The organism is Corynebacterium freneyi (genome assembly GCF_030408835.1).
GTDB lineage: Bacteria > Actinomycetota > Actinomycetes > Mycobacteriales > Mycobacteriaceae > Corynebacterium > Corynebacterium freneyi.
In genome coordinates, this window is record NZ_CP047357.1 from 517,948 (window position 1) to 971,167 (window position 453,220).

Below are 453,220 nucleotides of genomic sequence, written 5' to 3' on the forward strand. Positions count from 1 at the left end.
GTAGGCAGACATGTCTCCGATCATAGGGCGTGCTCGACCACCGCGCCCGGCGTGGTCCGCGCGAATATCCTCGGTGGCATGAAACTCGTGTTGAACCTGATCTGGCTCCTCTTCGGCGGCATCTGGTTGGCCCTCGGCTACGTCGTGGCGGGCATCGTGGCGTGCATCTTCATCGTCACCATTCCGGCGGGCGTGGCGTCGTTCCGCATGGCCTCGTACGCGTTGTGGCCCTTCGGTCGCGTCGTGGTGGACAAGCGGGGCGGCTCGGCGGGGCTGAGCGCGGTCATGAACGTCGTGTGGTTCGTCGTGGCGGGCATGTGGTTGGCCATCGGGCACATCACCACGGCCGCGGCGCAGGCGGTGACCATCGTCGGCCTTCCGCTGGCGATCGCGAACGTGAAGATGATCCCCGTCACCTGCTTCCCCTTCGGCAAGGAGATCGTCGACGCCGATCGCGCCCGCGACGGTTTCTCCCCGTTCTGATCCGGCGCGTGCGGCGGGGGTGGCGCCGGGGTTCGCCATTGCCCGATGGGGTTAACGGCCGTTACCCTGGGGTTGTTCGCGGAGTGAAACGTGTTCCGCACGAAGGCTTTTCGACGAGGGCGTCCGCCCGACCGGTCCCACATCGATAGTCGACGACGAACGAAACCACCGCCGACGAAGAACGACGACGAAGAACCGCGAGGTACGACCATGAAGCTGCGCAACCGCACCGCCGCCCTGCTGGCCATCCCGGCCCTGACCCTGGCCCTGGCCGCCTGCTCCGACGACGACGCCACCGTCGTCACCGACGCCCCGGAGGCCACCAAGCTCTCCGAAGCCGTGTCGGGCGACGACACCGGCGCCACGACCACCACCGACGGCAACGCCACCACCACGACCACCGAAGCCCCGATCGGCCAGAGCGCCGCCGTCGTCCAGGTCGCCGGCGCCGACGTCGACGGTGACTTCACGCCGGTGCGCTGCACCCTCGACGGCGACGAGCTCGACATCGAGATCGGCGGCGACGATGACGGTGCCGGCCACGTCGACATCGACATCAAGGACCCGAACGGCACCCCCGTCCTGGACTCCCTGGACATCGACTCGGCGAACATCGACATCGAAATCGACGACGACAACGCCGACAACGCCGTGGTCAACCGCGACGGCGACACCTGGACCATCACCGGCACCGGCAAGTACGACGACGAGGACCGCACCGACGAAGTCCGCGTCGAGGTCGTCTGCCCGGTCTAAACCACGCCGAACCCGGCATCGGGTGCACGCGAAAACGCCCGCCCCCACACCCGGGGGGCGGGCGTCGTCAAGCAGTAAAGCCCTACTTGTGCGCGCGGTACCAGGCCAGCAGCGCGTCGGTGGAGGCGTCGCCCGAATCCGGCTCCGCCTCGCCCGTCACGGCCGGCAGCAGGTCGCCGGCCTGCTTCTTGCCCAGCTCGACGCCCCACTGGTCGAAGGAATTGATGTCCCAGATGACGCCCTGCACGAAAGTGATGTGCTCGTAGAGGGCGATCAGCGCGCCGACCGCGGCCGGCGTGAGCTCCTCGGCCAGGATCGTCGTCGACGGACGGTTGCCCGGCATGACCTTGTGGGGGATGAGCTCCTCGGGCACGCCCTCGGCGGCCAGCTCCTCCTCGTCCTTGCCGAACGCCAGCACCTTCGACTGGGCGAAGAAGTTCGACATCAGCAGATCGTGCATCGAACCCGTGCCGTCGGCCGTCGGCAGATCCTGGCGGGGGCGGGCGAAACCGATGAAGTCCGCCGGCACCAGGCGAGTTCCCTGGTGCAGCAGCTGGTAGAAGGCGTGCTGGCCGTTGGTGCCCGGCTCACCCCAGTAGATCGTTCCGGTCTCGCAGTTGACCCACTCGCCGTCGCGGCGCACCGACTTGCCGTTGGACTCCATGGTCAACTGCTGCAGGTACGCCGGGAACCGCGACAGGTCCTCCGAGTAGGGCAGCACCACGTGGGAGTCGGCGCCCAGGAACTCGCCGTACCAGAGGTCCAGCAGGCCCATGAGGACCGGCACGTTGCGCTCCAGCGGGGTGTCGAGGAAGTGTTCGTCCATGAGGCGGAAGCCCTCGAGGAAGCGCATGAAGTCCATGGGGCCGACGACGGCCATGATGGACAGGCCGATGGCCGAATCGACGGAGTAGCGGCCGCCGACCCAGTCCCAGAAGCCGAACATGTTGTCCGTGTCGATGCCGAACTCGGCGACCTTCTCGGCGTTGGTGGACACCGCGACGAAGTGCTTGGCCACCGCGGCCTCGTCGCCCAGCTTCTCGATGAGCCAGCGGCGGGCGGCGTGCGCGTTGGCCAGGGTCTCCTGGGTGGTGAACGTCTTCGAGGCCACGATGAACAGGGTCGACTCCGGGTCGAGCTCGTCGAGCACGGCCTGCAGATCGGACGGGTCGACGTTGGAGACGAAACGGGCGTCGATGCCGGCGGTGGCGTAGGTGCGCAGCGCCTTGGTCACCATCGCCGGGCCCAGGTCGGAGCCGCCGATGCCGATGTTGACCACGGTCTTGATGGTGCGGCCGGTGTGGCCGAGCCAGTCGCCGGAGCGCAGGGCGCGGGTGAAGTCGCGCATCCGGCCCAGTACGTCGTGCACGTCGGCGGCGACGTCCTGGCCGTCGACTTCCAGGTCTTCGTCGACGGGCAGGCGCAGGGCGGTGTGCAGCACCGCGCGGTCCTCGGTGTTGTTGATGTGCTCGCCGGCGAACATCCGGGTGCGGGCGCCCTCCACGTCGGCGGCGCGGGCGACGTCGACGAGGGCGGCCAGGGCTTCGTCGTCGATGAAGTTCTTGGACAGGTCGACGCGCAGCCCCGCGGCATCGAAGGTCAGCTTCTGCGCCCGGTCCGGATCCTCTGCGAACATTCCGCGCAGATCCCGCTCGATGATGCGGTTCTGCTGTGCCTCGAGCGCCTCCCACTGGGGGGTGGTGGTGATGTCCGTCATGGGTTTCTCCAGCTCCTTCGATGTGGCAATCGGACCGCCACCAGCCTAGTTGCGGTTGGTGCGGCGTGCGGGGTGAGGAACGCTCACCCGGGGGTCGTCGCGTGACGACGAGCGCCCCGCCTCATGGTGAGGCGGGGCGCGTCGGGTGCTGCGGGGTTGCGCTGCGGGGTGCTAGATGGCGTGCAGACCGAAGATCGACATCAGGAACGTGCCGATGATCCCGAGGCTGCCCAGGAAACCGATGACCGAGGCGAGGAAACCGCCGGAGCTGGAGCCGGAGGAGCCCCAGGAGCCGGAGCCGTCGCCCGGGTTCGGGGACGGGTTGTCGCCCGGCTCGTCGCCGGGGTTGTCGCCGGGCTCGTCGCCGGGGTTGTCACCGGGCTCTTCGATGACCACGTCATGCTCGCGGACGTCGAGGGTGACCGGGTCGGACTCGGACGGTTCGAGCACCTCGGTGATGACGCCCTCCCCGTCCTTCTTCTCCTGGCCGTTGAACACGGCGCGGATCTGGTGCTCGCCGCGCTCGGCGAAGCGGTGGTCGAAGACGGCCTGGCCGGTGGCGGGGTCGACCGGGGCGGTGCCCAGGAAGGTGTCGCCGTCGAAGAAGGACACGGTGGCGCCTTCCTCGATGGCGGAGTCGCCGGCGTCGACGGTGGCGATGAAGCGGATGAGGTCGCCGGTGAGGACCTCGGCCTCCACGTCGACGTCGGGACGGGTGTAGGTCAGGTCGGTGGTGGTGTCCTGACCGGCGGGGGCGGCGACGGTGAGCACGGCGGCCTCGGATTCGGCGCGCGGGTAGACGCGTCCGTCGACTTCGCGCTTTTCGACGAGCGCGGTGATGCGCTTCGGGCCGGCGGCGTCGAAGGAGTGCTCGATGGTGGCGACGCCGTCGGCGCCGACTGTGGCGGTGCCGATGCGGATTCCATCGGCGCGGAAGATGACTTCGGTGCCCTCGGGGATGGACGGGGTGGCGGAGTACTTCGCGGTGATGGTGGTCCGGCGGCCGACGAGGACGCCGTCGTCTTCCAGCTCGACGGCGATGGAGGTGCGGGACACCGGGGCGACGTCGACGTCGGTGGTCGCTTCGGCGCCGGTCAGTTCCTGCGTGTCGGTCTCCATGTCGGAGACCACGGCGCGGAAGGTCAGGGTGGCCTTCTCGTCGGGGACGAAGACGGTGGTCGCGGCGACGCCGTCGACGACGGTTGCGCGGCCGACTTCGGCGTCACCCTGGTGGAAGACGACCTCGACGCCCTCGGGCAGGGTCTTGCCGTCCTCGGCGCCGACGGAGGCGCGCAGCTCGACCGGGACCCGGCCATCGGCGGCGTCGTCGACCTTGACCGTGCCGGACAGGGACACGGTCGCCTGGACCTGTTCGCGCGGCGTCGGGGTGACCGTGACGGAGGTGGTGTCCTCCGACGGGTTCGTCCGGCCCTGGACGCCCAGGTAGCGGGCGGTGGCCCGGTACGGCACCGGGTTGCGGTCGTCGAGCTCCGGGTAGGTGTGCGTGGTGGTGGCCGTGCCGTCGACGACGGCGACGGTGGCGCGCGGGGAGCCGTCGCCGAAGTCGAACTCGACCTCGCCTTCGGTGACCGGGGTGCCGTCGACGTGGGTGACGTTGGCGGTCAGGGTGGTCGGGCCGGAGCCGGTGACCACCTCGAGGTCGGTGGAGGTTTCGGCGAAGTTCGTCTCGGTGCCGCGGGCGACGACCTGCGTGGAGGTCAGGGTGCGGCCGGCGGCGGCCGCCGAGCAGTACACGGCGTCGGCGACGTTGGCGCGGGCAAGCATCGACATGGTGTTGTCGCGGTTGTCGCGGCTGGCCGGACCCGCGCCGGTGCCGGCGCCGCGCAGGCCGGTGACGATGGTCGCGCCGGCGGTGTCCGGCGCGGTGACGTCGAAGGCGATCTGCGGGAAACGCCACTGCTTGTGCCGGTCGACCTGAAGGCCGACGCGGGAGGTGAACGGCCCCCAGCTGTCGCTTTCGTTGCCGCCGTTGTTGACGGAGTGGCCACCGTCCCAGATGCGGGCGAACTCGCCGTTGGCGTCGGGGGCGCCGGAGGCGTTGACGCGCTGGACGACCGGATTGTTGTTGAACCCGGTGCCCGCGCCGGAGATGCGCAGGTTGGAGATCGCGACGCCCTCGGGCAGCTTGACGTCGTACTTCATGCGGCCGGTGTCCTTGTCGCCGGTGGCCATCTGGCCCGGCTGGAGCTTCACCGTGAAGGTTTCGCCCGGGTGGACCTGCTGCGGGTACTCGACGGTGACGTTGTCGGGGGACAGGGTCAGGTAGGAACCGTTCGAGAAGGCGCCCCTGTGCTCGACGCACTCCTGGGCGATGCTCTTGGTTTCGGTGACGGGGGCGGCCAGGGCGTCATCGCCGCCCGGCAGGGTGATCAGCCCGACGGTCAGCGCCGTGATCGCGGCGGCCGCCAGCGGCAAGCGGAAAGTCTTGGTTTTCACTTCCAATAGTCCTTGTCTAGGTGTGAACCGGGTCTGGGTGTGAACCGGGGTTTCGGGATGGGCCGGGTCAGTTCGCGGCGGCCGCGGACTCGGCTTCTTCCTGGGCGTCGCCTTCTGCGGGGGCGTCGGGCGTGGTCTCGGTCGGGGATTCGGCCGGGGCGTCGGTCGGATTCTCGGTCTCGGCCGGCGCGACGTCGTCGGTGCCGGGTCGGTCCGAGGATCCGTTCGGCGAGCCGTTGGACGAGCCCAGGGTGCCCGGCGTCAACTTGCCGGTGAACAGGTCGACGATGAACTTCCACAGGCGCTCGAAGAACGACCTGATGTCGGAGGAGCCGGTGCCCGGGTTGGACGGCAGGTCGCCGCCGGTGTTCGGGTTCTCGTCGGTGCCGCCGTCGGTCGGCGGGATCTCTCCGTTTTCGTCGGTGATGGTCACCGTCGCGGTGCCGGCGCCCAGGGCCTTGCCCTCGGTGCCGACGAAGGTGCCCTCGAGGGTCTTCACGCCCGGGGTGGGCCAGACCATGTCGAAATCGGCGATGCCGCGCACGACCGGGATGCGGACCTCGGCGCCGTCCTTCATGACGGGCTTGCCGTTGTTGGTCAGCGTCAGGAACCCGGAGACGGCCGACTTGTCGCCGGTATTCGGGGTGACGGTGGCGCGGAAGGTCTGCTGCTCGCCGATGACGCCCGTGTCCGGGCCGACGAGGTCCACGGTGACGGAGTCGTAGGCCGGTGCGGTGACGGTGACGTCGATGCTGGTGCGCGCGGCCTTCGCCGTGCGCGGGTCGGCCGGGGTGAACTCGACCGGGACGGTGTAGTCGCCCTCGCGCGGGAAGACCAGCGGCAGAGTCGCGGTGCCGGTGGCGGCGTCGACGTCCGCGGTGATCTTCCGGCCGTCGACGGTGGCGGTGACGACGCCCGCCGCGGCCGGATCGACGGTGACGGTGGTGGGGGCCTCGACCATCGGCTCGACGTCGGTGGGCGCCTGCGCGGTGATCACGGTGTCGCCGGCGGCGACGACCCGCAGGGTGCCCTCGGCCTCGGCCGGGGTCTGGGTGTCGTCGGCGGGCACGAATCGCGCCTTGACGGGGAACTCGCCGCCGCGGTCGGGGATGACCTCGAGGCTGGCGACGTTGTCGGCGACGTCGACGGAGACGTCGCGGCCCTCGACGGTGAAGATCACCTCGCCGGCGGCGACGTCGGTGTTCTCCGCCGGGGTGATCCGGGCCGTCAGGGTGACGGACTCGCCCGGGTGGACCGGGTTGTCCAGGCCGTCGAGCTCGAGGGTGGTGTCGGTGACCGCGGTGACCTCGACGTCGGTGGTGGCCTTCGCCGGGGCGAAGGGCGAACCGGTGGTCGGGCGGTACTCGGCGGTCAGGGTCTGCGCGCCGACCGCGGTGCCGGTGGGCACGGAGGCGGTGGCGGTTCCCTCGACGACGTCCGCGGTGACTTCGGCGCCTTCGCCGATGCGGAAGGCGACGGTGCCGGTCGCGCCGGGCTCGACGGTGGCGGTGGCCTCGACGTGGCCGCGGGCCGGGGCGGATTCGGCCGCCGTGACCGCGAGGTTGGCGGAGCGTCCGGCGACGGTGACGGTGCGGGTGGCGGACGAGGCGGTGTGGGCCTCGGCGTTGGCGGGGGTGAACGAGGCGGTGACCTCGTAGTCGCCGGCTTCGGGGAACGTCAGCTCGCCGGTGGCGGTGCCGTCGACGACCTCGACGGGGCCGGTGGAGTGCTCGCCGGAGGAGAAGACGACGGTGCCGGCGGCGTCGGCCGGGTCGACGGTTGCGGTCAGCTCAACCGGCTGGCCGGCGACGGCCTCGGCCACCTCGTCGATGGTCAGCGAGGTGTCCGTGGCCGCCGGACCCGCGTTGACCTTCACGGTCGCGAGCTGGCCGGCCCGCGGATCGATGGGGGCGGTCTCCGACGCACGCGGCGAGCACTGAGTCGGTGCCCAGACTCCATTGGGCGCAACAAAAATGACGCTCGAAGTCTGCGCGTTCATGGTGAGGAAGTTTTCGTCGGCGCCGAAGTTGCCCGCGGCGCCGGCGGTGCGGACGCCGAAGTTCTTCTCGCCCGCCGTGTCGGCGCGCAGATCAAGCTTGATAACCGGGAACTTCAGGTCGATGGTCGATCCGGTGATGTCGTACCGGATGCCGCCGTGGGTGTTCTTGCTGGAGTTCGGGCCGTTGCCGATGGTGGCGTTGTCCTTGCTGGTCAACCGGAGGATGCGACCGTTGGAGTCGGGCTGTCCGGATTCGTTGACCTGCAGGACATCGAAGCCCTTGAGGTTGGCGTTCGACTCGTCGATCTCGGCGCCGGTGAAGGTCACGCCCTCGGGCAGCGCGAAGTCGAGCTTCAGCCGCGATGCGGTCTTCAACTTGACGCCTGCAGGAAACGCGGGGAGTTCGACGTTGACGGGATCGATGGAGAAGGTGGTGCTGAATTCCTCGCCGATCTCGACGTCGGTGGGAGAGGTGACGTTGACGGAGACGTTGTCGGCCGAGAAAGTCTGCGGGCCCGCGACTCTGTCGGGCGTGGCCTTGCAGGTCAGCGACATGGACGCGGTGTTGGTGACTTCATCCGCGATTGCCATGGGCAATACGACGAAGCCCGCGACGGCCACTGCTGCGGCCGATGCGAATGCGGTGAACTTGCGCATGCTCATCCTTGTGGGGTGGGGGATGCGGGGAGTGGTGGTACTGCGGTGTCGTACGGCCACCGTGTGTGCCTTGGAGGAGCCTAAGAGGGGCATAAGCGTTGCGCTCGCCGAGAGCGTAACGGTTACCCCCGAAGTGTCAATGCTTTCCCGGGATGAACCGTGACCGTTCATGGGTTTAATTGACAGTGGTCGCCGATTCGTTACATGTCGCCTCCGCATCGTCGACAAAACCGTTTCCCCGGCGCACCATGGGCGGCATGGGACTTTCAGTGAACGACATTCTTTCCGGTGCCCCGACGCAGCTTTTCCTGGGCGGCGGATTCCGCGACGCCTCCGACGGCGGCACGTTCGAGGTCCGCGATCCCGCGACCGATCGCGTGCTCGTCGAGGTCGCCTCCGCGACGGAGGCCGACGCTCGCGCGGCCCTCGACGAGGCGTGCGCCGCACAGGCCGAGTGGGCGGCGACCGCGCCCCGCGAGCGCAGTGAAATCCTGCGCCGTGCCTTCGAACTCATCAAGGAGCATGACGACGAGCTGACGTATCTCCAGTCCCTCGAGATGGGTCGGGCGCTGCCGGATTCCCGCGCCGAGGTGACCTACGCCGCCGAGTTCTTCCGCTGGTTCTCGGAGGAGGCCGTGCGTCTGCGCGGCGATTACCGACGCTCGCCGGACGGCCGTTCGCGGATCGTCACGGTCCGCCAGCCGGTCGGCCCGGTGCTGGCGATCACCCCGTGGAACTTCCCGTTGGCGATGGGCGCCCGCAAGATCGCGCCGGCGTTGGCGGCGGGCTGCACCATCATCGCCAAGCCCGCGTCGAAAACCCCGCTGACCATGCTGTACCTGGCGAAGTTGCTGGATGAGGCCGGTGTTCCGGCCGGGGTGGTCCAGGTGCTGCCGACCGGCTCGGCGAAGAACGTCTCGGCCCTGCTCGACGACGATCGCCTGCGCAAGTTCACCTTCACCGGCTCCACCGAGGTCGGTCAGATGCTGGCGGCGAAGGCGATGGAGACCTCCATGAAGGTGTCGCTGGAGCTCGGCGGCAATGCCCCGTTCGTGGTGCTTTCCGACGGCGACGTGGACAAGGCGGTCAAGGCCGTGAAGGCGGCGAAGCTGCGCAACGGCGGGCAGGTGTGCATCGCGCCGAACCGGTTCATCGTCCACGAGTCGCTGGCGGGGGAGTTCACCGAGGGCGTCGTCGCGATGTTCCGCGAACTGACCGTCGGCCGCGGCACCGACGAGTCGACCGAACTCGGCCCGTTGGCCATGCGTGACCAGCAGCGGACCGTCGCAAAGCTCGTGGACGACGCCATCGAACGCGGCGCGACGGTGCGCTGCGGCGGCACGATTCCCGTGCTTTCCGACGAACTGTCGGACGGCTACTTCTACGACCCCACGGTGCTCACCGGATTCCCCCTCGACGCCGACATCGTGACCGAGGAGATCTTCGGCCCCGTCGTCGCGGTCACCGAGGTCGGCAGCGACGAGGAGGCCATCGAACGCGCGAATGACACGATCTTCGGCCTGGCGGCCTACGTGTTCAGCGAAAACCTCACCCGCGCGTTGGGCGCGGCCGAAGCCATCGAATCCGGCATGGTCGCCGTGAACAAGGGCGGGCTGTCGGACGCCTCGGCGCCCTTCGGCGGCGTGAAGCAGTCGGGCCTCGGCCGCGAAGGCGGCTTCACCGGCATCGACGAATTCCTCGAGGACAAGCTCATTTCGCTCGAGGGGTAGGGGCCGGGGCGGCCGGAGTCTTCGGCACCAGCGCGAAGAGGACCATGCCGACCACCAGCACCAGGGCGATGCCGCCGATGCCCGCGCGGTCGGTGCCGAAGACGGCGACCATCGCTGCGAACGCGGCGGGAGCCATCCAGCTCACCGCCCGGCCGGTGGTGACGTAGAGGCCGAACATCTGGCCCTCGCGTCCCTCCGGGGCGATGCGGGCGAGATACGACCGCGCCGCCGACTGGGCGGGACCGACGAACAGGCACAGCACCAGGCCCAACGGCCAGAACCAGCCGGGGCCGTCGACGAAGAGCAGCGCCAGCGACGTGACCACCATCAGGCCCAGCGACCACAGGATCACCGGGCGCGGGCCGATGGAGTCGTCGAGGAAGCCGGCCGCCAGCGCGCCCAGCGCCGAGACGACGTTGGCGGCGATGCCGAAGAGCAGGACATCCGAGGGGGACAGGCCGTAGACGGTCACCGCCAGGATCGCCCCGAACGTGAACACGCCGGCCAGGCCGTCGCGGAACACCGCCTGGGCGACGAGGAACTTGATCGACCGCGGATCTTCGCGCCACAACTGGCGCAACTCGCCGAAGAGGCGGCGGTAGGAATCCGCGTAGCCGGAATCGACCGTCGCATCCGGCTCGATCTCCGGCACGCGGAAGAACGTCGGCAGCGCGAAGACCAGGAACCACGCGGCCGCGACGAGCGCCACCACCCGGACGTTCGTTCCGTCGTCCGTCGGCAAACCGAACGCGCCGCCGTCGCCCGCGATGAAGCCGACGTAGCAGATCAACAGCAGGAAAATCCCGCCGAAATACCCCGCCGACCAGCCGATGCCCGACACCCGGCCCACGGTGTCCGGCGTGGAGACCTGCCGCAGCATGGCGAAGTAGGAGACCTCCGCGAACTCGAACGCCACCGAGGCGATCGCCATGACGACGATGCCCGGGAAGAAGAACGCCGGCTCGTTTTCGACGAAGAACAGCGAGGCCATCAGCGCGACGACCACCAGCGTCCACATGGTCATCGACCGCCGGCGCCGGCCCCGCGCATCCGCCCGACGGCCCTGGACGGGCGCGACGGCGGCGATGACGAAGCCCGCGGCGGCCATCGCCCAGCCGTACCAGGACGACGCCGGGATCGAGCCGCCGATGTCCGCCCCCACCGACTCGGTGAGGTAGACGGAATAGATGAACGTGACCATCACCGCGTTGAACGCGGCGGAACCCCAGTCCCACGACGCCCATGCGGCGACGGTGGCGCGGTCCGTGCGAGAGCTGCTCATGTTCCCCAGGCTAACTACCCGGGGCGGAAGGCGGGCCGGGTCAGCCCAGGCGACCGCGGCCCATCCGCAGCAGGGCGGTGGCGATCGCCGGGCCCTCGGGGCCGAGGGCGTCGCGGAATTCGTTGATGATCTGCACCTCGCGGGTGTGCACCAGACGCGTGCCGCCGGAGCCCATGCGGGTCTTGCCCACGGCCTTGCTCACCTCGGTGCGCCGCCGGATGGCGTCGATGATGAGCGCGTCCAGACGGTTGATTTCCTCGCGGTACTTCTCGATCTCGGACGAGCTCAGCGGATCGTCCGTGCCGGTGGGCGTGCGGACGTCGAAGGTGGAGATGAGGTCGTCGGTCATGCGTTCCATTCTGCCAAATCCGCCATCCGGGGGCTGGGCTAGGCTTGGCCCATCATGGTTGATTCCTTCGGTTTTGCCTCCTCCCGCCCCGATCCCGCCGTCCCGGGCCGGGCCCCCGCGGCCTTCGGCGCGACGTCCGCCCCGGCGGATTCGCGCGATGCCTTCGGGTCACGCGATGACCTGCTGGAGGGCCTGAACCCCCAGCAGCGGGCGGCGGTGCTGCACTCCGGGCGGCCCCTGCTCATCGTCGCGGGCGCCGGGTCGGGCAAGACGGCGGTGCTCACGCGCCGCATCGCCCACCTCATCGGCGCGCGCGGGGTGCACCCGGGGCAGATCCTGGCCATCACCTTCACCAACAAGGCGGCGGCGGAAATGCGCGAGCGCGTCGAGGCGCTGGTGGGGCCGGCGGCGCAGCGGATGTGGGTGGCCACGTTCCACTCGACGTGCGTGCGCATCCTGCGCATGCAGCACGCGCTGGTGCCGGGGCTGAACTCCAACTTCTCCATCTACGACGCCGACGATTCGCGCCGACTGCTGTCGATGATCGCCCGTGACATGGACCTGGACGTGAAGAAGTTCACGGGCCGGGTGCTGTCGAACCGGATCTCGAACCTGAAGAACGAGCTCATCGGCCCGGAGCAGGCGGCGACGGATGCGGAGGTCACCCGCAATCCGTTCGACGAGGTCGTGGCGCGCGTGTACCGCGAGTACCAGGTGCGCCTGCGGGCGGCGAACGCCCTGGATTTCGACGACCTCATCGGCGAGACGGTGCGCATCTTCCGCGAACACCCGGAGGTGGCGGAGTACTACCGCCGTCGGTTCCGCCATGTGCTCGTCGACGAGTACCAGGACACCAACCATGCGCAGTACGCGCTGGTGTCGGCGCTGGTGGGCAAGCCCGGCGGCGACGTTCCGCCGAGCGAGCTGTGCGTGGTGGGCGACTCCGACCAGTCGATTTACGCGTTCCGCGGGGCGACCATCCGCAACATCGAGGAGTTCGAGGAGGACTACCCGGACGCCGAGTCGATCCTGCTGGAGCAGAACTACCGGTCCACGCAGACGATCCTGTCGGCGGCCAACGCGCTGATCGCCCGCAACGAGAATCGCCGGGAGAAGAAGCTGTGGACAGACCTCGGCGAGGGCGAGAGCATCAAGGGCTACGTGGCCGACAACGAGCACGACGAGGCCCGTTTCATCGCCAACGAGATCGATGACCTGGTGGATCGTCGGCAGGCGACGTACTCGGACATCGCGGTGTTCTACCGCACGAACAACTCGTCGCGCCCGCTGGAGGACGTGTTCATCCGCATGGGCGTGCCGTACACGGTGGTCGGCGGCACGCGCTTCTACGAGCGGCGCGAGGTCCGCGACATCGTGGCGTACCTGCGGGTCATCGCGAATCCGGACGACGACGTGTCCATGCGGCGCATCATCAACACCCCGCGCCGCGGCATCGGCGACAAGGCGCAGTCGCATGTGGCGCTGCACGCGGAGGACACGGGCACGTCCTTCGGGGCGGCGCTGCGGGCGGCGGCGCGCGGCGAGGTCGCGTTGGTGGCGGCCCGGTCGCGCAATTCGATGAAGGGGTTCGTCGACCTGCTCGACGGCATCGCCGCGGACATGGACTCCGGCGACATCGGGGACATCGGCGACCTGGTGGAGGCGGTCCTCGACCGCACGGGGTACCGCGCCGAGTTGGAGCGGTCGTCCGACCCGCAGGACGCGACGCGCCTGGACAACCTCAACGAACTCGTGTCGGTGGCCCGGGAGTTCTCGGCCGAGGCGGCGTTGCGGGAGGGCATGGAGGAGCTTGACGACGCCTCCCCGGACGACGGGCAGCCGGAGCCCGGGAGCCTGCAGGCGTTCCTCGAGCGGGTGTCCCTCGTGGCGGACGCGGACCAGATCCCCGACGACGACCGCGGGGTGGTGACCCTGATGACGCTGCATACCGCGAAGGGCCTGGAGTTTCCCGTCGTGTTCGTCACCGGCTGGGAGGACGGCCAGTTTCCGCACCTGCGGGCGATGGGCGACCCGAAGGAGCTGGCGGAGGAGCGGCGTCTGGCCTACGTGGGGCTGACGCGCGCCCGCAAGCGCCTGTACGTGTCGCGGGCGCAGACGCGATCGTCGTGGGGCACGCCGCAGAACAATCCGCCGTCGCGGTTCCTCGGCGAGATCCCCGGCGAACTGATCGAGTGGCTGCGCGAGGAGCCGGCGACGTCGTGGGGCGGCGGGGCGGCGTTCGGCCGGAGTTCCCGGGCAGGCGGCGGTTTCGGCCGCACGGGACGGTCCACCGCAGGTGTCGGTGGCGGGTCGACCGGCGGCCGCACGAAGAACACGCAGCTCCAGCTCGCGGCGGGCGACAAGGTCGTCCACGACAAGTACGGCCTGGGCACGGTCCTGTCCGTCGACGGCGTGGGCCCGCGGGCGACGGCCACCATCGATTTCGGGTCCGCCGGCAAGGTCCGCCTGATGCTGATCGGCGGCCTGCCGATGGAGAAGCTCTGACCCGAGGGGCGGGTCAGAGTCTTGTGCTTCGCCCGCCGGTCAGCGCTTCTTCTTCGCGGTGACCCAGCAGGTGATGACGGCGTCCTGGACGAGCGTGCCCTCGGAGTCGACGAGTTCGATGCGCACGTCGAGGTTGCGGCCGCCGGACTCCGGGGTGATCTCGGCGTAGTCGGGCAGGTCGGCGGTGGCCGTGGCGGTGAGGCTGCCCTTGGAGATCTTCAGGTAGTTCGTGGTCATGCCCTTGGGCACCCACCGGTGCGAAGACGGCACGGACGCCTCGCAGAGCATGCCCATGACGAATTCGGCGAGGTTGCACGCGGCGATGGCGTGGAAGGTGCCGATGTGGTTCTGAATGCCCCACCACTTCGGTGCGGAGGCGACGGCGCGGCCGGGTTCCATGACGCGCAGACGGGGCAGGACGGTGCGGAAGTAGGGAGCCTTGAGGGACACCGCGGCGGAGAACAGTCGCGTCCCGACCACCGGGATGCGCGACAGCTTCGTCCACATCGCGGCGGTGGGGGTGGACATGGCCGGGGCGATGGAATCGTTCATTCCACCAGCGTAAGCGGCGGCGCGACGCGCCCGGGCGGGATTCGCAGGATCGTGCGGCTTCCGTGCTTTGCGACGCCCGTGTCCGCCCGCAGCTCGTTCCTGACCGCCCCAGAGGTCGATTGGCGTATGAAAGTGCACATTTTCGAGGCCGTGAAAACCGCGACCTGGGGGTTTGTGTGGCGGTGGAGGTAGTTTGCGACGCCCGCTCGCGGCCGAACCTGATTGTTGGCCGCTGAGGCCAGCGGTGGGCGTCGTCAAGCAAAAAAGAGCCGGTCCCGCACGAAGCGGGACCGGCCGGAATCCGGAAGAAGCGACTTACAGCGCGCCGCCGGTGATGACGTCGAGGCCGCGCTGCAGGAACCACGCCACCGGGTCGACCGGGGTGGTGCCGTCGGGGTGGATCTCGAAGTGCAGGTGGGTGCCGGTGGAGAAGCCGCGGTTGCCCATGCCGCCGATGACCTGGCCGGCGGTGACGCGCTCGCCCACGGCGACGCCGAGAGTCTCGAGGTGGCCGTAGACGGACACGGCGCCATCGTCGTGGAGGACGCGGATCCACTGGCCGTAGCCCTGGGCCGGGCCGGAGTCGATGACGACGCCGTCCATGACCGACATGATCGGGGTGTTGGTGACGTTGGCGATGTCGATGCCGTTGTGCATGGTGCCCCACCGCGGGCCGAAGCCGGAGGTGAAGGTGCCGAGCGCCGGCACGGACAGCTGCGGGGCGCGGGCGGCGCGGTCGGCGGCGGTGCGGAGGTTGTTGTACTCCAGCGCAGTGGCCAGGTGGGTGCCCAGGTCGGAGGCCGGACGGAAGTCGCGGACCGACGACAGGACCATCGGAGTGGAGGACATCTGATCCAGGGCGGCGTCCTGGGCGACGAGATCCTTGTCGGCGTCCTTGGTGTCGGCGGCGGCGGTGGCCGCGGCGCCCGACGCGGAGACGGCGGAGGTGGTGAGCGCGACCATGGCGATGCGACCCTTGATGGACTTGCCCGGCTTGCGGTGGGCGCCGCCCTTGCGTCGCGTCATCGTCTGCGTCACTTTCACTCCCTGGACTCGTGCGATCTTGTGGTTGCCGTCGGGCCGCGCCCGTGTTGGGGGCCGTAAAACGTAACCATGTCGTTATGCAGCGACCGTAACGATAACGAAACGGCAACTTGCGGGCAAGCCACTTCGCCGGAATGGCGAAAATGTGTGACCCGTTCCGCTTTTTCGTGGTCGCGGGCGTGATTCAGCGGCGCTCATGCGTCACATAAGCCCCGTTGGCACCGTTAAACGGGGCTGTGGGGGCGCGGTGATGCCTGTCCACTACCCCCGTTACCCCCGATGTAACGCGGCATGTCTGGGGCGCAATGCCGCCCCGTGGCGCTCGCGCCGCCGCCCCGTCGCATTCCCGCCGTCGTCCCGCCTCAGCCCCGCCGCGCCGCCCGTGTCCGATCCGCGTGGCGCGATAGTCTCGTCGCAGACGTCTCGGGTGGGCCGGGACAATCCATACGCCCACGGAGGAAAGGCACGGCATCGAAGTGAGTGACGCCAATCCGCGCAAGCGAACCCCGGGCCGCGGCACCCGTCGCACAGGGCCGTCGTCTCGCCGCTCGCGGGGCCGTTCCCCGCGTCGGGAGCCGGCGCGTCCCGCCGAGATCTCCTCGGTGCCCGCACCGGCGGAGCCTGCTGTCGCGAAAGGGAGCGGGGCCACGGCAGTGGCCGATGCGCCCCGGGCGGGTCATCCGCGCCCGGCCGCGGCGACGGCACGGGCCGCCCGCATTCGCCGTTTCCTTCTCGCGGCGGCGGGCGTGCACGGGGTGGCGCTGCTGCTGATCATCTCGGTGGCGCTCATCGGCGTGGCCGTCGCAGGCGCGGGGTTCACGCCGCTGCCCGCCACCATCGCGTCGTCCTGGATGCTGCTCAACCTGGCGCCGTTCGAATTCGGCGGCACGGATCTGGGCCTGGTGCCGGCGTTGCCGTCGATGGCGTTGTTCGCTGCGGTGGCGTGGCGCATCCGCCGGGAGGTGTCCGGTCCGGTGAGCATCCGGGACGTGCGCACGATGGCGGCGGTGTTCCTGGGCGTGCCGGTGGCGTTGACGGTCGTCGCGTGGCTGATGCTGTGGGACGCGTCGGGTGTGCTGCGCATCGAAGCGCCGTTTTTCCCGGCGGCGATCGCGTCGACGGTGGTGGTCCATGCGGCGGCGCTGGTGGCGGGCATGGGGCCGAGGTTGACGCGTGCGTTGCTGCGTCGCCGCGCGTGGCCGGAGTGGCCGTTGGCGTCGCTGCGCCTGGCCGCGTCGTACGTCGGCTGGTTGTGGGCGGCGGGTGCGGTCGCGGTGGTGGTGTCGTTGATCTGGCATCACGCGTCGGTGCGCGAGACCCTGGGCATCGCCGACGGCGGCGGCGCCTTGACGGGGCTGCTGCTGTTGTCGCTGGCGTACCTGCCGAACATCGCCTTCGCCGCCGCAGGCATCCTCGTCGGTGCCCCGGCCAACGTGGGCGTCGCGGAAGCCGGCCTGTTCGCGGTGTCGCCGGGCACCCTGCCGCCGTTGCCGACGTTGGCCGCGATGCCGCAGTCGCATCTGTCCCCGGCGTTCGGCGTGTTGCTGGCGGTGCCGGTGGCCATCGCGGTGTGGTGCGTGCACCGGCACCTGAAGAAGGGGGAGTCCGATCGCCCCTACGTCGAGGTGGTCCTCGCCGCGGTGATCGCGGGCGCGCTCTTTGCGGTGCTGGCCCTGTTGATGGGCGGCGAGCTCGGCCAGTACGGCCGGTCGGGCGTGAATTGGTGGTTCGCCGGCGTTCTGGCGTCGGTGTGGTTGGCGGTGCCGGGTGCGGTCGTCGCGGTGATGGTCGCGGGCCTGCCGGGTGCGGGCCCGGTGGAGGCGCCGGCGTTGGAGCGTGACGACGTCGACGTGCCGGCCGAGACGGCCGACGCGGATGAGGGCGCTCGAGAAGATGAAGACGCCGATGACGACATCGATGACGCCGAGGGCGAAGCAAGCGACGCCGACGATGAGGGAGAGTCGGATGATTCGGAGGACGCCGACGACTCCGACGAGCCCGACGACTCGGATGAACCCGATGACGCGGACGAAGTGGAAGAGGAAGAGACGGCAGAGACGGAGGAGGCCGACGCCATAGAGGATGCCGCCGCCGACGTCGAACCCGATGCCGACGAGGCCCCGCGCTCCTGACCGGGGGAGGGCCACCGGGCGGATCCGGGCGGGTGGGTAGACTGTTCAGCCGTGACCGAATCACACAGCGTTTGGCCGAATGACGCGGCGACGCCCCTGACCATCGTCGTGCTGGCCTCCGGCACGGGCTCGCTGCTGCAGTCGATGCTCGACACGCTCGACCCGGCGCGCGTCCGAGTCGCCGCCGTCGGATCCGACAAGGACTGCGAGGCATTGAAGAGGGCCGATGCGGCGGGAATCCCGTCGTTCCGCGTGCCCTTCGACGACGCCGCCCGCGCCGACCGCGCGGCATGGAACGGGGCGCTGCTGGCCGCAGTGCGCGAGCACCGGCCGGATTTCGTCGTCTCGGCCGGGTTCATGCGCATCCTCGGGCAGGAGTTCATCGACGCCTTCCCGGACCGGATCATCAACACGCACCCCGCATTGCTGCCGTCGTTCCCCGGCGCGCACGCCGTGCCGGATGCGCTGGCGCATGGGGTGAAGGTCACCGGAACGACGGTGCACATCGTCGACGCGGGCGTGGACACGGGGCCGATCCTCGCGCAGGAACCGGTCGTCGTCGCGGACGACGACACCGTGGACACGTTGCACGAACGCATCAAGATCGTCGAGCGTCGGCTGCTGGTCGACGTTCTCCACACCATCTCGGAACGCGGAATCACGCGGGACGGACGAAAGGCGAAGTTTTCATGACCCAGGATCACGGCAGCACGGACCGCAAGCCCATCAAGCGCGCCCTCATCAGCGTCTACGACAAGACCGGGCTGGAGGATCTCGCCCGCGCCCTCCATGACGGCGGCGTGCAGATCGTGTCCACCGGCTCCACCGCCTCCCGCATCGCCGACGCCGGCGTGCCGGTGACCCCGGTCGAGGAGCTCACCGGATTCCCCGAGTGCCTCGAGGGCCGCGTGAAGACCCTCCACCCCCGCGTCCACGCCGGCATCCTCGCCGACACCCGCAAGGACGACCACCTGTCGCAGCTGGAAGACCTGGGCGTCGAGCCGTTCCAGCTGGTCGTCGTGAACCTGTACCCCTTCACCGAGACCGTCGCCTCGGGCGCCGACTTCGACGCCTGCGTCGAGCAGATCGACATCGGCGGCCCGTCGATGGTCCGCGCCGCGGCGAAGAACCACCCCTCCGTCGCCGTGGTCGTCGACCCGGCCAAGTACGGCGAGGTCGCCCGGGCCGTCACCGGCGGCGGATTCACCCGCGCCGAGCGCACGGCCCTGGCCGTCGACGCCTTCCGCCACACCGCTTCCTACGACGTCGCGGTGGCGTCGTGGATGGGCGCCCAGCTTGACGACGAGTCGGCCGACTCCGCCGCGGCCTTCCCCGAGTGGTTCGGCCACACCTACGAGCGTTCCGCCACCCTGCGCTATGGCGAAAACCCGCACCAGGCCGCCGCCCTGTACGTCGACCCGTCGGCCCCGGCGGGCCTGGCGCAGGCGAAGCAGTTCCACGGCAAGGAGATGAGCTACAACAACTACACGGACTCCGATGCCGCGTGGCGTGCCGCGTGGGATCACGAGCGTCCGTGCGTGGCCATCATCAAGCACGCCAATCCCTGTGGCATCGCGGTGTCCGACGAGTCCATCGCCGCGGCGCACAAGGCCGCCCACGCGTGTGACCCGGTGTCGGCCTTCGGCGGCGTCATCGCCGTCAACCGCGAGGTGTCCGTCGAGATGGCCGAGCAGGTCGCCGAGATCTTCACCGAGGTCATCGTCGCGCCGGGCTACGAGGACGGTGCGGTCGAGGTGCTGAGCCAGAAGAAGAACATCCGCATTCTCCAGGCCCCGGCCCCGCAGGGCGAGGCGACCGAGTATCGCCAGGTTTCCGGCGGCATGCTGCTGCAGGAGCGCGACGCACTGCAGGCCGAGGGCGACGACCCCGCCAACTGGACCCTGGCCGCCGGCGGGGCCGCCGACGAGGAGACCCTCGCCGACCTGGTCTTCGCCTGGAACGCCGTGCGCGCGGTGAAGTCCAACGCGATCCTGCTGGCCAAGGACGGCGCCACCGTCGGCGTCGGCATGGGCCAGGTCAACCGCGTCGACGCCGCGAAGCTGGCCGTCGAGCGCGCGAACTCGCTGGCCGGCGACGATGAACGCGCCCGTGGTGCGGTCGCCGCGTCCGATGCGTTCTTCCCGTTCGCCGACGGCTTCGAGATGCTGGCCGAAGCCGGCGTCCGCGCGGTCGTCCAGCCGGGTGGTTCCATCCGCGACGCCGAGGTCGTCGAGGCCGCCAACAAGGCGGGCGTGACCATGTACCTGACGGGTGCGCGCCACTTCGCGCACTAGTCGCGCACCGGTCGCCCGATAGACGAAGGCGGCCCCCGGGGATCACCCGGGGGCCGCTTTTTCGTGCGTGGCCGTGCGTCAGCCCAGCACGAGGTGGACGGTCCGCCATCCTCCGGCGGGACGTTCCTCGCGTTCCGACGGCCGGTCGCCGTCGAGGCGGAACGACCCCGTCGCCCGCAGCAGCGCGGCGATGGCGCAGCGGATTTCGATGGTGGAGATCAACCGGCCCGGGCACACGTGGGGGCCGGTGCCGTAGACGAGGTTGGCGGCGGCGTTGGCCTCCGGCCGGAATTCGTCGGGGTCGCCGAAGACGTCCGCGTCGCGATTGGCGGCGATCCAATCCAGCTCGACGCGCGACCCGGACGGGATGACCGCGTCGCCGACCTCGACGTCGGCGGTGGTGACGCGGCGGTTGGCGGGGAAGGGGTCGTCGATGCGCAGGATCTCGTCGATCGCCGCGTCCAGTTCGGCGGCGTGGGCGGTCTCGTCGGCGGCCCAGGCGCGCATGCGGTCCTGCAGCTCCGGTCGGGCGGCGAGGTATTGGCCCACCACGCCGATCGACGCCGCGATGGAGCCGAGGTCGCCCGCGGTCCAGTTGCGCAGGATGGAAACGATCTCCTCGGTCGTCAGGGGACGCGAGCCGCCGGGCGCGGAGGGATCCTCGACCCGGTCCGCCATCAGGCGGGACGTGGGATCGGCGCCCGCGCCCCCGTCCGGTTCCTTGTCGGCGAGGATCCCGCGGATGATCTCGTCGAACCGGCGGGCGACCTCGGCGGTGCGCCGGCGATCGCCGGAGCGGGTCGCCGCATGGTTGTCGTCCATCCACCCGGTCAGCGTGGCGTCGAGGGAGTCGGGCCAGCCGAGCCATTCGCACTGGGAGCGCACCGCCACGCGGCGGCCGAATTCCCGGACCAGCTCCACGCCCGAGGCGGGGCCCTCGACGAGCCGGGCGGCCGCGTCGTCGGCGATGTGCCGGATCGACGGCTCCAGGGGGCGGATCACGTCATCGGCCAAGTGCCGGTCGATGACCGCCCGGAACCGCCGGTGCTCGTCGCCGTCCATGCCGTTGGGCACGTTGAGGTGCGAGGATGCCGCGCTGGAGAATCGCCGCGGGTCGCGTGCCGCGGCCTCCACCTCGGTGTGGCCCCGCAGGGCCCATGTGCCGTCCGGCCCGCGCCCGACCGGGCACCGGGACTCGGGGGGAGGGGGTCGTTCCGGCCATTTCAAAGTCCCTTCATCGATGCGTATTTGACGGTCGGCTCCCACGATACGTCGGTCCGGCGCGGCCCGCCCGGGTCCCGGTTACCCAATGTTCACCGAATGTGGCGTAGGCCACCTATGATGACCGGCATGTCACGTCGAGCCGAACTCAGGGAACGGCGGCACGCGGAAATCATCGCCGCCGCCGCCGCGATGATCGCCGACCGCGGATTCCACGTCACCAGGCTCGAAGACGTCGGCCAGGTCGTCGGCATCTCCGGGCCGGGCCTGTACCGGTACGTCACGGGGAAAGACGACATGCTCGCCCAGATTCTGGTCGACATCTCCGTCCGCCTCGTCGACGGCGCCCGGGCCGTGATGGACCGGGCGCGGACCGAGGAGTGGGAGGCGGACCGCACGTTGCGGGAGCTGCTGAGCTTCCACGTGGAGTTCGCGGTGACCGAACCCGACCGCATTCGAGTGCAGGAACGCGAGATCGGCAACCTCGCCCCGCAGCAGCGGGACAAGGTCCGCTCGTTGCAGCGGATGTACATGTCGATGTGGGTCGACGCAGCGCGGCGGGCGAAGCCGGAGCTGACGGAGTCCGACGCCCGCGTCCGCGTGCAGCTCGCCGCCGGCCTGATCAACTCGTCGCGCCACGTGGTCCGCTGGGCCGGCGCCGATGCCGTGCGCACCGCTGCGATGGACATGGCCATCGGGGCGGTGGGGTTGCAGAAGGGCGATGACCCGGACATCGGCGACATTGCCCGGGCCTCCCTCGGCGGCGGGCCCCGCACAGCGGGAACGCTGGGGGAGGACGACGAGGAGCCCTCGGCGACGTAGCGCGGTGGGGAATCATCTGCGCGGATGCGCCCCGGAGAAAAACAAGCAGTCTTGACTGATTGTATTAATGGCGATAGTATGACCCCCGTCACAATCTCAGTGCGGGTTTGACTGTCCTTCCCGCCCGCACGATCCACGATCGCAGGAGGCGACTTCCATGGCCGAACCGCAGATTCCGTCCCGTCCCGCATTGCCCACCGAACCTTCCCCCGCCATCGACGAGCTTCGCGCGGGCACCGCGCAGCTGCCCCTCCGGCAGCCCGCGGCGGATGCCTTCGCCGGGAAAGTCCTCCTGATGTCCGGTGGCTCGCGCGGCATCGGCCTCGAGATCGCGCTCGCCGCGGCCCGCCACGGCGCGGACATCGCCATCATGGCCAAGACCGCCGAGCCGGACCCCCGCATCCCCGGCACCATCCACACCGCCGCCGAAGCCATCCGCGAGGCCGGTGGCCGCGTGCTGCCCTACGTCGGCGACATTCGTTCCGACGACGACGTCAAGGGTTTCGTGGAAGCGACCATCGCGGAGTTCGGGCGCATCGACATGGTGGTCAACAACGCCAGCGCGATCAATCTCAGCCCCACGCCGGTGCTGCCGCTCAAGCGCTACGACCTCATGATGGACATCAACTCCCGCGGCACGTTCTCCCTGGTCCAGGCTGCACTGCCGCACCTGGCCAAGTCGGACAACCCCCACGTGCTCACGCTGTCGCCGCCGGTGAACCTGGAGCCCGGGTGGCTGGGCAACTTCCCCGCCTACTCTTTGAGCAAGTTCGGCATGACCATCCTGACCCTCGGCTGGGCGCACGAATTCGGCGGCGCCGTGTCCGCCAACTGCCTGTGGCCGGAAACGACCATCGCCACCGCAGCGGTGGCCAACACCCAGGGCCTGGGCGGCGACGAAGCGATCCGGCACTCCCGCACGCCGCAGATCATGGCTGACGCGGCCGTCGCCATCCTCGCCTCCGAGCGGGGCACGGTCAACGGCCACACCCTCGTCGACGCCGACGTGCTGCGTTCGGCCGGCGTCGAGGATCTGTCCGGCTACGGCGGCGAAGAGCCCCTGAACCTCGACCTTTTCCTCTAGTTCCTCTAGGCCCCACCGCCCCCGGGCAACGGAGACCTCCCCTCGGCTCCGCCGACGCACCCCTGAACCGCGTCGGCGGAGTCGGCGTATTTCCCGCCCAGGAGAATGCGACTGACAATCACTGAAAAAACCACCGGAGCTCCGGTGGTTTTCGCATTTCCTTCCCCCTCGGCGGAGGCTCCGGGGAGGCTCCGTTTTCCGGAAACTCAGTCTTGGGCGAGCACCTTCGGCCCGTACCAGTGCGCCAATTCCAGGGCGACGCGGAACTCCGGAGTCGCGATGGTCTCCGCATCGGCGACCTCCCGGACCCGGTCGAGGCGGTACTTGACGGTGTTGCGATGCACGAGCAACGACTCTGCGGCGCCGCCCACGCCGGAGGCGAGGTACGCCCGCACCGTCTGCCTGAGCACGTCGCGGTCCGCATCGTCGTGGGCCAGGGGACCCAGCGTCGCGCGGACGAAATCCGCGGCGTCGGCGAGCCTGTCGACGAACGCGGCCGCGGTCGCCGTTCCCGGTTCCCGGTCGTCGACGACGGCGACGTCGAATGCGATGGCACCGAACAGCGACGAGCATCGCTGAGCGCGACGGTGGCTCAACCGGAATCCCTCGATGCCGGGGGACGACGGGCCCACGGCGATGCGCAGTCCGGGCTGCTCGGGAACCTTCGGGGCGCCCGGGCCGGGCTGCGCCGACGGCACCGTGCACCAGGCCCAGGCTTCCGTGCTGCCGGGGACGACGATGAGCGGAGCGGAATGCGAACCAACCGCGTCGGCGATGGTTCGGGACGCGGACTTGACCAGTACCGGATCGATCTCGCCGTCGCCGTTCGCGGAGGGGTGGAAAACGAGGGCCATGTGTCGGCCGGCCATGGGGTAACCGCCGATGTCGTCGGCGGCGTGCGCCGCCCCGAGAACGTCGAGGACCTTCCTCAGGTGTTCCGCGTTGCCGGGTATCGGCAGTGCGGTGGCCTCGGTTTCGTAGGCCCGGGTGACGTCGGCCGTCATCGCGGTGATGAACGAATCGGTCAACCGGCGCAGGTGGCCGAGGAAGCTGAACAGTTCGTCGGACGGCAGCGGCTGCGCGGCGTCGTGGACGATCTGCAGAAGCTCCCGTTCCACCGCATTGTGGGACTGGTGGTACTGGAGGAGCAGGGTCGACAGGGGAATGCCCTGCCGGGCGAGCAGTCGGGCGTAGTCGAGCGCGGCCTTCGGGGCGCTCGGCGTCCAGGGGTCTTCGCCGGTGCTGAGCAGCTCGCCGAAGCGCCCGATGACCGCCCGGATGCTTGCGCGGAGCGGTTCGCGCACCGCGGCCCAGTCGGAATCCGACGGGGGGAGCGTGGCGACGATGAGCCGATCGGCCGTGTCCTCGGCGAAGGTCGCGTCCGTCAGCTCCGTCACGGCATCACCGACGATGCGCAGCATCTCGTCCATCGTCATCGCCCGGTCTTCCGCACCCGCCCTCCGGCGAGCTCGGACAGCGCCCGGGCCGCGGCGTTGGCGCCGCACATGCCGTGCACGCCGGCGCCGGGCGGGGTCGACGCCGAGCACAGGTAGGCGCCGGGGAGCCCCGCGTGGTACGGGTCCGGCGACAGCACCGGGCGGGCGAGTAGCTGGGTGACGCCGGAATGGCCGCCGAGGATGTCCCCGCCGACGTAGTTGGCGTTGTAGTTCTCCAAGTCGCCGGTGGACATCGAGTTACGCGACACGATGATGTCGCGGAATCCGGGGGCGAAGCGTTCGATCTGGGCGATGATCGCTTCGGTGGCGTCGCCGCGGAATCCCTGCGGGACGTGGGCGTAACTCCACAGGGGGTTGAGCGTTCCCGACGATCGGGACGGGTCGGCCAGGTACTGCTGACCGACCAGCACGAAGGGCTGGTCCGGCATGACGCCGCCGGCGCTCATCTTCTCCGCGGCGGCGACCTCCTCGGCGGTTCCGCCCAGGTGCACCGTGCCGGCGCGACGGCAATCCGCGTTGGTCCACGGAACGTCGCCGTCGATGACGAAGTCCACCTTGAACGCCGCCATGCCGTGGCGGTATTTCCCGTAGGCCCGGCGTTGACGGCGGGGCACCCGGTTGCGGCCGAGAATGGACAGGGCGTTGCGGGGGCTGACGTCGAGCATGACGACGTCGCTGTCGCCCAGCTCGTCGATCGATCGGACGGTGCGCCCGGTTTCGATCCGGCCGCCGCGACTCTCCAGTTCCGCGACCATGGCCTCGGCGATCGCCCCCGAACCGCCGACGGCGACGGGCCATCCCCGCGCATGGGCGGACGCGGTCAGCAGCATGCCCACCGATGAACTCATCGGGGTGTCCAGCCGACTCATGGCGTGGGCGGCGACGCCGGTGAACAGTGCGCGGGCCTGGGGCGTGCGCCACCGGCGCCAGGACATCGACGCCGGCAGGGCCGCATTGGCCCCGAACAAACCGAACAACACGGGGTGCCGGGGCAGGTGCACGGGCGAGTCGAGGGCATCGGAGGCCAAATCGGCGAAGTTGGCGGCGAAGGGACCGAACGTCCGCTTCCACATCGGACCATCGGCCCCGAGCCCTGCGGCCGTTGCGTCGATGTCGCGGTACAGGACTCCGGCGGTGCCGTCGTCAAGCGGATGCGCGAGATCGACCTCCGGCCACGCGAACTCCAGACCGTGGGCGCCGAGATTCGCGCCCGTGAAGAAAGGACTGGCCACCGCCAGGGGATGCACGGCCGAACACACGTCGGAAACGACCCCCGCCCCGGTCACGTCCGCGCTGCGCATCCCCCCGCCCGGCGTGGACGCCGCCTCCAACACGGTGACGTCCACGCCCGCGCGCGCCAGCGTGATGGCCGCGGCCAACCCATTGGGGCCGCTGCCGACGACTGTGGCGGTGGGGGTCATCTAGATCCTTTCCTTTCGAGAGACGCGCTCCCGCTCGGAAACCAGGGCCCGGTTGCGGTACGGGGCATCGGGGGAGAACGGAATGGGGCCGTCGGGCAACCACGGCTGCGTCGACACCGCGTCCCGCACCCGGAACGTGCCCTCCTCGATGACTCCCAGAGCCAAATCGACGACCTTGTACCGCTGGGTGGCGCGGTGGATCGGCTGGGATTCGACGCACACCGCGACGACCTCGCCGGGGGCGTAGTTCATGTGCTTTTGCACAGTATGCATGAAGTGGGGACCGTGCAGGTGGCCGTCGCCGAAGTTCCAGCCCAAGGCCCAACCGCAGATGTTCTCGCCCTCGCGCAGCGTGTACTTCTCGAGGTCGTCGCCAAGCTCGCGGACGAGCAGCGACAGCATGGCGCGACCCTGCGAATGCATGGAGCGGAACGCGATCGCCTTCTCCAGCAGCTTGACCGCGGCCTCCTCGCCGTACAGCTTGGCCAGAACGTCCTCCTGGTTGCCGGTCGCGGCGGGGAACTCGTCGTACAGCCGGCGCAGGGCGTTCGGCCCGAAGGCCCACATCGTCGTCGCCCAGTTGCCCGAGTACTGGCGCATCGCGAACAGGAACGACACGATGTCCGGGCGCAGGTTGCCCAGGATGGGCAGGGGCAGCACCACCAGCGCGATGAACAGCGCGACCCACGGCGACGACAGATCACCGACGCCGAACCCGTCCCAGGCGGGGAACCCGAAGAACAGCAACGGGGTGATGACGAGGAAGTGGATGTTCCACTCGATCGGCACCGCCAGCGGAATCGTCGACGTGATGAAGACGTGCATGCCCATGATCATCACCGCGCCGATGGCGGCGAGTACCGGATCGACGGCGAAGAGCAGCAGCAGCGGCGCGACGATCTCTACGACCGTGCCCAGGCCGTGGCCGATCAGGTGCGACACCCGCGAGGGGTTCAGGTCGTTGCGGGCGTCGCGGTAGAACAGTCGGTTGATCTTCGGGAACACCATGTAGGGGGTGCTCGACATCATCGGGCCGATGACGTACGAGAAGTGCGGACCGATCTTCGCGATGGCGGCGCCCATCCACACCACGACGATGAGGCACTTGGCGGCGATCATGAAGTTGACGGGGCCGAGGACCACGCCGAACAGCAGCAGCGGCAGGTACTGGTCGGCGCGGGCGGCCAGGAACGGAACCTGGTCGCGTGCGCCCAGCAGCACCAGCGCCACCATCGGCATGGCGAAGGCGAGCGTGGGCAGGACGCCGTCGTCGGCGTCGGGCAGCACCGCCGTCAGCTCGGCGGATTCCACGCCCTTCATGGCCAGGCCGGCGACGAGGGTCGCAAGCACGGCCAGGTAGAGGATCACGTCGACGATGGTCCGGCGATCACCGGAGGTCAGCGGAATCTTGCCGCCCCACGGTGGGCGCCGCACCGTGCCGGGGCGCACCCAGTGGAACACGCCGGCCATCGGGGGCCAGAAGTGGAACATCGCGGGACCGGAGGCGGCGCCGATGCTCAGCGCCTCCCAGAGGATCGCCCAGAGCAGGAGCTTCTGGTAGACGATCGGCTCGGCCCACCAGTCGTGGTAGTCCCACAGGGACCCGAGGCCCGAGGAGGCGACGGCGATCCAGCCGCCGAGGAGGAGCCAGGCGGCGATCTTGATCACGTAGAACAGCGGGGCCGCCGACGGCGAGCCGAGGCCGCGTTCGGCCCAGTCGGTGGCCTGGAGGCGGATGCGCTGGAGGAGGGGCAGGCGCTTGTACTCGTCGAGGGCGACGTCGATGAGTTCCGGTTTCATCAGGGACATGTGCGTCTCCTTTGGTGTCGGGTGGCGGCGGGCGTCAGCGCGCGACTGCGGCCGCGGCCATTTCCGTCAGGGCGATCTTGTCGACCTTGCCGACGGGGTTGCGGGGCAGGTCGGGCAGTACGTGGATCGACTCGGGCAGCTTGACCTTGGCCAGTCGGGCGGAGATGTGGGCGCGCAGGTCGTCGAGGTCCGGGGTGCCGGTGACGTAGGCGATGGGGATTTCGTTGAGGACCGGGTGGGGTGCGGCGACGACGGCGGCTTCGGCGATGTCGCCGTGGCTGGTCAGCGCGGCTTCGATTTCCGAGGGGTAGAGGTTCTCGCCGCCGCGGATGATGAGGTGCTTGATCCGGTCGACGATGCTGAGGAACCCGTCGTCGTCGATGATTCCGACGTCTCCGGTGCGGAGCCATCCGTCGCGGAAGGACGCGTCGGTGTCTTCCCGTCGGTTGAGGTATCCGCGCATGACGTTGGGGCCCTTGATGAGCACTTCGCCGCGCACGCCGGCGGGCGCGAAGCCTCCGTTTTCGTCCGCGATGCGGACTTCCTGCCTCGGCAGGGGCTTGCCGACGGAGCCGGAACGCGGTTCGTCCGTGGGGCGCATGACGGTGCTGACGCACGTGCCCTCGGTGAGGCCGTATCCCGTGAGCACCCGGACCCGGAATCGCTCTTCGAAGGCCAGCAGCATTTCGATGCTCGCCGGCGCCGCTCCGCAGATGGCGAACCGGAGGCTGGAGAAGTCCGCGTCGACGTCGTCCGGCAGTGCCAGCAGGTAGGAGTAGATCGCCGGCACCGCGGAGAAGTAGGTCGGCTGCGCCGTCTGCACCGCCTCGACGAAGGTGGCCGGGTCGAAGCGCGGTTCGATGGTGATGCGCCCGCCGCCGCGGAACGGCGCGAGGAATCCCGCGAGCAGCGCGTTGGAGTGGAACAGCGGCAGGATCATCAGCGCGTGTTCGTCGCCGGTCATGCCGACGACTTCGTTCATGTCGAGCGACATCGCGTCGACGTTGGCGTGGTCGAGCAGGACGCCCTTGGGCCGTCCGGTGGATCCGGAGGTGTAGATGATGAACGCGATGTCGTCGCCGGCGGTGCTCGGGGCGGGGAGGTCGGCGCCCTCGGGGATGCTGGTGCGCAGCTGCGACACCGGAAGCACGACGGCGCCGGGGAAGCGTGCTTCGGGGTCGTCGGCGGCGATGTCGTCTTCGGCGACGACGAGCCGCGCCGAGCTGTCCTCCACCTGGTAGGAGGATTCGTTCGCGGTGAACGTGGGGTTCAGCGGCGTGACTGCCGCTCCGATCCGCCATGCCGCGCAGATGACCGTGAGCAGCTCGATGCGGTTGGACAGGAACGTGGCCACGACGTCTCCTCGCTTCACGCCGTTGTCGAGGAGCTGGGTGGCGACCGCGTCGACCTGTTCCGCAAATGCTGCACCGGTGATTGATTGGCGCTTGTCGGTGAGGCGGATTCGCGTGTCGGTGGCGTGCGACGGGTGCCAGGGGAGGTACTGGGCGATGTCGGTCATGAAAACTCCAATGTGACGTGGGTCATATCCGATGGGTGATGATGGATTATATGCCCTGGTTGGAGCCGTGAGTTAGTGCGTCCGGGTTAAAGTTTTTCGATAAAAACTGTGCATGATGCACAAGCGGGTTCGGCATCGCCCTTTTCGTCGGCACGCGGGAGGATGGGCGCGGAAAAAATCCGGCACAAGTGCTTGTTAAACGGCTCGTGGGGTGCTAGTTTCGCCCCAAAAGTGTGAGGCACATCATAAGATGGCGAGCTATGGGTCGCCGATTCGACATGGCCCGCTCGGTCGGGCCGGAGGGAAGAACATGGGACGGATCAATCCACTGCGGGCCGTGCTCGGCGTCGGCGTCGGGCTGGCCCTTGCCGGGGGCACCGGCGTCGCCGTGGCGCAGGGCGGGCTGACGGCCAACCTCGCGCTGTCCGGGACGATCTTCAATGTGTCCATGGGCAACCTCGACGGCGAAGATTTCTCGCTCTTCGTCGGAGGCGAGGAGCTGCCCGACGGCACGATCCCGGCGTCGAAGCTGCGTTTCGGCACCGCCTCCGCATCGGATCTGTGCGTTTCGGCGCCCCTGCGGGGTCTCCCCGGCGTCGGCGACGCGATCTTCGTGCTCAAGGTGCCGGGGGAAAACACGGTGCAGGCCACCGACCTCGTCGTGGGGGCGACGGTCCTGCGCGGCAACCTCGTCCTGGACAACCCGCAGATCGGCATCGACGCCAGCCAGGTCGACGGGGCGGCTCCCGCCAATGCGTGGGGCATCGCCTCCCACGGCGTGTCGGTGCAGGCGCAGGAGATCCGGGCTTCCTCGGTCGGGGCCGGGAGCCTGACCGCGTCCGGTTTCGACATCGGAGTGAAGAAGGGGCACGAAGGTGGCTGCTGACGACGATTCCGTACACGAGGAAAGCCACCCGGTCGTGCACGAGGAAAGCCACTCGGTCGAGGATGCGCCCGCCGACCGACGCCGCCGATTCGCCGCGTGGCGATCCGACCGGCCGTTCCTGCCGGGCCTGCTCGTGATCATCTCGGGGGTCGTCATCATGATCCCGGCCTATTTGACCTTCAAGGTCGCGGACATCCTGGTGATGATCTCGACGGTGTCGGGCGTTTCCACGCTGGTCATCGGCACCATTCTCGTTTTGCTGGGCATCACGGCCTGGATGCGGCCGGCGGTGCACCTCCACCTCGGGGTGCTGGCGATCATCTTCGCCGTCATCGCCCTGCCGACGTCGAACATCGGCGGCTTCGTCGTGGGCACCCTGTTCGGCGTCATCGGCGGCGGACTGTTGCTGGCGTGGGAGGACGCGGAACCGGTGAACCGGCGGGGCAAGCACCGGAAGAAGAGAACCGCGCGGTCCGGTGCCGCGGTGGCGGCTTCGCTGGCGGTCGCGTCGACGGCGGTGGTCGCCGTCGCGACCGGTCCGAAGGCGCGGGCCGAGCCGAGTGAGCTCCTGCTTCCCGCGGGCACGACGGGCGTGGTGATGGCCGAAGAGGTCGTCGTCTCGGGCGATGTTCGGGTCACCGTGGACACGGTCGAGACCACCGCGGGGCCGGTCGACGTCATCGAGCTGCGCGCCGAGCGGGTCGAGGCCGACGGACTCGCCGTCGACATCCCCGGCCCCCTCGGACAGGGCGTACTTCGCACCCCCTCCGACGCGAAGACCGTGCTGACCGGGGCCCCCGTCATTTTGCGCACCGCGTCCCTTTCCGCGATCCCGGCGGTGGAGGGGGCGTCGACGGTGCCGGTCAGCGTCGACGTCTCGGGCGTTCCCGAGCCCGGCCTGGCGGCGCTGGGCCTGCCGCTGATTCCGCTGCCGGGCGAGATCATGGACCGGGTGGCCCTGCGGAACGTGCGCATGGATGTCGTGGGCCTCTACGGACTCGGCGGCGCGCTCGACGTCACCGGAATAGATCTGCGAACCTGACCGGCCCACCGCCGACGCGTGACGACGAAGCCCCTCCCCGGATGATTTTCGGGGAGGGGCCTTTCGCCGTGCTCGGCGCCCGCCGTCAAGAGAAGGCGGTGACGGCGCGCCGGGCGGATCAGCGGGGGTTCTCGTGGCGGCGGAACGCGCGTTCGGCGATGGGGACCATGCGGACCCGGCGGGGCAGCACGGTGAAGATGCCGCGGACGGCGCGGGAGAACAAGGTGAACCGGATGGCGTCGGAACGCGTCCACGACCAGCCGAGCTTGCGGCGCAGGGTTTCGGGCAGCAGTCCCACGGCGACCCAGAAGAGCAGCGCCCTCATGCCGGGGGCGATCGGGCGCCAGGCCCACTCGGGCAGCCACGGCAGCGGGCTGTCCAGGGTGAGGGCGCGGACGATGCGGGAGCGGTCGACGGTTTCCTGTCGGTCCAGCTGCCCGTCGACCACGCGGTCGAAGTACTCCTGGTACTCCGCGTAGGTGCGGGGCGCGCCTTCGGGCTCGGAGACGCCGTAGAGCCGGTACCAGGCCCGGCTTTCCTGGAACAGGCGCTCCTTTTCTTCGTCGGTCATGGGCGGCATGAAGTTGCCGGCCAGCGCATACGGCATGGCGGCGAACGTCGCATGGGCCCAGTAGTAGACCGCCGGGTCGAGCGAGTGGTACCGCGAACCGTCGTTGCGGTGCCCCTTGATGTCCCGGTGGTAGTCGCGGATCATGGCGCCGACTTCTTCGCCTTCGTAGACCGTGCGGATGATCGGGAACGCGGAGCGCAGCAGTCGCGCCACTTCGTTGTCGAAGACGTTGGAGTGTTGGACGAGGGCCGTGGAGACGTCCTCGTGGGTGATCTGGAGCAGGCCCGCGTACAGGGCGGCGAACGTCGACCGCCAGTCGCCGAAGCGCCGCCACAGGACGGTGTCGGGGCCGAGCTGCGGCAGGTCGGTGTCCTGCAGGGCGAGGTCGCGGTCGCTGAGGTGGTTGGTCATCGGTTTTCCAATCTGGCTTCGGGAATCGGTGAGGCGGCGGGTGCGAACGAGTGGGACGCGGCGTCGATGGTTCCGAGGTCCCGGATCTGGTGGCGGCGATCCGGCGGGCTCGCGTGCCAGTTGGAGGCGCGCACCGTGAAGGCGCCGGGGCCCCGGATCTCCAGGGCCCGGATGTAGCGGCGGGCGTGGTCCGCTCGAGCTTCGGCGATGTCCAGCGGGCGGCGGGTGCTGAGTCCCGTCACCGGGGCATCGACGAACAGGAGGTTGGGTGCCCCCACGACCTCGATGGCCCTGTGGAGCCGGGGCTCGGCGTCGAGGATTCGGCCCGAGCCCGGATCGATGTCGAGGACGGTGTCGCCGCCGGTGGCCCGGATGAGTACGTCGGCGCGCACGACGTCGTCCCCGGCGGGCGTGACGACGGCGACCCGCCACTGTCCGGTGTCGTGGTCGAAGGCGGCGGATCGCGCTTCGGTCCGCAACCGGACGTCGGCTCCGGCGGCGTCCAGGGCTTCCCGCAGATGGGCGCGGAAGCCGGCGGCGGTGCCGTCGACGGCCTTGCGGTCGAGGTACGGCGTGCGGAAACGCAGCCGCTTCGACGGCGCCGGGCCGCCCGGACGTGCGGCGGCGCCGCCGATCTCGTCGGTAGCCTCGACGAGCGTTACGTCGAATCCGGAGAAAGCGCAGTCCGCCGCTGCCGCGCATCCGGCCGGGCCCGCTCCGATGACGGCGACCGTGGGCCGTCGATAGGGTTTGTGCATTCCGCTGCCTCCCTGGAAGTGATCTGCGTCATATTTGCGGTCAGTTTAGGCGCGGGCGATTGTTTTGGCCAGAGTTTTCATGCACATCGTTGGGGGCGTTTTTTGTTTCGAATGCACAATCACGCCCCTGTCATGCCGAAATGTCGAATCATGGTCGTGTTTGCGGGGAGAATCCTGGCGGCGGCCGAAGCGATCATGCATGATTGGATTTGCTCGGGCCGGGGTCGTCCACGTGGGCCGGTGGAGTCCGAGCCAGTCGGACGAGTCGCATCGAGTCCGCGCGCACCCCGCCCGAAATTCGACGGAGCACCCGTGAAAGGGGTAAAAGTGCAGGTCAACAATGAAAATCCGCCGGTGCTCGTGGAGCACGGCGATGGCATCACGCGAATCACGCTGAATCGACCGGAGCGGTTGAACGCCGTGGATCTGGGGCTGCTCGACGCGCTCGCCGGGGCGCTGGCCGACGCCGCCGAGGAGGGAAGCCGCGTGGCGGTCATCGGGGGCGCCGGCCCCGCGCTGTGCGTGGGAGCCGATCTCGCCGCCGGCGCATCGGGCAAGCAGGACCCGGCGGCCGTGATGGAAGCCGCCGCGCGGGTGATCGGGGCGATTCTCGAGGCACCCATGCCGGTGGTGTGCGCGGCGACGGGCCCGTCCGCGGGCTTCGGGGCGTCGCTGGCCCTCGCATCCGACATCACCGTGATGGCCGACGACGCCACGTTGATCTTCCCGTTCGCGCATCTCGGTCTCGTCCCCGACGGCGGCGTCAGCCACCTGCTGCCGGCTCTGGTGGGCCGTCAGGTCGCGTCGCGGATGCTCATGCTCGGCGAGACCGTCGACGCCGCCCAGGCGGCCAGGCTCGGCATCGTCGCCGAGTCCGTCCCGACCGGCGAGCTCGGCGCCAGGATCGACGCGATCGCATCGACCCTCGCCGCCGCCCCGGCCCGCGGCATGACCGAAATGAAGAAGACCCTCGTCGCGGGGGTTCGCGACGAGGTGTCGGATGCGCTGAAGCGGGAGGGCGCCGCCCAGACCGAGCTGCTGGCGTCCCCGGAATTCCGCCGCGCCGCGGCCGCCTTCGTCGCCCGCGCCAAGCGCGGCTGAGTCCGAGCGTGGCGCCGCGTCAGTCGAGGCGCTTGATCTGGCCGAGAACCAGGGAAAGCGCCTCGACGGCGCGCTCTTTTTGCTCCGTGGCATCGACGAGCACGGACGACAGACCCAGCCCCCGGGCGACGTCGAAAAGCATGGTGAGGAACCTGCGCGTGGGCTTGTCGGACAAGTCCGCCTTCAACGCTTCGGCGGTGAGCTCGAAAATCTCGCGATTGAGCCGGGACTCGGCGGGCAGAATGATCTTCGCCAGATTCGGGTCGCTCGCCGCGGCCGACCACACGTGCGTCGCCGCATGGAAGAGCTCGCCGGTGAAGAAGTCGATGACCAGCCGGATGACCTCCTCGACCGGCGCACCGTTTTCTCCGACGTCCAATGCGGCGATCGCCTCGCGGAACTGCTCGGTGCGCTCCTCCGAAATCTGGCCCAGCGCCTGCTCGATCAACGTCTCGCGGGTCTGGAAATGATGCTGGGCCGCGCCACGCGACACCCCGGCCTTCTCCGCGACCAGGCTCACCGTGGTCGCCGGCACGCCCCTCGTGGCGAGGGTGTGCACCGTCGCCTCGACGAGCTTGCGGTGCGTTTCCTTGCTTCGGTCCTGCTTCGGGGTGCGCGGCATGAAATCGTGGTTACCTTTCCGGGATCAGTCGTCGTCCGGTGAGCGGGGCGAGTCCGTCGGCTCCGCCCATGCGGGGCGGCGTCGAGACAGGAAGGCGGCCATGCCCTCCTTCGCCTCGGAACTGGCGAACAGCCTCGACGACGTCGCGGCCAATTCCGATCCCCGCTGATCGAATGCCTCCAGTATCGCATGATTGAGCAGGGCCTTCGTTTCCGCCAACCCCTGCGGCGAACAGGCCAGCAGATCGGCCGCATACGCGGCGGCCGCGGCGGCGGGATCGTCGGCGACCTCCGTCACCAGGCCGATCCGGGCGGCCTCCGCAGCGTCGAAGACGTCACCGGACAGCAGGTGCCGGGCCGCGGCCCGCGAACCCAGCCGCGGCAGCACGGTCAGCGCGATGAGCGCCGGCGCGACGCCGATGCGCGGCTCCGGGGCCCCGAACGTCGACGAGGGGGAGACGAACGCGACGTCGCAGGCCGACAGCAGGCCCATCCCGCCGGCGCGGACATGACCGTCGACCATCGCGATGACCGGCTTCGGCGCGGCCACGATGGACCGCAGCAGGGCCAGGAAATTGCCCGCCGCGGCCTCGACGCCGCTGGCCTTCGCCGACCCCAGGTCGGCGCCGGAGCAGAACGTGGAACCGGCGTGATCGATGATCACGGACCTGACGTGCGGGTCCGCCACGGCCGCCGCCAGGTGGTCGGAGACCTCCCCGATCATCTCGGCGGACAATGCGTTGCGCTTGGCGGGCTCGTCGAGCGTGATGAACGCGACGCCCGCGTCGGTGCGGTAGTTGATGGGCATGACTGCTCCTCCTTGGGGGTGCCCCGGAAATCGTCGGCGTCGGCGGTGATCAGTAGCTCTTCGGCAGGCCCATGATGTTGGTGCCCACGTAGTTGAGGAGCATCTCGCGGCTGATCGGCGCGATGCGCGGCAGACGCGAGGCACCGAACATGCGGGCGAGCCCGTACTCGGTGGACAACCCGTTGCCGCCGAGGGTCTGCACCGCCTGGTCCAGCGACTTGGCGGAGATTTCGCCGGCCGCGTACTTGGCCATGTTCGCCGCGTCCGCCGCCTCGCGGTGCAGGCCGGCGTCGTAAAGCGCCGCGGCCTTCTGCCACATCAGGCGCGTCAACTCCAGCTCCACGTGGCACTGCGCCAGCGGGTGGGAGATGCCCTGGTGCGCGCCGATGGGGGTGCCCCACACGTTGCGCTCGCGGGCGTAGGACACCGCCCGGTCGAGGCAGAACCGGGCCTGGCCCGTCGCCATCGCCGACGCCATGACCCGCTCCGGGTTGAGCCCCATGAACAGCTGCGGCAGACCGTTGTCGGCCGACCCGATCAGCGCGTCCGCCGGCAGCTCCACGTCGTCGAGGAACAGGGAGTACTGCCACTCGGCGAGCTTGACCTCCATCGGAATGCGGTTGGCGGTGAATCCCGGCGCGTCGGTGGGCACCATGAACAGCGCCGGCTTGCCGCGGTTGCCCTCCTCGTCGACGACGGTGGCCACGTACAGTACCGCGTCCGCCTGGTCGACGCCGGAGATGAACGTCTTGTTGCCGTTGAGCACCCACTTGTCGCCGACCTTGCGGGCGGTGCTGCCGAGGTTGTGGCTGTTGGTGCCGGCGTCGGCCTCGGTGATGCCGAAGGCGGCGATGAACTCGCCGGAGGCGATGCCGGGCAACCAGCGGGACTTCTGCTCGTCGGTGCCGAAGGCGGTGATGATGGAGCCGACGATGGCCGGCGAGACGACGAGCATCAGCAGGCCGGTGCCGCAGGCGGCGAGCTCCTCTTCGACGATGGCCAGTTCGGCCAGGCCGGCGCCGCCGCCGCCGTACTCCTCGGGCAGGTTGACGCCGACGAAGCCGAGTTCGCCGGCCTCGCGCCAGAGTTCGGTCGGGTACTCGCCGGTGTCGGCCTTGTCGATCATGTAGTCCAGCCCGTACTTGTTGCCCAGGGCTCGGACGGCTTCGCGCAGGGCGGCGCGTTCGTCGGTGTCGGTCAGGGGGAGGTGGGCTTCGCGTGCCATGTCGTGTCTCCTTGCGGGTGCGGTGGTGGGGGGTGGGGTTGAGGTCGTCGGAAGGGGAGCGGGGGAGGAGAAGGGGATGGGAGCGCCGGGCTATTCCGCGGGCTTGACGACGGCCAGCACTCGGCCCGCATCCACTTGGTCGCCCACGGCGACTGGGAGTTCGTCGACGATTCCGTCGGTGCCGGCTCGAATGGCGTGTTCCATCTTCATGGCCTCCATGGACAGCAGAATCTGTCCGGCCTCGACTTCGTCGCCGGCCGCGACGTGGACGGCGATGATCGAGCCGGGCATCGGCGCCAGCAGCGAGCCTTCGGCCGCCGCGAGCGACGGGTTGACGTAACGGGGCAGTTTCACCGCGTTGACCGGGCCGAATCCGGAGTCGACGCCGACGGCGCCGTCGGGGTAGGTGCGGACGGTGAACGGGATGACGACGCGGTCGCGTTCGACCCGCACGACCGTCGCGTCGCCGCGTCGCTCGATGCCGACGACCTCGGCGCCGTCGGCGTCGCCGGTGCCGCGGGGGTTGCCGCGGCGGGTGCGGATGATTTCGGTGGTGACTTCTTCGTCGCCGACCTGGAACCGGTGCTCGGTCGACGCCCGGCCGACGTTGCGGAAACCGGCGGGCACCGGCGGCGTCGGCAGGTCCGACAGGGTTTCCTCTTCCGCCGCGGCGGCCGCCGCGAACAGGGAGAGGGCGGTGGTGGCCGGGTCGGCCAGGGGCGCCGACAGCTCGGCCAGGCGCTCGTCGGACAGGTACGAGGTGTCGAAGGTGCCGGCGCGGAATTCGCCGTCGTCGAGAATGCGGACGAGCAGGTCGCGGTTGGTGCCGAGCCCGTGGATCCGCGCCCGTCGCAATGCCGCGGACAGTCGGGAGACGGCCTCGGCGCGGGTGGGGGCCCAGGTGATGACCTTGGCCAGCATCGCGTCGTAGTTCGTGCCGACGGTCGCCGGGCGGCCCGGGGCCGGTTCGAAACCGGAATCGAGGCGCAGTCCCGCGCGGTCCGGGCCGGAGAAGGAGGAGACGACGTCGTCGAAGTCCAGGCGCGTCAGGTCGCCCGACATCGGCCGCCAATCGTTGGCCGGATCCTCGGCGTACAGGCGGGCCTCCACGGACCAGCCCTGCGCCGCCGGCGGCTCGGGCGACGGCAGCGGCAGGCCGGCGGCGACGTCGAACTGCAGGGACACCAGGTCCAGGCCGGTGGTGGCCTCGGTGACCGGGTGCTCCACCTGCAGGCGGGTGTTCATCTCCAGGAAGAAGAACTCGCCCTTGTGGTCGGCGAGGAACTCGACCGTGCCCGCGCCGGTGTAGTCGGTGGCGCGGGCGGCGTTGCGGGCGGCCTCGAACAGGCGGTCGCGCATCCCGTCGATGGCTTCGACCAGCGGCGAGGGCGCTTCCTCGATGACCTTCTGGTGGCGACGCTGGATCGAGCATTCTCGCTCGCCGACGGTCCAGATCGTGCCGTGGGAGTCGGCCATCAGCTGGACCTCGATATGCCGGCCGGACTCGATGAACCGCTCGATGAAGATGGTGTCGTCGCCGAACGCGGACTTCGCCTCCGCGGCGGCCGCGGCATGCTCCTTGTGCAACGAGTCCATGTCGCGGACGATGCGCATTCCGCGACCACCGCCGCCGGCGGCGGCCTTGACCAGGACCGGCAGCATGTCCTCGGTGATCTCGTCGACCCCCAGGTTGCCCAGGACCGGGACCCCGGCGTCGGCCATCATGGCCTTGGCCTCGATCTTCGATCCCATCGCGGTGATCGCCTCGGGGGAGGGGCCGATCCAGACCAGCCCGGCGTCGGCCACGGCGCGCGCGAAACCGGCGTTTTCGGACAGGAACCCGTAACCCGGGTGGATCGAGCGGGCGCCAGTGCGGCGGGCGGCGTCGAGGATGAGATCGACGTCGAGGTAGGTCTCGGCGGGAGTGTTGCCGGGCAGCCGCACGGCCGCATCCGCCTCTGCGACGAAGGGCGCGTCGGCGTCGGCGTCGGAGTACACGGCCACGGCCTGGAGGCCGCGCAGGTGGGCGGCGGCGATGATGCGCCGGGCGATCTCGCCGCGGTTGGCGACCAGCACCGGGCTGATCGGGGTGATGGTGATGTCGTTGTCGTTCATCGTCGTCTCCTGGTCACATCCGGAAAACGCCGAAGCCGTCGGCGCCTTCGATGGGTCCGGAATGAATGGCGGAAAGGGCCAGGCCCAGCACCGTTCGGGTGTCTCGCGGGTCGATGACGCCGTCGTCGTAAAGCATTCCGGAAAGGAACTCGGGCAGGGACTCGGCCTCGATCTGCTCGCGGATCCGGTCGAACATCGCCTGCTCCGCCTCCGGGCTCATGTCCTTGCCGCGGGCCTTGGCGGATGCGGCGGCGACGGAGCTGACGACGGAGGCCAGCTGCTCGGCGCCCATGACCGCCGACCGGGCCGACGGCCACGAGAACAGGAACCGCGGATCGAAGGCGCGGCCGCACATGCCGTAGTGGCCGGCGCCGTAACTGGCGGCGGTGATCAGCGAAATGTGCGGCACCTTCGAGTTGGACACCGCGTTGATCATCATCGAGCCGTGCTTGATGATGCCGTTCTGCTCGTACTCCTTGCCGACCATGTAGCCGGTGGTGTTGTGCATGAACAGCAACGGGGTGTCGGAGGAATTCGCCAGCTGGATGAACTGGGTGGCCTTCTGGGCCTCGGCGCTGAACAGAACGCCGCGGGCGTTGGCGAGGATGCCGACGGGGTAGCCGTGGATCTCCGCCCAACCGGTGACCAGGCTCGAACCGTACAGCGGCTTGAACTCGTCGAACTCGGAACCGTCGACGATGCGGTGGATGATCTCGAGGGGGTCGAAGGGGTTCTTCAGGTCCTCCGGGACGATGCCCACCAGCTCCTCCGGGTCGAGCAGCGGGGCCGCGCCGGAGCCGCGGGGGGCCGGGCCCGCCTTGGTCCAGTTGAGGCGGCGGACGATCGAGCGGGCGATGCGCGCCGCGTCGTGCTCGTCGACGGCGAGGTGGTCGGCCAGGCCGGAGGTGCGGGCGTGCATGTCCGCGCCGCCGAGGGACTCGTCGTCGGTGATCTCGCCGGTGGCGGCCTTGACCAGGGGCGGGCCGGCCAGGAAGACCTTGGAGCGCTCCTCGATCATGACGATGTGGTCCGACATGCCCGGGACGTACGCGCCGCCGGCGGTGGAGTTGCCGTACACGACGGCGATGGTCGGGATGCCCTCGGCCGACAGCTGCGTCAGGTTCCGGAACATCGCGCCGCCGGGGACGAAGACCTCCTTCTGGGTGGGCAGGTCGGCGCCGCCGGATTCGACCAGGTTGATCAGCGGCAGACGGTTTTCGCGGGCGATGTCCTGCAGGCGCAGCATCTTGCGCAGCGTCCACGGGTTGGAGGTGCCGCCCTTGACGGTGGAGTCGTTGGCGATGAAGAGGCATTCGACGCCTTCGACGACGCCGATGCCGCCGACGAGCGACGCGCCCACGGTGAACTGGGAGCCCCAGGCGGCCAGGGGGCACAGCTCGAGGAAGGGCGAACCTTGGTCGAGGATGGTTTCGATGCGTTCGCGGGGGGTCATTTTTCCGCGCTTGCGCAGGCGGGCGACGCTGGCTTCGCCGCCGCCGGCGACGGCTTCGTCGATGTGGGAGTTGATCCGGTCGAGCTTTTCGAGCATCGCGCGTTCGGCCGCGGCGTACTCTGCGGACGAAGGGTCGACGGTGGTCGGGGCGGTCATCGCCGGGCCTCGCTTTCGGTGGTGGCGTGGGGGTCTGTGGTCGGGGAGTCGGCGTCGTGGTCGAGCAGCGCCGCCGGAACCTCGATGTGGCGGGAGCGGAGCCATTCGCCCAGGCCCTTGGCCTGCGGGTCGAATCGGGCGCCGTGGGCGACGCCGCGTCCGAGCAGACCGCGGATGACGAAGTTCACGGCCCGCAGGCGGGGGAATTCGTGGCGTTCGATGTCGAGGTCGGCGGTTTCCGGGAGCAGTTCGCGGAGCTTGTCGACGGTCAGGGCGTGGGTGAGCCACGCGTGGGCGGCGTCGTCTTCGACCCACACGCCGATGTTGGCGTCGGGGCCCTTGTCGCCGGAGCGGGCTCCGGCCACGCGGCCCAGCGGTGCGCTGACGGTCGGCCCGGTCTCCGGGGCGGCCGGGGTGGGCAGGGCGGTGTGGTCCGAGCCGAGGGCCCGGGTGTCGGTCGGCGCCGGAATGGTGGCGGTGGTGCCGTCGGGCAGGACCGCGACGTGGGTGACCGCGTCCTGCGGCACGTACGCCGGGGTGAAGACGCCGTAGGGGCTCGACTTCGGCGGCGGCGAGTGGAAGAAGGCACCGGGGTAGGTGCCCAGGCCGAATTCGACGGCGGCGCGGGAGAACGAGTCGGCCACGCGCTTGTCGGGATCCCAGGCGACGGCGGTCAGACGGGCGGTGGCGGCGACCTGGGTGTCCGCGTCCGGGTGATCGGTGCGTTCGAGGCGCAGGTCCATTTGCGCCGGCTTGGGCTCGATCGCCTGGAACTGGGCCTTGACCAGGTTGGCCTTGTCCTCGATGTCGAGGCCGGTGAGGTACAGGGTGACCTCGTTGCGGAAGCCGCCGATGGAGTTGACGGACACCTTCAGGGTCGGCGGCGGGGCTTCGCCTCGTGCGCCGTTGATGCGGATGCGGTCCGGGCCGTCGTCGGTCAGCTCGAGGTGATCGAGCAGCAGGGTGGCGTCGGGGCCGGCGTAGCGGGCGCCGGTGACCTCGTACAGCAGCTGGGCGGTGACGGTGCCGGCGGTCACGGAGCCGCCGGTGCCCTCGTGCTTGGTGATCACGCTGGTGCCGTCGGCGTCGATTTCGGCGATGGGGAAGCCGGGGTGGACGGGGTCGGAGATTTCGCCCGGTCGGTTGAAGAACGCGTAGTTGCCGCCGGTGGCCTGCATGCCGCATTCGATGACGTGGCCGGCGGCCATCGCGCCGGCGATGGCGTCGTAGTCGTCGCGCGACCAGCCGAAGTGGTGGGCGGCGGGGGCGACGATGACCGACGCGTCGGTGACGCGGCCGGTGACGACGATGTCGGCTCCGGCCCGCAGGCATTCGACGATGCCCCAAGCCCCGAGGTAGGCGTTGGCGGCCAGGGCGCTCTCGTCGAGTCCGAGTTCGCCGAGGCGGGGGAGCAGGTCGTCGCCTTCCACGTGGGCGACCGTGAGGTCGAGTCCGCGCTGTTCGATGAGGTCGCGCAGCGCGTCGGCGAGTCCGGCCGGGTTGAGGCCGCCGGCGTTGGCGACGAGCTTGACGCCGCGTTCGGCGATGAGCTCGAGGTTGTCGCCGACCTGCTTGAGGAACGAGGCGGCGAATCCCCGGGCGGGATCCTTCTGTTTCGCTCGGGCGAGGATGAGCATCGTCAGTTCGGCCAGGTAGTCGCCGGTGAGGTAGTCGAGCTCGCCGCCTTCGAGCATCTCGCGCATGGCGGCGGCCCGGTCGCCGTAGAACCCGGACATGTTTCCGATCCGAACCGGTGCCCTCGTCTCCTCGGACATGCGGGCCTCCCTTCGCTGGTGGTGGAACCGTTCGTTTTGTGTGCCGTGCATCACAATCGCACGCCGAAAGAAAAAAAGCAAGCGCGATTGACTGTTTTGAATCGTTCGTTTAGCTTCAGGTGTGGCCGGCGTCACAAATCGCGTGCCGGCTCCCACGTGGCGAGAAAGGAGGGCCAGCGCAATGCGCCTGCCCATCACAGAAACCATTGACCCGGACCTGGTCACCGGGGCCGAGCGAGATCGCGCGCTCGCCCGTCGCATCTCCATCGGAGACATGCCCACCCGGTCGGCGGCGACCTTCGGCGACCGGACCGCGATCGTCGGCGACCGGCGTTCGATCACCTACGCCCAGCTGGAAAAAGAGGCGAACCGACTGGCGCACGGGTTGGCCGCCCTCGGCGTGCGATCGCGCGAACCCGTCGCGGTGATGTCCACGAACTGCCCGGAAATCGTCATCGGCTACCTCGGTGCGGCGAAGATGGGTGCCGCGGCGATGATGATCAACCTCCTGGGCGGGGCGGCGAGCATCGTCAAGGCCATCCGCGCGACGGGACCGCGGGTCATCATCGTCCACGAGGACCTGCTTCCTCAGCTGCACCTGATCGGAGCCGAGCTTTCCGACGACCTCGAGCACATCATCGTCATCGGACGCGCTCCCGGAGAAGGCCTGTCGTCCCTGTCGGGATCCAGGTACTGGTCCTGGGACGAGTTCCAGCGACTCGCCGACGACGTCGAGGGCATCGACCCCGACTCCCCGCCCGAGGTCGTCATCGCCGACCGTCAGATCGCCCAGGTGATGTTCTCCTCCGGCACGTCCGCCGACCCGAAGGGAGTGCTGACCAGCCACGTCGCGGTCATGCTCTCCATGCACGCCAACGCCGCGTACATCGGAATCAACTGGGGCACCGAACCATCGGTGTCCACGCTGGTGCTTCCGCTGTTCCACACCACCGCGCTCAACGCGATCATGCTGCCGATGCTGTCCATGGGCGGCACGGTCCACGTTCTGCCCGGATTCGACATGGAGCAGCTCGGCCGGACCATCGTGGAGTCGAAGACCACCCACTTCGTCGGCCTGCCGATCATGATCGAGGGGCTGCTGCACTGGAGCGCCGCCCACGGCCATTCCCTCGATCACCTGCAAACGCTGTTGTACGGGATGGCCCCCATGAAGGAGGGCCTGCGGGAACTCGTCGCAAAGCGACTGCCGGGCGTGCGCGTCATGCTCGGATCCGGGATGACCGAGGCGCTGCCGGTCGGCTTCCTCCAATGGCCGGACATGGATCCCGACAACCGTGGCAGCTGGGGCTACGGCACCGCGCTGACCACCACCACCGTCGTCGAACAGGGCACCGGCACCGTGCTGCCGACGGGCGAAACCGGAGAGCTCGCCTACCGCGGCGGCGGCGTCATGGAGAACTACCTGGCCGAGTCTCCCGAAGTGTTCGCCGGCGGTTGGCTGCACTCCGCCGACATGGGGTCCTTCGACGACGAGGGGATCTTCTGGTTCGTCGACCGCATCAAGGACGTCGTCAAAACCGGCGGCGAAAACGTCTCCACGCAATCCGTCGAGGCCACGTTGATGGACCACCCCGACATCGAGGAGGTCGCCGTGATCGGCAAGAGCGACGACCAATGGGGCGAACGCGTCGTCGCCGTGGTCGTTCCCTCCGGCGACATCGCGCAGGACCCCGAACGGCTGGCGGAGTTCATCGCCTCGGTGGACCGGCACGGCCGCGAGACCCTGACGAGCTCGCACCGCCCCAGGGAGTTCATCGTCACCGACCTGCTGCCGCGGACCGGAACCGGAAAGATCCGGAAAGCCGAGCTGCGCGAGGCCGTGCGCCACCGCGAGGGGCACCGACCCGGCGCGTCGGAATAGCCGGCGGCCCCTGAAAGGCGGAGGCCGAACCGCGAAAGACCTCCGGTGCGGCGGGGAATGGATTTCCCCGCCGCATCGGAGGTCTTCGTCATGAGGGCCGGCATGCGGTCGGATCACGGGGATCCGACCGTCGCCACCGGCCGACGCCGCCTAGTGTGCGCGGTGCTCGCGGTGTTCGCGGTGTTCGCGGTGCTCGCGGCGGTGGCGGGAGGGACGCAGGTGGATGTCCTCGTCCTCCGCCAGAACCGGGTGCTCGTGCAGCGCGGGCTGCTCGAAGCTGACCCACTTGACGCCGGCGGACTCGTGGCAGCCCGGTGCCATCGGGTCGGCGTAGAGCTCCTCGAACTTGTCCTTCAACTTCTCGTGGACGTGCTTGCGGCGCAGCTTGAGGCTGGGCGTCAGCTCGTCGGCGTCGACGGTGAGCTCACGGTCCAGGATGCGGAACCGCTTGACCTGCTCCCACGAGTTCAGCTCGGAATTGAGCCGGCCCAGCGACGCCTGCACGACGGCGACGACCTTCGGGTCCCGTGTCATGTCCGCGAAAGTCTCCGCCTCGCAACCGTTGCGCTCGCACCATTCGCGCGTGGCCTTCTCCTCCAGAACGACCATGCCGACCATGAACTTCTTGCCCTCGCCATAGGTGACCAGCTCCATGGCCAGCGGGCACAGGCCCTTGAACTCCGACTCGATGGGCGCCGGGGCGATGTACTTGCCGTTGGAGGACTTGTACAGCGACTTCTTGCGGTCGGTGATGTATACGAAGCCGTCGTCGTCGATGCGGGCGATGTCGCCCGTGCGCAGGTAACCGTCGCCGGGCAGCGTCTCCGCCGTCGCGTCCTCGCGGTTGTAGTACCCGGTCATGTTCCACGCGCTCTTGAGCAGCAGCTCGCCGTCCTCGGCGATCTTCTGCTCGACTTCCGGGAACGGCCAGCCGACGGAACCGATGCGGTACGCGTTGAGTCGCGTCAGGTGGGTGATGCAGCCCTCGGTGAGACCGAAGCCCTCCACGATGGGCATGCCCATCGACAGGTACCACTTGGTGATGTCCTGGTTGATCGGCGCCGAACCCGACACGAACATGCGCACGTTGCCGCCGAGGGCGTCGCGGATCTTCGACAGCACGACCTTGTCGGCGATGCGGAGGCGGAATTCCAGCCACTTCGGCACCTCCTTGCCCGCCAGACGCAGCTCGGTGGCCTCCATGGCCAACGCCATGCTGACCTTGCCCAGCTTCGCCTTGATGCCGTTGCCCTCGAACTGGGCATGAATGGCTGAGTAGGCCTTTTCGAAGATGCGGGGCGCGCCGCCCATGAGGGTCGGCTTGATGTCCTGCAGGTTCTCGACGATCTTGTCGATGCGCCCGTCGATCGCGGTGAGCATGCCCGTGTTGATGGACAGGTACAGCAGGAAGCGGCCCATCAGATGCGCCATCGGCAGCCAGAGGAAATGGACGTCCTTGTCGTACAGGTTCGGCGTCGACGTCACGGAGGCGATGTTGTTCATCCACGCGCTGTGCGGGATGATGGCGCCCTTCGGCTTTCCGGTCGTACCCGAGGTGTACTGGAAGGCGGCGATGGTGTCCGGGGTGACGTCGTCGATCGCGCGGCGGACCACGTGCGGGTCGGCGGCCAGCAGCGCACGACCCCGGGCGGTCAGCGCCGCCAGGGGGGAGACCCAGTCGGCGATGTCCTCGGCGGAGATGCCCGCCGGGGAATTGACGGCCTGCACCTGCGCGGACCAGGAGTCGTCGATGACGTACACGTGCTCCACGCCCGGGATGGCATCCCGGATTTCCAGGAGCTTGGCCACCTGGTCGCCGTCCTCCGCGATGACCATGCGCGAACCGGAGTCGTTGATGATGAACTCGATGTCGCCGGGCACGGACGTGGGGTAGATGGCCACGGAGTTGACGCCGATCGACATCAGCGCCATGTCCGAGTTGACCCACTGCATGCTCGTGCCCGAGATGAGGGCGGCTGCGTCACCCTTGCGCAGGCCGGCGTCGAGCAGGCCCGCGGAATGCTCCTCGACGACGCCGCGGAACTGGTCCCACGTGAGCTCGACCCAATTTTCATCGGCGTCGCGGAAACGCCACGCCGGCCGGTCCGGGGTGGCGGTGGCGCGGCGCCACACCATGGCGCCGACGCTGGGGGCCGGGTTCTCCAGGACTTCGCGGTCGATGGGCTCGTCGGCGGGGGAGGCGTAGCCGTCGATTTTCCAGCCGTACCCGTCGCCGATCTGGGGCTTGGGCAGGCCGATGGTGCTGATGGGCGGCGGGCTGAGGTCCTTTTGCGGCGCGTTCATGGTGTCGCTTTCTCTCGGCGGTCGGTGGAGGAGGGCGCGTCGACGTCACTGCGGGGTGGCGTGGATCACGTTCAATGGAATGTTAGGCATGCAAACTGGTTTGCATGGGAAAATTCGCCAGATTGTGACCGTGCCGTTGCTTTTGCTCCCATTTTCGGGGCGCGGGCGTGATGGCGGGTCGGGTGCGTGGCGGGAGATGCCTGCGGTACCCCCGTTTCGGTTAGTCGCGACTAACTGAATTGGTGGGACTTTTTGCGTCATTCGCCGGGGTGGAACGGTGTTCGACCTCCACCCGTCCTTGCGTGGGGGTTTCGGCGCGGGGGTGACGCGTTTCATAGTTTCACTTTGCAAGTGGTTCGCATCACAGTATTGTTCCGCCGCAGAGAGTTAATCGAAATTAACGCAGTGCGGGCGACCGCACTGTTTCGCAGACCTTCACCCCACACGGAGACGCACATGACGGACCCCGCCACCAACCGTGAAAAGCACGAGGCACTCGTCGCCGACCTGCGCGAACTGCTCGCCCGCACCGCCGAGGGAGGCCCGGAAAAGGCCCGCGAGCGTCATGTCGCCCGCGGCAAGCTGCTGCCCCGCCAGCGCATCACCGAATTGCTCGACCCGGGCAGCCCCTTCCTCGAGGTGGCGCCCATCGCCGCCCACGAGATGTACGGCGGCAAGGTTCCGGCCGCGGGCGTCGTCGCCGGCATCGGCCTCGTCGAGGGACGTCGCTGCATGATCGTGGCCAACGACGCGACGGTGTCCGGCGGCACCTACTACCCGATGACGGTGAAGAAGCACCTCCGCGCCCAGGAGATCGCCGACGCCAATCGCCTTCCCTGCATCTACCTCGTCGACTCGGGTGGCGCGATGCTCCTCAACCAGGACGAGGTGTTCCCGGACCGCGACCACTTCGGCCGCATCTTCTACAACCAGGCGAACCTGTCCAAGAAGGGCATCCCGCAGATCTCCGCCGTCCTCGGTTCGTGCACCGCCGGCGGCGCGTACGTCCCGGCGATGAGCGATGAGGCCGTGATCGTCAAGGAGCAGGGCACCATCTTCCTGGCCGGCCCGCCGCTGGTGAAGGCCGCGACGGGCGAAGACGTCACCCCCGAAGAACTCGGCGGCGGCGACCTGCACTCCAAGACCTCCGGCGTCACCGACCACCTCGCCCTCGACGACGCCGACGCGCTGCACCGCGTCCGGGCGATCGTCGACACGCTGCCGCTGGCCGCCGACGCCCCGTGGGAGGTGCGCGAGACCCGCGAGCCGCTGCGCGAGCAGACCGACCTCTACGACATCGTCCCGGTCGACCCCCGCCAGCCGTACGACGTCCACGAGGTCATCGAGACCATCGTCGACGCCGGCGAATACCGCGAGTTCAAGGCAGAATTCGGCACCACCCTGGTCACCGCGTTCGCGCGGATCCACGGGCACCCGGTGGGCATCATCGCCAACAACGGCGTCCTCTTCGCCGAGTCCGCCCAGAAGGGCGCCCACTTCATCGAGCTGTGCGACCAGCGCGGCATCCCTCTGGTGTTCCTGCAGAACACCACCGGCTTCATGGTCGGCCGCGAGTACGAGGCCGGGGGCATCGCCAAGCACGGCGCGAAGATGGTCAACGCGGTGGCCACCACCCGCGTGCCCAAGTTCACCGTGGTCATCGGCGGCGCGTTCGGCGCCGGCAACTACTCCATGTGCGGCCGCGCGTACTCGCCCCGCTTCCTGTGGATGTGGCCCAACGCCCGCGTCGCCGTCATGGGCGGCCCCCAGGCGGCCATGACCCTGTCGACGGTGCGCCGCAACCAGATCGAACGCTCCGGCGGCGAGTGGTCGGCGGAGGAGCAGGAGGCCTTCGAGGCCCCGGTCCGCGAGCAGTTCGAGAAGCAGTCGCACTGCTACTACTCGTCGGCCCGACTCTGGGACGACGGCGTCATCGACCCCGCCGACACCCGCCGGATCCTCGGCATGGCGCTGGAAGTCGCCGGCGGTGCCCCGCTCGACGAGCAGGGCTACGGCGTCTTCCGGATGTAACCCGAATCGACACCACGGAAAGGAGAGAAGAGCATGACCGACATCGCCATCAACACGGTTCTCGTCGCCAACCGCGGCGAGATCGCCTGCCGCGTGATCCGCACCCTTCGCGAACAGGGGGTCCGCTCCGTCGCCGTCTACTCCGACGCCGACGCCGACGCCCCCCACGTCCGCCTCGCCGACGTCGCCGTCCACATCGGCCCGTCGCCGGCCCGCGAGTCCTACCTCGTCGCGGACCGCATCCTCGACGCCGCCCGCCGCACCGGTGCGCAGGCGATCCACCCCGGCTACGGCTTCCTGTCCGAAAACGCGGACTTCGCCCGCGCCTGCGAGGACGCCGGAGTCATCTTCATGGGCCCGCCGGCGTCGGCCATCGACACGATGGGCGACAAGATCTCGGCGCGCGCGACCGTCGAAAAGCGCGACGTGCCCACCGTGCCCGGCATTTCCCGCCCGGGTCTGACCGACGAGGAGCTCATCGAGGCGGCGCCCGGCATCGGCTTCCCGGTGCTGATCAAGCCGTCCGCAGGCGGCGGCGGCAAGGGCATGCACCGCGTCGAGCGCATCGAGGATCTGCCCGCCGCGCTGGTCACCGCCCGTCGCGAGGCCGCCGGCGCGTTCGGCGACGACTCGCTGTTCATCGAGCACTTCGTGGACACCCCGCGCCACATCGAGGTGCAGGTGCTGGCGGACTCGCACGGCAACGTCATCCACCTCGGCGAGCGCGAATGCTCGCTGCAGCGCCGCCACCAGAAGGTCATCGAGGAGGCGCCGAGCCCGCTTCTCGACGACGCCGTGCGCGCCCGCATCGGCGAAGCCGCCTGCGACGCCGCCCGCTCCTGCGGTTACGTCGGCGCCGGCACCGTGGAGTTCATCGTCCCGTCCGCCGAGCCGGACAAGTTCTACTTCATGGAGATGAACACCCGCCTCCAGGTCGAGCACCCCGTCACGGAGGAGGTCACCGGCCTGGACCTGGTGGCCCTGCAGCTGACCATCGCCCGCGGCGCGGAACTGCCCATCGCCCAGGAGGACGTCCGGATGACCGGCCACTCCATCGAGGCGCGCGTCTACGCCGAGGACCCGGCCGCCGGGTTCCTGCCCACCGGCGGCACCGTCACCCGGGTCGTCGAGCCCTCCGGCCCCGGCGTCCGCGTCGACTCCGGCATCGCCGACGGTTCCGAGGTGACGTCGCTGTACGACCCGATGCTGATGAAGGTCATCGTCCACGGCGCCGACCGCGCCGAGGCGCTCGACCGGCTCGACCGGGCGCTGGCGAACACGGTCGTCGCCGGGGTCGGCGTCAACGTCGACTTCTGCCGCTACCTGCTCTCGGTGCCCGAGGTGGCCTCGGGCGACCTGGACACGGGCCTGCTCGACCGCGTCGCAGGGGATTACGCCGACTTCCCGGTGCCCGACGAAGCCCTGGTCGCCGCCGCGATGGCGTGGTTGGCCTCCCGGTGGCCCGAGGGTCCGGCGTCGCCGTGGGCCGTGCCGGACGCCTGGCGCTCGGGTCGCCCCGGCACCCAGCGCCTCCGCCTGGCCACGACCAGCGGTTCGAGCCTCATCGCCGTGTCGGGCACGCCCCACGACGCGACCGTCACCGTCGACGCCCGCGTCGCCGGCATCAGCGAACCGGCCGAGGGCGAGGAGGCCCCGGAGCCCCGCGACTACGCCGCGGGCATCCACCGCGACGGTGACCGCTGGCGCGTGGATTGCGAGGGCGTCGCCCGCCACTGGCAGGTCGAGACCGTCGCCAGCCGCCGCGGCACCGACGTCATCGTCTCCTCCGACGAGGGCACCTGGGTGCTGCACCGCGAAAACGTCGTCCGTTCGGCCGCCGACGACGACGGCGCGGGCGACGGCACCCTGACCTCGCCGATGCCCGGCACCGTCATCGCCCTGTCGGCGGCCGACGGTGACCGCGTCGAGGCCGGCGACCCGGTCCTGGTCGTGGAGGCCATGAAGATGGAACACACTCTCCGGGCCGCCACCGCCGGCGTCGTCGAGTACCACGTCGCGGCCGGCGCCCAGGTGTCCACCGAGGTTCCGCTGGCCACGGTCGTCCCCGACGAAGGCTGACCCGGCGCACCCCGCCACATCCCGACAAGCCCCGACCCACCCCGAAAAGCCACCCGGCCCGCCCCGACGGGCCGCGAAAGAAACCCGCGAAAGAAACCAAGGAGTCACCATGACCGACGTCAACACCGCCGATCTGCCCGCCGAGTACCGCGAGCTCCAGTCCGTCGTCCGCCAGTTCGCCAACGAGGTCGTCGACCCCGTCGCCTACGAGCACGACCGCAACCACACGTTCCCCTACGAGATCGTCGCGCAGATGGGCGAGATGGGCCTGTTCGGCCTGCCCTTCTCCGAGGAGTACGGCGGCATGGGCGGCGACTACCTGTCGCTGGGCATCGCGTTGGAGGAGCTGGCGAAGGTCGACCAGTCGGTGGCCATCACCCTCGAGGCCGGCGTCGGCCTCGGTGCTTCGCCGATCTACCACTTCGGCAACGAGGAGCAGAAGCAGAAGTGGCTGCCGGACCTCACGGCGGGCAAGGCGCTGGCGGGCTTCGGCCTGACCGAGCCGGACGCCGGCTCCGACGCGGGCGCGACCCGCACCACCGCCCGCGAGGACGGCGACGACTTCGTCATCAACGGCGCCAAGCAGTTCATCACCAACTCCGGCACCGACATCACGTCGCTGGTCACGGTCACCGCAGTGACGGGCCAGAACGACAACGGCAAGAAGGAGATCTCCACGATCATCGTGCCGTCGGGCACCGAGGGCTTCGTCGTCGAGCCGGCGTACGACAAGGTCGGCTGGAACGCCTCCGACACCCACCCGCTGACGTTCACCGACGTCCGCGTCCCGCAGGAGAACCTCCTGGGCGTGCGCGGCCGCGGCTTCGCCAACTTCCTGTCCACGTTGGCCGAGGGCCGCGTCGCCATCGCCGCGCTGGCCACGGGCGCCGCGCAGGGCTGCGTCGACGAGTCGGTGAAGTACGCCAAGGAGCGTCAGTCGATGGGCCGCGCCATCGCCGAGTACCAGGCGATTTCCTTCAAGATCGCCCGCATGGAGGCCCGCGCCCACGCCGCCCGCATGGCCTGGTACGACGCCGCGGCGAAGATGGTCAAGGGCCAGGAGTTCCGTCGCGAGGCCTACCTGGCCAAGCTCATCTCCTCGGAGGCCGCGATGGACAACGCCCGCGACGCCACGCAGATCCACGGCGGCTACGGCTTCATGAACGAGTACCGCGTCTCGCGCCACTACCGCGACTCCAAGATCCTCGAGATCGGCGAGGGCACCACCGAGGTGCAGCTGATGCTCATCGCCCGCGGACTGGGCCTGTAAGGGGAGGTGAACCGATGACCGACACCGCCAACACCGCCAACGCCGGCGCCGCCGGCCCGAACGACGCGGAGCACCCGGGCATCGTCCAGCGCGGACTCTGGTTCGAGGAGTACGAGGAGGGCGCCCGCTATCTGCACCGGCCCGGCCGCACCGTCACCGAGACCGATGACGTCCTGTTCACCACGCTGACCATGAACACCCAACCGTTGCATCTCGACGCCCACTGGTCGTCGCAGCAGCCGGGCTTCGGCGGCAAGCGGCTGGTCAACTCGATGTGGACCCTGTCGACCGTGGTGGGCCTGTCGGTGTCGCAGCTGACGCTGGGCACCATCGTGGCGAACCTGGGCTTCACCGAGGTGTCCTTCCCGAAGCCGATGTTCCACGGCGACACGCTCTACGCCGAGACGAAGTGCGTGTCCAAGCGGGTGTCCGCGTCCCGTCCGGGGCAGGGCATCGTGCAGTTGGAGCACATCGGCCGCAACCAGAACGGCGACGTCGTGTGCCGGGCGGTGCGCGCCACGCTCGTGCAGTGCGACCCGGCCGCGTCCGGGGACGGTTCGCTTGACGACGGGGCGGCGTGATCATGGACAACTGGATTCCCGCCGGCCCCGCGATCCTCTTCGTGCCGGCTGACCGGCCGGATCGTTTCACCAAGGCCGCCGAACGTGCGGACATGGTCATCCTCGACCTGGAGGACGGCTGCCGTCCGGAGAACCGGGCCGAGGCGCGCCGGGCGATCATCGAGTCGGAGCAGGCCGGCGACCTGGACCCGGAGCGGGTCATCGTCCGCATCAACCCGGTCGATTCGCCGGAGCACGCCGCCGACCTGGAGATGCTCGCCGACCTGCGCTACGACCTGATCATGTTGCCGAAGGCGGAGTCCGCCGCGGCGGTGGAGTCGCTGGCCGGGCATCGCGTCATCGCGCTCATCGAGACGCCCCTGGGCGTCCTGCGCGCCGACGACGTCGCCTCCGCCGACAATGCGGTGGCCCTGTTCTGGGGCGCCGAGGACCTCACCGCCGGTCTCGGCGGCACGGCCTCCCGCTTCGGCGAGGGCGAGGACGCCCCCGGCACCTACCGCGACGTCGCCCGTCACGCCCGCGCCCGCACCCAATTGGCCGCCGCCGCCTTCGGCCGCGCCGCGCTGGATTCCGTCCACGTCGACATCGCCGACGTCGACGGCCTCCGCGCCGAAGCCACCGACGCCGCGGCCCTCGGCTACGCGGCCACCGTGTGCATCCACCCCTCGCAGGTCGCCGTCATCCGGGACGCCTACCGCCCCACCGACGAAGAAGCCGACTGGGCCCGACGCCTGCTCGCCGCCGCCCGCGACGACGGGGGAGCGTTCAGCTTCGAGGGCCGCATGGTCGACGCCCCGCTGTTCCGCCAAGCCGAAGCCATCGCCCGACGCGCCGAAGCGACCGCCACGCAGACGTCGTAAAGCACGAAACCTTCCACCACCCACGTAGTTTTCCGCCCCCGCGGCACAGAACTCCAGGAGAACCCGATGTCCCAGCTCAAGACCATCCCCGCCCCCTACGGCAAAGACGTCGTAGACGACGACGGCAACAAGATGTCGCACGTCATCGGCGCCGACGTCGACCAGGGCGCCGCCCCGCTGCGCTCCGAAACCCTCGGCGAAAACCTCAAGGCGATCGTCGAAAAGCACCCCTCCCGCGAGTGCATCGTCGACGTCTACGCCGACGTGTCCTTCACCTACGAGCGGTTCTACAACCGCGTCCTCCGCCTGGCCACCTCCTTCGTCCGCGCCGGCTACCGCAAGGGCGACCGCATCGGCATCTGGTCCACCAACCGCTGGGAATGGACCGTCGTCCAGTACGCCTGCCACCACCTGGGCCTCATCCTGGTCAACATCAACCCCGCCTACCGCCAGCACGAACTCAACTACGTCCTGGAAAAGGCCGGCGTCCGCTGCGTCTTCGCCGCCCGCCGTTACAAGGACTCCGACTACCGCACCATGCTCATCGAGGCGTCGAAGCAGCGCGGCGTCAAGCTGGACAAGGTCATCTACTTCGGCTCCGCGGACTGGTACGAGCGCATGCACGGCGACATCGACGACCTGTCGGAGTACACCGCCGACCTGCACCCCGACGACCCCATCAACATCCAGTTCACCTCCGGCACCACCGGCTTCCCCAAGGGCGCGACGCTGACGCACCGCAACCTGCTCAACAACGGCTACTTCATCGGCGAGCTGCTCGGCTACACCGAGAAGGACCGCGTCTGCCTGCCCGTGCCGTTCTTCCACACCTTCGGCATGGTCATCGGCACGTTCGCCACCTTCAGCCACGGCGGCGCGATCATCATCCCGGCGCCCAGCTTCAAGGCCCGCGAAACCCTCAAGGCCGTCCACTCCGCCAAGGCCACGTCCCTGTACGGCGTGCCGACGATGTTCATCACCGAACTGGAGGAGGCCCACGACCACGAGGAGTACGGCAGCCCCTACGACCTGTCGACCCTGCGCACCGGCGTCATGGCCGGCACGTCCTGCCCGTCGAAGACGATGCGCGACGTCATGGACAAGCTGAACATGTCCGAGATCGCCATTTGCTACGGCATGACCGAAACGTCGCCGGTCAGTTTCCAGACCCGCAAGGACTCGCCGCTGGACAAGCGCGTCAACACCGTCGGCCAGATCATGCCGCACCTGGAGGCCCGCGTCATCGACGAGGACACCGGCGAAACGCTGCCGCGCGGCGAGCAGGGCGAGGTCGTCGTCCGCGGCTACTCCGTGATGAAGGAGTACTGGCACCACCCGGAGAAGACCGCCGAGGCCATCGACGAAGACGGCTGGATGCACACCGGCGACCTGGGCGTCCTCGACGACGAGGGGTACCTGTCCATCACCGGGCGAATCAAGGACATGCTCATCCGCGGCGGCGAGAACATTTACCCGCGCGAGATCGAGGAGTTCCTGTTCACCCACCCGGACATCGTCGATGCGCAGGTCATCGGCGTTCCGGACGACAAGTACGGCGAGGAGATCATGGCCTGGGTCATCCTCCACGACGAGAACGCCGACCTCACCGCCGACCAGATCGCCGAGTTCGCGCAGGGCAAGCTGTCGCGCCACAAGATCCCGCGCTACGTCCACGTCACCGATTCGTTCCCGATGACCGCCTCGGGCAAGGTCCGCAAGGTCGAGATGCGCGAAATGGCGCCGAAGCTGCTGGGATGGGTGTGATCCGAATGTCCAAGAACACCGAAACGTCGATCCGCGAGCTCGTCGCCGGCCTGGCCGAGGACGGCATGACCATCGCCGTCGGAGGCTTCGGCCTGTGCGGCGTGCCCTTCGACCTCATCGAGGGCCTGCGCGACTCCGGCGCCAAGGACCTGACCATCGTGTCCAACAACATGGGCGTCGACGGGCAGGGACTGGGCATCCTGCTGGAAAACCACCAGGTCACCAAGGTCATCGCCAGTTACGTCGGCGAGAACAAGCTCTTCGCCCGGCAGTACCTCGACGGCGAACTCGAGGTGGAGTTCACGCCGCAGGGCACCCTGGCCGAGCGGCTGCGCGCCGGCGGTGCGGGCATCCCCGCGTTCTACACCGCCACCGGCGTCGGCACCCTCGTCGCCGAGGGCAAGCCCCACGCCGAATTCGACGGCCGCACCTACGTCCAGGAGCGCGGCATCGTCGCCGACCTGGCCCTGGTCCACGCCTGGCGCGGCGACGTCGACGGCAACCTCGTCTACCGGTCCACGGCGCAGAACTTCAATCCGCTGTGCGCCGCCTCCGGCAAGGTCACCGTCGCCCAGGTCGAGCAGCTCGTCGAGCGCGGCGCCATCGAGCCCGATTCGGTCATGACCGCCGGCGTGTTCATCGACCACATCGTCCGGGCGAGCGACCGCGAGAAGCCCATCGAGAAGCGAACCACCCGGCCGCGGGAGACCGCGCCCGATCCGGCCGCCGCCGCGGCGGGGGAGGAGATCTGACATGACCCACGAGGAAAAGCGCGGGTGGACCCGCGATGAGATGGCCGCGATGGCGGCGGCGGAGCTCGCCGACGGAGACTACGTGAACCTGGGCATCGGCATCCCGACGCTGGTGGCCAACCACATCCCCGATGGTGTGCGCGTGCTGCTGCAGAGCGAGAACGGCATCCTCGGCATGGGCCCCTTCCCGTACGAGGGGGAGGAGGACGCCGACCTCATCAACGCCGGCAAGCAGACCGTGACGCTCGTGCCGGGTGCGGCCGTGTTCGACTCGGCGACGAGCTTCGGCATGATCCGCGGCGGTCACGTGAAGATGGCCGTCCTCGGCGCCATGCAGGTGTCCGAGTCCGGTGACCTGGCCAACTGGATGATCCCGGGGAAGATGGTCAAGGGCATGGGCGGCGCGATGGACCTCGTCGCCGGCACCCCGCGCGTGGTGGTGCTCACCGACCACGTGGCCCGCGACGGTTCGCCGAAGCTGGTCAAGGAGTGCGATCTGCCGCTGACCGGCGCGAAGGTGGTCAAGCGCATCATCACCGACTTGGGCAGCTTCGACGTCGCCGACGACCACCTGGTTCTGCGGCGCCTGGCCCCGGGCGTGACGCTGGCCGACATCGAGAACAACACCGCGGCGGCGTACGTCGTGGACCTGGAGGATTAGTCGGCCGCGGCGGGGCACCACCCGAGGGTGGCTCCCCGTCGCGCAATTCCGGCCCGGCGGCGCGGAAAACCACTAGGCTCCATTAACCGAGCGCACGACCAATTGAACCGTGCGGCGAATCCACCGGGTTCGCCGCCGTCCATGCCGCCCCCGCGCGGCTGCACAGGGAGAGACGAACACCATGACCGGAAACACCACCCCGAACGCCGACGACGTCGTCATCCTCGCCGGCGCCCGTACCCCGCAGGGCAAGATGCTCGGCCAGCTGGCCGATCTGACCTCCGTCGATCTCGGGGCCCACGCCGTCCGCGCCGCCGTCGAGCGCGCTGGCATCAAGCCGGAGGACGTCGGCCGCGTCGTGCTCGGCCAGGTCATCCTCGCCGGCGCCGGCCAGAACCCGGCCCGCCAGACGGCGATCAAGGCCGGCCTGCCGTGGACCGTGCCCGCCGAGATCGTGGCGAAGGTCTGCCTGTCGGGCCTCGACGCGGTGATCCACGCCGCCCGCATGATCCGCCTGGGCGAGGTCGACGTCGTCGTCGCCGGCGGCCAGGAGTCGATGACCAACGCCCCGCACATCGCCCGCGGCGTGCGCAAGGGCAAGTCCTACGGTGCGCTGAAGCTGGAGGATGCGCTGGAGCTCGACGGCCTGGTCGACTCCTACGACTGCGTGTCCATGGGCACGCTGACCGACGGCCCGAACGCGGACCTGGGCATTTCCCGCGCCGATCAGGACGAGGTCGCGGCCCTGTCGCACCAGCGCGCCGCGAAGGCGCAGGCCGACGGCATTCTCGCCGAGGAGATCGCCCCGATCGAGATTCCGCAGCGCAAGGGTGACCCGATCGTGGTCGACGCGGACCAGGGCATCCGTCCGGACACCACCGTCGAGTCGCTGTCGAAGCTGCGCGCGGTGTTCATGAAGGAGGGCGGCACGATCACCGCCGGCAACTCCTCGCCGATCTCCGATGGTGCGGCGGCGCTGGTCCTGGCCCGTCGTGGCTGGGCGGAGGAACGAGGCCTGGATTACCTGGCGGTCGTGGGCAAGGCGGGGCAGACCGCCGGCCCGGACAACAGCCTGCACGCGCAGCCGTCGGACTCGCTGGCCGAGGCCCTGCGTCTGGCCGGCTGGGAGGCCTCGGACCTCGACTTCATCGAGATCAACGAGGCTTTCGGCGCCGTCGCCGTGAAGTCGCTGCGCGACCTGGATTACCCGCTGGAGAAGTGCAACATCCACGGTGGCGCCATTGCGCTGGGTCACCCGATCGGTTGCTCGGGTGCCCGTCTGACGCTGACGGCGGCGATGGAGCTGGCGCGCCGCGGTTCCGGCAAGGCCGGCGTGTCGCTGTGCGGCGGTGGTGGCCAGGGCGACGCCCTGCTGCTGTACCGCGACTAGATCGCGCTCGGGGGAGGCGGTTCGGGGGAGGTGCGTGACGACGCCTCCGCCTCCCCGTGACGGGCCCGACGGTAGTTTCGGTGGCATGAACACCGTCCCCAGTGATGCCCGCGGCCCCGAGTCGGCGGAGTCGCAGGCTCAGCCCCGGCCCCAGTCCCGGCCTCAGTCCCCGTCTCCGGCTACGTCCTCTTCGGCCCCTTCGGCTTCGTCGGCGTCGGCCCCGGCCTGGTTGCCCGTCGGCCCCGCCCTGTTGTTCGCGCCGGCGGATCGGCCGGAGCGTTTCGCCAAGGCCGCGGAGCGGTCCGACGTGGTCATCGTTGATTTGGAAGATGGCGCCGCCCTGGACGGCCACGAGGCCGCGCGGCGCAACATCCTGGACAATCCGCTGGATCCCGCGCGCACGATCCTGCGAGTGACGGGCCCGGATGCCCCGACGTTCGCCGGCGATGCCCGGTTGGCGCAGGAGGGCCCGTATGACGTCGTCATGCTGCCGAAGGTCCGTGACCGCATTCCGGAGGAGCTCGCCGGGCTGAAGATCATCGCGATGATCGAAACGCCCGAGGCGATCCTCAACATCGGCGCCATCGCGTCCCACCCGGACGTCGTCGGCATGTTCTGGGGCGCCGAGGATCTCGCCGCCGAGTTGGGCGGCACGTCGTCGCGCATCACCGCCGCCGAGGCCGAGGCCGCGGGTATCCCAGCCGACGCCGGCGCCCGCCCGTACCGGGCCCCGCAGCAGTTGGCCCGGACGATGATGGTTCTCCACGCCGCCGCCAACGGCATCGCCGCCATCGATGCCGTTCACGTCGACTTCCGCGACGAGAAGGGCCAGTACCTCGAGGCCCTCGACGCCGCCGGCTGCGGGTTCGCGGGCACCGCGTGCATTCACCCGGCGATGGTCGATGCGGTTCGCCGCGCCTACCGCCCCTCCGACGAAGAACTCGACCGGGCCCGCCGCATCCTCGAGCGCGCCGCGGACAACGTCGGAGCCTTCCAACTCGACGGGGAGATGATCGACGCCCCCGTCGTCAGGCAGGCTGCGATCATCGCTGCGCGAGCCGGGGGCACCCATAATTTTGATAAAAAATTAATCCGGCTTAACTGATGATTTTGTGCGCGGAATCAAATTAGGATCTTGGTCGTCACCTCAATCGACCCAGGAGAGCATCGATGACGACTGCGACGACCGCCGAAATCCTCACCAGGCCCGCGCCTTTCGGGAAGGATGTGATCGACGCCGAGGGCCGCCTGCTGTCGCACGTCCTCGGCGCCGGCGTGGATCAGGGGGCGGCTCCGCTGCGATCCGAAACGCTGGGGGACAACCTCGTCGCCCAGATCGAACGTTTCCCGGACCGGGAGGCGATCGTCGACGTCTTCGCCGACGTGCGTCTGACGTACCGGGAGTTCGGCGACAAGGTCGACCGCCTCGCGGCCGCCCTGCTGCGCTGCGGCCTGCACCGGGGCGACCGCGTGGGCATCTGGTCCACCAACCGCTGGGAATGGCCCATCGTGTCCTACGCGTGCCACCGCCTGGGCCTCATCCTGGTCAACATCAACCCCGCCTACCGACAGAGCGAACTGAACTACGTCCTGGAGAAGGCCGGCGTCACCTGCGTGTTCGCCGCCCGCCGCTACAAGGACTCCGACTACCGCACCATGCTCATCGAGGCGTCGAAGCAGCGCGGCGTGGACCTGCGGGAGGTCATCTACTTCGGCTCGGAGCAGTGGAAGGAGATCCTGGGCCGCGACGTCAACGGCGACCGGTCCGACCTCGACGCCGCGATCGCCGAGGTCGAGGCCACGGACCCGGTGAACATCCAGTTCACCTCCGGCACCACCGGCTTCCCCAAGGGCGCGACGCTGACGCACCGCAACCTGCTCAACAACGCCAACCAGACGGCCACCCTCCTCGCCTACGACGAAAACGACCGGGTCGTGGTGCCGATTCCGTTCTTCCACACCTTCGGCATGGTGCTGGGCATCATCGCGACGCTGAGCCGCGGCGCCGCCCTCATCATCGCCGGCCCGGTGTTCCAGGCCCGCGACGTGCTCAAGGCCGTCCACTCCGAGAAAGCCACGTCCCTGTACGGCGTGCCGACGATGTTCATCACCGAACTGGAGGAGGCCCACGACCACGAGGAGTACGGCAGCCCCTACGACTTCTCGTCGCTGCGCACCGGCATCATGGGCGGCACGTCCTGCCCGTCGAAGACGATGTCCGAGGTGATGGACAAGCTCAACATGAAGGAAATCGCCATTTGCTACGGCATGACCGAAACGTCGCCGTGCAGCTTCCAGACGCGGGGCGACTCGCCGCTGGAAAAGCGCGTGCACACCGTCGGTCAGATCATGCCGCACCTGGAGGCGAAGGTCATCGACCAGGCGACCGGCGAAACGGTGCCGCGCGGCGAGCAGGGCGAGATTCTGGTGCGCGGCTACGCGGTGATGAAGGAGTACTGGCGCCACCCGGAGAAGACCGCCGAGGCCGTCGACCCGGATGGTTGGATGCGCACGGGCGATCTCGGCGTCCTCGACGACGAGGGCTACCTGTCCATCACCGGGCGGATCAAGGACATGCTCATCCGCGGCGGCGAGAACATCTACCCGCGCGAGATCGAGGAGTTCCTGTTCACGCATCCGGACATCGTCGATGCGCAGGTCATCGGCGTGCCAGACGACAAGTACGGCGAGGAGATCATGGCCTGGATCATCCTCCACGAGGGAGCGGAGACGCTGACCGTCGACAAGCTGCGCGAGTTCGCGCAGGGCAAGCTCGCCCGCCACAAGATCCCGCGCTACGTCCACGTCACGGATTCGTTCCCGATGACCGCCTCCGGCAAGGTCCGCAAGGTGGAAATGCGCGAAATGGCCCCGAAGATCCTCAACTGGGTCTGATCTCCGGGGCCGGGGCGGGCGGGGGTCAGTTCACGCACATGACGCCGTCGCCGCCGGCGTCGATGTGCTGGCTGAGGTCCTCTTCGGGGGCCATGCCCTCCTGGCCGACGACTTCACCGGTGGAGCCGTCGTCGGCGGCCTCCTCGACGGCGTCGTCCTCGGGGACGGCGCCGGAACCGTCCTCGTAAAGGCCGGGGCCCGCGTAGTCGCCGGCGACGGTCACCGAGATGGTGCCGGGCTCCATGGTGGTGTCGTGGACGACCGGCAGGCCGCCGAGCGCCTCGGCGATCGCGGCGGCGGCCGGGTCGTCGGGGTCGGCGGTGTTGACCTGGCTGATGGCGACGCCGGCGAATTCGGCGTTGGCGACGGTGCCCTCGACGTAGCCCTTCTCGGTGAGCACGGCGGCGGCGCGGGAGGCGAGGCCTTCGATGCCGGTGGCGTTGTACACGCTGACGGTGTAGTCGGCGGGGTCGTGGTCGCGCGGCTTGTCGTCTTCGGCGGCGGCTTCTTCTTCCTTGTCGCCGAGCAGTTCGTCGAAGTACCGGTGCACCTGGCCCTTGTCCACGGTGACCACGGATTCGCCGTAGTCGCCGACGCCGTCGATGGACGTGACGGGGATGGTCTCGAACTTGACGTTGCCGCCGGTCAGGCCCTGCATCTGGGTGGCGAAGCCCATGACGTCCCAGCCGTTGTCGAGGACGACGGAACGTTGGACGGCGCCGCCGAGTTCGTTGAGCTTGGCGGGGTTGGACAGGGTGCCGGCGGACAGCAGCTTGTTGGCGAATGACGCCATGAACGCCTGCTGGCGGGTGATGCGGTCGAGGTCGCCGCGGGGCAGGCCGTGGCGCTGGCGCACGAAGCTCAGGGCGTCGGGGCCGGAGAGGGTCTGCCGTCCGGCGTGGAAGTCGGCGCCGGAGTATTCGTCGTAGACGTCGTTGTTGAGGCATACGTCGACGCCCCCGATGGCGTCGGTGAGCAGCACGAAGCCGAGCAGGCCGACTTCGGCGTAGTGGTCGACGGTGACGCCGGTGAGGTCGGCGACGGCGGTGATCAGCGCCTGGCGGCCGGCTTCGGTGGACCGCTTTTCCACGGTTTCGGGCGATTCGCCTTCGGCGGACAGGCGTTCGGCGGTGCTGAGCTTCATGTCGCCGTAGACGCCGTTGATCTTCTTGTTGCCGTCCGCGGTGCTGATGTACGTGTCGCGGGGGATGGAGATCGCGGTGGCGGAGGACCCGTCGTTGGGGACGCGGATGACGATGATGGTGTCGGTGTTCGTCGCCTCTTCGTCGCCGGCGCGGAGCATGTCGATCTCCTCCTGCGTCAGGGGGTTGCCCTGGGCGTCCGTGCGGGAGTCGGAGCCGACGAGGAGGATGTCGGTGGCGCCGTCCTTTTCCTTGCCGAGGGAGAAGTCGCCGCCGGATCCGAGGCCGCCGGCGGCGCGGCCGACGGTCCACCAGCCGACGGCGGAGACGGTCAGGCACAGCACGGACAGGAGGATCAGCAGGGACCTCAGCGGCATCGGAACAGCCTGGCGGACGTCGCGGCCCTGCGTGGGCGGCGCCTGGATGTCCCGGGCGTGCCTCGATTGGGGTGTGCGTGCGCTCAAGTTGGTTCCTTCCCTCACGCGGGCGTTTCCGGCTGCTCCGGTTGCACTACCGTGGGTGCCGTCAGGTGGGCGTCGTAAAGCAGGATTCGTGCTTTGCGACGACTCAGTCGTCCCAACGATAATGAAACGGACTGCCGATGACCGAACCACGCGCCGGAAAAGCCCATGAAGTGGGGGGAAACGGAGCCGCCGTGCGGGTTGCGGTGGTGGGGTCGGCGGGGCAGCTGGGCACGGCGTTGCTGCGGCGCGAGCCGGCCGGGGTCGAGGTGACGTGGCTGGAGCGGGAGGATCTGGATGTCGCGGATGAGGCGGCGGTGATGGCGCATCCGGCGTTGCGGGGCGTGGATGTGGTGGTCAATGCGGCCGCGTGGACGGATGTCGATGGTGCCGAGACGCCCGAGGGGGAGGCTGCGGCGCATCGGGTCAACGCGGTGGCGCCGGGGTTGTTGGCGCGGCGGTGTGCGCGGGAGGGGGCCTTTTTCATTCACGTGTCCACGGATTACGTGTACGGCGGCGGCACGGGCGACGATGGCGCGGGTGGGCGGAGGCCCCTGCGCGCGGACGATCCCGTGGCGCCCGACACCGCGTACGGGCGCACGAAGTTGGCGGGGGAGCGGGCCGTGGCGGACAGCGGTGCGCGGGCCGCGATCGTGCGGACGGCGTGGGTGTTTTCCGGTCCGACGCAGCCGAAGGCGTCCGACTTCGTGTCGACGATGCTGCGGCTCGAGGAGCGCGGCGGCGACATCGACGTCGTCGACGACCAACACGGGAATCCGACGTTCGTCGACGATCTCGCCGATGCCCTGTGGCGGTTGGCGTTGCGGCCGGTCGAGGGCGTGTTCCACGTGACGGGGGCCGGCGCGGCGACGTGGCACGACGTGGCGTCGGAGGTGTTCGCGCTCGTGGCCGGGCAGCCCGAGCGTGTGCGTCCGTGCACGTCGGCGGAGTTTCCGCGGCCCGCGAAGCGTCCCGCTTGGTCCGTGCTCGACGGTTCCGCGTGGGTTGACGCCGGTTTCGTGCCCCTGCCGGATTGGCGCGATGGCTTGCGCCGCGCGTTGGGCATGGTCGAATAGGGCTTGCTTGGCTGGGCGTTTTTTCTTGACGACGGCGGCGGGTACGCATGCGCCCTGATGCACATGTGAACGGTGGGGCGAAACGAGCCCGAATCGTTACCCCACGTTCGAAGAAAGTGACTCGAACACTTGTATGATGAATGGTGACGGCGGGGCCGGGGGAGGCCACCGCATCGGGGCAGATCAGCAGCAGCGATCACGCGACACAGTCACTTTCGACACGCGCATCCAGCGCCGGGGGAATCGACATGGCATTCGACCATGACGCAACCAACAACCACCACGACCATCACGATCACGATCATCACGACACCGAGCCGCCACCTGCGCGGAAGCGGTGGGCCACCGAACGCGATGAGCCGGTGAGCAACCTCGCCCGGCGGCGCAACCTCGTCGACATCGACATCTGCCTTGCAGTTACCCCCGATGGTGACGACGACGTCGACTCCCACCTCGCCTGCGTGGCCACGCGCCTGGGACTGTCACGTGGCAAAGCCGCCCGATACTGCGACGTCGGGGTGATGCTGCGCCGCATGCCCAAAGTGTTGGGCGTATGCCGGTCGGGGGCGTGGCCGCATGAACGCCTGGCCACGATTGCCGCGGCCATTGCCGCGGTATCCGACGACAATCTCGCCGCGGTGGAAGACAAGTTCGTCGCCTACCTGTGTCCGAGGAAGGACTTCCAGGCCCTGCCCGGACCGAGGGTCTTCGCCCGGGAGTTGCGCCGCATCGTCGAAGCCATCGAACCGGTGTCGACCCCACCCGACGATGAACCGAGGCCGATTGTCGGTGAGTCGTACGGGGTCGACAATGAGGGAGCTGGTGATTTCGGGCAGTTGATCGTGGTGTTGCGCAAAGACCGTCTCGCCGAGTTCGACGCCACCGTGCGGGCGATTAGGGATGCGAAGGCCAACGACGGCAACGAGTGTTCTTTGCCCGATGCTCTTATGGCGTTGTGTCGCGGTGGCGGTGAGGGGGTGTCGGTGACGATGAACGTCTACGTCGACGGCACCAACACCGCCGGCACCGCCAACAGCACTACCGGCGCCACCAACACCTCCGGCACTGGCACCAGCACCGCCAACACCACCGGCACTGCCAACGCAAACACCGGCACCGGCACTGCTGATGAGGGCGATGTGCAGGTGTGGCTCGACGGTGCCGGCTGGTTGCCGAAGTACCTGACCAAGGCGTGGCTGTCCCGGGCGGCGACTGTTCGGTTGTCGTCGGACTCGGTCACCGGTGGGTATGTGCCCACCGACGCACAGAAGGCGCGGGTGCGTGGCCGTGATGGTCAGTGTCGGTTCCCGGGGTGTGATGTGCCGGCGCATCGATGTCAGATCGACCATGTCGTCGACTACGACCCCACCCACACCACCAGTGACGGTGACGGTGGCGGCGGTGACGGTGACGGTGGCGGCAGTGGTTATGGGTTGGGTGTGACGGCGACGTGGAATCTGCAGTGCTTGTGCCAGCGCCACCACAACTTGAAGACCTCGAAGCATTGGCGTGCGGTGATGCATGCCGATGGGTCGGTGACGTGGGTCGACCATGCCGGACATGTGTTTGCCACCACGGTGGCTCATGGTCCGATTGCCCATATCGGCCGGCAGACGTTTTCGCAGCGGGCCACCCGTCGGGCGTCGACGATTCACGGGGATAATCTGCGGCGGATGAAAGCCGAAGCCGACAGGCAGGCGGCGATGGAGCAGGCCGATATCGATGCCGCACTGCGCACACATGCCCGTCAGACCAGACGGTACGAGGAGGAGTTGGCTGATTTCGTTGCCGGGCCGCTTAATTCCGGTGACCCGGATGTGCGGCAACAGGCCGGTGGGTTGGTGGTCGCGGCTGATGATGGGTGGCCGTGTGTCGATGATGTGGTGTGGTCGCGGCAGCAGGTCTCGGCGCGGGTGGCCAGGCGTAGGCGTGAGGAGGGGTTTGGGTGGTGTCGGGCTGATGTGGATGCCCACCGCGTGCCGCAGCCGCCGAAGCCGCTGGGGCCGCGACCCGGAATTCCCTTCTGAGAGAAGCCCTTCCAGCGCATCCAGTCCTGAGGGCAGGCCGCTTGAACGAAACCCGATCAACGGTGAGCCCAATCCCGCGGCCCGTCGAGGCGGAACACCCTGCCGGAGTGGCGGGGTGGAACCGGACGGGTGGTGTCCTAGTGTTTATGCGAAGAAAGTCGGCCAAGGCAGGCCGAATCCAATCAATCCAGGCGAAGCGAAGGACGTGACGGCGTGAACGAGACGACGAACCGGGCGGATTCCGGGGCGGGCGCGGAGTCCGGCCTGCCCCTGGGCGTCGTCACCGTCACGTACTCGCCCGGCGAGCACCTCCGGGCGCTCGTCGACTCGCTGCCCGGGGCGACAACCGCCGGCACCGTCTTGATCATGGCCGACAACGGCTCCAAGGACGGCGCCCCCGAAGCCGAGGTTGACCGCGCCGAAGAAGAAGGCCGCACCGGCGGCGTCAACGATGCGATCTTCCTGCGCACCGGCGGCAACCTCGGCTACGGCAAAGCCGCGAACATCGGCATCGCCGAACTGGCGAAGATGCGCGACGCCGGCCGCATCCGCGGCGACTACGTGCTGCTGGTCAACCCCGACGTCATCTTCGACGACGGAGCCATCGACGCGATGCTTGCCTGCGCGGCCCGCAATCCCCGCGCCGGCGCCATCGGCCCGCTCATCCGCGAGGCCGACGGCTCCGCCTACCCCTCGGCCCGGGCGGTGCCGGACCTGGTCGGCGGCATCGGCCACGCGTTGCTGGCGGACATCTGGCCGTCGAATCCGTTTTCCCGCCGCTACCGCGACGACGCCGACATGTCCCGCGAACGCGACGCCGGCTGGCTGTCGGGCTCCTGCCTGCTGCTGAAGTGGGACGCCTTCGACTCCATCGGGGGTTTCGACGACCGCTACTTCATGTACATGGAGGACGTCGACCTCGGCGACCGCCTCGGCCGGGCGGGCTGGCGCAACATCTTCTGCCCCGGCGCGGTGATCCGCCATGCGCAGGGGCATTCGGCGTCGTCGCACCCGGAGATCACGGTCCGCGCGCACCACGATTCGGCCTACCGATTCATGTCCGACCGTCTGCCCGGCCCCTGGCTGGCGCCGGTGCGGTGGGCGCTGAAAATCGGCCTCTCGCTGCGTGGCACCATCATTTTGGCCGTGAAGAAGCGTAGGCAGAAGGCAGAGCTGCAGGCGAGCGCGGACGCCGGGTGACCCCCAGGCCCCTCGAGCGTCGGCACACATGATTGCTTTGCGACGACCGTCGTAAAGCGAAACCCGGGAGGAATCCTTCAACCATGACCACCCATGACACGTCCACCACGGACGCGGCCGAACTGGCGGCGAACACCGACGCGGTGATCCTCGTCGGCGGGCAGGGCACTCGCCTGCGGCCGCTGACCGTCGGCACCCCGAAGCCGATGCTGCCCACCGCCGGCGTGCCGTTCCTGGAGCACCTGCTCGGGCGCATCAAGGCGGCCGGCATGACGCACGTGGTGCTGGGGACGTCGTACAAGGCGGAAGTGTTCGAGGAGCACTTCGGCGACGGCTCCGACCTGGGCCTCGAGATCGAGTACGTGGTGGAGGACGAGCCGCTGGGCACCGGCGGCGGCATCCGCAACGTCTACGATCGCCTGCGGCACGACACCGTCATGGTGTTCAACGGCGACGTGCTCGGCGGCACGGACCTGCGGGCGATTCTGGCGACCCACGCCGAGAAGAACGCCGACGTGACCATGCACCTGGTCCGCGTCCCGGACCCGCGCGCCTTCGGATGCGTCCCCACCGACGACGACGGTCGTGTCCTGGAGTTCCTGGAAAAGACCCAGGATCCGCCGACCGACCAGATCAACGCCGGCTGCTACGTGTTCCGACGTGACCTCATCGGGAAGATCCCCGCCGGCCGCGCCATCAGCGTCGAGCGCGAGATCTTCCCCTCGCTGCTGGACAACGGGCGCCGGGTGTACGGGTACGTCGACTACGCGTACTGGCGTGACATGGGCACCCCGGCGGACTTCGTGCGCGGGTCGTCGGACCTGGTGCGCGGCATTGCGCCGTCGCCGCTGCTGCAGGGGCGTCACGGCGAGTCGCTCGTCGACGATTCCGCCTCCCTCGGCGGTGGGGCGCTGCTGTACGGCGGCACAGTCGTCGGCCGCGGCGCCGAGATCGGGGCCGGAGCGCGTCTGGACCAGACGGTCGTGTTCGACGGTGCGAAGATCGGCGCGGGTGCGGTGATCGAGCGGTCCATCATCGCGGCCGGCGCGACGATCGGGCCCCGGTGCGTCATCCGCGACGCGGTCATCGGCGAAGGTGCCGACGTCGGAGCGCGTTGCGAGCTCATTTCCGGGGCCCGAGTGTGGCCCGGGGTCGTGCTTCCCGACGGTGGAGTGCGTTTCTCCACCGATGTGTGACGCGGATCACTGAACGGGGGTGAAGTCTCAACCCGGGCTTCATCCCCCACGCCGGGGGGACCGGCTCCAGGGCGCTTCCTGAGTTTTCGCGGTGAATTATCCCGACCGCTTGACCTTCATGGGGTTTCACGTGTGTAATCACAAGTGTGTGATTGCGGGAGGACCCGAGCCGGGCCCGCGTCGCCAGACCGAATTTCCACCCCGTTGACCTGGCAGGAGGCCCGCATGGATGAATCCACCGTGTTCGGCGGACGTGCCGTGGGACGGGATTCGAGCGTGGGGGAGTCCCAGGTGCACGAAACGACGGCAGTCGAGCAACCCCGCCCGTTGGTGGATTGGGCCGACGACCTGACCGGGCTGTTTGACGCGGTCGACGAGGATTGGCAGGAGCAGGCGCTGTGCGCCCAGACCGATCCCGAGGCGTTCTTCCCCGAGAAGGGCGGCTCCACCCGCGAAGCCAAGCGCATCTGCCGCGCCTGCGGCGTACGCGACGAGTGCCTCGAGTTCGCCCTCGCCAACGACGAGCGCTTCGGCATCTGGGGCGGCCTGTCCGAGCGTGAGCGCCGCCGCCTGAAAAAGCAGATCGGTTAGGCGCGAATCCGCCAAGAAGACCCGGTGTTCGCCGGGTCTTTTTTTCGTGCCCGGACTTTTCGTGCCCGGCCCAGCCACCTAGAAGTTGTCGTCGTACCCCGGGTCGACGACGGAGGGGTCGACGTTGAGGTGCACCGCGACGAGGCGGGCGAGGACGTTGCGAAGCACGTCGTTCAGGTCGGCGGGCGTCGGCGCGCGCTTTTCGACGGGCCGGCGGAACACCACGATGCGGGGGCGCGTCGGACGGCCCAGGCGGTCCACCCCGGCGGGGATGAGCCTGCCGAGGGGGATCGGCCCGTCGGCGGCGATTTCGTCGGGAAGCAGGGCGCCGGGGTGGAGGTGCATGAGCGGCACGGTGTCGACGGCGATGTCGAGGTGGATGAGCTGATCGTGCCACCGGGCCTCGATGGGCGCGTAGGCGTCGAGCACGGCCTGGTCGAACGCCTCGCTGCGGCTGCGCCACCGCGGGACCTCCGGTGGGAGGAGGGGGCCGCGCGGGCCGCGGCCGCGGCGCTCGATGCGACGGGAGACGTTCATGGGCGCCAAGTCTATGGCCGCCGTGGGCAAGCGGGTCGAAGGCGCTCCGGCGGGCCGTCGCAAAGCCACGCAACGCCCCGAAAAGCCCCGCGAAACGGGAAATCCGGGGCCTCGGCTACCTGAACCTCAACCCAGGGTCTAGACTTTCGGGCGTGAGTCAATTCCGCCGCTGCTGCAGGCCGGGGTGCGGCAAGCCCGCCATCGCCACCCTGACCTACGCCTATTCCGAGTCCACCGCCGTCGTCGGGCCGCTGGCCGCCGCCAGCGAGCCCCACAGCTGGGACCTGTGCGAACGACACGCGCAGTCCATCACAGCACCGCTCGGCTGGGAGCTGGTGCGCTACGACCTCCCCGGCGAACACGCCGATGACGACGACCTCACCGCCCTGGCCGAGGCCGTCCGCGAAGCCGGACGCCAGGCCACCGGCCTCGTCCTGCGCGACGAAGGCGAGCCCCGCTGGTCGCAGGTCGACCCGGCCCGCCACCCTTCGCGCCGCTCCGCGCGCACCCACTTGCACGTGGTGCCGGACCCCGACGACGAGTAGGGGTAACATTCCGCTCCGACGGAGAATCGAACAAGGAGCGAGGACGGCACAAGTGACCAAGCGCAGCCGGGCGGCCATCGACGCCGTGATCAAGGCTTACGACGTTCGCGGCGTGGTGGGCGAGGGCATCGACGAAGAACTCATGCGCGACGCCGGAGCGGCCTTCGGTCTGCTGATGCGCCGCGAGGGGGCGCAGCGCATCGCCGTCGGACACGACATGCGCGACTCCTCCCCTGGACTGTCCCGCGCGTTCGCGGAAGGCGCGGCGGGGCAGGGCGTCGACGTGGTCATGCTCGGGCTGACCTCGACCGACGAGCTGTACTACGTCTCCGGCACCCTCGACTGCCCCGGAGCGATGTTCACCGCGTCGCACAACCCGGCCGAGTACAACGGCATCAAGCTGTGCCGCGCCGGCGCGCGCCCCGTGGGCCAGGAATCCGGCCTCGGCGAAATCAAGGACCTTCTGGTGACGGGGGTGCCGGACTACGACGGCGAGGCCGGCGAGATCTCCGAGCGCGACGTACTGGCCGGTTACGCCGACTTCCTGCGCGGCCTGGTCGACCTGGACTCCGGCCGGAAGCTCACCGTCGCCGTCGACGCGGGCAACGGCATGGCGGGCCTGACCGCCCCGGCCGTCCTCGGCGACGTGTGCGACGTCCGCGACCTGTACTTCGAGCTCGACGGCAACTTCCCCAACCACGAGGCCAACCCGCTGGAACCGGCGAACCTGGTGGACCTGCAGAAGTTCACCGTCGAACAGGGCGCCGACATCGGCCTGGCCTTCGACGGCGACGCCGACCGCTGCTTCGTCGTCGACGAGAAGGGCGACCCGGTGTCGCCGTCGGCGATTTGCGCGCTCATCGCCACCCGGTACCTCGCCGACGATCCGGGGGCGGTGATCATCCACAACCTGATCACCTCGGCCGTCGTTCCGGAGATGATCATCGAGGCCGGCGGCATCCCCGTGCGCACCCGCGTGGGCCATTCGTTCATCAAGGCGCGGATGGCGGAAACCTCCGCCGTCTTCGGTGGCGAGCATTCCGCGCACTACTACTTCCGCGAGTTTTGGAACGCCGACTCCGGCATGCTCGCCGCCCTGCACGTTCTGGCGGCGTTGGCGGAGCAGGACAAGCCGCTGAGCGAGTTCATGGCGGAGTTCGACCGCTACGAGCAGTCCGGCGAGATCAACTCCCGTCTGGGGTCGGCCGCGGAGCAGCTGGAGAAGCAGGAGAAGATCTCCGAGGTCTTCGCCGCCCGCACCCGCGAGCATGACTGGGTCGACGGCCTGACCATCGGCCTGAAGGATTCGAAGGCCTGGTTCAACGTCCGGGCCTCCAACACGGAGCCGCTGCTGCGCCTCAACGTCGAGGCCCCGACGCGCGAGGAGGTCGACGCGATCGTCGACGAGGTGCTGTCGATCATCCGCTCCTGACCCGTTTTCCGGCATGCTGGGGGCATGGATCCGCATAGTCTGACGTTGACCGCCGCCGCCGAGGGGGCGCACCTCCGCGCCGCGGCGTCGGCCGCCGCCGATGGGCTTTTCGACGATCTGCCGGAACCCCGCGCGGTCGTGTTGATCACCAACGAGTCGCGGGCCAGGCTGGCGGCGGAAGCGGTCATCGCGTTGGCCGCCGATGCGCGGGCGCCGATCACCATCGCCCGGTCGTTGCCGCGGTTCGTGGGGGCGCTGGATTTGGTGTTCGTGCTCACCGACGATCCGGGCGACCCCATCGCCGAGGTGCTCGCCGAGGCGGATCGGCGCGGCGCGGCGACGGTGCTCGTCGATCCGGGGGAGGGGCCGGTGCGGGCGGCGGCGTCGCCGCGCACGGTCGTGGTGCCCCGCCCCGCGATGTCGGCGGTGGGGTCGTTTTGCGGGTACGTGGGGGCGGTGCTGGGTGCGCTCACCGCGGCCCGGGTCACCGCGTTGGGGCCGGCGGCGGTGCTCGACGACGTCGCCGATGCCGTGGATGCGGAGGCCGTCGCCTGCGCCCCGGATCGTGATCTGCTGGTCAATCCGGCCCGCCAGTGGGCGGAGTGGATGCGCGGGCATTCGGTCGTCGTCGCCGGAGAGGGAGACGTGTGGCGCACGGTGGCGGAGCTCGCGGCGGCGTGGTTGCTCGATGCGGGGTTGCCGGCGCATGGCACGACGGTGTCGGACATGCTGCGCGCGTCGGGGGCGTTGGCTCCGTCGCCGGCGGCCGCGCTCGACGATCTCTTCCATGACCCGCTGATCGATGGTCCGGTCGACGGAGGCCGGATGTTACCCTTGAGCGTCATTGCCGTGACTTCCCCGGCCGACGCGCCGGCCGTTCGTGCGCGTCTGGAGCCCTTCGAGTGGGCCCGCGTGGAATGCCCCGCCGAGGAGGTCGAGGTCCGCCATCCGTTGGTGGACGTCTGCGTCACCGCGGCCCGCGTGGCTGCGGCGGCGGCTTATGTACCTGAGGAGGGATGACGCCCGATGGAGCGCATCGATGCGGTCATGCAGTCGTACCCGTGGGGGTCGCGGACGTTGATCGCCGAGCTCATGGGGCAGGAGTCGCCGTCGGCGCGGCCGCAGGCGGAGGCCTGGTTCGGGGCGCATCCGTTGGCTCCGTCGCCGGTGGCGGGGCGGCCGTTGACGGAGGTCATCGCCGATGACCCCGATGCCGCGCTGGGCCCGGCTGCGGGCATGGCGGACGGTACGCTGCCGTTTTTGTTGAAGATCCTCGCCGCCGCCGAGCCCCTGTCGCTGCAGGCGCATCCGACGCTGGAGCAGGCGAAGGCCGGGTATGCGGCGGAGAACGAGCTCGGCCTCGCGCCGACGGCTCCGCACCGCAATTACCGCGATGCGAACCACAAGCCGGAGCTCATCGTCGCGCTGACCCGGTTCGAGGCGTTGGCCGGTTTCCGGCCGGTGGAACGGACCCGGGAGCTTTTCGACGAGCTGGCCATCCCGGAACTCGGCCACTACACGGTGCTGCTCGATGCGCCGTCCGCCGAAGAGGGGCTGCGTGCGTTGTTCACGACGTGGCTCACCCTGCCCAGCCGGGTGTTGGGCGATCTGGTCGAGGCGGTGCGCGCCGCGTGCGCCGCGTACGAGGGCGACGGTTGGGTCGGCCAGGTTGCCGCGACGACCGCCGACATCGCGGCGCGGTACCCGGGTGATCCGGGCGTGCTGGCGTCGATGCTGCTCAACCGCATCACCCTGGAGCCCGGCGAGGGCATTTACCTCGGCGCGGGACAGCTGCACGCGTACCTGTCGGGCATGGGCGTGGAGATCATGGCCAATTCCGACAACGTGTTGCGCGGCGGTTTGACGTCGAAGCACGTCGACGTCGTGGAATTGCTGCGGGTGTTGAACTTCTCTCCGGCGGTGGATCCGGTCGTCCGTCCGATCGTCGACGGTGCGGTGTCGACGTACCCGACCGACGCCGCCGAATTCCGTCTGACGCGGGTCAGCATCCCGGCGGGGGATTCGGTGGCGGTGCCCACGACGGGTGCGGCCATCGTCCTCGTCGTGGAGGGCGCCGCCGAGGTGTCGTCGCGGTCCGGCGAGGTGCGCCTGTCCCCGGGTGGGGCGGCGTGGGTGCCGGCGTGCGAGACGGACCGCGTGCTGCGGTCGGTCGGCGGCGCGCCGGTCGAGGCGTTCGTGGCCTCGGTGCCTGCGTAAAACAGGGCGCCTAGTCTTCCCGATCCGCCCGGTCGGAGCCGTTGGCCGTGGCTCCGGTGGCGTTCGTGCCCTTGTCCGCGTCGTCGGCGGCGGTGGTGTCGGGCTTGGTGGGGGCGTCGTTTGCCCCGGAGGTGCCGTTCGTCCCGTTCTGCGCCGTGTCGGTGCCCTTGTTCGGCTTCTCCGGCTTTCCGCGATTTTCCGGATCCTCCGGCTTCTCCGGCTCGTCGAAGGGCCAGAGGGAGCCGGCCGAGTCGCCGTCCGGAGGCAGCAGCGGCTTCGGGCGCTCCGGGGTGGGCAGCGTCGGGAGCGTCGGCGTGGTGGACTCGGGGGTCTCCGAGGGGGTGGTCGACGATTCGGTCGGGGGCGTCGTCGGCGACGACGGCGGAGGGGGAACGTCCGGGGTGCCCGTGGGCGCGGGGATCACGGCGCGGGGCGGCAGGTACGGGTCTTCGGCGGCATTGCCGCGGCCGGGACGCGACGGCGTCGGCACGACGGTGGTGGCGCGGTCGGGCGCTTGGGTGGAGGCGGAGTTCGAGGAGGGGTCTTCGCCGAGCTCCGAGTCGTCGGCGACGCGGGGCAGGTGCTCCTGGTCGGGTTCGGCGGGGTTGGGGCCGTCGATCGCCGAGGCGCCGGCGCACCCTGCGGTGGCGGCGGCCATGATGGCGGCGATCGCCAGGCCTGCGGTTCTGATGCGCATGATCCCCGTCTCCCTTCCGTGGTGTCGACGGTTTCGAACCCGGTGGCTGCGCTGCAGATAAAGATTCGATCACCGTTTTGGCGGTTAACTTAACACACTCGTTATCTTCTGGAAAGGGGACCGGAGGGGGTGGTCGGGGCCCTTCGCGAGGTTCCCGGAAGGACAACTGTCGCCCCCGCGCTACGTCGTGGGGTAGAACATCGGGGTATGAGGGGGATCGCGGCGAGATCCCGTTCCGGCACCCGAAGGAGAAGCGCCAATGTCCACGTGGGATTCCATCATCTTCAGCAGCGACGCCGTCACCGACCTGCTCGAGGAGGTGTCCGTCCTCGAGGACGACGATCTGTCCGGCGCCCTGCTCGACGCCTGCCGCCTGGCCGCCGGGGACGCGGACGACGACGAGGCCCGCGCGGGTCTCGGCGCCGCCACCGTCGCGGCGATCTGGTCGGGTGCGCCGTTCAGCGCGGGCCAGCTCGTCGACGAGTACCCGTTCATTCGCGAGGGCATCGGCTCGTGTCCGGAGGAGCTGCGCGAGGCGGCGGCCGAGACGTTCGACGTTTTGGTCCCCGGTTTGCCCGAAGACGAGCAGGAGGCCGTCGAGGATTTCGCCGAGGCCGTCAACTAGCCTGGTGAGCATTGCATGTTGCGCTGCATGATGCCCTGACAGCGCAGCGGAACACGTCGCGCACACGGAACACGGAAGAGGTCGCATGTCCCAGACTGTCATCGAGCACAAGGTCGCCGATATCTCGCTCGCGGAGGCGGGTCGCCACCAGATTCGCCTGGCGGAACACGAGATGCCGGGCCTGATGGCCCTGCGGGAGGAGTACCGCGAGGAGCAGCCGCTGGCCGGTGCCCGCATCGCCGGCTCCATCCACATGACGGTTCAGACGGCGGTGCTCATCGAGACCCTGGTCGCCCTGGGCGCCGAGGTCCGCTGGGCGTCGTGCAACATCTTCTCGACGCAGGACGAGGCCGCCGCGGCGGTCGTCGTCGGCCCGGAGGGTACCCCGGAGGATCCGAAGGGCGTGCCGGTGTTCGCGTGGAAGGGCGAGACCCTCGACGAGTACTGGTGGTGCCTGGAGCGCATCTTCGATTGGGGCGACGAGCTGCCGAACATGATCCTCGACGACGGCGGCGACGCCACGATGGCGGTCATCCGCGGCCGCCAGTACGAGGAGGCGGGCGTGGTTCCGCCGGTGGAGGACGACGACTCCGACGAGTTCGTGGCCTTCAAGGAGATGCTGCGCCGCGTGCTGGCGAAGAAGCCGGATCTGTGGACCCGCGTCGCCGAGGCGGTCAAGGGCGTCACCGAGGAAACCACGACGGGCGTCCACCGCCTGTACCACTTCGCGGAGGAGGGCGTGCTGCCCTTCCCGGCGATGAACGTCAACGACGCCGTCACGAAGTCGAAGTTCGACAACAAGTACGGCACCCGCCATTCCCTGCTCGACGGCCTCAACCGCGGCACGGACATGCTGCTGGGCGGCAAGAACGTCCTGGTGTGCGGTTACGGCGACGTGGGCAAGGGGTCGGCGGAGGCGCTGGCCGGCCAGGGTGCGCGGGTGCGGGTCACCGAGGTGGACCCGATCAACGCGCTGCAGGCGCTGATGGACGGTTTCCCGGTGGTCACGGTCGAGGAGGCGATCGGCGACGCCGACGTGGTCATCACGGCGACCGGAAACATGGGCATCATCACCTTCGGGCACATGCGCAAGATGAAGGATCACGCGGTGCTGGGCAACATCGGCCACTTCGACAACGAGATCGACATGCATTCGCTGCATCACCGCGACGACGTCGAGCGCATCGAGATCAAGCCGCAGGTCGCCGAGTACCGTTTCGAGCACGAGGACGGCGAGGTCAAGTCGCTCATCGTCCTGTCGGAGGGGCGCCTGCTCAACCTGGGCAACGCGACGGGGCACCCGTCGTTCGTCATGTCGACGTCCTTCGCGGATCAGACGATCGCGCAGATCGAGCTGTTCACCCGGGGCGACGAGTACGGCAACGAGGTGTACCGCCTGCCGAAGATCCTCGACGAGAAGGTGGCGCGCATCCACGTGGAGGCGTTGGGCGGTTCGCTGACGACCCTGACCAAGGAGCAGGCGGAGTACATCGGCGTCGACGTCGAGGGCCCGTACAAGCCCGAGCACTACCGCTACTAGGTCGGGGAAGTCATGGGTCGGGGAAGTCATCGGTGATGGGGTACATCGTCGCGGTCGAGGGCATCGACGGGGCCGGCAAGAACACGTTGTCGCGTGCCCTGGAAAGCAGGCTTGACGACGCCGGCGTGAGCGTCGCAAAGCTCGGTTTTCCCGCGTACGGTCGCACGCCTTTCGCCGATTTCGCCGATGACGCCCTGCATGGTCGGCTCGGGGACGTCGCCGAGTCGGCGTGGGCCATGGCGCTGCTGTTCGCGCTGGACCGCAGGGACATGCGCGACGAGGTGATCGCGGCGGCGGAGTCGGCCGACGTGTTGATCCTGGACCGGTACGTCGCCTCCAACGCGGCCTATTCGTGGGGGCGCACCGGCGACCGGGCGATCGTGGAGTGGGTGTACGAGCAGGAGTTCGGCAAGCACGGGATGCCGGTGCCGGATCTGCAGGTGCACCTGGGTACGGGCGTGGCGGAGGCGGCGCGCCGGGCGAAGCACCGCGAGGCCGCCGACGTGTCCCGCACCCGCGACGCCTACGAGCGCGACGGCGGGTTGCAGAGCCGCGTCGCCGCGGCGTACGCCGATTTGGCGGCGGAGTCGTGGGCGTCGCCGTGGCACGTGGCGGGGGATTGCGCCGAGGAGTTGGCGGCACGAGTCCTCGACGATATCGGGCGGTAGCCGAGCAGCGGTGGGCCGCGGCCGGGCCAGGGTGGACGGCAGCGGTGCCGGGACGGATAGGATGGGGTGCATGAGCGCCAAAATCCTGGTCGTCGACGACGACCCCGCCATCGCCGAAATGCTGACCATGGTCCTCCAGCGGGAGGGCTTCGACACGGTGGTCGTCGGGGATGGACTGGAAGCGGTGGAGGCCGCGTCGCGTGAGAACCCGGACCTGATCCTCCTGGACCTGATGCTGCCCGGCATGGGCGGCGTCGACGTCTGCCGCAGCGTCCGCGAGGAAAGCTCGGTGCCGATCATCATGCTCACCGCGAAGACCGACACGGTCGACGTCGTGCTGGGCCTGGAGTCGGGCGCCGACGACTACGTGACCAAGCCGTTCAAGCCGAAGGAGCTCGTCGCCCGCGTCCGCGCCCGCCTGCGCCGCCAGGACGAGGAACCCGGCGAGGTCATCGAGGTCGGTGACCTGGTCATCGACGTCCCCGGCCACGCGGTGTCCCGCGACGGCCGCGAGATCGCGCTGACCCCGCTGGAGTTCGATCTGCTCCTGGCGCTGGCCCAGCGCCCGAAGCAGGTGTTCAGCCGCGAGGAGCTGCTGGAGAAGGTGTGGGGGTACCGTCATTCCTCCGACACGCGCCTGGTCAACGTCCACGTCCAGCGCCTGCGCTCGAAGATCGAGGTGGATCCGGAGAACCCGCGCATCGTGCTGACGGTCCGGGGCGTCGGCTACAAGACCGGCGAATAGCGCGCGGCGGGCAGAAGGGAACCGATGGCGGAAGGCTGGTGGAAGCCGGGGGACTGGCTGGGACGGGCTTGGAAGCGCATCCTGCGTTCGTGGCGCACGTCGCTGCAGGTGCGGGTGGTCACGTCCGTGATGGTCGTGTCGGTGCTCGTCGTCGGCATGCTCGGTTTCGCCCTGGTGTCCATCGTGGCGCAGCGGCTTCTCGACGCGAAGTTCAACGTCGCCAACGAGGAGATCGATCGCGCCCGCGTCGTCGTCGAGCAGACCATCGCGGCGTCGGGCGCCGACGGCGTGCAGGCCAAGCTCAACGCCGGCCGCGAGGCCCTCGCCGATCGTCAGTCGGGCACGTCGACGGGGTCGGCGACGGTCTACGATGCCGTGCTCATCGCCCCCGGCGGCAACGACGACGCGATCCGGTCGCCCGTCGACGGATACGTGCCGGTGCAGTTGCGGCCCTTCATCCAGGAAGGGCAGGTCAGCTACCAGTACGCCGTGATGGAGGCCCGCGACGGGTCGAGTTATTCGGCGCTGGTCATCGGCACGCCGACGTCGTCTGACGTGCAGGGCCTGGAGCTGTACCTGATCATGCCGCTCACCGCGGAGGAATCGACCCTGGCGTTGGTGCGCGGACTGTTCGCCGGTGCGACGGTCGTCATGACGTTGCTGCTGGTGGGCATCACGTGGCTGTTCGCCAATCAGGTCACCGGGCCCGTCCGGTCGGCGGCCCGCATCGCCGAGCGTTTCGCCTCCGGTCACCTGCGCGAGCGCATGGCCGTCGAAGGCGAGGACGAGATGGCCCGCCTGGCGGTGAGCTTCAACAAGATGGCCGAGTCGCTGTCGCTGCAGATCCACCAGCTCGAGGAGTACGGCGACCTGCAGCGCCAGTTCACGTCGGATGTGTCGCATGAGCTGCGCACGCCGCTGACCACCGTGCGCATGGCCGCCGACCTCATCGCCGATGGCGCGGAGGATCTCGACCCGGCCACGCAGCGGGCCTCCGAGCTGATGATCGCCGAACTCGACCGCTTCGAGATGCTCCTCGCCGACCTGCTGGAGATCTCCCGCCACGACGCCGGCGTCGCCGACCTGTCCGCCGAGCGCGTGGACATGCGCCAATGCATCGACGCCGCGTACCTGCCCCTGCAGGTCGTGGCTCAGGAATCGGGCACCGAGATCATCCTCGACATGCCGGACGAACCGGTGCCGGCCAGCGTCGATTCCCGACGCATCGAGCGGGTGCTGCGCAACCTCATCGCCAACGCCATCGACCACTCCGAGGGCAACCCCGTCATCATCGCGTTACGCGCCGACGAGCACGTCGTCGCCTGCACCGTCACCGACCGGGGAGTGGGACTCAAACCCGAGCAGGAAGAGCTGGTGTTCAATCGTTTCTGGCGCGCCGACCCCTCGCGCGAACGCCGCACGGGCGGCACGGGCCTGGGCCTGGCCATCGCCCGCGAGGACGCGCTGCTCCACGGCGGCCGGCTCGAGGCCCACGGCGTTCCCGGCATCGGCAGCTGCTTCCGTCTGCGCCTGCCCCTGGAACCCGGCGGACCCGTCGACACGGAACCGCTTCCGCTGGAGGTCCCCGGAGCGCCGGCACCGGCTCCGCGGGCGGAGGTTTTCGACGCGCTCGTCGCAAAGCGGGAACCGGAACCGAAACCGGACTCGGAAACGGAAGCGGAAGGAGACCGGCCATGACGCCCCGCCCACGCACGACCCGCGGGAACCGCACGGCCATCGTCGCCGCCGTGAGCGCCGCCGCTCTGGTGCTCGGCGGTTGCACGACCCTGCCGGGCGACACCACGCCCCAGGCGATCCGCACCTTCGAAGCCCCGGCGCACGACGTCGAGGTGCCCACGCCACGACCCGACGCGGCGCCGGACCTGGTGCTGCGCGACTTCTACGCGGCGTCGGCCCACCCGACCGACGATTACGCCGCGGCGAAGGCCTTCCTCACCGAGGCGGCCCGCGAGCGATGGAACCCGCACGAGGCCACGTGGATCGTCGACGGCATCAACGTCATCGGCGACGGCAGCGAGGACGAGGACGTGCGCGGTTTCGGCACCCGCGCCACCATCGTCGGGTCGCTGGCTCCCGGCGGCGCGTACGAGACGCAGTCGGCGCTGTACGAGGATTCCATCGAACTCCGCATGAACGACGAGGGACAGTGGCGCATCGCCGAACTGCCCGACGGCGTGCTGCTGGAGCGCCAGGCGTTCCTGGACAGCCATGCGCCCCGCAACGTGTACTTCCTCGACCCGTCGGGCAACCAGCTCGTGCCGGATCGCAGGTGGATCTACCGCGGCGTCGACGACGCGGCCATGGAGCTGCTGCACACCATGCGCGGCGGACCGCGCCCGCGTCTGTTGCCGGGCGTGACCACGGCGCTGCCGCCGGACGCGACCATCGAGATCGGGCCCCATGAGGAGGGGCCGGGCCGGGTGATCCGGATGACGGGCCTCGGCGATCTGGACGAGACCCTGCGCGGGTTGTTGGCGGCGCAGATCGTGTGGACGCTGTCGTCGGCCGACGTTCGCGGCCCGTGGACGCTGGAGGACGAAGGCGGCGCGCTCGTCGAATCGCACCCCGGCCCGTGGACCCGCGATTCCGACGAGCTGCGCCCGCTCGACCCGACGAAGGGGCCGGGCGACCGCGTGCCGCTCCACGCGGTGGAGGCCGGTGGCGTCGTGGAAGTGACCGACGACGGCGACCGGGTGTTGCCGGGGTGGACGTCGGAGGGCGGCGATGTCCTGGTGTCGGCGAGCATCGGCGTGGACGAGGCGGGCACCCGCCTCATCGCGGGCGTGTCCCGGGTCGACCGGGGCGGGTTGGGCGAATCCTCCCTGCTGCTGGGCCGCGCCGGCGATGACCCGAAGACGGTGCTGACCGCGCAGAGCCTCACCCGCCCGAGCTGGTCGCCGGATGCCGCGTCGGTGTGGACGGTCGTAGACGGCGAACGCGTGATGCGGCTGGTGGGCAACTCCTCGTCGGTGCCGGCAGTCGAGGAGATCGACATGACCGGCATCGCGGAGATCGACGGTGGCATTTCGGAGCTGCGCGTCGACCCGTCGGGCACGCAGGTGGCCATGATCGCGGGCGGCAACGTGTGGATCGCCACGATCGTGCAGACGGACACGGGGCCGTGGCGCCTGGTCAACGCGCGCCATCTGACGCTGTCGGAGGGGGTGACCCCCGTGACGCTGGCGTGGGCGCCGAACTCGACGATCATCGTGGGCGCCTACGGCGAGGAGTCCCCGATGTGGCGGGTCTACCCGGATGGTTCGGTGAATTACATGCTGCCGAAGCTCAACCTCAGCCCGCCGGTGACGGTGGTGTCGGCGACGTCGTCGAAGATTTACGCGCTCGACGACAACGCCCTGATGGAGCTGGTCACCGGCGAGGGCGAGGCCCAGTTCTGGCGTGCGGTGCCGGGAGTGCAGGGGCGGGCGGCCCCGGTGCCCGTGGAGTAATCTCCCCGGCATGTGGGGGGAGTTGGCCGACTTGGTCGTGCCGCGGGCGTGCCCGGGGTGCGGGGCGCCGGAGGTGCCGTGCGCCGAGTGCCGCCGCGAGTTCGCGCGGCCGCCGGTGCGGGTGTCGCCGCGGGTGCACGTGCCCGCCCCGACGTGGTCGTGCGGGCCGTACGCGGGGCCCAGGCGGGCGGTGGTGCTGGCGGCGAAGGAGCTTGGCGACGCCTCGGCGCGGCACGTGATGGGTGCGGTGGTGGGTGCGGCCTTGCTGAGACTGGCGGTCGACGGCCAGCTGCCGCATCCGGCGCAGGAAGCCATGACGCTCGTGCCGGCGCCCACCCGGGCGTCGGCGGCGCGGAGGCGGGGAGGGGACCCGGTGACGGCCGCCTGCCGCGTCGCCGCGCGACGACTGCCGGGTGCCCGCGTGGCGGCGGGATTGCTGCGGACGGCGGAGGGGGCGGAGGATTCGGCGGGGCTCACGGCGGTGGGGCGGCGCCGCAACATCGCCGGTCGGATCGTGCCGTCGGGGACCGTGCGGGGACCCGTCGTGCTCGTCGACGACGTGCTCACGACCGGGGCGACGGCGGCGCATTCGACGCTCGTCCTCGCCGCGTCGGGTGTCCGCGTGGCCGGCGTGATCGTGTTTTCCCACGCCTAGGGGCACTTCCCCCCGGATGTGGCCAGGGGGCCGGGAAAATCGGACGGGAGGTTCGTGGCAGCGGGGGTAACCGCGTCTGTATCCTGGAGGCACAGTTAGTTAGTCGCGTCACCGTGGACGCCGTGAGTAATCCCGCTCACGGAGGGGCGGTGGCAATACCGGGAGGTAGGAAGCAAGTGACGACACCTGCTGACAACAACGAGGTCCTCAGCCCCAATGCCCAGGTGACCATCACCGGGCGCAACGTGGAGGTCCCGGAGCACTTCGCCGAGCGTGTCAAGGGCAAGCTCGCCAAGATTGAGCGCCTCGATCCGACCCTGACGTTCTTCCACGTCGAGCTGCAGCACGAGCCGAACCCCCGCCGCGCGGATCGTTCCGACCGCATCCAGATCACCGCCACGGGCAAGGGCCACCTCGCCCGCGCCGAGGCGAAGGAGGACAGCTTCTACGCCGCCCTCGAGTCCGCCCTGGGCAAGATGGAGCGCTCCCTGCGCAAGGTCAAGGCCCGCCGCAAGATCAGCCGCTCCGGCCACCGCGCCCCCATGTCCGTGGGCCAGGCCACCGCCGCCCTGGTCGAGGAGGCCACGGAGGCCGCGGAGCCCGCTCCGAAGGCCGATCCGTACGAGGATCAGGTCGAGGAGATTCAGCTCGGCAAGGTCGTGCGCACCAAGGAGCACTCGGCCAACCCGATGTCCGTCGATGACGCGCTGTCCGAGATGGAGCTCGTCGGCCACGACTTCTACCTCTTCGTCGACGAGGCCACCGGCCGCCCGTCCGTCGTCTACCGCCGCCATGCCTACGACTACGGCATGATCGCGCTGGCCGAGGACGCCGAGTAAGTCCGGACCGCCAGCCCCCGGCCGCGCCGCTTTTCCGGCGGTGGCCGGGGGTTTTCCGTGCCCGGGATAGGGTGGGGGCATACGCTTTCGTTCCGCAGCAGAAGAGGGGAACCGGCGATGACCCACCGATGGACCCCACCGCCACCTCGGCCACCGCAGTCACCGCAGCCTCAAGGGGGAGGGGGAGGCGGAAACGGCCTCGTCTACGTGCTCGTCGGCCTGATCGCGGTGCTCGTCGTGGTCGTCGGCGCCGTCGCCGTCGTGGCCTTCGGCGGAGGTCCGGGCGGTGGCCGGGGCGAGGCGGACCTCGTGGCCACCGAAGCCCCGCCGGCGCCTCCTGCGGCGGATGCGGCTGGTTCCGCGCCCGACCCCACCGAGGCGACGACGACTCGGACCGTCACCGAAACCGCGACCGCGCCCAGGACGAGGACCGCACCCGAACGTACGCGGGGATCCGACTCCGGTTCCGGCTCACGCGTCTGGGGTGATTCCGCCGTCTACGCGAACTGCGAAAACGGGGCGTTGACCGGCTCATCGGTTACGACCTGCGGCTTCGCCAAGCGGGTGTCCGATGCCGTGTGGGCGGGCAACGTCGGCGCGAGGAACCGCACCGTCAGCGCCTACAGTCCCGCCACCAAGAAGACCTACACCATGAACTGCACCCTCGGGTCGCTCAGCGGCAGCGACGCCACCTACAGGTGCACGGGCGGCGACAACGCCATCGTCTTCGTTCCCGTGGCCGGTTGACCGGTTGACGCGCAAGCGTCGTAAAGCACCCGCACCCCACCCCGGGGTGCGGGTTCCTCCTATACTGGGGGACTTGAGCGCCCCGGGCGGGGCGCGGCCATGAGTCGTCTGTCGGAAAGGTCCCATCCGCAGTGTTTTCTTTCAGCAAGTTGCTCCGCGTCGGTGAGGGGCGCGCCGTCAAGCGCCTCAAGGGCATCGCGGACGCGGTGCTCGAGCTCGACGACGAGTACTCGGCGCTGACCGACGACGAACTGCGCGGCAAGACCGACGAGTTCAAGACCCGACTCGAGGACGGCGAAACCCTCGACGACCTGCTGCTGGAGGCCTTCGCCACCGCCCGCGAGGCATCGTGGCGCGTGCTCGGCCAGAAGCACTACCCCGTGCAGGTCATGGGTGGTGCGGCGCTGCACTTCGGCAACGTGGCGGAGATGAAGACCGGTGAAGGCAAGACCCTCACCTGCGTGCTCCCCGCCTACCTCAACGCCCTGGAGGGCAAGGGCGTCCACGTGGTCACCGTCAACGACTACCTGGCCAAGCGCGACGCCGAGTGGATGGGCCGCGTTCACCGCTTCCTGGGGCTGGAGACCTCCGTGATCCTGTCGGGCCTGAGCCCCGACCAGCGGCGCGAGGCGTACGCCGCCGACATCACCTACGGCACGAACAACGAACTCGGCTTCGACTACCTGCGCGACAACATGGCGCACTCCCTCAACGACCTGGTGCAGCGCGGCCACCACTACGCCATCGTCGACGAGGTCGACTCGATCCTCATCGACGAGGCCCGCACCCCGCTGATCATCTCCGGCCCCGCCGACGGATCGCCCGAGTGGTACCAGGCGTTCTCCGGAATCGTGAAGGGCATGCGCCTGGACATCCACTACGAGGTCGACGTGCGCAAGCGCACCGTCGGCGTCCGCGAGGAAGGCGTCGCCTACGTCGAGGATCAGCTGGGCATCGACAACCTCTACGCCGCCGAGAACTCGCAGCTGGTCAGCTACCTCAACAACGCCATCAAGGCCAAGGAGCTGTTCACCCGCGACAAGGACTACATCATCCGCAACGGAGAAGTCCTCATCGTCGACGAGTTCACCGGCCGCGTCCTGGCCGGACGCCGCTACAACGAGGGCATGCACCAGGCCATCGAGGCGAAGGAGGGCGTGGAGATCAAGAACGAGAACCAGACCCTCGCCACGGTGACGCTGCAGAACTACTTCCGCATGTACGACAAGCTCGCCGGCATGACCGGCACCGCCGAAACCGAGGCGGCCGAGCTGCACCAGACGTACAAGCTCGACGTCATGCCGATCCCGCCGAACCGCCCCAACCAGCGCAAGGACCACCCGGACCTGGTCTACAAGACGCAGGAGGCGAAGTTCTACGCCGTCATCGAGGACATCCGCGAATCCCACGAGAAGGGCCAGCCGGTTCTGGTGGGCACGGCGTCCGTCGAAATGTCGGAGCACCTGTCCAAGCTGCTGCAGCGCGAGGGCATCAAGCACAGCGTCCTCAACGCCAAGCATCACGAGAAGGAAGCCGAGATCGTCGCCGTGGCGGGCCGCGCCGGCGCGGTGACCGTGGCCACCAACATGGCCGGCCGCGGCACCGACATCGTGCTTGGCGGCAACCCGGACATCATCGCCGACCTCAACCTGCGTGCCCGCGGCCTGTCTCCGACGGAGACGCCGGAGGAGTACGAGGCCGAGTGGGACGCCGAGATCACCCGCGTCCGCGAGGCCGCCGAGGAGGAGGCGGAGAAGGTCCGCGAGGTCGGTGGCCTGTACGTCCTGGGCACTGAGCGCCACGAGTCCCGACGCATCGACAACCAGCTGCGCGGCCGCACCGCCCGCCAGGGCGACCCGGGCGAAACCCGCTTCTACCTGTCGATGCGCGACGAGCTGATGGTCCGGTTCAACGGCCAGCGCATGGAAGCGCTCATGAACACCCTCAACGTGCCGGACGACGTGCCCATCGACTCGAAGATCGTGTCCAACTCCATCAAGAGCGTGCAGACGCAGGTGGAGAGCCAGAACTTCGAGATCCGCAAGAACGTCCTGAAGTACGACGAGGTGATGAACCAGCAGCGCAAGGTCGTCTACGCCGAGCGTCTGCGCATCCTCGAGGGCGAGGACCTGAAGGACCAGGTTCGTCAGATGCAGGACGACGTCATCTCCGCCTACGTCGCCGGCGCGACCGCCGACGGTTACGTGGAGGACTGGGACCTCGACGAGCTGTGGAACGCCCTGGAGTCTCTGTACGGCCCGACCATGTCGTGGCAGTCGCTGGTCGACGGCGACGAGTACGGCGCCGCCGGCGACCTGTCGGCCCGGGACCTGGAGAAGGTCCTGCGCGAGGACGTGCGCACCTGCTACGACGAGCTGGAGGACGCCGTGGCGGCCATCGGCGGCGAGCAGCAGATGCGCAACCTGGAGCGCTTCACCATCCTCAACGTGATGGACCGCAAGTGGCGCGAGCACCTCTACGAGATGGACTACCTCAAGGAGGGCATCGGCCTGCGCGCCATGGCCCAGGCCGACCCGCTGGTCGAGTACCAGCGCGAGGGCTACGACATGTTCACGGGCATGATGGACGGCATCAAGGAGGAGTCCATCCGCCAGCTGTTCCTGGTCCGCCAGCAGGTCATGCAGGCCGAGCAGAAGCAGGACGCCGACCTCAACGGCGACGGCGTCGTCGACGAGAAGGACCTGTCCCCGGAGCTGGCCCGCGCCGAGGCACGGCCGACGCAGATGACGTACTCCGGACCGTCGGACGACGGCTCCGCCGAGCAGAAGCGCGTCGAGGGTCGGTCGGGCAACCGGGCCCAGCGTCGCAAGGCCGCCCGCCGCGGCCGCAACCGCTAGACGGGCTAGATGAAGCGCAGCGCGGTGATCGTCCAGCCCCGGCCGTCGTCGATCATCGCGCCGGCCAGGGCCCGGACGCGACCCGCGCACGCGTAGGTGCCCACGAATTCGACGCGGGTTCCGCAGGGCCGCCCGGAGGGGTGGAGGGTGCGCAGGGCCGCGCCGCGCATTCCGCCGGTGCGCAGCCGGTGCCGCAGGCCGGCGAGGACCCGTTCATCGGCGGACACGCCCGACAGGGCCTCCGGGCGCCGCCTCCCGGACAGCACCTCGATGATCACCGTCAGCGTGTGAGTCAGCCGTTGCCGTGCGACGTCGCCGCAGGTGGTGGCCATGGGGCCGGCAGGCCGACCGTCGTCACGCGGAAGTTGCGCCCCGCGCCCGGGCGTCAGGGCCCGCAGCAGCTCGAAGCCGCGCACGGGCGCGAGTTCCCCGATGTCCCCCGTCATTTTTCGTCGACCCCCCGTGGTCCGGTTGCCCGGTCGTCATGTCCCCGCGGCCATTGTGCCAGCGAGTCGGGGTGCCCGCGCGGCGGGGCGGTCGGCGGAACCCGGCGCGGGCAACTACGCTCGTGGTCATGCGTGGTCTCATCATCGATTACTGCGGTGTCCTGGACGGCACCGACGAAGAGCGGGCGCGGTGGCGGAAGTTGATGGCGGCCGCCCGCGCCAATGGAGTTGCCCTGGCCGTGTTGTCGAACGACCCGGGCGGCCCCGGGGCGGATCCGATCCGGAAGTTCGAGGAGGAGGGCCTGGTCGACGCCGTCATGCTGTCGGGTGAGGTCGGCGCCGAGAAGCCGGAGCCGGAGGTCTTCGATATCACGGCGGAGCGTTTGGGCCTGCCGGCGCGCGATTGCGTGCTCGTCGACGATTCGATCGTCAACATCCACGCGGCGGTGTCCCACGGCATGGTCGGCGTGTTTTACCAGCAGTTCGATCGTGCGGTCGTGGAGATCGTGGGTCTGTTCGACCTGGAGGGCGATTTCTAGTGCGCGTGTACGTGCCGGCGACGTTCGGGATGCTCGGGGAGTTGCTGTCCGACGGCGCGGCGGTTCCGCGTCGGGGGTGGGCGTTCGCGGTGACGCCGGCGCTGCGCGAGTTTTACGTGGAGGGCGACGACGAGGAGTTGGCCGACGTCGCGTTCGACGACGCGTCGCGGGCGTCGTTGCGGCTGTTGTCGGCGTACGACGGGTCGTTTCCGCACAGGCGCGTGGTCATCGCCGCCGACGTCGCCGATGATGCGGTGGAGTTGCAGCCGGACATGGGGGAGGCCGTGGTGGCCTTGTCCGGCGACGTGTCGCGTGACGACGTCGCCGCGATTCACGTCGACGTCGAGGCCGGGGAGCCGTTCGTGGCGAAGGCCATCGAGGCCGTCGATGCCGCGGATTTGGGGGACGAGGACGCGGAGCTGACCGTGGGGGATTGCCTGGAACGGCCGTTGGCCTGGTACGACGCGGCGGAGTTGCCCATGCTGGTGGAGCTGCTCTGATCGTTTCCATCGCTTGACCGACAAGTTACCCATCCGTAAGCTACGCTTCCGTAGACTACGGAAAGGGGAACCGGTGAGCTTTGGCAATCGCCTTCGCGGCGTGTTCCGGCACTTGTCGACGCCGCTGATGCCGGACGACTACACGCGTTTGATCAATCCGCTGTGGTCGAAGCGGGAGCTGCGGGGGCAGATCGAGCGGGTGACCCGGCCGGCCGACGACGTCGTCGAGTTGGTCATCAAGCCCGGTTGGGGAGTTCCCGCCGACTTCCGCGCCGGCCAGTACATCGGCGTCGGCGTCCGCGTCGACGGCCGTCTGGTGTGGCGGTCGTACTCGCTGACCAATGCGCCGCAGTCGGCGGACGGCATGCTCACGGTCACCGTCAAGGCGCAGGATCGGGGGCGCCTGTCGCAGCATCTGGTGTCCAACGTCACGCCGGGCACGGTGGTGCGTTTGGCCGCGCCGGCGGGTGATTTCCACTTGCCGGAGCCGCCGCCGGAGAAGCTGCTGTTCATCACCGCCGGTTCGGGCATCACTCCGGTGATGTCGATGTTGCGTGACCTGGAGCGTCGCAACGGAATCGGGGACGTCGTCCACCTTCATTCGGTCCGCGACCGTGCGGGATTGCTTTTCGACGCCGACCTGGAACGCCTCAGCCGCGAGCAGCCCGGGTACCGTCTGACGGTTCGCGAGACGGGGGTCGACGGCCGGTTGAGCATCGACGAGATCAAGGCGCTGGTGCCGGATCTGGCCGACCGGGCCGCCTACGCGTGTGGCCCGTCGGCGATGCTCGACGAGCTCGAGGCCGGGCTTCCCGGCGTCCGCACCGAGCGATTCACCCTCGATCGCGGCAACACGACGGCCCAGGGCGGCGTCGTGACCTTTCCGGGCCGCGGCGAGATCGAGGTCGACGGCGCCACGACCATTTTGGAGGCCGGCGAGAAGGCCGGAGTGCAGCTGCCCTACGGCTGCCGGATGGGAATCTGCGCGACGTGCGTGCAGCAGCTCGCCGACGGTACGGCGCGCGACCTGCGCACGGGCGAGACCCATGAGGCCGGCGAACGCATCCGAGCCTGCGTGTGCGTGCCCGCCGGCGACGTCGAAATCGAGCTGTAGACGCAAAACGAAACCCAGCCGAACGGGAAATACGGAGACATCACCATGGCAATCGCCGACATCAAGGCCTATTCGCACCTGTCCGAGGAGGACGTCGCCGAGATCGGGCGCCGTTTCGACGCCATCGCCGCCGAGCATCGCGCGGCCCTGGGCCCGAAGGACGCCCGCTACATCCGCACCCTCATCCGCGTGCAGCGTGGCCTGGAGGTCGCCGGCCGCGGGCTGCTGATGCTGCCGACGCTGGGCATGGCCCTGGACAAGGCGGGCTACAAGACCCGCAAGGGCGGTTTGCTGCCGCGTTCGCTGCGCACCCCGGCCCACAGGGGCCTGTGGTGGGCCGGCGTCGGCGCGTTGGGCCTGGCCAAGGTTCTGGAGAACCTGGAGATCGGCCACAACGTCATGCACGGTCAGTGGGACTGGATGAACGACCCGGAGATCCACTCGTCGACGTGGGAGTGGGACAACTCGTGCCCGTCGTCGGGCTGGAAGCACTCGCACAATTTCGTCCACCACAAGTACACCAACGTGCTGGGCATGGACAACGACGTGGGATACGGCATTTTGCGCGTCACCCGCGACAAGAAGTGGACGCCGGTGTCGCTGACGCAGCCGCTGCAGAACGTCATTCTGGCGTCGCTGTTCCAGTGGGCGGTGGCGTTCTACGACGTCGAGCTCGGCCGCGTCGCCGCGGGCAAGAAGTCGTGGGAGCAGGCCAAGCCGCAGTTGATCGAGGTCTTCCAGAAGTCCGGCCGCCAGGTGCTCAAGGACTACGCCCTGTTCCCGCTGTTGGCCGGCCCGCGCTGGGGCGAGGTGGCCAAGGCCAATGCCGCGGCGAACCTGATCCGCAACGTGTGGGCCTACGCCGTCATCTTCTGCGGCCACTTCCCGGATGATGCGGAGACGTTCACCAAGGAGCAGTACAACAACGAGAACAAGGCGGAGTGGTACCTGCGCCAGATGCTCGGCTCGGCCAACTTCCACGGCGGATTCATCCTGTCGGTGCTGTCGGGCAACCTGAACTACCAGATCGAGCATCACCTGTACCCGGACATGCCGTCCAACCGCCTGGCCACGATCTCCAAGCAGGTCAAGGAGATCTGCCGCGACTACGACCTGCCGTACAACACCGGTTCCTTCCCGCGGCAGCTGGCGCAGGTGCAGCGGACGATCCTGAAGCTGTCCCTGCCGGATCGTTTCCTGGTCGCCGATCCGGACAATGCGCCGGAGGTCCGTTCGGAGAAGGCCTTCGCCAAGTACCCGCAGGTGGAGGCGCAGCTGGATGCCACCGCCACGCCGCGCCGCGGCCTGCGCACCGGTCTGGGGCTGCTGAAGAAGCTCCGCCCGGGCGTCAAGGAGGTCGTGGCCGCCTACACGGGTCGCTCGACCCGCGAGATCACGGCCTAGCTTCGGCCTAGCCGACGCCGGGAGACGGCTTTCTTCTTGCGCGTCCACGGCATCTGGATCTGCTTCGGCAGGCTCAGCGCGGAGCGGAGGATCTCTCCGGTCAGCGCCGCGGTGGCGCAGGCGAGGAACAGGGCCAGGTACGCCTCGGAGGATTGCCCGGTGAACTCGACGGTGACGATGAGCGCGAAGAGGGGAGCGGCCATCGACGTCGACAGGAACGCCGCTGCGCCGAGCAGGGCGAAGTCGGCCGGCGGGATGCCGGGGACGATGGGCTGGACGACGCAGCCGACAAGGTAGCCCAGCAGCGCGCCGACGGCGAAGCCGGGCGTGAGCACGCCGCCGATGGCGCCGGAGCGCAGGGTGATCAGCACGGCGACGACCTTGGCCACCAGCAGCGCGAGCGCGAACGTCCACACCGGGGTGCCCTCCAGCACGGATGTGGCGGCGGAGCGGCCGTTGCCCAGCACCTCCGGCAGCGGCAGCGACAATGCGCCGACGATGACGAAGGCCAGCGGCAGGGCCCACAGGATGTGCGCCCCCTTCGGAGCGGTCGCCTCCGCCGTGGACGCCGCATGCCGGAACGCCAGGCCCGCGATGCCGCACACGATGCCGAGCGCGACGGCGACGGTGAGGTTGCCGAATCCCTCCGACAGCGTCACCGTCGAATACAGCGGCTGATCGCCGACGACGATGCCCGCGGTGACGGTGGCGACGGCGGAGCAGGCGAGCACGACCATCACGGCCCGGACGGTGACCGTCGTCAGCAGGATCTCGAAGGCGAACACCGCCCCGGCCAGGGGAATGTGGTAGATCGCGCCGAGACCCGCGCCTGCGGCGGCGGCGACGAGCAATCTCGTGGTCTCCCGGTCCAGGCCGATGCGTCGGGCCAGTTGGGTGGCCATCATCGCGCCGGCCTCGCGCGGCGCGTTCTCGCGGCCGACGGACGCACCCGCGGCGACGGTGGCCATCTGCAGGAAGACGTTGACCAGCGTTTCCACCACCGGCATGCGCGCCCCCGACATGCCGTCCTCCACGGACGGGATGGGACGGCCGAACCTGCGCACCGCCCACCACGCGGGCCCGGCGATGAGACCGGCGACTGCGATGCCCAGGAAACGCTGCAGCCCCGTCGTGCCGTCGGTGACCACGGCGGTGTCGCCCTCGTGCTGACCGTAGACGAGGTGTTCGATGCCGTGGAGCAGGTAGACCAGCAGGGCGGCGACCAGGCCGGTGGCGACGCCGACGACGAACGTCCACAGGCACAGGCGGATCAGATCCGAAGTGGAGCGATGGTCGGTTCGCGTCACGGTGGTTCAGTCCCTGTCAATGTCGAGTTCCCAGTCCTCGTTGTCCTGGAGTGCGGCCAACAGGCCCCGCACTGCCATCGCGCGGCGGTGGGCGGCCCCCTCCAACGCGTCCAGCCCGCACTCGGGATCCGCGGGCGGACCCAGGTGCGTGCACCCGCGCGGACACTTCTCGAGCGCGGCGGAGAGATCGTCGAACACGTCGAGAACCGTCTCCGGCGTGACGTGGGCCAGGCCGAAGGAACGGATGCCCGGGGTGTCGACGACCCACCCGCCGCAGGACAACTGCAGCGCCACCGACTGCGTCGACGTGTGGCGGCCCTTGCCCACGCCGCTGACCTCGCCCGTGGCGCGATCGGCGCCGGGGACCAGGCGGTTGACCAGTGTGGACTTGCCCACCCCGGAATGGCCGATGAGGGCGGACACCTTTCCGCGGATGACGTCGACAAGCGGTTCGACCGGATCGTCCACGCCGCAGACGATGACCGGCACCCCGAGCTCGGCGAACTCGCCGGCGAATTCCGCCGGATCCGCCAGGTCCGACTTGGTCAGGCACAGCACCGGCTCCACCCCGCCCGCGTAGGCGGCGACGAGCGCGCGCTCGACGAAACCCGTGCGCGGCGGCGGATCGGCTACGGCGCAGACGATGAGCAGCAACTCGGCGTTGGCCACCACGATGCGCTCGAAGGGATCGTTGTCGTCGGCCGTGCGGCGCAGGACGCTGGTGCGGTCGGCGAGCTTGACGATCCTCGCCAGCGTGCCCTCCCGCCCCGACACGTCGCCCACCACGCCGACGCGATCGCCGACGACGATGTTGGTGCGGCCCAACTCGCGGGCGCGCATGCAGGTCACCGGTGTCGTCGTCCCGTCGAGCACCACGCCCCACCGCCCGCGGTCCTTGGTGACCACCAGCCCCCACTTGGCGTCGGCGTGCTTCGGCCGGTCCTTCGTCCGCGGTCGCGACCCCCGCCCCGGCCGGACGCGGACGTCGGACTCGTCCCAATCGCGGTATCGGCGACTCAGGGCTGTCCCCCGTCCTGGGCCAGCGGCAGCCCGACCATCTCCGACCAGCGGATGTTGAAGTCCGGCATGGTCTTGCCGGTGGTGGCGATGTTCTCCACCCGAACCCCCGGCACCCGCAGGCCGATGATCGCGCCGGCGGTGGCCATGCGGTGGTCGGCGTAGGACATCCAGTCGCCGCCGTGCAGCGGGATCGGGTCGATGCGGATGCCGTCGTCCAGCTCCGTGGCGCGCCCGCCGAGGCGGTTGATCTCCGTGACCAGGGCCTCCAGGCGGTTGGTCTCGTGGCCGCGCAGGTGCGCGATGCCCGTCAGCTCCGACGGGGTGTCCGCCAGCGCCGCCATCGCGGCGACGGTCGGCGTCAGTTCGCCGATGTCGCCCATGTCCAGGGTGACGCCGTGCAGGGTGGCCGGGCCCTCGACGGTGAGGTCGTGGACGCCGGAGCCGTCGGCGCCGCGGGGTTTGAGCAGGACGCGGCAGCCCATGGCCTGCAGGATCTCGCGGATGCGGTCGCCGGGCTGGACCGTGTCGACCGGCCAATCGGCGACGGTGACCCGGCCGCGCGTGACGGCCGCGGCGGCGAGGAACGGGGTGGCGTTGGACAGGTCGGGCTCGACGTGCCACGTGCGGCCGCGGACCTCTCCGGCTTGGACGTGGAAAGCGCCGCCGTCTTCGGGTGCGTCCTCGATGACGGTGACGCCGGCCTGCCGCAGCATGTCGACGGTCATGTCGATGTGCGGGCGCGACGGCACGTCTCCGGTGGGCCGGAGGGTCAGGCCCTTCGGGTAGCGCATGCCGGCCAGCAGCAGTCCCGACACGAACTGCGACGACGCCGAGGAGTCGATCTCCACCTCGCCGCCGATGTCGCCGGCCGGGTTGACCGTGAACGGCAGGGTGTCGCCGTCGATGTCGGCGCCCAGTTCGCGCAGGGCGTCGAGCACCGCGCCCATCGGCCGCACGCGGGCCTCCGGGTCGCCGTCGAAGAACACGGAGCCGGTGGCGATGGCCGCGATCGGCGGCACGAAGCGCATGACGGTGCCGGCGAGACCGCATTCGATGTTGCCGCCGCGCAGTACGCGGGGGATGACCTCCAGGGTGCGGTTCGGGGTGCCGGAGTACTCGGAACCGGTGCGGATCTCGATGCCCATCGCCTCGAGGGCGGAGATCATCAGGTCCGTGTCACGTGAGCGCAGCGCCCCGTGGATCGTCGACGGCGTCGACGACAGGGCGGCGATGATGAGCGCGCGGTTCGTGATGGACTTGGACCCGCCGATGGAGACCGTCGCGGTCACCGGGTGCTCGGCGGCGGGGGCTGGCCAGAAGTCATGGGGGGAAGTCACGCATCCATCATCCCCCAAATGGCGGCGGAGGGTCGGCACGGGGTGCGACGATTGGGGCATGTGCGGACGATTCGTGACCTTCACCGTGGGCGACGAGCTCCTCGAGGCGCTGGCGGAGGTGCCGGGTCTCGCTCCGATCGGCGCAGATGGTCCGTTGCCGGGCGAACGGTGGAACGTGGCTCCGACGATGCCGATCACGGCGTTGGCCCGGGACGGCGGGGGGACGCTCGCCGCGCCGGTGAGGTGGGGCCTGGTGCCGCATTGGTCGAAGTCGATGCCGAAGACCCCGTATTTCAACGCCCGGTCGGAGACGTGGCGGGACAAGCCGGTGTTCCGCGACGGCGAACCGTGCGTCATTCCCATGGACGGCTGGTACGAGTGGCGGGACAAGGCGCCGTTTTTCGTCGCCGCGCCGGGCGACCGGCCTTTGCTCGTGGCGGGGCTGTGGGCGCGGTGCGGGGATCTCGTCAGCGCGACGATCCTCACCACGGACGCGGTCGGCCATCTCGCCGATTTGCATCACCGGATGCCCCGGGTGCTTGCCGACGACGAGGTGGCGCAGTGGCTGGACGGCGTGGGGTTCGCCGACGGCGGGGAGGTCGGGATGACCGATCCGGCGCTCGCGGAGACGCTGGCGGTGCGGCCGGTGAACCGGGCGGTGGGCAACGTGGCCAACGACGGGGCGTGGCTGTTGGAGGAGTGACCGCTCAGCCGGCGATGTCGGCGAACGTGGCCCCGGTCAGGGTCGCGAGGTCGCCCGGGGCCAGTTCGATGTCGAGGCCGCGGCGGCCCCCGGAGACGAAGATGGTCGAGTGGTCGCGAGCGCCGGAGTCGACGACGGTCGGCAACGGGCGTTTCTGGCCCAGCGGCGAGATGCCGCCGACGACGTAGCCCGAGGAGCGTTGCGCGGCCGCCGGGTCGGCCAGTTCGGCCTTCGAGGCGCCGAAGGCCTTCGCCGCGGCCTTCAGGTTGAGCCGCCCGGTGACGGGCACGACGGCGACGGCGAGGCCGGTGCGTTTGCCGTGGAGGTCGATGATGAGCGTCTTGAAGATCCGCTCCGGCGCGACGCCCTCGTGTTCGCCGAGCCAGTGGGCGGCTTCTTCGCCGAAGTGGTCGTCGGAATGCGGGAATTGCCGAACCGAATGGGGGATTCCGGCCGCGATGCAGGCGGCGACGGCGGGAGTCGATGCGGCCGGTTCGGTGCCCTTGTTCCTTTTGCCCATGCCCCGATCCTGTCACCGTGCGGTCCCGCCCGGCCGATAGGATGGGGCGCATGACAGCCGAAGCCACGGGAATCGATGGCGGGGGCAGCGTCCGGACGCAGGAGACCGACGCCCAGTTGGCGGAGCGTTTCGAACGCGAGGCCCTGCCCCTGCTCGATCAGCTCTACGGCGGCGCCCTGCGGATGACCCGCAACCCCGCCGACGCCGAGGACCTGGTGCAGGAGGCCTACATGAAGGCTTACCAGGGTTTCCGTTCGTACAAGCCGGGCACGAACCTCAAGGCGTGGATGTACCGGATCCTGACCAACACGTACATCAACAGTTACCGGAAGGCGCAGCGCCGGCCGGCGGAGTACGCGACGGACGACATCACCGATTCGCAGATCGCGGAGACCGCATCGCACATGTCGTCGGGCCTGCGGTCGGCGGAGGTGGAGGCGATGGCCCTGCTTCCCGACGAGGAGATCCGCGCCGCCCTCATGGACCTCAACGAGGATTACCGCATGGTCGTCTACTACGCCGACGTCGAGGGGCTGCCGTACAAGGAAATCGCCGACATCATGGGCACTCCGATCGGAACCGTGATGTCCCGCCTGCACCGGGGAAGGAAACAGCTCCGCGAGGCGTTGAAGGATGTGGCGAAGGATCGCGGGTTCATCCGCGAGACGGAAAACTCGGAAAGGTGAGTCGATGAACGACAGCGCGAATCCCTGCGGACACCCCGGGACGTGCGCCGACGTGCGCCGGCGCCTCGATTCCCTGCTCAACGGCGAATGCGATCCGGAGGAGACCCGGATCCTGGAGCGGCACATCCGCGAGTGTCCGCGATGCCTGGAGGACGTCGGCTGCGAGCGGGCGCTGCGCCGGCTGCTGCGGCGCTGTTGCCATGAGCCCGCCCCCGTGGAATTGCGCAGGCGGATCACCACCCGCATCCGCGTGACCTACCTGTCTTCCGGCGAGCAGTAGTCCGCGGCGCCCGTTGCGGGGGAGAGCACTAAAGCGAAGAACCCCGCCCCATCGTGATGATGGGGCGGGGTTCTTTCCGTTGCTGCTCGCGGTTAGGCGCCGGGGCGCTTGCCGTGATTCGCCTTCTTCTTGCGGCGATCCTTGCGCTTGCGGCCACGCTTGCTCATTGTGGTCCTCCTCCGATCGGGGTGATGTAACCTGCCCAGTCTACAACGGGCCGGTCGGGGAACTTACACCGTGGTGCGGGCGGTGCGGCGGGTGCGGCCGCGGTTGCGGCGGCGCTTCAGCGCGCGACGCTCGTCCTCGGACATGCCGCCCCACACGCCGGCGTCCTGGCCGGTCTCCAGGGCCCACGCGAGGCACTGGGAGGTGACGGGGCAACGGTTGCAGACGACCTTGGCCTTCGCGATCTGGGCGAGGGCCGGGCCGGAGTTGCCGACGGGGAAGAACAGCTCGGGATCCTCTTCGCGGCAAACGGCATTGTGACGCCAGTCCATGACAAAAACTCCTTGTGGTCGATACCCGGGTGAGGCATGGGGAAACGACGCGGCTCGTGGCCGCGTTGCGGTTGGTGTGCTCCCCATGCGCAGATGAACGTGCGGATGTGCCGCCGGCGTGATGTCCCGTGACGGGACTCAAGGGGTTCGCCGGTGGATCCGCGGACCGCGAGCGCGATTGGCCCGCTGGTCGCAATGCGGGTGGAGGTATTCGCTCCCCCCGCGGTCCTGTTGAATGATGACACGTCACGGCCCGCTTGTGAAGACCTTTCCGCCAAAAAGTGCGGAACCTCACAAAAAAGTGAACTACACGTTACATCCGCAGGTGAGGGCCTCGAGGGGGCCGTAACCGTCGGTTAATGCCCTCCGCGCCCTTCGCGCCCTCCGCGGCGGCGCGGCAGCGGCAACGCCCGGAACTTCCGGCCCAGCACAGCAGCCAACCGCCGCCACCAAACGGTGTCGCCGACGTCTTCGCCGTACTCGCGGGCCTCGGCCGGGGCGATGAAGCGCACGGCGTTGCGGGCGCACGTGATCTCGAGTTCCCGGCGTTCGTCGACGTACTCGCCGTCGATCTGCAGTTTCAGGGGTTCCGGGGAGCTCAGGGTCACCGCGCCGACGTCGTCGTCGCGAAGCTCCCTGTCCTCCACCTTGAGTGCGGACCACAGCGCCCGGCCCGCGCCGACGAGCCGGAGCGCCGACACCATGCCCCTGATCCCGGAGACCGAGGTGATGCCGTAGAAGCCCAGGCCACCGCCGAGCCGCGTGGTCGGGTTGGTCACCACCGCGAGGTCGCCGAAGAAGGTCCACGGGTTCGAATTCGACACCACGGCCATCGGCAGGTCCCGGCCGATCGGCTCGCCGTCGGCGCTGACGGAGATGCGCGGCGGGTTGGTGCGCAGGCGGTTCCATGCGCCCAGGGCCGCCGGCACGTAGCGCAACGGGTGGGCGCGGACGCCGCCGGCGCGCAGATCCTCCATGGCGGAGATGACCTCGGCGTCGATGCCCAGGCCCGCGTTGACCACGAACCACCGGTCCGCGGCGCGGCCCACGCTGATGGTGCGCTCCTCGCCGGCGCGCAGTAGATCGGCGATCATGCGGGCCGCCGACTTCGGGCCGCGGGGCAGGCCGAGGGCGCCGGCCAGGACGTTGGCGCTGCCGGAGGGGATCACCGCGATGGCGGGGATGTCGTCGGCGGCGCGCACGGGGCGGCCGTCGGCGGCGGAGCCGAGCAGGCCGTTGACCACTTCGTTGACGGTGCCGTCGCCGCCCATGCAGACCACGACGTCGCAATCGCGCCGCGTCAGGCCGGTGGCGATGGCCGTGGCATGGCCGGGGTGCGCGGTGAACTCGGCCCGCAGGGACAGGCCCGGCACCGCCCGCAGCTCGGCGACCACCGTCCGGACGAGGGAGTCGGTGATCGACGTCGAGTTGGGGTTGGAGATCAGCAGGCCGCGCACGATGCTCATCGTAATGACGTTATGGTGATCACGTGAACAGCAGACTTTCCGCAGCAGACCGTCCCGCGCCCATGGCGGCGCCCCGCTCCGTCATCGTCGGCGCCTGGATCGCCGTGGTGGAATGCGTGATGGGCATGGGCTACGGCGTGTTCCTGTTGATCCGCGACCTCCGGGGCTTCGAGGACCCCGGCGCGGTCATTTCGGGCTGGGGCACGGCGCTGTGGTTCTTCTTCGTCTTCGGTGCGGTGCTCGCCGGCGCGGTGTTCCTGTTGCGCGGCAAGCGGTGGGGCCGTGGGCCGATCGTGATGCTCAATCTGTGCCTGGCGGGTGTGGCGCTCTACATGTTCACCTCGGGGGCGATTTCGTTGGGCCTGGTCACCGCGCTTTTCGCGGGCGGTGCGCTGGCCTGCATGTTCAATCCGAAGGCCGTCGACTGGGCGGCCACGTCCTACGGGGCCTGACGCAGTCCCACGAGTTCGTCGCCGCGCTTTTCGACGATGACGTCGCCGGCGACCGCCGTGGTCACGGATTCGCCCGGTGCGAGTGCGCCGCGGGCGACGGGGATGACGCCGAGGGGCGTGCCGGTGTTCCAGTCGATGCGGACCAGTCCGCCGGCCATGGGGACGAGCAATTCCTCCCCGACGGCGACGCCGGTGCCCAGGGCGTGGGGGACGACGAAGTCGAGCGACAGGTCGTCGGGCCGGAACGCCGCCAGCGTGGAACCGGTGAACCAGGTCATGTGGTGGGGGAGGTCCGCCGTCGCGGCGACGGGGGCGGGGGAGCCGCCGTCGGGTGCGGCGTCGGGAAGCTCGCCCGGGGCGGGGCGCCACGACGGGCCCGGGACGCCCTCCTTGGAGTAGGTGCGGACCTCGCCGTCGACGAGGATCGCCGCGGCCCGTTGGCCGATGGCCACCAGGCGGGCGGGCCCGTCGAGGGCGACGTCGGCGTGGAGCTCCGGTTCGCGGGTCTCCTCCGGCGTGGCCTCCTGAATGATCAGGCGATGCCCGTCCGGGCAGTCGTTGATCACCGCCAGGACGGAGCTGCGGGTCAGCGCATCGGCGATCGTGCAGCCCGGGTGTGGCTGCAGCCCCGGCTCGGACGTCGCCTCCACCACGCCGTATTCGACGGTGCGGACCAGGTCGTCGCGCCACAGCTCGACCATCCGGTCGGTGCGGGCGCCCGAGCGGTCGTTGGAGCGCACCGGTTCGATCTCGTCGGAGGACAGGCCGCGGCGCGTGGCCGCGTAGGACCCGTCGGAGGCGTTGAGCGAGGTGACTTCGCCGCAGCCGGCCGGGCCCCGGAACACCGTGACGACGCGGCCGTTGGACACCATCGCCTCGCACAACGCCACGTCGCGGTGATACGACCACGCGGGCTCGCCCGTGGCCGGATCGAGGGCGGTGACGCCGTGGTCGTCGGCGGCGATGACCAGCCCGTCGACCGTGAACGGCGCCGATGACCGCGGGGCGGGAACCGACCAGATCTCCGTCAGCGACTCCGGCGCGCGGTCCAGTGCCGTCGTCGCGGCGAAGGGTTCATCGGCGACGACGTGGTCGACCCCGCGCGCCGGCGCCCGCCACCACGTCCACGCCACCGTCGCTACGACGGCGATGACGATGAGCGACGCCGCGATGCGGTTGCGGTTCATCGACGGCGCCGACGCTCATCGCGGTCGCGCCGGTCCCGTCGACCGCCCCTCCGATCCCCGCGATCCCTGCGGTCCTTCACCGGCCGGGACCCGAGCACGGGCCGGGCGGGCCCCACCGACTCCCCGGCGTCTTCGGGAATGCCGAGGGCGTCGTAAAGCTCCGGAGACGTCGAAAACCACTGCGGCGGCTCCGGAAAACCCAGGCCGAGCGCGTCGTCGATCATCTTCCAGCGCATCAGCTCATCCCAGCCCACCAACGTGACGGCCGTGCCCGTGTTGCCCGCGCGGCCAGTGCGGCCGATGCGGTGGACGTAGGTCATCTCGTCCTCCGGCACCTGATGGTTGATGACGTGCGTGACGTCGTCGATGTCGATGCCGCGGGCCGCCACATCGGTGGCCACCAGCACGTCGACGTCGCCGGACCGGAAGGCGTTGAGCGACTTCTCGCGCGCCGGCTGGCCCATGTCCCCGTGGACCGCCGTCGCCCGGAAACCCCGCTCGCCCAGCTGCTCGGCCACCGACGCGGTGGACCGCTTCGTGCGGGCGAAGATGATGGTCCGGCCGCGGCCCTCGGCCTGGAGGATCCGCGCGATGACGGGCAGCTTGTCCATCTGATGCGACTGGAACACCACCTGCCGCGTCGTGTCGTGGACGCTCGCCTCCGACTCGCCCGACTCGGCGCGGATGTGCACCGGACGATCCATGAAGGTGCGCGCCAGATTGAGGATCGGCCCCGGCATCGTCGCCGAAAACAGCATGGTCTGCCGACCCTCGGGAACCGCCCGGAGGATCTTCTCGATGTCCGGCAAAAAGCCCAGGTCGAGCATCTCGTCTGCCTCGTCGAGGACGAGGATCCGCACCGCCCCGAGGTTGAGGTCGCCGCGCTGATGGAGATCGATGAGGCGGCCGGGCGTGCCGACGACGACGTCGACGCCCGCATTGAGCACCTCGATCTGCTCGTCGTACGGGCGACCGCCGTAGATCGTGGTCACCCGCAGATCCACCGCCTCGGCGATGGGCTCGAGATCCTCGCCGACCTGCACCGCCAACTCGCGGGTGGGCACGACGACCAACGCGCGCGGCGTGCCGTCCGGCTCCGGCACGCGGGCATCGTCGAAGACCCGGTCGATGAGCGGAACGCCGAAGCCCAGAGTCTTGCCCATGCCCGTGCGGGCCTGCCCGATGATGTCCGTGCCGTCGAGCGCCAGCGGCAGCGTCAACTCCTGGATGGCGAAGGTCCGCGTGATGCCCCCGGACGCGAGGGCATCGCAGATTTCCGCCGCGACCCCCAATTCGACGAACGTCGGCGCGGGACGGTCTGCCACCGGAATCTCCTTCATGTCGGTGCTGCACGGTCGTCCCCGATACTAGCCGTCGGAGGCCGGGCTATGATGTCCCGCATGGACATCACCATCGGATTCGTTGACAACCCCCGCGAGCTGAACATCTCGGGAGTCGAGGGCGGCCGCGACCTGGCCTCCTCCCTCTCCGATCGCCTCGCGGCGGGGGAGGGCGTCCTCGAGCTCGTCGACGGCGCCGGCAAGACCCACCTCGCGCAGATCGCCAAGATCGCGTACGTGCAGGTCGGCCCGGCGGCTCCCCGCCAGGTCGGCTTCATCGCCTGATCCGCGCGCCACGATCCGGCAGCGCCCGCGCATGAGCAAAGAGTCGTTTTTCGTCAGGTTCGCCCGGCAGTGGGGATGGCGCGCGTACGCCATCCCCGTTTTGCTGGTCCTCACCGTCATCGTCGTCGTCGACGTCGTCCGCGACGTCCGCGAAGAGAAGACGAACGTTTCGGCGGCCACCAGCGAACTCCCGCACGGTCCCATCCCCGAGGGCGGGTACGTCGAGAATCTCGACGTCGGCCAGCTGCCCCCGGGCGGGCCGTTCACCGAGGAATCGTCGGGCGTCTTCGTCCCGGTCGACTCCGCCGCGGGCCGGGTGGGCGAGGGCAAGGAGCTGACCATGCGCTACGCCGTCGAGATCGAGGACACCGTCGACCCCGCCAGCTTCGGCGGCGCGGACGCGTTCGGCGGGATGATCGACGCCACCCTGGCCGACGAGCGCGGCTGGATCCGCGACGAGAAGTTCGCCTTCGAGCGCGTCGCACGCGACGACAACCCGGACCTCGTCTTCCAGCTGGTGTCCACCGACACCGCGCACGAACAGTGCGGCTACGAGATTCCGCTGGAGACCAGCTGCTCGATTTCGGATCGCCGCGGCGACGACCCGACCCGCGTGCTCATCAACGAGGCCCGTTGGGTCCGCGGCGCCCTGACTTTCGAGGGCGACCTCGGCGCCTACCGCCAATACCTGATCAACCACGAGGTCGGCCATGCCATCGGCTACGCCTCCCACGAGGCCTGCCCGGACGACGGCGCGGTGGCGCCGATCATGATGCAGCAGACGCTGTCGCTGGACAATTCCGAATTGCACAAGCTCAACCCGAACGAGGTGTACCCCGATGACGGAGCACGCTGCGCGCCGAACCCCTGGCCCTACCCCCTCGGCTGATCCGGTGTTCGACCCCGAGCGCTACGCCCGCCATCTGCCCATCCCCGGTTTCGGCGAGGAGGGGCAGCGCAGGCTCGCCGGGGCGAAGGTGATCATGGTGGGCGCGGGCGGCCTCGGCTCGCCCGTCGGCTTTTATCTGTCCGCGGTGGGCGTCGGAAAGCTCACCGTCGTCGACGACGACCGAGTCGACCTGACGAACCTGCAGCGTCAGGTCATTCACCGCGTCGAGGACATCGGCCGGCCCAAGGTCGAATCCGCGGCCGAGAAGATGGCGGCGCTCAACCCCGACATCGAGATCACGACCGTCGACGAGCGCCTGGGCCCCGACAACATCGACGCGATCATCGGCGACCACGACCTGGTCATCGACGGCACCGACAACTTCGAGACCCGCTACCTCATCGCCGACGCCTGCCAACGGCTCGGCGTCGTCGAGGTGTGGGGCAGCATCCGCCAGCTGGGCGGACAGGTCAGCGTGTTCGGGCTGGACCTCGGCGGCGGCCGGCGCGTGTGGCTGCGCGACCTGTACCCCGAGCCGCCCGCCCCGGAGACCGTGCTCACGGCCGAGCAGACGGGCATTCTGGGCACGGTGCCGGGCACGATCGGCACGCTGATGGCCACGGAAGCGGTGAAGGTGATCACCGGTTTCGGCGAGCCGCTGTCGGGCCGCGTGCTGTTCTACGATTCGGCGGCGATGTCGTTCCGCGAGTTCCGCTTCGCGGAGGATGCGGGGACCCGATGACCCGCATGCCCCCGGCCCACGTCTCCGACGCCTTCGGCGCGTCCGGCACCCCCGTGCCCGCCGGCCCCGCGTGGGACGACGGCTGGCTCTACGGCGACACCGTGATTTCCGCGGTGGCCGACCCGTCGCGTGCGGCGTGGTCGGCGAAGGTGCTGGAATCGCTGGCGGTCGACGGGGCGGAGGTGGCGCACCCGGTGCGCACCAGCGACGGCCGCCACGTCCTGTCCGGGTGGCGGGCCCGCCAGCACCGTCCGGGCCGCCCGGAACCGCGGGCGGACGAAACCATCGTCGCCTGCGGCAGGTTGGAGGAGGCCCTGGCGGACGTCGAACGTCCCCGCTTCCTCGCCCGCGGCGGCGGCGACGTCTTCGACGTGTGCGATCGCGCCGCGTGGGCGGAGGATCCGATCGCGCAGCTCGAGGAATTCCTCGACCCGGATGCGGTGCCGCGCGGAGATGCGGCGGAGGCCCTCGCCGCAGCCGGCGGGATGATCGGCCTGCGCGGCCAGGTGGGCGCCGAGGGGCAGCTCGTGCACGGGGATCCGGTCGGCACCGTGCTGTACGACGGGTCGGCGCCGCCGCTGTTCGTCGATCTCGTTCCGCGCTGGCATCCCGCCGGGTGGACGCGGGCCGTCGCCGCCGTCGACGCCGTGGCTTGGGGAGGGGCGGACGAGGACCTGCTCGGGCGGTTCGACCATGTGCCGCATTGGGATGGCCTGCTGGCGCGGGTGATCTGCAACCGGCTGTTCCTCCATGCGGCGCATCCGGAGTCCCGGCCCGCCGCGTGGCGCGGTCTGGCGCGGGCGACCGAGATGGTCCGCGCGCGCCTGTAGCGCGTTTGGGAAGGGCTGGCGACGGGCCGGCGACCGGTCGGCGACGAACCCGTGGCCGGGGTCGACGGAGCGTGGGGAACGCCCGTTCGAACGATTCCGGGGCGTGTGCGATGATGTCGCCATGAATCAGATGCCCGCCGTGCGCTTGACCGAGCCGGAGGCCCCGGCCCGTCGAACCTGGGAGGGGCCGGTCGCCGCGTTGTTCCCGGGCGACGACCGACTGGCGGAGCTGAAGGCCCCGGGTGCGGCCTGGCAGGTCGTCGGCGGGCCGGGCACGGGGAAGTCCGCGTTGCTGGTGGATCTTGCTGCGGCGCATGTCGCGGCGGGGTGGCCGGCGGATTCGGTGCAGGTGCTCGCACCGTCGAAGGAGGCGGCGTCGAGGTTGCGCGACGACGTGGCCCGGAGGTTGCCGCGCTCGTCGGGCGCCGGGTCGGGCGGCATGGTCCGCGCGGTGCATTCGCTGGCGTTCGCGCTGGTTCGTGCGGCTGCGGTTCGTGCGGGCAAGCCGGAGCCGGCGTTGGCCACGGGTGCCCGGCAGGATGCGGTGATCCGCGAGTTGCTCGAGGGCCACGCGGATGCGGGCGGGGCGTATTGGCCGGAGCGGCTCGTCCCCGCGCTGCGGTTGCGCGGCATGGCCCGGCAGCTGAGGGATCTGCTGCTGCGGGCCGCCGAGCGTGGCGTCGGCGCCGACGAGCTCGAGCGCCTGGGACGCGAACACGGCGTCGCCGAGTGGGTGGCCGCGGGGACGTTCCTCCGGGAATACCGCCAGGTGACGCGGCTGTCGTGGCACGAGGAGCTCAACGCCGCCGAGCTGGTGTCGGCGGCGGTCGCCGCGATCGACGACGATCCGTCGTTGGTGGCGGAGGCGGGCATCCGGGTGCTGCTCGTCGATGACGCGGAGCACCTGGACCCGCAGTCGGCGGAGTTGATCCGCAGGCTGTTGCCGGGCGTCGACCTGGCGGTGGTCACGGGCGATCACGACCAATCGGTGCTGCGTTTCCGCGGCGCGGATTCGGCGTTCCTCGATTCGGTGGCGGATCCGCGGCGGCGCATCGTGCTGCATTCGTCGTGGCGGACGACGCCGGAGATCGCGGTGGCGGCGAACCGGGTGTCGTCGCGGTTGCCGGGCACTCCGCCGGAGCGCGGCATTCGGGGCATGCGCGTCGGCGGGGAGCGTCCGGCCGCCCGCGTCGTCGTCCACGACACGGGGATGGGGGAGCAGGCGACCATCGCGGATTTCCTGCGCCGCGCGCACCTGGAGGACGGCGTGGCGTGGAAGGACATGGCGGTGCTCGTGCGTTCGGGGGCGGGCGATTCCGCGTTGCACCGATCTCTGGCCCGCGCGGGCGTGCCGGTGCGCATGGACCCCACCGACGTCGTGCTCGGCGAGCAACGCATGGTCGCCGCGCTGGTCCTTGCGTTGCGGGCGGTCGACGAAGGGTTGTCGCCGTCGGAGTGGGAGCGCCTGCTCGCCGGACCGTTGGGCAACGCCGACCCGGTGACCCTGACCCGCCTGATCCGGGGCGTGCGCCGCGCGGATCTCGCCGGCGGCCGTGCGATGGACCGCATCGTCGGGTTGCTCGCGGCGGAGGAGCGCACGCCGGAGCAGGGGGAGCTCATCGCGGGGCTGCCGGAGCGCGAGCGCGACGTGCTCGCCGGCCCGCTGCGCATTCTCGATGCCGGCCGCGCCGCTCGAGCCGAGGGCGTGGAGGCGGCCGCCTGGGCTCTGTGGGAGTCGTCGGGTCTGGCCGATCACCTCATGGCGGCGTCGCTGCGCGGTGGCGCGGCGGGATCGGCGGCGGACCGGGACCTCGATGGGGTCATGACGTTCTTCGACTTCCTCGGCGACCTCGTCGAGGGCGATCCGTCGGTGACCATCGCGGGCGTCGTCCGCGAGATCGCCGCCCACGAGTTGCCGACGGGCGCCCGCGATCGCCGGGGCGCGGAACGCGAGGCCGTGGTCATCTTGTCGGCCCACGCGGCGTTGGGCCGCGAGTGGGAGGCGGTGGCCGTCGCCGGGGTGCAGGAAGACGTGTGGCCGTCGCTGGGGCGGACGGGGTCGGTGGTCGGCCAGGGCGAGCTCGTCGATCTCCTCGACGACGGCATCGAGCCGGGCACCCCGGTGTCGCATGCGGCCGAGCGGTTGGCGGAGGAGCGTCGCCTGTTCCACGTGGCGGTGTCCCGCGCCCGGCGTCGGCTGCTGGTCACGGCGGTCGACGCCCCGGACGACGAGGGGTCGCCGAGCCGTTTCCTCGCGGAGTTGGGCGCCGACGTCGAGGTGAAGTCGGGTGCCGACGCGGCCGCGGCAACGCCGGAGTCGCCCGTCGCCGAGACGGCGCGGGACGTCACGCGGGTGCTGTCGATGGGGTCGTTGCTGGCGGAGTTGCGTGCCGCGGTGCTGTCGGAGTCGGCGGGCCCGGTGCGCCGGGAGCAGGCGGCCCGGCAGTTGGCGCGGCTGGCCGCCGACGGCGTGCCCGGCGCCGATCCGTCCGAGTGGTGGGGCCTGGCCGATCCGAGCACCGACGAGCCGGCGGAGTCGTCGCCGGTGCGGGTGAGTCCGTCGAAGGCGGGCAAGGTTCTCGAGTGTCCGTTGCGGGCGCTGCTGGAGCAGCCGGCGTCGTCGGATCAGATGGCGTTGGGCACGGCGTTTCACCGAGTCGTCGAGGCGTTGGAGGATGGCGTCGCCGTCGAGGACGCGGTGCAGTCGTTTGTGCGGGCGTTGCCCGGGATCGTCGACGAACCCGCGTGGCGCATCGAGTCGATGCAGCGTGAGTGGGCTGCGGCGGTTCAGACGTGGGCGGACTGGGCGGCGGGATCGCGTGCGGTGGGCACGGAGATCGGGGTCAGGGTTCCGCTTGACGACGACGCGGTGATCGCCGGGCGCATCGACAGGCTGGAGGAACACCCGGAGGGCGGCTACGTCATCGTCGACGTCAAGACCGGGGCGACCGTGCCCTCGGCGGCGGAGGTCGAGAAGAATCCGCAGTTGGCGACGTACCAGCTGGCGTTGGCGGAGGGCGGCGTCGACGGGTCGGGGCCGATGGAGTCGTCGGGCGGCAAGTTGGTGTACCCGCGCAAACCCGTCGCCGACGGCCCGTCGGTGCGGGTGCAGTCGGGTCTGACGTCGGACCAGTTGAAGCAGTGGCGGGCCACGGTGCTCGACGTCGCCGCCGCCCTGCGGGGACCGGGGTCGTTGGCCACGCCCGGCCGCCATTGCGATCACTGCGGGGTGCGCCTGGCGTGCCCGGCGAAGGAGGGGAGCCGATGAACGCCGGCCGGAAGATCATCGACCCGGTGACGCTGTCGCGCATGATCGGGCAGCCGCACCAGCCGACCCCGGCGCAGGCCGAGGTGATCGGCGCGCCGCCGGAGCCGCTTCTGGTGGTGGCGGGCGCGGGCGCCGGCAAGACGGAGACGATGGCCGCCCGCGTCGTGTGGCTGGTGGCCAACGGGTTCGTGCGGCCGGAGGAGGTCCTGGGCCTGACGTTCACGCGCAAGGCGGCGCGCGAGTTGGGTCAGCGCATCCGCGAACGGTTGGCGTCGTTGGCGGCCAGTCGAGCCTTCGACGCCGTCGCCTCCCCGCAGGTCCGCGAGGCGCTGCAGGTGATCACCCCGGAGGTGTCCACCTACGACGCCTACGCGGGTTCGCTGGTGCGCGAATACGGGCTGTTGCTGCCCGCCGAACCGGGGGCGGAGGTCCTCGACGGCGCCACGCAGTGGCAGATGGCCTGGGAGCTCGTCCGAGATCGGGGATCCATTGCGACGGATCTCGGGGTGGCCGACCTCGTCGGCAAGCTCATGACGCTGTCGGAGGAAATCGACTCGAACCTCGCCTCCGTCGACGAGGTGCGGGAACAGACCGAAGCGTTCATCGCGAACGTCATGCAGACGCCGAAGGCGCCGCGGCAGCGCAAGGACCTGCACTCCAAGCTGGAGGGCCCGCTGCGCGCCCAGCGGGACCGGCTGGCGATGCTGCCGCTGGTCGGGGAACTGCGGCGGCGGCACGAGGATGCGGGGGCGGTGACGTTCGGCCGGCAGATGGCCATGGCCGCGCGGCTTGCCGACGGCATCGGGGAAGTCGGGGAGTCTGAGCGGGCGCGGTTCCGGGTGGTGATGCTCGACGAATACCAGGACACCTCCCACGCCCAGCGGGTGTTGCTGCGCGCCCTGTTCGCGGGCACGGCGGTCACGGCCGTCGGCGATCCGATGCAGGCGATCTACGAATGGCGGGGCGCCACGGCGGCGAACCTGACGCGGTTCGTCACGGACTTTCCGCGCCCCGACGGGCGCCCGGCGGAGAAGAAGCAGCTGCTGACGTCGTGGCGCAACCCGTCGGCGGTGCTGGAGCTGGCCAACGACGTCTCCTCCCGCGCATTCGGCGACGGCCCCCGCACCGTCGAGGAATTGGCGCCGCGTGCGGGGGCGGAGCGCGGCACGGTGCGGTTGGCGTTGCACTCCACCGCCGACGACGAATTGGCGTGGGTGGCCGAGCACATGGCCGAGGAGTTCCGCGCCGCCCGCGAGGAGGGCCGGTCGATCACCGCGGCGGTTCTGGTGCGCAAGAACAAGCATTCCGCCGCCATCCTCGACTCGCTGACCGCCGCCGGGGTGCCCGCCGAAATCGTGGGGCTGGCGGGGCTGCTGACCCTGCCGGAGATCCTCGACGTCATCGCCTGCCTGCGCGTGTTGGCGGACCCGGCCGACGATCGGGCGATGCTGCGCATCCTCACGTGGCCCCGCGCACCGCTCGGCGCGTCGGACATCAAGGCCCTGGGGCGTCGCGCCCGGCAGCTCGCCCGGTACGCGGGGGAGACGGAAGTCGAGGCGGAGGTCGACGGCCCCCTGTCGGCCCTCGACGCGGACCTGGCGGAGATCGCGGCGCAGCGGGTGACGCCGCCGACCGGTCTCGGCCACGCGGTCGCGGACCCGGCCCTCGACGACGATGGCGACGCCGCGCCGGGCTACTCGGAGGAGGGTCGCCGGCGCATCGCGGATCTGTCGGCGAAGCTCCGCAACCTGCGGCGGTTTTCGCTGCGTAAGCCGTTGCCGGAGCTCATCGCGGATGTGGAGGAGGCGTTCGGCATTCGCGTGGAGGCCGCGGTCAGCGAGGTCGGCACGGTGCACCTGGACCGGTTCACCGAGGTCGCGGCGGATTTCTCCCGGCGGCTCGGCGGCGAGTTGCCGGCGTTTCTGGGATACCTCGATCGCGCGGCGGTCCACGACAAGGGGCTGGAGCCCGGCAAGACCCGGATGCGCGGCGACCGGGTGGAGATCATGACCGTCCACAAGGCCAAGGGCCTGGAGTGGAACGTCGTGGCGGTGCCGCACGTGTGCGCGTCGGTGTACGACGAGGTTCAGGTGGACACGTGGTTGACCAAGGCGCAGCTGTTGCCGTCGGACGTCGTCGGCGAGGACGAGGCCGGGCACGGCGAGTCGGGGGACGGCGCCCCCGTGCTGGACACGTCGGGGGCGGAGAACCAGAGCGAGCTGGCCGCCGCACTCGAGGAGCACAAGGCGCAGTACCGCACGGCGAAGATCGCCGAGGCCGACCGCCTGTTCTACGTCGCCGTCACCCGCGCGGAGGACGTGCTGCTGGTGTCGGGAAGTCAGCGGATGACGCCGGGGCGCAAGAAGCCCGATGGGCCGTCGGAGCATCTGACGGCGCTGCGGGCGCTGCGTCCCGACGCGGTGGAGACGTGGGTCGACGAGGTCTCCGCCGAGCCCCTGCCCATCCCGGATGCCGAAGGGGTGCGCTGGCCCGCGGCGCCCGATCCCGCGCGCCGGGAGGTGCTGGAACGGGCCGCGGGGCTGGTCCGCTCCTTCGCCGATCCGGATTCCCCGGACGCGTTGTCGGCCCCGGATTCTTCCCGCCCGGTGCCGGGCGACCTGTCGCAGGTGTGGGAGGACGAGGTGTCCATGCTTCTGGAGGAGCGCCGCCGCGCCCGCACCGAGGCGGTGTCGGTGCCGATGCCGGTGCAGTTGTCCACCAGCGAGTACCAGGCCCTGCGAGCCGACCCGGAGGCGTTCGCCCGTCGTCGCGCCCGGCCGGTGCCGTACAAGCCGAACCGGTTCGCGCGTCGCGGCACCGCGTTCCACGCCTGGTTGGAGAATCGTTTCGGCACGTCGGCATTGCTTGACGACGACGACCTGTTCGCCGTCGTCGACGAGGACGGCGAAATGGTTGACGCGGACGTCGAAAAGCTCAAGGCGAAGTTCTCCGCGAGCCAGTGGGCGGATCGGACGCCGGAGTTCGTGGAGGAGCCGTTCGACATCGGCGTCGGCGGCCGGCGCATCGTCGGGCGCATCGACGCGGTGTTCCGCATCGACGGTACGTGGATGGTCGTGGACTGGAAGACGGGGCGCAGGCCGGTCGGTGAGAAGGCCCGGCAGGCGGCGCTGCAGCTGGCGGTGTACCGCATCGCCTGGGCGGATCGTCGCCGCGCGGCGGGCGAGGACATCGACCCCGGGGACGTGCGGGCGGCGTTCCATTACATCGTCGACGACGTCACCGTGGAACCGGCGGGGAAGGACCTGCCCGACCGGCTAGAGTTGGACGAGGCGATGCGCGAGCTCGTCGCGGACACGACGACGCGGAAGGGTGGCTGACGATGCGCGACAGGATCCGCGATCGGTTGGGCTCCGACATCGAATTGGACGACCTGCCGGATCATGCCCTGCTGGGCGTCATCCGCATGCCGCAGGCGGCGCGGCGGGACCCGTGGCGGCTCATCGCCCGGCGCCTGGGCTACGCGTTGGCGATGATGCTCATCGCGACGTTCGTCGTGTACCTCGACAAGGACGGCTACACCGAGCCCCTGACCTTCGTCGACGCCCTGTACTACTCGGCGGTGTCCCTGTCGACGACGGGGTACGGCGACATCACGCCCGTGACGGAACGCGCCCGCATCATGAACATCTTGATCATCACGCCGCTGCGCGTGGTGTTCCTGGCCCTCTTGGTCGGCACGACCCTGACGGTGCTGACGGAGGAATCCCGCCGGGCACTGCAGATCCAGCGTTGGAGGAAGCAAATGCGCAACCACACCGTCGTCATCGGTTACGGCACGAAGGGCCGTTCCGCCATTGCGGCGCTGCTCGCCGACGGCGTCGACCCGTCGCAGATCGTCGTGGTGGACAAGGACCAGCAGGCCCTCGACCAGGCCAGCGTGCGCGGGCTGGTGACCGTCCACGGGTCGGCGACGAAGGCCGACGTGCTCAAACTCGCCGGCGTGCCCCGCGCCCGGTCGGTCGTCGTGGCCCCGAACAAGGACGACACGGCGGTGCTGGTGACCCTGTCGGTGCGGGAGATCGCCCCCGGCGCGACCATCGTGGCGTCGGTGCGCGAGTCGGAGAACCGCCACCTGCTCACCCAGTCCGGCGCCGACCAGGTGGTCATTTCCTCCGAAACCGCCGGCCGCATGCTCGGCCTGGCCACGGTGACGCCGTCGGTCGTGGAGATGATGGAGGACCTGCTCAGCCCCGACGAGGGCTTCTCGGTCGCCGAGCGTCTGGTCACCGAGGAGGAGATCGGCGCCAACCCGCGTCACCTCGCGGACATCGTCCTGGGCGTCGTGCGCTCCGGCGAGCTGTACCGCATCGATTCGCCGGAATGCGAGTCCGTCGAGCCGGGCGACCGGCTGCTGTACGTCCGCCGCGTGCTCAAGGAGGATTCCGATCCGGATGTCGTCAAGTAACCTCGCCGCCGGCGGGGCCATCTCCCTCGACCCGGACCAGCTCGAGGCGGCCACCGCGCCGTTGGGGCCGGTGTGCATTCTCGCGGGCGCCGGCACCGGCAAGACCCGCACCATCACCCACCGCATCGACCATCTGATCCGGTCGGGGTTCGTGCAGCCGCAGAAGATCCTCGCCGTGACGTTCACGGCCCGCGCGGCCGGCGAGATGCGCGACCGGCTCACCGCGATGGGGTCGACGGGCGTGCAGGCCCGCACGTTCCACTCGGCGGCGCTGCGCCAGCTGCGGTACTTCTGGCCGCAGGTCGCCGGTGATCTGCCGTGGCGGCTGCTGGACAACAAGTTTTCCGTCGTCGCCCGCGCCGTCCGCGCCACCGGACTGGACTCCGGCAAGGAGACCATCCGCGACGTCATGGGGGAGATCGAGTGGGCGAAAGCCTCGTTGGTGACTCCCGAGGGCTACGCGGAAGCCGTCGACAAGCATGGACGCGTCGCACCGGTCCCGGCCGAGAAGCTGGCGGCCGCCTACCGCGCGTACGAGGACATGAAGACCTCGCCCGACGGGATGCTGCTGGATTTCGACGACCTGCTGCTGCACACCGCCGGGGCGATGGAGAATTCGCTCGCCGTGGCGGAGGAATTCCGCGCGCAATACCGTAGCTTCGTCGTCGACGAGTACCAGGACGTCACCCCGCTGCAGCAGCGGGTGCTCGACGCGTGGCTCGGCGAACGCGACGACCTCACCGTCGTCGGCGACGCGAACCAGACCATCTACTCCTTCACCGGCGCGACCCCCGAGTACCTGATGGGCTTTTCGCGGCGCTTCCCCGACGCGACGGTAGTGCGGCTGCAACGCGACTACCGGTCGACGCCGCAGGTGGTGCGTTTGGCCAACGAGGTCATCGGCATGGCGAAGGGGCGTCTGGCAGGGTCGCGCCTGCAGCTGATCGGCCAGCGTCCCGACGGCCCGGAGCCGGGGTACACCGAGTTCGACGACGAGCCCCAGGAGGCGCGCGTCGTCGCCCGGCAGATCCGGCGGTTGCTGGACTCGGGCGTGCCGGCGTCGGAGATCGCGGTGCTCTACCGCGTCAACGCCCAGTCGGCGGTGTTCGAGCAGGCGTTGAGCGAAGCCGGGATCCCGTACCAGGTGCGCGGCGGCGAGGGCTTCTACCAGCGCCCGGAGATCAAGCAGGCCGTCACCGAGTTGATCCGGGTGGCGCGGCGGCCGGACGTGGCCACCGCCGGCGACGGTTCGGCGGGGGACACCGGAGCGCCGCTGGTGGGCAGGAAATTGTCGGAGCTGGTGCGGGCCACCCTCGTGCCGCTGGGCCTGACCCGGGAGGAACCGGAGGGCGCCCAGGCCCGCGAACGGTGGCAGTCGTTGGGTGCCTTGGCGGACCTGTGCGAGGAACTCGTCCACACCGACCCGGAGTTGCGCATCGAGGGACTGCTGGGGCAGTTGCGCACCCGTCAGCAGGCGAAGCAGCCGCCGACGGTGCAGGGCGTGACGCTGGCCAGCCTCCACGCCGCGAAGGGCCTGGAGTGGGACGCGGTGTTCCTCGTCGGCCTGACCGACGGCAACATCCCCATCCAGCATGCGTTGAAGAAGGGCGACGATTCCCAGGACGTCGAGGAGGAGCGCCGTCTGCTCTACGTCGGCGTCACGCGCGCCCGCGAGCATCTCGAGTTGTCGTGGTCGTTGTCGCGGCAGGAGGGCGGCCGCCGCACCCGCCGCCGCAGTCGTTTCCTGGAGGGGCTCGACGTTCCGGGCCTGGTCGCGGCGGCCCCCGCCCAGCCGGCGAAGAAGAAGGCCGTCACGTGCCGCACCTGCGGCGGGCGTCTGGCCACGAACGCCGAGCGGATCATCGGCCGGTGTTCGTCGTGCCCGTCGGACGTCGACCCGCAGCTGGTGGAGACCATCCGGGCATGGCGGGCCGAGACCGCCCGCGAGATGTCCGTCCCCGCCTACGTGGTGTTTTCCGATGCGACGTTGGCGGCCATCGCCGAGGCGCGTCCGTCGGAGCCGTCGGAGTTGTTGGCGGTGCCGGGGATCGGTCCCGTGAAGGTCGAGAAGTTCGGGGCCGAGTTGCTGGCGTTGATCGCGTCGTCGTAAAGCGGGGAAGCGTCGGCGGCGCCACGTCGGTAGCGTGGGGCCATGCGAATCCACGTCATCGGAGCACACGGAAAAGTCGCGCTGCGGGCGCTGCCGCTGTTGGCGGGCGCGGGGCATGAGGTCATCGGGGTGATCCGCAACCCGGGGCACGCCGACGAGGTGGAGGCCACGGGCGCGGTGCCGCACGTCGTCGACATCGAGCGGCTCGATGCGGACGGGTGGGCGGCCCTGTTGGCGGGGACGGATCTGGTCGTGTGGTCGGCGGGCGCCGGCGGCGGGGATCCGGCGCGGACGAAGGCGGTCGACGAGGTCGCGGCGATCGCGTCGATGGACGCCTGCCCGCGCGACGCCGGGTACGTGATGGTGTCGTACTGGGGCGCGCGGCGTGACCACGGCGTGCCGGCGGACAATCCGTTCGTGCATTACGCGGATGCGAAGGCCGCGGCGGACGAGCATCTGCGCGAGTCGGGGTTGCGGTACGTGATCCTGAAGCCGGGTGCGTTGACGGAGGAGCCGGCCGGCAACGTGTACGTCGGCGATGATTCCGAGGTGCCCGAGGGCGTCGAGCGCACCACGTCGCGTGCGACGGTTGCGGCGATGATCGCGCATGTGGTCGGGCGGTTCGACGAGCTCGGCGGTCGGCGCGAGATCGCGTTCCTCGACGGCGATGTGCCGCTCGGTGAGGCCGTTTCCGCCCGGTCGTAGGCCGCCCCGGGTTCGGGCCCGCGACCGCTGCGTCTGCGGTGGGTGCGGGCCTTGTTGCGTGTGGGGTGCGCTTGCTTTGCTTGACGACGGCGGCGGGTACGCATGCGCCCTGATGCACATGTGAACGGTGGGGCGAAACGAGCCCGAATCGTTACCCAATGTTCGAAGGAATCGACTCGAACACTTGTATGATGAATGGTGACGGCGGGGCCGGGGGAGGCTGCCGCATCGGGGCAGATCAGCAGCAGCGATCACGCGACACAGTCACTTTCGACACGCGCATCCAGCGCCGGGGGGAATCGACATGGCATTCGACCATGACGCAACCAACAACCACCACCATCACGATCACGATCATCACGACACCGAGCCGCCACCTGCGCGGAAGCGGTGGGCCACCGAACGCGATGAGCCGGTGAGCAACCTCGCCCGGCGGCGCAACATCGTCGACATCGACATCTGCCTTGCAGTTACCCCCGACGGTGACGACGACGTCGACTCCCACCTCGCCTGCGTGGCCACGCGCCTGGGCCTGTCACGCGGCAAAGCCGCCCGATACTGCGACGTCGGGGTGATGCTGCGCCGCATGCCCAAAGTCTTGGGCGTATGCCGGTCGGGGGCGTGGCCGCATGAGCGCCTGGCCACGATTGCCGCGGCCATTGCCGCGGTATCCGACGACAATCTCGCTGCGGTGGAAGACAAGTTCGTCGCCTACCTGTGTCCGAGGAAGGACTTCCAGGCCCTGCCCGGGCCGAGGGTCTTCGCCCGGGAGTTGCGCCGCATCGTCGAAGCCATCGAACCGGTGTCGACCCCACCCGACGACGAGCCGAGGCCGATTGTCGGTGAGTCGTACGGGGTCGACAATGAGGGAGCTGGTGATTTCGGGCAGTTGATCGTGGTGTTGCGCAAAGACCGCCTCGCCGAGCTCGACGCCACCGTGCGGGCGATTAGGGATGCGAAGGCCAACGACGGCAACGATGGCAATGAGTGTTCTTTGCCCGATGCGCTCATCGCGTTGTGTCGTGGTGAGGGTGAGGGGGTGTCGGTGACGATGAACGTCTACGTCGACGGCACCAACACCACCGGCACTGCTGATGAGGGCGATGTGCAGGTGTGGCTCGATGGTGCCGGCTGGTTGCCGAAGTACCTGACCAAGGCGTGGCTGTCCCGGGCGGCGACTGTTCGGTTGTCGTCGGACTCGGCCACCGGTGGGTATGTGCCCACCGACGCACAAAAAGCGCGGGTACGCGGCCGTGATGGTCAGTGTCGGTTCCCGGGGTGTGATGTGCCGGCGCATCGATGTCAGATCGACCATGTCATCGACTACGACCCCACCCACACCACCAGTGACGGTGACGGTGGCGGCAGTGGTTATGGGTTGGGGGTGACGGCGACGTGGAATCTGCAGTGCTTGTGCCAGCGCCACCACAACCTGAAGACCTCGAAGCATTGGCGCGCGGTGATGCATGCCGATGGGTCGGTGACGTGGGTCGACCATGCCGGACATGTGTTTGCCACCACGGTGGCTCATGGTCCGATTGCCCATATCGGCCGGCAGACGTTTTCCCAGCGGGCCACCCGTCGGGCGTCGACGATTCACGGGGATAATCTGCGGCGGATGAAAGCCGAAGCCGACAGGCAGGCGGCGATGGAGCAGGCCGATATCGATGCCGCACTGCGCACACACGCCCGTCAGACCAGACGGTACGAGGAGGAGTTGGCTGATTTCGTTGCCGGGCCGCTCAACTCCGATGACCCGGATGTGCGGCAACAGGCCGGTGGGTTGGTGGTCGCGGCTGATGATGGGTGGCCGTGTGTCGATGATGAGTTGTGGTCGCGGCAGCAGGTCTCGGCGCGGGTGGCCAGGCGTCGGCGTGAGCAGGGGTCTGGGTGGTGTCGGGCTGATGTGGATGCCCACCGCGTGCCGCAGCCGCCGAAGCCGCTGGGGCCGCGACCGGGCATTCCCTTCTGACGCATCCCCGTTCTAGGACAACACCTCCTGAGGACAACACCGTTCGAGGACAACCCGTTCTGGGGCAGCCCTTTCTAAGCGCACCGGATTCTCGGACCACCGGATTCCGCGACGATCCGGGGGCTACCCGCCGTCGCCGATGCGGGAACTGGCGGACCAGGCGGCCTCGGCATGCCCGATCGCCAGGTCGAGGGCGTCGGCGCAGGCGCGGAGATCATCGACGACGGCATCCGCGGCTTCGGCGGGCGTGATCACCGCGGAATCATCGACGGTCAGCGTCGCCCGATCCCACACCTCCGCCGACGCCACCAACTGGCGCACCTGGTCGACGATGCCGGACAGTCCCTCATGGGTCATGCCCACCTGGTGGTACAACTCCTGCGGTCGCATGACCGAGACGCTACCGCCCGGGATCCAACCCAACCATTTCGGGATAATGCTCCGCGATCACCTGCCGATACGGAGCCGGTGCCGACAACTGCGCCAACACCGCGACGGCGCCGGCGAGGATCCGGTGAATCATGATGTACCGCTTCGGCATGCCGAACTTGCGGCTCAACTTCGACTGCGGCGACGACGGATCCAGGAACGGGGCCATCACCCGCTTCAACCAGTCCACCGTGAACACGAAATCGTCGTGCGACAACGGCTCGGCGAACGGAAGGAGGAACGCCTCGACCTCCTCGGGCGTCAGATCTTTCTCGCGGCCGCCGGTGACGTACCCGTGCTCCACCGCCAAATCCAGCAGATCCTCCTTGCGGCCATCGACGACCGCCGCGACCAACTCGATCAGGGGCCGTGGCAACCCCTCGGGCAGATGAATGCACGCGCCGAAGTCGATGACGGTGAGGACGCCGTCGTCGGAAAGCAAAAAGTTACCGGGATGCGGGTCCGTGTGCATTCGATGCACCAAGTCGGGCGACGCAAACTCGAACACGGTCAGCGCCTCCGCGGCACACGACCGCTGGTCCTGCGTGCCGTGCTCGATGATCTCGCCGAGGCGCACACCCTCGACCCACTCGCTGACCAGCACCTTCGGCGCCGACGCGTACACCTTCGGCACATGCAGGCGCGGCTCCTGGCCACCGCCGAACGCCGCATGGAACGCACGCTGGTGATCGGCCTCGATGCGGTAATCCAACTCGTCGAGAACGTTGTCGGCGATCTCGTCGACGAGGTCCGTCATGTTCATGCCGTCCTCGAATTGCTGGAGAATCGGCGTGATCATCTTCAACTGGCGCAGATCCGCCTTGATCGCCTTGTCCGCACCCGGGTACTGCACCTTCACGGCGACGGTCGAACCATCCGACCACACCGCCTTGTGCACCTGGCCGATCGACGCCGCGGCGACGGGCACGTCGTCGAACTCGCGGAAACGGGTGCGCCACGCGGTGCCCAACTGCCGGTCCAACACGCGGTGCACCGACGCCGCCGGCAGGGGAGGGGCCTCCGCCTGCAGGGACCGCAACGTGCCCGCCAACGGCTCGGCGAACTCGTCGGGCAGGATCGGCGCGAAAATGCTCAGAGCCTGCCCGACCTTCATCGCCCCGCCCTTGAGCTCGCCGAGCACCGACGCCAACTGCTCGGCGGTCTTGCGCGGATTGGCCTCCCGGCTGCGGGGATTCAACGCCCGCGCCCCCGCCGACAGCGGCACCGACGCCAACCGGGCGGCGCGGCGGAACGGGGACCCGGAGACCGAATCTTCACTCATGGTGGCCATTGTGCCCCCTACCGGGCCATCGCCGCCGCGCCGGTGCACACCGGGCACCTCGGATGCGGCAGCAGCGGGCGCACCCGGCCGCCGAGGCCATGCGGGTCGACGACGACGTCCGCGCCGCGCAACAGCGACCCGTCGCCGGCGGTGATCGACCCCAGCTGCGCGATGACCGTGGCGATCGTCGCGGTCACCGTCTCCGGCGGGGCGGTGCCGACCCTGCCCGCCAGCTGCAGCGCGAGCATCCGGCGGGCGGGATCGTCGTCGACGCGGTGTTCTTCGGCGCAGGCGGGGCACGGGGCGGCGGAGTCGGGGACCCAGGGGCCGACCACGCCGACGCCGTCGCGAAGCACGACCGACAGGTGCGCGATCCCGCGGCCGCGGAGAGTCCCCAGCAGGGTCACGTCCGGCACCTCGAACCCGGTGAGCACGACCGTCCCCACCGAGGCGACGGGAGCGCGGGTGATCCAGGCGGCGGTGGCCGGGCCCGGGATGCGCGAGGTCGGGGACCAGCCGCGCAGGCGCAGCGCGTCGGCCAGCCGCGGGCGCAGGCCGTCGCGTCCGATGAGGGCGACGGGCCCGGGTTGGCGGTGCTTGTCGACGAACCCCGCCCTGCGCAGTTCACCCACCAGCTGGTGCGCCGTCGCGGCGGGCAGTTCGGTGCCGGCCAGGCCCTCGGAGATGCAGGCGCCGCGGGTGCCGGCGAGCAGGGCGGCGAAGACGGGGCCGGGGGCGACGCCGTCGGGGATGGGGAACACCAGGCACGTGCGCGCGTCCGCCCCGAATTGGACGCGCCCGCCCGGCCGCAGCAGCACAGGCACGTGGCGATGCAGCAGCACCGGCGCGGATTCCCCGATCCCAACCCCCATGCCGACACTGAAGCACGGCCGCGGCACGCGCGCACCCGGCGAATCGGCCCGTTTCACCCCCGAAGCCGTCTACGCTGGGGGCATGGACCGCACGCGCCCGAATCGCGACCGCCCCGACTACGGGCCGGACGTTGACGTGCGCCGTTCGAAGCGACGTCGGCGCACCGTGTCCGCCCGCGCGGAGGGCAGCCGCATCGTGGTCATGATCCCCGACGACCTGCCGGAGGCGGAGGAGCGCCGCCAGGTCGCCGACATCGTCGAACGCGTCCGCCGCAAGGTGGGCAACAATCTCGACGACGCCGCGTTGGACAAGCGCGCCCGCCATCTCGCCCGCACGGTTCTGGAGGGCCGGCCGCGGATGGAGTCCATCAAGTGGGTGCGCAACATGTCGCGCCGGTGGGCGTCGGTGACGGGGGATCCGGGGCGGATCCGCGTGTCGCACAGGCTTGCCGACGTCCCGGCGTACGTCCTCGACGACGTCATCGTCCATGAGCTCGTGCACACCTTCATCGACGACGGCCACTCGGACGAGTTTTGGGCATGGGCGTCGAAGGCCCCGCACCACGAGCGGGCGCGGGGCTATCTGGAGGCGTATCAGCGGTGGGGAGTGCGGTCGTAGCGGCCGGGTCCTAGTTCTCCCCGTCCGGCTGGTCGCGTTCGTCGCCTTCTTCGGCTTCCTTGCGCAGCTGGTCCTCCAGTTCCGCGATGGGGTCGAAGTCGTCGGAGGCGTCGCCGCCGAGCACGCCGTCGATGAATTCGGCGGAGTTGTCCAGGTCTTCGGCCACCGGCAGGAAGTCGGGGTGGTCCCAGACGCCGTCGCGGCGGTCGACGCCGACGGCGGTGGTCAGGCGGCGCCACAGGTCGGCGGCTTCGCGGATCTTCGGGGCGCCGAGGTTGATGCCGGTGGCCTTTTCCAGGGCCTTCTCCGCGCCACCGGAGGCGCGGCGGCGGCGCCAGGCTTCGTCGAGCTGGGCGGCGCCGGGCAGGCGTTCGCCGAGGGCGTCGTCGACGACGACTTCGACCCAACCCTCGACCAGCGCCAGGAGGGTTTCCAGGCGGGTGCGGGCGTGCTGGTTGGACGAGGTGATCTTCGGCGACAGGTCCATGTTCTGCATGGCGGACATCGCCTCCTGCAGCTTCGCCGGGTCCTGCATCGACTCCAGGTCCAGGCCGCGGGCGGCGTCTTCGATGCCGGAGTAGTCCAAGACCAGGCCGGCGGCGTACTCCTCGACCGACGAGATCATCCGCTCGGCCAGCCACGGCACCCGGTCGTACAGGCGCTGGTGGGCGGCTTCGCGGGCGGCGGCGTAGACGTAGAGCTCGCGGGCGGGCAGCTCCAGTTCCTCCGCCAGGGCGGTCAGGTGCGTCGGCAGCAGCGCGGCGGCGCCGGTGGTGTGCAGCGGCAGGCCCAGGTCGGAGCCGGTCAGCGCGTCCTTGGCCAGGTCGGCCAGGGCGCCGCCGAGCTGAACCCCGAAGTTCATGGAGTTCATGCGGCTCATCATGCCGAGCAGGGGGCCCATCATTTCGCGGGCCTCCTCCGGCATGGCGGCGACGGAGGCCTCCGCCATCTGCTCGGCGACGGGGTCGACGATGCGCTTCCACGTCGGCAAGGTGTGCTCCAGCCACTGCAGGGAATTCCACCCTTCGGCGCGGTTGGCGCCGGCGGGCAGCGTCGTGGCGTCGTCGAGCCACAGTTCGGCCAGGCGCAGGGCGTCGGTCAGCGCCTCCCGCTCCGAATCGCGAACCGGGGCGACCTGGCCGATGCGCTGCCGGGCGATGCGCTCGGTGACGGAATGGTCGACCGGCGCGCCGTCCTGCGCGTTCATCTGCTGGCCCATGCCGGACATCATCTGTCCCAGCTGGTTGAGGAAATCACCCAAGCCACCCTGGCCGCCGGGACCCCCCTGGCCGCCGGGACCGCCCTGGCCGCCCTGTCCGGCTCCGCCCATCGGGAACCCGAAGAATCCGAAGCCGCCGAAGGGGTTCTGGCCCTGGCCGCCGCGGCCGTCATCGCGGTCGTCGCGGTCGTCATCGTCGCCGGGCGTGAATCCGAATCCCTGTCCACTCATGATCCCAACCGTACCGGCGCGGGGGTGCCCGGTCACTGATCGCGGGCGGGTTCGCGGCGATGCTCGCGCAGGGCGAACACGAAGCACCGGTAGGGTTGGCGATCGTGCACCGCCGTACCAGAACCCTCCTCGTCGGCGCCGCGCCGATCGTGGCGTTGGCCGCCGTGCTGTCGTCGCCGTCCGTTCCCGTGCCGTTCGCGGCCGAAGGACCGGGCCCGCTTTTCGACGTTCTCGGCGAGATCGACGGAGATGAGGCGGTCGTCGTCACGGGCGGGGACCCCGACCCGTCGGAGGGCGAGCTGAACATGACCACCGTCGCCGTGTCGCACAACCTGTCGTTGGCGCAGGCGATGGGGATGTGGGCCGACCCGAATCAGAAGGTCGTGCCCATCGAGGCGATTTTCCCGCCGGGATTGAGCCGGGAGGACGTCAACGAGCGCAATGCGCTGATGTTCTCCGACTCGGAGGCCAACGCCACCGCGTCGGCGCTGCGTCAGCTGGGGCTGCCCATCGAGGTCACCGTCGCGATGATCACCGAGGGCGCCGCCGCCGAGGGGGTCCTGGAGGAGGGCGACGTGCTCGTCGCCGTCGACGGCGAGGAGATCGACCGTCCGGAAACCCTTCAGGCCGCCGTCGTCGGCCATGCGCCGGGGGACCGGGTCACCCTCGACATCGTTCGCGACGGCGAGGAGAAGCAGGTCGAGGTCGAGTTGGGGTCGCATCCGGATGACGACGACGCCGCGTTCCTCGGCATCGGCATGGCCGCCCAGCCCGAAGGCGACGTCGAGGTGGAGTACCACGTCTCCGGCGTCGGTGGGCCGTCCGCGGGCCTGATGCTGTCGCTGGCGGTGGTGGACAAGCTCAGCCCGGGCGATCTCACCGGGGGCCGGACCATCGCCGGCACCGGGTCCATCGACGGCGTCGGCGTGGTCGGCCCGATCGGCGGCATCACGCACAAGATCGCCGCCGCCCGCGCGGGTGGTGCGGAGATGTTCCTGGTGCCCGCCGACAATTGCTCGGAGGCGTTGACGGCGGATGCCGGGGACATGAAGCTGGTCAGCGTCGGCACGCTCGGCGATGCGGTCGAGGCGCTCGACGACCCCGACGCGGCGCCTACCTGCGGCTGAGCGGCAGGTAGGCGCCCCCGGTGACCCCGGCGGCGGCGTGCGTCACCTGCCGGAGAGGGCGCGGTTGCGCTCCCATTCGGCGACCTCCCGGGCCGACGCGCGCAGCTGCGGGTCGAAGTCCAGGTATGCCTTGGTTTCGCGGGCGATGAGGCCCGACAGGACGATCAGGCCGATGAGGTTCGGCAGGGCCATCAGGCCGTTGAGGGCGGAGGCGAAGGCCCACACGGTCTCCAGCTCGGTGACGGCGCCCAGGTAGACGACGCAGGTGAAGACGAAGCGGTAGGGGATCGTGCCGCGACGGCCGACGATGGACTCGAAGGCGCGCTCGCCGTAATACGACCAGCCCAGCATCGTGGAGAAGGCGAAGAACACGATGGCCATGGCCACCAGGTCGCCGCCGAAGTCGCCCGGCAGGCCCGCCGAGAACGCGTGGGCGGTCATGGCCCCGGCGTCGTCGGCGCCCTCCTCCCACGTGCCGGTGGTGATGATGACCAGACCGGTGAAGGACACGACGATGAGGGTGTCGATGAAGGTCTGGGTCATGGAGACCAGGCCCTGGCGCACCGGGTGGGTGGTCGTCGCGGCCGCGGCGGCGATGGCGCCCGAACCCATGCCGGACTCGTTGGAGAACAGGCCGCGGGCGACGCCCATCTGGATGACCAGGATGATGCCCGCGCCGGCGAAACCGCCCACGGCGGAGGTGCCGGTGAACGCGTCGGTGAAGATCAGGGCCAGCGCGCCCGGAATGCCGGAGATGTTGGCCACGAGTACCCAGATCGCGGCGCCGATGTACAGGATGATCATCATAGGCACGAACGTGGCGGTGAACCGGCCGATGGACTTGATGCCGCCGATGAGAACCGCGCCGACCAGCACGAACATGAGGGCGCCGGTGGCCTCCAGAGGCATGCCGAACGCGGTGTTCAGGTTCGTGGCCACGGCGTTGCCCTGGGTGAGGTTGCCGATGCCGAACGCCGCGATCGCCGCGAAGACGGCGAACACGTAGGCCAGGACCTTGCCGAAGGTGTTCGGGATGGCCTTCTTCAGGTAGTACTGCGGGCCGCCGGACTGCTCGCCGGCGGCGTCGACGGTGCGGTACTTCACGCCGAGGAACGCCTCGCCGTACTTCGACGCCATGCCGACCAGGCCCGTCACCCACATCCAGAACAGCGCACCGGGGCCGCCGATGCCGATGGCCGTGGCGACGCCGACGATGTTGCCGACGCCGACGGTGGCGGCCAAAGCGGTGGCCAGCGCCTGGTATTGGGAGATGTCGCCCTCGCCGCCGTCGTCCTCGCGGTCGATGAGGCCAAGTCGCAACGCCGGGCCGAGCATGCGCAGCTGCACTGCGCCGAGGCGGATGGTCAGCCACAGGCCGGTGCCCAGCAGCACCGGGATCAGCAGGAAGGGGCTCCAGACGAATGAGTCGAGAGCACTGAAGAATTCGTTCATGGGGGAGAAGTTACAGCCCCCTCATGCCTTTTCGGGCATGGATCGGCCCGCTCAACTCAAAAACGTCGCTCAACTCAAAAACAGCGAAGCCGTCGCCGCTCCCGTGACGACGGTCAGCACGGGGTAGCCCACCGTCCACCACGATCGGGTGCGGTACAGCTCGCCGATTTCCCGGGCCAGCGTCGACCACGTGGACAGGGCCCCCGCGTACCCGGCGCCGAGGACCGCCCATCCGAATCCGCCGCCGTCCCACGTCGACCAGGCCAGGCCCGCGATGCCGCAGGCGACGACGTTGGCGAAGAACGTGCCCGGCAACGCGCTGCAGGCCACGCGGGAGGAGACCGCGCCGAACCAGAACCGGGTCATGCCGCCCAACGCCGCACCCGCTGCGACGAGCAGGATGGTCATCAGGGCGGTGGCGGGGGACTCAGGAACCACGGGTCACCGCCTTCTCGCCCAGCAGGGCGGCCAGGGGACACAGCCCCAGCGTTGCGACGACGACGAACGCAGCCTCGGCCACCGAGAGATCGTCGAGCAGCACGACGAACGCCGAAAACGTGGTGAAACCCCCCAACGCTCCCGGGCCGACGAGGGGCCACCACCGTTCCATCGCCGCCGACGAGGCCATCACGCCGGCGGCGACGCCGATGGCCAAACATCCGAGGACGTTGATCACCACGGTGGACCAGGCGTCGTCAAGCAGCGGAGCCGCAAACCACCCCACCAGGACCCGCGCAACCGCGCCCGCCGCCGACCCCGCGGCGACCAACCCGTACGCGCGCACGCGCCCGAACCGACGGGGAGGGGGAGGGGAAGCCGGGCAGGAGGTCACGGGGTGGATCGTACCTCCCCCGGATGGCCGGTCCCGCGCTGCGGCGACCCGCGAAAAGGGGAACACTGGAAGGGAAACGGTTCCACCCCGAGTCCAGGAGGACACCCCATGGCCCACGATCGCGCCGGGCAGCTGGCCCAGCCCCAGGATCTGATCGACGTCGCCGAACTGGTGACCGCGTACTACACGCGCCACCCCGAGCCGGGCAACCCCGACCAGGCGGTGTCCTTCGGCACCTCCGGTCACCGCGGATCGTCGCTGGACACGGCCTTCAACGAGGACCACATCCACGCCACCACCCAGGCCATCGTCGACTACCGCACCGGCCAGGGCATCGAGGGCCCGCTGTACATCGGCCGCGACACCCACGGCCTGTCCGAGCCCGCCATGATCTCCGCGCTGGAGGTGCTCACCGCCAACGGCGTCACCGTCATGGTCGACGCCCAGGGCCGCTACACCCCGACCCCGGCGGTGTCCCACGCCATCCTGCGGCACAACCGCGACCTCGACGGCGGCCCCGCCGGCACCGACAAGCGCCGCGCCGACGGCATCGTGGTCACGCCGTCGCACAACCCGCCGCGCGACGGCGGCTTCAAGTACAACCCGCCCACCGGCGGCCCCGCCGACGCCGACGCCACCGACTGGATCGCCGCCCGCGCCAACGACTACCTGGCCAAGGGGCTCGACGGCGTCAAGCGCCAGTCCGTGGAGAAGGCCGGCGACCTTCTGGTCAAGCACGACTACCTGAACAACTACGTCGCCGATCTGCCCAACGTGGTCAACATCGCGGCGATCCGCGACGCCGGCGTGAAGATCGGCGCCGACCCCATGGGCGGCGCGTCCGTCGACTACTGGGGCGCCATCGCCGACGCCCACGGCCTCGACCTCACCGTGGTCAACCCGCTGGTCGACGCGACCTGGCGGTTCATGACGCTGGACACCGACGGCAAGATCCGGATGGACTGCTCCAGCCCCGACGCCATGGCGTCGCTGATCGGCAACCGCGACAAGTTCGACGTCTCCACCGGCAACGACGCCGACGCCGACCGCCACGGCATCGTCACCCCCGACGCGGGCCTGATGAACCCGAACCACTACCTGGCCGTCGCCATCGACTACCTCTTCGCCAACCGTCCCGGCTGGGCCTCCGACACGGCCGTGGGCAAGACGCTGGTGTCCTCGTCGATGGTCGACCGCGTCGTCGCCGACCTGGGCCGCAAGCTCGTCGAGGTGCCCGTCGGCTTCAAGTGGTTCGTGCCGGGCCTCATGGACGGCAGCGTCGGCTTCGGCGGCGAGGAATCCGCCGGCGCGTCCTTCCTGCGTCACGACGGCACCGTCTGGTCCACCGACAAGGATGGCCTGATCATGGACCTGCTCGCCGCGGAGATCATCGCCGTGACCGGCAAGACCCCGTCGCAGCGCTACGCGGAACTGGCCGACAAGTTCGGCGCCCCCGCCTACGCCCGCACCGACGCCGACGCCAACCGCGAGCAGAAGGCGATCCTGAAGAAGCTGTCGCCCGAGCAGGTCACCGCCGACGTCCTCGCCGGCGAGCCCATCACCGCCAAGCTCACCGAGGCGCCCGGCAACGACGCGGCCATCGGCGGCCTGAAGGTGACCACGGAAAACGCCTGGTTCGCCGCCCGCCCGTCCGGCACCGAGGACAAGTACAAGATCTACGCCGAATCCTTCAAGGGCACCGACCACCTCAAGCAGGTGCAAAACGAAGCAACTGCCCTGGTCAACGACGTATTGGGGGACTAGCCCGACTCTGCGGGACGGCCCCCAAAATCCCCGCCGTCCCGCACCAGTCCCGCAACAGCATCCACACCAGCCCGCGCCGCGTCCCACTGATCCGGCAAATGGTGCGAGTAAATCCGCGCCGTCACCGCCGGCGACGAATGCCCCAGCATCGCACTCACCGTCGGCAGCGGCACCCCAGCGGCAAGCATCCGCGACGCGTAGAAATGCCGCAGGCAATGGAAATGCACCTCATCGGGCACCCCGGCGGCCTTTCTGGTCTCCGACATGAGGTGCGACACCCGCGCCGAATACAGCGGCCGCCCCCACGCACCAACCAGCACCCGCGCATCAAGGTCATCACCGCGCCCCTCCAGCGCCCGGGCGATGTCCAACGCCAGCCCCTCACTGATGGGCACATCCCGGCGCGACTTCTTCGTCTTCAGCTCGCGCAAGTCATCGCCGGCCTTTTCACCGGCTTGCACCCGCACGTGAATCGCCCGGCGCATCACATCAACGTCCCGCACCCGCAGGCCGCACACCTCCCCCGCGCGTAGCCCGGTTTCGGAGGCGATCTTCACCGCAAGTTTGAACCATGGGGCGTGCGCGTGTTCGACCAGTGCCCGCACCTGATCGATGCCTGGCACGACGATGTCGGCGGTTTCACCTACTGGGAAGCGCTTGAGCACGTCGCCGGGGTTGACGGAGATCAGCCCATCGGCCACCGCCCGCGACAGCAAGGTGCGCATCATCCCGACCCGCACCTGCACCGCCGACGGTGACAGTGGCGTGCCACCTGCCCACGGCCTGCCGTCGCGTAGCTGCAGCGCCCACGATTCGAGGTGTGATCGGCGCACCGACGTCACAGGCATGGCCCCAAGGTCTCCGAGATTGATGCGCAGCTGGTACCGGTCGCGGCGGGTGCCGGGTTTGACTGCCAGCGCCTCATACTCGCGCACCAGCTGCTCGACGGTCGGGGCACCACGGGGATCGACCCATTCGCCGCGCCGTATCTCGCGCTCACGCTCCGCTTCCCATGCGGCGGCTTCGCGGCGGGTGTCGAAGGTTTTGCTGCGTTCGCGGCCTGCGGGGTCGCGGTAGCGGCCCACCCACCGTGTTTTGCCGTTTCGGATTCGTTTCTGCGGCATGGCTATACTTCTCCTTGCTGCCCACCTCGTGGGCGGTCACCCCGGCCCCCGCCGCGCATCGCTATCCAGGCATGCGGCGCGGGCCGGGCTTTTCGTCGTTCTAGGGCATTTCCCACTGCCAGTGGGTACCGCCTATCTGATCCATCAGCTGAATGCTCCCGGTTTCCTCAGGCATCTTGTAGAGCGTTGTGCGCTCTATCGTCATCCCCGGTGCTGTCGCCTGCGCCCACGAGTCGTTGGGGTCGATGTCATCTCCAATGCACAGGTACTCCTCATCGAGTGGTCGAGATACGCCGTCTGCGCCGACCATCATCCACTGCGAGTTGGTGCCGAAGTTCTGGTCGATCTCGTCAGCTTCGCCGGTCATCTTGATGGTCGTCCCGATACGCACGTAATCGGCGGTGTCGTCGGCAGGGTCGTCATGATGAGACGCGTAGCCGAACCCGGCGCATCCGGTGGCAGTGTCGATCGAGTCGACCTTGAACTGCACCTTGCAATCCTCGATGGCATCGCCTGCACAGTTCGCGCCGGCCCACTGCCCGAGCTGTTTGACGAGCGCCCCACCTTCCGTGGTCGGGGGTTCCTCATCGCCTCCGCATGCGGTGAGGGTGAGTGCCGCGCATGCGGCGAGGGTGAGGGTGGTGAGGTTCTTCATGCTGGTGTCCTTTCGTGGTGTCCGCGCCATACGCGGATGTAGTGGGGTGTGACGTCGAGTGCATGGGCGAGGGCCCCGGTGTGGGGCCCGTGCTCGCGTTCGGCGGTGGCGTATTCGCGCGCCCCGATGAGGATGAGCGCGGCGAACGCGTCGGCCTGCCGTTCCATGCGGGCGTCGAGGTGGGGGATTCCGGTGAGTTCGTGACGGTGGTGGGCGTGTCCGATTTCGTGGGCGAGGGTGCATCTGTGGGTAATCCAGTCCATGTCGTGCCGCAGGATGATGCGGTGCTGGTCGGGGATCCATAGGCCGTTGGGCCAATCCGTGGGGACGGGGAGCTCGTCGACGCGCAGGCCCATGGCGGCGGCGATCTGGTCCGGGATGTCCAAGCTGGCCTCCTACGGGGTGGGGTTGTCCTCTTCAAGGTTTTCAGTCCGCGGATGCGCGGCGTACTTCGTGGGGTCGATGCCGGCAAGCGGGTCGTCATCATCCACCACCGGCCGGATCGGAGTGACGTTGCTGTTCGAACCCCCGCCCATCGCCTCGTCAAAGGGCATGTCCCAGCGGTCCCGGTTGGCGTGGATACGCCTAGCGATCTCGTCCAGGAACGCCTGATCTGGCGCAATTTGCAGGGCGTGCTCGGGGCTGATGCTGGCCCCGCTTTCCTCAGCGTCGAGGTAGCCGGTGGCGATGAGCGCTGCGACCGGGTTCTGCCCGTAGGCGCGGGCTAGGGCGATCACCGTCTCGGGGCGGAGTGTCCCCTTGCTGTACTGGAGGTTCAGCGTGCTTGTGGGGATTCCGGCGCGCTCGGCAGCCGCTTTTCGGGGCGTGTGGCTCGTGAGGTCGTCGTACCAGTCTGTGTGCGTGCTCATACTGCCAACCTATGGCAGCGCAGCCGGGGGATGCAAGCGGGGGTAGTGGCATGAATCAGCTGGTGGGGGCCGCAATTTCTTGTAATTACAGCCACCTTCTGGCACGAATTACAAGAAATAGTTGACCAGACATTGGCAGACGTGCCATGATGTGGTCATGCCGCCAGGGGGTGGCAGTCAAGCCAGAAGATGAAAACGGGAGGTGGACAGTGCGACAGAAGTGGCGCATCCGCCCCGAGGTCATCGACCGGGCGCGTGATCGTCTCGGGGAGACCTCCGATGAGCGCCTGGCCGTGCGTCTCGGGATGACGGGCACGACTTTGAGTCGAATCCGTTCCGGCGCGCAGCCGTCGCTGCCGAACGCGGTCAGTTTGCTGCGAGCCGCGTCGGTGTCTGTAGAGGCGGGGCTCGTTCCCGCAGAAAAGCCCGCCGCCTAGGGCGGCAAAAGAAAATCCCCGCCGCCCGGGGTCACGGGCGACGGGGAACACAAGGAATGTACGAAAAGGAGTCTACACGATGTCTTCCATCGTCACCATCCCGTTCCACGGGAACCAGGTCCAGGCCGTTGATGTTGACGGCACCCCGCATGTGGTGTTCCGCCCGCTCGTTGAGTCCATCGGGCTCGACTACCGCAGCCAGTCGCGCCGACTGTCCGGCAAGTCGTGGGCCTCCATGGTCAAGATGACCATGCAGGTCCCCGGAGATATCCAGTCCCGCGAGCACACGCTGATCGATGTCCGCACCCTCACGATGTGGCTCGCCACCATCGACGAGAACCGCGTCTCCGACGAAGCCCGCCCGCTCGTTGTCGCGTACCAGTCGGAGATCGCCGACGTCATCGAGTCGTACTGGACGCAGGGCGGCGCGATCAACCCCCGCGCCGACGAGCACCAGATGAACGCCCTCATCTTCCAGGCCCGCGCCCAGATGGAACTCGCCCAGGCTGCACGCGGCCTGATCCACCCGGATCACCTCGAAGCCCGCGCGCGGATCATCCTCGCCCGTGGACTCGGCGAAGCCCCCGAACTCGACCCCGCGTCGCGCCCCCTGTACGCGCAGGAATTCCTCAAGGAAAAGAACCTGTCGAAGAAGCAGATGGCCGCGAAGGCCGGAGTGTTCGGCAAGCGGCTGAAGAAGGCCTACGTCGAGAAGCACGGGCGGGAGCCCGAGAAGTACGACCTCAACGTCTCCAACGGCCAGGTGCGTCGCGTCAACGGCTACACGGAGGCCGACCGGCCCCTGATGGAGAAGGTGTGGCGCACCTACTTCGCCGAGGTGCCCGCGTGATGGTGGGCGAATCGTCACTGTGACGTTTTTGGCCTAGGCCCGGGTATTGGCGGGCGTGGGGATTCGATGGCCCCGCTAGACACTGACCGGCCGGTTTCCGGCCGGGGTGATGTTTGAGAACTGAACAGAGGAGAGCGCTGGCGCGATTTACCGCCGCTACTGGCCCCCTGACCTGCACCAAGGGTGGCACGCGGTGGGCGTTGGAACCGTCCCGAGGGTCGCGCCCGGGACGTGGTAACCGTCAGCGCGAACACAAATCCAAGCCCGCGCATGGGCCCCACGCGGGAGTGGGGCGCGGTTCGAATCCGCGCGCGGGCACCAGGGGCGGGGCTTCCCCAAGTCAGGAGCCCTCCTGGTTCACCCCGGCTCACTAGGCGCAACCCGCGCCACCGGGCCCCCGCCCCTACCAGCGTGCGTCAAGCGGGATGTTCGACCCCGTCAAGCAAGCCACCACAGGCCCCTTCCCCCCTTTCTGCGAGGGGCCGGCACGCTGCGCACACCAAACCCAACAAGAAGGAGAGCAAATGATGTCCACCATCTTCGCGATCATCAGCGTGATCGGGGCATGCATCAGCGCCTACGCCGCATTCTCTTTGTGGAAGCGGTAATGACACCAGAAATCATCATCGCACTATCAGGGCTGGGCGGTGCCCTCCTCGGCATCGTTTTCGGCCTTGGACTCAAGGGCACGTACGCGCGCCTTCGCCTCGCGAAGCTCCGTCTGAACGCGATCTGGATGAGGGTCCTCATCCAAAGAGTGCCACACGAGAAAGGCGATGAAGACAAGCAAGTTCCCCAGTGAACCTGCACAAACCGCTGCGGCGGCCGTGCTCAACCATTCCGGAACGTTCTCCTCCGGGACCGCGACCATCGTCGCGGCCACGTAGACCGCGATTAGAGCCAGCGAAACACTGATCTTCGCGAACTTCGACCGGTATCTCGTTTTCGAATACTCGCGGAGAGTCACCTTGTCGATGAGCCCAGCGACGAGGAGGACGGGCAGAACCGTCGCCATCGTCGAGAAATACGCGGCCATGCCCTACCTACCCATCTATGTGAGTGCCCGCCCCGGGTTGCAGCCGGGGCGGGCATTTTCAGTCCCTACCAAAGGAAACCACCATGAAATCTACCACCCTTGCCGGGATGCCCGGCACCATCACCGCCCGCCCGGGCGGCTACGTCGCCGTCCACCCCAACGGGCACACGAGCCACGGGCCCCTGCCCACCATGGCCGACGCCGTCGCCGCCCTGGACCATCTCGCCCAGCACGGCATGTGGCCCGAGCAGGTGGCGGCATGAGCAACATGTTCCGCCCCGACCCGGAGACGCTGCAATGGGTGCACGACCTGCTCCGCCGGTACGAGTACCCGGGTGAGCCCGCCGCATCGCTGGCACGCGCCCGCCGCATCATCCGCGACCAAGCCGACACCTACGGAATCGAGGTCACCGAATGAGGCCTTCGACTGATGAGCGGGTCGCCGTGAAGATCGACGGTCTCGTGCAGCAGGCGCTCCCGGCGCTGCATGACGCCGCGTGCCTCGGCATCGACGGCCCCCGCGCCGACCACATCCGCGCCGTCATCACGGCGCACCTCACCGCCCTACCGGACATCATCACCGCCGTGCGGGATGACACCACCGGCTGGGCCGATGACTTCTACCAGGAGGACTGACATGGCCATGCTCACCATGAAGCAGGTCGCCGAACACCTTCAGGTGTCGCACACCGGGGTGTACGCCCGCATTCACCGCACCCGCGACCCCTTGCCGGCGATTCGGACTGCGGAGCGCGGCGGGTACCGCGTCGACGAGTCCGAGCTGCACGCCTGGATCAAGCGACAGGCGGTGGCGGCATGAAGCGCGAAGGGATCACCGAAAACGACCTGGCCATCATGTACGCCGTCGGCGTGCTGGAGCGGCCCCGCTCGCCGCGCTGGTGGACGATCACCAAGATCGTCGTCGCCACGATCATCGCCTGCGCGGTCGTGCTGTGGATCGGCCACCAGGCAGACCAGCACCTCGCCGCCGCCCTGGATGCGGGGTGGGGATGATGAGCACCTGCACCGCCTCCGGATGCACCGCACGGGCCGCCGCACGCGGCCTGTGCACCAAGCATCTCGGGCTCGACTCGGCAGGCAAGAAACCGGCCCGCCCCACGGTGGTGTTCGTCGACGAGCTGCCGCCGCACACCAAGGGCAAGCACGTAAGCCCCGTCGACGTGGACGCCGCCGAAACCCTGCGGGACCAGCCCGGCAAGTGGGGGCGGTTCCCGGTCGAAGCACGATGGCCCGACGCCGGTGAAATCCCCGAACGGAAACTCCGATCCCGCATCTGCAACGCGGCGTCGACGATCCGTCGATCACGTGGGGCGTGGCGTGGTGGGGTGTGGGAAGCGGAGACCCGGGGAACCGAGTTGTTCGTCCGCTTCATCGGCCCCGACCTCGGAGAAAGAGGTGTTTTCGTTTGACCCCTGCTGAGCAGATCACCGCCCACGTCGACCAGCTCGTGGCGGCGGGGATGCTGCGCGCTGACATTGCCCGCGCCGCCGGGATCAGTCCGTCGATGCTGTCGAAATACGCCCGCGGCATCAGAAACCCCAGGCCTGCGACGTTGGCCAGGGTGCTGTCCATCACTCCCACGTCCACGCTGGACGACCCGGACGGCATGAGCGTGTCAGACCGGATCGTGGAGGAGTGGGAGTTCATGACCGGCACCCTGAGCCTGCCCGAAACATACGTCACCCACCGCCTGTCCGATGCTTTCGGCCTGTCCGTGCCGCACATCCGCGAGGTCGTAGGGGGTCGACGATGACCACGATGGATGACGTGCGAGCCCACATTGAGTGGCTGGGCGACCACGGCATGACCCAACGGCAAATCGCCCGGCTGCTCGGCCTGCACGATGACGTGATCTCCCGGGCACTGGCTGGACTGCGGGCACTGCCGCCACGGGTGATGGATCACGTGATGCGGATCAGCCCTGACGACGCCGAACTCGCCGAGACACGCGCCCCCAACGCCGACGAACGGGTCGAGGAGGAGTACTCCCATTTCGTCGGGCGCATGGGGTGGGACGACGCCACTTTCGCGGCGATGATGGCCGACGAACTGGACCTGACCGTGGCGTCAGTGATGACGAAAATCCACGCCATTCAGCGACGCCGATCCCCGGTGGGGTTGTCCCGCCGGGATGTTGATCTGCTGGTGGGGGCGGAGTTCTCGGGGGATTTGCCGAGGCAGTTGGTGGGTGCTGCCCGGGCGATGGAGGCCAGGGGGTTCATCGAGGCGCACGTGTGGCGTGGCAAGGGCAACACCCGCTACGCCGTTTTGACCGAGGAAGGTGCGGAGGCACTGAGAAAGGAACGCCAATGCCAGTCATGAGCAACCCGCCGCGCCCCGGCACCCCGGAATGGCGCGGCATGATCACCGCCAGCAAGGTTCCGGCGCTGTTGGGCCTGTCCCCGTGGTCATCGCCGTATGCCCTGTGGCACGAGATGTACGCCGGGCTGGAGCCGCCGGCGCTGGAGGGCGATCACCTGCGGTGGGGGCATATCGCCGAGCAGTCCCTCGTGGGCTGGTGGCTGGACGCGAATCCGGGGTGGCAGGCGGGCGCGGGGGAGATCACCTACACAGACCCCGGGCTGCCGTTCCCGAATGCGGTGACCCTCGACCGCAGGGCCAGGCGTGGGCGCAGGTTCCACATCATCGAATGCAAAACCACCCGCGACATGGACCAATGGGGACGGCCCGGCGACCCCGACAGCATCCCCGCCCACTACCTCGCCCAGGTCATGTTCCAGATGGGAGTGTCCGGCATCCACGAAGCCAGCGTCGTCGTCCTCGGCTACGGCACCCCGGAGATCCACGAGGTCGAGTGGGACGAGGAAGTGTGGGCGTCGATCGTCGCGGCTTGTGCCCGCTGGCACCACACCGGCCAAGCAGGCGACCCCCCGCCACTCGACGACCGGGTGGCCACCTACGACGCGGTCCGGGGCCTGCACCCCGACATCGACCGCGACACCGACATCCAGGTCACCCACGACCAGGCCGTCGCACTCCTCGACGCACTCGAAGAAGAAGCCGCCGCGAAAGCCACGGTCGTCGCCGCCAAAACCCGACTGCTCGACCAGATGGGCACCGCCCGCCGCGCCCTCTCCGGCGACACCACCATCGCCACCCGCACACCCGGCCGCGGCGACTCCATCACGCTGCGCATCAACCGGAAAGCCAACCTCACATGACACAGCCGGATGACGACATGCCGACGTGGCTGTCGATCCTCATCATCACCACCATTTTCGCCCTGGTCATCCTGGCCAGCCACCTCTAAGGAGAACCCATGCTCGACCTCATCTTGTCCCTGCTGCTCGACCCCGGCTTCGCGATCGGTTGGTTCGGCGCGATGGCCGCCCACCTGGAGGAGGTGGCCCGCGCACTGTGACCCGACACCGCATCCGTGGCGCGATCCTCCGACTGGAGGGCCGCGCCTTCCGTCTTCTCTGGGGCGGCAAATGTCCGTGATCGACGCCGCAAAACGCCTGCACCACGCCTACGAGTGGCGCGTCTGGCGAGCCCGCCTGCCCGGCTACACCCGCCGCACCTGGGAACAGCTCGACCACGTGTGCCGCCAAGAATTCATCGACATCGCCCAAGCCGTCCACGACGGCCACACCACATTCAACGACGCACCCATCACCGAATGGGTACGCCACCACGCAAAGGAGCCCACATGACCGACCCCGAGTTCCCCCGGGACTACAAGAAACTCCACGGCGCACCGTACGACCCCGACCCCGGAGTCGCCGCCTACCTCGCATTCATCGGCGTGATCCTCATCATCGCCGTCATCACCCTCATCTTCAGCACCCTCACCTAGGAGACCACCATGACCACCAACCTCCCCGACACCACTGATGACCTGGCCACTGACGTGGAGCTGATGCCCACGAACACGGCCAACGCCCTCGACGACCAGGCATTCGCCAGCCTCGAAAAGTACGCCCGTTCGATGGACGTCGCCGACCGCATCGCCGAAGGCATCTACCGCACCGACTACGCCGGCCCCTTCAAGGGCAAGAAGGCCGACATGGCCATCGCCATCCTCTCCGCCGCCGGGCTGGGAATTCGCCCCGAAAACGTCGGCAAGGCCATCTACGTCGTCCACGGGTCCCCGGCCCTGTACGGCAAGACCGCCCTGGCGATTGCAAAGTCGCATGGCTACAAGATGCGCAAGACCGAGGAATCCCCGCAGGTCGTCACCTGCGTTTTCACCGCACCGGATGGGGAAGAGTACCCGGTCACCTACACCTACGAGCGCGCCGAACGCGAAGGCTTGGTGAAGGGCAACGCGGCGCAGTACAAGTCCCGGCCGGAGAAGATGCTGACGTGGAAGTGTGTCGGCGAAGCCGCGGACATGTTCTTCCCGCACATCCTCAACAACCTGCCGGTGAAGGAGGACATCGAGCAGGGAGCCCCGGTGCGGGCGACTGCGACGCGCACGGACCGCAAGGGTGGGGCGCGGGCGGCACTGGCCGCCGCCGCCCAGCAGGCAGCCCAGCCGGAACCGCAGGACACCGTCGTCGATGACGTTCTGTCGTCCATCATCGCCGAGATCCAGGACGCCCCCGACCGGCCGGCGATCACGGAGATCATGGCACGCGACGAGGTGAAGGCCCTCGACAGCGACGACCACGATCAGGTGAGTGCCGCCGCCAACACCCGCTGGCAGGCCCTCGCATGACCGAGCCACTGCCGCAGATGGGTCTTTTTGACGACCCGCGCGAGGAGGACGCCCGCGCCCGGAGGGAAGCCGAGGCCACGCGTGAACAGGAACTCGCCGCCGAGATGGAATGGCGCACCTCCCCGCAGTCATGCCCGATCTGCGGCTACCAGGAGACCAGCGGGTGGATGGTGCGCATCAACCACGGCGTGGACGAGGACGGCAGTATCGGCAGTTACCCACCCCGGGAGCATCCGATTTACGGTGCCCAGTGCCTCGCCCAAAACCTCATAACCGGGCACCTTCGCCGCACCGCAGGAACCGGCGACCCCCACCTCGACAGCTACATCGAGCGGGGTCGTGCCCTCGGCCTCGACGTCGAACAGATCCTCGCGGACGCACAGCGAGCTTTCCACGACCACCGGGAGACCGCGACGTGACCGCCCCGCAGCTCGCCCTATTCGCCCCGACGGTGATGCTGTCCGAATGCCGCCCCGGCGACACCATCCGGTTCACCCACCAGAACTTGGCGATGACACTCCACCAGGTAGAGGTCATCGGCCCGCATGTGCGCGTGCTCGGCATGTGGCACCCGCCCGACAAACCCCCGCCCCCGTACAACCCCGTCGCCACTGGCTCAGGGGGCCACGGCGGCGACGACACGCAAGTAGAAATCATCCATCGAAAGGAGCCCAGATGAGGCCCATCAACCAGATCACGATCACCGGCCGAGCCGGCCATGATGCGGAGCACCGCGCCACCGCATCAGGGAAGGACGTGATGAATGTCCGCATCGCCCACACCCGCAGCCGCTTCAACAAGGAAACGAAGCAGTGGGAGGATCAGAACACCACGTGGTGGAACGTGTCACTGTGGGACAAGAACGCCGCCGCGATTGCCCGCGAGATTCCGAAGGGCACGAACCTTTTGGTGACGGGGCGGGCGGAGATGCGGGAGTACCAGCGCAATGACGGTTCCACTGGGGTGTCGTTGGATTTGCTGGCCGAGCATGTCGCGGTGGCGCCGGATGCCCGCCCGAAGGGGGTTGTCGGCGGGTGGGAGGAAAACCAGGCGGCGGGGGTTGTGTCCGGGCCGTGGGGTGGGGAAGGGCAGCCTCCTTTCTGATGCTCCTCACCACGATCACCCTCAATCGTCGCGCTCGGGGGCTCACCCGCGACTCGCAGGCTATGCACCGCACCATCGCCCACGCCCTTGACGGGCGGGGGCTTTGGGCCACACCCACCGCCCAGTCCCTGGTCGTCCAGCACACTGCCCCCATCGACTGGGGCCAGCGACTCCCCGGCATCATCGCCCACTCCCACACCATCGAGCGCCGCGCGCATCAGCCCGGGACACAGGTCGAGTGGGCGCTGATCGCCAATCCCACCGCCGCGATCGTCCCGCCGGGATCACCGCGCGGCACCCGCGGGAAACGCCGCGCCCTGCCGCCGGAGAAGTGGAACTCCTGGGTCGAGCGGAAACTCACCCCCGCACTCGACATTCACCGCATCGACGGCACCGCACTACCCACCGCAGTCGGAAAGCGCCACGGCGCGCGCACCATTCACCGCCGAGTCCTTTTCACCGGCCTCGCCACCGTCGCCGACCCGGACGCCCTCACCCGGCTGCAGGACACCGGTGTCGGCCCCGGTAAGGCCTACGGATGCGGGCTACTCATCACCCAGGAGGTGACCCTATGACCGCCGCTCAGACCCTGCTGTGGGACACCGCCGGACGCCCCGGCGTCGACGGCGCAAAGGGCAAGCTGCTCAAGCCCGAGCCCGGGGTGTGCGCCATCACCGGCGAGCACTTCGACGTCACCGCCGACGCGCGCCGCGCTCTGGGGGAGAACTTCACCGACCAGTCCCTCTGGGCCTGCCACTCCGGGCGCGTGGGGCCCGCCGCCCTGTGGTGCTGCTCCGGCACGGGGAAGAGGTCCCCCCGCCTGTGGACATGGGTCTGCGCCCCCGGCGAGGTGCTGCCCGACTCGCACGAGAAAGCCCCCTACCGGGCCCCGGGCCTGTGCCTCACCAACCGGGCGAATACCCGCCCCGTCATCGACATCCTCGCGCACCCGCCCAAAGGGGAGTGGGTCTGTGCCGTCGCCGTGTCCGGCCAAAAGCACGTCCTGCCCTACGCCACCACCAACAACGGCGACGGGGAGTGGACGGTCCGGATGGAGGACACCACCCTGACCCACACTCCCGGCCAGTGGCGTCACGTCCTCGGCCACGTCCTCGCACTCCGACGCCTCGGAATCCCCGCCGACGCCATCAAGACCGGGGAACCCCGATTCATCAAAACCCCCGACGCCCTCACCGAATGGCGGAACCACTCCACGGCCCTCGCCCCCTATGCCGGGGCACCCATCACCGACCTCGCGCTCTGGTGCGCGACCAAACCCATCCTGGAGGACACCAATGCCTACCCCCACCCCTGACCAGCTCGACGCCGCGACGATCGACCTCGTCTTCGCTCTGCGCGACTCCCTCACCAGCGACGGCCCGTCGCTGATCGACTTCTGGGCAGACCGCGCGACCACCGCCATCGCCACCGCCGCCGCCGGATCGGACACCGCCGGCCAGGCGATCACCACCGCGTGCCGGAAGCTGCAGATCGACACCCTCGCGGCGAATGCGGCCCCGGTCGCACGGCGTGCCGCCGAGATCATCGACGCCGACTACCAGGCGTGGGCACGCCACGTCGACCAGTCACTCGTGTACATCGTCGCCCTCGCCCGGTTGGAGCGTGACAGTCGCAAGCGAGGCAAGAAGCCCACCGCCCCGACCGCCCCCACGCCCGTCCCCACCACCGACTCGTCCGAGGAGATTCCGTTCTAATGGCCACCATCACTCCCACCCCGAAGACCATGATCACCCTGACCGCGACGCTCACGTCCCCGCTGCACCACGGGGCGGGGGCATCTGGCAACACCAGCCTGCTGCGCACCCAAGATGTCGTCCAGCCCGATGGGACCGTCGCTCGCGTCCCCTTCCTCTCCGCCGCATCCATCCGCCACGGCCTCCGCGACGCCCTCGCCTGGCACCTCGCCCACACCATCGGCATCAAGGAAGGCAGCCTCACGAAAACCGCCGTAGACCTCCTGTGGACCGGAGGAGCCGTCACCTCCACCGGCGCACGCACCGACCTCGACATGATGCGCCGCGTCGAGGAACACCTCCCGGCCCTGGCGATGCTCGGCTACGCCGCCAAGAGCGACATCATCACCGGCACGCTTCGCGCATCCGACATGATCCTCGCCTGCGCCGAAAACGACCACCGCCTCCCCGAAGCCCTGCGGGGCCGCCGCCGCGCCGCCGCCTACCGCAGCGAGGAATTCGGCACCCGCCACGACCAATCCGCATCCCCCGTCGGCCGGTACCTGGACCTCGCCACCGACACCGGCGCGACCGCCCAGATGATCTGGGACACCCAGGTCATCGCCACCGGGGCGGAACTCCACGGCGATCTGTCCCTCACCCCCGCGGCCACCGACCAGCACCACACCGCCCTCGGAGCAGCGCTGGCACTGTGGGCCCCCGACGGACAGGCGATGCTCGGAGCAAAGACCGGACAGGGCATGGGCCGCGCCACCATCACCGGCCCCGACTGGGCAGAATGCGCCACCCACCTCGACACGTGGACCACCCACGTCGAAACCCACGCCGACGACATCCGGGCCCTCATCACCGACCTGGGACAGTAATCATGGACGTGACAATCACCGCCCACCTCGACACCCCCGTCGTCGGCGACCTCGGCCCACTGGACGGGCCACTGTCATGGGCATCGTGGCAAGACCACCTCGCCCGAGGACTGCCCGTCCCCGAGCTCACCGACGACCACGCCCCCGACTTCCCCCTGCCGCTGGGCCGGTGGGAGGAGGCCGGGGTGTGGGGATGGCGCATCTCCGCCCCCATCGGGGAGCCCGTGCACTACTCGACGCACGAATCCCGCCGCCGACCAGCCACCGGCCCCATGGCCGCCTACACCAAGGCGCGGGAACACCATGCCGGCCTTGGCCCGATGAAGGCGAAAAACGTCATCCTGTCACAGGCCCACCACCTGGCCATCCAGTGGCACGCCGACACCACCGACCGCGACGAGCTCGCCCGCCTCCTCGGCATGATCACCCACCTCGGGGCCCGCCACCGAGACGGCAAGGGCCACGTCGCCCGGTGGGAGATCACCGAAGGCCCCGCCGGCGGGTGGCGCAAGCGTCCGATGCCCACCTCGGGGGGCCGGATGATGCGGGCCCGCGCACCCTACTGGCACCCCACCGAAAGGACACCATGCGCATAGCCCACGGCACCCGCGACGAGAATGGCAAATGGCACGCCGACAACCCCGCCGACTACCCACCGATGGACGTCCACGGACAGCTACCCTGGTCAGTCCTCGACCAGTCGGCAGCCCACTGGCAGACCCGCAAGTCGTGGTGGATCGACCAGGGTGTCGATGACCTCACCCCGAGGGCGCATGCGGCGTCGATGATCAACACCGGCCGCCACGGCAAGCTCAGTGGCGGTGTCTCGCGCTTTGACCCGTTCCTGACCGAGCTACTCGTCACGTGGCTGTCCCGCCCCGGCGACAGTATCTACGACCCGTGCGCCGGCGGGCCGGTGCGTGGCATCGTCTCCACCTACCTCGGGCGCGGGTACCTCGGCGTCGACCTGAGCGCCACTCAGCTCGACGCGAATCGCCGGGCCGCCACTCGGTGGGGGCTGCACCCGACGTGGACCCACGGCGACGGTCGTGACCAGCATGTCCCCGACGGTTCGGCGGGCATGGTGCTGTCGTGCCCTCCGTACCACAACCTCGAAAAGTACTCGGATGACGAGCGTGACCTGTCGGCCATGCGGTGGCCCGCCTTCGTGGACGCCCACCAGGCCATCATCCACCGCGCCGCTGATGCCCTCGCCGAGGACCGATTCCTCGCATGGGTCATCGGCGATGTCCGCGACTACAAGGGCCACCTCCGCGGACTCCCCGCGATCGCCGCCACCCATATCCGCGCTGCGGGGCTGCACATCACCAACGAGCTGATCCTCATCGCCCCGCCCGGCCTGCGAGCGAAGACGATGCGCATCCCCTGGACCGCCGCACGCACCACCACGAGGCGTCACCAGCACATCATCGTCGCCGTGAAAGGCGACCGGAAAGCCGCGACGAGGAGGATCACCGATGCTGCTTGACTCCCCCCGTCTCAAGCGCGGCGACCGTGAGCACTGGGCGATGCTGGAGCGCTACGACCATCGCCTCGGCGTGGGCCTCGACGCCAAGGAGGAGATGGCCCTGGGCCGTATCCAGGAGTGGTGGGAAGCCGGTGGCGGGGTGTGCTCGGTGTCGTGGGGCAAGGACTCCACGGTCGTCGCGCACCTTGTCGGAATGTCGGGCCTGCCTATCCCCATCGTGTGGGTGCGCTCGGATCCATTTGAGATGCCGGAATGCGAGGACGTGCGGGACAGCCTCCTCGGCCTGCATCCGCACCTCGCTTACGAGGAGCGAATCGCGGTGCTGCGGAGCCCCAAGCGCGGGATGCCCGGCTACGAGGCCCACCAGGCCAACCCCGACCGTCGGCACCAAGACGTGCTCGGGGAGCTGATTCGCGAGCGGTACGTCTCCGGTGTCCGAGCAGAGGAGTCGGCCATGCGCCGCGCCTCCGCACGGTGGCATGGGGCGGTGTCGAAGCGGACGTGCCGGCCGATTCTCGACTGGAGCGGGGCGGATGTCTTCGCCTACATGGCGTCGCGTGGCCTGCCGGTGCACCCCGCCTACGCCATGTCCTACGCGGGGCGGCTGGACCGCAGGTGGCTGCGGGTGCATCCGCTGTGCTCTCACCACGAGGAATCAGGGGTGCATGGGCGGGATATGAGCTCGTGGGAGGACGACTACTACGGCGACGCGATCGACGACGCCCTCCGGCGAGCGTCGTCATGAGAGGAGTGATTTTTCCTGAGCATCCGCGCTGTCGCGTGGGTGAGTGACCAAGTGCGGGATGTGACGCCGTCGGAGCGGCTGGTGCTGTATTTCCTGGCTGACAAGGCGCGGGAGCACGGCGGGTGTCAGCAGGCGTGGCCGTCGGCGACGTACATGGCTGACGCCCTCGGGCTGGACCGCAAGACAGTCCGGTCGGCGCTCGGGAGGCTGCAAAAGCGGGGGCTGATCTTGCGGGGGGATCAGTCCCTTGTGACTCGCCGAGGAGGGGGGAAACGTCCGATTGCTTGGGCCTTGTCGGTGCCTGACGAGGGGGCCGCGAATGGGGAATGAGACCCCATTCGGCCTCGGATCGAATGGGGAATGAGGCCCTATTGAATGGGGAATGAGGCCCTATTCGAATGGGGAATGAGACCCCATAAAGACAGTAAGTCAACCAGTAAAGAACCCCGAAGCCGTGGCCGGTCGCTTCGCTCCCTAACCCACGGCTTCTGTAACTGGGGCTGACGCCCCAGACCCGAACCGGTAAGTCCCCGCAATGGGGCATCCGCCCCATAGCGGCACCACCCACCACCCACCACCCCACAGCGGCCCCAACCGGGCCGCTTTTCTCATCCCCGAAAGGAACCCCATGTGACCCCCAACGACCCCCACGCCCTCATGGCCGAAGTCATCGACATCGACCACCACCTCACCGCCTGGCGCATCTGCCCCACGGACTCCAGGCGCGACGCCGACGAGTGCCGCCGCATGCTCGCCCGCCGCGCCCACCTCGCCGCACTACTCCGCCGCCACGGCATCACCACCCCGGAGATCACCACATGACCTGGTTCCACGTCCGAGGCCACCCCGCCGCCCAGGGCAGCAAACGCCACATCGGCGGCGGCCGCCTCATCGAATCCTCAAAGCGACTCCCCGCATGGCGCGAGGCCGTGCAGGACGCCGCACTCCAACACCTCACCCCGATCCCTGCCGGGGTGCCGGTGCGGGTGGAGATCCACTTCGTCATGCCACGCCCGAAGTCGCTGCCGAAGTCCCGCCCAACCCCGCCGGCGGTGAAGCGCATCGGGGACCTGGACAAGCTCTGCCGGGCGATCCTCGACGGCCTGGACGGCCCGGCGTACGCCGACGACTCGCAGGTGACTGTCCTCGTGGCGGACAAGCGCATCGCCGAGCCGGGGGAGGAGCCGGGCGCGCGAATCCACGTAAGCCCCGTAGAGGCGTTGGAACCCCCGACCCCTACACAGTGTGCGGGCACCCCATGAACTCCAGCGACAGGCCCCAAATAACGCCAGCAATCACCATCCCTGACCCGTGCGCCACATGCCGCATCCGCGACCACTGGTGCTGCGACCCCTGGGAAAACCCACAAGACCACGAAGGAGACGACCAATGAGCCTTATCCGCCGAGGCCACCCCGACGACTACGACGACCAGGGCAACCACCAGCCCGGCCCCTGGCGCCGCACTGGCAGCACTCGCCCGCAGTGCCAGCCCGGGTGCTGCGGAATCGGCCCCCGCCTCTGCGAAGAAAGCGACGAAGAATGACCCCCACCACCCGCCGGGCGATCACCGCCGGAATGGTTGGCTCGGCGATCACCGCCACCCTCATGATGGCCGCCCAGATCGCCGCCCGTGAGCCGGCCCCCGCCCCCGCCCCCGCACCGTCCACCACCACGATCACGACGACGGTTACCACACCTGTCGCGCCGTGCGATCACCCCGATTGCCCGCCGTGGCCCTCCCTCGACCAAGGAGACGAAGACCAATGACTGACATGATCCCCGCCGACGCCGTGCGGGACATCATCGCCCGCCACCGCGACGGCGCTAGCCACCGGGGCGGAATGATCCTCGACGCCCTGAAAGCCCTACTCCCGCCCCCGCCGCGCCCGACGCTGGCGGACATGACCGACGAGGAGCGGGCCGCGTGCCAGTGGATGCAGGCAGACGTGAAGGGCGCAGATACCCGCGTCGTCATTCGTCGTCCCATTCCTCGCAAAGGTGGGGGCCGCGCCGCGCTGCTCGACCGATGGGGCGACGTGATCTACGAGGACCACGCCGACGTGACCCCGCGCCCGGACCTCCCCCGCCTGAAATGGCCCGGCACCGAGAAGCCCGCGCCCGCCCTGCCCGGAGGCTGGCGGCTCGCCGACCACGAGAAACGCGGTCGCGTCATCGTCACCAACCTCACCCCGAACGCCGTCGGGCACGTCGCCTATGTGCTCCCCGCCACCGACCCCCTCGGATACGACTGGTTCTTCTGCGACCCCTCCGATCTGACGTACATCGACCAGGAGACCGGCACTTCCGACGCCGTGCCACCGAACACCCTGGCCGTGGGCAGCGAGTGGGACGACGCGGACGCGCTCACCCTGGCATGCAAGCATTCCGAGCTCGACCAGATCGTCGTGATCGACTGCGACGGCGATGCGTCTGTGTGGAGCGCGGTCGCGGAATGGTGGGAGAAGGGGTTTCCCTACTACGGGTTCGAGCCGTACACGATCATCCACACCGGACGAAAGGCCGACCAGTGAGCACCGAACCCCTGCGCGGCTGGGGCCGCCGCAGGCACGACCACGTGATGACCATCGAAGAAGCCGCCCGCCTGGTGGGGATCACCGCCCCCACGCTCCGCGCCGCCGCCCGTCGGGGCGAAGACGTGGGATTCCCCATCATCCGGGCCGGGAGGGCCTACGCCGTCCCCCGCCGCCCCCTGTACGCCCTACTCGGACTGGAGGCCGACCAATGACCCCCGAAGAAGCCCGCGACCTACTCGACGGCGCGGCCCCCGGAGAATGGCAGTGGGACGATACCGGAAACGTCGCCGCCGTGGACGGCGACGGGTGGGAGCATGTCGCCGACTACGTGTACGAGGAGGACGGGGCCTTGATCGTCGCCGCCCCGGGGATGGCCGCCATGATCGCCGGAATGCGCGCCGAATACGCCGTGCAAAACCGCGTCGGCGATAAGTGGCTGTACGAGGACGATGACGGACGCAACCTCGCCCCCTACGACAGCCACCGCATCGCGTGGTGGCCCGACCCAATCCCACAATCAGACATCGCAGATCGCGGAGAAGGAATGGCCCGCATCGTCCGCCGTTACGTCACCACCCCGGAGGAAGTATGACCCTGCCGTACCAAGGCACCAAGCCCACCCGCGCCCACCACGACGACGCCGGCCTCGACCTCACGTCCGCCGAGACTCTGGTGATCCCCAGTGGGCAGCGTCGCACCGTCCGCCTCGGCACAGCCGTAGCGATCCCCACCGGTCATGTCGGCCTGCTGTGCCCCCGGTCAGGGCTCGCCGCCAAGCATGGGATCACCACGCTGACGGTGCCGGGGATCATCGACTCGGGCTATCGGGGCGAGTTGCGGATCGTGCTGTTCAACACCGACCCCGCCCCCTACCAGGTGCGACGGGGCGACCGCATCGCCCAACTCGTCATCGTGCCCTTCACACACCTGGCCCCCGTGGCCCAACCCCTCGACACCGCCGACCGAGGGCCCCAGGGCTTCGGCTCCACCGGCACCTAGAAAGGACACCACCATGACCAACACGGTTGACCGCGCCGCCGCCATCATCGCCCAGGAATGGGCCACGTTCTCCAACCGCGACCTGTGCGGGCATGAGATCGGCATGGCCCGCGCCCTCCATCGCGAAGGAATGCTCAACACTGCCCCGGTGGAAGGCCGGGGAGGCGCGTCCCTCAAAGACGTGGAAACGGCCCGCGAATGGGCCGACGATGTGCTCGAAGGCCGGGCCGCCGCAATCGTGCCAATCGAGGAGGCCATCGCCCGTGCTTTGCGCGCCTACCTCCCGCCCCCGCCGCGCCCGACGCTGGCGGACATGACCCGGGAGGAGCGGGCCGCATGCCGGAGAATGCAGGCCGACGTGGAAGGCCGCACCGAGCGCTACGTCATCGCCAACCCGTTCGACCGGTACGACGCCGTCGCACTGATCGGCCCCGACTGGGAGTTCGACTGGATCGAGCCCGAGTACGTCACCCCGCGCCCGGACCTTCCCCGCATGACGTGGCCCGGTGACCAGGAGGCCGCGCCCACCCTGCCTGAAGGGTGGAGGCTCGCTGACCACAAGGAACGCGGTCGCGTCATCGTCGCCAACGACACGCCGAACCGGAATGGGCACGTCACCTATGTGCTCCCCGCCACCGACCCCCTCGGATACGACTGGTTCTTCTGCGACCCCTCCCAGCTGACGTACATCGACACCGGAAAGGAGGCCGACCAGTGACCCCCGACGAAGCCCGAGCCCTACTCGACGGCACCACACCCGGACCCTGGCTCAGCGACCTAGACCGCAACTCCGACGAACCGCGCGGAATCTACGCCGTCGTAGCACAAGGCGACGGGCTCACCACCCGGCTGATCGCCGAGGAAATCGTCGAAGAAGCCGACACCGCGCTGATCGCCGCCGCCCCAACCCTGGCCACCATGGCCGCCGGAATGCGCCCCGAATACCGGGCGGAGGAATGGCAGGGGCCCTATCCCGGGTGGGTGCCCACCTCCCCCTGGACGGCAGAGAAGCCTGCGGCAGGCACCGACCCCAACGCCCGCATCGTCCGCCGCTACGTCACCGAACCGGAGGAAATCAAATGAAGTCAACGACCCCAGCCGAGGCCGTCTGTATCGAACTATCGGACGGCACGATGCTCTACGGGACGGTGACGGACGAGTCGACCGAGATCGACGGCCATGTGCAAGTGGTAACGAAAACGATCCGCGTCCACCCCGGAGAAAGCATGACCACCACCGACCACGTCCGCCGCTACGTCACCACCCCGGAGGAAGTATGAGTCTCAGCACCGTCGGCCCCATCGAATCCATCGGCGCGACCGTCCGGTTCTGGCGTGAGCAACACGGCTGGACGCGCACCAGGCTCGCCGCCGAAACCCGAATCCCCCTGCCCACCATCAGTGACATCGAAGCCGGGTGGGAAGGCGCGACCGCCTTCCACCTCAAGCGCATCTGGGAAGCACTCGGCATCTACTCCACCTGGATCATCACCCCGATCAAGGAGGAAGCATGACTCGCCCGGAGGCCCGCGCCGCTGAAGTTATCGACCACATCGGCGACGAGCCATCGAACGTGATCGCTGCCGCACTCGCCACGGAAGGGTTGCTCACCCCCGGGCCGCAGATCATCCGCACCCGCGAGGAACTAGCCGCCCTCGACCCCGACACGCTCGTCACTGACGCGCTGCCGCGCCACGATGACTTCCCTTCCCCGATGATCGCCGCGCTGCCCGCCCCCGTCGCCTACCGGCTCAACCTCACCTGGCAAGGCCCAGTGGTGGTCATCGCCACGGGTGATCAGGTCCGCGCCGCACGACAAGCACTGGAGGCCACCGAATGACCCTGCCGTTCCAGGGAACCCCGCCCACCCGCGCCCACCCGGATGACGCCGGACTCGACCTACGCGCCGCCACCGACATCACGATCCCCTCCGGCGCCCACGCCCTCGTCCCCACCGGCACCGCAGTCGCCATCCCCGCCGGCCACGTCGGCATGATCTGCCCCCGCTCCGGGCTGGCCGCCAAGCACTGCGTCACCGTGCTGAACGCCCCCGGCATCATCGACGCCGGATATCGCGGCGAGATCGGCGTCATCCTGATCAACCACGGGCGCGCCACCGCCCGCATCTCCCGTGGCGACCGCATCGCCCAACTCGTCATCACCCCATTCACGCACCTGACCCCCGTGGCCCAGCCACTCACCACCACCGACCGTGGGGCAGCAGGGTTCGGCTCCACCGGCACCTAGAAAGGACACCCATGCCCCACCCCGTCGACCGGGCCGCCGCCATCATCGCCCAGGAATGGGCCACCTTCTCCACCCGCGACCTGTGCGGCCACGAGATCAGCCTCGCCCGGGCCCTGTACCACGCCGGGATGCTCGCCGCCGATGCCGACCTCCCCGACAAGTGGGACACCTGGCGCGACCGCTACACAGCACAACGCAAACGCGCCGCCGACCTGGAGCACCTGGTGAGGGTGAAGAAGGCTGAGAACACCGCGCTGAAGAAGACGATGCATGCACTCATCGTGGCCCTCGACTCTGATGATCCCCCGACCATCAATGATGAATCTCTGACGGAGGAACCATGACCGAAGACGATCGCACCGCCCACCCCGACCACCACGACGGGCCCGGCTGGGGTGACCGCCCATGGCACTGACCGACACACAGCTCGAAACGCTGTCCCGTGATCTGCTGATCATCGCGAGGTGCGCCCGCACCCTCCACGCCCAACTGCAGCCCGGCCACAACGCCGGTGATGGGGTGTGGCACCGCCCCGTCTACGGCCCCCGCCCACCCTGCAGCATCACCGTCCTGGACCTGCTGCACGAAGCGGACCAGGTACTCGCCGGGTGGCTCGGCAACCTCGCCGCGGACTACCTCGGCGAGACAGTGGACGGCGCAGACGAAACCCCGAGGGCATGGGCCGCCCGGCGTGACCGCACCACCCACGCCAAAGCAAACCGACTGTGGGAACAACGCCACCTCCTCGCGTCGAGGGAGTACGCCACCGACGCGGCCGACGAGATCGCCCAGCAAGCCCGCACCCTCGCCGACCGGGCAGAACCCCCACCCCCCACGAAACCGCCGACAATCCCACGCGAAGAAGTCTTCGCCACCGCCGGCGAGCTCGCCCCCGTCGTCTCCGACATCACCGGCCGCACCATCACCCGCAAGCAAATCACCTACTGGGGCGACGCCGGCCACATCACGAGGTTCAGCGACACCACCGGGCAAAGCAAGTACCGCCTCGCCGAAGTCCTCGACCACGCCGGAAAAGAATGACCAGCGATTATCCACCCGTATGATATGCTCGCGGTACGCGTGAAGTGAACCCCCGGGAGGCCCAGGTCTCCACGGGGGTTTTCTCATGCGCAAAAAAAGGTTCCTCCCCGCTGATGAAAAGCCCCCGGGCTTAGGCGGGGAGGTCACGCGGTGGGGCCGCCAAACAAGCCCCCGGGGGGCACAACAACCCCCGGGGGCCAGCGACACCCCCCCACCAACACCACCCCCCCCAACACAACCCGGGCCCCCACCCCACCCGGGGCACAGTCGTCGACCAGCACCAGGCTGGCGCCCACTCACGACGGGACGACGACACCAGGCGCGCGTGCACGGCACACGCCACAACAACACGGCACACCAGCGAGTCGCCCGCACCCGCGCCACACAAACCAACCAGGAGAAGCCGCAATGCACGTCGCCAACCACCCAGCGACGCCGATCCTCTATGGCATCTGGGCCGCAGGGAGGGTGCGCCGGTACGACATCGACGCGCTCGCCGAAGGCTGCCACGATCTCGTCGGCGCGCTCGCACACGTCCTCCGAACCGGAGACCGCGACGCCGTCAACAGGTGCATCGCACGCGGCGAGCTCAGCATCGACATCCTCATGCTCGCCCTCGCACACGACGCCAACCGAGCCGACACCGAGGCGTAGCCACCGGCCGCCCCGCCCCTGGGGCCCCGGAGGGGGAGAGGGGGACGGTGGCATGGCATGGGCCAACGGCAGCGGTCGCACGAGCACTCGCGAATGGCGAGAACTGAAGCGAATCGCGAAACGCAAACTTCCATACGAATGCGCTCAATGCGGAATCAGCGGAACCGACGCGCCCCTCGAACTCGACCACATCATTCCCGATGCCGAGGGCGGGGCGACGGCCCTGTCCAACGTCCAGTGGATGTGCCAGCCACACCACGACCAAAAGATGCAGCGGGAAGCGACCCGAGGGAAGCGCCGCCGGGCGGCGATGGGCCGGCATCCGGTGGAGGAGCATCCGGCACTCGCGCGGCTGCGGCGTTGATAACGCGGCCGCGGGCGGCGTTCCACTACGGTTTCGGGGGCGGTTTTCGCCACCGGGAACCTATCGGACCCACCTATCGAAAACGTCCCACGCAGTGAGACGCGATAGGCGCGACCAATCACCCAGGGGGGGCTCCCCCCTCGAACCTCTTAATCCGGCCACGGAAGTCACAGTCGCTAAGGCTCTGTACGGGTCTGGCGATCCCGTGGCCCGGGATTTGATAAGTAACGTTGATAAGCGAAAGGTGGCGAAAAGCCATGGCCGGACGCGGACCCGCTCCGAAAGACCCGAAACGACGGGCGCGGCGCAATGCCGACCCCGTCGCCAGCAAGATCATCCAGATCACTCCATCCGATCAGCCCGCTTTGCCGACGATCTACACCACCGACGCGGATGGCCAGCGGCGGAAGTTCCACTGGCCGGCGGTGACCCGCCGCTGGTGGGACATGTGGGCGCGGTCGCCGCTGTCCGCGGACTTCACTGAGAATGATTGGTCTGAGCTTCTTGACACGGCCCTCGTCCATGCCCGGCATTGGTCGGGGGAGAAGGACGCGGCGGGTGAGCTGCGGATCCGTGCGGCGAAGTTCGGTGCGACGCCGGAGGATCGGGCGCGGCTGCGTATCCAGTTCGCCCAGGCTGATGAGGCTGATGAGAAGCGTCGGACGTCGCGCGCTGGTGCGGACATGCGCGGCGCGTACAAGGGCCTGCGCGCCGTCGACTAGATGGGGCGGTGATCACTGGTGCCGTGGAAACCGGAGCACCCGGGCGAGTGGCCGACCCTCGGGTGGGAGGCTCTCGAGTGGATGTCGGAGATGCTGGCCCAGCCGGACTGCCCGGAGTACCGTCCGCTGGTGCTCACCCGCGAGCAAGCGCAGTTCGTCCTGGACTACTACCGGCTAGACCCGGTGACGGGCCGCCGGGTGGTGCGCCGCGGCGTGCTGTCGAGGGCGAAGGGGTGGGGCAAGTCCCCCATCGTCGGCGGTCTCGGCGCACTGGAGGCGCTGGGGCCCGTCGTCCCGGACGGGTGGGATGCGGATGGCCGTCCGGTGGGGAAGCCGTGGTCGGAGGTCCGCACGCCGCTGGTGCAGTTCGCGGCGCTCAACGAGGACCAGACCCGGAATGCCTACGACCCGCTGCTGGAGATGCTGCGTGAGGGGCCGGTGATGGACCACTACGACCTGGACCCGATGGAGACGTTCGTCGCCCTGCCGAAGGGTCGGATCGAGTTCATCACGGCTGCCGCGCTGTCGAAGGAAGGGCAGCGGCCTGTGTTCGCGGGCCTGGACCAAACCGAGGGGTGGACGCGAACCAATGGTGGTGTGAATCTCGCGGCGGTGCTGCGCCGTAACGCGGCGAAGGTCGGCGGGTCGACTCTGGAGACCCCGAACGCCTACCGGCCCGGCAGTGGGTCTGTGTCGGAGCAGACGTTCGAGTACTCGGCGAAGATGCGGCAGGCAGGGACAACCGCCCCGGGGCTGCTGATCGACCATCGTGAAGCGCCGGCGGATACGGACCTGTCGGACGAGAAGTCGCTGCGCGCCGGGTTGCTGCACGCCTACGGGGACAGCGCCATCGAGCGCGGCGGGTGGGTCGATATCGGCCGGTTTGTGGATGAGATTTGGGATACGGCGACGGATCCGCAGGATGCGCGGCAGTTCTACCTCAACCAGGTCACCCACGCGTCCGATTCGTGGGTGTCGCAGCCTGCGCTGCGGGCCATCGTGGACGACGACAAGGTCATCAGCCCCGGCGACACCATCGTCCTTGGGTTCGACGGGTCGCGTGGCCGCGTGCGAGGCAAGGCCGACGCCACCGCCTTGGTCGGGATGCGCGTGGAGGACAAGCATCTGTTTGAGATCGCGGTGTGGGAGGCCGGGCCGGATGCGCCGCAGACCTGGGCACCCAACCCGCTGGAGGTCGACGCCACGGTGCGGGACACGTTTAAGCGGTACCGCGTCGTCGGTTTCTATGCCGACCCGTCAGGGTGGACGGGGCAGGTCGCCCAGTGGGAGGCGGATTTCGGTCGGAAGCTGCGCGTCAAGGCGTCTCGTGATCAGCCGATCGCGGCGTGGCCGCGCGGCAAGGGCCTGCGTGTTGGTGAGCAGGTTGAGAAGCTCCGCCAGGCCATCGTGGCGAAGGAGGTCACCATTTCCGATTCCCCGCAGTTGATGGGGCACCTGCTCAACGCCCGCCGGCGCACGACTCGTACCGGCTACTTGTTGTACAAGGACTACCCGGAAAGCCCGGCGAAGATCGACGCAGCCTACGCGGCGGTGATGGCCTACGCGGCGTGTATCGCCGCGGTTGCGGCCGGTATTGGTACCGGGCAGCGGCGTGAGCGTCGGAAGAGGAAGGCGGTGTTCGCGTGAATCAGTGGCCGGATGATCTGGCGGTGATGATGCGACAGTTGGTGGGGCAGATCACCCAGCACGAGAAGACCAACAAGCTCAAGGAACTGTTCTACCGGGGGAGCCCTCCGGTGCGGAATATGGGTATCGCGATTCCCGAGAACCTTGTGTCCGTGACTCCGGCGGCCGGGTGGCCGGCCATTTTGGTGGATTCGATTGCCGAGCGCATCGACTTCCTGGGGTTCTCGGCTACTGGTGGGCACGGTGAGGTGCTGGCGGAGATCACGCGGATGTCGGGGCTGCGGACGGAGTTCCCGAAGGCGGTGACCGACTCTTTGGTGTACGGGGTGGGTTTCCTGGAGATCCGACCCCGTGTGGTCGGCGGCATGGTGCGGGCGGTTGCTCGGGCGGTGGATCCGATGTCGGCGACGTTCCGGTGGAACGACGAGGGCACGGAGGTCGCCGCGGGTCTGGTGGTCAAGCACACCGAAGACGGCCAGATGCTGCGGACGTTGTACCTGCCCGATGAGACCTGGTGGGAGGTGCCCACCGGAGAGCGGGGGAAGGTTGAGGTCCGCCACGAGGTGCATGGCCGCGGTATCGCGGGCCTGGTTCCTATCTTGAACCGGGTTCGGTCCGGGCACGCGAGGGGGCATTCGGAGATCACCCCGGCGGTGCAGTACCTCACCGAGCATGGCGTCCGCACGCTGCTCGGCATGGAGTACAACCGGGAGATATACACCGCGCCGGGTCGGCATGTCGAGGACGCGTACCCGGAGACGGTGGGGATGTCGGAGGAGGCGTCGCAGCGGGAGAACCGCCGGGCGGCATGGAATGCGTCGATGTCGAGCTTCACTGTGTTCCCGCCGACCGAGGTGGTCGATGAGGACGGCAACGTGACGGTGCGGACTCCGAAGGTCGGGCAGTTCACAGCGTCGTCGCCGGGCCCGTACATCGATGAGTTGAAGATGGTCACGCAGATGCTCGCCGCCGAGGGTGGCATCCCCGCCGAGTACCTCGGATTCGTGACCGACAACCCGTCGTCGGCGGAGGCGATCCAGGCTCGCGAGTTCAAGCTGGTGAAGAAGTCGGAGCTGAAGAACCGGCAGCAGGTGCCGACGCTGGTGGGGAGGGTGGCCCCGCTGATGTGGCACATCGTTTTCGGGGAGCCGATGGCCGAGGAGGAGCAGTCCGATCTTGATGTGCTGTTCCGTAATCCGGCGATGCCGACGTTGGCGGCTGCGGCGGATGCGTGGACGAAGGCGGCTGGTGCTGGGCTGGTCCCGGGCCGGTCCGCGGTCGGCTACGAGCTGATGGGGTTCACCCCGGAGCAGATTCGCCGGATTGAGGCGGACTGGGCGCGGGATACGTCGAGGGCGCTGGTTGGTGACCTCGCGGATCGTGCGGCGAAGGCCCGCGCGGAGTCCACCCGTGTGGAGCAGTTGAAGCAGCAGACGCAGGTCGAGGGGGTGGCGTGGGATGCCGATGACGCCGCAGATGATGGCTGACGTCCACCAGGCGCTGGACAATACCTCGACGCTGGCGGCGGAGCAGATCTTTGCCCTGTACGAGATGGTGTACGGCGCTGACCGGGCGGAGTTTGAACGGGTCGTCGGTGAGATTGCCCCGGAGATCCTGGCGTCGTTCCGGTCGACGTCGGTGGACATCATGGCCGGGGCGCTGGATGAGGGGACGTCGCTGGCGCTGTCGACGGACGCGATGGCGTCGGCGGCGTACCTCAATCCCAACCGGGTGACCGGGCTGACGGGGTGGGTGGCGGCGGAGTTGTCCGACCCGGAGTCGGCGCTGCGCAAGCTCGCGGGCATCGGCGTGAAACTGGTTCTCGAAGGGCCACGGAGGTACTCGACGGCGGTGGCGGAGGAGAACGACACCACCGCCAGGACGTTCGCCCAGCCGGGGGCGTGCGAGTGGTGCCGGTACATCGCGGTGCAGGGCCACCGGTACGGGGCGTACGGCGGGGAGTGGGTGCAGCAATTCCACGAGCACTGCCGGTGCGTCCTGATCCCCGCGTCGGAGTACATCGAGCCGGACTACGTCCTGGCGTGGGACCGGCAGTTCGACCAGGCCGGCGACATGGTCGGGTCGGCGTACGGCAAGCGCACGTGGCGGCAGTACATGGCGAAGATGCGAGAGCTGAACAAGCAGATCTAGGTAGTCACCCCGCGCCCGCAAATGGGCTGCGGGTTTTTTCATGCCCAAATTCGAAAAGGAGACGGCACCCACCATGGGAAACCTCACCAAGAACAACGATTCCGACGAGCAGCAGCAGGGCAATGGGCCCACCGCGGAGGCCAGTGGTGGTGCCCAGCAGGGAGGCAACGGCCCCGACAACGGCGTCGGCACGGGCGCTGGCACCGAGGCCAATGGCTCCGGTGACGGCGAGAAGATCACCGACTGGAAGCAGCACGCCCGCACCTGGGAGCAGCGCGCCAAGGACAACAAGCAGGCAGAGGAGGCCGCCATCTCCCGCGCGGCGGCCGCCGAACAGCGACTGCAGGAAATGACCGAGAGGGAAACCGCGGCGCGGCTCAACGTCCGCCGCATGACCCTCGCCGTCGACCTCGGCATGAGCCGGGAGAAGGCCGAGGAGGTCTTCACCGCCACCGACGAGGAGACGCTGGCGGCGCAGGAAGCCGCGTACCGGGCGGGCCGCGAGTCCGCCCCGAAGAGTGCGGAAAGCACTGGGACGCGCAACGAGGGCGGCACCGGGCAGCCGGGGCCGCCGAAGAAGGACTACAAGGCGATCGCTGCGGAACTCCGCAAGCGCGCATAACTCAATCACCGAAGGAGGCCAATCATGGCTTTTTCGTTCACCCGGGAGGACATCCCGGCTGACAACCTGACCTGGCTGGGGTCGAAGCATGCGGTCGGAGACGCCCGCACGATCACCCTCGACGGCACCAAGTTCACCGCGCTCGCCGACAAGGGCATCATCCCTTCCGGCATCGCGCTGACCGAGGGCGCGGGCGGCCTGTTCGCCCCCGCCACCGACGCCACCAAGGTCGACGGGTTCCTACTGACCCAGCAGAAGCTCAAGGCCGGCAACATCGTCGCCCCGATGCTCGACCATGGCCGCATCATCGCGGCGAAGGCCCCGGAGCAGTCCGTCGACGTCAAGACCATCGATAATCCGCTTTTCGTCATCGTCGGCAAGGCTCCGGCGGGCGACGTCGTCGGCGGCTGACCCCAGGAGGGAATGAATCATGGAGTTTCTCACCGATCCGTCGCCGATGGATCTCACCGGAGTCATCCGGCTGACTACGGAGGCATACGAGGCGGAGCGTTCGACGCTCGCCCAGTTCCTCCCGAACACGCACATCAACAGCAACGTCGCGAAGCTGTCCGACATCGTCGCGACGCAGGGTGACGCCGCCGAGGTGCGTTCCTACGATGCGGAAGCCCCGATCGGCAAGGCCGCGGAGAAGGTCCGCGCCATCACGTTCGAGCTGCCCCCGGTGTCGCAGAAGCTGCGCGTCACTGAAGCCAACCAGCTCACCGACATTGCGACGAGCAACCTCGGTGCGACCGTCAACCGCTACGGCAAGCAGGTCGGCGAGGCCATCGCCGACCGGCTGGAGCTGTTCCGCGGTGAGGTGCTGGCCACCGGCAAGATCGACATCCAGGGCGAGAACGGCGTCTACGTCGATGTCGACTTCGGTCGCGATTCGGCGATGGAGCCGACCGTGGGGACGTCGTGGGAGGACGCGAGCGCGACGCCGCTGGCCGACCTTGAGGAGTGGCTGGAGGCGTACTCCGACCACAACGATGGTGACGCCAGCACGCTCGTGCTGTCGAAGCGTGCCCTGCGCACCCTGGTGCGCAACAAGGAGATCATCGGTGCTGTCACCGATGCCCCGGCGAAGACCCGTGTCACCCCGGCGATGGTCGTCTCCCTGCTCACCGAGTTCGGCATCACCGAGGTCGTGACCTACGACCGGAAGGTCCGTGTCGCCGGTTCGCAGAAGCGTGTCCTCGCTGAGGACACGGCGCTGCTGCTGCCGTCCGCCGCTGATCTGGCTGTCGGCCGCACGGTTTTCGGCACCACCGTCGAGGCCGCCGAGGCTGCGTACGGGTACGGCATCGCCCCGGAGGACGCGCCGGGCATTGTCGTCGGCGCGTGGCGCCAGAATGACCCTGCCGGCGTGTGGGTGCATGGCACTGCGATTGCCGCGCCGGTGCTGACCAACCCGGATCTGGCGATGGCCGCGAAGATCTCGAAGTAGCCACGCATGTCCTCCATCATCAGCGTCACTGACATTGGGGATGCTCTGGGAGAGCCGGTGCCCGCCGGCGAGTTTGGCCAGGTGGAAAACCTGATAGACCAGGCCGTCGCGGCCGTCGAGGGTTACCTCCACCCGGCCGGTATCCCGTACCCGATCCCTCGGGCGGTCCGGGCCGTGGCGGTGCGGATGGTTGTCCGGTCGCTGCGATCCGAGGATGCGGGGCTGCAGCCGGGTATGTCGGGCGAAATGCACGTCGCCGGCAGCTTCACGCATCAGCGGAACTTCTCTTCGTCGGCGTCTGACGGCGGGGTTTGGATGAACCGGCAGGACAAGCAGATGCTGCGGCCGTTCCGGCGGCGCGGCGGCATCGTGTCGGTGCCGTACGAGATGGGGTGATGCGTGATGGCGTTCATTCCGATGCCGTTCGAGGTGCAGCTGCTGCGCCCCGACATCGTCGGCACCGACGAGCTCGGCAACGACGTGACCCGGAAGCAACCTCCAGTCGCGGTGCCCGCCGCCGGGTGGTCGGAGCCGTCCGACCAGGCGAAGCAGACGTTCGACGCCCCGGAGCACGTGACCTACGCCCTCGACCTCCTGGCAGAGGCTGGGCGGATCACGGTCGGCGACTCCGTGCGGGTCGACGGCGTGACCTACCGGGCGGTGGGCCGCGCTAACTACGACCACGGCCCGTTCCGATTCGAACCCGGTATTGACGTCATCAAGCTCGGAAGGAGCACAGGGTGAGCAACATCAGTCGAATCAAGTGGAACATGGGCACGTTCCGGGAAGTCCGTCACGACCCGGTGGCCGCCGCCATCGTCGACGGCGCTGCGCAACGCGGCGCTGCCTTTGCCGGCGACGGCTACGAAGCCGGGTCGTACGCGGGGAAGTCCCGCCACCGTGGGTCGATCATCACCGCGACACCGCGGGCGATGCGGGACAACGCGAAGAACCACACGTTGGCGAGGGTGATCGATGCGCTATGACGACCCCCGTGCCGCCGAGGCGATGCGTGAGCTTCTGCTCATGATCGTGGCCGGTGTGCGCGTGGTGACGCAGCTTCCGAAGGAAATGCCGGACACGCTGATCCGGATTGAGCGCGTGGGCGGAAAGCCGGATAACGCGGTCACCGATGGGGGCCGGTTCATGGTCCAGGTGTATGCGCGCACGGATGTGGAAGCCGGGCGGCTCGCGGGGGTCATCCTCGCGGCGCTCAATGACCACTTCTGGCGAGGTATGCGCACCGACCGTGGGCACATGCTCCGCGGCTGGGTTCATGAATCGATGATGAGCCTCGCTGACCCCGACCGGCCGGGCTTTGCCCGCTGGCAGATCATGGGCCGTTTGCAGCTTTCGCTGCTGCGGCCTGACTGACGACCGCAAGTAACTACCTACAGCACCCTTCTGGGGTGCTTTTTTCATGCCACGAGGAGGCAACCATGGCGAACGTCGCCAACATCACTTCTTCCAATCCGGGCCGTAATGGTGTGTTTTTCCGCGCGCCGGTCGGCACTCCGCTGCCGACCAACGCGTCCGACGATCTCGATCCGCTGTTCGTCGACCAGGGCATCGTCGGTGAGGACGGTGTAGCTCAGGCCATTACCCGTGACCCCGAGGATGTCAAGGCGTATGGCGGTGACACCGTTTACACGTTGCAGACGGATTACGGCCAGGAGTTCACCCTGACCGTGTACGAGTCCACGAACGTCCCGACCCTCAAGACTGTTTTCGGTGACTCCAACGTCGTCGAGACCGACGAGGGCCTGAAGGTCGTCCACAACAAGACCCGACTGCCGCGCAGCTCGGCGGTGTTCGAGCACCTCATCGACCAGGGCGTGAAGCGTCAGGTCGCTGAGCAGGCGCAGGTCGTGTCCGTCGGCGACATCGTCAACGTGCACTCGGACATCGTCAAGTACGAGCTGACGATCAAGCTGTACCCCGACTCCGAGGGCAATCTGCTGTACGAGTTCTACGCGTTCCTGGGTGGTGAGGGTCCGCTGCAGATCGTGTCGCAGGTCATCGTCGGCGGCCAGGCCGGTGTCGAGTACACCGCCAAGCTCATTGCCGCTGGTGGTGCCTCCCCGTACACCTGGGAGGCTGTCGGTGCCCTGCCGGATGGTCTGTCGCTGGCTCCGGACGGCACCCTGTCGGGCACCCCTACGGCAGAGGGCACGCACACCGTGACCGCGAAGGTCACTGACTCTGACGGCAAGGCCGTGCAGAAGCCGCTGGAACTCAAGGTTGCGCCGGCCGCTGAGGGCTAGATCCTGGCGGGCGGTTTCGCGTCTCCCCGCACCCAATTGAGACGCCCCCTTTTTTTGACCCCACCCCGAGCCCCAGGAGGCACTTATGGCACGCACGATCATTCCCGCTCATGACGAGCGGGTGCAGGTTGAGATCCTTATCCCGCAGGCCGACAAGCGGAAGAAGCCGCTGCGGTTCATCGCACCCCGTTTTGAGTTTCTGCCGCGCAATCTGGCCGAAGGGTTCGGGGAGTGGGTGTCGAAGATCCTCACGTCGGACGAGGATGACGGCGAGGGGCAGGTGTTGACTGAGGAGCTGATGCTCAATTACTGGCTTGAGCGCCTCGGCATGGAGGATGCGGATGCGCTGCTGGATCTGACCCGCGGTGAGAAGAGGCAGATTTGGGCGGCGTGGCAGGAGGAGTCCACGTCCACGCTGGGGGAATCCGAACCCTCCTCCGATTCCTAGACGAGGAGGGCATGGAGAAGGCGTTGGCCTTCGACCTGATGGAGCGTGGCAGGTCGATCCATGATCTGGGCAGTATTCGCATGTCGTGGGTCGAGTTGGGTGCGTTCATTGCGCATGCCCCGCCGGACTCGGCGATCAGGATGCTGCGGGACCCCTTGAGTGCGTTTAGGACGGCGGAGTCGACGCTGCTGTCCACGGTGGTGGACACGCTTGCGGGGGCGAATTGGCAGCGCGGCGGGGGCAAGGGTGCCCGTCCGCAGCCGTTGATGAAGCGGATTCAGCAGGAGCTGGACCGGCAGAAGCAAGACGCGTCGGCCCCGGCGTCGGTGGCGCAGATGACGTCGATCCGCGAGGAGCTCGCCGCCCGTCGACGTAAATCGGTAGCTGCCACGGGCATGACCCGGGCGGTGAAGAACACGAAGCCTTAGGAGGCACCCATGGCGAGTGAGCTCGCGGCCGTCTATCTCTCCATCATCCCGGAGACCTCAAAAATCGCCCCCGGCGTCCATAAGGCCCTGTCCGGGGTGGACAAGGCCGCCGACGCGTCGGGCAAGTCCATGGGCAGCAAGATCACTGCCGGGCTGGGTGGTGTGCTGAAGAAGTCCGCTATCGGTGTCGGTGCCTCCGCTGGCGCGGCGCTTGGTGTGGGTCTGACGAAGGGCTTGGGGCGGCTCAATGGCATTGAGCAGGCTGAGGCGAAGCTGCGTGGTCTGGGGCATTCTGCGCAGGGCGTGGGGTCCATCATGGACAATGCCCTCGCCAGTGTGAAGGGCACCGCGTTCGGGTTGGAGGAAGCGGGTACCGCCGCTGCCGGTGCGGTCGCCGCTGGTATTAAGCCAGGCCAGGAGCTTGAGCGGACGCTGAAGATCATGGGTGATACCGCCACCATTGCGGGCACCAACCTGCAGGACATGGGCACGATCTTCAACTCGGTGGCCGCCCGGGGCAAGCTGCAGGGCGACGACATGCTGCAGTTGCTGTCCCGTGGTGTGCCGGTCCTTCAGCTGCTCGGCGAAGAGCTGGGGAAGACCTCCGAAGAGATCTCCGACATGGTGTCGAAGGGGCAGGTCGACTTCGAGACGTTCCAGTCCGCGATGGAGCGTGGCATGTCTGGAGCTGCCCTGGAGGCCGGCAATACGGTTCAGGGCGCGTTTAAGAATATGGGGGCGGCGGCCGGGCGCTTGGGCGCTACGATCGCGGGCCCGTTTTTCCGTCAGGCCGCTGGTGGTTTTGCTGGCGTGACCGCCGCGCTTGATGCGATGAATGGTCGCGTCGGGCCGGTGATGGCTGACGTGGAGGCGTGGCTGGTGGGCACTGCTGTGCCTGCTTTCCAGCGTTTCACGGAGGAGGGCAAGAAAGCGTGGGATGCGTTCTCCGGTGCCGAGCAGGCCCGGGGTGCTTTGGCGTCGACGATTTCTGCGCTTGAGTCGATGGGTGCGTTGGTCGCTGGTCTTGCCCCGGCGGTGGGTGATCTGGCGGGTGCTTTCGCTAAGGCGTCGGCTGCGCTGGGCGTCTCTACGTGGGATGTCCTGGTGACCATCCTGGATGCGACGGCGTCGATTTTGAATGTGACGCTGGTCCCTGCGCTTGAGGCTGTGGCGTCGTTGGCGCAGAACAATCAGGGCGCGGTGACTGCGATGGTCGCGGCGTGGATGGCTTTCAAGACTGTGCCGGGGATCGTGTCGAAGGTGCAGCCTCCGCTGCAGTCGATGGTGAAGCAGATTGATGTGGGCACCATGTCGGCGCGTGCGATGGGGCAGGATTTCCGTCGTCTCGCCCCGCAGATCGGTGTCGCCGGAGCTGCGATGAAGGCGATGGGCCAGCAGTCGTCGACGATCCGCAACATGCAGAACGCGTTCATTGGCGCTGGGACGGCGACGCAGGGGTTTGCGCAGGCGGTGCGTGTTGGCGCGGCCCCGGCTATGAGCCGGTTGCAGACTGGCGCGAAGAACGTCATTAATGCCATGGGCGGCCCCTGGGGGCTGGCGTTTATGGCCGCGACGGCGGTAGTCGCCCAAGTGACCAACAGCATCCGGAAGCAAGAGGCCGCACAGGAAGCGCTGGCCGCCCAGTCCCGCGCCACTGCAGCAGCGTCGAGCGATATGTTCCAGGCCATCCTGGACGGTTCGTCTCAGCTTGACGCTGCGGAGCAGGCCACGGCTGACGTTGCGGCTGAGATTCAGAACTTGGCAGATAATGGCCCGGGGTGGCTGGATAGGCTCTCGATTGCGATCAACACTGCGGGCGTGGACACCGCGCTGAAGCGCCAGTGGCGTGCGTGGCGGGACAACGCAGACGCGGCGAAGGAAGCCATCGATGTGATGTCGGAGTTGGAGATCACCGAGCGTGATCTCGCCGCCGCTGCGATGGGGTCCGAGGCTGCGTACAGTTCGATGCGAGCCCAGCTGATGGAAAGCGGCCGGGGCGGAGAGTACCTGGCCAGCCAGCTCGACATGCTGCGGGAGTCCTTCACGTCGGCGGAGCGAGCAGCGGAGCGACTGGGCCCGGCGGGCCTGGCGGCGGCAGGTGCTCTGCATGATGTGGCTGAGAAGGCGGGCACCGCCGAGGACCGTGCGAACAAACTCCAGCGGGCGTTCATGGAGCTGGCGGGCATTGAGCTGTCGGCGACTGAGGCGTCGGCGGACCTGACGCGTGTGCTTGATAGCACGTCGAACCAAATGGATGAGTTGGTTGGCGCGACGATCGGCGCGAATGGTGCCTTTGACGCGACCACCATGGCGGGAGCGAACGCACACGACACGCTGATGGATATTGGCGACGCAATGCGCGCATCGGTGACCGCCGGCAACGACGTGAATCAGGTGTTCTCGCAGTCGGAGGCTGACCTCCGTGCGGTGGCAAACGCCGCCGGGTTGACCGAGGACCAGTACCAGGCGCTGCTCGCCGCGTATGGCCTGACGCCGGAGCAGTTGGTGACGGTTGCCGAGGTGCAGGACGATGCGGCGTTGGGGTCTATGGCGCAGCTGCAGTCCGCGTTCAAGGACTTCGACGGCAAGCCGATGACGACGACCGTCACCGTGGAGGACGCGGACGCGCGGCAGAAGCTTGAAGATCTCGGGTTCGAGCTTTCGAACTTGGATGAGGAATCCGGCGTCGTGGACATCACCGTCGACGACCAGGAGGCCCTGGACAAGCTCGACCGGTTCCTTGCCGAGGAACTGCCGAAGGTCGATGAAGCTAGGGCTGAGGCGCACGCGTTCCTGGAAGCTGATGGCCTGTTTGCCACGAATAACCTGGCGATTGCGCAGCTGGCGACGCTGGATCTGAAGCGTCCGACGCCGCTGGCGAACATGGACGTCTCCCGACTGTCGGCGGCGCAGATTCAGGCGATGCAGGAAGTGGGTCTGCTCGATGGGCAGACTCCCACCCCGGACGCGTACCTGAACATCGACCAGCTGACGGCGGAGCAGCAGGCGGCGCTGGCGAAGGTGTTCAACCTGGATGCCCAGGAGCCGACGCCGTGGGCTGACATGACGAAGGAACAGCTCGACGCTAAGGGCGAGGACGCGCTGAGGAAGCTGGGCGAGATCGACCAGACGAGGCCGAACCCGCTGGTCAACGCCCAGACCTCGGCGGCAATGGAAAAGCTCGGCGGTGTCAGGCGGTTGCTTGACTCGCTGAAGGACAAGAACATCTTCGTCAACATTTTCCGCCGCAACCACGGCGATGGGAATGCGGCGGGTGGCCGGTTCGCTCGTGGTGGCCGTTACCGGTTCCCGGCGTATGCGGACGGTGACCGTCATGACGGGTACCGCCTGCCGACCTCCGGCCCCGGGACTCACACCACTGACGGGTTCCTTGCGTTCGACCAGGACGGCATGCCCGCCGCACGCCTGGACGCGGGCGAGTGGATCATCAATGGTCGCTCCTCGGAGAAGTACGACAAGGAACTGAAGGCCATCAACGCCGGGACGTTCCCGAAGCTCCCCGGCTACAACACCGGCGGGCGAGCGGGGGAGAAGCCGGAGGACGACGTGGACCCGGATGGTGTCTTCGATGACATCCGGGGCGGGTCGGACATGCCGACGGCTGCTGATTTCCTGGCGCTTGCTCGTGGCGAGATGGTCAACGGATTCCAGATGGAGCGTCCGCTGAACGGCGCTCCATATGAGAACTTCCCGGGCCGTCAGGGCGCGTGGGGTGACTGCTCGTACACGGCGGGCAATTTCGCTGCATTCGCGTTGGGGCTTGACCCCACGTCGGGCCGGAAGTTCTCCACCGTCACCCAGCTGCAGTGGGCCCGCGAAAATGGCATGAACATTGGGCGCGGGCCGGCGGGCACCTTCCGTATGGGCTGGTACGACAACGGCGGCGGCCAGTTTGGGCATACGTCGTCGACGCTGCCGGACGGCACCAATGCGGAGATGGGCGGCGGCAACGGCGGCGGCGCACTCGGTGGCGGCGCGGTACCATGGGATCACCCCCAGTTCACCCACCACGCGTGGGCACCGGCGGGCGAAGCGGCCCCGAAGGCCACCAGTGACGGCAGCGCCCCCGCCGGCACCGACAGCGACCCCGATGAGGTCGAGCTGTCCGGCGACGCCGCGAAGGCTGCGGAAACCGTCACGGAGGCGCAGAACGACCCGAATAGCATCTTCTACGGGACGGGCGCTAACTCGTGGTCTGACCTGGCTGGCAACCTTGCGAAGGCATTCGTCGGCGGGCAGGTCGCCGCCGCACTGTCCGTATTCGACATCCCCGACGAACTGCCGCCGCTGATCAAGGCGGGGCAGACGTGGAAGATGCAGCGGGAAGAGGGCAAGACCCAGGAGCAGCAGGAAGACGAGCTAATCTCGGCGGCGGAAGCTGTCGAATCGGCTGACGAAGCTGCTGCGGACTCCGCTGAGGAGGAGTCGGCGCTGCCCCCTGTCGGCGATTGGGGTGAGCCGTTCTTCGTGCGGGAGATTTCCCGATCCGCGAAGGACAAGGGGCTTGATCGTGAAGCCGCGATCATCGGCGTGGGCACCGCCCGCGTCGAGTCGGGTAACCCGATGCTGATGTACGCCAATCATGCTGTGCCGGAGTCGCTGAATTACCGACATGACGCGATTGGATCCGACCACGACTCCGTCGGCCTGTTCCAGCAGCGTGACAACGGCGCTTGGGGCACCGTCGCGCAGCGAATGAACGCCTTCGAGTCCGCGGGCCTGTTCTTCGATGTGCTGAAGTCCTTTGACTGGCAGTCGATGTCGCGGGGCGCTGCTGCCCAGAAGGTGCAGCGGTCGGCGTTCCCGTCGCGGTATGAGCCGATGATGGCTGGCGCTGAAGTTGCGGTGGACAAGTACGGAGTGTTCGACCGTGGCGGACACGCCTACGGCCGGGGCTTCATGCCGAAGGACGTCATCGAGCCGGAGCGGGTGCTGTCGCCGAAGCAGACCAAGGCGTTCGATGAGCTGGTGTACAACCAGCTGCCGCAACTGTCCGCGATCACGGGCCCCGCGGCGAAGGGCGTCATCAATGCCGGCGCTGGCGTTGCCGGGTCGGCTGCAAATGCCGTCGTCCCGGGGTCTGGTGCCGCAGTTGGTGCGGTCGCGGCCCCGGTGGCGGAGGCGGTCGGGTGGTACGTCGGGCAGGTCACCGATGGTTTGCAGACCAGTGTGGAGGAGTTCGGGCGGGACATGACCCAGATCCCCCGCTCGATGGTGGATTCGCTGGCAAGCGAGTTCATGCCCGGCGGGGCGGATCGCTTGGCGGCGATGGTGCCGTCACTTCCTCCGCTTGCCCCGCCGGCCCCGGAGCCTGTTTCCACGGGCGGTGGGGATGGCCGGGTGGTGAACAATTTCAACGGCTACGACGAGGACTGGGCGTGGTCGAAGTTCCGGCGGCTCGAATCCGAGCGGCTGGGAGGGAAGGTAGGCGCACGTGGCTGATGCCAGCACGCAGATCATCATCGAGATGCACGATGGTCGCCGGTGGGTGATCCACGGGCCGGGGGCTCACCCGAACCTCCGGCTGATGCGGGGTGGACTGGGGGAGTTTTACCGCACCCCTAAGGCCACCACCTACAAGGAACGGGCCGGTGTCGGCGGCGCGTACTTCATGGGGTCTCGTGACCTGCCGATGCGGTTTTCCCTCCGCATCGACACGTGGGGCCCGGACTTCGCTGACCACATGGGCGCTTTCCTGCGTGGATTGTCCACTGAGCCGGGCCGGGAGTCGACGATCATCTACCGCACTGACCGGTGGGGGGAGCGGCACCTTCAGATCCTGCTGGAGGAGGCCGCATCCTACCGGCGTGAGGTGGACCCGGAGTCCCTGGAGTCCGCATCGTATGAGATCCCGGTGATCGCCCCCGTCCCTTACTGGGCGACGCCCACCCCGGCCCACGACGAGTGGGTTTTCCAGGGCACGGGGTTCGTCGGCGAGGTGGAGGTGTCGAATCCTGGGGATGTGCCCTTGTGGCCCCGGTGGACGCTCACGTCGCCGGCGGCGTGGATCCTCCCCGACGTGGATTTCGAAGGGGAAGGGGAGCCTCGGATGGTGCCGTTGCGGTTCGCCCCTCATGGGCGGGATCTGCTGGTGCAGACCCGCCCCGGCGAGGAGTTGATCGTGGCGACGGATGGGACGTTGGATGCGTGGATGGGGGATGGGCCGGTGCATTTCCTGCACCCGATTCCCCCGCACACGCCGCCGACTCGTATCCCGGTTGCGGTGGACCCGATTCCCGGGCTGCCGTGGCATCTGCCGATGGAGTGGAAGCAGTGGATCGCGATGCGCTTGCACCAGTTCCTGAAGGACATCGGGGTGGACGCGTTCATGCAGAAAACCCCGGATGAGATCGGCGATGAGATCGCGGGGTGGATCCGTGGGGCCACCCCGGAGTGGGTGCCGACCATCGGTGATGGGCTCATTGCCGAGCTGACGGGCACGGTGTTCGCCGACGCGATCCGTGAGCATTACGGCACGTGGGGCAACGTCCGTGGCGTCACCGCGCAGGTGGAGCTTGAGTACAGGTGGGAGGCCCCGTGGGGATAGCGGTGGATTATGACCGGCTGCAGGCCGCTCGTGATGCGTGTCTGGCGCAGGTGCGTGACCGCCGTGGCCGTCGTCTCCGCCCGGCGGTGGTGTCGCTGTACGCGGCATCGTCGGTGGGGTGGGAGTTCCGGGGCCGAGTGACCGGCATGTTCTCGGATTCTTTCGAGTTGGTGCGTAACGACACCGGGAAGGCGGAGATCGTCCTGCCGGGCACGCATCACCTGGCTTTGTGGGCGGCTCGGCATTGGGAGCGGGACAAGAAGAACGTCATGCTCCGCATGGATAAGGACGGCATCCGCTGGTGCGGCCTGATGGAGAACATCACCTACGAGGCGGAGGGCGTCGGCCGGCACGTCGCGTCGTTGGAGTTCATGCACGACTACGAGCAGTTGAAGCATCTGCCGGTGTGGTCGAACCCGATGTCGATCCCGGAGGTGCAGGTCCCGGACCCGTGGGCGATGCTCGCCCCGGTGATCTGGAATCTGAAGCTGCTGGCGATGCTTAACCTCGTTCGCGCCTATTCGGTGTTGTCGGGGCTGCCGGATGACCCGTTGGATTTTGAGTCGTGGTTGTCGCAGTGGGATTGGCGCAGGTTCCCGATCATCGTCAAGCCCGGGTCACTGGTGCTGGATTCGTCGCCGTTCCGCTTCGTGTCCGCGGAGACCGGGCAAGTGTGGGACGAGGTGGCTAAACCCCTGCTCGATGATTGCCACCTCGTGGTGACGATGGACCGGTGGTTCCCTGGCGACCCGGACCCGTGGCCGGGTGCCAGGCTGCACATGCCGGGGCAGATCGTCATGGACATCGTGGACAAGTCCGGTTGGTGGGAGGACACCCTCACCGGCGGCACGATCTTCCATGGTGCGGCGCGCACCGTGCTGGAGCTCGCCGATGATGGGGTGGAGGAAGTCCGGCGGGCGGTTGACCGTAAGTCGGAGTCCGCCCGCTATGCCGTGTCCGGTTTCCTTGGGGTGGACCCGAAGGTGCCGGCGGTGTCGTATCGGACGACGGGGCGGTGGGCGACGGCGCAGGCGTCGTGGTCGCATTCCCCGGCGACGGTGGGGCAGGTGATTGTCGGCGGGTCGTCGATGCCCGGCGTGAACGAAACCCTAAGCGCGACGACGAAGCTGATTTTCAACCTCCTCGGCAGCTTCTTCCTTATGCCTGGTTTCGGTGCCGTGGCGGATGAGTTCATCGGCCCGCTGTACCGGGACAAGATCATGGCGTGGATGGCGTTGAAGCTGACGCTGCGGACGATGCAGTCCGGCCACGGCGGGTACATCGGTGCGGCGAAGGGCGGTGTGCAGGCGTACACCCTGCCCGCACTTTTGGAGCTGCGAACGTTGGCGCGGGAGACGGAGGCGAAGACGGGGGCGACTCTGCAGGTCGAGGATGCTGGACCGTATCTGGTGGGGGAGCATTTCACGATTGGCGACCGGATCTCTTACGAGGTGCCGGTGTCGCGTGATGGTCGTCTGGAGTTCGGTGTGGTTGAGAAGCTGCGGCTGTCGTCGTCCGCGTCTCAGGCTTACTCGTGGGAGGTGTCGGTGGGGGATTGGCCCCGCCGGGACTTCGTGGAGCATGTGATCGGCGAGTTTCGCCGCGTTGTTGGTGCGGTGAAGAAGGGAGGTCTGCTCTAGATGGGTATTCCTTTGCAGCAGGACGCTGATCCTGCGGACGTGAAGCAGGTCATCAAGTGTGGGTTGGTGCACGCGGCGGGGATCATGCTGCCGTCGGATGCTAAAGCCGATGAGGTGGCGCAGCACCTGGTTGACTTTGGGTTACGGCACGTCCCGGAGGCTCAGCGTGTGTGGTACGTGCCGCCGCGCGCTGGTGCCGGGTGGCTTGAACAGGGCCGCGGAAAATGGGTTGCCGGAGAAGCGTTGGGGGAGCCGCCCGAAGGGTGGGATAACCCCGGGAGTGACGAAATTGACGAAATGATTTCGATGCTCACCCCGGCTCAGCGGCTGGCGCTGGCAGAAAGGCTTGGTGCGGCTGATGACTGACGACTATGTGACCCCGGACGGCACCATGTCGCCGGCGGACCTTGCGGCCCGTATCCGCCCGCATGATCTGGAATCGGGTCGGGCGTGGGCGCGAGGTGATTTGCAGGGCGCGCTCGGCAAACTGCAGGCCGGTGTTCGGGACGGTTTCCTCGCGGGCATTGCTGATGCTTTGCGTGGGGTGGTGCGGTCCCCGTTGTTTCAGGGGGTGGCGGATGCGTTTGAGGATGGGCAGTTGGCGTTGAAGAACCGCCTTGACCTCCTGTCCCCGTTGCTTGATTACGGCAGTGCGTATATGGATGCGCAGGGTGGGTTTCTGCAGTTCGGTAATAATCACGGCACTATGCCTTTCGCTAATCAGATTGGGCCGATGCGGAATTGTGAGTTGCACGATAATGGTATTCGGCTTCTTGCGCCGGGCCTGTGGGATATCAGGTGTCAGATGGCGTTTAGTAGTAATGCCCTGGGTGTTGGTAATGGCACGGTTGAGTGGTATATCCGCGTGTATCGCCCGGATGGCGTGTTGTTTTCGCAGCAGGTGGGGATTGAGTCGAATGTGTGGACGAAGACGTCGACGATTGTTTCGTCGGTGGTGGTGCCCGAGCCCGGATACGTCGTGAAGGTCGAAGTGAAATGGATTCACGGGTCTAGGAAACTGTTGGGTGGGCCGACGAATAATCGGCTTGTGGTGCAGCACATTTCGAATCGCACGGGTGTGGGCGGCACTGGTGCGGAGAATTCGACCACCCCGGAAATTGATGATGATCCGGACGCCCCAATCGGCGGGGTGAGTGAGGAAGGCGAGGGCTAAGCGATGACAGTTGTTTTCGGCACATTGATGGATGTGGGTGGCGCGCGGAGTCAGGGGACGGTGACGGTGTCATCTTTGGTGACGCGTGCTGCCCATGGTGCGGCCGCCACGGTGGTGACCAAGGAGCGGCATGTCCTGCCCCTGCGGGACGGTGAGTTCGCGTCGCCGGATTTGGATCCGGGCCCGGTGCTGATTGAGGCGTCGTCGGGTGGGGCGTTTGAGTCGTGGGAGGTGATGCTGCCGGAGGATGGGCGGCACGATCTGGCGACGCTGGTCGAGCTGCAGGTCGAGTACGCGCCGTCTGTGGTGGGCCGGGTGGAGGCTGCTGCGGCGTCGGCGAATCGGGCGGCGCAGGCTGCCGGCCAGTCGGCGACGCGGGCTGGCGAGGTGGAGGCGCGTGTGGTGGCGGTGGTGTCGGATGGTGCTGCTGCTGTGCGGTCCGAGTTGGCGGGGGAGATCGCTGGGGTGGCTGCGGATGCTGAGGCGGCGCGGGTGGCTCGTGGTGAGGCTGTGGATGCTGCTGGTCGTGCGGGGTCTGCGGCTGGTGGTGTCGCGGCGGGTGTGCAGGCTGCTGAGGATGCTCGTGATGGTGCGGTGTCGGCGGCGGATGATGCTGAGGCGCATGCGGCGGCGGCGAGGGGGCATGCGGAGGCGGCGTCGGGGTCGGCGTCGGCTGCTGCGGTGTCGGAGACTGGGGCGTCGGCTGCTGGTGGTGTCGCTGAGGCGGCGCGGTCGGGTGCTGAGGGTGCCCGGGATGTGACGACTGGTGCCCGGGATGAGGTTGTGCGTGTGGCGGGGGTGGTGGAGGCTGCGCGGGTGGCTGCGGTGGATGCTGCTGACCGTGCCGGGGCGGTTGCTGGTGAGGTGGTGGCCCGGGAGATCGCCGCGCTGGTGGGGGCCGCCCCGGAGGCCCTGGACACCCTGGAGGAGCTTGCCGCCGCCCTGATTGAGAAGGGCGATGCGATTGAGGGGATCACGGAGGTGCTGGCGGGGAAAGCCGCCGCCCAGCACACTCACGAGATGGCCCATGTGACTGGCCTGCCGGGTGCTCTTGCGGGGAAGGCTGAGGTGGGGCATGTGCATGAGGTGTCCCAGGTGACCGGGCTGCAGTCCCGGTTGGATGCTTTGTCGGCGGACGTGGCGAAGAAGATCGCCGGGCCGTACGAGATCGTCGTCGCGAGCACTCCACCGGCGTCGGGCACCCCGAAAACCCGGATTACCTTCATCCCCGAGGAGGTGTGACGTGCCTGTGCATGTGGGCGGCTCGCCTCTAGATGATCTGTGGGTTGGGGACCGGCCGGTGGGGTCGGTATGGATGGGTGGTACGAGAATCTGGCGTAGGCCCGGGCATGAGACCTGGTCGCAGGAATTCTCCGCCGAAGACGCACTCCGGCGGCAAGGCCGCCCGATCGTCAAGACGGGCGAAGTGCTGGTGGCGGACATCAACGCTGCCTATCCTGACCTCGACGTTTCCACCAGTCACCCGGCGCGGGGGGTTCTTGGGCTTCTGTGGAAGCCCGATACTTTTGACCTTGGGTGGGTTGTCCCCGGGGCGGAGACGCTGGTCCAGACCAGCGATACGACGATTAGCGTGACGGTCATGGGGCCACCGCGCCGGTGGTCGAATGCTATTTTCGCCGAGGCCACTGTCTTCCCGCAGACGCGGTCCGTCAGCGGGTGGGAGTACCTGCCGGGGCAATTCCGCCTGGAAATCAGCGGCGTCGCACGCTACGAGTTCACCCACGGCGAACCCGGCCGTCTCGTCGATCTGACGGTGCCGGGTGGTGCGGCACGGCAGGTCCGGGCCGCCAACCCCCCGTCAGACAGCAACCCCCGCAACCCGGATGGCAGTCCCGTGGATCACCGCGCTGGAATTCTCGTCCACCAGGGCCACGCATTCGCTGTCTACCACGGACACGGGGTACTCGGGTCCGTGCCTTTGGCCGGGCCGGTCCCCGAAGCTTTCCGGCCCAGGTATGAGACTTGGACATGGGCCCACAACCAATTGTTTCGCAAGCGCATCCGCAACGGGCACGCCATCCGAGGCCTCCACCTCCGCACCGGGCGCCACGCACGCGCCCGCTGGTACGACGCCTGGGGAGACCTCCCCACCCCCTAGCCCCGCACCACCCGGTGCGGGGCTTCCGCATGAAAGGAGCACCCGCATGGCCCGCCAATGGCCCATGAAGCGCGGAACCTACAAACTCACCAGCGGCTACGGGCCCAGATGGGGCACCCACCACAACGGCATCGACCTCGCCGCCCCCGCCGGCACCCCAATCTACGCACCCGCCGACGGCGTAGTCATCGAAGGCCGCGACCGCCGCCAAGGCAGCGTGTCTGGCTTCGGATCGTGGATCTGGCTCGACTGCCAATCCAGCGTCGGAAAAGACTTCATCTACGGCCACGTCCACCACCCCGGAATCCTCGTCAAGCGCGGCGACCGGGTGAAGGCGGGGCAGCAAATCGGCGTCGTCGGCAACGAAGGCCAATCCACCGGGCCGCACCTGCATTTCGAGGTGTGGGGGCCGCCCGGCAGGTCCGGCGGCAGGCACGAAGACCCCGCGAAATGGCTCGCCACCGCGAGCGAACCCAAGGAAAAGGAGCACCCCATGACGGACAACGCCGTCGACATCGACCTCCACCACTTGATCCCATTCGGCCGGCCGACACCGCTGCCGAAGAAGATCATCATCGTCCACACCACGGAGAATGCGCCCGGCACCCCGTCGCGGAACATCCTGGATTACCAGGTGCGCACCCGTAGCGGGTCGTACCACCGGCTGGTCGACGCCACCGGCAAAATCACGATGGCGAACACCGATGACTGGCAGACCTGGTCGACGGGCAACAAGGGCAACGACATCGCGTTGCACGTGTCGTGCGTCGCACGGGCGGCGATGACCCGCGAGCAGTGGCTCGCCCAACCGAAGATGCTGGAGGGCGTCGCCCGCGTCATCGCCCACTGGTCGAAGAAGTACGGCATCCCGCTGGTCAAACTGTCCCGCGCCGAGCTCGGGGCGGGGAAGCACGGTGTCGCCGGGCACCTCGAAGCCCAAGTGTGGGGCAACACCGACCACTGGGACCCCGGCTACCACTTCCCGTATGACGTGGTGCTGAAGCGCGCCGCGGAGATCAACAACCCGAAGAAGGAAGAGGAACCGAAGCCCGTGCCCCCAATCACCGTCCCCGACACCACCGCCCCGCAGGCCGACCGAGACCAGCTCATCTACGAGCAGCTGTGCGGCCCCGGCGCGCCGGGCACCTTCCCCGGGTGGCCGCAGCTCGGCAACCGCACCGTCGTCGACGCGCTCGCCGCGATCGGCGACAAGCTCGGCATCGACGGCTTCAAATCCCCGCTGATCGGTGACGCCGCCGCCGGCGACCCGAAGTAGCACGCTCACTGCCTGCTCAGTGCCCCTCACTCTAGGAAGTGAAGGCGTCACTCTAGTAAGTGACGGCACTGACGGCCTGCACTGACAACCACCGCCCGCACCCCGGGTGGTCATTTTTCATGCCCCAAGGAGGCACCATGCTCGATTCCATCCGCACCACCGTCCCTGCCCAGTCCCGCGCCACCTGGTACGCCGTCGCAGGCGCACTCGTCACCGCCCTGGTGTCGTGGGGGGTCCTCGATGACGCCGCCGCCCCCGCCGTGGTGGGTGTCGCCACCGCCGTCGTCACCCTCCTTTTCGCCGTCCTGCACTCCACCAGCCCGTGGCGTCAGGCGCTCTACGGCCTCATGGCCGCCCTCACCGTCCTGCTCGCCTACCTCGGCTACGGCGACACCATGCAGTGGGAATCCATCCTCGCCATCGCAGCCCCCGTCCTCGGCATCGGCACCGCAGCAGCCACCACCGGCGGCGAGTACGTCGGCGAACACCGCGCGGAGGACTAACCCCATGGGCCGGGTACGCGCCCTCACCACCGTCTGGGCCGCCTGGGCATGGCTCACCGCCCTCGCCTACCTCAACGGCCCCGAAATCAGCCACCTCCAGCCCATCGTCGCCATGGTCGCACCCCAGTGGTGGTCATGGCTGTGGGCCACCGCCGCCGCCCTCCTCACACTCGGAATCCCCTCATGGCGATGGGCCGGCACCCTAAGAGTCGCCGGACTGGCCGCCACCGCAGCCCTGTCCACCGCATGGGCCGTATCGTTCATCCTCATGTGGGTCGACGGGGAAACCACCCGGGGGTGGGTGTCAGCAAAAAATTACGGGCTCACCGCAGCCCTTGCGATGGGTAGCGCGTGGTGGGTGGCATTCAAGGGGCGATTCGACCAATGAACCTCACGAATGAACTGATCATCGGGCTGGCCACGGCTGCCGTCGGCGTTATTACTGGGCTGCTGGGGCTGCGTGGCAAGAAGGAGGAGTCTTCAACGACATCGCTGTCCACCATGCTTGCGGAGCAATCCAAGCGGATCGACTCCCTGTGGGCGCGGCTGGACTGCGTGGAGCAAGACTTGCGGGAAACTCGCCGGGAGCTCGCCGACGAACGCGAACACGGGCATTCCCTCCGCCGCCTGCTGCAGGACGCTTTCGACTGGCTGCTGGAATGGTCATCATGGGCGTCGTCTGACCGGCGGCACGCCCCGCCGCAGCCTGACCTGAGGCTGATTGAGGAGGCCCTGGAGCGGGCCCGCAACCCGCCCGACTAGACAACTGGCCCCCACCGTAATGGTGGGGGCCTTTTTTCGTGCCTAGTGGCTACCCGTCGCGGCGCTTCCTCGCCCGCCGGATGGCGTAGTACACCGCACTCTCCGTCAGCCCCTCCACCTCCGCAATTTCCCGCACCGACTCACCGCCGTCCTTGCGACGGAGGAAATCATCATCACGGGCCCGCACCGCCGCCGCCGACGCGGCAGCGGCCTTCCCCGAGGACTCGCGACTCCGCGCCTTCCGTGCGCGCAGCACTGACTCCGGCAGCGGCATGCCGTACCGCTCGCGGGCACGCGAGACCGCCCCCGTCACCCATGACCGGGGCACCCCATCGGCGCGGGCGATGTCGGCCAGCGATTCGCCGGCGTCCTCGCGGCTCGCCCATCCGAGGTCACGCTCGGTGTACTGATCCTCGGCTGCGCGTATCGCCGCGTCGACGGCGGCGGGATTCGGGCGGCGGTCGGGGCCGCGCTTGCGCAGGGACTCCTCGTCCCGGGCGTGCGACGCTGCCGTGGGGTCGCGGCGGGATTCCAGCCGCTTCCACGCCTCTGTGCCGACCCGCTCGGTGGCGTGACGTGACCTGGCGGCGGAGACATCCGGGGCGACCAGCGCGGTGCCCAAGGGCAGTCCGTGGCGGATTTTGTACTCGCGGGCAGCCAAATCGTGGGCCCTACCGACGTGAGCCCCGACCGACCGGTACCAGCCGCCACACTCGTGGCACAGCACCCGATCACCGTCGACGTCGAGGACGCCGTAGCGCCCATGCCCGGACGGGGAGCCGACCTCCGGCTCAGCAAGATCACGCCCGGCGCGCTCGCGCTTGTAGTGCATCATGCACAGCCCCCGGGCGACGGCTTCACGGTCGCATCCGGGGGCGCGGCAGGTGGTCATCGTCGGCCCTGTCGGATCTGGTCGATGCGGGCGCGGGTGACCCCGGCGGCGGCGGTGACGTCGACGACGCGCGCTCCGTGGGCGAGGGCCCGCTTCACCGCCTGGTTGCGGGTGTGCTCGGCGTCTTCGAGTGCGGTTTTCGCGGCGGCGACGGCGTCGGCGGCGTTTGCGACGTCGTCAAGCTCGCGGGTGCCGAAGTCGCCGGCACGCTGGGCGGAGGCGAAAGCGCCGGTGATGAAGTCAGCGTCGTCTTCGGTGATTGCGTCGCGGTCGATCTCGCGCCCGTCGACCGACTCGATTTGGGTGATGTAGGTCTCGACGGCTTCGGCGGCGAAGACGGTGTCGACGCCGTGCTTGTGGTGGATGGCGACGGCGATGGCGTGGGCGGTGGTCATTGGTCTTGTCCTTTTCGTGGTGGGGGTTAGGCAGCGGGCTGGTAGGCGTCGTCGGGGTCGATGGTGTCGAGGTGGTCGGTGGCTTCGGCCCATGCCTGCCCCTCCGGGGTGCGGTGCTCCTCGGGGGAGTGGTAGAGCTCGATGCCGTGGTCCTCGGCGTAATCGAGGAGGGCGGTGGCCAGGCCTTCGCGGCGGCGCGCGGGGATGGTCTCGATCTGCATGATCTGGCCGGTGGTGGGGTCGGCGTAGAGGGCGGAGACGATCTCGCCGTTGTCGGCGGCCTCGATGATGATGTACTCGTCGGTCTCGTCGTAGTAGGTGCCGGTGCGGGTGGTGATGGTGGTCATTTTCTTTGTTCCTTTCTCTCTGTCTCTACGTACAGTATGACATAGCGCGCTATGTATGTCTAGTCCGCTATGCGTGAAGTAGGTCACACCCTGTCCGCCGCGCGGAATCCATCCCGCCGAGCTGCCGTCACCATCGGCCGCACGCCCCACCCCATTGGCTCACCACGGGCGCGCGGCCACGCCCCGGCGCACCCGCACCCCTCCCGACGGGACCGCGCCGGGGCAGAGGGGCCGGTCCCGCACTGGTCCCGCAAGCCGCCCTAAAACTGGCTGAATCACCTGAGCCGACTGAACAGGCAAAACCCGCTGAACTGCGGAAACATCGAAACCCCAGTACACTCACCACCATGACCACATACAAGATCTACGCCGAATCCTTCAAGGGGGCCGACCACCTCAAGCAGGTGCAGGCCGAGGCGCAGGACGTCGTGTCCCAGGTCCTGGGGTCCTAGGCGCAGCCGGGATGAACGCCGCGATCAGCGCCATCGCCCGCTTCGGGCTCGCCGCCGTCTGGCTGTGGTCCGGGACGGTGAAGTTGCTCAACCCGCTCGACAGCCGTCAGGCGATCGCCGCCTACGAGCTGTTGCCCGGCGGGATGATCGACTTCCTCGCCGTCGCCTTGCCGGCGGTGGAGCTGATCCTGGGGTTGATGCTGCTGATCGGCGTGTTCCTGCGGTGGGCGGCCGTGGCGTCGGCGATCATCCTGGCCGGCTTCATCGTCGGCGTCGGGTCCGCGTGGGCGCGGGGGCTGAGCATCGACTGCGGGTGCTTCGGCGGGGGAGGGTACGACGCCGACGCCGGCCCGGCCTCCTACCTGACGTCGATCGGCCGCGACCTGGTGTTCCTGGCGATGGCCGCCTGGACCGCGTGGCGGCCGTTCGAGCGGTTCGCGGTGCGCCCCTAAGTCGGGGATCGCGGACGTTGACGTGTCCGGAAACACTGCCGGACATGGTGCGTGACGGGGTGACCTGCGCGACCGTGCCCGCTATCGTGTGATCCGTGAGCCAGAAAATCAAGAATCCGAATGAGAAGGGCTCCGGCTTCATCGTCGGCATCATCGCCCTCATCGCCATCGTCGCCGTGGTCATCGGCGTCGTCCTGTACATGGGGCGCAACCAGCCGATCGAGGGCCTGCCGGACGAGGACGTGTCTTTTACGGTGCAGTACGACGGCGACGTCGTCCGGCTCGCCTCCGACGACGCGGCCGATGACGCCGTGGTCGCCGAGGTCTACGAAGACTACTCCTGCTCCTACTGCGCCGAGATGGCTCAAGGTGGCCACGACGATGAGCTGCAGGCGCTCAACGACGGCGAGCTCGTCGTCGAGTACCGGACGCTGAACTTCCTCGATCGGGGCAACGAGGGCCACTCCACCCGGTCCCTCGCTCTGATGCAGCGCATCGCGCAGACCGGCGACGCCCGTCTCTACTGGAACGTCCACACCCTGCTGATGTCGGACATCCAGGAGGCGGCGTCGTGGGACGATGAGCAGCTGGCCGAGCGACTCAAGATGATGGACGCGCCGTCCGACCTGGTCGACGACGTGCGCAACGGCCTGGATCTCGCCGACGCGGTCAAGGTCGGCGACGCCAACGGCAAGCGGCTGGAGGGCATCATCGGTTCGGTGTCCTCGCCCCACGTCATCGTCGACGGCAAGGACATCCTGGAAAACGCCCAAGCGGGCGGTCTGGGCGATTGGGTCAACCTCGCGCTCGAGGCCGGCAAGGCCTAGCGCACGCCTCTCGCACGGTGCTTTGTTCGTGCGGGGGATACGACGGCCACCTGGGGATTTGGGTATTCCCCGGGTGGCCGTGTAATTTACAGGGAGTCCGAAGCGAGCGCCGGAAGGTGCCCTGCGGAGGAAGACGCTTCGAGCGTGAATACGGGGCTATGGCGCAGCTGGTAGCGCACCACACTGGCAGTGTGGGGGTCAGGGGTTCGAGTCCCCTTAGCTCCACTGGAAAGCGGTTCTCCGTTTTCCTGTGGCTGCGGGGTGACCGCGGAAACACAATTTGATACGGGGCTATGGCGCAGCTGGTAGCGCACCACACTGGCAGTGTGGGGGTCAGGGGTTCGAGTCCCCTTAGCTCCACCATGACGGCGGGGCCGCATCCGGGATCGACGGATGCGGCCCCGCCTTTTTTCGTGCGCTTTTTGCCGGGGGCTGGAACCCGTGCCCCCACCCGTGGGATCTTATGCGGGCGGATCCCGCTGCGCAACGGTGTTCGGGGGTGGGTCTGCGGGAAAGTCCGGTTGGTGGAACAATGGGCGTCATGAGCGAAAACAATGACGTGATCCGGAAGCTGTCCGACGAGGAGTCCCTCGAGCTGCTGTCGACCAAGACCTTCGGCCGTCTGGTCGTCCGTCGCAAGGACGACATGGATCTGTTCCCGCTGAACTACGTCGTCCACGAGGGCAACATCTACTTCCGCACTGCGGAGGGTTCGAAGCTGTTCTCCCTCACCCTGAACGATGACGTGCTGTTCGAGGCCGACCATGTCGACGCCGAAGCCCAGGAGGCCTGGTCCGTCATCGTCAAGGGCAGTGCCCGTGCGTTGACGTCGACCTCCGACATCGAGAAGGCCGACGAGCTGCCGCTGAAGCCGTGGCTGCCGACCCTGAAGTACAACTACGTGGTGGTCACGCCGGAGGACATCTCCGGCCGCAAGTTCCACCTGGGCGACGAGCCCGAGCGCTACTAGCGTCTCGGTCGCCGGGCCGGTTTCGCCGAAATCGGCCCGCATGGCCGTTTTCGGGGCTACCCTCCGATTTGTGACCAGCATCATAAACAGTCCGGAGGGTGATGCTCCCATGTCCGAGGCACGCGAGCACGAGAGCACCATCGCCGCTCCCGGCCAGCATTCTCCGCGCGTCCAGCACATCTTGGACGAGGCGCGGACGATGCTGCGCGAGTCCGGCTGGCGCAATGTCAGCATGCGCCGTCTCGCGGCCCGGCTCGACGTGAAGGCCCCGTCGCTGTACAAGCACATCACGGGCAAGGACGAGCTGTACCGGCTGCTTCTCGACGAGACCCTCCGCAACCTCGGCGGGGCGTTGCATGCCGCCGTGGCCGAGGACCCGTGCCCCCGGTCGCTGTTGAAGGCCTACCGCCGGGCCGCGTCGGCGGATCCGCACGGGTACCGGCTGATCAGCCGCACCCGCGTGGTGAACATGGTCGAGCCGACCGAATTGGACCGCTGGATCCGCGAGCCGTTCACCCTGGTGACGGGCGACGAGGCCCGCGGCCTGGCGCTGTGGGCCTTCGCCCATGGCCTGGTCACCGCGGAACTGGTCCAGGATTCCGGGCACACGGCCGACCCGGTGTGGGCCGCCGGCGCCGACGCGTTCGCGCCGGAGAACTAGCGGCGCCACCAGGCCTGCGAGGGGCCCGGGGGAACGGTCCTCTTGTGGCGGCTGATGCGCCACAGGTGCTCGATGCGCGCCGCATCCGCGTCGGAGACGTCGCGGCCCTCCAGGTAGGCGTCGATCGCCGCGTAGGTGACGCCGAGGGCGACCTCGTCGGGAAGCGAGGGGCGGTCTTCTTCCAGGTCGGCGGTGGGCACCTTCGTCCACGTCGACTCCGGGGCGCCGAGATGTTCGAGCAGTCGCGCTCCCTGGCCCTTGGTCAGCCCCTCCAACGGCACGAGGTCCACGCCACCGTCGCCATGCTTGGTGTAGAAACCGGTGACGGATTCCGCCGCATGGTCGGTGCCCACAACCAGCAGGCCGCGCTCGCCGGCGATGGCGTACTGGGCGATCATGCGCTGCCGGGCCTTGACGTTTCCTTTGTTGAAGTCGCCGAGACCGCCGATGTGCAGCGCCTCCGACACCGCGATGTTCATCGCGGCGGTCGCCGGTTCGATGTCCACGGTCACCGACTCGTCGGGGGCGATGAAACGCAGCGCGGTCTGGGCGTCGTCTTCGTCGGACTGGACACCGTGGGGCAGCCGCACCGCGATGAACACCGGGGTCGCCGTGCCATCGGCGTCGGCTGTTTCGGCGCGCACCCGCTCCACCGCCATCTGGGCGAGCTTGCCGGCCAGGGTCGAATCCTGCCCGCCGGAGATGCCGAGGACGTATCCGCGGGCGCCGGTGGCGGCGAGGTAGTCGACCAGGAAATTCACGCGCGCCTCGACTTCGGCGGCGGGGTCGATGTCGGGGGAGACGTGCAATTCGGCGATGATGCGTTCGCGGAGGCCGTCCGTCGGGGTGTTCATGGCCCCAGGGTACGTCGGTGTCAGCGGGCACGTCGGCGCGTCGTCCGCGCACGTGGGGTGGCATGATTGCCGACGTGAACGATGCACGAACCTCCCACGGCTCCGGCCGCGCCATCGCCGTCGCGGTGATCGCGGCCCTCGGCGGCCTTCTCTTCGGCTACGACACCGGAGTCATTTCCGGGGCGCTGCTGTTCATTCAGCGGTCCTTCGAGTTGACGGCGGCGCAGGAGTCGACGGTCACCGCGATGCTGTTGGTCGGCGCGGCCCTCGGCGCCTTCACGGGTGGCCGGGTCGCCGACGCGATCGGCCGTCGGGCGACGGTGCTCATCGGTGCGGTCGGTTTCATCGTCGGCAGCCTGTGGTGCGCGGCGGCGGGGTCGGCGTTCGAGCTCGGCGCGGCGCGCACGCTGCTGGGCGTGTGCATCGGCGGGGTGTCGATCGTGGTGCCCATGTACATCTCCGAGATGTCGCCGCCGCACATTCGCGGCCGGCTGGTCAGCCTCAATTCGCTGATGATCGTCATCGGTCAGCTCGTCGCGTTCCTCACCAACTCGGCGTTGGCGGAGTCGGGGTCGTGGCGGTGGATGCTGGGCCTGGGGGCGGTGCCGGCGGTGGTGCTGCTCGTCGGCATGCTGCTGTTGCCGGATACTCCGGCTTACCTGTTGCGCCGCGACAAGCGCGAGCGTGCGCTGGAGGTTTTGCGTGACATGCACGGCCCGCAGGCGGAGCTTTCCGACGTCGAGATCGCGGAAGGGTCGATGAGCGAGGAGCAGCGGGCGGCGGAGCGGGCGGCGTTGAAGGTGCCGTGGATTCGCCGTGCGGTGATCATCGCGATGTGCATCGGCGTCACGCAGCAGGTCACGGGCGCCAACGCGATCATGTACTTCGCCCCGACGATGATGAACAAGGTCGGCCTGTCGGCGGAGAACTCGGTGTACACGTCGATCCTCATCGGCACGGTGTCGGTCATCGCCTGTGCGGTGGGCATGAGCATCATCGACCGCATCGGCCGGCGGAGGATGCTCATCATCGGCCTGACCGGCTGCGCGGCGTCGTTGACGACGCTGGCCCCGGTCTATGCGATGGCCGCGGATTCGCGGGGCGGTGCCATGGCGGCTCTTGGCCTGATGACCGTGTTCATCGCGTTCCAGCAGGCGGCGGTGTCGGTGGCCACGTGGCTGCTCATATCCGAGATCGTCCCGGCGGAAGTCCGCGGTGCGGGCATGGGGTTGGCGGGCCTGGCGCTGTGGGCCGCGAACTGGTTCGTCGCCCAGTCCTTCCTGCCCATGGTCGAGGCGTGGGGAGGGTCGTGGTCGTTCCTTTTCTTCGCGGTCACCGGCGCGATGGCGTTGGCGTTCACGTGGAAGATGGTGCCGGAAACCACCGGCCGTTCCCTGGCGGAGGTCGGCGCCGAGCTGCGCGCCGCCGGATCCGGGCGACGCGGGTGAGCCGTGGGCCCGGTGGGGGAGTTTTGTGGTTGCGGGGGCCGTTGGGTAACATGGCCGTTCGTGTCGTGGCGCCGTTGATCGGCGTCACCGGGTTGTCGCATCTTCCGCCGCGTTAACGCAGGCGTGGCGCGGCCCGCCACCGCCCTCAGGAGCCGAGAAGAAAGGAGCGCCCGAATGAAGGTCCGCAAGTCCCTTCGGTCGCTGAAGAACAAGCCGGGCGCCCAGGTCGTGCGCCGTCGTGGCAAGGTTTACGTGATCAACAAGAAGGAGCCGCGCTTCAAGGCCCGCCAGGGTTAAGAGCCGCAGGCTTGTCGCCGCGCCGCATGGATCGTCGATCCATGCGGCGCGGTTTTCTTTTCCCGGCTTCGTTGGGGCTTCGTCGGGGGTGCCTCCGGGTTCGTTCGCGGGGCATGTGCGGGGTCGGTTGATAGCCGTTGCCGTGGGGCTCCGATAGTTGCTTTTCGACGATTTTCGGGGAATTTCAGGGATGTGACCACTAAATCACAAGGTTGTGAGGCGATCTCGCCCCACATGTAGTGGCGGGGAAATTCACGTCCTGGGAATTCCTCGCTTGTAACTACTACATGTAGTATCGCTGGCCTTTTGGTAACCCCAAGTGTAGTGTTTCTGGTGTTGCGCCGCACAAGGCGCCGACCGGAGTGGCCGAAGGTCTCGCCGGTCCCGAACTCCTCGAACTGACTGAAGGAACGTGCGAGACATGGTCACCGTCTACAGCAAGCCCGCCTGCGTGCAGTGCCGCGCCACCACCCGTGCCCTGGACAAGGCCGGCATCTCCTACGACGTCGTGGACATCACCCTCGACGACGACGCCCGCGACTACGTCATGGCGCTCGGACACCTTCAGGCCCCGGTCGTCGACACGGGTTCCGAGACTTGGTCGGGCTTCCGCCCCGACCGCATCAGGGCCCTCCAGGCCGCGTAAGACCGCGGGTCCCATTCCAGCCGTGGAATTCTCCGTCACCGCCGCTTCGGCGACGCGGGAAGGCCACGGCCTTTCGTTGAAGGGTGGCGTAAGCCGTTGTTCATCGTCTATTTCTCGTCGGCCACGGGCAACACGCACAAGTTCGTGCAGAAGCTGGGCATCCCGAACGCACGGATCCCCATTCACCGCAGTGAACCGGAGCTGCTGGTCGACGAACCCTACGTCCTCATCGTCCCCACCTACGGCGGCGGGTCGACCCTGACGGGCGACAAATCCCGGCCGGTTCCGCCGCAGGTGATCCGGTTCCTCAACAACGAGCACAACCGCTCGTTCATCAGGGGAGTGATCTCGGCCGGAAACACCAACTTCGGCATCGACTACGGACTGGCCGGCGAAATCGTCGCCGAGAAATGCAAGGTGCCCTACGTCTACCGGTTCGAGCTGATGGGCACCGACGAAGACGTGAGAATCGTACGATCCGGGCTGGCGGACTTTTTCCAGCATCGCGCGGCCTCCTGACCGACGCCGGACCATGCACCCGCCGCGTTCCCCATATATAGAGGAGGGGAAAGAAAAGCGGCGGGGAGGCTGCCGACAAGAACTTCAGGGACGACGACCACGCGGTTCGTCGCAAAGCACACACACACGCAAGCACCGCCGGACGCGAACAAAGCGTCGGCGCGAGCCCGGACAAGGAAAAGGGAGCTAACACAGTGGCTGAAATGGGGAAGACCGTGGCGGAGCCGATCGGCAAGGACGAGCTGGATTTCCACGCTCTCAACGCCCTGCTCAACCTGTACGACGACGACGGCAAGATCCAGTTCGACAAGGACCGCGACGCCGCGCGCCAGTACTTCCTGCAGCACGTCAACCAGAACACGGTCTTCTTCCACAACCTGAAGGAGAAGCTGGACTACCTGGTCGAGAACAAGTACTACGACCCGGTCGTGCTGGACAAGTACGAGTTCGAGGACGTCAAGGCCCTGTTCAAGCAGGCCTACGCCCACAAGTTCCGCTTCAAGACCTTCCTGGGCGCCTACAAGTACTACACCTCGTACACCCTGAAGACCTTCGACGGAAAGCGCTACCTCGAGCGCTACGAAGACCGCGTCTGCATGGTGGCCCTCACCCTGGCCGCCGGCGACCTCGACCTCGCCCGCAACCTCGTCGACGAGATCATCACCGGCCGCTTCCAGCCGGCGACTCCGACGTTCCTCAACTCCGGCAAGGCCCAGCGCGGCGAGCCGGTGAGCTGCTTCCTGCTGCGCATCGAGGACAACATGGAGTCCATCGGCCGCGCCATCAACTCCTCGCTGCAGCTGTCCAAGCGCGGCGGCGGCGTGGCGCTGCTGCTGAGCAACCTGCGCGAGCAGGGCGCGCCGATCAAGCACATCGAGAACCAGTCGTCCGGCGTCATCCCCGTGATGAAGCTGCTGGAGGACTCGTTCTCCTACGCCAACCAGCTGGGTGCCCGCCAGGGCGCCGGCGCCGTCTACCTGCACGCGCACCACCCGGACATCATGCGTTTCCTCGACACCAAGCGCGAGAACGCCGACGAGAAGATCCGCATCAAGTCGCTGTCGCTCGGCGTCGTCATCCCGGACATCACCTTCGAGCTGGCCAAGCGCAACGACGACATGTACCTGTTCAGCCCGTACGACGTCGAGCGCGTCTACGGCAGGGCGTTCGCCGACGTGAACATCTCCGAAAACTACGACGACATGGTCGAGGACCCGCGGATCCGCAAGACCAAGCTCAACGCCCGCGCGTTCTTCCAGACGCTGGCCGAGATCCAGTTCGAGTCCGGCTACCCGTACATCATGTTCGAGGACACGGTCAACGCCGCGAACCCCATCGCCGGCCGCATCACCCACTCGAACCTGTGCTCCGAGATCCTGCAGGTGTCCACCCCGTCGACGTACCACGAGGACCTGTCCTACGACGAGGTCGGCGAGGACATCTCCTGCAACCTCGGCTCGATGAACATCGCCATGGCCATGGACTCGCCGGACTTCTCGGCGACCGTCGAGACCGCCATCCGCGGTCTGACCGCCGTGTCGGAGCAGACGTCCATCGACTCGGTGCCGTCGATCCGCAAGGGCAACGAGAAGTCGCACGCCATCGGCCTGGGCCAGATGAACCTGCACGGCTACCTCGGCCGCGAGCGGATCCACTACGGGTCCGAGGAGGGCATCGACTTCACGAACATCTACTTCTACTGCGTGCTGTTCGAGGCGCTGAAGGCGTCGAACAAGATCGCCATCGAGCGCGGCGTGAAGTTCGGCGGTTTCGAGGATTCGAAGTACGCCACCGGCGAGTTCTTCGACAAGTACATCGACGCCGAGTGGAAGCCGGCGACGGCCCGCGTGCAGGAGCTTTTCGACGAGTCGGAGATCAGCATCCCGACGCAGGACGATTGGCGCGAGCTGAAGGCCTCCATCCAGGAGCACGGTCTGTTCAACCGCAACCTGCAGGCGGTGCCGCCGACGGGGTCGATCTCCTACATCAACAACTCGACGTCGTCGATCCACCCGATCGCGTCGAAGATCGAGATCCGCAAGGAAGGCAAGATCGGCCGCGTCTACTACCCGGCGCCGCACATGGACAACGACAACCTGGAGTACTTCCAGGACGCCTACGAGGTCGGCTACGAGAAGATCATCGACACCTACGCCGCGGCGACCCAGCACGTCGACCAGGGCCTGTCGTTGACGCTGTTCTTCAAGGACACCGCCACCACGCGCGACATCAACCGTGCGCAGATCTACGCGTGGCGCAAGGGCATCAAGACCATCTACTACATCCGCCTGCGCCAGGTGGCCCTCGAGGGCACCGAGGTTCAGGGCTGCGTGAGCTGCATGCTGTAGTCGCGCCGCGTCGCCGCCGGCGGGCATCCGGGGTTTCCGGGCGCCCGCTTTCGGCGTCGCCGGGTGCCCGGGGAGGGGGGCGTGCCGACGACGGGCGCGTGCATTCTGACCAGGGGGTTTTACGGACCGTGACCGGTTCGCCCATATCGAATCTCGCGGCTAGACTGCCGGGAGAACCAGGAGGAATTACATGACCGTGAATCGTTCCGATTGCCCGCCGTCGACGCCGGCGCACCGCGAGAAGAACCTCGAGGCCCGGGAATGCCCGGTGGCCGCGATCGACTGGAACACCATCCCGGATGACAAGGACCTCGAGGTCTGGGATCGGCTGACCGGAAACTTCTGGCTTCCGGAGAAGGTGCCGCTGTCCAACGACATCAAGAGCTGGAACACGCTCAACGAGCTGGAGCAGCGCACGACCATGCGCGTGTTCACCGGCCTGACCATGCTGGACACCATCCAGGGCACCGTGGGTGCGGTGTCGCTGCTGCCGGATGCGCTGACGGCGCACGAGGAGGCGGTGTACACCAACATCGCGTTCATGGAGTCGGTGCACGCGAAGTCCTACTCGTCGATCTTCCAGACGCTGGCGTCGACGCCGGAGATCAACGACGCCTTCCGGTGGGCGGAGGAGAACGAGCACCTGCAGCGCAAGGCGAAGATCATCCTCGACTACTACGAGGGCGATGATCCGCAGAAGAAGAAGGTGGCCTCCGTGATCCTGGAGTCCTTCCTCTTCTACTCGGGCTTCTACCTGCCCATGTACTGGTCGGCGCATGCGAAGCTGACGAACACGGCCGACATCATCCGGTTGATCATCCGCGACGAGGCCGTCCACGGCTACTACATCGGGTACAAGTACCAGAAGAACCTGGAGCGTCTGTCCGAGGAACGGCGCGAGGAGCTGAAGGACTACACCTTCGATCTGCTGCTGGATCTGTACGACAACGAGATCCAGTACACGGAGGACATGTACGACGAGCTCGGCTGGACCGAGGACGTCAAGCGGTTCCTGCGCTACAACGCCAACAAGGCGCTGAACAATCTGGGCTACGAGGGCATTTTCCCGGCCGACGAGTGCAAGGTGTCTCCGGCGATCCTGTCGGCGCTGAGCCCCAACGCCGACGAGAACCACGACTTCTTCTCGGGCTCCGGCTCGTCCTACGTGATGGGCAAGGCGGAGAGCACCGAGGACGAGGACTGGGACTTCTAGTTCCGGTGTTTTCGGCTCGTGCGTGACGACGATCCCGGCGTTCCGATGGGGCGCCGGGATCGTCGTCGCCGGCGCCTTGCGCAAACGGCGCGAACCGTCTCTCACCGGGAACTTTGGTCGGGGGTGGTGCGGGGGAGCCGGGGGCCGGCGGCGGTGGAATCACATCTTTTCGACGCATCGCCGCTGCTTAAGAGAATTCTCAGAATTTTCCGCGTCCCGGATAAGACGGGGGTCATACCCCCCTCCCCATGACGGGCCTTAACATTTTCACAGGTCGGGGTTAGACTCGGCCAGGTACCGCGAGGTGGACTCGCGTAATCGTGTCCACCTCCTCTAACATCTAGGCAGCAACAAATCTTTGACGACCCTGTGAGTCCATGGGGAAGTCGCGTAGTCAGGAGGAAGAATGACTGCAGTAGCGCCTCGCCCCGGCCACGAAGTGGCCGCGGCAGAACGGCCTGAGCCGTTCGGGCACGAGCGTAAGGGCAGCTGGGCGTGGGAGATGCTGACCACGACCGACCACAAGAAGCTGGGCATCATGTACATCATCATGAGCTTCTCCTTCTTCTTCGTGGGCGGTCTCATGGCTCTGCTCATCCGCGCCGAGCTGTTCCAGCCGGGCCTTCAGTTCCTGTCCAATGAGCAGTTCAACCAGCTCTTCACCATGCACGGCACGGTGATGCTGCTGCTGTTCGGTACCCCGATCGTCTGGGGCTTCGCCAACTACATCCTGCCGCTGCAGATCGGCGCGCCGGACGTGGCCTTCCCGCGTCTGAACGCCTTCGGCTTCTGGCTGACCACCATCGGCGGCATCCTGATGCTGTCGGGCTTCCTGACCCCGGGCGGTGCGGCCGACTTCGGTTGGACCATGTACTCCCCGCTGTCGGACTCCATCCACTCCCCGGGCGTCGGCTCTGACCTGTGGATCGTCGGCGTCGGCGTCGGCGGCGTGGGCACCATCGCCTCCGCCATCAACATGACCACCACCGTCCTGTGCCTCCGTGCGCCGGGCATGACCATGTTCCGCATGCCGATCTTCACCTGGAACATCCTGGTGACCTCGATCCTGGCCCTGCTGATCTTCCCGATCCTGACCGCCGCCGCCCTCGGCGTCATGTACGACCGCAAGCTGGGCGGCAACATCTACGACCCGGCCAACGGCGGCGCCATCATGTGGCAGCACCTGTTCTGGTTCTTCGGCCACCCCGAGGTCTACGTTCTGCTGCTGCCGTTCGTCGGCATCATCACCGAGGTCATCCCGGTGTTCTCCCGTAAGCCGCTGTTCGGCTACTCGGGCATGGTCTTCGCCACCCTGTCCATCGCCGGTCTGTCCATGGCCGTCTGGGCGCACCACATGTTCGTGACCGGCGCGGTCCTGCTGCCGTTCTTCTCGTTCATGACGTTCCTGATTTCGGTTCCGACCGGCGTGAAGTTCTTCAACTGGCTGGGCACCATGTGGCGCGGTCACATGACCTTCGAGACCCCGATGACCTTCGCCCTCGGCTTCATCGTGACCTTCCTGTTCGGTGGTCTGACCGGCATCATGCTGGCCTCCCCGCCGCTGGACTTCCACATCTCGGACACCTACTTCGTGGTGGCGCACTTCCACTACACCCTGTTCGGCACCCTGGTGTTCGCCTCCTACTCGGGCGTGTACTTCTGGTTCCCGAAGATGACCGGCCGCATGCTGGACGAGAAGCTGGGCCACATCCACTTCTGGCTGACCTTCGTCGGCTTCAACCTGACCTTCTTGGTCCAGCACTGGCTGGGCAACGAGGGCATGCCCCGCCGCTACGCGGACTACCTGGAGTCGGACGGCTTCACCACGCTGAACATGATCTCCACGGTCGGCGCCGCCATCCTGGGCGTCTCGGTCCTGCCGTTCATCTGGAACGTCTTCAAGTCCTGGCGTTACGGCGAGGTCGTCACCGTCGACGACCCGTGGGGCTACGGCAACTCCCTCGAGTGGGCCACCTCCTGCCCGCCGCCGCGCCACAACTTCACCTCCATGCCGCGCATCCGCTCCGAGCGCCCCGCGTTCGAGCTGCACTACCCGCACATGGTCGAGCGCATGCGTGCCGAGGCTCACGTCGGCCGTCAGCTCTAAGGTGATCAAGCTGCACTAGACTACGCGGCACGAAGAAAGGCCCCCGCTGGTTCCTCCCGGCGGGGGCCTTCGTCGTACCCGAAAACCCCCTTTCACCGGCCCCGGAGTCGAGGCGGCGACGCCGTCATGGGATAATCGCGGGGTGCAGAACAAGGTTGATGTCCCCGCAGCCCCCGATGCCGTCGACCCGTCGCTGGAGACGGTGACCCTGCCGGAGGGGCTCGTCCCCGCGGTGGTCACCGCCACCGGCCCGGACCGTCCCGGCGTCTCCGCTTCCTTTTTCCGGGTGTTGGCCGCGCACGGCGCCCAGTTGCTCGACGTGGAGCAGTCGCTGTTCCGGTCGCGGCTGTCGCTCGGTGCGCTCGTCGGCGTGAAGGAGGACCGTCTGGACGTGATGGCGGCCGGCCTGACCGAGACGCTGAAGGGTCACGGCATGACCGTGGAGGTGTCGTCGGAGGGGGCGGAGTCGACTCGCCACGCGTCGTCGCATGCGGTGGTCGTGTTGGGCAATCCGCTCGAGGCGACGGATATCGCCCGCATCGGCCAGACCCTGGCGGATTACGGCGCGAACATCGACTCGATCCGCGGCATCGCGGATTACCCGGTGACGGGCCTGGAGTTGAAGGTGTCGTTGCCGGATCCGAAGCCGGGTGCCGGCGTGCCGGTGCGCAAGGCGCTGGCGGAGTTGGCGTTGACCCAGAACATCGACATCGCCATCGAGCGCGACGGCCTGCAGCGTCGTTCGAAACGGCTGATTTGCTTCGACGTGGATTCGACGCTCATCACGGGCGAAGTCATCGAGATGTTGGCGGCGCACGCCGGCCGTGAGGCGGAGGTCGCGGCGGTGACGGAGCGGGCGATGCGCGGCGAGCTGGATTTCGCCGAGTCGCTGCATGAGCGCGTCAAGGCGTTGGAGGGGTTGCCGGAGTCGGTGTTGCAGGAGGTGTCGGACTCGATCGTGTTGACGCCGGGTGCGCGCACGACGATCCGCACGCTCAAGCGCCTGGGCTACAAGGCCGGTGCGGTGTCGGGCGGGTTCATTCAGATCCTGGAGCCGTTGGCGAAGGAGCTGGGGCTGGACTTCTACCGGGCCAATACGCTGGAGATCGTCGACGGGAAGCTCACGGGTCGCGTTATCGGTGACGTCATCGACCGGGAGGAAAAGGCCCGGAGTCTGCGCCGTTTCGCGGAGGAGTCGGGGCTGCAGATGCACCAGACGGTCGCGGTGGGCGACGGGGCCAACGACATCGACATGTTGTCGGTGGCGGGCCTGGGCATCGCGTTCAACGCCAAGCCGGCGCTGAAGGAGGTCGCCGATACGTCGGTGAACACTCCGTTCCTGGATGAGGTGCTGTTCATTCTCGGCATCTCCCGCGACGAGATCGATCACGCCGATCGCGAGGACGGCATCTTCAGCCGGGTTCCGCTCGAGCAGTGAGTTTGCTTTACGACGATCCGGCCACCGGGTCGTGCGGCGTTCCCGGTTGGTTCGTTCGCACGCATGGGGTGCTGCCCCGGCCGATGCGGGAGGATCCGGGGGAGGATGTGCCGTGGTCGATGCCGATCATCCTCAACATTCCGAAGCCGGATCGTCCGGACCGGACGGAGCTGTTGGAGGCCGCGGCGACGGCGGTCGTGGCGTGTTGCCTGGATGACCGTGCCGGCGACGCCGAGTCGCCCTATGCCCGCGCACTGGGGCAGTGGTACGGCGCGAGGATCCGCAAGATCGCCCGCCGCGCCCGCAACGTCCAGTGGGACCGCGTGCAGGATCTGCCGGGTGTCACGGCGTCGGTTGGCGGTGCGTCGGCGCGGGCGTTGACGCCGGGGCCAGTGGGAGGCGAGGACGTGGTCGTCGCAAAGCTCCAGATCGGCGGCACGGACCTGCCGAAGCCGGATAGTCCCGCCCGGGAAGCCGGGGACGACGGGGTGCCGACCATCTGGGTCGACGCGGACCTGGGGATGACCGTGGGCAAGGCCGCGGCGCAGGTCGGGCACGGGTCGATGCTGCTGGCCGGCGTCATGGACGTCGGGGCCGCGTGGGAATGGGCCCGCGCCGGATTCCCGCTGCGCGTCCGCGAGGTGCCGCGGGCGCAGCTGCCGACCGGAGGTGACGTGGCCGTCGTGGTCCGCGATGCCGGATTCACCGAAATCGCCCCCGGAGCGGCGACGGTGGCGGTCACCGGCGGGCGTTACCGAACCTAGCCCCCGTACCTCTGCGCCACCAGCCGTTCCAGGGCGCTGCGGGCGACGGCGCCGTCGGTGGTCCGCCAGAACGGCGGCATCGACGCGGCGATCCAGGAACCGTAGCGCTGGGTGGCCAGCCGGGGATCGAGCACGGCGACGACGCCGCGGTCGTCGACCGACCGGAGCAGCCGACCCGCACCCTGCGCCATGAGCAACGCGGCGTGGGTGGCGGAGACCTCCATGAATCCGCTGCGCCCCGCCCGGTTCGCCGCGTCCGACCGCGCCGACAGCAGGGGATCGTCGGGGCGGGGGAAGGGGATGCGGTCGATGACCACCAGCGACAGCGACGGGCCGGGGACGTCGACGCCCTGCCACAGCGACAGGGTGCCGAACAGACACGAGTTCTCGTTGGCGGTGAACTGCTCCACCAGGTTGCCGATCGCGTCGTCGCCCTGGCACAGCACCTCGAAGGGCAGACGCCGGCGCATCTCCTCGGCCGCCGCCTCCGCCCCACGACGTGACGAAAACAGGCCGAGGGTGCGCCCGCCGGCGGCGGTGATCAGCGACGCCAACTCGTCCATCACCTTCGGGTCGGTGCCGTCGCGCCCCGGCTTGGGCAGGTGGCGGGCGACGTAGAGGATGCCGGACTTCGCCGGGTCGAACGGCGTGCCCACGTCCATGCCGTCCCACTCGCCCCGGGGCAGCCCCCACGCCGCGGCCATCGCATCGAACTTGCCGCCCAACGCCAACGTCGCCGACGTCAGCACCACGGTGTTCTCGCCGAACAACCGATCGCGCAGCAGATCCGACACCGTCAACGGCGCCACGCACAGCGCCCGCCGGTCGGTCAGCCACACCACGTCGGCGTCGTCGAGGGCGAGGATCCGCACCGCCGCGTCGTGCATGTTCTCCAACGCCGCGCGGACGGTCTGCCGCTCGGTGGCGTCGCCCTCCTGACTCGTGGCCAGCGCCGTCTGCGCCCGCCACAGGGCATCCCGCAGGGCGGTCAACGGCACGCCGACGTCCGGGGGAATCTCCTCCCACCGGCCGACCCCGTCGTGGCCAAGCGAAACAAGGGCCTCCTGCAGCATGCTCGCCGCATCCTCCAGATCCCCGGCCTCCTCGACGGCCCCGGCGTTCTTCGCGCGCTTGGCGGTCAACGTCACGCCGGTGGAGGTGAGCTCGTCGGTGGCCACGGACGTGATGCGGGCGTCGAGCTCATGGGCCTCGTCGACGACGACGCACTCGTGCTGCGGCAGGATCAGCCCATCCGACAGCGCGTCGATGGCCAGCAGCGCATGGTTGGTCACCACCACGTCGACGTCGGCGGCGCGGGCCTTGGCGGCCTCCGCGAAACACGTGTCGCCCATCGGGCACTTCGCCGCCCCCACGCACTCGCGGGAGGTCACCGACACCTGCCGCCACGCCATGTCGGACACGCCCCGGTCGAGGGAATCGCGGTCGCCGTCCTCGGTGTCGTCGGCCCACTCGCGCAGCATGAGCACCTGCGCCGCCGTCTTCGACAGCGTCGACGAATCGATCAGCGCCCCCGTGTCGCCGATGCCGTCGTCGGGGTCGAGCGGGACTTCCGCCACCTTGTTGCGGCACAGGTAATTGTTGCGGCCCTTGAGAATGGAAAACGTCGGCCGCCGATCCAGGTGCGGCTCCAGGGCGTCGGCCAACCGCGGCAGGTCGCGCTCGACGAGCTGCCGCTGCAGCGCGATGGTCGCCGTCGACACGATGACCGCCTGGTCGTCCTCCATCGCCCGCACGATCGCCGGAACGAGGTACGCCAGCGACTTGCCGGTGCCGGTGCCAGCCTGCACCGCCAGGTGGCGGCCGGACTCCATCGCCCCGTGCACCGCGCGGGCCATGGCCACCTGGCCGGTGCGTTCCGCGCCGCCGAGAGCGGCGACGGCGTGGGCGAGCAGCTCCTCGACGCGATCAGACACCGGCGAAACGCACGTGAATGACCGGCTCGTCGCGCGACAGCGCCAGTCCCTCCCACGGCAGGGAGATCAGGGCCCGCGCCAGGTGGTCGCGGCTTTCTTCGAGGGTCGGCAGGCCGTCGCACAGCTCGCCGCCGCGCATCATGGGGATGGTCAGCTCCACCGCGTCGAGCGTGCCGGTGTCGGGGGCGTCGGCGCCCAGCGGGTACGCGATTTCCTCCACGGCGGTGCCGGACCGGCGGCAGGCGCGGATGGCCGCCTTCGCGCCGCCGTGGCTCCGCTTGTCGCGGGATCGCTTTGCGACGGGCACCCCGTCGACTTCCACGAGCTTGTAGACCAGACCCGCCGTGGGCGCCCCCGAGCCGGTGACCACCGACGTGCCGACGCCGTAGACGTCGACCGGCTCGGCGCGCAGCGCGGCGATGGCGAACTCGTCGAGGTCGGAGGACACGACGATCTGGGTGTTGTGGGCGCCCAGGCCGTCGAGCTGCTGGCGGACCTGTCGGGCCAGCACGCCCAGGTCGCCGGAGTCGATGCGCACGGCGCCGAGCTCCGGGCCGGCGACCTCGATGGCGGTGGCGACGCCGACGGTGATGTCGTAGGTGTCCACCAGCAGTGTGGTGTCCAGGCCGAGGGTCTCCACCTGGGCGCGGAAGGCGCCCGCCTCGTCCGGCGTGCCGTCGGCGTTGGTGTGCAGCAGCGTCCACGAGTGGGCGGAGGTGCCCGACGCCGGGATGCCGTAGCGGGCGGCGGCCTCCAGGTTCGACGTGGCGGTGAATCCGGCCAGGTAGGAGGCGCGGGCGGCGGTGACGGCGGCGTCCTCGTGGGTGCGGCGCGACCCCATCTCGATGATCGGACGGCCGCCGGCGGCGGTGACCATGCGGGCCGCGGCCGACGCGACGGCGGAGTCGGAGTTGAGGATCGACAGGATCACCGTCTCCAGGATCACGCATTCGGCGAAGGTGCCGCGCACGGTGAGGATCGGGGAGGCCGGGAAGTACAGCTCGCCTTCGCGGTAGCCGTCGATGTCGCCGGTGAAGCGGAAGTTGCGCAGGTAATCCACCGTCGCGTCGTCGAGGAAGTCCAGCGTGGCCAGCTGGTCCTCGGTGAACCGGAACCGCGAGATGGCGTCGAGCACGCGGGCGGTGCCGGCGACGACGCCGTAGCGGCGCTCGTTGGGCAGGCGGCGCCCGAACACCTCGAAGGCGCATCGTCGGTCGGCGGTGCCGTCGCGAAGCGACGCCTGGAGCATCGTCAGCTCGTACTTGTCCGTCAGCAGGGCGGTCGAGTCGGTGGTGTGGGGCGTCGGATTCGTCACCTGGCCGAGTCTAGTCGGCGGCGCGGCCGGGGTGGCCCGGTGCACGCGATCGCCGGGGTCGTTATCCTTGGGCGCATGACCATGCCAGCCGCCACCCCGATGGGCGTCATCGACGCCGAGACCGTGACCGAGTCGAACCGGCCATGGCAGTGCATCGTGTGGGACGACCCGGTCAACTCGATGAGTTACGTGACCTACGTGTTCCAGATGCTGTTCGGCATGGATCGCAAGAAGGCCCACGAGCTGATGCTGAAGGTGCACAACGAGGGCAAGGCCGTCGTGTCGTCGGGTGAGCGCGACAAGGTGGAGTCGGACGTGAAGAAGCTGCACAAGGCGGGCCTGTGGGCCACGATGCAGCAAGCTGATTAGAGGAGAGAACCCATGCGCCCCTGGAAGAGGAAGCGGGGGATGCTGCGAGGCGGCGCCCGGTATGTCACGGTCCTGGAGCCGGCGGAGCGGGCGTTGCTGGGGGAGCTGTCCGCCACCGTCGCCGATGCGTTGATCGCGCGGGCGCAGTCGGCGCCGAAGGATGAGCTGTCGGAGCTGACGGGCATGCCGTCGGGGCATGCGGAGGCGCCGGAGGATCCGCGGTTGGCGCGGCTGCTGCCGGATTTCGCCGCGGAGGGCGACGAGTCGGTGGAGGGCGAGAACCAGCTGATGCGCCAGCTGCACGAGTCGGACATCGTCAAGGACAAGTTGACGGATCTGCGGTCGATCATCGAGGCGTTGGAGCCGGCGGACAACGGCCACGTGTCGTTGACGGAGGAGCAGGCGAATCAGTGGATCGCGGCGATCAACAGCCTGCGCCTGTACCTGCATGCGACGTTGGAGGGCCATGACGGTCCGATCGTCAAGGCGGAGGAGACCGACGCGATGTACCAGTGGCTCAGCTACAACCAGGAGTCGTTGGTGCAGGAGTTGATGCGGGAATGACGGGCGGCGGTGTCGACGTGGCGTCGGCGTCGTTCGGGGGTCGCTTGACGACGGGGCCGGCCGCCTCGCCGTCGCGTCTGCCGGGCGTTTCCGTCGGTCACGCGTCCGCCGCGGACACCGGCGTGACGGTGGTGGCGTGCCCGGAGGGTGCGGTGGCGGCGGTGGACGTGCGGGGCGGTGGCCCGGGGACGCGGGAGACCGATCTGCTGGAGCCGCGCAACACGGTGCGGCAGGCCCATGCGGTGGTGTTGTCGGGCGGGTCGGCGTTTGGCCTTGCCGCGGCGGACGGGGTGATGAGGGGCCTGGCCGACCGCGGCCACGGGTTCCCCGTCACCGACGAGTTTCCAGACGTCCGCGTGCCCATCGTGCCGGCCGCCGTCATCTTCGACCTGCTGCTCGGCCGGCGCGACGTGCCCGATGCGGAGTTGGGGAGGAAGGCGCTGGATGCTGCCCTGGCCGACGGCGACTCCGGTGACCCCGGCGAGCCCGGCGATGATTCGGGCGTCGAGTCCGGGTGCGTCGGCGCGGGCACGGGGGCGATGGCCGGTGCGCTCAAGGGCGGCGTCGGCCAGGCGTCGGTGACGCTCGCCGATGGTGCGACGGTGGCCGCCATCGTCGTGGCCAACCCGATGGGCGCGGTCGCCGGGCCCGACGGGCGGCTGTGGTCGGATCCCGGCCGCGGTGCCATCCCGGATGAAGCGTTGGCCGCACTGGGCGAGAAGTTCGTCGGCCTGACGAAGGTGCCGGTGGCCGCCGACGACGGGGCCGGGTCGCTCAACACGACCATCGGCTGCATCGTCACCGACGCGGCATTGACGCAGGACCAGGCGCAGCGGTTGGCGATGGCCGGCCACGACGGCATGGCCCGCGCCATCCGCCCCGCCCACCTGCCCATGGACGGCGACACCCTGTTCTGCTTGGCGACGGGAACGTTCAGCAGGGCAGACACGGCGGAGGAGAAGACGCCCGTGGGCCCCGAGACTCTGGCCCTGCTCGCCGCCGCGGCCGCCGACGCCGTCGAGCACGCCATCGTCGACGCCGTGGTTTCCGCGCGGTCGCGCGCCGGAGTGCCGTCGTTCGGCGACCTCATCGGTGTCTCCGGTATCTCCGGCGTCTCCGATGGTTCCGACGACCGACCCGAGAGGACCCGACCCCAGTGACCATGCAGCCCGGATCGTGGGAACCGCGGCCCGCCTCCGCACCCGTTAGGCGCCATCCCGGTGCGGTGGCGCCGAAGACGTCCGACGGCGGTCTCGGCCCGGCGCTGGGCACGGGCATCGCGTTCACCGTCGTGACGTGGGTGACGTTCTTCGTCAACGAGATCTTCTTCCGCGGCGGCCTCAACGACCTGCTCGGGCTGCGGCCCCTGGACACCCACGGGTTGTGGGGCATCCTCTTCGCGCCGTTCCTCCACCACGACCTGCAGCACCTCATGGCCAACTCCGTTCCGGCCGCGCTGTTCGCCGCGCTCATCGCGTTCACGTCGAAACGGCTGTGGTGGCAGGTCACGGCCATCGTCATGGTGGTGTCCGGCGTGGCCACGTGGTTCATCGGCGGCGTCGGCACCGCACACATCGGCGCATCCGGGCTGGTCTACGGATGGCTGGCGTTCCTCATCGTCCGCGGCTTCTACAACCGTTCGCCGGGCCAGATCCTGCTGGGCATGATCCTCGGCTTCGGCTACTCCGGCCTGCTGTGGGGAATGCTGCCCACCGAAGTCGGCGTGAGCTGGCAAATGCACCTCTTCGGCGCCATCGGCGGCATCATCGCAGCCGCCAAACTCAAGCGCGGAAGGGCGACCCGATGAGCGTCGCAAAGCACGAACACGCCGAAGAAGCGGCGACCGCGACGCCAACCGCGACCGCTACGGAAACAACCACCACGACCCGGGCACCGGGGGAGGGCAACGACATGGACGACGGCCAACTCGAAGTCGACCGCACCGCGCCGATCGGCGTCTTCGACTCCGGCGTCGGCGGACTCACCGTCGCACGCGCCATCGTCGACCAGCTGCCCCACGAATCCATGATCTACGTCGGAGACACCGCCAACGGCCCCTACGGCCCCCTGCGCATCGCCGACGTGCGACGGCACTCCGAAGCCATCGCCGACGACCTCGTCGAGCGCGGCTGCAAGATGATCGTCATCGCCTGCAACACAGCCTCCGCCGCCTTCCTCCGCGACGCCCGCGAGCGATACCCCATCCCCGTCATCGAAGTGATCCTGCCCGCAGTGCGCCGCGCGGTCTCCGCCACCCGCAACGGCCGCGTCGGCGTCATCGGCACCACCGCCACCATCCGCTCCCGCGCCTACCAGGACCTCTTCGACGCCGTGCCCGGCGTCGAGGTCTCCGCCACCGACTGCCCCCGATTCGTCGACTTCGTCGAACGCGGCATCACCTCCGGGAGGCAGATCCTCGGGCTGGCCGAGGGCTACCTGGCGCCCCTGCAGGCCGACGGCGTCGACACCCTCGTCCTCGGCTGCACCCACTACCCCCTCCTGTCCGGCATCGTGCAGCTGGCCATGGGCGACGACGTCACCCTCGTCTCCTCCGCCGAAGAAACCGCCAAGGACGTGCTGCGGACCCTGACCACGCTCGACCTGCTCGCCGACCCCGCCACCGACCCGCCGCCCACCCGCGTCTTCGAATCCACCGGCGACCCCGAGATGTTCCAGAAGCTCGCCACCCGCTTCCTCGGGCCCGCCATCACCGACGTCAACCCCCACATCGGGCACTGAAAGCCATGCGACGGCCGCCCGACATGCCCGATGCCCGGTCGACGTGGCATTGTGGGGTTATGAAAGTGACGGTTCTGGGATGCACGGGCAGCATGTGCGGCCCCGATGCGGCAGCCTCCGGATTTCTCGTCGAATCCGACGATGGGGCGTTCGTCATGGACTTCGGGCCCGGCGTGCTCGGGGAACTGCAGAAATACCGCGACCCCGCCGAGCTGGACATCGTGCTGTCGCACCTGCACGCCGACCACTGCCTGGACATCCCCGGGCTGCTCGTGTGGCGCCGCTTCCACCCGACCAAACCGTCCGCCCACCGCAACCTGCTGTGGGGCCCCGCCGACTCCCACGACCGCCTCGGCCACGCATCGGCCGACACCGGCGACGGCTTCGACGACCTCAGCGACACCTTCGACTTCCGCACCATCGCCGAGCGCGTCCCCTTCGAACTCGCCGGCCTGACCGTCGAGGCGTACCCGATGCTCCACCCCATCGAGGCGTGGGGCTTCCGCATCACCGGCCCCAACGGCGTCGTCGCCTACACCGGCGACACCGGCTGGACCGACGCGGTCATCGACCTGGCCCGCGACGCCGACGTGTTCATCTGCGAGGCGACCTGGTGCGGCGACGGCGACGACGCGCCCGCCGACATGCACATGTCCGGCGCCGAAGCCGGCCGCGCCGCGAGGCTGGCGGGGGCGGGCACGCTCGTGCTCACCCACATCCCGCCCTACGGCGACCCCGACGCCGCGCTGGCCGCCGCCCGCGCCGAATTCGACGGGCCCGTGGAACTCGCCCGCCCCGGGATGGTCATCGAACCGTAGGCCGGTACCGTTGGTGCCATGACTTCTGATTTCACCCGCGCCGACGGTCGCGCCGGCGACGAGATGCGCAAGGTTTCCATCACCCGCGGCTTCACCGACAACCCTGCGGGATCGGTGCTGGTGTGCTTCGGCAACACCCGCGTGATGTGCACCGCCTCCGTGGAACAGTCCGTGCCCCGCTTCAAGCGCGATTCCGGCGAGGGCTGGCTGACCGCCGAGTACTCGATGCTGCCGGCCGCCACCCACGAGCGCATGCCGCGCGAGTCGATGCGCGGGAAGGTCAAGGGCCGAACCCACGAGATTTCCCGCCTGGTCGGCCGTGCCCTGCGTGCCGCGGTGGACCTGAGCCAGCTCGGCGAGAACACCATCAACATCGACTGCGACGTGCTGCAGGCCGACGGCGGCACCCGCACCGCCGCGATCACCGGCGCCTACGTCGCCTTGGCCGATGCCCTGACGTACCTCCACGCCGCCGGTGCGGTGCCGGGTGCGCCGCTGAAGGCGCCGGTCGCCGCGGTGTCGGTCGGCGTCATCGACGGCCGGGTGTGCCTGGACCTGCCGTACGAGGAGGACTCCCGCGCCGACGTCGACCTCAACGTGGTGATGACCGCCGAGGGCAAGTACGTGGAGATCCAGGGCACCGGCGAGGCCGCCACCTTCGACCGCGACGAGCTCGATGCGATGCTCGACGTCGCGGGCAAGGGTCTGCGCGAGCTCATCGAGCTGCAGCAGGAGGTTCTGCGGGCCCCGTACCCGGGTGAGCTTCCCGACGGCCGCGTGGAGGTGTAGCGGCCCTCTTCCCGGAAGCCACCGTGGTTTGGGGGACACGTGCGTGACGTGAACCCGCCATGGTGCAAAACTGGAAGGCGGACGACGCACCTGCCGTCGTACCGGCGGCGCCACCCGCCGCCGACCAACCGACCACGGGAAGGGGAAAGGCGATGAAGCTACTGGTCGCCACCCGCAACAGGAAAAAGCTGGAAGAACTCTCCCGGCTGCTCGAAGGCGCCGGCGTCGAAGGCGTCGAACTGCTGTCGATCGACGACGTCGACCCATACCCGGAACGGCCCGAAGACGGGCGCACCTTCGAGGACAACGCGCTGATCAAGGCCCACGACGGCGCCGACGCCACCGGCCTTCCCTGCCTCGCCGACGACTCCGGCCTTTCCGTCGACGAACTCAACGGCATGCCCGGCGTCCTCTCCGCCCGCTGGTCCGGCGGCCACGGCGACGACGCCGCCAACAACGAACTGCTGCTCGGCCAGCTGCGCGACATCCCCGAAAACCGCCGCGGCGCGTCCTTCGTGTCCTCCGTCGTGATGGTCGTCCCCGGCGCCGGAGAAGTCGGCGACGGCGTCGCCCCGGACTCCGGCGACGGCGACCTGGTCCTGTCCTTCCACGGCGAATGGCGCGGCCGAGTCCTCACGGCACCCCGCGGCGACGGCGGCTTCGGCTACGACCCCCTGTTCGTCCCCCGCGAAGAAGACACCCGCGTCAAGGCGGGCCGCGACCTGGACACCGCCGGCGACCGCCCCCGCACCGCGGCGGAACTGCCGCCGGAGGAAAAGGACGCCATCAGCCACCGCGGCCGCGCACTGCGCCAGCTCGTCCCCGCGCTCGCCGACCTGGCGAAGTCCCTGCCCTGAGACCCTGCTCTGACCCCGGCGGCACCATCCACGCCGCCGACGGCACGACCGCGACGAAAAAACCGGCGCCTCGCATGTCCCGAACGGACGATGCGGGGCGCCGGCGTCGCAAAGCAAAAAGCTAGGCCAAATCGAACTCGGCCCTGACCTCGTCGCGGCGCTTGCGCTCGACGATGAACGACAGGAACGGCACCACGCCGCCCAACGCCGTGATGATCCACTTGCCCGGCGTCCACCGCGCCTTCGTGCCCAAGTTGACGATCGCGATGAGAAACGCCATGTAGGCGAAACCGTGGACCTGCGCCACGAAGAAGAACCACGACGGAGCGTCGTTCTTGTCCTCCAGGATCCCGTACTTGTAGATCATCTCCGCCACCAGCACCAACAGCATCACGCCGGTGATGTAGGCGGTGACGGAAAACGCCGTCAGCGCGGTCTGCACGCGACGCCGACGATCCGGGTGGATCACGCGGTCGCCCGCGGCCGGGGCGGCGTTCGGCTGCGCCTGGTTCGCGGCGTTGTTCGGGACCTGATTCGGGTTGGTCACTGGTTTTCCTCCTCGACGTTCACGCTCGGGCGCGTGGGCAGGAAATCCTCCGGGATCTCCGTCATGTCGCCCTCGCGGACGGTGACGCCGGCCTCCTCGTTGCCTTCGAACTTCTCGCGCTCGTACTGCATGTACTTGCGGTACGCCCAAATGAAGAAGATGCCGAACGCCGGCCACTGCAGCGCATACCCCAGATTCTGGAAGGAACTGGTGGTGTTCCAGCGGCTGAGCTGCCAGTACGCCAACGCAAGCGTCGCGATGACCGCCGCGATCAGGAACACCAGCTGGATGATGCGCGTGCGCCGCTTGAACGGACCGTGGCCGCCGTCGGCCTCCGGATGGGACTTCTGCCTGGTGGATGACACGCCCACCAGCCTAACCGGTTACCATTGACCAAGCCCGTGGACCCCGCGGAAAACCCCCTGGGGGATCGGCCGGGTGCGGGCGGGCGCCCGTGGCGGAATTGGCAGACGCGCAGGATTTAGGTTCCTGTGCCCGAGGGCGTGGGGGTTCAAGTCCCCCCGGGCGCACCGATTTTGGGGTCCGGGCCCGGCATCGCGGCCGGGCCCGGGTGGGGGGAGCCGGGCCGAGAATTACCCGAAGGGTCATTCAAAGTTCATATATAAGTCAATCGGGATTCACCCCTGCGAGGCACAGTGCCCCGCGGTGACCCTCGCGTCACCGGCATCCATCCATACGGCGGCCCCGACGGACTGCACCGACCCCCGGACACGGCAATCGCCCGCCCGAGGTCGCCGACCCGGTACGAGGAGTCGGATTTTCCATGTCGACCAAAACCGCAATACAAATGGAGCCCACCGGCGTCAAGCGTGGTGGGGACCTCCCCTGGCACCTGGCTTTCGGTGCGCTGCTGGGCATCACGCTCATCGTCTTCATCCTGTGGTCCCGCGGCTACGTCGGGGGCACCGACAACCTGATCATCCTGATCACCGCGATCGTCTTCGCGTTGTTCATGGCCTTCAACATCGGCGGCAACGACGTCGCCAACTCCTTCGGCACGTCCGTCGGCGCCGGCACGCTGACGATGAAGCAGGCGCTCATCGTCGCCGCGATCTTCGAGGTGTCCGGCGCCGTTCTCGCCGGCGGCGAGGTCACCGACACCGTTCGCTCCGGCATCGTCGACCTCGATTCCATCGCCCTGGTGCCCATGGACTTCGTGTTCATCATGATGTCGTCGCTGCTGGGTGCGGCGCTGTGGCTGCTCGTGGCCACGCGCATGGGCTGGCCCGTGTCGACGACCCACTCGATCGTCGGCGGCATCGTCGGTGGTGCGCTGACCATCGGCTTCGTCACCGACACCGGTGGCTGGGACATGGTCCAGTGGGACAAGATCGGCCAGATCGCCATTTCCTGGGTGCTGTCGCCGGTCCTCGGCGGCTTCGTCGCCTGGGTGCTGTTCCGGTCGATCAAGAAGAACATCCTGGTGTACAACGAGCGCGCCGACCAGTCGCTGCGCGAGCTGAAGACCCGACGCGCCGAGGTGCGCACCGAGCAGAAGCGCGCCTTCGAGCGTCTCGACGAGCTTCAGCGCATCTCCTACACCAATGCCATGGCCCGCGACGCCGAGGTCGTGTCCACGCACGACTACAACCCGGAGGACCTGGAGTCGGATTACTACCGCAAGCTCGAGGACCTCAACAAGGAGGCGGAGGAGGTCCACGCGCACAAGGCGCTGGAGACTTGGGTGCCGCTGCTGGCGTCCTTCGGTTCGGTGGTCATCGGTTCGATGATGCTGTTCAAGGGTCTGTCCAATCTCGAACTCAACTTCAGTGCGCTGACCAATGGCCTCATCCTCGCGATGATCGCCGCCGTGGTGTGGATGTCCGTGTTCATCTTCGCCAAGACCCTGAAGAAGCACGCGCTGTCGAAGTCGACCTTCCTGCTGTTCAGCTGGATGCAGGTGTTCACCGCCTCGGCGTTCGCGTTCTCCCACGGTTCGAATGACATCGCCAACGCGATCGGCCCGTTCGTGGCGGTGCTCGACGTGCTCAAGACCGGCGAGATCAACAGCGAATCCGCCGTTCCGATGGCCGTGATGGTCGCCATGGGCGTCGCCCTGATCTCCGGCCTGTGGTTCATCGGCCGCTACGTCATCAACACGGTCGGCCACGGCCTGACCGAGATGCACCCGTCGTCCGGCTTCGCCGCCGAGCTCTCCGCCGCCGGCGTGGTCATGGCCGCGTCGCTGCTGGGTCTGCCGGTCTCGTCGACCCACATCCTCATCGGCGCCGTCCTCGGCGTCGGCATCGTGAACAAGGCCGCCAACTGGAACCTGATGAAGCCCATCGCCACCGCGTGGGTCATCACGCTCCCCGCGGCCGCGGTGGTGTCCGCCGTCGGCGTGCTCATCCTGCGCGCCCTGTTCGGCTGATCCCATCGGTCCATGTCGGGCCCGTCGTTCCCGTTGTCCGGGGACGGCGGGCCCGTCGTCGTACATCGGTAGGATGCGGGCCATGAGCATCTCCATGCACATCGACGAGTACATGGCCCGCCGGGGGATCACGCCGGACGACACCGTCGTCGTCGACGACCCGTGCGCCGTGTTCGATGGGGCGGTGGAGAAGGCGGAGGGGTTGGACGACGAGATTTCGCGCGTCGCCGGGCTCGTCGGCGGCGCAGATGCCGGGTGGCGGGACGAGGGGCTGGCCGTGGCGTCGGAGGAGGCCGACCGGGATCGGCGCGACGACGCCGACGAACGCCTCGCCCGGGCGGTCGACACCGTGCGGGATCTGCTGGGCTGATACGCCGTCGGGGGCCGTGCGCGGGAGGGGATGTCGAGTGAGCTTCGTCACGTATTGAGCCGCATGAACGCCGGTTCCGATGGCGGCGATGGTGGGGGAGTCCGGCGCGTGAGTGGGACAAGGGGAACGTTCCTTTGCTTGTCAAACATGCACGTGGCGGCGCGTAAATCCGTGTGGTTTACGCCGTTGTGCCGCGCCTTTGCGTCGGCCTCGGTGGCGGTGCGGATCTGATCTTGCATCCATGCGTGGGCCGTCGTCACGCAAAAACATGAAGGAACCCTCACGACTCTTGTGGCATATTTGTCGGGCGAACCAACCCCGCGGGCATTCCCATGCCCATGTCCGCGGGGACCCCACGTCTGAACAAGGAGCCCACCGCGTGACCCCCAATCAGAAGCCGGAGCACCGCACCGCCGCCGACGCGTTGTCCATCTTCCGCTCGCGTCCCGCAGCCGACGACACGTCGCGCCGCGTCGAGCCCACGCTGTCCCAGCGGCTCGCCGCAGGCGAAAAGTTCGCCCTCAGCTTCTCCGGGCAGGGGTACCCCTGGCTCGACACCCTCACCACGTGCGTCGCCGCCGGCGTCGACGGCCGCGTCCGCGACCTGGTCGCCCGGGCCGAGCAGCGCCTGGCCCCCATCGCCGACCGTCTCGCCGGACAGCGACCCGACGGCTTCACCCCCTTCGAATGGGCGGAGAAGGCCAACGCTGCACAGGTCGCCGAATCCAACCCCGCCGCCTCGGCCGACGCCCTCGACGCCGACGCGCCCGCGAAGAAGACCCCCGTCGCCGTCGCCGGCCTGCCGGACCTGAACGACCCGGCGATCTCCGTGCCGGGCATCCTCCTCGCGCAGCTCGCCGTCCTCGACCTGCTGTCCGCCCAGGGCGTCGACGTGGCCGCCAACGTCGCGGCCATCGGACACTCGCAGGGCGTCCTCGGCGTCGACGCCGTCACCGCCCCGGACCGCGCCGCCGACATCGTCGCGCTCGCCGAGATCATCGGCGTCGCCGTCGCCCGCCGGGGCCGCATCACCGGCATGACCGCCCGCACCGCAGCAGACGCCGCCAACGGCGCCGGCACCGCGCACCCGATGATGGTCGTCTCCGGCGTCCGCCCGGATCTGGTCACACCGCACCTGGCGGGCCGCGCCGAAGTGGGCCTGCGCAACGGACGCACGATGTGCATCGTCGTCGGCACGCCCGCCGACCTGCGCGCCACCGAAGCCAACCTCGAGCGCGCAGCCGAGCAAGACGCCGTCGAACTGGCCGCCAAGCGCCGCGGCGGCGCGCCGTTCGCCCCGACGTGCTCCCCGCTGCGGGTCGGCGCCGGCTTCCACCATTCCGACATGGCCGCCGGCGTCGAGGAGGCCGTCGAGATGGCCGCCGTCGCCGGAATCGACGAGTCCTTCGCCCGCCCGATCGCCGAGCACGTCATGGTCGGCGTCATCGACTGGCCGGCTCAGGTGGCCTCCGCCGTCGACGCCGGCGCCGACTGGATCCTCGAGGTCGGCCCGGGCACCGGCGTCGCCCCGCTGACCCGCGCGCTCGTCGCCGGCACCGGCGTCGGCGTGGTCACCGTCGCCGTCGACGAGGGCCAGGCCGAGTTGTTCGAGCCCGGCAGCGCCCCGGCCGCCCCGACGTCCTGGGATGTCCACGCCCCGCGCCTGGTCACCCGCGACGGCCGCGCCCGCGTCGAGACGAAGTTCACCGACGCCACCGGCCGCTCGCCGATCGTGCTGGGCGGCATGACCCCGACCACCGTCGACCCGGCGATCGTCGCAGCCGCGGCCAACGCCGGGTTCTGGGCCGAGCTGGCCGGCGGCGGTCAGGTCACCCCGGAGATCTTCCACGACAACGTCGCCCGGCTGCACGAGCTTCTCGACGACGGCGCCTCGGCGCAGTTCAACACCATGTTCCTCGACCCGTACCTGTGGGGCATGCACATCGGGTCGCGTCGCTTGGTGCAGCGTGCCGTGGCCGCGGGCCGTCCGATCGACGGCGTGACCGTGTCCGCGGGCATTCCCGAGGTCGACGAGGCGGTGTCGCTGGTTCGCGAGCTGCGCGCCGGCGGCATCCCGCACGTGTCGTTCAAGCCGGGCACCGTCGCGCAGATCAAGTCGGTCCTGGCCATCGCCGATGCCCTGGCCGCCGACGCCGAGCTGTCGGATGTGCCGGTCATCATCCAGGTCGAGGGCGGTCGCGCAGGCGGCCACCACTCGTGGGAGGAGCTCGACGATCTGCTGATCGCGACGTACGCCGACATCCGCGCCCGCGACAACGCGGTGCTGGCGGTCGGCGGCGGCATCGGTCGTCCGGAGCAGGCCGCCGAGTACCTGCTGGGCCGCTGGTCGCAGCGCCACGGGTACCCGGCGATGCCGGTCGACGCGATCATCATCGGCACCGCGGCGATGGCGGCGAAGGAGTCCACGGCGTCGGCGGGGGTGAAGAAGCTGCTGGTCGACACCCGGGGCACGGATGCCTGGGTGCCCGCCGGCGGTGCCGCGGAGGGCATGGCCTCGGGTCGGTCGCAGCTGGGCGCGGACATCCACGAGATCGACAACGCCGCCGCCCGCGCGGGCCGGTTGCTCGACGAGGTCGCCAACGACGCCGATGCGGTGGCCGCCCGCCGCGACGAGATCATCGCCGCGATCGATCGCACGGCGAAGCCGTACTTCGGCGACGTCGCCGAGATGACCTACCGCGAGGTCCTGGACCGTTACCTGGAGTTGGCGGCGCCGGACGGCGAGTTTCTCGATCCGTCGTGGGGCGTGCGTTTCGATGTGATCCTCGACCGTTTCGAGGCTCGTCTGGCCACCGTCGATTCCGGTGAGTTCGATTCGGTGCGCTCCGGCGCATCGGTGGGGCCGGACGCGGTGTCCGGTGCCGACTCCGTGGCGCTGCTGGCCGGGGCGTATGACCTCGAGGTTCGTCTGCATCCGGCCGATGCCGCGCATTTCGTGTCGGAGGCGTGCCGCACGCCGGGCAAGCCGGTGAATTTCGTGCCGGTCATCGATGCGGAGGTGCGCCGCTGGTGGCGTTCGGATTCGTTGTGGCAGGCCCACGACGAGCGTTACGACGCCGACGGCGTGTGCATCATCCCGGGTACCGCGGCCGTTGCGGGCATCACCGCGGCCGATGTTCCGGTGGCGGAGATCCTCGGTTCCTTCGAGGACGCCGCCGCCGAGGAGCTGGCCGCGTCGGCCTCGACCCCGGCCGCGGAGGAGGAGATCTCCCCGGTCGCGCGGGTTCTGGCGAGCCCGATCATCCATTGGGCGGGTCGTCAGCAGGCGAACCCGGCGCTGCAGCTTGGCGCGCGTGCGTCGTGGTTGCTTGACGACGGCTCGTCGTCGGCCTCGCAGCCGGACACCGGCGCCACCCTGGTGGCCGACGGCGACGGCGCCGCCGTATTGATCGTCGGTCTGGAGGGTTCCGGCGGCGACCATGAGCTGACCCTGCGTTTCGACGTGTCCGGCCCGGTCGGCACCGCCCCGGTCATTTCCGTCGATGACGCCGCCGCGTCGATGCGATCGCTCACGGCCATCGCCGCCGGCGGGGTGCTGCCGGAGGTCGTCGACGGCGTCGCCGAGTGGGAGTCGGTCTGGACCACCGCCGCCGCGGCCGACCATGGCGCGGTGACCGGCGCCGATTCCCGCACCGCCCCGGATGCCCTGGTGGGTCATGCGTGGCCGGCGATCTTCGCCGCCGTCGCCGACGCCACCACCGAGTCGGGCGTCCCGGTGGTCGAGGGCATGTTGGCCCTGGTCCACCTCGAGCACCACATCCGCATGGTCGCCGACGCCGGCGCTGACGGTTCGGGTCTGCCGGCCGACGGCACCCGTTTGGCCATCACCGCTCACGCCGACGACGTCGCCGACACGGAGATGGGCCGCGTCGTCGTGGTCCGCGCCGAGATCCGCGATGCCTCCGCCGCAGCCGGCGAGTCCAACCTCGTGGCCACCCTGTCGGAGCGTTTCGCCATCCGCGGCCGCAACGGCGACACCCCGGCGCAGGTCAACACCGTGCCGCTGCCGACCGTCGTCGACACCCCGCGCAGCCACCGCGCCACGGTCACCGTCACCGCGCCGCGGACGCTGGTGCCGTTCGCCACCGTTTCCGGCGACCGCAACCCGATCCACGTCGACGACCGCGCCGCGATGCTCGCGGGTCTGCCGGGCGTCATCGTCCACGGCATGTGGCTGTCCGCCGCCGCCGAGCACGCCGCCATCGCGGGCAGCCCGGCGGGTCTCGGCGACCGCATCACCGAGTTCACCTCCACCATGCTCGCCCCGGTTCTGCCCGGCCAGGAGGTCACGTTCACCGTCGAGCGCCGCGGCCTCGACGACCGCCCCGGCAATGGCGAGGTCCGCGAGGTCATGGCCACCGTCGACGGGGAGCCCGTGCTGTCGGCCACGGCCGTCATCGCCGCGCCGACGACCTTCTACGCCTTCCCCGGCCAGGGCATCCAGTCCAAGGGCATGGGCCTGGCGGCCCGCGCCAACTCGGCCGCCGCCCGCGCCGTGTGGGACGAGGCCGACGCCGTCACCCGCGACAAGCTCGGCTTCTCCGTGCTGGCGATCGTCCGCGACAACCCGACCGAGGTCACCGTCGACGGCCGTCGCTTCCACCACCCGGAGGGCGTGCTCAACCTGACGCAGTTCACGCAGGTCGCCATGGCGACGCTGGGCCTGGCCCAGGCCGCCGAGCTGCGCGAAGCCGGTGTCCTCGACGAAAACGCCTACTTCGCCGGCCACTCCGTCGGCGAGTACAACGCGCTGGCCGCCTTCGCCGGCGTGCTCGACGCCGCAGCCGTCCTCGAGGTCGTCTACCGTCGCGGCCTGACCATGCATGCTCTGGTCCCGCGCGACGCCGACGGCCGCTCCAACTACGGGCTGGCCGCCCTGCGCCCCGACAAGTGCGGCGTGGCGGAGTCGCAGGTCGAGGAATTCGTGGCGGATGTCGCAAAGCAGTCCGGGGAATTCCTCGAGGTCGTCAACCACAACCTGGCCGGCAAGCAGTACGCCGTCGCCGGCACCGTCGCCGGGCTCGAGGCTCTGCGGGCCGCCGCCGACGAGGCCGCCCCGGACGGCAAGGCCTACGTGCGCATCCCCGGCATCGACGTGCCGTTCCACTCGTCCGTCCTGCGTGATGGCGTCGACGAGTTCCGCGGCCACCTCGACCGCCTGCTGCCGGCCGAAGTCGACCCGGAGGTGCTCACCGGCCGCTACATTCCGAACCTCACCGCCACCCGGTTCGCGCTGACCGAGCAGTTCGTCCGCGAGATGAACGCCGTCGCGCAGTCGCCGATCCTCGACGACGTCCTCGCCGATTTCGACGCCGCCGCCGCGAACCCGGGCCGACTGGCCCGCACCCTGCTCGTCGAGCTGCTGGCCTGGCAGTTCTGCTCGCCGGTGCGCTGGATCGAGACGCAGGACCTGGTCCTCGGCGACCTGGGCGTCTCCCGCATCATCGAAGTCGGCGTGGGCACCGCCCCGACCATCGCCAACCTCGCCGCCCGCACCGCCGCCCTGCCGCGCCACGCGGACCGCGACGTCACGGTGTGGAACGTCGAACGCGACGCCGACCTGGTCTTCGCACGCGACGAGGTCCGCCCCGACGCCGACGACGCAGACGACGCCGACGATGCCGCCGAGTCCTCTGCGTCCGATGCCGAGGCGGTCGAGGAAACGCAGGTGCCGGCCGAACCGCTGGCCACGCCCGCCGCCGCCACCGCCGACGCCGCCCCGGCACCGGCGCCCGTGGCGACGTCCGCCGAGCGTCCCGCCGACCTCACCGTCACCCCGGCCGACGCCGTCGAACTGCTCATCGCCCTGTGGACCAAGGTCCGCCTCGACCAGATCGGGGCCGCCGACTCCATCGAGACGCTCGTCGACGGCGTGAGCTCCCGCCGCAACCAGCTGCTGTTGGACCTGGGCACCGAATTCGGACTGGGCGCCATCGACGGCGCCGCCGACGCCGACATGCCCTCCCTGAAGGACAAGGTTGGCGGCATGGTCCGCGGCTGGACCCCGTGGGGCCCGGTGCTCGGCGAGGCCCTGGCCGACGGTTTGCGCCGCGTCACCGGTCCCGCCGGCGCCCGCGCCAACCACGTCGCCGACCGCGTCCGCGACACCTGGCAGCTCGGCGACGGCTGGGTCGAGGCCGCCGTCGCCGAGGTCGTCCTCGGTTCCCGCGAGGGCGCGTCGCTGCGCGGCGGCGAACTGGGCCACCTCGCCCCGAACCCGCCGTCGTCGACCGCGGAACTCGACCAGCTCATCGACGCCGCGGTGCAGGCCGTCGGCGCCAAGCACGGCGTCACCGTGACCATGCCGGCCACCGGCGGCGGCGCGGGCGGGGTCGTCGATTCCGCTGCGCTGGGCGCCTTCGCCGAGCAGGTCACCGGTTCCGGCGGCGTGCTGGCCGTGGCCGCGCGCACCATCCTGGAGCAGCTGGGCCACGAGGTCACCGGCGCCGTCGACTTCGACGCCGACGACGCCGACGACAAGCTGCTGGACTTGGTCACCGCCGAGCTCGGCGCCGACTGGCCGCGCCTGGTCACCCCGTCCTTCGACGCCGACCGCGCCGTGCTCATCGACGACCGCTGGGCCACCTCCCGCGAGGACCTGGCCCGCATGTGGGCCGCCGCCTCCGACGAGGACCTGGCCGCCGCGACCCCGGCGACGATTTCGGCCTCCGCCGCACCGCAGGCGACGTTCTGGGCCGATCGCGCCACCGCCGCGGGCCGCACCGAACTGGCCGCCGCCTACGCGCAGCTGTCGGAGACCGCCACGTCGCCGGGGGAGGGCGCCTGCGCCTCCGACGTCGCCGTGGTCACCGGCGGCTCGCCGGGCTCCATCGCGGCGGCCGTCATCGGACGACTGCTTTCCGACGGTGCCACTGTGGTCGCCACCACGTCGTCGTTGAACCCGACCCGCCTGGCGTTCTACAAGGAGCTCTACCGAACCAACGCCATCGACGGTGCGGCCCTGTGGGTCATCCCGGCGAACCTGACCAGCTACCAGGACCTCGACGCGGTCGTCGACTGGGTCGGCGGCGAGCAGACCGCCACCGTCGGCGGCGGCACCGTGGTCACCAAGCCGGCCATGTCGCCGACCCTGCTGTTCCCGTTCGCCGCCCCGCGCGTCATGGGATCGCTGGCCGACGCCGGCCCGGCCGCCGAAATGCAGATGCGCCTGCTGCTGTGGTCCGTCGAGCGTCTCGTCGCCGGCCTGTCGCAGATCGGCGCCGACACCGACGTCGCCCACCGCCTGCACGTGGTCCTGCCGGGCTCGCCCAACCGCGGCCGCTTCGGCGGCGACGGCGCCTACGGCGAATCGAAGGCCGCCCTCGACGCCGTGGTCACCCGCTGGCACGCCGAAGAGGTCTGGGGTTCGCGCACCTCGCTGGTCCACGCCCACATCGGCTGGGTCCGCGGCACCGGCCTGATGGGCGGCAACGACCCGCTGGTCGACGCCGTCGAAGCCAAGGGCGTGCGCACCTACGCCACCGAGGAAATGGCCGAACTCCTCCTCGAGCAGGCCACCCCGGACGCCCGCGCCGCCGCGGCCGACAAGCCCATCACCGTCGACCTGACCGGCGGACTCGGCGACGTCGACCTCAACATGTCCAAGCTGGCCGAAGAGGCCCTGGCCGCTTCCGCCGACGAGGACGACGGCGTCGAGGTGGCCGTCGCAAAGCCCCGAAGCATCCGGGCCCTGCCGCGCCCGCGCACCCCGCTCGGCCGCACCGCCCCGGACTTCACCGGAATCACCGCCGCCCCCGAGGACATGGTCGTCATCGTCGGCGCCGGCGAACTCGGCCCCTACGGCTCGTCGCGCACCCGCTTCGAAGCCGAAATCGGCGACATCTCCGGCGCCGGCATCGTCGAACTGGCCTGGACCATGGGCCTGATCAGCTACGACGGCGGCTGGATCGACGCCGACGGCCAGCCCATCGACGAAGAGGACATCGTCGAACGCCACCGCGACGAAGTCACCGCCCGCATCGGCGTCCGCCGCTACGGCGACGACGGCGACCTGGTCGACAACACCATGACCGAGCTGACCACCGTCTACCTCGACCGCGACCTGTCCTTCCCGGTCCGCGACAAGGCGGCGGCGATCACCTTCGTCGAATCCGACCCGGACAACACCACCGCCCGCCCGGACGGCGACTCCGGCGAGTGGATCGTCACCCGACTGGCCGGCACCGCCGTCCAGGTGCCGCGCCGCATGGCCATGTCCCGCTACGTCGGCGGCCAGATCCCCGAGGGCTTCGATCCCGCCGTCTACGGCATTCCCGCCGAAATGTGCGAAAACCTCGACCGCGTCTCCCTGTGGAACCTCGTCTGCACCGTCGACGCGTTCCTGTCCTCCGGTTTCACCCCGGCGGAGCTGCTCGGCGCGGTCCACCCCGGCCTGGTGTCCTCCACCCAGGGCACCGGCATCGGCGCGATGGAATCCCTGCGCAGCCTGTACATCGACGGCATCCTCGGCCTGCCGCGCGCCAGCGACGTCCTGCAGGAGGCCCTGCCCAACGTCATCGCCGCGCACGTCATGCAGTCCTACGTCGGCGGCTACGGCCAAATGGTCCACCCCGTCGCCGCCTGCGCCACCGCCGCGGTGTCCGTCGAGGAGGGCCTGGACAAGATCCAGCTGGGCAAGGCCGACTTCGTCGTCGCCGGCGGTTTCGACGACCTGTCCACCGAGGGCATCACCGGCTTCGGCGACATGAACGCCACCGCCGACTCCGCCGCGATGGACGCCAAGGGCATCGACCGCCGCTTCTTCTCGCGGCCCAACGACCGTCGCCGCGGCGGGTTCGTCGAGTCGCAGGGCGGCGGCACCGTGCTGCTGGCCCGCGGTTCGGTGGCCCGTGACCTGGGGCTGCCGGTGCTCGGCGTGGTCGCTTTCGCGGAGTCCTTCGCCGACGGCGCCCACACGTCGATCCCGGCGCCGGGCCTCGGTGCGCTGGGTGCGGCGCGCGGCGGCACGAGTTCCCGTCTGGCGCGGGCGCTGGCCGCCCACGGCGTGTCCACGGACGAGGTGTCCATCCTGTCCAAGCACGACACGTCGACCAACGCCAACGACCCGAACGAGTCGGAGCTGCACGAGCGCATCGCCGATGCGATGGGCCGCGACGAGTCGAACCCGCTGTTCGTCATTTCGCAGAAGTCGCTGACCGGCCACGCCAAGGGCGGCGCGGCGGCGTTCCAGATGATCGGCCTGACCCAGGTGCTGCGCTCCGGCGTGCTGCCGGCGAACCGGTCCCTGGATTGCGTCGATCCGGAGTTGGCCAAGCACGGCCGTCTGGTGTGGCCGACCAAGCCGATCGAGATGGGCGGCGCGCTGCCGATGAAGGCCGGTTTCGTCACTTCGCTGGGCTTCGGTCACGTCTCGGCGCTGGTCGCGATCGTCCACCCGGAGGCGTTCCATGCGGCCGTCGCCGCGGAGAACGGTGCCGAGGCCGCCGACGAGTGGCGTACCACCGCCGATGAGCGCGAGGCCGCCGGCCAGCGTCGCATCGACGAGGCGATCTACGGCGGCGAGGCTCTCTATGAGCGTCCCGAGGGTCGTCGCCTCGGCGATGGTGGTGCGTACGGCGACACCGCCGCTCTGGAGAAGGCGGTCATCCTGAACCCGGACGCGCGTCTGGTGGACGGAGTGCTTTCCGACGAGCCGGCCTCGTAGCGCTCACCCCGACGGCGCCGACGAGTGTGCGTGACAGACGCCGTGACGCACACTCGTCGGTGGGGTGGGGGCTGCACATTTGACGAGTGTGCGCGACAGGCGCTGTGACGCACATTCGTCGGTGGGTGGGCTGCACACTCGCCGGGTGGTGGGGGCGGGACGGCCGAGGCTGTGGATGGATGGGCGTCGCAAAGCAAAACCATCCACAGCCCCACGTCCCGAACCAAGCGGAACCAGCCGCACCCGGCGACACTCCGCCCTGTGCGATACGAAGACTCGAACCTGCCCATCGGGCCGCTCAGCCGCGACGAACTGCTCGCCCGACACGGCATCCACACCACCGAACTCGCCGCCAACTACGTGCAACTGCGCGACGGCCGCCACGTCCGCGCCGACCACGCACGCGACATGAACACCCTCATCGACCACGCGGCCGCCCGCTACCCTGACGGCGTCATCGGCCTGTGGGGAGCCGCTCACGCCCACGGCCACAAATGGCTGCCGTGGGACGCGCTGCCCGCGGTGTTCGTCGAACCGACGCGCCGCACGCCCATCGACGCAATCAGCCTCGACCAGCACCTTCGCACCCCGCACCCCGACCCCCGGGCCATGCCCATGTTCGCGATGGCCCGCACCATCCTGCCCGTCGACGCGATCACCGACATCGGCGGCATCCGCTACACCACGCCGCTGCGCACGGCATTCGATCTGTCCAGAATCCACCTGCTGCCCGAGGCCGTCGCCGCCGTCGACGGGCTGTGCGCCGCCGTGCCGGGACTCATCGACGACATTCGCCGGGCGGCGCAGATCCGCGATCGATCCATGCGCGGCATCGGCCGATTCCGCGAGGTGGCGGCCCTGGCGAGCCCGCTGTCCGAAAGCCCCTGGGAATCGCGGACGAACGTGCTCATGCACGCCATCGGCCTCGAGGGGATGGTGCAGCAGCATTCGGTGATCGTCGTCATCGACGGGATGGAAATCGAGGTGCGCATGGACTTCGCGAATGTGCTGGCCCGCACCGGCGTCGAATACCTGGGAAAACACCACGAGTACGAGCACAACCGCCGGTGGGACCAGCTGCGGACCGCCGCGCTGGCCAAACTAGACTGGCGGCTGATCACGCTCAACGCCCGCGCGGTGACGACTCGATGGCGCCAGACGGCCCAAGCCCTGAAGCGGACGATGGCCGAGCGCATGGAACTCGGCCGGCGACTGGGCTGGTGATGCGCGAAGGGCGTGCCGGTGCGGTGCGGCGGGGTGGGGGCTGCAGATTTGACGAGTGTGCGCGAGAGACGCTGTGGCGCACATTCGTCGGCCGGGTGGGGGCTGCAGATTTGACGAGTGTGCGCGAGAGACCCTGTGGCGCACATTCGTCGGCGCGGGGGAGGCGTCGCGGGCGGCCGGTATCGTGGACGCATGGAATCAGGGCGAACATCCGGGCAGACGCCGTCGGAGCGGGGGGCGGAGCCGGAGCGGCAGCCGGCGTCGGAGCGGGGGGCGGCGTCGGAGGACGGCAACGCCCCGCTCCCCGCCACACTCAACGACGACGTCTCCCACACCTGCACGCCCCACGACGCCCTCGCGGCGTCAATCCTGGGTACGGGCATCGACATGGTGCACGTGCCGTCGTTCGCGGAGGACCTCGCCCGCCCCGGCTCGGTGTTCGCGTCGTCGGTGTTCACGGTGGGGGAACGCACCGCCGCGAATCGCCGGGGCCTGTCGGGCGACGCCCTGGCCCGGCACCTCGCGGGTCGCTGGGCGGTGAAGGAGGCCGTGATCAAGGCCTGGTCTCAGGCGATTTATGGCGCGCCGCCGGTGATCCCGCGCGATGAGCTCGATTGGCGCGAGATCGAAGTCGTCGCCGACGCGTGGGGCCGGGTCGCGGTGACGCTGCACGGGCGGGTGCGCGATGCGGTGGTTGATTGCTTTGCGACGCCCACCTCTTCGGTACAGGAGCGTGCCGACGGGGCCTCCGGCGTCGACTTCCACGTCAGCATCAGCCACGACGGCGATCACGCCATCGCCATTGCGATTCTGGCGAGGTGACGGCGATCGCCGCGATGCCGGTACATTGAGGACGTGGTGAAACCGGGGCACGTTTATCCGATGGCGGACATCGTCGAGGCGCTGCTGCACGCGTCGACGCCGGGCGACGAGCCCAGGGACGTTGATTCGGTGGACGCCGATTCACGGGGCGCGGTCGGCGGGGTGCGGGAGTTTTGCCTTTACGGCCCTCCGTCCGACGGAGGCCTTCGCGCGGACGGCACCTACCTCATCGACGGGTGCCCCGAGGTCGGCGACGACGACCGGGAACTCCTTCCCGAGGCGGCCACCGCTGAGGGCCTTGAATTCCTCTCCATGGGGGAGCACCTCGACGACGTCGTGCACAATCTGCGGCAGCAGGGAGCGCCCACGGATGTGGCGACGTGCGTCGAAGCGATCAACCACTATCTGGAGCACGACGATTTCCTCGTCGTCGATGGTGTCGATGGCGGCGATGGCCCATCCGGCGTGAAGGCGCTGTCCGACATCGTCGCCGACCGCGATCTCCTGCGGAAGAACCAGGTGGAATCGGTCTCGCGGGTGCTCGGGTTGTCGCTGCGCAAGCTGCTCGGGAAGGAGACGGCCGATGCGTTGCTCGCTCTCCACGGCCACCAGCTGTCGACCGCGGTGAGCATTGACGTCGCCGCCTGGAACCAGTGGAGCCGGAGCCCATTTGCGGGACGGGTGACCGATGGGGCGACTCATCGGCTGTTCGCGTGGGGTCACGACGGCGATGCGTGGGCGGTGCGCGCCGACGACCCGGCGACGCCCGTCGTGTACTTCGGCGCAGACGGGGAGGACGCCGCCGGGGAGATGGTCGATCTCGGCGTCGACGTGGCGACCTTCCTCCGCATCGCCGATGTGTGGCGGGCGCTGGAATCGAAGCGGTTCGAACTCGGACCGGACCCGGCCGCGCACCCCATCCTCGCCGAGCTCCGCAAAAAGGTGTCGCCGCTGGTGCCCGCGCCGGCGGACTCGTGGCCGTGGCCCTACGAGTAGGCGCACGTGGCGGCGGCGGGCCGTCGTAAAGCATGCCGCCCGCCTAAAGCACGCTGCCCGACGCGGCCCACCCGAAAACGGCCTAGCCGCCCGCCTTCTCGGCGACGGTCATGAGGTAGGAGATGAGCATGCGCTTGACCTCCTGCACCGTCAGTTCGTAGTGCAGCTCGCGCATGCCGGCGTCGCCCGGACGGTCGACGGAGTAGTTGAGCAGCGAATACGTCGTGTGGATGAGCAGTCCCGCAATGAAGCCGCGCACGTCGGCGTCGGACCCCGGGGCGAGGGGCCGCAGCACCTCCGAAATGCCGTCGAGCAGTTCCTGTTCGGTGTGCGCCGCCGTCGCCCGCGTCGCCGGCGTCGACTGCACCGCCAACCACACCGAACGCCGCGACGGGTCGTTGCGCCACAGGTCGGCGATGTGGTCGATGAACTCCGACAGGAAGTCCGGCCATTCGAGGGCGGGCACCCGCTCGGCGAAGCGGTTGATCTCGGCGACGACGCCGGCGGCGTCCTGGCGGTCGAGCTCGCAGATCATGACGTACTTGTTGGCGAAGAACTGGTACAGCGTGCCGATGGGCACGGACGCCCGTTTGGCGACCTCGTCGAAGGTGAAGGACTCGAATCCGACGTCGACGAGCACGTCGCGCGCCGCCGACAGGATGCGGGCGTAGCGTTCGCGGCTGCGTTGCTGGGCGGGGCGCCGCCGGGGGCGGAGGATTTCGGGGTCGTGCTCCGGGGCCGCGGCGTCGGGGCGTGACGACGCTTCATCGGCTTTCGACCCGCTCCGCCCGGTTCGGCCGCTCTGCCCGGCCCGCCCGGCCGACTCCGTTTTCGGCTCAGTCACCGGCGTTGAGGTCACGCAGGACGCGGCCGACGTGACCCTTCGCGCGGACGTTGTACCAGGCGTTTTCCACGGTGCCGTCCGCCCCGACCAGGACGGTCGAGCGGATGACGCCCTGGACGATCTTGCCGTAGTTCTTCTTCTCGCCGAACGCGCCCCAGGCGGCCAGCGTCTCCTTCGTCGGGTCCGACAGGAGGGTGAAGTTCAGGCCGTGGTCGTCGCGGAACTTGGCCAGCTTCTCCGGCTTGTCGGGGGAGATGCCCACGACGTCGATGCCGGCGTCGTTGAACTGGGCGGATTCGTCGCGGAAGTCGCAGGCCTGGGTGGTGCAGCCCGGGGTGTTGGCCCGCGGGTAGAAGTACACGAGGACGCGCTTGCCGCGGTAGTCCGACAGGGACACCTCCCGTCCGTCGTCCGCCGTGAGCGTGAAGTCGGGGGCGGCGTCTCCGGGTTCGAGCCGGATGTTCTTCGGTGCGGTGGTGTCGTTGTCGGCCATGGGGCCCATGGTAGCGGGATTAATGGGTGTTGGGCGCCCAAAGATGCTTTCGAGTGTTACCCTTTTGCATCAGTCGACCGTTCACCGATCAAGGGGAGTCCACGTGGCCCGCAGCATTGACGACATCCAGCGCGACATCGAGCGCAACCGCACCCAGCTCGCCAAGACGCTGGACGAGCTTGCCGTGCGCACCAATCCGAAGAACGTCGCGGAGGACGCGAAGTCCCGTGCCGTGGACGGCCTGCAGGAGCCGAAGGTTCAGGCCGTGCTCGGCGCCGTCGCCGTGGTGATCGTCGGCGCGATCGCCCTGTCGGTGACCCGCAGCCGCCGTCGTTCGGCGGAGATCGAGCGCATTCGCGAGATGATCGAGGCCGCCGGCCGCTAGTTCGGGTTTCGGTGCCGCCGGAGGGCGGGTCCCCGTTCGGGGCCCGTCCTCTTTTTGCTTTGCGACGGCCCTCGGGATGCTTCGGGGCTCCCGACGCAACCGGCGCCGTCGACGCAACCGAAACCGCGCATGAAAAAACCAGGCCGGGTAAAATACCCGGCCTGGTTGGTGGTGCGCCATCAGGGACTCGAACCCCGAACCCGCTGATTAAGAGTCAGCTGCTCTGCCAGTTGAGCTAATGGCGCTTGCGTTGTCGCTCCGGCCCGCTGTGCGCTGGCCTCCGCTGCAACGAGAAGAAATATAACCCTCTTCGCGGCGCTATACAAAATCGCCTGTTCAGAGTGTGTTTTCTGGTGGGGGATCTTGGTGGGATCGAGGATGGGGTTCGGCGACGGGGCGGTAGTGGTCGAGAAGCCCCCCATCCGTGAAATGTGGCTGAATCCATGCCCACATCACATGGGCACCACCTGCGGCGACGAGCCGTTGTCGGATTGTGACCCTAACGGTGGTCGCTTGGCGTGCGTTTTCGGTGCTCAACAGACTAAGTTGACCGGGTACGTGTTTCGCATGCGTTCCCGGGCGGGCACCGACTCGGCCGGGGCGTCGTAAAGCAAACGTGCGGCGAAAGCCGCGGATGACATCAACGAGTGCGTGGAGCGATTGAGGAAAATGGGTGCTGAACTGATTCGGGGCCGACGAATCCGGGCCGTCGTGGCGGCCTTCGGCGTCGCCGCCCTGACGCTGACGGGCTGCACCGTCGGCGACTCGGAGGGGACGGATGGTTCCGGCAAGGTCCAGGAAGACAAGCCGAAGCCGGTGGCCAACGTCAAGGACGGCGCGGACGACTGGTCGGTGCTCGACCCGGTCACCGTGACCATCGACGACGCGAAGCTCGACTCGGTGACCCTGACCAACGACGAAGGCACCGAGGTCGAGGGCGAGCTGTCGGAGGACGGCACGAAGTGGACCTCCACCGAGGAACTCGGCTACTCCCGCACCTACACCATCGAGGCGAAGGCCGGCACGGAGAAGCTGTCCACCTCCTTCCAGACCGTCACCCCGAACAACCAGACCTACGGCTACCTCTCCCCGGCGGAGGGCTCCACCGTCGGCGTCGGCCAGACCATCGCGGTGCGTTTCGACGAGCCCATCGCCGACCGCAAGGCCGCCCAGGACGCCATCAAGGTGACCACGGAACCGGCGCAGGAGGGCGCGTTCTACTGGCTCAACAACTCCGAGGTCCGCTGGTGGCCGGCCGAGTACTGGGAGCCGGGCACGGAGGTCACGGTCGACGTCGACATCTACGGCAAGGACCTGGGCAACGGCTACTACGGCCAGGAGGACAGCTCCACCAGCTTCACCATCGGCGACAAGGTCATCGCCATCGCCGATGACGCGACGAAGACGATGACCATCGAGCGCAACGGCGTGGTGGAGAACTCCATGCCGATTTCGATGGGCTCGGCCCGCTGGCCCACCCCGAACGGCACGTACCTCATCGGCGAACAGCACACCAGCATGGTCATGGACTCCACCACCTTCGGCCTGTCGCTGGACGCCGGCGGCTACCGGACCCCGTCAACTACGCGACCCAGATGTCCTACTCCGGCATCTACGTCCACGGTGCGCCGTGGTCGGTGTGGGCCCAGGGCTCGCAGAACGTGTCGCACGGTTGCATCAACGTCACCGACGCCAACGCCGCCTGGTTCCAGCAGAACACCAAGCGCGGCGACATCGTCATCGTCCGCAACACCATCGGCGGCACCCTGCCCGGCACCGACGGCCTCGGCGACTGGAACATCCCGTGGGAGACCTGGAAGGCCGGCAACGCCGACGAAACCTCCTCCTGGTAGCTCATTCGCGTCCCCGTCATCCGACGCACGTGGAAGACCCCGCCCGGCCTGCAGTGGCCGGGCGGGGTTCGTCGTATGTCGGGAAGAGCGGGGAGGGGCGCTCAGAGCATGCCGAGTTCGGTGGCCTTGGCCACGGCGGCGGTGCGCGAACCCACGTCCAGCTTGGTGAAGACGTGCACCAGGTGGGACTTGACGGTCGCCTCGGTCAGGACGAGCTTTCCGGCGATGTCCTTGTTCGACAGACCGTCGGCGACAAGGCGCAGCACCTCGGTCTCGCGGGCGGTGAGGGAACGGCCCGGGTCACGCAGGCGCCCCATCAGGCGGGTGGCGACGTCACCGGACAACACGGTTTCGCCGCGGGCGGCGGAGCGGACGCCGTCGACGAGCTGCGCCGGGTCGGAGTCCTTGAGCAGGTAACCGACCGCGCCGGCGGACACGGCGCCGAGGATGTCGGCGTCGGAGGAGTAGTTGGTCACCACCAGCACCTGCGGCGGGTCGGGCAGCGCACGGATGCGGGCGGTGGCGTCGACCCCGCCCGCCTGGCCATGGGCGCCCGGGCCTTCGCCGAAACGCAGGTCCATGAGCACCAGGTCGAAGGGGCGACCGGCGTCGTGGGCGTCGGCGACGGCCTGCACGGCCTCGTCGGGTGTGGCGGCCTCGGCGGCCACGGTGATTCCGCCGTCGGTTTCGAGCACCGCGCGCAGCCCCGCGCGAACCACGGGGTGATCGTCGGCGAGCAGGACGGTGATCATTGGGGCTCCTTGGATTCGGGGTCGGTCGGGGAATCGGGGCCGACCGAATCGGCGATCACGGCGTCGGCGGCCGAGGGGTCGGATGCGGGGAGGTGGGCGTCGTCAAGCGGAACGTGCACCGACACCCCGCAGCCGGAACCCGGCGCGGACTCGATGGACACGGTTCCACCGAGGGCGGCGATGCGGCGACGCACGCCCACGATGCCCACCGCCCCGGACGGCGGTGCGGCGGTCGGATCGAAGCCGACGCCATCGTCGACGACGTCGAGGGACACCGAATCGGGCTGGTAGGTCAGGGTCACGGCGCACCGGTCGGCATGGGCGTGGCGGGCGACGTTGGCGACGCTGGCCTGGGCGATGCGGACCAACGCCGCCTCGACCTCCGCCGGCAGCGGGCGCGGATCGCCGTCGACGCTGAAGTGCGCGGGGGAACCGTCGGCGGTGGCCGGGGTTGCGGCGCAGACCCGGGCGAGTGCCACCGGCAGGTCCGCCCCGCTGAGCGCGCCGGGCTGCAGGGCGGCGATGATGCGACGGGTTTCCCTGAGATTGTCGGCGGCGACGTCGCGGGCCATGCGGATCTGTCCGATGGTGCGTTCGGTCGACGCCGACCGCTCGGCATCGGTTCGCGCGTCATCGCCGACGACGCGGGCCGACGCCTCCGCCGAATGCAGCAGCAGCTGAATGGAGGACAGGCCCTGGGCGACGGTGTCGTGGATGTCGGCGGCCAGACGGGCGCGTTCGTCCAGTTCGCCGGCCCGGCGCGACATTTCGGCGATGTCGGCGCGGGCGGCGAGCAGTTCGTCGATGGCCTCGGCGCGGGTGGTGGCCTCCTGCAGCAGCATGCGGAACCCCAGGCCCACCATCAGCGCCACCGCGGCGCCGAGGATGGGGCCGGCGACGCCGCCGACGCTCCACCCGCCGTGCCAGGCGATGATGCCGATGGCCAGCGCCGTGATGACGCCGACCATCGCCACCGCGTACCAGCCGACGGCGGCCTGCAGCACCAGGAAGAAGAGGGGAAACGCCAGCCACACCCCGTCGGGCGACGTCCACGCCAGCCCGGCGAAACAGGCGATGACGGCGGGCGGCCACCACGGCGGCTCGTCGTCGGGCTGCATGCGGCCGATGGCGTAGACGATGGCGAAGATGACCAGCCACAGCCACGTCGCCGGCGACAGGTGCCCCGATTCGGCGGTGGCGATGCCGCGCAGCGCGACGAACATGAGCAGCACGGCGACCAGCAGGTCCAGGCACACCCGCAGCCACCGCCAGATCCGGCCGAGCGCCGCTGGGTCGGTCGCGGCGGCGTCGGCGGTGGGGCCCGGGCGGGCGCCGGCGGCGGGGTCCGGCCCTGCGGCGGGGGAGGGGGTCTCGGGGCGGTCGTTCACGCCCCCCAGCGTAAGTGCCGCACGCGCCGGGGTGCAGGTGGCGGGGCGCGGCGGCGTCGTCGGGGTCAACCGAAAGTTGGGAGGCAAGTCCCATCCCGCGGGCGATTCGCCGGAGGCCCGCGCCGACGACCATTGGAGTCATGTACCAGGCAACTCGTGAACTCCGCGCCGCACCCGGGCGCACCGCATTGATCACCGTCACCGTCGGCTTGATCGCCGTGCTCGTCACCATGCTGTCCGCATTGGCGGCGGGCTTGTCCCATCAGTCGACGTCGGCGTTGTCCGAATCCCTCGGCGACGACGATGCCGTCATCGTCGCCGACGCCGGTTCTCCGTCGTTGGCGGCGTCTCGCTTGACGACGGCCCAGGTCACGGCCGCGAAGTCCGAGGGCGGGGCCGAGGTGTGGTCCGTGGGCCGCGCGCGCCTCGGCGGTGAGCCGGTTTTCGTCTTCCCGGACCATTCGCTCGGACGCAACGAGATCCGTCCCTCCGACGCCGTCGCAGAGGATCTTCCGGAGTCCGGCACCGCGACCTTCGGGGGACGGACGGTCACCGTCGCCGGTACCGCGGGTGACCTGTGGTGGGAGCACCAGCCGGTCGTGTTCGTCGACCCCGCGCTGGCGGAGCAGATCGCCGGTGGTGCGTCGGCCGTCGTCGTCGATGAATCCGTGACCGAGGCCCCCGAGGTCGACGGCACCGTGGTCGTGCGCGGCGACGAGCGCATGGACCTGTCGTCGTCGAACAAGGGCGAGCAGATGTCGCTCAACGCGATGACGTCGTTGCTGTACCTCATTTCCGCGTTGGTCGTCGGCGCGTTTTTCATGGTGTGGACCGTCCAGCGCATGCGCGGCGTCGCGGTGTCTTCGGCGCTGGGGGCGTCGCGTCCGGTGCTGGCCGCCGATTCGTTGGGCCAGGCGCTCATCGTGCTGGCGCTTGGCGTCGGTTCGGGCGTCGCCGTCACCGTCGGCGCGGGCACGTGGCTGTCGTCCAGCGGCATCATGCCGGTGCTCATCGATGCGTCGACGACCGCGTGGCCGGCGTTGGTCCTCGTCGGCACCGGATTGATCGGCGCGGCCGTGGCGCTGGTGCCCGTGCTGCGCGTCGAGCCGAGGGAGGCGCTGGCCAATGCGTGACCCCGCCGGCCCGAACCGGACCGCCCGCACCACCTTTGCCCCGCATGAACGCGAACAGGAGACCACGATGACCTCGTCCACCGCATTCGATTCCCGCACCGCCGATTCCCGCACCGCCGATTCCCGCACCGCCGATTCCCGCACCGCCGATTCCCGCACCGCCGACGCTCGTCGGGCGCTGCACGTCTCCGGCGTCGGCCTGGAGGTCGCCGACGGTTCCGCGACGCGCCGCATCCTCGACGACGTCTCCCTCGACGTCGACCGCGGCGAGGTCGTCGCCGTCACCGGCCCCTCCGGATCCGGCAAGTCCACGCTGCTCGCGGTGGCGGGCTGCCTGCAGACCCCCGACACGGGCGTCGTCACGCTGCATGGTGCCGACGGCGACGTCGACCTGACCGCCCGGGGCGCCGACGCGACGCGTGTGCGTCGCGAACACATCGGTTTGGTGTTCCAGCAGCCGAACCTGCTTCCCGCGTTGACGGTGCGGGAGCAGCTGATCGTCATGACGCGCCTGGGCCGCATTCTTCCGCCGCCGGCCTCCGAGCGTCGCCGCGCCCGCGAGCGTGCCGCCGAGTTGCTCGAGTCCGTGGGACTGAGCGGTATGGCCGAGCGCCGCGTGTCCACCCTGTCCGGCGGTCAGCAGGCGCGGGTGAACCTGGCGCGAGCTTTGATGAATGAGCCCGAGTTGCTGCTGGTCGACGAGCCCACCGCCGCCCTCGATCGTGCCTCCGCCGAGGCGGTCACCGACCTCATCGTCGACGTCACCCGCCACTATGGGGCGGCGACCCTGTACGTCACCCACGATCCCGGCCAGGCCGAGCGCGCCGACCGCGTCATGGAGATGGTCGACGGACGCCTGACCGACGTCGGCGCGCCGGGCGGGTCGGCTGCGCAGCGGGAGCACGCCGTGGCGAGGTAGTCGCCGCGAACCCCGCGCATGCGAAAGGCCCGGACCAAACGGTCCGGGCCTTTCCTTCGGGGTGACTGACGGGACTCGAACCCGCGACACCCAGGATCACAACCTGGTGCTCTACCAACTGAACTACAGTCACCATCGCATTCACGACGTCGGGGTAACCCGCGCCGTGCAGCGGATTACAGGATAACCCACGAATCGTGCCCGACAAAACCGCAGGTCATCGGCATGCTTGACGACGGTCCGGCCCAGGCCACTCCATCGGCACGGCACGCATGGCGTCCTCGGCCGCCCGCGTGACCTCATCGGTGGACGGTCCCTCGCCGGGGACGAGCATGGCGCGGCGGTAGAACTCCAGCTCGCGGATCGACTCGCGGATGTCGGCCAGCGCACGGTGCGACATGCCCTTCTCCGGCTGCCCGAAGTACACGCGCGGGTACCAGCGGCGGGCCAGTTCCTTAAGGGAGGACACGTCGATCATGCGGTAGTGCAGGAACTGGTCGAGCTCCGGCATGTAGCGGTTGATGAAGCCGCGGTCCGAGGCGATCGAGTTGCCGGCCAGCGGCGCCTGACGCTCGGCGGGCACCCACTGGCGGATGTAGTCGAGAACCATGCGCTCGGCTTCGTTGACGTCGACGGTCGACCGGCGGATCTCGTCGGTAAGGCCGGAGGACGCGTGCATTTCGGTGACGAACGAGTCCATCTGCGCCAGTTCGGTCTCCGAGGCGTGGACCACGATGTCGACGCCGTCGCCGAGGATGTTGAGCTGCGCATCCGTGACCAGGGCCGCGATTTCCACGATGACGTGCCTGTTGGGATCCAGGCCGGTCATCTCGCAGTCGATCCACACGATGCGGTCGTACTTCGGGGCAACGCCGTTGGAATCGTTGCCGGCGTTGTCGTTGCAGTTGGCGTCGTCGTGCGCGTGGGTCACTGGGCCATCCCTTCGTAGAAACGTCCGATGATGGGGGCGACGAGCCACCTCGGCAGGTAATTGCCCGCGGTGTTCATGCCCTTGCTCAGGGCGCCGGGCACCACCCGCAGGCGATTGGCCGCCACCGCATCGAGGCTGTCGCGGGCGCAGTCGTCGGTGGAGGTCCACAGGAAATCGGGGACGTTCTCGTCGACCTCGTTGGCGCCGCCGTCACGCTCGTCGGGACGCACCGGGCCGGGGGCCAGCAACGTGCAGTGCACGCCGGTGCCCTTGAGGTCGTAATGCAGCGCCTCGGTGAACGTGTTCACGAACGCCTTCGTGCCCACGTACGTGGCGTTGTTCGGGATGACCGTCGTGCCGGCCGCCGAACCCACGTTGAGGATCGCACCCGAACCGCGCTCGACCATCTGCGGCACCACCAGCTGCGTCAGATCGAACAGGGCGGTGGCGTTGAGCTCGAACTGCGCCTTCTCGTACTCCGGGTCCAACTCCTGGAAACGGCCGAACGTGGCGATGCCGGCGCAATTGACCATCACGCTGATCCGGCGCTCCCGCAGCTCGTCGCAAAGCACCTCCCGCTCCCGCGGATCCGACAAATCGCAGGGACGGACCTCCACGGACAGGGACGGGCCCGACAGCTCCGCGGCCAGGGCCTCCATCTTGTCCGCCGACCGGGCAACGAGAATCAGCGAATGGCCGCGCCGGGCGAGTTCCCTGGCCAACGCCTTTCCGATGCCTTGCGACGCGCCGGTCACCACGGCGCGGTAATCGGGATGGGGAGCGGGCAATGCCATGTTCGTCCTCGCGGTCGGTCGACGGATGGTTACGCCGCAAGCCTAGTGCGCCGAGACGCCGCCCACGGGCCGGCCCGGCACCCGATGTTCCGGCGGGGAGGGGCCCATGAGGCGGCGGCAATGGGGGAAAGGGTTGTTTGCCCATGTCGGAGACGTATACGGGTGTCCCCTTCATGGGTGTGGGAAACGGGGATCACGCAGATCGCGCATTACCATTGACCCAGATTCGATTGGTCGCAGGACCAAAAGCCTTCACCCCGGCCGAAAAATTCCCGGTCGGACGCGGGAAAGGAATGACGATGAACCGCGGCAACGACGCCAGAACCTCGGTCGACGAGGCCATCATCGAGGCGGCGCGCGAAAGCATCATGTCCGTCGGACTTCGCCGCACCTCCATCGCCGAGATCGCCCGCAACGCCGGAGTGTCGCGCCCGACCGTTTACCGTCGCTACGCGGACCTCGACGAACTGTCGAACGAAGTGATCACCCGCGAATTCCTGCGGATCCTCGCCGAGCTGCGCGACATGCCCGGCGACGCCCGCCAACGCATGGTCGCGCGCTTCCGCATCATCCTGGCCAGGCTGTCCAACGGCGAATTCTTCCTCAACCTCGCCGAAACCGACCCCGAACGCATCGTCCGCGCCATCATCCGCCCCAAGGGATCCAGCGAACGGTCGATCATCGAGCAGTACATCCTGCCGGGCATCAACCACGGCCAGGAAGACGGCTCCATCCGCGACGGTGACCCCATCGTGCTGGCCAACAACGTGTTCATGGTCATGCAGTCCGCCGTGCTCATGTGCTCCAACCTCCTGCGCGAAAGCGTCGGCGACGGGGCCAACGGTGCAGACGGTGCCGAAGATGCCGTGGAGGCCGCCGTCGACGAAGTCACCGAAATGGTCGACCGTTACCTGCGGCCGTAAGTCTGCGTCGCGTGTGCCGGGCCCGTCGGCGCATTCGGCTAAGGCGATCAATCCGACGAACCGAAGGAGATCATCGTGCGCTCTCTTTTCCTCGCCGCCGCAGCGGCCCACGCCGTGCTGGTGGCCGTTCTTTTCACCGCTTCGGTCGACGTGATGCTTCTGTCGGGCATCGGCATCGTCGCCACCCTCGTGACCGGGGTGGTGGGGCTGGTGCGCAAGGGCATCGGCGCCGGAATGTGGGCGGGCGCCGTCGCCGGGCTCATCGCCCTGCTCGGATGGGGGTCGTGGTTGCTCGTCTGGGCGACCGACCCCGACCGCAACGACCCGGTGATCAACGTCTGGGGCATCCTGCTGCCGGGGCTCGCTGTGATCATCTACCTGGTGGCGGCCGCGTTGCCGTCCACCCGCCGCGACGTGGCCGGCTGAATCGACCGCCGGAATCCGAGGCGCCGCGGCCAGGTCGCGGCCAATCGGAAAACCCCGTCGCCCTGCAATGGAACAGGACGGCGGGGGTTTTCGCACCGTGCCCCCGGCAGGATTCGAACCCGCGACCAGCCGGGTAGAAGCCGGATGCTCTAATCCACTGAGCTACGGAGGCATGCGAAACGGAATGATAACCCGGCCACCGGGATGCCCGGTAAGCGGGCGAGCCGCGGCGGGGGAGGGAACGGCGCGCCAACCGGAATTCTGCGGCCCCACCTCGGGGGTCTACCCTAGGGGGCATGACTGCGACGACGACCCGACCGACGCGCAAGGTCCGGGGAACCCTCGGCTGGTACGTGGTTTTCGCCTTGGTGGCCGGCGCCCTCGCGGGCGCGCTGTCGCTGGCGTTCAACATGGAATCCCGGACGACCCTGGGCATCCCGGACCCCGGATTCATCACGACGGTGGGCTTCCCGCTGGCGAAGGCCGGCGGCGAAATGCTGGCCGCCCTGGCGATCGGTTCGTTCATGTTGTCGGCGTTCGGCTCGCGGCCCAGGCCGGACGGGACGGTCGACCTCGACGGCTGGGCGGCGGCGCGCACCGGCCGGTGGGCGATCCTGAGCTGGGGGCTCATCGCGCTGCTGCAGATCCCGCTGGTGCTGTCGGACGTGTCGGGCCAGCCGCTGTCGACGACGATCCGCCCGGAGAACTGGTCCCTGGCCCTCGAGCAGGTCAGTGAGGCGCTGGCGTGGCTGTGGGTGGCCATCTTCGCCCTGGTCGTGGCCGTCGGCTCGGCGCTGACCAGCAAGTGGATCTGGCAGCCGGTGTTCTTCGCCGTGTCGCTGCTGTCGATGATGCCGCTGGCCGTCGTCAGCCACAACGCCACCGGCGGCAACCACGATTACGGCACCAACTCGTACATCTGGCACCTGACGTTCACGGTGTTCTGGGTCGGCGGTCTGATGGCGCTCATCGGCCATGCGCGCCGCCGCGGCGAGTTCATGTCCGAGGTCGCGTCGCGCTACAGCTTCGTCGCGCTGGTCGCGTTCGTGGCCATGAGCGCGTCGGGCGTGATCAACGCGGCGATCAACCTGTCGTGGCACGACCTGTTCGACAACAACTACGGCATCCTCGTGGTGGTCAAGACGCTGCTGATCGTCGTGCTGGGCCTGTTCGGCTACATGCACCGGAAGGTGACTATCCCGGCGCTGGACAAGGACCCCAACGGCCCGGCGTTTTGGCGTCTGGCCATCGTGGAGGTTCTGGTCATGGCCGTGGCGGTCGGTGTCGCGGTGGCGCTGGGCCGCACGCCTCCGCCGCCGAATTACTCGGACCAGGCCGGTGGCGAGGGCCTGCCGCCGATCACGCAGATGGAGGTCAAGCTCGGCTACAAGCTGGAGATCCCCTTCGGCTGGGAGGCGATGTTCACGCAGTTCCGGTTCGACATCTTCTTCGGCTCGGCGGCGATCATCGCGGCGTGGATCTACCTGTACTGGCTGCGGAAGCTGCGCAAGCGCGGCGGCGAGTGGCCGATTTCGAACACGATCTGGTGGCTGTCGGGTTGCGCGCTGTTGCTGTTCACGTCGTCGTCGGCGTTGGGCGTGTACATGCCGGCGCTGTTTTCGGTGCACATGCTGGCGCACATGCTGTACTCGATGGCGATTCCGGTGATGTTGGCCCTGGGCGGCCCGGTGACGTTGGCGTTGCGGGCGCTCAAGCCGGCGGGTCGCACGGGTCTGCCGGGTGTGCGCGAGTGGTTGGTGGCGTTCATCAACAATCCGGTGTCGCGGTTCCTGACCAATCCGATCGTGGCCACGGCGCAGTTCGTCGCGGGTTTCTACCTGCTGTACATGACGCCGTTGTACGACTTCCTGGCCGACGAGCACGCCGGTCACCTGTTCATGAACATTCACTTCCTGATCTCCGGGTACATCTTCTACTGGGTGATCATCGGCGTGGATGCGGCGCCGCAGCAGATTTCGCCGGCGGTGAAGCTGGTATCGCTGATGGGTTCGCTGCCGTTCCATGCGTGGTTCGGCATCACGTTGATGCAGATGCAGCAGGTGTTGGCGGAGGAGTACTACCGCAATCTGGCGTTGCCGTGGTACGTGGATTTGCTGGAGGACCAGAACGTCGGCGGCGCGGTGGCGTGGGCGTTGGGTGAGGTGCCCCTGTTCATCGTGATGACGGCCCTGTTCGTCCAGTGGCGGCGCAGCGACGAGAGGGATGCCGCCCGCTACGACCGCAACGCCGAGCGCGATCATGACGCTGAGTTGGAGGCCTACAACGCCATGCTGGCGGCGCGCACGAGCCGGGGCATGACCGACGAGGAGCGCGAGTACTACACCGGCACCGTCGATGCCGAGCATGAGGTGCATCTCGGGTCGGCGAAGGACGCCGGGAAGCTGGGCAGGTAGCTCTTTTTCGGGGGCGTTTTCGCAGGTTGGCGCGCGGCGGGTGGTTCCCGTCGCGCGCCTTTTGCGTTCGCCGGCGCGCCTTTTGCTTTACGACGCCCACCGGGTCGCACAGGAGTCTTCACGGCGAAGGGCCTTGGGCTTTACGACGCCCACCGGGTCGTGCAGGAGCCGCCACGGTGAAAGGGATGGGGTAGGCGTCGTCAAGCGGAAAAATCCGGGGCCTGTGGATAAGCCCCATAATCTGCGATTCATCCACAGGCCGTCGAAACGGCGGTGGTGGCCGGCGGGCGAAGGCGGCATCGTCGGACGTGCGAGGCCCGGAACGACCAGCGCTCCGGGGACCACGACACGAAGGGGGACTCGCAATGTCCGAGATCAAGGTGACCATCGTCGGCAACATCACCAAGAAGCCGGAGATCAAGACCACCGCCAACGGCAAGCTGGTGACTCGCCTGCGCGTCGCATCGACCCGCAAGCGCCACATCGACGGCCAGTGGGTCGACGGCGACACCGCGTACATCGACGCCGAATGCTGGGACCGCCTGGCGCAAAACGCGGTGAACACGTTCGCCAAGGGCGACCGCATCATCGCCGAAGGGCGCCTGTGCACCGTCGAATGGCAGGACGACGAAGGCAAAACCAAGTCGTACACCAAGGTCATCGCCGATTCCGTCGGCCCCGACCTGCGCTTCGCCACCGCGGCGATCACCCGCATCAAGGGCGGGTCGTCGCGCGCCGCGGAGGCCGAGCGCCGCGCCCGCGAGGCCGAGGAAACCGAACAGCGCATGGTCCACGACCAGGGCGTCGTCCCCAACGAAACCAACCACTTCGACGAGTCCGTGCAGCGCGACGACGCCGGCGGCGCATACGGGACGGAGGCGGAGATGGCCCAGATGGTCTCGTAGCCGGTCGGGGCGCTCGTCGGGGAAGTGCGCGGGCCGCCATCGGGGAAGTGCGCTCGGGGTGCCGTCGGAGAAGTTCGCTCGGGCCGCCCGTCGGGGAAGTTGCCGCCGCTACCGGTAAGGTGAGGGCGAATGTGCGCGGGCGGTGATCGTCGCAACGCAACACCGGCAACCGCGACGGCGAAAGCCCGGTCCCGGCGGGGCGGCCCCCGGCGCACCTGAAGCGAAACCACCAACCTCCGAAGGAGAGCGCAGCAGTGGCTGAGTTCATCTACCAGATGAAGAACGTGCGCAAGGCGCACGGCGACAAGGTCATTCTCGACAACGTGACCATGGCGTTCTACCCCGGCGCCAAGATCGGCGTCGTCGGCCCCAACGGCGCCGGCAAGTCGTCGATCCTGAAGATCATGGCCGGCCTGGACCAGCCCTCCAACGGCGAGGCCTACCTCGAGCCGGGCGCCACCGTCGGCATCCTGCTGCAGGAGCCGCCGCTCAACGAGGAGAAGACGGTGCGCGGCAACGTCGAGGAGGGCCTCGGCGACATCTTCGACAAGAAGCAGCGCTTCGAGCAGATTGCCGAAGAGATGGCCACCAACTACACCGACGAGCTCATGGAGGAGATGGGCAAGCTCCAGGAGGAGCTCGACGCCGCCGACGCCTGGGAAATCGACTCCAAGATCGAGCAGGCCATGGATGCGCTGCGCTGCCCGCCCGGCGACGAGCCCGTCACCCACCTGTCCGGTGGCGAGCGCCGACGCGTCGCCCTGGCCAAGCTGCTGCTGAGCGAGCCCGACCTGCTGCTCCTCGACGAGCCCACCAACCACCTCGACGCCGAGTCGGTGCTGTGGCTCGAGCAGCACCTGCAGAAGTACCCCGGCGCCGTCCTGGCCGTCACCCACGACCGCTACTTCCTGGACCACGTCGCCGGCTGGATCTGCGAGGTCGACCGCGGCAAGCTGTACCCCTACGAGGGCAACTACTCCACCTACCTGGAGCAGAAGGCCGCCCGCCTCGAGGTCGCCGGCAAGAAGGATGCCAAGCTGCAGAAGCGCCTGAAGGACGAGCTGGCGTGGGTCCGCTCCGGCCAGAAGGCCCGCCAGGCCAAGAACAAGGCCCGTCTCGAGCGCTACGAGCAGATGGTGGAGGAAGCCGAGCAGTACAAGAAGCTCGACTTCGAGGAGATCCAGATTCCGACGCCGCCGCGCCTGGGCAACCAGGTCGTCGAGGTGTCGAACCTGGAGAAGGGCTTCGACGGCCGCGTCCTGATCAAGGACCTGTCGTTCACCCTGCCGCGCAACGGCATCGTCGGCGTCATCGGCCCGAATGGCGTGGGCAAGTCGACGCTTTTCAAGACCATCGTCGGCCTGGAGCAGCCGGACGCCGGCGAGGTGAAGGTCGGCCAGACCGTCAAGCTCAGCTACGTCGACCAGGGCCGCGAGAACATCGACCCGGAGAAGACCGTGTGGGAGGTCGTCTCCGACGGCCTGGACTACATCCACGTCGGCCAGAACGAGATGCCGTCGCGCGCGTACCTGTCCGCCTTCGGTTTCAAGGGCGCGGATCAGCAGAAGCCGTCGAAGGTCCTGTCCGGCGGCGAGCGCAACCGCCTGAACCTGGCCCTGACCCTGAAGCAGGGCGGCAACCTGATCCTGCTGGACGAGCCGACCAACGACCTCGACGTCGAGACCCTGTCGTCGCTGGAAAACGCCCTGCAGAACTTCCCGGGCTGCGCCGTGGTCATTTCCCACGACCGTTGGTTCCTGGACCGCACCTGCACCCACATCCTCGCGTGGGAGGGCAACGTCGAAGAGGGCCAGTGGTTCTGGTTCGAGGGCAACTTCGAGGGCTACGAGAAGAACAAGGTCGAGCGCCTCGGCCCCGAGGCCGCCCGCCCGTCGCGCGTCACGCACCGCAAGCTGACCCGCTGATGCCCCCGCGCGGGGGTCGACCGCGCTAGCCTGGGCCCGTGGCCGCTGATGACGGTGGCCGCGGGCCCCGCGCATGTTCCCGGCGCCACCGCACCCGGCGGGTGGTGCGGCGTCGAAAAGCCGCCCGGCGGGTGGTGCGGCGTCGAAAAGCCGCCCGGCGGGTGGTGCGGCGTCGAACGGCGGCCCGCACCGAACAACCGTGAATCACCCGAAGCACCCGCGAGTAACCCGAAGTACCCGCGAATCACCCAAAGCACCCGCGAATCACCCGAGAGAAGTGGACGAGATGCCGGATACCAACGCCTTCCTGACCACCATCCCCGTGCGATGGTCGGACTTCGACCAGTACGGGCACGTCAACAACACCGCGTACCTCGAGTACGCGCAGGAGGCCCGCGTCGCCTTCGCCCGGGCCAGCGTTGAAGGCGGCACCGGAAAGTTGGGCACCGTGGTGCGCCACATGGAGATTGACTACCTCCGCGCCCTGCTGCCCGACACCCGGGAAGTGCTGGTCGCCACCGAGATCATCGACATGGGCAAGACGTCGTACACCATCCGTCAGGCCATCAAGGACGAGCACGGCCACATCGCGGCGGTGCTGACCACCGTGATGGTGCTGTTCGACCTGGAGGAGTCGCGCGCCAGCGAGTTGACGCCGACGGTGCGCAAGGCGTTGGAACGTTTCGCCTCGCCCGAGCTGACCGCCGGTGCCGGGGCGAATGCCGAAGCCAGTGGCGACGATGAGTGACGCCGGTGCCCGGGGCGGTTCCGGGGCGTCGACGGGTGGGGCGTCGAATGGTGGGGCGTCGGCGGGCGGGGAGTCTCTCGTCGTCCATGACGTCGCGGCGCTGACCAATCTCGGCGTCCTCGCCCGTAAGGCGGTGGCGCTGGATGCGCAGGCGTTGATCCGGGTTCGTGCGCTTCCCGCGGGGTCGCCGGATGACCTGGTCGCGGCGTCTCGGCCGGCCGGCGTTGCGCGTGTGTGGGCGACCACTCCCTTTGGGCCGGTGGCGTGCCGCACGATGGCCATCAGCCCGGGGCGCGGTGGTCGCGATGATGTCGTCGTTCGGGCTGATGCTGTGTCCGCCGTCACGGGTGACGCCCGGTCGGTGCCGCAGATCGATGCCGCCGTGCCGATGACGTTGGAGTGCGGTGCCGCCGCCGATTCTTCGTGGCCGGGCAGTGTGCCGGTGGACGGTGGGTGGACCGTCGTCGATGCCGTGCCGGCGGGCGTCTTCCGCGACTTGGAGACGCAGGCGAGGGGAGTGGCCAAGGAAGAATCGGGCCCGTTGGGCTTGCCGACGTCGCTGCTCGACCAGAAGGTCCTCACCGTCCGCGGTGCCCGTCTCGCCGATACTTCGGGGAATGAGGGCGGCCTGACTGCTGGTGCTGCCGGGCGTGAACGTGGCGCGACTGCTGCTGCCGGGCGTGAACGTGGCGCGACTGCTGCTGCCGGGCGTGAACGTGGCGCGACTGCTGCTGCCGGGCGTGAAGTTGGCCCGGTCGCCGAGATTTCCATGCGCGAGGTGTTCGCCTTGTGTGCCATGGGCTTCATCCCGGTCAAGCCCTCCACCGATGAGCCCGTGCGGGTGTCGGTGAAGGGGCGTTGGCGTCGACTCGATGGGCGATTCGGAAGCGTCTACGCCTCCGAAGGGCTTGGGGTTCTGCCGTTGTAGCGATCGGCGCGTCTGCCGCCGGTGTCAACAACGGCGCATCCCTCTGCCACGAGCGTCGGGACGGCCCACTCGTCCCGCCCGACCGACCGCATGGCCCACTCGCAGCCGGTCGCTCCACCCCTTCGAGTCATCCCGCTCGCCTCATGCGCCCCACTCGCCCCATTTTCTGGTGGGCTCACCCTCTACTGGAGGTTTGATCCGCATTTAGTCGGCTGATTTGTTGCAAGTCCGCCCGCAAAAGCCCAGGTGAGAATTTGAGAATTGCAACAAATCAGCCGACTAAATGCAGATCAAAATCGAGCTGTTATAGGTGGGGCGCAAGTGGCCCGTGGCGCGATGCCTGCGCGGGCGAGCGGGGGAGTTGGGGCGGATGGCCGGCGCGGGGTGGGAGGCCGCGCGGGGCGGGGGAGTTTGGGGTGTGGCGAGCCTGCGGGGTTGAGACCTTGCCGGGAGCCGGCGAGGGACGGGGGAGGGGGCGACGCGAGGCGGGAGGCCGCGCGGGGTACAGCAGCTACGCGTGGGTGTTGATGAGCATGTCCGCCACCCGCACCATGTGCTCCCACATGGCGTCGCGGTGGGGCTTCGGCAGCTCCTCGTCGGACACCTCGGCCAGCGACAACGCCATCAACTCCAGCCACCGGTCACGGGCCGCCATATCGACGACGAACGGGTGATGACGCATGCGCAGCCGCGGATGGCCCCTTTCCTCGTTGTACGTGGTGGGACCACCCCAGTACTGCTCGAGGAACATCCGCAAGCGCCGCTCGGCGCCCTCCCAATCATCGGCGGGATACATCGGACCGAGGATGTCGTCCTCGCGCACGCGCACGTAAAAACCGTGCACCACCTTCGCGAACGTATCCTCGCCGACCTCGCGGTAGAAATCACTGAACTGCGGCTGCCCATCACCGGGCGCCGCCTGAGAGGGCTGGCCGTTGGTCATGCCCACCAGGCTACCCACGCGGCGACGCGGCGAGGAGTGCGGCCAGCGGCGCGGCCCACAGTCACCACATTGGCGGAGCGGTGGGCCATCGACGCGGCGACGCTACGGGCGGCGGGGCGGTCGAGCGCACCGACCCGCCCACTGCCGCGCCCGACTTCTACTGCTCCGGGACGTACCCGTCGCACTCGCGGGCGGCCAACGCCCGCTCGACGCGGTCACGGTTCTCCGCGACGATGCGCTTGACGGGGTTGGGCACCGAGGCGTCGTCAAGCACCGCCGAAGCCTTGTCCAGTCCCTCCTGCGAGACCTCCCAGTGCGGGTACAGGCCATCGAGCATCCGCTGCGCCGTCTCCGAGGAATACCGGCCCCACCAGGACGGAGCCTCGGCGAAGTACCGGTCGGTGAAGTCGCCGAGCAACCCATCCGAACCGGGCGCGGTGAAACCGGCGATCATCGACCGCAACATCAGATTCGACGGGGCGGCGGCCCCGGTGGCGGTGCAGGTGTTCCACACGCGGATCTTGTTGTCCGCCGCCGGGATCGCCGCACGCGCCTTCGCCGCAGCCTGCGTCCCCAGCGCCGACTGGTCGGCCTGCTCGGCCGCCGCGATATCGGACACCCCCTTGTCGCCGGCGGCGACGAGCACGGTCAGCGCGTTCCACTTCATGTCCTCGTCGACGGTCAGCCCGTCCAGGCCGACCGACCCGGGCTCGCCGGCGAGGATCGCGCGGAAGATCTCGAGCGAACCGGCGCCGTCGGCCGGCAGCATGGCCAGGGCGTTGACGAACGCCAACTGGGCGTCGGACCCGGCCTCCGCGGCGCGGGCGTGATCGAGCAGCCCCTCGCCGAGCAGGCGACGCCCCTCGGCGACCCAATCGGGCGCGGCGTACCGCTCGACGGCCGCCACCGCCTGCGACAAAACACGCTCGAGCACCGAAATCTGATCCTCCGACGGCGCGCCCCGCAGCACCATGGCCACGAAATCGCGGGCGCGGACCTTCGCCGCACGGGTCATCTCCCACATCGTCGACCACGCCAGGGTGCGCGGCATCGGATCGGCGAAGGCGCCGATGTTCTCCAGCAGGAACAGCCACGACCCGGGATCCATCTCCATGAAGCAGTAGCTCAGGTCGTCGTCGTTGGCCAGGACGACGTCGCCGACGGGCACGCCCGACATCTCGGGAACCTCGGTGATCTCGCCCTTGACGTCGACCTCGACGCGGTGGGTGCGGCGCAGCAGTCCGCCGTCCATCGCGTACACGCCGATGGCCACGCGGTGGTCGCGCAGCTCGCCCGCCCCGGGCTCGGCGCCGGTCTGGCGGATGGCGAAAATGTCGTAGACCTCGGCGGCGCCACCCTCGGCAGCGTCCCCGGCACCATCCCCGGCGGCGCCACCCTCGGCCTTCTTCGTGGAGTAGGCCGCCGACAGGGTGTTGATGCCGGTGGTGGTCAGCCACTGGTCGGCCCACCCGGACAGGTCGCGGCCGGACGCCTCGGACAGGGCGCCGAGCAGGTCGTCGAAGGTGGCGTTGCCGAAGCGGTGGCGGGCGAAGTGCAGGCGGGCGCCGGCGAGGAACGCGTCTTCGCCGACGTAGGCCACGAGCTGCTTGAGCACGGAGGCGCCCTTGGCGTAGGTGATGCCGTCGAAGTTCTGGTCGACGGTGTCGATGTCGGAGGCGTCGGCGGCGATGGGGTGCGTCGACGGCAGCTGGTCCTGCTGGTAGGCCCATGCCTTTTCGACGTTGGCGAAGGTGGTCCAGGCGCCGTCGTATTCGCTGACGGCGGCCTGCGATGCGCAGGCGGACCAGGTGGCGAAGGATTCGTTGAGCCACAGGTCGTCCCACCATTGCATGGTCACGAGGTCGCCGAACCACATGTGGGCCATTTCGTGGAGGATGGTTTCGTTGCGGCGTTCGTACAGGTAGCCGGTGGTGCGGGAGCGGAAGACGTATTCGTCGCGGATGGTGACGGCGCCGGCGTTTTCCATTGCGCCCATGTTGTATTCGGGGCAGAAGATCTGGTCGTACTTGCCGAAGGGGTAGGGCTCGCCGAAGTTGGCCGCGTACCAGTCGAAGCCTTCCTTGGTTTCGCGGAAGAGCCGTTCGGCGTCGAGGTGTTCGGCGATGGAGGCGCGGCAGTACAGGCCCAGGGGGATGGTCAGCTCACCGTCGGGCTGGTGGTCGGCGGGGGTTTCGGGGTGCTTTGCGACGGTGCCGGTCCATTGGTCGCGGACCTCGTGCCAGGGGCCGGCGCAGAATGCGATGAGGTAGGTGGACAGGGGCACGTCGACGCGGAAGCGGTGGATGCGGGCGGCGGGGCCGTCGAGGGGCGCGATGTCGCCGTCGGCGGGGGCGATGTCGGCTACTTCGGGTTCGGAGTTGGACACGATGGTCCAGTCGCCGGGTGCGGTGACGTCCATCGTGTAGGTGGCCTTGAGGTCCGGCTGGTCGAAGCAGGCGAAGACGCGTTTGGCGTCGGCGGTTTCGAACTGGGAGTAGAGGTAGGTCTGTTCGTCGGCGGGGTCGGTGAAGCGGTGGAGGCCTTCGCCGGTGGTGGTGTAGCGGCAGTCCGCGTCGACGACGACCACGTGGTCGCCTGCGGTGAGATCGAGGATGAGGCCGCGTTCGTCGTCGTAAAGCTCCTTCGACCCGCCGCAGGCGGCGTCGGTGACGTCCGTGCCATCGATGGTGACGGAGCGGATGTCGGCGTTGCGGAGGTCGAGGAAGGTGGTGCCGTCCCGCTTCGCGGTCAGCGTCACGGTGGTGGTCGAACGGAAGGTGTCGTCGCCCGGGGCGGCGGTGGTGCCGGGGGCGCCGGTGACGTCGAGGGAGATGTCGTAGTGGGACACCTCGAGCATGGCCGCGCGGTCGGCGGCCTCGGTCTGCGTCAGGTTCGTGGAAGTCATGCGACCAGGGTAACCGCGTCCCCGGATCGGCATCCGTGGCGCGGTGGGCCGACTAAAAATACACTTTGCCGCATGAATGAACTGAGCAATGATGCTGGCAAGGTCGATCGGGTCAACGCGGCGTGGGATCGGATCGAGGCAGTGCTTGACGACGATGCCCTGGGAGCCCCCGCAACGGAGGCGGAACTGGACCAGCTGCAGGCCGACCTCGGTGTGACGCTGCCGGATTACGTGCGGGCGTCGTGGCTGCGGCACGGGTCGGTGGACGGCGAGCCGTGGGACGGTGGCTGGATCGCGGCGCCGGCGTCGATCCTGAACGACTACAAGCTGTGGACCAAGCTGCAGGCCGACGGCGAGTTCGACGACTTCGAAAACACCGACGGGGAGGGCGCCGACTCCGAGGGCAAGTGGTACCACGAGGCGTGGATCCCGCTGGTCATGGACTTCGGCGGAAACAACTACTGCCTGGACATGCGCTCGGGTCGCCTGGTGTCCATGGACCACGAGGTCGGTTCGGAGTTCCTGGACTACGCCGACTGGCCGGCGTACCTGGAGGCCGCCGCCGATTCGCTGGAGGCCACGGGGCTGCCCTTCCCCGAGTAGTCGGCCGCGCCGGGCGTCGCGTTCGTGTCGGGCGCGTGCGTCGGGTGAGTGCCGGGCCGGTGTGTCGCGTTCGTGCCGGCGCGCGGCAGGCGTGTGCGGGCGGGAAGATCCCTCCCTATAGTCGGTGACGAGATTATTGGTTGATGAGTCAAGCAACTCGTCGGCAATCAACTCGGCAATCAACTCTTCAGGAGGAATTCACGTGAGCACCCGAGACAAGGTCACCTTTTACTTCGACGTTTCCTGCCCGTTCTGCTGGATCACCTCCCGCTGGATCAAGGAAGTGGAGAAGGTCCGCGACATCGAGGTCGAGTGGAAGCCGATGAGCCTGTCGGTTCTCAACGAGGGCCGCGAGGAACTGCCGGAAGAGTACAAGTTCATGATGGAGTGCAACTGGACTCCGGCGCGCCTGTTCAATGCGGTGTTCGACCAGGATGGTCAGGAGGCCGTCGACAAGCTCTACACGGCGCTGGGCACGAAGATCCACGACGAGGACCGCATCGACCGTCACGCGCGCGTCGACGAGCCGGCCCACGCGTTCGATGAGTTGATCACCGAGGCCCTCGCGGAAGTCGGCCTACCGGAGGAGCGCCTGGCGCAGGCCCTGACCACGGATTTCGACGAGCTCATGCGCGACAACCACGCGGAGGCCATGAAGGAGGTCGGCGACGAGGTCGGCACCCCGGTGGTCAAGCTCGGCGACACCGCCTTCTTCGGCCCCGTGCTCACCCGCATTCCGCGCGGCGAGGAGGCCGGGAAGATCTTCGACGGCTCCATCCTGCTGGCCGGCTACCCGCACTTCTTCGAGCTGAAGCGGTCGCGCACCGAGAGCCCCCAGTTCGACTAACAGGCTGACCTGCGGAGGGATTGGCCAACCGGCCCCTCCGCATTGTCATTTCCGCCTCCGGCCCCACACCTGACCCGACGCCCGCATCAACGCTGCTCGACGGCCTCCGCGCTGGCGTCGACACCGCCGCCGGCGTCCGGGTGCCAGGCCGGCGGGACGTACACGCACGTCGGGTCGGAGGCACGGTAGTCGCCGGTCAGGGCGAACGCCGTCGACCGGGAACCGCCGCAGACATTGTGGAACCCGCAGACGCTGCACTTGCCGTGCCAGTTGTCCGGGTCGCGCAACTCCTTGAACACGGGCGACTCGGAGTAGATCTCCCGGAAATCCGTTTCCTTCACGTTGCCGCAGTGCAGCGGCAGGAAACCATTCGGGTAAACGTCGCCGATGTGGTCGATGAACGCGAAACCGGAACCCGAGTTCACCGCCATCGGCGATCGCGGCGGGCGGGGCTTCGCCGGGTGCTCGCCGAGGAGCTCGGTGGTCTTGCGGGTCAGCTCGTCGTAAAGCGGCCCACCTTCGTACTTCGGGGCGCCGGTCTCCTCCGCCTCGCGCCGCTGCAGCACCACCCGCCGATACTGCGGCGCCTCCGTGGTCTTGATGGCGATGCGGTCGGAAACGTCGACCAACCAGTTGAGCACGTCCTCGCGCTCCTCCGGCGACAGGCAGTTGAGCGCCGCGCCGCGACCGGTGGGCACGAGGAAGAAGACGTACCACATCTTCGCCCCCATCTCGATGACCTTCTTCATCAGGGCGGGGGCTTCGCCGATGTTGTCGCGGGTCAGCGTCGAATTGATCTGCAGGCGGTAGCCGGCCTCGTTGATCACCGGCGCCATCTCGACGGTCTTTTCGAACGTGCCCGAAAAACCGCGGAACGCATCATGCGTCGTCGCGGTCGCACCATCGAGCGACATCGACATCGCCTTGCCGCCGGCGGCCCGCAGCGACCGGATGCGCTCCGGCGTCAACCGCGGCGTCACCGACGGCGACAGGGAAATGTTGAGACCCTTCGCCGTGCCGTACTCGGTCAGCTCCTCCAGATCGGCCCGCTCGAACGGGTCACCGCCGGTGAACACCACCAACGGCAGCGGTTTGTCGTACGACGACAACGCATCGAGCAGCCGCTTGCCCTCCTCCGTGGTCAGCTGATCCGGGTGGGGCTCATGCTGGGCGTCGGCCCGACAGTGCTTGCACACCAGGCCGCAGGCCCGCGTCACCTCCCAGATCACGATGAACGGCTTCTGATTGATGTCGTGGCGGACGGTGCGGACTGCTGGGGGCCGATGCACGGGGGTTCCTCGGGGCCGGGGGTTGGAAAAAACGCGTTCTCCAGCTACTTTACGCCCCCATGCCGCAGCCCGGGAGTCGGCGACCTACAGCGCTCCCTTCCATTCGGTGGGCTTCGAGGTGAAGCTGAAGGTCTTCTCGTAGGTCAAGGTGTACTCGCCCGGCGCCGCGTCCGACTTGAAGCACAGGGTGCCCGACTTGCTGCCGCCCGGGGTGAGCTCGACGGAGTCGTAATCGGTGGCCCCGCCGAACTCGGTGCTCAGCATGACGCCGTTGGTGTCGGTGAGCTTCCAATCGAACGGGTTGAGGCTGACGACGTCGGATTCCGAGACGTTGACCACGGTGACGTCGGCGCACACCTGATTGTCGCCGAAGACGTCGACGCCCGCGTTGCGGAGGTTCGACGTGGTGATGTCGGCCTCGCCCAGGTGGACGGTGTCGCCGATCTGGGCCGGGCCTTCCCGGGTGGCGTCGGCCTGGGCGGCGTCGGCCGGACCAGTGTCCGCCTGGGCGGCGTCGGCCGTCGACGACGACCCGTCGCATGCGGCGAGGACGAGGGCCAGGGCGGTGAGACCGACGGCGATGGTGGACTTCTTCATGATGCACTCCTGATGCGTGTTGGCGTCCGTGGCTGCGCCAGGCGCCGGGGATCCGATCCCGCGGCGACCGCCTGATCGGAGCTGCGACTTCCGCAGCAACCGCAGATTGTCAGCCCATTCGGATCAGCTATGTTTTTGCATCGAATGGACGAACGAACGCCGTTGGTCAGGAGAGAAGATCGGGGGAGGGGGGTGACCCGGCCGTCCCGGTCGGACCCGCGGCGATCGCGTGCACCCCCGCGCCCCGCGCCTGGTTATGCTTGGCTCATGCGTATTTACCTTGGCGCGGACCACGCCGGCTTCGAGATGAAGAACCTGATCAAGGACCACCTGGAAAAGGCGGGCCACGAGGTCGTCGATTGCGGCGCCCACGTGTACGACGCCGCCGACGACTACCCGGCCTTCTGCATCGAGGCCGCCTCACGCACGGTCAACGACCCGGGTTCGCTGGGCATCGTGCTCGGCGGTTCCGGCAACGGCGAGCAGATCGCCGCGAACAAGGTCAAGGGTGCTCGCTGCGCCCTGGCCTGGTCGGTGGAGACCGCCAAGCTCGCCCGCGAGCACAACAACGCCCAGCTCATCGGCCTTGGCGGCCGCATGCACTCCGAGGAGGAGGCGCTGGCCATCGTCGACGCTTTCGTCGCCCAGCCGTGGAGCGAGGAGGAGCGCCACCAGCGCCGCATCGACATCCTCGCCGAGTACGAGAAGACCGGCATCGCCCCGGCCCTGCCCGAGCAGGAGTAGCCCCGCGTCTGCGGTTCAGGTGTCGAACGGCGGCATCCCACGTCATGTGGGATGCCGCCGTCGTCGTTTGCGGAGCGGGCGTGACCGGGGGAAACTCCGGCGGACGACTCTAGAAGTCGAAGTCGAATCCGCCGCCGTCGCCGCCGAACATGCCGCCGTCGAAGAAGCCGCCGTCGTCGCCGCCGAAGAATCCGCCGCCATCTCCGGCGTCCATGTCGCCGCCCATGTCCCCGCCATCACCGGCATCGCCCATGTCGCCGCCGTCGCCGCCGTCGCCACCGGCTCCCATGTCGCCGTCGCCCATGTCGCCGACCCCCTCGGAGCCGTCGCCGACGCCGCTTTCGAAGTCGGAGGCGGCGTAGGCGACGCCGGCCATGCCGTTGAACATCATGGAGAACAGCAGCACGGAACCCATGGTCCACATGCCGGTGCGCAGGGCGGATTGCCACCACGGTTCGGAGTACCAGCCGGCGGGCACGGGGCGTCCGGCGACCTTGCCGCCCGGGTAGTAGTTGGGGGTCTGTTCGGTGGGCACGGGCGACGCGGAGATCTGCCGGCCCTCGTGTTCGATGGTGCGCTGTTCGGTGACGGATCCGGCGGATCGCTGGCCTTCCAGCGGCGGCAGCGCGGGTCCGGCGGGCATGCCCATGATTTCGCGGGCCGCGGCGACGTAGTGCAGGCCTTCGAGCGCGGATTCGCGGGCGAGCTGGGCCTGCTTGACGGTGTTGGCGGTGGAGATCTGCGCCGACGCCGCGTTGTACCGCTCGGAGGCGTCGGCCATCGCCTGGGTGGAGGCGGTGTCGGAGCCGGCGATGGACAGCACCTGCGATCCCAGCCGTTCGATCCAGCGGCGGGCGTCGGCCACGGCATCGGCGACGTCGTCGTGGGCGCGCTGTTGGATGGCCTTGTTCTGGCGGCCCTGCGCCATCTGGATCAGGAGGACGCCGCCGATGATCACGACGGCGATGAGGAGGAATGCATCCATCGGGTGGGTCACGGTCCTAACGTGATTTTTGTTCGGGGTACATCATCGACAACGGGCCGGGGCCGCGATTCGTTCCAGGGGGAGCGGATTTTTCCGCGAAAGATTCGGTTGTTTTACTCGGTTGCTTTACGACGATGCCGTCGACGCCCGGGACCCCGTAACGTTCTGTTTGAAAACCATGAATTCGACAGGTTGCGTGACATAGGGTGTCGTCATGTCAACCAATTGGCCCGCCAATGACCGAACCCTCCATCCTCAGCCGCGCACATCGCCGCTCGCGGAGCCGTTGCATCACGACGTCGATCTGCGGGGCCTGCTCATCGGCACGGCGTCGGCCGCCGGGCAGATCGAGGGCGGCGACGAGAACAACGACTGGTTCGATTGGGCCCGCGAGCCCGGCAACATCGCCGACGGTTCGACTCCGCTGCGCGCCACCGACCACTGGAACCGGTGGCGGGAGGACAACGAGCTCATGGCGTCGCTGGGCCTGCCCATCGCCCGCATCGGCGTGGAGTGGACGCGCATCGAACCGCGGCCGGGGGAGTTCGACCATGCGGTGCTCGATCGCTACCGCGAGGAGATCGCCGACCTGCGGGACAAGGGGATCCGCCCGCTGGTGACGCTCCACCACTTCGTCAATCCGCTCTGGTTCGCCCGGCGCGGCGGCTTCACCTCCGATGAATCGCCGGCGGCCTTCCTGCGCTACGCGGAGATGACCGTCCGGGCGCTCGACGACCTCGTCGACGAGTGGATCACCGTCAACGAGCCGAACGTGTACGCCACCCAGGCGCACATGTTCCGCTCGGGCCCGCCGGGCAACCGCTCGTGGGGCGACACGATGGCCGTGCTGCGCAACATGGCGGTGTCCCACATCCGCGGTTACGAGGTCATCCACGGCATCCAGGGCGACCGGGCGAAGGTCGGCATCGCCCACCACGCCCGGGCGTTCGCCCCGCGCAATCCGCGCAACCCCATCCACCGCGGCCTGACGCGGCTCAACCGGCACCTGTTCCAGGACATCGTCGCCGACGCCCACCTGGCGGGGAAGTTCCATCCGCTGCTCGGCGGGGCGAAGGTCGCGCGTGGACTGCCGTCGGGCCGCCACCACGACTTCCTGGGCCTGAACTACTACTCGCGCACTGCCGTCGACAAGTTCGACGACGGCACCTTCGTCGGGGCCCCGGTCAACGACCTCGGGTGGGAAATCCACCCCGAGGGCCTGGTCGAATGCGCCCGCGACCTGAACGAGCGTTTCGGCGGACCGGTGTGGATCACGGAAAACGGCACCTGCGATCTCGGAGACCTGGAGCTGTCGGTCGGTGGCGGGGACGAGGGCGTCGCAAAGCCGAATCCGGCCGGGGACTACGCCAACCCGGACGCCGCGGCCGCCGACCGCAGGCTGGAGTCGTTCCGGCCGCGGTTCATCCTGGAGCACCTGCGGGCCATCGCCGAGTCGGACGTGTCCATCGAGCGTTGGTACCACTGGTGCTTCGTGGACAATTGGGAATGGGCCGACGGCGAAGAACCGCGATTCGGCATCGTCCACCTGGACTACGAGACGCAGGAGCGGACGATGAAGCCGTCGGGCCGCCTGCTGGCCGAGCTGGCCCGCACCGGGCGGATCACCCCGGAGCTGCACCGGCGCTACACTGCGGGCCGGCGTTACCCCGTCGCCGACGAGGACACCGACCCCAACGTGCGGGCGCAGCCGCCGAAGCCGGAGGGGGCGGAGGGGGCGCAGGGATGAGCTCCGCCGAACGCGCCAGCTCCGCCGAACGCGCCGTCTCCGACGTCGGGCGTTTCACCGCCGACCCCGCCCAACGCACGCCGGTGACCACCGGCTGGATCGTGCGGTACGGACTGCTGTACCTGGGGCAGAACATTTCGTGGGCGGCGCCGACGCAGCTGTTGTTGGCGCAGCAGATCCTCATCTGGCATCCGGGGGCGAAGGAGGAGAAGTTCGCGCTGCTCATGGCGGTCGGCGGGTTCTTCTCCATCATCGGGCACCCGCTGGCCGGGTGGTTGTCGGACCGCACGGACACGCGGTGGGGCCGCCGCGCCCCGTGGATCCTCTTCGGCGGGCTGGCGGCGGCCGGGTCGCTGGTGTTCCTCGGCGCCGCGCCGGGCTTCATGGCGTTGACCATCGGGTGGGCGGTGTTCCAGTTGGCCATCGCGGCGTCGATCAACGCGGCCCAGGCGGTGGCGCCCGATACGGTGCCGGACAATCAGTACGGCGTGGTCTCGGGTGTGCTGGGGCTGACGTACACCCTCGGCGTGGTGCTCGGCACCGTCGTGGCCACTGTGTTCGATCTGGGGCTGGCGTACATCGTCACCGCGGCGCTGCTGCTGGTGTTCATCGGCCAGTTCCTGCCGGGCTTCCGCGACGTGTCCCGGGTGCGGTCGCAGGCGGCTGCGTCGCCGGTGCTTGACGACGCCGACGGGGTCGATGACGCCGTGGTGCCCGCCGTCGCCGAGGTGCCCGGAGGGCTCTACCGCGACTTCACGTGGGTGTTCATCGCCCGGTTCCTGGTGACCACGGGCAACTCGGTCGCGTTGTTCTACCTGTTCTATTACCTGCGCGATCACATCGGCCACCCCGACCCGGATGCCGGCGTGCTCGTCCTGACCGGCGCGTATGCGCTGTGCGTCATCGTCACGGCGATCCTGTCGGGCAAGGTGTCCGACAAGATGGGCAAGCGACGGGCGTTCGTGGCGTTGTCGTCGATGGGCGTCGCCGGGGCTTGCGCGATCATGGCGTTCGCCGGAAGCTTCGCCATGGTCGTCGGTGCGGCGGTGCTGTTGGGTCTGTCGTGGGGCGTGTTCATGGCCGTCGATCAGGCCCTGATCAACCAGGTGCTGCCCAAGGCCGACGAGCGCGGGCGTGATGTCGGCGTCATGAACCTCGCCGTCGCCGGCCCGAACATGGCCGCCCCGGTGCTCGCCGCATTCGCGTTGGCGAATCTCGGCGGATACCCCGGCTTGTACGTTTTCGCGGGAGCGCTCACCGCCGTCGGTGCGGTGCTCGTCTACCGGGTGCGGTCTGTGCCCTGATCTTCTTGCCCTGATTACCGCGCGTTGAACGGCGTGCGGCCGGCGTTGCGATTCGATACCGTTCGTTGCAGTCGATGAAAGGTGTTTATCCCCGTGCGCCCCATGAAGAAGCCGTCCCTTGCCGCATTCGGCGCGGCGTCCGCCGCCGCATCCGGCGCCGCTTCCGCCGCAGAGCATGGTGCCGAGGCCCGGTCCGCGAGCCGAGCCTCATCGGCCCCGTCGTCCCGGACGTCCTTCTTCCGCAGGGCGTTGGCCCCGGTCACGGCGCTCGCGCTGGCGGGCACGCTGCTGTCGGTGCCGCAGGCGTCGGCCGGTGGCCCCGCTGGTCCGGACGATCTCGGCGGATTGGATTGGGGCGCGTGCCCCACTGCGGCGATGACCGCGCCGGGCACCGTGTGCGCCGACATCGACGTGCCGCGCGATTATTCCGACCCGGAGGGTGCGACCATTTCCCTCACCGTCAGTCGGGTTCCGGCGACGGGGGAGCGCCGCGGCGTCATCGCGGGCAACCCCGGCGGCCCCGGCGGCGACGCGTTGGGCATGTTCTCCGACGAGGCCGTGAAGATGCCGGCCGCCGTCCGGGAACACTTCGATCTCATCGCCGTCGAGCCGCGAGGCCTGACCTGGGGTACCCCGCTGAATTGCAACGTGGCGGACATCCCGATGACGGGTCTGCTCTCCGGGCAGGTCGGCGCAATGCACGCCTCTTGCGAAGCCAACGATCCGGGGTACGCGGGGACCATCACCACGGAGAACACCGCCCGCGATCTCAACCACGTCCGCGACGTGCTCGGCCAGGACGTCATGCACCTCTACGGCCTGTCCTACGGCACGGATCTGATGAGCACGTACGCGACCCTGTTCCCGGACAAGACGGGTCGGATGGTGCTGGATTCCTCGCTCGATCCGGCGGACCGTTACTTCCGGCTCGGAGACTCGCGCGAGCCGTGGCGCCGCGAGGCTCTCAACGCGATGTTCCAGTGGATCGCCGACCGTGACGACGAGTACGGCCTGGGCACCACCGCCCTGCAGGTGTACGCGCGCTGGTCGCAGCGCATCAACGAGGAGGTCGGCGCGCCGGGCCAGGTGTACCCGCCGCCGACTCAGGTGGGCGACGTGCCCGCCGCCTTCGCCGATGACCCGGAGGCGTTCATGCAGCTGGCCGACGGCGTCCTGCCCGTCGCGTGGCGCGGCCATTCCTTCGCGGCGAACGTGCTGCGCCCCGGCGCCGGCAATCAGTCGGTGCTGTTGCAGCAGACTTTCGCGGCGACGTACTCGGAGAGCATGTGGCCCGACATCGCCGGCGCCGTGGTCACCGGCGAGGTGGAGACCCCCGAACTGCCCGAGGGCGTGACCCCGGAAGACATGATCGCGCAGACCGAGGCGATGGGAATCATCGAGCGGGCGATCATCTGCAACGACAACGTCACCGCCGCCGACCCCTCCCGTATTCCCCGCACGTACGTCGACCAGTTCACCGGCGGCGACATCTTCCGCCTCAACGCCGACGCGCTGTCGTCGGGTCAGCTGTGCCTCGGCTGGCCGGGGCAGGGCGCGGCCGTGGAGCTCAACGGTGACGCCCTCGAATCGAAGCCGCTGTTGCTCCACTACGACCGTGACGCTGCGGTGACCGGCACGGGTGGCCGCGCGATGCAGGCGGCGATGGGCGGCGAGCTCATCGAGCTGCCGGGTCACGGCCACGGCGTGCTCGTCGCCCACAACGACGCCGACGAGATCGCCGACGTCGTCGCCGCCCACTACCTGGGCTGACGGTCCGCCCGGGCTGACCGGCCGGAGAGCGGGCCGATTATTTGCGCTTCGCTTCGCGGCCCTTCTGCCACTCGCGCACGTCGTCGGAGTTCCACAGGGTCAGCCCGTGGAGCTTTGTCGCGGGCACCGGCGCCTTGCCGCGGCCCGCATAGCTGGTGAACGTACCGCGCGCGGTGCCGGTGAACTCCGCGCATTCGGCGGCGGTCCACAGCTCGACGCCGGTGTCCTTGTCGATGATGCGGGGATCCATGCCGCCAAGAATAGTTGCGCGTCACGACGGCAAAAGACCCGAAAGGACAGTGCCGCCGACTTGTGATCGACGCTGTATGAAACCGTGACGCGGGCACGCTGTCGTGAGCGGTCGTGACATGTCCGTGACGGATTGCGGGGAGGATTCTCTTGGTGTGCCGGGGTGTTGCAACGACCGCTGGGTCCCGGGATCCCGCCGAAAAGAAGAACACCCTCCGACGCCGGTCGGAGGGTGTTTTCACGTGGAGGGGATGACGGGAATCGAACCCGCGTCTTCAGCTTGGAAGGCTGAGGTATTAGCCACTATACGACATCCCCGCAGCTCAACCGGGGCGGCGGCATCGTCGTAAAGCGAAACGCGCCCCTACGTGAACGTGGGGGAAACTATAGCGCACCCCGCGCCCGCCGCCATAATCGACGCGCCACGGGCTTAAACCGGGGCGGTGATCGCCCCGCGAAAGGCGGCCACGTAGACTGCACGACGTCATCGCATGACTCGCTTCACGACGACCCGACCGCACCGCCCAACGGCGTGCCGGGCCGATCGCGGCGGGGGATGGGATGCGGGACAAATTCACAACGGGGTATGGCGCAGCTTGGTAGCGCACTCGCTTTGGGAGCGAGGGGCCGTGGGTTCAAATCCCGCTACCCCGACCAGCATCACGGGCACTCCCGTGGTCTGTGAAATCATTTAACTCACATCTACTAACAGGAGTGTGCAACCAGTGAAGTCCTCCGTCGAGCAGCAGAGCGCCACCCGCGTCAAGATCACCGTCGAGGTCCCCTTCGACGAGCTCAAGCCGGAATTCGACAAGGCCCACGAGGCCCTCGCGCAGCAGGTCCAGATCCCGGGCTTCCGCAAGGGCAAGGCCCCGGCCAAGCTCATCGAGGCCCGCATCGGCCGCGGCCCCATCCTCGAGCAGGTCCTCAACGAGATGGTCCCCTCCCGCTACGGCCAGGCCGTCGAGGAGCACGACCTGAAGGTCATCGGCCAGCCCGACGTCGACGTCACCAAGCTGGAGGACGGCGAGCTCGTCGAGTTCACCGCCGAGGTCGACGTCCGCCCCGAGATCGAGCTGCCGGACTTCGCCGACATCTCCGTCGAGGTCGACGCCCTCAAGGCCGACGACGAGGCCGTGCAGGCCGAGCTCGACAACCTCCTCGCCCGCTTCGGCACCCTCACCGGCGTCGAGCGCGCCGTCGAGGACGGCGACTTCATCTCCATCGACCTGTCGGCCACCGTCGACGGCGAGGAGCTGGAGGAGGCCTCCACCGAGGGCCTGTCCTACCAGGTCGGCTCCGACGACCTCATCGACGGTCTCGACGACGCCGTGATCGGCCTGGCCCAGGGCGAGTCCAAGGAGTTCGGCACCAAGCTCGTCGCCGGCGAGCACGAGGGCGAGGACGCCCAGGTCACCGTCACCGTCCAGTCCGTCAAGGTCCGCGAGCTGCCCGACGCCGACGACGAGTTCGCGCAGATGGCCTCCGAGTTCGACACCATCGACGAGCTGCGCGAGGACCTGGCCAAGCAGGTCGAGACCACCAAGAAGGGCGAGCAGGCCCAGCAGATCCGCGACAAGGTCCTCGCCGCCGCCCTCGAGAAGACCGAGGTGCCGCTGCCGGAGGGCGTCGTCAAGGAGCAGGTCGAGGGCCAGCTGCAGCAGCTGCTCGGCCAGTTCGGCGGCGACGAGGCCGTCCTGAACTCCATGCTCGAGGCGCAGGGCACCACCCGCGAGCAGTTCGACGCCGACTCCCGCACCTCCGCCGAAGAGGCCGTGCGCACCCAGCTCTTCCTCGACGAGCTGGCCGAGCAGGAGCAGCCGGAGGTCTCCCAGCAGGAGCTCACCGACCACATCCTGTTCACCGCCCAGTCCTACGGCATGGACCCGAACCAGTTCATCCAGCAGGTCCAGCAGTCCGGCCAGCTCGCCAACCTCTTCGCCGACGTCCGCCGCGGCAAGGCCCTGGCCGTGTCCATCCTGAAGGCCACCGTCAAGGACACCGACGGCAACGACATCGACGTCGCCGAGTTCTTCGGTGAGGCCGAGGCCCCCGAGTCCGACGTCAAGGCCGACGACGCCGAGGCGAAGGCCGACGAGACCGACGCCGAGAAGTAAACCCCCACGCGGAACCGGGGTCGTCGCAAAGCAAAAAGCACCGACGGATCCCGGCCCACCCGCGACGATGGGGGACCGGGCCCGGGGATGCGCGCCGCCGAACCCCGGCTCCGACGCTGACAGCGAACATGGGGCCGTCCCGAAACAAAGGGACGGTCCCTTTCGTTACCCTCAATGAGAGATCCCGCCCCCGAGGCGGGCCGCCCGTGAAACGGCGGCGAAGGCGAAATGGAAGGGAAACCCTTTTTCGATGAGCGACCAGAACCACGCCCCGGCCGACTCCGTGTTCGACAAGCTGCTGAAGGAGCGCATCCTGTTCCTCGGCGACCAGGTCGACGACCAGATCGCCAACAAGCTGTGCGCCCAGATGCTGCTGCTGGCGGCCGAGGACCCCGAGCGTGACATCGCCCTGTACATCAACTCCCCGGGCGGCTCCGTCACCGCCGGCATGGCCATCTACGACACCATGAAGTTCGTGCCGTGCGACGTCGCCACCTACGGCATGGGCCTCGCCGCCTCGATGGGCCAGTTCCTGCTGTCCGCCGGCACCCCCGGCAAGCGCTACGCCCTGCCGCACGCCCGCATCATGATGCACCAGCCGTCCGCCGGCATCGGCGGCACCGCCTCCGACATCACCATCCAGGCCGAGCAGTTCGCCCAGACGAAGAAGGAAATGGCGCGCCTCATCGCCGAGCACACCGGCCAGCCGCTCGAGCGCATCGTCGAAGACTCCGACCGCGACCGCTGGTTCACCGCCGCCGAAGCCCTCGAGTACGGCTTCGTCGACCACGTGGTGACCTCCCTCAAGGACGCCCGCGAGACCGCCAACGACTCCGCCGAGCGCACCGCCGAAAACGCCGCCGACGTCGCCCGCGGCGAGGACGCCGGCAAGTAGGCCGGGCGCAGAAAGCGAGCCACGACAATGCACCGCGAATACCCCGGCCAGAAGCCCGAAACGCACCAGTCCGCAACGAACATGGAGATGAGCACCAACATGCAGATGCCGCAGTCGCGCTACGTGCTGCCGTCCTTCGTCGAGCACTCCAGCTTCGGCGCGAAGGAATCGAACCCGTACAACAAGCTTTTCGAGGAGCGCATCATCTTCCTCGGATCGCAGGTCGACGACACCGCCGCCAACGACATCATGGCGCAGCTGCTCGTGCTCGAGGGGCTGGACCCCGACCGCGACATCACCATGTACATCAACTCGCCCGGCGGCTCGTTCACCTCGCTGATGGCCATCTACGACACCATGCAGTACGTCCGCCCGGACGTGAACACGGTGTGCCTGGGCCAGGCGGCGTCGGCCGCGGCCGTGCTGCTCGCCGCCGGTGCGCCGGGCAAGCGCGCCGCCCTGCCCAACGCCCGCGTGCTCATCCACCAGCCCGCCACCCAGGGAGTGCAGGGCCAGGTGTCCGACCTGGAGATCCAGGCCGCCGAGATCGAGCGCATGCGCACCCTCATGGAGGAAACCCTGGCCCGCCACACCGGTCAGACCGCCGAGCAGGTGCGCCTGGACACCGACCGCGACAAGATCCTCACCGCCGAGCAGGCGAAGGAGTACGGCATCATCGACCAGGTCTTCGAGTACCGCAAGCTGAACAAGTAGCGTTCCTCGACTGATCCGCATTCGACCCGGTTCCCGATGGGGCCGGGTTTTCGCGTTGTCGGTGGTGGACGACGGCGGGACTGCGTCAGCGACGGCGAGGGGCGCGGCGCGCCGTGGGAGGCGGGCTGGTGGGCCGAATCCGGGCGGGCGGCTAGGCTGGGTGCGATCGAGCCCTCGACTGCCGACGACCGGTAGGGCGCGGGCCCGGCGGAATGACATCGCCGCATCCGGGGTTGCCACCGGAAAGGCCGCGAAAGCGGGCGCACGGCACGGCGCGGAAACGGACGCGCCGGAGGAACTCCCGCCGACACGACGACCAGGGAAGAGGGGCCGCACGAGTATGGCACGCATGCAGGAAAGCGCCGATCTGCTGAAATGCTCTTTCTGCGGGAAGAGCCAGAAGCAGGTCAAGAAGCTCATCGCCGGGCCGGGCGTCTACATCTGCAACGAGTGCATCGAGCTGTGCAACGAGATCATCGAGGAAGAGCTCAACGTCGGCTCGGCGCCGGAGGAGAGCGGCGACCGTCTGCCGCGCCCGGCGGAGATCCGCGACTTCCTCGATGAGTACGTCATTGGCCAGGACGTCGCCAAGCGCACGCTCGCCGTTGCGGTGTACAACCACTACAAGCGCATCCGCGCCGAAGAGCAGGGCGCCCGCGACGACGTCGAACTGTCGAAGTCGAACATCCTTCTGCTTGGCCCGACCGGCTGCGGCAAGACGCATCTGGCGCAGACGCTGGCCCGGAAGCTCGACGTGCCGTTCGCCATCGCCGACGCCACGAGCCTCACGGAAGCCGGCTATGTCGGCGAGGATGTGGAGAACATCCTGCTCAAGCTGCTGCAGGCCGCCGATTTCGACGTGGCGAAGGCCCAGCGCGGCATTATTTACGTCGACGAAGTGGACAAGATTTCCCGCAAGTCGGAGAACCCCTCCATCACCCGCGACGTGTCGGGTGAGGGCGTGCAGCAGGCGCTGCTGAAGATCCTCGAAGGCACCGTCGCCGCGGTGCCGCCGCAGGGAGGGCGCAAGCACCCGAACCAGGAGTTCATCCAGTTCGACACGTCCAACGTGCTGTTCATCGTGGCGGGCGCGTTCGCCGGCCTGGAGAAGGTCGTCCAGGAACGCGTCGGAAAGAAGGGCCTCGGCTTCGGCGCGGACGTGCACTCGAAGTCGGACGTCGACGAGGTCGACCCGTTCCGCGAGGTGCTGCCGGAGGACCTGATCCGCTTCGGCCTGATCCCGGAGTTCATCGGCCGCCTGCCGGTCATCGCGTCGGTGACCAACCTCGACGAGGACGCGCTGGTCCGCGTGCTCACCGAGCCGCGCAATTCGCTGGTCCGCCAGTACGAGCGCCTCTTCGAGATGGACGGCGTGGAGCTGACCATCGACGACGACGCGCTGCACGCCATCGCGGGCAAGGCCATCGAACGCAAGACCGGCGCCCGCGGCCTGCGCGGCATCATGGAGGAGATCCTGGTGCCGGTGATGTTCGACGTGCCGGACCGCGACGACGTCTCGCAGGTCATCATCCACCGCAATTGCGTCACCGACGGCGCGGCCCCGGAGCTGGTTCTCGCGGAGCCGGGCGAGCGCAGCGCGTAGCTTTCGCTTTACGACGCCGACGCGGCAACGGCCCGGCCCCCGTTAGTTTGGGGCCGGGCCGTTGTCGCGTGTTCGCCGTTTCGGGGACGTCACCGCGGCGGCAGCGTCGCGTCGCCGGCGAACAGTTTCGGCCCGAGCCACAGCATGAGGTAGACGAGGCCGACGAGGACGGGGATCTCGATGAGCGGGCCGATGGTGCCGGCCAGGGCCTGGGCGGAGGTGGCGCCGAAGGTGCCGATGGCCACGGCGATGGCCAGTTCGAAGTTGTTGCCGGCGGCGGTGAAGGACACCGACGCGGACTGGGCGTAGGTCATTCCCGACGCCTTCGAGGCGGCGAGGGCGATGAAGAACATGCCCACGAAGTAGGCCAGCAGCGGCAGTGCGAGGCGGGCGACCGTCCCCGGCTGCGAAGTGATCTGCTCGCCCTGCAGGGAGAACAGCAGGACGATCGTGTACAGCAGGCCGATGAGCGCGAGCGGGGAAATGCGGGGGGATGAAAGTCGATTCGTACCAGTCGCGGCCCTTGGCTTTCTCTCCGACGATGCGGGAGACGACGCCGGCGAGCAGCGGGATGCCCAGGAACACGACGACGGAGATGACGATGGACCGGAAGGAGAATTCGGCGCTGGTGGTTTCCAGGCCGAGCCACGACGGCAGGATCTGCAGGTAGAACCAGCCGAGCACGCCGAACATGAGCACCTGGAAGACGGAGTTGATGGCCACGAGCATGGCGGTGGCTTCGCGGTCGCCGCAGGACAGGTCGCTCCACACGAGGACCATGGCGATGCAGCGGGCGAGGCCGACGATGATCAGCCCGGTGCGCAGGGCGGGCTCGTCGGGGAGGAAAATCCAGGCCAGGGCGAACATGAAGGCGGGGCCAATCACCCAGTTGAGCAGCAGCGAGACGGTCATGAGCCGTTTGTCGGCGGCGATTTCGCCGGCCTTGTCGTAGCGGACCTTCGCCAGCGGCGGGTACATCATCACCAGCAGGCCGAGGGCGATGGGCGGTGAGATGCCGCCGACCTCCATCGCGCCGAGCGCGTCGCCGATGCCGGGGAAGAATCGGCCGATCGCGAGGCCAAGGGCCATGGCGAGGATGATCCACACGGGGAGCCACCGATCCAGGAATGACATCCGGGCCTGCGGGGGCGCCGTGGGGGCTGGAGCGGTCACTGCACACCTTCCACCAGTTCGATGAACGTCGAACTAAAGAGTACGTCGCGTCGCGAGGCCGAGCGCAATCGGAAGAGGCTTGACGACGTCCCGGTCCCATCGTCGTCAAGCGAAGAACCGAAGCAGAGGCACGAACCGCAAGTTCGTCGGCGGCGAAAGAGAGAACGGCCCGGCCCCGTTCGTGTGGGGCCGGGCCGTCGTCTCGAAAGCTACTCGTCGCCGTCGTCGTACATGTCCGTGAACGTCGGCGCCACGTCGCCGTCGGCGCGGTCGTCGAGGAGGGCGGGGGACTCGTCGGCGTAGACCTCGTCGACGAGGCGGGGCTCGACGACCTTCCGCCGCGGGGTGGTGGTCACGTAGGAGTTGCCGTGCTGCCAGGTCGTCGAGGCGGTGAGGAACCCGGTGACGGCGTCGCGGGCCATTTCGCGGAGACGGTCGATGAGCGTCTCGGAGGTGAGTTCGAGGCTGTAGAGGTTGCGGAAGGTGCGCTCGTTGAGGGTGGGGAACTGGGCCATCGACGCGACGATGTAATAGATGTCCAGGGCGGAGACGTCGGTGCGGAAGGCGCCGTAGTCGCGGCCTAGCAGCAGCACGCGGTCGAACTCGAGGACGATTGGGGACTGTTCGGCCAGGGCGGAGGATTCCTCCAGTGGGAGGATGGGGTGCATGTTCTCCTGGGCGATGAAGCGCACCGCCGACGGGTTGTCGGCGAAGCGGTCGAAGATGACGCCGACGACGTGGCGGAGGACGTCGACGGGGACCTCGGAGTCGATGCGCAGCGCCTCGGGGTCGGGGCGCAGCAAGCTGAGCACGTAATGCATGGTCGTGCGGTAGAGGCCCATTTTGTCGCCGCAGTGGTAGTGCAGCATGCGCTTGGAGACGCCGGACGACGACGAAATGGCGTCGAGGCGCGCGTCGGCGTACCCCTTGGCGGTGAACTCGCCGAGAGCCGCCTCGAGGACGGCGTGGGGGACTGCGTCGCTGCTCCCTGAGGCCTTCATGTGTTGCCTTTCCGCATTTTCGGGTGGTGCCCCGTCGGTGATCGGGGGTGATATGCCCGTTCTGCACGGCGTTCGGCCGTGAAAAAGTGAAGTGCCGGGCACCATCCGTTTCATGCTATCCAGATTCGTCACGCGCCGACCGTGTCCTCCCCCATCTGCGCATCGGGCGAACCGGCTATATCGTTGAGCGCGTAACAGAATCCAAGGAAAGGACCACCGTGAGCGTTTCCCCCGTGAAGGTCGCCGTCACCGGCGCCGCCGGTCAGATTTCGTATTCTCTGCTGTTTCGTCTGGCCCACGGCGACGTGTTCGGTTATGACGTCCCGGTGGAGCTGAGCCTCCTCGAGATCCCGGCTGCGCTGGGCGCGACCGAGGGTGTGGCGATGGAGCTTCAGGACTCCGCTTTCCCGCTTCTGCGCGGCATCAACATCACCGATGACCCGAACAAGGCGTTCGATGGCGCCAATGCGGCGTTCCTGGTCGGCGCGAAGCCGCGCGGCAAGGGCGAGGAGCGTTCGGCGCTGCTGTCGGCCAACGGCAAGATCTTCGGCCCGCAGGGGCAGGCCCTCAACGATCATGCGGCGGATGACATCCGCGTTCTGGTCGTGGGCAACCCGGCCAACACCAACACGCTCATCGCCAACGAGCACGCGAAGGACATCCCGTCGGACCGTTTCACGGCGATGATGCGCCTGGATCACAGCCGCGCCCTGTCGCAGCTGGCCGGCAAGCTGGACCGTACGGTGAGCGATTTCGAGAAGGTCGTCGTGTGGGGCAACCACTCTGCGACGCAGTTCCCGGACGTGTCCTACGCCACGGTCGGCGGGGAGAAGGTGTCGGATCTGGTCGAGCAGTCCTGGCTGGACGACGATTTCATTCCGCGCGTGGCCAAGCGCGGCGCGGAGATCATCGAGGTCCGCGGTTCCTCGTCGGCCGCGTCGGCTGCGGCGGCGGCCATCGATCACATGCGTGACTGGGTGCAGGGCGTTCCGGGCGACGACTGGGTGTCGGTGGCGCTGCCGTCGGATGGTTCCTACGGCATCGACGAGGGCCTGGTGGCCGGCATGCCGTGCCGTTCCGTCGACGGCAAGTGGGAGATCGTCCAGGGCCTGGAGATTTCCGACTACCAGCGCGCCCGCATCGACGCCAATGTGGCGGAGCTGCGCGCCGAGCGTGATGCGGTGGCCGACCTGCTGCCCTAGGGGGTTGAGCAGGGCCGCGTCCGGCGGGCTCGGGTAGGGCCCGGGCCGGACTGGTGCCGCGCGGGGCGTCGTAAAGCAATGCTGCTTTGCGACGCCCCGTCTGCTTTTCCAGGTGACCGGGCAGGACGTGGTGGGCGGCGGGATCCGGGCGACCCTCTAGACTGTCCGACGTGACCAACGCCGAGAATCTTCCGAACCGCGCCGACAATCTGCCGAAGTCGTGGAACCCCTCCGAGGTGGAGGCGGATCTCTACCAGGGCTGGGTGGATGCCGGGTACTTCACCGCCGACGCCACCAGCGACAAGCCGGCGTATTCCATCGTGCTGCCGCCGCCGAACGTGACGGGCCAGCTGCACATGGGCCATGCGCTCGACCACACGCTGATGGACGCCCTGGCCCGCCGCAAGCGGATGCAGGGCTACGAGGTGCTGTGGCTGCCGGGCATGGACCATGCGGGCATCGCCACGCAGACCAAGGTCGAGGCGCAGCTGAAGGAGACCGAGGGCAAGGACCGGTTCGACTACGGGCGCGAGGAGTTCATCGAGCGCGTCTGGGAGTGGAAGCGGGAATACGGCGGCAAGATCGGCGGCCAGATGCGCCAGATCGGCGATTCCGTCGACTGGTCGCGCGAGCGGTTCACCCTCGACGAGGGGCTGTCGCGTGCGGTGCAGACCATTTTCAAGGAGCTGTTCGACCAGGGCCTGATTTACCGTGCCAAGCGGATGGTCAACTGGTCGCCGGTGCTGCAGACCGCGATTTCCGACATCGAGGTCAAGTACGAGGATCGCGACGGCGAGCTGGTGTCGTTCCGCTACGGCGACGGCGACCAGTCGATCGTCGTGGCGACGACCCGCGTGGAGACGATGCTCGGCGACGTCGCGGTGGCGGTGCACCCGGATGACGAGCGGTACACCGCCCTGGTGGGCACGACGCTGCCGCACCCGTTCCGCGACGATCTGACGCTGCAGGTCATCGCCGACGATTACGTCGACCCGGAGTTCGGCACCGGTGCGGTGAAGATCACCCCGGCGCACGACCCCAACGACTTCGCCATGGGCCAGCGGCACGACCTGGACATGCCGGAGGTCATCGACAAAACCGGCGCGATCACCGGCACCGGCACGCGTTTTGACGGCATGGATCGTTTCGAGGCGCGCGCCGCGGTGACCGAGGCGCTGCGGGAGCAGGGGCGCATCGTCAAGGAGGTCCGCCCCTACGTCCACTCCGTGGGCCACTCGGAGCGTTCGGGCGAGGTCATCGAGCCGCGCCTGTCGGAGCAGTGGTGGGTCAAGGTCGACAAGCTGGCCGAGATGTCCGGCGATGCGATCCGCCGCGGCGACACCGTCATCCACCCGGCGTCGCAGGAGCCGCGCTGGTTCGACTGGGTCGACGACATGCACGACTGGTGCATCTCCCGTCAGCTGTGGTGGGGCCACCGCATTCCGATTTGGTACGGGCCGGACGGCGAGATCGTCTGCGTCGGGCCGGATGACGAGGCGCCGACGGGCGAGGGCTGGCACCAGGACCCCGACGTGCTGGACACGTGGTTCTCGTCGGCGCTGTGGCCGTTTTCCACGATGGGCTGGCCGGAGGCCACCCCGGAGCTGGCCAAGTTCTACCCGACCTCGGTGCTGGTGACCGGCTACGACATCCTGTTCTTCTGGGTCGCGCGCATGATGATGTTCTCGACCTTCGCGGCCACCCTGCCGAACTCGCCGTTGGGCGAGGGCGTCGACGGTCGCCCGCAGATCCCGTTCACCGACGTGTTCCTGCACGGGCTGGTGCGCGACGAGCAGGGCCGCAAGATGTCCAAGTCGCTGGGCAACGGCATCGACCCGTTGGACTGGGTGCGCGACTACGGCGCCGACGCGCTGCGGTTCACGCTGGCCCGCGGCGCGAACCCCGGCTCGGACCTGCCGGTCGGTGAGGATTCGGCGCAGAGCTCCCGCAATTTCGCCACGAAGCTGTTCAACGCGACGCGCTTTGCGCTGATGAACGGCGCGCACGTCGGCGAGCTGCCGGCCCGCGAGACGCTGACCGACACCGACCGGTGGATCCTGGACCGCCTGGAGCAGGTCCGCGCCGAGGTCGACGAGGCGCTGGACAAGTACGAGTTCGCCAAGGCCAACGAGGCGCTGTACCACTTCGCGTGGGACGAGTTCTGCGACTGGTACCTGGAGATGTCCAAGGTGGACTTCCCGCGTTTGGCGGAGGGCGAGGAGCCGACGGCCGAGCAGGCCGCCCGTTCCGAGTCGACCCGCCAGGTGCTGGGTCACGTGCTCGACGTGCTGCTGCGTCTGCTGCACCCGACGATCCCGTTCGTCACGGAGGTGCTGTGGAAGGCCCTGACCGACGGTGACGAGGGCACGCCCGAGTCGCTGGTCATCGCTTCCTGGCCGACCGCCGGCGAGGCCAACGGTGGCGCCGACGTCGACGCCGATGCCGCCCGCCGCATCAACGACGCGCAGAAGCTGGTCACCGAGGTGCGCCGCTTCCGCTCGGACCAGGGCGTCAAGCCGTCGCAGCGCGTGCCCGCCCGGTTCGACGCGGCCGCCGCGGACCTGTCCGCGCAGGAGGGCATCGTCCGGTCGCTGGCCCGACTGGAGACGCCGGAGGAGGGCTTCACCGCCACCGCGTCCATCGAGGTTCGCTTGTCGACGGCGACGGTCACCGTCGAGCTGGACACGTCCGGCACCGTCGACGTCGCCGCCGAGCGCAAGCGCCTGGAGAAGGACCTCGCCGTGGCGGAGAAGGAGCTGGCGGGCACCGAGAAGAAGCTGGGCAACGAGTCCTTCCTGGCGAAGGCCCCGGAGGCGGTCGTGGACAAGATCCGCACCCGCAACCAGGTCGCGCGCGAGGAGATCGAGCGCATCACCGCCCGGCTGGAGGGGCTGCCGAAGGCATGACGGGCAACAAGGACGACGACCGCCGGGGCGACGACGAGATCCGTCTGATCCTCGATGATCTCGCGCCGGCCGATCCCGGTGCGGGGCAGGTCGGGGCCGGTTCCGGCGAACCGCTGGAGCTGCCCGACGATGACGATGACGGGTTCGACCCGGCGACGGCGCAGATCGTGGAGGACACCGAGCCCCGGGAGCTGGCCGCGTCCCTGAGGGGCGAGGCGTCGGGCGAATACTCGGGTGGCCCCGACGACGGCTCCGCTGAATCCGGAGACGCGGATGGCGCGGATGACTCTTCGCCGGTGTCCGACGCCGTGATGGCCGCGGAGGCGGCGCGCGACGGTGGTGCGGACGTCGACATGCTGGGCCGGTTCGGCGCGGTGTCGATGGACGAGGGCGGCCTGAGCCTGCCCGTCGACGTCGACCAGCCGGTCAACGCCCCGGAGTCGAGGGAGATCACCCGGGAGGATCTCGCCGAACTGGCGGCCGTGGAGGCCGAGCTGGACACCCGCTGGCCGGAGACGAAGATCGACCCGTCGCTGGAGCGCGTAGAAAAGCTCATGGACCTGCTCGGCCACCCCGAGCGGTCGGCGCCGGTCATCCACGTCGCCGGCACCAACGGCAAGACGTCGACGGTGCGCATGATCGAGTCGCTGGTCCGCGCGTTGGGCCGCCGCACCGGCCGCACCACCAGCCCGCACCTGCAGTTGGTCACCGAGCGCATCGCGGTCGACGGCGTGCCGCTGCACCCGCGCGATTACGTGCGGGTCTGGCGCGAGATCGAGCCCTACGTCGAGATGGTCGACGCGGCGTCGGAGGCCGAGGGAGGCCCGCGCATGTCGAAGTTCGAGGTGCTCACGGCGATGGCCTTCGCCGCGTTCGCCGACGCTCCGGTCGATGTCGCGGTGGTGGAGGTCGGGATGGGCGGCACGTGGGACGCGACCAACGTCGCCGATGCCGACGTCGCCGTGGTGTGTCCGGTCGGGCGCGACCACACCGATTACCTGGGCGACACGTTGACGGAGATCGCGGGGGAGAAGGCGGGCATCATCAAGTCCCGCTGGAACGCCGAGGATTTGCTGGCTCCGCCGGACAACGTTGCGATCATCGCCGAGCAGGAGACGGAGGCCATGGAGGTGCTGCTCACCCGCGCCGTCGAATGCGACGCGGCGGTGGCCCGCGCGGGTTCCGAGTACGGCGTCATCGCCCACACCCTGGCCGTCGGCGGGCAGAACCTGACGCTGCGCGGGTTGGCCGGCGAGTACGAGGACATTCATCTGCCGCTGCACGGCCCGCACCAGGCCCGCAACGCGGCGACCGCGCTGGCCGCCGTCGAGGCGTTCTTCGGCGCGGGGCCGGGCCGGCCGTTGAGCATCGACGCCGTGCGCGAGGGTTTCGCCACGGTGACCTCCCCGGGCCGCCTGGAGCGCGTCCGGTCGGCGCCGACGGTGTTCATCGACGCCGCCCACAACCCCCACGGTGCCCGGGCGCTGCGCGAGGCGCTGACGGCGGAGTTCGAGTTCCGCAAGGTCGTCGGCGTCGTCGCGGTGCTCGGCGACAAGGACGCCCGCGGCATCCTCGAGGAGCTCGAACCCTACGTCGAGGAGCTCGTGGTGACGCAGAACGCCTCGCCGCGCGCCCTGCACGTCGACGACCTCGCCGAGCTGGCGGAACAGGTCTTCGGCGAGGAACGCATTCACCGCATCGACACGTTGCCGTCGGCCATCGAGCTGGCCATCGCCCTGGCGGAGGAGACCGACTCCGGCGACGGCATCGTCAGCGGCTCGGGTGTGGTGGTCACCGGTTCGGTGGTCACCGCAGGCGAGGCCCGCACGCTTTTCGGAAAGGACCCCCAATGACCGAGGATCGATCCACCTCCCGCCCGGGCGGCGATGAGGCGGGCCGTCGTCACGCGGACGCGTCCGCGGAGGAATTGCGTGCCTACCGCGAGGGGCGCGACCTGTCCGACGGCGGCAAGTACGGACCGCTCGGCGCCGGCCACGCCCCGGAGAAGGACCCGATGAAGGGTCTGCGCGGCGTCATGGCCGGCACCCTGATCATGCAGGCGATTTCGGTGTTGTTGGGGTTGACCGTCGTGGCGCGCGTCGACGGCGGCGGGCTGTTCGGCACGACCTTCGCCATCTGGTACATCACGCTGCTGGGCCTGGCGATGGTGGCCATGGCGTTTTTGCAGAAGCAGCCGTGGGCGCTGCAGGCGAACATCGTGCTGCAGGTGTTCGGTGTGCTGGCGATCGTGGCGCACTGGTCGATGGGTTTCGTGGGCGTCTTCTTCGCGCTGGTGTGGGCGTACATCCTGCATCTGCGCAAGAACCTGATCGACCGCATGGAGCGCGGGCTGCTGACCACGCAGCACATGTGACGTGCGCCACGCAGCCCCGGTGGCCGTGCGTGGCGCCGGGGAAGTAGGATGCTGCGCATGACCGAACGCACTCTGATTCTGATCAAGCCCGACGGCGTCCGCCGTGGCCTCGTCGGCGAGGTTATCTCCCGCATCGAGCGCAAGGGCCTGAAGCTGGTGGCCATGGACCTGCGCGTCGCCGACAAGGCCGTTGCCGAGGAGCACTACGCCGAGCACAAGGAGCGCCCGTTCTACGGCGAGCTCGTCGACTTCATCACCTCCGCCCCGCTGGTCGCCGGTGTGGTCGAGGGCCCGAACGCGATCGCCGCGTGGCGTCAGCTGGCCGGCGGCACCAACCCGGTCGAGGCCGCCACCCCGGGTTCGATCCGCGGTGACTTCGCCCTCGAGGTGTCGGAGAACATCGTCCACGGTTCCGATTCGCCGGAGTCCGCCGAGCGCGAGATCGGCATCTGGTTCCCGAACCTGTAGGTCCGGTTCCGGAGGCGGCCGGGCCTTTCCCGGCGGCTCGTTTTTCACCGGCTTCCCGCTTTTTTCGTGCGGGGAGCCGGTTTTCGCGTGTCCGGGGCGTGCGTGTGGCGGCGGGGAGGGGGCGTGTGTGAGACAATGGCGGGCGTGTGCCGCGTTCGCTCCGCGATTTACTGTGACGACGTTGACCGCAGAACGCCGTGCACGCCGACAGAACTTGGATAAAACGACGATCGCCGTCTTTGGCGGCCCCCGGATCGGCGCTTGCGTGCGCTGGTCGGCGCGTGGGCCGGGCGGCTTGAGGAGAACCGCATATCGTGCTGGATTTCAGCGATAACACCGTGTCGAGTGCCCGTGATTTCGATCGTGGGTCGGCGCCGGAGAGGATGCGCGTGCATGCCTTGGCGAAGGCCGTGGGCGTCACGTCGAAGGAAGTGATCGCCGCCCTGGCGGAGTTGGGCGTCGCGGTGACGTCGGCGTCGTCGTCGGTGGGGGCCGAGGATCGGAATCGTTTCCTGGATGCGGTGGCCGGTTCGGGTTCGCTTGACGACGGCCGGTCGGGGGAGTCGGCCGCCGTGGAGGTGGCTGCGGCCGAGGAACAGCCGGCGGAAGAGACCGCCGAGAAGGCCGAGGAGAAGCCCGCCGCGAAGAAGGCCGCCCGGAAGGCTTCGAGGAAGACCGCCAAGAAGACAGCGAAGAAGGCGACCAAGAAGACGGCTGCCAAGGCCGCGGAGAAGGCCGAGCCCGAGGCCGACGCGTCCGCCCCGAACGAGACCGAGCAGAACGCCGCCGCCGAGGAGGCGCCGAAGAAGGCCACCCGTCGTTCGCGTTCCCGCCGCACCGCCAAGCGCGCCGCGTCCAAGCCGGCTGCGCCCGCGAAGAAGGCCGATGAGGTCGAGGTCGAGGAGACCATCGTCGCGGATGCTCCCGCCGAGTCCGCGCCCGCCGAGTCCGCGACCGTTGAGCCCGTGACTGCGGAGCCGGCTTTCACCGAGCTTGCAGCCACTGAACCCGCCGATGCCGAAGATGATCACCTCGTGGAAATCGTCCCGCCGGTGACCCCGCCGCCGGCGGAACCGGCGTTCGCCGTTCCGGTGTTCATGGCGCCCGAGCCGATCGAGGTCATCGCCGACGATTCGGCGGACTCCTCGTCCGGGGCCGACGCCGATGCGACCGGCAACGCCGCCGACGAGTCGGGCGACTCCGATCGCACCGATTCCTCCGTCTCCACCGACTCCACCGACGCTGATTCCGGCGACGATTCCAACCGTCGCGAGCCCCGCCCTCGCCGCCGTCGCCGTGGCCGTGGCCGCGGTCGGGGCGGCCAGGGTTCGTCCGGCGGCGACTCGTCCGACGGTGATTCGTCGGGCGGCCGGGACTCCTCGGGCGCAGATTCCGAGTCGGCGAAGGGCCGTGACGCGGGCGTCGCCAAGCAGGACAACGCACGCCGCGGCGAGCGGGACGACAATGCGGAGCCGGAGGTGCCGGTCGTCGACGAACCGGTGGCCATCAAGGGCTCGACGCGACTGGAGGCCCAGCGCCGCCGTCGCGCCGATCGCCGCGCCGAATCCCGCAAGCGCCACGTCATCTCCGAGGCCGAATTCCTCGCCCGCCGCGAATCCGTCGAACGCACGATGGTGGTGCGCGAACGCCGGCGCCACGACGGCGACGGCATGGTCACGCAGGTCGGCGTGCTGGAGGACGATCTGCTCGTCGAGCATTTCGTCACCTCGGACACGCAGACGTCGATCATCGGCGACATCTACCTCGGCCGCGTGCAGAACGTGCTGCCCAGCATGGAGGCGGCGTTCATCGACATCGGCACCGACCGCAACGGCGTGCTGTACTCGGCGGACGTCAATTGGCGTTCGTTCAGCGCCTCGGGCCGGTCGCGGCGCATCGAGCACGCGCTCAAGGCCGGCGACCAGGTGCTGGTGCAGGTGACCAAGGACCCGGTGGGCCACAAGGGCGCTCGCCTGTCCATGCAGATTTCCCTGGCCGGCCGTTTCCTGGTGTACGTGCCGGGCGGCCACAGCGCGGGCATTTCCCGCAAGCTGCCGGAGCCGGAGCGCAAGCGCCTGAAGGAGATTCTCAAGGAGGTCACGCCGCAGGGGTCGGGCACGATCATCCGCACCGCCGCGGAGGGCGTGACCAAGGAGGCCATCGCCGCCGACGTCAAGCGGCTTGAGGGGCTGTGGCGGGACATCGACAAGCGCACTGCGGAGGCGAAGAGCCGCAAGGGCGCCAAGCCGGTGACCATGTACGAAGAGCCCGACATGCTGATCAAGGTCGTCCGCGACCTGTTCAACGAGGATTTCTCGCGCCTGGTCGTCGAGGGCGACAAGGCGTGGGGCGTCGTGCGTTCCTACGTCGACGAAGTCGCCCCGGATCTGTCGGATCGTCTGCAGCGCTACCACGCCGAGCAGCACGGCGGCGAGGACGTGTTCGCGCATCACCGCATCGACGAGCAGCTGGCGAAGGCGCTGGACCGGAAGGTGTGGCTGCCGTCGGGCGGCACGCTGATCATCGAGCGCACCGAGGCGATGACCGTCATCGACGTCAACACCGGCAAGTTCACCGGTGCCGGCGGCAACCTCGAGGAGACGGTGACCCGCAACAATCTGGAGGCGGCGGAGGAGATCGTCCGACAGATGCGGCTGCGCGATCTCGGCGGCATGATCGTCGTCGACTTCATCGACATGGTGTTGCCGGAGAACCAGGACCTGGTGCTGCGTCGTTTGAAGGAGGCGTTGGGCCGGGACCGCACGCGTCATGAGGTGTCGGAGGTGACGTCGCTGGGTTTGGTGCAGATGACCCGCAAGCGCCTGGGCACCGGACTGTTGGAGACGTTTTCCACGACGTGCGAGGCGTGCAATGGCCGTGGCCTGATCATTCATGTCGATCCGGTCGATCATGAGCAGGAGCAGCAGCGGGGTCGTCGTCGCGGTCGCCGCAATCAGCCTCCGGGTAAGCATCCGGCGGCGGAGGCGATGCACCGCAAGGACGCCAAGGATGAGCGGGCCGAGGTTTCCGAGAAGGATTCCGACGATGCCGTGCAGGAAGAGCAGCTTGACGACGGCTCGCGTGGTTCGTCGTCCGGCGATCGGGAGCGGGACGGCGGTTCGGGTCGTCGCCGTGGTCGTCGTCGTGGTTCCCGTCGCGGTGGTTCGGGCCAGGGGCCGGAGCAGGGCCGTGACGGTCGGAACGATGACCAGAGCGGTGACCAGCGTGATGGTCGCCGTGACGACCGCCGTGACGACCAGACCGAGGATCGGGCCGAGGAGATGTCCGAGGAGGAGCGGGCCGTCGACGAGTCGGTGACGCGCGCCGAGTCGGAGGAGTCGCGTCCGCCGCGTCGCCGTCGCCGTGGTCGTCGTTCGTCGTCTCGTGGTCGCGGTGCCGCCGAAGAAGGTCGGGGTGCCGACGAGTCGGGGTCGGATGATGCGAAGACGCCGCGTCGTGAAGCATCCCGCGACGACCGCGACAAGCGCGACAAGCGTGATGAGCGCACCGACGACGGCGATGCCCTGGCTCGCCTGGCGGCCGACGCCGTCGCCGAGGCGCGGGACAAGGATCCGGATGAGCCGTCGGACGATCGTTACGTGTCGCGGTCGACTCGTCGTCGCCGTCGCCGCCGCGTGGTGCATGCCGCGCAGCAGGCGCAGGGCGATCAGTCGCAGGGCGGTCAGGCCAAGGGTGAGCAGACCAAGGGTGGTCAGCAGGACGGCCGGGCGGAGCACACCGGGCGGGCGTCGGCGAAGAAGGCGACCACCGACGTCTCCGAGACCCCGGAGCGCACCGTGTCCGTCGACTCCAGGCCGAAGCGCGGTGCGGACGATGCCCCGGCCGAACCGCAGACCTACGAGGAGGCGCTGGAGGCGTTCGAGAAGTCGCCGCGCCGCAACCGCCCGACGCGTGGGCGTTCCCGTTCCGACCATGCGCCCAAGCCGGAAGATTTCGGCGTCGACGCCGGCCGGGACGCGGCCACGGCCGACGCAAAGGGTGCCGGCAAGGACTCGGACGATGCGGGCTCGAAGGGCAAGGGCTCGAAGGGCAAGGGCTCGGGCGCCAAGAGCTCGAACCGCAAGGGCTCGAACCGGAAGTCTTCCGGCAACGAGGATTCGAAGGCCAAGGGCTCGGAGACCAAGAGCTCGAAGGGCAAGGGTTCGAACGACAAGTCCTCGAACGACAAGAAGGGCAAGTCGGCGGACAAGAAGGCCTCGGACAAGAAGGGGTCGGACACCAAGGGGTCGGACAACAAGGGGTCGGGCGCCGGGCGCTCGAGCCAAAAGTCCGCGAACAACGAGGGCGCCAAGGGCAAGGACGAGGCCACCGGTTCGAACCGTCCGGCCCGCCGCCGTGGCCGCCGACGCGTCGTCCGCCGCACCGCCGCCGGCGCCCCGGCCGATGCCGCCGCCGACGCCCCCAAGGCCAAGGCGCCGAAGAGGACCGCCGACAAGAAGGCGACCTCTTCCGGCAACGAGGCCGCGGGGGAGAAGGCCGGCGTCGCAAAGCAGGACGGCACCGGCAACAAGGCCCGCCGCGGTCGCCGACGCGTCGTCCGCCGCACCGCACGCGGCTGACCCGCCCGGCCACCCGGCCACCTCCCGACGCCGACCCCACCCCGCGACCACCACCGCGGGGCGGGGGCGGCGGAAGGCGGTTTGTCATTTACCGGGGCGATTCGCTACTCTTGACCAGTCGCTGTTCAGAGGCGTATCGGGCGTGCCCGAATCGAGCCCGTGCCGGGAGCGAGCGGAAACCCGCGACGACGAGCCATGAGGCCGCCTCCGAACGCAGAAGAAACTGTCCATGTCGAGGGGCGTTCGTCTCTCGAGTCGAGTAAACGAAAAAGGGGTAGCCCTCCTATGTACGCGATCGTCAAGACCGGCGGCAAGCAGTACAAGGTTGCCGAAGGTGACCTCGTCAAGGTCGAGAAGATCGAGGGTGAGCCGGGTTCCACCGTGGCTCTCACCCCGGTTCTGCTCGTCGACGGCGCCGACGTCACCTCCGACGCCGAGAAGCTTGCCAAGATCACCGTCAACGCCGAGATCGTCGAGGCCGCCAAGGGCCCGAAGATCCGCGGCATGCACTACAAGAACAAGACCGGCTACAAGCGTCGCTTCGGCCACCGTCAGCAGCTGACGGTCCTGAAGATCACCGGCGTTTCCAAGTAAGCCACCGAAACAAGCTTTTCCTGAAGGAGGAATCATGGCTTCCAAGAAGGGTGCATCCAGCACCAGCAACGGCCGCGACTCCGAGGCCAAGCGCCTCGGCGTGAAGCGTTTCGGCGGCCAGCAGGTCAAGGCCGGCGAGATCCTGGTCCGTCAGCGCGGCACCTCGTTCCACCCCGGTGAGAACGTTGGCCGTGGCGGCGATGACACGCTCTTCGCCCTGAAGGCCGGCGCCGTCCAGTTCGGCACCAAGCGCAACAAGCGCACCGTCAGCATCGTCGAGGCCGAGGCCGCCGAGGCGTAAGTCTCCCGGTTCGCCCCTCCCGTTCCGCGCGGGTGGCATCGACGTCGAAGGCGCCGCACTTTCCGTTGGAAGGTGCGGCGCTTTTGCGCGTCCTGGGGTTCCGGGGAGGGCTGCACATTTGACGGCCCTTCCGGTTTTAGAGTGCGTTGATCTTGGCCTGGAACCCTCCGGAGTGGATCAGTGACCGCAAGATGTAGTGGTTGAGGTTCCTGAACCCGAGTGCGATGCCACGCAGGTGCTCCAACCGTCCGTTGATGGCCTCGACGGGGCCATTGGAAGCGCCGGTGTCGAAGTACGCGAGGATCTCGGCCCGTCGTTTCCACATCGTCCGGCCCAACTGCCCCAGCTCCTGGACCCCGGCGGGAAGATCTTTCCGGATCCGGCACATGATTTTGTACATCCACCTCTTCCCGACCCGACGGTCAGGATGCTCATAGGCTGCGATGATGTCCTGATACGTCCAGTGCGTGACATCCACAGCCGTGTGCCGCTCATCAGCGAACACCGCGTCCAGCTTCGCTTTCTGCCTGTCGGTCAGCAGTCCCATCCGGGTTAGCAGGATCCGACGCACCCCGTACAAGGGATCCCCTGACCGGCCGCGATGCCCACAGGTGTCCTGTTGGATCCGCTGCCGGGTCATAGTCAGCTTGTCGGCGGCCAGGTGCACGACGTGGAACGGGTCCATCACCTTCCTCGCCTTCGGCAGCTGCTCGGTGGTGGCGGTGTGGTAGCCGGCGAATCCGTCCATCGCCACGACTTTCACCCGGTCGCGGAAGGACTTCTCCCGGGCGGCGAGCCAGCGGCGCAGCACCTCAGCGGATCTGCCCGGCACCATGTCCAACAGCCGGGCGGGCCCGGTGCCGTCCACGTTCGGCGTCAGGTCGACGATGACGGTGACGAAACCGGGAGTACCGTCGCCGCGGCGGTGTTTCCATTTGTGCTCGTCCACCCCCAGGACGCGGACTCCGGCCAGGTGGGTGGGATCAGCGTAGATCAGCTCCCAGGCCTGTTCGAGGGCTACCTGGTTGACCAGATCCCAGCCGATGTCCAGGGACTTCGAGATCGCGGCAACGCTCATGCGGTCAATCGCCAGGCGCTGGAGGATCCAGCGGGTGCAGCGGTCGGTGAGCTTGGCTTTCCGCTTCGCGCACACGAGTTGCTGTTGAAAGATCTTTGTCGCACAGGCGGTGTTGGTGCAGGTGAAACGGGGTAGCCGGATCCGTAACCGGGTGGGATGCCCGACGACGGGCAGGTCCACGAGTTCACGGATCCGGTGATCACGCAGCCGGCCTTTCATCCCGCAGGCCGGGCAGGAGGCATCCTGTTCCACCGGGCGGCAGGTGATCCACGTGTGGCGCTCATCGATCGCGGCGCCCGTGATGGTCAGGCCGAGTTCAACGGTCCGGATGATGGTGTCAGCAATAAGAGACGTAGAATCGGGCATAGGTCCTCGGGGCGAAAGATGGTTGTGTAGGAGCTTTCATCTTCGCACCAGGGACCCCTATATCTTGTGGTGGGTCCCGATCCTCATACTTGGTACCTCATCCCGGCTACGCACCCCAGATCCGGAAGAGCCCATTTGACGAGTGTGCGTGGGAGGGCATGTGGCGCACATTCGTCGGTGTGGTGGGGGCTGCACATTTGACGAGTGTGCGTGGGAGGGCATGTGGCGCACATTCGTCGGTGTGGTGGGGGCTGCACATTTGACGAGTGTGCGTGGGAGGGCAGGTGGCGCACATTCGTCGGTGTGGTGGGGGCTGCAGATTTGACGAGTGTGCGCAGGAGAGCGTGTGGCGCACATTCGTCGGTGTGGTGGGGGCTTTGCGACGGCCGCCCCTGAGCCCAATGGCGAAAGCGCCCGGCGCCGCCTATCCGCGGGAGGCCAGGGCCAGCGGGAGGACGTCGCGGCCGGTGGCGGAAGCGAGCGCGGCGGCGGTGAGGGTGATCGACCATCCGGTGTCGATGCAGTCGGTGACCAGCAGGATCGGCCCGTTGCCCAGCTCGAGATCGGAGATGGCGGTCCAGTCCCACCGGTCGGCGAGGCCGGCGACTCGGTACGCGGAGTTCTGGGCCTCCACGGGGCGGGATCCGTCGCGCACCGGCAGGACGCCTCCGAAGCGCATGCGACCGATGTCGGAGATGGCGATCGCGCAGGCCACGGCAATCTCGTCGAGCGCCGACCCATGCAGCGCGGCACCATCGGGGCCCGACCCATGCACCGCGGCACCATCGGGGCTGGAGCCGTGCAGCGCAGCATCGCCCGGCGCCGTGGTTCCCGCGTCCATGGCTCCAGCGGCTGTGGATCCCGCCGCTGCGGCCCCCGCCGCATGGGCGTCCAGGTCGACGGTGTCGTGGGTGACGAGCGCGACGACGGTGTCGGGCCGCACCTCCCAGTCCCACCCGGCGAGCACGTCGACGAGGTCGCGCAGCACCCGGTCGCTCCGCCAATCGGGGCCGGGCCGCCACGACGCTTCGGTGAGCAGCGTGGTCAGCGCCGGCCCGCGGGCGATGTCGTTGAGCCGCCCGATGGCGCGCCCTTCGCCGACGCCGGCGATCTTGCCCTTCAACGGCACGCGCAGCCCGGTCACGCCGAGCGTCGAACCGGCGCGCCCGAGTCCGTCGCCACCGGCCATGAGGCGGTCGAGCCCGGTCGGCCATTGTTTCCGCGCGGGGATGCGCACGCCGGGTTCGTTCAGCCGTGCCCGCACGACGTCGTCGACTTCCGCGTCGATGTCGGGGGACAGGTGCCGCCCGGTGCAGTTGTCGCAGCGTCCGCAGGGCCCGGTGGCGGTGGGGTCGTCGAGTTGCCTGCGCAGGAACAGCATGCGGCAGGCGTCCGGGTCGGGGTCGCCGTTGCGTGACGACGACCCATCTCCGCCCTCTCCGTCCGGGGTGCCCTCTTCGTCCGTGACAACCTTGCAGCCCGGAGCATCGCCGAGTCGCTCGTAGGCGAGCATCGCCTCCTGCTCGGCTTTGCGGGCCTCGGCCAAACCGCCGTAGCGGGCGGTGTCGTACTCCCACGGCGCACCGGTGGCGATCCACCCGCCCCGGACTCGCCGCACGGCGCCGTCGACGTCGAGGACCTTCAGCACCTGCTCCAGTCGCGACCTCGACAGGTCCACGGCGGTTTCCAGCCGCGCCGTCGATGCGGGTTGGTCTCCGTAGGAGGCGAGCTCGTCGAGAAGCATGCGCACGACGTCCTCCGACGGAAACGACAGGGAGGCGAAGTACTCCCAGATGTCACGGTCCTCGGCGCCCGGCAGCAACACGACCTCGGCCCGATCGGTGCCGCGGCCGGCACGGCCGATCTGCTGGTAATACGAGATCGGCGACCCCGGCGCACCCATGTGCACCACGAATCCCAGGTCCGGTTTGTCGAAGCCCATGCCCAACGCCGACGTGGCCACCAGCGCCTTGACCTCGTTGTTCAGCAGCGCCGCTTCAAGCCGTTCACGCTCGGCGGCGTCGGTGCGGCCGGTGTACGCGGCGACGTCGTACCCCGCCGCAATCAACGCCTCGGCCAGGTCCTCCGCCGCCGCGACGGTGAGGCAGTAGATGATGCCCGACCCCGGCAGCTGCCGCAGATGCGACGCCAACCACGCGGGGCGTTTCGTCGTGTCGGGCAGCCGCACGACGTTGAGCCGCAGCGATTCCCGATCCAGTCCACCGCGCAGCACGCCGGTGCCGTCGCCCAGCTGCGCCCGCACGTCCTCGACGACGCGGTCATTGGCCGTCGCCGTCGTCGCCAACACGGGAACCCCCGGGCCCAGACCGGCGAGCAGATCGCGGATGCGCCGGTAGTCGGGCCGGAAGTCGTGGCCCCAGTCGGAGATGCAGTGCGCCTCATCGACCACGACCATGCCCGCGGCCTGCGCCAGCGACGGCAGGACGTCGTCGCGGAACTGCGGATTGTTCAGCCGCTCCGGCGACACCAGCAGCACGTCGACCTGCCCGGCCGCCACGCGCCGCTGGATGTCGTCCCATTCCGTCATGTTCGCGCTGTTGACGGTCTCGGCGACGATGCCGGCCCGCTGTGCCGCGGCGACCTGGTTGCGCATCAGCGCCAACAGCGGGGAGATGATCACGCTGGCCCCGCGCCCGCGCCGCCGCAGCAGTTTCGCCGCGATGAAGTACACCGCCGACTTGCCCCAACCGGTGCGCTGCACAACCAGCATCCGTTCGCGCCGATTGACCAGGCCGTCGATGGCCACCCACTGGTCGTCGCGCAGCGAGGTCCCCGGCCCGGCCAACCCCTGCAGCAGCTCGTCGGCTTCCCGCCGCGTGGCGGGCGCGTGCCCGGCCTCGTCGGGGGCCATCGGATCGGACTGTGCCGCATCGCCACTTCGCGTCATGCCCCCACTAAAGCACGGCCCCCGGATTTCCGATGTTCGAACGCCTCCCGGCGCCCGCGCGCACTCCTTCGGGCGTGGCTTTGCGACACGCGACCCGCTTGACGACGAGCGACCCGCTTGCTGTGACGGCTACTTGCGACGACGAAGTGACCCGCATCGCACGGCGGAGGAGACGTTGAACTTCTCACCATCCGCCCCGGAACATACCGGTTGGGGCCGCGATTGTGCGACAATCGAGGGTCATGCGGAGGTCCGATCAGTCGGGCCCGGCTTTTGCGTGCCCGAAATCGGATGCGCTTTGGCCGCCGGAAGCAGTCGGACACGGCACAGGCACCGGCCCAGTTCCCAGCACCCCGAGGAATGAGGACCCCATGTCACGGTTCATCGATCGCGTCGTCCTGCACCTGCAGGCGGGCGACGGCGGCCACGGCTGCAATTCCGTGCTGCGCGAAAAGTTCAAGCCCCTCGGCGGTCCCGACGGCGGCAACGGCGGGCACGGCGGCGACATCATCTTCGAGGTGTCGCCCCAGGTGCACACGCTGATGGACTTCCACTTCCACCCGCACATCAAGGCCGAGAAGGGCCGTCCCGGCGCCGGCGATCACCGCAACGGCGCCCGCGGCCGGGATCTGGTGCTGGAGGTGCCCGAGGGCACGGTCGTCATGACCACCGACGGTGAGGTTCTCGCGGACCTGACCGGCAAGGGCACCCGCTTCATCGCCGCAGAGGGAGGGTACGGCGGACTGGGCAACGCCGCGTTGGCGTCGAGGTCGCGTCGTGCCCCCGGTTTCGCCCTGCTCGGCGAACCGGGCGAACAGAAGGACCTGGTCCTCGAACTGAAGTCGATGGCCGACGTCGGTCTGGTCGGTTTCCCTTCGGCGGGCAAGTCCTCGCTGGTCTCGGCGCTGTCGGCGGCCAAGCCGAAGATCGGCGACTACCCGTTCACCACGCTGCAGCCGAACCTCGGCGTGGTCAACGTCGGCCACGAGTCCTTCACCGTCGCCGACGTGCCGGGCCTCATCCCGGGTGCCTCCGAGGGCCGTGGCCTGGGCCTGGACTTCCTCCGCCACATCGAGCGCTGCGCCGTCCTGGCGCACGTGGTCGACTGCGCGACGTACGAGTCCGACCGCAACCCCGTCGACGACATCAAGGCCCTGGAGCACGAGCTGGCCAACTACCAGTCCGCGCTGGCCGGCGACGTCGGACTGGGCGACCTCGCGGAGCGTCCGCGGGTGATCGTGCTCAACAAGCTCGACGTGCCCGAGGCCCAGGAGATGGCCGACTTCATGCGCGAGGAGCTCGAGGAGTTCGGCTGGCCGACCTACGGCATCTCCACCGCCACCCGCGACGGACTCAAGGAGCTGACCTACGGTCTGGCCGAAGCCGTCGCAAAGTACCGCGCGGAAAACCCGGCGAAGAAGGACGAGAAGCCCGCCGTCATCGTGCCCAAGGCCGTCGGTCGCCGCGGTCGCACCCAGGACTTCGAAATCGAACGCGACCCCGAGGTGCAGGACGGTTTCATCGTGCTGGGCCGCAAGCCGCAGCGCTGGATCCACCAAACCGATTTCGAAAACGACGAAGCCGTCGGCTTCCTCGGCGACCGGCTGGCCAAACTGGGCGTGGAGGACGCCCTGGCCAAGGCCGGCGCCGTCCCCGGCTGCCCGGTGACCATCGGCGACATCACCTTCGAGTGGCACCCGCAGACCGCCGCCGGCCTCGACGACTTCGTCCCCTCCGGGCGCGGCACCGACCAGCGCCTGGAGATCAACGACCGCGTGTCCGCCGAAGAGCGCAAGCGTGCCTCGCAGGTGCGCCGCGGCCTCATCGACGAGTTCGACTACGGCGACGGCGAACAGGCCGACCGCGAGCGCTACCAGTAATCACCGACGATCCCGCTGCTCCCGTCCCCGGCTTCATCGTCGGCAAGCGGGACAGCCCCCGGATCTCAGACCCCAGTTCCAGTCCACATACATCCCCCGTTCCGACGACGAAACGAAAGGGCCCATGAACCCGCCTTACTCCAGCTCCACCCGCGACAGCATCCGCGACGCGAAGAGGATCGTGGTGAAGATCGGCTCGTCCTCACTGACCGGTCCCGACGGGCGCACCGACCCGGCGAAGATCGACGAGATCGCCGAAGCCCTGGAAAAGCGCATGGTCACCGGAAGTGACCTGATCCTGGTGTCCTCCGGTGCGGTGGCGTCGGGCATGGGACCGCTGGGTCTGTCGTCGCGTCCGACGGACCTGGCGACCAAACAGGCCGCCGCGGCGGTCGGTCAGGTGCGCCTGGCACAGGAGTGGTCCCGTTCGTTCGCCCGGTTCGGCCGCACCACCGCGCAGGTTCTGCTGACATCGGCCGATGCCGGCAACCGCCCCCGCGCCCGCAACGCGCAGCGCACCATCGATCGTCTGCGCCAGCTGCACGCCATTCCGATCGTCAACGAAAACGACACGGTGGCCACCTCGGAGATGCGCTTCGGCGACAACGACCGTCTGGCTGCGCTGGTGTCGCACCTGGCGTTCTGCGATGCGCTCGTGTTGCTTTCCGACGTCGACGGCCTATACGACCGCAACCCCTCCGAGCCGGGTGCGCAGTTCGTGCCCGAGGTGTGGAGCGGCAATGACCTCAAGGGCGTCGTCGCCGGCGATGGCGGCAAGCTGGGCACCGGCGGCATGGCGTCGAAGGTGTCGGCGGCGCGTCTGGCGTCCCGTGGCGGTGTGCCGGTGCTGTTGACGTCGACGGAGAACATCGACGCGGCGCTGGATCAGGCCGACGTGGGCACCGCCTTCGCACCGAAGGAGGACCGCCTGTCGGCGTGGCAGTTCTGGGTTCTCTATGCGGCGGATTCGTCGGGCGTGCTGCGCCTGGACGCCGGTGCGGTCACCGCCGTCACCGAGCACCGCCGCTCCCTGCTGCCGGTGGGCCTGACCAGCATCGACGGGGAGTTTTCGTCCGGCGACATCGTGGACATCGTCGGGCCCAACGGCGAGATCGTCGGCCGCGGCGAGGTGGCCTACGACTCCGACGAGCTCTCCGAAATGATCGGCCGCACCACCGCCGAGCTGCCGGATGGCATGCAGAAGCCGGTGATCCACGCCGATTACCTGTCGGGCTACGCCTCGCGGGCGTAGCCGCCCCGAGCGTCCGCCTCGACGGCTCCGGCCTCCGGGCCGACGCCTCCGACGTCGGGGTCGACGCCCTTCCGCCCCGGACCCCGGTTTTGCGTCGGGGTCCGGGTTTCTTCGTTGGTGCGCCCGGGGTGCATAATCGGACGCATGGTGTCCCGCATCGCAGGTGTTCTGGGCGAATTGTTGATCACGTTCGCCGTGATCATCGCGCTTTTCGTCTTCTACCAGCTGTATTGGACGGGCCTGGCCACGGGGCGTGCGCAGTCCCAGGCAACCGATGACCTCCGCTCGCAGTGGGGTGAGGTCGGCGTCGCCGCGGAAGGGGAGGGGGCCGCGCCGGGGGAGCCGGATGCGCCGCTCGACCCGGCGATGGCCGGCTATGGCGACGGCTGGGGCACCCACGGTGCGCCGGTGGCGTTTTTGACGGCGCGGAAGGCGGGCATCGACGAGTTCGTGGCCTTCGAGGGAGTCGACCTGGCCACCATCGCCAACGGTCCGGGCCATTACCCGGGCACTGCGCTGCCGGGTCAGGTGGGCAATGCCGCGTTCGCCGCGCACCGCGACGGCAACGGCGCCCCGTTCGACGACATCGACCGGTTGGGCACGTGCGACGACATCATCGTGGAGACCCAGTCGGCGGTGTACCGCTACAAGGTTCTGCCGGTCGACGGCCTGGCCGGGCGAGGAGAGTCGTTCGATTGCGTGCCGGAGGGCACCGTCGTGCCGGAGGTGCCGGGCCGCCACATCGTCGACCCGAACCAGACCGAGGTCATCGCCCCGTACGGTGAGGCGAGCCTGGTGACGTTCACCACGTGCCACCCGCAGTGGTCGAACACGCACCGCCTGATCGTCCACGGTGTGTTGGCCGGCGTCGAGCAGAAGGGAGCCGCGTAAATGTATCGGGCTTTGTGGCGTGCGCTTCCCGGCCCCGCGTGGCTGAAGCTGCTCTTCGTTCTCGCGGTTCTGGCGTTCGTGTTCCTGCTGCTCATGGAGGTGGTGTTTCCGTGGGTGGAGTCAGTCGCCCCGTGGACCGACGTCGCCGTGGCACGCGCCCGGGTCGCCGTGGCCTGACTGCGGGGGCATCCGGATGCACGCGCCCGGATTGCAGTGCCCCGACCGCGGCGTCCGGGGATTCCCTACACTGGTTCGCATGACTGACGCGACCACTGACCAGACCATGACCGACGCCCGCGCCGCCGAGCGCGACGAAGTGCTGGACAAGGCCCGCCGCGCCAAGGCCGTTTCCCACGAGCTGGCGGGCTACACCTCCGAGCGGAAGAACCGGATTCTGCTGGCCGCCGCCGATGCGCTGGTGGAGCAGGCCGAGAAGATCCTCGAGGCCAACGAGCGCGACATCGAGGCCGGTCGCGAGCGGGGCCTGGCGGAGTCCCTCATCGACCGTCTGAAGCTTGACGACGATCGCATCCGGGGAATCGCCGGCGGTTTGCGCCAGGTCGCCGCTTTGCAGGATCCGGTGGGCGAGGTGCTGCGCGGGTCGACGTTGCCCAACGGCATCAAGATGTCGCAGGTCCGCGTGCCGCTGGGCGTGATGGGCATGGTGTACGAGGCCCGTCCGAACGTCACCGTCGACGCCTTCGGCCTGGCCCTGAAGTCCGGCAACGTCGCCCTGCTACGCGGGTCGAAGTCGGCCGTGAACTCCAACACCGCCCTGGTGGAGGTGCTGCGCGGCGTGCTCGCCGCCGATGGAGCTCCCGAGGATCTGGTGCAGCTGCTGCCGTGCGAGACCCACGATTCCGTCCAGGACCTGATCACCGCCCGCGGCCTGGTCGACGTGGTCATTCCGCGTGGCGGCGCCGGTCTCATCGAGGCCGTGGTCACCCGCGCCACGGTGCCGGCCATCGAGACCGGTACGGGCAACTGCCACCTCTACATCGACGGTTCCGCCGACGTCGACGAGGCCATCGCGTTGCTGATCAACGGCAAGACCCGCCGCTGCTCGGTGTGCAACGCCACCGAGGTCGTGCTGCTGGATTCCGCCCTTGGCGAGGAGAAGATCGGCAAGGTCCTCGACGCGCTGGTCGACGCCGACGTGAAGGTCCACGGCGACGCCGACAATCTGCCGTGGGGCGGCGAGATCATCCCCGCCACCGACGAAGACTGGAACGACGAGTACCTGTCCTTCGACATCGCGGCGAAGGTCGTCGACGGCGTGGAGGCCGCCGCCGACCACATCAACGCACACGGCTCCGGCCACACCGAGGCGATTTCCGCGAAGGACTGGAACGCCTGCGAGACCTTCGTCGAGCGCGTCGACGCCTCCACGGTCAACGTCAACGCGTCGACCGCCTTCACCGACGGCGAGCAGTTCGGCATGGGCGCGGAGATCGGCATCTCCACCCAGAAGCTCCACGCCCGCGGCCCGATGGCCCTGCCGGAGCTGACGTCGACCAAGTGGATCCTGCGCGGCACCGGCCACACCCGCCCGTAGTTCGCCGGTAACGCTTCACCCGTTGACGACGCCGGGCCCCGCACCAATGGCGGGGCCCGGCGTCGGCGAGGTCAATTGTTACGGGGTCAATCGTCGGCGGGCAGAACCTGGACCTGCATTGCTTTGACGGCCGCCCGGACGGGGGAGCCCACGGCCAATCCCAGCGTGGTCAGCGAATGGGCGGAGATCTCCGCGATGATCGTGGCGCCGCCGCGGGCGGCCCGCAGTTCCACGCTGACGGACGTGCCCTGGTGATGGATCTCGTGCACGGTGCAGGCGAGGTCGTTGCGGGCGCTGGTGTCGACGAGATCGTCTTCGACCGCGTGGAGGGTGACGGCCCTCGGCGAGAACAGGGCCACCGCCTCCGCGTCCTCGTCGACGGGGTCGGCGGCCACGCCGATGACTCGGGCGCCGCCGGGGGCGGTCACGGCGATCGTGTCGTCGTCAAGCACGGTGGCGGTGCCCCGGAAGGCGACGAGCCCGGCGAAGCGGGCCAGGAACCGTGTGGAGGGGGCGGCGAGCAGCTCTGCCGGGGCACCGACGGCGGCGATGCGGCCGTCCTCGATGACGATGACGTGATCGGCCAGCGTGGCCACGTCAACCGGATCATGGGTGACCAGCATCGCCGTACGGCCGCGGAGTCGGCGGCGCAGAACCCCGCGCAGTGCCGCGGCGGACTCCGAGTCGAGGGCTGCGAAGGGTTCGTCGAGGAGGATCACGTCGGTGTCGGCGGCCAGCGCACGCGCCAGCGCCACCCGCGCGGCCTGACCTCCGGACAACGAAGCGGGGCGGCGATCGGCCAGGTGCGCGGCGCCGATCGCGGCGAGTTCCGCATGGGCCCGGTCGCGGTCTCGGCAGGCGAACTCCACGTTGCCCAGCGCCGTCCTGTGGGGCAGCAGCGCCGGATCCTGCGTCAGCAGCACCGCGCGCGGCACATCACCGGTCACCGTCGCGCCACCGCGCACCGGCAGCCCCGCGATGGCCCGCATCAGCGTCGACTTGCCTGCCCCGTTCGGGCCGATCACAGCGGTGGTGCGGCTCGTCGGTATCGTCGGCTCCGCATCGAGCAGCCCCGGCACCGTCACCGACGGGGCCAGGTCCGCAGTCGGCCCGGGCTCGTGCGTGACGACGCCCAGGTCCCCGGATTCGGCCGGACCGTCGGGCGCGGTGAATGAATCGGAGGTGCCGCAGTAGTCGACGGCGTCGGTCGAATCGGTGGAGTCGGTTCGCGAGGCGCGCCCTCGGCGTTCCATCCACCACGGCACCGCCGCGCCGATGGCCACGAGCGCGATGGCGATGCCGAGCAACACGGCCGACAACGCCAGCGCCAGCTCGGGTTCGTTCTCCCGCTCCAAATAGATGGCCAGCGGAAGGGTACGGGTGACGCCCGGCAGCGAGCCCGCGAACGTCAGCGTCGCACCGAACTCGCCGAGTGCCCGTGCCAGAGACAGCGTGGCACCCGAGACGATCGCCGGCAGGACCATGGGCAGCGTCACCTGCCAGAGGATGCGGCTTCGCGACGCCCCGAGGCCGGCCGCCGCCTCCGCATGCCGGGGATCGAGGCCGCGCACGGAGCCCTCCACCGCCAACACCAGGAAGGGCAACGACACGAAGACCTGCGCGAGGACGACCGCGGCGGTGGAGAAGGAAAAGTACTCGGCCAGCCACGGCCACCGCGAACCGATGACGCCCGTGCGACCGAACGCCGCCAACAAGGCCAGGCCCCCCACGACGGGCGGCATTGTCATCGGCAGCACCACCGCGAGCCGCAGTGCACCGGCCCAGCGGCGCGCCCGCGCCATGAGGACGGCAAGAGGAATGCCGACCACCATGACGATCAGCGCCGACAGCACACTCGTGCGCAGCGAAATTCCCAGCGCCGCGGACCCCGCCTCGGAGGAGATGAGCTCCGGCACCCGCGCCCACGGCACCTGCATCGACAGCGCGATGACCGGGATGACCGCGACGGCCAGCGCAACGGCGGCCGGCACGGCGATCCAGGCCGGGGGAGCGGTGCTCGTCGAGCCCGTGCGGACGGTCATCGCGTGCCGTCTGCTCCGCCCGTCGCGCCGAACCCGGCGTCGGCGAGGATTTCCCGACCCCAATCGGACAACACCGCGCGGATCCACATCTCCGCGTCGGAGAATCGCCGTCCGTCCTCGCCGGCGTCGGCGGTGACGGCGATGGGGTACTCGTTGACCGCCTCGTCGGCGCCGTCGATGTCGATGGCCTCCACGCCCTTCGCCGCGTTGGCATCGGTGCGATAGACGATGCCCGCGTCGGCCTGCCCCGCCTCGACCTTTCCACGCACGTCGGAGACCTTGGACTCCTCCGACACCGGCGAAATCTCGGTGCCGGTGGCGTCGAGGATCTTTTGCGTGGCGGCGCCGCACGGCACCTCGGGGGCGCACACGACCAGCTTGGCGTCGTCAAGCGAATCGTCCAATCCCGTCACGCCGGCGGGATTGCCTTCGGGGACGATGAGCGTCAGCGTGTTCGTCGCGAACGTCTGCGGCGCACGCACCGCGCCGGCCTCCTCCGCACGCTCCATGGTGCGCAGGTCGGCGGTGGCCAGGACATCCGCGGGCGCGCCGGCCTGCAGCTGGTCGACCAGGTTCTGCGACCCGTCGAAGGAGAACACCACGTCGATGTCCGGGTTGTCTTCCTCGAACCGCCGCTCGATCTCCTCGAAGGTCTTCTGCAGCGACGCGGCGGCGAACACGGTCAACGTCCGCCGCTCACCGTCGTCGGCTCCGCCGCCCGAGCACGCGGTCAGGCCCGCGAGCCCCACCGCCGCGGTCGCGGCCGTCGCCCGGCGCACAACTCCGCGCCCCGTGGATTCACTTCGGTTGATTCCCATGAAAACTCCCGGCTTCAATTCCGCTGCCAGCCTAGTTGTCGGGCGCCATGGGGCGCCTCTCCAACTCGTCATTCAATCTTTCGACCTCGGCCGTCAGTTCGTCGATCTCGGCCCTGAGTTTTTCGATGTCGGCGCGGTAGAGGTCGATGCGCTCTTCGACGGCGTCACGGTCCCACCGGGGCTTGATGTGTTTCGAGCAGTTCGCGTCGACCGCCGCGACGTCGACGACGATCACCCGCTCGATGGTCGCCCGGATCTCCCGGTCGGAGCGGGGACCGAGATCGCGCATGCGCTCGATGAGGTCGGGATCGTCGTCGGCCTCCACCGCCCGGGCGACGCCGAAGACCTTCAACCGGCGTCGGGTGGGGAAGTCGACGAAAAACAGGCACACCCGGCCGTCGCGGTCGATGTTGCCGGCGCTGACGTACTGCTGGTTTCCGGGGAAGTCGGGAAACGCGAGGGTTCGGTCATCGAGGACGTGGACGAAACCCCTGGGCCCGCCCTTGTGCTGCACGTAGGGCCACCCGGCGCCAGTGACCGACGAGAGGAAGAACACGTCGGCTTCCCGGATCAGCTTCGCGTCGACGGCCTCGAAGGCGAAACCGCCGGGGCCTCCGGCGCCGGTCGGCCCGTCGAGATTGGGGCGGTCGTCGACGCGATTGCCCGCACCCGCCGCCCTCTGGCGGGCGCGGACGTGATCGTCGAACGCGATGTCGTTGTAGGACGGCTTCCGCGTCGTGCCACCGTGATCGGTAATCGCCTGCTCCTTCCTCGTGTTCTTTCCTCGTGCTTCGAGGACCGTCTCGCCCCGCGCGGATCAGGCGCCGGACGACCTGGCCTGCCCCTTTTCCGGCTCCCGCGTGGACACCGGGTCCCAGCCGCCCGAATGCTTGGTCGTGGTGCGCGGCGACCGCGACCGGTACACGATGTACGGACGGTTGAGGTACCCCACCGGGGCGCTGAGCGCGTGGATCAGACGCGTGAACGGCCACACCGCGAACAACAGGAACCCGGCGATGACGTGCAGCTTGAACGACAACGGCACGTCGACCATCAGCTCCGGCTGGGGATTGAACAGGAACAGGCTGCGCAACCATGGGGAAATGGTCTCGCGGTAGTCGTAGCCGTGGGAGTCCGTCATCACCTGGTTGAGCACCGTCGCGATGGTGCCCAGGGCGATGGGCAACGCCAACATGAAATACATGAACTTGTCGTTCGGGGTCGTCGCTCGGAACACCGACGTGTCGGTGCGGCGGCGCCACAGCAGTCCGATCAGGCCGAGGATGGTCACGATCGCCGCGGTCATGCCGCCGATCGTCGCCAACCAGTGGTACGCGGTTTGCGGGATGCCCGCGGCCTCGGTCCACGATTTCGGGATGATCAGACCCATGAAGTGGCCGATCGCCACGAACAAAATGCCGTAGTGGAACATCGGCGACGCGTACTTCAGCAGCCGGTTGCCCAAGAACTGCGAGGACCGGGTGGTCCAGCGGTACTGGTCGACGCGGAAGCGCCAGATGGTGCCGACCAGGAAGATCGCGATGCACAACCACGGCAGGGCGATCCAGAGGATGTAGTCGAAGGTCGTCATGATCTCGTCTCCTGATTGCTGACGGGGAAGGGGAGTTCCAGGGTGCCGACCAGCTCGGCCGGCGGTCCCGCGGTGACCAGCTTGAGGTAGCGTTCGCGCGTCTCCTCGTCGAGCGGGGGCAGCGCGGTGACCAGGGCGTCGATGACGCCGGAGTAGGCGCTGCCACGGTCGGCGAGGGCGTGGCGCAGCACTTCGATGCCGTCGCGGTGGGTGGCCAGCACGTCGGCGGCGATGGCATCTCCGGTTTCGGGGCTGCCGGGTTCGCGGGCGGCGGCCTCGCACACGACGCACAGGTGGTCGGGCAGTTCGTCACGATCCTGCTCGAGGCCGACGGCGGCGAGCATTTCGCGGAAACTCAGCAGGGCGACGCCGCGTTGCCGGGTGTCGCCGGTGGCGTAGTAGGACAGGTAAAGGTTGCAGCGGCGCTTCTGGTCGAAGGTGGCCACGTAGTGCTCTTCCAGGGCTCGCTTGCCGACGGCACGTGCATGGGCGATGAAGCCGGCGAGCGGGTCGGACGCTTCGAGGGGGAGGTCTGGCAGAACCTGCGCGACCGCATCCCAGCGGGACTCTGCGTCGCCGCCGGGGTAGTCCAGCAGCGTGGCCGCCGCCATGAGCACGGTGCGCCGCTGGGCGTCGGTCATGGGCACGTGGGTCGGTTCGGCGACCTCAGTGGCGCGGGCCTGCTCCGCCGCGCGCCGCGCCGGGCGGCCCAGGAAATTCAACGCCATCGCCATCACCTCTTGGGGAACATGGAGTCGGGACGTTCGCCCGGGCTCCAGGAGGCCAGCGGCACGCGACCGGAACCGGCGGCGACGTCCTGCACGGGGACGCCGTGGAATTCGGCGGCGAGCGCTTCGGCGGACATGTTCGGGTCGTGCATGCCGGGGCCGCCGAAGTCGTCCAGGGAGCAGCCCATGGCGGCGATCCCCTCCGGGGTGGCGGCGGATTCGGAATGCGCGGTCGGGATGACGTAGCGCTCGTCATACTTTGCGATGGCCAGCAACCGGTACATGTCCTCGATGTCCTGCGGGGCCATGCCCACGGCCGCCGCGATTTCCGGGTCGGGTTCCCGGCCGACGCGCACGTCGCGCATGAACGACCGCATCGCGGCGAGCTTGCGCAGCACCTTCTCCACCACCGCGGTATCGCCGGCGGTGAACAGCTCCGCCAGGTATTCCAGCGGGATGCGCATCGTGGCGATGGCGGTGTACAGCATCCGGTGTTCCTCGCCGTCGGCTCCCGACGCGGTGACCGCGTCGACGACCGGGGACAGCGGCGGGATGTACCAGACCATCGGCAGCGTCCGGTACTCCGGGTGAATCGGCAACGCGACCTTGTACACGCTGATCAACTTCCAGATCGGCGACTCCTGCGCCGCCGTGATCCACGACTCCGGCACTCCGCCGGCCCGTGCGCCCGCGATGACCTCCGGGTCATTCGGGTCCAGCAGGATGGAACGCTGCGCCTCGTAGAGATCCTGATCATTTTCCGTCGCGGCCACTTCGCCGACCCGGTCGGCGTCGTAAAGCAACACACCAAGGTATCGGAGCCTGCCGACGCACGTCTCGGAACAGATCGTCGGCTCGCCGACCTCCAGGCGCGGATAGCACAGGGTGCACTTCTCGGCCTTGCCCGTGTGGTGGTTGAAGTACACCTTCTTGTACGGGCACCCGGAGACGCACATGCGCCAACCGCGGCACTTGTCCTGGTCGACCAGAACGATGCCATCCTCCGCGCGCTTGTACATCGCGCCCGACGGACACGACGCCACGCACGTCGGGTTGAGGCAGTGCTCGCAAATGCGCGGCAGATAGAACATGAAGGACTGCTCGATCTCGTGGCGGACCTTCTCGCCCATCTTCCGCAGCACCGGGTCGTCGTCCAGGATCTCCTGCGACCCGCCCAAATCGTCGTCCCAGTTCGACGACCACTCGATGGTGTCGATCGGCTTGCCGGACAACTGCGACACCGGCCGCGCCGTGGGCACGTGCTTCGAATCCTTCGGAGCCGACAGCAACTTGTCGTACTCGTAGGTCCACGGCTCGTAGTAGTCCGTCATCTCCGGCATGTCCGGGTTGGAGAAGATCGTGGCCAGCTTCTTCAGCCGCCCGCCGGCGCGGGGCACCACCTTACCGTTGGCTTTGCGGACCCACCCGCCCTTCCACTTCTCCTGGTCCTCCCACTGCTTGGGGTAACCGACGCCGGGACGCGTCTCGACGTTGTTGAACCAGACGTACTCGGTGCCCTCGCGGTTCGTCCACGTCTGCTTGCACGTGACCGAACAGGTGTGGCAGCCGATGCACTTGTCCAGGTTCATGACCATGGACAGCTGCGCCATGACCTTCATCAGAACTCAACCTCCTGGGAGCGGCGGCGGATCACGGTGACCTCGTCGCGCTGGTTGCCGGTCGGGCCGGTGTAGTTGAACGCGTAGGAATGCTGGGCATAGCCGCCGATGAGGTGGGACGGCTTGATCAGGATCCGCGTCAGCGAATTGTGGATGCCGCCGCGCTTGCCGGACGTTTCCGCCACCGGCACGCCGACGGTGCGTTCCTGGGCGTGGTGCATGTAGACCGTGCCCTCGGGGATGCGGTGGGAGACGACCGCGCGGGCGGCGATGACGCCGTTGCGGTTGTAGCCCTCGATCCATTCGTTGTCGGCGACGCCGATCTTTTCGGCGTCGGCGGGGGACATCCAGACGACCTGGCCGCCGCGCGACAGCGCCAGCATGTGCAGGTTGTCGAAGTATTGCGAGTGGATGGCCCACTTGTTGTGCGGCGTCAGGTACCGCACCGCCACTTCCGTCTGGCCCGCCCCGTTGACGCTGACCGTGCCGGGTGCGGCCTCGCCGTAGAGGTGGTGCAGGTCGAGCGGGGGACGGAACACCGGCAGGGCTTCGCCCATGTCGCGCATCCAGTCATGGTCCAGGTAGTAGTGCTGGCGGCCGGTGAGCGTGTGGAACGGCTTGAGCCGCTCGACGTTGATGACGAACGCCGAGTAGCGGCGGCCGCCGTGTTCCGAGCCGGACCATTCCGGCGAGGTGATCACCGGCACCGGGCGGGCGGAGACGTCCGCGAAGGTGATGCGCTTGCCGGCTTCCTCGGCCGACAGGTCGGCGAGTTCGACGCCGGTGCGCTTCTCCTGGTGCTTGAAGCCTTCCGTGGCCAGGCGGCCGTTGGTGGTGCCGGACAGGCGCAGGACCATTTCGGCGGCGCGGACGTCGGTGTCGATGCGAGGGCGGCCCTTGGCGGCGCCGCCGCGGGCGACGCCGTTGGTGTGCGCCAGTTCGCCGATTTCGCGGGTCGGGTCGAATGCGACGCCCTTGGTGGCCAGGCCGGCCTTCTCGGGCAGCGGACCGATGGCGTTGAACTTGTCGTACACGGCCGAGTAGTCGCGCTCCACCGGGATCAGCTTGGGCATGGTCACGCCCGGCACCTTCGGGGTTTCGGACCAGGGCTTGACGACGCCGTGAGGGGTCGCCATCTGGTCCGGCGAATCGTGGGACAGCGGTGCCGCGATGACGTCGGTTTGGGTGCCCAGATGCGTGCGCGCCATCTCCGAGAACCGCTTGGCCAGATCCTGGAAGACCTGGAAGTCGGAGCGGGCCTCCCACGGCGGGTCGATGGCCGCGTTGAAGGCGTGGACGTAGGGGTGCATGTCCGTCGAGGACAGGTCGTTCTTCTCGTACCAGGTCGCCGCGGGCAGGACGATGTCCGAGTGCAGCGTGGTGGACGTGTTGCGGAAGTCCGCGGTCCACATCAGGTCGACCTTGCCGACGGCGGCTTCGTCGCGCCAGACCATTTCCTTCGGGCGACGATCGGCGGGGACTTCCTTGCCTTGCACGGCGTTGTCGCAGCCGAGCATGTGGCGATAGAAGTACTCGGTGCCCTTGGCGGAGGAGCCCAGCAGGTTGGTGCGCCAGTTGGCGATGATGCGCGGGAAGTTCTCCGGGTTGCCGGGGTCTTCGATGGCGAACCGCAGGCGGCCCTCCTCGAGTTCCTTGATGATGTAGTCCTTCGGGGCCATCCCCGCGTCCGCGGCCTCCTGGCCCAGGGCCAGCGGGTTGCGGTCGAAGGTGGGGTAGGACGGCATCCAGCCGCGGCGCGTGGCCTCGACCAGGGTGTCCGCCGTGGTCTTGCCGGCGAAGGACCCTTCCTGCAGCGGTGAGCCGAGTCGCTCGGCGTCGGTGCCGTCGTAACGCCACTGTTCGGTGGTGGCGTACCAGAAGCCGGTGGAGATCATCTGGCGCGGCGGGCGCTGCCAGTCCAGCGCGAACGCGTACTGCGCCCAGCCGGTGATCGGTCGGACCTTCTCCTGGCCGACGTAGTGCGCCCAGCCGCCGCCGTTGACGCCCTGGCAGCCGGTCATGGTGGTCAGCGCCAGGAACGTCCGGTAGATCGTGTCCGAGTGGTAGTAGTGGTTCGTTCCGGCGCCCATGACGATCATGGACTTGCCCTCGGTTTCGACGGCGTTCCGGGCGAACTCGCGGCCGATGCGGATCGCCGCGTTGGCGGGCACGCCGGTGTGCTCCTCCTGCCACGCCGGGGTGCCCGGGGTGGAGGCGTCGTCGTAGTCGGCGGGCCACTCACCGGGCAGGCCCTCGCGGCCGACGGCGTAGCGGGCGAGCATCAGGTCGAACACGGTGGTCACCAGGTCGTCGCCGAGCTTGAACGCCGGCACGCCGCGAGACACCACACCCGCGCCGACGGGACCTTCCGGCGTCGACTCGCCGGGCAGGTCGAAGCGGGGCAGCAGAACCTCGACGGCTTCGGCCCCCTTCTTGCCCAGGGCGGTCATCGCCGGAGAGCAGTCGTCGAGGCGCAGATTCCACTTTCCTTCACCCGCCTCGCCCCAACGGTCCGCCATCGTTCCGCCGGGATCCTTGACCGTCCCGTCCTCGTCGAGGACCAGGGGGCGGAATTCCGCGTTGGCGGCGTCGTGAAGCGGATGATCGGCGGGCAGATCCGAGGCCGTGACGAACTTGCCCGGCACGTACGCCCCGTCGTGGGCGTTTAGCCGCACCAGGAACGGGGAGTCCGTGTAGCGCTTCATGTACTCCAGGAAGCGCGGCGTCTGCTGCTCGACGTGGAACTCCTTGAGTATGACGTGGCCCATCGCCAACGCCAGCGCACCGTCCGTGCCCGGGTGGACGCGCAGCCACTCGTCGGCGAACTTCGTGTTGTCCGCGTAGTCCGGCGACACCGCGACGACCTTCTGGCCGTGGTAGCGGGCCTCGGTCATGAAGTGCGCGTCGGGCGTGCGGGTCAGCGGGATGTTCGAGCCCCACATGATGAGGTAATCGGAGTTGAACCAGTCCGCCGACTCCGGGACGTCGGTCTGGTCGCCGAAGACCTGCGGAGAGGCCATCGGCAGGTCCGCGTACCAGTCGTAGAACGACAGCATCGCGCCGCCGATCAACTGGTAGAAGCGGGAACCGGCGCCGTAGGACAGCATCGACATCGCCGGGATGACCGTGAAGCCGGCCAGCCGGTCGGGGCCGAAGCGCTTGACCGTGTACACGTGCGCGGCCGCGACGATTTCCATCGCCTCGTCCCACGTCGTGCGCACCAGGCCGCCCTTGCCGCGCGCTTCCTTGTACGCCCGCGAGCGTTCCGGGTCCTCCACGATGTCGCGCCACGCCAGCACCGGGTCCTGCAGCCGGGCCTTCGCCTCCCGCCAGTAATCCAGCAGCGTGCTGCGGATGTAGGGGAAGCGGATGCGCGTCGGCGAGTACGTGTACCAGGAAAACGCCGCGCCGCGGGGGCAGCCGCGGGGCTCGTATTCCGGCATGTCCGAGCCGATCGTCGGGTAGTCGGTCTCCTGGGTTTCCCAGGTGATCACGCCGTCCTTGACGTACACCTTCCACGAGCACGAGCCCGTGCAGTTGACGCCGTGGGTGGAGCGGACGACCTTGTCATGGCTCCAGCGTTGGCGGTAGAAGCGGTCCGCATCGCGGCCGCCTTTGAGGAACATTTGGCGCGAGTCTTCGCTCACGGTGCCGCGGCGGAGTTGTCCGCCCAGCTTGAACAGGGGGTTGGATGAGCCGGATCCGGAGGCCGGGCGGCTGTCGGTGGTGGTCATCGAAGACTCCTAGTCGGGTGAGGGGCAGGAGCGGTGGGCGGGGTGGTCGTCTTTGTGCTTTGCGACGGTGGGGGCTGGCCCCGTCGGGCGTGGTGGGGCATGGCGGCGTCCTTCGGTCAGCCGGGGAACGGAGCGTTCGGGCGGGCGTAGTAGATCCAGGTCAGCGTCGTGGCGAAGGCGAAGAACACCGCGCAGCCGAGGAAGAAGACCTGCGGGTCGAGGGCGGAGAGCAGCATGCCGACGATGAACGGGCCGAAGGCCGCGATCGCGGCGGTCCAGCCGATGACGCCACCCGCCTGGCGGGGGTTGAGGATCATCGGCATCTGCTTGAACGTGCCGGCGTTGCCCAGGCCGGAGAAGAAGAAGACGGTCATCATGGCGGCGAAGAACCACCAGAACTGGTCGGGTTCGGTCGGCTTGACCAGGAAGGCGACCGCGACGGTGAAGACGGTCATGCCGACGCCGCAGATGAAGGTCCAGATCGCGCCGCCGTAGCGGTCGCACAGCGGGCCCCACAGGGCGCGGACGCCGGCGCCGATCATCGGGCCGAGGAACGCCAGTGCGGCGCCCTGCGGCAGCGTTTCGGGGTCGTAGCCCTGGGCGACGAAGTCGGAACTCCTGCCGAAGACGTTGTTGACCAGCAGCGCGTATTGGGCGGCGAAGCCGGAGAAGGCGCCGAAGGTCATGATGTAGATGATCGTGAGGATCCACGTGTTCTTGTTGCCGAAGATGTCCAGCTGCTGGCGGAAGTTCGCCTTGACGGGCACGTCCTTGAGCATGGTGAACGCGAGGATGGCGGCGAGGATGGTCCACGGCAGGAAGAACCAGGCGACGTTGTGGACCCACAGGTCGGATCGGTTGGCGGCGTCGCGTTGCGGGGCGACGAAGCCGATGCCCAGCAGGGTGAAGCCCATCAGCCAGGGGGCGATGAGCTGGATCAGGGACATGCCGAAGTTGCCGATGCCGGCCTGCAGTCCGAGCGCCGTGCCGGACATGCGCTTGGGGAAGAAATAGCCGGTCGACGGCATGTAACCCGAGAAGCAGCCGCCGCCGATGCCGGTCATCAGGGCCAGCACGACGAGCCACCAGTAGGGGGTCGACGGGTCGGTGACGGCGAAGCCCCAGCCGAGCATCGGCACCGCGAGCAGCAGCGAGGTGATGCCGACGAGCTTGCGGGTGCCCAGAACGGGCGGCAGGAACATGTAGATCAGGCGGATCGCGCCGCCGGAGAGTCCGGGCAGTGCCGCGAGCCAGTACAACTGGCTGGGCGACAGGTCGAAACCGATGTCGTTGAGTTTGGGGGCGATCGCCGAGACGAGGAACCAGACCGCGAAGGCCAGGATCATGGAGAAGGTGGTGATGCTCAGCGTTCGCCAGGCGATGCTTTTGTCCCAGGCTGCTTCATCTTCGGGGTTCCAGCCTTGGATCACTCGGCCGGAGGTGTCGATGGACATGCGGGCCTCAATTCCGTGTTGGCGGAGATAACCGGTGCGCACGATTGCCGGCCCTCCGGCGCTTCTGAGTTGATTGCACTCACAAATATCGTAACTTGGATGCGTAAATTCGTCCAGATCAAAAGCGCAGGTCATTGGGTTATTTTCGCAACATGCGTGTTGTCGAATTGAAGGGCATATGATCGAAACATGGCCGATAAGGACATTGAAAGAAACATGGCCGACATGTCCGATGGGGAGCCTTAAGGAACCATGAACGATAGGAACGTTGAAAGAATCATGGCCGGCAAGGACGTTGAAATGAACGAAATGCATTCCGCGCATTCGCAGAATTCGAATCGAACGGAGGGCGATGGTTCGCCCGCGTCGGGCGCGCACGGGAACTCGGGAAACGGGGCCGGTGCCGGTTCCGACGGGATCGTCGAAAAGCAGCTCGCGCCGATGGAGGGGGAGGTGCCGGGCGTGGTCATCACCGTCAGCGATCGTTGTGCCGCCGGTACTCGCCCCGACAAGTCCGGGCCGCGGGCCGTCGAGGCGCTCGCCGCGCATGGCGTCGTGTGCCCCGAGCCGGTCGTCGTGACCGATGACGTGCCGGAAATCCGCGCCGCCATCGAAACCGCCCTGAACGGGGGCGCCCGGCTCGTATTCACGACCGGCGGCACCGGCGTCACGCCCCGCGACAACACTCCGGAGGCGACCGAGCCGTTCGTGGCCACGCGGCTGCCGGGGCTGGAAACGCAGATCCTCAACCATGGGCTGACCAAGACGCCGTTGGCCGGCCTGTCGCGCGGCATCGTCGGCGTGACCGGGCGTGGCGGGGACGCGGCCGTGATCGTCAACGCGCCGGGCAGCTCCGGTGGCGTGCGCGACGCCATCGAGGTCATCGGCCCGCTGATGCCGCATCTGCTGGAGCAGCTCGGCGGCGGCGATCACTGAAGCGCCGCTTTGCGACGGGCCGCCGACGGGTTCAGCGGTGGCGGATGTCCGCACCGTCGGGGCCCGTTTCCTGGGGGTGGCGGCTTGCTGGACGAGTCGGCGGTGGAGCGATGACTCGGGCGTTATCGCCGTGTGAATCGCCCAAAACGACTCATTGACCGTTTCTGAATGCGCAGGTCAGGGGTCCGTAGAGTTCGGCGGGGTGAGTCGTTTTGGGCGATTTGGCCGTCGATGGTTAGCGGTGGGGCTGGTGTGGCGCATTGTCTGCCCATGGCGCGTCATCGTGGCCCGTCAGTCACGGGCCGACACGCAACCAACGCCCGTTCGGAACACGGCTAACGCACGGCCGGCACGCGGCCGAGGCGAGCGTCGGCGATCGGCTTTCGTCACAGTGGCGATTCGCGGCCATCCGGCGACATGCGCTCGAGTGCGATGACGTCGTCCGGGGTGTCGGCGTCGGTGGCCCACGCGGGCACGTCAACCGGGGTGAGGGGTAGGCCGCCGAGGAGCGCGCGCACGGATCGGTCGCGAACCCCGCCGGCGTTCTCTAGTCGGCGGATGGCGGCGCCCAGGGCATCGGAGTCGACGACGCATAGCAACCGTTGAATCCGGCCATCCGGCGTGACGGCCACCGCACCGACGGATGCGGCCGATGAGTCGGCGTCGCCCGTGAGTTTGGTGCGGGCGGAATCGGATGCGCCAACACCGGTGGACGTGGGTCCGCCGGAGTTGGACGCGGCGGCGACGAGATCGGGGAGAACCCTCGGAGCGAAGGGCGCGTCGCAGGCGAGGATGGCGACCAACGTGCCGGACGACAAAGGCCCGGCGTCGTAACCTGCGGCGATGCCGGCGGCGGGGCCACCGAAGGGAGGATCCTCGCGAACCAGGGTCACGCCGGTCGGGACGTCGGCGGGAACGGCGAGATCCGGCGGCCCCACGACGACGGCGGGCACGGACTGCGCGGCGAGTTCGCCGAGCACGTGGTCGATCATGCGGCGCCCCGCGACTACGACGTCCGGTTTCGACGCGCCGCCCATCCTTCGGCCGGTGCCGCCGGCCAACACGATGGCGAACGACGGCGGCAACTCGGCGGGCGCCCCGCGGTGGTCGTCGTAATGCATGGTCACGGTGCTATTCCGGGCGCACCCAGTCGCCGGACCGACCGCCGGACTTGGCCACGATGCGGCAGTTCTCCATCGCGGCGGACCGGTCGACGCCCTTGACCATGTCGACGATCGCCAGCGCGGCGACGGTCACGGCGGTCAGCGCCTCCATCTCCACGCCGGTGCGGTCGGCGGTGCGGACCGTGGCGGTGAGCAGAACCCGGTCGTCGCCCCATTCGACGTCGACGATGCAGCCGTGCACGCCGATGACGTGCGCCAACGGCAGCAGGTCGGGCACCTTTTTCGCGGCGGCGATGCCCGCGATGCGCGCCACTGCGGCGACGTCTCCCTTGGGGACGGTGCCGTCGCGCAGGGCCGCCATCACCGTCGGCGAGCACGTGACCTCGCCCTTCGCCGTCGCCGAGCGGACGGTCGGCTTCTTGGCGGTGACGTCGACCATGCGGGCCGAGCCGCGGGAGTCGAGGTGGGTGAAACCCATGGCTGGTTCGGTGGTTCGTTCGTCGGCGGCGCCGGCGGTGTTCGCAGTGTCGGTGGTGTCGGTGGTGGAGTCGTCGAGGGTGTCGCTCATGAGTGTCGGTCCTTTTCGGGGCGCAGCGCGGGGTCGAGGGGGATGGCGGCGAGGTGGTCGCCGGGGGAAAACACGTCGGGTGCGTCGGCGCCGGCTTCGGGCAGCACGAGCAGTGCGTTCGCGCCGTGCAGGCTGGCGATTAAGTGCGATCCGAGCCCGCGTTCATGGACCGGGCGGGCGCGGCCGTCGACGACGGTGACGGGCACGAAGCGCATCTTGCCGCGCCGCGCCCGGAATTCGGCGTCGGCGATGACCTCGATGGTTTCCATTCCGGGGATCGCGGGCGCGGCGAGGTTCGCGGTCGGCCGGTCGTTTCGCTTGACGACGGCCTCTCCCGCCTCTCGTCCGGCCAGCTTCGCCAGGAGGGGTCGCAGGTACAGGATGGCGGAGACGAAGACGCTGACGGGGTTGCCGGGCAGGCCGAGCAGGACCGCGTCACCGACGCGGCCGCATGCCTGCGGGCCGCCGGGTTGTTGGCGGAGCCGGTGGAACCCGATGTCGGCGCGGCCCTCGGCGGCCAGTGTTTTCACTGGATCGAATGCGCCGGCGGAGATGCCGCCGGAGGTCACCACGACGTCGGCGTCGGCGGCGGCGCGGGCCAGCGCGTCGGCCAGTTCATCGGCGGTGTCGCCGCTGGCCCGGACGACGGTGACGTCGGCTCCCCAGCCGCGGGCGAGGGTGGTCATCAGGATGGTGTTGGAATCGGGGATCTGGCCGGGACCGGGTGCTTCACCGGGGGCGACGAGTTCGGCGCCGGTGGCCACGACGGCCACCCGCGGGCGGGCGAAGACGCGCAACGTGCCGTGTCCGATGCTCGCCGCCGAGGCCAGCGCCGCGGCGGAGAGCACGTCTCCGGTGCGCAACACGACGTCTCCGACATCGACGTCTTCGCCGGCCGGTCGGATGTGGACGCCGGCTCGAACCCGTCCGGTGACGTCGGCGGTCAGGGTGACGGTCGTCGGGCAGGACCGCGGTCCGGGAGCGGAGTCGGTGTCCTCCACCGGGATGATGGCGTCGGCGCCGTCGGGGACGGGGGCGCCGGTCATGATTCGAGCCGCCGTCCCCTGTTCCAGCGGCCCCGGCCACGTGCCCGCCGGAACATCGGCGGAGACGGGGAGGGTGACGCCGACTCCGGACGCCATGTCGGCTGTGCGCACGGCGAACCCGTCCATGGCCGAGTTGGTGAATGGCGGGACGGGCAGTGTCGCGGCGACATCATCGGCCAGGATCAGTCCCGCGCAGTCCGCCAGCGGCAGGGTGGTCGGGGCGGGGGCGGGGACGTCGTCAAGCACGACGGCCAGGTACTGCTCGACGGTCAACGGCGTGGACGGGGAGCGTCCGGGGGCTGCATCGTCGCCGGTCACGGTGGGGTTCATCGCGGCATCATCGCCTTTCGGGCACCATGGTGGGGTGATTGAGATTGTAGGGGCGGGAGTTTCCGAGTCGCCGTTGGATCCGGCCGAGGCGTCGGCTGCGGTGGGTGACGATCGCGCTGGGGCGGTGGTGTCCTTCACGGGCGTGGTGCGCAATCACGACGGTGGCCGGGCGGTCGACCGGATCGAGTACAGCTGTCATCCGAAGGCCGGCGAGGTCATCGAGTCCATCGCGGCGAAGTGCGCGGAGGCGTTCGAGGGCCGCGGCGTGCACCGCCTGTGGGTGGGGCATCGCGTGGGCGAGCTCGCCGTCGGTGACGTCGCGTTCCTGGTCGCCGTTTCCGCATCGCACCGCGCCGAAGCGTTCGAGGCGTGCAGTTGGCTGGTCGAGGAGGTCAAGCGCGACATCCCCGTGTGGAAGCGCCAGGTCTTTCCCGATGGCAGTCACGAGTGGTCGAACAGCGCGTGACCGCGTCGGTTGCGGCGCTTTCTGCTTGACGACGACCGCCCGCACCCCGTTCGTCCTATCCGCCGGCGAAGGGCGGGAGGACGTCGATCTGGTCGGCGGTGGCGGGGCGGTCCAGGTCGCGGACCAGTTCGCCCGCGGCGAAGACGGCGGAACCGTCGACGATGCGGGCTAGCCGGTCGTTGCCTTCGGCCGAGCGGCGCAGCACATCCCGGTAGGTGTCGCCGTCGTGGACGGTGACGTCGATGCGCGGTTGTCCGGCGGCTTCGGCGGCGGAGGCGAAGAACGTCAGCACGGCCGTGCGAGCGGCAGTGGGCGCGGTGTGCCCCGTGGTCGTGGAAGGTTCGGTCATGGGGTGCTCCTCGGGTGGTGGTTCGGGTTTCTCGCCGCGGTGGCGGGCGTTATCCGCCGATGGCGGACATGCCGCGGTCGGGTTGCAGGAACGTCGGGTCGTCGATGCCGTGGCCGGGTGCCTTGGCGGCCATTTCGCCGGCCCACGCCGCAGCGATGTCGTCGTCGGTGGCGCCGTCGCGCATCAGGTCGCGCAAGGGGCGTTCGGTGCGGGAAAAGAGGCAATTGCGGATTGCCCCGTCGGACGTCAGCCGCGTGCGGTCGCAGGCGCCGCAGAACGGCTTGGTCACCGACGCGATTATGCCGACTTCGCCGCCGCGGTGGGCGGTGCCGGTGTGCTTGCCGACGCCCGCCGACACGTCCCACAGCGCCGCCGGGGCATCGCCGTGGGGCGTGGCAGACGGGGACAGGTCGAATTCGGTGCTGAGGTCGGAGAGGATCCGCTCGGCCGTGATCATCGAATCGCGCAGCCACTGGCCCTTGGGGCCCAGCGGCATTTCTTCGATGAACCGCAGCTGGTAGCCGCGCTCGAGGCAGAAATGCAGCAGTTCCACGGCCTGATCGTGGTTGCGGCCGGGCATGAGCACCGTGTTGATCTTGATCGGCGACAATCCCGACCGTTGGGCCGCTTCGAGTCCGCGCAGGACGTCGTCAAGCCTGTCCCGTCGCGCCAGCAGACCGTACGTGTCCGGTCTGATGGAGTCGAGGGAGACGTTGACCCGGTCGAGGCCCGCCGCGGCGAGACGGTCGGCCTGCCCGGCGAGCAGCACACCATTGGTGGTCAGCGCGGTCTCGGGGACGCGGCCCTCGTCGGTGCGCAGCTGCTTCGTCGCGGCGATGATGTCGACGAGCCCCGGACGCAGCAGCGGTTCGCCGCCGGTGAAACGGATCTCGCGGATGCCCAGGCGCTCGACGCCCAGGGTGATCAGACGGATGATCTCGTCGTCGGTGAGCAGATCGCGGCCGGGGATCCACTCCATGCCCTCGGCCGGCATGCAATAGGTGCAGCGCAGATTGCAGCGGTCGGTGACGCTGACGCGCAGGTCGCGGGCGACGCGGCCATGTGCGTCCACGAGCCGGGTCGCGGGGGCGGGCGGAGCGTCGGCGGCGGCGCCGCGGCCGGGGGTCGGCGCAGAGCGCGGAACGGCGCCCGACATGACGTCGGGGCCTCCGGACACATGCGCGTTCATGTGTCCGATGGTACGGATGGGCGCCGCATCCGACAATTGCGAGTCGCAAATCAGTATTTGGGTGGTGGTTCGGGTCGCTCCCGCCGGTGAAATGCGGTCACCGGCGATTATCGGGCGCCACCTGCGGCGGGTACGATCTCCGCCATGTCGGGAGACCATGACAAGGCAATGCGGGCGACCGCGGCGGAAGCGGGCGACGTCGTCAAGCGAAACGAGCCGACCCCGCCGCGTGCGCTGACGGCGCGCGCGGACCGCCCGCGGCGCATCGGCGTGATGGGCGGCACGTTCGACCCGATCCACAACGGCCACCTCGTCGCCGCCAGCGAAGTCGCCGACCGGTTCGACCTGGACAGCGTCATTTTCGTGCCCACCGGCGAGCCGTGGCAGAAGCGCGACCGGCGCGTGACGGACTCCGAGGACCGCTACCTGATGACGGTCATCGCCACCGCCTCCAACCCGCGGTTCACGGTGTCGCGCGTCGACATCGACCGCCCCGGCGCGACGTACACCATCGACACGCTCAACGACCTCGGCGCCCAGTTCCCCGGCGACGAACTTTTCTTCATCACCGGCGCCGACGCGCTGCAGAAGATCGTCACGTGGCGGGACTGGGAGAAGATGTTCGACGCCGCCACCTTCGTCGGCGTCAACCGTCCGGGGTTCCACCTCGACGAAGATGACCTGCCCGACGTCGACCGCGCCCGCCTGCACCTGGTCGACATCCCCGCCATGGCGATCTCGTCGACCGACTGCCGCACGCGCGCCGCGGAGGGCAGGCCGGTCTGGTATCTCGTACCCGACGGCGTGGTGCAGTACATTGCCAAAAGGGGCTTGTACCAGGATGTGCCCGCCGACCGGGCCGCCGACCGACGAGCCCGTGACCTCCCGCCCGCCGGCGGGGACGAAGACGAAAACTACGGGAGCTGAATTCCACTCGTGACCGCATCCACCGAGGCCGCCACCCTGGCCACCATCGCCGCCCGGGCCGCCGACCGCATGAAGGGCGAGGACATCGCCGTCATCGACGTGTCGGGGCCGCTGGTGATCACCGACGCGTTCGTCCTGGTCAGCGCCGACAACGAGCGTCTGGTTTCCGCGATCGTCGACGAGGTCGAGGATGACCTGCGCGACGCCGGCGTCAAGCCCGTGCGCCGCGAGGGCGTCCGCGAGGGCCGGTGGGCGCTGCTGGATTACGGCGTGCTCGTCGTCCACGTGTTCCGCGACGAGGAGCGCGATTTCTACGGCCTGGATCGCCTGTGGAAGGACTGCCCGCGCATCGAGGTCGAAGGCGTCGAGCAGACTCCGGTGACGGGTTCGGCGGATGCGTCGCACCATGCGCGGTCCATCGACGAGATTCCGCTGGCCGCGCCGGGGCCGGACGCCGACGAGCTGTAGGCCGCGCGTCCCGCTTCACCCCGCCCCAATCCAGCCCGACCCCAGGAAGGACGTGCCGATGGAACCCGTCGCCGCCCGCCGCCTGCTGTTGCTTCGCCACGGCCAGACGACGTACAACGCCACGCGCCGCATGCAGGGGCAGTTGGACACCGAGCTGTCGGAGGAGGGCGTGGCCCAGGCGGAGCGTGTCGCGGCGCATGTGGGGCGTCGGGAGCGGGACATTCGGCGGATCGTGTCGTCGGATTTGAGCCGTGCGGCGCAGACCGCCGATGCCGTCGGTCGGGTGCTGGGCCTCGACGTCGAGCGTGATTCCCGTTTGCGGGAGACGTTTTTGGGCAAGTGGCAGGGCCGCACCCACGGTGAGATCGATGCGGAATACCCGGGGCAGCGGGCGACGTGGCGGCATGATGCGACGTGGGCTCCGCCGGGTGGCGAAACCCGGGTGGAGGTCGCGGCGCGCATGCGTGCGGTCGTCGACGAGTTGCTTGACGACGAATCGTGGCCTGGTTCCACGGTGTTGCTGGTGGCCCACGGCGGGGCGATTGCCGCGTTGACGGCGTCGCTGCTGGATGTGCCGGTGAGCCACTACACGATGTTCAACGGTTTGCGGAACACCGCGTGGGTGGAGCTGACGGCCAGGCCGCGGCCGGATGGTGAGCTCGGTTGGTATCTCGGTGCGTTCAACGCCGAGGTGTTCGGCGAGGACACCGGCGAGGAGTCCGAAAGGTGACCGGCGTGGGGGAGCGGGGTGCCGGTCGCGTCCAGGTCGTCGTGGACGAGTCGGCGTGCCTGGACGATGCTGTTGCGCGGCGTCATGGCATCACGGTGGTGCCGTTGGGCCTCGATGAGGTCGACGGGGAGCAGACGACCTCGGCGATCGGCCCGTTGACGTTGTGCGCGGCGTACGCGCGGGCGCTGGAGCGCGGTGGCGACGCGGGCGTGGTGGCGCTGCACCTGGGCAAGGGGTTGTCGGCGACGTGGTCGAATGCGATGACGGCGGCGGCGGTGCTGGAGCGGGTGACCGTGGTGGATTCGACGATGGTCGGCGCCGGCATGGGGGCCGCCGCGATCGCCGCGGCGGAAAAGGCCGCCGAGGGGGCGGATCTGGAGGAATGCGTCGCCGCCGCAGAGGGTGTGCTGGCGCGTAATCGTCTGTGGCTGTACGTGCCCAAGTTGGAGCCGCTGCGCCGCGGTGGCCGCATTTCGACCGGTCAGGCGGTGTTGTCGACGGCGTTGGCGATCAAGCCGATCGTCGGCATCCAGGATGGGGCGCTGGGTTTGGTGGCCAAGTGCCGCACGGAGGCGAAGGTGCTGGACAAGCTCGTCGACTTCGCGGCGACGGAGGCGGCCGGGCGTCCCGCGCACGTGATGCTGCAGCATTCGGGTGCCGACGAGCGCGTCGAGGAGCTGCACGCAATGTTGTCGTTGGCGCTGCCGGAGGGTTCGACGTTCGACGTCGTCGATTTGCCCGCCGCGATCGCCGCGCACACCGGGCCCCGCGCTTTTGCCGTGGGCATGGTCGTCGCCGAGGACGAGGCTGAGGGAGCGGACGCCGACGCTGGCGCCATTGACGACGGCGACGACGCGCCGCTGCCGCCGGCGTCGGTGGTCGGGCGTGATGCGTCGCCGTTGTTTACGAGTGTGGCGGCGAAGTTGCCGACGTGGTCGGAGAACCGTCGTGCGGCCATCGAGAAGGCCGAGGCGTTGGCGCATGCGATCGCCGAGTTGGCGCGTCGCGACAATTCCGATCCCGAAGGCGCGGCGTTCGGCCGCGATGCTCGCGAGGAGGCGGCGCAGAAGGCCGCCGACAAGGTCGGTGACCAGGCCGGCGACAAGAAAAGCGATGAGACCACTGTCCGGGCCAACGAGCGCGACGATGACGTTTCCGCCGCCTCCGCCGATGACGGCGATGCCGATTCATGCGGCGATGGCGATGGATGGGACGTCGTAAAGCAATAAACCCACCGCTTTTCGGGGTTTTCCACAGGACCGGATTCATCCACAATCGAGGATGATCCGGTCCTTTTCGACGCGCGTCGGTCGGTGCTGCGGTCTTAGCGTGCGGGCGTGGATTCGTTGCGAACGCGTTTGGGAGACCTGCTGGAGCCGGTGCCCGCCGAGGAAGCGATGCCCGTCGATTATTCGCGGCGGCGTATCCGGGTGGGGCGGCGGACCGTGGTGGCCGTGGCGATGGCCGGTGCGGTGGTGCTGGTGGCGGTCATCGCCGGGTGGCTGCTGTCGCGGGGGCCGGTGGTGGACGAGCCTGCGGTGGATGCCGTGCTTGTCGACGCCGACCGGGTGGGTGCGGCCGCCGGTGGAGCGGGTGCCGGCGTGGAGAATGCCGGGGAGTGGGACGGGGCGGGGCCCGGTGGCGCCGGGCATGGGGGTACCGGGAGCGGGGGTGTGGGCGGCGGGGCCGGGAACGGGGGAGCCGGGGATGGTGCGGTGCCGGCGGAGATCATCGTGTCGGTGGTGGGGATGGTTCATCATCCGGGTGTGGTCACCGTGCCCGGTACTGCGCGGGTGGCCGACGCGGTGAATGCCGCCGGTGGGATGTTGCCCGAGGCGAGTCCTGCCAGCGTGAATCTTGCCTCGCCGTTGGTGGATGGTCAGCAGATTCTCGTGGGGCCGGATCCGCTGCCGGAGTTGTCGACTGGCGGCACGTCGGCGGGCGCGCCGGACGGTGCAGCGTCGGCTGCGGGCGGTGTCGGCGGTGGGGCAGCCGGCGCGGGTGGTGGCGCAGGTGGAGGTGGCCGTGGCGCCGGTGGTGGGGGCCTGGTGAACATCAACACGGCGTCGGAGGCCGAGTTGGAGACGGTCACCGGCATTGGTCCGGCCACGGCGAAGAAGATCGTCGCGCACCGGGAGCAACACGGTCCCTTCACCAGCGTCGACCAGCTCGAGGAGGTCCCCGGCATCGGCCCGGCGAAGCTGGAGGGCATGCGCGCGGAAGTGACGGTGTGATGCGATGGCCGAGACCCGCACGTTCTCGTTGGCCGACCCGGCGCCGCCGCCACCGGATGCGGGGCCTGCGGTTGCGCGCCCCGGAGTGGACCTGCGGTTGGTGCCCGCGGCGCTGTTGACGTGGGCGGCGACGGCGTTGACGTTGACGACGTCGACGACGGTCTCGCCGGGCTGGCTCCTGCTGGCGGCGGCGGTGTTCACGGGTGTGGTGGCGTGGCGTCGCGGGGCCCCGACGGTGGCGTTGCCGACGGTGACGGTCACGGTTTCGGTGGCCGCCACCCTCATTCGCCGGGCACGGGCGGCCGCCCACCCCATCGCCGAGGGCATCCGCGGTGTCGGGGTCGGCGGCACCGATGGCGCGGGCGTGGTGAAGGAAACCGTCCTGACGCTGACCACGACGCCGAAGACCACCGACCATGGGGCCACGGCACAGGCCAGCGTCACCGGGCTGCCTGGACGCGTGCGGGTGTTCGGCGACGAGCGTCTGCTCGACCATGACCGCGGCACGGTGTTGGAGGCGTACGCGAAGATCTCCGCGTCGGATCGCCCGTCGTTGTCCGGGGTGACGGCGTCGCTGCGGGGGACGGTGGACGTCGTGAAGCATCCGGATGACCACATCAGCCGCGTCCGCGACGGCCTGCGCGATGCGGCTGCGGGACTGCCGGTGGGGCCGGATCGGCTGATTCCCGCGATGACGCTCGGCGACGAACGCGGCTTCGGTGCGGCCGACCAGAAGATGATGGTCGACTCCGGGTTGGCGCACCTGTCGGCGGTGTCGGGCGCGAATCTGGCGTTGGTGATGGGGGCGGCGGTGTGGGCGTTGTCGTGGGCGCCGCCGCGTTGGCGGGTGGCGGCCGCGGCGGTGACGTTGGTGGCGTTCGTGGCGGTGGTGGGCACGGAGCCGTCGGTGCTGCGGGCCCTGCTCACGGGCATCGTCGGGCTGTTGGCGGTGCTGTTGGGCAGGCGCGGGCAGGCGGTGCCGGCGTTGATGGCGGGGACGATCGTGCTGGTGGTGGCTTTTCCGGATCTTGCCGTGTCCGTCGGGTTCGCGTTGTCGGTGGCGGCCACCGCAGGGCTGGTGCTCGCGGCGGCCCCCATGACGCATCGGCTGTTGCGCATCCCCGGGGTGGCGCGGCTGCCGGCTCCGCTGGTGCGTGCGACGGCGGTGGCGTTGGTGGCGCACATCGCCACGGTGCCGGTCCTGGCGCTGACTCTTGGCGAGGTCTCCCACGTCTCCGTCGTGGCCAACCTCGCCGCAGCTCCCGCGGTGGCCCCGGTGACCGTTGCGGGGACGCTGGCCGCCGTCGCCGCGCTGTTGGGGCTGGGGCCGGTGGTGACGGTGTTGGTGTGGGTGGCCGCGCCGTTCGCCTGGTGGGTGCATGCGGTGGGGCATGCCGCGGCCGGGATGCCCGGTGACGCGGGTGAGATGGGGCTGTTCGGAGTGACGGTGTTCCTGGTGGCGGCGGCTGCGGCGGTTGCGTGGCCGTCGGTGGCCGCTGCGGTGACGTGCGTGGCGATGGGAGCCGCGGGCGTCGTTATCGCCTTCGGCTGGCATATCCCGGCCGCACCGCCGGGGTGGGTCGTCGGGGCCTGCGTCGATGATGGGCGGGTGCTCGTGGTGCCCGCCGCCCTGCGTGACGACGTCCATCTTCAGGCGCTGCCCCGTAATTGCCGCCTGTCTCTGGATGGCGCAGCGGCCGAAGGAAACGGCGGGGATGTGGGAGCGGCCGTGACCGGAGGCGGGCAAGCCGCCACGACCGATGCGTGGCCGCTGGCCGAAGAGCTGACCGTGGAAGAGTCGACGGTGTACGCCACACTCGACGAGGCCGAGACATGGGGCGACGGGACAACCGGACAGTCGGGCGGTGCCGGGGCGGGTGCGAGGCCGCGGTGGCTCGTCGTCGCCGACTGCGGGGACCGGGCGCGTGACCGTATTCGCACCACGGACGGCATTCCCGTCGTCTGTCCCGCACGCGACGGCACTCACGCCCTCTACCCGGATGGTGCGGTGTGGAGGAGCGGTGCAGTGAGGAAAAGCGATGCGGGGGCGGGCGGTGCGGGGACGAGCGGCTCCGGCACTGCCCGATCCGGGGAGTCTGGCACGATGGGGGAGTGACTCAGACGATGCCCGCACCGGTGAACGTGATCGTCGGCAAGGAAGGGCTGCTCATCGACCGCGCCCGGTTGGCGATCATCGCCGCCGTCCGCCGCTCCGCCGCCACCCCCGGCGACCCCGACGGGCGATCGGTGCCCATCACCGACCTGCGCGGCGGGGACGTGACCACCACCGACCTGGTCGAACTGCTCAGCCCCTCGCTGTTCGGCGAGGACCGCATCGTCGTGCTCACCGACTGCGACGCCGCCGGCAAGGAACCCGCCGACCTCATCGTCCAGGCCGCCGCGGACCCCGCACCCGGCATCACCCTGATCCTGCAGCACTCCGGTGAGGGGCGGCAGAAGAAGATGGTCGCCGCACTGCGCAAAACCGGCGCCCAACTGTTCGAGGCGCACTCCATGAAACGAAGCGAGCTGCCCAAGTTCGTGCGCGGCGAGTTTCAGGCGCACCGGCTGCGGGTGTCGCAGGACGTCATCGATGCGTTGCTCGATTCCGTCGGGTCGGATCTTCGTGAGCTGGCCACCGCCGTGTCGCAGTTGGTGTCGGACACCGGCGGCAACGTCACCGTCGACGCCGTGCGCACCTACTACGGCCGCACCGCGGAGGTCTCCGGGTTCGAAGTCGCCGAACTGGCGTTGACCGGCCGGGGGCCCGAGGCGCTTGCGTTGGCGCGCCGGGCGATGCAGATCGGCGTGCCGTACCCGCTGCTGGCCTCGGCGCTGTCGGGAATGGTGGGCGACGTCGCCCGGCTCCATGCGGTGCGCGGAGTGAGCAACCGTGATGCCGGCACGTACGGCATGGCGCCGTGGAAGCTGGAGAAGACCCACCGCCTGGCATCACGGTGGTCCACGCCGGCGATCGCGCATGCGGCGCAGATCATCGCCGAACTCGACGCCGGCGTGAAGGGCTGGGCCGCCGACCCCGAGTACGCCGTGGAAAAGGCCGTCGTCGACATCGCGGCCCTGGCCCGCGGTTCGCACCGCAGGTAGAAACGCGAGAGCGCCCCGCCGGAAAACCGGCGGGGCGCTTTCGGGCTGCGGGCGAGGTGGTCGCCCGGTGGCCGTCGTAAAGCGGGGAATTAACCCTCAATCTTGTTGACGGACTTCGCCAGGGCGGACTTCTTGTTGGCCGCGTTGTTGCGGTGGAAGACGCCCTTGGACACGGCCTTGTCGAGCTTGCGGGAAGCAACGCGCAGCTGAGCCTCGGCGGCGGTCTTGTCGCCGGCCTCGACGAGGGCGCGGAGCTTGCGGATCTCGGTGCGCACCTCGGAGCGGATGGCCTGGTTGCGGAGGCGAGCCTTCTCGTTGGTCTTGTTGCGCTTGATCTGGGACTTGATGTTAGCCATGTGAATACCTCTTGTATCCGTGGTCGGTGATGGTCCGCGGCTCCCGGGAGTGGCCCGGCCCCGGCGCGCCCGCGGCGAACCCAAGGTCCTGAACGCCTGCGGCCACGCGAAACACGCGTAAACAACTTCGAAGACCTTACCAGCCCACCCGGGGCCGGCAGAAATCGCGTGCGGGGGCGGCTGGCCCGTGTGGGGCGTCGGCCCGGATCAGGACCAGTGGTAGTCCGACCGCAGCCGGGCGGCGATGCGGTCGAAGCGGCGGCGCGGCATGATCGCACCGGAGCGGCGGATGCCGGACTCGGGGACTTCGAGGATCTTGTCCAGCCGCACCCACGACGGCCGGCCCTCCGGGTCCCAGGCGCCGGAGCCGATGAACAGCCAGTGCGGCGAGTCGGCGTGACGGTCGTGGGTGGAGATCAGCGCGCCCAGCAGGATCTGCTTGTGGCGACCGACGACGACCACGGCGCGTTCGCGGGATTTCTCGGCGTCGCCTTCGAGCAGCACGGGGGCCCAGACGACTTCGCCGGGATCGGTCTGGCCGTCCATGTCGGGGGCGTAGACGATGGAGCGGGCCAGGTCGGCGGTGGGGCGGGCGACGGTGGCCGGTTCGCGGTTGGTCAGGCGGTTGCCGTCGTCGGGCATGAGGCCGAGCTGTTCGTTGAGCATTTCCAGGCCACGGTCGAGGGTGTCGCCGCCGCGGAACCATTCGGTGGCGGCGATGATCCGGTGCCATGCCCACGTCCGGGCCCGGTCCCATGCCCGGCGGAGGGTGGCGGCGGCGGGGCGGCGGCCCTGATCGGGCTGGGTGGCGTCGGGCGCGGTCAAGCCGGAACCGCTCGCGGCCGGGTCGGCGGCGGTGGCGTCGGGCTCGGGGGGCGTCATGGCCCACGAGTTTAGCCGAGGCAGGCGGCGCGGCGATCGCGGCGACGGTGCCCGGTGGTGTTTGCGCGGCGGGTAGTGTGGACGGAGAGCATCCTTTGCGCATCAGCAGTCCCCGAGCAGTACGGAGCATGACCAACGTGACCAGGAATTTTGCGGTGGAGACGTTCACGGATCCGAAGAAGATCCGCAACTTCTGCATCATCGCCCACATCGACCACGGCAAGTCGACCTTGGCGGACCGCATCCTGCAGCTGTCGGGGGTGGTCGAGGCGCGTGACATGCGCGACCAGTACCTGGACAACATGGACATCGAGCGTGAGCGCGGCATCACCATCAAGGCGCAGAACGTGCGGTTGCCGTGGGTGCCGGAGACGGGGGCGCATGCGGGCGAGGAGCTTGTGCTGCAGATGATCGACACGCCCGGTCACGTGGACTTCACGTATGAGGTCTCGCGTGCGTTGGAGGCGTGTGAGGGTGCGATTTTGCTTGTCGACGCCGCGCAGGGCATCGAGGCGCAGACGTTGGCGAATTTGTACCTGGCCATGGAAAACGACCTGGAGATCATCCCGGTTCTGAACAAGATCGACCTGCCGGCGGCGGATCCGGAGAAGTATTCGGAGGAGATCGCGCACATCATCGGCTGCGAGCCGGAGGATGTGCTGCGGGTGTCGGGCAAGACCGGTGAGGGCGTGCCGGAGTTGTTGGATCGGGTGTGTGAGTTGATTCCGCATCCGACCAGCGAGTTCGACGATGATGCGCCGGCGCGCGCGATGATTTTCGACTCGGTCTACGACACGTACCGTGGTGTGGTGACCTACATCCGCATGGTCGACGGCAAGTTGCTGCCGAACCAGAAGGTGCGGTTGATGGCGACGAATACGACGCTGGAGATCCACGAGATCGGCATCGTGTCGCCGACGGCCACGGCGTGCAAGGGCTTGGGCCCGGGTGAGGTGGGCTACGTCATCACCGGTGTGAAGGACGTGCGTGAGACGAAGGTCGGCGACACCATCACGTGGGCGAGCAAGGGCGCGGAGGAGCCGCTGGAGGGGTATGCCGACCCGAAGCCGATGGTGTACTCGGGTTTGTTCCCGGTGTCGCAGGCGGATTTCCCGGATCTGCGTGATGCGCTGGAGAAGCTGCAGCTTAACGACGCTTCGTTGTCGTATGAGCCGGAGACGTCGGTGGCGTTGGGCTTCGGTTTCCGCTGTGGCTTCCTGGGGCTGCTGCACATGGAGATCACTCGTGACCGGCTGGAGCGCGAGTTCGACCTGGATCTGATTTCGACGGCGCCGTCGGTGTCGTACCGCGTGGTGCGGGAGGACAACTCCGAGATCGTGGTGCATAACCCGTCGCAGTGGCCGGAGGGCAAGAACAAGGCGGTGTACGAGCCGATCGTCAACATGACGATCATCGTGCCCAGCGAATTCGTGGGCCCGACGATGGAGCTGTGCCAGTCCAAGCGCGGCGAGATGAAGAACATGGACTACCTGTCCGAGGACCGCGTGGAGTTGCGTTACGTGGTGCCCCTGGGCGAGATCATCTTCGACTTCTTCGACATGCTGAAGTCCCGCACCAAGGGGTACGCGTCGCTGAACTACGAGGAAGCCGGCGAGCAGGAGGCCAACCTGGTGAAGGTGGACATTCTGCTGCAGGGTGAGGCCGTCGACGCGTTCAGCGCGATCGTGCATGCCGACGACGCCCGCCACTACGGCCTGAAGATGACCAAGAAGCTGCGTGAGCTGATTCCGCGCCAGCAGTTCGAGGTGCCCATCCAGGCGGCCATTGGTGCGAAGATCATCGCCCGCGAGAACATCCGTGCCCTGCGCAAGGACGTTCTGGCCAAGTGCTATGGCGGAGATATCTCCCGCAAACGTAAGCTGTTGGAGAAGCAGAAGGCCGGCAAGAAGCGCATGAAGAACATCGGCTCCGTCGAGGTGCCGCAGGAAGCGTTCGTGGCGGCGCTTAGCACGGATGGGGAGGGGTAGTACGGAACTGCTCGTTTCGTATTTGAAGGACCGTCCATTTGAGTGGTGTATCTGAACTTGAACTCTCGAGCTTTAGTGGCTCATCCGGATCTGGAGTGCGTAATTAGCGGGAAGTGATATGTCGGGGTGGCACAACATGTAGGGGCCCTGGCCGGTACAAGATGAGAGTTACCACACAACCATCTGACCGAACCAGGACCCTACGATGCAGCCTACGTTCAACCTCGTCGCCGACACCATTTGCCGCACCGCGGGGCTGGGATTAACGATCACCGATGCCGCGGATGCCGGCGAGTTCACGGTCATCAGTGCTCGTCCCATCGACTCCTGCGACAAGTGCCCGGGCTGCGGACACACAGGCCGGCTGCGTGATCACGTCGTGCGCCGGCTGACCGATCTTCCCGTCGTCGGCTTCCCCACCAGGTTGCAGGTACGCGTGCCGCGGTTCCTGTGCCTGAATCAGTCCTGTGCCCAGCGGATCTACCAGGGCGAACTGGCCTGCGCCGAACGCGGGCGCACCGTCACTCGCCGGGTGACCCGCTGGATTCTGCAACGGTTGGCGATCGACAAAATGAGTATCTCCGCCACCGCCAAAGCCCTGGGCTTGGGCTGGGACCTGGTCAACGACCTCGCCCTGGATGCCTGCCGGCACCTGGTCTATGACGACCCCGGCCACCTTGCCGGGGTACGCGTGCTGGGCGTGGACGAGCACGTGTGGAAGCACACCCACCGGGCCGGTGAGCCGGACTCGTTCGTCACCGTGCTCGTCGACATCACCCCCGTCATCGACGGCGCCGGACCGGCCCGGTTGCTGGACATGGTCCCGGGTCGTAGCGCCGCGGTACTGAGCGATTGGCTCGGCCAGCGTGGGCAGGGCTTTCGCGACCGGGTCGAGGTTGTCACGATGGATGGGTTTGCCGGCTACGCCACCGCCACCAAACAGGCCCTGCCGCGGGCGCAGGCGGTGATGGATCCCTTTCACGTGGTGCACCTGGCCGCCGACAAGTTGACCGTGTGCCGGCAGCGCCTGCAGCGGATGACCACCGGGCGGCGGGGCAAGAAAAACGATCCGTTGTATAAGAACCGGAAAACCCTGTTGACCAGGATTGACTTCCTCACTGATCGACAGCATCGGCGACTCGAGCAACTGTGGGCCACCGACGAAGACTACGTGGCTTTGGAGGTGACGTGGTCGGTGTATCAGCAGATCATCGCCGCCTATCAGTACCCGAAGAAAGCCGAGGGCAAGAAGCTGATGCAGAAGGTGATCAGCACGCTGCGTTCATCGACGATGCCGAAGGGGTTAGAGGAGATTAAGCAGCTGGGAAACACGCTGTACCGGCGCCAGAAGGACGTGCTGGCGTATTTCGATATCGGCGCGTCCAACGGGCCCGTCGAGGCGATCAACGGGCGCCTGGAGCATCTGCGCGGCATCGCTCTGGGGTTCAAGAACCTCGGGCACTACATCTTGCGATCCTTGATCCACTCCGGACAGCTGCACACCAAGATCAACGCACTCTAAATCCTGAAGAGCCGCTTTAGTTCTTGGCGATCCTAGACGCGGCAGCCCAAGTCGCCGAGTGAAGACGTTGGCGCTCTACGAGGGGAATTCGGGTGTTCGGTATTTGGCGAGTGGGCACTCTCACGCGCCACAGGTTTCTGCATTGTGGGGCCAGTTGAAAGGCCGTCGGAGTCCAGTCGTTGCCTGAATAGGGAAGCAGCAAATAAACTGCTTGCCATAGAGGGTTTCCTGGATTCTGCTATCTGTGCCCGGCGGGTGCTGATAGCGTGCTAAGTTGATGGCAGAAACTCCTCGGCAAAGTTTGTCCAAGAATCGCCAAGAGTGTTAGTATCTGTTGGCATTTCGGTCCCAACTGGAGCGCTGTAAGCTCTAATTCGTTGTTCCAAATCAGGCTGTTGAACACTTACTTTTTCATTGAATGCAGTGGGGTTGACCGAGAGTAGGCCGGCTTCCCGCAGTAGGAGGATCATGTAATAGGTTGCCTCAGTCATTATGGCGATACGCGAAATCGAGTGGGCGGCAGCCCGAAATCGGTCTTCGATATCGATACCCTGTACTGTTTGAGTTAAATCATCAGCGTGAACGAGATCTCCGTAGAGCCAGCGATCCATTAGGAAAACGTCGTTGTAAGTTCCTGCATCTGTAATGAGGCGGTAGGCTTGAATGTCGGATGGTGAGCTGGATGCCGCGGCAGGTTTGTTGTAGGCAGCTTTCCATCGATCTTTCCACCAGCTGATAGGTTCAATGTACTGGTTAAGAAGTTCTGCGTTCGTTGCAAATTCTATCTCTGTCAGGACTTTCTCATAGTGGACTTCGTCGCTTCCTAAGATTAGCGGACGGAGGCGTGCAGCCAGGGATTCAAGTTGCTCCTCTTTCGGGTATGTCGCTTTAAGTAGCTGTGAGGTTTCGCCGGTCAAAGTGTTTTTGGTTATCTGAATTTTAAATTCTCCGTCGTGCAAGCGCTGGAGCAATCGCCTGTCTGAGGTAAGGAGGCTGTGGTTGAGGACTCTTCTTGCTCGCAGGATGAAGAGTTCTATTGCATTCTGGGTCATGTTCTTCTTTCTCGGGGCTGTTAGTGGCTCGTTTATTATCCGTAAAGCTTCGAACTGAAAGAATTGAATCCTGCTGGTACTTGGAATTTTGCTGAATGATGATCGATAAATCCATCCAGAATGGGGCCGGGCCAATTATCGCAAGTTCGATGTAAGCTGTGCGTTCGTCATTAGTGCGTTTGCGGTCCTTTCATGCAGTTGGCCAATCAAGGATGAGGCGCTAGCGGTCAATTCATGGATTTGGGCGTTTGAGCACAACGAAATGGAGTGAGCGCACAGTTTCTTATTCAGCCAGCTCGTGGGCCGCCACGTAGGCCAGGTGTGCCAACACGCCCCTCAGCGCTCCCATGGATCCGTGGTTGACTAAGAAGAACTCCTCGATTGAGCGGTCCTCCTGCATAACTGTCACGATGGCCTCTTCGATGGCTTCCGTGAAACCTGGGGCTGCGGCGATTTGCTCCGGTGTGTTCTCGGCGGCCAGTGCGCCGACCGATGCGTTGGGTGCGATTGCGCCCCACACCCGATGAACGAATCCACGAGTCGCCGCGTCAGAGACATGAATGCCGGCGCGGGTCAGAATGTCGTTGGCTTCGTCGACGGCTTCGTTGAACGCGGCAGTGGTCGCCGTTCCCTCGCCTGCGGACGCTCCGGTGAACGTGGGCACGTCCAGCTCGCCCTGCCCATCTGCCAGTCCCAGGTTGATTTGGACTTCGGCCGGGGTGGTCGCCACCCCGATGACGTCGACGCCGTTGATGTCGACGATGGCCTTACCCTCGACGTGGAGGTTGCGCATGAGGTACGTCGCCAGGATGGCGCGTTTGTGCAGGGCGGGGTCGCCGAAGTTGACGATTTGCGACAGGAACTCCCAGGTCTTCACGTAGGTGCGCAGTTCGGCGCGGAAATCCAGCAGATCATCGACGGTGTCGGTGTCGCCTTCGATCCGGGCCTGGCGGAGCCGGGTCGTCCATTCGGCGACGATGGGGGAGATGAGCGCGCGGAACGCTTCGTGGTCGATGGCGTCGTCGTCGGCGGTGTAGGCAGCGGCGACGGCATCGAGGTCATCTTCGTCGTAGAATCCGGCGCCATCGAGCGAGTCGGCGAGGTCGAACAGCGCATTGGGGTCGACCTCTCCGGCGAGTTCGGCGGTCTTGTAATACGTCTTGAACGAGTCGAGGATGCCGGCGGGGTTGTTGACGAAGTCGACGACCATCGGCGCGGATTTGCCCGGATAGATCCGGTTGAGCCGCGACAGCGTCTGCACGGCGGCGACGCCGGAGAGGACCTTGTCGACGTACATGGCGCACAGTCGCGGCTCGTCGAAGCCGGTCTGGAACTTCGAGGCGACGATGAGCACCCGGTAGTCGGCGTCGCTGTCCTTGAACGCGGTCTCCACATCCGACAGGCCGTTCATGGACACTTCGGTGACCTCGCCGACGCCGGGGATGGAAAGCGACCCGGAAAACGCGACGAGAGTCTGGAATTCGTCGGCCCAGCCCTTGTTTTCGATGTACTTCGACATCTCCACTGCCCAGCGGTACGCCTCCTGGCGCGATGACGTCACCACCATTGCGCGTGCCTGCCCGCCGAGCAGGTGGGCGACGTTTGCGCGGAAGTGCTCGACGACGACGGCGACCTTCTGGGCAATCGACGTTTCGTGGGCCTTTGCGTAGCGGACGATTTCGCTGACGACGTCGCCCTTGTCCACCATGTCTTCGCGCCCCATCGCATCCCTGACGCGGATGAACATGTCGTAGGTCGAGTAGTTGGTCAGGACGTCGAGGATGAACCCCTCTTCGATGGCCTGGGCCATGGTGTATTCGTCGAATGGCACCCAGCGGTTCTCACCGGCGACCTTGGTGCCGAACAGGCGCACGGTCTTCGCCTTGGGGGTTGCGGTAAAGGCGACGAAGGTGATGTTGGCGGCGGTTGCGACGGCGGCGTCGGTGGCGGCGAGCAGGTCATCGGCGTCGATGCCTTCGTCGTCTTCACCGGTGGGTACGGACATTGCCAGCAGGCGGCGCAGGGCCGCGGCGGAGCTGCCGGTCTGGGAGGAGTGGGCTTCGTCGGCGATGACGCACCATTTGCGGGCGGCGAGTTCGCCGTCGCCGCCGATGCGTCGGATGACTTCGGGGAAGGTCTGCAGGGTGCAGGTGATGATGTGCCCGCCTTCGGCCAGTGCCTTGGCCAGCACGGGGGATTTTGCCCCGCCGGTGGTGCCCACGGGGACGAACAGGCCGGCCGATGCCGGCAGCATGGCGATGTCTTCGCGCAGGTTGCGGTCGAGCACGGTGCGGTCGGAGATGACGATGACCGAGTCGAATGTCTTGGCCGTCCCCGTGTAGTGGCGGACGAGCCGGTGGGCGAGCCAGGAGATGGTCATGGTCTTGCCGGACCCGGCCGAGTGCTGGATGAGGTAGCGGCCGCCGGCACCCTTGTCGGCGATGTCAGCGGTGACGGCTTCGACGGCCCGCATCTGGTGGTAGCGCGGGAAGATGAGCGTGCCGGGGCCGGCCTTTTTGCCGCGGCCGGAGCCGGGCTTCCATACCGCGAAGGATTGCAGGATGCGCAGGAACTGCTCGCGTTCGAGCACTTCGCGCCATAGGTAGGAGGTTTCCGAGCCGTCGGCGCACGGCGGGTTGCCGGCGTGGCCGTCGTTGCCTTGGTTGAAGGGCAGGAAGCGGGTGTTTTTGCCGTCCAACTTCGTGGTCATGCGGACTTCGGAGTTGGACACGGCGAAGTGGACCAGGCACCGGCCGGGCTGCAACAAAGGGCGGGTACGCGACGGTTCGCGGTCGATCTTGTATTGGGTTTCGGCGTCGTCGATGGTCTGGGTGTTGTCGGTTTTCAGCTCCATCGTCACCACGGGCACGCCGTTGACCAGCAGCACGATGTCGATGGTCTCGTTCGACTTGGTGTCGAACCGTACCTGCCGGATCACACGAAGCCGGTTGAGTTCCGCGTGCTTTGCGACGGTGTCGACCATCGGGTTGGCCGGCGGAAACGACACCATTCCGTCGAATGTCGCCGAGGTACCCACGGCCATCGATTTGTGGGAGAAGCCGTTGCGCAGGGTTCCCATGAGTCCGCCGCGGGAGCCGCCCTTGGTCCGATCGGCGGTGGGCTTACGGTTCAGTGAGCGGACCAGCCCCTGGATGAGCGAATCTTCAGCCAGCCGACGTTCAGAGGCCGGCAAATGCTCGGGCACTGCCTTGACGTACTCGTCGGGGTAGCGGGTCCGCAACCACCAGAGAGCGTCGGCGGTGTGCAGGGCCAATTGCGGGTCGAACCCGGTGGAACCGGCTTCGCGGTCATAGAGCCACCCGCGTTCGGCGAGCTGGCGGCAGATGGCGTCCTCGAAGCCGAATTCCAGGGTCTTGGCGGCGGCGGTGGTCATGGCTTAGTGCTCCTCGGGAACGGGGTGCTGTCCGGTGACGGTGGCGGTAATGAGTGCGCTGCGGCGCTCGTCGAGCAGGGCGCGGAGCTCGCCGGCCTTGGCGATCATCGCGTCAATCTTGGCGGTCTCCGCGTCGAGGTAGTCGGCGATGCGGCGCTGCTCGTCGAGGGGAGGGCAAGCGAACTTCTCGTCGAAGAAGCCCCCTATGTCAAGATTCTGGATTCCAGTCGTCTGCCGAACGTGAACGTTAGTGAATCGTGTCTTATAGGCAGCCAAGAACACGTAATGCCAGAATCGAGATTCATGGTCAGCATTCAGCCGGATGCACTGAACGAAGTTCGTGGTCATTCGGCCGGGTCTTCCCGTGTATAGAACAACGCGTCCAACTGGATTCTTTGGGGTGCCGCCGGATTTTTCTAGAAGTAGGTCGTGCGTACGAAGGTGGCGCTCATTGGCGCTTCGGGTCGTGTACGACCTTAATGTTGGAACGTCGCCGCCAACGGTGCCGGAAGTTCTGTCGAAATCTGCAACTCGCACACACAGTCTATCAGTGTCGTTTGTCCCAGGATCGCCTCCCCAGTCTCCTGGGAAATGAGCCTCGACTGCCCATTTGAATGGTATAAAAACCCATCCATGAGGAATGCCATCGGAGGACTCGGAAAGCGCGTGTGTTGCATTCTCAATGGCAGCAACTCGTCGCTCCTCAAGTTGGGCCACGAGCCCATCGAGCGCCCCGGCCATCGCGTCAATCTGTGCGGTCTCCCGGTCCAGGTAGTCGGCGATGCGGCGCTGAGTAGGGAGGTCGGGGAGGGGGATTTTCTCTCGAAGGACAGCGCCGGCTGAAATCCCAGGCTGGGCAGTACCGTGGGATAGATCTGCTAGGCGTGCGCTAATCAGGGAATAGGCGAGCCATCGAATTTCGACCGGCATACGCGGGCAGACGCGAAGAGCATGTTCAGAAACCCAGCACGGTCCATTCGTTGCGTGGACAGTCCCGACGCTGCCTTGCCGACCGACAAGGAGTGTCGGCTCTTCCTGATTGGTTTTAGTTACGTACCCGCGGATTCCATTGCTTCCAAACAATGGGAAAGGGCCATCGCTTCCCACATCTTTAGCAGGAATAGAATCCCCTGCGGACATTCCGAAGATCAGGCCGTTGGTCACAAACGGCCATTTGCTGGGAGTGTTCATTCCCGCACCTCCTTGAACATCGCCGCCAGTTCGTCCATGGCTTTCGCGACGTCGGCGTCGATCTCCTCCAGCGACCGGACAGGTTTGGGGACGTAGAAGATGCGGGTGAAGGGGATCTCGTAGCCGATCTTTTCTTTGTCTCGGTCCCAAATCGCCTCCGGGGCGAACGGCAGCACTTCGCGGGCCATGTGCTCGTCGACGTCCTCGGTCAGCGGGATGCGCTCGACCATGTCCGAGCCGGGGACGACCACCGGATTGCCCTTGCGGTCGACCGACGGTGCGGCCTCGGGGTCGTCGACGCCCACGGCTGCCATGATCGCGTCGATGAGGCCCACCGGCATCTTGAGCTTGGCCTTCGTTGCCTCGAACTTGAGGGTGTTCGGCAGGTCGTTGTACTCGGTGCCATTCACGGCACGGATAACTGCTTCATGCTCCGGCTTCGCCGCCTTATGGGACAGTGCGGATTCAACTGCGGCATCGGTGACCTGCACAGCCAGGCGGCGCTGGCGGTAAACCGGCACATCACGAAAACCCAGGTCGTCGGCGGTGAGGATGCGGGAGATGTCCGAATCCTCGAAGGCGTCATAGGCGCGAGTGATGTCGCGGCGATTGTCCGGCGACAGTTCACGACGCTTGAAGCCCATGCCCTTGCGCATCGGCTCCCACATGTCGGTGGCATCGATGAGCTGAATCTTGCCGCGGCGCCGCGGCTCCTTGTTCGTGTCGAGAATCCAGATGTACGTGGCGATGTTCGTGCCATAGAACATGTCCGTGGGCAGGGCGATGATGGCGTCGACGAGGTCGTCGTCAAGCAACCACCGACGAATCGAATCCGGCCCGGACCCAGGCGCACCCGTGAACAACGGGGACCCATTCATGACCACGCCGGCGCGACCACCACCCGTTTCCCCGTGGGCCGGCGTGAGCTTATGGGCCACATGCGACAGAAACAGCATCTGCCCATCCGACTTCGCCGGCAGGCCATGGGAGAACCGCGAACCCTCGACCGCGGCCTCCTCGACGACCGACTCGTAGTCGGCCGACCAGTCGGAGCCGTACGGCGGGTTGGTCAGGACATAGTCGAATGTTTGGCCCGCGTACCTGTCGTCGGTCAACGTGTTCCCGTGCCGGATGGAATCCGGATTGCCGCCCTGAATGAGCAAGTCGGCCTTGCCGATGCCGTAGGAGAAATCCATCAACTCCTGGCCATGCAGCGACACCTGCATGTTCGAGTTCAGCTCCTCCAACGCGCGGCGCGCAACCAGGAGCATGCCGCCAGTGCCCGCCGCAGGATCGTAGATCGTGCGAGACGGGGCCGCCCCCTGCAGGCCTTCATCGTCCGACGACAACAAAATGCTGACCATCAGCTCGATGGCATCACGCGGGGTATAGAACGCACCCGCGCCCTTGCCCTTCGTGTTGAACGCCCGGTACATGACGTCCTCGAACAAATCACCCATCGCCGTGTCCGGCATCCGGTCCGGGTGCAAGTCGATGTTCGCGAAATGATTGACGACCCCGTAGAGACGGCCCGCGCGGGCGAGCGTGGCGACCTTGTCGTTGAACTTGAACGAATCCCAAATATCGGCGATCGAGGAGGAAAACGCCGCAACATACGCCTTCAGCGACTCCGCCACCGAATCATCCGTGCCGCCGATCGTGCCCAGGTCAAGTGGGGACGTGTTGTAGAAGCGCAGGCCGAATGACGTGCGGATGCGCAGATCCATGATGGCCGGGGCAACGTCGACCGTGCCGCCCTTGGTGTTGGCGTCGATGAACTCCAGCACCTCGGCCTTCGAATCGGCCAGGATGCACTCGAGCCGGCGCAGCACGACGAACGGGATGATGTAATCGCCGTACTCCTCCGGCTCGACCACGCTGCGCAGGTACTTGTCTGCGGTATCCCACACTGCGGTGTAGGTGGTCTTGCGGGCGTGGTCAAGCTGTGCCTGGGACGGGGCCACGTGATTCTCCTTGCTGTTGGCATGCGGTCGTGCGACCGAAGGTCGGTTGCCGCATCGTTTGTACTCAAGCCTATCCAGCGGCCGGGTCGTGTTCGGGGCGACGTGCGGGCGTCGTCATTGGCGCATGGCCGTTAGGGTGCGGCGTGGGTGGGAGGGGAGCGCATACGGGCGTCCTCTTCACTCGGATTGGCGCCGCTCCCAGTCACCGAAGGTTTCCCTCGATGCGGTCTGCCACGTGGTTCGGCCGTTGGCGCTGGCTCGGCCGTACACCACGGCAGCGGCAGCTGACGCGGACGTGAACACGAAATCTTTCTGGAGCGTAACCAGATGCGGGCGAGGACCAGGAGTACTGATGGCGACGACCTTCGCATGAAGCGGTTGCCGTGCATTGAACTGCTTTCGAGTTGTATCCGCCATAGCTGGGTTGTCTTTCATCATCCCGTTGATGATTGAACCCTCAAGCATGGTGAACTCACCGTCGATGAGCTGAGCCTTCGCGTCGCAACCGTCACGTGTCGTCATATGGAACACGGGACTGTCCGGAGACGCGGTAACCTCGGTTGCATCCACATCGACCGTGGGGGTGGCCGACTTTACGGCTGTGGACGCCGAGTCGGGCTTTGTGGCTGCCGCTTTCGGGCGGCCACGGAAAATGTCGAAGCCGAGAACGGGCATCAGGATCTGGATCTGGCTGATGAAGTATTTCATGTCGGATTCATCGGCTTCGGGCAAAGCCGCTCCACCAGTCGGAGCATTGCCATTGAGCAGCTTGAACCGTCCGATGTTCTGGGCAAGCCTGATCAGTTCCGACTCCAGATAACGGACATGGGCTTTGGTCAGGTTCATGTCCTTGGACGTGATGATGACGACGTCCTTCCAGAAGTCCTTGTGGATGTTGTGTTGGTCGAGGCGGTTTGCGACGAAGTCCCCCTCGCCGATGTATGCCGCAGGCTGGTCTTCTTCGTCGGTCCCGAAGAGGATGTAGACGCCAGTCCGCTTGGCTTCTTCCCGGCGTTTGATTTCGCCCAGTTCGCTTCGGCGGCCCCGGAGCATGTGCCCGGTCCAATTGAGGATCTCCGCCGTCATCAAGCCCCCGACGGTTCCATCGACGAGGAAGAGGCGCACTTGCTTGCCGGTCATTAGGTCTCCATTGCTGCTGTCGTGCGGGCGTTGCAAACGGTTTCGAGCCTATGGCATGTCCGGCGGCCACGAGCGGAGGAGTTCGTGAAGCATGCTACTTGAGCTGGTGTTATCTGAGAAGGCCGAAACCCGGCACGTGCGTAAAGCAGGTGCCGGCCTCGTTCGCAGTCATCGGGACTGGGAAATCAGTCAAGCTCCACGTACGTCAGCTTGTCGTAGTTGACCGTCGGGTCGGCAAACCCGAGCTTGAAACCCTTGGCGGTCTCGGGCACCTCGAATGCCCACTTCATGGTCTTGGTGAATCCCGGGTTCGTTTGCTCATTGCAGCCAGGATTGCCGGGGATCCGATAGAGGCTGTCGATCGGCTGGAAGTGGCGCCCCTGGTCATCGACGAGTTCCGACTGGATCGCGAATCCGCAGGTGAGATCCCACGCTTCCGTGCCGGTGTTCTCGACCTCGGTGGTCACCGTGACCAGTTTGCCGCCCTCGACGGCATCGAGGGACTCGGTAGCGGCGTGCTCTGCCCGTACTCCCTCCTCAAGGTAGTCAATCGAAGGGCCCTCCTCGATGTTCGTGACGGTCAAGCGGATTCCATCGGAATCAACGGCATCCCCCTTGCCGCCGGCGACATTTACGGAACTCATGGACGGCGAATCCGGACCTTCATCCACATCGAAGATCGATGCCGTTTCGGCTTCACCGTCGGCATCGATGCCCGTGGTTGCGGTAACCGACGAGGCGCCGGTGAAGAACCCGAGCGTAAAAGCGACGACAACGCCAACGACGGCGAGGATGATGCCGAGGATCAACGGGGTTTTGCTGCGGGGCTTGTTCACGGGAATCGGGTGAGCATTGCCGTATGGGGACGGGCCTGCGTTAAAGGGAGAGGACATGCGCGGACTTTCTGGCTCAGGCGATCGTCATGGACGTCGCAAGGAACGCATCCCTTCCGGATCAAGGGAGCGAAACTACGGCCGATGCAGTGCGAGCGCCAATTGGCTGCCCGTCTTTGCGGCCAAATCAGAATGATAGATAGGCCTGTGGATGTGTTGCTCACGGTATCGAACACCGTTGCGTAAACGCGCAGCATTTCGGGTGGAGCATTCGGCGCTTCGTGGAACGGCTCCGAATTCTATCGAGCGAACACCCTACCCATCGCCGCAGATACGTGCGTCGATAACTGGCCCTTCCGGTTTTAGAGTGCGTTGATCTTGGCCTGGAACCCTCCGGAGTGGATCAGTGACCGCAAGATGTAGTGGTTGAGGTTCCTGAACCCGAGTGCGATGCCACGCAGGTGCTCCAACCGTCCGTTGATGGCCTCGACGGGGCCATTGGAAGCGCCGGTGTCGAAGTACGCGAGGATCTCGGCCCGTCGTTTCCACATCGTCCGGCCCAACTGCCCCAGCTCCTGGACCCCGGCGGGAAGATCTTTCCGGATCCGGCACATGATTTTGTACATCCACCTCTTCCCGACCCGACGGTCAGGATGCTCATAGGCTGCGATGATGTCCTGATACGTCCAGTGCGTGACATCCACAGCCGTGTGCCGCTCATCAGCGAACACCGCGTCCAGCTTCGCTTTCTGCCTGTCGGTCAGCAGTCCCATCCGGGTTAGCAGGATCCGACGCACCCCGTACAAGGGATCCCCTGACCGGCCGCGATGCCCACAGGTGTCCTGTTGGATCCGCTGCCGGGTCATAGTCAGCTTGTCGGCGGCCAGGTGCACGACGTGGAACGGGTCCATCACCTTCCTCGCCTTCGGCAGCTGCTCGGTGGTGGCGGTGTGGTAGCCGGCGAATCCGTCCATCGCCACGACTTTCACCCGGTCGCGGAAGGACTTCTCCCGGGCGGCGAGCCAGCGGCGCAGCACCTCAGCGGATCTGCCCGGCACCATGTCCAACAGCCGGGCGGGCCCGGTGCCGTCCACGTTCGGCGTCAGGTCGACGATGACGGTGACGAAACCGGGAGTACCGTCGCCGCGGCGGTGTTTCCATTTGTGCTCGTCCACCCCCAGGACGCGGACTCCGGCCAGGTGGGTGGGATCAGCGTAGATCAGCTCCCAGGCCTGTTCGAGGGCTACCTGGTTGACCAGATCCCAGCCGATGTCCAGGGACTTCGAGATCGCGGCAACGCTCATGCGGTCAATCGCCAGGCGCTGGAGGATCCAGCGGGTGCAGCGGTCGGTGAGCTTGGCTTTCCGCTTCGCGCACACGAGTTGCTGTTGAAAGATCTTTGTCGCACAGGCGGTGTTGGTGCAGGTGAAACGGGGTAGCCGGATCCGTAACCGGGTGGGATGCCCGACGACGGGCAGGTCCACGAGTTCACGGATCCGGTGATCACGCAGCCGGCCTTTCATCCCGCAGGCCGGGCAGGAGGCATCCTGTTCCACCGGGCGGCAGGTGATCCACGTGTGGCGCTCATCGATCGCGGCGCCCGTGATGGTCAGGCCGAGTTCAACGGTCCGGATGATGGTGTCAGCAATAAGAGACGTAGAATCGGGCATAGGTCCTCGGGGCGAAAGATGGTTGTGTAGGAGCTTTCATCTTCGCACCAGGGACCCCTATATCTTGTGGTGGGTCCCGATCCTCATACTTGGTACCTCATCCCGGCTACGCACCCCAGATCCGGAAGAGCCCGATAACTCGTTCGATGTGGTCCGGCCAGGTTATCCGGGCGACCGGATACGGTGCGGGCATCAACGAAAGGAGATCCCCATGACCACGTCAATTGCCCCGGTTTCGCAGTCCGCTCGCTCCGCCACGGCATTGCGGGGGCCGTCTCCCGCCATGATGCGCCGGCGCATTAACCCCCGGCTCGTACCTCTTCGGGATGACGACGTCACGGCGACGCCACTCCCGACTACGGAGTCTGGCGCCGAAGCCGTGCTCGCGACGATCCACGTGGCGTCGGCAACGACCGCCACTGCCGCCATCATGTGCGGCGAGCTCCGCATCAGCCATCCGGGACTGCAGGATTGGGTGCTGACCCGGATCGAGTGCGACCGCCACGAACACCCCTCCCAGCCGGCGGCGTGGGCGACGCCGGAGGAACGGCAGAAATTCGCCAACGCCAGGAACGCGGCGCTGACCCGAAGGGCCATCGCCGACCGGGCGCGCATCGCCGTGGATTTGGCCGGTCACCTGGCGGCGATCCAGGCGGTGCATGGCCGCGTCGTCGTGGACATCCCCGACGCCATGGTGGCCGCGGCGGTCGGCACGCTGCCCTTCGGGCTGGAACGGTTCTCCGGGAACCTCGGGGTGGTGGATGGGGCCCGTCGCAGCGTCTATCGCTCCGTCGACGGACAGCTCGAAGACGAAAAGGAGCGCGTCGGGCGCATCGAAGCCGAAGAAGCACGCAACCGGGAACCCCTGCGCATCGCCAGCGACGCCTCCCGCGGCCGGAGGGGAGCCGCCGGCATCGCCTGGGTCACCGCCGAGGGCCGCCACGCCACCCGCATGGTCGACGTCAGTGCGGTCGCGGAAGCCGAGTTCCTCGCCATCAAGTCCGCCATCGACGACGCCGTCTCCCGCGAGCCGGGCCGAAAGATTGTCATCCTCTCCGATTCGCGGAAGGCTCTCGGCGCTCTGACGGGTAAGTGGCTGCCGCAGTGGGCCACCGGCAAGCGACTGGCGCAGCTGAATCAGACGCGCGCCCACATCCGCGACCACGGCATCCAGCTGAAGTGGGTGCGCGGCCATGCGGGTGATCCGCTCAACGAACTCGCCGACCGGCTCGCCGTCCACCGCCGCCGATGCACCGACTGCCGCCTCACCGCCGAGGTCATCGCCGACCGTGAGGTGCGAATCATCGCCGATGGCTTTGCCGACGACTCGGCGGGCGCCCCGGCGGCGGCCGCCTGAGCCGCCGACTTCCCGACAAAGACATCGACGTAAACCTGTGACGTGGACCTGCCCGGCCCGGCCCGTCGCATGCCGCCCCGAGTTGACGTGACCCCGAACCCGGGCGCCTAATGGTCGGATGGCCTCCACATCCAAGCGCCCCACCCCCAAGCGCTCCGACTCGGCGCGCCCCACCCCGAAGAGCCCCGTCACGGCAGCCCTGCTGTCGACCCCGCTGCTGTTCGCCGCCGTCATCGCGGTGGCGGTCAACTTGCGCGCCGGCATTTCGTCGGTGGGCCCGGTGCTGGAGGAAACCCTCGCCGCATTCGGGGCCGGTGCGTCGCAGGCGGGGCTGATCACGGCGATGCCCGGATTCCTGTTCGCGCTGATGGGCCTTGGTGCGGTGCCCGTGGCAATGCGGCTGGGTCTGACGCGAACCATCGCGCTGGGCGCCGCGCTGACGTTCACGGGACTGGCCGCGCGGCCCTGGGTGGGCGCGATGTCGGTGTTCATCGTGCTCACCGGCTTCGTCGTCGCGGGCATCGCGGTGGCCAACGTCCTGCTGCCGGCATGGATCAAACGGCACGGCGGCCGGCACGTCGTGGCCCTGATGACGGCCTACGGCGCCCTGCTCGGCCTGTCCGGCGCCGTCGGCCCCTTGAGCGCGCTGGCATTCTCCGGCGACCACGCATGGCAGTGGGCGCTGGCCGTGTGGGCGGTGCCGGCGGCGGTGCAGGTCGTGGTGTGGGTGGTGGTCGTCGTAAAGCTCGGCAACGACGCACCCCGCCCCGGCCAGGCCACCGCCGACCGCGACCCGGCCCTCGAGGTGTCCATGTGGCGCTCGCCGACGGCGCTGTTCCTGCTGGTGTTCTTCGGCCTGCAGTCGATGAACGCCTACGTCCAGATGGGCTGGCTGCCGCAGATCTACCGCGACAACGGCGCCTCCGCGGCGACCGGCACGATCGCGTTGGCGCTGGTCGGCGGCCTCAACGTCATCGGCGGGCTGGTCATGCCGATGCTCATCGCACGCGCCCGCACGCTCACCCCGTTCGTCGTCGTCTTCGCCGTCGCCACCGCAGGCGGTTACCTGGGACTGTTGCTTGACGACGCCCACCTGCCCCTCCTATGGGCCCTCCTCCTCGGTGTCGGCGGATTCTGCTTCCCCACGGCGATCGCCCTCATCCCGGCGCGCAGCCGCTCGCACGTGATCACGGCGAAACTGTCCGGATTCGTCCAGCCCTACGGGTACCTGATGGCCGGGACGGGGCCCATCCTGGTCGGGGCGGCGTACGGTGCGACGGGGCAGTGGCGGGAGATTCTCATCGCGCTCGTCGCCAGCGCGGTGCTCATGGGCGTCATCGGCGTACGCGCCGCCGCACCCACCACCATCGACGACGAACTCGCCGCCAGGGCCCGCCCCGCGTCCGGCCGACCCTGATCCCGCGCCCGAACACAACGAGTGGCGGCCGCGGCACCCGCAGGTACGCTTCCGGATATGACGCAGGACACCATTCAGCAGGAAATCATCGCGACACTGCAACGACTCGGCCTGGAACTGCGCAACCCCGCCGCCATCCGCGCGGGGGAGAACCGGGCACGCTCCATCCTCACGGCGGAGCATTACAACGGTGGCCCGGCGTTTTCGCACGTGCTCGCCTACGACGCAGAAATGATCGAAGCCGACGACGCCTACGGCGAATGGGTCCACGAATGGGCCCGCGCCACGGGCAAAGAGGACCGCGTCACCGACGTCGCCTCGCACGTCGATTTCGACGGCGGCACCTCGTGGCTGACCTACCGCCTCGACGGCCGCGACGTGCGAATCGAGTTCACGCAGGAAGCCGACTGGCTGGACATCGAGGTTTTCGACCGCGTTCTCGAAGACTTCGGCACCATCCCCGGCCGCACCCGCCTATACATCGACAACGGCCAATCCGGGGTCTACATCTGGGTCCCCGACGACGACGTCGCCGAGTTCACCGAGCTCATCCCCGACGCCGAGGTTGCCTAGCGGCGAAATGGCGGAGCAGTCACGTACGTGAGTTTTCCTCGAAGCTCACCGCCCCGACGACGTACGCCGCCGCGACCATCGCCAGCCGCACCTCGCGGCTCAACCGGGAATCCATGCGCAGGCGAAAGCGGTAGAGGGAACTGAGGCTGTTGAAGAAGCCCATGCGTTCCCGGCTCAACGACGCCACCGGCGGGACCGGGTCGCCTCCCTTGTCCGGCTGACCGACGTCGGGGAAGATCTCGACGAACCGGCAACTCCGGTCCCCGTCGGCGAGCAAGCCGGCCGGTTCGACGCCCTCCGCGTGCAATTGGATGGAAAGGCCCATCCGGAACAGCTTCCACATTCCGACGATGTAGACCAACCGCTCCTCCTCGCCGGGCAGGAAGGCGTCGAAGCTCGCGCCGCCCATGCCCCGCAGGTCGCGGATGTGCAGGAATTCCCGGCCGGCCTCGTCCTCCACGACCAGCACCCGCGGAGAGAGAAACGCGCGTTCCTCACGGTGCCGGGCCCGGCGGATGCGGGCCACCAGCTGCCCGTCCGCGTCGAAGACGTCCATCTCCCTGCGCGAAATCTGATCGAAGGCCAGCTCGTTCAGGTCGAGGAAATCGGGGACGGCCCGGGGAGCTGGAGCGGGAGCGGCCGCCCCCGGCCGCCACGTCGGCTCGCCCGGGCGCGGCTCGGGCAGGGTCTCGAGTAGTGGCTCGGGCGGGGGATCGGGTCGCTTTTCCTTGCGGGCGGCGAAGTAGCTCGACTCGGTGGCCTGCTCCCACAAACTGCGTTCGTCGGTCATGGCGGTTCCTCCGATCGGCCATGGCGTACCGCAGAGGCGCTCCGCCGTGGCGTGCTGCAGTGGCGTGCTCGTGCGCCGAACTTAGTCGAATCCTTCCGGCGGCGCCGCGTGCTACCAGGGCTCGGACTGTCCCGGCCACAGGCCCCTCAGCGCCAGACGGGATCGGTGGAAACCTCCGATCGGGTGTTTGTCGTGCAACGCCATGAGAAATCCCCAGAACCTCCGCGGAGTTCCCCGGGCCTCTTCGGCGCGGGCGACCATCTCGATGCACGCCACGATATCGGCGGGAAAGTAGTCGACGCCCGGCGTGTTCGGAGGGGATCTCCACGCCTGCTGCGCCCGGTAACAGGCGGCCATCGCCGCCGTCGCGGCCGTCGACGGGAACCGGTCGAGAAAGTGCTCGGCCGCGTCGAGGGTCGTGCGGGATTCCACCTCGACGGCCGCGTCGAAATCGATCAGCTCCACCGTCGGATCCGGTTCGCGGAAATGGGATTCGATGACCGCCGCCGCCAGCTGGTCTTTCGGAGCCGAGTCGACCGGCGTTCCGTCCGACCGCAACCCCGCCAATTCGAACGCATGCGCCCGAGCCGCATCGCCGTGGCCGAAAGCCTCGGAGAACACCTTCATCGACCGCCAGAGCTCATCGACGTCGAAGCACTCCACGGCGATGCGCCGCACCAGGTCCCGGGCATCGTCGCGGTCCGCACCGGCCAGCCATTCGACGACGGATCCGGCATCGATCGCCTGCCGGTCATCCCGGTCCAGGGACACCAGGCCCCGATCCAGAAACCGGGCCGTCGTCGCCACCGACGCCGCCGTCGGCGGTCGGCCGCGGTAGTAGACCATCACGGCCGCCTGAGCGCCGTCCGGCGCCTCCGAAATGATCCGCGCATAGCCGACCTCGTCGCCGAGGAAACCGGCGAGCGACAAACGACGCCCCCACTCCTTGAGGTTTCCGCCGACGCCACGCCGCGCGGTCAACCAGTCGAGCAATTCCGCCAACTGGTCGTCGTCGAGAAGCACCCGGATGTGCCGCATCAGGATCGTTTCCTCATCGTCGGCCTCACCATCGATGACGTCCTCGATCCACGCGAGCATCGCACCGTTTCGCGGGGGACATGCGGCGACGATGCGATCGAGCAGGGGATCCCCCAACCTGCTGATCTCCGCCCGCTCCCAATCACCGCCGAAAGGGGCCGGTTCGGCCGGGACGGGGGCGTCGTCAAGCAACCGACGCACCGCGTCGCGGGCCGGCGGCACCGCGTCCTGCAGCAGCCGCACCGCCATGTCCGGACGCCCGGCGTCACCGATCCGATCGGCGTCGGCGCACACCGAAGCAACGGACTCCCGGAGCGCATCGGCGCCCGGGCCCGTCGCCCGCAGCTCCGCAAGTGAGGCGGCCGCGACATCATGGCATTGCGCGTCGGACATCGACGCCGCCGGCCACGGGAACTCCTCGCCGTCGAGCCACGGATCCAGCTCCACGTCCTCGCCGTGGGCGCACAACCAGGCGTTGGCCGAGCCGTCGCCGTAGCGGGAGTCGTCCGGGTAACCGCGCACCACCCCGGGAAATCCCGCCGCCGCCTCGTCCGGCAGCGCACCCCGGCCGAACACCACCAGCGCCACCGCGCACAGATGCTCGCAGTACGGGGAGTAGACGGTCGCCCCGCAATCGCACCGCGCCGCGCCCGGGAACATCATCCCGTCGTAGGACACCCGGTGCCCCGCGACCTCCGCCTCGTACATTCCCGGCCCCGGGGGACCGAACGTCACCTGGTCGGCGAGATCCGCGCCGCGCCGCAACCGCGGCAGGCCGATCCAATCGACCAGCGTTTGCAGGTGGCGGACGGGTTGCGAGGAAAAATCGACGCTGCCATGGTTTCCGGGGTTCGACGTCATGGTCCCATCGTGGCAACATGGGCGGATCACCGTTCCCGGGAGGAAAGCCATGGACGAACGCCTGTTTGAGGCCGTCGGCTTTGCGGCGACGTCGGCCGAGATCGACGACGCGCTGGAAAACGCCCCCACGCGATTTCTGCGCAACCACCCCGACCATGATCCGCTGCTGGCGTACCCGGATCCCTCGGGATTCACGGTGGCGAATTTCGGCCTCGGCGACGGTCGGTCCGACTTTTCGCTGACCGCGTCGGTTCCGGGCGCGGACCAGGCCACGGTGGCCGCGGACGTTTTTCAGGTGGCGCCGGGCATGGCGCACGTGGACGTGCTTGACGACGCCGACCAACTGGCGCTCCGCCTCCTGGCGATGGTCGACGACCCGCACATGTACCCCGTGTACCCGCTGCGGGAGGTCGGTGAACCGGCGCATGTCGAGCAGCTGCATCTGGGGGCGATCGCCGTCGACGTCAACGTCTTCGCCTCGATCGACGACTGGTCGGACACGGCGGGCCGGGACGACGCCGATCCGCTGAACGGTCCGCGATTCCTGATCTGTCCGTGGTTGTTCGCGCTGTACGACGGTTCGGCGACGGCCGACGAAGCCAACTCGTCGGCCCTGTTCCGCGGAATCTGCCGCGACGTGGAGACGGTGACCAACGAATTGACGGGCAACCCGTATTACCGGGCCATCGTCGACTCCGCGGTGCCGATGGTCGTGGCGCTGCCCGCCGCGACGGATCCGGCGCCGGAGCCCGGCAGCGTCATCGACGGCCGGGTGGTGCTCACCGCGACCACGAATTTCTGGCGCATCGGAGACTGACTCCGTCGGCCATGTCGCTTCCGCGGGGCGGCGGAAGCCGGTGCTCGTCGGGTTCGGGGGCGTCGGACGTGGGGGCGCCGTCGGGCGCAGGGGAGTGACGCGTTCCATGCCCTGGGACGAGTCGGCCGGGAGGCGGGCCGTGCCACCGGTGATTACTGTGGAAACCATGGTCGAGGTGCGAATCCACGGAAGGGGCGGACAGGGCGTCGTCACCGCGTCCGACCTCATCGCCAAGGCGGCATTTTCGGAGGGGCGCCACGCGCAGGCGTTCCCCTCCTTCGGTTCGGAGCGCACGGGGGCGCCGGTGGTGGCGTACTGCCGCATCAGCGACCGGCAGATCCGCACCCGCGAACCGGTGCTGCACCCGGACCTGGTCATCGTCCAGGACCCCACGCTGCTGACGGTGCTCGACCCCTTCGCCGGGTTGACCGCCGACGGGTACGTGCTCATCAACTCCACCAAGCGCACCGCCGAACTCGGCCTGACGTCGCTGCAGGAACAACAGCCGCCGGGGCACTTCATGACGCTGCCGGCCACCGACATCGCCCGCGAACACACCGGGCGCACCGTGCCAAACGCCGTGCTGCTCGGCGGAATGGCCGCACTGACCGGCCTGATCCGCATGGACTCGGTGGCGGAGGCCATCGTCCAGCGTTTCCCCGGGCCGGTGGGGGAGAAGAACGTCGCCGCAGCCCGGGCCGCCTACGACGTCGTCATGGACAAGAAGCGCGCCGCGAAGGAGAAGCAGAATGCTTGAGCAGATCGAGGGCAGTCAGGCGGTGGCCAAAGCCGTCGCCGCGTGCCGGCCGGAGGTGATCTGCGCGTACCCCATCTCGCCGCAGACCCACATCGTCGAGGCGCTGTCGGCGCTGGTGAAATCGGGTGACCTGCCCGGCTGCGAATACGTCAACGTCGAAAGCGAATTCTCCGCGATGTCGGCGTCGATCGGCGCCTCCGCCGCCGGCGCCCGCGCCTACACCGCAACCGCCTCCCAGGGTCTGCTGTTCATGGTCGAGGCCGTCTACAACGCCTCGGGCCTGGGACTGCCGATCGTCATGACCGTGGCCAACCGCGCCATCGGCTCGCCCATCAACATCTGGAACGACCAGACCGACTCGATGAGCCAACGCGACTCCGGCTGGCTGCAGCTCTACGCCATCGACAACCAGGAGGCCGCCGACCTGCACGTCCAGGCCTTCAAGATCGCCGAAGAACTCTCCCTGCCCGTCATGGTGTGCATGGACGGTTTCGTGCTCACCCACGCCATGGAACAGGTCGACGTGCCCGAACGCGACGACGTAGCCGCGTTCCTGCCCGACTACAGCCCCCGTCAGATCCTCGACCCCGACCACCCCATCTCCATCGGCGCGATGGTCGGCCCCGAGGCGTTCACCGAAGTCCGCTACCTCGCCCACCACAAGCAGCTCGAAGCCCTCGACGTCATCCCGCGCGTCCAAAAGGAATTCGCCGACGTCTTCGGCCGCGACTCCGGCGGCCTGCTCCACGAGTACCGCACCGACGACGCCGAGACCATCATCGTCTGTTTGGGCTCAGTCACCGGAACGCTGCGCGACGTCGTCGACGAGCGTCGTGAAGCAGGGGAGAAAATCGGCGTGCTGTCCCTGGTCAGCTTCCGGCCCTTCCCCTCCGCCGCCGTCCGCGAAGCCCTGTCGGGAGCCACGCGCTTCATCGTGCTGGAAAAGGCGTTCTCCGTCGGCATCGGCGGCATCGTCTCCTCCCACTGCCGAGCCGCCATGCGCGGCCGACGGTTCATCTGCCACGAACTCATCGCCGGCCTGGGCGGACGTGACATCACCAAGGCATCGCTGCACGCCTACCTGGACAAGGCCGTCGTCGACGACGTCGAAGACACCACGTTCCTCGACCTCGACCGCGAACTCGTCGACCGCGAATTGCGACGCGAAACCCTGACGCGGCGCTCGGGCGCGATCCCCGAAAACCTGCTGCGCGACCACGCCGAACGCGCCCGCACCGGGCACTTTGCCGAGGAGGCCTGACCCATGGACGACACCACCGCCGGCCGACCCCAAGACACGCGCCCCGGGGCCCCGCGATCCGGGGACGCACGACTCGGGGGAGCACGACCCCGCGGCGCCGACGACGGGGGAGCACGAATGGACAGCCCCACCGTGCTGCTGCCCGCCCCCAGGTACCGCGGCACCGACATCCCCGCCCGCGACGCCGCGAAGTTCTACCAGGTCGGCTCGTTCGCCGTGGGCAACCGGCTCGTCGACGACGACCTGCGCTCCGTGCAATCCGACGCCGACCGCTTCAACTCCCTGACCTCCGGCCACCGCGCCTGCCAGGGCTGCGGCGAAGCACTCGGCGCCCGCTACGCCCTCGACGCGGCCATGGCCGCCGCAAAAAACAAGATCATCGCCGCCAACGCCACCGGCTGCCTCGAAGTGTTCTCCACCCCCTACCCGGAGACCTCCTGGAACCTGCCGTGGATCCACTCCCTGTTCGGCAACGCGCCCGCAGTGGCCACCGGCATCCAGGCCGCGCTGAAGGCCAAGGGCCGCGACGACGTCCGCGTCGTCGCCCAAGGCGGCGACGGCGGTACCGTCGACATCGGCTTCGGCCCCCTGTCCGGCATGTTCGAGCGCAACGACGACGTGCTCTACATCTGCTACGACAACGAGGCCTACATGAACACCGGCGTGCAACGCTCCGGCGCCACGCCCCCGGCCGCCCGCACCGCCACCACCCAACCCGTCGGCGCCGCGCCGGGCAACACGTTCGGCCAGGGCAAATTCCTGCCGCGCATCGCCATGGCCCACGAAATCCCCTACGTCGCCACCGCCACCGTCGCCGACCTGCGCGACCTCGAATACAAGGTCGCCCGCGCCATGGAATTCCGCGGCGCCCGCTACATCCACGTGCTCGTGCCCTGCCCGCTCGGCTGGGGCTCGGCGTCGAATCACACCATCAAGCTCGCCCGACTGGCCACCCAGTCCGGCATCTTCCCGGTGTTCGAAGCCGAATACGGCGAAGTGACGTCGGTGTCCAAAATCCGCCGCCGCGTACCGGTGACCGAATACCTCAAACTCCAGCGCCGCTTCGCCCACCTGTTCAAGCCGGGCGCCGATGCGGGCGTCATCGAACGCCTGCAAGCCGGCGCCGACCGCAACATCCGCCGCTACGACCTGGTCGACGACGCCACCGTCGACCTCATGGCCGACGACACGGAAGGAACCGAGCAACGATGACCGACCAACCAACCGACGGCCAGTCGACCAACCCGTCCGGCGGAAAGGCCGGAGACCGGGGCGGTTCGACCAAAACGACGCTGCCGTTCGCAGTGTCGCTGCCGGTGGGATCGTCGCTGGCCAACGAAACCGGCTCGTGGCGCACGGAACGACCCGTCTACGTCGACCTGCTCCCGCCGTGCAACAAGGCCTGCCCGGCCGGCGAGAACATCCAACTGTGGCTGTCGCATGCCGAAGACGGCCGCTACGAAGACGCCTGGCGCGAAATCATGCGCAACAACCCGCTTCCCGCGGTGATGGGCCGAGTCTGCTACCACTCCTGCCAAACCGCCTGCAACCGCGCCGAAGTCGACGAAGCCGTGGGCATCAACGCCATCGAACGCTTCCTGGGTGACAAGGCCATCGAAGAAGGCTGGGCGCCGACGGTCGCCGTCGCACCGTCCGGCAAGAAGGTCCTCGTCGTCGGCTCGGGGCCGTCCGGCCTGTCCGCCGCCTACCACCTGGCGCTGGGCGGCCACGCCGTCACCGTCCGCGACCTCGGCGATGAACCCGGCGGCATGATGCGCTACGGCATCCCGTCGTACCGCCTGCCCAGGAACATCCTCGACGCCGAAATCAACCGCATCCGCGACCTCGGCGTCACCTTCGAACAGGGCGTGCGCGTCGACGACCTCGACGCCGCGCTGGAAGAATTCGACGCGGTGTTCACCGCCGTCGGCGCCGGCTTGGCCCGCAACATCGGAGTCCCCGCCGGCGAAGCCGCCCACGTACTCGACGCCGTCGACGTGTTGCGCGACGTCGAAAAGCAACAAACCCCGCTGCTGGGCCGCCGCGTCGTGGTCTACGGAGGCGGCAACACCGCCATCGACGCCGCACGCACCGCCCGCCGCCTCGGCGCCGAAGAATCCGTCATCGTCTACCGCCGCACCCGCGGCCAAATGCCCGCCCACGAATCCGAAGTCATGGAAGCCGAGGAGGAGGGCATCACCATGCGATGGCTGTCCACCGTCGGCCACGTCGACGAAGGCGCCATCACCATCGAGAAAATGGTCCTCGACGACGACGGCTTCCCCCAGCCCACCGGCGAATACGAACAACTCGCCGCCGACTCGGTGATCATGGCGCTCGGCCAGGAATCCGACCTGACCCTGTTCGACGGCGTCGACGGCATCGTCGTCGAACGCGGCGTCGTCGCCGTCGACGACCACATGATGACCGGCCGCCCCGGAGTCTTCGCCGGCGGCGACATGGTGCCCAGCGACAAAAACGTCACCGTCGCCATCGGCCACGGCAAAAAGGCCGCCCGCCACATCGACGCCTGGTTGAGCGGCACCGACCACCGGCCGCCCGCCAAACACGGCGACGCCACCCTCGACCGCATGGAAACCTGGTACTACTCCGACGCCCCTCACCAGGTGCGCGCGAAGCTGGAAGGCGCCCGCCGCGCCTCGACGTTCGACGAAGTCGTCCAAGGCCTCGACGAAGACTCCGCCCTGTTCGAAGCCCGCCGCTGCATGAGCTGCGGCAACTGCTTCGGCTGCGACAACTGCTTCGGCGTGTGCCCCGACAACGCCGTGATCAAATTCGAGCCCGGCCGCTACGAGTTCAAGTACGACTACTGCAAGGGCTGCGGCGTCTGCGCGGAGGAATGTCCGTGCGGCGCCATCTCGATGGTGCCCGAGGAGATCTAGACGGGCGAGGAGATCGGATGGCTCCCCAGGCGATTTGACGGTGCCTGGGGTGATCTAGACGGGCGATCGCGCCCCTCATTTTCCAAACCACGGGGTCCAAACCACGGGGTCGGTGGTGACCCCGTGGTTTAGGGCCGAAAATCGAGCGACCCCGTGGTTTGGCCCCCGTGGTTTAGGTGGGGTAGGTGACCCCGTGGTTCAGGTGGGGGCAGGGGAGAGCGGGCGAGCGTCGACCTGCAGGGACACAACACCTAGGCCTGCGCCTCCCGCGCACCCCCACCGGCCGCCGCAGCGAGCACCTTCGACATCGCCTGATCGGCCAATTCCTCGCCCGCCCCCTCGTAGAGGTAGACGGCCACGTCCGCGCCGCCGTCGACAAGCAGATCACAGTGCTCGCGAACCAACGCCGTACCCGCGATCACCGCGTCGGGATGCCGCTCGCGGATGGCGGCGGCCATCTCCAGGCTGTCTCGGTGATTCGGCAACGCCAGAACGAACAGCTCCGGGGTGCAGTCGAGCTCGATGCGGCGCCACAACTCGGGGTCCGTCACGTCCCCGGCGATGATCTTGTCACCGCGGCGACGCAGCTCCTCGATCCGACCTTCGTCGAATTCGATGCCGTAAACGCGCTTGCCGTAGGCGTCGGAAAGCCTGCGGTACACGCCCTCGCCGACGCGCCCCATGCCCAACACCAGGACGTCGGCGTGGCGCACGCGCACCGGACGCTCATCGGGAATCAGACGCGACTCCGGCGTCGGCGGCACCCACCGCTTGACCAACGGCACGATGCGGTCCTCGTTTGCCGCCGCGGCGGAGCTGGCCACGAAGCTCAGCACCACCGCGATGGCCATGATCGGCGTCCACGACGCCGCCAACGCCCCGTTGGCCACGCCCACCCCGACGACGATGAGACCGAACTCCGAATAATTCGCCAGCGTCATGCCCGTCAGAATGCTCGTGCGGTCGGACAGCCCCATGCGGCGCAGCAGCGCCACGAAAATCGCGGCCTTCACCACCAGCAGCACCGTGAGCACGCCGGCGATGAGGAAACCGCCCACGCCCGGCAGGCCGCCCAGTCCGATCTCGACGAAAAACGCCACCAGCAGCAGCTCGCGCACCGAAATCAGGGCCTCGGACAGGCGGTCTGCAACCGGGTGGCCCGACAGCATGATGCCCGCCACCAGCGACCCCAGCGAACCCGACACGTTCGCCAGCTCGAACAGCGAGTACGCCGCCACCGCGATGCCGACGCCGGTGAGCACCAGCAGCTCCGCGCGGAACATCCGGTCCGGCATGCGGGTGACCAGCGGACGCAGCAGAAGCAGCAGCGGAAGCGCCAGCGCCCACGGGGCCGGCACCGAACCGGTGGAGAACACCAGAACACCCACCGCGATGATGTCCTGCAGCACCAGCACGCCCAACGCGATGCGGCCGATCGTCGACTGGCCGCGGTTGGCGTCGTCGAGCTGCGACATCACGAACACCGTCGACGAGAACGACGCCGCGATGCCCACGTACACCAGCCCGGTGAAATCCAGCCCGGCCAGCGACGCCACCGGAAGCAGCCCCAGCAGGGCGAACACCCCGGCGAAGACCACCGTGTTCGTCACCGCGTGGCCCGCCGCCGTGCCGACCACCCGCGGCTGCACCATGTCCCGCGGATTGAGCTTCAGGCCGATCGTGAACAGCAGCACCGTCACGCCCAGCTCCGCGAGCACGTTGATGAACGGGATCTGGTCGATGCCGACGGCGTTGATGGCGAAGCCCGCGCCGAGGAATCCGATGAGCGGCGGCAGACGCAGGATCGTCGCGCCCAGGCCGCCGACGATGGCGAAGAGCAACGCCGTGAGGTAGATCGACTCCATGTTCAATGAAGCTACCGTCAGTGGGCCACGGCATACCCACGCCCCTGCGCCGACGGTCCTTTCGGGGGTGCGTCTTTCGGGGGTGAGGCCGCAGCAGCACGGTTAGCCGCCCGTTGTTCTGCGACCGCGGCGGCCGTCGCCGGTTAGCTTGCCGACGGATTCGGCACGAGGCGGTGCGGCCCGAAGAACCCGACGCGGACCTTGCCCAGGTCGTCGTCGTAGGCGAAGTACAGGCGCGGGATGTTGTTGCCGCCGCCCTCGGCGATTTTGATGTGGGCCTCCATGACCTGCGTGCCGCCTTCTTCGGTGGGGAACGTGCGCGTGGCGGCGAAGCGGCGGTTGTTCATGGTGCCTTCGGATTCCTTCATGGCCAGGGTCTTCTTCGTCGCGGGCCAGTGCAGCGGGGCCCCGGAGTCGCACCATTCCCAGAATCCGGCGACCTTCGATTCGGCGTCGGCGGCCTTGGCTTCCGCGTAGGCGGCCAGGGCGACGAACGCCCGCCATGCCTTCGCGGCCCACACCGACGCGTTGGGGCTGGCGTCGAGGGCCTCGAGTTGTTGGGCGGCGTCGTCGGGGATGGACAGCCATCGGCCGAGCAGCTCGCGGGCATGTTCGAAGCAGTCGGCCGACGTGCTGTTGGCGTCCTGGCTCATGGCTTCGACGATGGTGGCCACGTCGTCGTCGATTGCTTCGTCGCCGTCCGGCCAGGGCCACAGTCCTTTGCCGCGCAGGTCGCGTTCGAGCGTGGGGTCGGCAGACAGCGCGAAGCTCAGCGCCGATTCCAGGGACTGTACCAGGGCTTTGCGACGGGCGGCGTCGGCGTCGAGCGCCGTGAATTCCTCGTCCAACACCCCGTACTCCAGGGAGGTTTCGCTAAGCGCGTCGAAGAGGGCGCCGTTGTCGCGTTCCAAATCGCTGATGGTGCCGGCCAGGCGCTTGTTCGCCTTTTCCAGGGCGGCGATGGTTTCCGCCGCGTCGCCGCCCGCGCTACCGCCGACGGTGCGCAATGCGCGATCCGACCGCAGGTAGCGGGCGATGGCCGCGGGCGGTTGCCGAACGACGCTGCGTGGCGCGACCTGCATGGTCACCCACTCCATGAGCACCTTCGACGACCGCAGTCGCCGCATGGGGTTGGTGCGGGTGGCCAGGTCGCCGCCGTTGGTGGAGGGGTGGAAGATGCGTACGTGGCCCGCCGGAACGAAGTAACCGCCCGGAGTGAAGCGCTCCGACAGCCCCGCCTCCACGTCGGCGCCGATGACCTGGACCGCGCACAGCCCGGCCAGGCGTCGCGCGATGGCGTCGGCGGTGGCCGTGACCTCCCGGTGCTCCTCGTCGGATTCGTCGGCCGGGCGCAGAACGATGAACGGAATCGACCGGTCGCGACTGGCCAGGGCGTCGGCGTACACGCCGGCGATGGCGTCGTCGACGCGCATCGAGGTCGGGTCGAGCGGCCAATTCGCCGACGTGGACTTCTCGAGCAGCGCCGTGGCCACGCGGGGTGCGGCGATGCTGATGGGCACGGCTGACTGGGTCTGCTCGGTGGACACCGAACAGTAGTAGTCGGCGGGGCCCCCGTCGGGGTGGGCCGTGGCGATGATCTCCGTCGACCAGAACGCGCCATCCGGTTTCGTTTCGGTCAGGCGGAAGGCGACCGTGCGACCGGCTGAACCATCGCCGGATCCGTCGGCACCGTCCCCGCCGTCGGACCCGCCCTCACCGCTTGCGTCGTCGTCACCGCCGTCGTCGTCACGCGCGACCGGGTCGGTGACGTCGAGCATGGTGAAACACTCCGTGCCCTTCGCATCGGCACCGCGACCGGGCGCGATGAACTCCCGCGTGTAGGGCTCACCGTCGGCGGGAAGCTCCTGCCCGTACTTGCCGCGGATCCAGTCGGCGGCGGCGGCCGCCACGCGCCGCGTCACGTCCTCGTCGGAGTGGTTCCATTGAGCGCGATACTGCTCGGCCATGCGTCGCATCCCCTCGGTCGTTCGTCGGTCGTCGGCCGGTGGTCGGCCGCGGCGAAAAGAATAACGGAAGCCGCGGATCGGCGATCCCCGCGAAAAACGGGCGTTCGAGGGCGGTCGGGTGCACCCGCAGCAGGCGAAAACCAACCCGAATCGGCATCCTTCTTCAGGATTCAGGGTCCTGCGGATAAGTTTTTACTGTCCCTTAAGGAACAAAAGGAGGACCCCCATGTTCACGTCCCGCAAGACGAAGATCGCCGCGGCCATCTCCGCCGGCATCCTCGCCCTGACCGGTTGCTCGTCCGACGACAACGGCGCCTCGGGTGACGAGACCTACAAGATCGGCATCAACCAGCTGGTCCAGCACCCGGCCCTCGACTCCGCCACGGAGGGCTTCAAGGAAGCGTTCGAGGACGCGGGCGTGGAGGTCGAATACGACGAGCAGAACGCCAACGGCGAGCAGTCCACGGCCCTGACCATCGCCCAGCAGTTCGCGTCGAAGAACCTGGATCTGGTCCTGTCGGTGGCCACCCCGGCCGCGCAGGCCACCGCCCAGAACGTGCAGGACACCCCGGTGCTGTTCACCGCCGTCACCGACCCGGTCGAGGCGGAACTGGTCGACTCGCTCGACGCGCCGGGTGCCAACGTCACCGGCACCTCCGACATCGCGCCGATCGACCAGCAGTTCGAGATGATCCAGGAGTTGCTGCCGGACGCGAAGAAGATCGGCATCGTCTACGCCTCCGGCGAGGTCAACTCGAAGGTGCAGGTCGAAGAGGCCAAGAAGGTCGCCGAGCCGCTGGGGCTGGAGATCGTGACCCAGACCGTCACCAACGTCACCGAGATTCCGCAGGCGGTCCAGGCCATCGGCGACGTCGACGCGTTCTACGTGCCCACCGACAACCTGGTCGTCTCGGGCATCGCGTCGCTGGTCCAGGCCGCCGAGGCCACCGAGACCCCGGTCATCGCGGCGGAGGAGGGCACCGTCGAGGGCGGCGCCGCCATCGCCCTGGGCATCAACTACGAGGAGCTGGGCCGCCAGACCGGTGAGATGGCGCTGCGCATCCTGCGCGATGGCGAGGACCCGGCCACCATGCCGGTGGAGAAGGCCAACGAGTACAAGTACGTGGTCAACGAGGACGCCGCGCAGCGCCAGGGCGTCGAAATCCCCGAGTCGATCCTGAACGAGGCCGAAACCGTATGATTTCCGCCGTCGAATTCGGCCTCATCTACGGGGTGATGGCGCTGGGCGTGTTCCTCACGTTCCGCGTCCTCAACTTCGCGGACCTGACGGTCGACGGTTCCTTCACCACCGGCGGCGCCACCGCGGCCGTCGCGATCCTCGCCGGTTGGAATCCTTTCCTGGCCATCGTCGCGGGCTTTGCGACGGGCTTCGCCGCGGGTCTGGTCACCGGCCTGCTGCACACCAAGGGCCGCATCGACGGTCTGTTGGCGGGCATCCTGACGCAGATCGGCCTGTGGTCGGTCAATTTGCGGATCATGGGGTCGTCGAACGTGCCGTTGTTGCGCGCGGACACCATCTTCACTCCGCTTCGCGACGCCCGTCTGATGGGCACGTGGGCGTCGGTGGGCATTTTCGCCGTCATCGTCGCCGTGGTCGCGTTGCTGATCGTGTGGTTCCTCAACACGGATTACGGCCTGGCGGTGCGCGCCACCGGCGACAATGGTCCGATGATCCGTTCCTTCGGCGTGTCCACCGACGGCACGAAGATGTTCACCCTGGCGCTGTCCAACGGCCTGGTCGGTGCGGCCGGTGCGGTGTTCGCGCAGTACCAGGGTTTCGCCGACAACTCGATGGGCGTGGGTCTGATCCTCATCGGCCTGGCGTCGGTGATCATGGGCCAGGCGCTGCTCGGCGAGCGGTTCCTGTGGTTGTCGGTGGTGGCCGTGGTGGTCGGTGCGGTGGTGTACCGACTGATCATCTTCGCCGCACTCGAGGTCGGCCTGAACCCGAATGACATGAAGTTCATCACCGCCGCGCTGGTGGTGCTGGCGCTGCTGCTGCCGCGGTGGCGCGGGATCTTCGGCGGCGCCTTGGCCGGAACGCGCGTCAACCGCGGCGGCCGCGGTGGCCGTCGCTCGGCCTCCGGTGGTGCCGGCGGGAATGATCTCGCGGCCGCGGCCCCGGCTGCCGCCGCCGGTTCGGACGAGGGGAAGGTGAAGGCGTGATGCTGAAGATCGGCAACGTCTCCAAGACGTTTTTCCCGAACACGGCCAATGAGCGTCGCGCGTTGGTCGACGTGTCGCTGGAGTTGGCGGAGGGTGATTTCGTCACCATCATCGGCTCCAACGGCGCGGGCAAGTCGACGCTGCTCAACGCGGTGTCGGGCCGGCTGGGCATCGATTCCGGCGAGATCGTCATCGACGGCGTGTCGGTGGCCGGGATGCCGGATTACAAGCGCGCCAAGTACATCGGCCGGGTGTTCCAGGATCCGCTGGCCGGCACGGCGCCGAGCCTGACCATCGAGGAGAACCTGTCGCTGGCGTACCTGCGCGGCAAGCGCCGGGGGTTGGGCACGGGACTGACCAAGGCGCGTCGCGAGGTTTTCGTCGAGCAGCTGCGCTCCCTGCAGCTGGGCCTGGAAGATCGCCTGACCACGAAGGTCGGGTTGCTCTCCGGTGGTCAGCGGCAGGCGTTGTCGCTGCTGATGGCCGGGTTCACGCATCCGAAGATCATGCTTCTCGATGAGCACACCGCGGCCCTGGATCCGCAGCGAGCGGCCTTGGTCACGGAGCTGACGCATCAGATCGTCGAGGAGGGCGGGCTGACCACGCTGATGGTCACCCACAACATGGAGCAGGCGATCCGGCTGGGCAACCGGCTGGTCATGATGCACGAGGGGCGCATCGTCTACGAGGCTTCGGCCGAGACGAAGGCGAAGTTGACCGTGCATGATCTGCTGCAGGAGTTCGTGAAGATCAAGGGCGCCACGCTCTCCGACAAGGCGTTCCTGGGGTAGAGGAGAACCGCACCCCAACCTCATCCCCTCAAACCGCGGGGTCACGCCGCCTGGAACCGCTCCCACTCCGCCGGCGGCGGGACGGTGACGTGGAGGACGTCGCCGTCGGGAAGCGGGACGGACAGCGAATGGGCGTGGAGCATCATCGACCGGATGCCCTTGTCGCGAACCAGCCGGTTGAAGCCGGGCGAACCGTATCGGGAATCGCCGCCGATGGGGTGCCCGGCGTCGGCGCAGTGCACGCGGATCTGGTGCTTGCGGCCGGTGATCAGCCGCGCTTCGACGACTGTGGCCCGCCGGCCGCGGCGCTCCACGATGCGGAACCGGGTTTCGGCTCGCTGCCCGCCGCGCCCGTCCGGCACCGCGATGGTCGCCTGCTTCGTGCGGCGCAGAGCCGTGGTGCTGACGGTCAGTTGATCGGGCCAGGCGCCCTCGACGACGGCGAGATACCGCCGGTCGATCTCGTGCTCCCGGTCGCGGAGCAGCTCCTGCAGGTACCGCAGCATCGGCGGGGTTTTGGCGACCATCACCAGGCCGGAGGTCTCGCGGTCCAGGCGGTGGGCCAGCTCCAGGTCGGGCAGGTCGGGCCGCGACTGCCGCAGGGCCTCGATGACCCCGGCCGGCACGTCCGTGCCCCGATGCACGGCAAGACCCGCGGGCTTGTCGACGACGATGAGTTCACCGTCTTCGTGGACGATCGCGCCTTCGACGGCGGCGACGAGACCGGCCGGAACCCGCACGGGCGCCGGGGAATCCGCCACGACGATGTCCGGCAACGTCAATTCGTCACCGCCCCGGACGCGGTGATTCTGTTTGACCTTCGCGCCGTTGACGCGGATTTTGCCCTCCCGCATCAGGCGGAACAGCAGGGTCGCCGGCACCCCCTTGAGCTGGGAGCGGATGTACTTGTCCAGGCGGCGGCCATCGTGGGCCTCGGGGATGGTGATCGTCCGTGCCTCGAACGTGCGCCCGGCCGGTTCATTGCGGCGGGCAAACCCGCCCGCCGAGGACCCACGCCCCCGGCCACCGCGCTTCGGCGATCCCCGCCCGTGCCGGCTACGCCGCTGCCCCGAATTACCGCCGATTGTGCTCACCACTCCACGAAAAGCCGTCGATGAGGGGCCGGAAAAACACCCCCGCCAGAAACCCCGACCATAGCGGGACGTGCGCGAACCGGGCCAATTCGCCCGATGCCGGGAGATGAGCGTCGTCAAGCGGAAATGGTGATTGAATGGAAAACGCTATCTTCCGAAAACCTCAACCGAAAGGCACCCCGATGACCGAGCAGGACGCGAAGAAACTGCACGACGAAACCAAACTCATCCACTCCGGGTACGTGCCGGGCAACAAGGACCCCCGCCAGGTGCCGATCGTCCAGTCGACCACCTACACCTTCGACTCCTCCGACGACATCGCCGCCGTCTTCGACGAACCCACCCACGCCCTGATCTACTCGCGGTTCGCCAACCCGACCGTCATGGCCGTCGAAGCCAAGATCGCCGACCTCGAAGGCGGCGTCGCCGCAATGGCCACCACCTCCGGCCAAGCCGCCACCGCCATGGCGATCATGAACCTGTGCTCCGCCGGCGACTCCTTCGTCGCATCCTCCGAGATCTACGGCGGCACCTCGAACCTGTTCTCCACCACCCTCAAGCGCTTCGGCATCGAGGTCATCTACGTCGACCAGGACGCCTCCGAAGAGGAAATCGCCGCCGCCTTCAAACCCAACACCAAGGCCCTGTTCGGCGAGATCATCGCCAACCCCGCCATGAGCGTCCTCGACGTGGAAAAGTTCGCCCGCATCGCCCACGGCCAGGGCGTGCCGCTCATCGTCGACTCCACCTTCGCCACCCCCGTGCTGTGCAAGCCGATCGAATGGGGCGCCGACGTCGTCGTGCACTCGACGTCGAAGTACCTCGACGGCCACGCCGTGCAGGTCGGCGGCATGATCGTCGACGCCGGCACCTTCGACTACGCCAACGGCAAATTCCCGGACTTCACCGAGCCCGACGAGTCGTACCACGGCGTCGTCTACACCAGGGACTACGCCGCCGCACCCTTCGTGATCAAGGCCCGCATGCAGCTGCAGCGTGACTTCGGCGCCTACCCGGCCGCACACTCGGCGTTCATGCTCAACGTGTCCCTCGAAAGCCTGGACGTGCGCATGCGCCGCCACTGCGAAAACGCCCGGAAGGTCGCCGAGTACCTGCTCACCCGCGACGACGTCCTCAACGAAGTCCGCTACCCGGGCCTGCCGTCGTCGCCGTACCACGACCTGGCCGAAAAGTACCTGGACGGAGCGTCCGGCGTGCTCACCATCGACGTCAAGGGCGGCCGCGAAGCCGGCGTGAAGTTCATGGACGCCCTCGAAGTCATCTCCCGCCAGGTCCACGTCGCCGACGCCCGCTCCTGCGTGCTGCACCCGGCGTCGACCACCCACCGCCAGGTGCCCGACGATCAGCTCGAATCCGTCGGCATCACCCCGGGCCTGGTGCGCATTTCCGTCGGCCTGGAAAACGCCGACGACCTCATCGCCGACATCGAGCAGGCCCTGGCGAAGGCCGCGGAGTAGGGCACGGCGCCATCCGTGCGTCGAGCTTCATGCTTGACGACGAGCGGCGCCGACGGGCGGTGACGGTTAGTTGAGTTCCGCCCGGCACTGCTCCTCGGACTTGCCCGACTCCAGGCAGTTCGCCCAGTCGATCTGCCCCTGCACCCACGGTGACGGGGTGTTCTCGGCGGGCGGCGTGTACGGCTCGCGCGGCTCGTACGCCGGCGGCGGGCCGTCGTGGAAATTGTCGGAGCAGTACTGCGTCCACCCGGACGTGCCGTCGGTGAACCAGGTGGTGCCCTGCTCGTAGAGGCCTTCCGAGGACTTCGCGCAGCGGGCGATGGTCTTGTTGATCGGCGTCGGGTCACCGGTCGGCGCGCCCGTGTAGCCCATGTGCCCGGCCCGGGTCGTGGTGGTGGACGCGGCGGTGGACGAAGAAGCCGGCTGCTCGTCGTCGGAGGAATCGCCGCGCGTCGGGTTCGGCTTGTCGGGGCTTTCGATGATGGTGGTTTCGGTGACGGTCTCCACCGGCGCGCCGTCGCTGGAACAGGCCGGGAGGGCCAACAACGCCGCGGCGAGCAGACCGAGGGGGAGCTTCTTGTTCATGGGTGCCTTCCGACGTAGCTGAGGGGCGACCGTGCGTGCCGACGGCCGGTGCCGGTCATCGTTTGATTATGCACCCCCGAAAACGCGTCTGACCAGCCACCGCGCCGTCATCGTGCCAAACTATTGACATGAAAACGACATTGTGTCCACTCCGTTCGTCCATCGTCGCGTTGCTCGGCACCGCCGGCCTTTTCCTCGTCTCATGCGGGACCGGCGGCACCGGCGAGGCGGCTGCTCCGTCGCCCGAGGCGGGATCGTCGCAAAGCGAAAGGCAGTCGACGGTGACCGTGACGGAAACCGCCGGGGATGAACACGACCAGGCCATCGACGTCGACTTCGACTCGCTGCAGCAGGTCGATCCGGGCATGTTCCGCGAGCACAGCGTCCAGTCGCTGACGTACGTCGTCGACGGGACGACGGGGGAGTGCTTCGTCAACGCGCCGCTGGTCACATGCATCGGCACCGCCGCCGATGACGTGCCCGACGTGGACATGCCGCCGTTGTCCGGGCGACCCGGGGCGGTCGCGATCGGCGCGGCCGGCGTCGCCTACGTCATCGCCGAGGGGGTGCCGCCGGCGAAGACCGAGCTGGAAACCGGCCAGTGGGTGAACTTCGGCGTGGTCAAGTGCGCCAAGCCCGACGACTCGACGCTGGCGTGCGTCTCCGACGGGGCCGCGTTCCAGATCGAGGGCTCCGACCGCGACATCACCACCGAGGGGCCCATCCTCGACCCCGCCGAGCTCCAGGCCAGCGCCGAAGGCCAGCCGGGCACCGGGTACACGATCGGCACCGACGTCCTGGTGCAGGCCCCGACGCTGTGCGGCGCGATGGAGGGCCACCGCCTCGCCGACGTCGTCAAGGGCGAAATCACCTGCAAGGAAGCGATGGAGGTGCTCGACGAGTACGACGAGCGTATGCCGTCGGAAGGCACCGGCAACGCCATGATCGTCGACTTCGACGGGTGGAGCTGCAGCTCGCCGACCGTCGCCCGGGCCGAGGAGCTGCAGGCGAAGACCGTCTGCGGGCATGAGGGCCGGGGCATCGAGGTCCGGGCCCCGCTGTAGACCGCGCCCCAGGAGATCAGCCCTCGACCAGGTCGGCCTCGCCCTCGGAACCGCGCGAGTACACGGCGGCGAGGGTGCGCTCGCGGGCGGCCTCGAGCCCGGAGACGTCGGCATCCTCGCCGAACTCGGCGCGCGTGTTCTCGATGGCCCGCGAAATCGGGGTCACCGTCACCGGGTGGATGCCCGGGGGAGAGATGACCGTCGGGGTGAACGTGACCGTGCCGACCTCCCATGCCGGGCCCTCGGTCGCCGAGTTGGCGCCCTCCTTCGGCACGAAAGTGACGTCGACCATCAGGCCCTCGAACGCCGGGATGTTCGTCGACAGCTGCTGGGCGACCAGATTGCCCAGGCCGTAGATCACCCACTTGCCGTTGACCTTCTCGATCGGCTGCACCGCATGCGCGTGGTGGCCGTAGACGATGTCGACGTCATCGGACTGGGTGAGGAGCTCCGCCAGCTCCTGCTGCTGGGCGTTCGGCTCGGTGACGCCTTCGTCACCGGCGTGCATGGCCACCATGACGATGTCGGCGCCGGCCTCGCGGGCGTCCCCGGCGCGCTTGAGCAAGGTGTCCGGATCCAGGTCCGGGACCAGGTAATCGAACTCGGGGATCAGGCCGTTGAGGCCGTAGGTGCCGGCGACGACGGCGATCTTCACGCCCTCGGCGGTTTCGAACATGCGCGGGGCGTCGAACTCCTCCTGGCTGCGGGCGGACCCGGCGTGCACGATGCCCGCCTCATCCATCACGTTGAGGGTGTGCACGAGCCCCTCGGTGCCGGCGTCGATGGAGTGGTTCGACGCGGTGGTGCACATGTCCCAGCCGGTCTCCTTGACCTGCGCGGCGATCTGCGGCGGAGCCGCGAAGCTCGGGTAGCCGGAGAACGGCCCCTCGTACGGGGCGAACGGCACCTCTTCGTGACAGATGGCCAGGTCGGCGGCCTCGACCTCGGGGCGCACGCCCGCGAAGGTCTGGCTGTAATCGTACGAACCGTCGGGCATCATGCCGGACTCGTAGACGGCCGGGTGCCACAGCAGGTCGCCGGTGAGGTTCACGGTGACTTCGGCGGGCAGCGGCGCGCCGTCGGCGGTGGCGTCGACCCTGGTGTCGGCGTTGGGGTCGGTGTCGCCACCGGTGGAGCAGGCGCTCAGCGCGGCGAGCAGACCGACGGAACCTGCGGCGATGACGGTGCGGGCGCGGCGCCACGCGGAGCGACCGGACACCCGGGTCTTCTGGGAGATGGGGGAGATGAGGGCGGAACGCATTGTTCGATGATCTTATGAAACCTTAAGGGTGCGCAACTTCTGGCGGGATGCCCGGGTACCCCCGAAAGTCCAGCGTATCGGGGGTGCTACCCCGTCGGTGGTCGGTGCTGCGCCTTGCCGAGCCTCCACGGTGCCGCGCGGCGCTACGCCTCCAGCAGTTTGCCGGGGTTCATGATCCCGGCGGGGTCGAGTTCGCGTTTCGCCGCTCGCAACACCGCGATGCCGAGGTCTCCGATCTCGTCGCGCAGATAGGGCGCGTGGTCCACGCCGACCGAATGGTGGTGCGTGATGGTCCCGCCGTTGGCGACGATCGCGCGGCATGCGGCGTCTTTGGCGGCCCGCCACTGCGCGTCGGGGTCGTCGCCCCGGGCGGCGAGGACGGTGAAATACAGCGAGCAGCCGTCGCGGTAGACGTGGGAGACGTGGCACATGGTCAGCGTCATCGTGCCCGTTTCCCGCAGCGCGTCCGCCAGGGCGCGGGTGACGGCCTTCTTCAGGCGGGCGACGTTGGACCAGTCGGTGGCGGTTTCCAGCGTCTCGCACAGGGCGCCGTTGTCCAGCAGCGCATCGCGCAGCACGGGCGTGCCGAAGCGCCCCTGCTCCCACGACCGCACGGGCGCCTCTCCCACGGGGGTGCCGCCGGCGGCGATGAGCAGCGCCCTCGTTTCCGCGTGGCGCGAGGCGGCGTGGTCGGCGGTGCCCTCGAACATCGTCAAGCACAGGCAGCCTTCCGGCGCCTGCGACGCATCGCCGATCGCCTCGTCGGAAGTGAGGTTCAGGCTGGATTCGATTTCGTCGGAAAGCCTGATCACGGTGGGCCCGGCGCCGGCCTGCGTCACCGCGCGCACACCGGCGACGCCGGCGTCGAAGGAGGGGAAGGAAAACGCCTCGTAGCGCTTGACCTCGGGGATCGGGTGGACGCGCAGACGGACGCGGGTGATGACGCCGAAGATTCCCTCCGAGCCGAGGAACAGCTCGCGCAGGTCCGGCCCCGCGGCGGTGGCCGGCGATGCCGCCCCGACCTCGAGGATCCCGGAGGGCGTGACGACGGTGAACGACCGCACCATGTCGTCGAACCGCCCGTAGCCCGCCGACGACTGCCCCGACGACCTCGTCGCCGCGTAACCGCCGATGGTGGCGTAGGGGAAGGACTGCGGGTAGTGGCCGAGCTGCAGGCCGTGGTCGGCCAGGAGAAACTCGGCGGCCGGACCGGTCAATCCCGCACCGAGGGTGGCCAGGCCGGATTCGGCGTCGACGTCGGTGACGTCGTCGAAAAGCACGAGGTCCAGGCTGATCACCGCCCGCATCGTCCCGCGCACGGGGTCGACGCCGCCGACCACGCTGGTGCCACCGCCGAAGGGCACCACCGCGACCTTTTCGCGGCTGCACCAGCGCAGGATGTCCAGCACCTCGTCGTCGGTGGCGGGGGCGACGACGGCATCGGGCACGTCATGGGTTCCGCCGAGGCGCCAGCCGATGAGGTCGGGGTAGGACTTGCCGCGGGCGCGCCGCAGCTTCTGGGTGAAGTCCGTGGTTACCCGGTCTGCGCCGACGATGTCCGCCAGCGCGGCGATGTCATCGGGGGCCAGCCGTGATTCGGTGATGGCGACGTCGCCTTCGGGAATGCGGGGCAGGGGCTTGTCGACGCCGAAGGCCTTGGTGAGCAGCGTGCGCACGCCACGAGACAGCGGCTTGGCCTCGTCCGCGGTGCCCCAGAGGTTGAACTCCATCGGCGGGCGGGGGACTCCGATGCTTTCCCGGCTGCTCATGGCCGGAATGTTACGCACATGCCCCGTGCGCCGGAATGCGGCGGGCGAATCATACGAGACACCGTCGTGACAAACGTTGACAAAATGTCAATGAAATGGCCATTCTGGGGAGGTGACGCGATGGGGCGCGGGCCCCGGCGCAACGAAGGGATCGTGGAGCCGATGGACGCCGTGCACGACGATGGCACCGCCCTCGACGCCGCGCGCCGCGCCGCTTGGCTGGGGGAGCTGAAGGCCGCGGATGGACCCGTCGATCTCATCGTCGTCGGAGGCGGCATCACCGGCGTCGGCGTCGCACTCGACGCGGCGACCCGTGGCCTGGACGTCGTTCTCGTCGAAAAGCACGACCTTGGATTCGGCACGTCGCGCTGGTCCTCCAAACTCGCCCATGGCGGCCTGCGGTACCTGACCAAGATGGAGTTCGGCATCGCCCGTGACTCGGCGGTGGAGCGCGGCCGCCTGATGCGCCACATCGCACCGCACTTGATCCGCGCGCTGCCGCAGGTCACGCCGCTTGCCGACGACACCACCCTCTTGCAGAAGGCGGCCGTGCGGCTCGGCTACGCCGCGGGAGACCTGCTGAGGATGACCGCCCGCACGCCGTCGACGGTGCTGCCGCGCTCGCGCTACCGGGGCCGGGCGGCGACGCTGGAGATGGTGCCCACGGTGCTTCGCGACGGCCTGCGGGGAGCGTGGGTGAACTACGACGGGCAGATCATCGACGACGCCCGCATGGTCACCGCCATCGCCCGGACTGCGGCGGACAACGGCGCCCGCGTGATCACCCGGTGCCGCGCCGTCGACGCCACCGGGAGCGGGGCGATGCTCGTCGACGAATTGGCCGGCGACCGGTTCCGGCTGTCGGCTCGCGCGGTGGTCAACGCCACGGGCGTGTGGGCCGGGAGCCTCGACGACGACATCCGCATCCGGCCCTCGCGCGGCACGCACCTGGTCTTCGATGCGGAGACCTTCGGCAACCCCACCGGATCGCTGACCGTGCCGCTGCCCGGATCGATCAGCCGCTATCTGTTCCTCCTGCCCGCGCAGTTGGGACGCGTGTACCTGGGGCTGACCGATGAGGACACCCCGGGTGAGGTGCCGGACGTCCCGCCGACGCCGGAGTCCGACGTCGAATTCCTGCTGGACAACATCAACCGTGCCCTGGAGACCAAGGTGACGCGGGCCGACGTGCGCGGCGCGTTCACCGGACTGCGGCCGCTGCTGGTGCCCGACGGCGACGACGCCGGATCGACGGCTGACCTGTCGCGCCGGCATGCGACGGTGACGTCCGACGACGGGCTGATCTCCATCGTCGGCGGCAAATTCACCGAATACCGGCTCATGGCCCAGGAGACCGTCGACGTCGTCGTCGCCGACCGGGGGATGCACGCAGGGGAATGTCGGACGATGGAGCTGCCGTTGGTCGGCGCGCCGGGCCATCGCGGCAGTTGGGGCGTGCGCGAGGCGGAGTTGGCCGCGCTGCCGGAATCGCTCGTCGCCCGATACGGTCACGAGGCCCCGAAGGTCGTCGCCGTCGCGACGGTGCCGGACCCGTTGGGGAAGGTCGCCGGTCTCGACGTCACCCGCGCGGAATTCGAATACGCCGTCACCCATGAGGGCGCGATGAACGTCGGCGACATCCTCGACCGCCGCACCCGCATCGGCCTGGTCGCCGCCGACCGCGTCGCCGCGGCGCCGTTCGCCCGTGAAGTCCTCGCGCTGCATGGCATCGCCGTGACGGGGGATGAGTGAGTGATGGCCGGACGGAAACGGGCCGACACCACGACGGGACGCGGTCGACGGGGAAAGATCGCGGCGGCGGTGAACGACCTGCGGAACCGGGCGATAAATTGGCTGCTCGTCGAAAAGCCCGCGGTGGCGGCGCGGATCATCCGCACGCTGATGTCCTCGCGGAAGCAGGAGGTCTCGCGGAAGCATGAGGTCCGGCCCACTCCGGCAAAACGAATGTCGCCCCTGACCCGCGACAACGGTCTGCGCGCCGCGAACATCGCCGCGGGCGTCCCGGGCGCGAAGTAACGCCTCAGTCGGGAAGGGGGGGTAGGGGGAGGTCCGCCTGTCCGGACGCGCCGGAAACGCCGAAATCTCGAACCTGCGACAACGCCGAAACCCGGACGCCGATGAGGCGCCCGGGCTCCTTTCCCGGAATTCGCGGTGTCCCGAAGTATGCGGTGTCCCGGAGTGCGCGGGTGTCCCGCCGTCGTCGTGCGTTACTTGCGGTGCACCGACGCCGGCACCTGCTGAGCGCCGGAGGCGTCGCGGGCGGATCCCGCGGCGTCACCCGCCGGAGTGGACTTCAGCTCGGAGATGATGCTCTCCACCGACGACTTGGCGTCGCCAAGCAGCATGTCCGTGTTGTCGTTGAAGAACAGCGGGTTTTGCACGCCCGCGTAACCGGAGCCCATGGAACGCTTGAACACGATGACCTTCTCGGCCTCCCAGACCTGCAACACCGGCATGCCGGCGATGGGGGAACCGGGCTCCTTGGCGATCGGGTTGACCGTGTCGTTGGCGCCGATGACCAGCACGACGTCGACGTCGCCGAAGTCGTCGTTGACCTCGTCCATCTCCAGGACCAGGTCGTAGGGGACCTTCGCCTCGGCGAGGAGCACGTTCATGTGGCCCGGCAGGCGGCCGGCGACCGGGTGGATGCCGAAGGTGACTTCCTTGCCCGCTTCGCGCAGGGTGCGGGTCAGCTCCGCCACCGGGTACTGCGCCTGGGAGACGGCCATGCCGTAGCCCGGGGTGATCATGACCGTGTTGGCCATCTTCAGCAGCTCCGCGGCCTCGGACACGGACACCTCGGTGTGGGTGCCGGCCTCGCCGCCGCCGGCGACTGCACTGGCGTCGGTGCCGAAGCCGCCCAGCAGGACGTTGAGGAAGGAGCGGTTCATCGCCTGGCACATGATGTAGCTCAGGTACGCGCCCGACGAGCCGACCAGGGCGCCGGTGATGATCAGCAGCGGGTTGGACAGCATCAGGCCGGTGAACGCCGCGGCCCAGCCGGAGTAGGAGTTCATGATCGACACGACGACGGGCATGTCGCCGCCGCCGATGGCGATGACCAGGTGCCAGCCCAGGAACAGGGCCAGGGCGGTCATGACGCCCAGCGCGATCCAGGCGGGGGAGCCCTCGCCGACGATGATGAACGTGACCATCAGTGCCACGGAGATCAGCAGGATCAGGACGTTGAGCACGTTGCGCGCCGGCAGCAGCACCGGAGCGCCCTTGATCTTTTCGGCCAGCTTCAAGCCGGCGACGATGGAACCGGAGAAGGTCACCGCGCCGATGAAGACGCCCAGGTAGACCTCGCCCAAGTGGAACGCCATGGCGTTGCCGGTGAGCTCGTCTTCGGTGATGAAGGAGTTGTAGCCGATGAACACGGCGGCCAGGCCGACGAAGCCGTTGAAGTAGGCGATCAGCTGCGGCAGGCCGGTCATCTCGACGGAACGGGCGCGCCAGGTGCCGAACATGCCGCCCAGCGCCATGGCCAGGCCGATGAGGATGACGATGGTCAGCGGACGCTGGTAGTCGCCCTCGGTGTCGCGGATGGAGGTCGCGACGGCCTGCACGATGGCGAGGATCACGGCGACGGCCATGCCGGTCATGCCCAGCGTGTTGCCGCGGCGGGCGGTCTCCGGCTTGGACAGCGCGGCCAGGGACAGGATGAACAGCAGCGCCGCGGCGATGTAGCCGAGGGTGGACAGACGGTTGGTCCAGTCCAGCAGCGCGTCGGTGCCGCCGGTTGCGGCCGCGTCGGCGGCCACGGTGGTGATGTCGGTGATGGTGGCCATGGTTTTACGCCTCCTCCTTGCGGAACATGCCGAGCATGCGGTCGGTGATGGTGAAGCCGCCGAAGATGTTGATCGACGACAGCATGATGGCCAGGAAGGCCAGGGAACTGACGATGACGTTGCTCGAACCGACCACCAGGATCGCGCCGACGAGCACGATGCCGGAGATGGCGTTGGTCTCGGACATCAGCGGCGTGTGCAGGCGCGGGGTGACCGAGGAGATGACGTAGAAGCCGAGGACGATCGCCAGGGTGAGCACCATGTAGTTGGCGCTGACGCTGGCGGGGCTGGCCAGGATGACCAGGACGCCGAGGGCGACGACCAAGGCGAGGCCGATCTTCGCCCCGGTGCCGCCCATGAAGGCGACCTTCTCGGGGGCTTCGGCGGTGGCCTCGGCGGCGAGCTTCTCCTGCGCGGCGGCTGCCGGGGTGGCGGAGACCTGAACCGGCGGCGGGGGCCACAGGATCGAGGTGTCGGTGGCGGCGCCGGTGGTCCCGGCTTCCACGTTGCCGGTGTCGCCGCCCTTGCTGGCGCAGGTGCCGTTGAGGGTGACGGTGATGCCGCGGACGATCTCGTCGTCGAGGTCGAGGACCGGGGTGCCGTCCTTTTCCGGGGTGATCAGCTTGAACAGGTTGACGATGTTCTGGCCGTAGAGCTGCGACGCCTGGCCGGGCAGGCGGCCGGCGAGGTCGGTGTGGCCGATGATGGTGACGCCGTTGTCGGTGACGGTGACTTCGCCGGGCACGGTGAGCTCGCAGTTGCCGCCGTTGGCCGCGGCCATGTCGACGATGACGCTGCCCGGGCGCATGGCGCGGACGTCGTCGGCGGTGAGCAGCAGCGGGGACTTGCGGCCGGGGATGTTCGCCGTGGTGATGACGATGTCGGCGGCGGCCGACTGCTCGGCGTAGAGCTTCGCGGCGGCGGTGGCCTGGTCGTCGGTCATCTCCTTGGCGTAGCCGTCGGAGGACTTCTCGGAGGCGACGGGAATCGGGATGAACTCCGCGCCCATGGATTCGACCTGCTCGCCGGCTTCGGGGCGCAGGTCGGTGGCCTTGACGATGGCGCCCATGGAGTTGGCGGTGCCGATCGCGGCGAGGCCGCCGACGCCGGCGCCGATGACGTAGACGGTGGCCGGCGGGACCTTGCCCGCGGCGGTGACCTGGCCGGTGAACAGGCGGCCGAAGGCGTTGGCTGCCTCGACGACGGCGCGGTAGCCGGCGATGTTGGCCATCGACGACAGCACGTCCATGGACTGGGCGCGCGACAGGCGCGGCACGGCGTCCATGGCCAGGGCGGTGACGTGCGAGGCGGCGAGCTCTTCGACGAGGTCGGGGTTGCGGCCCGGGGCGAGGCGCGAGATGAGCATCGCGCCGGGCTTCATCAGCGCGCGGTATTCGGCGGGCGGGGTGTCGAGGGTGGTGATGATGTCCGCTCGCCACACGTCCTCGCCGACGAGTCGGGCGCCGGCGGCCTCGTAGAGATCGTCGGGGTAGGCGGCGTCGTCGCCGGCCCCGGCCTGGACGTCGACGTCGTAGCCGAGCTTGATCAGCTTGGCGACCGTGTCCGGCGTCGCCGCGACGAGCGGCTGCCGGGCATCCGGTTCAATGGGGATTCCGATTCGCATTGTGGACTCCTGGATGGCTTGCGGGACATGAATTCGGGCGGTCGGCGGGACACGATGTGGGAAGCGGGGGTGACGCATGCTTCGTTTTGGGTGTAATATCGTGTGTGGCCGGTGGGCATCATGGCGTCCGAGGGCCGTTCCCGCCGCCGTCTGCGGTGTGTGCGTGGGGCGTCGGGGCCGTGCCGGTGCGGGTGGTCCGGGCGCCGATGGCAGATGCTCCGCCTTCTTCGGTCTGTTTATTAAAAGATGAAGACCGTATGTTCCGTGCGGGTTTCGCCGAAAATGGTTCTGGAATCATTCGATTGCTTGGCGACGTCGCCGTGCCCGCGTGCCGCCGTGAGGGGTGGATAACGGCGGTGGGGTGGGGCGATGGGCCGTCCGGCGCGCAGGGGAGGCTGCCGTTCCCGCTTCGTCTCCGGGAGCGGGTGTAGTAGCCGGGGGTGGTGTTCCGGTTGCGCTTCGGCGCGCCATCTACTCCGAGGGGTCAGGTCTCGGCGTCGGCGGATCGAAGTAGTTCGCAGGCTTCATGAAGCTGGTAGCGCTCCTCGAGTGTCGCGAGAAGCGCGTGGAAGGACATCGGGGGATTCCGTCGTCGGTTCAACATTTCGATGAGGGCTGCGCGTGCCACGGAGCAGTCGATTCCGACGGAGTCCGCGATGAACGCGGCCGGTGTGATGACGTCGATATTGGGCGGAAGGAGATCCCCCGGGAAATCCTTGATGTTGTCGGTGACGATCGCGCCGGCGCGTTCCTCAGTCGACGGACCGATTCTCCCGTGCCCGAGCGAGCTTCCGGCGAACGGTGCGGAAATCCTCGGCGGACGGCGCTGGGCCATCGTCGGTGGTGTCGGCGATGAACCTTCGCTGCTTCTCCTGGAGTTCGCGGTGGTACTCCAGGACGTCGCCGAGGAGAAGTCGACGATGGCGGTTGATCTTTTCTGCCGGCAGCTTTCCGGCATCGATGAGCCGGACCACGGTGGGGCGCGACACTCCGAGCAGGTCAGCGGCCTCTTGAGTGGTGATGGTGGTGTTGTTGGGGTGAATGGTCACCGCTTGCCCGCTCATGAGGGCACGTGCCGCTTGCGCGAGGATTTCGTGCAGGTCCCGCGGTAGTGCGACGTGCTCGTTCTTTCCCGGCCCGGAGAGGAAGCACTGGGCATCGGGTTCTCGTGAGTGCTTGCGCTGGAACGCGTCGACGAAGTCGACAACCGGTGCGATGGCTTCATCGTTGGTCGGGAAAAAGGTGTTATTTGCAATGGTCATGGCGAATCCCCTTCCCGGCGTTCGTTTCGTTCGAATTTGGCCCCAGCTTAGCGCAGTCGGGTAGGGGATGAAACACCTTGCAGCTACGTCCCGCAGTACGTGGTGTAGTCGCCGAACTCTGCGGGCGCGGGGCGTTCGTAGCGTTCGTCGTCGGGATTGTCGCTGGTGACGTAGGGGGCGGTGATGCGCGCGAGCAGCGCGTGGAAGGGGCCCATGTCGCGGGGTTGGGTGGCGTCGGCGGCCCCTGCGGCGGCCAGCGCTTCTTCGACCAGGTGGTTGCGGGGGATGTAGATCGGGTTCGACCGTCGCATCGACTCGGCGTCGGGCGAGAGTTCGCGCCATGCGGCGAGCCATTCCCGTGCGCGGTCGTAGTCGGAGAAGTGGGCGAGCAGCGCGTCCTCGACGGTGTCGGGGGAGTCGCCGTCCCGCCCGTCGGCTGCGGCGACGAGCGTCAGCGCGCGGTGGACGAGCGTGTGGTCGGGCGCGTCGTCGCCGAGCATTGCCAGCCATTCCTCGACGACGGCGTCGACGGCAACGGCGTCGGCCCGGTCGGCTCCACCGGCCAGCCCCAATTTCGCCCGCCACGCATCGCGGATGCGGCCGTCCATCAGCCCCCTGAACCCGGCCAGGTGTTCGCGGGCGAGGGCCAGTGCGCGGTCGGGGTCGGCGTCGTAAAGCGGGGCGAGGGTTTCGGTGAACCGCGCCAAATCCCATTCGAGCACGCGGGGTTGGGCCCCGAAGGCGTAGATGCCCTGACCGTCGATGGAGCTGAACACCGCGCGCGGATCGTGGGCGTCGAGGAAGGCGCAGGGCCCGTAGTCGATGGTCTCGCCGGAGATGGTGACGTTGTCGGTGTTCATCACCCCGTGCACGAAGCCGGCGCCCAGCCATGCCGCGACGAGGTCGGCCTGGGCGTCGGCGACGGCATCGAACAAGGCGAGCGGACGGTCGGCCTCCGGCAGATCGAGCAGGTGGGGGTAGTGGCGGACGGCGGCATGGTCGACGAGACGCTTGACGACGTCGTCGCCGCCGTGGGCTCGCGCGAACTGGAAAGAGCCGACCCGCAGGTGGCTCGACGCGACGCGCACCAGCACTGCGCCCGGAAGTACCCGTTCCCGCTGGACGTGGCCACCCGTTGCGATGACCGCCAGCGCCCGGGTCGTGGGAATGCCCAGCGCGTGCATCGCCTCGGCCACAAGGTATTCGCGCAGCATCGGGCCCAACGCCGCCAGGCCGTCGCCGCGCCGGGCGAAGGGCGTCGGGCCGGAGCCCTTCAGGTGAATGTCGCGGAGATTGCCGTTGCGGTCGGTGATCTCGCCAAGCAGCAGTGCGCGGCCGTCGCCGAGGATGGGGACGAAATGACCGAATTGGTGGCCCGAGTACGCCTGCGCGATCGGGCGGTACGGCGCGGAAGGGGAGTAGGGGGCCGAGGCGGGGGAGTTGCCGGCCGTCGAGTTGGGCGTGGTGCCGTCGGCGGTTGCGTCGCCGTCGGTGACGCCGGTGCGGCCCAGCAGGAACTCGACGCCTGCGGGGGTGCGCAGCCATTCCGGGTCGAGGCCCAGTTCGCGGGCCAGGTCATCGTTGAGCACGACGATCTCCGGCGCGGGGGCCTCCTGTGCGGCCCAGGCGATGGCCATTTCCGGCATGGCGTCGGCGAAGTCGGCGGACAGGCGGACGGGCGGGGTGGCGGCGGTCGGCTCGTTCGTCTGTGGCATGGGTCGAGTCTACGGACGACGAGGGGTGATGTGCGGTGCGCGGCGGGCACGTCGACGGGCTTCTCGAACGACCGTTTGAGCAAGGGTAGGAGCGGTCCGGCGCGTCGCATAGTCTCCGGGCGCAACCGCGGAATCGGCCGTGGTGTCGGCGCTGAGCCGGAGAACGAAAGCGAGGGGCCGTCCATGGACCTTCATATGATGCAGCAGGTCAAGCGGCTGTTCGCATGGGCGGATGCCGATGACGACACCCGGAACATGGAGCTGCACCTGCAGGTCGCGTTCGGGGTGGTCGCCGAGCAGGGCGGGGTCGTTGACGCAGGATTCCCCGACGGTCGGTTACTTCGTCGGCTGCGGGCCGCATGTCGACCGGGCGCGCCTTTCGGAAGCGGAGACGCTGGTGGCGGCGCGTGTCGGGCTTGTCGACGATTTCGCCGAGGACGGTGAGATCGCCCGGTCGTATGTCGAAGAAATGTGGGGCGACACCGCCAATGTGCTCGCGACCATGGAGGGAGTTCCCGACCTGCCGATGGTCGATGGGGTGTCGGAGACGAGGTTCGATGAATTCCTGGCCGAGCTCAAGGGCGCCGAAGAGCGGCTGCGGGACTATGTTGCATTGGCCGTCGACGAGGGGGAATCGGACGAGGTGGGCAGCCGGGAGTACGTGGATTTCCGCAACCGCGAAAACGGGGCCGGGGCTACGTGAGCATCGCCAGCAAGAACACGGAGTCCTCGTCCGCGTCGACCCGGTGCGGGACCATGGCCGGCAGGTGGGCGACGAATCCCGGTGTCAGGATTTCGGAGCGGTCGCCGACGGTGAAGCGCACCTGGCCCTCGAGGCATTGCACCATGATCGGGTGTGCGGCACGATGATCGGGCAAGGTCTGGCCGGAACGGAAACGCATGGCGATGATGTTTACCCCTTCGGCCGTCTGTAGCCGTTTCACCGACGGGCCGTCGCCGTCCTTGGCGGGCGGGGCGGCGGCGACGACGTCATGAAAGCTCAGAGCCTCCGGATCGGCGGTCAATTCAGCTTGCTGGTCGTCGTCGAGGAACTCGATCTTGGGCCGGTGCCGGGCGCCGGACGATGCTTCGCTCCCGGGTGCGGGAGCGTTGGAATCGGCGGCCGTCGCATCGGCGGCGTCGGCGGTGTCGCGCAAGCGGGCCACGATGCCGATCGAGGCGAGGACATCGTCGTTCTCGACGAAAACGCTGCGCATGCCGAGAACACGCTTACGCGCTGCAGGATGCTTGATCAGGTTGCCTGCGATGCGGGCAACTCCGAAGATCCCTTCGTCTTTGAGCATCTGGGAGGGTTTGAGCAGTCCCATCTCCGCAGTGCGGATGCGCTCGACCTCGAATCCGTGTTCTTCGAGGAGGTTTCGCCACTCCGCGACGGTGAGTGGTCGGGCGTTGACCCGGATGGCCTTGGACATCGCGATGCGGATCTCATCCTTCGTCGCCGCGTCCAGGTCGTCGGGGGTCAACGCCAGTTCGTGGATCGCGTAGCGACCGCCGGGAACGAGAATCCGACGAACCTCGTCGAGAATCGCCGCCTTGCCCTTGTCGCCCTGCATGGTGAGCATCGCCTCGCCCACGACGGCGTCCGCCGAGTTATCCTCGAGCCCCGTTTCCTGGGCTTTGCCTTCGATGACCCGGCCCCTGTCGCCAACGACCTTGCCGGTCGTCTTTGCGGCGTCGGGGTCTTCGTCGATGCCGACGTAATCCCCCGGTGCGCGATTCAGGATTTCCGTCGCCGTAATCCCCAGTCCCGGTGCGAGTTCCACGACGCGGGCGTCGGTGAGGCGAGCCCGGTCGAGAATCCACTCCGTCATCTTTCGGCCGCCGGGCCGAAGGACCTTTTTGCCAAGTCGGGCCAGCAACCAGTGGCCCTGGAGCTGGTCGAAATCTCTGTCGCGTGCAGTCATGGTGGGTCTCCCTCGTCGTGTGGCCGGGCCTGCGGTGTCGGCGGCAGCATCGACCCGTTATGTCGAATGGAAAATACCGCTTTAAGTAATTAGCCTAGGCTAGCCTGGCTGGATTGTCGAGGGGGTTGTCCGCACACGCCGAACCGGGCCGCCGCAAAGCAAGTTTGCGACGACCCGGCCGGTCCGAAAAAGGACGCGCTACCTGCCCTGCGGCGTGTGGTCGACGCTTTCATCCGGTGTCATTTTGTGGCGCCGGTGGTGCGGATGCTCAGCGGTGCAAGGCCCGGCGTGCCCGACACGACCGGAACGAGCGTGCCCTCGGCGAGGGCATCGTTGAGGTCGACCTCGTCGTGGGAGGGGGCGGCGCCGAGGTCGTCCGGCGGCAACCATGCTTGAATGGTCCGCAACTTTTTGCCGTCGAGGTAACCGGAGGCGTTGAGTTCGGAGTGGCGGATCCCGAGGCCGGCGCTGGTCCGCTGTGCCATGCCGGGGGAGAGGGGCGACTCGGTGCCGGCGGCGCGGATTATGCGGATCTCCGCCGGCACGCTGAACTCCTTGTCATTCGGATTCATTCGAAGAGCTCGCCGGACAACGACTGCCCAGCGTCGCCCCGTGTGGTCATGGCCGGCCATTACGGCGCAGGAGGTGCCGTGAACCGGGTGTTGACCTCGTCGACGATGTCGGCGAACTCCTCGGCGTAGGCCAGGTGCTTGCGCAGCTTGCGCAGGCGTTCGGCGGTTTCGACGCGAACGGAATCGACGACGGCGGCGGCCTCGGCATCGGCGGGATCGTCGTGAAGCGCATCCACCGCACGGGCGAACTCGCGCATCCGCTCCAACGGGAAACCGAGCGGCTTCATGCGGCGGATCGTCAACAAACGCTCCACGTCGGCCTCCGTGTACAGGCGGAAGCCGCCCGGCGAATAAGCCGACGGGCTGGCCAGGCCCATCTCGTCGTAGTGGCGGAGACTGCGGATGGACAGGGAGGTGCGCTCGGCGACCTCGCCGATCTTCATCAGCGGTGTGCCGTCGCCGACATCGCGCATCGTTCCTCCTTCATCCGACTTCATCCGACGTCGCCCACGATGCTACCCAGCGGCCCGGGTTGCCCGACCGCACTGAATGGCCCTCCGATTGGTCGCCGGCGAACTCTACCGTTACGGTAGGTTTGATTCTCACGTTGGGGGAGGGTTTGCCGCGGCGGACCGACCCCATTTCCCGTCCCGAAAGGCCATCAATGACGAACAGCGCCGACGACCCCGCACGCCGCGACGTCGCCAAGCAGGAAACCCCGAACGACGCCACACCCCGCGCCGACCATGCGGACCGCACGGACCGCCGGCCCGAGCCGGACGCGCCCGTGGGGGTCGTGGACTCGTTCAAGTTCGCGTTCCGGTCGCCGACCCGGCTGCGCAAGGAGGTCCTCGCGGGCCTCGTCGTGGCGTTGGCGCTGATCCCGGAGGCGATCTCATTCTCCATCCTCGCGGGCGTTGACCCGCGCATGGGCCTGTTCGCGTCGTTCACCATGGCCGTGACCATCGCGTTCACCGGCGGCCGCCCGGCGATGATCTCCGCCGCCACCGGCGCCGTGGCACTGGTCATCGCGCCCGTCGTCGCCGAACACGGCGTCGAGTACTTCCTGGCCACCGTCATTCTCGCCGGCATCATCCAGATCGTGCTCAGCCTGCTGGGCGTGGCCAAGCTTATGCGGTTCATTCCGCGGCAGGTGATGGTCGGTTTCGTCAACGCGCTGGCCATCCTCATTTTCATGGCGCAGATCCCGCATCTGGTTGGAGTGCCGTGGCTGGTGTACCCGCTCGTCGCCGTCGGAATCGCCATCATGGTGTTCTTCCCGCGCGTCACCACCGTTGTGCCGGCGCCGTTGATCGCCATCCTGGCGATCTCCATCGTCGTCGTCGCCGCCGGCTGGAACGTCCCCGACGTCGCCGATCAAGGCGAGCTGCCGGAATCGTGGCCCGAGCTGCTCATCCCGAACGTTCCGCTGACCCTGGACACCCTGACGATCATCACTCCGTACGCCTTCGCAATGGCCCTGGTCGGGCTGATGGAATCGCTGATGACCGCCAAACTCGTCGACGACATCACCGAGGTTCACTCCGACAAGACCCGCGAGGGTTGGGGCCAGGGCGTCGCCAACGCCATCACCGGATTCTTCGGCGGCATGGGCGGTTGCGCCATGATCGGCCAGACGATGATCAACGTCCGCGAATCCGGTGCCCGCACCCGCCTGTCCACGCTGCTCGCCGGCGTCTTCCTGCTGATCCTCGTGGTCACGCTCGGCGACGTCGTCGGCATGATCCCCATGGCCGCCCTGGTCGCGGTGATGGTGATGGTCTCCGTCGGCACGATGGACTGGCATTCGATCCACCCCCGCACGCTGCGGATCATGCCGCTGAGTGAAACCACCGTCATGGTGGTCACCGTCGCGTCGACCGTCGTCACGCACAACCTGGCCATCGGCGTCATCCTCGGCGTCGTCGCCGCGATGATCATGTTCGCCCGCCGCGTGGCGCACATGGTCAGCGTGGAGAAGGTCCACGAAGCCGATGTCAACGGTGACGGCAACATCGACGTCCGCCGCTACAAGGTCCGCGGTGAATTGTTTTTCGCGTCCAGCAACGACCTGGTGTACCAGTTCGACTACTCCGACGACCCCGACCACGTCATCCTCGACCTCACCGAGGCCGATGTGTGGGATTCCTCGACCGTCGCCACTCTCGACGCGATCCGCACCAAGTACGAGGCCAAGGGCAAGGAGCTCACCGTCGTCGGCCTCGACGGGCCGAGCCTCGACCGGCTCGAGCGGCTGTCCGGGAAGCTGGGGGACTAGCGGTCAATCGCCGGGGATGGCGGCGATCAAGGCTCGAAGGGCCTCCGACAAGGGGATCCGTTCCTGTTCCAGCCGTTGATCCCCGGCGACGACCAGGGCGTCCAACGCGTCGGCTTCTGCGGCCGTGAGATGCACGAAAGAGGCTCGCGTCGCCGTCGGGTCCGGCACGGCAAGGTCGGCGTATGCCTCGAAAGTCGCCCGATCCATGAGCACGGACCTCACATCGAGGTTCCCGTCGGAACCCCGCAGCCCATTGAGGATCCCGAATCCGTGGGCATCCAGATCGCCCCAATAGAGCACCCTGCATTCGCGCAGCCACCGCAGCCGCGCCAGCTCGGTGGCCCCGTAGCCCGCGCCCCACACCGCTACTGCGCCGGGGCCGAATTCTCCCGGGGGCAGGGACAGGAACGTCTCCAGGTTCTCCACGATGATCGCGGTACGCGGCCGTTCCGGTTCTTGCTTGACGACGCCGACGTTCCCCCGGTCCGCCGCAGACCACAATTCGGCGATGTCGGTGATCGGTGCCGCCACATCCGTCGACGGCCAACCGGGGCCGAGTCCCGGATCGAGCAGCCGGAGGCGGATCGTCGCGGGCCGCCGACCCAACCCGAGGTCGCCGACGCTTGCGGATTCTTCGCCGCGTGCTCCCGACACCAACCGCCGGACCACGAAATTGTGCTGTTCCAGCCATTTCCCGTCCACGCCCCGGACCGCCACGGCCCGTGGCAGCAAGCCAGAGTCCGGATTTCCCAGGAACCATGCGACGACGGCGCCCAGCTTGGCAATTTCGCCGTCCGCCAGGGGAGCCCAGCGCTTCCAGGTCGCCGATATCGCCGACCTGAGCGAATTCTCGGAGACCTCGCCAGGCCCCCGTGACCCGATGATGGCCGATATGAGCGCGTCGCGGCGGCGAACCCATCGTCGCCACTCGGAACCCCGCCCCGCGGCCACGCATATGGCATCGGCTCCGGTGATCTGCACCCGCTCGGGCACGGTCTGTACGCCCCAACTGCGCCAATTCCGCTCGCGCCAATCAACGTCCGCGGCGAGCCCGGACTTCCGCCACGTCAGCTCCGTTTCCTGCCAGGACCGGATGAACGCGGCCCCGGCTTCCGCGTCGGCGCTCGAGGATGGGATCTTCGGCGGATGCAATGGCACGGACACGCCTGCGGCGGACGCCGACGGGTCGTCGAAAAGCCACGCTCCCGCGTGCTGGTCCACCTTGCGGGACAAGCGAGCCGCGATGTCGGACGGAGCCACGGGTACCGAGCGGGCCATCAGAAAATCTCCACTTCCGACACGTGCGTCGACGCGACGTCGCGTCCGCGGTCGTCCACCGATTCTTGGTATGCGACGACGAGCGTGCCGCCCACGTACGGGTGCAACGTCTGGATCAGCTTCAACGGGGTGGCCAGAATCATGTGGAATCCGAAGCTCGTGAACACGTCCATCGCACGTCTGGTGTACTCGGGGTCGGCGCGGTCGAAGGCTTCGTCGAGGATGACGCTGCCGTAGGTGGGCACCGGCTGGTCGGGTTCGGCGAGCTGGTAGCGCAGCGCCGCCGCGAGACAGAAGAACACCAGCTTCTGGGCCTGGCCGCCGGACAAGCTCGCCGAATCGCGGTGCGTGTCCACCACGTCGCCGACGGCGTTGTACTCCACGCCGATGAAGCTGACGTGCTTGCGGGTATCCAGCACCTGCCGGCGCCAGCGCAGGTCCGCCGAATCCGCGGATCCGAGCCGGTCGAGCAGTGCCGCCATCTTTTCGAAGCGCTCTTCGGCGACACCTGCATCGGTCCCATCCGCGCGGGTGGTGGCGAGCGAACCCGATACCGCAGCTTCCAGCTCCTTCAGGAAGCTCTGCACCGTCTCGCCCGTCGCGTCGTGCACGTCGATACGGAGCCACCGCCCCTGGTTGAACTCCGACTTGGCCAACGAATCGTTGACGGGCCGGATGCGGTCCTCGATGTCCGACCTGGCGCGACGAAGCTCGGCCGACAGTTGCCCGAGGTTTCGCCCGGACAGGTCGTTCATCAGTTCCATGAACCGGTTGTGGAAACGGGCGAGACCGTCCGAGCGGAGGGTCTCCAGACGCTTGACGCCGTCCCCGACGAACGACGGCTCCGCTCGGAGATCCGACCGCTCCGAGGGCCATTGCGTGATGTACGCCCCGAGCACCCTGGTGATGGCATTGTCGGCGGATTGGAGTTTCCGCTGGTGCTGGTGCTGCAGCTCGTGGATGCTGCGGAGGGCCTCCTGCCCGAGCCGTTCCATTCCCGCGGCGGTGGGGCGGCGGGTCAGGGAAGAGAACAGCTCCTCGACGAGCGCGTCACCGCGGGCTGCGTCGGCGTCGTCGGGGGCATCGGCGTCGGACTGCTCTCGTTCGAGCTGTTCCAGCTGCTCCGTCATGTCGGAGTGCCTGTTCGCCGCCGTCGTCACGGCATCGCGGGCGGTGAGGTACTCCTCGTTGGCGCTTTTCTCCAGCAGGCTGGCCCGGTTGTACTCGACTTGGATCTTCGCGATGTCGGGGTTGTCTGTCGACCAACTTGCGATGCGCGCGGCCATGTCGTCGGCGGCCTTCTCCGCGCCGGCGACGTCGATGTCCGACCACTCCACGGCACGGATCTCGGCGGCGCACTGGCGATCATCCTGCAGTCGCTTCACCTTCGAGTCATGGGTGCGCAGTACCTCCTCGCGAGTGCGGAGCACCTTCTTCGCCGTGGCCAAATCGGCGCGCAAGGCCTCGACTTTTTCGTCGTTCGACCAACCGAGCCTGTAGTTGCGCGTGTTGCCCAGAGGGGAGCGGTCGTCCTTTTCGAACCGGTCCTTCGAGTGCTTGGCCAAACCCTGCCGCGTCAGGGCCCGGTCGTGGTCGAACATGTCGCGTGGCGAATCCACGCACTCGTAGTTGAAGCGCTCGTGGAGCTGAGCCGTGACCCATTCCCGGTATGGGCCGTCGGCGATGTCGAGTTTGCGGGGAAGTGCCCGCGCCGACACTCGCTTGACCCGGGGTGCGGCTCCCAGCGGAACCACCCGGTAGACCAGACGGACCTGCAGGTTGTTGTCGTTGATCCATGCCGATGCCCGGTCTTTGAGCGACTCCGGGACGACGAGCGTCTGGGCGAATCCCCCGAGCAGCCGTTCGATCGCGGGCCGCCATTCAGCTTCGGTGGCGCGGACCTGCAGCAACTCGCCGATGAACGGCAGCTCACCCGTGGAGGCGCCCAACTCGCGGCAGAGACGCTCCCGCACCGCGATGTGACGCATGCCGATGTTGTTCGATTGTTTTTGCAGGGCCGCCAGTTCCTCCGAAAGCTTTGCGACGGCCGATCGCGCGTCCCTCCGGTCGGTGCTCAGGTCATATCCGGTCGCTTGCAGGGCCGCGAACTCCGCGTCAAAATCCGCGAGACGGCGCGCGGCATCCGCGAGCAGGTCGTTGAAGTCCGCGTTCGACGCGGGAGCTTGGCCGCCGAGGGAATGAATGGAAGAGGTCAGCCCCTCCAGCTTGGCGCGGCGGCGTTCGATGTTGTCCCGGATGTCGCCGAGCTCCGCGATGAGCGACTCATGCCGGCCGCCGTCGATTTGCGCGAGGCGGAGTTCGGTGTCCTTTAGCGCCGCGACCGCCCGCTTCTTCGCCGACTCCCGATCCGACAGCGCAGCCCGCAGCGAAGCCAAGCGCGCTTCCGCCGCCGCGATGTCTTCGCGCAGCAGTTCAGCGTGGATCCGGTTTTGCACGCGGGGCAGGGCGTTGCTCATCAGCTCGGCGTCACGGGTGCCAACCAGTGCTTCGCGACGGGCTGCCGCGTGTTTGGGCAGCGGTTCCAATGCGGAGATCTGGGCGCGGATGTCCTGGACTTTGTCGTAGGCCTCGCGCAGCTCCCCGAATTGCTCGACGGCGGTGTCGGCGAAACTGAAGGTCAGCGGCTCTTCCAGCATGTAATCGCGGAAAAGCTGATCGAGGCTGCCCAGGGATTTCGCCGACAACGTCCGGTGGAGCAGCAGCTGCGCCTCCTCGTTGGCGATGCCGAGTTTCTTGCGGAATCGACCCGAGAAAACGGTGTGCTTGTCGGTGAAGCTGCCGTTGCTCCACTTCTTCTTCAGGCCGCGGACATCGATGCCCGAGGTCAGGTACGGGTACATGTCCCGTAGCTCGACCGGCCCGTCGAGGACGCCGAAGAGACGGCGGACGCCGGTCTGCGAGTTGTCACCGGCCTTGAGGTAATACAGGGCGGCGAGCGACACCTCGGTGGCGGCGCCGGAGGCGCCGGAGTCGTCGCCGTCGGAATAGGTCAGGCAGATGCCGGTGCAGGTGGCCTTCGGGCGCAGGTAACTCTGGGTGATGTCACCGCTTTCGTCGGTGCCGCGCCGCCACGCACCGCGGATGTAGGACACCAGGCTGCGGCCGCCCCGACCCGACGACGTTTGCTGGGCCGCAGCGTTGAAGTGCACATTCTGCGGTGGGACCAGGACGGTGGAGATGGCGTCGATGAGCGTCGATTTTCCGGAGCCCGAACCGCCCGTGATCAGGAAACCCTGCCGGGGCACGTCGACGTCGACGTACCCGCCGAACGTGCCCCAGTTGATCAGCTGCACGCGGCTGAGCCGGAACTGGCCGGGGTGGATTGCCGTGGTCACTCTTCCGTTCCTTCCCGGTCCTCGAACGCGGCGTCGACGTCGATCGGATCGCCGCCGGCCCCATCGCCGTCGGATGAACCAGATCCACCGGACATGGCCAGGTACTCGTCGCGGATGCCGGCGACGATGTCGGGGTCGAAGATTGATTTGAGTACGGGGGACACCTCGAATCGCCCTTCCGTTTCGGTCGCCGAGATGAGGTTGTATCCGCCGATTCGTTTGAATGAAGCGTCGAATCGGGTCCGGTACGTCCCTTCGTCCCGGTCGCTGCCCACGCGGTACACCTCGAGAGCGTCGAAGACCTCGTCCTTCTCCACGATCACGCGTTCACCCGGTTGCGCCATGGCCAGCTCGGTGCGCAGATGCAGCAAGACGACCGTGTCGATGTGATTGAGCGGCACCGTGCGAAGCACCTTTGGTACCGATACGCTCTCGTCGGCGTCGACCATCCGGGTGAAGGCGATCCCTGATGTTTCGTCAAGAACAAGATCCAGGAACACGTCCGATAGGCGCGAACGCAGCTCGGTTTCGTCGCTGAGAATCGCCTTCCACACTTCGGGCTGCTTATCAGCTCTGACCAGTGGTCCCTGCAGCAAACGGACCAGTGCCCGACGCGACGCGGCCGACAACGTGCCCGTGTCGGTTCGCCAGAGCTGGTCGGGGCCAAGTGGAGTCTCCGCTTGGGCTGCCGTCGGATCTGCGATCCGCGCGTGTGCGGGTTCGGTCATGACGTTGACCTTCCTTCGGAACCATGATTGTGGAAGCTGCGTTCGTCGAAAAACCACCGGGGAATCCGGGCTTTGCCTTCGTCGCCTTCACCGTTCCAGGTGACGATTTCCCGGGCCACACCAGCGGCGGTATCGACCTCCGTTTTGGTGTCTAGTGCCACGGCCGGGTAGCCGTGGCGCATGGCCATGTGCAAAAGGCCCACGATACTGGCGAGGCCTTGGGTCGCTGGGTGATCGGCGAGGACGGTGCCGATGGTCGGCGTTCCGTGGCGATTGATGCTCGCCAAGACGTTGTTGCGCAGTTCTTCGAAGTCGATTTCGCTAGCCCGGACCTTATTGAGAAGTTCGGCGGTGTCCACGGTCGCGGTGGGGGAATCCTCCAGAACCACGGCGACCCGCTCCTCACCGGGATTCCGGAGCCGCAATCGCGAAACCGAATCGATCGACATGCCGATCAGTTCCACCGCAGTAGACAAGTTGGTCAACGGCTTCGCCTGACCCTTTTCCGCTGCATCCGCCGCCGCCCCACGAGCTTGCCGGAGCAGCTCGAGCATTCGCCTGTCCTCCGCGAACTCGTCGGAGGTGACATAGTGGCGCAGGGACCGCGACAATCCCGTCAACACTTGGCTGACCTCGGCGCCGGATATCTCCATGTCCCGGAACAGGCGTCGCAACCGGCGTTTGACCTCCGGCGACAGGGAGTTCGATGAGTCCCGGTCAAGCACCTGGCGAATCCACGCATCCACGTATTCGGAGCGTTCGGGATCCAGCAGCATCGCATAGAAGCCCGAAAAGCTCCTGCCTGCCTCGGATTCCCCGATCAAGTCGACGCCGCGGAAAATGTCCTCCAGAACATCGCCCCGGGTTCCCTCGGGGTCCAACAGCTGCCGCCGCAAAGTCCTGTTCAAGTCCTCGAGATCCTGTCGGACCCTGGCGAAATCCGCGGGCACGGCGGCGGCCGAGTCGAGGATGTCGGATATGCGCTCGGAGATCTCCTCCGTGCTCGGCAGCGTGAACTCTCCGGCGGCGACGTCTTCGATCCGCGCCTCCAATTCGGCCCTTTGCGCGTACAGACTTTCCAGGCGGCTCTGAGCATCCGGATCGGTGTCGCGCGCCAATGACTGGATCCGTTCCGTCAACGACGTGATTCGCGACGCCGTAGCCGCCGGGCGTGGCGCCGTCAGCCGTGACGCCATGTCGACGGCGATGAGCGCTTCCTCGCTCGGTTCGAGAGTCTCACCTGTTGAGGTGCTGCCCGGTCGGCGGATCAGCCAGCCGGAACCGACCCAGTCACCGCAATACTGTTGGGCGCTGCGCGGCATGTCGATGCCCCGTGACCGCAACCGCGCGAGGTCGTCGGACAGGGCTTCGTACACCTCACCGGCTGCGCGGGGTTGGGTGCCGACGGGGAAGTATTCCGAGATGACGGCGATGATCACCGGTGCATGATGGCTTCGGAGCAGGCTGAACACGCGCGAGTCATCCACGAGCCGCCTCAGCTCAAGGGAACGCGCCGCAGCACTGCCGATCACCGCCATACGTTAACTATGGCAGACCATCCGGATCGCAGGTCCGCGGAATGACGGTGATCGGTCCAAGTGTTCGAACACCCGCTGCCCGGGTCCCGCCGCTCATTCGCCGCTGTCCCGCTCCAATCGTTCCAGCGCGGCGGAGTACCGGGCTCGCAGCTTGTCGACGCGGGCGCGTTCGGCGTCGGTGTCGGTTGGCAAATTGCCCAGGCCGCCGTGGTTGTCGCGCACGTCGGCGAGCTTGATCGCCCGGGATCGTTCATCGGCCGCCGCCCGGTCCACGAAGTCCGCGTAGTCCTCGCCGTCCCGCTTCGTCAGTGCCTCGACATGCTTGACGACGTCCGCCGGCAGTCCGGCTCGCTCGGATTCCCAGGTTTCGGGGTGATCCTCGGCGACGTCGTGAAGCAGCGCCGCGGCAATCATGTCCGGGGTGCCGCCGACCGCCTCGACCATCTCCGCGACGCGCTCGACGTGGCGCAGGTAGGGCTCGTCGGCGCCGCCGGGGCCGGGGCGGACGTCGTCGGCGTGGGCGCGTGCGGCCAGTGCGTGGGCGGCGCGGATCGTGGCGTCGGGGTGGGCGGCAAAGTTCGTCATGTCTCAAAGGGTATGTGCGGCGGCGGACCGGGAGACCGTCCGCGACCACCTGCACGTTTCAGTATGCGGGACGAACGTCCCATAAGGTGGACGCATGACGATGATGAACCACACCTCACCGCACGGCCGGGCGAACGAGGACGCTCCGGTGCACGTCGAGAACAAGGCCGAGGAACGCTCCGCCGCAATCGCGGTCGTCGCCTTCCCCGCGTTCATCCTCGTCGGCGCCGTCATCGCCTACTTCGTCCCCGAACCGTTCGTGCCCATCGGCGACTACATCACCTACGCCCTGATGGTGATCATGTTCTGCATGGGCCTGACGCTGACGATCCCGGACCTCAAGCTCGTCGCCCGCCGCCCCGGGCCCATCGCCATCGGCGTCGTCGCCCAGTTCGTGATCATGCCGCTGGCCGCCGTCGCGGTGGCGAAGATGCTCGGCCTCAACCCGATGCTCGCCATCGGCCTGCTCATGCTCGGCTCCGTGCCCGGCGGCACCGCCTCCAACGTCGTGGCGTACCTGGCCAAGGGCGACGTCGCCCTGTCCGTGGCCATGACCTCTGTGTCGACGCTGCTGTCGCCGATCGTCACCCCGATCATCATGCTGCTGCTCGCCGGCGAGGAAACCCCCGTCGACGGCGGCGGCATCGCCTGGACCCTGGCCAAGACCGTGCTCATCCCCGTCGTCGGCGGCCTGGTCATCCGCGTGCTGTTCGACAAGATCATCGACAAGATCCTGCCGATCCTGCCGTGGCTGTCGATCCTGGGCATCGGCGCCGTGGTGTTCCCGGCCGTCGCCAAATCCGCCGAGACCCTCAAGACCGTGGGCCTGCTCGTCATCGCCGCGGTGATCCTGCACAACCTGTTCGGCTACATCTTCGGATACCTCGCCGCGAAGGTGTTCTCGTTCCCGCCGGAGGCCTGCCGCACCACCGCCATCGAAGTGGCCACCCAGTCCGCCGGCCTGGCGTCGGGCATGTCCGGCACGTTCTTCTCGGCCGAGGCCGCCATCCCGGGTGCCATCGCCGCCGTGTGGCACAACGTCGCCGGCGCCATCTTCGCCGCCGGTGCGCGCAGGCTGGCCGACCGCACATCGGCCGACCGTACGTAGAGCGTCCGCACGCCGACCGGACGTCGGTCGCACGCCGGCCGACGGCGGGGAGCGGAGGGCGCGGCGCAGTCGGTTCACCCCGCCCGGGAATGTCGGGGCGGCCGAGACGGTTGCACCAGTCATGCGCATCGATATCTGGTCCGACGTCGTCTGCCCGTTCTGCTGGATCGGCAAGCGGCACCTGGAGAAGGCCCTCCAGGGTTTCCGCGCCGAGCACCCCGACGCCGAGGTGGAGGTCCTGTGGCGGGCGTTCCAGCTCGACCCGAATGCGGAGGCCGAGTCCTCCGAGACGATCCCGGAGATGATCGCCCGTAAGTACGGCATGCCGCTGGAGGCCGCGGTGGAGTCCCAGGATCAGATGGCCGCGACGTTCGCCTCCGTCGGTCTGGAGTTCAACTGGCGCGACGCCAGGTCCGGCAACACCTTCGACGCCCACCGCCTGGCCGCGATGGCCTCGGATCACGACCTCGACGACGAGGCCGATGAGGCGCTGAAGAAGGCCTACTTCACCGACGGTCGCCTCGTGTCCGACCACGGCGTGCTCCGCGAGATCGGCGAGTCGATCGGCCTGTCCGGCGATGCCGTCGACGGGATGCTGGCCTCCGACGAGTACGCCCTCGACGTCCGCCACGACATGACGATGGCCCAGGGTCTGGGCATTTCCGGCGTGCCCTTCTTCGTCTTCGACGGCAAGTTCGCCGTCAACGGTGCCCAGCCCGTCGATGTGTTCCGGCAGGCGTTGGACACCGCGTGGGCGGAATCCGGCAAGGGCGTGACGACGACCGATGCCACCGCATCCGATGGCGGGGCCGGTGACGGCGGAGGTGCCGAGGGGCCCGATTGCACGGACGGTTCCTGCTCGACGTAGATCGCACGGGGCACTCCGGGGTGGGCGAGCTTTCCGCATAACCGTCACCACATCGCCGGTGCGTTGCACTTAATGGGCATAAGTGCAACATCGATGGCGTTTCGTTGCACTTGAGGGCCATAACTGCAACAGTTGAGCCATCGAATGGCGGTGACGGATCAAAGATGAACCGTCGGAAAGCGGGAAAGCCATGACGTGGCCGCGCACCCGGCGCAAGCGGCCTCGGGCGCCGGGGCCTGCCGCAGTAGGCGTCGGGTGTCTTCTGCCGTGGTGGACTTCTAGGCGGAGCCCCGGCCTTCGGCGAGCACTCTGGCGACCTCGTCGAGAAAAGCGTCGTCGGCGGTGTCCGCGAAGGCCCCGACGACCGCCGGCAGCAGCGCCGCCATGCGCTCGGCGACGGCGTCGACCGGTTCGGCGGCGTCTTTGTCCGCCGCGCGGGCCTGCAGCCATTCGCGGACCTGGTATTCGGCGGCGGCCACCCACGTCCGCAGGGCCGCCCGCCCCAGGGCAGTCTCCTCGACCGGGTGGACGCGGCGCGCGATTTCCGTGGCGATGGCGTCGCGCATCCCCTCGGCGATGGAACCCCGTCCATGCCCGTCGAGCAGGGCGATCACCTCGGAGCGGACCGCGTCGCAGATGCGCAGGAACTCGCGGATGCCCACGACGAGTTCCTCCCACTGGTTGTCCGACCCGAAACCGGAGAACATCCGTTTCTGAAATGCCGCGGCGATGCGGCCGATGATCGCCATCCGCAGATCGTCGAGGCCGCTGAACAGGCGGTAGAACGTCGCCCGCGACACGCCGGCCTTCTTGGCCACGTCGTCGATCGTGTAGTCGTCCGGCTGCCCGCCGGAATACAGGGAGGCCGCGGCGTCGAGGATGTCCTCGCGCCGACGACTGGCCGAAAGGCGACGGCGACGGCCCGGCTTCCCGGGCTCTCGCCGGGGTTCGACCGGGCCGTCGTCGACCTTTTCGGATTCGTCCTTCACCCTCGCCAGGGTAGTGGGGTCACTCTTGCCAGGGGCGACCGACCTGCGCGACGACTCCCCTCGGGTTGGGGCGCTTCGCGACGGATGCCGCGCCGACGACGATGCCGTCGCGAACCACGACCGCCTCGTACGTGCCGGCGTCGACGTCGTCGGCGACCACGATCAGTTGGCCATGGTCGCCGGTCTCGCGCTGCACGCCGGCGCCGGGTGCGACCGCATCGACGACGTCGCCGACCGTGGTGATCCGCAGACCCGCCTGGACGCTCCAGCGTCGGGGCGGTGCCGGATCAATCGGATCGGGCGCGTCGACGTCGCCCGCATCGACCAGCACGCCCGTCGCCGCCCGGACCCCCGAGGCACGGGCCGACGCGAGATCCTCGTCGCGGCGACGGCGCTCGCCGATGCGCAGCGTCGAACAATCGCCGGCGGCATACAGTCCGGTTCGGGAGGTCCGGCCCAGGTGGTCGACCACGATGCCGTCGTCGACGTCGAGGCCCAGCTGCTCCGCCAGCTCCGTGTCCGGTCGCACGCCGATCGCGACGACCGCCACGGCGTCCCCATCGGGCTCGGCCGCCCCGCCCAGGGCGAACTCCACGCCCCTCCGTTCGTGGACGCCGCGCAACCAGCGCGCCGCGTCGACGGGCAGCATCCGGCCCATGATCTCCGGGGCCAGGTCATGCACGCGCACCCGGTGGCCGGCGTCGATCAGGGAACTCGCCGTCTCCATCCCGAGCACTCCGGCACCGATGACCTCCACGCGGTCGCCGTCGCGAATCGACTCCCGCAGTCGCACCGCGTCGTCGGCGGTGCGCAGGAGGTGGGCGTCGTCAAGCGAGGCAATGGAGCGGGGCACGGCCCCGGTGGCGAGGACCACGGGGCCGGTCAGCTCGGCACCGTCGGAGTCCCGGACGAGTTTTCCGCGCTTGACGACAATCCGGCCTCCGACATGCACCGTCACCCCGTCGGGTACGGCCCCCAACCCATGGTCGGCAACCTCGGCGGTGCCGGCCAACAGGGACTTCGACACCTCCACCCGGTTGTATGGATGATGCGGCTCACCGGCGTGAAGGTCCACGGACCAGCCCGCGCGGGCGAGTTGCCGGGCGGCGGCCCAGCCCGCCGGGCCACCTCCGACGACGTGGGCGTGGGTCACTGGGAGACCTCGACCATCTCGAAGTCGGCCTTCGCCGCACCGCAGTCGGGGCAGGACCAATCATCGGGGATGTCGTCCCACCGGGTGCCCGGGGCGAAACCTTCCTCGGGCCAACCCTCGGCCTCGTCGTAGACGAAACCGCACTGCAGGCATTCGTAGACCTTGTACTCCATGGGTGTTCTCCTTCGGTGATCGGGAGGGGAGGATGAATGGTGGGGAAGAGGGGCTACCCGGCGTGGGCGGCCAGGGCCTTCTTCAGCTGCGGCAGCTTCGACGGGCGGACGTTGATGCGCTCGATTTCGCCCTCGGCGTGGGCGATGACGCGATCGTCCATGACCGCACGCCAGAACGGCGGGATCATGGCGACGGCGATCATCGCGGCGTAACCGGACGGAAGGTTGCCGGCCTCGTCGAAGGAACGCAGCGTCTGGTAGCGGCGCGTCGGGTTGGCGTGGTGGTCGGAGTGGCGCTGCAGGTGGTACAGGAACACGTTCGTGACGATGTGGTCCGCGTTCCACGAGTGGCGCGGCTGGCAGCGCTCGTAGCGGCCGTTGTCGAGCTTCTTGCGCAGCAGACCGTAGTGCTCGATGTAGTTGACCGACTCCAGGTAGAGGATGCCGGTCGCGCCCTGGAGGATGAGGTACGGCAGCACGATCCAGCCGAACGCCGCGGTCAGCGCCGCGTAGAGGACCAGCGACATCGCCCAGGCGTTGAGGACGTCGTTGTCCGGGTGCCAGAAGCCGCGCTTCTTGCGGGCGGCGCGCTTCTTCTCCAGCTCGATCGAGTGGATCAGGCTGCCCCAGAAGCTGCGGAAGACGAACAGGTAGATCGGCTCGCCCCAGCGCGCCGACGCCGGGTCCTCGGGTGTGGCGACGCGGACGTGGTGGCCGCGGTTGTGCTCGACGTAGAAGTGGCCGTACCAGGTCGGGGCGAGGGTGATCTTCGACAGCCAGCGTTCCAGCTGGTCCTTCTTGTGCCCCAGCTCGTGGGCGGTGTTGATGCCGATGCCGGAGGCGACTCCGGCGGTCATGGCCAGGCCGATGGAGTCGAAGATGCTCAGGTCGCCGCGACCCCACAGGTAGGCGGCGGCGATGAGCGAACCGTACTGCAGCGGAATGTAGGCGTACAGGGTCCACTGGTAGTACTTGTCGGCTTCGAGCCTGGCCATGACTTCATCAGGCGGATTCGAGCCGTCGTTGCCGATGAAGTAGTCCAGCAGCGGGATGACGATGAAGACGACGATCGGCCCGCCCCACCAGACCCAATCGATGGCCCAGCCGCTGAACCAGATTCCCAGCAACGAGCGAAGGCCCCAGGCGAGGAGCACGGCTGCCGCGGGGATGAGCCCGAGCAGCCACAGGTAGCGCTTCGGGTCGGTCCAGGAATACGGGTCGACGATGACTTCGGCGTCGGGGTCGGCCGCGACACGGCGCAGGCCCATCGCCTCGGTGCGGGTCCGCCGACGGCGGACCACATCGGGGTTGTGCGTCATGGTTTCTCTCCTGCCTTCAATGGCGCCGACGGGCACTCGGCCGGATACCGGCGGTGACCGCTATGAGACGGGGTGTCTCATAGCGACATAATGTGTGCTTTCGATCACAAAGTCAACGGATTTTTCGAATTGCCGGCGAAACGCCGTTAGCTCTGAAGAAGTAGGAGTCGCCCCTGAACATGCAGGTGGAAGCAAAAAACGGCATGCGAAGTCGACTCGACTTCGCACGCCGTGGCCATGTGCCGCCGCGCCGCCTCGCAGCGGAATTCGCGTGCGGGCTCTACGCGATGGTCACCAACACCGCGGACCCCGCATCGGCGGCGCCCCTGTAGAACGCGGCGAAATCGGAGAATCGACGTCGGAGATCCGCCGCGTCGTCGTCGGAAAGCGATGCGGCGACGCCGTTGTCGCCCATCCTCGCGTCGAAGTCGACGGTTTCCAGCGCATCGGCGATCTCGCCGACCCGCCCCGGCTCGAGCACCGACGTCAGCGGCTGGCGGCACACGCGCTCGCCGCCGAGGATCGACTCGCCCAGCGGATCGCCGACGGTCTGCCCGTCGAGGGGATTGCCGGTCAGCGCCAGCAGCACGTTCTCCCAGGCGGTGTCCAGGTCAAACGCCGCGTGGTCGGCGATGGCCTCGAAATGTCCGAAAACCACCTCGCCCGTGGCGCGATCATCGCCGGCGTCCGCGAGCCCGCGCAGTTCCGCCACCTTGTCCTCGGCCAATCGCAGATACTCGGCGCACATTCCCATCGGCATCGGTGGCCGCCTCCTCCGTCGGTAGATTCGCCACGCGGTGGCCCCGCGTCGCGGGCGTTGTTTCCGGGCCCCGATTGTAGGCGCATGGCGGTCTCCGTGGCATCGTCCGGGTTCGCGCAGATGGGACGATCGGGCACTGGCCAACCTACGAGATTGAGGTATGCCAACCCTTATCTATATGATTGCGGCCATGAAGATGATCGGAATGGCTCCGGCCGCATCCGCCGCGGATCGAATCCCGCTCGCCCGTACGGTCCGGGGGACCGCCCCCGGCGCCGGGAAAGCCGTGGCCATCCGCCGAACGCTCTTCGCGGGCGCGACCTCGGCGACCGCATTGGCCGTCGCCTCGATGATGGCCGCGGTGCCCGCCGCCGAGGCCCTGCCCGCGATCCCGGATTCGATCCCCGCGGCGATCGCGGATGGCGCGACCGGCTCGGACGGAATGCCCGGGGACGGTGCGCGCGAAACCGTCGCCGAACCGCGGGTGTCCGTGACCCGCGAAGACGGAACCCCCGTCACCGGTGCCGTGAGGCGCGGCGACGTGCTCCTCGTCCATGGCTCCGGCTTCGACCCGGGGGCCAATCGCGGCGGGTATCCCGTGCCCATCCCGCCCGGCATCCCCAATGGCGTGTACGTGCTGTATTCCGCGTTCCCCGACCAATGGAAACCGAGCGAAGGCGTCCCCGGCGAAGCCCGCGAGCATCCCCACGACCGGATGGCGTGGGTCATGCCAGACGGCACCCTCGACGCCGTTCCCGGAACCGGGGTGAACATGCGCCGCCAGCTCGCGCGCGTGTCCCAGCCCATGGCCGAGGACGGCACGTTCACCGCCCGCATCACCGTCGATCCGGCCGAGGCCCCGCCGGGCGAGAACTGGGGCGTCTACGTCTACCCCGCGGCCGGCTCGGTCAACGCCGCCGAAGAACTGTTCGTCCCGATCGACTATTCCGCGGAACCGGGCCCGAATACGCCGCCCCCGTCGTCGCCGGATCTGCTCCTCGACGCCACCGCACCATCCCGGTTGGCGGGCATCGCAGGCGGTGGCGTCACCCCCAAAAAGGGCGCGGTCGCCGCAGACGACGGCCGCATCGGATTCACCCTGCACGAGGATTCCCGTGACCCGGAAACCGGTCATGGCACGGTGAAGTACCGCGGCACCGCCGACATCACCGCACGGTTCAGCATCGTCCACATGGTCATTCGCGACCCGTGGCTCGAGTTTTCCCCTCAGGGCACCTTCATCACCGCCGAGGTGTCGCGCGGGTACGACGTCGGCCCCGATTCGGTGCGGCGCGTCCGCATCGCCCTGGTCACCGAGGGGCCCGAGGGGGCGGACGGCACCGGGACCATGCGGACCACCGTCGGCGACGTCGAGCGCGTCCGCTGACCGGCGTCTACGGCGTCCAGGGCGCCCCAGAGTTCGCGGACGAGGGGCCGTCGTGTCGGGCGGCGATGCCCGGCGGCGGCATCGGGATGCGGCGTCAGGATGCGCCGGAGGTGCCCGTGCCCGCCGTGGAACTCGTCGTCGACTCCGCGGCACCGTCGCGCGTCGCCGACGCCGGGGTGCACTCGCGGTAGCCGTCGGTCAGGGCGGTGAGCTGATCGGCGGTGTCCTGGCCCGCGACCTCGACGGCGGGGCGGGGGATGCCGTCGTAACCGATGAGCATCGGCGTCCACTCGGCGTCGCTGACCAGCGGACCGTCGGCCTCCTCGTCGGACGCCGGGACGTCGATGGTGACGGTCAGGACGCCCGTGTGCCCGGCGGTGTCCCGATTGAGGTAGTAGACGAAGTTGCCGGTGCCGTAGTGAACGTAGGAGTTTCCCAGCCACCCGTGGCCGTTGACGCGGTGGGCGTGGGAGCCGATGATGACGTCCGCGCCGGCCTTCTCCAGCGCCTTCGACGTGTCGATGGCCGGATCACCCGGGCAGTGGGCGGCCTCGACGCCCCAGTGCATCATCGTGACCACCACGTCGTGGGTCTTCTTCGCCTTCTTGACTTCCGCGACGAGCCGATCGAGGCGCTCATCCGGCGCGGACGCCGCGATTCCGCCCGTGTTCTCGTCGGCGGACCTGTTGGCCAACGTCTCCTCGTACACCTGGCTGGCGCCGATGACGGCGACCTTCACGCCGTTGGCCTCCAGGGTGGCGGGGGCGTAGGCCTCGTCCTCGTCGCGGCCGATGCCGACGACGGGGATGGGGGAGTCGTCCTTCGCCGCGAACGTGTCCTCCGCGCCGGCGTCGCCGAAGTCGAAGGCGTGGTTGTTCGCCATGGTCACCGCGTCGACGCCCGCACCGGCGACCGCGTCGAGCGCAGAGGCCGGGGCGCGGAAGGTGAACGGCTTGCCGGGCCACGGGGATCCGCCCTCGGTGAGGGACGTCTCCATGTTGACCACCGACAGGTCCGCCGCACCCAGCGTCGACCGCAGCTCGGACAGCGAATCCTCGTCGTAGGCCAGCGGGCGCAGGTGGCTTTCGAACATCACGTCGCCGCCGAACGCCATGGTCAGACTCCGGGCGGGCACGTAGTCCTCCTGCGCTTCGTTTCCGCCACCGGTGCCGCAGGCGGCGGTGAAGGCGACGCCGGCCAGGGCGACGCCCGCCACCGTCGTTCGGGCAAACGTTGACGGCGTGGCGGAGGGGCGGTCGGTGCCCCGCATGAGGGCGCGGTGATCGAAGGCGGTCATGGGCCCAGAGATTATCGCCCGGCCCGGTGCGGCCGCGAATTGGGGCGATCCATCGGCGACACCCGCGTGGCCTGGGCGTTCAGCGTTTGCGTCCGCGCAGCGTCCACACGATGCCGCCGGCGGTGAGAACCAATAGGGCGCCGGCGACCCAGTCGCCGACGGAGGCGGAAGGGTCGTCGGCCGATGCGGCGGCGGTCTGGCGGTGTTCGGCGGACGCGGGCACCAGTCGGTCATCCTCGACGACGAAATCGCCACGCGGTACAGGGGTGAACAATTCCTCGGCGACGTCGGTGGCGGTGGCGGCATCGCCGAGGACGTTGAGGGCCACGGCGAAGTCCTCGCCGTAGGAGGCGCTGGCGTTCATGGTGTTGCGCTTGTCCGCCCAGCCCCACTTGGTGCCGATGACGCCGGGCAGCACGTCGGTGCCGAAGTCCTGGGCGTAGCCGTCGGCGGCGATGGAGGCGGGGGCGGCCAACGCCGCGAGGACCGGGTCGTCGAAATTCCCGGCCTCCACTTTCGCGGCGAGGAAGGTGGCCACGTCGTGCATGGTGGTCGTCGACTTGCCCCAGGTACGGCCACCGGTGGTGTGCTCCAGGCCGTAGCGCTCGGCGACTTCGTCCATGGAATCGGGATAGGCCGAGTACAGCTGGGTGGTGATGCCGTCGCTGGAGGTTTGCAGCATCTCCGTGGCCAGATCGCGGTGGGCGTCGGTGCCCTTGCGGTAGACGTGGTCGGCGATGAAGATCTTGCAGATCGACAGGCAGCTGCGCAGCTCGTCGGCGTTGTCGGAGTCGACTCGGAATCCGGTGGGCACGTGAACGTAGGACACCTGGGCCACGTAGTCCGTGTCGAACTTTCCGTGGGCGAGGACCGGAACGGGGATGACGTCGCGCCGGGCGGGCCTGCGTTCCGACGAGCCGGGCGCCACGGACGCCGAGGTCGTGGTCGAGGATGTGGTCTTGGTGGGGGCCGGAGTCGACGTCGTGCTCGTCGGCCCGGTGGTCGAAGTCCGAGGAGATGTGGTGCCGGACGACGCCGTGGATGGCGCGGTGGAAGACCGGGGCGATTGGGCGGCGGCACCGGGGGCGACGAGCGCGATCGCCATCATCAAAGACAATGAGGCCGCGATGATCCGCTTCACAGGACCGCACACCACCCATCCGTGATCGTCGGCCGCTCGTCGGGCGGCTCGTCAACGTCGTCGGTTCCGCCGCAGTCGGCGTACGACGCACCAACTTTAGCCCCGCAGCCGAGTCCCGGCTCAATCTGATCCTCTGACGGGGTAACCCGCGCCCGGCGGAGATCGCCTTCGTCGAGGCGAAATCTCGGTCACCATGGAATGGGGCGGGTGGTCCCGAATGCCGAGGTCGCCGAATCCGTTCGTGCTTCGGGTTCCGAATCGACGTGGCGCGCCTATGGTGGACGCATGAACAGTGCACGTACGCGTCCCCGTCGCTCCCGCGAGGTGGCCATCGGCGTGGCCGCGGCGGCGACTTTGGCCCTGACCGGTTGCGGCCAGCTGCCCGACGTCGGCCAACCCATCGACGCCGGTGCATCGGGTGGTGAAGGGACCGCGACGAGCGCCGACGAGGGCGGCCGCCCCAATCCCACGCTGTCGGAGACGGCGGAGCTGAAGAAGATCGACGCCTCGACGTTTCTTGACGCGAATCAGCCCGGGGTCCACTCGTTCCGCACCGACAACGGCCGGACCTGCATGTTCACCGAGAACGAGGCCACGTGCACGGGGACGGTGCCCGCAGATGCCCCGGCCGACGCATCATCCGACGCGACGAATGCGGCGAAGGTGTCCTCGAAGGGCTCGCAGTACGCGATCTTCGAGGGGAACAACCTCAATCCCGGCACGCTGTATGCCGGCGAGTACGTCGAACACGGGCGCGTGACGTGTTCCCATGTCGACGCGGACACCGTGTCGTGTTCGGTCGGCGACGACGGGTTCACTCTGACCGGGCCCGACGGCGAGATCGCCCTGGAAGGAACGGTCATCTCCGATTCCGACGGCAATTCCGGTTCAGGTTCCTCGGACTCCTCCGCCGATTCCGGGGCCGATTCCGGTTCGGGCTCCTCCGACTCCTCCGATGACTCGGCGGGCTCCTCCGATTCGGGGTCGTCCGGGTACATCACCAGCGTGTCCACGAGTTCGGGGGTCGTGCGGGCGTCGACGCCGGCGTGCGATTCCCGCGGCATCCTGATCCTGGAGTCGGTGGTCGTGCAGCCGGGAGTGGACACCGGGGAGGCCATCGCCACGTCGCTGGCGAAGCACCCGGGCAGCGAGTTCACCATCCCGGGCGCCTGTCCGTCTCTGCGCGCCCAGCTCAATGGCGCGGACATTTACGCCGTGTACTTCGATTACGGCAAGGACTTCGACAGGCTGTGCAGCGCCGCGGCGAATGCCGGCGGTAACGCGCGCGTGCTCAGCAACCGCCACGAGTACGTCAGCCCCTGCTGAGGAGGCCGCCGAGGAGGAACGTGCCGGCTGGCGTGCTTGCGCGTGTCAGGCGGTGAGCAGGCTGCGGTCGGCGTGCCGCTGGAGCCGCAGCCAGAGGCGGGCGTCGGTGCCCAGGAAGTCTCCGAGGCAGGCGGCGATTTCGTCGTCGACGCGGACGGTGCCGGCCAGAATGCCTTCGATCAGCGAGGCGGACAGCCCGGTCGCGTCGGAGAGCTGCTCGGCGTTCATGCCCAGCGGGGCGAGGAATCGGGTGCGCAGGATCTGGCCGGGCGTGGGGTCGTTCGTCGAAGGCGTCATGGGCGAACCATTCGGATCGGTGGCGGTGCGACGTGGTGTCGCACCTGGTCGTTCGGGACGTGCGTGACGGGTTCGTCGACCGTGTCGTGTGATCCATGCGACATGGTTGGCAACGAATCGGTAACGATCCCGCCTTTCGGGCGAAGTTAGTCGCCGCTGCGGTGGTTGTCACGGATTATTTTCCGGCCACCCTGTTACGGGTGTGACGGGGGTGCAATGCGGGGGCGGCGGGGACACGTCGACGCCGCCAGGTGTCGCGTCGTAATCCGGCGTCAACGGTCGGACGCTTCCGTTCACCCGCGGTCCGGCGCCTTCCGGCACGCCCTTACGCGCCGAAGAACTCCCGCCACTGCGGCCATTCGCGTTCGGCCTGCTTCAAGCCGGCTTCGTAGGCGGCGGTGAGCTTGGCCAGGTCGCGTTCGCGGTTGGACAACGTCATCTCGTCGGGGAAGAACAGGACGGCCTTGCCCCGGCGTTCGAGTTCGAAAAGTTCGGCGCGGGTGGCGTTGTAGAGTTCGGGCCGCTTGATCAGGGCCTCGGCCACCGCCGGTTCGCGGCGGAATATGCGGCGCATCATGGCCGGCCGCGCCACCGGCGGTCTCACGTAGGACCGTTCGCGGCTCATGATCACGAGGAATTTGTCGTACCCGTCCTCCTGGGCGATCTGCAGCGGGATGCCGCCGGAGGGGCCGAGCGCGCCGTCGACGTAGCGCACGCCGTCGATGACGGGCGGGACCATGAATCCGGGCAGGGTCGACGAGGCGCGGACGTACTTCATCAGGGTCTGCAGGGAGTCGACGTCGTCGCGGCTCCAGTAGACGTTTTCGCCGGTGTCGGCGCGCACGGCTCCGATGCGCATTTCGGTCTTCGACTCGAGGAAGTGGTCGAAGGGGTAGGGGCCGACGCCGGAGGTGGTGACCATGGGCGACTGTTCGTAAATCCACTCGGCGTTGAAGTAGCCGCGGCCGCGCAGGAAGCTGCCCCACCCTCCGAATTCGGCGTTGTCGGTCATGGTGGTGAAGGTGGAGCGGGCACGCTCGATGCTGCCGGAGAGGTAGTTGGCGGTCAGCGTGGCGCCGGCGGAGATTCCGCCGACCCAGCCGACGTCGACGCCGTTGCGCAGCAGCACTTCGATGCAGGGGGCGGTGTAGGCGTTGCGCATGCCTCCGCCTTCGAGGACGAGGGCGACGTCGGAGGCGTTGATGCGGTCGTCGGCGGTGGTGTCGTGTGCCCGGTTTGCCATGGTGCGCCACTGTATCGGGCCGGCGGCGGTCACGTGCCGTGTGGGGCGGGGTTGCGCCATGATGGGGGCATGAACGCTTCTTCGCTTGACGACGCCCGCCCGTCCCCGTCCGCCGCCGCTTCGTCGCGTGCGCCGTGGGAGTCGGCGGAGGATCATGTGGCGGATCTGATGGATTTCGTCGTGGCTTCGCCGAGTTCGTATCATGCGGCGGCGGAGGTGGCGCGCCGGTTGGTCGCCGCCGGTGCGACCCTGGTGGACGAGGCCGATGCGTGGCCGTCGGCGCCGGGTGCGTATGTGCTGGTGCGCGGGGGAGCGGCCGTGGCGTGGGTGGTGCCGGAGGGCGCCGCCGGGCGGGACGCGGCCGAGAGTGCGGCGTTCCGAATCGTCGGTTCCCACACGGATTCGCCGGGTTTCCGGGTCAAGCCGAATCCGGAAGCGGGTGCGGCCGGGTATGCGCAGGTGGCGGTGGAGGTCTACGGCGGTCCGCTGCTCGGCGCGTGGACGGATCGGGAGATCGAGTTCGCCGGCCGAGTGGTCACCCGCGATGGTCGCGTGCATCTGGCCCGCACGGGACCGGTGGCGCGGATTCCGCAGTTGGCCATCCACCTCAATCGCGGGGTCAACGACGAGGGCCTGAAGTTGGACCGTCAGCGGCACACCACGCCGGTGATCGGGTACGCCGGTGATGAGGGGGCGTTCACCGCGATGCTCGCCGACGCCGCCAACACGGCCAACGAGGCCGGCACCGCCGCCGAATCCCCGAATGCCCCGGTGTCGGCCGACGACGTCGTGGCCTGGGACCTGATCACGTGCGACACGCAGCCGCCCCGCACGTTCGGGGTGCGCGGCGAGTTCCTGTCCAGCGGTCGGCTGGACAATCTGCTCAGCGTGCATGCCTCGCTGGTCGCCTTCGAGCATCTGCTTGCCGACGGCCCCTCCGCCTCCACGTCGGCCGCGACCACCGGTTCCGGTCGGGACATTCCCGTGCTGGTCGCCTTCGACCATGAGGAGGTCGGTTCGGCGTCGACGACCGGTGCGGCGGGACCGCTGCTGGAGGACGTGCTGCGCCGCATCGCCGCGGCCGCCGGCGCCGACGAGGACGGCATGCAGCGCATGTTCCGCCGTTCGACGTGCATCTCCGCCGACGGCGCCCACGCGGTTCACCCGAACTACACCGGCGAGCACGAACCGGGCCACTGGCCGATGCTCGACGGCGGCCCGGTGCTGAAGATCAACGCCAATCAGCGCTACGCCACCGACGCCGTCGGGCAGGGCATGTTCGAACGCGTCACCTCGGCGGCCGCGCAGGAGGCGGGGGAGACCATCCCCGTGCAGTATTTCGTCTCCTCCAACCAGAAGCCCTGCGGCTCGACGATCGGCCCGATCACCGCAACGCGACTGGGCATCTCCACCGTCGACGTCGGCGCGGCGATGTTGTCGATGCACTCGCCCCGCGAGATGTGCGGCGTCAAGGACCCGTGGTGGCTCGCCCGCATCATCGGCGCCTACTGGACCGGCGCCTGAGCCCGTCCCCGAGGCCCCTCGTTTCCCCCGAACGGTGGCACGGTGATCCGCCCGCCGCATAGTGTCGGGGAACACGGCGATGGCGAGCACGGTGGCCGTCGCCAAGCATGGACCGACGTTCCCGCAGGCAGACAAGGACCCGCCACATGACGGACCCCCGCACCCACGAAGGCATGGCCTTCGACCCCACGGCCGAGCCCGCCCCCGGGCCCGCCGCGACATTCGAGGTGCCGCTGGGCGAGATCATCGAATGGCGCCGCCACCTCCACCAAAACCCCGAACTGAGCTTCCAGGAGTACGCCACCGCCGACTTCATCGAGGGGCTGCTCGAGGACTGGGGCATCGACACCGTCCGCCTGACCCCGACGTCGGTGGTGGGCACCATCACCGGCACCGCCGGCGACCCGGCGACCGGCCGGACCATCGGGTACCGCGCCGACATCGACGCCCTGCCCATCAAGGAGGAGACGGGCCTGCCCTTCGCGTCGCACAACGCCGGCGTCATGCACGCCTGCGGCCACGACGTCCACACCGCCATGCTGCTGGGCACCGCCCGCATCCTGCAGGACATGCGCGACCGGCTCCACGGCCGCGTCAAACTGCTGTTCCAGCACGCCGAGGAAATGCTGCCCGGCGGCGCCCGCGAACTCGTCGCCCTCGGCGCCGCCGACGACCTCGACGAGGTCTACGCCTTCCACGTCGCCCCGCACCCCATCGGGCACGTCGGAATCTGCCGCGGCCGGGTGTCCACGATGTCCGGCATCGTCTCCATCTCCATCCGGGGACGCGGCGGCCACTCGTCGAACCCCCAGCTGTCCGTCGACCCCGTCATGGTCGCCAGCGAGGTGACGGTCATGTTGAACACGATCGTCAGCCGCAACCTCGACCCGAAGCACATGAACATCGTCAACGTCGGCTCCCTCCACGCCGGCGAAGCGGGCAACGTCATTCCCGACACGGCCTGGCTGGAGGTGTCCATCCGCTCCATCGACGAAGAGGATTGGGCGTCGATCTGCGGGCGCATCGAGACGCTGGTCACCGGCATCTGCCACGGCCACGGCGCCACCGCCACCTTCGAATGGCAGACGCCGTACCCGATGGTGGTCAACGCCGACGTCGCCTCCGACCGCGCCTGGCACGCCGCCACCCGCGCCATCGGCCCGAACCGGGTGTTCGAGGCCGAACCGTGGGCGCCGTCGGACGACTTCTCCTACTTCTCCCGCGAAGTGCCCGGCTGCTACATGTTCCTCGGCGGTGGCGGGCCCGAAAACGGGATGCCCTACTTCCTGCACAACTCCCGCTACGACGTCGCCGAGCGCGCCATGTCGGCCGGCGTGAAGGTGGAGGTGCAGATCGCGCTCGACGCGCTCGCCCCCGGCCTGCCGCTGCCCCCGAGCCGCCCGCAGCAGGAGACCGTGATGCCCGCCGCCGGGGCCGTTCCGCCGCGGCCGGCGACTTCCGGACTGCGGGTGCCCGAGTCGAAGGCCGGTGAGCAGCGCGACCGTCGTGAATTCCACGGCGCCGGCACCCGCCCCGCCCCCGCCCCCGTCGGCGACGCAGGCGGGCCCCGCGAGCCGCACATCTCGGAAGAAGCCCGGGGCCAGGCACGGGAGGCGTCGCTCGACGGCAAGGAATGACCCGGCCGGGAAAGACCGCGGTGATGGTAAAGGTGGGGGCATGAGCATCTCCCGCACCACGCCCGATTGGCTCGAGCACGCCATCGGCTGGCACGTGTACCCGCTGGGTTTCACCGGCGCCCCCGTCCACGGCGACGAGTCCGATGCCGCGGTGGCGGCCGCACCGGGAACCGCGCGGCTGGACCACCTGATCGACTGGCTGGATTACGTGCAGGAGCTGGGGCTCAACGTCCTGCAGCTCGGCCCGATCTTCGAGTCGGCGACCCACGGCTACGACACCCTCGACTACTTCCGCATCGACCGTCGGCTGGGCGACGACGCGGCGTTCGACCGGCTCATCGCCGCCGCCCACGAGCGCGGCATCAAGGTTCTGCTCGACGGCGTGTTCAACCACCTGTCGTCGCAGGCGCCGATGTTCCGCGAGGCGCTCGACGATCCGGATTCCGCGTCCGCGAAGCTTTTCGACGTCGACCGTTCGGGGGAGGAGCCGACCGCGTCCTGTTTCGAGGGGCACCTGGATCTGGTGGAGTTCGACCACCGGGCGCCCGAGACGGCCGAGTTCGTCGAGTCGGTCATGCGCCACTGGCTCGAGCGCGGCATCGACGGGTGGCGCCTCGACGCCGCCTACGCCGTCGACCCCGATTTCTGGGCCCGGGTGCTGCCGTCGGTGCGCGCCGACTTCCCGCACGCGTTCGTCTACGGCGAGGTCATCCACGGCGACTACGTCGACATCGTCACCCGGTCCACCATGGATTCCGTCACGGAGTACGAGCTGTGGAAGGCCACGTGGTCGGCGTTGAAGGACCACAACTTCTACGAGCTCGAGTGGACCCTCGGCCGGCACGACGCGTTCCTCGAGTCGTTCGTCCCCGTCACCTTCGTGGGCAACCACGACGTCACCCGCATCGCCTCCCGGGTCGGCCAGGACAAGGCCGTGCTGGCGCTGGTGGTGCTCATGACCGTCGGCGGCATCCCCCTGATCTACTACGGCGACGAGCAGGGCTACACCGGCGTGAAGGAGGAACGCTTCGGCGGCGACGACCAGGTCCGGCCCGTCTTCCCGGCCACGCCGGAGGAACTGTCCTCCCTCGGCAACTGGATGCACGACGCCCACCGGCAGCTCATCGGACTGCGCCGCCGCCACCCCTGGCTGCACCGGGCCACGGTGACCGTGACGTCCATCGCCAACGAACGCATCACCTACGACGTCGGCGCCGACGGCCGTTCGCTGGCCGTCGCCCTCGAGGTCACCGGCAAACCGTCGGTCGAAATCCGCGAAGGCGAAAACGTGGAGTACCGCTTCCCCCGCCCCTGAACCACGCGACGTCGATCACGTCCGAACAAGACGACGACGCGCACGACCCGCCGACATCATGTGCGGCGGGTCGTGCGCGTCGTAAAGCCGGACGATGCCGGTCGGGCGCAATGCCGAACCCGCCCGACGGACCGGAAAACCGGACGGCGGGCGGGGCGAAGGGGCCTACTGGACGGCCGGCTCCTGCTCGGAGGTGGTGGCCTCGGAGGACTCGGCGCCGGAGTTCTCGAACGAGTGGGTCGGGTTCTCCTGGTCGGTGACCTTGATGTCCGACGGGTTCTCGTTCGGGGGCGAGCAGGCGACCAGGGCGGCTGCGGCGATGGCGGTGGCGGCGACGGCACCGACGAGGCGGTTGCGCATGAGTGGACTCCTTAAAGCGGCATCACGAATGAAAATCTCACGATCATCGTAGTTGATTCTCAGCCGTGCGCGGGAACCAGCGGCCCGATCGCCCCCGAACCGACGCAGACGGAGGTGCCCTCGGGTGCTCCCGAGACGTCGATGCGCAGCGTGTTGCCGCCGCCCGACAGGACCACCCACCGGGTGCGCAGATCATCGTCGACGTCGACGACGGTCGAACCGCCCATCGTCTGCTCCTCGGTTTCGAAGGGGTTGGGCAGGCTCAGACGCAGCTGCGCCGGCGCCGAGGAAATGGCGCGCAACTCCACCACCCAATCACCCAGCTTCGCGATGTCGCGCAGCTCGATCTCCTCCGTGGCCGTGCCATCGGGGCCGACGACGATCTGCGTGCCGCAGGACTCGACGTCGCCCTGCGGAATGCGGGTGATCTCCGCGACGCGCGCGGGCACCAGCTCGCCCGAGTCGTCGAACATCATCGGCTCGTCGGTGACGCGGCCGAACTCGGGGCGCTGCCGTACATCGCGGAACACCTGGGAATACATGTTCTTCGGGTACGCCACCGGCAACAGCACCTCGTAGGGCACCGGCTGGTCGAGGATGACCGGGCCGTCGTCGTTCGCCGCGGCCTGCTCCAACGACGCGGAGGCGGTCTCGAGCCACGCGGCCGTGCCGTCGTCGGCCCAGGCCTTGCGGTAGCCGATGACGGAAATCGTCGACGACACCAGCAGCACCCCGGCCAGCGCGAGCACCCCGTAGCGCGAACGGGCCGGCAGGGGGTTGACGCGGTCCGACCACGACGCCGCCAGCGCGAAACCGGTGACCATCGCAGAGTCGCCGTAGTAATGCAGCGTGCGGGCCAGGACATCCGACGTGTGGTCGCCGGAACGCATGAACGTCACCGACAGCAGCGTCACCGCCAGGTAGGCGGTGGCGATGATCCACGGCATCCAGGCGCGGTAATCGCGGGCGATGATCACCGCCATCGTCAGCAGCACCAGCACGCCGCCGACGCTGACCAGACCCGACGGGGCGTCCGCCCACGGCTGGCCCGGCGCCCATCGATCCCAGAACCACGGGCCGCCCGCCAGGCCCGCCAGGACCTGGCCGAAGCCGCTGAAGAACAGCTCGGCGCGCGGCTCGGAGGACGCCTCGCCGGCGTCGCCCAGGGCCGTGAGCGAGTAGAACAACGCCCACGCGCCGGTGACCAGGCCCAGCGGCAACCAGAGGGCAAGGCCGCGACGCAGCGTCCGGCCGATGGGCCGGCGCTCCATGTAGGCCACCGAGATGGTCACCGCCAGCGCGATGGGGGCGACGGCCAGGGCCTTTTCGAAGAACCCGAGCGCCACGATCAGGCCGACGGTGGCGGCGACGACGGCGCGGGCGGACACGGGGTGGTCCTGCCGCAGGCTCACCCGGACCGCCAGCGCCGTGATGCCGGCCAGCGCCAGCTGCATCGGCAGGGCGTTGGCGGCGGCCGACCACCACGTCGACCCCGGCAGCATCAGCGGAGTCCACGCCACCAGCGCCAGCGCCGCCAGCGCCTGCCACGACCGGCCGGCGATGTAGCGCAGCGCCCGGGCCGTGACGACCGTCACCGCCACCTGGCCCAGCAACATCAACGTGGCGGGCAGCCACCATTTCCAGGGGGCGAGCTCGCTGGCCGCCGCCTGCAGGATGAATGCCAGCGGCGCCAGGTGGCCATCATGCGGCTGCAGGAAGTAGTCCGGCGTCCACCAGTCGGAGTCGGCCGCGGAGCCGACGATGATGAAGTCGTCCCAGTAAAACGTGCGGCCGGCGAGCACCCACACGCGGCCGATCGCCTGGATCACGACGATGACGGCGGCGAGCAGCAGCCACGTCTTGCGTGTGATGCGGGGTTCGGTCTGTGACGACGCTTCGGGCGACGACGCCTCGGAGGAATCCGACGATTCCCGCGAGTCCCGAGAATCCGGTTCTCCCGGCGACCCCGGCGACGCCTGCGTCACCGTCGTCTCCCGTGCCTCCGGAGACTCGGCGACGGCGTCCCCGGAGTCCCCGGTGGTCTGGTCCGCGTGTTCGGTGCTCATAATTCCCCAACCTTAAGGGCGGTCCGCCGGGTGGGGTACCATTCGGTCGAAATGCGCACGGGAGCCCCGGCCGGCCGATTCGGCGACGCGGGGCTGAGAGGAGGGCACGCCACGCGCCCTCGACCGTAGGAACCTGTCCGGATCATGCCGACGAAGGAAGCGATGGAGGTCGTCACATGTCCACCAACCCCAGCAATTCGACCGATGCGGCGAACACCGCCGAGATGAACGTCGACAAGCCGAAGACCGCGAAGAAGCCGCACCGGGCGTGGCGGGTGATCGACATCGTCACCGCCGCCGTCCTGGGTGTGGCCCTCGGCCTGATTTTCGTCGTGTGGAACATCGTCGGCGGCGCGTGGTTCACCGCGGCCGATGCGCTGACACCGGGTCTGGGCGGCCTGGTGGTCGGCCCCTGGCTGCTGGGCGGCGTCATCGGCGGGTTGGTGATCCGCAAGCCGGGCGCTGCCCTGTTCGTGGAGGTCATCGCGGCGACGGTGTCGGCGCTGGTGGGCAACCAGTGGGGCATTTCCACGCTGTACTCGGGCCTGGCGCAGGGCGCGGGCGCGGAGCTGATCTTCCTGCTGTTCGGCTACCGTCGCTTCACCGCGCCGGTGGCCATGCTCGCCGGTGCCGTGGCGGGTGCGGGCGCGTTCACCCTGGAGCTGTTCACGTCGGGCAACCTGGCGCGCACGTGGCAGTTCAACTCGGTGTACCTGACCTGTCTGCTGGTGTCGGGCGCCATCCTCGCCGGCCTGGTCGGGTGGGTGCTGGTGCGCGCGTTGGCGGGCACGGGTGCGCTGGATCGTTTCGCCGCGGGCCGCGAGCGCCGCGGCGAGGTGTAGTCGCACGCGGTAGCCATGGTTTTCATCTCGGCCAGCGGTTTCGGCTGGCGGCATGCTGGGCGGCGTCGCCCGGCGCTTTCCGACGTCGACGTCCGCATCGACGCCGGCGAGAAGGTTCTTCTGCTCGGGCCGTCGGGGGCGGGTAAATCGACGTTGCTGGCGGCCATCGCCGGGGTGCTCGGCGACGACGAGGACGGCGAGGACGCCGGCTCCCTGCTCGTCGACGGGCGTGACCCGGCCGAGGTGCGCGGCGTCGTCGGCCTGGTGCTGCAGGACCCGGACAGTCAGGTCATTTCCGCCCGCGTCGGCGACGACGTCGCGTTCGGCGCGGAGAACCTGGGCGTGCCGCGCGACGAGATCTGGCGGCGGGTCCGGCGGGCGCTGGATCTGGTCGGCCTGGACCTGCCGTTGGGCCATCCGACGAAGAAGTTGTCCGGCGGGCAGAAGCAGCGGCTGGCCTTGGCCGGGGTGCTGGCGATGGGGGCGCGGGTGATCTGCCTGGACGAACCCACCGCCAACATCGATCCGGAGGGCGTGCCGCAGTTGCGCGATGCCGCCATCCGCGCCGCGGAGGCGACGGGGGCGGCGCTGGTCGTCGTCGAGCATCGCGTCGAGGCGTGGGTGGATCACGTCGATCGCATTCTCGTGCTCGATTCGGCCGGGGAGGACCTCGGCTCCACGGTGGTCGCCGATGGTCCGCCGTCGGAGATCCTCGCCCGGTACGGCGATCATCTTCGCGACGCCGGGGTGTGGTTGCCGGGCCCGTCGCCGGAGGTGGGGTCGGCGGTGCCGGTGCCCGCGTCGGGGGAGCCGGCGTTGCGTTTCTCCGACCTCGCCGTCGGGTACGGCGGCGACACTCCGGTGCGCCGGGGAATCGATGCGGCGGTGCCGGCGGGGGCGTCGACGTGCATCGTCGGGCCGAATGGTTCCGGCAAGTCGACGTTGGCGTTGACGATGGGCGGTTTGCTCGAGCCGATGGGCGGTGCCGTCGTCGCGTCGGAGCGCATCGCCCGGGGTGCCGGACCGAATCCGCTGAAGTGGAAGTCGAAGCAGTTGGCGCGGCGCATCGGCAGCGTGTTCCAGGCGCCGGAGCATCAGTTCGTCACCCCCACCGTGCGCGAGGAGCTGGAGTTGGGGCCGAAGCTGCTGGACGACCCCGCCGGCGCGGACCGCGTCGACGAGCTTTTGCAACGACTGCGCCTGACGCACGTGGCCGGGGCGAATCCGTTCACGTTGTCGGGCGGGGAGAAGCGGCGGTTGTCGGTCGCCACGGTGTTGTCCACGGCGCCGTCGATGGTCGTCCTCGACGAGCCGACCTTCGGCCAGGACCGCCGGACGTTCGCGGAGTTGCTGCGGATGTTGCGCGGCCTCGTCGACGAGGGGGTGACGGTCGCGTCGATCACGCATGATCCGCTCGTCGTCGCGGCGATGGGCGACCACGTCATCGATCTGGGCGAGGTGGGGCACCGGTGAATCTGATCGCCAACGTCAATCCCGTCGCCAAGCTGCTGGGCCTGCTGCTGATGACGACCCCTCTGCTGCTGTCGATCGACTGGGTGTCGGCGGCCGTCGCGCTGGCGTGCACGATCGTCGCGGCGCCGTTGTGCGGGGTCGGGCCGAAGCGGCTGGTGCGCCGCGGCTGGCCGATCCTGTTGGCCGCGCCGGTGTCGGGCGTGTCGATGCTGCTGTACGGAAATCCGGAGGGAACCGAGTACTTTTCGTTCCTGCTGGCCACGGTCACGGACAATTCGATTTCGCTGGCCATCGCGATCACGGTGCGCGTGTTGGCGATCGGGTTGCCGGTGGTGGTGCTCACCGCCGACATCGATCCGACGGATTTGGGCGATGGCCTGGCACAGGTGCTGAAGCTGCCGTCGCGGTTCGTGTTGGCGTCGGTGGCCGGCGTGCGGTTGATCACGTTGTTCCTCGACGATTGGCGGGCGTTGACCCGTGCCCGCCGTGCGCGTGGCTTGGGCGATCATGGCCGGATCAGGCGGTTGTTCGGGCAGGTGTTCGCGCTGTTGGTGTTTGCGTTGCGGCGGGGCACGAAGTTGTCGACGGCGATGGAGGCCCGTGGTTTCGGCGCGCCGGGCGAGCGGACTTGGGCGCGGGAGTCGACGTTCGGCGGCCGCGAGTGGGCGGTGCTGGCGGTGTGCGCGCTCATTGCGGCGGCGTCGCTGGGCGTTTCGGTGTGGACCGGCGAGTTCCGGTTCCTGGGGGTCGCGTGATTTTGCTCATCGACGGCCGTTCCGGGTCGGGCAAGACGACGTTCGCGAAGAGGCTTCACGACGTCCTGGGGTGGCCGGTGGTCCACCTGGAGGACGCGTATCCGGGGTGGGGTGGTTTGGCGGCGGCGTCGGCAGCGGTGGCCGAGTCGATGCTCGATCCGGAGGTGGCGGGGTTCCGGCGGTGGGATTGGTACGCGAGCGATTGGGCGGAGTGGGTGGACCTGTCGGAGTTCGCGGCCGCCCGGCCGGTCCGTTCCCTCATCGTCGAGGGCTGTGGGGCCGTGACGGCCGCCAATCTCGCGGCCGCCCGCGCCGCCGGCGACGGTCAGGCGTGGGGAGTGTGGGTCGAGCTCGACGAGCCCACCCGGTACGCCCGGGCGATGGCGCGCGACGAGCATTTCCACGGCTATTGGCGCATGTGGGCGCGGCAGGAGGACGACCACATCGCCCGCCATGATCCGCGGTCCCTCGCGGATTGGACGGTGCATCCGGGGTAGTCGGTCGCGGCGGCGTTGCCCGGTGTTCGAACGGGCGCGGGTCGACCCGGGAGGTCGGTTACCGTGGGGCCATGGTTCGCTTCACGACGCCCCGCCGACGTCGCCGGGCGGCGCGCCACCGCCGTGCTGCCGCGTGGGTGCCGAGGCCGGTGTTCGCCGCCCTGGCCGCGATACCCGGCCTGCTGATGGCCGCGACGCTGGTCGTCGGCGGCATCGTCGCGTGGCGGGATCCGCTGATGCGGCCGCCGAAGCTGCCCAATCGCAGGCCGCCGACATGGGGGTTGCCCGCCGTCGGTACGGCTTATGGTGCGGCCACGGTCGCCGCAGCCGGTGTCGTGGCGCGGGGCGGCGCCACGCCGAGGGGTGGCGCAGCGATGAGAGGCGGCGTCGCGGCGAGAAGCGGCGTCGAGGAAAGTCGGTCGCATCGATCCGCCCATCCCGCCGTCGTGGCCGCCTCCGCGGTAGCCCTGGCCGGGTTGGCCGCCCCCGGCGTCATGCTCCCGATCTTCGACGTCGCCCGCTGCACGTGGGCACGGCGCGACACCGGGCCGGCCCGCACCGTCATCGTCTTGGGCTGCGCGCTGCGCGACGGCCGACCGTCATCTCTGCTGCGGTACCGCCTGGAGCGGGCCGAACGGGTCGCACGGCGCACCCCGGGCCCCGTCACCGTGATCTGCTGCGGGGGAGTCGGCGAAGACGGCGGCCCCTCCGAAGCCGAGGTGATGGGCGACTGGCTCCGCGACCGCGGCATCGCCGACGTCCGACTCGAGCCCCATTCGACGTCGACGCTGGAGAACCTGGCCAACGCCCGACCAATGGTCGAGCGCGGCCCCGTCACCGTGGTCACCAGCGACTTCCACGTGTTCCGGACCGGATCGCTGGCACGCCGGGCGGGCAATGCCCACTGGCGGGTGGAGGGGTCACCCACCCCGCCGCAGTATTGGGCGACGTCGATGCTCCGAGAATTCCTCGCCCTGGGCACATGGTGGCCCGCCCCGGGCATCGTCGCCGGCGCCGCGATTCTCGGCGCCTGGGCGCTCGGAAACGGCGGAAAGACTCGCTGGCCTGCGACGACGGTCATAACGCCACCGCGCAAAGTCTGAGGCGGATGGCGAAAAGGTCGGCGTCGTCAAGCAAAAACCACCCGCACACCACCCGCGGGGGTGAGCTGCGCCACCAAACCCGCCTCGTTAACGCGCGTTAATGGATATGCTCGACCACTGACCGAAAAAAGCCACCGCACGGAGGATCACCCCAATGGCACTTACCCCCGGATTCGACCTGTTCCAGCTGCCGGAAGAGCACCAGGAACTGCGTGCCGTCATCCGCGACCTCGCCGAAAAGGAGATCGCCCCCCACGCCGCCGACGTCGACGAAAACGAGCGCTTCCCGCAGGAAGCCCGCGACGCCCTCGAGGCCGCCGGCTTCGCCGCCATCCACGTCCCCGAAGAGTACGGCGGACAGGGCGCCGACTCCGTCGCCGCCTGCATCGTCATCGAGGAAGTCGCCCGCGTCTGCGGCTCGTCGTCGCTGATCCCGGCCGTCAACAAGCTCGGCACCATGGGCCTGATCCTCAAGGGCTCCGAGGAGCTCAAGAAGCAGGTGCTCCCGGACATCGCCAACGGCAAGATGGCCTCCTACGCCCTGACCGAGCGCGGCGCCGGCTCCGACGCCGCCGGCATGAAGACCCGCGCCGTCCGCGACGGCGACGAGTGGGTCCTCAACGGCTCCAAGTGCTTCATCACCAACGGCGGCATCTCCACCTGGTACACCGTCATGGCCGTCACCGACCCCGACAAGGGCGCCAACGGCATCTCCGCCTTCATGGTCCGCGACGACGACCCCGGCTTCCGCGTCGGCGGCCTCGAGCACAAGATGGGCATCAAGGGCTCGCCGACCGCCGAGCTCTACTTCGAGGACTGCCGCATCCCCGCCGACCGCATGATCGGCGAAGAGGGCACCGGCTTCAAGACCGCCCTCGAGACCCTCGACCACACCCGCCCGACCATCGGCGCGCAGGCCCTCGGCATCGCCCAGGGCGCCTACGACGCCGCGGTGCAGTACGTGCAGGAGCGCGAGCAGTTCGGCAAGCCGATCGCCGCCTTCCAGAACACCCAGTTCATGCTCGCCGACATGCGCACCAAGATCGAGGCCGCCCGCCTGATGGTGTACACCGCCGCGTCCAACGCCGAGCGCGGTTCCGCCGACGGCGGCGGACGCCTCGGCCTGATGGCCGCCGCCGCCAAGGCCTTCGCCTCGGACGTCGCGATGGAGGTCACCACCAACGCCGTGCAGCTCTTCGGCGGCTACGGCTTCACCCGCGACTTCCCGGTCGAGCGCATGATGCGCGACGCCAAGATCACCCAGATCTACGAGGGCACCAACCAGGTCTGCAACATGGTCGTCGGCCGTCAGCTCCTGGCCGAGGGCAAGAACAAGCGCTAACCAGCACAAACAAAACGCCCCCACCATTCCCGGTGGGGGCGTTTCATCGTCTCACACCGACCGCTCATCGCCGTCCGTCCCGCACTGGTCCCGCAGCACATCCCCCAGCAATCCGCCGGCAGCGTCCCGCACCCGCTCATGCTCATCCGGCCACAGGTGCGCGTACGTATCCAGCGTCAGCGTCGCCGACGCGTGCCCCAACATCGCCTGCACCGCCTTCACCCCCATCCCGCGGCGAATCAGCGACGACGCATACAGGTGTCGGAGGTCATGGAACCGCGGCCCCCCGAGTGCCTTCATCGCGTGGGAGATGTGCTCCGATGTCCACCCTCGACCCGTCGGCGTCCGGAAAAGCACATCATCCGCATCTGCCGGGTGCGCCAGCATGTGGCCCGCCAGCCGTACCTTCATCGCTGGAGGAATCGGGATAGACCGCCGGGCAGCCGCCGATTTCAGCGGTGCCCACTCCGGCTCCCGCCCCTCACGCTTGACCACCGACTGCTCCACGACATGCACCACCATTCCCCGCAGATCGACACTTCGTGGCCGCAGGCCCCCGACCTCACCCGCCCGCATCCCGGTGCACGCGGCGAGCATAATCATCGTCGCTAGAACCTCCCGCCCCGACTCGTCCGCACGACGAATCGCCGCCGCTACCGACTCGACCGTCGGTAGCTTCGCCGGGTCAATCGACGACGACGCCCGAGGCCCACGCACCCGGCTGGTCGGCGACGCCAGCAGCAGCTGATCATCAACGGCCATGCCGAAGCACCCAACGAGCTGCCCCCACCACGCGGCCCGCGTGTTCTCTGCAAGCCCTACGCACCCATCGACCCACGGGCGACCATCACGCAGATGCACGAGCCACGTGCGCAGCATCGCCGCGTTGATGCGGGTGATCTGCACGCCGTACAAGTCTCCGAGGTTCTTGCCGACGCGGTGCCTCACCGCCCGGGTTCCGTCCGTCGATGCTGCTTTCTCCCATGACACCCAGAGCTGGCCGAGCGTCGGCGCGTCGCTGGCGTTCACCCATTCGCCGCGGCGCATTTCACGTTCACGCTCGTGCTCCCATGCGGCGGCTTCACGGCGGGTGTCGAACGTGCGGGACCGCTCCCGGCCGGCGGGGTCACGGTACCGGCCCACCCACCGGATCTTCCCGTTGCGGATTCGTTTCTGCGGCATGGGTACGCTTCTCCTTGCTGCCCCTACGTGGGGCGGTAGTCCCGGCCCTGCCGCGCATCGCTGTCCAGGCATGCGGCAGGGCCGGGTTCTTCGTTGGCGGGCTAGTCGAAAAGGGTTTGACCGAGCCGGACCGCGGTTCCTTGCTGGTGCCCGCCCGTGATGAAGGCCGCAGCGCAGACGTACTCGACATCATCCATCTGAGTGCCGTTCGGCACCTTGTAAGAAGCCCGTGCCTCGACGACGTACATCGCGTGATTCTCTTCGGCGCCGCGATCTTCGAGGGCGACGTCCGTCAGTTCGACGTCGCCGTCGGGGACGCGCACCTTGTCGACGAGCTCCTTCTTGCACATCTCGATGGAGGCGTCCTCCACTTCGGCCATGGTCATGTCGGCGACGGGGCTGTTGCCGCCGATGACGTTGGCGTCTTCCGTGTCGGCCCGGTCGGGGGCTTGCTCGGCGTCCGCTCCGGCGCAGCCGGCCAGTGCGAGCGCCGCGGCTGCGGCGATCACGGTGAGCTTTTTCATGCTGCTCGTGTCCTTTCGTAGAGGGATTGCCACACCTGGAGGATGTGGAGGGTGACGCCGAGCTCGCGGGCGATGGCCCCGGGGTGGGGGCCGTAGAGCGCTTCCGCCGCGGCGTAGGCGTCTTCGGTGATCAGCCACCGCGCTGCGGTGATGTCCGCCGCCCGCTCCATCCGGGCGTCCGCCCATCCGATGCCCGTGGGCTCGTCGCCGGCCATGGCGTGGGCGAGTTCATGCGCCAGGGTGCAGCGGTAGCGGGTGGGGCCGAGATCGCAGCGGATGCTGATCGTGCGGGTCTGGTGGACGTACCGGCCTTTCGGCCCCGCGGCGTGCGATTCGACGCGGGCACCGATGGCGGCGGCTAGGTCGTGCAGGTCATCAATCGTCAAACTCGATGTCCTCCTCCGGATGATCGGGGCTGGAGTCAGCCACGTACGGGAGGTCATCGTCGGACACCGCCCGGATCGCGGGGGTGTCGTCAGAGCGTCGCGGCAGGTCGAGGACATCGGCGTCGGGGTTGATCTGCTCATCACCCATCCCGAAGAGGTACGTGGCTTCGGGTCCGCTGCGGCGGAGGATTTCGCGCAATATCTGCTGATTGGTTGCTTCCTCCAAAGGAGTTCCCGTACGGACCTGTTGAAGCTTGGCTTCCTTTTCAGTGATGAACTCGGCCTCCACCAGTGCTTCGAGGACATTTGCCCCGTACGCGCGGGCGACTTTCACCACGAAGTCCGGGGCGGCGCGTGCCCCGTCTTTCCATCGGGTGATGTTGCTTTTCGAGATGCCGATCTGATTTGCGGCGTCGAGCTGAGACTGCTCGCCCATCAACCCTTGCATGTATTTCCACCATCGCGTTTCGGTCATGCCACCAGCATAGTTGCAGGGTTGCAACTGCGCAAGTCATTCCAGCAATGCAACTTGGGGTTGCATAGTTCAAACCTGCTGTGCTAGCTTCGGTTCCAGCGAAGGAACATCGGGTTCCACCGCAAGAACCAGGAGGACGGATGCACACGGTCAAGACCACCCGCGTCCGCGGCGAATGGGTCGATGAACTGCTCAAGGCTTACGGCACCGTCACTGCCGTGGCTGCCGAGATGGGCGTGGATAAGTCCACTGCCTCTCGGTGGCTCGCCGGAGATGGCGAGGCTACTGGCCGCTTCATCGGGACGGTCCTGCTGACTTTTCCCGTCAGCTTCGACGACGCCTTTGTCGTCACCGAAGAGATCGCCCAGCGTCGCAAGGCCCGCGTCTACCGGCACGCCACCGGCGTCGCCGCGTAGCCGAGACAAAAAGAAAATCCCCGCCGTCCGCGGTAACGGACGACGGGGAACAAGAAAAACCCAACACGAAGGAGTGTACACGATGTCTTCCATCGTCACCATCCCGTTCCACGGGAACCAGGTCCAGGCCGTTGATGTTGACGGCACCCCGCATGTGGTGTTCCGCCCGCTGGTCGAATCCATCGGACTCGACTACCGCAGCCAGTCGCGCCGACTGTCCGGCAAGTCCTGGGCAGGCATGGTCAAGATGACCATCCCTTCGAAGGGAGGGCCGCAGGAGACGACCGTCATTGATGTTCGGACTCTCACGATGTGGCTCGCCACCATCGACGAGAACCGAGTGTCCGATGAGGCCCGCCCGCTCGTGGTCGCGTACCAGGCGGAGATCGCCGACGTCATCGAGTCGTACTGGACGCAGGGCGGAGCGATCAACCCCCGCGCCGACGAGCACCAGATGAACGCCCTCATCTTCCAGGCCCGCGCCCAGATGGAACTCGCCCAGGCCGCACGCGGCCTGATCCACCCCGACCACCTCGAAGCCCGCGCCCGCATCATCCTCGCCCGCGGACTCGGCGAAGCCTCCGAACTCGACCCCGCGTCGCGCCCCCTGTACGCACAGGAATTCCTCAAGGAAAAGAACCTGTCGAAGAAGCAGATGGCCGCGAAGGCCGGCGTGTTCGGCAAGCGGCTGAAGAAGGCCTACGTCGAGAAGCATGGGCGGGAGCCGGAGAAGTACGACCTCAACGTCTCCAACGGGCAGGTGAGGCGGGTCAACGGCTACACGGAGGCCGACCGGCCCCTGATGGAGAAGGTTTGGGACACCTACTTCGCCGAGGTGCCCGCGTGATGGTGGGCGAATCGTCACTGTGACGTTTTTGGCCTAGGCCCGGGTATTGGCGGGCGTGGGGATTCGATGGCCCCGCTAGGCACTGACCGGCCGATGGTGGCCGGGGTGATGTTTGAGAACTGAATAGAGGAGAGCGCTGGCGCGATTTACCGCGGCTATTGGCCCCCTGAACTGCACCAAGGGTGGCACGCGGTGGGCGTTGGAACCGTCCCGAGGGTCGCGCCCGGGACGTGGTAACCGTCAGCGCGAACACAAATCCAAGCCCGCGCATTGGGCCCCACGCGGGAGTGGGGCGCGGTTCGAGTCCGCACGCGGGCACCAGGGGCGGGGCTTCCCCAAGTCAGGAGCCCTCCTGGTTCACCCCGGCTCACTAGGCGCAACCCGCGCCACCGGGCCCCCGCCCCTCCAATCGTGCGTCAAGCGGGAAGTTCGACCCCGTCAAGCAAGCCACCACAGGCCCCTTCCCCCTTTCTGCGAGGGGCCGGCACGCTGCGCACACCAAACCAAGAAGAAGCCCCGCACCGGTGCCACGGCGCGGGGCGATCGATTCCCTACCAAAGGAGATCACCGTGAATCCTACCATTCTCGCCGGGCTGCCCGGCACGATCACCGCTCGCCCCGGCGGGTACGTCGCCGTCCACCCCGCCGGGCACACGAGCCACGGGCCGCTTCCGACCATGGCCGACGCCGTCGACGCCCTCGACCACCTCACCCGCACCGGCATGTGGCCGGAGGTGGCGGCATGAGCAACATGTTCCGCCCCGACCCGGAGACGCTGCAATGGGTGCACGACCTGCTCCGCCGGTACGAGTACCCGGGTGAGCCCGCCGCATCGCTGACCCGCGCCCGCCGCATCATCCGCGACCAAGCCGACACCTACGGAATCGAGGTCACCGAATGAGGCCTTCGACTGATGAGCGGGTCGCCGTGAAGATCGACGGCCTCGTGCAGCAGGCGCTCCCGGCTCTGCATGACGCCGCGTGCCTCGGTATCGACGGCCCCCGCGCTGATCACATCCGCGCCGTCATCACGGCGCACCTCACCGCCCTGCCGGGCATCGTCACCGCCACGCGGGACGACACCACCGGCTGGGCCGACGACTTCTACCAGGAGGACTGACATGGCCACGATTGAGCCGTACATGACCGGCCCCGAAATCTGCGAGTACCTGCGGATCGACTCCTCCCAGCTGTCCCGCATGGCCCGCCGGGAGACAAACCGGTTGCCCGCCACCAAGCACCTCGGCATGGGCTGGCGCGCCCGCCGCACCGACCTCGACGAATGGATGACCCGCCAGGAGGTGGCGGCGTGAATCGGCACGAGATCACCGAGGACGACCTGGCCCTGGCCTACGCGGTGGGTGTGATGGAGCGGCCCCGCCCGCCGCGCTGGTGGACGATCACCAAGATCGTCGTCGCCACGATCATTGCGTGCGCGGTTGTGCTGTGGATCGGCCACCAAGCCGACCAGCACCTCCGCGCGGCCTTGGATGCGGGGTGGGGATGATGACCACCACCCCGACCCCGACGTCCCTGTGCGTCGTCCGCCAACCGGCGAAGCCAGGCACCGACGAATGGGCTCGCCTGGTCACCGCGTCGAAAGTCGCCGGCATCGTCGGCGAAAGCCACTGGGCCACCCCCTACAGCGTGTGGAACACCATGAACGGCATCCGCATCGACGAGCCCGGCATGGAAGACCGGTTCCTCACCGGCCACGCCATGGAGCACGCCCTGGCGTACTGGTGGGCCGAGCGCAATCCCGAGTGGCGTCTGTCGCGCGGAGAGGTGCAGGTGCAGAATCCGCACCTCGGGTTCGACAACGCGGCGACGCTCGACCGGGTAGCCACCATGGTCAACCGCTCCCGCGGGCCCCGGTTTTCCAGGTGTGTGCAGTTCAAGACGGTGCGGGACTGGGAGGAATTCCAGAACCTCACCGCCGAGACGCTGCCGGTGGACTGGCTGATCCAGGAGACCTGGGAAATGCTGATCTCCGGCCTGACCCAGTACCCGGCGATCATCGTCGTCGCCGGACCGTACTACGAGTGGCGCGAATTCGAGGTGCCGTACGTGGCCGACTTCGCCGCGGACCTCGTCGCCAGCGTCCACGCGTTCATCGCGACGCTCGACGGGCAACCGCCGACGCCGACGGCGCCGAATGACTACCGCATCGCGAAGCTCCGGCACCCGGACATTGACGACGACGCCGCCCCGGTGGCCGTCGACGCTGATCTCGCCGCCGCGTGGGATCGGGCGAAAACCGCGTCGAAGGACGCCTCCGCCGCCAAACGCGCCGCAGACAAGGACGCGGAGATCGCCGGAGCGCGGCTGCTGGAGGAGATGGGCCGCGCGGCCGTCGCCATCGACCCCGATGGGCATGTCCTCGCCAAGCGCGTCGCTACGAAACGAGGCGTGCAGCTGCGGCACGTGCCGCTGCCGAAGGCGGTGGCGGCGTGACGACGAATCCGCAGATCCTCGATGGCGTGTGGCGCATCTACACCGCTGTCGGTGAGCCGGTCGTGCACCCGTCGCTGCTCGGCTCCCTGCGCCGGGGCGGGTGGGTGCAGATGTCCGGCCCCATCCGCCTGACCGAGAAGGGACGTCAGCTCGTGCAGTCCCTGGAAGCGGCGCACACCAAGTGCGGTATGCCGCTGCCGGCGGGCCGCACGGGAGGTGACGTCTGATGGGCCGAAAGATCCGCGAGGGACACCACGCCCTCCGCGCCCGGTCGCGCGGTGATGCGCTGCGCAAGCTGGGTAATCCGCTGCCGGGCACGTTCGTGCGGGTGGAGCCGCAGCTGGCTGTGTACGCGGCGACGGTGTTTCCGCTGGCGGCGGCCGCGTTCAGCGACGACCAGGTCGACGCCGTGCTTCATGCGGTGCTCCCGCACCGCGCGGACTGGCAGATCATCCGCAAGCAGGGCGGGGCGATCCGCGAGGTGCGGATTGCGCTGCAGGACGGGTCGTACCACCGCGCCAGGCCGGGGGACGTACTGATCACCACCAGCAACCGCGACCGCTTCGCAGTGCTGCCCCCGGAGGTCGCCGCGACGTTGCTGACCCGCACCCCGATCACCAGCTAGGAGCCCCCGTGACCGTCATCAAAGCCGCGGTTGCCCTGCACCAGGCGTACGAGAAGCGCCAGCAGCGCCGCAACCCGTTCTACACGCCCCGAAGGTGGGAGCAGCTGGACGACGCCAGCCAGGTCGAGCACCTGGGCATTGCCGAAGCCGTCGCCCACGGCCGCACCCAGTACCAGGACAAGCGCATTCCGACGTGGGTGCGCGACGTCATCAAGGAGCACCTGTGACCGAAGACCCGCGGTTCCCCCGCGACTACAAGCGCCTGCATGGCGCGCCGTTTGACGACGATCCGGGTCCGTGGCCGTACCTCATCGTCGTCGCCGTCGGCGTCATCGCCGCACTGGCAATCCTCATCACCACCTACATCTAGGAGACCACCATGACCACCCCGAACGTCCCCGACACCGCCCACCAGGGCGAAGCTATGCCCCTGACCACCCCGTCCAGCTCGCAGGCCCTGGCTTCCCTCAAGGAGCAGGCCGAAGCGATGGGCGCGGCGATGCAGGTCGCCGAGGCGATGTGCTCCACCGAGCTCGTCCCCAAGCAGTACCGCGGCAAGCCCCACGACGGCGCGGCCGCCATCCTCTACGGCGCCGAGCTCGGCCTCAACGCGATCCAGTCGCTGCAGCAGGTCATGGTCATCAACGGCAAGCCCGGCGTCGAGGCCCGCACCATGGTCGGCCTGCTCCGTGCCCACGGCTACCGCTTCGACGTCACCGAGAACACCGACACCGCCGTCACCGTCGTCGGCACCGCCCCGACCGGCGAGACGTACACCGCCCGGTGGACCATCGACATGGCCCAGCAGGCCGGGTACACGAAGAACAGCCTGTACAAGCAGATTCCCGCGGCGATGCTCTACGCCAAGTCCGCCACCGAGGTCTGCCGCCGCCTCGGGTCGCACATCCTGTCCGGCATCGCCTACAGCGTCGAGGAGCTCCGCCTGTCTGAGCCCGTCCAGGCGCAGGCGACGCGCGCGGACCGGCCGACCGCCGGCGGTGGTGCGGTGTCGGCGATTGAGGCTGCTCGCAGCCGCATGCACGCCCGCCAGGACGAGCAGGCCCCCGTCGACGTGTCCGAGATGCAGGAAGCCCCGGCCGTCGACGCGCAGGCCGTCATCGACGGCAACGCGATGCTCCGCGAGCTCCTCGACGGGCTGGTCGCGTCGCGATCCGAGGAGGAGATGCAGACCAAGGTCGGCGCGCACGTGTCGAAGCTCGGCGACGACGAGGCCGCACTTGCGGTGCTTCGTGAGGCGTGGACCGAGCGGGCCGCCGAGATCGCCGCGGAGGTGCAGCAGTAATGGCGCAGGGAGACACTCCGATCACGCTGGTCGGCAACGTCGTCTCTGATCCGGAGCTGCGCTACACCCCGTCGGGTGCAGCGGTGGCGAACTTCCGCGTGGCGTCGACGCCCCGGGTGTTCAACCGCGACGCCAACCAGTGGGAGGACGGCGACGCGGTGTTCCTGACCTGCAACGTCTGGAAAGAACAGGCGGAAAACGTCATGGAAACGCTGGTCAAGGGCATGCGCGTCATCGTCACCGGCACGCTGCATCAGAGGTCGTACGAAACCCGCGAGGGGCAGCAGCGCACCGTCTACGAGATCAAGGACGCCGAGGTCGGTCCGTCGCTGAAGTTCGCCACGGCGCAGGTGATCCGCAACCCGCGCGGCGGTGGCGGGCGCCCGGCCGGTGGGCAGGCAACCCGCCCGGATCCGTGGGCGTCGTCCAAGCCCAACAATGACGGCGACCAGCCGCCGTGGTGACCAACGACTAGTGAGAAAGGAGTCCGCCAGTGGCTCGTGAATATGCCCAGATCCGACTCAGCATCTGGAACGACGATGCATTTCGGGCGCTGACCCCGGCGGCGCAGTGGCTCTACTTCCTGCTGCTGACCCACCCGACGCTCACCAGCGCCGGTGTGGGGGACTGGCGGCCCAACCGTCTCGCCGCGCTCGCCCAGGGTCATGACGTGGAGGTGGTGGAAAACGCCGGCGCCGAGCTGGCCCATCACCTGTACGTCGTCATCGACCAGGAGACCGAGGAGTATCTGGTGAGGTCGTTCCACCGCAATGACGATCTCCTCAAGATGCCGAACATGGCCACCGCCGCTGCACGCGCCGCGGCGGAGGTTGCGTCGGCGGGGATCCGTGGGGTCCTCGTGCATGAGCTGAATCGGCTCAAGCGGGAGCGTCCGGGGATGAAGGGGTGGGGGTCGCAGGAGCTGTCGGAGTTGATGGCCGGGGACTCGATTGACCCTTCGGTTTACCCATGCTGGAACCCATCGGTTAAGGGTTCCGGCAACCCTTCGGTTAACCCTTCCCCGAGCCCTTCCGTTAAGGGTTCCGTTGACCCTTCCGGTAACCCTTCGGTTTACCCATCGGTTAAGGGTGAAGGCATCCCTTCCGGTAACCCATCGGTTAACCCAAGCCCTTCAACAGCAACAGCAACAGCAACACCCAACACACAACTCTCAACCTTGGGGGGAAAGGTGGTCGGGAACGTTACTGGGGGAGAGGAGCCTAGTTTTTCCCCTCCCCAGATTTCTCAGACCATCCCGGACGCGTGGCTCGACGACCCCGGCGCCGCGAGATGCGCGACGCACATCGGCGACCCATTCCCCCCGCCGTGCGGTGGGTGCGCCGACGCCCGCAAAACCGCCGAACGCGCCTCCTGGGCACGGGCCACCGAACGCCGGCAAGCCGCCGAAGCCCGCCGCACCGCCATCGACGGCTGCGAGCTGTGCGACGACGGCGGGTGGATCCTCGACGTCCAGCCGGTGACCCGCTGCACCCACGACCCCGACCGCAACTCCGAGATCGTCATGCAGCAGATCACCGAACGTGAGGAGAGGGAGCGCGCCGCGCAGGAGGCCCGCGAAATCGCGCGAAAAGCCGCCGCAGACGCCCGAGAAAGGCGCACAGCATGACCGAGTACACCCTGTGGCTCCCATACGCCCTACCGCCCCTCACGGCCAACCAACGCATGCACTGGCGACGCAAAGCCGACACCGTCCGCGACGTCCGCTACGCCACCAACGTCCTCGCCCGCAACGCCAAGCTCCCCCAGGGCGTCGACCACGCAACCGTCGCCCTGCACTACGTCCCCCGCGACCGACGCCGCCGCGACGCCGACAACCTCGTCCCCACCCTCAAAGCCGCCTGCGACGGACTCGTCGACGCCGGCCTCACCGCCGACGACACCCCGAACCTGATGACCAAGCACATGCCCACCATCGACCCGCCATCCCGCGAAGCCCCCGGCCCCCGAGAATCCCGCCTCTACCTCACCATCACCACGAAGGGAGAACCGCGTGCTTGACGCCACCCAGGCCGAACGCCTCGGCAGGAACCTCGCCCTGATCGTCCGCTACGCCCCCCGCCTCAACGGCACCAAAACCCGCAGCCAAGGCGGTACCGACAACGCCGGCCGCGCCCCCAACCTCCCCGGCCCCCGCCCGCCAATGAACCTCCACCCCCTCGACCTGCAGACCGAAGCCGAGGAGATCCTCCACGGATGGCTGACCAACCTCGCCAGCGACCTCGGCCTGCCCCCCGCGTGGTTCATCGGCCCCACCCGCCACCCCGGGCACCTCGCCGCCCGCCTCGGACAAGTCGTCTCCCACGTCGCCCAACGCGAATGGGGCCCCGACGCCGCCGACGAAATCGACCACATCACCGCCCGCATCGTCGCCTACGTCGACCCACCCAGCGACACCCCAGCCGCCCAGCCCACCGCACGCTGCATGACCCCAGAGGCCGCCGAGCAGCTCGTCACCGCCGCCCAAGCAAAAACCGTCCTCGACGGCCTCGGCTACCGGTGCACCACCGACCAAATCCGCAAGTGGCGCGAACGCGGACACATCACCCCGCAGGGCGCCACCCGCGCCGGGCGCCTGCTCTACCGCCTCGGCGACATCTCCGCCCGCCTGACCCACAAATCCGCCTAACCACCAGGAGGGACCCGCCATGACTACCCCGCGCGAAGGAATCTTCGACCTCAACACCACCCCGCCGGTCGAAGGAACGCTGGCGATCACCGACGACGCCATGACCGTGTCGATGACCATCACGCCGGGCATCATCCCCCGGCCCGTCGCGATGACGCTGCTGTCCCAGGAGCTCTCCCAGTTCGCCGCCGAGCTGGGGGAGAAGGCCACCGTCGCCGGCGAAACCTGGATGAAGCAGGTTGCCCGCGACATGCGCAACAAGGCCCGCGGCGCCGACAACGACACGCAGGGAGGTGACCAGCAGTGAGCAACCACGTCAGCGTCACCGGAACCTTCCAGCACGGCTTCGGCCGGGTCTGGGAAGTCCACGACGACCGCCTGCCCATCGACCCGAACGTCGGACGATTCTCGGATTGGGCCGACGCCCTGGCCTACGCCCACCGACGCGCCACCACCGCACAGCGGCAGCACGTCGAGAAGCTGGAACGCCACGCCTACGAAGCGCGCACCGCAGCACTCAAGGCACGCCCCAAACCGCGCGTGAAGATCAACATCACCGCCGAAACCGCTGCAGGTGCCGCGGAACTCGCAAAAGCCCAGGCCCGCATCGAAGCGCACGAGAGATTTCGAGCTTGCTATGGCCGATGAAGAACTCCCCGACTTCCTCGCTCTAGGGATCGAAGCGCTGGCCCAATCACCAGAAGGCCGAGCTGCCATGCGCCAGCTTGCCTCCGCGTACTTGGCGGATATTGCCGACGTATTCGGCATCGACCTCGAACAGCAGGAACCACCCATGCCCGCCCCATCCGACGCCGACCCGTGCAGCACGTGCCGTCTGCGTGACGAGTGGTGCTGCGACCCCTGGGAAACCCCCAACGACCACGAAGGAAACGAAGAATGAGTTGGTCGCCCGCTGACGACTACGACGACTACGGCCGTTACCGGCCGCACCCGTACCCCAACCGACGTGGGTACTCGTTCTCGAACTGCTCGCCGGGCTGCTGCCGCAACGGCCTTCGTCTCTGCGAGGAGCCCCGAGACGCTGACGATGACCTGTACGAGGAGGACGACGATTGACCGCGACCACCCGCTCGACTGTCGCCGGGCTTGTGTGGGCGGCGATCACTGCTGTGGCGCTGGTCGCTGCGCTTTCCGCCGTCCGCGAACCGGCCCCCGCCCCCACCCCGACCACCACCACAACGGCGACGACGACGGTGACGACCCCCGTCGCGCCGTGCGATCACCCCGGCTGCCCGCCGTGGCCGTCCCTCGACTACTAGGAGACCAAAATGACTGACCAGCAGATTCCCGCCGACGCCGTGCCGCCGAACACCCTGGCCGAAGGCAGCGAGTGGGACGACTCGGACGCGCTGACCCTAGCGTGCCGCGAATCCGGGCGCGACCAAATCACCGCGATCGACTGTGACGGTGATGTGCACGTGTGGGGCGCGGACGCGGGATGGTGGGAGACGGGGTTTCCCTACTACGGGTTCGAGCCGTACACGATCATCCACACCGGACGAAAGGCCGACCAGTGAGCACCGAACCCCTGCGCGGCTGGGGCCGCCGCAGGCACGACCACGTGATGACCATCGAGGAGGCCGCCCGTCTGGTGGGGATCACCGCCCCCACGCTCCGCGCCGCCGCCCGCCGGGGCGAAGACGTGGGATTCCCCATCATCCGGGCCGGGAGGGCCTACGCCGTCCCCCGCCGCCCCCTGCACGCCCTACTCGGATTGGAGGCCGACCAGTGACCCCCGATGAAGCCCGCGACCTACTCGACGGCGCGGCCCCCGGAGAATGGCAGTGGGACGATACCGGAAACGTCGCCGCCGTGGACGGCGACGGGTGGGAGCATGTCGCCGACTACGTGTACGAGGAGGACGGGGCCTTGATCGTCGCCGCCCCGGGGATGGCCGCCATGATCGCCGGAATGCGCGCCGAATACGCCGTGCAAAACCGCGTCGGCGATAAGTGGCTGTACGAGGACGATGACGGACGCAACCTCGCCCCCTACGACAGCCACCGCATCGCGTGGTGGCCCGACCCAATCCCACAATCAGACATCGCAGATCGCGGAGAAGGAATGGCCCGCATCGTCCGCCGTTACGTCACCACCCCGGAGGAAGCATGAATGACATTCCCCGCCGCTTCGCGGCCCTCATCGCCCTCATCACCATCTGCGGATTCCTCGCCTTCGTCGCCGAAACCACCATGGGGTGCGCGCCATGACAGACCGCGACAACGCAAAGGAAACCCATGGGTAAACACCATCGCCACGACCCCGAGTTCGACGCGAAGCAGATTGCCGACGCCCTCACCGCACCACTCGCCGACGCCTTCCCCGGACTCGGGAGGTGGGACGAGCAGGTGATCTGGCGGCTGTTTCAAATCCTCACGTGCCCCACGGCCTGCGTCGGCTACGTCAACGCCGAAGGGTGGCACACCAACTGCCAACGCCGCGCCGCCGACGCAATGACGGCACTCGGATTCACCCCGCCACCACTAGACCCGTTCCCGGAGGACGACCCCGATGACTGGGACTTCTGACCGCGCCTGGTGCGTGGAAATGCTACTCGGTAACGAATGGGAGCAGATCGACGATGACGACGGGATCTTGTGGCACACCCTCGACGGGGCGTGCCGGCATCTGCATTGCCTGATCCTCGCCGGGTGCGTCTCCCGAATGCGCATCGCCCACAAGGCCGGGCACGTCACCATCGACCACGAGGTGATGGGCGGCGAGCCGTGCATTCGGGGTACCCGCGTCCCCGTCGAATGCATCACCAGCCTTTTCCCCGAGCCGGACGAGTGGATTCACGAGTGCTACCCGACCGTGCCGCTGGGCGCGATCCGGTGGCTACGCGCCAACCACAAGGAGCAAGCATGACCACCCACCTGCCCGGAGGATGGAAACTAGCCGACCACCCCCACCACGGGCGCGTGCTGGTGGTCAGGGTTTCCGGGGACACAGCAATCTATGCCATGCCGTTTGAGGTGCTCGGCATCTGTACCCGCCCGGCACTGGTGAGCGATCTGACGTTCGTGGACACCGACAACCAGACAACGGAGGAAGCATGACCCCGCAGATCATCCGCACCCGTGATGAACTTGCCGCGCTCGACCCCGACACTCTCGTCACTGATGCGCTGCCGCGCCACGACGATTTCCCTTCCCCGATGATCGCCGCGCTGCCCGCCCCCGTCGCCTACCGGCTCGACATCACCTGGCAGGGGCCGGTGGTCGTCATCGCCACCGGCGACCACGTCCGCGCCGCACGCCAAGCACTCAAGGATGCCGATGCCACTGACTGATGACCAGACCGAAACCCTCGCCCGCGATCTCCTCACCATCGCCCGCTGCGCCCGCACCCTCCACGCCCAGCTACAGCCCGGGTCGAATGCGGGCGATGGGGTGTGGCACCGGCCGGTCTACGGCCCCCGCCCACCCTGCTCCATCACCGTCCTGGACCTGCTGCACGAAGCGGACCAGGTCCTCGCCGGGTGGCTCGGCAACCTCGCCGCGGACTACCTCGGCGAGCACGTGGACGGCGCAGACGAAACCCCCAGGGCATGGGCCGCACGGCGTGACCGCACCACCCACGCCAAAGCCAACCGCCTCTACGAGTGGCGTCACCTCCTCGCGTCGAGGGAGTACGCCACCGACGCGGCCGACGAGATCGCCCAACAAGCCCGCATCCTCGCCGACCGCGCCGAACCCCCACCCCCCACGCCGAAGCCCACCACCCTCAACCCCGCCGCCGCAGCCACCACAGGCACGGCGGCGGAACTGTCTCGCGCCCTCACCCAAGCTGGATACGACGTACCCGCCGGCACCATCCGCTACTGGGGCAGTACCGGCGTCATCACCAAGTACACCGACACCACCGGCCGCCCCATCTACAAGCTCGGCGACATCCACACCCACATCACCAAGGAGACCACCGATGGATGACCAACGGTTCGTCACCAAGCTCATCAACCCGCTCGGCGAAACCCGCTGGCAGCCAACCCTCCCCAACGGCATGAGGGCATGGAAGAAGTACCTACGGTTCTTCCCGTGGGATAACGCATGGGCCCGGCGCGGCGACGTAGACGAAAGAATCAGCGACGGCCCACGCCTGTACCGCAGTCGAGCCCGCGCCGCCCGCGTAGCCAAGCGGCAATGGGTGAAGGTCGCGGGGAACCAATGGGAAGATCACCCAACACAGCATGAAGGTGACCCGTGACCATCATCATCTGGGGGACAGTGATCGCCGCTATCGTCACCCTCGCAGTCGGCAAGCACGCCACCGACAGGTGGCACATCGACAGGGCCGCGGAGGAAGAAGCAGCGAAGCACCCCAGCCAGCTGCAACGTAATGCCCACCGCACCTACCCAATCCGCCCCTTCGCCGCATTCACCACCTGCCCCGGATGCGGCACCGTCGGATGCTTCCCCTGGGAACTCCCCCCAGAACCCACGGACAAGGACACCCAGGACGAATCCGTAGAAGCACTCGATTACCTCACCGGCCAAGCGATCAGCGAATACAACAACCTCAGGGCCCTATGGGGCGGAGAAACCTTCTACACCACCCGCACTGTCGCCCACGATGAGCCGCCCCCCGATGCGACCACGTGCGATGTCATCCGAACTTGTCCCACCTGCGGTGCTCGATGGGGCGAGCGATGACCGACTGAAAACTCTTGACCAGCCGCCAACAACCCATGGTGTATGCTGTACGCAGCGCAGTAGTGAACCCCCGGGAGGCCCAGGCTTCCACGGGGGTTTTCTCATGCGCACCCCCGCCCACACACGGGCGGCGAGGGTCGGCCAGGTGGGGCCGCCGAACAAGCCCCCGGGGGACACAACAACCCCCGGGGGCCGACACCACCCGGCCCCACCAACACCACCCCCCAACACAACCCGGGCCCCCACCACACCGGGGCACAGTCGTCGACCAGCACCAGGCTGGCACCCACTCACGACGGGACGACGACACCAGGGACGCGCGCACAGGCACACGCCACAACAACCAGACACGCCAGCGCAGTCGCCCATCGCGCGCGTCCCGCAATACGACATCCCGGAGGTGACTCATGGGCAGAGCACCACAGGTGTGCACGGTGCATGGGTGCCCGGACACTGCGGTCCGGGTTGGCCGGTGCGCCGCGCATGCCCGGGAGCATGACCTCATGCAGAAGCGCACCGTGCCGACGAAGATCGCCGGCGGGACGCACGCCGAGCGCAAGCGCCGGCGACAGACCGTCGACGCATGGGTCCGGCGCCGAGGGTGGTGGTGCCCCGGCTACGGCCGACCGCCGCACACGGTGGCACCGGGCTCCCTGACAGCGGAGCACGAACACGCACTGGGCGACGGTGGGGCGCTGGGCCAGTCGCTGACGGTGCTGTGCAGGTCGTGCAATTCGCGGCACGGGCAGACGACCGGCATGCGGTATCGGAAGTGAAGCCCAGTGACAGGGCGGGGTTAGGCCACCCTGATGTAGAGGGTGTGCAGCCCACCCTGGGGGAGTCCCCCGCCCCGCCCCCACCACGCTCGGCCGCGGGGGAGGTGTCTCGGGCTGTGTACGGGTTCCAGCAAATGGCATTTGTGATCTAGATCATGGAGGTGAGGCCCATGCCCGGACCACCGCCGAAACCCAACGGCGAACGCCGCCGGAGAAACGCGCCGAGAGCCAACACGACGCTTTTGCCCGCCGCCGGCCGCCCCGGGCCCGCCCCGGAGTGGCCCCTCGGCGGCATTCCCGCCGAAGGCTGGGCTGACATCTGGGCGTTACCGCAGGCCGTCATGTGGGAGAAAATGGGCGCCGACGAGATCGTCGCCCGCTACCTCCTTCTTCGCGAAAGAATCACCGATCCTGGCTACCAGGAATCGAAGGTGGCTGGGTTCTGGAATGTCCTTACCAACCTGGAAGACCGCCTCGGACTCACGCCGAGGGCGATCATGCAGCTGCAATGGGAGATCGAGGGCACGACCGTACGCGAGGACGACGACCCGGAGACGGAAGGGACGGGATCCCGCGTGGACGAAGTCAGGGCGCGGCTCAAAGTCGTCCCCTGACACCGGGAGGTGATGGGCAATGCCGTGGTGTGGCCCGGAAGCCTCCGGCTGGCCGTACCCGACGCTCGGGTGGCAGGTCGGCCAGTGGATCGAAGAGCACTGCGTCATCCCCGACGGCGACCACGTCGGTGAGCCGTACCTGCTGACCGACGAGATGTGGCAGATCCTGCTCGAGCACTACCGGCTCAAGCCGAATGCTTCTGCGGAGAAGTACAAGTCGGCATGGGCGTACCGCCGATCGCTTGTGGTGAGGCCGCAGAAGTGGGGGAAGGGGCCGTTTACGGCGGCGATGGTGTGTGCGGAGGCTGTCGGCCCGGTCATCTTTGCCGGGTGGGACGCGCAGGGTGAGCCTGTGGGCCGTCCGTGGCCGTCCCCGCACATCCAGATCACGGCGACGTCGGAAGAGCAGACGATGAACGTCTACGGCGCCCTGCTGCCGATGATCCAGGAGGGGCCGCTGGCCGACGTGATCCCGGACACCGGCGAGACCCGCATCAACGTCCCCCGAGACCGGGGCCGCGGACTGATCGAGCCGGTCACCGCAGCCGCGCGGTCCCGCCTGGGCCAGCGAATCACCTTCGCGGTGCAGGACGAGACGCAGCTGTGGACCCCGTCGACCGGTGGCATCACCCTGGCGCAGAACCAGATCCGTGGTTTGGCCGGTGTGGGCGGCCGGTCGATTCAGACGACCAACGCGTGGGATCCGTCGGAGGGGTCGTACGCGCAGCAGACGTTTGAGGCGCAGGATGGGAAAGTCTACGTGGACTACCGGCAGGCGCCGGCGCACCTGTCGTACACCAACAAGCGCGACCGGTTGCGAATCCACAAGCACGTCTACGGCGACGCGTGGTGGGTTGACCTCGACGTCATCGAGGACGAGGCGGCGTCGTTGATCAAGACCGACCCGGGTAACGCGGAGCGGTTCTTCGGCAACCGGGTCGTCTACGGCAAGGGCCGGTGGATCCCGGAGGCCACGCTGCTCGCTGCGGAACGCCCCGACGAGGACGTCCCCGACGATGGTGCGGAGGTGTGCCTGGGTTTCGACGGGTCGGAGTCCAACGACTGGTCGGCGATCATCGGCATCACCCATGACGGGACGGTGTTCGTGCCGACGTACGGGCCGGATCACCGGCCGTGCGTGTGGGATCCGGAGGACTTCGACGGGCACATCCCGCGTGGAGAGGTGCACGCGGCGGTCGACGAGCTGCAGTCGCGGTACCGGGTGCGCAGGTTCTACTGCGATGCCCACGATTGGCGGTCGGAGATCGCCGAGTGGTCGATGCGGTACGGCAACGCGTTCGAGTGGGACATGTCCCGCACGGACCGGGTGCATAAGCAGTTGCAGCAGCTGGAGGTCGATTTGGCCACAAAGTCTGTCGGGTACCTCCCGTCCCGTGTGCTGACGACGCACATCCGGAATGCGCGGCGGGTGGCAAAGCGGAACATGAAATACACGCTGGGCAAGGCCAGCGAGACGCAGAAGATCGACGCGGCCATGTCGATGCTGCTGGCGCATGCGGCACGGATGGACGCGATCAGCGCCGGATGGCGCGGCGGCCCGGCACCGGTGCGCGGCGGACTGATGGTCGTGCAGCGGCGATGACGAGGAGGGGCGATGAAGCTCAGCAAGAATGAAGCGGCTCTGGTGGCGAAGTTGGAGAACCTCGCGGTCCGCCAGGATCGGGTTGATGCGGAGAACCTCGCCTACTACCTGGGTAAGCAGAACATCGAGTTCTTGGGGCTGCGGCTGCGCGAGGAGTGGCTGCGGCAGGCTTTCCCGCTGATGTGGTGCCGGACTCTGGTGCAGGCCGTGGTGGAGCGGCAGAACATTCAGCGGTTGCTGCGACGAGGCGTCGACACCGAGGACGAGGACCTGCGTCGTTACTGGGAAACCTCGGACATGGACATTCAGTTCCCGACGTTCGCGTCGAACCTGGGGATCTACGGCCGTGCCGTGATGACCGTGTCCTCGGATCCAGTCAGCGGTCGGCCGCGGATCGTGGTGGAGCCGGTGCGGGCGATTACCGTGCTGGTCAATGAGCTTGGGGAGACGCTGGCGGCGCTTCGCCGGTACTACGACGCGGACTCCCGGGAAGTGCGGCGGGTGCTGTACCTGCCGGACTCGACCATCGAGATCAAGGGGCGGGGCACGGGCGGTCAGGTCACGGCGCGGCATGAGCATGGACTTGGTCGGGTGCCGGTGGTGATGGCCGTGATGCATGACGTCGATGGCAAGCGCACGGGTTCGCCGGTGTTTGAGCCGATCAAGCGGTTGGCGGACACGTCGGCGGAGACGCTGCTCAACGCCCGGGTGGCGCTGGAGACGGTGGCGGCGCCGCAGAAGGTCTTGATCGACGCGGCGGCCCGGGTCGTGGACCAGGACGGCAACGAGGTGGACATCTACGAGGCGTTCTATGACTCAATGCTGCGGGTGTTCTCGTCGGGGGATGGCGGCGCCCATGAGTCGAAGGCTCAGGTTTTGCAGCTGGCCGGCGCGGACATGTCCGGGTTCTTTCAGGCGATCACGACCCTGGGGCAGCAGGCGGCGTCGGCAACGGGGTTGCCGATGCGGATGTTTGGTCACGTCACGGCGAATCCGCCGTCGGAGACGACGGTGCGCGGTGAGGAGGCCCGGTTGGTGCGGCTGGTTGAGCTGCACAACCAGGCGTGCGGCGCGGCGATCGGTTGGGCGCTGTCTATCTCTGACCGGCTGGAGTCCGGGGTGTGGCCGGAGCACGGTGCGATCGATGTGTCGTGGCGCGACCCGGGCACTCCGACGGAGGCGCAGCACGCCGACGCGATCACGAAGTACGTCCAGACCGGCGTGATGTCACGCCGGTCGGCGCTGGAGGAGCTGGGCTGGTCGGATACCCGCATCAACCGAGAAATGGACCGTCTGCGCGCGGAGGCGGAGGAGCAGGACTTCGGTTACCGGTCGCTGGCCCGCGGGGTCATCGAGGCGGACGTGATCGACTCGGAGTCGATCCACGATGCGTAGCGCTTACGACCGGCTCCCCAGGTCGGTGCGGCTGTATGAGGACGCCCGCCAGGAAGTCACCCGTGACCTGTTGCGGCGGGTCGGGAGGCGGTGGCCGCGTGAGGCGCCGCAAGACCCGGCCGGGTGGTTCGCCCGCAACGCAGACGGGTACGCCACCGACGTGACCATGGCGCAGCTGGAGGCCGCGCTGATCTCCGAGTGGTCGGTGGACAATGCGCTGGCTGCCCAGGGTATGGAGGTCCGCGACGCGCCTCGCACCAACCCCTTGGCGTTCGCGTCGACCGACGCGTCGGGCCGTCCGGTGATGGGGCAGGCGTATGCCAGCGCGGGGATGGTCGGCGGCACCGTTGACGCGGTGCGCGAGGCTGGCGGTGACGTGGCTGCGGCGCGTGCCCTGGCGTGGCGTCGGGCCGGTAACTCGCTTGTGCTGGCGACGCAGACGATCCTGTCGGACACGTCACGGTCGGTGAAGTCCGCTCGAATGCTCGCCCAGGACACCGGGTGGGTGCGGGTGCTCACGCCGCCGTCGTGCCCCAGGTGCGTGGTGACCGCCGGCAAGTTCCACAGGTCGCCGACGGCGGATTTCGACCGGCACCCCGGGTGCGACTGCACTCAAATGCCGACGCGGGACGAGTACCCCGACTGGGCGGTGGACGCGCGTGCGTATTTCGACTCGCTGACCGAGGACGAGCAGAATGCCACGTTCGGCATGTCGGCGGCGCGGGCGATGCGCGACGGCGCCGACCCTTCCCAGGTGATCAACGCCCGGCGCGGCATGTCCACGACGACGGATCGTTTCGGCTACCGGCGGGTGACGACGACGGAAGGCACCACGAAGCGTGGCTGGGCATCCAGGTACCTGCGGGAGAACTACAACGCATCTCTGAAAAAGCAGCGCGGCTCCCGGTACCGGCGCATGGACCGGCCGCGTTTGACGCCGGAGGAGATCTACCGGATCGCCGGTGATGACCGAGATCTGGCGATGAGCTTGCTGCACAAGAACGGCTACTACCTCGACGCCTCGCCGGGGCTGACGGGACGGCAGTCGCACTACCCGCGTGACCCGGAGTTGCAGCAGGCCACCGTGCGGGCGAACGAGCGGATGAAACGGCGCGGCGTGACGCCGCCATGAACCTGACGGAGGACACACATGTGGAAGAACACGCGGCCGTGGCTGCGGTACATCGAGGGCATCGACGGTGCCCAGGCTGGTTCCGGAGGAGACCCGGCGCCGCCTGAGCCCCAGCAGCCCGCCCCGGCACAGCCGGAGAAGGGCGGGGACCAGAACGGCGACAAGTCCAGCGGTGACGAGCCGCCGGCTCCCGCCCCCGAGCCCGTGGTTACCCCGCCGGAACCGGCCGGGGATTCGGAACCGCCCGCGAAGCCCGCGGCGAAGCCGGATACCGATGACCCGCGGGACACGGAGCTGGAGGCCATGCGCCAGCAGCTCAAGGAGCTGTCCGAGTGGCGCGACAAGGAAGTCGCCCGCGCCCGCGACGCAATGGCTGCGGACGTGGTTAAGGCTGCTGGGCTGCCCGACGTGTTCGCGTCGAGGCTGCGGGGAGATTCCCGCGAGCAGCTGGAAGCGGACGCGAAGGAGATCGCGGCGGTCATCGGCCAGGTGTCGAGCCGCGGAGCGGTCGACCCGTCGCAGGGACGAAGCGGCGGCCCCGTGGCCGCCACCATCGAGGACGCCATCAAGGCGCACTACGGCATCAACTAACCCCATCTGAGAGGAGCCAACATGGCTATCACTCTGGCTCAGGCCAAGCTCAACACCCAGGACGACTACGACACCACGGTCATCGATGAGTTCCGCAAGGATTCGCCGCTGCTCGACGCGCTGCCGTTCCAGCAGGCCGTCAACCCGGCTGGTGGCGGCGCGACGCTCGACTTCTCCTACCGCCGTCTGGTCACCCAGGCGACCGCCGAGACCCGTGCGATCGGCGAGGAGTACAGCAAGCAGAACGTCACGACCGAGAAGATCACCGGCACCCTGGCCGAGATCGGTGGCGCCTACGAGATCGACCGCCGCATCGCCCACCTCGGCGCGGCGGCGACCGACGAGATCGCGCTGCAGACCGCCCAGAAGATCAAGGCCGCCCGCGCGAAGTTCAACGACGAGGTCATCAACGGCGACGTCGGTGTCGACGCCAACGGCTTCGATGGTCTGGACAAGGCCTTGACCGGCTCGTCGACCGAACTGACCGGTGGGAAGGACTGGACCGCGTTCACCGACGCCGCGTCGTACCTCGCGGTGCTCGACGACCTCGACGAGCTGCAGTCCGAGCTCGACGGCCCGGGCTCCCTGCTCATCGCCAACAAGGCGGTGCTGGCGAAGATCCGTGCGGCCGCGCGCCGCGCCAACATGTACACCAAGTCCCCGGTCGACGGCCTGACCACTCCGGCCGGCGCCCCGCTGACCCGCGAGATGGTCGGCGACCTGGTCCTCGTCGAGGCCGGCACCAAGGCCGGGTCGAATGACCCGGTCATCCCGGTCGACAGTGGCGAAGGCACCACGGACATCTACATCGTCCGCCTCGGCCTCGATGGCTTCCACGGCATGACCACCGCCGGCGGCAACATCGTCCGCACCAAGCTGCCGGACTTCTCCACCGCTGGCGCGGTGAAGACCGGCGAGGTGTACCTCGAGAACGTCGGTGTGGCGCTGAAGGCCACGAAGGCCGCGGCGGTTCTGCGTGGCGTGAAGGTGCGCTAATCATGGCGACGATTACCGTTCGCGCCCCCGTGCGGGATTTCAAGGGCGTCGTCGCCGGCGTCGTCTTCACCGGTGGGGTGGCGACCGTCGACGACGAGAAGCACGCCGCTGCGGTGGCGTACTTCCGGCGCAAGGGCTACCGGTTCGGCGACGACGCTGGTGGGAAGTCCACCGCCGGGGAGCCGGAGGCCGGTGCCGTCACGGAGCCGGCGCCGGAGCCCGGCGGGACTGGCTTGTCCGACAAGACCCCGGTCGCTGAAGTCCGGGCGCACGCCGAGGGGCTGGGAATCGACACGGAGGGCAAGTCCAAGAAGGTTCTCCTGGCCATGATCGCCGACATCGAGTAAGGAGGTCGCCGGTGGAGTACTTCACGGATGACCTGTCCGAGGTGTGGCCGGGTCTCGACTCCGAGCAGGCCCGAAAGGTCACTCGCTGGTTGGGGCGGGCCGAGGGAATCATCGACGCGCGGTTTCCGGACTTGTCCGGCCGCGTCGACCGGGGTGAGATTTCCCGGGCGGTCGTCGGCGGTGTCGTCGAGGAGATGGTCAGTCGGGCGCTGGCTGCGGATGACCGGGACGGAATCCGGTCGGAGCAGTTGCCCGAGTGGCAGGTCGAGTACGACACCGGCACCGGCCTGGGGCAGGGGAGCACCCTGTATCTGACGACGGACGAGTACGCGCTACTAGCGCCGCGCTCCAGCGGCGTCCGGATCGGCTCGATGAGGATGGCGAGGTCGTATGAAGTCCATGACCCGACTCCGTGAGCACCTCGAATCCGGGTGGGTGCTGACCCTGCCGGGTGAGGGTTTCGTCATTGACGAAATGACCGGTAATCGTAGGCCGGGCCCTGAATCGTCACATGACGTTTCGGTGTCCATTCAGCAGCCCGCCTTCACTGGCATGGAGGAGCTCGGGGTGTCGGGTATCCGCGATGAGCGGGTGGCCGTGATCTTGCCAGCGATGGAGATCCCCGACACCGCGACGCTGACCTCCCCGGCCGGGGAGGTGTGGAACGCGCGGGGCGACGGGATCCTCCGGCGCGGCCCCCGCCGAACCCCCAGATACACCGCCCTTCCGGTGCGTCGAGCAAAGGAGAAAAACCGATGAGCAATCTGACCGCCGTCTACGTCGACGAGAATGGGCGGACGGTGTTGACGGCCCGAGGGTCGTCGCACCACCGCCGGCACATGCGCCAGCAGCGGGACGTCCCGCCGCCGAAGCGACGCCGCCGGAAGGAGGTGGCCGCCGATGAGCGCGAGGCTGACGCTGTACAGGGAGCAGCTTCGTCGGGAGACGAAGCAGGAGTCCCTGGAGGGCAGGCGAGAGATCGCTAACCAGATCGTCGGTGACGCGAGGGGTTCGGCGCCGGTGCTGACCGGGGCGTACCGCGGTGGCATGGGCGTCGAGGAGTCCGGAGGAACCGTGATGGTCGTCGACAACGACGATGACGCGATCCACAAGGAGTACGGCACCAGCGACACTCCGGCGCATGCGGCGCTGACCAACGCGGCCATGGCGTATGGCCGGTACTCGGGTATGCGTCCGAGGGGGCGGTAGCCCATGGCGCGTGAACCGATGCCGTACATTGCCGGTGCTGTGCGCAGGTGGCTGCTCGATCAGCCTGAGCTGGTGGCGCTGCTGCACGGCGGGACGATCTCCACCCGTGACCTTCCGTCCCCGCTGACGCTGCCGCATGTGACGGTGGCTGTCGTCGGGCACGTCGGCCCGGACCCGATGCTGCGGCGCCTGATGGTGCAGGTCACCCCGTGGGTGCCTGACCTCGACGTCACCGGGTTCGACGAGGACCCGGACGTGACGGCGTGGAGCATCGCTGCGACGGCCGGCGAGCTGCTGGGCCGGGCGAAGAACGTCGTCCTCGATGACCGGCACGCGTGGTCGGCGACGTGGATTGACGGCCCGGTACAGCTCTACGACGAAAAGCGGGGCAAGGACAGCCTCTTGTTCTACGCCCCGGTGCGGTTCCAGGTGCACTTGCGCCGCCGCTGACAACACGAGAAATCACCTCTACCCATCCCCACCGCGGGGGTGGGTTTTTTCATGCCCTGACCAGGGCGGAAAGAAGGAAGCATGTCCACTTACGCGGATCCCTCCAAGGCGTACCTCTGGCTCGACGGCGACGGCTGGCGCGGCGAGGCCGGCATCGATCTGCCGGCCCTGACCGCCGAGGCCATCGACGCTGTCATGAAGCCGTTCGGCGGCATCGAGACCGGTTTCGAGGTCACCGCCGACCAGAAGGTCGAGAAGAAGAAGGTCTGGAACTACCGCCAGGCCCCGTACAAGGTCGCCCGTGACCCGCTGGAGAACGGCATGAAGTTCCGTGCGGTCGACAACACGGAGGCGACCCTGCTGACCCGTGCCCAGGGCGGCACGATCACCAAGGTCGGCGCCAACTACCACATGGTGCAGGGCGAGGGCGAGGAGTTCTCCTTCCTCACCTGCGTCCGTGACGGCGACGACGAGTCGTGGTTCTGGTGCCCGCGCGCGACGCTGTCCGCCCCGGCCACCCGCGCTGCTCTCGACGGGCAGAACCTCGACGGCTGGGAGTTCACGCTGACCTTCCTGGAGCCGATGGTCGAGATCATCCCGGCCCTGCCCACCGGCATGACGGTCGCCGACCCGGCGACCCCGTAGGCGCCGCACTACTCCCGGGGGAACACGCGGCCACGCCCCACACCCAAAGGTGGCCGCCACTATTTCTCCACCACCCTGATCGAGAGGATCACCCATGACCATCAACCTGCTCGACTCCCTGGCCGTCGCCGGAGGCGACTCCGTCGAGGTCACCGTCGGCGACCACACCCTGTCGGTGCGCCGGGACTTCACCGGCGACGAGGTCGCCGCGATCATCGGCCTGCACTCCGAGGGCGGCATCAAGCCGACGCTCGACGAGCAGCTCCGCGCGCTCGCCGCCGCCCTGTCCGACAGCGACGACGAGACGCAGTCCGCGTTCGTCGACGCGCTGATGGATATGCCCGTGCTGGTCATCCAGCAGGTGACGCTGCGCCTGGCGCAGATCGCGGGGCTGCGCGGCGAGGACGGGTCTTTCACCGTGGGTGCGCGGCCCTAGTCGATCCTGCCGCGTGCCGCCGGGCCGTCGCCGGCTTCCGGCGGCATTACGGCATGTCGTGGATCACCGCCCGCGCGTCGCTGTGGCACATCGAGCTGCTGATCCTCGTCGAGGACTTGCCGCCGGAGTGGTCGCTGACCGACGAGAACATCGCACGACTGGTCGACCGGGACGATTTCTACCTCAACTCCGAGTGGTCGAGGTGGACCGCTGACCCGGACGACCCCGAGGCGAAGGCGGAGCAGGACCGCCGTAAGGCGCTGGGCATCAAACCGCCCCCGGCGCCGATCCTGCGGCCCGTCGCCGCGCGCCCGCTGGCCCTCCAGGAGGTGCTGGTGGAGCAGACGCGGCGGCGGATCGAGAGGGCGGAGGAACCGCCGAGAAAGAAGATCAGCCTCCGCGAGCTGCGGGAGCTGCGGGCAAGCGTGCAGTAGATAAAAAGGGGGCCGTCGTGGCTGGTGGCAAGATCGACATTCTCGTCGAGCCTGATCTCAAGGGCTTCGAAGGGAAGATGGAGTCCGGGCTGCAGGGCGGCCTGGGTAAGGCCCGGAACTTCGCCGCCCAGCTGGGTCTGCTTTTCGGTGCTGCGGAGCTGGCCAAGGGCGTCGTGGGGCTCGGCGTCGAGTTCGAGTCCCAGATGAACACGATGTCGGCGGTGTCCCAGGCGACCGGCACTCAGCTGGATGCGGTGGCAGCGAAGGCTCGCGAGCTGGGCAACGACACGTCGCTGACGGCGACCAGTGCGTCGGACGCTGCGGCGGCGATGACGGAGCTGGCCAAGGGCGGGTTCACTGTCGAGCAGTCGATGTCGGCGGCGAAGGGAACGTTGCAGCTGGCTGCGGCCGCGCAGATTGATGCGGCTACGGCGGCGACGATCCAGTCGCAGGCACTGCAGTCGTTCTCGCTGGGGGCGGAGGACGCCGCCCGTGTCTCCGACATCCTGGCGGGCGCGGCCAATGCCTCGTCGGCGGAGATCGAGGGCATCGCCCAGGGTCTCCAGCAGGCCGGCACGGTGGCCAACCAGTTCGGGTTGACGATCGACGACACGGCGACGGCGCTGGCGATGTTCGCCAACGCGGGCATCCAGGGCTCGGACGCGGGCACGCTGCTCAAGTCGGCGCTGCTGGCGCTGACCGATCAGGGCAAGCCGGCGCAGGCGGCGATGGAGGAGCTCGGCCTGTCGGTCTACGACATGCAGGGCAACTTCGTCGGCCTGCCCAGCCTGTTCGAGCAGCTGGCGAAGGCTCAGTCGGAGATGACACCGGAGGCGTACCAGGCCGCGACGGCCACGCTTTTCGGGTCGGACGCGATGCGTCTGGCCGGTATTGCCGCCGACCAGGGCCGAGGCGGTTTCGAGAACCTCCGTGACGCGGTGACCCGTCAGGGTCAGGCCGCCGAGGTCGCCGCCGCCCAGACGAAGGGGTTGCCGGGCGCGTTGGAGCGCGTGCAGAACGCGGCCGAGGAAGCTGGGCTGGCGATCTACACGGCGCTGTCCGACGAGCTCGTCGCCGGCGTCGACGCGGCGACGTCCGCGATCGATGGCCTGGGGCCGGTGCTCGCCGCCGGGTTCGAGACCGCACTTGCCGTGATTGGCCCGGTCGCGTCCGGCATCGGCGACGTCGCGTCGGCAATGTCCGGGTTGATCGGGCCCGCCACCGGCATGGCCGCCGCGATAGCGATGTCGAAGTGGGCCGACCTGCCGGGCCGGATCAACGCCGGGTCCAGTGCGCTGCAGGGTTTTGGCGGGCACATGCGTGCCCAGCAGAGCCTGGCCGCGCGGTTGGGCAAGGAAATCGGGGTCGTGGGATCCGCACTGGCGGTGATCGAATCCCGGTCGCCTGCGGTGGCTGGCATGACGTCAGCGTTCCGAACTGCGGCGTCCCCGGCGATGACGCTGGGCAGGAACACCAAGCGCGCCGCCGAGGACCTGTCCGGTATGGCCCGTGTGTCGCAGGTAGCCAAGGGGAATGCGCTCCAGCTGGGCGGCGCGCTGTCCGGCGTCGCTCATGGCGGCATGTCCGCCCTCAAGACTGGCGCCTCCAGCCTGGTGACGTTCCTTGGCGGGCCGTGGGGCGTGGCATTCGCCGCCGCCGGGCTGGCCATCGGCGCACTGGTACAGCGCCACCAGGAGGCGGCGCAGGCAGAGCTGGAGCACAAGCAGCGACAGTCGGAGCTGCGCGACACACTTGACGACACCACCGGGGCCATCACTGCCCAGACCGAAGCGCTGATGCTCAAGCGCGCGGAGGAAGCGGGGTGGGCGCAGACTGCCACGGATCTGGGGATTTCCCAGGGCACGCTGGCGCAGGCGATGCAGGGCAATGCCCGTGCGATCGGGGAGATCGACGCGGCGGTGGCCGCATCGAACGCGTCGGCGATCCGCGGCTCGGAGTTCTGGGCCAAGTACGGGTCCACCCTCGATGCCGCCGGCGTGAGTGCCGCGGACATGGGCGCGGCGATGGCGGGCAACGAGGACGCGGCCCGCCGGGTTAACGCTGCGCTGCACGACATCGACGCCGAGCACTTCGGTGTTTTCTCCGCTGGCGAGTGGACGACGCTGCAGCACGAGCTCGAGGAGACGACGCGGGACGCCAACGATCTGCGTGACGGCGTCAAGGGTGCGTCCGATGAGCTGGACGAGGTGCAGACGGAGCAGGCGCGGCAGGAGTTGCTGGCGCTGGAGCGGGCGATGGAGTCGACCCGTGGCGCCGCTGATCTGATTGGTGACTCGATCACGGCGATTCCGGACGACAAGACCGTCAAGGTTGCGTCCGATGCGGTGACCGCCGACACCCGCCGGGAGCTTGAAGAGCTGGGCCTTCAGGTGTCCCAGCCGTTCAACGGCGAGGTCACCGTGACGTTCCCGGACGGCATGGACATCGTCACGATGCTCGACGCCATCGGCGTGCAGATCGAGAAGCTGCCCGACGGGCACATCGGCATCACGAACGACTCGCCGGAGGTGCGCGAGCAGCTCGAACGGCTCGGGCTGAAGGTGGCGGAATTGCCCGATGGGCAGGTGATCATCGACTCCAACGACCCGGAGGTCATGGAGCGGATGATCGCCCTGGGCCTGCTGGTCCAGGATGAAATGACCGGAGAGATCCGGATCTCCGACAACGTCGAGGAAGTTCTGGCCAAGCTGCACGGTCTCGACGGGACGCAGACCGAGGGGGATCACACCCAGTCGGACAACGTCGACGAGACCAGGGGCAGGATCGATGGCCTCAATGCGGCGGACACTGGCGCCGGGCACACTCAGGACGACAATGTCCCTGATGTCCGCCGCGAGATCGATTCCCTCAACAACCGGAACACGTCGTCGACGCACACGATCACCACCCGCCGGGTTGAGTACTGGGTGTCGCAGGGGTACTCGCGGCAGGACGCAGGCCGTATTCAGGGGCCGGTGCCGCTCAACAACGCGGGTGGGCGGTTCTTGCCTGCCTACGCGCTGGGTGACCGGCATGCCGGCTACCGGCTGCCGAGTACTGGGCCGGGGACGGAGATTACCGACGGTTTCCTGGCGGTCGACATGCGCGGCATGCCCGTCGCACGGCTCGACGCCGACGAGTGGATCATCAACGGCGAATCCTCGGAGACCTACCACCAGCTGCTGCGCGGCATCAACGCGGACACCCCGCGTGCCCGCGCAGCGATGGCGGCGTACCAGTCGCTTCCGGGGTACGCGGAAGGCCGCAACCCCCGCGGCGACGATGATGATGATGATGACCGGGATACCGGCCGCACCGACGCCGACGACACCGACGGCGATGAGGACGACACGGAATCCGGGGTTGACCGTGCCTTCCGAGAACTGGAGAGCACCAGCGGCGGCCCGTACGTGTGGGGCGGCACGTCCAAGAGCGGTTCCGACTGCTCCGGCTACGTCGGCCTGTGGCAGATCGCCCTGCAGGACATCACCCCCCGCGAGCAACGACTGGGAACCACCCACACGCTGCTGGGCGGCGGGTGGCCGGACCTCGTGCCCGGCTCCGACGGCTTGTTCATCGTCGGCGTCAACTCCGAGCACATGGTCGCCCAGCTCGACGGCGTCAACATCGAATCCGGCGGCAACGGCATGCAGGTTGGTGCCGGGGCGACGTCGCCGCACGCACTCGGCGGGGCGACGCTGTACTACCTGCCCGACGACAAGATCGTCGGCGGTGCCGGCAAGGGACGCACCCGCCGCAGCAGCGGAAGCAGCAAGAGCGACGGAAAGACGGACGCCGAGCGCGAGCGGGAGCGACTCGACGAAATGGCCGCCGAGTCCTCCCCGCGACTCGCCCGGTCGAACACCCAGATCCCCCCGGACCCGATCATGTCGGCAGCGCTCACCGGCGCCAACGACCCGACGGGCCTGCTGGAGCTGACCCGCGCCGGCGCGTGGACCGATCGCTTCGGCGTCGCCCACGCCCCGGAGCAGGATCCGCTCGTCGAGTTCCTGCTGTGGGCCTACGGCGACCAGGACCAGGCCGACACGGACTTGGCCGCCGCGTTCAACGAGGCCAACGACCCGACCGGAGTTCGCTCCTTGATCGAAGCCGGCGTGTGGACTGGGCGTTTCGGCGCCCACTACCGCGCCGGGCGGGACTCGGAGCTCGTCAAGGCCGTGCAGGCAGCCCGCGAGAACGGCGGCTACTACGCGATCCGGCTGCGCGAGTTGCAGGGCGAGCTGGAAGACCGGCCGTCGTCGGTGTCCGAGCTGCTAGGCAACGCCGCCGGCGACGCGGTGACCGAGGGCACCAGTGACCTGTTCACCGTGCTGGGCCACGATGATGAGTTGGGGCCGCTGCTGCAGCTGGGCATGCTGGCGGGGAAGCGGGCGCGTGGACAGGCCGGTGGTGTCGACGCGTCGGGGAAGATCGTCATCGAGGACTCGACGGCTGCGGAGCCGAAGTCCGGGCCGGGCGGGTCGGGGATCAGCGAGGCGGAAGCCGAGGAGATTCAGCCGACTGGGTCGGCGGTCTATGACCCGGCCCGCGGCACTGAGCAGTGGGCTGGTGAAATTCTCCGCGCGCTGGAAATCACAGGCAATCCGGCCGCGTGGTCGGGGCCGATGACCGAGCAGGGCGACATCGAGTCTGGGGGCAACCCGGACGCGGTGGGGCCGGACTCCCCGGAGGGGACTCCGGAGGGCGTGTGGCAGGTCAAGCCCGGGACGTACTCCGCGTACCGTGACCCGAACCTGGTCAACGATGTGCACGACGTGCTGTCCAACGGCGTCGCGGCGCTTCGCTACGTCAACGCGACGTACGACCAGTTGCCGTGGCCCACCGCCGCCGGCTACCAGACCGGCGGGCCGGTGTACCCCGGCAAGCGCGGCGGCCGCGGCCCGAAGGACACCATTCCCGTATGGCTGTCCGAGGGGGAGTTCGTCGTCAACGCTGACGCCGCCCGCGAGAACGAAGCGGCGCTGACGATGATCAACGACGGCGCTGACGCCGCCCACGTCTTCGCCGACGCGGCGGTCACCACTGGCACCATGGCCGCCGGTATCGGCGTCGACGCGCTCGGCGGCGCAGCCCGCGCCGCGGCGTCCTCCCTGGGGCCGCAGGGCGCGGCGCTGATGCCGATGATCGCCATGGGCGAGCAGCTCGGCGGGGTGCTCGTCGACAACCTGGGCCAGCTGGCGCAGGGCCTGGCCGACGACACGATCAACACCGCGGCGACGTCGCTGGCCGAGCAGGTCGACGCCGGGTACTCCGACGAGCGGTTGGCCCGCGAGGTCCAGGTCGCCCAGGCCGCCGGCCGCGGCGCCCACGCGGGCGGCGGAACGGCGGTGGCGGAGCGACCGGCCCGCCCGATCAATGTCCAGGCCAACGGGTACGACCGGCGCGAGCTGGTCGCGGGCGTCCGCGAGGCCATCAGCATCGAGCGATGGGAGCAGGGATTCGGATGAGCATGGGAGCAGGGATTCGAATGAGCAGGGGAGCAATGTTTCCGTCCGGGGCTGCCAACGTTGTGTTGGCCGGCCCTGGGCGGGTGGCGCATCTGCCGGAGCGTGCCTGGCATCTGTCGGACTGGCCGACGCAGGCGTCGAACCTGGAGGGAGCGGTGCTGGCCGCCGGGTGGGCGGACTTCCAGGAACCGGAGATCACCCACCAGTGGTTCACTCCCGCCCAGGCCGACGGGGCGGTGTGGCTGGGGGCGGTCGCGGATCCGCGGGCGTTTTCCCTGCCGATCATGCTGCACCGCACCGCCACGAAGTCGCTCGAGCGGGTGCGTGACGCGTTCTTCGACGATCTGGGGCACCACCAGCCCGCCCGCCTGTACGTCAACAGCCCGTCCGGCACGACGTGGCTGGACATCCGCATGAACGGCCGGCCGGAGGTGGGGGAAACCCGGTGGGACGAGGCCATCGCCCAGGAGCAGGACTATCTCATCCCGGTGGTGTCCGAGCAGTCGCACTGGCAGGGGACGGAGGTCGCCCGAACCTGGGTCGAGGGCCGTGGGTGGTCTCCGAACCCGGAGCTGTGGAATTACGGGGACCTGCCGGAGTGGCCGGTGTGGACGCTGCGCGGTCCCGGCGTGTTCACCATCCCCGACATCGCCCCCAAGGTCTTTACGGGCCTCGAGGCGTTCGTCATGGAGCTGATCCCCGACTGGATCAAGGATCTGCTGCGGCAGGGTGGGCTGCTGCGCGACAACCAGACCACCGTCGTCCTCCTGCCGGGGGAGACGATGGTCATCACCGGCGACCCGAACCGCAAGCTGGCGGTGTCCGACAAGCGTGATAACGCGCACCGGCTGCTCGGCGGGCAGCGTCCCTTGTACCAGGTGATGCCGCACGAGCGGTGGGACTGCTCGGGACTGCGCGTCGTTGGCGGGCGGCCCGGGGTGACGTCGGCGGTGGTGCGGATTGACCCGAGGAGGCGACGCCCGTGGTAACCATGGCCCCGCTGGACCTGGACCAGGCCGAGGCGGCGATGGCTGCATCGCGCCTGCGGGTCCAGCCGACCACCCGGATCGAGGTGTGGACGCGCGACGGGTTCGCCGGCACCATCGGCATGTTCGAGACCGTGCAGGTGAAGTGGTCTGCCCGTGGGCAAGCTTCCTTCACGTTGCAGGGCCGCGACCCGCTGGCCGGCATCATCCGCTCCTGCCGCAAAGCTCTGGTGCGGGTGCGCATCCACCAGGGCGACGTCCACTGGGACGGCCGTGTGTGGATCGCCCGTGACTCCGGTGTCGGCGCCGATTGGCGGGTCACCGCTGAATGCGTCGGCGTGGAGAAAATCCTCGACGGCATACTCACCTACCCCGAACCGCTGGTGGGGGAGGAGCTGCTGCAGGTCATCCGCAAGTCGGTGTACACCGGCCCGGTGGCCACCGGCTTGCTGACGCTGATAGCCCTGAATGTGCAGCGCTTGTGGAGGCCGCACCGCCAGTGGGGAATCCCCATCACGGTGATCCCCATCAACCCGCTGATGGACGGCTCCCCGTGGCGCACGTGGGCGCTGGCTATGGAGCCGATCTCCCAGGTCGCGGAGGAGATGCTCAAGGATGGGCAGGGGTGGCGGCTGCGGGTCCGCCAGTGGCTGCCCGGCGATGAGCCGCCGATGCGGCCGTGGCCGTACACGAAGCCGCGGATCGTCATCGACATGGTGCGCGCCCCGTGGCAGCACGGTGTCGGCGGCGGGTACACCATCCTGTCGTCCCTGGCCCGGGAGATGCTCGGCTTCGTCGGCGACGCGGTCGGGTGGATCGGGCAAGGGGCGTCGCGCCACATCTCGAAACGCTGGGATGAGCTGATCAACGGCAAGCCGGTGCCGGCGGTGATCTGGCAGCACGGCTGCGCCGGTGTCCTCGACGCCGAGGTGGACAACGCACACCCCACGTCGGTCGCCGCCGTCGTCGGCGGGACGGCCCCGGACTGGCTGAACACGCTGATCGAGGACGGCACCGCGTACGCCGTCACGTCGCTGATGGCCGGGATGGGCGTGGTGATGCCCGGCATGGGCGGCATCGTCGGCAAGGCGATGACCAACCGGGTCGGCACGTACCAGCGGCACACCGACTGGGAAAACCTCCTGGCCATTGGCCCTGAGGCGATTCCGGAGACGTTCCAGTCGACGTCGGCGGCGCTGACCTTGTCGGCGGCGCAGGCGGGGCAGCGTGCCCTGTGGGAGGCGGCGCCGACGACGTACGCGAAGCTCACCGTCCGCGACGGCCTGCCGTGGACCTTCGGTGAGGACTACGACCTGGGTGAGTCCTGCGGCTGGTGGCACGCTGACGGCGACCTGTATGTCGGGCCGGTCACCGAGGTCGATCTGCTGGTCGACCGGAATGAGGGTGCGGCGACGTCGACTTCGCTGGGTACCCCGCCGGCGATTCCGCCGGGGGAGCGGGCCCGCCGTACCGCATCCGGCGCATTGACCATGGTCAACGCCCTGACACTGAAGTACTAGGAAAGGAACTGCTGTGGTTGAATTTTCGATGCCCGCGACGCTGAAACTCCTGCTGAAGGATCAGTGGGATATCCGCGCCACGCAGCGCGGCGTCCTCGTGATGGAGGGCGGCAACACGATCAACGCGGAGATCCCTGCGATTAAGGGCGACAAGGGCGACCGGGGTACGGACGGTACGCCGCCGCGGTTCCACGCCCCGGTCGCCGAAGCTGACCTGCCGGACCCGCGCACGCTGACCAACGATGATCTGGGCTGGTTCTGGCCGATATCTGGGTCGACGACGGTGTACCAGTGGAATGGGCGCGAGCTGGTGCCCATCCCGAATTACCTCGGTGCCCGGGGCGAGACCGGGCCGGCGCCGGTGATGCGCATCGGCGACGTGCAGACGCGGGACATTCCGGCGGCCCGGATCTCCACCGATGCGGAGGGCACGGTGGTGCTGTCGCTGGATCTTCCCCGGGGGCTCAAGGGCGACCCGGGCGCGAAGGGCGATACGGGGGATGCCGCCCCGATCTCCTCGTCTCAGGACTACGACGACGGTGGCACCCCGGCGGCGCCGGGGGACGTGCTGACGATGCGGGAGGACGGGGACTGGGGGCCGGCTAAGCCGCAGATCGGTGCGGGGTCGGTGAAGAAACACGGCGCCGACTCTGATTGGCAGGCGGTGAATACCGGCCCGAACTGGAAGGGCGACTACGTGTCGCTGACGACGCTGAGGATTCCCGCCCAGCCGTTCCCGTGGGAACCGGAGGTGTACGGCCTGGTCGACGTGAAGGTCGACGGCATCGCCGTGCGCATGGATGTCGAGGCGCACCTCGGCGCGGTGTCCGGCCCGCTGCTGGCGCTGGGCCCGGGCATGCAGGCCGCGTCGATCTTGGGTGAATGGATGCCGCGCCAGCTGGTGCCCGCCGCCGACGAGACCGCGGCGTTCAACGCGTCCTCGTCGATCGTGCCGGCGGGGCAGGAGGCGACGATCCATCTCATCGCGCGCCGTGTGGAGTCGCTGTCGGGGATCACGGTGCAGACCCGTAAGGAGCGGGCGTACCTGCGGGTCAATGTGAACCCGGTGCGGGTGGAGGTGCCGTGATGTTCGGCTTGGAGTCGGTGGGCCGGGGCCGTGATGTGCGGGTCGAGGGTGCTGGGGTGCCGGAGTTTGAGACTCCGTTGGGTGCCCCGGCGGCGGAGCTCGCGGCTCAGGCGTGGCGCGGTCAGGTTGAGCAGCCTCGGGAGGATAAGCTGGCGGAGCTCCGCACGTGGGTGGACGGCTTGCCGGCAAAGTTGCGGGACAGCTTTCTCGGTGAGGCGGTGGCCGGTTTCGAGGAGGTGTCGAACGGTATCCGCGATGGCCTGGTGCAGGGTTTCGCTGACGCGATTCGTGATGCCGAGGGCCTGGGGGAGCGGCTCATCCCGGTGCGTGATGCCGCGCGGGCGCTGATCCGCCCGGTGGAGGACCGGATGACGCAGGTGGAGGAGTCGCAGCTATCGGAGGAGGAGCAGTTGGCGCTGTTGGAGGGTGTCCGAGGCTACGGCGCGGCGTACCAGCGGTGGAATGAAAATTTGCGAAGTGCGCCGGGAAATCGCCGGAGAATTTCCCTCGCACCTCACGGTGCGGCAAAGGGGGTAAGGGTTGAGGGAGGCGGAATCTTCATCGACGAGCCGGGGGTGTGGACGGTTCATGCGCAGGTTTTCGCGCGAGGTACCTCCTTCACCCCAGGGTTGGGATCGGATGATATTACGAAACTTTTCGTGATCCTCAGGGAATATCAGCCGGTTTATAAAACGTCGACAATAAAAGAAGTGTACGGAAAGGGTGGTAATGGCCCCCACCATATCCAGGCGAGTTTTACCGTCGTGATTGAGAACGCCCCCGCGCTGCTCGATTTTGAGGTCTTCTCAGATAGGTGGCGGTACTTCGACGGGGGGACGGCCCTGACGTCCTTTTCGGTCGTCAAGACGGACAGCCGGGTCGAAAATCCGGGAGAGGTGACGGTGCCGGATGCATGATCTTGACTTGCAGGCCTTATCGGATGAGGAGTTCCGCACGCTGCGGCGTGCGGTGCTCGATGAGAAGGCCCGTCGGGATTCGGCGCCGGCGGTCGAGGAGGCCCTCGACTCGGCGGCGCAGGAGTACCACGCGGCGAATCCACCGGCCACCACCGACGACGGCACCCCGGTGTGGTGCCAGCCTTTGGGCGCGTTTGATGCGTGGCCGGTCGGCGCGGTCGTCGCGCACGCCGGGCGGCGCTGGCGCAACATCCTGCCGAAGGTGAATGTCTGGGAGCCGGGTGCGGATGGGCCGGTGCCGACGTGGGAAGAGCTGCGCGAGCCGGAGCCGCCGGCGGATGGGCAAACCCCGCCGGTCGACTCCGACCCCGAGCCCGAGGTGCCCGCGTGGGCCCCCGGCGTGACGTACCCCGTCGGGCACCTCGTCACCCACGACAGCGCGACGTACCGCGTCGTCCAGGCCCACACCTCCCAGACCGGATGGGAGCCACCGGCTGTCCCCGCCCTCTGGCAATCCGCCTGACCACCAACCCCCAACCCCGCACCCCACCGTGCGGGGTTTCCTCATGAAAGGAGGAGCCGCATGGCCCGCCAATGGCCCATGAAACGCGGAACCTACAAGCTCACCAGCGGATTCGGCCCCAGATGGGGCACCCACCACTCAGGCCTAGACTTCGGCGCCCCCGACGGCACCCCCTTCTACGCATGCGCCGGAGGAACCGTCACCCACATCGGCCCCGCCACCGGCTACGGCCAATGGATCGTCATCGACCACCCCGACAGCGAAGGCGGCGGCTGCACCGAATACGGCCACATGTGGAACGCCTACGCCACCGGCCTCCGCGTCGGATCCAAAGTCCACGCCGGCCAGCTCATCGGCTACGTCGGATCAAACGGCCAATCCACCGGCCCCCACCTTCACCTCACCGTGTGGGAACGGGGCTACGGTGGCCGCCGAATCGACCCCGAGGTGTGGCTCAAGGACGCCCCCCACCCCGGAGAAACACCGAAGGAGGAGCCGAAGATGATCCTCGGCATCGACATCAGCGAGCACCAGGATGGCCTGCCCCTGCGTGAAGCGAAGGCGCAGGGGGTGGAGTTCGTCATCATCCGCCTGTGCGACGGCACCTACCGCGACAAGACGTTCGCGTCCCACCTCGCCGACGCGGAACAGCAGGGGCTGCTGGTCTCCACGTACTGGTACCTCCGCGCCCCCTCCGAGGGCACCACCATCGCCCAGCAGGTCGACGTCATCGACCAGCAGATGAACGGCCGCCGAGACCTCGGCGTGTGGATCGACGTCGAAAGCGTCGGCCCGGGAAACGCGAAGCTGCTCACCGCAGACGATGTGTGGGCCGCCAAACGCGAGCTGGAAAAGCGCGGCTACCACGTCCCCGGCATCTACTCCGGTGCCTGGTACTGGGAGCACATGCCCGGAGGCGAACCCAGCATGGACGGACTCGGGCACCTGTGGGTCAGCCACTACGGCCGCAACCGCCGAGGCATCCCGCGCACCCTCTACGCAGATGACGGAGGCGACAACCACCCCGGCTGGCGATACCCGCTGGGCGACCGGCTGCCCGACATCCTGCAATTCGGATCCCAGGGCGCTGTCGCGGGGAAGCTCGTCGATGTCAACGCCTGGCGGGGGTCACTGGACGAGCTGCGCTCGATCTTCAACGGCACCAGCGCGCAGAGGCCCGCACCGACACCGGGGGAGGAGGTACCCACGATGGACCGCATGGACATGGAGGTCGCCAGCTTCGCCGGAGACGGCGCAATGGTCGCCCCCTTGTGGCATTTCATCCTCCACGCCGACCGCAATTCCTTCGACGCGATGCACGCCGCTCGTCGCTGCGAGGAGCGCCTGTCGGTGATCGAGGAGAAGCTCGACCGACTCCTCGCGAAGTAGCCCGCACTCACTGCTCTCTCACTGCTCTCTCACTTCTCTGTCACTGCTCTCACTCTAAGAGAGTGACGGCACTGACGGTCTGCACTGACAACCCACGGCCACCCACCCCGGGTGGTCCTTTTTCATGCCCCAAGGAGGCACAATGTTCACTCGAGAATTCGCCATCGACGCCGCCACCCGCGCCATCAAGACCATGGCCCAATCCATCATCGCCGTCCTCGTCGTCGGCGTCCCGATCTGGGACATCGACTGGGCCAGCGGCATCGGCATCGCCCTTACCGCCGGCGTCCTGTCCTTGCTCACCTCCCTCGCCGACCCCACCGTCGACGGACGCGGCACCACCGGCGGCGAGTACGTCGGCGCCCACCGCCGGGACCTCTAGCCGTGTGGCGCGTCAGAGTGCTCACCGCCGGTTGGTGCGTGTGGGCATGGATGACGGCCGTCGCCTACCTCTCCGGGCCGGACATCTCCCACCTGCAGCCAATCGTCGCCATGGTCTCGCCGCAGTGGTGGTCATGGCTGTGGGGCGCGGCCGCAGCCGTACTGGCCGTCGGCCTCGTCCCCTGGCGATGGTCGGGATGGGCACGCGTCGCCGGCTTGACCCTCGTCGCCGCACTGTGCACAGCCTGGTGCGTGAGCTTCACCCTCATGTGGATTGAGGGAGAGACCACCCGGGGATGGGTCAGCGCGAAGAACTACGGGCTGACGGCCTTTCTGGCCGTGGGCAGCGCATGGTGGGTGAGTATCAGGGGGCGATTTGACCGGTGATTCCCAACGAGGTGATCGTCGGCCTGTCAACCGCGGCCGTCGGCATTATCGCCGCGGTCCTCGGCTGGCGCGGCAAGAAACAGGAAACCTCCGCAACGTCACTGACCGCGATGATGTCGGAGCAGGCGCAACGCATCGACAAGCTCTGGGCGCGCCTCGACACCGTGGAGCGTGATCTGCGGGAGACCCGCCGGGAGCTGGCCGCCGAGCAAGAGCAGTCCTATTCCCTCCGCCGTCTGCTGCAAGATGCTTTCGACTGGCTGCTGGAATGGTCAGCGTGGGCGTCGTCTGACCGGCGACACGCCCCGCCGCAGCCTGACCTGAGGCTGATTGAGGAGGCCCTTGAGCGGGCCCGCAACCCGCCCGAGTAACCCAACTGGCCCCCACCGTCATGGTGGGGGCCCTTTTGGTGTTTCGTGGGGAGCTCGCCGCGCGGAGTCCGTGCCGCGGGGTTACCGTCACCATTGGCCGCGCGCCCCGCTCACTGGCTCACCGGGCGGCGGCCACGCCCCGGCGCACCCGCACCCCTCCCGACGGGACCGCGCCGGGGCAGGCGGGATGACCCGGTCCCGCACTGGTCCCGCATTAGCCGTGCGAGCCCAGCAAAAACAGCAGGCCCAGCAAGCCGAGCAGTCTTAGGCAATGGCCGTCTACCAGCCAATACAGAATCCACCCAGCCCACCTAACCCCACCCAAAAGATCACCCAGATCTACGAGGGCACCAACCAGGTCTGCAACATGGTCGTCGGCCGCCAGCTCCTGGCCGAGGGCAAGAACAAGCGCTAACCAGCACAAACAAAACGCCCCCACCTGGAATGGTGGGGGCGTTTTCGCATGACGGCCGGCCGGCGGACGCCTGCGGCCCGGGCCTTACACCTCGACGCCGGCGGCTCGGGCCAATGCGGGCAGGCCGGTCGCCGCGGTGGTCCGCCACGTGTGAGTGGCATGAGGAGTGAAATCGGTGTCGTCGGGCGAGATCTCGATGACCGGCAGCCCCGCCGACACCGCCATCAGCGGCAGCCCGGCGGCGGGGAACACCACGCCGGAGGTGCCCACGACGACCATCAGGTCGCAGTGGCGGGCGTGGGTTTCGGCCTCGTTCCACTCCGGCACGGGCAGCGATTCGCCGAACCACACGACGCCCGGACGGACGAATCCCAGTTCGCACACGTCGCAAAACGGGGGCAAGAGCTTGGCGACGGGCTCGTCGGGAAGCTCGGGCTCGGCCGCCGCGGCGCCGCAGTGGTCGCAGCGGAACGCAAAGAGGCTGCCGTGGAGGTGGGCGATGGAATCCTCGCCGGTGCCACCTCGTTCGTGCAGGTCGTCGATGTTCTGGGTGGTCACGTGGCCCCATCCGGCGCCGCGGTCGAGCACGTCGCACCAGGCGGCGATGGCCTCGTGTCCGGCGTTGGGTTCGGCCTGCCGCGCGAGTTTCATGCGCCACAGGTACCAGGGCCAGATGGTGGCGGGGTCGTTGCGCCAGGCGTCGAAATTGGCCATGGCCTGCGGGTCGACCTTGGACCACAGGCCGGTTTGGGCGTCGCGGAAGGTGGCCAGGCCGGATTCGGCGCTCATGCCGGCACCGGTGAAGAATTCGATGCGGCGGGCGTTGCGGGCGAGTTCGGCGATCGGTTCGGGGACGTCGATGCCCGCGTCGCCGGGGCGGGAGTCGTCGTGATGGTTTCCGTCATGGCGGCTCATGACCCCAGGGTAGGCGGGTTTTCCTTTGTTTGACTTTCCCTTTGCTTGACGACGTCTCGGTGCGGGGGCGGGACGTCGTCAAGCATGGAAAGGGGTAGGGGCGGCGGGCCGGGTCAGGAGGCCACGGCCGATTCGCGCAGCGCCAAGCCGGCGGCGGTCACGACGACGATGAGACCCGCCCAGCTGAGCAGCGACATGTGCTGGCCGAGGACGACGATGCCTGCGATGGCGGCAGTCGCCGGGGCGAGCGCCGTGAGGGTGGCGAAGAGGCCTGCGGGCAGGACGCGCAGGGCGGCCATGTCGATGCCATAGGGGATGATGCTCGACATCACGGCGACGATCACGCCCAGCGCGAGCACCCGCGGGTCGATGAACGCGGCGGGCGCGGTGAACAGACCGATCGGTGCAAGGCCGATGCCGCCGACGGTCAGGGCCAGCGCCAGGCCGGTCTGGCCGGAGAAACGGGCTCTTCAGGATTTAGAGTGCGTTGATCTTGGTGTGCAGCTGTCCGGAGTGGATCAAGGATCGCAAGATGTAGTGCCCGAGGTTCTTGAACCCCAGAGCGATGCCGCGCAGATGCTCCAGGCGCCCGTTGATCGCCTCGACGGGCCCGTTGGACGCGCCGATATCGAAATACGCCAGCACGTCCTTCTGGCGCCGGTACAGCGTGTTTCCCAGCTGCTTAATCTCCTCTAACCCCTTCGGCATCGTCGATGAACGCAGCGTGCTGATCACCTTCTGCATCAGCTTCTTGCCCTCGGCTTTCTTCGGGTACTGATAGGCGGCGATGATCTGCTGATACACCGACCACGTCACCTCCAAAGCCACGTAGTCTTCGTCGGTGGCCCACAGTTGCTCGAGTCGCCGATGCTGTCGATCAGTGAGGAAGTCAATCCTGGTCAACAGGGTTTTCCGGTTCTTATACAACGGATCGTTTTTCTTGCCCCGCCGCCCGGTGGTCATCCGCTGCAGGCGCTGCCGGCACACGGTCAACTTGTCGGCGGCCAGGTGCACCACGTGAAAGGGATCCATCACCGCCTGCGCCCGCGGCAGGGCCTGTTTGGTGGCGGTGGCGTAGCCGGCAAACCCATCCATCGTGACAACCTCGACCCGGTCGCGAAAGCCCTGCCCACGCTGGCCGAGCCAATCGCTCAGTACCGCGGCGCTACGACCCGGGACCATGTCCAGCAACCGGGCCGGTCCGGCGCCGTCGATGACGGGGGTGATGTCGACGAGCACGGTGACGAACGAGTCCGGCTCACCGGCCCGGTGGGTGTGCTTCCACACGTGCTCGTCCACGCCCAGCACGCGTACCCCGGCAAGGTGGCCGGGGTCGTCATAGACCAGGTGCCGGCAGGCATCCAGGGCGAGGTCGTTGACCAGGTCCCAGCCCAAGCCCAGGGCTTTGGCGGTGGCGGAGATACTCATTTTGTCGATCGCCAACCGTTGCAGAATCCAGCGGGTCACCCGGCGAGTGACGGTGCGCCCGCGTTCGGCGCAGGCCAGTTCGCCCTGGTAGATCCGCTGGGTACAGGACTGATTCAGGCACAGGAACCGCGGCACGCGTACCTGCAACCTGGTGGGGAAGCCGACGACGGGAAGATCGGTCAGCCGGCGCACGACGTGATCACGCAGCCGGCCTGTGTGTCCGCAGCCCGGGCACTTGTCGCAGGAGTCGATGGGACGAGCACTGATGACCGTGAACTCGCCGGCATCCGCGGCATCGGTGATCGTTAATCCCAGCTCCGCGGTGCGGCAAATGGTGTCGGCGACGAGGTTGAACGTAGGCTGCATCGTAGGGTCCTGGTTCGGTCAGATGGTTGTGTGGTAACTCTCATCTTGTACCGGCCAGGGCCCCTACATGTTGTGCCACCCCGACATATCACTTCCCGCTAATTACGCACTCCAGATCCGGATGAGCCGAGAAACGTCGACCGGTGCCCTCGGTGGTGAGGATGTAGCCCGCCCAGAACGCGCCGGCGATCAGCGCGCAGGCGACGCCCGCGACGGTGAGGTCGTGCAGGCCCGACCAGCCGAGCATGACCACGCCGCCGAACGCCAGCGCAGTAAACGCCAGCGCCCGGGGCCTGCGGGCGCGGGCGGCGGACAGGATCAGCGGCCCGACCAGCTCGAACGTCACCGCCGCGCCGAGCGGGATGCGGTCGATGGACAGGTAGAAGAAGAAGTTCATCAGGCCCATCGTCGCCGCGAGCCCGGCCAGCCACGCCCAATCCGTTCCCGACAAACCGCGCAGGCGCGGGCGCAGCAGGACCATGAGGATCAGCCCGGCCAGACCCATCCGCAGGGTGACGACGACGCCCGCCGACGACGCGTCGATCGCCATCGCGGCGAACGCCGACCCGAATTCGAGCGAGAACATACCGATGACCAGCAGAACCGCGAAGAACCACAGGCGCGAGGCGGTTGGAGAGCCGGAACCCGGGCCGGAACCGGACTCGGGGCCGGGGCCGGCGGAGGAGCCGAGATTGCCGGCGGGAGGAATGGTGGTCACGGTGTTACGTCGTGGCGAAGAAGGCCCGGTTGTCGGGGCCGCGGTAGGACTGGATGGTCGCCCACGCGGCGATGGCGGAGGCGACGGCGATGAGCACGGTGACGGTGCCGTCGATGAATTCGGCGGCGCCGGAGCCCGCCCCTACCTGGTTGGCGCCGGTGGCCAGGGCGATGACCGACAGCACGGCGCTGATGGTGAACACGGTCGCGGCGATGCTGAGGATCATCCGTGCGGCGACGCTGCCGCGCAGCAGTTTTCCGGCGAGCAGCCAGCACGCCAGTGCCACGGCGCCCTGCAGAATGGTCGCAAATGCGACGCTGATCAGCACGGACGTCTGCGCCTGGGATTCGGTGGGGACGATGGTGCCGGTGGTGCCGGATTGCGCCGCCTCGATCATGCGGTCCCAGTTGAGGATCGCGGTGGCCACGGTCAGGGCCAGCGCCGGCAGGTATACGCCGACGGCGATGCGCCACAGCCGGCTGGCTTGCGCCGCGTGATACGGGGTGGTGCGGTGCGGGGTGGGATCGGCGCTGGATTTCATGGTGATCAATGTATCAACGAGTCGTCATGGGCCTTCATGAGTTGGCCCGTCACCTGGGATTATGAACGTCTGCTCAGACAGATCTGTTCAAACCCTCATGTGATGGGGTACGGTGCGGGGTATGTAAAGGTGTTGCGCAGGTGCCGACCGTCCCGGTTCCGCGTCGCAGGCCATTCCCCGCGTGGCGGCGAGTCGCGTGGTGGCTGGCCGGGCGTCGATCCTGCGCGTGGATGGATCGTACGACGATCAGACAGGGGTGTTCGGTGGCTTCCGAGGTGGTTGTTTCGACCGTGGAATCCGATCCCGGGTTCGATCCCGTCGCTCAGCGTCGGGCCATCATCAACCGGCTCAAGCGCGCCCATGGGCAGCTGGCCGGCGTCATCGCGATGATGGAGGAGGACCGCCACTGCCGTGATGTGGTCACGCAGTTGGCGGCGGTGTCCAAGGCGTTGGATCGCGCCGGTTTCAAGTTGGTGTCGTCGTCGATGCGCGGCTGCCTCAACGGTTCGGGCGAGGGCAATCTCACCCCGGATGAGATCGAGGAGCTGTTCTTGCGCCTGACGTAGGCGCGGATGTGGGCGCCTGACCTGGGCGTCTGGCGTAGGCGCCTGAGCTGGAAGTCTATTTGTAGTCGCGGGCGTGGGCGCGGGGCCGGGGCGGCGGTGTGGCCGCGTCCCGGTCTTTTTCTCTTTGCCGTCGCGTCGTTGTCGCTACACCACGCTCGCCCGATGGGGGTCGGCGAGCACGGTGCCCTTCTCGCGCCATTGAGTGCGCAGTTCGGCGACGCCCTTGGCCCGTGCGAGGGCGAATTCGTTGGGGGTGGCCGGCACCGGCTGCAGGATCGACACGGTGGCCGGTCGTGCGTCGTCCGCCGCCGGCGCGCCGATGCCCATGGCCAGGGGAGTGCCGAACACGTCCATGTCGGAGTCGGTGCCGTCCCCGGCTTTTTCGTCCCCGTCCTGTCCGGCGCCACCAATCTCGCCGCCGTTTCCTCCGACGGTCACGTCGGGGACGTCGGCGTCGACGAGCACGAATCCGGTGAAGCGCGCGTCGGGCCACAGCGGCTGGCCGAAGTCGAGCAGCGCCCCGTCCTGCAGAACGAGGCCTTCGATGGAGGGGGAGGCGGCGAGCATCGCCAGCGGCCGCGTCACGGCGTCGAGTCCGCCGATGATGGGCAGTGCCAGTTCGGCGCGCGGCCCGTCGTCGGGGTCGGTGACCATGGCGGATGGGTCCTGCATGGGCGATCGCGAGCAGCCGAGCGTGGCGTAGGTGACGGTGCCGTCGCGGTCGGGGCCGAACCGCAGCACGGTGAGGGGGTCGGCGCCGAGGAACGTCAGCTTCGCTTCGCCGGGGGCGCTTTCCTCGAAGTAGCCGCACAGGTGGGCGCGCACCGCGTCGATGATGGCCGTCATGGTTCCCGCTTTCCGGTTGTTCGGGTGGTCGTTGCTTTACGACGCTAACGCGTGGGCCCAACGGCCGGCGCATCCGGGCCCTGACCGATGGCGACGCGTTTGGGGTGGGGCTGGTTCGCTTCGGCGAGCCTGACGTCGTTTGACCATGTCACGGGGCATCCGGCGGCGGCGAGCCAGGAGTCGACGTCGCCGTCGTGGGCGGTGATGCCGGCCAGTGCGCCGAAGGCGCGGTCGATGGCCCAGGCGCCGGCGTCGGCGTCGACGATGCCCGCGGCGATGGCTGCGGTGAGTTCATCGGTGTCGTCGACGTGGACTGCGCCGTCGAGGACGAGCAGGTCGAGGTAGAGATCGCGCGTGCGCCACACCGTCGCAGAGGCGGCGTCGGGCATGGCGTCTGCCGTGGCTCCTCGCGCGGTCGGGTGGTCGGAGGCATCACCGTCGCTCCACGTCACTTCGGCGACGTCGAGGTAGCGATGGCTGGTCGCCGCCACGCCGGGGCGGAAGTGGAAGATGTTCGCCCGCAGGCCCAACGAGGGCAGCAGCCATGATTCGAGGTACCCGAACTGCGGGTGATCGGCGCCCCGTGCCATGTACAGGCCGTGGGGGTGGACCTCGAAGACGTCGACGGCGCGGACGAATCCCTTCGGGTCGACGTTGGCGCGGGCCCCGATGTCGAAGGTCTCCAGCTTCGGCACGTGCAGGTCGGACATGGTCCCGACTGTAGTGCGCCGCCCGGATCGACGGAGCCGACCGGCCGTCGGGTCAGCCGAAGAGGCCGAACAGTCCCGACTTCTTGGGCTGGCCGGGCTGGTTGGCCGGGCAGGTGCACTGGCGGTCCTTCGGCACGGTCGCCATGACCTGATCGACGTGCATGCCGCAGCCTCCCCACGTGGTCTTGTGGCACTTGGGGCATTCGACGGGGTAGCACATGCGGGTCTCCGTGGGGGTAGGTGAAGCTGTGGGCTGTTTCTGCGGCGACCCGGGCCGGGCCGCCGCGTCATCGCAGGTGACTATACCCCACTGGGGATGCAAGTGCGGCATCGGAGACCAAGGTTCGGTTGCCGCCGCAGCGGTGCCAGACCTCGAACACGGCGAAACCCCGCCCTCCCGCCGTGCGGCGGGGAGACGGGGTCGTCGTAAAGCGAAGAGCCGAAGCTACTGAACCACGGTGTAGGTGGCGGTCGGGGTGTAGTTGCACTCCGACGGGCCGTTCTCGCCGTTGGTGGTGAAGCCACCCTCGATGGCCGAGACGACGATGCCGGAACCGGTGTCCGCGACGCCGTTGACGGTGCCGTGGCTGTCCTCGTTGACGCCGTTGTAGGTCAGCGGGGTGGTGCCGTACTTGCCGTTGGTGATGTTGACCCAGTGGACCTTCATGGTCGACTGGCCGTTGTACACGCCCTTGGTGCCCAGGCCGGTGAAGACGTAGCCGACCTGGTGGGCCGGAACGCCCGGCAGCGGCAGAGCCGCGGGGCCCGGGATGGAGGTCGCCATACCGAAGGAGCGGCCCTCGCCGTTGATGCAGTTCTCGGCGACGCTCGGCAGCGGGAAGTCCGAGGTGGTCGGAGCGTTCTCCGGCTCCTCCCAGCCGGGCTCGCCGGAGCCGGTCAGGAAGGCCGACACGCGCTCGAGCGCGGAGCGGATCTCCTCCGGCACGGCTTCCTGGCTCGTGATCCGCTCGATGGCCGCGGCAATCTCGTTGGCCGGCAGATCGGAGCTGCTCGGCGCCTGCGGGATGGAGCCGTAGTCCGGGGTCGGCAGACCCGGCAGGGCCGGCTGCGCCATGGAGGCGGGGGCGATGCCGGCCGACAGCAGAGCGGCGGTGCCCAGGGCGGCCGCGATGCGGCGGATGTTGGTGCGACGGTTCGAGACCACGGTTGAAATACCCCTCGTAGGTCGTAGCTGATGATCACCTGAGGTGACGTTGATGGAAGTGACGCCATCATAAGGGGCACAAACTCATTTGGGAAAAGATTCGGTAAATTTCTTCCCCCCGCACAAGAATGTTGCCGGCGAGTCTGATGTGGTTGATGTGACGTGTGTGGTAGGGGGTTAACGCTGGTGTTCGCGCCGGACCCCCGAAAAGGCCGCGAACTCCGCCAAAGGAGTGTGCGGCGCCGCGAATGCAGGGGCGACGGGGGTGGGCGGGTGCCGCCAGCCCCGCCGACCCTTGAAATCGCGTCCGCCCCCGGCAAGCGAGTAGCCTGTACCCGCCGGGCCCGTCGGGGCCCACCTGCCTCAATCTCCAAGGAGCACCCCCCACGTGAACGAAACCGAGTTCCGCAACGTAGCCATCGTCGCCCACGTCGACCATGGCAAGACCACCCTCGTCAACGCCATGCTGGAACAGTCCGGCGTCTTCGGCGACCACGGGGAGGTCGCCGACCGCGTGATGGACTCCGGTGACCTGGAGAAGGAAAAGGGCATCACCATCCTGGCCAAGAACACCGCCATCCGACGCAAGGGCGCGGGCAAGGACGGCCGGGACCTCATCATCAACGTCATCGACACCCCCGGCCACGCCGACTTCGGCGGCGAAGTCGAACGCGCCCTGTCCATGGTCGACGGCGTCGTGTTGCTCATCGACTCCTCCGAAGGCCCGCTGCCGCAGACCCGCTTCGTGCTGGGCAAGGCGCTCGCGGCCTCCATGCCGGTCATCATCGTGGTCAACAAAACCGACCGCCCCGACGCCCGCATCGACGAAGTCGTCGAAGAAGCCCAGGACCTCCTGCTGGAGCTGGCCTCCACCCTCGAGGACCCGGACGCCGCCGAAGCCGCCGAGCGCAACCTCGAACTGCCCGTGCTCTACGCCTCCGGTCGCGCCGGCAAGGCCGCCACCGAAAACCCGGGCAACGGTAACCTGCCGGACTCCGACAACCTCCAGCCGCTGTTCGACGTCATCACCGAGGTGCTGCCGGAGCCGTCCGCCGACATCGACGCGCCGCTGCAGGCGCAGGTCACCAACCTGGACTCCAGCTCCTTCCTCGGCCGTATCGGACTGATCCGCATCCACAAGGGCCGCATCCGCAAGGGCCAGCAGGTCTCCTGGATCCACTACGACTCCGACGGCGAGGAGCACACCAAGACCGCCAAGATCGCCGAGCTGCTGCGCACCGTCGGCGTCACCCGCGTGCCCACCGACGAGGCCATCGCCGGCGACATCGCCGCGATCTCCGGCATCGACGAGGTCATGATCGGCGACACCCTCTGCGCCGTCGACGCCCCCGAGGCCCTGCCGCGCATCACCGTCGACGAGCCCGCGATCTCCATGACCATCGGCGTCAACACCTCGCCGATGGCCGGCCAGGGCGGCGGCGACAAGCTCACCGCCCGCATGGTCAAGGCCCGCCTCGACCAGGAGCTCATCGGCAACGTGTCGCTGCGCGTCCTGCCCACCGAACGCCCCGACGCCTGGGAGGTCCAGGGCCGCGGCGAGATGGCGCTGTCCATCCTCGTCGAGACCATGCGCCGCGAAGGCTTCGAGCTGACCGTCGGCAAGCCGCAGGTGGTCACCAAGACCGTCGACGGCAAGCTGCAGGAACCCTACGAGCATCTGACCATCGACGTGCCCGAGGAGCACCTCGGCGCCGTCACCCAGCTCATGGCCGCCCGCAAGGGCCGCATGGAGCAGATGGGCAACCAGGGCACCGGCTGGGTCCGCATGGAGTTCGTCGTGCCGTCGCGTGGCCTGATCGGCTTCCGCACCATCTTCATGACGGAGACCAAGGGCACCGGCATCGCCAACCACTTCTCCGCGGGCTATGACGACTGGGCCGGCGAGATCAAGGACCGCGCCACCGGTTCGCTCGTCGCCGACCGCAGCGGCCAGATCACCGCGTACGCGCTGTTGCAGTTGGCCGACCGCGGCACCTTCTTCGTCGAGCCGGGCGACCAGGCCTACGAGGGCATGGTCGTCGGCGCGAACCCGCGCGACGAGGACATGGACATCAACATCACCAAGGAGAAGAAGCTCACCAACATGCGTGCGGCGTCGGCCGACACGACGGTGACGCTGGACAAGGCGCGCTCCCTGACGCTGGATGAGGCCATGGAGTTCTGTGGCGCCGACGAGTGCGTCGAGGTCACGCCGGAGGGCATCCGCGTGCGCAAGCTGATCCTCAACGCCACCGAGCGCAACCGCGCCCGTTCCCGCGAGAAGGCCCGCAACCAGGGCAAGTAGTTCGCGTGGGGGTCGGTCCGGGCCGTGAAGTAGGCTGATCCCATGTTGGAACGCCAGAATCGCCGCCGCCGCACCGCTCTGTTGGGGAGCGTGGCGGCGGCGGTTCTGTTGTCGGGGTGCATGGCCAATCCGGGGGATGCGCCGACGGTCGGGGAGGATGAGCCGCCGCGCGAGGCGGCGGCGCGGGCGGAGGAGTCGCTGAAGCAGATCCGGGTGGGCGTCGACGCGTTCGGGGAGGGTTTCAATCCGCATTTGATCGCGGATGCGTCGCCGGTGACGGATCTGGTGGCGGCGTTGACGTTGCCGAGCGCGTTCGAGCCGGACCCGGAGGACCCGTCGCGGTGGCGGATGAGCCCGGATCTGTTGGAGAGCGCGGAGATCGTGCCGGTGGATGAGCCGGTGCCCGACGAAGATGCGGGGGATGGCGAGCGGGCCGACGGTTCCGGTGTGGACGGCGGTTCGGGCTCGGGGTCGAGCTCGGGCTCGGGCACGGGCTCGGATTCCACGGGGGCGGCCGAGGACGCCGCCCCGTCGATTGCCGCGGAGGCCCGGGACGCCGATGCCTCGGATGCCCGGGCCGGCGATACGCGCATCCGGTACCGCATTCGGTCGGGTGCGCAGTGGTCGGATGGCACGCCGATTTCGGGCGCCGATTTCCGGTACTTGCATGCGTCGTTGCTGGCCAATGCGGGCGTGTCGGATGCGGCGGGGTATGAGCGCATCAAGGCGATCACGGTGTCGGCGGGTGGCCGGCAGGTCGACGTGCTCGTCGATGGGGCGATGCCGGAGTGGCGGACGTTGTTCCGCAATTTGTTGCCGAGCCATGTGATGCGTCCGTCGGCGACGCCGTTCGTCGATCTTCTGGACACGAGTCTGCCGGCGTCGGGGGGTCGTTATACGGCGCAGTCCATCGACGTGGGCCGCGGCGAGGTGCGTCTGGTGCGCAACGATCGGTTCTGGGGTGATGTGCCGGCGAAGACGGACACGGTCATCGTTCGTTCGGTCGACGGTTCGGTGACGGGGGCGGAGCAGTTGCGCGCCGGGCAGTTGCAGGCGGTGCGGGTGCGTCCGCGGCAGACCACGGCGTTGACGTATGGGCTGGTGCCGGGAGCGGTGGAGACCTCGGCGGCCCTTCCGCGTGAGTTGACTCTGCATGCCAACGTCGCGTCGCCTTTGCTTGACGACGTCGCGGTTCGCCGTTCCCTGTTCTCCGCCGTTGACGTGGGTGCGGTGGCCGCGATTGCGACGGGGCGCACGGATGATCTTCGGATCCCGGATTCGCCGTATTCCGCGTCGGGCGCCGCGGCGACGTCGGGGGATCGGGCGCAGTCGCAGGAGCGGCGTGGGGGTCAAGGGGCCGGTGGCGACGACGGCCGGGAGTCGGGGCGGCGGGATCCGGAGGCCGCGTCGGTGGACTTGTCCAGTGTCGTCGACGGCGTGTCGGAGGACAATCCGCTGCTCATCGGCGTGATGGGCGAGGATCGGCAGGCGGTGGCGGCGGCGCGGGCCATCGCCGATCAGTTCACCGCAGCCGGGTTGCCGGCGCGGGTGACGGCGGCCGATGAGCAGACGCTCGCGGGCTCGTTGTTGCCGCATGGCCGCGTGGATTTCGTCGTGGCGTGGAATGACGTGGTCGATTCGCCGCAGAAGGCCGCGAGCCGGTGGGCGTGCCCGTCGGACAAGCGCCGGTCGACGCGGCCGGCGGGGGATGCGCGGCCGGGCGCGTCGACGGAGACGTCGGCCACGTCGGCCCCGGCCACCCCGGGTGCCACGTCGACCCCGGGCACCACGTCCGGGGCGACCACGACGCCGGAGCCGGGTGAGGGGACCGGGGAGAAGACGGGCGCCGCGCCGGCCGACGTCGCCCGCGGTTCGAACCTGTCGGGTCTGTGCGACGCGGCGATCGACGAGATGCTCGACGAGGCCGTCGGCGCGGGAACTGCCGGCGGCCTCGGGGTGGACGTCATCGCGCCGGAGGGGGCGGTGCCCGCCCGCATCTGCGACGCCGTCGACCAGGAGGCGGTCGAGCTGGGCATCGTGGTGGATCGGGTCCTCACGGTGATGGGGTCGGGCGTTGAGTTGCCGATCGCCGACGAGGACGCCACCGATCCCCTGGCATGGCCGTCCAGTCCGTTCATCGGGCCGCTGATGACCATCCCGGATTGGCGGCGAGTACCCTCGGCCACGACATCCGAGGTCGCCGACCCCGATGGCGATCCCAACGCCGACTCCGGGGCCGGTCCCAATCCCGACGCCGACGCCGACTCGGGGGCCGATTCCGACGCCGATGCGGAGCCGGGGGCCGATCCCGACGCCGACCCCGACGCCGCCGCACCCGATGGGGAGGGCGGACGGCGATGACGTCGGGACGTCGTCACGCAACCACCACCGACACCACGTCAGGAGCAGACATGCCCAACCCCGCCGACCACGCCCGCGATCTGACCGGGCTGCGCGTGGCGCTCGTGCACGCGCACCCGGACGACGAGGCGATCACCACCGGCGGCACCATCGCGCAGCTCGTCCGCCGCGGGGCGCAGGTGACGGTGGTGACATGCACGCTCGGCGAACTCGGCGAAGTCATCGGCGAGCCGTACCAGGGGCTCGTCGGCGGCGAATCCGACCAGCTGGGCGGCTTCCGCGTCCACGAACTCCACGCCGCACTGACCGCCCTGGGGTGCAACGGCCCCGGGCACGCGCCGGTGCATCTCGGCGGCGCGGGGCGCTGGCGCGATTCCGGCATGGTCGGCGACCCCGGCAACGACGACGAGCGGGCGTTCATCCGCTCCGGCGACGAGGCCCTCGACCAGCTCACCGCCGTGCTGCGCGACCTGCGACCCCATGCCGTGATCACCTACGACGCCGACGGCGGCTACGGCCACCCCGACCACATCCGCGCCCACGAGCTCACCGTCGCCGCGTGCGACCGGCTGCGGGCCGAGGCGCGGGTGGGCGGCGACGCCGGCGACGGCTCGGGCGAGGATTCGGGTACCGGCGGCGGCCCGGTGGCGGACGCCGAATTGTGGGCGACGATCTGGACGGTCACCGACGACGACGCCCTGCGCGCCGGCCTCGACGCCATCACCGTGGTGCCGCAGCCGTGGACCCGCGCCGGCTTCGACGACTTGCCGTCGGTCGCATCGGATTTCGCGGTACGGCTTTCCGACGCCGACGTCGCAGCCAAGACGGCCTCCCTGCGCGCCCACGCCACCCAGGTATGGGTCGGGGACGGCAGCGTGAGCATGGTCAACCCCCAAGCCGCCGTCGGGGCCGTGGACGCCTCGGGCGCGGCGCGGGGCACGTGGGCGCTGTCGAACCTCGTGTGCCAGCCGATCATGCCCGCCGAGCACTACCGCCTGGGCACCGCGGGCGCCGACCTCGCCGCCGTGTTGGCGGGGGAGAAGGAATGGGTTGCCGCCCCCGCCACCTCCGCGGAGACGGCGCGATGAACAAACCGGCCGAAGGCGGAGAGGTGGCCGTCGAAAAGCACTGGGGCGCCCCCGACCGCAGCCAAGTCCGCGAAGACGTCGGCCGCGGGGAAATCATCACCGGCATCCTCTGGCTGTCCATCGCCGCACTGGTGTCGCTCGTGCTCGAAGTCGCGTACCTGGGCATGCGCATCGACGTCGGCGGCGTGCCCATCCCCCTGCCGTGGACCATCGCCGCCGCATACGTGTTTAATCTCATAATTACTCGTACGGCGATGCTGTGGACGAAGAGCCGTAACATCGCACTCATCCCGATGTGGACCTGGATCGTCGGCTACATCTTCCTGTTCATCTGGACCGGCCTCCCGTTCGGCGGGGACCAGGTCCTCGGCGAGTCCATCCGATCGGTCATCCTGCTCATCGCCGGTATCGTCGGGGGCGGTTGGCCGCTCCGGCACCGCAAATGACACAATGGGGCGGTTACAACCAGCCCCGCATTCGTGAAAGGCCGTTTCCCAAGCCATGACATACGTGATCGCCCAGCCCTGCGTGGACGTGATGGACCGCGCCTGCGTCGAGGAATGCCCCGTCGACTGCATCTACGAGGGCAAGCGGATGCTGTACATCCACCCCGACGAGTGCGTCGACTGCGGCGCCTGCGAGCCCGTGTGCCCCGTCGAGGCCATCTTCTACGAGGATGACGTGCCCGACGAGTGGGCCGACTACACCGACGCCAACGTCGACTGGTTCGACGAGCTCGGGTCGCCCGGTGGCGCCGCGAAGCTCGGCCCGCAGGACTTCGACGTCGCGTTCATCGCCGAGCTGCCCCCGCAGGCAGAGGACTAGCAGAGCGGCGACCCGGCGGTTGCCGTCGTCAAGCCTTGGTGTTGGTGGGGCCGGCCCGGCACCCCCTGAACTGCGGCAATCCCTGAACTGCGGCAATCCCTGAACTCCCGGCGGCTTTCGGCGTGGTCCGGCGCCCCTGAGCCCCGGCAACCGCTGAACTCCGGGCCGCCCTTGGCATGGCCCCGCCGCCTCGGTCGGGGCAACAGCGCGTGGGCCCGCCGCCGGTTCTCATGGGCCCCACCTGCCCCATGCGTAACCGTTGGAACTTGATCTGCATTTAGTCGGCGGATTTGTTGCAAATCGTCGGTCAAATCGGGAAAGTTTGGCCGAAATTTGCAACAAATCCGCCGGCTAAGTGCGCTTCAAACCTTGGGTTGAGGGTTTTCGACCGGGATCAGGGCCGTCCCGGGGGCCAGTGCTTCGCTCGGGGCGGAGTCTGACGCCGGTACAGCCGCAGTGGGCGACGGGCCCCGCCGTTGGGGCACCAGGCCGATATGCCCACGCTCGCTGCACCCCGCTCACTTGCCGCGGAAGCTGCACCCCGCTCACTTGCCGCGGAAGCTGCACCCCGCTCACTTGCCGCGGAAGCTGCACCCCGCTCACTTGCCGCGGAAGTAGCGCGTCACCCGCGCCGGCAGCTTCTCGTGCCGCAGGAACACCTCGCCGGTGAACTGCGGCCCCGCCTTCTCCAGCAACTCGCGGCGTGCGGCGACGCGCTGAGCGATGAGCGTTGCGGCGGAGCCGTCGACAAGCATGCGCCATGTCAGCTGCACGACCTCGAGTCCGCAGTTGGCCAGTTCGCGCATGGCGGCGTTTTCGTACGTGGATATGACGTCGCCGTCGCCGTAGCGGCCGTCGTATTTCTTCCAGCCGTGGAATTCGATGACCATCTCGAGCTCGGGGATCCAGAAGTCAACGCGCCGGATGGGCCGGCCGTCGGGCGCGATGATGTACACCTGCTGCAGGACGCCGCACAGTCCGAGGACGTGGAGCAGCCAGCGGGTCCACGATTCGGCGGGGCTTTCGGAGTGCGTGGACGCGAGCATGATCACTTCGGCGGTCTGTTTGGCGCCGGGTGTGCGGCGGCCGAGCAGGGTGGCCGCCAGGGCGGTGAGTGCGCCGCGGCCGTGGCCTTTGCGCAGGGCGTCGTCGGCGGCGGCGAGGGCGTGGGCGGGCCCGTGGGTGGTGCGCAGGTCGTGGATGGTGCGTGCGGGTGTGGTGACGCGGATGCCGTCGACGACGGTGATGTCGGCGGCGTCGAGGGCGAGGCAGTGGACGGTGTGCCCGGCGCCGCCGCCGGTTTTGCCGCGGCCGACGTGGGCGAGGTGGACTTTTTCGTCGGTGTCGTGGTCGGGGTCGACGAGAATGTCGAGGCCGTGGATGCGGGCGGCGCTGACGCCGGCGAGCGCGAGTTTGGGGTGCGCGTGGGCGTGGGCGAGGCAGCGCAGGCGGCGGCGTTCGGGCCAGTCGGCGGCGGCCCAGGTGGTTGCGTCGATGATGATGCCGGGCGCGAGTTTCAGTGCGGTGCCGGCTTTGACGGCTCGGGCGAGTGCGGATCGGCCGACGGGGCCGCGGGCGGCGAGGAGTCCTGAGCCGAGTGGCCGCAGTCCGGTGGCGTCGGTGGGCATGGTCGTGGTCGTGTCGTTGTCCCCCATGCCCAGTTGGACGCGCGGGGCGGCGGTTCGGTTCCGTCTTTTTGCGGGCGGGTGTCCCCGTGCTTTACGACGTCTCGGCCTCCGCGCCTTCGCCCGTGTCGTCGGGCGCGGCCGGCGGTGGCGTCAGCGTCGGGCGGCGAGGTTTCGGGCGCGGCGTTCGCGGATCATGGAGTTGATGGCCAGCGCGATGAGGATGGCGCCCGCGATGACGCCGATGAGTCCGACGATCGCGGCCCACAGGGGGCGTCCGTCGACGACGGTGGGCAGTCCGCCGAACACGACGATGAGGAGGACGCCGGCGACGATGCGGACGCTGTAGGCCGTGGAGGTGGCGGTGGCGGGGTTGGCGTCGGATTGCGGGGTGTGGGGTGCGTGGGCGCCGGCCCCGGCGGTGGTGGCGGTGGCGTCGTGGTCGGTGGGGGTGGCGTCGGTCATGGGGTCAGGATACGGCAGGATTGCGGGGGCATGATCGGCGATCGCCGGCGTGTGATGTGGGCGGTGCGGTGCGGCTCTATGGCTCGGCCGTGGAGTGCCGTGACGTGCCGTGGCGTGAGGAGCGTGACCGAATGGGCAGGGCGGCGGGCAACCGTGACGAGTGGTGGGGTGCGAAGAAGGCGCCTGCGCCTGACCCGGTGGTCTCCCACGCGGAGCCGGACATTCCGTTTGATCCGGTGGTGGTGGCGGAAGAGGGTGGGGTGGTCGTCGTCGACAAGCCTCCCTTCCTGCCGTCGACGCCCAACGGCCGCCTGGTGCGTAACACGGTGCTGCGGCGGTTGCGGGATCGGTTCGGGGAGCCGGACCTGACGTGCGTGCATCGGCTTGATCGGTTGACGTCGGGGTTGTTGTTGGTGTCGCGGGATGCGGCGTCGCGGGGCGCGTACCAGCGGTTGTTTCAGGCCGGCCGCGTGGGCAAGACGTATGAGGCGTTGACGGTCGTCGCCGATGATTGGGCGCCGGGTGAGTCGCGGGACGTCGTGGTGGAGTTGGCCAACGTCGCCGGTGAGCGTGGGGTGCGGGTGCGGGATTTGTTGCTTGACGACGGCCCGTCGGCCGACCGGCCCGCCGTGGCCGCCGGTGATGCGCCGGGGGTGGTGTGGCGGTCGGCGACGACGCGGGTGACGTACGTGGGCACGGTGGCGGCGGAGGTGGGGGATGTGTTGCCGGGGATGTTCGGCGGCGGGCATGGCGCGTCGTGCGGGTGCGGTTCGTGTGGCACGCGGATGACGGTGGGGAAGTGGCGCCTGGAGCCGGTGACGGGGCGGACGCATCAGCTGCGGGCGACGATGGCGCATCTGGGGTATCCGATTCTCGGCGACGACACGTATCCCGAGGACCGTGGGTTGGATCTGGGCGACGTCACCCGGGTGTTGAGGTTGGTGGCCACGGAGTTGCGTTACGACGATCCCCTCGACGGGCGGCCGCGTCATTTCCGCTCGGTTCGTGATGTGGCGGATCCGTTGGCTGAACCGAGGTACTGAGCGTTGGCGCGGCGAGCCCGTGTCGGTGTTTCGGCTACGTTGCCCGTGTGGTGCTCGCGGGGCTGTTCGGGTGCGGCGCGGCGAGGCCGTTTTCCCGGCGGGTGGGGTTAGCATCCCATCTGTCAGATGCCGTTCCAATGGGGAAGTTTCCACGGGGAGAAATCGAATGAACATCAGGGGCGTTCATCGTCGGGGCCATCAGCGCGTCCATCGTCGAGTCACCGCTGCGCTGGCGGCCACGGCGATCGCCGTCGGCGGGCTTGGCGTGGGTGTCGGCCCGGCGTCGGCGGTGACTCCGCCGACCATCCCGTACGAGCCGCCGGCCCTCGACGACGGTGGCGTGCGCAGCCCGATGATCCCCCCGTCGGCGTGGAGCGGGATCGAGCACGGCATCGGTCGGCTCGCGGGCAAGGACCTGGGCCTGGACGCGCTGGATGACCGCGAATGCACGGCCATCACGGCGATTCACGTGCCGGGCACCGGCGAAACCAACGATCAGCGTGACCCGGATGTTCCGCATGGGCGCGTCGTTTCCGGGCTGGGGCATGATCTGGCCGCCGAGTTCGGCGATGACGTCCGCAACCTGTACCTGCCCTACACGTCGGATGCGTTTCTGACCGCCTCATACGCGGAGTCGGCGCCGCGCGGCCAGGAGGCGTTGACCCGTCTCGTCGACGCCGTCGCCGCGGCCTGCCCGACGACCGGGTTGGTGTTCACCGGGTATTCGCAGGGCGCGGACATCGTCGGCGGGTGGGCGGACGACGCGTTGGCCGGGCGGACGGATGCGGCCGGGGTGCCGCTGGTCGATCGCGTCGTCGCGGTGGCCCTGTTCGGCAATCCCCGTCGCGGTGCGGATGTCGCGGTCGCCCATGGCACGGCGGCCGCGGATTCGACGGGAATTCTCGGGCCGCGCGAGGGGACGTGGGGTGTGCTCGGCGACCGCATCTTCGACTCGTGCAACGACGGTGACCTGTGGTGCGATTCCACCCCGGGAATGCGGGAGATCGCCCCGGCGGTGATGTCGGCGTCGTTCGCCCCGAAGGATGCCGCCGCCGCCCGCGCGGTCATCGAAGACGCCGTGGGGTCGGGTGCCCTGGCCGATCCGGAGATCCGAGAGGCCCTGGGCGCGTTGCTGGAGTTCCTGATCGACGGCTCGTCCGATCATCTGCAGTACGAGGCCGAGTTGGACGGAGCGCCGTCGGCACGTGCCGAGGCCGCCGCATTCCTCGGCGCGAAGATCGGGCCGGCCGTCGCCTCGGCCTAGCGTCCTCTCCCACGCCCAAACCACGGGGTCCAAACCACGGGGTTCGTGCTGACCCCGTGGTTTAGGGACGAAAATGGGCCGACCCCGTGGTTTGGACCCCGTGGTTTGACGATTCGGCGGCTACTTCGGGCCGACCCCGTGGTTTGGGCCCCGTGGTTTAGGGGCTCTTCCGGATCTGGGGTGCGTAGCCGGGATGAGGTACCAAGTATGAGGATCGGGACCCACCACAAGATATAGGGGTCCCTGGTGCGAAGATGAAAGCTCCTACACAACCATCTTTCGCCCCGAGGACCTATGCCCGATTCTACGTCTCTTATTGCTGACACCATCATCCGGACCGTTGAACTCGGCCTGACCATCACGGGCGCCGCGATCGATGAGCGCCACACGTGGATCACCTGCCGCCCGGTGGAACAGGATGCCTCCTGCCCGGCCTGCGGGATGAAAGGCCGGCTGCGTGATCACCGGATCCGTGAACTCGTGGACCTGCCCGTCGTCGGGCATCCCACCCGGTTACGGATCCGGCTACCCCGTTTCACCTGCACCAACACCGCCTGTGCGACAAAGATCTTTCAACAGCAACTCGTGTGCGCGAAGCGGAAAGCCAAGCTCACCGACCGCTGCACCCGCTGGATCCTCCAGCGCCTGGCGATTGACCGCATGAGCGTTGCCGCGATCTCGAAGTCCCTGGACATCGGCTGGGATCTGGTCAACCAGGTAGCCCTCGAACAGGCCTGGGAGCTGATCTACGCTGATCCCACCCACCTGGCCGGAGTCCGCGTCCTGGGGGTGGACGAGCACAAATGGAAACACCGCCGCGGCGACGGTACTCCCGGTTTCGTCACCGTCATCGTCGACCTGACGCCGAACGTGGACGGCACCGGGCCCGCCCGGCTGTTGGACATGGTGCCGGGCAGATCCGCTGAGGTGCTGCGCCGCTGGCTCGCCGCCCGGGAGAAGTCCTTCCGCGACCGGGTGAAAGTCGTGGCGATGGACGGATTCGCCGGCTACCACACCGCCACCACCGAGCAGCTGCCGAAGGCGAGGAAGGTGATGGACCCGTTCCACGTCGTGCACCTGGCCGCCGACAAGCTGACTATGACCCGGCAGCGGATCCAACAGGACACCTGTGGGCATCGCGGCCGGTCAGGGGATCCCTTGTACGGGGTGCGTCGGATCCTGCTAACCCGGATGGGACTGCTGACCGACAGGCAGAAAGCGAAGCTGGACGCGGTGTTCGCTGATGAGCGGCACACGGCTGTGGATGTCACGCACTGGACGTATCAGGACATCATCGCAGCCTATGAGCATCCTGACCGTCGGGTCGGGAAGAGGTGGATGTACAAAATCATGTGCCGGATCCGGAAAGATCTTCCCGCCGGGGTCCAGGAGCTGGGGCAGTTGGGCCGGACGATGTGGAAACGACGGGCCGAGATCCTCGCGTACTTCGACACCGGCGCTTCCAATGGCCCCGTCGAGGCCATCAACGGACGGTTGGAGCACCTGCGTGGCATCGCACTCGGGTTCAGGAACCTCAACCACTACATCTTGCGGTCACTGATCCACTCCGGAGGGTTCCAGGCCAAGATCAACGCACTCTAAAACCGGAAGGGCCGGTTTAGGGGGGCCAGATGAGTGAGCCCCGGCAGGCTGCGCTCGCAACCTGCCGGGGTTTGACGACTACCCGGGCATCGCATTCGCCCGGGGCCGAACACCTAGTGGTGGACCCCGTCGACGGGGGACTGGTCGATGTTGTCTCGGGCCCGTGCGCGCGTCGACGACGTCAGGGCGGCGAGCACGGCGAGGAAGAAGCACACTGCCAACACGGAGAAGACCTGCTGGCGGGCGACCTCGTCGAAAAGCATCATGACGGTCAGCCCCAGGATCATGAACACCGCCAGCCACGACAGCCACGGGTAGCCGGGAAGGCGGACGGTGAGCTCGTCGTTGGCCTCCAGGCGCGGGCGCAGCTTGATTTGCGACAGTGCGATGACCAGCCAAATGACCAGCAGGCAGCCGCCGACGGCGTTGAGCAGGAACACCAGCACCTTCGACCCGTCGAAAACGACCTGGATGCCGACCGACAGGAACGCGAAGACCATCGACATGATCACCGCCTTGTAGGGCACGGCCTGGGAGTTCATGGCGGTGAACATGTGCGGGGCCTCGCCGCGGCGGGCCATCGAGTACACCAGGCGCGACGTGGCGTAGATCTGGGCGTTGAAGGCGGACAGCAGCGCCAGGACGATGACGGCCTCCATGAAGCCGACGACGCCCGGGATGCCCGCCTGCTGCAGCACCAAGGTGAACGGCGACTCGGCGGCGGTGTCGGCGCCGTCGATCTGGGAGTAGGGCAGCAACGTGATGATGACCAGCACGCAGCCGATGTAGAACACGCCGATGCGCACGATGATCGAGCGGACGGCGGAGGCGATCGAACGCTTCGGGTCGTCGGATTCCGCGGCGGCGATGGTGACGATCTCGATGCCGCCGAACGCGAACGCGACGGCCAGCAGGCCCGCCGCGACACCGGAGAAGCCGTTGGGCAGGAAGCCCGACTCCGCGATGTGTTGCGTGCCGACGAAGGTCGTGCCGGGCAGCAGCCCGAAGATCAGCAGGACGCCGATGACGAGGAAGCCGATGATGACGGCCACCTTGATGAACGCGAACCAGAACTCGAACTCGCCGAAACCGCGGACCTTGGCCAGGTTGACGACGGCGAAGAACACCACGCACACCAGGCCCGGGATCCACCCCGGGATGTCCCACCATGCGCCCATGATCGCGCCGGCGCCGGTGATTTCGGCGCCGAGCACCATGATCAGCATGAACCAGTACAACCAGCCGAGGATGAAGCCGGCGCCCCGGCCGAACGCCATTTCGGCGTAGGTGGAAAACGCGCCGGAGGCGGGGCGGGCGGCGGCCATCTCGCCGAGCATGGTCATCACCAGGACGACGATGACGCCGGCGGCGAGGTAGGACAGCAGGACACCGGGTCCGGCGGCGTTGATGCCGACGCCGGTGCCCAGGAAGAGTCCCGCGCCGATGGCGGAACCCAGGCCCATCATGGTCAGGTGGCGAACTTTCAGTCCCTTGCCGAGCTTCTCGTCGGTCGAAGCGTCCGGCACGGCCTCGTCGGCCCGGGACAAGGGGTCATTGGTCATGGATGGGACATTACCCGCCGTCATCCTGGCTCTCGCGGCCGGTTCCGCCGTTGACGATGGCTGGGGTCACCGTTGACGATGGCTGGGGTCAGACGCGGATGCGACGGCGATGCCGAGTCGATGACGTGCGTTCACCCGCAAAAGAACGCGGGCGTGTGCGGGCGTGGCGCCGACCCAGGGGGAGGGGAGCCGCCTACACCTCGGTGGGGCGCATGCACACCGCGGCGTAATCGGGGTGGCGGAAGAAGTGCATGCGGTCGCGGCCGTTGAGCTCCCAGGCGTGGACGCGGCGTCCTTCGTCGAGAAGCTCGATCGGGGCGTCCTTGTCGATGAGGATGTTCTTGTCGATGATGCAGTCGTCGCCGAGGTCGACGCCCACGGTGCCCGCGGACACGCCGATGACGCAGCGCCGGCCGACGGTCAGCGGGATGCGGCGACCGCGTTCGTCGTGACGGGCCATGACGGTGCCGGCCAGACCGACGGTGGTGTGCTCGCCGAGCACCACGCCCGACGACAACCGGCCCTCGATCTTGCAGGGGCCCAGCGACCCGGAGTTCAGCGACACGAAACCCTCGCGCAGCACGGTGGTGCCCGGCGCGAGGTAGGCGCCCAGGCGGACGCGCTCGGCTTCGGCGATGCGTACGCCCGACGGCACGACGTAGTCGACCATCCGCGGCATGCGGTCGATGGAATAGACGTGGATGAGGCCGCGCATGCGCAGGTTGGTGCGCAGGGCCTCGAAGTTGTCGGGCAGACAGGGGCCCTTGTTCGTCCACGCGACGATGTTCAGGGCGTCGAACACCTCGCTCATCTGGATGGAGTGCGGGGTGACGATGCGGTGCGACAGCAGGTGCAGGCGCAGGTAGGCGTCGTGCGAGTCGATCGGCGGCTGCGACAGGTCGGCGATGGTGGTGCGCACCGCGACCTGCTCGACCCTGCGGTCCTCGTCGAGAAGCACCTGGCGCAGCAACTGGGGGGTGAGGTGCTGCGCGCCGAGGCGGCGGGTGCCGGATTCGGTGATGGTGTCGTCGAGCTGGGGGTTGGGGTACCACGTGTCCAGGACGGTGCCGTCCATTGCGATGTTCGCGATACCCGTGGCCGAGGCACCTGTTGTCATCATGATTCCAAGTGTATCCGCTGTGGTCGGCGCCCTCGACCGCACGGTGGCTGGTCGGTGGCCCGTTCGGGTGGGGCCCCGGGGTATATCGTCGGGGGCGTCGAATGCGGCCGCCGCCGCCCGATCCCCGGAGGTTTCCCGTGTCCGCCCAGACGCCCGCCGAGCAGCCCGCCCCGTCGTCCGCCGAGTCGTCGGCCCGGCAGCCCGTCCCGTCGTCCGTCCGGCAGTCCCGCGCCGCTGCGGGCGGTTCGTCATCGGCGGATCTGCTGGCCCGTTCGGATTTGCCGCGCGCGGCGAAGGCGGCGATCGCGGTGTCGCGGGCGTTGGGGCGCGTGGCGTTGGTCGCGCTGGTCGTGGCCGTCGTCGCGGTGGCGATGGGCTGGGCGCCGGTGGCGTGGGCGGCGGTGATCGTGCTGTTGGCGTGGTGCGTGAGCTGGGGCATTTTCGCCGGCGTGGCGGCGGGGAAGTGGGCGCTGGTCGGTGCGGTCGCCGCGGCGGCGCAGGGCACGTGG

The 453,220-nt window shown here is 68.5% G+C and carries 440 protein-coding genes, 8 tRNA genes and 3 pseudogenes (2 of these 451 running past the window's edge); 305 read left to right on the forward strand and 146 right to left on the reverse strand.

Going from position 1 to position 453,220, the window contains the following annotated elements:
* Positions 1-12 carry the 5' end (the start) of a 3'(2'),5'-bisphosphate nucleotidase CysQ gene (locus CFREN_RS02255; protein WP_209654138.1) on the reverse strand. Its footprint begins 747 nt before the window's first position, so the window shows 12 of its 759 coding nt (coding positions 1-12); it begins with the start codon at positions 10-12; its stop codon lies beyond the left edge, outside the window.
* A 66-nt stretch (positions 13-78) separates the two neighbouring features.
* Here CFREN_RS02255 and CFREN_RS02260 point away from each other — a divergent pair, with 66 nt between their 5' ends.
* Positions 79-483, forward strand: a complete 405-nt coding sequence (locus CFREN_RS02260; RefSeq protein ID WP_070519378.1) for a YccF domain-containing protein — start codon at positions 79-81, stop codon at positions 481-483.
* 210 nt (positions 484-693) lie between these two features.
* Positions 694-1,239 (forward strand): lipoprotein LpqH, encoded by a 546-nt coding sequence (locus CFREN_RS02265; protein WP_070519377.1) that lies wholly within the window; start codon positions 694-696, stop codon positions 1,237-1,239.
* Positions 1,240-1,321: 82 nt separating this feature from the next.
* Here CFREN_RS02265 and pgi read toward each other — a convergent pair whose 3' ends face one another.
* The 3 genes from pgi to CFREN_RS02280 all read right to left on the reverse strand — a co-directional run bounded on the left by pgi (position 1,322) and on the right by CFREN_RS02280 (position 8,069).
* Entirely contained in the window at positions 1,322-2,956 is a 1,635-nt protein-coding gene (gene pgi, locus CFREN_RS02270) for a glucose-6-phosphate isomerase (RefSeq protein ID WP_209654136.1), read from the reverse strand.
* 171 nt (positions 2,957-3,127) lie between these two features.
* Positions 3,128-5,413: an Ig-like domain-containing protein gene (locus CFREN_RS02275; RefSeq protein WP_209654134.1), complete on the reverse strand. Its 2,286-nt coding sequence runs from the start codon at positions 5,411-5,413 to the stop codon at positions 3,128-3,130.
* 67 nt (positions 5,414-5,480) lie between these two features.
* On the reverse strand, positions 5,481-8,069 hold the full coding sequence (locus CFREN_RS02280; RefSeq protein ID WP_209654132.1) for an Ig-like domain-containing protein: 2,589 nt from the start codon (positions 8,067-8,069) through the stop codon (positions 5,481-5,483).
* Between the two features lie 257 nt (positions 8,070-8,326).
* Between CFREN_RS02280 and CFREN_RS02285 the strand changes: the two genes are divergently transcribed.
* Complete coding sequence (locus CFREN_RS02285; protein WP_083291158.1) at positions 8,327-9,799, forward strand: NAD-dependent succinate-semialdehyde dehydrogenase; 1,473 nt, start codon at positions 8,327-8,329, stop codon at positions 9,797-9,799.
* Here the strand turns inward: CFREN_RS02285 and CFREN_RS02290 are convergent.
* Together CFREN_RS02290 and CFREN_RS02295 are read right to left on the reverse strand one after the other, a co-directional pair.
* Positions 9,780-11,081, reverse strand: coding sequence for an MFS transporter (locus CFREN_RS02290; protein ID WP_209654130.1), 1,302 nt, complete (start codon positions 11,079-11,081; stop codon positions 9,780-9,782). The genes CFREN_RS02285 and CFREN_RS02290 overlap by 20 nt on opposite strands.
* Positions 11,082-11,121: 40 nt before the next feature.
* The gene (locus CFREN_RS02295; protein ID WP_035122059.1) at positions 11,122-11,430 is read right to left on the reverse strand and encodes a chorismate mutase; all 309 of its coding nucleotides are present in this window, start codon (positions 11,428-11,430) and stop codon (positions 11,122-11,124) included.
* A 54-nt stretch (positions 11,431-11,484) separates the two neighbouring features.
* Between CFREN_RS02295 and pcrA the strand changes: the two genes are divergently transcribed.
* A complete protein-coding gene (gene pcrA / locus CFREN_RS02300) occupies positions 11,485-13,935 on the forward strand; it encodes a DNA helicase PcrA (RefSeq protein ID WP_083291153.1) in 2,451 nt (816 codons plus the stop codon).
* Positions 13,936-13,974: 39 nt separating this feature from the next.
* Here pcrA and CFREN_RS02305 read toward each other — a convergent pair whose 3' ends face one another.
* Both CFREN_RS02305 and CFREN_RS02310 read right to left on the reverse strand, forming a co-directional pair.
* A complete protein-coding gene (locus tag CFREN_RS02305; protein ID WP_244979557.1) occupies positions 13,975-14,487 on the reverse strand; it encodes a hotdog fold domain-containing protein in 513 nt (170 codons plus the stop codon).
* A 315-nt stretch (positions 14,488-14,802) separates the two neighbouring features.
* Positions 14,803-15,513, reverse strand: a complete 711-nt coding sequence (locus CFREN_RS02310) for a M23 family metallopeptidase (RefSeq protein WP_083291152.1) — start codon at positions 15,511-15,513, stop codon at positions 14,803-14,805.
* Between the two features lie 671 nt (positions 15,514-16,184).
* Between CFREN_RS02310 and CFREN_RS02315 the strand changes: the two genes are divergently transcribed.
* From CFREN_RS02315 to purH, 3 genes are read left to right on the forward strand one after another with little or no spacing between them, the layout of a single operon-like run.
* A complete protein-coding gene (locus CFREN_RS02315) occupies positions 16,185-17,663 on the forward strand; it encodes a cell division protein PerM (RefSeq protein ID WP_209654128.1) in 1,479 nt (492 codons plus the stop codon).
* A 51-nt stretch (positions 17,664-17,714) separates the two neighbouring features.
* On the forward strand, positions 17,715-18,356 hold the full coding sequence (purN, locus tag CFREN_RS02320; RefSeq protein ID WP_070519359.1) for a phosphoribosylglycinamide formyltransferase: 642 nt from the start codon (positions 17,715-17,717) through the stop codon (positions 18,354-18,356).
* Positions 18,353-19,957, forward strand: coding sequence for a bifunctional phosphoribosylaminoimidazolecarboxamide formyltransferase/IMP cyclohydrolase (gene purH / locus CFREN_RS02325; protein ID WP_070519357.1), 1,605 nt, complete (start codon positions 18,353-18,355; stop codon positions 19,955-19,957). The genes purN and purH overlap by 4 nt, the downstream gene beginning before the upstream one ends.
* Positions 19,958-20,035: 78 nt before the next feature.
* On the opposite strand, the gene CFREN_RS02330 is transcribed toward purH, so the two are convergent.
* Positions 20,036-21,031, reverse strand: coding sequence for a cytochrome P450 (locus CFREN_RS02330; protein ID WP_246580163.1), 996 nt, complete (start codon positions 21,029-21,031; stop codon positions 20,036-20,038).
* A gap of 276 nt (positions 21,032-21,307) precedes the next feature.
* On the opposite strand from CFREN_RS02330, the gene CFREN_RS02335 reads away from it, so the two are divergent.
* Positions 21,308-22,000, forward strand: a complete 693-nt coding sequence (locus CFREN_RS02335; RefSeq protein ID WP_083291155.1) for a TetR/AcrR family transcriptional regulator — start codon at positions 21,308-21,310, stop codon at positions 21,998-22,000.
* A 157-nt stretch (positions 22,001-22,157) separates the two neighbouring features.
* On the forward strand, positions 22,158-23,084 hold the full coding sequence (locus tag CFREN_RS02340) for an SDR family oxidoreductase (RefSeq protein ID WP_083291151.1): 927 nt from the start codon (positions 22,158-22,160) through the stop codon (positions 23,082-23,084).
* Between the two features lie 206 nt (positions 23,085-23,290).
* Here the strand turns inward: CFREN_RS02340 and CFREN_RS02345 are convergent, their stop codons facing one another.
* The 4 genes from CFREN_RS02345 to CFREN_RS02360 are packed head-to-tail and all read right to left on the reverse strand — an operon-like array spanning position 23,291 to position 29,290.
* Positions 23,291-24,520: a PucR family transcriptional regulator gene (locus tag CFREN_RS02345; RefSeq protein WP_209654126.1), complete on the reverse strand. Its 1,230-nt coding sequence runs from the start codon at positions 24,518-24,520 to the stop codon at positions 23,291-23,293.
* The gene (locus CFREN_RS02350) at positions 24,517-25,962 is read right to left on the reverse strand and encodes a phytoene desaturase family protein (protein WP_209654123.1); all 1,446 of its coding nucleotides are present in this window, start codon (positions 25,960-25,962) and stop codon (positions 24,517-24,519) included. Before CFREN_RS02350 ends, CFREN_RS02345 begins: the two co-directional genes overlap by 4 nt.
* The gene (locus CFREN_RS02355) at positions 25,963-27,771 is read right to left on the reverse strand and encodes a DUF3556 domain-containing protein (RefSeq protein WP_209654121.1); all 1,809 of its coding nucleotides are present in this window, start codon (positions 27,769-27,771) and stop codon (positions 25,963-25,965) included.
* 34 nt (positions 27,772-27,805) lie between these two features.
* A complete protein-coding gene (locus CFREN_RS02360) occupies positions 27,806-29,290 on the reverse strand; it encodes a class I adenylate-forming enzyme family protein (RefSeq protein ID WP_083291149.1) in 1,485 nt (494 codons plus the stop codon).
* Positions 29,291-29,600: 310 nt separating this feature from the next.
* Between CFREN_RS02360 and CFREN_RS02365 the strand changes: the two genes are divergently transcribed.
* A complete protein-coding gene (locus CFREN_RS02365; RefSeq protein ID WP_209654119.1) occupies positions 29,601-30,176 on the forward strand; it encodes a DUF6230 family protein in 576 nt (191 codons plus the stop codon).
* Positions 30,166-31,218, forward strand: coding sequence for a DUF6114 domain-containing protein (locus tag CFREN_RS02370; RefSeq protein WP_209654117.1), 1,053 nt, complete (start codon positions 30,166-30,168; stop codon positions 31,216-31,218). Before CFREN_RS02365 ends, CFREN_RS02370 begins: the two co-directional genes overlap by 11 nt.
* Positions 31,219-31,336: 118 nt before the next feature.
* On the opposite strand, the gene CFREN_RS02375 is transcribed toward CFREN_RS02370, so the two are convergent.
* Both CFREN_RS02375 and CFREN_RS02380 read right to left on the reverse strand, forming a co-directional pair.
* Complete coding sequence (locus CFREN_RS02375; protein WP_035122040.1) at positions 31,337-32,200, reverse strand: oxygenase MpaB family protein; 864 nt, start codon at positions 32,198-32,200, stop codon at positions 31,337-31,339.
* A complete protein-coding gene (locus CFREN_RS02380) occupies positions 32,197-32,958 on the reverse strand; it encodes an FAD-dependent oxidoreductase (RefSeq protein WP_209654115.1) in 762 nt (253 codons plus the stop codon). The genes CFREN_RS02375 and CFREN_RS02380 overlap by 4 nt, the downstream gene beginning before the upstream one ends.
* Positions 32,959-33,285: 327 nt before the next feature.
* Between CFREN_RS02380 and CFREN_RS02385 the strand changes: the two genes are divergently transcribed.
* Positions 33,286-34,059 carry an enoyl-CoA hydratase/isomerase family protein gene (locus CFREN_RS02385; protein WP_209654113.1) on the forward strand — a complete coding sequence of 258 codons (774 nt, stop codon included), beginning with the start codon at positions 33,286-33,288 and terminating at the stop codon, positions 34,057-34,059.
* 19 nt (positions 34,060-34,078) lie between these two features.
* Here CFREN_RS02385 and CFREN_RS02390 read toward each other — a convergent pair whose 3' ends face one another.
* The 6 genes from CFREN_RS02390 to CFREN_RS02415 form a co-directional block, all read right to left on the reverse strand.
* On the reverse strand, positions 34,079-34,681 hold the full coding sequence (locus CFREN_RS02390) for a TetR/AcrR family transcriptional regulator (protein ID WP_070519344.1): 603 nt from the start codon (positions 34,679-34,681) through the stop codon (positions 34,079-34,081).
* 24 nt (positions 34,682-34,705) lie between these two features.
* A complete protein-coding gene (locus CFREN_RS02395) occupies positions 34,706-35,488 on the reverse strand; it encodes an enoyl-CoA hydratase family protein (RefSeq protein WP_209654111.1) in 783 nt (260 codons plus the stop codon).
* Positions 35,489-35,537: 49 nt separating this feature from the next.
* On the reverse strand, positions 35,538-36,713 hold the full coding sequence (locus tag CFREN_RS02400) for an acyl-CoA dehydrogenase family protein (RefSeq protein WP_209654109.1): 1,176 nt from the start codon (positions 36,711-36,713) through the stop codon (positions 35,538-35,540).
* A gap of 90 nt (positions 36,714-36,803) precedes the next feature.
* Positions 36,804-38,828: an acetyl/propionyl/methylcrotonyl-CoA carboxylase subunit alpha gene (locus CFREN_RS02405; RefSeq protein ID WP_209654107.1), complete on the reverse strand. Its 2,025-nt coding sequence runs from the start codon at positions 38,826-38,828 to the stop codon at positions 36,804-36,806.
* Positions 38,829-38,841: 13 nt separating this feature from the next.
* A complete protein-coding gene (locus CFREN_RS02410) occupies positions 38,842-40,437 on the reverse strand; it encodes an acyl-CoA carboxylase subunit beta (protein WP_070519459.1) in 1,596 nt (531 codons plus the stop codon).
* Complete coding sequence (locus tag CFREN_RS02415) at positions 40,434-42,212, reverse strand: acyclic terpene utilization AtuA family protein (protein ID WP_209654105.1); 1,779 nt, start codon at positions 42,210-42,212, stop codon at positions 40,434-40,436. Before CFREN_RS02415 ends, CFREN_RS02410 begins: the two co-directional genes overlap by 4 nt.
* A 181-nt stretch (positions 42,213-42,393) precedes the next feature.
* Between CFREN_RS02415 and CFREN_RS02420 the strand changes: the two genes are divergently transcribed.
* The gene (locus CFREN_RS02420; protein ID WP_209654103.1) at positions 42,394-44,094 is read left to right on the forward strand and encodes a class I adenylate-forming enzyme family protein; all 1,701 of its coding nucleotides are present in this window, start codon (positions 42,394-42,396) and stop codon (positions 44,092-44,094) included.
* 150 nt (positions 44,095-44,244) lie between these two features.
* Here the strand turns inward: CFREN_RS02420 and CFREN_RS02425 are convergent, their stop codons facing one another.
* Entirely contained in the window at positions 44,245-46,398 is a 2,154-nt protein-coding gene (locus CFREN_RS02425; RefSeq protein ID WP_209654101.1) for an AMP-dependent synthetase/ligase, read from the reverse strand.
* Positions 46,399-46,854: 456 nt separating this feature from the next.
* Here CFREN_RS02425 and CFREN_RS02430 point away from each other — a divergent pair, with 456 nt between their 5' ends.
* The 11 genes from CFREN_RS02430 (at position 46,855) to CFREN_RS02480 (ending at position 60,681) form a co-directional block, all read left to right on the forward strand.
* Entirely contained in the window at positions 46,855-48,429 is a 1,575-nt protein-coding gene (locus CFREN_RS02430) for a carboxyl transferase domain-containing protein (RefSeq protein WP_070519454.1), read from the forward strand.
* A gap of 33 nt (positions 48,430-48,462) precedes the next feature.
* The gene (locus CFREN_RS02435) at positions 48,463-50,508 is read left to right on the forward strand and encodes an acetyl/propionyl/methylcrotonyl-CoA carboxylase subunit alpha (RefSeq protein WP_070519453.1); all 2,046 of its coding nucleotides are present in this window, start codon (positions 48,463-48,465) and stop codon (positions 50,506-50,508) included.
* Between the two features lie 109 nt (positions 50,509-50,617).
* A complete protein-coding gene (locus tag CFREN_RS02440) occupies positions 50,618-51,778 on the forward strand; it encodes an acyl-CoA dehydrogenase family protein (protein ID WP_070519452.1) in 1,161 nt (386 codons plus the stop codon).
* Between the two features lie 14 nt (positions 51,779-51,792).
* On the forward strand, positions 51,793-52,359 hold the full coding sequence (locus CFREN_RS02445) for a MaoC family dehydratase (protein WP_083291171.1): 567 nt from the start codon (positions 51,793-51,795) through the stop codon (positions 52,357-52,359).
* 2 nt (positions 52,360-52,361) lie between these two features.
* Positions 52,362-53,219 (forward strand): HpcH/HpaI aldolase/citrate lyase family protein, encoded by an 858-nt coding sequence (locus tag CFREN_RS02450; RefSeq protein WP_070519464.1) that lies wholly within the window; start codon positions 52,362-52,364, stop codon positions 53,217-53,219.
* Between the two features lie 66 nt (positions 53,220-53,285).
* Complete coding sequence (locus CFREN_RS02455; protein WP_070519451.1) at positions 53,286-54,983, forward strand: AMP-binding protein; 1,698 nt, start codon at positions 53,286-53,288, stop codon at positions 54,981-54,983.
* Between the two features lie 5 nt (positions 54,984-54,988).
* Complete coding sequence (locus tag CFREN_RS02460) at positions 54,989-55,735, forward strand: CoA transferase subunit A (RefSeq protein ID WP_070519450.1); 747 nt, start codon at positions 54,989-54,991, stop codon at positions 55,733-55,735.
* Between the two features lies 1 nt (position 55,736).
* Positions 55,737-56,396: a 3-oxoacid CoA-transferase subunit B gene (locus CFREN_RS02465; RefSeq protein ID WP_035123097.1), complete on the forward strand. Its 660-nt coding sequence runs from the start codon at positions 55,737-55,739 to the stop codon at positions 56,394-56,396.
* 181 nt (positions 56,397-56,577) lie between these two features.
* Complete coding sequence (locus CFREN_RS02470; RefSeq protein WP_209654099.1) at positions 56,578-57,786, forward strand: acetyl-CoA C-acetyltransferase; 1,209 nt, start codon at positions 56,578-56,580, stop codon at positions 57,784-57,786.
* A gap of 85 nt (positions 57,787-57,871) precedes the next feature.
* Positions 57,872-58,891: an HpcH/HpaI aldolase/citrate lyase family protein gene (locus CFREN_RS02475; RefSeq protein WP_209654097.1), complete on the forward strand. Its 1,020-nt coding sequence runs from the start codon at positions 57,872-57,874 to the stop codon at positions 58,889-58,891.
* 65 nt (positions 58,892-58,956) lie between these two features.
* Complete coding sequence (locus tag CFREN_RS02480) at positions 58,957-60,681, forward strand: AMP-binding protein (RefSeq protein WP_209654095.1); 1,725 nt, start codon at positions 58,957-58,959, stop codon at positions 60,679-60,681.
* A gap of 25 nt (positions 60,682-60,706) precedes the next feature.
* Here the strand turns inward: CFREN_RS02480 and CFREN_RS02485 are convergent, their stop codons facing one another.
* Positions 60,707-62,200, reverse strand: a complete 1,494-nt coding sequence (locus tag CFREN_RS02485) for an LCP family protein (RefSeq protein ID WP_209654093.1) — start codon at positions 62,198-62,200, stop codon at positions 60,707-60,709.
* A gap of 224 nt (positions 62,201-62,424) precedes the next feature.
* Here CFREN_RS02485 and rfbD point away from each other — a divergent pair, with 224 nt between their 5' ends.
* The 5 genes from rfbD to CFREN_RS02510 all read left to right on the forward strand — a co-directional run bounded on the left by rfbD (position 62,425) and on the right by CFREN_RS02510 (position 68,374).
* A complete protein-coding gene (gene rfbD, locus CFREN_RS02490) occupies positions 62,425-63,360 on the forward strand; it encodes a dTDP-4-dehydrorhamnose reductase (protein WP_209654090.1) in 936 nt (311 codons plus the stop codon).
* A 248-nt stretch (positions 63,361-63,608) separates the two neighbouring features.
* On the forward strand, positions 63,609-65,387 hold the full coding sequence (locus CFREN_RS02495) for an HNH endonuclease signature motif containing protein (protein WP_209654088.1): 1,779 nt from the start codon (positions 63,609-63,611) through the stop codon (positions 65,385-65,387).
* A 213-nt stretch (positions 65,388-65,600) separates the two neighbouring features.
* Positions 65,601-66,587, forward strand: a complete 987-nt coding sequence (locus CFREN_RS02500) for a glycosyltransferase family 2 protein (RefSeq protein WP_246580165.1) — start codon at positions 65,601-65,603, stop codon at positions 66,585-66,587.
* 83 nt (positions 66,588-66,670) lie between these two features.
* Entirely contained in the window at positions 66,671-67,783 is a 1,113-nt protein-coding gene (gene manB, locus CFREN_RS02505) for a mannose-1-phosphate guanylyltransferase (protein WP_070519775.1), read from the forward strand.
* 225 nt (positions 67,784-68,008) lie between these two features.
* Positions 68,009-68,374: a WhiB family transcriptional regulator gene (locus CFREN_RS02510; protein WP_035122941.1), complete on the forward strand. Its 366-nt coding sequence runs from the start codon at positions 68,009-68,011 to the stop codon at positions 68,372-68,374.
* Between the two features lie 78 nt (positions 68,375-68,452).
* Here the strand turns inward: CFREN_RS02510 and CFREN_RS02515 are convergent, their stop codons facing one another.
* Positions 68,453-68,911 carry a metallopeptidase family protein gene (locus tag CFREN_RS02515; protein ID WP_209654086.1) on the reverse strand — a complete coding sequence of 153 codons (459 nt, stop codon included), beginning with the start codon at positions 68,909-68,911 and terminating at the stop codon, positions 68,453-68,455.
* Positions 68,912-69,063: 152 nt separating this feature from the next.
* Between CFREN_RS02515 and CFREN_RS02520 the strand changes: the two genes are divergently transcribed.
* From CFREN_RS02520 to manA, 4 genes are read left to right on the forward strand one after another with little or no spacing between them, the layout of a single operon-like run.
* Complete coding sequence (locus CFREN_RS02520; protein ID WP_035122927.1) at positions 69,064-69,456, forward strand: DUF3499 domain-containing protein; 393 nt, start codon at positions 69,064-69,066, stop codon at positions 69,454-69,456.
* Positions 69,457-69,508: 52 nt separating this feature from the next.
* Positions 69,509-70,888, forward strand: a complete 1,380-nt coding sequence (locus tag CFREN_RS02525) for a phosphomannomutase/phosphoglucomutase (RefSeq protein ID WP_209654084.1) — start codon at positions 69,509-69,511, stop codon at positions 70,886-70,888.
* A gap of 24 nt (positions 70,889-70,912) precedes the next feature.
* A complete protein-coding gene (locus CFREN_RS02530; RefSeq protein WP_209654082.1) occupies positions 70,913-71,908 on the forward strand; it encodes a hypothetical protein in 996 nt (331 codons plus the stop codon).
* A gap of 6 nt (positions 71,909-71,914) precedes the next feature.
* Positions 71,915-73,105, forward strand: coding sequence for a mannose-6-phosphate isomerase, class I (gene manA / locus CFREN_RS02535; protein WP_209654080.1), 1,191 nt, complete (start codon positions 71,915-71,917; stop codon positions 73,103-73,105).
* A 10-nt stretch (positions 73,106-73,115) separates the two neighbouring features.
* On the opposite strand, the gene CFREN_RS02540 is transcribed toward manA, so the two are convergent.
* The gene (locus CFREN_RS02540) at positions 73,116-73,802 is read right to left on the reverse strand and encodes a hypothetical protein (protein WP_209654078.1); all 687 of its coding nucleotides are present in this window, start codon (positions 73,800-73,802) and stop codon (positions 73,116-73,118) included.
* Positions 73,803-74,061: 259 nt separating this feature from the next.
* Here CFREN_RS02540 and CFREN_RS02545 point away from each other — a divergent pair, with 259 nt between their 5' ends.
* The 10 genes from CFREN_RS02545 to secA all read left to right on the forward strand — a co-directional run bounded on the left by CFREN_RS02545 (position 74,062) and on the right by secA (position 85,949).
* Positions 74,062-74,427, forward strand: coding sequence for a hypothetical protein (locus CFREN_RS02545; protein ID WP_070519764.1), 366 nt, complete (start codon positions 74,062-74,064; stop codon positions 74,425-74,427).
* Between the two features lie 85 nt (positions 74,428-74,512).
* Complete coding sequence (gene ahcY / locus CFREN_RS02550) at positions 74,513-75,967, forward strand: adenosylhomocysteinase (protein WP_070519762.1); 1,455 nt, start codon at positions 74,513-74,515, stop codon at positions 75,965-75,967.
* Positions 75,968-76,002: 35 nt separating this feature from the next.
* A complete protein-coding gene (locus CFREN_RS02555; protein ID WP_070519760.1) occupies positions 76,003-76,635 on the forward strand; it encodes a dTMP kinase in 633 nt (210 codons plus the stop codon).
* 70 nt (positions 76,636-76,705) lie between these two features.
* Entirely contained in the window at positions 76,706-77,380 is a 675-nt protein-coding gene (gene mtrA, locus CFREN_RS02560; RefSeq protein ID WP_070519759.1) for an MtrAB system response regulator MtrA, read from the forward strand.
* A 24-nt stretch (positions 77,381-77,404) separates the two neighbouring features.
* Positions 77,405-79,078, forward strand: a complete 1,674-nt coding sequence (gene mtrB / locus CFREN_RS02565; protein ID WP_209654072.1) for an MtrAB system histidine kinase MtrB — start codon at positions 77,405-77,407, stop codon at positions 79,076-79,078.
* Positions 79,075-80,850, forward strand: a complete 1,776-nt coding sequence (locus CFREN_RS02570) for an LpqB family beta-propeller domain-containing protein (RefSeq protein ID WP_209654070.1) — start codon at positions 79,075-79,077, stop codon at positions 80,848-80,850. The genes mtrB and CFREN_RS02570 overlap by 4 nt, the downstream gene beginning before the upstream one ends.
* 10 nt (positions 80,851-80,860) lie before the next feature.
* Positions 80,861-81,505, forward strand: a complete 645-nt coding sequence (locus CFREN_RS02575) for a ComF family protein (protein WP_209654068.1) — start codon at positions 80,861-80,863, stop codon at positions 81,503-81,505.
* A 176-nt stretch (positions 81,506-81,681) separates the two neighbouring features.
* Entirely contained in the window at positions 81,682-82,344 is a 663-nt protein-coding gene (hpf, locus tag CFREN_RS02580; RefSeq protein WP_035122918.1) for a ribosome hibernation-promoting factor, HPF/YfiA family, read from the forward strand.
* Between the two features lie 207 nt (positions 82,345-82,551).
* Positions 82,552-83,091 (forward strand): hypothetical protein, encoded by a 540-nt coding sequence (locus tag CFREN_RS02585; protein ID WP_209654066.1) that lies wholly within the window; start codon positions 82,552-82,554, stop codon positions 83,089-83,091.
* Positions 83,092-83,222: 131 nt separating this feature from the next.
* Positions 83,223-85,949, forward strand: coding sequence for a preprotein translocase subunit SecA (secA, locus tag CFREN_RS02590; protein ID WP_209654064.1), 2,727 nt, complete (start codon positions 83,223-83,225; stop codon positions 85,947-85,949).
* Between the two features lie 5 nt (positions 85,950-85,954).
* Here secA and CFREN_RS02595 read toward each other — a convergent pair whose 3' ends face one another.
* Positions 85,955-86,395 (reverse strand): Rv3235 family protein, encoded by a 441-nt coding sequence (locus CFREN_RS02595; protein ID WP_035122915.1) that lies wholly within the window; start codon positions 86,393-86,395, stop codon positions 85,955-85,957.
* 128 nt (positions 86,396-86,523) lie between these two features.
* Here CFREN_RS02595 and CFREN_RS02600 point away from each other — a divergent pair, with 128 nt between their 5' ends.
* The 4 genes from CFREN_RS02600 to CFREN_RS02615 all read left to right on the forward strand — a co-directional run bounded on the left by CFREN_RS02600 (position 86,524) and on the right by CFREN_RS02615 (position 89,952).
* Positions 86,524-86,934 (forward strand): HAD-IA family hydrolase, encoded by a 411-nt coding sequence (locus tag CFREN_RS02600; RefSeq protein WP_209654061.1) that lies wholly within the window; start codon positions 86,524-86,526, stop codon positions 86,932-86,934.
* Entirely contained in the window at positions 86,934-87,434 is a 501-nt protein-coding gene (locus CFREN_RS02605) for a DUF6912 family protein (protein WP_035122912.1), read from the forward strand. The genes CFREN_RS02600 and CFREN_RS02605 overlap by 1 nt, the downstream gene beginning before the upstream one ends.
* 127 nt (positions 87,435-87,561) lie before the next feature.
* Positions 87,562-88,548 carry a ferredoxin reductase gene (locus CFREN_RS02610; protein ID WP_209654796.1) on the forward strand — a complete coding sequence of 329 codons (987 nt, stop codon included), beginning with the start codon at positions 87,562-87,564 and terminating at the stop codon, positions 88,546-88,548.
* Between the two features lie 45 nt (positions 88,549-88,593).
* Positions 88,594-89,952 carry a fatty acid desaturase family protein gene (locus tag CFREN_RS02615; protein WP_070518933.1) on the forward strand — a complete coding sequence of 453 codons (1,359 nt, stop codon included), beginning with the start codon at positions 88,594-88,596 and terminating at the stop codon, positions 89,950-89,952.
* Here the strand turns inward: CFREN_RS02615 and CFREN_RS02620 are convergent.
* Genes CFREN_RS02620 through aroA form a run of 3 tightly spaced genes read right to left on the reverse strand, consistent with a single transcriptional unit; the run spans position 89,949 to position 93,676 of the window.
* Complete coding sequence (locus tag CFREN_RS02620; protein ID WP_209654059.1) at positions 89,949-91,259, reverse strand: chloride channel protein; 1,311 nt, start codon at positions 91,257-91,259, stop codon at positions 89,949-89,951. The genes CFREN_RS02615 and CFREN_RS02620 overlap by 4 nt on opposite strands.
* 6 nt (positions 91,260-91,265) lie before the next feature.
* The gene (gene rsgA / locus CFREN_RS02625; protein WP_070518952.1) at positions 91,266-92,279 is read right to left on the reverse strand and encodes a ribosome small subunit-dependent GTPase A; all 1,014 of its coding nucleotides are present in this window, start codon (positions 92,277-92,279) and stop codon (positions 91,266-91,268) included.
* Entirely contained in the window at positions 92,276-93,676 is a 1,401-nt protein-coding gene (gene aroA, locus CFREN_RS02630; RefSeq protein ID WP_209654057.1) for a 3-phosphoshikimate 1-carboxyvinyltransferase, read from the reverse strand. Before aroA ends, rsgA begins: the two co-directional genes overlap by 4 nt.
* Here aroA and CFREN_RS02635 point away from each other — a divergent pair.
* Positions 93,675-94,319 carry an SOS response-associated peptidase gene (locus CFREN_RS02635; RefSeq protein ID WP_070518936.1) on the forward strand — a complete coding sequence of 215 codons (645 nt, stop codon included), beginning with the start codon at positions 93,675-93,677 and terminating at the stop codon, positions 94,317-94,319. The two genes, aroA and CFREN_RS02635, sit on opposite strands and share 2 nt — an antisense overlap.
* Before the next feature lie 4 nt (positions 94,320-94,323).
* Here CFREN_RS02635 and ybaK read toward each other — a convergent pair whose 3' ends face one another.
* On the reverse strand, positions 94,324-94,839 hold the full coding sequence (gene ybaK / locus CFREN_RS02640) for a Cys-tRNA(Pro) deacylase (RefSeq protein WP_209654055.1): 516 nt from the start codon (positions 94,837-94,839) through the stop codon (positions 94,324-94,326).
* Between the two features lie 50 nt (positions 94,840-94,889).
* Here ybaK and CFREN_RS02645 point away from each other — a divergent pair, with 50 nt between their 5' ends.
* A complete protein-coding gene (locus tag CFREN_RS02645) occupies positions 94,890-95,525 on the forward strand; it encodes a sigma-70 family RNA polymerase sigma factor (protein ID WP_070518938.1) in 636 nt (211 codons plus the stop codon).
* A gap of 4 nt (positions 95,526-95,529) precedes the next feature.
* Entirely contained in the window at positions 95,530-95,805 is a 276-nt protein-coding gene (gene rsrA / locus CFREN_RS02650) for a mycothiol system anti-sigma-R factor (RefSeq protein WP_083291094.1), read from the forward strand.
* A 92-nt stretch (positions 95,806-95,897) separates the two neighbouring features.
* Here rsrA and CFREN_RS12860 read toward each other — a convergent pair whose 3' ends face one another.
* From CFREN_RS12860 to CFREN_RS02660, 3 genes are all read right to left on the reverse strand, one after another.
* Entirely contained in the window at positions 95,898-95,972 is a 75-nt protein-coding gene (locus tag CFREN_RS12860) for a 50S ribosomal protein bL37 (protein WP_371327291.1), read from the reverse strand.
* 63 nt (positions 95,973-96,035) lie between these two features.
* The gene (locus tag CFREN_RS02655) at positions 96,036-96,302 is read right to left on the reverse strand and encodes a WhiB family transcriptional regulator (RefSeq protein ID WP_035122962.1); all 267 of its coding nucleotides are present in this window, start codon (positions 96,300-96,302) and stop codon (positions 96,036-96,038) included.
* Between the two features lie 356 nt (positions 96,303-96,658).
* The gene (locus tag CFREN_RS02660) at positions 96,659-97,768 is read right to left on the reverse strand and encodes a diacylglycerol/lipid kinase family protein (RefSeq protein ID WP_070518939.1); all 1,110 of its coding nucleotides are present in this window, start codon (positions 97,766-97,768) and stop codon (positions 96,659-96,661) included.
* A gap of 23 nt (positions 97,769-97,791) precedes the next feature.
* Between CFREN_RS02660 and CFREN_RS02665 the strand changes: the two genes are divergently transcribed.
* On the forward strand, positions 97,792-98,220 hold the full coding sequence (locus CFREN_RS02665) for a hypothetical protein (protein ID WP_239252701.1): 429 nt from the start codon (positions 97,792-97,794) through the stop codon (positions 98,218-98,220).
* Here CFREN_RS02665 and CFREN_RS02670 read toward each other — a convergent pair.
* The gene (locus tag CFREN_RS02670) at positions 98,208-99,407 is read right to left on the reverse strand and encodes an Rv3212 family protein (RefSeq protein WP_209654053.1); all 1,200 of its coding nucleotides are present in this window, start codon (positions 99,405-99,407) and stop codon (positions 98,208-98,210) included. The genes CFREN_RS02665 and CFREN_RS02670 overlap by 13 nt on opposite strands.
* Positions 99,404-100,747, reverse strand: coding sequence for a DEAD/DEAH box helicase (locus CFREN_RS02675; RefSeq protein WP_209654050.1), 1,344 nt, complete (start codon positions 100,745-100,747; stop codon positions 99,404-99,406). The genes CFREN_RS02670 and CFREN_RS02675 overlap by 4 nt, the downstream gene beginning before the upstream one ends.
* 60 nt (positions 100,748-100,807) lie before the next feature.
* On the opposite strand from CFREN_RS02675, the gene CFREN_RS02680 reads away from it, so the two are divergent.
* The 10 genes from CFREN_RS02680 (at position 100,808) to CFREN_RS02725 (ending at position 115,974) form a co-directional block, all read left to right on the forward strand.
* Complete coding sequence (locus CFREN_RS02680) at positions 100,808-101,032, forward strand: DUF3107 domain-containing protein (protein WP_035122966.1); 225 nt, start codon at positions 100,808-100,810, stop codon at positions 101,030-101,032.
* 31 nt (positions 101,033-101,063) lie between these two features.
* Entirely contained in the window at positions 101,064-101,921 is an 858-nt protein-coding gene (locus CFREN_RS02685) for a DUF3152 domain-containing protein (protein ID WP_070518942.1), read from the forward strand.
* Between the two features lie 4 nt (positions 101,922-101,925).
* Entirely contained in the window at positions 101,926-102,663 is a 738-nt protein-coding gene (locus CFREN_RS02690; RefSeq protein ID WP_070518943.1) for a HesA/MoeB/ThiF family protein, read from the forward strand.
* On the forward strand, positions 102,660-103,493 hold the full coding sequence (locus CFREN_RS02695; RefSeq protein WP_209654048.1) for a TIGR02569 family protein: 834 nt from the start codon (positions 102,660-102,662) through the stop codon (positions 103,491-103,493). The genes CFREN_RS02690 and CFREN_RS02695 overlap by 4 nt, the downstream gene beginning before the upstream one ends.
* Positions 103,494-103,614: 121 nt before the next feature.
* On the forward strand, positions 103,615-106,761 hold the full coding sequence (locus tag CFREN_RS02700; RefSeq protein WP_209654046.1) for an ATP-dependent helicase: 3,147 nt from the start codon (positions 103,615-103,617) through the stop codon (positions 106,759-106,761).
* Positions 106,758-110,099 (forward strand): ATP-dependent helicase, encoded by a 3,342-nt coding sequence (locus CFREN_RS02705; RefSeq protein ID WP_209654044.1) that lies wholly within the window; start codon positions 106,758-106,760, stop codon positions 110,097-110,099. The genes CFREN_RS02700 and CFREN_RS02705 overlap by 4 nt, the downstream gene beginning before the upstream one ends.
* A 2-nt stretch (positions 110,100-110,101) precedes the next feature.
* Positions 110,102-111,187, forward strand: coding sequence for a potassium channel family protein (locus CFREN_RS02710; RefSeq protein WP_209654041.1), 1,086 nt, complete (start codon positions 110,102-110,104; stop codon positions 111,185-111,187).
* On the forward strand, positions 111,174-113,297 hold the full coding sequence (locus CFREN_RS02715) for an ATP-dependent DNA helicase UvrD2 (protein WP_209654039.1): 2,124 nt from the start codon (positions 111,174-111,176) through the stop codon (positions 113,295-113,297). The genes CFREN_RS02710 and CFREN_RS02715 overlap by 14 nt, the downstream gene beginning before the upstream one ends.
* A 42-nt stretch (positions 113,298-113,339) precedes the next feature.
* Complete coding sequence (locus CFREN_RS02720; protein WP_209654037.1) at positions 113,340-114,002, forward strand: NAD(P)H-binding protein; 663 nt, start codon at positions 113,340-113,342, stop codon at positions 114,000-114,002.
* Between the two features lie 304 nt (positions 114,003-114,306).
* Positions 114,307-115,974, forward strand: coding sequence for an HNH endonuclease signature motif containing protein (locus tag CFREN_RS02725; RefSeq protein WP_209654036.1), 1,668 nt, complete (start codon positions 114,307-114,309; stop codon positions 115,972-115,974).
* A gap of 123 nt (positions 115,975-116,097) precedes the next feature.
* Here CFREN_RS02725 and CFREN_RS02730 read toward each other — a convergent pair whose 3' ends face one another.
* Genes CFREN_RS02730 through CFREN_RS02740 form a run of 3 tightly spaced genes read right to left on the reverse strand, consistent with a single transcriptional unit; the run spans position 116,098 to position 118,557 of the window.
* Entirely contained in the window at positions 116,098-116,364 is a 267-nt protein-coding gene (locus tag CFREN_RS02730) for a hypothetical protein (RefSeq protein ID WP_209654035.1), read from the reverse strand.
* Positions 116,365-116,374: 10 nt separating this feature from the next.
* Positions 116,375-117,685, reverse strand: coding sequence for an ABC1 kinase family protein (locus tag CFREN_RS02735; RefSeq protein ID WP_070521510.1), 1,311 nt, complete (start codon positions 117,683-117,685; stop codon positions 116,375-116,377).
* Positions 117,686-117,702: 17 nt separating this feature from the next.
* Positions 117,703-118,557, reverse strand: a complete 855-nt coding sequence (locus tag CFREN_RS02740) for a TOMM precursor leader peptide-binding protein (RefSeq protein WP_209654034.1) — start codon at positions 118,555-118,557, stop codon at positions 117,703-117,705.
* 82 nt (positions 118,558-118,639) lie between these two features.
* Here CFREN_RS02740 and CFREN_RS02745 point away from each other — a divergent pair, with 82 nt between their 5' ends.
* Positions 118,640-119,176: a YgjP-like metallopeptidase domain-containing protein gene (locus CFREN_RS02745; protein ID WP_209654033.1), complete on the forward strand. Its 537-nt coding sequence runs from the start codon at positions 118,640-118,642 to the stop codon at positions 119,174-119,176.
* 10 nt (positions 119,177-119,186) lie between these two features.
* On the opposite strand, the gene CFREN_RS02750 is transcribed toward CFREN_RS02745, so the two are convergent.
* A complete protein-coding gene (locus CFREN_RS02750; protein ID WP_209654032.1) occupies positions 119,187-120,626 on the reverse strand; it encodes a zinc-dependent metalloprotease in 1,440 nt (479 codons plus the stop codon).
* Between the two features lie 104 nt (positions 120,627-120,730).
* Between CFREN_RS02750 and CFREN_RS02755 the strand changes: the two genes are divergently transcribed.
* Entirely contained in the window at positions 120,731-121,753 is a 1,023-nt protein-coding gene (locus tag CFREN_RS02755; RefSeq protein ID WP_070521504.1) for a YlbL family protein, read from the forward strand.
* A gap of 42 nt (positions 121,754-121,795) precedes the next feature.
* On the opposite strand, the gene CFREN_RS02760 is transcribed toward CFREN_RS02755, so the two are convergent.
* From CFREN_RS02760 to CFREN_RS02770, 3 genes are all read right to left on the reverse strand, one after another.
* Complete coding sequence (locus tag CFREN_RS02760; protein WP_209654030.1) at positions 121,796-123,205, reverse strand: alanine/glycine:cation symporter family protein; 1,410 nt, start codon at positions 123,203-123,205, stop codon at positions 121,796-121,798.
* A gap of 69 nt (positions 123,206-123,274) precedes the next feature.
* Positions 123,275-123,643, reverse strand: a complete 369-nt coding sequence (locus CFREN_RS02765) for a fluoride efflux transporter FluC (RefSeq protein WP_209654029.1) — start codon at positions 123,641-123,643, stop codon at positions 123,275-123,277.
* Positions 123,633-124,037, reverse strand: coding sequence for a fluoride efflux transporter FluC (locus CFREN_RS02770; RefSeq protein ID WP_246580167.1), 405 nt, complete (start codon positions 124,035-124,037; stop codon positions 123,633-123,635). The genes CFREN_RS02765 and CFREN_RS02770 overlap by 11 nt, the downstream gene beginning before the upstream one ends.
* Before the next feature lie 108 nt (positions 124,038-124,145).
* Between CFREN_RS02770 and pgm the strand changes: the two genes are divergently transcribed.
* On the forward strand, positions 124,146-125,801 hold the full coding sequence (gene pgm / locus CFREN_RS02775; protein ID WP_209654028.1) for a phosphoglucomutase (alpha-D-glucose-1,6-bisphosphate-dependent): 1,656 nt from the start codon (positions 124,146-124,148) through the stop codon (positions 125,799-125,801).
* Here pgm and CFREN_RS02780 read toward each other — a convergent pair.
* The 4 genes from CFREN_RS02780 to CFREN_RS02795 form a co-directional block, all read right to left on the reverse strand.
* The gene (locus tag CFREN_RS02780; protein WP_209654027.1) at positions 125,798-126,886 is read right to left on the reverse strand and encodes a tyrosine-type recombinase/integrase; all 1,089 of its coding nucleotides are present in this window, start codon (positions 126,884-126,886) and stop codon (positions 125,798-125,800) included. The two genes, pgm and CFREN_RS02780, sit on opposite strands and share 4 nt — an antisense overlap.
* 139 nt (positions 126,887-127,025) lie before the next feature.
* Positions 127,026-127,580 (reverse strand): hypothetical protein, encoded by a 555-nt coding sequence (locus CFREN_RS02785; protein ID WP_209654026.1) that lies wholly within the window; start codon positions 127,578-127,580, stop codon positions 127,026-127,028.
* A complete protein-coding gene (locus CFREN_RS02790) occupies positions 127,577-127,966 on the reverse strand; it encodes an ImmA/IrrE family metallo-endopeptidase (protein ID WP_209654023.1) in 390 nt (129 codons plus the stop codon). The genes CFREN_RS02785 and CFREN_RS02790 overlap by 4 nt, the downstream gene beginning before the upstream one ends.
* Before the next feature lie 9 nt (positions 127,967-127,975).
* Entirely contained in the window at positions 127,976-128,449 is a 474-nt protein-coding gene (locus CFREN_RS02795; protein WP_209654021.1) for a hypothetical protein, read from the reverse strand.
* Between the two features lie 209 nt (positions 128,450-128,658).
* Here CFREN_RS02795 and CFREN_RS02800 point away from each other — a divergent pair, with 209 nt between their 5' ends.
* Positions 128,659-128,886, forward strand: coding sequence for a helix-turn-helix domain-containing protein (locus CFREN_RS02800; RefSeq protein WP_209654019.1), 228 nt, complete (start codon positions 128,659-128,661; stop codon positions 128,884-128,886).
* Positions 128,887-128,965: 79 nt separating this feature from the next.
* Positions 128,966-129,736: a phage antirepressor N-terminal domain-containing protein gene (locus CFREN_RS02805; RefSeq protein WP_209654017.1), complete on the forward strand. Its 771-nt coding sequence runs from the start codon at positions 128,966-128,968 to the stop codon at positions 129,734-129,736.
* Between the two features lie 634 nt (positions 129,737-130,370).
* Here CFREN_RS02805 and CFREN_RS02810 read toward each other — a convergent pair.
* On the reverse strand, positions 130,371-130,772 hold the full coding sequence (locus tag CFREN_RS02810; RefSeq protein ID WP_209654015.1) for a hypothetical protein: 402 nt from the start codon (positions 130,770-130,772) through the stop codon (positions 130,371-130,373).
* Positions 130,773-130,855: 83 nt separating this feature from the next.
* On the opposite strand from CFREN_RS02810, the gene CFREN_RS02815 reads away from it, so the two are divergent.
* From CFREN_RS02815 to CFREN_RS03125, 64 genes are all read left to right on the forward strand, one after another.
* Positions 130,856-131,035, forward strand: coding sequence for a hypothetical protein (locus CFREN_RS02815; protein ID WP_209654013.1), 180 nt, complete (start codon positions 130,856-130,858; stop codon positions 131,033-131,035).
* Positions 131,032-131,190, forward strand: a complete 159-nt coding sequence (locus CFREN_RS02820) for a hypothetical protein (protein WP_209654011.1) — start codon at positions 131,032-131,034, stop codon at positions 131,188-131,190. Before CFREN_RS02815 ends, CFREN_RS02820 begins: the two co-directional genes overlap by 4 nt.
* Positions 131,187-131,408 (forward strand): hypothetical protein, encoded by a 222-nt coding sequence (locus CFREN_RS02825; RefSeq protein WP_209654009.1) that lies wholly within the window; start codon positions 131,187-131,189, stop codon positions 131,406-131,408. Before CFREN_RS02820 ends, CFREN_RS02825 begins: the two co-directional genes overlap by 4 nt.
* 1 nt (position 131,409) lies before the next feature.
* The gene (locus CFREN_RS02830; protein ID WP_209654007.1) at positions 131,410-131,592 is read left to right on the forward strand and encodes a helix-turn-helix transcriptional regulator; all 183 of its coding nucleotides are present in this window, start codon (positions 131,410-131,412) and stop codon (positions 131,590-131,592) included.
* The gene (locus CFREN_RS02835; RefSeq protein WP_209654005.1) at positions 131,589-131,786 is read left to right on the forward strand and encodes a hypothetical protein; all 198 of its coding nucleotides are present in this window, start codon (positions 131,589-131,591) and stop codon (positions 131,784-131,786) included. Before CFREN_RS02830 ends, CFREN_RS02835 begins: the two co-directional genes overlap by 4 nt.
* The gene (locus CFREN_RS02840; RefSeq protein ID WP_209654003.1) at positions 131,786-132,202 is read left to right on the forward strand and encodes a hypothetical protein; all 417 of its coding nucleotides are present in this window, start codon (positions 131,786-131,788) and stop codon (positions 132,200-132,202) included. Before CFREN_RS02835 ends, CFREN_RS02840 begins: the two co-directional genes overlap by 1 nt.
* Positions 132,199-132,546 carry a helix-turn-helix domain-containing protein gene (locus tag CFREN_RS02845; protein WP_209654001.1) on the forward strand — a complete coding sequence of 116 codons (348 nt, stop codon included), beginning with the start codon at positions 132,199-132,201 and terminating at the stop codon, positions 132,544-132,546. Before CFREN_RS02840 ends, CFREN_RS02845 begins: the two co-directional genes overlap by 4 nt.
* Positions 132,543-133,115 (forward strand): hypothetical protein, encoded by a 573-nt coding sequence (locus CFREN_RS02850; RefSeq protein ID WP_209653999.1) that lies wholly within the window; start codon positions 132,543-132,545, stop codon positions 133,113-133,115. Before CFREN_RS02845 ends, CFREN_RS02850 begins: the two co-directional genes overlap by 4 nt.
* Positions 133,103-133,975 (forward strand): YqaJ viral recombinase family protein, encoded by an 873-nt coding sequence (locus CFREN_RS02855; protein WP_217124648.1) that lies wholly within the window; start codon positions 133,103-133,105, stop codon positions 133,973-133,975. The genes CFREN_RS02850 and CFREN_RS02855 overlap by 13 nt, the downstream gene beginning before the upstream one ends.
* Before the next feature lie 270 nt (positions 133,976-134,245).
* Positions 134,246-134,467: a hypothetical protein gene (locus CFREN_RS02860; RefSeq protein WP_209653994.1), complete on the forward strand. Its 222-nt coding sequence runs from the start codon at positions 134,246-134,248 to the stop codon at positions 134,465-134,467.
* A complete protein-coding gene (locus CFREN_RS02865) occupies positions 134,464-134,610 on the forward strand; it encodes a hypothetical protein (protein WP_209653992.1) in 147 nt (48 codons plus the stop codon). Before CFREN_RS02860 ends, CFREN_RS02865 begins: the two co-directional genes overlap by 4 nt.
* A gap of 9 nt (positions 134,611-134,619) precedes the next feature.
* Entirely contained in the window at positions 134,620-135,474 is an 855-nt protein-coding gene (locus tag CFREN_RS02870) for a hypothetical protein (protein WP_209653990.1), read from the forward strand.
* Entirely contained in the window at positions 135,471-135,893 is a 423-nt protein-coding gene (locus tag CFREN_RS02875) for a hypothetical protein (protein WP_209653988.1), read from the forward strand. Before CFREN_RS02870 ends, CFREN_RS02875 begins: the two co-directional genes overlap by 4 nt.
* On the forward strand, positions 135,890-136,153 hold the full coding sequence (locus CFREN_RS02880) for a hypothetical protein (RefSeq protein ID WP_209653986.1): 264 nt from the start codon (positions 135,890-135,892) through the stop codon (positions 136,151-136,153). Before CFREN_RS02875 ends, CFREN_RS02880 begins: the two co-directional genes overlap by 4 nt.
* Positions 136,150-136,578 (forward strand): single-stranded DNA-binding protein, encoded by a 429-nt coding sequence (locus CFREN_RS02885; RefSeq protein WP_209653984.1) that lies wholly within the window; start codon positions 136,150-136,152, stop codon positions 136,576-136,578. The genes CFREN_RS02880 and CFREN_RS02885 overlap by 4 nt, the downstream gene beginning before the upstream one ends.
* The gene (locus CFREN_RS02890) at positions 136,578-137,153 is read left to right on the forward strand and encodes a type I-E CRISPR-associated protein Cas6/Cse3/CasE (RefSeq protein ID WP_209653982.1); all 576 of its coding nucleotides are present in this window, start codon (positions 136,578-136,580) and stop codon (positions 137,151-137,153) included. The genes CFREN_RS02885 and CFREN_RS02890 overlap by 1 nt, the downstream gene beginning before the upstream one ends.
* Positions 137,150-137,893: a hypothetical protein gene (locus tag CFREN_RS02895; RefSeq protein ID WP_209653980.1), complete on the forward strand. Its 744-nt coding sequence runs from the start codon at positions 137,150-137,152 to the stop codon at positions 137,891-137,893. The genes CFREN_RS02890 and CFREN_RS02895 overlap by 4 nt, the downstream gene beginning before the upstream one ends.
* On the forward strand, positions 137,874-138,293 hold the full coding sequence (locus CFREN_RS02900; protein WP_209653978.1) for a hypothetical protein: 420 nt from the start codon (positions 137,874-137,876) through the stop codon (positions 138,291-138,293). The genes CFREN_RS02895 and CFREN_RS02900 overlap by 20 nt, the downstream gene beginning before the upstream one ends.
* The gene (locus CFREN_RS02905) at positions 138,293-139,159 is read left to right on the forward strand and encodes a hypothetical protein (protein ID WP_209653975.1); all 867 of its coding nucleotides are present in this window, start codon (positions 138,293-138,295) and stop codon (positions 139,157-139,159) included. The genes CFREN_RS02900 and CFREN_RS02905 overlap by 1 nt, the downstream gene beginning before the upstream one ends.
* A 2-nt stretch (positions 139,160-139,161) precedes the next feature.
* A complete protein-coding gene (locus CFREN_RS02910; protein ID WP_209653973.1) occupies positions 139,162-139,755 on the forward strand; it encodes a hypothetical protein in 594 nt (197 codons plus the stop codon).
* Entirely contained in the window at positions 139,746-140,648 is a 903-nt protein-coding gene (locus tag CFREN_RS02915; protein WP_209653971.1) for a class I SAM-dependent methyltransferase, read from the forward strand. The genes CFREN_RS02910 and CFREN_RS02915 overlap by 10 nt, the downstream gene beginning before the upstream one ends.
* Positions 140,638-141,393, forward strand: coding sequence for a phosphoadenosine phosphosulfate reductase domain-containing protein (locus CFREN_RS02920; RefSeq protein WP_209653969.1), 756 nt, complete (start codon positions 140,638-140,640; stop codon positions 141,391-141,393). The genes CFREN_RS02915 and CFREN_RS02920 overlap by 11 nt, the downstream gene beginning before the upstream one ends.
* 60 nt (positions 141,394-141,453) lie before the next feature.
* Positions 141,454-141,723: a helix-turn-helix domain-containing protein gene (locus CFREN_RS12820; protein WP_353959590.1), complete on the forward strand. Its 270-nt coding sequence runs from the start codon at positions 141,454-141,456 to the stop codon at positions 141,721-141,723.
* A 300-nt stretch (positions 141,724-142,023) separates the two neighbouring features.
* Positions 142,024-142,215 carry a hypothetical protein gene (locus CFREN_RS02925; protein WP_209653965.1) on the forward strand — a complete coding sequence of 64 codons (192 nt, stop codon included), beginning with the start codon at positions 142,024-142,026 and terminating at the stop codon, positions 142,213-142,215.
* Positions 142,212-142,655, forward strand: coding sequence for a RusA family crossover junction endodeoxyribonuclease (locus CFREN_RS02930; protein WP_209653963.1), 444 nt, complete (start codon positions 142,212-142,214; stop codon positions 142,653-142,655). Before CFREN_RS02925 ends, CFREN_RS02930 begins: the two co-directional genes overlap by 4 nt.
* A gap of 279 nt (positions 142,656-142,934) precedes the next feature.
* A complete protein-coding gene (locus tag CFREN_RS02935; RefSeq protein ID WP_209653959.1) occupies positions 142,935-143,162 on the forward strand; it encodes a hypothetical protein in 228 nt (75 codons plus the stop codon).
* Positions 143,159-143,926 carry a hypothetical protein gene (locus CFREN_RS02940; protein WP_209653957.1) on the forward strand — a complete coding sequence of 256 codons (768 nt, stop codon included), beginning with the start codon at positions 143,159-143,161 and terminating at the stop codon, positions 143,924-143,926. The genes CFREN_RS02935 and CFREN_RS02940 overlap by 4 nt, the downstream gene beginning before the upstream one ends.
* A complete protein-coding gene (locus tag CFREN_RS02945) occupies positions 143,923-144,141 on the forward strand; it encodes a helix-turn-helix domain-containing protein (RefSeq protein ID WP_209653955.1) in 219 nt (72 codons plus the stop codon). Before CFREN_RS02940 ends, CFREN_RS02945 begins: the two co-directional genes overlap by 4 nt.
* Positions 144,138-144,521 (forward strand): hypothetical protein, encoded by a 384-nt coding sequence (locus tag CFREN_RS02950; protein WP_209653952.1) that lies wholly within the window; start codon positions 144,138-144,140, stop codon positions 144,519-144,521. The genes CFREN_RS02945 and CFREN_RS02950 overlap by 4 nt, the downstream gene beginning before the upstream one ends.
* Positions 144,518-144,928, forward strand: coding sequence for a dUTP diphosphatase (dut, locus tag CFREN_RS02955; RefSeq protein WP_209653950.1), 411 nt, complete (start codon positions 144,518-144,520; stop codon positions 144,926-144,928). The genes CFREN_RS02950 and dut (CFREN_RS02955) overlap by 4 nt, the downstream gene beginning before the upstream one ends.
* 13 nt (positions 144,929-144,941) lie before the next feature.
* Complete coding sequence (locus CFREN_RS02960; protein ID WP_209653948.1) at positions 144,942-145,646, forward strand: hypothetical protein; 705 nt, start codon at positions 144,942-144,944, stop codon at positions 145,644-145,646.
* Positions 145,643-146,011 carry an XkdD/Y8K6 family phage-associated protein gene (locus CFREN_RS02965; protein WP_209653946.1) on the forward strand — a complete coding sequence of 123 codons (369 nt, stop codon included), beginning with the start codon at positions 145,643-145,645 and terminating at the stop codon, positions 146,009-146,011. Before CFREN_RS02960 ends, CFREN_RS02965 begins: the two co-directional genes overlap by 4 nt.
* Positions 146,008-146,208, forward strand: a complete 201-nt coding sequence (locus CFREN_RS02970) for a hypothetical protein (RefSeq protein ID WP_209653945.1) — start codon at positions 146,008-146,010, stop codon at positions 146,206-146,208. The genes CFREN_RS02965 and CFREN_RS02970 overlap by 4 nt, the downstream gene beginning before the upstream one ends.
* Complete coding sequence (locus CFREN_RS02975) at positions 146,205-146,441, forward strand: helix-turn-helix domain-containing protein (RefSeq protein WP_209653943.1); 237 nt, start codon at positions 146,205-146,207, stop codon at positions 146,439-146,441. The genes CFREN_RS02970 and CFREN_RS02975 overlap by 4 nt, the downstream gene beginning before the upstream one ends.
* The gene (locus CFREN_RS02980; RefSeq protein ID WP_209653941.1) at positions 146,438-146,767 is read left to right on the forward strand and encodes a hypothetical protein; all 330 of its coding nucleotides are present in this window, start codon (positions 146,438-146,440) and stop codon (positions 146,765-146,767) included. Before CFREN_RS02975 ends, CFREN_RS02980 begins: the two co-directional genes overlap by 4 nt.
* The gene (dut, locus tag CFREN_RS02985; RefSeq protein WP_209653938.1) at positions 146,764-147,174 is read left to right on the forward strand and encodes a dUTP diphosphatase; all 411 of its coding nucleotides are present in this window, start codon (positions 146,764-146,766) and stop codon (positions 147,172-147,174) included. The genes CFREN_RS02980 and dut (CFREN_RS02985) overlap by 4 nt, the downstream gene beginning before the upstream one ends.
* Before the next feature lie 11 nt (positions 147,175-147,185).
* Positions 147,186-147,518: a hypothetical protein gene (locus CFREN_RS02990; protein ID WP_209653936.1), complete on the forward strand. Its 333-nt coding sequence runs from the start codon at positions 147,186-147,188 to the stop codon at positions 147,516-147,518.
* 61 nt (positions 147,519-147,579) lie between these two features.
* Positions 147,580-148,215, forward strand: a complete 636-nt coding sequence (locus CFREN_RS02995) for a hypothetical protein (protein WP_209653934.1) — start codon at positions 147,580-147,582, stop codon at positions 148,213-148,215.
* A gap of 408 nt (positions 148,216-148,623) precedes the next feature.
* Positions 148,624-148,869, forward strand: coding sequence for a hypothetical protein (locus CFREN_RS03000; RefSeq protein ID WP_209653932.1), 246 nt, complete (start codon positions 148,624-148,626; stop codon positions 148,867-148,869).
* A gap of 52 nt (positions 148,870-148,921) precedes the next feature.
* A complete protein-coding gene (locus CFREN_RS03005; protein ID WP_198028636.1) occupies positions 148,922-149,233 on the forward strand; it encodes an HNH endonuclease in 312 nt (103 codons plus the stop codon).
* Between the two features lie 257 nt (positions 149,234-149,490).
* Positions 149,491-149,955 carry a phage terminase small subunit gene (locus tag CFREN_RS03010; protein ID WP_035121196.1) on the forward strand — a complete coding sequence of 155 codons (465 nt, stop codon included), beginning with the start codon at positions 149,491-149,493 and terminating at the stop codon, positions 149,953-149,955.
* 18 nt (positions 149,956-149,973) lie between these two features.
* Complete coding sequence (locus tag CFREN_RS03015) at positions 149,974-151,602, forward strand: terminase large subunit domain-containing protein (protein ID WP_035121194.1); 1,629 nt, start codon at positions 149,974-149,976, stop codon at positions 151,600-151,602.
* Positions 151,599-153,089: a phage portal protein gene (locus CFREN_RS03020; protein ID WP_035121192.1), complete on the forward strand. Its 1,491-nt coding sequence runs from the start codon at positions 151,599-151,601 to the stop codon at positions 153,087-153,089. The genes CFREN_RS03015 and CFREN_RS03020 overlap by 4 nt, the downstream gene beginning before the upstream one ends.
* Positions 153,067-153,753: a VG15 protein gene (locus tag CFREN_RS03025; protein WP_156968690.1), complete on the forward strand. Its 687-nt coding sequence runs from the start codon at positions 153,067-153,069 to the stop codon at positions 153,751-153,753. The genes CFREN_RS03020 and CFREN_RS03025 overlap by 23 nt, the downstream gene beginning before the upstream one ends.
* A gap of 73 nt (positions 153,754-153,826) precedes the next feature.
* Positions 153,827-154,375, forward strand: a complete 549-nt coding sequence (locus CFREN_RS03030) for a hypothetical protein (protein ID WP_209653930.1) — start codon at positions 153,827-153,829, stop codon at positions 154,373-154,375.
* Positions 154,376-154,399: 24 nt separating this feature from the next.
* The gene (locus tag CFREN_RS03035) at positions 154,400-154,786 is read left to right on the forward strand and encodes a hypothetical protein (protein ID WP_052054075.1); all 387 of its coding nucleotides are present in this window, start codon (positions 154,400-154,402) and stop codon (positions 154,784-154,786) included.
* Positions 154,787-154,805: 19 nt separating this feature from the next.
* A complete protein-coding gene (locus CFREN_RS03040; protein ID WP_035121184.1) occupies positions 154,806-155,825 on the forward strand; it encodes a major capsid protein in 1,020 nt (339 codons plus the stop codon).
* A gap of 6 nt (positions 155,826-155,831) precedes the next feature.
* A complete protein-coding gene (locus CFREN_RS03045; protein ID WP_209653928.1) occupies positions 155,832-156,221 on the forward strand; it encodes a hypothetical protein in 390 nt (129 codons plus the stop codon).
* 6 nt (positions 156,222-156,227) lie between these two features.
* Positions 156,228-156,569, forward strand: coding sequence for a hypothetical protein (locus CFREN_RS03050; protein WP_035121180.1), 342 nt, complete (start codon positions 156,228-156,230; stop codon positions 156,567-156,569).
* Positions 156,566-156,811 (forward strand): hypothetical protein, encoded by a 246-nt coding sequence (locus CFREN_RS03055; protein ID WP_052054074.1) that lies wholly within the window; start codon positions 156,566-156,568, stop codon positions 156,809-156,811. Before CFREN_RS03050 ends, CFREN_RS03055 begins: the two co-directional genes overlap by 4 nt.
* Positions 156,801-157,199 (forward strand): hypothetical protein, encoded by a 399-nt coding sequence (locus tag CFREN_RS03060; protein ID WP_035121178.1) that lies wholly within the window; start codon positions 156,801-156,803, stop codon positions 157,197-157,199. Before CFREN_RS03055 ends, CFREN_RS03060 begins: the two co-directional genes overlap by 11 nt.
* A 65-nt stretch (positions 157,200-157,264) precedes the next feature.
* Positions 157,265-158,089 (forward strand): Ig domain-containing protein, encoded by an 825-nt coding sequence (locus CFREN_RS03065; RefSeq protein WP_209653925.1) that lies wholly within the window; start codon positions 157,265-157,267, stop codon positions 158,087-158,089.
* 85 nt (positions 158,090-158,174) lie between these two features.
* Positions 158,175-158,537: a hypothetical protein gene (locus CFREN_RS03070; protein ID WP_035121175.1), complete on the forward strand. Its 363-nt coding sequence runs from the start codon at positions 158,175-158,177 to the stop codon at positions 158,535-158,537.
* An 11-nt stretch (positions 158,538-158,548) separates the two neighbouring features.
* On the forward strand, positions 158,549-158,965 hold the full coding sequence (locus CFREN_RS03075; RefSeq protein WP_035121172.1) for a hypothetical protein: 417 nt from the start codon (positions 158,549-158,551) through the stop codon (positions 158,963-158,965).
* 9 nt (positions 158,966-158,974) lie between these two features.
* A complete protein-coding gene (locus CFREN_RS03080) occupies positions 158,975-164,428 on the forward strand; it encodes a tape measure protein (RefSeq protein ID WP_209653923.1) in 5,454 nt (1,817 codons plus the stop codon).
* Positions 164,421-165,533 carry a phage tail family protein gene (locus CFREN_RS03085; protein WP_209653921.1) on the forward strand — a complete coding sequence of 371 codons (1,113 nt, stop codon included), beginning with the start codon at positions 164,421-164,423 and terminating at the stop codon, positions 165,531-165,533. The genes CFREN_RS03080 and CFREN_RS03085 overlap by 8 nt, the downstream gene beginning before the upstream one ends.
* A gap of 2 nt (positions 165,534-165,535) precedes the next feature.
* Positions 165,536-167,173: a Gp37-like protein gene (locus CFREN_RS03090; protein WP_209653919.1), complete on the forward strand. Its 1,638-nt coding sequence runs from the start codon at positions 165,536-165,538 to the stop codon at positions 167,171-167,173.
* A complete protein-coding gene (locus CFREN_RS03095) occupies positions 167,174-167,539 on the forward strand; it encodes a phage gene 29 protein family protein (protein WP_209653916.1) in 366 nt (121 codons plus the stop codon). It abuts the gene before it with no gap.
* Complete coding sequence (locus tag CFREN_RS03100; protein ID WP_209653914.1) at positions 167,532-168,347, forward strand: hypothetical protein; 816 nt, start codon at positions 167,532-167,534, stop codon at positions 168,345-168,347. The genes CFREN_RS03095 and CFREN_RS03100 overlap by 8 nt, the downstream gene beginning before the upstream one ends.
* 78 nt (positions 168,348-168,425) lie before the next feature.
* Positions 168,426-169,589 (forward strand): phage tail fiber repeat family protein, encoded by a 1,164-nt coding sequence (locus CFREN_RS03105; protein WP_209653912.1) that lies wholly within the window; start codon positions 168,426-168,428, stop codon positions 169,587-169,589.
* Between the two features lie 923 nt (positions 169,590-170,512).
* Entirely contained in the window at positions 170,513-171,742 is a 1,230-nt protein-coding gene (locus CFREN_RS03110; protein WP_209653910.1) for a peptidoglycan DD-metalloendopeptidase family protein, read from the forward strand.
* A 137-nt stretch (positions 171,743-171,879) separates the two neighbouring features.
* Positions 171,880-172,245, forward strand: a complete 366-nt coding sequence (locus CFREN_RS03115) for a phage holin (RefSeq protein ID WP_209653908.1) — start codon at positions 171,880-171,882, stop codon at positions 172,243-172,245.
* A 4-nt stretch (positions 172,246-172,249) separates the two neighbouring features.
* Positions 172,250-172,633: a hypothetical protein gene (locus CFREN_RS03120; RefSeq protein ID WP_209653905.1), complete on the forward strand. Its 384-nt coding sequence runs from the start codon at positions 172,250-172,252 to the stop codon at positions 172,631-172,633.
* Positions 172,630-173,007 (forward strand): hypothetical protein, encoded by a 378-nt coding sequence (locus tag CFREN_RS03125; RefSeq protein ID WP_209653903.1) that lies wholly within the window; start codon positions 172,630-172,632, stop codon positions 173,005-173,007. The genes CFREN_RS03120 and CFREN_RS03125 overlap by 4 nt, the downstream gene beginning before the upstream one ends.
* 49 nt (positions 173,008-173,056) lie before the next feature.
* Here CFREN_RS03125 and CFREN_RS03130 read toward each other — a convergent pair whose 3' ends face one another.
* The 3 genes from CFREN_RS03130 to CFREN_RS03140 are packed head-to-tail and all read right to left on the reverse strand — an operon-like array spanning position 173,057 to position 174,641.
* Entirely contained in the window at positions 173,057-173,899 is an 843-nt protein-coding gene (locus tag CFREN_RS03130; RefSeq protein ID WP_209653901.1) for a MucR family transcriptional regulator, read from the reverse strand.
* The gene (locus CFREN_RS03135) at positions 173,896-174,294 is read right to left on the reverse strand and encodes a hypothetical protein (RefSeq protein WP_209653899.1); all 399 of its coding nucleotides are present in this window, start codon (positions 174,292-174,294) and stop codon (positions 173,896-173,898) included. The genes CFREN_RS03130 and CFREN_RS03135 overlap by 4 nt, the downstream gene beginning before the upstream one ends.
* 26 nt (positions 174,295-174,320) lie before the next feature.
* Positions 174,321-174,641 carry a GNAT family N-acetyltransferase gene (locus CFREN_RS03140; protein ID WP_209653898.1) on the reverse strand — a complete coding sequence of 107 codons (321 nt, stop codon included), beginning with the start codon at positions 174,639-174,641 and terminating at the stop codon, positions 174,321-174,323.
* A 463-nt stretch (positions 174,642-175,104) separates the two neighbouring features.
* Between CFREN_RS03140 and CFREN_RS03145 the strand changes: the two genes are divergently transcribed.
* The 6 genes from CFREN_RS03145 (at position 175,105) to CFREN_RS03170 (ending at position 178,003) form a co-directional block, all read left to right on the forward strand.
* Entirely contained in the window at positions 175,105-175,545 is a 441-nt protein-coding gene (locus tag CFREN_RS03145) for a MauE/DoxX family redox-associated membrane protein (RefSeq protein ID WP_209653895.1), read from the forward strand.
* A gap of 95 nt (positions 175,546-175,640) precedes the next feature.
* Positions 175,641-176,372 (forward strand): DsbA family protein, encoded by a 732-nt coding sequence (locus CFREN_RS03150; RefSeq protein ID WP_209653893.1) that lies wholly within the window; start codon positions 175,641-175,643, stop codon positions 176,370-176,372.
* Between the two features lie 152 nt (positions 176,373-176,524).
* Positions 176,525-176,597: transfer RNA gene (locus tag CFREN_RS03155), tRNA-Ala, on the forward strand.
* A gap of 62 nt (positions 176,598-176,659) precedes the next feature.
* Positions 176,660-176,735, forward strand: a tRNA-Ala gene (locus tag CFREN_RS03160).
* A 178-nt stretch (positions 176,736-176,913) separates the two neighbouring features.
* Entirely contained in the window at positions 176,914-177,342 is a 429-nt protein-coding gene (locus CFREN_RS03165; protein ID WP_035123912.1) for a pyridoxamine 5'-phosphate oxidase family protein, read from the forward strand.
* Positions 177,343-177,451: 109 nt separating this feature from the next.
* Positions 177,452-178,003 carry a TetR/AcrR family transcriptional regulator gene (locus CFREN_RS03170; protein WP_209653891.1) on the forward strand — a complete coding sequence of 184 codons (552 nt, stop codon included), beginning with the start codon at positions 177,452-177,454 and terminating at the stop codon, positions 178,001-178,003.
* On the opposite strand, the gene nadE is transcribed toward CFREN_RS03170, so the two are convergent.
* Positions 178,000-178,857, reverse strand: coding sequence for an NAD(+) synthase (gene nadE / locus CFREN_RS03175; protein ID WP_209653889.1), 858 nt, complete (start codon positions 178,855-178,857; stop codon positions 178,000-178,002). The genes CFREN_RS03170 and nadE overlap by 4 nt on opposite strands.
* Positions 178,858-178,931: 74 nt before the next feature.
* On the opposite strand from nadE, the gene CFREN_RS03180 reads away from it, so the two are divergent.
* From CFREN_RS03180 to CFREN_RS03220, 9 genes are all read left to right on the forward strand, one after another.
* Positions 178,932-180,305, forward strand: a complete 1,374-nt coding sequence (locus CFREN_RS03180; RefSeq protein WP_246580168.1) for a sugar porter family MFS transporter — start codon at positions 178,932-178,934, stop codon at positions 180,303-180,305.
* Positions 180,306-180,479: 174 nt separating this feature from the next.
* Complete coding sequence (gene ykgO / locus CFREN_RS03185; protein WP_005511141.1) at positions 180,480-180,602, forward strand: type B 50S ribosomal protein L36; 123 nt, start codon at positions 180,480-180,482, stop codon at positions 180,600-180,602.
* 421 nt (positions 180,603-181,023) lie between these two features.
* Positions 181,024-181,248, forward strand: coding sequence for a glutaredoxin-like protein NrdH (nrdH, locus tag CFREN_RS03190; RefSeq protein WP_035120137.1), 225 nt, complete (start codon positions 181,024-181,026; stop codon positions 181,246-181,248).
* A 96-nt stretch (positions 181,249-181,344) separates the two neighbouring features.
* Positions 181,345-181,767 (forward strand): class Ib ribonucleoside-diphosphate reductase assembly flavoprotein NrdI, encoded by a 423-nt coding sequence (nrdI, locus tag CFREN_RS03195; protein ID WP_070523355.1) that lies wholly within the window; start codon positions 181,345-181,347, stop codon positions 181,765-181,767.
* 203 nt (positions 181,768-181,970) lie between these two features.
* Positions 181,971-184,115, forward strand: coding sequence for a class 1b ribonucleoside-diphosphate reductase subunit alpha (nrdE, locus tag CFREN_RS03200; protein WP_070523358.1), 2,145 nt, complete (start codon positions 181,971-181,973; stop codon positions 184,113-184,115).
* Positions 184,116-184,305: 190 nt separating this feature from the next.
* Entirely contained in the window at positions 184,306-185,328 is a 1,023-nt protein-coding gene (nrdF, locus tag CFREN_RS03205; protein ID WP_070523360.1) for a class 1b ribonucleoside-diphosphate reductase subunit beta, read from the forward strand.
* A gap of 406 nt (positions 185,329-185,734) precedes the next feature.
* Positions 185,735-187,435: an aa3-type cytochrome oxidase subunit I gene (ctaD, locus tag CFREN_RS03210; protein WP_209653878.1), complete on the forward strand. Its 1,701-nt coding sequence runs from the start codon at positions 185,735-185,737 to the stop codon at positions 187,433-187,435.
* Between the two features lie 142 nt (positions 187,436-187,577).
* The gene (gene serB / locus CFREN_RS03215; protein ID WP_209653876.1) at positions 187,578-188,873 is read left to right on the forward strand and encodes a phosphoserine phosphatase SerB; all 1,296 of its coding nucleotides are present in this window, start codon (positions 187,578-187,580) and stop codon (positions 188,871-188,873) included.
* Complete coding sequence (locus CFREN_RS03220) at positions 188,870-189,637, forward strand: peptidyl-tRNA hydrolase (RefSeq protein WP_290252455.1); 768 nt, start codon at positions 188,870-188,872, stop codon at positions 189,635-189,637. Before serB ends, CFREN_RS03220 begins: the two co-directional genes overlap by 4 nt.
* Here CFREN_RS03220 and CFREN_RS03225 read toward each other — a convergent pair.
* Together CFREN_RS03225 and CFREN_RS03230 are read right to left on the reverse strand one after the other, a co-directional pair.
* Positions 189,634-191,571, reverse strand: a complete 1,938-nt coding sequence (locus CFREN_RS03225; RefSeq protein WP_246580169.1) for an ATP-dependent DNA helicase — start codon at positions 191,569-191,571, stop codon at positions 189,634-189,636. The genes CFREN_RS03220 and CFREN_RS03225 overlap by 4 nt on opposite strands.
* Positions 191,564-192,886, reverse strand: a complete 1,323-nt coding sequence (locus CFREN_RS03230) for a nicotinate phosphoribosyltransferase (RefSeq protein WP_070523372.1) — start codon at positions 192,884-192,886, stop codon at positions 191,564-191,566. Before CFREN_RS03230 ends, CFREN_RS03225 begins: the two co-directional genes overlap by 8 nt.
* A gap of 75 nt (positions 192,887-192,961) precedes the next feature.
* Between CFREN_RS03230 and clpS the strand changes: the two genes are divergently transcribed.
* The 8 genes from clpS to CFREN_RS03270 all read left to right on the forward strand — a co-directional run bounded on the left by clpS (position 192,962) and on the right by CFREN_RS03270 (position 199,022).
* Positions 192,962-193,255: an ATP-dependent Clp protease adapter ClpS gene (clpS, locus tag CFREN_RS03235; RefSeq protein ID WP_035120168.1), complete on the forward strand. Its 294-nt coding sequence runs from the start codon at positions 192,962-192,964 to the stop codon at positions 193,253-193,255.
* Between the two features lie 12 nt (positions 193,256-193,267).
* Positions 193,268-193,819, forward strand: a complete 552-nt coding sequence (locus tag CFREN_RS03240) for a DUF2017 domain-containing protein (protein WP_035120170.1) — start codon at positions 193,268-193,270, stop codon at positions 193,817-193,819.
* Positions 193,816-194,979, forward strand: a complete 1,164-nt coding sequence (locus CFREN_RS03245) for a P1 family peptidase (RefSeq protein WP_209653873.1) — start codon at positions 193,816-193,818, stop codon at positions 194,977-194,979. The genes CFREN_RS03240 and CFREN_RS03245 overlap by 4 nt, the downstream gene beginning before the upstream one ends.
* Positions 194,980-195,044: 65 nt before the next feature.
* On the forward strand, positions 195,045-195,626 hold the full coding sequence (locus CFREN_RS03250; RefSeq protein ID WP_246580170.1) for a rhomboid family intramembrane serine protease: 582 nt from the start codon (positions 195,045-195,047) through the stop codon (positions 195,624-195,626).
* Between the two features lie 104 nt (positions 195,627-195,730).
* Positions 195,731-196,558 carry a glutamate racemase gene (murI, locus tag CFREN_RS03255; protein ID WP_070523401.1) on the forward strand — a complete coding sequence of 276 codons (828 nt, stop codon included), beginning with the start codon at positions 195,731-195,733 and terminating at the stop codon, positions 196,556-196,558.
* Positions 196,559-196,617: 59 nt separating this feature from the next.
* Complete coding sequence (locus tag CFREN_RS03260) at positions 196,618-197,376, forward strand: MBL fold metallo-hydrolase (RefSeq protein ID WP_209653871.1); 759 nt, start codon at positions 196,618-196,620, stop codon at positions 197,374-197,376.
* Positions 197,377-197,394: 18 nt separating this feature from the next.
* The gene (gene rph / locus CFREN_RS03265; protein WP_035120174.1) at positions 197,395-198,165 is read left to right on the forward strand and encodes a ribonuclease PH; all 771 of its coding nucleotides are present in this window, start codon (positions 197,395-197,397) and stop codon (positions 198,163-198,165) included.
* A 152-nt stretch (positions 198,166-198,317) separates the two neighbouring features.
* The gene (locus CFREN_RS03270) at positions 198,318-199,022 is read left to right on the forward strand and encodes a non-canonical purine NTP pyrophosphatase (protein ID WP_070523381.1); all 705 of its coding nucleotides are present in this window, start codon (positions 198,318-198,320) and stop codon (positions 199,020-199,022) included.
* A 121-nt stretch (positions 199,023-199,143) separates the two neighbouring features.
* Here the strand turns inward: CFREN_RS03270 and CFREN_RS03275 are convergent, their stop codons facing one another.
* Entirely contained in the window at positions 199,144-199,491 is a 348-nt protein-coding gene (locus CFREN_RS03275; protein ID WP_246580233.1) for a DUF3817 domain-containing protein, read from the reverse strand.
* Between the two features lie 74 nt (positions 199,492-199,565).
* On the reverse strand, positions 199,566-199,934 hold the full coding sequence (locus tag CFREN_RS03280; RefSeq protein WP_070523406.1) for a hypothetical protein: 369 nt from the start codon (positions 199,932-199,934) through the stop codon (positions 199,566-199,568).
* An 83-nt stretch (positions 199,935-200,017) separates the two neighbouring features.
* Here CFREN_RS03280 and CFREN_RS03285 point away from each other — a divergent pair.
* From CFREN_RS03285 to CFREN_RS03315, 7 genes are all read left to right on the forward strand, one after another.
* Positions 200,018-200,099: transfer RNA gene (locus CFREN_RS03285), tRNA-Leu, on the forward strand.
* Positions 200,100-200,353: 254 nt separating this feature from the next.
* On the forward strand, positions 200,354-201,961 hold the full coding sequence (locus CFREN_RS03290) for an inorganic phosphate transporter (protein WP_396022136.1): 1,608 nt from the start codon (positions 200,354-200,356) through the stop codon (positions 201,959-201,961).
* A gap of 82 nt (positions 201,962-202,043) precedes the next feature.
* Positions 202,044-202,331, forward strand: coding sequence for a hypothetical protein (locus tag CFREN_RS03295; RefSeq protein ID WP_035120193.1), 288 nt, complete (start codon positions 202,044-202,046; stop codon positions 202,329-202,331).
* Between the two features lie 484 nt (positions 202,332-202,815).
* Positions 202,816-212,016, forward strand: coding sequence for a type I polyketide synthase (locus CFREN_RS03300; RefSeq protein ID WP_244979836.1), 9,201 nt, complete (start codon positions 202,816-202,818; stop codon positions 212,014-212,016).
* Positions 212,017-212,277: 261 nt separating this feature from the next.
* On the forward strand, positions 212,278-213,240 hold the full coding sequence (locus CFREN_RS03305; protein WP_209653867.1) for a hypothetical protein: 963 nt from the start codon (positions 212,278-212,280) through the stop codon (positions 213,238-213,240).
* Between the two features lie 366 nt (positions 213,241-213,606).
* On the forward strand, positions 213,607-214,062 hold the full coding sequence (gene acpS, locus CFREN_RS03310) for a holo-ACP synthase AcpS (protein ID WP_209654787.1): 456 nt from the start codon (positions 213,607-213,609) through the stop codon (positions 214,060-214,062).
* A gap of 60 nt (positions 214,063-214,122) precedes the next feature.
* Positions 214,123-215,058: a DUF7716 domain-containing protein gene (locus tag CFREN_RS03315; RefSeq protein ID WP_070523389.1), complete on the forward strand. Its 936-nt coding sequence runs from the start codon at positions 214,123-214,125 to the stop codon at positions 215,056-215,058.
* 82 nt (positions 215,059-215,140) lie between these two features.
* Here CFREN_RS03315 and CFREN_RS03320 read toward each other — a convergent pair whose 3' ends face one another.
* Complete coding sequence (locus CFREN_RS03320; protein ID WP_246580234.1) at positions 215,141-215,776, reverse strand: TetR/AcrR family transcriptional regulator; 636 nt, start codon at positions 215,774-215,776, stop codon at positions 215,141-215,143.
* Positions 215,777-215,894: 118 nt separating this feature from the next.
* Positions 215,895-216,395: a thioredoxin-dependent thiol peroxidase gene (bcp, locus tag CFREN_RS03325; protein WP_070523416.1), complete on the reverse strand. Its 501-nt coding sequence runs from the start codon at positions 216,393-216,395 to the stop codon at positions 215,895-215,897.
* 103 nt (positions 216,396-216,498) lie between these two features.
* On the opposite strand from bcp, the gene CFREN_RS03330 reads away from it, so the two are divergent.
* Entirely contained in the window at positions 216,499-216,780 is a 282-nt protein-coding gene (locus CFREN_RS03330; RefSeq protein WP_035123613.1) for a DUF3618 domain-containing protein, read from the forward strand.
* Between the two features lie 169 nt (positions 216,781-216,949).
* Here the strand turns inward: CFREN_RS03330 and CFREN_RS03335 are convergent.
* Positions 216,950-217,025, reverse strand: a tRNA-Lys gene (locus CFREN_RS03335).
* A gap of 424 nt (positions 217,026-217,449) precedes the next feature.
* Between CFREN_RS03335 and CFREN_RS03340 the strand changes: the two are divergent.
* Positions 217,450-218,633: pseudogene (locus CFREN_RS03340) on the forward strand (L,D-transpeptidase).
* A gap of 101 nt (positions 218,634-218,734) precedes the next feature.
* On the opposite strand, the gene CFREN_RS03345 reads toward CFREN_RS03340, so the two are convergent.
* A complete protein-coding gene (locus tag CFREN_RS03345; RefSeq protein WP_209653862.1) occupies positions 218,735-219,385 on the reverse strand; it encodes a response regulator in 651 nt (216 codons plus the stop codon).
* Positions 219,382-220,773: a sensor histidine kinase gene (locus CFREN_RS03350; RefSeq protein WP_246580171.1), complete on the reverse strand. Its 1,392-nt coding sequence runs from the start codon at positions 220,771-220,773 to the stop codon at positions 219,382-219,384. The genes CFREN_RS03345 and CFREN_RS03350 overlap by 4 nt, the downstream gene beginning before the upstream one ends.
* A gap of 140 nt (positions 220,774-220,913) precedes the next feature.
* Between CFREN_RS03350 and CFREN_RS03355 the strand changes: the two genes are divergently transcribed.
* Both CFREN_RS03355 and CFREN_RS03360 read left to right on the forward strand, forming a co-directional pair.
* The gene (locus tag CFREN_RS03355; RefSeq protein ID WP_209653852.1) at positions 220,914-221,906 is read left to right on the forward strand and encodes an ABC transporter permease; all 993 of its coding nucleotides are present in this window, start codon (positions 220,914-220,916) and stop codon (positions 221,904-221,906) included.
* A 67-nt stretch (positions 221,907-221,973) separates the two neighbouring features.
* Positions 221,974-222,825: an ABC transporter ATP-binding protein gene (locus tag CFREN_RS03360; RefSeq protein WP_209653850.1), complete on the forward strand. Its 852-nt coding sequence runs from the start codon at positions 221,974-221,976 to the stop codon at positions 222,823-222,825.
* 60 nt (positions 222,826-222,885) lie between these two features.
* On the opposite strand, the gene CFREN_RS03365 is transcribed toward CFREN_RS03360, so the two are convergent.
* From CFREN_RS03365 to cmrA, 3 genes are all read right to left on the reverse strand, one after another.
* Positions 222,886-222,958 (reverse strand) — tRNA-His (locus tag CFREN_RS03365).
* An 84-nt stretch (positions 222,959-223,042) separates the two neighbouring features.
* On the reverse strand, positions 223,043-223,654 hold the full coding sequence (gene orn / locus CFREN_RS03370) for an oligoribonuclease (RefSeq protein ID WP_209654785.1): 612 nt from the start codon (positions 223,652-223,654) through the stop codon (positions 223,043-223,045).
* 98 nt (positions 223,655-223,752) lie between these two features.
* Positions 223,753-224,550 carry a mycolate reductase gene (gene cmrA, locus CFREN_RS03375; protein ID WP_209653848.1) on the reverse strand — a complete coding sequence of 266 codons (798 nt, stop codon included), beginning with the start codon at positions 224,548-224,550 and terminating at the stop codon, positions 223,753-223,755.
* A 299-nt stretch (positions 224,551-224,849) separates the two neighbouring features.
* Between cmrA and CFREN_RS03380 the strand changes: the two genes are divergently transcribed.
* The gene (locus tag CFREN_RS03380) at positions 224,850-225,473 is read left to right on the forward strand and encodes a TetR/AcrR family transcriptional regulator (RefSeq protein WP_239253059.1); all 624 of its coding nucleotides are present in this window, start codon (positions 224,850-224,852) and stop codon (positions 225,471-225,473) included.
* Between the two features lie 75 nt (positions 225,474-225,548).
* A complete protein-coding gene (locus tag CFREN_RS03385; RefSeq protein ID WP_070519113.1) occupies positions 225,549-225,899 on the forward strand; it encodes a hypothetical protein in 351 nt (116 codons plus the stop codon).
* A 98-nt stretch (positions 225,900-225,997) separates the two neighbouring features.
* On the opposite strand, the gene CFREN_RS03390 is transcribed toward CFREN_RS03385, so the two are convergent.
* Positions 225,998-226,071 (reverse strand) — tRNA-Arg (locus CFREN_RS03390).
* 124 nt (positions 226,072-226,195) lie between these two features.
* On the opposite strand from CFREN_RS03390, the gene CFREN_RS03395 reads away from it, so the two are divergent.
* The 5 genes from CFREN_RS03395 (at position 226,196) to CFREN_RS03415 (ending at position 232,819) form a co-directional block, all read left to right on the forward strand.
* Positions 226,196-228,313 carry a bifunctional copper resistance protein CopD/cytochrome c oxidase assembly protein gene (locus tag CFREN_RS03395; RefSeq protein WP_209653844.1) on the forward strand — a complete coding sequence of 706 codons (2,118 nt, stop codon included), beginning with the start codon at positions 226,196-226,198 and terminating at the stop codon, positions 228,311-228,313.
* Between the two features lie 365 nt (positions 228,314-228,678).
* Complete coding sequence (locus CFREN_RS03400) at positions 228,679-229,218, forward strand: single-stranded DNA-binding protein (protein WP_209653841.1); 540 nt, start codon at positions 228,679-228,681, stop codon at positions 229,216-229,218.
* 254 nt (positions 229,219-229,472) lie between these two features.
* Positions 229,473-231,143, forward strand: a complete 1,671-nt coding sequence (gene ettA / locus CFREN_RS03405; protein WP_070519108.1) for an energy-dependent translational throttle protein EttA — start codon at positions 229,473-229,475, stop codon at positions 231,141-231,143.
* A 286-nt stretch (positions 231,144-231,429) separates the two neighbouring features.
* Positions 231,430-231,891, forward strand: coding sequence for an acyl-CoA thioesterase (locus CFREN_RS03410; protein WP_244979556.1), 462 nt, complete (start codon positions 231,430-231,432; stop codon positions 231,889-231,891).
* Complete coding sequence (locus tag CFREN_RS03415) at positions 231,884-232,819, forward strand: DUF8185 domain-containing protein (RefSeq protein ID WP_217124650.1); 936 nt, start codon at positions 231,884-231,886, stop codon at positions 232,817-232,819. The genes CFREN_RS03410 and CFREN_RS03415 overlap by 8 nt, the downstream gene beginning before the upstream one ends.
* 511 nt (positions 232,820-233,330) lie before the next feature.
* Here CFREN_RS03415 and CFREN_RS03420 read toward each other — a convergent pair.
* Together CFREN_RS03420 and pepN are read right to left on the reverse strand one after the other, a co-directional pair.
* Entirely contained in the window at positions 233,331-233,762 is a 432-nt protein-coding gene (locus CFREN_RS03420; RefSeq protein WP_070519105.1) for a globin, read from the reverse strand.
* Between the two features lie 157 nt (positions 233,763-233,919).
* The gene (gene pepN / locus CFREN_RS03425; RefSeq protein ID WP_209653835.1) at positions 233,920-236,667 is read right to left on the reverse strand and encodes an aminopeptidase N; all 2,748 of its coding nucleotides are present in this window, start codon (positions 236,665-236,667) and stop codon (positions 233,920-233,922) included.
* Positions 236,668-236,739: 72 nt separating this feature from the next.
* Between pepN and CFREN_RS03430 the strand changes: the two genes are divergently transcribed.
* Positions 236,740-237,270 (forward strand): SMI1/KNR4 family protein, encoded by a 531-nt coding sequence (locus CFREN_RS03430; protein WP_035123595.1) that lies wholly within the window; start codon positions 236,740-236,742, stop codon positions 237,268-237,270.
* A gap of 202 nt (positions 237,271-237,472) precedes the next feature.
* The gene (locus tag CFREN_RS03435; protein ID WP_035123594.1) at positions 237,473-238,117 is read left to right on the forward strand and encodes a mycothiol-dependent nitroreductase Rv2466c family protein; all 645 of its coding nucleotides are present in this window, start codon (positions 237,473-237,475) and stop codon (positions 238,115-238,117) included.
* Between the two features lie 86 nt (positions 238,118-238,203).
* Here CFREN_RS03435 and CFREN_RS03440 read toward each other — a convergent pair whose 3' ends face one another.
* Positions 238,204-239,406, reverse strand: a complete 1,203-nt coding sequence (locus CFREN_RS03440; RefSeq protein WP_052054442.1) for a TIGR04053 family radical SAM/SPASM domain-containing protein — start codon at positions 239,404-239,406, stop codon at positions 238,204-238,206.
* A gap of 84 nt (positions 239,407-239,490) precedes the next feature.
* Positions 239,491-240,003, reverse strand: a complete 513-nt coding sequence (locus CFREN_RS03445) for a DUF4352 domain-containing protein (protein ID WP_035123593.1) — start codon at positions 240,001-240,003, stop codon at positions 239,491-239,493.
* Between the two features lie 267 nt (positions 240,004-240,270).
* On the opposite strand from CFREN_RS03445, the gene CFREN_RS03450 reads away from it, so the two are divergent.
* Positions 240,271-240,747: a ribose-5-phosphate isomerase gene (locus CFREN_RS03450; RefSeq protein ID WP_035123591.1), complete on the forward strand. Its 477-nt coding sequence runs from the start codon at positions 240,271-240,273 to the stop codon at positions 240,745-240,747.
* A gap of 109 nt (positions 240,748-240,856) precedes the next feature.
* On the opposite strand, the gene CFREN_RS03455 is transcribed toward CFREN_RS03450, so the two are convergent.
* Positions 240,857-241,732 (reverse strand): hypothetical protein, encoded by an 876-nt coding sequence (locus tag CFREN_RS03455; protein ID WP_035123589.1) that lies wholly within the window; start codon positions 241,730-241,732, stop codon positions 240,857-240,859.
* 214 nt (positions 241,733-241,946) lie between these two features.
* Between CFREN_RS03455 and CFREN_RS03460 the strand changes: the two genes are divergently transcribed.
* From CFREN_RS03460 to CFREN_RS03470, 3 genes are all read left to right on the forward strand, one after another.
* Positions 241,947-243,479 carry a glycoside hydrolase family 1 protein gene (locus tag CFREN_RS03460; protein ID WP_209653833.1) on the forward strand — a complete coding sequence of 511 codons (1,533 nt, stop codon included), beginning with the start codon at positions 241,947-241,949 and terminating at the stop codon, positions 243,477-243,479.
* Entirely contained in the window at positions 243,476-244,783 is a 1,308-nt protein-coding gene (locus CFREN_RS03465; RefSeq protein ID WP_083291120.1) for an MFS transporter, read from the forward strand. Before CFREN_RS03460 ends, CFREN_RS03465 begins: the two co-directional genes overlap by 4 nt.
* A gap of 102 nt (positions 244,784-244,885) precedes the next feature.
* Positions 244,886-246,553, forward strand: a complete 1,668-nt coding sequence (locus tag CFREN_RS03470; protein WP_209653830.1) for an alpha/beta fold hydrolase — start codon at positions 244,886-244,888, stop codon at positions 246,551-246,553.
* 37 nt (positions 246,554-246,590) lie between these two features.
* Here CFREN_RS03470 and CFREN_RS03475 read toward each other — a convergent pair whose 3' ends face one another.
* Both CFREN_RS03475 and CFREN_RS03480 read right to left on the reverse strand, forming a co-directional pair.
* Entirely contained in the window at positions 246,591-246,803 is a 213-nt protein-coding gene (locus CFREN_RS03475; RefSeq protein WP_035123585.1) for a helix-turn-helix transcriptional regulator, read from the reverse strand.
* A 242-nt stretch (positions 246,804-247,045) separates the two neighbouring features.
* A tRNA-Gly gene (locus CFREN_RS03480) sits at positions 247,046-247,120 on the reverse strand.
* Positions 247,121-247,382: 262 nt separating this feature from the next.
* On the opposite strand from CFREN_RS03480, the gene CFREN_RS03485 reads away from it, so the two are divergent.
* The 5 genes and pseudogenes from CFREN_RS03485 to clpX all read left to right on the forward strand — a co-directional run bounded on the left by CFREN_RS03485 (position 247,383) and on the right by clpX (position 252,131).
* A tRNA-Pro gene (locus CFREN_RS03485) sits at positions 247,383-247,459 on the forward strand.
* Between the two features lie 68 nt (positions 247,460-247,527).
* A complete protein-coding gene (tig, locus tag CFREN_RS03490) occupies positions 247,528-248,919 on the forward strand; it encodes a trigger factor (RefSeq protein WP_070519098.1) in 1,392 nt (463 codons plus the stop codon).
* 250 nt (positions 248,920-249,169) lie between these two features.
* Positions 249,170-249,733 (forward strand): annotated as a pseudogene (locus CFREN_RS03495) (ATP-dependent Clp protease proteolytic subunit); the annotation flags it as partial.
* A 180-nt stretch (positions 249,734-249,913) separates the two neighbouring features.
* A complete protein-coding gene (locus CFREN_RS03500; protein ID WP_141742902.1) occupies positions 249,914-250,528 on the forward strand; it encodes an ATP-dependent Clp protease proteolytic subunit in 615 nt (204 codons plus the stop codon).
* 340 nt (positions 250,529-250,868) lie between these two features.
* The gene (clpX, locus tag CFREN_RS03505; RefSeq protein WP_070520024.1) at positions 250,869-252,131 is read left to right on the forward strand and encodes an ATP-dependent Clp protease ATP-binding subunit ClpX; all 1,263 of its coding nucleotides are present in this window, start codon (positions 250,869-250,871) and stop codon (positions 252,129-252,131) included.
* 89 nt (positions 252,132-252,220) lie between these two features.
* Here clpX and arsB read toward each other — a convergent pair.
* Together arsB and CFREN_RS03515 are read right to left on the reverse strand one after the other, a co-directional pair.
* A pseudogene (gene arsB / locus CFREN_RS03510) lies at positions 252,221-253,265 on the reverse strand (ACR3 family arsenite efflux transporter).
* 248 nt (positions 253,266-253,513) lie between these two features.
* The gene (locus tag CFREN_RS03515) at positions 253,514-254,305 is read right to left on the reverse strand and encodes a TetR/AcrR family transcriptional regulator (protein WP_070520020.1); all 792 of its coding nucleotides are present in this window, start codon (positions 254,303-254,305) and stop codon (positions 253,514-253,516) included.
* A 218-nt stretch (positions 254,306-254,523) separates the two neighbouring features.
* Between CFREN_RS03515 and CFREN_RS03520 the strand changes: the two genes are divergently transcribed.
* From CFREN_RS03520 to rpmA, 8 genes are all read left to right on the forward strand, one after another.
* Positions 254,524-255,507, forward strand: a complete 984-nt coding sequence (locus CFREN_RS03520) for a malate dehydrogenase (RefSeq protein WP_070520018.1) — start codon at positions 254,524-254,526, stop codon at positions 255,505-255,507.
* Positions 255,508-255,668: 161 nt separating this feature from the next.
* Positions 255,669-258,413, forward strand: a complete 2,745-nt coding sequence (locus CFREN_RS03525) for a valine--tRNA ligase (RefSeq protein WP_209654783.1) — start codon at positions 255,669-255,671, stop codon at positions 258,411-258,413.
* A 353-nt stretch (positions 258,414-258,766) separates the two neighbouring features.
* Complete coding sequence (folC, locus tag CFREN_RS03530; protein WP_425321495.1) at positions 258,767-260,266, forward strand: bifunctional tetrahydrofolate synthase/dihydrofolate synthase; 1,500 nt, start codon at positions 258,767-258,769, stop codon at positions 260,264-260,266.
* Positions 260,263-260,787, forward strand: coding sequence for a DUF4233 domain-containing protein (locus CFREN_RS03535; RefSeq protein WP_209653828.1), 525 nt, complete (start codon positions 260,263-260,265; stop codon positions 260,785-260,787). The genes folC and CFREN_RS03535 overlap by 4 nt, the downstream gene beginning before the upstream one ends.
* 57 nt (positions 260,788-260,844) lie before the next feature.
* The gene (ndk, locus tag CFREN_RS03540; RefSeq protein WP_035120523.1) at positions 260,845-261,255 is read left to right on the forward strand and encodes a nucleoside-diphosphate kinase; all 411 of its coding nucleotides are present in this window, start codon (positions 260,845-260,847) and stop codon (positions 261,253-261,255) included.
* A 338-nt stretch (positions 261,256-261,593) separates the two neighbouring features.
* The gene (locus tag CFREN_RS03545; RefSeq protein WP_281420952.1) at positions 261,594-265,835 is read left to right on the forward strand and encodes a translation initiation factor IF-2 N-terminal domain-containing protein; all 4,242 of its coding nucleotides are present in this window, start codon (positions 261,594-261,596) and stop codon (positions 265,833-265,835) included.
* 285 nt (positions 265,836-266,120) lie between these two features.
* Positions 266,121-266,429, forward strand: a complete 309-nt coding sequence (gene rplU / locus CFREN_RS03550; RefSeq protein ID WP_035120585.1) for a 50S ribosomal protein L21 — start codon at positions 266,121-266,123, stop codon at positions 266,427-266,429.
* 34 nt (positions 266,430-266,463) lie between these two features.
* Positions 266,464-266,730 (forward strand): 50S ribosomal protein L27, encoded by a 267-nt coding sequence (gene rpmA, locus CFREN_RS03555; protein WP_070520012.1) that lies wholly within the window; start codon positions 266,464-266,466, stop codon positions 266,728-266,730.
* 136 nt (positions 266,731-266,866) lie between these two features.
* On the opposite strand, the gene CFREN_RS03560 is transcribed toward rpmA, so the two are convergent.
* A complete protein-coding gene (locus CFREN_RS03560) occupies positions 266,867-268,174 on the reverse strand; it encodes an ISL3 family transposase (protein ID WP_209651956.1) in 1,308 nt (435 codons plus the stop codon).
* A gap of 424 nt (positions 268,175-268,598) precedes the next feature.
* The gene (locus CFREN_RS03565; protein ID WP_209654773.1) at positions 268,599-271,046 is read right to left on the reverse strand and encodes a RecQ family ATP-dependent DNA helicase; all 2,448 of its coding nucleotides are present in this window, start codon (positions 271,044-271,046) and stop codon (positions 268,599-268,601) included.
* A 407-nt stretch (positions 271,047-271,453) separates the two neighbouring features.
* On the opposite strand from CFREN_RS03565, the gene obgE reads away from it, so the two are divergent.
* The 5 genes from obgE (at position 271,454) to CFREN_RS03590 (ending at position 276,660) form a co-directional block, all read left to right on the forward strand.
* On the forward strand, positions 271,454-272,962 hold the full coding sequence (obgE, locus tag CFREN_RS03570) for a GTPase ObgE (protein WP_209653823.1): 1,509 nt from the start codon (positions 271,454-271,456) through the stop codon (positions 272,960-272,962).
* Between the two features lie 124 nt (positions 272,963-273,086).
* Positions 273,087-274,214: a glutamate 5-kinase gene (proB, locus tag CFREN_RS03575; RefSeq protein WP_209653821.1), complete on the forward strand. Its 1,128-nt coding sequence runs from the start codon at positions 273,087-273,089 to the stop codon at positions 274,212-274,214.
* Positions 274,215-274,358: 144 nt separating this feature from the next.
* Positions 274,359-275,105, forward strand: a complete 747-nt coding sequence (locus CFREN_RS03580; protein WP_209653819.1) for a class E sortase — start codon at positions 274,359-274,361, stop codon at positions 275,103-275,105.
* Positions 275,106-275,282 carry a hypothetical protein gene (locus CFREN_RS03585; RefSeq protein WP_209653817.1) on the forward strand — a complete coding sequence of 59 codons (177 nt, stop codon included), beginning with the start codon at positions 275,106-275,108 and terminating at the stop codon, positions 275,280-275,282.
* 79 nt (positions 275,283-275,361) lie between these two features.
* On the forward strand, positions 275,362-276,660 hold the full coding sequence (locus CFREN_RS03590) for a glutamate-5-semialdehyde dehydrogenase (protein WP_209653815.1): 1,299 nt from the start codon (positions 275,362-275,364) through the stop codon (positions 276,658-276,660).
* A gap of 86 nt (positions 276,661-276,746) precedes the next feature.
* Here the strand turns inward: CFREN_RS03590 and modB are convergent, their stop codons facing one another.
* From modB to CFREN_RS03630, 8 genes are all read right to left on the reverse strand, one after another.
* Positions 276,747-278,702 (reverse strand): molybdate ABC transporter permease subunit, encoded by a 1,956-nt coding sequence (gene modB, locus CFREN_RS03595; protein WP_209653813.1) that lies wholly within the window; start codon positions 278,700-278,702, stop codon positions 276,747-276,749.
* Complete coding sequence (gene modA / locus CFREN_RS03600) at positions 278,699-279,520, reverse strand: molybdate ABC transporter substrate-binding protein (RefSeq protein ID WP_070521208.1); 822 nt, start codon at positions 279,518-279,520, stop codon at positions 278,699-278,701. The genes modB and modA overlap by 4 nt, the downstream gene beginning before the upstream one ends.
* A 31-nt stretch (positions 279,521-279,551) precedes the next feature.
* Positions 279,552-280,094 (reverse strand): pyridoxamine 5'-phosphate oxidase family protein, encoded by a 543-nt coding sequence (locus tag CFREN_RS03605; protein WP_244979829.1) that lies wholly within the window; start codon positions 280,092-280,094, stop codon positions 279,552-279,554.
* Positions 280,095-280,337: 243 nt separating this feature from the next.
* Positions 280,338-281,111 carry a respiratory nitrate reductase subunit gamma gene (narI, locus tag CFREN_RS03610; RefSeq protein ID WP_070521201.1) on the reverse strand — a complete coding sequence of 258 codons (774 nt, stop codon included), beginning with the start codon at positions 281,109-281,111 and terminating at the stop codon, positions 280,338-280,340.
* Entirely contained in the window at positions 281,108-281,839 is a 732-nt protein-coding gene (narJ, locus tag CFREN_RS03615) for a nitrate reductase molybdenum cofactor assembly chaperone (protein ID WP_083291387.1), read from the reverse strand. The genes narI and narJ overlap by 4 nt, the downstream gene beginning before the upstream one ends.
* 5 nt (positions 281,840-281,844) lie before the next feature.
* A complete protein-coding gene (narH, locus tag CFREN_RS03620; RefSeq protein ID WP_070521198.1) occupies positions 281,845-283,458 on the reverse strand; it encodes a nitrate reductase subunit beta in 1,614 nt (537 codons plus the stop codon).
* Positions 283,458-287,192: a nitrate reductase subunit alpha gene (locus tag CFREN_RS03625; RefSeq protein WP_209653803.1), complete on the reverse strand. Its 3,735-nt coding sequence runs from the start codon at positions 287,190-287,192 to the stop codon at positions 283,458-283,460. The genes narH and CFREN_RS03625 overlap by 1 nt, the downstream gene beginning before the upstream one ends.
* A gap of 116 nt (positions 287,193-287,308) precedes the next feature.
* Positions 287,309-288,646, reverse strand: coding sequence for a nitrate/nitrite transporter (locus tag CFREN_RS03630; protein WP_209653801.1), 1,338 nt, complete (start codon positions 288,644-288,646; stop codon positions 287,309-287,311).
* A 300-nt stretch (positions 288,647-288,946) separates the two neighbouring features.
* Between CFREN_RS03630 and CFREN_RS03635 the strand changes: the two genes are divergently transcribed.
* Positions 288,947-289,582, forward strand: coding sequence for a MogA/MoaB family molybdenum cofactor biosynthesis protein (locus CFREN_RS03635; RefSeq protein ID WP_317986460.1), 636 nt, complete (start codon positions 288,947-288,949; stop codon positions 289,580-289,582).
* A 386-nt stretch (positions 289,583-289,968) separates the two neighbouring features.
* Here the strand turns inward: CFREN_RS03635 and mobA are convergent, their stop codons facing one another.
* The 3 genes from mobA to CFREN_RS03650 form a co-directional block, all read right to left on the reverse strand.
* On the reverse strand, positions 289,969-290,703 hold the full coding sequence (gene mobA / locus CFREN_RS03640; RefSeq protein WP_244979828.1) for a molybdenum cofactor guanylyltransferase: 735 nt from the start codon (positions 290,701-290,703) through the stop codon (positions 289,969-289,971).
* A 10-nt stretch (positions 290,704-290,713) separates the two neighbouring features.
* Positions 290,714-291,184, reverse strand: a complete 471-nt coding sequence (gene moaC, locus CFREN_RS03645) for a cyclic pyranopterin monophosphate synthase MoaC (protein WP_209654769.1) — start codon at positions 291,182-291,184, stop codon at positions 290,714-290,716.
* A gap of 86 nt (positions 291,185-291,270) precedes the next feature.
* Complete coding sequence (locus CFREN_RS03650; protein ID WP_070521191.1) at positions 291,271-292,650, reverse strand: molybdopterin molybdotransferase MoeA; 1,380 nt, start codon at positions 292,648-292,650, stop codon at positions 291,271-291,273.
* 34 nt (positions 292,651-292,684) lie between these two features.
* Between CFREN_RS03650 and CFREN_RS03655 the strand changes: the two genes are divergently transcribed.
* Positions 292,685-293,116 (forward strand): molybdenum cofactor biosynthesis protein MoaE, encoded by a 432-nt coding sequence (locus CFREN_RS03655; protein WP_317986461.1) that lies wholly within the window; start codon positions 292,685-292,687, stop codon positions 293,114-293,116.
* A gap of 55 nt (positions 293,117-293,171) precedes the next feature.
* Here the strand turns inward: CFREN_RS03655 and CFREN_RS03660 are convergent, their stop codons facing one another.
* Both CFREN_RS03660 and moaA read right to left on the reverse strand, forming a co-directional pair.
* Positions 293,172-293,465, reverse strand: a complete 294-nt coding sequence (locus tag CFREN_RS03660) for a MoaD/ThiS family protein (RefSeq protein WP_209653797.1) — start codon at positions 293,463-293,465, stop codon at positions 293,172-293,174.
* A gap of 49 nt (positions 293,466-293,514) precedes the next feature.
* Entirely contained in the window at positions 293,515-294,654 is a 1,140-nt protein-coding gene (gene moaA, locus CFREN_RS03665; RefSeq protein ID WP_244979555.1) for a GTP 3',8-cyclase MoaA, read from the reverse strand.
* A gap of 273 nt (positions 294,655-294,927) precedes the next feature.
* On the opposite strand from moaA, the gene nadD reads away from it, so the two are divergent.
* The 7 genes from nadD to holA all read left to right on the forward strand — a co-directional run bounded on the left by nadD (position 294,928) and on the right by holA (position 302,118).
* Positions 294,928-295,581 carry a nicotinate-nucleotide adenylyltransferase gene (nadD, locus tag CFREN_RS03670; RefSeq protein WP_244979826.1) on the forward strand — a complete coding sequence of 218 codons (654 nt, stop codon included), beginning with the start codon at positions 294,928-294,930 and terminating at the stop codon, positions 295,579-295,581.
* Between the two features lie 9 nt (positions 295,582-295,590).
* Positions 295,591-296,049 carry a ribosome silencing factor gene (rsfS, locus tag CFREN_RS03675; RefSeq protein WP_070521185.1) on the forward strand — a complete coding sequence of 153 codons (459 nt, stop codon included), beginning with the start codon at positions 295,591-295,593 and terminating at the stop codon, positions 296,047-296,049.
* Between the two features lie 58 nt (positions 296,050-296,107).
* A complete protein-coding gene (locus tag CFREN_RS03680; protein ID WP_209653795.1) occupies positions 296,108-296,779 on the forward strand; it encodes a histidine phosphatase family protein in 672 nt (223 codons plus the stop codon).
* On the forward strand, positions 296,776-298,008 hold the full coding sequence (locus CFREN_RS03685; RefSeq protein WP_246580174.1) for a DegV family protein: 1,233 nt from the start codon (positions 296,776-296,778) through the stop codon (positions 298,006-298,008). The genes CFREN_RS03680 and CFREN_RS03685 overlap by 4 nt, the downstream gene beginning before the upstream one ends.
* A gap of 108 nt (positions 298,009-298,116) precedes the next feature.
* Entirely contained in the window at positions 298,117-299,013 is an 897-nt protein-coding gene (locus CFREN_RS03690) for a ComEA family DNA-binding protein (RefSeq protein WP_246580175.1), read from the forward strand.
* A gap of 4 nt (positions 299,014-299,017) precedes the next feature.
* A complete protein-coding gene (locus tag CFREN_RS03695) occupies positions 299,018-301,129 on the forward strand; it encodes a ComEC/Rec2 family competence protein (RefSeq protein ID WP_209653792.1) in 2,112 nt (703 codons plus the stop codon).
* Positions 301,126-302,118: a DNA polymerase III subunit delta gene (gene holA / locus CFREN_RS03700; protein WP_342356258.1), complete on the forward strand. Its 993-nt coding sequence runs from the start codon at positions 301,126-301,128 to the stop codon at positions 302,116-302,118. Before CFREN_RS03695 ends, holA begins: the two co-directional genes overlap by 4 nt.
* A gap of 89 nt (positions 302,119-302,207) precedes the next feature.
* On the opposite strand, the gene rpsT is transcribed toward holA, so the two are convergent.
* Positions 302,208-302,474: a 30S ribosomal protein S20 gene (gene rpsT, locus CFREN_RS03705; RefSeq protein WP_035121013.1), complete on the reverse strand. Its 267-nt coding sequence runs from the start codon at positions 302,472-302,474 to the stop codon at positions 302,208-302,210.
* Positions 302,475-302,681: 207 nt separating this feature from the next.
* Complete coding sequence (locus CFREN_RS03710) at positions 302,682-303,356, reverse strand: type II toxin-antitoxin system PemK/MazF family toxin (RefSeq protein ID WP_070521173.1); 675 nt, start codon at positions 303,354-303,356, stop codon at positions 302,682-302,684.
* A 137-nt stretch (positions 303,357-303,493) separates the two neighbouring features.
* On the opposite strand from CFREN_RS03710, the gene lepA reads away from it, so the two are divergent.
* A complete protein-coding gene (lepA, locus tag CFREN_RS03715; protein WP_209653790.1) occupies positions 303,494-305,344 on the forward strand; it encodes a translation elongation factor 4 in 1,851 nt (616 codons plus the stop codon).
* 205 nt (positions 305,345-305,549) lie between these two features.
* Positions 305,550-306,866 carry an ISL3 family transposase gene (locus CFREN_RS03720; RefSeq protein ID WP_209651996.1) on the forward strand — a complete coding sequence of 439 codons (1,317 nt, stop codon included), beginning with the start codon at positions 305,550-305,552 and terminating at the stop codon, positions 306,864-306,866.
* 269 nt (positions 306,867-307,135) lie between these two features.
* Here CFREN_RS03720 and CFREN_RS03725 read toward each other — a convergent pair whose 3' ends face one another.
* The 7 genes from CFREN_RS03725 to CFREN_RS03755 form a co-directional block, all read right to left on the reverse strand.
* Positions 307,136-307,918: a hypothetical protein gene (locus CFREN_RS03725; protein ID WP_150387144.1), complete on the reverse strand. Its 783-nt coding sequence runs from the start codon at positions 307,916-307,918 to the stop codon at positions 307,136-307,138.
* A 283-nt stretch (positions 307,919-308,201) separates the two neighbouring features.
* Positions 308,202-311,312: a type I restriction endonuclease subunit R gene (locus CFREN_RS03730; protein WP_209653782.1), complete on the reverse strand. Its 3,111-nt coding sequence runs from the start codon at positions 311,310-311,312 to the stop codon at positions 308,202-308,204.
* Positions 311,313-311,315: 3 nt separating this feature from the next.
* Positions 311,316-312,503 (reverse strand): restriction endonuclease subunit S, encoded by a 1,188-nt coding sequence (locus CFREN_RS03735; RefSeq protein WP_209653779.1) that lies wholly within the window; start codon positions 312,501-312,503, stop codon positions 311,316-311,318.
* Positions 312,500-314,467 carry a type I restriction-modification system subunit M gene (locus tag CFREN_RS03740; RefSeq protein ID WP_209653777.1) on the reverse strand — a complete coding sequence of 656 codons (1,968 nt, stop codon included), beginning with the start codon at positions 314,465-314,467 and terminating at the stop codon, positions 312,500-312,502. Before CFREN_RS03740 ends, CFREN_RS03735 begins: the two co-directional genes overlap by 4 nt.
* A gap of 177 nt (positions 314,468-314,644) precedes the next feature.
* Positions 314,645-315,607 (reverse strand): GIY-YIG nuclease family protein, encoded by a 963-nt coding sequence (locus CFREN_RS03745; protein ID WP_209653775.1) that lies wholly within the window; start codon positions 315,605-315,607, stop codon positions 314,645-314,647.
* A gap of 185 nt (positions 315,608-315,792) precedes the next feature.
* Complete coding sequence (locus CFREN_RS03750) at positions 315,793-316,443, reverse strand: DUF4352 domain-containing protein (RefSeq protein ID WP_209653773.1); 651 nt, start codon at positions 316,441-316,443, stop codon at positions 315,793-315,795.
* Positions 316,444-316,802: 359 nt separating this feature from the next.
* Complete coding sequence (locus CFREN_RS03755; protein ID WP_209651956.1) at positions 316,803-318,110, reverse strand: ISL3 family transposase; 1,308 nt, start codon at positions 318,108-318,110, stop codon at positions 316,803-316,805.
* Between the two features lie 379 nt (positions 318,111-318,489).
* Between CFREN_RS03755 and CFREN_RS03760 the strand changes: the two genes are divergently transcribed.
* The 3 genes from CFREN_RS03760 to CFREN_RS03770 all read left to right on the forward strand — a co-directional run bounded on the left by CFREN_RS03760 (position 318,490) and on the right by CFREN_RS03770 (position 321,457).
* Positions 318,490-319,467 (forward strand): RNase H family protein, encoded by a 978-nt coding sequence (locus CFREN_RS03760; RefSeq protein WP_209653771.1) that lies wholly within the window; start codon positions 318,490-318,492, stop codon positions 319,465-319,467.
* A gap of 118 nt (positions 319,468-319,585) precedes the next feature.
* Positions 319,586-320,884 (forward strand): MFS transporter, encoded by a 1,299-nt coding sequence (locus CFREN_RS03765; protein ID WP_209653769.1) that lies wholly within the window; start codon positions 319,586-319,588, stop codon positions 320,882-320,884.
* A 57-nt stretch (positions 320,885-320,941) separates the two neighbouring features.
* Positions 320,942-321,457, forward strand: coding sequence for a hypothetical protein (locus CFREN_RS03770; RefSeq protein ID WP_209653767.1), 516 nt, complete (start codon positions 320,942-320,944; stop codon positions 321,455-321,457).
* Between the two features lie 19 nt (positions 321,458-321,476).
* Here the strand turns inward: CFREN_RS03770 and CFREN_RS03775 are convergent, their stop codons facing one another.
* The gene (locus CFREN_RS03775) at positions 321,477-322,247 is read right to left on the reverse strand and encodes a hypothetical protein (RefSeq protein WP_209653765.1); all 771 of its coding nucleotides are present in this window, start codon (positions 322,245-322,247) and stop codon (positions 321,477-321,479) included.
* A 111-nt stretch (positions 322,248-322,358) separates the two neighbouring features.
* Complete coding sequence (locus CFREN_RS03780) at positions 322,359-324,146, reverse strand: hypothetical protein (RefSeq protein ID WP_209653763.1); 1,788 nt, start codon at positions 324,144-324,146, stop codon at positions 322,359-322,361.
* 49 nt (positions 324,147-324,195) lie between these two features.
* Here CFREN_RS03780 and CFREN_RS03785 point away from each other — a divergent pair, with 49 nt between their 5' ends.
* The 5 genes from CFREN_RS03785 to CFREN_RS03805 all read left to right on the forward strand — a co-directional run bounded on the left by CFREN_RS03785 (position 324,196) and on the right by CFREN_RS03805 (position 329,884).
* The gene (locus tag CFREN_RS03785) at positions 324,196-324,963 is read left to right on the forward strand and encodes a hypothetical protein (RefSeq protein WP_209653760.1); all 768 of its coding nucleotides are present in this window, start codon (positions 324,196-324,198) and stop codon (positions 324,961-324,963) included.
* A 166-nt stretch (positions 324,964-325,129) separates the two neighbouring features.
* Positions 325,130-325,720 (forward strand): 2-oxoacid:acceptor oxidoreductase family protein, encoded by a 591-nt coding sequence (locus CFREN_RS03790; protein WP_209653758.1) that lies wholly within the window; start codon positions 325,130-325,132, stop codon positions 325,718-325,720.
* On the forward strand, positions 325,713-326,981 hold the full coding sequence (locus CFREN_RS03795; protein ID WP_209653756.1) for a thiamine pyrophosphate-binding protein: 1,269 nt from the start codon (positions 325,713-325,715) through the stop codon (positions 326,979-326,981). The genes CFREN_RS03790 and CFREN_RS03795 overlap by 8 nt, the downstream gene beginning before the upstream one ends.
* A gap of 117 nt (positions 326,982-327,098) precedes the next feature.
* Entirely contained in the window at positions 327,099-328,193 is a 1,095-nt protein-coding gene (locus CFREN_RS03800; RefSeq protein ID WP_209653753.1) for a thiamine pyrophosphate-dependent enzyme, read from the forward strand.
* On the forward strand, positions 328,190-329,884 hold the full coding sequence (locus CFREN_RS03805) for an NAD(P)-binding protein (protein WP_209653752.1): 1,695 nt from the start codon (positions 328,190-328,192) through the stop codon (positions 329,882-329,884). Before CFREN_RS03800 ends, CFREN_RS03805 begins: the two co-directional genes overlap by 4 nt.
* A 251-nt stretch (positions 329,885-330,135) precedes the next feature.
* Here CFREN_RS03805 and CFREN_RS03810 read toward each other — a convergent pair whose 3' ends face one another.
* Entirely contained in the window at positions 330,136-331,749 is a 1,614-nt protein-coding gene (locus tag CFREN_RS03810; protein WP_070521132.1) for a cation:proton antiporter family protein, read from the reverse strand.
* A gap of 143 nt (positions 331,750-331,892) precedes the next feature.
* The gene (locus tag CFREN_RS03815; RefSeq protein WP_209653750.1) at positions 331,893-333,716 is read right to left on the reverse strand and encodes a hypothetical protein; all 1,824 of its coding nucleotides are present in this window, start codon (positions 333,714-333,716) and stop codon (positions 331,893-331,895) included.
* Positions 333,717-333,942: 226 nt separating this feature from the next.
* On the opposite strand from CFREN_RS03815, the gene CFREN_RS03820 reads away from it, so the two are divergent.
* The 3 genes from CFREN_RS03820 to CFREN_RS03830 are packed head-to-tail and all read left to right on the forward strand — an operon-like array spanning position 333,943 to position 336,694.
* On the forward strand, positions 333,943-334,917 hold the full coding sequence (locus CFREN_RS03820; protein ID WP_070521126.1) for an ABC transporter substrate-binding protein: 975 nt from the start codon (positions 333,943-333,945) through the stop codon (positions 334,915-334,917).
* A complete protein-coding gene (locus CFREN_RS03825) occupies positions 334,914-335,903 on the forward strand; it encodes an ABC transporter permease (RefSeq protein WP_083291362.1) in 990 nt (329 codons plus the stop codon). The genes CFREN_RS03820 and CFREN_RS03825 overlap by 4 nt, the downstream gene beginning before the upstream one ends.
* Positions 335,903-336,694 (forward strand): ABC transporter ATP-binding protein, encoded by a 792-nt coding sequence (locus tag CFREN_RS03830; RefSeq protein WP_209654751.1) that lies wholly within the window; start codon positions 335,903-335,905, stop codon positions 336,692-336,694. The genes CFREN_RS03825 and CFREN_RS03830 overlap by 1 nt, the downstream gene beginning before the upstream one ends.
* A gap of 41 nt (positions 336,695-336,735) precedes the next feature.
* Here the strand turns inward: CFREN_RS03830 and CFREN_RS03835 are convergent, their stop codons facing one another.
* Entirely contained in the window at positions 336,736-337,788 is a 1,053-nt protein-coding gene (locus CFREN_RS03835; protein WP_246580176.1) for an RluA family pseudouridine synthase, read from the reverse strand.
* Positions 337,789-337,970: 182 nt separating this feature from the next.
* Between CFREN_RS03835 and CFREN_RS03840 the strand changes: the two genes are divergently transcribed.
* The gene (locus CFREN_RS03840; RefSeq protein WP_209653748.1) at positions 337,971-339,266 is read left to right on the forward strand and encodes an O-acetylhomoserine aminocarboxypropyltransferase/cysteine synthase family protein; all 1,296 of its coding nucleotides are present in this window, start codon (positions 337,971-337,973) and stop codon (positions 339,264-339,266) included.
* 66 nt (positions 339,267-339,332) lie between these two features.
* On the opposite strand, the gene CFREN_RS03845 is transcribed toward CFREN_RS03840, so the two are convergent.
* Positions 339,333-339,851: a hypothetical protein gene (locus tag CFREN_RS03845; protein WP_209654851.1), complete on the reverse strand. Its 519-nt coding sequence runs from the start codon at positions 339,849-339,851 to the stop codon at positions 339,333-339,335.
* 128 nt (positions 339,852-339,979) lie between these two features.
* Between CFREN_RS03845 and CFREN_RS03850 the strand changes: the two genes are divergently transcribed.
* A complete protein-coding gene (locus CFREN_RS03850; protein WP_209653739.1) occupies positions 339,980-340,915 on the forward strand; it encodes a hypothetical protein in 936 nt (311 codons plus the stop codon).
* A gap of 16 nt (positions 340,916-340,931) precedes the next feature.
* Here CFREN_RS03850 and CFREN_RS03855 read toward each other — a convergent pair whose 3' ends face one another.
* Together CFREN_RS03855 and CFREN_RS03860 are read right to left on the reverse strand one after the other, a co-directional pair.
* Complete coding sequence (locus CFREN_RS03855; protein WP_209653737.1) at positions 340,932-342,176, reverse strand: CapA family protein; 1,245 nt, start codon at positions 342,174-342,176, stop codon at positions 340,932-340,934.
* A gap of 143 nt (positions 342,177-342,319) precedes the next feature.
* Positions 342,320-343,945 (reverse strand): FAD-binding oxidoreductase, encoded by a 1,626-nt coding sequence (locus CFREN_RS03860; RefSeq protein ID WP_244979553.1) that lies wholly within the window; start codon positions 343,943-343,945, stop codon positions 342,320-342,322.
* Positions 343,946-344,107: 162 nt separating this feature from the next.
* Between CFREN_RS03860 and CFREN_RS03865 the strand changes: the two genes are divergently transcribed.
* Entirely contained in the window at positions 344,108-345,697 is a 1,590-nt protein-coding gene (locus CFREN_RS03865; protein ID WP_209654749.1) for a glycerol-3-phosphate dehydrogenase/oxidase, read from the forward strand.
* Positions 345,698-345,766: 69 nt separating this feature from the next.
* Positions 345,767-345,982 carry a hypothetical protein gene (locus CFREN_RS03870; protein WP_290252526.1) on the forward strand — a complete coding sequence of 72 codons (216 nt, stop codon included), beginning with the start codon at positions 345,767-345,769 and terminating at the stop codon, positions 345,980-345,982.
* A 191-nt stretch (positions 345,983-346,173) separates the two neighbouring features.
* Here the strand turns inward: CFREN_RS03870 and CFREN_RS03875 are convergent, their stop codons facing one another.
* The 5 genes from CFREN_RS03875 to CFREN_RS03890 form a co-directional block, all read right to left on the reverse strand.
* The gene (locus CFREN_RS03875; RefSeq protein ID WP_083291356.1) at positions 346,174-347,757 is read right to left on the reverse strand and encodes an NAD(P)(+) transhydrogenase (Re/Si-specific) subunit beta; all 1,584 of its coding nucleotides are present in this window, start codon (positions 347,755-347,757) and stop codon (positions 346,174-346,176) included.
* A gap of 4 nt (positions 347,758-347,761) precedes the next feature.
* Complete coding sequence (locus CFREN_RS03880; RefSeq protein WP_209653733.1) at positions 347,762-349,381, reverse strand: Re/Si-specific NAD(P)(+) transhydrogenase subunit alpha; 1,620 nt, start codon at positions 349,379-349,381, stop codon at positions 347,762-347,764.
* 484 nt (positions 349,382-349,865) lie between these two features.
* Positions 349,866-350,216 carry a VapC50 family PIN domain-containing toxin gene (locus CFREN_RS12875; RefSeq protein ID WP_224372224.1) on the reverse strand — a complete coding sequence of 117 codons (351 nt, stop codon included), beginning with the start codon at positions 350,214-350,216 and terminating at the stop codon, positions 349,866-349,868.
* Positions 350,134-350,643, reverse strand: a complete 510-nt coding sequence (locus CFREN_RS03885) for a helix-turn-helix domain-containing protein (protein WP_209653731.1) — start codon at positions 350,641-350,643, stop codon at positions 350,134-350,136. The genes CFREN_RS12875 and CFREN_RS03885 overlap by 83 nt, the downstream gene beginning before the upstream one ends.
* Before the next feature lie 83 nt (positions 350,644-350,726).
* A complete protein-coding gene (locus CFREN_RS03890) occupies positions 350,727-352,289 on the reverse strand; it encodes a protein adenylyltransferase SelO (RefSeq protein WP_239252275.1) in 1,563 nt (520 codons plus the stop codon).
* Between the two features lie 379 nt (positions 352,290-352,668).
* On the opposite strand from CFREN_RS03890, the gene CFREN_RS03895 reads away from it, so the two are divergent.
* Complete coding sequence (locus CFREN_RS03895) at positions 352,669-353,061, forward strand: hypothetical protein (protein WP_070521104.1); 393 nt, start codon at positions 352,669-352,671, stop codon at positions 353,059-353,061.
* Here CFREN_RS03895 and CFREN_RS03900 read toward each other — a convergent pair.
* The 3 genes from CFREN_RS03900 to CFREN_RS03910 all read right to left on the reverse strand — a co-directional run bounded on the left by CFREN_RS03900 (position 353,054) and on the right by CFREN_RS03910 (position 355,328).
* A complete protein-coding gene (locus CFREN_RS03900) occupies positions 353,054-354,283 on the reverse strand; it encodes a methyltransferase domain-containing protein (RefSeq protein ID WP_209653727.1) in 1,230 nt (409 codons plus the stop codon). The two genes, CFREN_RS03895 and CFREN_RS03900, sit on opposite strands and share 8 nt — an antisense overlap.
* 239 nt (positions 354,284-354,522) lie before the next feature.
* A complete protein-coding gene (locus CFREN_RS03905) occupies positions 354,523-354,855 on the reverse strand; it encodes a cupin domain-containing protein (RefSeq protein ID WP_070521100.1) in 333 nt (110 codons plus the stop codon).
* 59 nt (positions 354,856-354,914) lie between these two features.
* Positions 354,915-355,328: a MerR family transcriptional regulator gene (locus CFREN_RS03910; RefSeq protein WP_239252271.1), complete on the reverse strand. Its 414-nt coding sequence runs from the start codon at positions 355,326-355,328 to the stop codon at positions 354,915-354,917.
* Positions 355,329-355,519: 191 nt separating this feature from the next.
* Here CFREN_RS03910 and CFREN_RS03915 point away from each other — a divergent pair, with 191 nt between their 5' ends.
* A complete protein-coding gene (locus CFREN_RS03915; RefSeq protein ID WP_209653726.1) occupies positions 355,520-357,133 on the forward strand; it encodes a SulP family inorganic anion transporter in 1,614 nt (537 codons plus the stop codon).
* Between the two features lie 3 nt (positions 357,134-357,136).
* Here the strand turns inward: CFREN_RS03915 and CFREN_RS03920 are convergent, their stop codons facing one another.
* The 5 genes from CFREN_RS03920 to CFREN_RS03940 form a co-directional block, all read right to left on the reverse strand.
* Entirely contained in the window at positions 357,137-358,411 is a 1,275-nt protein-coding gene (locus tag CFREN_RS03920; RefSeq protein WP_209653725.1) for a Wadjet anti-phage system protein JetD domain-containing protein, read from the reverse strand.
* Positions 358,411-361,767 carry an ATP-binding protein gene (locus CFREN_RS03925; protein ID WP_070521095.1) on the reverse strand — a complete coding sequence of 1,119 codons (3,357 nt, stop codon included), beginning with the start codon at positions 361,765-361,767 and terminating at the stop codon, positions 358,411-358,413. Before CFREN_RS03925 ends, CFREN_RS03920 begins: the two co-directional genes overlap by 1 nt.
* Positions 361,764-362,495, reverse strand: coding sequence for a DUF4194 domain-containing protein (locus CFREN_RS03930; RefSeq protein ID WP_209653724.1), 732 nt, complete (start codon positions 362,493-362,495; stop codon positions 361,764-361,766). Before CFREN_RS03930 ends, CFREN_RS03925 begins: the two co-directional genes overlap by 4 nt.
* Positions 362,492-364,033 (reverse strand): DUF3375 domain-containing protein, encoded by a 1,542-nt coding sequence (locus CFREN_RS03935; protein WP_070521090.1) that lies wholly within the window; start codon positions 364,031-364,033, stop codon positions 362,492-362,494. The genes CFREN_RS03930 and CFREN_RS03935 overlap by 4 nt, the downstream gene beginning before the upstream one ends.
* Before the next feature lie 93 nt (positions 364,034-364,126).
* A complete protein-coding gene (locus tag CFREN_RS03940) occupies positions 364,127-364,618 on the reverse strand; it encodes an HD domain-containing protein (RefSeq protein WP_209653723.1) in 492 nt (163 codons plus the stop codon).
* A gap of 100 nt (positions 364,619-364,718) precedes the next feature.
* Here CFREN_RS03940 and CFREN_RS03945 point away from each other — a divergent pair, with 100 nt between their 5' ends.
* On the forward strand, positions 364,719-365,726 hold the full coding sequence (locus CFREN_RS03945) for a bile acid:sodium symporter family protein (protein WP_244979819.1): 1,008 nt from the start codon (positions 364,719-364,721) through the stop codon (positions 365,724-365,726).
* A gap of 121 nt (positions 365,727-365,847) precedes the next feature.
* Positions 365,848-366,594 (forward strand): DsbA family oxidoreductase, encoded by a 747-nt coding sequence (locus CFREN_RS03950; RefSeq protein WP_209653722.1) that lies wholly within the window; start codon positions 365,848-365,850, stop codon positions 366,592-366,594.
* Positions 366,595-366,872: 278 nt separating this feature from the next.
* On the opposite strand, the gene CFREN_RS03955 is transcribed toward CFREN_RS03950, so the two are convergent.
* From CFREN_RS03955 to CFREN_RS03975, 5 genes are all read right to left on the reverse strand, one after another.
* Positions 366,873-367,583, reverse strand: a complete 711-nt coding sequence (locus CFREN_RS03955) for a TetR/AcrR family transcriptional regulator (protein ID WP_070521084.1) — start codon at positions 367,581-367,583, stop codon at positions 366,873-366,875.
* Between the two features lie 19 nt (positions 367,584-367,602).
* Positions 367,603-368,736 (reverse strand): FAD-dependent oxidoreductase, encoded by a 1,134-nt coding sequence (locus tag CFREN_RS03960; protein ID WP_209653721.1) that lies wholly within the window; start codon positions 368,734-368,736, stop codon positions 367,603-367,605.
* On the reverse strand, positions 368,733-368,909 hold the full coding sequence (locus tag CFREN_RS03965; protein WP_070521080.1) for a rubredoxin: 177 nt from the start codon (positions 368,907-368,909) through the stop codon (positions 368,733-368,735). Before CFREN_RS03965 ends, CFREN_RS03960 begins: the two co-directional genes overlap by 4 nt.
* 53 nt (positions 368,910-368,962) lie before the next feature.
* Positions 368,963-370,177 carry an alkane 1-monooxygenase gene (locus CFREN_RS03970; protein ID WP_209654745.1) on the reverse strand — a complete coding sequence of 405 codons (1,215 nt, stop codon included), beginning with the start codon at positions 370,175-370,177 and terminating at the stop codon, positions 368,963-368,965.
* A gap of 331 nt (positions 370,178-370,508) precedes the next feature.
* Positions 370,509-370,988 carry a DUF1877 family protein gene (locus CFREN_RS03975; protein WP_070521077.1) on the reverse strand — a complete coding sequence of 160 codons (480 nt, stop codon included), beginning with the start codon at positions 370,986-370,988 and terminating at the stop codon, positions 370,509-370,511.
* A 190-nt stretch (positions 370,989-371,178) separates the two neighbouring features.
* Between CFREN_RS03975 and CFREN_RS03980 the strand changes: the two genes are divergently transcribed.
* Entirely contained in the window at positions 371,179-372,375 is a 1,197-nt protein-coding gene (locus CFREN_RS03980; RefSeq protein ID WP_224371567.1) for an HtaA domain-containing protein, read from the forward strand.
* 94 nt (positions 372,376-372,469) lie between these two features.
* Here CFREN_RS03980 and CFREN_RS03985 read toward each other — a convergent pair whose 3' ends face one another.
* Together CFREN_RS03985 and CFREN_RS03990 are read right to left on the reverse strand one after the other, a co-directional pair.
* Entirely contained in the window at positions 372,470-373,672 is a 1,203-nt protein-coding gene (locus tag CFREN_RS03985) for a CapA family protein (protein WP_239252264.1), read from the reverse strand.
* Between the two features lie 79 nt (positions 373,673-373,751).
* Positions 373,752-374,600, reverse strand: coding sequence for a hypothetical protein (locus tag CFREN_RS03990; protein ID WP_209653720.1), 849 nt, complete (start codon positions 374,598-374,600; stop codon positions 373,752-373,754).
* A gap of 13 nt (positions 374,601-374,613) precedes the next feature.
* Between CFREN_RS03990 and CFREN_RS03995 the strand changes: the two genes are divergently transcribed.
* Together CFREN_RS03995 and CFREN_RS04000 are read left to right on the forward strand one after the other, a co-directional pair.
* Positions 374,614-374,838: a hypothetical protein gene (locus tag CFREN_RS03995; RefSeq protein WP_141743005.1), complete on the forward strand. Its 225-nt coding sequence runs from the start codon at positions 374,614-374,616 to the stop codon at positions 374,836-374,838.
* Positions 374,839-375,098: 260 nt separating this feature from the next.
* Positions 375,099-376,139, forward strand: a complete 1,041-nt coding sequence (locus CFREN_RS04000; protein WP_209653718.1) for a hypothetical protein — start codon at positions 375,099-375,101, stop codon at positions 376,137-376,139.
* A gap of 45 nt (positions 376,140-376,184) precedes the next feature.
* On the opposite strand, the gene CFREN_RS04005 is transcribed toward CFREN_RS04000, so the two are convergent.
* Both CFREN_RS04005 and CFREN_RS04010 read right to left on the reverse strand, forming a co-directional pair.
* Entirely contained in the window at positions 376,185-376,436 is a 252-nt protein-coding gene (locus tag CFREN_RS04005) for a HigA family addiction module antitoxin (protein WP_209653716.1), read from the reverse strand.
* 325 nt (positions 376,437-376,761) lie between these two features.
* A complete protein-coding gene (locus CFREN_RS04010) occupies positions 376,762-377,679 on the reverse strand; it encodes a patatin-like phospholipase family protein (RefSeq protein WP_209653714.1) in 918 nt (305 codons plus the stop codon).
* A 69-nt stretch (positions 377,680-377,748) separates the two neighbouring features.
* Between CFREN_RS04010 and CFREN_RS04015 the strand changes: the two genes are divergently transcribed.
* From CFREN_RS04015 to CFREN_RS04025, 3 genes are all read left to right on the forward strand, one after another.
* Complete coding sequence (locus CFREN_RS04015) at positions 377,749-379,203, forward strand: M18 family aminopeptidase (RefSeq protein WP_209653711.1); 1,455 nt, start codon at positions 377,749-377,751, stop codon at positions 379,201-379,203.
* 146 nt (positions 379,204-379,349) lie between these two features.
* Complete coding sequence (locus CFREN_RS04020; RefSeq protein WP_244979551.1) at positions 379,350-380,840, forward strand: M20 metallopeptidase family protein; 1,491 nt, start codon at positions 379,350-379,352, stop codon at positions 380,838-380,840.
* Positions 380,841-380,880: 40 nt separating this feature from the next.
* Positions 380,881-382,155: an alpha-amylase family protein gene (locus CFREN_RS04025; protein ID WP_209653709.1), complete on the forward strand. Its 1,275-nt coding sequence runs from the start codon at positions 380,881-380,883 to the stop codon at positions 382,153-382,155.
* 165 nt (positions 382,156-382,320) lie between these two features.
* Here CFREN_RS04025 and CFREN_RS04030 read toward each other — a convergent pair whose 3' ends face one another.
* Complete coding sequence (locus CFREN_RS04030; protein ID WP_070523738.1) at positions 382,321-382,515, reverse strand: hypothetical protein; 195 nt, start codon at positions 382,513-382,515, stop codon at positions 382,321-382,323.
* Between the two features lie 59 nt (positions 382,516-382,574).
* On the reverse strand, positions 382,575-384,581 hold the full coding sequence (locus CFREN_RS04035) for a hypothetical protein (protein WP_209653707.1): 2,007 nt from the start codon (positions 384,579-384,581) through the stop codon (positions 382,575-382,577).
* A 224-nt stretch (positions 384,582-384,805) separates the two neighbouring features.
* On the opposite strand from CFREN_RS04035, the gene CFREN_RS04040 reads away from it, so the two are divergent.
* The 6 genes from CFREN_RS04040 (at position 384,806) to CFREN_RS04065 (ending at position 390,593) form a co-directional block, all read left to right on the forward strand.
* Positions 384,806-385,423, forward strand: coding sequence for an ECF transporter S component (locus CFREN_RS04040; RefSeq protein ID WP_209654737.1), 618 nt, complete (start codon positions 384,806-384,808; stop codon positions 385,421-385,423).
* A 15-nt stretch (positions 385,424-385,438) separates the two neighbouring features.
* Entirely contained in the window at positions 385,439-386,896 is a 1,458-nt protein-coding gene (locus CFREN_RS04045; RefSeq protein WP_209653705.1) for an ABC transporter ATP-binding protein, read from the forward strand.
* On the forward strand, positions 386,893-387,651 hold the full coding sequence (locus tag CFREN_RS04050) for an energy-coupling factor transporter transmembrane component T family protein (protein ID WP_035122453.1): 759 nt from the start codon (positions 386,893-386,895) through the stop codon (positions 387,649-387,651). Before CFREN_RS04045 ends, CFREN_RS04050 begins: the two co-directional genes overlap by 4 nt.
* Positions 387,648-388,148 (forward strand): nucleoside/nucleotide kinase family protein, encoded by a 501-nt coding sequence (locus CFREN_RS04055; RefSeq protein ID WP_209653703.1) that lies wholly within the window; start codon positions 387,648-387,650, stop codon positions 388,146-388,148. The genes CFREN_RS04050 and CFREN_RS04055 overlap by 4 nt, the downstream gene beginning before the upstream one ends.
* Before the next feature lie 71 nt (positions 388,149-388,219).
* A complete protein-coding gene (locus CFREN_RS04060; protein ID WP_083291725.1) occupies positions 388,220-389,251 on the forward strand; it encodes a YdcF family protein in 1,032 nt (343 codons plus the stop codon).
* A 154-nt stretch (positions 389,252-389,405) separates the two neighbouring features.
* A complete protein-coding gene (locus CFREN_RS04065) occupies positions 389,406-390,593 on the forward strand; it encodes an acyl-CoA dehydrogenase family protein (RefSeq protein WP_209653701.1) in 1,188 nt (395 codons plus the stop codon).
* Between the two features lie 51 nt (positions 390,594-390,644).
* Here CFREN_RS04065 and CFREN_RS04070 read toward each other — a convergent pair whose 3' ends face one another.
* The 4 genes from CFREN_RS04070 to CFREN_RS04085 all read right to left on the reverse strand — a co-directional run bounded on the left by CFREN_RS04070 (position 390,645) and on the right by CFREN_RS04085 (position 393,160).
* Positions 390,645-391,775 carry a tyrosine-type recombinase/integrase gene (locus CFREN_RS04070; protein WP_209653698.1) on the reverse strand — a complete coding sequence of 377 codons (1,131 nt, stop codon included), beginning with the start codon at positions 391,773-391,775 and terminating at the stop codon, positions 390,645-390,647.
* A 101-nt stretch (positions 391,776-391,876) separates the two neighbouring features.
* Positions 391,877-392,299 carry a hypothetical protein gene (locus CFREN_RS04075; protein ID WP_209653696.1) on the reverse strand — a complete coding sequence of 141 codons (423 nt, stop codon included), beginning with the start codon at positions 392,297-392,299 and terminating at the stop codon, positions 391,877-391,879.
* Positions 392,296-392,685 (reverse strand): ImmA/IrrE family metallo-endopeptidase, encoded by a 390-nt coding sequence (locus CFREN_RS04080; protein ID WP_209653694.1) that lies wholly within the window; start codon positions 392,683-392,685, stop codon positions 392,296-392,298. The genes CFREN_RS04075 and CFREN_RS04080 overlap by 4 nt, the downstream gene beginning before the upstream one ends.
* Complete coding sequence (locus CFREN_RS04085) at positions 392,675-393,160, reverse strand: helix-turn-helix domain-containing protein (RefSeq protein WP_209653692.1); 486 nt, start codon at positions 393,158-393,160, stop codon at positions 392,675-392,677. Before CFREN_RS04085 ends, CFREN_RS04080 begins: the two co-directional genes overlap by 11 nt.
* Positions 393,161-393,300: 140 nt before the next feature.
* On the opposite strand from CFREN_RS04085, the gene CFREN_RS04090 reads away from it, so the two are divergent.
* From CFREN_RS04090 to CFREN_RS04375, 58 genes are all read left to right on the forward strand, one after another.
* Positions 393,301-393,576 (forward strand): helix-turn-helix domain-containing protein, encoded by a 276-nt coding sequence (locus tag CFREN_RS04090; protein ID WP_209653690.1) that lies wholly within the window; start codon positions 393,301-393,303, stop codon positions 393,574-393,576.
* An 82-nt stretch (positions 393,577-393,658) separates the two neighbouring features.
* Positions 393,659-394,423, forward strand: coding sequence for a phage antirepressor N-terminal domain-containing protein (locus CFREN_RS04095; protein WP_209653687.1), 765 nt, complete (start codon positions 393,659-393,661; stop codon positions 394,421-394,423).
* 569 nt (positions 394,424-394,992) lie between these two features.
* Positions 394,993-395,169: a hypothetical protein gene (locus CFREN_RS04100; protein WP_209653685.1), complete on the forward strand. Its 177-nt coding sequence runs from the start codon at positions 394,993-394,995 to the stop codon at positions 395,167-395,169.
* Entirely contained in the window at positions 395,166-395,324 is a 159-nt protein-coding gene (locus tag CFREN_RS04105) for a hypothetical protein (RefSeq protein WP_209653683.1), read from the forward strand. Before CFREN_RS04100 ends, CFREN_RS04105 begins: the two co-directional genes overlap by 4 nt.
* On the forward strand, positions 395,321-395,542 hold the full coding sequence (locus CFREN_RS04110; RefSeq protein ID WP_209653681.1) for a hypothetical protein: 222 nt from the start codon (positions 395,321-395,323) through the stop codon (positions 395,540-395,542). The genes CFREN_RS04105 and CFREN_RS04110 overlap by 4 nt, the downstream gene beginning before the upstream one ends.
* Before the next feature lies 1 nt (position 395,543).
* Complete coding sequence (locus tag CFREN_RS04115; protein ID WP_209653679.1) at positions 395,544-395,735, forward strand: helix-turn-helix domain-containing protein; 192 nt, start codon at positions 395,544-395,546, stop codon at positions 395,733-395,735.
* Positions 395,732-395,929 (forward strand): hypothetical protein, encoded by a 198-nt coding sequence (locus CFREN_RS04120; protein ID WP_209653676.1) that lies wholly within the window; start codon positions 395,732-395,734, stop codon positions 395,927-395,929. Before CFREN_RS04115 ends, CFREN_RS04120 begins: the two co-directional genes overlap by 4 nt.
* Entirely contained in the window at positions 395,929-396,876 is a 948-nt protein-coding gene (locus CFREN_RS04125; RefSeq protein WP_209653674.1) for a hypothetical protein, read from the forward strand. Before CFREN_RS04120 ends, CFREN_RS04125 begins: the two co-directional genes overlap by 1 nt.
* A complete protein-coding gene (locus CFREN_RS04130; protein ID WP_209653664.1) occupies positions 396,873-397,103 on the forward strand; it encodes a hypothetical protein in 231 nt (76 codons plus the stop codon). The genes CFREN_RS04125 and CFREN_RS04130 overlap by 4 nt, the downstream gene beginning before the upstream one ends.
* A complete protein-coding gene (locus CFREN_RS04135) occupies positions 397,103-397,501 on the forward strand; it encodes a hypothetical protein (RefSeq protein ID WP_209653661.1) in 399 nt (132 codons plus the stop codon). Before CFREN_RS04130 ends, CFREN_RS04135 begins: the two co-directional genes overlap by 1 nt.
* 8 nt (positions 397,502-397,509) lie before the next feature.
* Positions 397,510-397,728, forward strand: coding sequence for a hypothetical protein (locus CFREN_RS04140; protein ID WP_209653659.1), 219 nt, complete (start codon positions 397,510-397,512; stop codon positions 397,726-397,728).
* Entirely contained in the window at positions 397,725-397,871 is a 147-nt protein-coding gene (locus CFREN_RS04145; protein ID WP_209653657.1) for a hypothetical protein, read from the forward strand. The genes CFREN_RS04140 and CFREN_RS04145 overlap by 4 nt, the downstream gene beginning before the upstream one ends.
* A 9-nt stretch (positions 397,872-397,880) precedes the next feature.
* Entirely contained in the window at positions 397,881-398,804 is a 924-nt protein-coding gene (locus CFREN_RS04150) for a hypothetical protein (RefSeq protein ID WP_209653655.1), read from the forward strand.
* Entirely contained in the window at positions 398,804-399,268 is a 465-nt protein-coding gene (locus tag CFREN_RS04155) for a single-stranded DNA-binding protein (RefSeq protein WP_209653654.1), read from the forward strand. The genes CFREN_RS04150 and CFREN_RS04155 overlap by 1 nt, the downstream gene beginning before the upstream one ends.
* A 29-nt stretch (positions 399,269-399,297) precedes the next feature.
* A complete protein-coding gene (locus CFREN_RS04160) occupies positions 399,298-400,431 on the forward strand; it encodes a hypothetical protein (protein ID WP_209653652.1) in 1,134 nt (377 codons plus the stop codon).
* Positions 400,428-400,823, forward strand: coding sequence for a hypothetical protein (locus CFREN_RS04165; protein ID WP_209653649.1), 396 nt, complete (start codon positions 400,428-400,430; stop codon positions 400,821-400,823). Before CFREN_RS04160 ends, CFREN_RS04165 begins: the two co-directional genes overlap by 4 nt.
* Positions 400,816-401,451, forward strand: a complete 636-nt coding sequence (locus CFREN_RS04170; protein WP_209653647.1) for a MerR family transcriptional regulator — start codon at positions 400,816-400,818, stop codon at positions 401,449-401,451. The genes CFREN_RS04165 and CFREN_RS04170 overlap by 8 nt, the downstream gene beginning before the upstream one ends.
* 19 nt (positions 401,452-401,470) lie before the next feature.
* The gene (locus CFREN_RS04175) at positions 401,471-401,758 is read left to right on the forward strand and encodes a hypothetical protein (protein WP_209653645.1); all 288 of its coding nucleotides are present in this window, start codon (positions 401,471-401,473) and stop codon (positions 401,756-401,758) included.
* Entirely contained in the window at positions 401,755-402,099 is a 345-nt protein-coding gene (locus CFREN_RS04180; protein ID WP_209653643.1) for a hypothetical protein, read from the forward strand. The genes CFREN_RS04175 and CFREN_RS04180 overlap by 4 nt, the downstream gene beginning before the upstream one ends.
* Positions 402,089-402,352 carry a hypothetical protein gene (locus CFREN_RS04185; RefSeq protein WP_209653641.1) on the forward strand — a complete coding sequence of 88 codons (264 nt, stop codon included), beginning with the start codon at positions 402,089-402,091 and terminating at the stop codon, positions 402,350-402,352. The genes CFREN_RS04180 and CFREN_RS04185 overlap by 11 nt, the downstream gene beginning before the upstream one ends.
* Entirely contained in the window at positions 402,349-402,528 is a 180-nt protein-coding gene (locus tag CFREN_RS04190; RefSeq protein WP_209653638.1) for a hypothetical protein, read from the forward strand. The genes CFREN_RS04185 and CFREN_RS04190 overlap by 4 nt, the downstream gene beginning before the upstream one ends.
* The gene (locus tag CFREN_RS04195) at positions 402,525-402,731 is read left to right on the forward strand and encodes a hypothetical protein (RefSeq protein WP_209653636.1); all 207 of its coding nucleotides are present in this window, start codon (positions 402,525-402,527) and stop codon (positions 402,729-402,731) included. Before CFREN_RS04190 ends, CFREN_RS04195 begins: the two co-directional genes overlap by 4 nt.
* A gap of 9 nt (positions 402,732-402,740) precedes the next feature.
* On the forward strand, positions 402,741-402,989 hold the full coding sequence (locus CFREN_RS04200; protein WP_209653634.1) for a hypothetical protein: 249 nt from the start codon (positions 402,741-402,743) through the stop codon (positions 402,987-402,989).
* Entirely contained in the window at positions 402,986-403,204 is a 219-nt protein-coding gene (locus CFREN_RS04205) for a helix-turn-helix domain-containing protein (protein WP_209653632.1), read from the forward strand. The genes CFREN_RS04200 and CFREN_RS04205 overlap by 4 nt, the downstream gene beginning before the upstream one ends.
* Positions 403,201-403,584 carry a hypothetical protein gene (locus tag CFREN_RS04210; protein ID WP_209653630.1) on the forward strand — a complete coding sequence of 128 codons (384 nt, stop codon included), beginning with the start codon at positions 403,201-403,203 and terminating at the stop codon, positions 403,582-403,584. The genes CFREN_RS04205 and CFREN_RS04210 overlap by 4 nt, the downstream gene beginning before the upstream one ends.
* Positions 403,585-403,709: 125 nt before the next feature.
* Entirely contained in the window at positions 403,710-404,000 is a 291-nt protein-coding gene (locus CFREN_RS04215; protein ID WP_209653628.1) for a hypothetical protein, read from the forward strand.
* Complete coding sequence (locus CFREN_RS04220) at positions 403,984-404,340, forward strand: DUF433 domain-containing protein (RefSeq protein WP_209653625.1); 357 nt, start codon at positions 403,984-403,986, stop codon at positions 404,338-404,340. Before CFREN_RS04215 ends, CFREN_RS04220 begins: the two co-directional genes overlap by 17 nt.
* Positions 404,337-404,531 carry a hypothetical protein gene (locus CFREN_RS04225; protein WP_209653623.1) on the forward strand — a complete coding sequence of 65 codons (195 nt, stop codon included), beginning with the start codon at positions 404,337-404,339 and terminating at the stop codon, positions 404,529-404,531. Before CFREN_RS04220 ends, CFREN_RS04225 begins: the two co-directional genes overlap by 4 nt.
* The gene (locus CFREN_RS04230; RefSeq protein ID WP_209653621.1) at positions 404,528-404,764 is read left to right on the forward strand and encodes a hypothetical protein; all 237 of its coding nucleotides are present in this window, start codon (positions 404,528-404,530) and stop codon (positions 404,762-404,764) included. Before CFREN_RS04225 ends, CFREN_RS04230 begins: the two co-directional genes overlap by 4 nt.
* Positions 404,751-405,404: a hypothetical protein gene (locus CFREN_RS04235; protein WP_209653619.1), complete on the forward strand. Its 654-nt coding sequence runs from the start codon at positions 404,751-404,753 to the stop codon at positions 405,402-405,404. Before CFREN_RS04230 ends, CFREN_RS04235 begins: the two co-directional genes overlap by 14 nt.
* Positions 405,397-405,678 carry a hypothetical protein gene (locus CFREN_RS04240; protein ID WP_209653617.1) on the forward strand — a complete coding sequence of 94 codons (282 nt, stop codon included), beginning with the start codon at positions 405,397-405,399 and terminating at the stop codon, positions 405,676-405,678. The genes CFREN_RS04235 and CFREN_RS04240 overlap by 8 nt, the downstream gene beginning before the upstream one ends.
* Entirely contained in the window at positions 405,675-406,124 is a 450-nt protein-coding gene (locus CFREN_RS04245) for a hypothetical protein (RefSeq protein WP_209653614.1), read from the forward strand. Before CFREN_RS04240 ends, CFREN_RS04245 begins: the two co-directional genes overlap by 4 nt.
* 503 nt (positions 406,125-406,627) lie before the next feature.
* Positions 406,628-406,900 (forward strand): hypothetical protein, encoded by a 273-nt coding sequence (locus CFREN_RS04250; RefSeq protein WP_209653612.1) that lies wholly within the window; start codon positions 406,628-406,630, stop codon positions 406,898-406,900.
* A gap of 170 nt (positions 406,901-407,070) precedes the next feature.
* Complete coding sequence (locus CFREN_RS04255; protein WP_209653610.1) at positions 407,071-407,514, forward strand: phage terminase small subunit; 444 nt, start codon at positions 407,071-407,073, stop codon at positions 407,512-407,514.
* A gap of 19 nt (positions 407,515-407,533) precedes the next feature.
* The gene (locus CFREN_RS04260; protein WP_209653608.1) at positions 407,534-409,117 is read left to right on the forward strand and encodes a terminase large subunit domain-containing protein; all 1,584 of its coding nucleotides are present in this window, start codon (positions 407,534-407,536) and stop codon (positions 409,115-409,117) included.
* A gap of 12 nt (positions 409,118-409,129) precedes the next feature.
* The gene (locus tag CFREN_RS04265) at positions 409,130-410,512 is read left to right on the forward strand and encodes a phage portal protein (protein WP_209653606.1); all 1,383 of its coding nucleotides are present in this window, start codon (positions 409,130-409,132) and stop codon (positions 410,510-410,512) included.
* A complete protein-coding gene (locus CFREN_RS04270) occupies positions 410,505-411,644 on the forward strand; it encodes a hypothetical protein (RefSeq protein ID WP_209653604.1) in 1,140 nt (379 codons plus the stop codon). Before CFREN_RS04265 ends, CFREN_RS04270 begins: the two co-directional genes overlap by 8 nt.
* Before the next feature lie 18 nt (positions 411,645-411,662).
* The gene (locus CFREN_RS04275) at positions 411,663-412,235 is read left to right on the forward strand and encodes a hypothetical protein (RefSeq protein WP_209653602.1); all 573 of its coding nucleotides are present in this window, start codon (positions 411,663-411,665) and stop codon (positions 412,233-412,235) included.
* A 21-nt stretch (positions 412,236-412,256) separates the two neighbouring features.
* Positions 412,257-413,231 (forward strand): major capsid protein, encoded by a 975-nt coding sequence (locus CFREN_RS04280; RefSeq protein ID WP_209653600.1) that lies wholly within the window; start codon positions 412,257-412,259, stop codon positions 413,229-413,231.
* Positions 413,232-413,233: 2 nt separating this feature from the next.
* A complete protein-coding gene (locus tag CFREN_RS04285) occupies positions 413,234-413,578 on the forward strand; it encodes a hypothetical protein (RefSeq protein ID WP_209653598.1) in 345 nt (114 codons plus the stop codon).
* A gap of 11 nt (positions 413,579-413,589) precedes the next feature.
* Positions 413,590-413,994, forward strand: a complete 405-nt coding sequence (locus CFREN_RS04290) for a hypothetical protein (RefSeq protein WP_209653596.1) — start codon at positions 413,590-413,592, stop codon at positions 413,992-413,994.
* A complete protein-coding gene (locus CFREN_RS04295) occupies positions 413,978-414,337 on the forward strand; it encodes a hypothetical protein (RefSeq protein WP_209653593.1) in 360 nt (119 codons plus the stop codon). The genes CFREN_RS04290 and CFREN_RS04295 overlap by 17 nt, the downstream gene beginning before the upstream one ends.
* Before the next feature lie 141 nt (positions 414,338-414,478).
* Entirely contained in the window at positions 414,479-414,787 is a 309-nt protein-coding gene (locus CFREN_RS04300) for a hypothetical protein (RefSeq protein ID WP_209653591.1), read from the forward strand.
* A gap of 3 nt (positions 414,788-414,790) precedes the next feature.
* Positions 414,791-415,237, forward strand: coding sequence for a hypothetical protein (locus CFREN_RS04305; protein ID WP_244979550.1), 447 nt, complete (start codon positions 414,791-414,793; stop codon positions 415,235-415,237).
* Between the two features lie 81 nt (positions 415,238-415,318).
* Complete coding sequence (locus CFREN_RS04310) at positions 415,319-415,882, forward strand: hypothetical protein (protein WP_209653589.1); 564 nt, start codon at positions 415,319-415,321, stop codon at positions 415,880-415,882.
* A 94-nt stretch (positions 415,883-415,976) separates the two neighbouring features.
* Complete coding sequence (locus CFREN_RS04315) at positions 415,977-416,318, forward strand: hypothetical protein (RefSeq protein ID WP_209653587.1); 342 nt, start codon at positions 415,977-415,979, stop codon at positions 416,316-416,318.
* Positions 416,319-416,371: 53 nt separating this feature from the next.
* Positions 416,372-416,752 carry a hypothetical protein gene (locus CFREN_RS04320; protein WP_209653585.1) on the forward strand — a complete coding sequence of 127 codons (381 nt, stop codon included), beginning with the start codon at positions 416,372-416,374 and terminating at the stop codon, positions 416,750-416,752.
* A 17-nt stretch (positions 416,753-416,769) separates the two neighbouring features.
* Positions 416,770-422,220: a phage tail tape measure protein gene (locus tag CFREN_RS04325; protein ID WP_246580177.1), complete on the forward strand. Its 5,451-nt coding sequence runs from the start codon at positions 416,770-416,772 to the stop codon at positions 422,218-422,220.
* A 20-nt stretch (positions 422,221-422,240) separates the two neighbouring features.
* A complete protein-coding gene (locus tag CFREN_RS04330) occupies positions 422,241-423,209 on the forward strand; it encodes a hypothetical protein (RefSeq protein ID WP_209653583.1) in 969 nt (322 codons plus the stop codon).
* Positions 423,210-423,211: 2 nt separating this feature from the next.
* Entirely contained in the window at positions 423,212-424,726 is a 1,515-nt protein-coding gene (locus CFREN_RS04335; RefSeq protein WP_483400425.1) for a Gp37-like protein, read from the forward strand.
* A gap of 13 nt (positions 424,727-424,739) precedes the next feature.
* Positions 424,740-425,813: a hypothetical protein gene (locus CFREN_RS04340; protein ID WP_209653579.1), complete on the forward strand. Its 1,074-nt coding sequence runs from the start codon at positions 424,740-424,742 to the stop codon at positions 425,811-425,813.
* Positions 425,813-426,730: a hypothetical protein gene (locus CFREN_RS04345; RefSeq protein WP_209653577.1), complete on the forward strand. Its 918-nt coding sequence runs from the start codon at positions 425,813-425,815 to the stop codon at positions 426,728-426,730. The genes CFREN_RS04340 and CFREN_RS04345 overlap by 1 nt, the downstream gene beginning before the upstream one ends.
* Positions 426,723-427,253: a carbohydrate-binding protein gene (locus CFREN_RS04350; protein ID WP_209653574.1), complete on the forward strand. Its 531-nt coding sequence runs from the start codon at positions 426,723-426,725 to the stop codon at positions 427,251-427,253. The genes CFREN_RS04345 and CFREN_RS04350 overlap by 8 nt, the downstream gene beginning before the upstream one ends.
* A 60-nt stretch (positions 427,254-427,313) precedes the next feature.
* Positions 427,314-428,642, forward strand: coding sequence for a peptidoglycan DD-metalloendopeptidase family protein (locus CFREN_RS04355; RefSeq protein ID WP_209653572.1), 1,329 nt, complete (start codon positions 427,314-427,316; stop codon positions 428,640-428,642).
* A gap of 142 nt (positions 428,643-428,784) precedes the next feature.
* Complete coding sequence (locus CFREN_RS04360; RefSeq protein ID WP_209653570.1) at positions 428,785-429,024, forward strand: holin; 240 nt, start codon at positions 428,785-428,787, stop codon at positions 429,022-429,024.
* Between the two features lie 2 nt (positions 429,025-429,026).
* Positions 429,027-429,410 (forward strand): hypothetical protein, encoded by a 384-nt coding sequence (locus tag CFREN_RS04365; protein ID WP_209653568.1) that lies wholly within the window; start codon positions 429,027-429,029, stop codon positions 429,408-429,410.
* Positions 429,407-429,781 (forward strand): hypothetical protein, encoded by a 375-nt coding sequence (locus CFREN_RS04370; RefSeq protein WP_209653566.1) that lies wholly within the window; start codon positions 429,407-429,409, stop codon positions 429,779-429,781. Before CFREN_RS04365 ends, CFREN_RS04370 begins: the two co-directional genes overlap by 4 nt.
* A 271-nt stretch (positions 429,782-430,052) precedes the next feature.
* Positions 430,053-430,196 (forward strand): hypothetical protein, encoded by a 144-nt coding sequence (locus tag CFREN_RS04375; protein ID WP_209653564.1) that lies wholly within the window; start codon positions 430,053-430,055, stop codon positions 430,194-430,196.
* An 84-nt stretch (positions 430,197-430,280) separates the two neighbouring features.
* Here CFREN_RS04375 and CFREN_RS04380 read toward each other — a convergent pair whose 3' ends face one another.
* From CFREN_RS04380 to CFREN_RS04400, 5 genes are all read right to left on the reverse strand, one after another.
* On the reverse strand, positions 430,281-431,111 hold the full coding sequence (locus CFREN_RS04380; RefSeq protein WP_209653562.1) for an NAD-dependent deacylase: 831 nt from the start codon (positions 431,109-431,111) through the stop codon (positions 430,281-430,283).
* Positions 431,112-431,224: 113 nt separating this feature from the next.
* Positions 431,225-431,554: an EamA family transporter gene (locus CFREN_RS04385; protein WP_209654734.1), complete on the reverse strand. Its 330-nt coding sequence runs from the start codon at positions 431,552-431,554 to the stop codon at positions 431,225-431,227.
* 34 nt (positions 431,555-431,588) lie between these two features.
* Positions 431,589-432,905 carry an ISL3 family transposase gene (locus tag CFREN_RS04390; RefSeq protein ID WP_209651995.1) on the reverse strand — a complete coding sequence of 439 codons (1,317 nt, stop codon included), beginning with the start codon at positions 432,903-432,905 and terminating at the stop codon, positions 431,589-431,591.
* An 88-nt stretch (positions 432,906-432,993) separates the two neighbouring features.
* Positions 432,994-433,623, reverse strand: coding sequence for an EamA family transporter (locus CFREN_RS04395; RefSeq protein WP_209653560.1), 630 nt, complete (start codon positions 433,621-433,623; stop codon positions 432,994-432,996).
* A 4-nt stretch (positions 433,624-433,627) separates the two neighbouring features.
* The gene (locus tag CFREN_RS04400; RefSeq protein WP_209653558.1) at positions 433,628-434,164 is read right to left on the reverse strand and encodes a hypothetical protein; all 537 of its coding nucleotides are present in this window, start codon (positions 434,162-434,164) and stop codon (positions 433,628-433,630) included.
* Between the two features lie 290 nt (positions 434,165-434,454).
* Between CFREN_RS04400 and CFREN_RS04405 the strand changes: the two genes are divergently transcribed.
* Positions 434,455-434,730 carry a metal-sensitive transcriptional regulator gene (locus tag CFREN_RS04405; protein WP_052054242.1) on the forward strand — a complete coding sequence of 92 codons (276 nt, stop codon included), beginning with the start codon at positions 434,455-434,457 and terminating at the stop codon, positions 434,728-434,730.
* A gap of 144 nt (positions 434,731-434,874) precedes the next feature.
* Here CFREN_RS04405 and CFREN_RS04410 read toward each other — a convergent pair whose 3' ends face one another.
* The 4 genes from CFREN_RS04410 to CFREN_RS04425 form a co-directional block, all read right to left on the reverse strand.
* Positions 434,875-435,576 (reverse strand): suppressor of fused domain protein, encoded by a 702-nt coding sequence (locus CFREN_RS04410; protein ID WP_209653556.1) that lies wholly within the window; start codon positions 435,574-435,576, stop codon positions 434,875-434,877.
* Positions 435,577-435,620: 44 nt separating this feature from the next.
* Positions 435,621-436,286, reverse strand: a complete 666-nt coding sequence (locus CFREN_RS04415) for a DUF402 domain-containing protein (RefSeq protein ID WP_209653554.1) — start codon at positions 436,284-436,286, stop codon at positions 435,621-435,623.
* A 52-nt stretch (positions 436,287-436,338) separates the two neighbouring features.
* Positions 436,339-436,506, reverse strand: a complete 168-nt coding sequence (locus tag CFREN_RS04420; RefSeq protein WP_209653552.1) for a DUF8730 family Cys-rich protein — start codon at positions 436,504-436,506, stop codon at positions 436,339-436,341.
* A 225-nt stretch (positions 436,507-436,731) separates the two neighbouring features.
* On the reverse strand, positions 436,732-437,451 hold the full coding sequence (locus CFREN_RS04425; protein ID WP_209653550.1) for an Rv1157c family protein: 720 nt from the start codon (positions 437,449-437,451) through the stop codon (positions 436,732-436,734).
* Positions 437,452-437,839: 388 nt separating this feature from the next.
* On the opposite strand from CFREN_RS04425, the gene typA reads away from it, so the two are divergent.
* The 5 genes from typA to fdxA are packed head-to-tail and all read left to right on the forward strand — an operon-like array spanning position 437,840 to position 444,030.
* Complete coding sequence (gene typA / locus CFREN_RS04430; protein ID WP_070523709.1) at positions 437,840-439,756, forward strand: translational GTPase TypA; 1,917 nt, start codon at positions 437,840-437,842, stop codon at positions 439,754-439,756.
* Between the two features lie 42 nt (positions 439,757-439,798).
* Complete coding sequence (locus CFREN_RS04435; protein ID WP_209653548.1) at positions 439,799-442,117, forward strand: ABC transporter substrate-binding protein; 2,319 nt, start codon at positions 439,799-439,801, stop codon at positions 442,115-442,117.
* A gap of 50 nt (positions 442,118-442,167) precedes the next feature.
* Positions 442,168-443,205, forward strand: a complete 1,038-nt coding sequence (mshB, locus tag CFREN_RS04440; RefSeq protein ID WP_209653546.1) for an N-acetyl-1-D-myo-inositol-2-amino-2-deoxy-alpha-D-glucopyranoside deacetylase — start codon at positions 442,168-442,170, stop codon at positions 443,203-443,205.
* Positions 443,202-443,651, forward strand: a complete 450-nt coding sequence (locus CFREN_RS04445) for a hypothetical protein (protein WP_244979549.1) — start codon at positions 443,202-443,204, stop codon at positions 443,649-443,651. The genes mshB and CFREN_RS04445 overlap by 4 nt, the downstream gene beginning before the upstream one ends.
* 55 nt (positions 443,652-443,706) lie before the next feature.
* Positions 443,707-444,030 (forward strand): ferredoxin, encoded by a 324-nt coding sequence (gene fdxA / locus CFREN_RS04450; RefSeq protein ID WP_070523700.1) that lies wholly within the window; start codon positions 443,707-443,709, stop codon positions 444,028-444,030.
* Between the two features lie 599 nt (positions 444,031-444,629).
* On the opposite strand, the gene CFREN_RS04455 is transcribed toward fdxA, so the two are convergent.
* Both CFREN_RS04455 and CFREN_RS04460 read right to left on the reverse strand, forming a co-directional pair.
* Positions 444,630-445,685: a hypothetical protein gene (locus tag CFREN_RS04455; protein WP_209653544.1), complete on the reverse strand. Its 1,056-nt coding sequence runs from the start codon at positions 445,683-445,685 to the stop codon at positions 444,630-444,632.
* 123 nt (positions 445,686-445,808) lie between these two features.
* Positions 445,809-446,120 carry a hypothetical protein gene (locus tag CFREN_RS04460; RefSeq protein WP_209653542.1) on the reverse strand — a complete coding sequence of 104 codons (312 nt, stop codon included), beginning with the start codon at positions 446,118-446,120 and terminating at the stop codon, positions 445,809-445,811.
* Between the two features lie 131 nt (positions 446,121-446,251).
* On the opposite strand from CFREN_RS04460, the gene CFREN_RS04465 reads away from it, so the two are divergent.
* The 3 genes from CFREN_RS04465 to CFREN_RS04475 all read left to right on the forward strand — a co-directional run bounded on the left by CFREN_RS04465 (position 446,252) and on the right by CFREN_RS04475 (position 450,029).
* Positions 446,252-447,163: a pseudouridine synthase gene (locus CFREN_RS04465; protein WP_209653539.1), complete on the forward strand. Its 912-nt coding sequence runs from the start codon at positions 446,252-446,254 to the stop codon at positions 447,161-447,163.
* Positions 447,164-447,329: 166 nt separating this feature from the next.
* Entirely contained in the window at positions 447,330-448,427 is a 1,098-nt protein-coding gene (locus tag CFREN_RS04470) for a cutinase family protein (protein WP_209653537.1), read from the forward strand.
* Between the two features lie 294 nt (positions 448,428-448,721).
* The gene (locus CFREN_RS04475) at positions 448,722-450,029 is read left to right on the forward strand and encodes an ISL3 family transposase (RefSeq protein WP_209651956.1); all 1,308 of its coding nucleotides are present in this window, start codon (positions 448,722-448,724) and stop codon (positions 450,027-450,029) included.
* A 113-nt stretch (positions 450,030-450,142) separates the two neighbouring features.
* Here CFREN_RS04475 and CFREN_RS04480 read toward each other — a convergent pair whose 3' ends face one another.
* On the reverse strand, positions 450,143-451,591 hold the full coding sequence (locus CFREN_RS04480; protein ID WP_070523683.1) for an amino acid permease: 1,449 nt from the start codon (positions 451,589-451,591) through the stop codon (positions 450,143-450,145).
* Positions 451,592-451,784: 193 nt separating this feature from the next.
* Complete coding sequence (locus CFREN_RS04485; protein ID WP_070523680.1) at positions 451,785-452,711, reverse strand: DapH/DapD/GlmU-related protein; 927 nt, start codon at positions 452,709-452,711, stop codon at positions 451,785-451,787.
* Between the two features lie 137 nt (positions 452,712-452,848).
* On the opposite strand from CFREN_RS04485, the gene CFREN_RS04490 reads away from it, so the two are divergent.
* Positions 452,849-453,220, forward strand: the start of a protein-coding gene (locus CFREN_RS04490; RefSeq protein WP_209653535.1) for a hypothetical protein. It continues 702 nt past the right edge of the window; 372 of the gene's 1,074 nt are visible here — the first part of the coding sequence; the start codon lies at positions 452,849-452,851; the stop codon falls past the right edge of the window.

Excerpts from the sequence above, each read along its gene's own strand:
- CFREN_RS04375 (WP_209653564.1), top strand. The coding sequence starts at position 430,053 with ATGGCCGTCTACCAGCCAATACAGAATCCACCCAGCCCACCTAACCCC.
- CFREN_RS03455 (WP_035123589.1), bottom strand. The coding sequence starts at position 241,732 with ATGGATGCATTCCTCCTCATCGCCGTCGTGATCATCGGCGGCGTCCTC.
- CFREN_RS02750 (WP_209654032.1), bottom strand. The coding sequence starts at position 120,626 with ATGAGTGGACAGGGATTCGGATTCACGCCCGGCGACGATGACGACCGC.
- CFREN_RS04415 (WP_209653554.1), bottom strand. The coding sequence starts at position 436,286 with ATGTCCGACCTGCACGTGCCGAAGCTGGAGACCTTCGACATCGGGGCC.
- CFREN_RS02405 (WP_209654107.1), bottom strand. The coding sequence starts at position 38,828 with ATGAACGACAACGACATCACCATCACCCCGATCAGCCCGGTGCTGGTC.
- narJ (WP_083291387.1), bottom strand. The coding sequence starts at position 281,839 with ATGGCGTTGAATTTCCTGGGCCGCCCGGCGCGGCGCGCGGCGGAGCAG.
- CFREN_RS03910 (WP_239252271.1), bottom strand. The coding sequence starts at position 355,328 with ATGCGCGATGTCGGCGACGGCACACCGCTGATGAAGATCGGCGAGGTC.
- CFREN_RS03430 (WP_035123595.1), top strand. The coding sequence starts at position 236,740 with ATGAATGAACTGAGCAATGATGCTGGCAAGGTCGATCGGGTCAACGCG.
- CFREN_RS03800 (WP_209653753.1), top strand. The coding sequence starts at position 327,099 with ATGGACAGCCCCACCGTGCTGCTGCCCGCCCCCAGGTACCGCGGCACC.
- CFREN_RS02470 (WP_209654099.1), top strand. The coding sequence starts at position 56,578 with ATGACCGGAAACACCACCCCGAACGCCGACGACGTCGTCATCCTCGCC.
- CFREN_RS04035 (WP_209653707.1), bottom strand. The coding sequence starts at position 384,581 with ATGAGCACCGAACACGCGGACCAGACCACCGGGGACTCCGGGGACGCC.
- ndk (WP_035120523.1), top strand. The coding sequence starts at position 260,845 with ATGACCGAACGCACTCTGATTCTGATCAAGCCCGACGGCGTCCGCCGT.
- CFREN_RS02290 (WP_209654130.1), bottom strand. The coding sequence starts at position 11,081 with ATGAGCAGCTCTCGCACGGACCGCGCCACCGTCGCCGCATGGGCGTCG.
- CFREN_RS04095 (WP_209653687.1), top strand. The coding sequence starts at position 393,659 with ATGTCTTCCATCGTCACCATCCCGTTCCACGGGAACCAGGTCCAGGCC.
- obgE (WP_209653823.1), top strand. The coding sequence starts at position 271,454 with ATGTCACGGTTCATCGATCGCGTCGTCCTGCACCTGCAGGCGGGCGAC.
- CFREN_RS03135 (WP_209653899.1), bottom strand. The coding sequence starts at position 174,294 with ATGACCACCGCCCACGCCATCGCCGTCGCCATCCACCACAAGCACGGC.
- CFREN_RS04225 (WP_209653623.1), top strand. The coding sequence starts at position 404,337 with ATGACCACCCACCTGCCCGGAGGATGGAAACTAGCCGACCACCCCCAC.
- CFREN_RS03725 (WP_150387144.1), bottom strand. The coding sequence starts at position 307,918 with ATGACCCAGAATGCAATAGAACTCTTCATCCTGCGAGCAAGAAGAGTC.
- CFREN_RS03500 (WP_141742902.1), top strand. The coding sequence starts at position 249,914 with ATGCAGATGCCGCAGTCGCGCTACGTGCTGCCGTCCTTCGTCGAGCAC.
- CFREN_RS03735 (WP_209653779.1), bottom strand. The coding sequence starts at position 312,503 with ATGAACACTCCCAGCAAATGGCCGTTTGTGACCAACGGCCTGATCTTC.
- rfbD (WP_209654090.1), top strand. The coding sequence starts at position 62,425 with ATGACCGAACCACGCGCCGGAAAAGCCCATGAAGTGGGGGGAAACGGA.
- CFREN_RS03315 (WP_070523389.1), top strand. The coding sequence starts at position 214,123 with ATGGCGGACATCGTCGAGGCGCTGCTGCACGCGTCGACGCCGGGCGAC.
- CFREN_RS02545 (WP_070519764.1), top strand. The coding sequence starts at position 74,062 with ATGTCCACGTGGGATTCCATCATCTTCAGCAGCGACGCCGTCACCGAC.
- dut (WP_209653950.1), top strand. The coding sequence starts at position 144,518 with ATGACCCTGCCGTACCAAGGCACCAAGCCCACCCGCGCCCACCACGAC.
- CFREN_RS04265 (WP_209653606.1), top strand. The coding sequence starts at position 409,130 with ATGAAGCTCAGCAAGAATGAAGCGGCTCTGGTGGCGAAGTTGGAGAAC.
- CFREN_RS02980 (WP_209653941.1), top strand. The coding sequence starts at position 146,438 with ATGACTCGCCCGGAGGCCCGCGCCGCTGAAGTTATCGACCACATCGGC.
- CFREN_RS02740 (WP_209654034.1), bottom strand. The coding sequence starts at position 118,557 with ATGGGGGTTGGGATCGGGGAATCCGCGCCGGTGCTGCTGCATCGCCAC.
- CFREN_RS03820 (WP_070521126.1), top strand. The coding sequence starts at position 333,943 with ATGTTCACGTCCCGCAAGACGAAGATCGCCGCGGCCATCTCCGCCGGC.
- CFREN_RS02355 (WP_209654121.1), bottom strand. The coding sequence starts at position 27,771 with ATGTCCCTGATGAAACCGGAACTCATCGACGTCGCCCTCGACGAGTAC.
- CFREN_RS04020 (WP_244979551.1), top strand. The coding sequence starts at position 379,350 with ATGACGGACCCCCGCACCCACGAAGGCATGGCCTTCGACCCCACGGCC.
- mobA (WP_244979828.1), bottom strand. The coding sequence starts at position 290,703 with ATGCATTACGACGACCACCGCGGGGCGCCCGCCGAGTTGCCGCCGTCG.
- CFREN_RS02960 (WP_209653948.1), top strand. The coding sequence starts at position 144,942 with ATGACCAACACGGTTGACCGCGCCGCCGCCATCATCGCCCAGGAATGG.
- CFREN_RS03295 (WP_035120193.1), top strand. The coding sequence starts at position 202,044 with ATGAGCATCTCCATGCACATCGACGAGTACATGGCCCGCCGGGGGATC.
- CFREN_RS04105 (WP_209653683.1), top strand. The coding sequence starts at position 395,166 with ATGAGCAACATGTTCCGCCCCGACCCGGAGACGCTGCAATGGGTGCAC.
- CFREN_RS03855 (WP_209653737.1), bottom strand. The coding sequence starts at position 342,176 with ATGCGTTCCGCCCTCATCTCCCCCATCTCCCAGAAGACCCGGGTGTCC.
- CFREN_RS04110 (WP_209653681.1), top strand. The coding sequence starts at position 395,321 with ATGAGGCCTTCGACTGATGAGCGGGTCGCCGTGAAGATCGACGGCCTC.
- CFREN_RS03515 (WP_070520020.1), bottom strand. The coding sequence starts at position 254,305 with ATGAAGGCCTCAGGGAGCAGCGACGCAGTCCCCCACGCCGTCCTCGAG.
- ahcY (WP_070519762.1), top strand. The coding sequence starts at position 74,513 with ATGTCCCAGACTGTCATCGAGCACAAGGTCGCCGATATCTCGCTCGCG.
- CFREN_RS03930 (WP_209653724.1), bottom strand. The coding sequence starts at position 362,495 with ATGACCGAACCCGCACACGCGCGGATCGCAGATCCGACGGCAGCCCAA.
- CFREN_RS03065 (WP_209653925.1), top strand. The coding sequence starts at position 157,265 with ATGGCGAACGTCGCCAACATCACTTCTTCCAATCCGGGCCGTAATGGT.
- CFREN_RS04330 (WP_209653583.1), top strand. The coding sequence starts at position 422,241 with ATGAGCAGGGGAGCAATGTTTCCGTCCGGGGCTGCCAACGTTGTGTTG.
- CFREN_RS02685 (WP_070518942.1), top strand. The coding sequence starts at position 101,064 with ATGAGCAAAGAGTCGTTTTTCGTCAGGTTCGCCCGGCAGTGGGGATGG.
- CFREN_RS03075 (WP_035121172.1), top strand. The coding sequence starts at position 158,549 with ATGGAGAAGGCGTTGGCCTTCGACCTGATGGAGCGTGGCAGGTCGATC.
- CFREN_RS02410 (WP_070519459.1), bottom strand. The coding sequence starts at position 40,437 with ATGACCGCCCCGACCACCGTCGACCCTTCGTCCGCAGAGTACGCCGCG.
- CFREN_RS03560 (WP_209651956.1), bottom strand. The coding sequence starts at position 268,174 with ATGCCCGATTCTACGTCTCTTATTGCTGACACCATCATCCGGACCGTT.
- CFREN_RS02820 (WP_209654011.1), top strand. The coding sequence starts at position 131,032 with ATGAGCAACATGTTCCGCCCCGACCCGGAGACGCTGCAATGGGTGCAC.
- aroA (WP_209654057.1), bottom strand. The coding sequence starts at position 93,676 with ATGCCCCAATCGTCGCACCCCGTGCCGACCCTCCGCCGCCATTTGGGG.
- CFREN_RS03590 (WP_209653815.1), top strand. The coding sequence starts at position 275,362 with ATGACTGACGCGACCACTGACCAGACCATGACCGACGCCCGCGCCGCC.
- CFREN_RS04400 (WP_209653558.1), bottom strand. The coding sequence starts at position 434,164 with ATGAAATCCAGCGCCGATCCCACCCCGCACCGCACCACCCCGTATCAC.
- CFREN_RS04280 (WP_209653600.1), top strand. The coding sequence starts at position 412,257 with ATGGCTATCACTCTGGCTCAGGCCAAGCTCAACACCCAGGACGACTAC.
- CFREN_RS02660 (WP_070518939.1), bottom strand. The coding sequence starts at position 97,768 with ATGAGCATCGTGCGCGGCCTGCTGATCTCCAACCCCAACTCGACGTCG.
- CFREN_RS02990 (WP_209653936.1), top strand. The coding sequence starts at position 147,186 with ATGCCCCACCCCGTCGACCGGGCCGCCGCCATCATCGCCCAGGAATGG.
- moaA (WP_244979555.1), bottom strand. The coding sequence starts at position 294,654 with ATGAACGCGCATGTGTCCGGAGGCCCCGACGTCATGTCGGGCGCCGTT.
- CFREN_RS03865 (WP_209654749.1), top strand. The coding sequence starts at position 344,108 with ATGGACGCCGTGCACGACGATGGCACCGCCCTCGACGCCGCGCGCCGC.
- CFREN_RS03465 (WP_083291120.1), top strand. The coding sequence starts at position 243,476 with ATGAGCTCCGCCGAACGCGCCAGCTCCGCCGAACGCGCCGTCTCCGAC.
- CFREN_RS04470 (WP_209653537.1), top strand. The coding sequence starts at position 447,330 with ATGAACATCAGGGGCGTTCATCGTCGGGGCCATCAGCGCGTCCATCGT.
- proB (WP_209653821.1), top strand. The coding sequence starts at position 273,087 with ATGAACCCGCCTTACTCCAGCTCCACCCGCGACAGCATCCGCGACGCG.
- CFREN_RS02440 (WP_070519452.1), top strand. The coding sequence starts at position 50,618 with ATGACCGACGTCAACACCGCCGATCTGCCCGCCGAGTACCGCGAGCTC.
- CFREN_RS04045 (WP_209653705.1), top strand. The coding sequence starts at position 385,439 with ATGGTTTTCATCTCGGCCAGCGGTTTCGGCTGGCGGCATGCTGGGCGG.
- CFREN_RS02485 (WP_209654093.1), bottom strand. The coding sequence starts at position 62,200 with ATGCCGCTGAGGTCCCTGCTGATCCTCCTGTCCGTGCTGTGCCTGACC.
- CFREN_RS03050 (WP_035121180.1), top strand. The coding sequence starts at position 156,228 with ATGGCGTTCATTCCGATGCCGTTCGAGGTGCAGCTGCTGCGCCCCGAC.
- CFREN_RS03625 (WP_209653803.1), bottom strand. The coding sequence starts at position 287,192 with ATGACCACCACCGACAGCCGCCCGGCCTCCGGATCCGGCTCATCCAAC.
- CFREN_RS03585 (WP_209653817.1), top strand. The coding sequence starts at position 275,106 with ATGTATCGGGCTTTGTGGCGTGCGCTTCCCGGCCCCGCGTGGCTGAAG.
- CFREN_RS03110 (WP_209653910.1), top strand. The coding sequence starts at position 170,513 with ATGGCCCGCCAATGGCCCATGAAGCGCGGAACCTACAAACTCACCAGC.
- CFREN_RS02885 (WP_209653984.1), top strand. The coding sequence starts at position 136,150 with ATGAGGCCCATCAACCAGATCACGATCACCGGCCGAGCCGGCCATGAT.
- CFREN_RS02260 (WP_070519378.1), top strand. The coding sequence starts at position 79 with ATGAAACTCGTGTTGAACCTGATCTGGCTCCTCTTCGGCGGCATCTGG.
- ykgO (WP_005511141.1), top strand. The coding sequence starts at position 180,480 with ATGAAGGTCCGCAAGTCCCTTCGGTCGCTGAAGAACAAGCCGGGCGCC.
- CFREN_RS04005 (WP_209653716.1), bottom strand. The coding sequence starts at position 376,436 with ATGACGCCTTCGACGAACGACCCCACGCCCGGCCAGATCCTGCGCACC.
- manB (WP_070519775.1), top strand. The coding sequence starts at position 66,671 with ATGACCACCCATGACACGTCCACCACGGACGCGGCCGAACTGGCGGCG.
- nrdE (WP_070523358.1), top strand. The coding sequence starts at position 181,971 with ATGGGGAAGACCGTGGCGGAGCCGATCGGCAAGGACGAGCTGGATTTC.
- CFREN_RS02480 (WP_209654095.1), top strand. The coding sequence starts at position 58,957 with ATGACGACTGCGACGACCGCCGAAATCCTCACCAGGCCCGCGCCTTTC.
- CFREN_RS03775 (WP_209653765.1), bottom strand. The coding sequence starts at position 322,247 with ATGACCGACGAACGCAGTTTGTGGGAGCAGGCCACCGAGTCGAGCTAC.
- CFREN_RS03755 (WP_209651956.1), bottom strand. The coding sequence starts at position 318,110 with ATGCCCGATTCTACGTCTCTTATTGCTGACACCATCATCCGGACCGTT.
- CFREN_RS02445 (WP_083291171.1), top strand. The coding sequence starts at position 51,793 with ATGACCGACACCGCCAACACCGCCAACGCCGGCGCCGCCGGCCCGAAC.
- CFREN_RS03535 (WP_209653828.1), top strand. The coding sequence starts at position 260,263 with ATGACCGAGGATCGATCCACCTCCCGCCCGGGCGGCGATGAGGCGGGC.
- CFREN_RS02670 (WP_209654053.1), bottom strand. The coding sequence starts at position 99,407 with ATGAACCGCAACCGCATCGCGGCGTCGCTCATCGTCATCGCCGTCGTA.
- CFREN_RS03420 (WP_070519105.1), bottom strand. The coding sequence starts at position 233,762 with ATGACCAACGGCCAGCCCTCTCAGGCGGCGCCCGGTGATGGGCAGCCG.
- CFREN_RS02570 (WP_209654070.1), top strand. The coding sequence starts at position 79,075 with ATGACGCCCCGCCCACGCACGACCCGCGGGAACCGCACGGCCATCGTC.
- clpS (WP_035120168.1), top strand. The coding sequence starts at position 192,962 with ATGACCATGCCAGCCGCCACCCCGATGGGCGTCATCGACGCCGAGACC.
- CFREN_RS03415 (WP_217124650.1), top strand. The coding sequence starts at position 231,884 with ATGAGTGACGCCGGTGCCCGGGGCGGTTCCGGGGCGTCGACGGGTGGG.
- CFREN_RS03950 (WP_209653722.1), top strand. The coding sequence starts at position 365,848 with ATGCGCATCGATATCTGGTCCGACGTCGTCTGCCCGTTCTGCTGGATC.
- CFREN_RS03260 (WP_209653871.1), top strand. The coding sequence starts at position 196,618 with ATGAAAGTGACGGTTCTGGGATGCACGGGCAGCATGTGCGGCCCCGAT.
- orn (WP_209654785.1), bottom strand. The coding sequence starts at position 223,654 with ATGACCGGCCTGGATCCCAACAGGCACGTCATCGTGGAAATCGCGGCC.
- CFREN_RS03985 (WP_239252264.1), bottom strand. The coding sequence starts at position 373,672 with ATGACCGCCTTCGATCACCGCGCCCTCATGCGGGGCACCGACCGCCCC.
- CFREN_RS04075 (WP_209653696.1), bottom strand. The coding sequence starts at position 392,299 with ATGAAAAAGCTCACCGTGATCGCCGCAGCCGCGGCGCTCGCACTGGCC.
- CFREN_RS02905 (WP_209653975.1), top strand. The coding sequence starts at position 138,293 with ATGGCCACCATCACTCCCACCCCGAAGACCATGATCACCCTGACCGCG.
- CFREN_RS04150 (WP_209653655.1), top strand. The coding sequence starts at position 397,881 with ATGACCACCCCGAACGTCCCCGACACCGCCCACCAGGGCGAAGCTATG.
- CFREN_RS04015 (WP_209653711.1), top strand. The coding sequence starts at position 377,749 with ATGAACGCTTCTTCGCTTGACGACGCCCGCCCGTCCCCGTCCGCCGCC.
- pgi (WP_209654136.1), bottom strand. The coding sequence starts at position 2,956 with ATGACGGACATCACCACCACCCCCCAGTGGGAGGCGCTCGAGGCACAG.
- CFREN_RS02430 (WP_070519454.1), top strand. The coding sequence starts at position 46,855 with ATGACGGACCCCGCCACCAACCGTGAAAAGCACGAGGCACTCGTCGCC.
- CFREN_RS02835 (WP_209654005.1), top strand. The coding sequence starts at position 131,589 with ATGAAGCGCGAAGGGATCACCGAAAACGACCTGGCCATCATGTACGCC.
- CFREN_RS02970 (WP_209653945.1), top strand. The coding sequence starts at position 146,008 with ATGAAGTCAACGACCCCAGCCGAGGCCGTCTGTATCGAACTATCGGAC.
- CFREN_RS03650 (WP_070521191.1), bottom strand. The coding sequence starts at position 292,650 with ATGAACCCCACCGTGACCGGCGACGATGCAGCCCCCGGACGCTCCCCG.
- CFREN_RS02725 (WP_209654036.1), top strand. The coding sequence starts at position 114,307 with ATGGCATTCGACCATGACGCAACCAACAACCACCACCATCACGATCAC.
- CFREN_RS03730 (WP_209653782.1), bottom strand. The coding sequence starts at position 311,312 with ATGACCACCGCCGCCGCCAAGACCCTGGAATTCGGCTTCGAGGACGCC.
- CFREN_RS02680 (WP_035122966.1), top strand. The coding sequence starts at position 100,808 with ATGGACATCACCATCGGATTCGTTGACAACCCCCGCGAGCTGAACATC.
- CFREN_RS02695 (WP_209654048.1), top strand. The coding sequence starts at position 102,660 with ATGACCCGCATGCCCCCGGCCCACGTCTCCGACGCCTTCGGCGCGTCC.
- CFREN_RS03000 (WP_209653932.1), top strand. The coding sequence starts at position 148,624 with ATGCACGTCGCCAACCACCCAGCGACGCCGATCCTCTATGGCATCTGG.
- CFREN_RS03770 (WP_209653767.1), top strand. The coding sequence starts at position 320,942 with ATGACGCAGGACACCATTCAGCAGGAAATCATCGCGACACTGCAACGA.
- CFREN_RS02850 (WP_209653999.1), top strand. The coding sequence starts at position 132,543 with ATGACCACGATGGATGACGTGCGAGCCCACATTGAGTGGCTGGGCGAC.
- CFREN_RS03240 (WP_035120170.1), top strand. The coding sequence starts at position 193,268 with ATGCGCCCCTGGAAGAGGAAGCGGGGGATGCTGCGAGGCGGCGCCCGG.
- CFREN_RS02995 (WP_209653934.1), top strand. The coding sequence starts at position 147,580 with ATGGCACTGACCGACACACAGCTCGAAACGCTGTCCCGTGATCTGCTG.
- CFREN_RS02715 (WP_209654039.1), top strand. The coding sequence starts at position 111,174 with ATGTCGTCAAGTAACCTCGCCGCCGGCGGGGCCATCTCCCTCGACCCG.
- CFREN_RS04175 (WP_209653645.1), top strand. The coding sequence starts at position 401,471 with ATGACTACCCCGCGCGAAGGAATCTTCGACCTCAACACCACCCCGCCG.
- CFREN_RS02465 (WP_035123097.1), top strand. The coding sequence starts at position 55,737 with ATGACCCACGAGGAAAAGCGCGGGTGGACCCGCGATGAGATGGCCGCG.
- rsrA (WP_083291094.1), top strand. The coding sequence starts at position 95,530 with ATGAACGACAGCGCGAATCCCTGCGGACACCCCGGGACGTGCGCCGAC.
- CFREN_RS02425 (WP_209654101.1), bottom strand. The coding sequence starts at position 46,398 with ATGAACGCGCCGCAAAAGGACCTCAGCCCGCCGCCCATCAGCACCATC.
- CFREN_RS03470 (WP_209653830.1), top strand. The coding sequence starts at position 244,886 with ATGAAGAAGCCGTCCCTTGCCGCATTCGGCGCGGCGTCCGCCGCCGCA.
- CFREN_RS04310 (WP_209653589.1), top strand. The coding sequence starts at position 415,319 with ATGTCCACTTACGCGGATCCCTCCAAGGCGTACCTCTGGCTCGACGGC.
- CFREN_RS04240 (WP_209653617.1), top strand. The coding sequence starts at position 405,397 with ATGGATGACCAACGGTTCGTCACCAAGCTCATCAACCCGCTCGGCGAA.
- CFREN_RS03165 (WP_035123912.1), top strand. The coding sequence starts at position 176,914 with ATGAGCGAAAACAATGACGTGATCCGGAAGCTGTCCGACGAGGAGTCC.
- CFREN_RS03140 (WP_209653898.1), bottom strand. The coding sequence starts at position 174,641 with ATGACCACCATCACCACCCGCACCGGCACCTACTACGACGAGACCGAC.
- CFREN_RS03680 (WP_209653795.1), top strand. The coding sequence starts at position 296,108 with ATGGAACCCGTCGCCGCCCGCCGCCTGCTGTTGCTTCGCCACGGCCAG.
- CFREN_RS02895 (WP_209653980.1), top strand. The coding sequence starts at position 137,150 with ATGACCGCCGCTCAGACCCTGCTGTGGGACACCGCCGGACGCCCCGGC.
- CFREN_RS02705 (WP_209654044.1), top strand. The coding sequence starts at position 106,758 with ATGAACGCCGGCCGGAAGATCATCGACCCGGTGACGCTGTCGCGCATG.
- CFREN_RS03170 (WP_209653891.1), top strand. The coding sequence starts at position 177,452 with ATGTCCGAGGCACGCGAGCACGAGAGCACCATCGCCGCTCCCGGCCAG.
- mshB (WP_209653546.1), top strand. The coding sequence starts at position 442,168 with ATGCCCAACCCCGCCGACCACGCCCGCGATCTGACCGGGCTGCGCGTG.
- CFREN_RS04295 (WP_209653593.1), top strand. The coding sequence starts at position 413,978 with ATGACCCGACTCCGTGAGCACCTCGAATCCGGGTGGGTGCTGACCCTG.
- CFREN_RS02745 (WP_209654033.1), top strand. The coding sequence starts at position 118,640 with ATGGACCGCACGCGCCCGAATCGCGACCGCCCCGACTACGGGCCGGAC.
- CFREN_RS03965 (WP_070521080.1), bottom strand. The coding sequence starts at position 368,909 with ATGGAGTACAAGGTCTACGAATGCCTGCAGTGCGGTTTCGTCTACGAC.
- CFREN_RS03815 (WP_209653750.1), bottom strand. The coding sequence starts at position 333,716 with ATGGCCGAGCAGTATCGCGCTCAATGGAACCACTCCGACGAGGACGTG.
- CFREN_RS03400 (WP_209653841.1), top strand. The coding sequence starts at position 228,679 with ATGTCCGAGATCAAGGTGACCATCGTCGGCAACATCACCAAGAAGCCG.
- CFREN_RS03780 (WP_209653763.1), bottom strand. The coding sequence starts at position 324,146 with ATGACGTCGAACCCCGGAAACCATGGCAGCGTCGATTTTTCCTCGCAA.
- CFREN_RS03080 (WP_209653923.1), top strand. The coding sequence starts at position 158,975 with ATGGCGAGTGAGCTCGCGGCCGTCTATCTCTCCATCATCCCGGAGACC.
- CFREN_RS02720 (WP_209654037.1), top strand. The coding sequence starts at position 113,340 with ATGCGAATCCACGTCATCGGAGCACACGGAAAAGTCGCGCTGCGGGCG.
- mtrA (WP_070519759.1), top strand. The coding sequence starts at position 76,706 with ATGAGCGCCAAAATCCTGGTCGTCGACGACGACCCCGCCATCGCCGAA.
- clpX (WP_070520024.1), top strand. The coding sequence starts at position 250,869 with ATGGCACGCATGCAGGAAAGCGCCGATCTGCTGAAATGCTCTTTCTGC.
- CFREN_RS04215 (WP_209653628.1), top strand. The coding sequence starts at position 403,710 with ATGGGTAAACACCATCGCCACGACCCCGAGTTCGACGCGAAGCAGATT.
- CFREN_RS02305 (WP_244979557.1), bottom strand. The coding sequence starts at position 14,487 with ATGAACGATTCCATCGCCCCGGCCATGTCCACCCCCACCGCCGCGATG.
- CFREN_RS03450 (WP_035123591.1), top strand. The coding sequence starts at position 240,271 with ATGCGTATTTACCTTGGCGCGGACCACGCCGGCTTCGAGATGAAGAAC.
- CFREN_RS04025 (WP_209653709.1), top strand. The coding sequence starts at position 380,881 with ATGAGCATCTCCCGCACCACGCCCGATTGGCTCGAGCACGCCATCGGC.
- CFREN_RS04445 (WP_244979549.1), top strand. The coding sequence starts at position 443,202 with ATGAACAAACCGGCCGAAGGCGGAGAGGTGGCCGTCGAAAAGCACTGG.
- CFREN_RS02510 (WP_035122941.1), top strand. The coding sequence starts at position 68,009 with ATGGATGAATCCACCGTGTTCGGCGGACGTGCCGTGGGACGGGATTCG.
- CFREN_RS03025 (WP_156968690.1), top strand. The coding sequence starts at position 153,067 with ATGACGCCGCAGATGATGGCTGACGTCCACCAGGCGCTGGACAATACC.
- CFREN_RS03890 (WP_239252275.1), bottom strand. The coding sequence starts at position 352,289 with ATGCCGGAAATGGCCATCGCCTGGGCCGCACAGGAGGCCCCCGCGCCG.
- CFREN_RS02540 (WP_209654078.1), bottom strand. The coding sequence starts at position 73,802 with ATGCGCATCAGAACCGCAGGCCTGGCGATCGCCGCCATCATGGCCGCC.
- CFREN_RS04480 (WP_070523683.1), bottom strand. The coding sequence starts at position 451,591 with ATGACCAATGACCCCTTGTCCCGGGCCGACGAGGCCGTGCCGGACGCT.
- manA (WP_209654080.1), top strand. The coding sequence starts at position 71,915 with ATGGAGCGCATCGATGCGGTCATGCAGTCGTACCCGTGGGGGTCGCGG.
- CFREN_RS04465 (WP_209653539.1), top strand. The coding sequence starts at position 446,252 with ATGGGCAGGGCGGCGGGCAACCGTGACGAGTGGTGGGGTGCGAAGAAG.
- CFREN_RS04030 (WP_070523738.1), bottom strand. The coding sequence starts at position 382,515 with ATGCGCAACCGCCTCGTCGGTGCCGTCGCCGCCACCGCCATCGCCGCA.
- CFREN_RS03395 (WP_209653844.1), top strand. The coding sequence starts at position 226,196 with ATGACTGCGACGACGACCCGACCGACGCGCAAGGTCCGGGGAACCCTC.
- CFREN_RS03785 (WP_209653760.1), top strand. The coding sequence starts at position 324,196 with ATGGACGAACGCCTGTTTGAGGCCGTCGGCTTTGCGGCGACGTCGGCC.
- CFREN_RS02645 (WP_070518938.1), top strand. The coding sequence starts at position 94,890 with ATGACAGCCGAAGCCACGGGAATCGATGGCGGGGGCAGCGTCCGGACG.
- murI (WP_070523401.1), top strand. The coding sequence starts at position 195,731 with ATGGACGACGGCCAACTCGAAGTCGACCGCACCGCGCCGATCGGCGTC.
- CFREN_RS03360 (WP_209653850.1), top strand. The coding sequence starts at position 221,974 with ATGACCTCGTCCACCGCATTCGATTCCCGCACCGCCGATTCCCGCACC.
- pgm (WP_209654028.1), top strand. The coding sequence starts at position 124,146 with ATGGCCCACGATCGCGCCGGGCAGCTGGCCCAGCCCCAGGATCTGATC.
- ctaD (WP_209653878.1), top strand. The coding sequence starts at position 185,735 with ATGACTGCAGTAGCGCCTCGCCCCGGCCACGAAGTGGCCGCGGCAGAA.
- CFREN_RS02575 (WP_209654068.1), top strand. The coding sequence starts at position 80,861 with ATGTGGGGGGAGTTGGCCGACTTGGTCGTGCCGCGGGCGTGCCCGGGG.
- CFREN_RS02285 (WP_083291158.1), top strand. The coding sequence starts at position 8,327 with ATGGGACTTTCAGTGAACGACATTCTTTCCGGTGCCCCGACGCAGCTT.
- CFREN_RS02735 (WP_070521510.1), bottom strand. The coding sequence starts at position 117,685 with ATGAGTGAAGATTCGGTCTCCGGGTCCCCGTTCCGCCGCGCCGCCCGG.
- CFREN_RS02825 (WP_209654009.1), top strand. The coding sequence starts at position 131,187 with ATGAGGCCTTCGACTGATGAGCGGGTCGCCGTGAAGATCGACGGTCTC.
- CFREN_RS03765 (WP_209653769.1), top strand. The coding sequence starts at position 319,586 with ATGGCCTCCACATCCAAGCGCCCCACCCCCAAGCGCTCCGACTCGGCG.
- CFREN_RS02975 (WP_209653943.1), top strand. The coding sequence starts at position 146,205 with ATGAGTCTCAGCACCGTCGGCCCCATCGAATCCATCGGCGCGACCGTC.
- CFREN_RS04320 (WP_209653585.1), top strand. The coding sequence starts at position 416,372 with ATGTCGTGGATCACCGCCCGCGCGTCGCTGTGGCACATCGAGCTGCTG.
- CFREN_RS03635 (WP_317986460.1), top strand. The coding sequence starts at position 288,947 with ATGAACGAAATGCATTCCGCGCATTCGCAGAATTCGAATCGAACGGAG.
- CFREN_RS04040 (WP_209654737.1), top strand. The coding sequence starts at position 384,806 with ATGAACGTCGACAAGCCGAAGACCGCGAAGAAGCCGCACCGGGCGTGG.
- CFREN_RS04200 (WP_209653634.1), top strand. The coding sequence starts at position 402,741 with ATGACTGACCAGCAGATTCCCGCCGACGCCGTGCCGCCGAACACCCTG.
- CFREN_RS02375 (WP_035122040.1), bottom strand. The coding sequence starts at position 32,200 with ATGACCAACCACCTCAGCGACCGCGACCTCGCCCTGCAGGACACCGAC.
- CFREN_RS03060 (WP_035121178.1), top strand. The coding sequence starts at position 156,801 with ATGCGCTATGACGACCCCCGTGCCGCCGAGGCGATGCGTGAGCTTCTG.
- CFREN_RS02810 (WP_209654015.1), bottom strand. The coding sequence starts at position 130,772 with ATGGCCGCGTATTTCTCGACGATGGCGACGGTTCTGCCCGTCCTCCTC.
- narH (WP_070521198.1), bottom strand. The coding sequence starts at position 283,458 with ATGAAGGTCATGGCGCAGCTGTCCATGGTCATGAACCTGGACAAGTGC.
- CFREN_RS04010 (WP_209653714.1), bottom strand. The coding sequence starts at position 377,679 with ATGGCAAACCGGGCACACGACACCACCGCCGACGACCGCATCAACGCC.
- CFREN_RS02785 (WP_209654026.1), bottom strand. The coding sequence starts at position 127,580 with ATGAAGAACCTCACCACCCTCACCCTCGCCGCATGCGCGGCACTCACC.
- CFREN_RS03970 (WP_209654745.1), bottom strand. The coding sequence starts at position 370,177 with ATGGGCCTGCGCCGTGTCGCGGCCGACCCCGACGCCGAAGTCATCGTC.
- CFREN_RS04460 (WP_209653542.1), bottom strand. The coding sequence starts at position 446,120 with ATGACCGACGCCACCCCCACCGACCACGACGCCACCGCCACCACCGCC.
- CFREN_RS04185 (WP_209653641.1), top strand. The coding sequence starts at position 402,089 with ATGGCCGATGAAGAACTCCCCGACTTCCTCGCTCTAGGGATCGAAGCG.
- CFREN_RS03010 (WP_035121196.1), top strand. The coding sequence starts at position 149,491 with ATGGCCGGACGCGGACCCGCTCCGAAAGACCCGAAACGACGGGCGCGG.
- CFREN_RS03095 (WP_209653916.1), top strand. The coding sequence starts at position 167,174 with ATGGGTATTCCTTTGCAGCAGGACGCTGATCCTGCGGACGTGAAGCAG.
- CFREN_RS03915 (WP_209653726.1), top strand. The coding sequence starts at position 355,520 with ATGACGAACAGCGCCGACGACCCCGCACGCCGCGACGTCGCCAAGCAG.
- CFREN_RS02455 (WP_070519451.1), top strand. The coding sequence starts at position 53,286 with ATGTCCCAGCTCAAGACCATCCCCGCCCCCTACGGCAAAGACGTCGTA.
- CFREN_RS04420 (WP_209653552.1), bottom strand. The coding sequence starts at position 436,506 with ATGTGCTACCCCGTCGAATGCCCCAAGTGCCACAAGACCACGTGGGGA.
- CFREN_RS03860 (WP_244979553.1), bottom strand. The coding sequence starts at position 343,945 with ATGAGCAGCCGGGAAAGCATCGGAGTCCCCCGCCCGCCGATGGAGTTC.
- CFREN_RS02595 (WP_035122915.1), bottom strand. The coding sequence starts at position 86,395 with ATGACGGGGGACATCGGGGAACTCGCGCCCGTGCGCGGCTTCGAGCTG.
- CFREN_RS02950 (WP_209653952.1), top strand. The coding sequence starts at position 144,138 with ATGACCCCCGAAGAAGCCCGCGACCTACTCGACGGCGCGGCCCCCGGA.
- CFREN_RS03830 (WP_209654751.1), top strand. The coding sequence starts at position 335,903 with ATGCTGAAGATCGGCAACGTCTCCAAGACGTTTTTCCCGAACACGGCC.
- CFREN_RS03885 (WP_209653731.1), bottom strand. The coding sequence starts at position 350,643 with ATGACCATTGCAAATAACACCTTTTTCCCGACCAACGATGAAGCCATC.
- CFREN_RS03850 (WP_209653739.1), top strand. The coding sequence starts at position 339,980 with ATGAAAACGACATTGTGTCCACTCCGTTCGTCCATCGTCGCGTTGCTC.
- narI (WP_070521201.1), bottom strand. The coding sequence starts at position 281,111 with ATGACGACCTTCGACTACATCCTCTGGATCGCCCTGCCGTGGTTGTGC.
- CFREN_RS02710 (WP_209654041.1), top strand. The coding sequence starts at position 110,102 with ATGCGCGACAGGATCCGCGATCGGTTGGGCTCCGACATCGAATTGGAC.
- CFREN_RS03630 (WP_209653801.1), bottom strand. The coding sequence starts at position 288,646 with ATGTCCATCGACACCTCCGGCCGAGTGATCCAAGGCTGGAACCCCGAA.
- CFREN_RS02935 (WP_209653959.1), top strand. The coding sequence starts at position 142,935 with ATGACCCCCACCACCCGCCGGGCGATCACCGCCGGAATGGTTGGCTCG.
- CFREN_RS04350 (WP_209653574.1), top strand. The coding sequence starts at position 426,723 with ATGCATGATCTTGACTTGCAGGCCTTATCGGATGAGGAGTTCCGCACG.
- nrdH (WP_035120137.1), top strand. The coding sequence starts at position 181,024 with ATGGTCACCGTCTACAGCAAGCCCGCCTGCGTGCAGTGCCGCGCCACC.
- CFREN_RS02730 (WP_209654035.1), bottom strand. The coding sequence starts at position 116,364 with ATGCGACCGCAGGAGTTGTACCACCAGGTGGGCATGACCCATGAGGGA.
- CFREN_RS04475 (WP_209651956.1), top strand. The coding sequence starts at position 448,722 with ATGCCCGATTCTACGTCTCTTATTGCTGACACCATCATCCGGACCGTT.
- CFREN_RS02910 (WP_209653973.1), top strand. The coding sequence starts at position 139,162 with ATGGACGTGACAATCACCGCCCACCTCGACACCCCCGTCGTCGGCGAC.
- CFREN_RS04135 (WP_209653661.1), top strand. The coding sequence starts at position 397,103 with ATGGGCCGAAAGATCCGCGAGGGACACCACGCCCTCCGCGCCCGGTCG.
- CFREN_RS04455 (WP_209653544.1), bottom strand. The coding sequence starts at position 445,685 with ATGGGGGACAACGACACGACCACGACCATGCCCACCGACGCCACCGGA.
- CFREN_RS02830 (WP_209654007.1), top strand. The coding sequence starts at position 131,410 with ATGGCCATGCTCACCATGAAGCAGGTCGCCGAACACCTTCAGGTGTCG.
- CFREN_RS04155 (WP_209653654.1), top strand. The coding sequence starts at position 398,804 with ATGGCGCAGGGAGACACTCCGATCACGCTGGTCGGCAACGTCGTCTCT.
- CFREN_RS03840 (WP_209653748.1), top strand. The coding sequence starts at position 337,971 with ATGACCGAGCAGGACGCGAAGAAACTGCACGACGAAACCAAACTCATC.
- CFREN_RS03880 (WP_209653733.1), bottom strand. The coding sequence starts at position 349,381 with ATGCGAATCGGAATCCCCATTGAACCGGATGCCCGGCAGCCGCTCGTC.
- CFREN_RS04255 (WP_209653610.1), top strand. The coding sequence starts at position 407,071 with ATGCCCGGACCACCGCCGAAACCCAACGGCGAACGCCGCCGGAGAAAC.
- CFREN_RS02345 (WP_209654126.1), bottom strand. The coding sequence starts at position 24,520 with ATGACGATGGACGAGATGCTGCGCATCGTCGGTGATGCCGTGACGGAG.
- CFREN_RS03945 (WP_244979819.1), top strand. The coding sequence starts at position 364,719 with ATGATGAACCACACCTCACCGCACGGCCGGGCGAACGAGGACGCTCCG.
- CFREN_RS04285 (WP_209653598.1), top strand. The coding sequence starts at position 413,234 with ATGGCGACGATTACCGTTCGCGCCCCCGTGCGGGATTTCAAGGGCGTC.
- CFREN_RS03380 (WP_239253059.1), top strand. The coding sequence starts at position 224,850 with ATGAACCGCGGCAACGACGCCAGAACCTCGGTCGACGAGGCCATCATC.
- CFREN_RS02840 (WP_209654003.1), top strand. The coding sequence starts at position 131,786 with ATGAGCACCTGCACCGCCTCCGGATGCACCGCACGGGCCGCCGCACGC.
- rpmA (WP_070520012.1), top strand. The coding sequence starts at position 266,464 with ATGGCTTCCAAGAAGGGTGCATCCAGCACCAGCAACGGCCGCGACTCC.
- CFREN_RS04360 (WP_209653570.1), top strand. The coding sequence starts at position 428,785 with ATGTTCACTCGAGAATTCGCCATCGACGCCGCCACCCGCGCCATCAAG.
- CFREN_RS03920 (WP_209653725.1), bottom strand. The coding sequence starts at position 358,411 with ATGGCCCGCTCGGTACCCGTGGCTCCGTCCGACATCGCGGCTCGCTTG.
- CFREN_RS02460 (WP_070519450.1), top strand. The coding sequence starts at position 54,989 with ATGTCCAAGAACACCGAAACGTCGATCCGCGAGCTCGTCGCCGGCCTG.
- CFREN_RS02310 (WP_083291152.1), bottom strand. The coding sequence starts at position 15,513 with ATGACGCGACGCAAGGGCGGCGCCCACCGCAAGCCGGGCAAGTCCATC.
- CFREN_RS02390 (WP_070519344.1), bottom strand. The coding sequence starts at position 34,681 with ATGCCGCGCACCCCGAAGCAGGACCGAAGCAAGGAAACGCACCGCAAG.
- CFREN_RS03125 (WP_209653903.1), top strand. The coding sequence starts at position 172,630 with ATGAACCTCACGAATGAACTGATCATCGGGCTGGCCACGGCTGCCGTC.
- CFREN_RS04355 (WP_209653572.1), top strand. The coding sequence starts at position 427,314 with ATGGCCCGCCAATGGCCCATGAAACGCGGAACCTACAAGCTCACCAGC.
- rplU (WP_035120585.1), top strand. The coding sequence starts at position 266,121 with ATGTACGCGATCGTCAAGACCGGCGGCAAGCAGTACAAGGTTGCCGAA.
- CFREN_RS04220 (WP_209653625.1), top strand. The coding sequence starts at position 403,984 with ATGACTGGGACTTCTGACCGCGCCTGGTGCGTGGAAATGCTACTCGGT.
- CFREN_RS02530 (WP_209654082.1), top strand. The coding sequence starts at position 70,913 with ATGGATCCGCATAGTCTGACGTTGACCGCCGCCGCCGAGGGGGCGCAC.
- CFREN_RS04345 (WP_209653577.1), top strand. The coding sequence starts at position 425,813 with ATGTTCGGCTTGGAGTCGGTGGGCCGGGGCCGTGATGTGCGGGTCGAG.
- CFREN_RS02340 (WP_083291151.1), top strand. The coding sequence starts at position 22,158 with ATGGCCGAACCGCAGATTCCGTCCCGTCCCGCATTGCCCACCGAACCT.
- CFREN_RS03845 (WP_209654851.1), bottom strand. The coding sequence starts at position 339,851 with ATGAACAAGAAGCTCCCCCTCGGTCTGCTCGCCGCGGCGTTGTTGGCC.
- CFREN_RS02495 (WP_209654088.1), top strand. The coding sequence starts at position 63,609 with ATGGCATTCGACCATGACGCAACCAACAACCACCACGACCATCACGAT.
- CFREN_RS02435 (WP_070519453.1), top strand. The coding sequence starts at position 48,463 with ATGACCGACATCGCCATCAACACGGTTCTCGTCGCCAACCGCGGCGAG.
- CFREN_RS02805 (WP_209654017.1), top strand. The coding sequence starts at position 128,966 with ATGTCTTCCATCGTCACCATCCCGTTCCACGGGAACCAGGTCCAGGCC.
- CFREN_RS04335 (WP_483400425.1), top strand. The coding sequence starts at position 423,212 with ATGGCCCCGCTGGACCTGGACCAGGCCGAGGCGGCGATGGCTGCATCG.
- CFREN_RS04235 (WP_209653619.1), top strand. The coding sequence starts at position 404,751 with ATGCCACTGACTGATGACCAGACCGAAACCCTCGCCCGCGATCTCCTC.
- CFREN_RS02380 (WP_209654115.1), bottom strand. The coding sequence starts at position 32,958 with ATGCACAAACCCTATCGACGGCCCACGGTCGCCGTCATCGGAGCGGGC.
- CFREN_RS02555 (WP_070519760.1), top strand. The coding sequence starts at position 76,003 with ATGGGGTACATCGTCGCGGTCGAGGGCATCGACGGGGCCGGCAAGAAC.
- CFREN_RS02335 (WP_083291155.1), top strand. The coding sequence starts at position 21,308 with ATGTCACGTCGAGCCGAACTCAGGGAACGGCGGCACGCGGAAATCATC.
- pepN (WP_209653835.1), bottom strand. The coding sequence starts at position 236,667 with ATGACTTCCACGAACCTGACGCAGACCGAGGCCGCCGACCGCGCGGCC.
- modA (WP_070521208.1), bottom strand. The coding sequence starts at position 279,520 with ATGGGAATCAACCGAAGTGAATCCACGGGGCGCGGAGTTGTGCGCCGG.
- CFREN_RS03145 (WP_209653895.1), top strand. The coding sequence starts at position 175,105 with ATGAACGCCGCGATCAGCGCCATCGCCCGCTTCGGGCTCGCCGCCGTC.
- CFREN_RS03445 (WP_035123593.1), bottom strand. The coding sequence starts at position 240,003 with ATGAAGAAGTCCACCATCGCCGTCGGTCTCACCGCCCTGGCCCTCGTC.
- CFREN_RS02635 (WP_070518936.1), top strand. The coding sequence starts at position 93,675 with ATGTGCGGACGATTCGTGACCTTCACCGTGGGCGACGAGCTCCTCGAG.
- dut (WP_209653938.1), top strand. The coding sequence starts at position 146,764 with ATGACCCTGCCGTTCCAGGGAACCCCGCCCACCCGCGCCCACCCGGAT.
- CFREN_RS03790 (WP_209653758.1), top strand. The coding sequence starts at position 325,130 with ATGGTCGAGGTGCGAATCCACGGAAGGGGCGGACAGGGCGTCGTCACC.
- CFREN_RS04165 (WP_209653649.1), top strand. The coding sequence starts at position 400,428 with ATGACCGAGTACACCCTGTGGCTCCCATACGCCCTACCGCCCCTCACG.
- CFREN_RS03720 (WP_209651996.1), top strand. The coding sequence starts at position 305,550 with ATGCAGCCTACGTTCAACCTCGTCGCCGACACCATTTGCCGCACCGCG.
- CFREN_RS03245 (WP_209653873.1), top strand. The coding sequence starts at position 193,816 with ATGACGGGCGGCGGTGTCGACGTGGCGTCGGCGTCGTTCGGGGGTCGC.
- CFREN_RS04390 (WP_209651995.1), bottom strand. The coding sequence starts at position 432,905 with ATGCAGCCTACGTTCAACCTCGTCGCCGACACCATTTGCCGCACCGCG.
- CFREN_RS02795 (WP_209654021.1), bottom strand. The coding sequence starts at position 128,449 with ATGAGCACGCACACAGACTGGTACGACGACCTCACGAGCCACACGCCC.
- CFREN_RS03710 (WP_070521173.1), bottom strand. The coding sequence starts at position 303,356 with ATGACGCCCCCCGAGCCCGACGCCACCGCCGCCGACCCGGCCGCGAGC.
- mtrB (WP_209654072.1), top strand. The coding sequence starts at position 77,405 with ATGGCGGAAGGCTGGTGGAAGCCGGGGGACTGGCTGGGACGGGCTTGG.
- nadD (WP_244979826.1), top strand. The coding sequence starts at position 294,928 with ATGGGCGGCACGTTCGACCCGATCCACAACGGCCACCTCGTCGCCGCC.
- folC (WP_425321495.1), top strand. The coding sequence starts at position 258,767 with ATGCTGGGCCGGTTCGGCGCGGTGTCGATGGACGAGGGCGGCCTGAGC.
- CFREN_RS02890 (WP_209653982.1), top strand. The coding sequence starts at position 136,578 with ATGCTCCTCACCACGATCACCCTCAATCGTCGCGCTCGGGGGCTCACC.
- CFREN_RS02860 (WP_209653994.1), top strand. The coding sequence starts at position 134,246 with ATGTCCGTGATCGACGCCGCAAAACGCCTGCACCACGCCTACGAGTGG.
- CFREN_RS03805 (WP_209653752.1), top strand. The coding sequence starts at position 328,190 with ATGACCGACCAACCAACCGACGGCCAGTCGACCAACCCGTCCGGCGGA.
- CFREN_RS04000 (WP_209653718.1), top strand. The coding sequence starts at position 375,099 with ATGAACAGTGCACGTACGCGTCCCCGTCGCTCCCGCGAGGTGGCCATC.
- nadE (WP_209653889.1), bottom strand. The coding sequence starts at position 178,857 with ATGAACACCCCGACGGACGGCCTCCGCGAACGCATCATCGCCGAATTG.
- nrdF (WP_070523360.1), top strand. The coding sequence starts at position 184,306 with ATGACCGTGAATCGTTCCGATTGCCCGCCGTCGACGCCGGCGCACCGC.
- CFREN_RS03875 (WP_083291356.1), bottom strand. The coding sequence starts at position 347,757 with ATGGCCACCATCACCGACATCACCACCGTGGCCGCCGACGCGGCCGCA.
- moaC (WP_209654769.1), bottom strand. The coding sequence starts at position 291,184 with ATGGGTTTCACCCACCTCGACTCCCGCGGCTCGGCCCGCATGGTCGAC.
- CFREN_RS04250 (WP_209653612.1), top strand. The coding sequence starts at position 406,628 with ATGCAGAAGCGCACCGTGCCGACGAAGATCGCCGGCGGGACGCACGCC.
- CFREN_RS04065 (WP_209653701.1), top strand. The coding sequence starts at position 389,406 with ATGGCACTTACCCCCGGATTCGACCTGTTCCAGCTGCCGGAAGAGCAC.
- CFREN_RS02415 (WP_209654105.1), bottom strand. The coding sequence starts at position 42,212 with ATGTCCGAGGAGACGAGGGCACCGGTTCGGATCGGAAACATGTCCGGG.
- CFREN_RS02515 (WP_209654086.1), bottom strand. The coding sequence starts at position 68,911 with ATGAACGTCTCCCGTCGCATCGAGCGCCGCGGCCGCGGCCCGCGCGGC.
- CFREN_RS03695 (WP_209653792.1), top strand. The coding sequence starts at position 299,018 with ATGGCCGAGACCCGCACGTTCTCGTTGGCCGACCCGGCGCCGCCGCCA.
- CFREN_RS04315 (WP_209653587.1), top strand. The coding sequence starts at position 415,977 with ATGACCATCAACCTGCTCGACTCCCTGGCCGTCGCCGGAGGCGACTCC.
- CFREN_RS02875 (WP_209653988.1), top strand. The coding sequence starts at position 135,471 with ATGACCGAGCCACTGCCGCAGATGGGTCTTTTTGACGACCCGCGCGAG.
- CFREN_RS02900 (WP_209653978.1), top strand. The coding sequence starts at position 137,874 with ATGCCTACCCCCACCCCTGACCAGCTCGACGCCGCGACGATCGACCTC.
- CFREN_RS02360 (WP_083291149.1), bottom strand. The coding sequence starts at position 29,290 with ATGACCGACATCGCCCAGTACCTCCCCTGGCACCCGTCGCACGCCACC.
- CFREN_RS04125 (WP_209653674.1), top strand. The coding sequence starts at position 395,929 with ATGACCACCACCCCGACCCCGACGTCCCTGTGCGTCGTCCGCCAACCG.
- CFREN_RS02615 (WP_070518933.1), top strand. The coding sequence starts at position 88,594 with ATGGCAATCGCCGACATCAAGGCCTATTCGCACCTGTCCGAGGAGGAC.
- ybaK (WP_209654055.1), bottom strand. The coding sequence starts at position 94,839 with ATGGGCAAAAGGAACAAGGGCACCGAACCGGCCGCATCGACTCCCGCC.
- CFREN_RS03975 (WP_070521077.1), bottom strand. The coding sequence starts at position 370,988 with ATGCCGATGGGAATGTGCGCCGAGTATCTGCGATTGGCCGAGGACAAG.
- CFREN_RS02365 (WP_209654119.1), top strand. The coding sequence starts at position 29,601 with ATGGGACGGATCAATCCACTGCGGGCCGTGCTCGGCGTCGGCGTCGGG.
- CFREN_RS04115 (WP_209653679.1), top strand. The coding sequence starts at position 395,544 with ATGGCCACGATTGAGCCGTACATGACCGGCCCCGAAATCTGCGAGTAC.
- CFREN_RS03565 (WP_209654773.1), bottom strand. The coding sequence starts at position 271,046 with ATGGCCCCCGACGAGGCCGGGCACGCGCCCGCCACGCGGCGGGAAGCC.
- CFREN_RS03580 (WP_209653819.1), top strand. The coding sequence starts at position 274,359 with ATGGTGTCCCGCATCGCAGGTGTTCTGGGCGAATTGTTGATCACGTTC.
- CFREN_RS03120 (WP_209653905.1), top strand. The coding sequence starts at position 172,250 with ATGGGCCGGGTACGCGCCCTCACCACCGTCTGGGCCGCCTGGGCATGG.
- CFREN_RS02280 (WP_209654132.1), bottom strand. The coding sequence starts at position 8,069 with ATGCGCAAGTTCACCGCATTCGCATCGGCCGCAGCAGTGGCCGTCGCG.
- CFREN_RS03035 (WP_052054075.1), top strand. The coding sequence starts at position 154,400 with ATGGCTTTTTCGTTCACCCGGGAGGACATCCCGGCTGACAACCTGACC.
- CFREN_RS04485 (WP_070523680.1), bottom strand. The coding sequence starts at position 452,711 with ATGATGACAACAGGTGCCTCGGCCACGGGTATCGCGAACATCGCAATG.
- CFREN_RS03940 (WP_209653723.1), bottom strand. The coding sequence starts at position 364,618 with ATGACGAACTTTGCCGCCCACCCCGACGCCACGATCCGCGCCGCCCAC.
- CFREN_RS02400 (WP_209654109.1), bottom strand. The coding sequence starts at position 36,713 with ATGGCACGCGAAGCCCACCTCCCCCTGACCGACACCGACGAACGCGCC.
- CFREN_RS02675 (WP_209654050.1), bottom strand. The coding sequence starts at position 100,747 with ATGAAGGAGATTCCGGTGGCAGACCGTCCCGCGCCGACGTTCGTCGAA.
- CFREN_RS04085 (WP_209653692.1), bottom strand. The coding sequence starts at position 393,160 with ATGACCGAAACGCGATGGTGGAAATACATGCAAGGGTTGATGGGCGAG.
- CFREN_RS04380 (WP_209653562.1), bottom strand. The coding sequence starts at position 431,111 with ATGAGCCGCCATGACGGAAACCATCACGACGACTCCCGCCCCGGCGAC.
- CFREN_RS04270 (WP_209653604.1), top strand. The coding sequence starts at position 410,505 with ATGCGTAGCGCTTACGACCGGCTCCCCAGGTCGGTGCGGCTGTATGAG.
- CFREN_RS03130 (WP_209653901.1), bottom strand. The coding sequence starts at position 173,899 with ATGACCACCTGCCGCGCCCCCGGATGCGACCGTGAAGCCGTCGCCCGG.
- CFREN_RS12875 (WP_224372224.1), bottom strand. The coding sequence starts at position 350,216 with ATGGCCCAGCGCCGTCCGCCGAGGATTTCCGCACCGTTCGCCGGAAGC.
- CFREN_RS02600 (WP_209654061.1), top strand. The coding sequence starts at position 86,524 with ATGCGTGGTCTCATCATCGATTACTGCGGTGTCCTGGACGGCACCGAC.
- CFREN_RS03935 (WP_070521090.1), bottom strand. The coding sequence starts at position 364,033 with ATGGCGGTGATCGGCAGTGCTGCGGCGCGTTCCCTTGAGCTGAGGCGG.
- CFREN_RS02350 (WP_209654123.1), bottom strand. The coding sequence starts at position 25,962 with ATGACCCCCACCGCCACAGTCGTCGGCAGCGGCCCCAATGGGTTGGCC.
- CFREN_RS04190 (WP_209653638.1), top strand. The coding sequence starts at position 402,349 with ATGAGTTGGTCGCCCGCTGACGACTACGACGACTACGGCCGTTACCGG.
- CFREN_RS04070 (WP_209653698.1), bottom strand. The coding sequence starts at position 391,775 with ATGCCGCAGAAACGAATCCGCAACGGGAAGATCCGGTGGGTGGGCCGG.
- CFREN_RS03660 (WP_209653797.1), bottom strand. The coding sequence starts at position 293,465 with ATGACCGAACCTTCCACGACCACGGGGCACACCGCGCCCACTGCCGCT.
- CFREN_RS02930 (WP_209653963.1), top strand. The coding sequence starts at position 142,212 with ATGACCTGGTTCCACGTCCGAGGCCACCCCGCCGCCCAGGGCAGCAAA.
- CFREN_RS04300 (WP_209653591.1), top strand. The coding sequence starts at position 414,479 with ATGAGCGCGAGGCTGACGCTGTACAGGGAGCAGCTTCGTCGGGAGACG.
- CFREN_RS04090 (WP_209653690.1), top strand. The coding sequence starts at position 393,301 with ATGCACACGGTCAAGACCACCCGCGTCCGCGGCGAATGGGTCGATGAA.
- CFREN_RS03115 (WP_209653908.1), top strand. The coding sequence starts at position 171,880 with ATGCTCGATTCCATCCGCACCACCGTCCCTGCCCAGTCCCGCGCCACC.
- CFREN_RS04305 (WP_244979550.1), top strand. The coding sequence starts at position 414,791 with ATGGCGCGTGAACCGATGCCGTACATTGCCGGTGCTGTGCGCAGGTGG.
- CFREN_RS04060 (WP_083291725.1), top strand. The coding sequence starts at position 388,220 with ATGGTTCGCTTCACGACGCCCCGCCGACGTCGCCGGGCGGCGCGCCAC.
- purH (WP_070519357.1), top strand. The coding sequence starts at position 18,353 with ATGACCCAGGATCACGGCAGCACGGACCGCAAGCCCATCAAGCGCGCC.
- CFREN_RS03355 (WP_209653852.1), top strand. The coding sequence starts at position 220,914 with ATGTACCAGGCAACTCGTGAACTCCGCGCCGCACCCGGGCGCACCGCA.
- CFREN_RS02870 (WP_209653990.1), top strand. The coding sequence starts at position 134,620 with ATGACCACCAACCTCCCCGACACCACTGATGACCTGGCCACTGACGTG.
- modB (WP_209653813.1), bottom strand. The coding sequence starts at position 278,702 with ATGACCGTCCGCACGGGCTCGACGAGCACCGCTCCCCCGGCCTGGATC.
- CFREN_RS02940 (WP_209653957.1), top strand. The coding sequence starts at position 143,159 with ATGACTGACATGATCCCCGCCGACGCCGTGCGGGACATCATCGCCCGC.
- CFREN_RS03070 (WP_035121175.1), top strand. The coding sequence starts at position 158,175 with ATGGCACGCACGATCATTCCCGCTCATGACGAGCGGGTGCAGGTTGAG.
- CFREN_RS03980 (WP_224371567.1), top strand. The coding sequence starts at position 371,179 with ATGAAGATGATCGGAATGGCTCCGGCCGCATCCGCCGCGGATCGAATC.
- CFREN_RS03475 (WP_035123585.1), bottom strand. The coding sequence starts at position 246,803 with ATGGATCCCCGCATCATCGACAAGGACACCGGCGTCGAGCTGTGGACC.
- cmrA (WP_209653848.1), bottom strand. The coding sequence starts at position 224,550 with ATGGCATTGCCCGCTCCCCATCCCGATTACCGCGCCGTGGTGACCGGC.
- bcp (WP_070523416.1), bottom strand. The coding sequence starts at position 216,395 with ATGGCCGACAACGACACCACCGCACCGAAGAACATCCGGCTCGAACCC.
- CFREN_RS03100 (WP_209653914.1), top strand. The coding sequence starts at position 167,532 with ATGACTGACGACTATGTGACCCCGGACGGCACCATGTCGCCGGCGGAC.
- pcrA (WP_083291153.1), top strand. The coding sequence starts at position 11,485 with ATGGTTGATTCCTTCGGTTTTGCCTCCTCCCGCCCCGATCCCGCCGTC.
- CFREN_RS03045 (WP_209653928.1), top strand. The coding sequence starts at position 155,832 with ATGTCCTCCATCATCAGCGTCACTGACATTGGGGATGCTCTGGGAGAG.
- CFREN_RS04230 (WP_209653621.1), top strand. The coding sequence starts at position 404,528 with ATGACCCCGCAGATCATCCGCACCCGTGATGAACTTGCCGCGCTCGAC.
- CFREN_RS02395 (WP_209654111.1), bottom strand. The coding sequence starts at position 35,488 with ATGCCCATCAACTACCGCACCGACGCGGGCGTCGCGTTCATCACGCTC.
- CFREN_RS02265 (WP_070519377.1), top strand. The coding sequence starts at position 694 with ATGAAGCTGCGCAACCGCACCGCCGCCCTGCTGGCCATCCCGGCCCTG.
- CFREN_RS03460 (WP_209653833.1), top strand. The coding sequence starts at position 241,947 with ATGTCAACCAATTGGCCCGCCAATGACCGAACCCTCCATCCTCAGCCG.
- CFREN_RS03810 (WP_070521132.1), bottom strand. The coding sequence starts at position 331,749 with ATGGAGTCGATCTACCTCACGGCGTTGCTCTTCGCCATCGTCGGCGGC.
- CFREN_RS03290 (WP_396022136.1), top strand. The coding sequence starts at position 200,354 with ATGTCGACCAAAACCGCAATACAAATGGAGCCCACCGGCGTCAAGCGT.
- CFREN_RS04260 (WP_209653608.1), top strand. The coding sequence starts at position 407,534 with ATGCCGTGGTGTGGCCCGGAAGCCTCCGGCTGGCCGTACCCGACGCTC.
- rph (WP_035120174.1), top strand. The coding sequence starts at position 197,395 with ATGACTTCTGATTTCACCCGCGCCGACGGTCGCGCCGGCGACGAGATG.
- CFREN_RS04435 (WP_209653548.1), top strand. The coding sequence starts at position 439,799 with ATGTTGGAACGCCAGAATCGCCGCCGCCGCACCGCTCTGTTGGGGAGC.
- CFREN_RS04275 (WP_209653602.1), top strand. The coding sequence starts at position 411,663 with ATGTGGAAGAACACGCGGCCGTGGCTGCGGTACATCGAGGGCATCGAC.
- CFREN_RS02420 (WP_209654103.1), top strand. The coding sequence starts at position 42,394 with ATGCGCCTGCCCATCACAGAAACCATTGACCCGGACCTGGTCACCGGG.
- fdxA (WP_070523700.1), top strand. The coding sequence starts at position 443,707 with ATGACATACGTGATCGCCCAGCCCTGCGTGGACGTGATGGACCGCGCC.
- CFREN_RS03410 (WP_244979556.1), top strand. The coding sequence starts at position 231,430 with ATGCCGGATACCAACGCCTTCCTGACCACCATCCCCGTGCGATGGTCG.
- CFREN_RS03030 (WP_209653930.1), top strand. The coding sequence starts at position 153,827 with ATGGGAAACCTCACCAAGAACAACGATTCCGACGAGCAGCAGCAGGGC.
- rpsT (WP_035121013.1), bottom strand. The coding sequence starts at position 302,474 with ATGGCTAACATCAAGTCCCAGATCAAGCGCAACAAGACCAACGAGAAG.
- CFREN_RS03825 (WP_083291362.1), top strand. The coding sequence starts at position 334,914 with ATGATTTCCGCCGTCGAATTCGGCCTCATCTACGGGGTGATGGCGCTG.
- CFREN_RS03345 (WP_209653862.1), bottom strand. The coding sequence starts at position 219,385 with ATGATCACCGTCCTGCTCGCCGACGATCACCCCGTGGTTCGCGCGGGG.
- CFREN_RS02475 (WP_209654097.1), top strand. The coding sequence starts at position 57,872 with ATGAACACCGTCCCCAGTGATGCCCGCGGCCCCGAGTCGGCGGAGTCG.
- CFREN_RS02815 (WP_209654013.1), top strand. The coding sequence starts at position 130,856 with ATGAAATCTACCACCCTTGCCGGGATGCCCGGCACCATCACCGCCCGC.
- CFREN_RS02295 (WP_035122059.1), bottom strand. The coding sequence starts at position 11,430 with ATGACCGACGACCTCATCTCCACCTTCGACGTCCGCACGCCCACCGGC.
- CFREN_RS02920 (WP_209653969.1), top strand. The coding sequence starts at position 140,638 with ATGCTGCTTGACTCCCCCCGTCTCAAGCGCGGCGACCGTGAGCACTGG.
- CFREN_RS02700 (WP_209654046.1), top strand. The coding sequence starts at position 103,615 with ATGAATCAGATGCCCGCCGTGCGCTTGACCGAGCCGGAGGCCCCGGCC.
- CFREN_RS02655 (WP_035122962.1), bottom strand. The coding sequence starts at position 96,302 with ATGGACTGGCGTCACAATGCCGTTTGCCGCGAAGAGGATCCCGAGCTG.
- CFREN_RS02855 (WP_217124648.1), top strand. The coding sequence starts at position 133,103 with ATGCCAGTCATGAGCAACCCGCCGCGCCCCGGCACCCCGGAATGGCGC.
- CFREN_RS03905 (WP_070521100.1), bottom strand. The coding sequence starts at position 354,855 with ATGAATCCGAATGACAAGGAGTTCAGCGTGCCGGCGGAGATCCGCATA.
- CFREN_RS03900 (WP_209653727.1), bottom strand. The coding sequence starts at position 354,283 with ATGACTGCACGCGACAGAGATTTCGACCAGCTCCAGGGCCACTGGTTG.
- CFREN_RS03745 (WP_209653775.1), bottom strand. The coding sequence starts at position 315,607 with ATGACCGGCAAGCAAGTGCGCCTCTTCCTCGTCGATGGAACCGTCGGG.
- CFREN_RS03270 (WP_070523381.1), top strand. The coding sequence starts at position 198,318 with ATGAAGCTACTGGTCGCCACCCGCAACAGGAAAAAGCTGGAAGAACTC.
- CFREN_RS02610 (WP_209654796.1), top strand. The coding sequence starts at position 87,562 with ATGCCGGACGACTACACGCGTTTGATCAATCCGCTGTGGTCGAAGCGG.
- CFREN_RS02760 (WP_209654030.1), bottom strand. The coding sequence starts at position 123,205 with ATGAACGAATTCTTCAGTGCTCTCGACTCATTCGTCTGGAGCCCCTTC.
- CFREN_RS02865 (WP_209653992.1), top strand. The coding sequence starts at position 134,464 with ATGACCGACCCCGAGTTCCCCCGGGACTACAAGAAACTCCACGGCGCA.
- CFREN_RS02450 (WP_070519464.1), top strand. The coding sequence starts at position 52,362 with ATGGACAACTGGATTCCCGCCGGCCCCGCGATCCTCTTCGTGCCGGCT.
- CFREN_RS02915 (WP_209653971.1), top strand. The coding sequence starts at position 139,746 with ATGCGCATAGCCCACGGCACCCGCGACGAGAATGGCAAATGGCACGCC.
- CFREN_RS04410 (WP_209653556.1), bottom strand. The coding sequence starts at position 435,576 with ATGACGGCCATCATCGACGCGGTGCGCGCCCACCTGTGCGGCTACTTC.
- CFREN_RS03005 (WP_198028636.1), top strand. The coding sequence starts at position 148,922 with ATGGCATGGGCCAACGGCAGCGGTCGCACGAGCACTCGCGAATGGCGA.
- CFREN_RS03040 (WP_035121184.1), top strand. The coding sequence starts at position 154,806 with ATGGAGTTTCTCACCGATCCGTCGCCGATGGATCTCACCGGAGTCATC.
- CFREN_RS03795 (WP_209653756.1), top strand. The coding sequence starts at position 325,713 with ATGCTTGAGCAGATCGAGGGCAGTCAGGCGGTGGCCAAAGCCGTCGCC.